Genomic DNA, 461373 nt, shown 5'->3' on the forward strand with positions numbered 1-461373 from the left:
TAATCATTAATAGTTGGGTAGGTTTCTTATAAAGGCATTTCCTTCTTCTATTTTGGTAATTAAATCTGATATTTTCTTGTCGCTAAACATAAAATATAATCCATCCCTGTACAATTTAAAATCATGATGTAATGGACATGGATGAGTTTCTGAACATTCTTTTAAACCTAATCCGCAACTGGTAAAAAAAGATAAACCGTCAATTACTTCTATAATTGTAAGTAACGAAGTTTCTTTAGATTTTTCGTTTAAGTAAAAGCCCCCATTTGGTCCTTTTACAGACTGAACGATGTCGTGCTTTACTAAGCGTTGTAGTATTTTGCTTAAAAAATGTACAGGCAAATCAAGCTCTTCAGCAATTTCTTTTATGCCAAATTTATGCTTAACTGTAGCATGATGACCTATATATATAATAGACCTAAGAGCGTATATGCAAGATTTTGATAACATAAAAGGTTTATAAGGTTATACGTTTAGGAGTTTAGAGGTTTATTTTCTAGCCTCCTAAACGTATAAGTTGAATTAAAGTAATTCTTGCTCAAATTTAATTGCTTTTGGGAACAATATGTTATTCTCCAAGTGAATATGTTGAAAAAGATCGTTTTGGTACTCTTCCAACTTAGAGTATAAAGCTCTGAAAGTGTTGCAAGCACCAGCAGGAGGCGTGTAATTGTTGCTCAATTCCGCTATTTGTCTTAAAATATCTCCGGCATCGGTGTGTTCGGCTTCCATCATGTTTATAGGGTTTTGGATAGTGCCAAAAGGAGGAGGAGCTAAAGGTGTGCCTTCTTTTTTTGCTTTACCTATTGCTTTTATAAATGGAAATAAAACATTCTCCTCTTTATGCATGTGCATGTTCAATTCGTTCGATAAATCGTGAAACAAGTTGTTTATTTCTACAACCTCAGTATAATGATGTCCGTGTACTTTTGCAACTCTTTCAGCATATTGTCTAATTAACTGATTTGCTTCTGCCACATATTTATGATGTGTATTAACAATGTAATCGGCTAAAAAATCCAAATCCCATGAATTAAAATCGTGACCAGTAGCTGGTGCTTTACCTATGTTAAGAATGTCTTCCTTAATTTTTGAGTAATCTACTCCTTTTTTTGCACAAACATCTTTTACGTTAACATTTCCTCCACAACAAAAATCTATTCCGTTTTTTTTAAATACATCAGCAGTTCTGATGTTTTCTGTAACAATCTCTGCTACTGTTTTTTCATCTATATTTTCCATAATTATGTGTTTTATTATGGTACAAATATACAAATAATTTTATTAATAGAATAAAAGACCTAAATATCTTTTAATAAAATAGTTTCATTTGCTTGATAATTTTTGGTGTAATAATTTGGTAATCACTGTTAATGCTCAATTGTTGGATTTCTGCTTAACAAAATTTGGAAATTAAGAATGCATTGTTAATAAATTTTGCCAAACTACCCTTCAAGTCCCACTAATAATGAGCTAACTTTCTGTTGAAAAAAATAGCTTTAATTTTTATTGAAAGAAGAGGATTCTCTTTCTAACTTGCACAAGCATTTTTACAGTAAGATGTAAAGAAGTAATAACCCAACAAAACCCTTTTAAACACATGAAAGAATCAATTAACGTAATCAGTGAAACAGCAAAAAAAGTTGATGAAGTAGCATTAAAAATCGACGAAAATGGAAAAAACAAGATGAAAACCTATTCATTTGATGAAGCATTGAAAGATGCAACAAATTATTTTAAAGGAGATGAGTTAGCCGCAAATGTGTGGATTAACAAATATGCTTTGAAAGATTCTGATGGGAACATTTACGAAAGTAACCCTGATCAAATGCATAGACGTTTATCTGCTGAGATTGCGAGAATTGAAACGAAATATCCGAATTCATATTCTGAAGAGGAAATTTATCAAGTGTTAAAAGATTTTAAATACATTGTTCCTCAGGGTGGTCCAATGACGGGTATTGGAAATGATTTCCAAATTGCTTCTCTTTCAAATTGTTTTGTTATTGGTAGCGACGGTGAGTCTGATTCGTATGGTGGAGTTATGAAAATTGATGAAGAACAGGTTCAATTAATGAAAAGACGTGGAGGTGTTGGTCATGATTTATCTCACATCCGTCCAAAAGGAAGCCCTGTTAAAAATAGTGCATTAACATCTACAGGTATTGTTCCATTTATGGAAAGATATTCTAATTCTACAAGAGAGGTTGCTCAAGATGGTAGAAGAGGTGCTTTAATGTTATCAGTTTCTATTAAACATCCAGATGCAGAACAATTTATTGATGCTAAAATGGATGGTACTAAAGTTACTGGTGCAAATGTTTCGGTAAGAATTGACCACGATTTTATGAAATCTGTAAAATCGGGAACTCCATATACCCAACAATATCCAATTCATTCAACAGAACCAAAATTCACGAAAGAAGTTGACGCAAAAAAGATTTGGGATAAAATCATTCACAATGCGTGGAAATCGGCTGAGCCAGGTATCTTGTTTTGGGATACTATTATTAACGAATCTATTCCAGATTGTTATGCCGACTTAGGGTTTAAAACCGTTTCTACAAATCCATGTGGAGAAATTCCATTGTGTCCTTATGATAGTTGTCGTTTAATAGCTGTTAACTTATATAGTTATGTAGAAAATGCTTTCACGCCAAGTGCCACATTTAACTATCAAAAATTTAACAAGCATGTTGGAATGGCTCAACGTATTATGGATGATATTGTTGATTTAGAATTAGAAAAAATAAATAGAATTGTAGAGAAGATTGAAGCTGATCCAGAAAACATTGAATTGAAAAGAACAGAGTTAACACTTTGGAAAAAAATAAAAACCAAATGTATTCAAGGAAGAAGAACAGGTGTTGGTATTACTGCAGAAGGAGATATGTTAGCAGCACTAGGTTTTAAATATGGTACTTCAGAAGCAACAGATTTCTGTGAAGATATTCACAAAAAATTAGCTTTGGCTGCTTACCGTTCTTCAGTTGATATGGCTAGAGATAGAGGCTCATTCCCTATTTTTGATGCAATACGAGAAGAAAAAAATCCAATGATTAACCGCTTAAGAGAAGAAGATGAGCAGTTGTATCAAGACATGGTTAAATATGGTAGAAGAAATATTGCGTTGTTAACGATTGCTCCAACAGGAACAACTAGTTTAATGACTCAAACATCTTCAGGTATTGAACCAGTATTTATGGTTTCTTACAAAAGAAGAAGAAAAGTTAATCCAAACGATAAGCAAGTAAAAGTTGATTTTGTTGACGAAGTAGGTGATTCTTGGGAAGAATACCACGTATTCCACCATCAGTTTATGACTTGGTTAACAGCAAACGGGTACAATGCTGATGAGGTTTCTAAAATGGAAGAAACTCAATTGAACGAAATTATCGCAAAATCGCCTTACCACGGAGCAACAGCTAATGATGTGGATTGGGTAGAAAAAGTAAAATTACAAGGTAAAGTTCAAAAATGGATTGACCACTCAATAAGTGTAACAGTTAACGTTCCAAACGATTGTACTGAAGAATTAGTAAGTCAGATTTACCAAACAGGATGGGAAAGTGGCTGTAAAGGAATTACAGTTTACAGAGATGGTTCTAGAAGTGGTGTATTGATTTCTAATGATAAAAAAGAAGATAAAAAAGATGAGAATATTTATACATTTTCTGAAACAAATGCGCCTAAGAGACCGGATAAATTAGAAGCAGAAATTATTCAGTTCAACAACGAAAGTGAAAAATGGATAGCTGTAATTGGTTTGTTAGATGGAAGACCTTATGAAATATTTACAGGTGCTGCTAAAGAGTCATTCTCAATTTTATCTCATGTACAAAAAGGTTGGGTAATTAAAGAAAAAGCAGAAGACGGTAAAACGCGTTACGATTTCCAATACGAAGATAGTCATGGTTACAAAACTACTATCGAAGGTTTATCAAGAACATTTAACCAAGAATATTGGAATTATGCTAAATTGATTTCGGGAGTATTAAGACACGGTATGCCCTTGAGCTTTGTGGTTGACATGGTAGATAACTTACATTTAAGTGATGAAACCTTAAATACTTGGAAAAAAGGTGTGGTACGCTCGTTAAAGAAATTTATTCCAGACGGAACGAAACCAGCTGAAAATGTTTGCCCAAGTTGTAAAGAACCATCGTTAGTTTACGAAGAAGGTTGTTTAAACTGCAAAAGCTGTGGACACTCAAAATGCGGTTAATAATTTGATTATACAAAGTGCGTAAAAAAATCCCCTCAATTTATTGAGGGGATTTTTTATGTCTAATTATGAATTTGTAATTTCGAAAGATGATTAATTTGGAAGAGAAGCATGTAATAAATTTAATAGAAAATTTCTATGGATTAAAGATAAATCAATCGCAAGTTATCTTGCTATCTAGTAGTTTTGCTAAATCATATAAGATTATTAATCCCATCGCTACCATTGTAGTTAAAGTATTTAGTGAAGAATATAAAACTAAGAAGGATGCATTATCTGAACTGAAATTATTGCTGGAGTTGTCAAGTAATAATGTAAAGGTTATAATACCTAAAAGTGGGGTAAATAGAGATTTTATCTTGGAGTTAAATCAAATTCAAAACGGATATTTTGCAATAGCGTATGAATATTTTGAAGGGGAGGTAATACCTAAATTAAATAAAGTTCAGAGTTTTAACTTAGGAGTAAATTTAGCTAATTTTCATAAATTTTCAATAAATCCTAATTTAGAATTAGATAAGACAGAATATACTATAGGTTATTTGTTTGATGATTCATATAAATTAATTAGACCATTCTTAGGGGACAGTCAGAAAGAATATTTGAATAAATTGAGAGACAAAATTCAACTTCAGTTAGAGTTAATTAATTTGGAGATAAATAATGAGAATTATGGAATTTGTCATGGTGACTATATTTCAAGGAATTCTTTATGGAAAAATGAAAAAGAATGTTTGACAATTGATTTTGAATTCGTGTCACGTGGCTATAGAGCTTATGATATGTCTCATTTTAAATGGGAATTGGTGTACTGTAAATACGAAAAAACATATACCGATAATATATGGGAAGAATTTCTTAAAGGATATAATTCGATAAGGGTAATCCAAGATAATGAGAATAAAATGATAAATATATCAATGTTGTTGTACCATATATTTATGGCTGGAGAAAGAGTGAAATTATCAAAAGTTCTAGGAGAACATCTTCTAGCAAAACAATTTTGGGACAGATGTATGGAGTTTCTCTATGAAAATGAAAAAGATATTTTATAAAGAAGCTAAAGGAAGTGTTGTAGTAGCAGGTGATTTAATATGAGCGGGACCCAAAATTTCACCTTTGAAAAAAATCGCGTGATTTTTAGAATTGATGCTCAAGTTATATTTGTGAGCTTGATTTTTTATTGGTTTGTAGTGTTCTATTTTACCAATAACATTGTGATTATATAAAACCACAATTCGTTGGTTGCCTATTGAAGAAGGAATTTCATTGATTTCTTTTCCATTTTCATAAATAAGAATGGTCGATTTATCTTCTTTCGATTCCCAAATAACTTGCAATTGATTTTTGTTTATTTCTGAATTTACAAGCAACTCTAATGAGTTTCCATAAACAAAATGTTGAATTTCGGTAATTATATTATCGCCTTTATTTAAGCCAGGATGTAAAACAAAAATGGCAGAAATGCTAGAGTACAATAATATGTTTTTGATAAAATTCATTTTTTCAATCGGTTTACAATATTAACACGATTAAGTGGTATAAAAGGTTGGTTGAGGTTAATTCTTTTTTAAGAAAATATATTTTATACCAATATTAAACTCAATAGAGAATGTTCTGGCTGATTGGTAAAGGTTATTGCCATCAGTAATATTTAATAAACCTTGACGATATTTTATACCTGGAGTTAGCATAATTTGTTTGGTAAGGTAACGGTCTTGTTCAATTCCTAAAACAATCCCAGCATCTAAGTTATTAAACTGATTTGCAACATCGTTGGTTTTACCATTCGAAATAACTTCTGCAGAAGTCAAGTAACCAGCATAAATTCCACCCATTAAATTGGTAGAATATTTTTTATTGTCGAACGTAGATTTGTTGTTCATTCTTTTTGCCATTACATCAATTGTGGTATAGGTAAGATTTAAATTTTCTGAAAAAGCAAGGTCGTTAAAATTGTATTTTCTATTATAACCCGAAGTAGATATAAAATTAACATTGGTTTCTAAATTGAGTTTGTCCGACAAAATAAAACCAACGGTACCACCTACATTGTATCCAAAATCTAAATAGTGTAGTTGTTTAATAATGGCATTATCCGTTCTAACTTTTGTAAATAAATCTTGTTTTTTAAATGCAGCATTTAAACCCATATAAAAACGTCGTGCATACATTCCAAAAACAAAGTGAGAAGAAAAACGCTTGTCGTTAAAAATAATTTTGTTTTTTTCTTTTTTCACTAAAAACTCTTTAGCTTCTAATGTTCTGGTGTTGAAATCAATTTCTTGTAATTCGGTTAACGCCAATTCTTGTTCTTGGTGTTCTAAATAAATACTACCCACTTGTTTCGAACTATATTTCTCCATTTTTACAGCAGCATAAAGTGGTGTTTCTTTGTTGTTTGAAGTAGTATTTGATGATGCTTGAATATTACTGTTTCGTTGGTTGTTTAGAATAGTAGATACAGTAGTTGCTAGATTACTTTCTGTTGATACAGTTTCATCAGGTTTTGTATTTTCTGCTTTTTTGATTGTTGCATTATCAAATTCCACTAACCCGCCAGTTGATTTTTTTGATGATTTATTAGATTGACTATCGTTATTTCCAGAAATTAGGTTTGTTGACATTGCTGTCGTTGCTGATTTTTTATTTTCATCAATTTTATTGTTGATGGTGTTATATGTTAAATAACTACCAAAAAATAAAATAATTAGTGCCGATAGTCTTAAACCAAAATTTCTCCACCAAATCATTCTATCGTATCTGTTTAAAGAAGATAGAACTCTAGTCCAAACATTTTCAACATCAAGTTTTGTAGAGAGCTTATTCCAAACCTGTTGGTCGGGTGTAGCATTATAATTTGCAGCTTCATTTTTATACCAGCCTTCAATATTTTCTTCGGTTAAAGGAGTTTCGGTTTTATCTAATTTATTGGCAATAGCATCCCAACCCTTGTTGTTAGGGTTAACTTGGTAGTTCGACAGTTCTTCTTTATACCAATCTTCTATGTTGTTATCATCAATCATCTAACATAGTATTTGTTAACCAATTCTTTCAGTACACTTTTTGCTTTAGAGAGTTGCGATTTTGATGTCCCATCACTAATATTCAACATTTCAGCAATTTCATGATGTTTATAGCCTTCAACCACATAAAGGTTAAAAATAGTTCTTGCACCTGTGGGTAACATGTTTATTAACTCAGCTAAATCGGCAGTTTTATATTGTTCCGAAACATCATCAAAAGAGCCACCAATAAACTCGTTTTCCTGAAAATCGACATTACTGATTCTATTGGTTTTTCTAAAATGATCAATAGCGGTGTTTACAATAATTCGGCGTATCCACGAAAATAAATTCCACTCAACATTGTATTGGTCAAATTTTTTAAACACTTTAAAAAAACCGTCGTGTAAAATATCTTGAGCTAAATCGCGGTCTTTGGTATATGTTAAACACACGCCAAACAGCCTAGAAGCATACAAATTGTATAACGCCTCTTGGTGTTTACGACTGTTGTTGTAACAACCTTCTATGATTTCTGAAAGCTCCAATATGGAAAAAAATTTAATCGATTAGTCATAAGACGTTTAAGTTGTGTAAAAGGTTGGTTTGAAATGGAAAGAAGTTTGGAGTCGGAAATTTGTATCATTTTCCGCTTCCATCTTCCTACTTCGGACTTCCGTATTCTTGTTAATATCATTTTAAAAAAAAGAGTGATATACATGCTTTAATTTTTTGTTCTTTCTAACTTTGCAATTCTAAAATTACGCCGAATAAAATGATTGTATTTTTTAAAAGTAACTCAAACAAAATTATTGCAGTTCAATTTAATGGTAAATTAAATGAAAACGATTTGCCAAAGTTGAATTGGTTGTTGGCTGCTACTCAAATTAAAGAAGAAAAGTTAGCAGGTTTTTTTGTTGGTCCACGTAAAGAGATGGTTTCACCTTGGAGTACCAATGCTGTTGAAATTACTCAAAACATGGGCATAAACAATATTGTTAGAGTAGAGGAATACAAAGTGGTGGAAGGTAAAAATGCAGCGGTAGACCCTATGTTGGAAATACTTTACACCGAATTAAATCAAGATTTATTTACTATCAATATTAAGCCTGAAGAGGTATTGTTTATTGATAACATTAAAGCATATAGCGATAAAGAAGGCTTGGCGTTGAGCGATGATGAGGTAGAATATTTAGAGAATGTAGTGAGTAGAATTGGACGAAAACTAACTGATAGTGAGGTGTTTGGATTTTCACAAGTGAATTCGGAGCACTGCCGACATAAAATATTTAATGGAACATTTGTAATTGATGGAAAAGAAAAACCATCATCACTATTTAATCTGATTAGAAAAACATCACAACAAAATCCTAATACCATTGTGTCGGCTTACAAAGACAATGTAAGTTTTGTGAAAGGACCAAAAGCTTTGCAGTTTGCTCCAACAACACAAAATAAAGCTGATTTTTTTGAAGTAAACGAAATTGATACGGTTCTTTCATTAAAAGCAGAAACACACAATTTTCCCACAACTGTTGAGCCTTTTAATGGTGCCGCAACAGGTTCTGGTGGAGAAATTAGAGATAGAATGGCTGGTGGGCAAGGAAGTGTTCCTATGGCTGGTACAGCGGTTTATATGACAGCCTACTCACGTTTAGAAAAAAACAGGGAGTGGGAAAAAGCTATGGCAGAACGTCCTTGGTTATACCAAACTCCTTTAGATATTTTAATCAAAGCTTCAAACGGAGCATCTGATTTTGGAAATAAATTCGGACAACCATTAATCAATGGTTCGGTATTGACTTTTGAGCATACCGAAGCAGGTAAAAAATATGGTTACGATAAAGTAATTATGCAAGCCGGAGGTATTGGTTATGGAAAATTAACCGATGCTCAAAAACACTTACCAAAAAAAGGAGATAAAATTGTTGTTTTAGGTGGCGATAATTATAGAATCGGAATGGGTGGTAGTGCAGTTTCTTCTGTGGCTACTGGAGAGTTCAGCAATTCAATTGAATTAAATGCTATACAACGTTCAAATCCTGAAATGCAAAAAAGAGTTTGTAATGTTATTCGTGCTTTCTCTGAATCGACAAATAACCCAATTATTTCTATTCATGATCATGGAGCTGGAGGTCATTTAAATTGTTTGTCGGAATTGGTGGAAGCTACTGGTGGAATTATCAATTTAAGAAAATTGCCTGTTGGAGATGCTACGCTTTCTGCGAAAGAAATAGTTGGTAACGAGTCGCAAGAACGAATGGGATTGGTAATTGAAGAAAAAGACTTGACATTGATGCAAGAAATTGCAGATAGAGAACGAGCGCCAATGTATGTGGTTGGTGATATTACTGGCGACCATAAATTTACGTTTGAGGATAAAGAAACAGGTCAAAATCCTATCGATTTAAAAATTGAGGACATGTTTGGTAAGCCACCAAAAACGGTTATTACTGATACTACCAATAAAACAAAATACCAAGAGGTTGATTACGACACCAACAAAATTAAAGAGTACTTAAACCAAGTGCTGCAATTGGAATCTGTGGCTTGTAAAGATTGGTTAACCAATAAAGTAGACCGTTCGGTTACGGGTAAAGTGGCAAAGCAACAAACTGTTGGAGAAATTCAAGTGCCATTAAATAATTTAGGTGCTGTAGCTTTAGATTATACAGGAAAATCTGGAATTGCAACGGCTCTTGGTCATGCACCAATAGCTTCTTTAATTAATCCGGTAAACGGAAGTAAATTGGCTATTGCAGAAGCATTAACAAACCTTATTTGGGCGCCAATGCCAAACGGAATAAAATCTGTTTCGTTGAGTGCCAATTGGATGTGGCCGTGTAAAAACCCAGGTGAAGATGCACGATTGTATGAGGCGGTAGAATCGGTAAGTACATTTGCTTGCGATTTAGGGTTAAATATTCCAACAGGAAAAGATTCTTTATCGATGGTACAAAAGTACAAAGATGATAAAGTGTATGCTCCGGGTACGGTTATCATTACTGCTTCTGGTGAAGTAACTGATATCAAGAAAATTGTTGAACCTTTGTTGGTGGTAAATGAAGAAACTTCGTTGATTTATATCGATTTTTCTGAAGATAAATTCCAATTAGGAGGTTCTGCATTTGCTCAGGTAGTAAATAAAATTGGAACTACCGCTCCAAACATTAACGACCATAATTATTTTGCAAGAGCTTTCGATACTGTACAGCAACTGATAAAAGATGGAAAAGTTTTGGCGGGACACGATATTTCTTCGGGTGGTTTAATTACTGCTTTATTGGAGATGAATTTTGGTAATACCAGTGGTGGTTTAAATGTAAATTTAGATTCGATTGATGAAGCCGATTTGATTAAAATATTGTTTAACGAAAACCCTGCAATATTAATACAGGTAAAAGATAGCGACAAGGTTGTTTCGGAATTAGGCAAAAAAGGAATTCACGCACACATTATTGCAAAACCAATTCAAAAACGAGAAATAAACATTAAACATAAAGGAGCTCAATTAAAATTTGATGTTGAAGAGTTAAGAGACACTTGGTTTAAAACATCTTATTTGTTGGATAAAAATCAATCGACGGAACATTATGCAGCCGAGCGATTTAAAAATTACAAGGAATATAAATTAAACTATAAATTTCCTCAGCATTTTAAAGGCAATTTATCTGATTATGGAGTAGGGCATGGTAGAAAAACTAAAACAGGAGCGAAGGCAGCTATTATTAGAGAAAAAGGGGTAAACGGTGATAGAGAAATGGCTTACTCCTTGTTTTTGGCTGGTTTTGATGTAAAAGATGTTCACATGACCGATTTAATTTCGGGTAGAGAAGATTTATCGGATGTAAACATGATTGTTTTTGTTGGTGGATTTTCTAACTCTGATGTACTGGGTTCTGCAAAAGGTTGGGCAGGAGCATTTTTGTTTAATCCAAAAGCAAAACAAGCCTTAGATAATTTTTATGCAAGAAAAGATACCTTGAGTTTAGGAGTTTGTAACGGTTGTCAATTAATGATGGAGTTAGGCTTGGTAAAATCGAAAGGACAAACACAACCTATGCACCACAATGTTTCAGGTAAATTTGAATCAACGTTCTTGGGTGTAACGGTACAAGAGAATAAATCCATTTTATTGTCGTCTTTAACAGGAAGTAGTTTAGGTATTTGGGTAGCACACGGCGAAGGACGATTTATGTTTGAAGGTGAAGAAACCGACTACAACATTGCTTTAACGTATAACTATAACAACTATCCAGGAAATCCAAATGGTTCTGAATACAACACTGCTGGTATAGTTTCTGATTGTGGACGTCATTTAGCTATGATGCCCCACTTGGAGCGTATTATTTTTCCTTGGCAAGCACCATTTTATCCAGCTGATAAAAAAATGGAAGAAGTAACCCCTTGGTTTGAAGCATTTGTAAATGCTCGAAAATGGGTGGGAACGGTAAGTAAATAAACTTGTAAAACTTCATTTTTGGTGAATGTATTCACTAAAAATAGTAATATTTGGTGAATGTATTCACCAAATATTACTATTTTTGTATAAAATATACTAGAGGATGATAGCAAGAACTTTAACAAAAATTGTTAGTAGTAAGCTTTTTAAAGGAAAAGCAATAGTCTTGATTGGTCCAAGACAAGTAGGAAAAACAACCTTAATTAAAGAATTGTTGAGGTCTAATCCTTATCTTTTTCTGAATGGAGATGATCCAATAGTAAGAAGTAAGTTAACAAATCCATCAAGTGAAGAGCTTAAAACTATACTTGGTAACTTTAAGATAGTGTTTATTGATGAAGCTCAGCGGATAGAGAATATTGGTATTACATTAAAAATTATTCACGACCAATTTAAAGATGTACAATTATTAGTTAGTGGGTCATCGGCTTTTGAATTAAAAAATGAGATGAACGAACCACTTACAGGAAGAAAATGGGAATATAACTTATATCCAATTTCTTATGAAGAATACGAAAATCAAATGGGATATATTGCTGCTCAAAGTGATTTGGAAAACAGATTACTATATGGGTTTTATCCTGACATCATTAATAATAAAGGCAGTGAAGTTGAACTGCTAAATCAACTAACAGAGAGTTATTTATATAAGGATATTCTATCTTATGCAAACATTAAAAAACCTGATGTACTCGAAAAAATACTTCAAGCATTGGCTTTTCAGGTTGGTAATGAAGTTAGTTTTAATGAAATTGCACAATTAGTTGGTGTTGATAAAAATACGGTTAGTAATTATATTCGTTTATTGGAGTTAGGTTATGTGGTTTATGCACTCCCATCGTTTAGTAGAAATTTGAGAAATGAGATAAAAACCAATAAAAAATATTATTTCTATGACAATGGAGTAAGAAACGCACTAATTCAGAATTTCAATCCTATTGATTTCAGAAATGATATTGGTGCTTTATGGGAGAATTTTTTAATAGGTGAACGATTGAAAACAAACCATTATCATTTAAATTATACAAATAGTTTTTTTTGGAGAACAGTGCAACAACAAGAAGTTGATTATGTTGAAGAGCATGGAGGTAAAATATATGGCTTTGAATTTAAATGGAATCCAAAAGCGAAAGTAAAAGTACCTCAAAACTTTATTACAGCTTATGATGCTTCTTTTACCGTAATTAACAAAGATAATTTTCGTGAGTTTGTACTGAAAAATTAATTTCAAGGCGTTTGTAAATGCTCGTAAATAAGTTGAAACTATAACTAAATAATAAGAAAGGGATTCAAATTGAATCCCTTTCTTATTATTTAGTTTTTTATGATTTTTATTGTTTTCAAATAGTTTTTCTTTTTTATTGAGATAAAGTATAAACCTGGATTATATGAAGCCACGTTTATTATTATGTTATTCTCTCTCGACTTAAAAGAGTCAATTAATCTACCAAGATTATCAATAATATTTAATTCGATTTCTTCAAGTGTACTTAAATTAGTAATATTTAGATGAGTAGATACTGGGTTTGGATAGATTGACTCATTGAAAAGTTCAAAATCCTCAATTCCTACAGTTTGAATTTCTATTAATTTACCTATTGGTCTATTTCCATTATAAGCATTAAAATTATGTTTATTTATAAAGTTAGAGTTTGTTGGGTCAAACTCAAATATAACTCCAAATCCATACAAACCGCCTTTTGTAGTCATTCCATATAGTTTATTACCAGATAGAATTAAACTTCCAATGGGATATTTTCCGCTATTAATATCATCAAAATCAAATTTAATGGAAATATTATTTGTCAATGTATCGAATTCGTAAATGGTTCCATAACCATTTAACCCTCCAGATGAAGCTATTCCATACAACTTTCCATTAACAGCTTTAACTAATGCCCCAGATGGAGTGCCAGTTGTTAGCCAGTTAAAATCACCCTTTTTCGTTAATATTTCAGCATTTATATCATATTCAAATAAAACTCCATCTGTATTAATACCTCCAGAATTGGTAATTCCAAATAATTTGTTATTAAGTTCTATCAAACATCCGAACGGATAATCCCCAATACTATCTGATTTAAAGTCAACTTTTTTTGTTAGAGTATTTGTGAAGGGGTTATATTGAAATAAAGTTCCAGCATTATAAATTCCCCCAGCAGATGCACAACCATAAATATTCCCATCAGACGCTTCTAATAATGTGCTTTGTGAAAAATTTCCATGGTTATTTCTATCTATCTCAACCTTTTTAATATATGAATTTTGTATTATGTCATATTCAAAAATCACCCCACCTTCAGTTATACCTCCATATGATGTAGTACCATAAATTTTTCCATTTGTTGCTTGTATAAGACCAGATAAAGGAGTACGTTCTTGAGATATATCTCCAAAGTCATGTAGTTTAGTATAAACTCCATTTGTAAGGTTGATTCTGAATAAGGTGCCTAAATTATAAGTTCCTCCAGACGCAGTAACTCCATACATATTTCCATCATTTGCTTTTAACAAATGTTGTTGAGGGATACTTCCATCTTCTGCCCAATTTAAATTAATTTTCTTTACTGGAATCTGTGAAATAGTGTCAAATTCGAAAACTACACCATTAACAATGCCGCCACCTTGAGTTATACCGTATATTTTACCATTAGCCGATTGATGCAAACTGCCAAAAGGGTTGGTGCCAATGCTGTCTTGAAAATCTATTATTTTAGTTAAAGAATTTGTTATTGTATCAAATTCATACAAAATCCCAGTATTATTTACACCACCTTCAGTGGTCATTCCAAAAAAACTACCATTAGTTGTTTCTAATATTGTGCCACAAGGATTACTACCATTGGAGACGCCATTAAAATCTAATTTTTTTGTAATATTATTTGTCACATAGTCATAATCATATAACACTCCTAAATTATTATTTCCTCCAGATGAATTAATTCCTAAAATCTTTCCATTTCTTAATAGAGTTAAGCTACCTATATTATTATAATTACTAATAGTTGAATTAAAATCTATTTTTTTAGTGTATGTATTATTTATATAATCATATTGATAAATTACTCCAAATAAATTAAGACCACCATATAAAGTGATTCCATATATTAATCCATTATTTACTTCAATATAATTTCCAAAAGGAATTGCACCCTCATTTAAATTTGTAAAATCATATTTCTTCTGAAAGGAATTAGTTGTAATATCAAGTTCAAAAATTACTCCATAAGAATTTAATCCTCCACCACTAGTAACACCATATAATTTACCATTTGCAGCTTGGAATAACCCATTTTCAGGATTTTGGCCGTTTACTCCATCAAAATCAAAAAGTTTCAAAAATGTTTCCGTTGTTGGATTGTATTTAAAAATTATGCCTAGATTATTCGTTCCTCCTTTATAGGTCATTCCATAAAGATTACCATCAGAAGCATAAAGAAGGTTCCCATGTGGTGAATCACCACTTAAACTGTCAAATTCAAATTTTTTGGTATAATCATTAGTTGAAGGATTATATTGAATTAATACCCCTTTGTTATATAGTCCACCACTACTTAACAAATTATAAAAATTCCCTGAAGGTGTTTCACAAAATTTAGTGTATAAAGAACCAGCTCCTTCATACTTATGGAAAGACTTAATTACAGTATGATTTGAGCCATCATTGTCTGTCTTAAATATGGTTCCTGAATTATATTCTCCTCCTAGTTCAGTTATACCCCATAGTTCTATATTTTGTGAATATAGATTATTTTCAAATAGAAAAAATAAAAGAAAATAGAATAAGTATCTGCTCATTTAATGAAGAAAATTTTCTAAGCCTCAGCTGTTGGTCCTCCAAAGTTTAGTGGAATACCACCAGCTTCAATGTCTTTAACTTTACCGTGTTTGCTTTCAAATTTTTGTATGTTGTCTTGTAAAGCATTTAACAAACGTTTTGCATGCTCTGGAGTCATTAAAATTCTCGATTTTACTTTTGCTTTAGGTACACCTGGCATAACTCTTATAAAGTCAATTACAAATTCAGAATTGGAATGGCTTATTATAGCAAGGTTAGAATACGTTCCTTCTGCTATCTCTTCAGTTAGTTCTATGTTTAACTGATTTTCGTTTTGGTTTTCGTTCATGTTTTATAGTTTATAAAGTTAGAAGTCCGAAGACAGAAGTCAGAAGTAACTCTAATCTCTCGCCTTCGGACTTCGGTCTTTGGTCTTCCGACTTCCAGCTTTTATTTAATCTTCAATGATTACTTCTTTTTTAGCAGCTAAAAGTTGGTTGTAATCTTCTTTGTTACCAACTACGATGTCTTTAAATTCACGTAGTCCAGTACCAGCAGGTATTAATTTACCTACAATTACATTTTCTTTTAATCCTAACAAGTCGTCAACTTTTCCTCTTACTGCAGCTTCATTTAAAACTTTAGTAGTTTCTTGGAACGATGCAGCTGAGATAAAGCTATCAGTTTGTAACGATGCTCTAGTAATACCTTGAATAATAGCGCTTGAAGTAGCAGGAACAGCTTGTCTTGCAACAACCACTTGTTTATCCATACGTTTCAATTTAGAGTTTTCGTCTCTTAACTGACGCATTGATAAAATTTGTCCTTGTTTTAATACTTCAGAATCGCCTTTATCAGTAACAATCATTTTATCATAAATCCAATCGTTTTCAGTCATAAAATCTAACTTGTTAACGATAGAGTTTTCTAAGAATGAAGTATCACCTTGATCAACAATCAATACTTTTCTCATCATCTGTCTAACGATAACCTCAAAATGTTTGTCGTTAATTTTTACACCTTGTAAACGGTAAACTTCTTGTACCTCATTTACAATGTATTCTTGAACTGCAGTAGGTCCTTTAATTGCAAGAATATCAGATGGAGTAATTGAGCCCTCAGATAATGGAGAACCAGCTTTTACGAAATCATTTTCTTGAACCAAAATGTGTTTAGATAAGTTAACTAAATACTTAGCAACTTGTCCGCTTTTCGATTCAATAATAATTTCTCGGTTACCTCTTTTTATTTTACCGAACGATACAATACCATCAATTTCAGTAACAACTGCAGGGTTTGAAGGATTTCTCGCTTCAAATAACTCGGTTACTCTTGGTAAACCACCTGTAATATCTGATGTAGAACCAGAAACTCTAGGGATTTTTACTAAGATATCACCACCATTAACTTTATCACCTTCGTTTACAACGATGTGAGAGCCTACTGGTAAGTTGTAAGTTCTTAAAACTTCTTTCTTGCTGTTAACAACAGTAAGTACAGGAATTTTCTTTTTGTCTTTAATTTCTGAAATTACTTTTTCAGTAAATCCAGTTTGCTCATCCGATTCTTCTTTATAAGTAACACCTAATTCAAAGTTTTCGAAAGCAACAATACCATCAACCTCTGTTAAGATAACGGCATTATACGGATCCCATTCACAAATTTTGGTTCCTTTGGTAATTTTGTCGCCATCAGCAACAAATATTTGAGAACCGTAAGGAATGTTGTTTGTAGTTAACACTACTCCTGTTTTGCTATCAACAATTTTCATCTCAGCAGAACGACCTATTACATAAGTTTCTGAACCTGATTTTGATTTTTTGTCGATAGTTCTTAGTTCTTCAATTTCAACTTTACCATCGTATTTTGCAACAATATTGTTTTCTCCTGTAATTTTCGAAGCGGTACCACCAATGTGGAAAGTTCTAAGTGTTAACTGTGTACCTGGCTCACCAATTGATTGAGCAGCAATTACACCAACAGCTTCACCTTTTTGAACCATTCTACCAGTAGCTAAGTTACGTCCGTAACATTTAGCACAAACACCTCTTTTTAATTCACAAGTTAATACTGAACGAATTTCTACTTCATCAATATCAGCATCAACAATAGCTTGAGCAATATCTTCAGTGATTAATTCACCAGATTCAACAATTACTTCATCTGTTTTTGGATGTTGTATATCATGAACACTTGTTCTACCAATAATTCTATCAAATAAAGTTTCTACAACTTCGTCGTTATTCATTAATGCAGAAGCCATTAAACCTCTTAAAGTACCACAATCTGGGTCAGTAATAACCACATCTTGAGCAACATCAACCAATCTTCTAGTTAAGTAACCAGCATCAGCAGTTTTAAGAGCTGTATCCGCTAAACCTTTACGAGCACCGTGAGTAGAAATAAAGTACTCCAATACCGATAAACCTTCTTTAAAGTTTGCAAGAATTGGATTTTCGATAATTTCTTGACCTGTAGAACCAGATTTTTGTGGTTTAGCCATCAAACCTCTCATACCAGATAACTGACGAATTTGCTCTTTCGAACCCCTTGCACCAGAGTCAAACATCATGTAGATAGAGTTAAAACCTTGATTGTCGGTTTTTAATCTAGTCATTAATGTGTTTGTTAATCTTGTATTGGTGTGTGTCCAGATATCAATAATTTGATTGTAACGCTCATTGTTAGTAATGAAACCCATGTTATAGTTGTTCATTACCTCTTCAACTTGAGCATTAGCATCGGCAATCATGGTTTCTTTCTCTGCTGGAATGATAATATCATCTAAGTTAAATGATAAACCACCTTTAAATGCCATGTTGTAACCCAACGTTTTAATATCATCTAAGAATTGAACAGTTCTTGAAGTACCACTAATTTTTAAGATTTTACCAATGATATCTCTTAACGATTTTTTTGTTAAAAGTTCGTTGATATAACCTACTTCTTGTGGAACCATTTGATTGAAAATAACTCTACCTACAGTAGTGTCAATAATTTTGTCAACCAATTTACCGTTTTCAATATCTTTAGTTCTTACTTTGATACAAGCATGTAAATCTGCTTTTCCTTCGTTGTTAGCAATAATTACTTCTTCCGGAGAATAGAATGTTTTGCCTTCACCTCTTACTACTTCATCCTTAGTTGTTCTTCTTTCTTTCGAAATGTAATATAGTCCTAAAACCATATCCTGAGATGGAAGTGTAACCGGAGTACCGTTAGCTGGATTTAAGATGTTGTGTGAAGCCAACATTAATAATTGAGCTTCTAAAATTGCTGCGTTACCTAATGGTAAGTGAACAGCCATTTGGTCACCATCAAAATCCGCGTTAAAAGCGGTACACACTAATGGGTGTAAACGAATAGCTTTTCCTTCAATTAATTTTGGTTGGAAAGCTTGAATACCTAAACGGTGTAGAGTAGGAGCACGGTTAAGTAATACTGGGTGTCCTTTCAATACATTTTCTAAAATATCCCAAACTACAGGCTCTTTTTTGTCTACAATTTTCTTTGCAGATTTTACTGTTTTTACAACACCTCTTTCAATTAATTTTCTAATAATGAATGGTTTGTAAAGCTCAGCGGCCATATCTTTTGGAATACCACATTCGTGTAATTTCAAATCTGGTCCAACAACAATTACCGAACGTGCAGAATAATCAACACGCTTACCCAATAAGTTTTGACGGAAACGTCCAGATTTACCTTTTAAACTATCAGAAAGTGATTTTAAAGCTCTGTTTGCATCAGTTTTAACTGCACTAGATTTTCTAGAGTTGTCAAACAATGCATCAACAGATTCTTGCAACATACGTTTCTCATTACGTAAAATTACATCTGGAGCTTTAATTTCAATTAATCTTTTTAAACGGTTATTTCTAATAATAACTCTTCTGTAAAGGTCATTTAAATCAGATGTTGCAAATCTACCACCATCTAAAGGTACTAATGGTCTTAATTCTGGTGGAATAACAGGAACAACTCGAACAATCATCCATTCAGGTCTGTTTTCGATATTTTCGTTAGCAGATCTAAATGCTTCAACAACTTGAAGTCTTTTTAAAGCTTCATTTTTTCTTTGTTGAGATGTTTCTGTATTTGCTTGATGTCTTAAGTCATAAGATAAACTATCTAAATCTAAACGTTTTAGTAATTCATATAATGCTTCAGCACCCATTTTAGCTATAAACTTATTTGGGTCGTTATCATCAAGGTATTGGTTTTCTTTTGGAAGAGTATCTAATATATCTAAGTATTCTTCTTCAGATAAAAAGTCAAGATATTGTACTGGGTCTCCTTCAGCATTAATGGCTGAAGCAGCGTTAATTACAACATATCTTTCATAATAAATGATGGTATCAAGTTTCTTAGTAGGTAAACCTAAAAGGTATCCAATTTTGTTTGGTAATGATTTAAAATACCAGATGTGAGCAACAGGAACAACCAAATTAATGTGTCCCATTCTTTCTCTACGTACTTTTTTCTCAGTTACTTCAACACCACATCTATCACATATAATTCCTTTATATCTGATTCTTTTGTATTTACCGCAGTGACATTCCCAGTCTTTTACAGGTCCAAAAATTCTTTCGCAAAATAAACCATCTCTTTCTGGTTTATAAGTTCTATAGTTAATGGTTTCAGGTTTTAATACTTCTCCACTTGATCTTTCTAAGATTAGTTCTGGAGAAGATAAACTGATGGTAATTCTTGAGAAATTACTGTCGGTATTATTATCGTGCTTAAAAGCCATATTATTAAGGTATTAGAGTGTTATTATTAATTAATCAAAAGCTATGTTTAGAGATAAACCTCTTAACTCGTGTAACAATACGTTAAACGATTCCGGAATACCTGGAGTAGGCATTGGATCTCCTTTAACAATTGCTTCGTAAGCTTTTGCTCTTCCTTTTACATCATCAGATTTAATAGTTAAGATTTCTTGTAGGATGTTAGCAGCTCCAAATGCTTCAAGAGCCCAAACCTCCATCTCTCCAAATCTTTGACCACCAAACTGTGCCTTACCACCAAGTGGTTGTTGTGTAATTAACGAGTATGGTCCGATAGAACGTGCGTGCATCTTATCATCAATTAAGTGACCAAGTTTTAACATATAAATTACACCAACAGTAGCTGTTTGGTCAAATCTTTCACCAGTACCTCCATCATATAAGTATGTTTTACCATATTGTGGGATACCTGCTTTGATACAATATTCATTGATTTCTTCAACTGATGCACCATCAAAAATTGGTGTTGCAAATTTTTGACCTAGTTTTTGACCAGCCCATCCTAATACAGTTTCGTAAACCTGACCTAAGTTCATCCTAGAAGGTACACCAAGTGGATTTAAAACGATATCTACTGGAGTTCCATCTTCTAAGTAAGGCATGTCTTCTTCTCTAACAATGTTAGCAACAATACCTTTGTTACCGTGACGACCAGCCATTTTATCACCAACTTTTAGTTTTCTCTTTTTAGCCAAGTATACTTTTGCTAATTTGATAATACCTGCTGGTAATTCATCTCCAACTGATAAAGCATATTTTTTTCTTTTATTAACACCAAGAATTTCGTTTGCTCTAATGTTGTAGTTGTTTAACAACGCTTTTACAAGGTCGTTAATTTCGTCGCTTGTTGTCCAGTTTTTAGAATCGATAAAACTATAATCGTTTATTTTTTCTAAAATTTTGATAGTGAATTTTGTTCCTTTTGGTACAATTTCTTCGCTATAGTAGTTTACTACACCTTGAGAAGTTTTACCGTTAACGATAGTATAAAGTTTGTCAATTAATTCCTTTTTAAGGTCTGACATTTCTTTGTTAAACTCATCATCAATTTGAGAAATAATATTTTTCTCATCAGCTCTGGTCTTTCTGTCTTTAATTGCTTTTTCGAAAAGTTTTTTCTCGATAACAACACCTTTAACCGAAGGTCTGATTTTTAACGAAGCATCTTTAACATCACCTGCTTTATCACCAAAGATTGCTCTCAACAATTTTTCTTCAGGTGTTGGGTCGGTTTCACCTTTTGGAGTGATTTTACCAATTATAATATCGCCTTCTTTTACTTCAGCACCAATTCTAATGATACCGTTTTCATCTAAATCTTTAGTAGCTTCTTCACTTACGTTTGGTATGTCAGCTGTTAATTCCTCTAAACCACGTTTAGTGTCTCTAACTTCTAATGAAAATTCTTCGATATGAATTGAAGTAAAGATATCATCTTTTACTACTTTTTCAGAGATTACGATAGCATCCTCAAAGTTATAACCTTTCCAAGGCATGAATGCAACTTTTAAGTTTCTACCTAAAGCTAACTCACCGTCTTGTGTAGCATAACCTTCACAAAGTACTTCACCTTTCTTAACTCGTTGTCCTTTTTTAACAATAGGAGTTAAGTTGATACAAGTATTTTGATTGGTTTTTTTGAATGTTGCTAATTGATATGATTTAACATCACCATCAAAGCTAACTAATTTTTCTTCTTCCGTTTTATCGTAACGAATAGAAATGGTATCAGCATCAACGTATTCAACAACACCGTCAGCTTCTGCATTAACTAATACTCTTGAATCTTCAGCAACACGTCCTTCCAAGCCTGTTCCAACAATAGGAGCTTCAGCTCTCATCAATGGTACTGCTTGACGCATCATGTTCGATCCCATCAAGGCACGGTTAGCATCATCATTTTCTAAGAAAGGAATTAACGATGCTGCAATAGAAGCAATTTGGTTAGGAGCAACGTCCATTAAATGGATGTTTTCTGGCTCTGTAACAGGGAAATCACCTTCTAATCTAGATTTAACTCTATCAGCTTGGAAAACTCCTTTGTCATCAATAACCGCATTTGCTTGTGCAATAATTTTTTTCTCTTCTTCTTCAGCACTTAAGTAAATCACATCATCATTTAATGCAACTTTACTGTCAACTACTTTACGATAAGGAGTTTCAATAAATCCTAATTTGTTCACTTTTGCATAAACACAAAGTGAAGAAATCAAACCAATGTTTGGTCCCTCAGGAGTTTCAATTGGACAAAGTCTACCGTAGTGAGTGTAGTGAACGTCACGTACCTCAAAACCAGCTCTCTCTCTTGATAAACCACCTGGTCCTAATGCAGATAATCTTCTTTTGTGAGTAATCTCTGATAATGGATTGGTTTGATCCATAAATTGAGATAATTGATTCGTTCCGAAGAATGAATTAATTACAGAAGAAAGTGTTTTAGCATTAATTAAGTCAGAAGGAGTAAATACCTCATTATCTCTAACGTTCATTCTTTCTCTAATGGTTCTAGCCATTCTAGAAAGACCAACACCAAATTGGTTGTGTAATTGCTCACCAACCGTTCTTACTCTTCTATTACTTAAGTGGTCAATATCATCAACTATTGTTTTAGAGTTAATTAACTCAATTAAATATTTAATGATAGAAATAATATCTTCTCTAGAAAGTGTTCTTACGTTCTCATCAATATTTAAACCTAATTTTTTATTGATTCTGAAACGACCAACTTCACCTAAATCATATCTAGTTTCAGAGAAGAACAATTTGTCAATTACACCTCTTGCAGTCTCAACATCTGGTGGTTCTGCATTTCTCAATTGACGATAAATGTGTTCAACCGCTTCTTTCTCAGAGTTAGAAGGGTCTTTTTGTAAAGTGTTATATATAATGGCAAAATCTGCCGAGTTAACGTCTTCTTTATGTAAAATAATGGTTTTTGAACCTGAATCAACGATTTCATCAATATGATCTTTATCGATAATTGTTTCACGGTCAATAATAACCTCATTTCTTTCGATAGAAACAACCTCACCAGTATCTTCATCCACGAAATCTTCAATCCATGTTTTTAATACACGTGCAGCTAATTTTCTACCAATAATTTTTTTCAATCCTGCTTTGCTAACTTTAACTTCATCAGCTAAGTCGAACAACTCTAAAATTTCTTTATCGGTTTCGAAACCAATAGCTCTAAATAGAGTAGTAACAGGTAATTTTTTCTTTCTATCGATATACGCATACATTACGTTGTTGATATCGGTAGCAAATTCTATCCAAGAACCTCTAAAAGGAATTACTCTTGCAGAATATAATTTTGTTCCGTTAGCGTGGCGACTTTGACCAAAGAATACACCTGGTGATCTGTGTAATTGAGAAACAATAACTCTCTCAGCACCGTTAATCACAAATGTTCCTTTTGGAGTCATGTAAGGAATGGTTCCTAAATACACATCTTGAACAATTGTTTCAAAATCCTCGTGTTCAGGATCAGTACAATATAATTTCAATTTTGCTTTTAATGGAACACTATAAGTTAATCCTCTTTCAATACATTCTTCTATAGAATATCTTGGTGGGTCAACAAAATAGTCTAGAAATTCTAATACGAATTGATTTCTAGCATCAGTAATAGGAAAATTCTCACTAAACACTCTAAAAAGTCCTTCTTGTTCTCTGTTTTCAGGAGTAGTGTCTAATTGAAAATAACTTTGAAAAGATTTAAGTTGAATATCTAAAAAATCTGGGTATGATAACCGATTTTTTGTAGAACCAAAATTTATTCTTTCAGCCTTTTGGTTTTTAACTAACGTTTTATTCATTAGGTTCGAATGAGTTTAGTTACTATTAATACTTTATGCCTGAACATAATTTAGGCATCAATTTTACTATAACTCTTTGTAAATCAGCGACTCACTTAGTGAGTGCCTCAGTTTTCCATTCACGAGGAGTATATAAGCACAAAATGGTTTAGACCAAATCCGTCAGTTGACGGATAAGATCTAAACCTATGTTTTGGTTAGTTGAAATTATTTAATTTCAACTTCAGCTCCAGCTTCCTCTAATTGAGATTTTAAAGCGTCAGCCTCATCTTTAGTTACACCTTCTTTTAATGGTTTTGGCGCAGCATCAACTAATTCTTTAGCTTCTTTTAAGCCTAAACCAGTTAATTCTTTAACTAATTTAACAACGCCTAATTTAGCTTGACCACCATTTTTAAGGATTACATCGAATGAAGTTTTTTCATCACCACCAGCAGTGTCACCACCACCAGCAGCTGGACCAGCTACAGCTACAGCAGCAGCTGCAGGTTCGATACCATATTCGTCTTTAAGGATTGCAGCTAATTCGTTAACGTCTTTAACTGTTAAGTTTACTAACTGATCTGCAAGTTCTTTTAAATTTGCCATTTTATTTTTGATTTAAAATTTTTAAAATTAATTTATTTGATTATTGTGTGCGTACTTTTTTTATTCAGGTCTTTCTGAAAGTGTTTTAACAATTCCTGCAATTTTGCCACCACTTGATTTAAGTGCTGATACAACATTTTTAGCAGGCGATTGTAATAAACCAATAATATCACCGATTAATTCTTCTTTAGATTTAAGTGCAACAAGTGCATCTAAATTAGCATCACCAATAAATATAGATTGATCTATAAATGCTCCTTTAAGGACAGGTTTCTCGCTTTTCTTACGAAATTCTTTAATCATTTTCGCTGGTCCGTTTCCAGTTTCAGCAAACATAATTGAAGTATTTCCTTTAAGTGAAACATACAATTCGTCGTAATTTCCCTCAGCTCTTTCTAGAGCTTTTTTAAGAAGAGAGTTTTTCACAACTTCCATTTGTATATTATTACTAAAGCAAGTTCTTCTTAACCTTGAAGAGTTTTCTGCATCTAAACCAGCAATGTCAGCTAAATAAAAAATATTAGCGTTGTTTAACTTCGCAGTTAAACCTTCAACAAACTGATTTTTTTCTTCTTTAGTCATAGTTCTTATTTATAAGTTATAAACTTATTAAACCGTTAATGATTTAGGTTCAACTTTAACTCCAGGACTCATTGTAGTTGAAAGCGTAACGCTTTTTACATAGGTTCCTTTTGCTGCAGAAGGTTTAAGCTTCATAATTGTTTGAATAAGTTCTTGAGCATTTTCAACAAGTTTGTCAGCTTCGAAAGAAGCTCTACCTACTGTTGTGTGTACTATACCGTACTTATCAACTTTAAAATCAATTTTACCTGCTTTTACTTCTGTAACAGCTTTGCCAATTTCCATGGTTACAGTACCAGATTTTGGGTTAGGCATTAATCCTCTTGGTCCTAAAACCTTTCCTAGAGCACCAACTTTACCCATTACACTCGGCATTGTAATAATCACATCGATATCAGTCCAACCGCCTTTTATTTTTTCAATAAATTCGTCTAAACCAACATGATCTGCACCAGCTTCTTTAGCTTCAGCTTCTTTGTCAGGAGTACATAATACTAATACACGAACATCTTTACCAACTCCGTTAGGAAGGGCAACAGTTCCTCTTACCATTTGATTTGCTTTTCTTGGATCAACACCAAGTTTTACAGCGATATCAACAGAAGAGTCGAATTTTGTATAAGTAACGTCCTTAACAATTTTTGCAGCTTCATCTAAACTGTACTCTTTTGAAGTATCAAATTTTGATAAAGCTTGTTTCATATTTTTTGTTAATCTTGCCATTGCTTTATAACAATTAATTTACTTAATTAAGCTGGAAAAGTACCTTTTACGGTAATTCCCATACTTCTTGCTGTTCCTGCTACCATTCTCATAGCTGAATCAATTTTAAAACAATTTAAATCCGACATTTTGTCTTCAGCAATTGCTTTAACTTGATCCCACGTTACAGATGCTACTTTTTGTCTATTAGGCTCTGATGAACCTTTTTTGATTTTTGCAGCTTCCATTAGTTGAATTGCAGCTGGAGGAGTTTTGATTACAAAATCAAATGATTTATCGGCATACACTGTAATTGCAACTGGTAAAATTTTACCTGCTTTATCTTGTGTTCTACCATTAAATTGCTTGCAAAATTCCATAATGTTCACACCTTTAGAACCTAATGCAGGTCCTACTGGTGGAGATGGATTGGCAGCTCCTCCTTTAATTTGTAATTTAATTAATCCACTTATTTCTTTAGCCATTGTATTTACTATTTAGTTTGTACTCGTCTCACTTGGAAGCATTATATATGTGATGAGATTTGTACGATTAATTACGCATTTTTAACTTTCTTTCTCTACTTGTAAGAAACTTAATTCTAATGGTTGTTTTCTACCAAAGATCTTAACCATTACTTCTAACTTACGTTTCTCTTCATTCAGTTTTTCAATTGTTCCTGAGAATCCATTAAATGGACCATCAACCACTTTAACATTTTCACCAATAACAAAAGGAATAGTCATTTCTTCTGTACTTTCGGCTAATTCATCTACTTTTCCTAAGATTCTGTTTACTTCAGATAGTCTTAATGGAAGTGGATCTCCTTTCTTTTCAGCACCTAAAAATCCAATCACTCCATTTACATTTCTAATTACGTGAGGAACTTCACCAATTAAATCTGCTTCAATTAAAATATATCCAGGAAAAAAACTTCTCTCTTTGTTTATTTTTTTACCATTTCTAATTTGGTATACTTTTTCTGTAGGAATTAAAATTTGAGATACATAATCAGATAATTTATTTCTTACAATCTCATCTTCGATGTATTTTTTTATTTTATTTTCCTTTCCACTAATGGCTCTAACTACATACCACTTTTTGCTATTCTCTGCCATAATTTTTTAAAATAACCCGTAAATGAATTTCATTAAATTACTAAAAGAAGTATCCATTAGATAGATAATTAATGCAAAAATTACTGAAGCAACTAATACTATAACAGCACTACTTTGTAGCTCTGGCCAAGTTGGCCAAGATACTTTGTTTAGTAATTCGTCAGTTGACTCCTTAATATATGTTCCTATTTTTGCCATATAATTTTAATTTCTTTTTTACTTGCACGGGTGGAGAGACTCGAACTCCCAACCAATGGTTTTGGAGACCACTACTCTACCAATTGAGCTACACCCGTAAATTTTATAAAGACAAGAAAGGTGTCCCGTATAAGGACACCTTAACTTGAATTTTAAAATATAACTATTTTATAATCTCAGTTACTTGACCTGCACCAACAGTTCTTCCACCTTCTCTAATCGCAAATCTTAAACCTTTGTTAATTGCAACTGGTACAATCAATTTTACAGTAATAGATACGTTATCACCTGGTAAAACCATTTCTCTACCTTCAGCTAAGAAAATTTCACCTGTTACGTCTGTTGTTCTGATATAAAATTGAGGTCTGTATTTGTTGTGAAATGGAGTGTGACGTCCACCTTCTTCTTTTTTCAATACATAAATCTCAGCAGTAAATTCAGAGTGAGGAGTGATTGATCCTGGCTTAGCGATTACCATACCTCTTCTGATATCAGTTTTCTCGATACCTCTTAATAAAAGACCTACGTTATCTCCAGCTTCACCTCTGTCTAATATTTTTCTAAACATTTCAACACCAGTTACTGTAGATTGTAATTTTTCAGCACCCATACCTAAGATATCAACTGTTTCACCAGAGTTAATAACACCAGTTTCAATTCTACCTGTTGCCACAGTACCTCTACCTGTAATAGAGAATACATCTTCAACTGGCATTAAGAAAGGCTTATCAACATCTCTTGGAGGCATTTCGATATAAGTATCAACAGCATCCATTAAATCTTGTACTGTTTGAACCCATTTTTCTTCACCATTTAAAGCGCCTAAAGCTGAACCAGCGATTACTGGAGCATTATCTCCATCGTATTCGTAGAAGCTTAAAAGTTCTCTAATTTCCATTTCAACTAACTCTAATAATTCAGCGTCATCAACCATATCCACTTTATTCATGAATACAACGATTCTTGGAATACCAACTTGACGACCTAAAAGAATGTGCTCTCTAGTTTGTGGCATTGGACCATCAGTCGCAGCAACAACTAAAATAGCACCATCCATTTGAGCAGCACCAGTTACCATGTTTTTAACGTAATCCGCGTGACCTGGACAGTCAACGTGAGCATAATGTCTGTTTGCAGTTGAATATTCAACGTGTGAAGTATTAATTGTAATACCTCTTTCTTTTTCTTCGGGTGCGTTGTCAATAGACGCGAAATCTCTTAATTCACAAAAACCTGCTTTTGCTAATACAGTAGTGATAGCAGCAGTTAATGTAGTTTTTCCGTGGTCAACGTGACCAATTGTTCCGATGTTTAAATGTGGTTTGGAACGATCATAATTTGCTTTAGCCATGATTTTCGGTTTGTTTATTTATTATACTATTTATATTAACTTTTATTTACTAATTAATCTATGTAATAGAGCCAACGACGGGACTTGAACCCGTGACCTCTTCCTTACCAAGGAAGTGCTCTACCACTGAGCTACGTCGGCTTTACCGACATACTGAAAAAAAAGAGCGGGAAACGGGATTCGAACCCGCGACCCTCAGCTTGGAAGGCTGATGCTCTAGCCAGCTGAGCTACTCCCGCTAATTTTTCGCATTTTTGTGGGGAAAGCAGGATTCGAACCTACGAAGGCGTGGCCAGCAGATTTACAGTCTGCCCTCGTTGACCGCTTGAGTATTTCCCCAACAATTTCATTTATTTAAAGAACTGAGCCACTAGAGGGACTCGAACCTCCGACCGGCTGATTACAAATCAGCTGCTCTACCAACTGAGCTATAGTGGCTTTTTTTACTACTGCAAAAAAAAGCAGACCTCTTTTTAAAAAGGTCTGCAAATGTATTAAAGTTTTTATATTAATCAAATATTAATATTGATTTTTTTTTCAATTACACTTTGTTAAGTTTTTCCTTGTGTTTTTTTAACTGTCTTCGCAGTGCTTCTACCGCACTATCTGTGGCTTCTTCAAAGGATTTGCATTGTTTTTTTGCAAAGATATCGTTGCCTGGAACTGATAATTTAATTTCTGCAATTTTATTTTCGCCTGTACTATTGTTGTCGATTTTAAGAATTACGTCGCCGTCAATTATCTTATCATAGTAATGTCCAAGTTTATCAACTTTCTCTTGTACAAATTCTAATAGTTTTCTGTCTGCATCAAAATGAAGAGAACTGATTTTTAAATTTACTTTCATATAACCTCCTATTTTAGGCTTTTGGATGTGCCTGTTTGTGAATGTTTTTTAATTTTTCTATTGTATTATGTGTGTAAACTTGGGTTGCTGATAAATTGCTGTGCCCAAGTATTTCTTTTATTGTGTTTAAATCAGCCCCATTATTAAGCATGTGTGTTGCAAAAGTATGTCGTAATATATGTGGGCTTTTTTTATCTTTACTTGTTATTGTACTAAGGTAAGAATTTACTATACGGTAGACAAGTTTCTGATATATTTTTTTTCCTTTTTCCGTTAGGAATAATAGTTCATTGTTACCGAATTCTTTGTCTTTCAGTTCAATATATTGTACAAGTTTATTTTTGAAATTTAATGTAATTGGTATTATACGTTCTTTATTTCTTTTACCAATTACTTTAATCTGATTTAGTGATAAATTTATTGAACTTGTTTCTAGTGATGTTAGTTCTGAAAGTCTCATACCAGTAGAGTAAAAAAGTTCTAGTATTATCATATCTCTTGCTCCAACATAATTATTGGAAAATAAATCTGGATTAAATAGTTCAACTGTTTCTTCTTGTTTTAAGAATACGGGTAGGGGTTTGTTGGTTTTAGGTGTAATAATTTTAGCAAAAGGATTTCCTGTAACAAATCCGTTTTTTTTTAAATACTTGAAATAGGTTTTAATGCTAGAAATTTTTCGAATAATTGTTCTGTTAGTTTGTTCGTTTTCTTTTAAGTAAACAAGCCATGAACGAATTATTGTTGAGGTAATTTCTTTTGAGTCGGTAATTTGGTAGGTAGAGGAGGAGTAATCAAAAAGTTGTTCTAAATCTTTTTTATAGGCAGTAACTGTATTTAAAGAATACCTTTTTTGGTGCTGAAGGTAATTTATAAATGGTTCAATTTTATCCATAAAAAAAGTAGTTTACTAAATAACGTATTTTAAATTAAAAAGTTATTTGGTAAACTACTTTTAAGTAGAAGGTAGACAAAATTTTATTGTTCAGCTTTTCTTAGCTTCTCAACATAAACCGCTTTTATTTTTTCAGCTCTGTTAATTACAGAAGGCTTATCGAATTGTTTTCTGTTTCTAAGTTCTTTAACAACACCAGTTTTTTCAAACTTTTTTTTGTATTTTTTTAAAGCTCTTTCGATGTTTTCTCCGTCTTTTATTGGAACAATTATCATTGTGTTTGTGTTTAAATATTATTTTTAAAGGGTGGCAAATTTATCAATTTATTTTTAATATCCCTTATTTTATTTTAAAATTTCTCTTGAGATGACTAATTTTTGTATTTCTGAAGTTCCTTCACCTATTGTACACAGTTTTGAGTCTCTGTAAAATTTCTCTGCTGGAAACTCTTTTGTATAACCATATCCACCAAAAATTTGGACAGCATCAGTAGATACTCTAACAGCAACTTCTGATGAATAATATTTAGCCATTGCAGATACTTTTGTTACATCTTTATGTCTGTCCTTTAAATCGGCAGCTTCAAAGATTAAAAGTTCAGCAGCTTCAATTTCTGTAGCCATGTCAGCTAATTTAAATGCTATAGCTTGAAATTCACTAATTGCTTTTCCAAATTGCTCTCTTTCTTTCGAATATTTTAAAGCAGCTTCGTAGGCACCTTTTGCAATGCCTAGCCCTAATGATGCAATAGAAATCCTGCCTCCATCTAATATTTTCATTGCTTGGATAAAGCCCTCACCTACATTTCCTAAAACATTATCATTATGAACTCTACAATCTGCAAAGATTAATTCTGCGGTTTCTGATGCTCTCATTCCAAGTTTATCTTCTTTTTTTCCAGATGAAAAACCAGGAGTTCCTTTCTCTATAACAAAAGCAGTCATTCCTCTTGAGTCACCTTTTTCTCCTGTTCTTGCAATTACAACAGCTACATTTCCAGAGATAGCGTGAGTAATAAAATTTTTTGCACCATTTAAAATCCAGTAGTCACCATCTTTTTTAGCAGTAGTATTCATTCCCCCTGCATCAGAGCCAGTATTGTGTTCTGTTAATCCCCAAGCTCCAATCCATTCAGCAGTTGCTAATTTTGGTAACCATTTCTTTTTCTGTTCTTCGTTACCAAACATTAAAATATGATTGGTACACAACGAATTGTGAGCAGCCACAGATAACCCAATCGAACCACAAATTTTAGATATTTCAGATACAACAGTTACGTATTCGTTATAACTCATTCCTGAACCTCCATATTCCTGAGGAACCACAGCGCCCATTAAGCCTAATTCGCCCAATTTTTTAAATACTTCAATTGGAAATGTTTGTGCATTATCCCATTCCATCATTTTTGGACGAATATTTTTTTCGCCAAACTCTCTAATCATATCAGCAATCATTAGCTGATTTTCGGTATATTTAAAATCTATCATGGTTATTTTTTAAAAGTTTGCTAAACTAATTATATTTTTTGAGTATTTCAAGAGCTCTGTCCTTCCATTTAAGAAGTCCAGTTCTACAACAAAGCTAAATCCAGCAACATTTCCACCTTGCATTAAAATCAATTCTGATGCTGCTTTTGCTGTTCCTCCAGTCGCCAATAAATCATCATGAACTAACACATTCCAGTTTTTTTGAATAGCATCTTCATGAACTTCTACTTCGGCAGAACCATATTCCAAATCGTATTTGTAGGACAATGTTTTATAAGGTAATTTGCCTTTTTTTCTAATAGGAATAAAAGGAATTCCTAGCTCGTTTGCCAACATAATTCCAAACCAAAAACCTCTGCTTTCAATACCAACAATGGCATTTAAATTTAAAGATTGAGTTGTTTTTGCTAGTTCAGAAACCACCTCTTTAGTAAGTTTTGCATCTAGTAGGATAGGGGTAATGTCTTTGAAAATAATTCCTGCCTTTGGAAAATCTGGCACATCTCGAATTACTTTTTTTAGTTTATCTTCTATCATTTTATTTAACCGTTAAATAGGGTGCAATTTTAGTATATATTTCGTCAGTTACCAAGTGAATTTGTTTAATATCATCAACATCTTTATAATTTCCATGACTATTTCGATAAGCAATTATCGTTTTTGCTATTTTCCAGTCTATGTATGGATGTTTTTTTAATGTTTCTAAATCAACATTGTTAATATTAATCAGGTTTGGATTTTTGTTAGAAATTTTAATAAAAGGTTTTATGTTGTTGAAAAGCTCATTGTTTATACCATAAACTTCTTTTAATTGTTCTATTGAAGTGAACCCGCCAAGCGACTCTCTATATTTTACTATTCGTTTTGAAAAAGCAGAACCTATCCCTTTTATGGATTTGAATTCAGTGGTATCAGCTAAATTTATATCAACAATAACATCTTCTTTTTTTGTGAAGGGTTCAAAATTTCTATTAACTGACTTATTTGTATATGTATTTTGAAAAGGTTCTTTTTCAGTTTTTTCAGGTAATAAAATGTAAGGAAACAACATTTGATACAAGGTGTCTGTAATACCATATATTTTATTTACATCCGATTTATATCTAAATTCTCCACCTTTTGTTTTGTAGTTATTAATGGTTTTAACTTGCCATTCTTTAAACCCAAGTTTAATCCAATCACTATCATTAAGGGTGTTTGGATTAAAATCAAAAAGACTATCGGGAAAATTAATTGTTTGACGTTTTAATCTAGCTATGCTATCATTAAATAAATGAGTTTTCAGCTCATTTTCGAATTGAGCAATTTCATTTTCAAATGACGAAAAATTTGTACTTGAATTTGATTTGAAATTTTTTATAAAAAATAATGAAGTTGTAAATAGTACTATAAGCACCAACAAAAAGACAACCCCTCTTTTTTCACCTTTGGTAAAAGAAAAGTAATCTTTAATGTTCATAGCTAAAAACTGATGATTTACTTACTGCTGTCTTTCAACCACATCATCGTTGTCTTCATACGAATCAGGCTCTGGTTTTGGCGGCGTTTTTAGTACTCTAATGAAAAAATATGCAGCAACAAGAATAACGATTCCCTGTGCTAATATCATGGTAATAAGTGCTGATGAATTCATAATGTTGCCCTCCCTTCTTTAACTCTTTTATGATAAGCTTTATAAACTAGAATTGAAATAAATATGAATAAACCTAATAACAAGATTCTACCAATATTTTTATAGAACACCTTATTAGTAAAATCACCTTTGGCAACTATATCTCCTGGTTTAATTACATCTCCAATTTTAACTGTTGGTGTCTGGTTTTCTTTAAATGTATATTCGGTATAATCTGTAAAGGTAACTTCAACTGGTTTTTTTGTTGCTTTATCATATTTTTGTTTAGTATTTTCAAATGAAAATTTTATTAAATTGGATTCAACAGCTAAAACTGTAGCAGTTTGGCTGTCTATTTTTCCAAATTTTTCGGCATAGTATTCATCAGCAAAAGCATGATTGTTGTACGTATCTTTATGTAATATGTTATTTACAATATCAGGAACACTTGCAATGAAAACACTACCTAACAACAATGGTGTAACATATTTAATAACGTATTTGTAAAAAACAGGAATCTTGATGTCGGCACCAGAATTTAGTTCTTTCCACCCCTTATCTATACCAAAAATCCAAGCAAAAAGTATAACCTCAAATAATGCAAATATTACTAAACTGACTGTTCCTGCCCAATAATCATAATCATCAAAAACGCCTTCTTGAAAAAAGAATACTGTTGGTAGTCCCAATACAAGTGCAATTGCTCCAAAAGACCATGCTCCTTTATTTCTACCCCATCCAAATTCATCGCGCATAAAACCCATCCATGGTGTCCCCATGGCTAACGAACTTGTTATTCCTGCAAAAAATAACAATCCAAACCACATTAAACCCGCAATAGCTGCTAAAGTAGGTCCCCATTGTTGAAACAAATAGGGCATTGTTTGAAAAGCCATTCCAAATCCTGCATTATTAATTATCCAGTCTAAACCTAAGTACCCAGCAGCAATAGGAATAACAATTGCACTTCCTAAAACTACTTCAACAAATTCATTCATAAACCCAGCCGAAACAGCATTTAAAGCGATATCATCTTTACTTTTTACATAAGCGGCATAGCAATGAATTGTACCCATACCAACAGATAATGTGAAAAATATCTGACCGGCAGCGGCTAGCCAAACTTTTGGATTTAATAATGAGTCAAATTGTGGTGTCCATAAAAAGTTAATTCCTTCAAGAGCGTTTGCATCAGGGAAAATATCTGAAGCTCCAGATGTACCAAGTGTTAAACCTCGTACTGCTAAAACTACTCCAAATAATATAAGTAAAGGCATCCCAATTTTTGCAACTTTTTCTACACCTCCCAAACCTTTTGATAGGATATAAGTATTAATGACTAAACACAGAATGTAAAATAAAACAGCTTCGTAAGGTATTCCTGTTGTACTTTGACCTATATCTACATATGAGTTAAAAAAGCCAGCAACTTCACCTTGGCTCATGCCATTAAAACTTCCTACAACTGAGTGGTATACATAAGACATTGTCCATGATTCGATATAGGCGTAATAAGAAACTACAGCTATATTTGTGAATATTCCAAAAACACCAATGTATTTCAGAATCCGACCTTTAACCATTGAGTCCAAGATGTATGGTGTGCTATGGTTTCCAAATCGCCCTCCATATCTTCCGCTCGACCATTCAACAAATAATAATGGAATACCCATTAATAAGAAACAAACTAAATAAGGAATAATAAAAGCACCACCACCATTTTGAACTGCTTGCACTGGAAAACGTAAAAAATTTCCCAACCCAACAGCATTACCTGCCATTGCTAAAATAAGTCCAATACGCGAACCCCAAGCTTCTTTTTCTTCACTCATTATATATTATAATTAGGTTTGATTATCAATTTTTCAAATATAAATAAACTTTATTGATTTAAAAAAATCAGAAGACTTTATAAATACATCCTCCAACATTATTAAATGTTGCACCAGTAACTGATGATATGCAATTAACCTCGTTACGATAGCGTAGAACACCCAAAAATGCAAATATCAAAGCTTCTTTAAATTCAATGGTTTGTTTTTTTGGAATAACTATTTTATTTGAACAAATTTCTTTAAGTCTATCAATTAAAAAGGTGTTATATGTTCCTCCACCTGTAATTAAAACTGATTTGTTTTTTCCTATAATACTTTTAGAGATTTGTATAGCAATATGCTCAACAAATGTTCTTAACTTTTCATTTAATTCAATTTCGTAATTATTCAAAATGGGAAACACTTCCTTTTCTACCCACTCTATACCTAATGATTTTGGATGGGTTAATTTGTAAAAACTTAATTCATTCAGTTCTTTTAAAAGTGCCAAGTTTAATTTACCAGAGCGAGCAATTTCGCCTTCATTGTCGTAATTTAAATTGAGGGATTCAACCAACTTGTTTAAGACAATATTTACAGGGCAAATATCATAAGCAACTATTTTTTTATCATTTTCAAAAGAAACATTTGCTATTCCACCCAAATTTAATCGTAAATCATATTCTGAAAAAAGTAATTTATCTCCAATAGGAACAAGAGGAGCACCTTGCCCATTTAATGCGACATCAGCACTTCTAAAATCACAAATTACAGGTAGTTTAGTTATGGCTGAAATATTTGCACCATTGCCAATTTGAGTAGTGATATTTTTAGATGGCTGATGAAAAATGGTATGTCCATGAGAAGAAATGAAATTAATTTCTTTTTTAGAAATATTATTAACTGCAATAAAATTATTAACCGATTGCCCTATTACATCTCCAATTTCATTGTGCAATAACATTAATTCAAAACCTGAAAAATGTATGGCATCTTTCAATTTTTGTTTCATATTAAGATTATACACTATGGTTGCTGATTTAATGATTTCGAAAGACCATTGTTTCTGGTCGTTTCTAATGAAGTTACAAAGTGCCAAATCAATTCCATCTAATGACGTTCCCGACATTACACCTATTACACGATAAGTCTCCATAAAATTTGAAATTTTGATTTAAAGAATTAAATTTGCACTCCTTCAAAAATATAAAAATTAAACAAATGAATATAGAACTTACAGAAGAACATATTGCAGTTAGAGATGCTGCAAGAGATTTTGCTCAAAATGTGTTAAAGCCAGGGGTTATTGAAAGAGATGAAAAACAACAGTTTCCTAAAGAAGAAATTCGACAATTAGGAGAATTGGGCTTTTTAGGTATGATGGTTGACCCAAAATATGGTGGTGGAGGAATGGATACGATTTCTTACGTGCTTGCAATGGAAGAAATTAGTAAAGTTGATGCTTCTTGTTCTGTTGTAATGTCGGTAAATAACTCTTTATATTGTTGGGGAATTGAAAAATACGGTACAGAAGAGCAAAAACAAAAATATTTAGTTCCATGTGCTAAAGGTGAAAAAATTGGTGCTTTTTGTTTATCTGAACCAGAAGCTGGTTCAGATGCAACTTCTCAACGAACAACTGCAATTGATAAGGGGGATTATTATTTGTTAAATGGCACAAAAAATTGGATTACTAATGGTGGTTCAGCTTCTTATCATATTGTTATTGCTCAAACAGATGTTGCAAAAGGACATAAAGGTATCAATGCTTTTATTGTTGAGAAAGGAATGGAAGGTTTTGTGATTGGAGCAAAGGAGAATAAAATGGGGATTAGAGCATCAGATACTCACACTTTATTATTTAATGATGTTAAAGTTCCAAAAGCAAATAGAATAGGAGAGGATGGGTTTGGATTTAAATTCGCTATGACTGTTCTTTCTGGAGGTAGAATAGGTATTGCCTCTCAAGCTTTAGGTATTGCCTCTGGAGCTTATGAATTAGCTTTGGCATACTCTAAAGAAAGAGAAGCTTTCGGTAAAGCAATATGTAATCACCAAGCTATTGCATTTAAATTAGCTGACATGGCTACAGAAATTGAAGCTTCTCGTTTGTTGTGTTTAAAAGCTGCCTGGTTAAAAGATCAGAAACAAAATTTTGATAAAGAGGGTGCTATGGCAAAGGTTTTTGCTTCTAAAACTGCAATGTGGGTAACTACCGAAGCTGTTCAGGTTCATGGAGGTTACGGTTTTGTTAAAGAATATCATGTAGAAAGAATGATGAGAGATGCTAAAATCACTCAAATTTATGAAGGAACAAGTGAGGTTCAAAAAATAGTAATTTCAAGAGCTGTTTTAAGATAACTTCAAATTTATTATACAAAAAAAGGAGGCTTAAGCCTCCTTTTTTTGTATATATTCTGCGACTTTTTCTAGTCGAATCCCTCTTGAACCTTTTATGAGAATATTGGAATAATTCTTAAGCCTAGATTCTAAAAACAAAATAGCCTCATCTGTATTTTTGACAAAATTGAAATTATACTTGTTTGTTATTTTTTGAAATTCATTTCCTACAAATAAAGCGGTTAAGCTTAATTGAAAGATTTTATCAACTATTAGCTGATGTTCTTTTTCACTAACGTTGCCGAGTTCCAGCATATCGCCAAGAATAAGTAATTTATTAGTAGAATGAATAGAGTTAAAAGAATCAATAGCAACACTCATGCTAGATGGGTTTGCATTGTAGGCATCCAAATACAATGTGTGATGGCTTAGCCTTACTATTTGAGATCTGTTGTTATTTGAAACATAATTTTCGAGTGCAGTCTTAATTTGTGCTACTGATACTCCAAAATATTCACCAACGGTAATAGCTAATAAAATGTTTGGTAAATTATATTCGCCGTACAATTGTGAAGATATTGTAACATCTTTGTAATTGAAAGTGATAAAAGGATTGAAATGAAAGTCACTGATATCTGCAGTAGAATATTGTACTGTTTTAATTTCTTTTGATAAAGAAACTAAGAGGTTATCATTTTGATTAACGAATAAGGTTCCATTGGTTTTTGAAATGAACTTATAGAGTTCGCTTTTTCCGGTAATTATTCCTTCACGACTTCCAAATCCTTCAATATGAGCAGTTCCAATGTTGGTAATTACCCCATAATTTGGTTCTGCAATCTCGCATAATGCTCCAATTTCGCCAATATGATTTGCTCCCATTTCAATAATTGCTATATCACAATCTAATGGTATAGATAATAATGTTAAGGGTACTCCTATGTGGTTATTATAATTGCCTTGTGTAAAGCTAGTTTTATATTTTTGACTTAATACCGCATTTACCAATTCTTTGCTTGTTGTTTTACCATTTGACCCTGTTATTCCTATGAATGGAATTTTGAATTGATTTCTGTGGAAATTTGCTAGTTCTTGTAAAGTGGTTAAAACATCGGGAACTAAAATACATTGTGAAGATGATATTTTTTGAGGCTCGTCAACAATAACGTAGGCAGCACCTTTGTCTATTGCTTCTTGAGCAAATTCGTTGGCATTAAAGTTATCACCTCTTAATGCAAAAAATATACATCCTTCAGTAATTTTTCTTGTATCTGTTGAAATGATAGGATGTTTTAAATAAATCTGATAGAGTTCGGCTATTTTCATCATAATGTAAAAATAAAAAACCCTTCTGAAATTTTCAGAAGGGTTTTTTTAAAGTAATTAGTATTTTGATGTTAATATCCTAAACCAACTGGACTACCAACTCTTGTCATAGCACATCTAAATCCAATAAAAGAAGTAGATTGATCTTCCAATAAATGTCTTCTTGTTCCTGGTACAGCCCAGTAAGCTCTATCCTTCCAAGATGCTCCTTTGTAAACCCTAGCTTTATCACTTACACGTGTAGTTTCTCCAAACTGGTACATCGATAATGCTGGATTTTCTTTGTCGAAGTCAGGATTATTCCCCATGTCGCCCTGACTCCAATTAATGTTTGATTCCCAATCACCATCAGCATAATTAATGTTATCAGCTTTTCTATAGTTTCTTCTAGCTTGTAGGTTATCAAGTTGAGGGTCAACATTTCTGTAAATAAGTCTACCTAAACTGTCTTTTTCTGCAATAGCACCATCTTCATCTAATAATTTTGTTTGATAAACATTACCTCTAAATGGTCTAAAATCATCGTTATCTTCCATTGATAATGGTCTGAAAACGTCCATTACCCATTCGGATACATTACCTGCCATGTTATATAAGCCATAATCATTTGGCCAGTATGCATATACAGGGGCAGTAACATCAGCATTATCATTAAGCTTTCCAGCAACTCCCATGTTGTCACCTTGACCACGTTTAAAGTTAGCTAAAATTTGACCGATGTAATTTTCGTTTGAATTTCTTACAGCATGACCATTCCAAGGGTATAATTTTCTATCTGGAATTAATTCATCAATGGTATTTCCAATTAATGCATAAGCAGCATATTCCCATTCTGCCTCTGTAGGTAAACGATATTCAGGTAATAAAATACCATCCTCCATTCTAACATTTCTATATTCCATGTTAGGATTTAAATCAGGAATTCCATCAACTCTTTTTCCACTTTCATACTGACCAGCCATATACGCTTTAGTATTAAAGTTATCTTCATTAATTTGGTTTGGATAATGTTCAAATAAACCTTCTCTAATCAATATTAACTCGTTTACACGATCAGTTCTCCAAGAACAGAAGTCGTTAGCTTGTAGCCAATTTACACCAACAACAGGATAATCTCTATAAGCTGGATGCCTTAAATAGAATTCAACATAAGGCTCCATATAAGCCAATTTACTTCTCCAAACTAGTGTGTCAGGTAAAGCTTTGTGGTGTACTTCTGGATAGTCAGCACTAAAAACTCTTTCTAACCAATATAAATATTCTAAATAGAAAAAATTAGTAACTTCAACTTCATCCATATAAAAAGAAGAAACCGTTACAGTTCTAGGTATGTTGTTCCAATCGTAATTAACTTCTTGTTCAACTCTACCCATAGTGAATCGCCCACCTTCAATAAGAACTAAACCAGGTCCAGTTTCTTGTTCTAAATAAGGAACTTTTTGAAAACCACCATTTTTAGGGTTGTTATACTCCCAACCAGTAGCGCCAGACTGTTCTCTCTTACAAGAAGTAAAAAACATAATAGACGACACAGAGAATATAAATATTAACGAATTTAATTGTCTAAGTTTCATAATTGAAATGATTTACGTTATGCAAATATATAATAAACTAAAAAGAAGGACAACTTATTGTTCTAAATTTTCTCTTTTTAGGTTTACAGTCAAACTGTAACCCTAAAGAAAGCTCATGAGAACCTGCTGTTTTATTGGTAAGATCTGATATAGTAATATCGTAACTATATCCAAATTTCATTATTCCTGTTTGAATACCAACAAGTGTGATAAAGGCATCTGAATTTCTATACCATAAACCACCAATAATTGGTCCTTTTGAGTAATACATACCAAAATTTATTTGTCTAAAATCTTGTTGCATTCTAAATAAAATATTTGGAGACAATGTTGCGACATCTCCTTTACCTTCTAACGGGATTACTGCCCCAGCATGGAAGGTATATTTTCTTGGTAGTGGGCTTTCTCCTTTTATCACAGATTCATCAGGTTCAGTTAGGTGATGAACTGCTACTCCAACAAAATATTTATCGCTGTAACCTAAAATCCCAGCAGAAAAATCTACATAGTTTGATGGAGCATCTCTTTTAACTTCATTAGTATTGTATACAAAACCTCTTCTAGCATCAATCATGTCGCCAAAAGTTAATTTGCTCCAATCAACTGATTTTTGCGCCCAAGTAGCTTGTAGTCCAGCTTTGATAGAGAATCTACGAGTAACAGGAAGTTGATATGAATACATACCACTAACATTAGTTGTGTTTAATGTACCTTCTCCAGCTCTATCGTTCCAAACTAATAAGCCAACACCACCAGATAAGTTATCAACGTGTTGATCGTAAGATGCACTGTAAGTTATAAATGAACCGCTAATACCAGGCCATTGATTACGGTAGTTTAAAGAAACTCTAGGGCAGTTGGCTGATCCAGCAAATGCAGGGTTAAGGTATAACGGGTTTGCATAAAACTGAGTAAACTCCGGGTCTTGTCCAAAAAGATTTACCGTTATCAGCATTAAAGCGACAAACGATAACTGTTTACTTATAAATTTTTTCCACATAAACTTATTTTTCATACAAACACTTTTACGTAAAAATGTTTTACGAAGTTCCAAATGTATTAAATTTGAAATACTTTTAAAAACAATATTTGAAAAAATGTTGCGTTTTTCATAAACCTTATTGTAAAATAACGATTTTATAAAACGTAAATTTGCTAAAATCTTTAATAATTAAGATGAAATTACTTATTTTCTTATTCATTTTCGTACCTGCGGTATTATTTTCACAAATAAATATAATAGATGAAAAAATTGTGTGGCATGAAAATGTTACAAATGATTTTTTAGATGGAAACAAAAAAACGTTTTTTTCTTTTGATTATGCTCAGTTAGATGATCAAAAAGATTTTTTGGCTTTTTATTCTAAACAGATTAATCTAGGTGCTCAAGAAATTTACGATATAGAACTTGTAAATGTTGAATATGAAAGCTTAAAGTCCACTGAAGTAGAACATGTATCAGGATTGTCTTTTATAGGAAATCAAATTAATATAAATTTTTCAAATTCTATTAGTAAAAAACAGAATTATGGAATAGTTTCCTTTGTACCAATTGTATATAATAAAACATTGGGTGTTTATCAAAAAGTAATAAGGATTCAAATTAAGCTATTTACTAGAGGTAGAAACTTAACAAATAAATCAAGTAATAAGTCTACTGTTCAAAATTCTGTTCTCGCTTCTGGAGATTGGTATAAAATTGCTGTTACAAAAGATGGAGTTTTTAAATTAGATTATTCGTTCTTGAAAAACTTAGGGTTAGATGTTGATAACATTAATCCACAAACTATTAAAATTTATGGTAATGGTGGTAAAATGTTGCCAGAAGTTAATTCGCAATATAGACATGATGATTTGAAGCAGAATTCAATTCATATCGAAGGAGAAAATGATGGTGTTTTTAATTCTACCGATTATATTTTGTTTTTTGGACAAAGCCCACATTCCAAAACACTAAATACTAGTACTAATTTGTTTAACCATCAATTGAATAGATATTGTGATACATCATATTATTTTATTACAACATCTTCTACTAATGAGTCTCCAAAAAGAATAAGTACAAGTGCTAATTCATTATTGCCTAATAAAGTAGTTAATACTTTTAGTGAGTATCAATATTATGAAAAGGATAATTTAAATCTTATAAAATCGGGTCAGGATTGGTATGGTGAAATGTTTGATGTAAAAACAGAATATGATTTTGTGTTTAATGTGTCAAATATTGATGTGTCTAGCCCAGTTAATGTCAATGTTAGTGGTGCAGGACGAAGTGGTGTAGCTAGTGCTTTTAATGTTACATCAGGAGGTAGTGGTGTAGCAATAAACTTCAACACCATTACATTGAGTTGTTATAGTTGTCAATATGCGAACAACGGTAGCGGAACATTTAGTTTTATTCCCTCTTCAGATTTAATTAACGTAAAAGTAAATTATAATAAACCAAGTTCTTCATCTGTAGCTTGGCTTGATAAAATAGAGTTAAATGCAAGAAGAAACCTAAGTATGGTTGGAAATCAGCTCTTTTTTAGAGATGTCAATTCTGTTGGTACTGGAAACATTAGTCAGTTTAATATATCTAATGCGGCTAATGTGATTAAAATATGGGATATAACAGATCCTTTAAATGTTAAGGGACAGCAATTTGTTCAGGGTAATTCTATATCATTTGTTGCGAATACGGACACATTAAGGGAGTTTGTGGCTTTAACGAATAGTTATGAAACTCAAGTTTATCCTTTTGGAAAGATAGATAACCAAAATTTACATGGATTGTCACAACAAGACTATGTTATTGTTAGTCACCCAGATTTTTTAGTACAAGCAGAGCAAATTGCTGATTTTCATAGGCAAGAGGGAATGAATGTTGTAGTGGTTACTCCTACTCAGGTTTATCATGAGTTTTCATCTGGGTCTCAAGACCCAGTAGCCATAAGAAGTTTTATGAAAATGTTTTATGATAGAGCTACTGTAGCTAGTGAATTACCAAAATATCTATTACTTTTTGGAGATGGTTCGTATGATAACAAGAACAGAATTTCAGGGAACACTAATTTTATTCCAACTTACCAGTCAACAAATTCGCTTGGAATAATAGGCTCGTTAGTTACTGATGATTATTTTGGTTTATTGGATGATAATGAAGGGAAATGGTCGGCAGGTGTTGAGTTGGTAGATATAGGGATAGGTAGATTTCCCGTGAAAAATAAAACAGAAGCGGATAATGTTACCAATAAAGTATTAAATTATTATAATCCATCTACAATGCGTGATTGGAGAAATGAAATTACATTTATTGGGGATGATGAAGATAGTAATGAACACATGAGGCAGTCGGATTTTTTAGCAGGAATGATTGAAAGTAGTAATCCAGAGTATAATCCTTATAAAATATTCTTTGATGCCTTTAAGCAAGAATCTACTCCTGGAGGAACTCGTTATCCAGATGTAAATAAAGAAATAATCAAGGCTTTTGAAGAAGGTTCTTTAATATTAAATTATACAGGGCATGGAGGAGAAACTGGCTGGGCTCATGAACGTGTTTTAACGGTTGGGGATATTAATAACTTACAAAAAACAAGTAATCTTCCACTTGTTGTTACTGCTACCTGCGAATTTAGTCGATTTGATGATCCTAAAAGAACTTCTGCTGGAGAGTTGGTTTTAACTAATAAAACTGGAGGTATAGCTTTATTTACGACGGTTCGATTGGTTTTTTCAAGTCCTAATTTCGCCTTAAATCAAGATTTATTTCGTAAAGTATTTACAGAAGTAAATGGTGAAAAGAAAACTATTGGAGAAATATTTATGGAAATAAAAAACTTAAATGCTTCTAACTCAAATAACAGAAACTTCACCTTATTAGGTGATCCTGCTTTAACACTTGTCTACCCTAAGCATGATGTTAAAACAACAGCGCTTAATGGTGCATCAATTACAACTGTATTAGACACCATTAAAGCATTACAAAAAGTTACAATTGAAGGATATGTGCAAGACAAAAATGGAGTGAAGCTGACGAGTTATAATGGAACTATTTACCCTACAGTTTTTGATAAGAGTAAAACAATTACAACTCTTAAAAATGATGGAGGACAACCTTTTGTGTTTGATTCTCAAATAAGCAAATTGTTTAAAGGGAAAGCTAGTGTTACAAATGGCGATTTTTCTTTCTCATTTGTTGTGCCAAAAGATATAGCTTACAATTTCGGAAAAGGAAAACTTAGTTATTATGCCGAAAATCAAGTAGAAGATGCTAACGGATATTTTACAGAATTTTATATAGGTGGCACTGCTGATAATTATGTTGCTGATAATGAAGGACCAGATGTGGAGTTATATATGAATGATAAATCTTTTGTATTTGGAGGGTTGACAGATGAAAATCCATCTTTACTCGCGTATGTGAGTGATTTGAATGGTATAAATATGGTAGGGAATGGCATTGGACATGATATTGTTGCTGTATTGGACGATAAAACAGACGATGCTTTTATCTTAAATAATTATTACGAAGCAGATTTAAATAGCTATCAAAAAGGAGTTATTCGTTTTCCATTTACGGATCTTGAAGAGGGGCGACATAAGCTGACCTTAAAAGTTTGGGATGTTTATAATAATTCCAAAGAAGTTACTACAGAGTTTAATGTTGTAAAAGCTAAAGATGTAGTGTTGAGTAGGGTATATAACTACCCAAATCCTTTTACAACGCATACAGAATTTTGGTTTGAACACAATCAAGCTAATAAACCCATGTATGTTCAAGTACAAATATTTACTGTTTCAGGAAAACTAGTTAAAACACTTGAACAAAATATTTTTAGTGAAGGGTTTCGATCAACCTCAATTACTTGGGATGGATTAGATGATTATGGCGATAGACTTGCTAGAGGTGTTTATGTGTATCATTTAAAAGTTAGAGCAGAGAATATGTCGTTAGCTGACAAATATGAAAAGTTAGTTATTTTACGATAGGACAATAATATCAAATGCATCTCGTTTGATGTGTTTTAAAAATTTAAAAAGTAGATATGAATTTAGTGTATATTTGCTTTTCTTATAAAATTAATAAATGAAAAAAAGTTTTTTAGTAGTTGCTTTAAGTGTCTCGTTATTAAGTGTGAAATCGCAAAGTACCCTAGGAAGAAGTGACTTACAACTCAATACAATTACAACAGCAGTTCCTTTTTTGTTAATCGCTCCAGATTCTAGATCGGGAGCTCTAGGTGATGCTGGTGTTGCTATTTCTCCAGATGCAAATTCAATACATTGGAATCCTGCAAAATTAGCCTTCATAGATAAGGATATGGGACTGTCTATTTCTTATTCTCCTTGGTTGAGAAGGCTGGTGCCTGATATTAGTTTGTCGTATGTAAGTTTTTATAAGAAATTGGGTAAAGATCACACGCTAGGAGCTTCATTAAGATATTTTTCATTGGGTGATATTAAATTTACGGATGATGTGGGAAATGCTTTAGGAGATTTTCGACCTAATGAGTTTGCTGTGGATGTAGCTTATTCAAGAAAATTAGGAGATAAACTATCAGGAGGTATTGCTGCGCGATATATTTATTCCAACCTTACAGGAGGGATAGATGTTAGTGGTTCAAATACTAGAGCAGGGACTTCCTTTGCAGTGGATGTTAGTGCTTTTTATACCAATCCAGATATTGAATTATTTGGTCAAAACACTATTCTCAATTTTGGGTTGAATTTATCTAACATTGGAGCAAAAATTTCTTACACAGATGATGCAAACAAAGATTTTATCCCAATCAATATGAAGTTGGGAACATCTTTAGCATTTGTGTTGGATGATTATAACTCGATTGCAATAGTTGCAGACGTAAACAAATTATTAGTACCAACACCGCCAATTTATAAAAAAGATGCTTCAGGAAGTCCTGTACTTGATCCTGTAACCAATGAGCCAACCATCGAATCAGGAATGGATCCTAATGTTGGTATTATGAGTGGAATTGCTCAGTCATTTTATGATGCTCCAGGTGGTATGACTGAGGAGCTTAGAGAGTATAACATTTCGGCAGGTTTGGAATATTGGTATAATAAGCAATTTGCAGTACGAGCGGGTTATTTTACCGAGCATGTTACTAAAGGTAATAGAAAATATATAACAGCTGGTTTAGGATTAAGAATGAGTGTATTTACTATTGATATGTCATATTTAATTGCAACAACTCAAAACAATCCGTTAGACAGAACATTAAGATTTTCGTTAATGTTTAATTTCGATGATTTTAAAAAGCAAAAAGAAGAAAACTAACCAATGAAAATTAGAGTAGGTTTTGGTTTTGATGTTCATCAATTAAAGGAAGGAGAAGATTTCTGGTTGGGAGGGATTAAAATTCCTCATACAAAGGGTGCTGTAGGTCATTCTGATGCCGATGTGTTAATTCATACCATTTGTGATGCTTTGCTTGGAGCTGCCAATCTACGAGATATTGGATTTCATTTTCCTCCTACAGATAATGTCTATAAAGGTATTGATAGTAAAATTCTGTTAAAAGATGTAGTAAAATTAATTTCCGAAAAAGGATTTACTATTGGAAATGTTGATGCAACTATTGCACTTGAAAGACCTAAAATTAATCCACACATCCCATTAATGAAAACTGTTTTGGCACAACTTTTACAAGTTGATGAAGATGACGTTTCCATTAAAGCTACAACTACCGAAAAACTTGGTTTTGAAGGCAGAGAAGAAGGCGTTTCAGCTTATGCGGTGGTGCTTATCGAAAAAATATAATCAAAATTGCCAACAATTCAACATAACATTTCTTTAAAACCTTATAACACATTTGGAATTGATGTGAGTTCAAATTTGTTTGTTGAAGTTAATACTGTTGACGAATTAAAGAGTATACTTCTCGAAAATACAAATGAATTATTGATTTTAGGAGGAGGAAGCAACATGCTTTTTACAAACAACTTTAATGGCTTGGTTGTGAAAAATAATTTAAAAGGAATTGATGTTATTGCTGAAAATAACGACGAGATTGTTTTAAAAGTTGGAGCAGGAGAGGTTTGGCATGAGTTTGTGATGTTTTGTGTAGAAAAAAATTGGTCTGGAATTGAAAATTTATCATTAATTCCTGGTACTGTGGGCGCCAGCCCTATGCAGAATATTGGTGCTTATGGTGTAGAAGTAAAAGATGTTATTACAGAGGTTGAAGCATTGAATTTAGAAGATTTTTCTATTCAAAAGTTTTCGAATGCACAATGCGAGTTTGATTATCGAAGCAGTATTTTTAAAACAACACAAAAAGGTAAATATTTTATCACCTCAGTAACGTTCCAGTTGTCAAAAAAAGCAAAAATTAATAGCTCCTATGGTGCAATTGAAGATGAGTTGAAAAGTATGGGAGTAATCAATCCAACCATTAAAGACATTAGTAAAGCAGTAATAAATATTAGAACAAGTAAATTACCAGATCCAAAAGAGATTGGAAATTCAGGAAGTTTTTTCAAAAACCCAATCATATCTTTTGTTAAAAAGAATGAGTTATTAGAAAAGTACCCTTCTATGCCATATTACTTGCAAAATAATGGAACATTTAAAATAGCAGCTGGTTGGTTAATAGAAGCTTGCGGATGGAAAGGGAAGCGAATTGAAGACTATGGTGTTCATGCTAAACAAGCTTTGGTTTTAGTAAATTACGGTGGTGCAACTGGCTATCAGATTTATCAATTATCAGAAGAAATCATTAAATCTGTTCAAAACACATTTGGAATTGAATTGGAAAGGGAAGTAAATATTATTTAATAATAATTTGAGATAATAAAAAAAATACTACATTTGCAGTCCGTAAAAAATTAAAGAGACCAATCATGGCAAAAAAAGGTAATAGAGTTCAAGTTATAATGGAGTGTATGGAGCACAAAGAAAGCGGTATGCCAGGTACTTCAAGATACATTACAACTAAAAACAAAAAAAATTCTCCTGATAGAATGGAGTTGAAAAAGTATAATCCAATACTTAAAAAAGTAACTGTTCACAGAGAAATTAAATAATTTAAGTTATGGCAAAGAAAACAGTAGCTTCGTTACAGAAAGCAGGAAAGAGTTTAACCAAAGTTATTAAAATGGTTAAATCAGAAAAAACAGGAGCATATACTTTCGAGCAAGGTATCGTTCCAAATGATAAAGTACAAGAGTTTTTATCAAAGAAATAATTCACTGAATATGTGTAAATTGAAGCTTCTTTCCATGTAGAAAGAAGCTTTTTTTATTTTAATTATGGGCTTTTTTAATATATTTTCGAAAGACAAAAAAGAAGTTTTAGACAAAGGCCTCGATAAAACCAAACAAGGTTTTTTTTCTAAAATATCAAAAGCAATAGCGGGAAAATCGTCTATTGATGATGATGTGTTGGATAATTTAGAAGAAATCTTGATTTCATCGGATGTTGGTGTTACAACTACGTTAAGAATTATTGAAAAAATACAAGCTAGAGTTGCAAAAGATAAATATTTAGGAACTTCGGAGCTAAATCAAGTATTACGTGATGAAATAGCATCATTACTTGAAGAAAACAACTCAGGCAATTTTGTCGATTTCACTATTCCAAAACAAGATGAACCTTATGTTATTATGGTTGTTGGAGTTAATGGTGTTGGGAAAACCACTACTATTGGAAAATTAGCTTATCAATTTAAAAAACAAGGGAAATCGGTAATACTTGGTGCAGGCGATACATTTAGAGCAGCAGCAGTTGACCAACTTAAAATTTGGGCTAGTCGTGTTGATGTGCCTATTGTTGAACAAGGAATGAACGCCGACCCAGCATCGGTTGCGTTTGATACATTACAATCGGCAAAAGCTAAAAATGCTGATGTAGTTATTATTGATACAGCAGGTAGATTGCATAATAAGATTAACTTAATGAATGAGTTGAGTAAGATTAAAAATGTAATGAAAAAGGTTATTCCAAATGCTCCTCACGAAATTTTATTGGTTTTAGATGGTTCAACAGGTCAGAATGCTTATGAACAGGCTAAGCAGTTCTCGTTAGCTACAGAAATCAATGCTTTGGCAATTACTAAGTTAGATGGGACGGCCAAAGGTGGAGTAGTTATTGGTATTTCTGACCAATTTAAAATACCTGTTAAATACATAGGTGTTGGAGAAGGAATGGAGCATTTGCAAGCTTTTAATAAGTTTGAATTTGTTGATTCTTTGTTTAAAGAATAAGTAAGATTTAATCATTATTTCAAGTTTAAGTTCATGAAAACCAAAACTCTAAAAAAAAATAAAGTCAACGTAATTACCTTAGGTTGCTCAAAAAATCTTTTTGATTCGGAAGTAACCATGACTCAGCTTAAAGCCAATGGTTTTGAAGTTGAACATGAATCGGAACAAAACGACGCTGCTATTGTTATTATCAATACTTGTGGTTTTATTGATAATGCCAAACAAGAATCAATAGATACTATTTTAAGGTACGCCGATGCAAAGAAAGAAGGGTTAGTTGATAAATTGTATGTTACAGGATGTTTGTCGGAACGATACAAAGATAATTTAGAAGAAGAAATAAAAGATGTAGATGCATTTTTTGGTACTCGTGAATTACCAAAGTTGTTAAAGACATTAAATGCCGATTATAAACATGAGTTAATTGGAGAACGTATTATTACGACTCCAAGTCATTATGCTTACTTAAAAATATCGGAAGGTTGCGATAGACCTTGTTCTTTTTGTGCTATACCTTTGATGAGAGGGAAACACATTTCAACTCCAATTGAACAATTGGTAACTCAAGCTGAGAATTTGGCTAAACAAGGAGTTAAAGAGTTAATTTTAATTGCACAAGAACTTACTTTTTATGGTTTAGATATTTACAAAGAACGTAAGCTTTCTGCTTTACTTGAGGAGCTTTGTAAGGTTGAAGGAATTGAATGGATTCGTTTACATTATGCCTACCCTACGGGTTTCCCGATGGAAGTGATTGAAACCATGAAAAACAATCCTAAAATTTGTAATTATTTGGATATTCCTTTACAGCATGCTTCAAACAACATGTTAAAAGCCATGCGTAGAGGAACAACTCGTGAAAATACTACTGCATTAGTTAACGACATTAGGAAATTGATACCAGGTATTACCATTAGAACTACTTTTATTGTTGGGTTTCCTGGAGAAACGAAAGAGGACATTGAAGAGATGAAGGATTGGGTGAAAGAAATGCAATTTGATAGACTTGGCGTCTTCACCTATTCACATGAAGAAAATACACATGCTTTTGCTTTAAAAGACGATGTTTCGGAAAAAGAAAAAAACAGAAGAGCTGCAGAAGTAATGGAACTTCAACAAGGAATATCGTTAGCATTAAACGAAGCAAAGGTTGGTAAAACATTTAAAGTATTGTTTGATAGGGTGGAAGGTGATTATTTTGTAGGAAGAACAGAATTTGACTCGCCAGAAGTAGACAACGAAGTGTTAGTAGAAAAAGCATCTAATTTTGTTCGTTTGGGTGATTTTACCATGGTAAAAATTACTGATGCCGATGACTTTGATTTATTTGGGGTTATTTGTGAATAGTACAAAAATACCATATCAACAAACTGGCTATTTCTCCAATTTAATGGTTGATTATTTGAATCAAAAGAAAGAATTAACACCTTTTTACAACCAACCAGTAAATATAAAATCATTTGAGATTTTAATTAAGGAAAGAACTAATTTCCCTGTTGATAGGGCAATTTTAGTTCAAGCTCTAGAAAATCAATACAATGGCGTTGCAGCAACTGAAAAAACGCTCAATAATATCCAAAAATTAAAGCAGAATAATTGTTTTACAGTTACTACAGGGCATCAATTGAATTTATTTACTGGACCACTTTACTTTATTTATAAGATAATTTCTGCAATCAATCTTGCTAAAGAATTAAAACAAAAGTACCCTGAACAAGATTTTGTTCCTGTTTATTGGATGGCAACCGAAGATCATGATTTTGATGAGGTTAATCATTTCAATTTGTTTGGTAATAAAGTTGAGCTTGAAAAAACACAAGAAGGCGCTGTTGGTAAAATGAAATTATCTGGAATAGATAAGGTTTTTACTCAATTAGTTGAATTACTTGGGAATCGACTAGAAGCAGAAAAAATAATTTCGGGTTTTAAAAAGCATTATATTGCTGAAAATACCTTTGCTCAAGCAACTAGAGGAGTTGTAAATGCACTTTTTGGTGAATATGGCTTGGTTGTTATTGATGGGGATGATAAGGCATTAAAACAATTAATGTTTAATGAATTTAAAGATGAATTGTTGAATCACAACAATTATAAAACGATTAATCAAACAACTGAACAATTGGTTAGTTTGGGGTATAAAGCTCAGATTACACCTAGAGAAATCAATTTATTTTATTTACAAGACAATTTGAGAGAACGTATTGTTTTTGAAAACGATAGTTATAAAGTGTTGAATTCGTCGATTCAATTTTCAAAAGCAGAAATACTTACCGAATTAGAAAAGTTTCCAGAACGATTTAGTCCAAATGTTGCTTTGAGACCTTTATATCAGGAGAAAATTCTACCCAATCTAGCTTATATTGGCGGTGGTGGAGAACTGGCTTATTGGTTTCAATTAAAAGATATGTTTGATAAAAATCAAACAAGTTTTCCACTATTAGTTCTAAGAAATTCGGCTTTAATTGTAGATTCAGGGAGTAAAAAGAAGCTCGATAAAATTGGTATTTCGGTTAATCAACTTTTTGGCGATACCAATTTATTTATCAATGAATTTTTAAAAGAAGGCTCGGCTATTGTTTTGGATTTAAAAAATGAAGAAAAACAGATTTCTGCTGTTTTTGATGAAATGGTTAAAAAAGCCGAAGTTATTGATGCTTCTTTAAAACCAATGATAAGTGCTGAGCTACAAAAAGTGCTAAAATCGATACAAAATATTGAGGCTAAATTGATAAAAGCAGAAAAACAAAAGGAAGAAGTAACGATAAATCAAATTAAAAATGTGAAGGAAAAACTTTTTCCTAATGGTTATTTACAAGAAAGACATGATAATTTAGCTTTGCTATTGTTGTTAGGAGGGTTTGAAGTTATTGATAAGCTTTCTCCGTATTTAAACCCTCTCGAGCAAGAGTTTATAATTTTAGAGCTCTAATTATAATAGAAGTAATAATATCATTACTGGGACTATTACACTAAAAATCACGAGTAAAAATTTTTGGAAATCTTGTATTGTTTTTATCCTATGCATACTTCCTTATTTAAGAACTGATATGTGACCTCTCAATGTTTCTTTAGAATCGTCTTTCCAAACAATATTTGCTACATAAAAATAGGTGCCGTCTGTAACAAACTTCCCGTTATATTTTCCATCCCAAAAACCAGCTAAATTATCCCACGAGTAAAGTTTCTCTCCCCAACGATTAAAAATATGGCATTCTATTACTTTAATGTTCTCTCCAATTATCTCAAATACATCATTTACATCATCATTGTTTGGTGTAAAAACATTGGGAATAAATACTCCATTTGGAGTATCGAAATTGAATGTTGATTCAAAAATATCCTCACAAAATTGATTGCTAGCAGTAAGTATAACAATAAATTCTCCGTTTGTTGTATAAGTATGAGTTGGGTGTTCTAAAATACTACTACCTCCATCCCCAAAATTCCAATAGTAATTGGTCGCATTTGAAGAATTATTTGTGAAATTGATTATTGTAGGAATATCTGTACCATAAACATAATCAGAAGTAAACATTGCATTTAAACTGTGGTCTTGAATGGTGTAAGATGCTGTTGTTGAACCACAGTTGTTCGTTGCAGTTACCGAAATTAAACCTCCGCTATTAAAACTGGTGGTCTGATTTTGAGAGCCATTCGACCATAAAAAATTTCCAGTTCCATTAGCTGTTAAATAAATAATTTCGTTATTACATAAAATAGAGTCTCCACTAATAAAAACGTTTGGAACAGTACCGCTTGTAATAATAATCTGTTCGGTATCAGTACCGCACATATTCGTCGAAGATACTGTATAGGTTCCAGCAGTATTTACAGTAATTGTAGTTGTTGTATCGCTAGTATTCCACAAATAATTGTTAGAGCCGTTTGCTGTAAGATTAATAGTCTGACCACTACAAATTTCTAAATTTGGGTTTGAACTTGTAATATTTATAGATGGCAGATTGATAACAGTAATTGAAACAGATTGAGAATCACGATAACAATTGTTATAACCAATTACATAATAATTACCTGCATTTTGAATTGATTGTGATGTGCCAGCAGAACCATTAAACCATGTGTAATTTGGCGCTCCAGTAAGTGTTGTAACAGTTAAATTAGCTGAACTTCCATTACAAATTGGATTTTGTGAAGAAGTTAAATTAAAACTAAAAGTTGGAGCATTAGTAATAGTGATGTTATCGTTTGAACTCCCACAAGAAGAAGTGCTTGTAACTGAATAAGTTCCTGCACTTGAAACATAAATTGAATTTGATGTACTTCCTGTGCTCCAAGTATAATTACCAGCTCCGTTTGCAGTAAGTAAAATACTATCACCATTACACAGTTCAGTTTTTGCTGATGTAATTGTTACAGGTGTAGCATTTCCACCAATCTGAACCAATACACTGTCTTTTAAAACTACACCACAACTTGTTGTTCCTGATAAATAAACATAAAAATTATTGTTATCAGTTGTAGCAGAGTAATAGCTGGTATTTGCATTAGATGTAGATGAAAAACTACCATTGTTCCCAATCCATTGAATATTATTGAGATTTCCTATAATTGTTGATGTTAATGGTAAAGTGTCGCCTGGACAAATCGTTAAATTATTGCTAGTAATATCTACAGAGTTATTAATTATTGGAGCAGAACACCCGTCATTAGCATAAGTTGCATTTCCACTCCAGTCGTAATCCACTCTAGATCCATCTGAATTTGCAGGCGTTCCGGTTGCATCAACAAGCAATGATCTGTCATATGAAACCATATCAAAGCAACCACTAGGAGAAGAAAAAGACATGGTTAATGTTCTTATACTAGAAGTTGAATTATAATTTGCAAAATGACCAGCAGTGTTACCAGAACATTGAAAAATAACATACATGGTGTCATTTAAATTAGCAAATGAATTAGCAGAAACATTAAAATTAGTGCTGGTTAATAATATTACTGATGAGCCAGCGGGAAGAATATTAGATGTAGGTTCTTTTAGGAATCCACAACCGACAATACTATTGTTTAATGAAGCAACTTTTGAAGCTGTTGTAGAATTCTTACAAATATTTAAGTACGAGTTGTTTGGCCAATTAACATTTAAATTGTTTACGTTTAAGTTAGCTGGACCAACTTTAAATCGTACCATTTCATTTTCACCCTCGTTGTTACCACAGGCATCAACGAGAATACTTTCTATTTCAAAACAAGTTGTAGGTGTTTGTCCAACTAGCTTTAGGCTAAAAATTAAAAATATAAAAACAACTAAAAAGTTCGTTTTTGTATTTAGTAACATGGTTAAATTAGGAAAAAATTAAGATGGTTTCGGGTAACTCCCTCTAGGTAATCATACTTAATTTTCATAACAAATATACGAAGTTAAATTTTTATAGAATGTTATCTTAACATTAAAAATTTTAACATTTGTTCATAATTGATGAATATTCCTTTTAAAACTTACTTGATTAAAAATAATGTAATCCAAATTCAAATTTTATCTTTGCAAAATGGAAAAAATAGTGATTTTAGATTTTGGTTCTCAATACACCCAACTTATTGCTCGAAGAGTTAGAGAACTTAATGTGTATTGTGAAATTCATCCGCATAATAAAGCACCAGAAATTGATAAAAATGTAAAAGGAATTATTCTTTCGGGAAGTCCTTTTTCGGTAAGAGATACAAATTCTCCAAAACCAGATTTATCAATTTATAGAAAAAAATTGCCATTGTTGGGTGTTTGTTATGGGGCGCAATACTTGGCTCAAAGTAGTGGAGGAGAAGTTTTACCATCAAAAATCAGAGAATACGGTAGAGCAAATTTATCTTTTGTAGATGATGGACATAACTTAATGGAGGGGGTTGGAGCTAATTCACAAGTTTGGATGAGTCATGGTGATACCATTAAAGTATTACCACCTAAAACCAAGATTTTTGCAAGTACTCCAGATGTTGAAATTGCTGGGTATGAATTTGAAGGAGAGCAGACGTATGGTATTCAATTTCATCCTGAAGTTTACCATTCTTCAGAAGGTTCCAAAATGTTGAAAAACTTTATTGTAGGTATTTGCAAATGTTCACAAGACTGGACTCCAGATTCTTTTGTTGAATCAACTGTTTTAGAATTACAACAAAAAATTGGAAAAGATAAGGTAGTGTTAGGTTTGTCAGGTGGTGTTGATAGTACAGTTGCTGCAGTGTTGTTGCACAAGGCTATCGGTAAAAATTTATATTGCATTTTTGTTGATAACGGCTTGTTGCGTAAAAATGAATTTGAAAATGTTTTAGATCAATACCAACATTTAGGATTAAATGTAAAAGGAGTTGATGCTAAAAATAAATTTTATACTTCTTTAGCAGGATTATCAGACCCAGAAGCTAAACGTAAAGCAATTGGAAAAACATTTATCGATGTTTTCGATGAGGAATCCCATTTAATTGAAAACGTAACGTGGTTAGCACAAGGAACCATTTATCCTGATGTTATTGAATCCATTTCTGCAACAGGAGGGCCATCTGCTACAATTAAATCACACCACAATGTGGGTGGTTTGCCAGATTACATGAAATTAAAAATTGTTGAACCACTTCGTTTGTTGTTTAAAGATGAGGTAAGAAGAGTAGGTCGTACTTTAGGATTGAATGAAAGTCTTTTAGGAAGACACCCATTTCCTGGTCCAGGCTTGGCTATTCGTATTTTGGGAGACATAACTCCAGAAAAGGTACAAATTTTGCAAGAGGTAGATTTTATTTTTATTGAAGGATTGAAAAAAGCAGGTTTATATGACGAGGTTTGGCAAGCAGGAGCGATTCTTTTGCCAGTTCAATCAGTTGGGGTAATGGGCGATGAACGAACGTATGAAAAAGCGGTAGCTTTACGTGCTGTAGAATCAACCGATGGAATGACTGCAGATTGGTGTCATTTACCTTATGAGTTTCTAGCAAAAACTTCCAATGAAATTATTAATAGAGTAAAAGGAGTTAATAGAGTAGTTTATGATATTAGTTCTAAACCTCCAGCAACAATAGAATGGGAATAGGTTTCTTAGCCAATAAAAAATGTGTAAATTCACTAGCAAAATGAAATTTTCTAACTTAATATTATTTATAGCCATTTTTTTCAATTTTCAATTTTCAATTGAGAGTTGTATGGCTCAATCTGATTCGTTAGAGATTCATCAGATTAATGGAAAAAATTATTACATTCATGTCGTTGCACCTGGAAATACATTGTATTCCATTCACAAAAAATATAATGTTCCATTAGATGTTATAGAGAAAGAAAACCCTTCTGTTGCTAATGGGCTAAGTTTGGGTGAAAAAATATTTATACCTGTAAAAAAAGATGCAGAGCAGGAATTTCAGTCAATCAATGGCAATTATTTTTTACATAAAGTAGAAAAAGGAAGAACACTTTATTCTTTAGCTAAAGAGTTTAATTTACAGCAGAAAGACATTGTTGCTCTTAATCCAGAGATTGATGAAAATGGAGTTCAAGAGGGACAAATGATAAAAATTCCTGTTCGTGAAATCAAACAAAACAAGCCTTCAGAAGTTTCTAATTTGCCAGTAAATTATAAAACTCATTTTGTAAAAAGTGGAGAAACATTGTATTCTTTGAGTAAATTGTATCAAGTAAGTATTGATTCTATCAAGATAGTAAACAATGGTTTGGTTGACGGTTTAAAGGTAGATCAAAACATTTTTATACCGATAAAAGAAACTAGAATTGCTGTTGCTAATTTAAATCAATCAACATTAAATCATATTGTAGATACCATAAAACAAGTTGCTCAATTGCAATTTAATGGTCAGAAAAAAACAGTTTATAAAGTTGCCTTATTACTTTCTTTTTATTTAAAAGAAAATGAGGAGATGACTTATAATGCATTGGAAAAGCGAAAAATTTATCCAAGATCAACTTTTGCAGTAGAGTTTTATCAAGGTGTTTTATTAGCACTTGATTCATTGTCGAATGAAGAAACGAAGTTTGAACTTTATGTTTATGATACTGAAGGACAAGATTCTTTACAAACCATGAAGGTTTTAGCTAAACCAGAATTAAAAACAATGGATTTAATAGTGGGACCTTTATATGCTAGTAATTTTGAAAAAGCTGCCGAATTTGCTAGTAAACATAACATTCCAATCGTATCGCCTGTGAAACAAAGTAATAAAGTGTTGCTGGGTAACGAAACTGTTTTTAAGGTTATTCCATCAAGGTCTTCGTCTGTAAATCAGTTGGTGAAGTTGGTTGTAGATAGTTTTAATACGGACAATTTAATAGCTATACAATATCAAAATAATACAGAAAGTGCTTTAGTAGATGCTTATGTAAAAGAGTACAATGCTGCTGTTTTAAAGAGAAACGATACGTCTCGATATTCACCTATGAAAAAAGTAGTGGTAACGAAAAGTGAAGAAGTTGTTTCTCATTTAAAAATTAATGCAAACAATGTTATCTTTTTACCTAGTACAAATTCTACGTTTATTACAAATTTATTTATTGCATTAACGGCAAAATTAAATACTAAGGAGTATAAAAATTGCACAATTACTTTAATAGGATTAGAAGAATGGCTTCAGTTTGATAACATTGATATTGAATATTTTCAAACACTTAATGTACATATACCTATAAATCAATTTGTGGATTACGATGATGAATTTACTAAAAGTGTTGTTTCAGGATACTATCAAAAGACAGAAACATATCCCACTAATAACTCGCTATTAGGCTATGACGTCGCTTCTTATTTTTGTTCTAATTTATTGAAATACGGAAAGGTTTATGTTGGAAATACAAGTGATGTAAAAACAATTTCAGGACAATTTAACTTCTTTAAAACAGGTGTTGAAAGTGGTTATGAAAATGTATATACTCGAGTAGTAAAATTTGATAATTATTCTTTAAAAATTGTTTATTAACCAATGAACGATTTACCAAATAATGAGGAAAAACATCATCTCACCAAGAAAATTGCCCATACTAAAGATAGGTTTTCGATTATCTATAAAAATATCCTAAAAGGACTTAAGACTGAAACCATAGAGACGAAACAGGCGTCTAAAATTGCCTTAAAATATATTTCAAAAGGTTCAATAACAAAAGAAGAAGAAACAGAATTACGTCAGCAAGTGTATGACATCCTTAAAACATTAGGTGTAGGTATACCATTTGCTCTTATTCCTGGAGCTTCTATATTAATCCCAATTTTAGTAAAAGTGGCTCAGAAAAAAGGAATAAATCTATTACCATCTGCTTTTTCAGAAAGTGATGAATTACCTGATGATGAATCATCAAAATGATATTCTATTAAATAGGAATTCAATTTAGCAGTATAAATTACTGTTTTGAGTTGATTATTAATCTTAAATTTAAGTTTTCAAAACTTAACACAATCGCTATTATGCTTAAAAAACTATTCTTTATCGGTGTTTTTCTTTTACACCTTCAATCCTCGTTTGCTCAATTAAACATGTCATTACTGAGTCAATATCCTTTTCCTGGATCTAGGGGTGATGTTTCTGATATTTGGGGATATGTAGATGAAAATGGTAATGAATATGCAATTGTTGGTCTTGAGGCAGGAGTTTCAATTGTTAATGTAACAAATCCGACAAATCCAGTTGAAGTTTTTTATACAGCAGGTGCAAATACCATTTGGAGAGATATGAAAACATGGAATGATAAGGCATATATCACTAATGAAGGAGGGAATGGAATGATGATAATTGATTTAGCTCCATTACCAGCAAGTACTGCGTTGACTGTTACTAATTATACAGGTTCAACTTATCCTTTTACAACTGCACATAATTTGTATATCGATGAAAATGGGTATTGTTATATCTTTGGTGCTAATAACGGTGTTGGAGGAGCAATCATACTCAATTTAAATGTGCCAACATCTAACCCAGGTTTTGAAGTAGGAAGGTATAATCAATATTATCTTCATGATGGAATGGTGAGAGGAGATACCTTATGGGGAGGAGCAATTAATGATGGATTTTTGGCGGTAATAAATGTTGCAACAAAATCTGCCCCCGTAACTATGGCTACAAAAACTACTCCAAGTTCTTTTACGCATAATTGTTGGATATCAGATGATGGTCAAACAGTTTATACAACAGATGAAAAAAGTAATGCATTTTTGGGGGCTTATAATGTAAGTGATTTAAATAATATAACAGAAGTTGATAGAGTTCAGTCTAGTCCAGGAATGAATGTTATCCCTCATAATGTTCATTTTATGAATAATTATATTATTACATCTTACTATCGCGATGGTGTAACTGTTCATGATGTTTGTGATCCTACCAATATTGTTGAGGTTGGAAATTACGACACATCACCTGCTTATTCAGGTAATGGTTTTAATGGTTGTTGGGGAGTATATCCTTGGTTACCTTCTGGTAATATTATAGCAAGTGATATTGAGAATGGTCTATTTGTTTTAGGTATTAATTATACAAGATCTGCCAAATTAGCTGGTACTGTAATAGATTCAGTAACATCATCTCCCTTAAATGGTGTTCAAGTTAGTATCGTATCCACTACAAGTACTGCAAATACAAATGTTTTAGGCAACTATCAAATAGGAACTCCAACATTAGGCACTTACGATGTAACATTTTCAAAGTTTGGTTATGAATCAAAAACAATTACTGGTGTAGATTTAACATCAAGCAGTTGTACACCATCTGTTTTAGATGTTTCATTGAAACCTTTAACAACCTTTAACTTCCAAGTTACTGTTAAGGATGCTGCCACGTTGAATCCGATACCGAATGCCAAAATTCGAGTTGATGGAGCTTCATTTTCTAGTTCTGTAACAGCGAATACTTCAGGAGTGTATACTTTTACAGGATTTATAGAAGGAAATTATGTTGTTACTGGTGGAAAATGGGGATATAAAACTTTATGTGATCAAGGGTCTCTAATAACTCCATCTAATAATACATATACTATTTTTCTTGATAAAGGGTATTACGATGATTTCTCGTTCAATTATAATTGGACAGTTTCGGGAACTGCAACTGCGGGTATTTGGGAAAGAGGAGAGCCTGTTGGTACTATGTTGGGTTCGGTTGAATCAAATCCTGACGTTGATGTTGCAAATGATTGTAACGTTGAAGCTTTTGTTACTGGTAATGGCGGAGGGGGTGTTGGTGACGATGATGTAGATAATGGAGAAACTATACTAACTTCTCCTGTGTTTGATGCGTCAACAATGCTAAATGCTTATGTAAATTATTACAGATGGTTTGTAAATGGAGGAGGTTCAGGATCTCCAAATGACCAAATGACAATAAAACTAAGTAATGGTTCAACTACAGTAACTATTGAAACCATCACGGCATCTACTCCAAATAGTTCAAGTTGGGTAAGTAAAACATATAAAATTTCAGATTATTTAACGCCAACAAATAACATGAGAATTATTGTAACTGTAAATGATGGCGCTCCTGGGCATATTTCAGAAGGTGCTTTTGATAAATTTGAATTAACAGATGGTTTAGTCGGTGTTGATGAGCTTGAATTGAATGATAGAGTAAATATATTCCCAAATCCTTTTAATGAGGAAATTAATGTTCAATTTACTAATTCAACAAAATCAACTATTAAAATTGAAGTTACAGATGTAATGGGGAGAGTTTTAGACCAATATAGTTTTACAAATACTAACAACATTAAAATCAATAACGATTATCAAAAAGGAATTTATCTAGTTAATATTTATGAGGATGGCTCTTTAATGAAAAGCCAAAAATTGGTTAAATATTGATTAAGATTGAAATAAGATAAAAGAAAAAGAGGAGTTGTTTTTACAACTCCTCTTTTAGTTCAAGTAAGAAATTTTTTATTTTTTCGAGCGACTTAATTAGCTCAACATTTTCAATGGTTTCTTTTTTACTGTTTTTAAGCTTGTTTTTGGCTCCATCTAAGGTAAAACCACGTTCTTTTACCAAATGATAAATAACCTTTAAATTATCAATATCTTGAACAGTAAATAATCGATTGCCTTTATTGTTCTTTTTAGGTTTTATGATATCAAACTCTTTTTCCCAGAAACGAATTAACGAAGCATTCACGTTAAACATTTCTGCTACTTCGCCTATTGAATAATATAGTTTAGAATCTGACACGAAACAAATATATACAAAAAGATTGTAGTTACTTAAAGTATTTTAAACTCAATTTTTCTCCATCAAATACAGCGTACGAATTATAGTTTATCCATTCACCCAAATTCATATAGGTAGATTTTTCGTTTAACTTGATTTCGAAGGGTAAATGACGATGTCCAAAAATAAAATAATCGATGTGTTCTTTTTTGAGGTAATCTTTTGCAAAAATTGCTAACCACTCATTTTCTTCTCCTAAAAATTTCTCGTCGTAACCAGCATTTACTTTTCGGCTTTTATGACTCCAATAATTTGCAATTCCCATACCTAAGTTAGGGTGTAAACGTGCAAATGCCCATTGGCATAATCTATTAGCAAATACTTTTTTGATGAATTTATATCCATAATCACCAGGACCTAAACCATCACCATGACCGATAAGAAATTTTTTATCGCCAAATGTTTTAACTAAATTTCCTTCAACCATTTTAACGCCCAATTCTTTTGGAATATAATCGAAAATCCACATGTCATGGTTTCCTCTAAACACAAAAATTTCAATGCCGTTATCAGTTAATTCAGCTATTTTCCCTTGTAGTCTTACAAATCCTTTTGGGATAGCATGTTTATATTCAAACCAAAAGTCGAAAATATCACCTACCAAATAGATTTCTTTAGCATCTAAACTAATTTCATCTAACCACTTTACAATTCTTTTTTCACGCTTTAAGCTTTCCTCGTAGTTAGGAGCTCCAAGATGGAAATCGGATGCAAAGTATATGTTGGGTTTAATGTTCATGATTTGCTAAAATACTAATTTGGATTAGATAAGGATTAAAAATCGAGTTTTCGAACCATTTCAAATGGACGAACCATATTTAAGTTTAAACTAAACCTGATTTTTTCGGCATATTTAAGCTGGTTTAAATCACTTGAAAGAAGTATTGGGAAATAGATTTCAAATATGTTTGGAACGATAATCAAAGTTCCTCCAAAACTGTAAGTAGCAGCTGAAACTTCATCCACTTCATCACCTTTAAAATTTCTTGCGGTATAACCAGTTAGTCCAACATCGGCATAAAGCCCTAAAAATTTAATGGGTAAATTACTTTTTAGATTAATGGCATTAGCCCATTTGTTTGAAGATGGAGAAGTGGTGTAATTTTTAAATCCTCCATCAGTTATCATGGCTTGTTGATTTAAAAATCCATCAGTAGTATTTCTGCCCAACAAGATGTTTTCATACAAATAGTCGGAGTTGCCACTTAAATTGTAATTGTATCTCGAACTGGCTTTGTCGTTATACAAAAATCGACCAACAAAAAAACGCAAATCCAAGCCTGTTCCTTTCTTTTTGTATGCAAATCGATAATTTGCCTCTAAATTTACTTTAACAAAATCTACAGCTTGTTGGATGTTTGCAGTAACAAAATAAGGATTAATAGGGTTTTTACTTCTTAAACCAAACGTTAAATTATTTACATAAAACCTATCGAACGACAAGTTGTAATAAACATTTCCATTAGCATCTCGTTTGTAATCAGCAACTTCTTCAAAAATATTTACAAATTCATAACTCATAAAATACTGATTGTATTGTCGTTGTCTACGTTTTCTAAAATCGATATTTACTTGAGGCGATAATTTATAATACTCTAACGATTGGGTTTCAGAACTGTTAGGTTTGTTAAAGTTTAAATAGCTAAACGATGATGATTTTGTACCAATAGCGATATCTTGAAATATTCCATTTGGCATAATGTGATAAAATACATTGGCATATCCATTTACATTTTGAGAACCAAAAGCATACATTGGCGCTAATACATATTCAAATTTTTTACTAGGAATAGTAGAATTATAGAAAACAGTACCTAACATCGCATTGTCATTACTATTCCATCCTGCAATTGGAGTGAAGAATAATTGTGTTTTATCAGGGTTTTCAATACTACCAAGTAATTGAATTCGTAATGGTTCTAGTGTTTTAAATAATCCTGTAGTTTTTAATGTGTTATTTTTTCTTGAGATTTCAGGAATGTCTAAATTGACATCAATTCTATATTTATCATAGTCTCCCGATTTAAAAGTCAACAAACCTTTTTTACCAATAGGTTCATACCATTGCGTATGTGTTATGGAATCATTTTTTATTCCTGAAATTGAAAATGGGCCATCAATTCCTCCAATATTTTTAACTTTTAATAAAATATTTTCAATGCTTGAAGTATCTTTTTTTGTACCGGTTATTTTATAATCAATTTTGTTAGTTGTTTTAATCAAACCATCAAAAAACCAACTCAAATCTTTTTTTGTTTCATCTTCAAAAACAAATCTTAAATCGTTGGGTTGAGGATGTTTGAATTTCCATTCGTTAAAATACCGCTGCATACATTTATCAAAAACATCTTCGCCTAAATAAGCCATCAAATAATCAAAAACAATGGCAGTTTTGGAATATACAATTCCTCCATAATTAAACGGAGTATATTCAGCTGCATGTTCTTCAATGGGTTGATCCATATTTTTTCTAGCATTAATAATATATGCAAGTTCGTATTGGCTTTTGTGAGGATATTGAGCTATATCAAAAAATGTTAAAAATCCTCTTGTAGAAGTAGAGTCAGATTTTACAAGTTTTGAATCAGGATATTTTGTTTCGATATACCTGTTTTCGTTAAAAGAATTTAAACCTTCATCCATCCAAGGATGGTCACGTTCGTTGCTTCCTAAAATACCATAAAACCAATTGTGCCCTACTTCGTGCATAATCACTGTTTCTAAACCAAAATCACTTCCTGATTCTCCAATTACTGTAATGTTTGGATATTCCATTCCTCCACCTGCACTTAAAGCACCGTCAACAGCAGTAACATGATTATAAGGATAATCGCCATTCCATAACGAATAATAATAGGTGGCATCATTTAAATATTCAATGCTTTTTTTCCATAAATCGGCTTCGTTATTTGTAAACAATGCCCAAGTTGTTACCTTTCGTTTAGAATGAGGTAGAGCTACTTCACCTTTTAAAACATGATAGCGTTTATCAGCAAACCATGCAAAATCATGAACGTTTTCCTGGTGGTAATGCAATGTTTTTACAGTATCGTTCGATTGAGGGAAACTCATGTCTGTTGAAGTGAAATCAATTTTTTCACTAGTTTCTTGTGCAAGTTGATTTAACCATTCCATTTCTTTTTCACCACCCACCAAATCACCAGTAGCACCAACAACGTAATTTTTTGGTAATCTAATTTTTACATCATAAGTACCATATTCCGAATAGAACTCTCCTTGATCTAAATAGGGCATAGGATGCCAACCATCTCTATCATAAACTGCTGGTTTCGGATACCATTGTGTTATTTGATAGGATTGTCCAATATGACCTAATCTAGAAAAAACTCCCAATGGTAATTTAACTCTAAAAGGAGTAGATATCTCGATAGTTTCACCAGGAAGTAATGTTTCTGGAAGAAAAACTCGACATATATCTTCATTGTTTAAGGTGTATTCCCATTGTAAATTAGATCCGTTTGACGAAAAATTTAATCTATCAATAAAGCCTAATTTAGAGTCATCGGCATAATAAAGACTAGTATTGCCTTCCTCAAGTTTTTGTTTGCTTAAGGCAGACTTGTAATTTTTATAGGCATTTGGCCATAAATGAAAATATATAAATTCGAGTTTATCAGGAGAGTTGTTGGTGTATTGAATAGTAATGGTTGCATCTAATTCATGCATAATGTCGTTAAGGCGGACATCAATATCGTATGCTACATGTTGTTGAAAATAAGGTTTGGTTTCTTGGGCAAAGAAGTTGAAGTTGATTAATAAAAGAAGTATAAGTAGCAGTCGTATTCTCAAAACTGAATAGATTATTTTTTTATTTTTTCATTTATCATCGACGTTAGAATGTCAATTGCAACCTTATTCTCTCCGCCAACTGGAATAATTAAATCAGCATATTTCATGGTTGGTTCTATAAACTGATTATGCATTGGTTTTAGTGTTTTTTCATATCGGTTTAACACTTCTTCCAAATCTCTTCCTCGTTCATTAATGTCTCTTTTTATACGTCTAATTAAACGTAAATCAGAATCGGTATGAACAAATATTTTAATGTCACAAAGCTTACGTAATTCCTCATTGGTAAATATTAAAATGCCTTCTACAATTAATATCTCTTTTGGGTGAATAACTGTATAATCTCCAGTTCTAGTATGAGTGGTATATGAATAAATAGGTTGTTCAATGGGTTGATTGGTTTTTAAATCATTGATTTGTTTTAAAAGCAAATCAAAATCAATAGAGTTGGGATGGTCGTAATTTATTTTTTGACGTTCCTCAAAAGACAGGTGAGCATTATCATTATAATATGAGTCTTGCATTAAAATAGCAACATTTTTCTCAGGAACCACATTAGCTATTTTACGAACTACTGTTGTTTTTCCTGACCCTGTTCCTCCTGCTATTCCAATAATAATCATAGTAATAAAAATAGATTTTTAATTAGCTACTGCTTTTACATCATAAATAGTGGCTAGTAATTCTTTAATGAGAAAAGTCATAATAGGTTCCGATTTTTGAGCAATCTCTTGAACTTCTTCATGGCTTATTTCAACAATTTTGCCTTTTACCCCTAAGTCAGTAATAATAGATAATGCAACACATGGTAACCCAATATGATTGGCAACAATAACTTCGGGAACGGTACTCATTCCTACAGCATCAGCTCCAATTATTCTAATGTAATTGTATTCAGCAGGTGTTTCATAAGTTGGGCCTGATAAAGCGGCATAAACACCTTCTTGAAGTCTTATTTTATTTGAAGATGCAACATTTTTAATAATAGCATTCAATTGTTTAGAATAAGGCTCACTCATGTCTGGAAAACGTGGGCCTAGTTCATCAATATTCTTTCCTCGTAATGGATTGTCAGGTAATAAATTAATATGATCGTTTATTAACATAATATCTCCAATCTCAAAATTTTCATTGACGCCACCACTAGCATTACTTAATACTAATTGTTTTATTCCCAAAGCGTGCATAACTCTTATAGGAAAAGTACATTGTTGTGCCGAATACCCTTCATAATAATGAAACCTGCCTTTCATAGCAATTATTGAAAGACCATTTAGTTTTCCAATAATTAATGCACCTTGATGCCCTTCAACAGTAGAAATTGGAAAATTTGGAATATCCTTATAAGGAATAGTATGTTCTATTTGGATATTCGAAGTTAGGTTGCCTAGACCACTACCTAAAACAATACCTACTACTGGTTTTGTTTGAGTTAAGGATTGAATGTAATTTTTAGCTTGCTGTATTTGCTCTAACATATTTTAATATTTTACTATCGAACTCCTCCTTACCATTACCATGAAATGCTATTTCTATAGGCTGATAAAATATAGGAAGGTCTTCTATTTGTTTTTTTATTTCCGGCAAAGATAAACGCATTATATCTTTTTCAGTAGTTATTATTAATTTATTATTGCCAAATAAATCATTAAAAGAATTTCGAATATTCTTTATATCGTTGGAATCGAAATTGTGATGATCTGGAAACTTTATATGTTCTACAGTATTATAATGATCTTTTATATGATAAAAAAGTGGGGAAGGTTTGGCTATTCCAGTAATTAAAAGTACAGAACAAGTTTTTTGATTATCAAATTGAAAAGTTTCGGCATGAGTTGTAAATGGTATTAGTGTTCCATATTGTGTGTAGGAGAAAAAAATCTCTTGATGTGATTTTGGATGTAGTTCATCTTTTATTCGTCTAATATCAATTGGAGATAAAATTGTAGGTGTTTTAGAAACAATAATAATGTCAGCTCTTGAACTTCCTGTTGCCCATTCCCTTAAACGACCCGAAGGTAGAACTAAATCATTAATATATAGTTTTGAATAATCAGTTACTAATATGTTTAATCCAGGGGATACTGCACGATGCTGGTAAGCGTCGTCTAAAATTACAACATTAATATCTGGTGAGGTTTCTCTTATTTTTTTTATTCCCCTAACTCTATTTTCATCAACAGCAACAACTATATTATCAAATTTGGTTTTATATTGTAGGGGTTCATCCCCAATTTCATTAACAGTTGAAGTAATATCTGCTTTATAATAACCTTTGGTACTTCTTTTGTATCCTCTACTTAGTGATGCTATCCTATATTGGTTGAGTATTCGAATTAAATACTCAACATGAGGTGTTTTACCTACACCACCTACATTTAAATTGCCAACAGATATTATTGGTATTTTAAATTTGCGAGATTTTAAAATACCTACATCATACAATTTATTCCTTAAAAATGTAGTTATACCATATATTAATGATAATGGATAAAGTATTATGGATAAAATCTTGCTCAATAAGTTTATGTTAACATGATTACCGCTCGTAAATATTGTAAAAAATAAAGTTTAATCCAATTATTAGATTAAAAATAATTAAAAACTTGCATTTTAAATAAAAATTGCTTTAACTTTGTATGTGATGAATACAATTGTGAACATATCGAATATAATTAAGGGGTTATTTTTAGTAATGATTCTATTTAGTGTGTTTGCTTGTTCTAAAGGTGGAGAGCCCTCTCCAATGGCTTCTTCTAGTTCATCTTCAATTTCAGTAAATAATCATGATGACGCTGTAATGAGAGTTGTTGGTGGTGATGATAAAGAAGATGATGATGATAACAGAGGTCCGAAGTTTCCAAAAAGAAGATAGTCTTATTTTTTTCGATTCTTAATTACTTTTTCCTTTCCTTGATTTTATTTTAACCAGAAAACCTCTTTTTTCAACCGTTAGTTAAATGTTGTGAATAAGTTTCCAATATTCTTTTTAAATTTACTCTATAATTATTTGGTTTAAAAAATTTATATTCTATATCTTTACGCCTCTTAATTTGCACGAATAAAATTTTTATAGATTAAATTACTGAATATGTTGAAAAGACTAGCTGTTTTTACGTTATCTATGTTTCTTGGCTTTATTGCCTTTGCTCAATCGGGTGGAACAATTAAAGGTAAAATGATTGACAAATCAAATAATGAACCTTTGCCTTTTGCTAATATCGTAGTTTTTAAGGGTGGTTCTCAGGTTGCAGGAACTATGACTGATATGGATGGTAAGTATACCATTTCTGCATTAACTCCAGGAACTTATGAAATTCAAGCTTCATATGTTGGTTATCAACCAGTAAAAATGTCAGGTATTATTGTTAATGATGGGAAAATTACTTTCTCAGATATTAAAGCAGGACAAGGTATTGATATAGGTGAATTCGAGTTGATTGATTATGAGGTTCCATTAATTTCTAAGGATCAAACATCTTCTGGAGGTACAGTAACAAGAGAAGATATAGCAAAAATGCCAGGTCGTTCAGCTTCTTCTATTGCACAAACAGTAGGAGGTGTTAATGTAAACGAAGATGGATCTTATAATATTAGAGGATCTAGAACATCTGGTACTGATACATATATTGATGGTATTAGAGTAAGAGGTTCTGCTAATTTACCAAATGCTGCAATTGAGCAGGTTTCTGTAATTACGGGTGGTATGCCAGCTGAGTATGGTGATGCTACTGGTGGTATTGTTAGTATTACCACAAGGGGAGCTTCAAAAGATTGGTTTGGAGGTTTAGAGTACTTAACTTCTGGATTTAAAAGTGGCGAGAAGGTTGTTGGATTGGATTCTTACGGATATAATTTATTAGGTTTCAACTTGGCTGGACCAATTTTTACTAGAAAAGATACTGCGGGTAATAAAACGGATGCTATTGCTGGTTTCTTTATTTCAGGTGAGTTAAAGAGCGAAGTAGACCCAAGACCATCTGCAATAGATAACTATAAAGTTAAAAATGAGGTTATGGATGAGTTGAATGCTAATCCTTATATTGCAAGAACTGATGACCCTTCTAGTTTAATCAATCAAGCATCATATTTAAAGATGGATGATATTGAGAAAATTAAATTTAGACAAAATGTTGGTTATAAGGGAATGAATTTGGCTGGTAAAATTGATATTGCTCCAACAAAAAATACAACAATTACCTTTGGAGGTACTTTTGATTATGAAGATAGAAAAAACAATGTTAATAGCACAGGTGGAGCTTATTCACTACTTAATTCTCAAAATAATCCACAAGTAATAGATAGATCTTGGAGAACTTATGCAAGATTTACTCAGCGTTTTGATAATAATGAAGATAAAGATAATCCATCTTTAATTAAGAATGCTTTTATTTCTTTGCAGGCTGATTATTCTAATGTTTATAGAAAAATTCAAGATGAAGATCACCAAGATAATTTTGCTTCATATGGGTATGTTGGTCGATTTAAATCTACAAGAATAGACTCTATCGATTTGTCTAACCCATTTGCCTATGAAGATTTTGTTATTGTAGATGCTAATGGAAACCCAATAGATACCACTTATGGTTATTTATCTACACCTACAACGGTTTTGTATGAGTTTACAAGAGATGAAACAAATCCGATTTTAGCAAATTATACCGATAATTATTATAATTTTTATGCTGGAGACCCTGTTGGTAACTGGCAAAGACCTTCTCAGGTTCAAGGTCAAGGAGGTCTGTTAAATGGTGATGCACCAGGCTCAGTTTATAATTTATGGTCAGCAATGGGAACTCAATATAATCAGTTTCAGGTTACAAATCAAGATCAGTTAAGGATTACTACATCGGGAAGTGCCGAAATAAAAGGACATTCTATTAAAATCGGATTTCAGTACGAACAAAGAACAATTAGTCAATACAACATCTCGCCTGTTGCACTTTGGTCTATTGGTAGAGGATTAGTTAATACTCATTTAAATAATAGAGATTTAACCGAAGGAACTTTTTATACTGATTCATTGAATCCTCCTTTTGGTGGTATAACAGCTCCAAATGGTGATATTGCTTATGCTTACTATTTCCAACCTAAGTATGACGGGGAGAATCAAACACAGTTTGATAAAAACATAAGAGCAAAATTAGGTATGGCCGAAAAAGGTTTGGATTGGATTGATTTTGATTCTTATGGTAAAGGATTGTGGACGGTTTCTGATTTTTCTGCTGAGGATTTATTAAATAACTACTCTCAAAATAACTTAAATTATTATGGATATGATTATGCTGGTAAAAAATTATCAGGAAATCCTTCTTTGGATGATTTTTTCTATGCAAAAGACGATAATGGAAATTTAAAAAGAGAAGTAGGTGCTTTTAAGCCTATTTATATGGCAGGTTATATCCAAGATAAATTTGCTTTTGAGGATTTGATTTTCAATATTGGTGTTCGTGTTGATAGATATGATGCAAATCAACCAGTACTAAAAGACAAATACTCGTTATTCCCTGTTAAAACGGTTGGTGAAGTTGGGAATATTCCTGATAAGCCATCTAATATTGGAAATGATTTTGTGGTTTATGTTGCTGATGCAACCGACCCTAAGGTTTCTAGTATTGTAGGATATCGTGATGGAGATACTTGGTACGATGCAGATGGTAAAGAATTGACAGATCCTTCAGTTTTACATGCCTCAAATACACCTCAACCTTGGTTAGTTGATGCGAATGATAATTCTGCAATTACGGATTTAAGCCCTGCAGGGTTTAAAGACTATGAGCCTCAAATTAATGTATCTCCTCGTATTGCATTTTCATTCCCAATTTCTGATGAGGCCTTGTTTTTTGCTCACTATGATGTTTTAACACAACGACCTTCATCAAACAGTAGTTTACAATTACTTGACTATTTATTAATTCAAAACACTAATAATGTAATTAATAATCCTGATTTAAAAGCTGAAAAAACGATTGATTATGAGTTAGGTTTTCAACAAAAATTGAATAATTATTCATCGTTAAAAATTGCTGCTTTTTATCGTGAGCAAAGAGACATGGTTCAAACAGTTAGAGTTGTTGGAGCTTATCCTGAAAATTACTTATCTTATGGAAACAAAGATTTTGGTACAGTAAAAGGGATGACTTTCTCTTATGATTTAAGAAGAAAAGGAAATTTCTCTATGCGTGCTGCATATACTTTACAGTTTGCTGATGGTACTGGTTCTAGTTCTACAACGTCTTTAAACTTAGTGTCTAGTGGTAATAGTAATTTAAGAACGTTAATGCCACTTTCTTTTGATCAAAGACACGCTATTGTTTTATCTGCTGATTATAGATATGGTGCTGGTAAAAGTTATAATGGACCAATTTTATTTGGTAAAGAAATTTTATCTAATACTGGAGCAAACATTATTTTTAGAACTGCTTCGGGTACACCTTACACCAAAACCTCAAGAGTTGTTAACAGTGCTGTTATTTCAGGTGCTTATAATAGCCCAATGGAAGCTTCTTTTAATACATCAAGATTACCTTGGACTACAACTGTAGATTTAAAAGTAGATAAAAACATAGATTTAAAGTGGGGTAAAGGAGAAGGAGAAGAAAGAACGAAAGCTTATTTAAATGTTTATATGCAAGTATTGAACTTGTTGGATGCTCAAAATATCATTGATGTATATTCAGCTACAGGTACTGCTAATGATGATGGATTCTTAGCTGCTGCTGAATGGCAAACATTAATAGCACTTAATCCAGATGAGCAGGCTTTTAGAGATATGTATCAAGTAAAAATGTTAGACCCATTAAATTATTCATTACCTAGAAGAATTAGATTGGGATTACAATTAAACTTTTAATTAGAAACTTACAAAGTTAGAAAGATATGGAAAACGGACGTAATATAAAGACCAACATAGCATTAGCATTAATTGCATTGTTATCTTTTGGCACCATGAATGCTCGTAATGCAAATCATGTTAATGGAAATAAGCTAGGAGGTAATACCCCGACTCCCACAGCAGGATGTGCTCCAGCTGTTGCTTTAGCATCGCTAGAGTTTAACAATGTAAGGGCTCGTATCGATGCTACTGGAGGTAGTATGTTCCAAGATAGAGCAAATGGTATTGCTGCTTATAATGTTCCTAAACAAAATTCACAAACCGATCCTTTGTATACTGCAATATATGCAGGAGCTTTGTGGATTGGTGGTGTTGATGCTAGTAACCAATTAAAAGTTGCTGCGGTAACATTTAGATCGGGTGGAGCAAATGATTTTTGGCCTGGTCCATTAACAGATGGTACAGCAGAGGTTACTGCTGGAACTTGTGAAGTTTTTGACCAATTTTTTGGTATTTCAAGACCTATGGTTAATGAATTTGTGGCTTGGCATGCTGATCCTGCAGCTTATCCAAATTATCAAATTCCATCACAAATTTTAAATTATCCAGCAAGAGGAAATACAGTTAAAAAGAAACAACAATCTTATTATGTTGCCGAAGATTTAGCTCCTTTTTATGATCAAAATGGTAATGGGTTTTATGAGCCAACTGATGGAGATTATCCTAAATATGATTTAATTGGTGCAAATGATTGTAGAACAAATCGTGAGGTTCCACTTTTTGGTGATACTACAATTTGGTTTGTGTTTAACGATAAAGGTAATGCACATACTGAGTTTAACGGTGCTCCAATTGGTATGGAAATAAGAGGTCAAGCTTTTGCTTTCGCTACTAATGATGAAATCAATGACATGACGTTTTACAATTATGTTTTAATTAACCGTTCTAGTTTTACCTTTACTCAAACTTATTTTGGGCAGTGGATTGATGCAGATTTAGGTAATTCAAATGATGATTTTGTTGGTTGTGATGCCTCTAGAGGTTTAGGTTATGCTTATAATGGTGATAATAATGATGAGTCTGCTAATGGTGTTTCGGGATATGGTGCAACACCTCCATTTATTGGTGTTGACTTTTTTGAAGGACCTTATATGGATAATGATGGTATAGATAATCCTTTAACTACTGATGTTTCCGTTGCTATAGCTCAAAATGGTATACCTTATTCTGGGTTAGGTATTGGTTATGGTGATGGTATTATTGATAACGAAAGATATGGTATGCGTAAATTCGTTTATTATAATATTGGTTCTATAGTTAATGGTAATGGAGATCCGAGTACTCAAGCTGATGTTTATAATTATTTACAAGGTAAATGGTTAGGTACTACTGGTAATGTAGTATGGGGTGGAGACGGTAATCCGTTGGGTTCTGGCACTCCAGGATTAAATGCAGATTTAATGTTCCCTGGAACATCTGATCCTTTACATTGGAGTACCAAAGGTGTAGTACCAGCTGTTACAGATTGGAGTGAGGCATCTGTTGGTAATAATCCTAACGATAGAAGATTTATTCAATCAGCAGGTCCTTTTACATTATATCCTGGAGCTGTAAATAATATTACTGTAGGTGTTGTTTATGCTAGAGCTTTGTCTGGTAATAATACTTCTTCTTTATCTTATTTACAAGTTGCTGATGATAAAGCTCAAGCATTATTTGATAACTGCTTTAAAATATTAGAAGGACCAAATGCTCCAGATGTAGCTATTCAAGAATTAGAGAATGAATTGGTGTTGTTTTTATCAAATAACAATCCTATTTCTAACAACTATAATGAACAAGCGAATTTAAAAGACCCTTTTATTTCTATTCCTGATACTATTAATGGCGTTTACCAAGGTTCTGCTGCAGATAGAGATACGTTAAAATATTATAAATTCCAAGGGTATCAAATTTATCAGGTTAAAAATAGTAGTGTTTCAGTTTCTGCTTTAAACGATCCAAGTGTTTCTAGATTAATTGCTCAAGTGGATATTCAAGATAACGTTAGTCAAATTGTTAACTATGTTTTTGATGCTACAGTGGGTGCTAATGTTCCTGTGGAAATGGTTAATGGAAAAAATAATGGTATAAGTCATTCATTTAGAGTAACTGAAGACCAATTTTCAACAAGCACAAATAAAAGATTGGTTAATCATAAAACATACCATTTTGTTGCTATCGCTTATGCTTATAACAATTGGTTAACAGTTAATCCACAAAACTTCTCACTTGGTGGTCAATTAAAACCATATTTAGCAAGTAGAACCAATTCTATTGGTAGTGCAATTCGAATTTATTCTGGAATACCTCACAATCCTAAACCTGAAAATAACGGGACTGTTGTAAATTCAAGTTATGGAGATATGCCAGAGATTACTCGAATTGAAGGGGCTGGTAATGGTGGGTTCTATATGGAATTGACATCAAGTTCTGAAAGTCAAATTGTATCTTCAAATTTTGCCAATTATCCAGTATATCAAGCTGGTTATGGACCGATTGATGTTAAAGTTGTAGATCCGTTGAATGTGAAAAAAGGAACATATTATATTCAATTATTGGATTCAACTGCTACTCCAACTTCAAATCCATTAAATGATGCTTATTGGAGATTAATCAATGGTTCTGATACAACTTATTCGGAAAGAAATATTGCTTTTAAAAACGAACAAGTATTTGCTAATTTAGGATTTTCAGTTTCAATCAATCAATCTGTGAGTCTAGGTAGTAGTACAAGAACTGATTTTGGTTTGATTTCAGCTACGGTTTCATACTCTAATCCAACAAAACCATGGTTATCTGGTGTGCCCGATTCTGATGCGGCTAATGATTTAAATTGGATACGCTCTGGTTCCCAATCTTATGATGTAGTTGGTCCTCCTGCAGTGGCTAGTTACTATAATGATTATGAAATAAATGGTGCTTTTATTGATGGTGATCAAAAATTAGAGAGTATTTTGAGAGGAACTTGGGCTCCATACAGATTGGTTTCTACTGTTACACAAACAGATGCAAAACCATTAACTGATGTTAGAAACGCCCCTGGTATTGTTGATGGTTGGAATAATGCTACCACAGAACGATTCTATTCTACGGTAATGTATCCAACAGCTAATACAAGTCTTTCTCAATTAGCTAGTTCGGAATCAGTAGATATTGTATTTACTAATGATAAGTCGAAATGGACGCGTTGTGTTGTGTTTGAAACAGGATGGGACAGAAGTAAAAATGAAGGGAATGCACGATTATTTAGTAAACGTGCAGCTGCGAATGTTGATAAAAATGGTACTCCAGATGGAACTTTAAATCCTCTTGGGGCTGCAGGAACTGGTATGGGATGGTTCCCTGGTTATGCTATCAATATTACCACAGGTGAGCGATTAAATATGGCTTTTGGTGAGGATAGTAAATACATCAACCATAATGGTAGAGATATGAAATGGAATCCTAATTCGGATATCTATCGATTTGATACTTTAAATTTAGTATTAGACACGGTAATGGGTCAAAGACATTATACTTATGTGTTTAATACAAGGTATGATGAATGTAAAGTGTTGGATAGTTTATTATCTTTTGCAAGAACTAGTCCTGCGGCAGGTGCTATAATAAAGAAAACACAAGATTATATCGGTAAGTCTGCTATGTGGGTTGGTTTGCCAACTGTAGCTCCAGGTCAAAGTTTATTGTCTAATGATGCTAGAATTAAATTAAGAGTAACTGCACCTTATAAAAAGTTCACTACAGCAAACTCTGCAAATCCTGCTCCATTTGGTAATAGTCAACGACCTATGTATATGTTTAACATGGATAATTTTGCATCTGAAACAGGTGTTGCTACAGCAGCAAAAGAAGTTTTAGATTTAATAAAAGCTGTTCCAAATCCTTATTATGCATATTCTGAATATGAAACGGATAAATTAGATAACAGAATTAAAATCACTAATCTTCCAGAAAAATGTACGATTTCCATTTATAATGTTGGGGGTACATTAATGAGAAGATACAATAAGGCTAGTTCATTAACTAGTTTGGATTGGGATTTAAAAAACCATGTTGGGATTCCAGTTGCTGGTGGAGTTTATTTAATTCATGTTGAAATTCCAGATGTCGGTGAAACTGTAATTAAATGGTTTGGTGTAACTAGACCGACGGATTTAAACGGATTATAATATTAAAAACGAGTTGCTTTAGCAAATTGATTATTAAAAAGAATGAATATGAAAAATATTAAAGTTGCAATAACAATATTTTTATCTAGTATAACATTAGCATCATCTGTTTATGCTGGTAATGAGGATAGAGCAGGTGAGGCAGGTGCTTCGCAATTGTTAATAAACCCTTGGGTAAGAAGTGTAGGTTTTGGTGGAGCAAATACAGCTTCAGCAACTGGCTTAGAGGCTATGAATTTAAATGTTGCTGGTCTTGCTTTTACCAAAAAAACAGAGGTAATGTTTGCTAATAAAAATTGGTTAGTTGGAAGTGGTACTCGAATTAATACATTTGGATTATCTCAGCGTTTGGGTGAGTCAGGTGTTATGGGTATTTCTATTATGTCGATGAATTTTGGTGATATTGATATTACTACTGTTGAATTACCTGAAGGAGGAATAGGAACATTTTCTCCTAGCTATTTAAATTTTGATTTGGCTTATGCTAAATCATTTTCAAATAGTATTTCTGGTGGTCTTGCTGTTAGAATAGTTAGTGAGTCGATTTCTAATATTGATAGTAGAGGTGTAGCTTTTAATGCTGGGGTAAAATATGTTACTGGTGAAAATGATCGAATTAAGTTTGGTATTTCATTAAATAATGTTGGGCCATCAATGCAAGCATCTGGCGAAGGATTATCATTTACTAACGTTGATGTTAATACTGGTTTAGCAGCTACACAACAAAGAAAGTCATCAACATATCAGCTACCTTCATTATTGAATATTGGTGCATCTTATGACTTTTATGTTGCAGCACAAAAAGATTCGGCATCTAATCAAATAAAGGCTGACCATAGAATCACTCTTGCTGGTAATTTTACAGCAAACTCATTTACAAAAGACCAATACAGATTAGGAGTTGAGTATGGGTTTAGAAATTTATTCATGTTACGTGCTGCATACGTATTAGAAAGTACTACATGGTTTGATTCTAATTTACGTTCATCTGCTTATACTGGACCTGCATTTGGTGGTTCTTTGATAGCTCCACTTGGAAAATCTGGCTCTACATTTGGTGTACATTATGCTTATGAAATGACCGAACGTTTTTCTGGAACACACAGCATTGGTATCCGTTTAGACTTATAATACGAATTACATATAAATCTTATAAAAGAGAACTCTAACTAGAGTTCTCTTTTTCGCTTTACAACCCTTAAAGTTATGTCACAAATTAATTACTATACAGAAGATGGTTTAAGAAAACTTAATGAAGAATTAGACCAATTAAAAAATGTTGAAAGAGCAAAAGTCTCTGCTCAAATTGCAGAAGCTAGAGATAAAGGTGATTTATCTGAAAATGCTGAATATGATGCTGCTAAAGAGGCTCAAGGATTATTAGAATTAAAAATTTCTAAATTAGAAACCATTGTTGCTAACGCAAGAGTGATTGATGAATCTCAATTGGACTTGTCAAAAGCTTTAATACTTTCTAAAGTAAAGATTAAAAACCTTGCCAATAAAATGGTTATGGAATATACGTTGGTATCTGAAAAAGAAGCTAATTTAAAAGAGAAACGTATTTCTGTAGATTCGCCAATCGGACATGCTTTATTGGGAAAATCAGTTGGAGATGTTGTTGAAGTTCAAGTTCCTACTGGTAAAGTAAATTTTGAAGTTATCGAAATTTCTAGATAATGCAGCCTTCTATCTTTTCAAAAATTATTAATAAAGAAATTCCTTCATACATTATTGAAGAGAATGAGCATTTTATTGCTTTTTTAGATGTTTTTCCATTAGCAAAAGGTCATGTATTGGTGGTACCTAAAAAGCAAGTGGATTATATTTTTGATTTAGAACCCGAATTATATTCAGGTTTATGGTTGTTTGCCAATAAAATAGCTAAAAAGTTAGAACAAGCCATTCCTTGCAAAAGAGTTGGTATTGCTGTTATTGGCTTAGAAGTTCCTCATGCACATATCCACTTAATACCTTTGCAATCGGTAGAAGATATTAATTTTTCTCGTCCAAAATTAAAATTAGTACCATCAGATTTTGAAGAAATTCTAAAGAAGATTAAAAATTAGTTTTTTGCTCTTTTTGGATTTTGTGTAACAAAAGCTTTCCAGCCAGAATAGCTTTTCTCACCACTTGTAGTATTATTTTGAAAAGAATGGCACATGGCAACAGCCAGCCCATCCGTAGCATCTAAATGTTTGGGTAAATTTTTTATTTTTAAAAGTGAAACTAACATGGCTGCAACTTGTTCTTTTGAAGACGTTCCCTTACCAGTAATCGACATTTTTATTTTTTTTGGTGAGTACTCAAAAACAGGAATGTTTAACGATAAAGCTGCAGCAATAGAAATTCCCTGTGCTCTTCCAAGTTTTAACATCGATTGAGCATTTTTCCCTAAAAAAGGTGCTTCTATGGCAACTTCATCAGGTTTGTATTCGGTAATTAAATAATTAGTCCGTTCAAATATTTTTTGTAGTTTTAAAAAATGGGTTTCTAGTTTTTTTAACTCAATTGAACCCATAGCAATTAATTCAACTTTATTGTTTTTTACATGAATAATTCCATAACCCATTACAGTTGTACCAGGGTCAATTCCTAATATTATTTTATCTTTAATCAAAAAAATTGGGTTGATTGAATAATAAAGCAAGATACAAATATTTTAATTTAATTGTACGAAGTTTAATTGGTATTGGCGCCTTACTATTTATTTTCTTCAAATTAAAGGACAGTTACCACCTTCAACTAAATGAACTTGATACCATATCCATCAATTTTTTATTTGTAGTGATTGCTTTTTTATTGAGTTTTTTTAATTGGGGGTTAGAATCGTTAAAATGGAAATATTTAATTGCTAAAATAAAAGTAGTTACCTTTATTCAAGCCTATAAAATAATATTAACAGGCATTACCATGAGTTTAATTACACCTAATAGAGTTGGCGAAATCCCAGCAAGAGCTTATCTATTAAATGATAAGGAAAACCTAAATAAGTTAATTTACGCTACATTTATTGGGTCATTTACACAACTGTTGGTTACCGTTTTTTTTGGAACAGTTGGAGTTTTCTATTCTATGGTTTGGTTTGATATTTATTTATCTGAATCTGTATTGGTATCGCTTATTATTTTCTTGATGATACTAATAGCTTTATTGATGTTTTCTAACAAAATAAAAAGGAATATTCTTTATTTATTTAACAAACAATCTTCTATTGATTTTAGCAGAATAACATTGCTTAAAGCATTGATATATAGTTTTTTTAGGTATGTAATTTTTGTTTTGCAATATTATTGTTTATTAGAAGCATTTGGCGTTCATTTTACCAATATCGTTGCACTTTGGTTAATTCCGCTTTGTTTTTTTGTAGCATCGTCAATACCTACATTTTTAATTTCAGAAATAGGAGTGAGGAGTTCTATCGCAATAATAGTGTTTGGAGTGTTGAGTACTAATAATGTCGCTATTATTGCTTCATCAATTGTATTGTGGGTAATAAATATTGCCATTCCTGCTATTTTTGGAATTGGATTTATGAAACAATTAGAAATTAGAGAAGTTGAGTAGTATTGTTATCATATTAACCATATTAATTTTAGTGTATGTAATTACAGTGGTAACCATGATTGTTGGTTATTACAAACAACTAAAAGAATCGAAAGTAATTATAGATAATCCTTCAATAGTAAAAATATCGGTTGTAATTGCAGCAAGGAACGAAGAGAATAATATTGGAAAATGTTTAAGTTCAATAGTTAACCAAAAGGTTCATCATGATGATTTTGAAATCATTGTAATTAATGACCATTCTACTGATAACACTTTAAAAATTGTTGAAGACTTTAAGAAAGATTATAAAAATGTGCATTGTTATTCTTTGTCGGAAACAAGCTCAAAAAAAGCAGCAATAAAATTTGGGGTGTCGAAATGTTTGCACGAAGTGGTGGTAATTACTGATGCTGATTGTGAGGTTCCAATAAATTGGTTATCATTAATTTCATCAAAGTTTAATAATAATTTATCGCTACTTGTAGCTCCTATTCAGTTAATCCCAAAAGGAGGCTTATTTGGTGCTTTTCAGGAGTTAGACATGTTTGCTTTACAAGGATTTACTTTTGGGAGTTTGGCTTATAACAATCCAATTTTAATAAATGCGGCTAATATGGCATTTAATAAAGTTGATTATGTGGCTAATTATCCTCATAAAACTGAGAATACGCCTTCTGGAGATGACATGTTTTTATTAGAGCAATTTAAAAAACATAAAAAACATATTAATGGATTTTTGAATAGTAATTTAATAGTAAAGACCAAATCGGAGAAAACTCTAATAGATTTTTTACATCAACGAGTTCGTTGGACATCAAAAAGTAAGTATTATAGAGATAGCTGGATACAATATTTTGGTGTATTAACATTTTTAACCAATTTGGCTTTGGTTTTCATCTGCTTACACTTGATATTAGTCGAACAAAATAGGGGCGTTTATATAATCTTATTGCTAACTAAATGGCTTATTGATTTTATATTATTATTTTTGGTTTCATCTTTCTTTAAAAGAAGAAAAGTGTTGATTTATTTTTTACCCGTGCAAGTGATATATCCTGTGTATATTTTGGTTGTAGGAGTATTGTCAAACTTTTTAAAAATTAGGTGGAAAGGTAGAATATATAATGGGTAAAGAGAACAAAGACATATATTCAAAATCATTATCTTACCATGCGTGGCAAAGGCTTAAGAAGAACAAGCTAGCTATGTTTGGGTTGTTGATTATATTTTGTGCTACTTTGGTGGCATTGTTAGGACCCATTATTCGACCTGATAATTCACCAAAAGCTAACAATCAAATTCTCGAAGTTACTACTCGTAAACCTGGATTTAAGATTAATATATTGAAAATTAGAAAGAACGAAGAGAAAAAATCGAGGGGTTTCTGGGTATTATTTTCAAAAGGATTGGAAAGTAATTATAGGATGGTACCAATTTTTGATTACAGCTTTGAAGGTGCAGATATTGTGGTAGAAAAGTATACAGGTAATGAAATCAACAATGGACAAATATTAAAATTCAATTTAGCTGAAGTAGCCTTTCCACTTGATCATAATAAGGTTGAGGAAACTTCGGGGGGATTAGAGTTTTATACCTTGGATGAAGGTAAAAAGAACATGACTATTGAAGAGTTAAGAGGATTAGTAGAGAACAATAATATTGTTACCAATAACTATTTACTTGGAACTGATAAATATGGTAGAGACATGTTGAGTAGATTAATGGCTGGAACATGGATATCTCTTTCTGTTGGTTTTATTTCGGTATTTATTTCTTTAGTTATTGGAATATCGCTTGGTGCAATTGCTGGTTATTATCGTGGATGGGTTGATGATGTTATCATTTGGATAATTAATGTGGTGTGGTCTATTCCTACATTATTATTAGTTATTGCTATTACCTTAGCATTAGGGAAAGATTTTTGGCAAGTATTTGTTGCCGTAGGTTTAACCATGTGGGTAGAGGTTGCTAGGGTTGTTAGAGGTCAAGTATTAAGTTTGCGAGAAAAAGAATTTGTAGAAGCAGGAAAGGCTTTAGGTTTTAATGATAAACGAATTATTTTAAGACACATTATTCCAAATGTTCTAGGGCCTGTTATTGTTATTTCGGCAATAAACTTTGCTGCTGCTATTTTAATAGAAGCGGGGTTAAGTTATTTAGGTATTGGTGCACAACCACCGCAAGCTACTTGGGGTAAAATGATTTCTGAACACAAAGGTTATATTATAACTGGTGATGCTTATTTAGCTGTTTTACCAGGTGTTGCTATTATTTTAATGGTACTAGCTTTTGTGTTGGTTGGAAATGGTTTACGAGATGCATTAGACTCTAAATCAGTTGATGATTTACCTTCTGTTTAAAAGATTATTAAACAGCTAATAAAAATTATACCACCCAACAACATTAAAATTAAGGTATAAGGCAATATTTGTTTTGCTTTTAAGCCTGTTATTCCTAATAAGGGAAGAGCCCAAAAAGGCTGGAGCATATTAGTAAGTTGGTCGCCATAAGCCAACGCTAAAATGCTTTTAGGAATAGAAACGCCTAATTCTAAAGCCGATTGTATAATAATTGGACCTTGAACTGCCCATTGACCACCACCACTTGGTACAAAAATATTCACTAAACCAGCACTAAAAAAGGTATAAATAGGAAATGTAAACTCGTTAGAAATGACAATAAAGAAATCTGAAATATCTGCGACTAAACCAGAACCTTTCATTATTCCCATTATTCCAAAATACAACGGGAACTGAATTAATATACCAGAAGCACCAACAATTGCCTCATCAACAGCCGATAAAAACGAGCTGAAATTAGTATGAAACATTATTGCTAAAGAGAAAAGGAGTAAATTAATATTGTTAGGTGTGAAAAAATCCAAAAAATTATAGTGATAATCAATGGCAATTTTATATCCTATAAATACCAAAATGATAAACCCGAATAACATTGAAAATAGTTTTGAATGATCAAGTTTCTCCGCTCCAGAAATAATTTCAGGGTTTAAAATGGTAGCGTTATTTTTTGACAATACAATATGCTGATTGGATGATTTTTTACCTACAATGTACATTGCTATTGGTAAGATAGTAAGCACTAAAAACATTATGGAGATGTTCATTGTTGAGCCAACTGTTTCCCAATATGAAATCCGTTCGGGTAATAAATCAATTTGTGAGGTAGGTAATAAACCATTCATCATTTCTTTTAAATGATTGGGTTCGGCTACTTTGCTTAACGATGAGCCTGATAAGCCCCCATGCCAAACCATTAAGCCTGAATAACCAGCAGCACCAATAAGCGGATAATTAATTTTGAAATTGTTTGTTTGAGCGTAATCGCCAATTTTCCGAGCAAAAATGGCACCGAATATTAACCCCAATCCCCAATTAAATAAACTAACGAATACAGTTAGAAAAGTAACTAAGGCTGCTGATTTTGCTGTACTTGTACATTGTTTTACTAAAATAGACAACACGTTGTCTATGGGTTTTGAAAGTGCTAAAACATGACCAAGAACTAACATTAACATCATTTGCATGGCAAATACCAATGCTGATGAATTCCAAATACCTTCTTCCCAATATTTTAATAAATCAAAGGTGTATGAAACGGAAGATTTTCCTTCTGAATTGGTAAAAAATAATGCAATAAAAAAAGTGACGATAGAAAGTATAACGGCAATGGTAAAGGGTGAAGGTAGGATATACTTGAAAACTTTTGAATATTTATCAGAAAAACTCATTTAGGTATTGTTTAGCCAAGTAAAACTTTCCAAGCGTTAAGTATTTCTCCTTTTTCAATCAGTTTTTTGGCTTCTAAATAAATATCATTGGTTGTTTTTGGGTAAGCTTTTATTTCTTCTTGTGTGGGTAATGCTTCCACACTAGCTAATAGCCCCAATTCGTTACCAGATAAAGTTGGGTTTGTTCTAATGTGTTCAGGAATCTGATCTACACCAATGCCAATGGTAGTGAGTGGTTTAGCAACTTCAAACATGGAGTTTTCATCAGCTCGGCAATACCAATTTCCTCCCATACGGCTAACCAAATCAATTTTCTTTTGGTCAATCAACCCATCATCAGATAAAATATCCTCATTGATATGAATGCGTAACACTTCACAAATAATCAGATTCCCTGCACCACCATTCTGACCTAATTCAATAATTTGATTTACCTTGCATTCAAATTGTACAGGTGATTCTTTTACTCTGAAAGGTTTAATTAAATCAGAGGCAATAGGTGTTAGACCAGATTTAGTAAATTCATCTACATCTTTAGCAAAAGGAGAACTTGCTAACGACATTTGTTGAACAATATCATAATTGACCACATTAATTACCACTTCGGCAACTTCTTTAACATTATCAAAAGTGTTTTTGGTTTCCCCAGTTCTTCCACTTCGAGCTGGCGAGAAAATTAAAATAGGCGGGGCAGCACTAAATACGTTAAAAAAACTAAATGGACTTAAATTTCTGTTGCCGTTTTTATCGATGGTACTTGCAAATGCAATCGGTCTTGGTCCAACGGCGCCAAGTAAATATTGATGAATTTTTTGAGTTGTTAAATCACTGGTGTTAACTGATAACATATTGTTAAGGTATGTCTAATTCGTAAGTTTTATCGTAAATCGAAACATTAATTTTACTATCACAACCCGAACCAAAATTTAATGTTCTAGTTGGATTGTTGTTAGGTTTTACATTAATTAATCCTGAACCAATCCAATTACAATTTCCAGCTAAATTTAAGTTGGTGGTAATTTGTGATGTAAACGCATTACCTGTGAATACTATACCCGAATTACTTCCTGTAATTGCATAAACATCGTCGCTTATTGTTTGGGTATCTTTACCTTGTATTATTTTTAACTGATGACTACCAGAATAAAAGATTTTTTGATTGTAGTTATTTACTATTTTCAATTCAGAAAATGTGATGTTGTATGTTGGAAAAGAATCGACTAACCCAATATATTGGTAACTCATTGAACCAGAGTAGATTGTTTTATCATTGTAATTATAATCATAAATTGCAATAGTCGTGGATGTTCCTTGTACATCATAAAATCCATTAACGGTTGCGTACAATTTACCATTTCTTATTATTCCGTTCGATGTACAATCAGTGTTAAACTTAACTTGTAAAATTTTTGGATTGCTTACAACATCAGTTGTAATGGTATCACAACCATAAACAGTATTGGTATCAGTAGTTGCTGAAGAAACAATTCCTGTTGAGTAGTATGCTGCTTGATGAACGGTTTTAAAAACATCATAAACTAAGTTAGTAGCAAAAGCAACATCACGAGAAGTAGAGGTTGATTTATCTTCATCTCGGTCAGATTTTTCACAACCAAAAAGAAATACAACTGTGCATAAAATAATGAAATAGCTCTTTTTCATATATAGATAGAAATAGTTAACTGGTATCTAAATTAGTTTAATTTTTGATATACAGCAAATGTATAAGAATGTTTGTGTTTTTCATCCTTTTCATGTTGTTCACTTTTTACTATTTTCCAGTCATTTAAATTTAAAACAGGAAAAAAAGTATCAGCTTCAAAATTTTCGTGAACATGAGTAATGTACATTTTATCTACCAATTTTTTTTCTAAAGCTTCTGCATATATTTGTCCACCACCAATAATAAAAACTTCATTCTCGCCATTTTGACGGGCAAAATCTATGGCCTCTAGTAAAGAATGTTTCATTGTGCAATCGGGCATATTGAGATTTTCATCTCTGGTTAATACAATATTGATTCTGTTAACCAAAGGACGATATTTTTCTGGTATAGAAATGTAATTTTTTCTACCTGTAATGATGTGATGATTTAAGGTGGTTTCCTTAAAGTATTTCATATCGTTTGGTAAATGCCAAATTAAATCATTTTTATAACCTATGGCATTGTTTTCAGCAACAGCAACTATCAACGAAACTATCATAGTTTTCTCAGCCATTTTTTATAAACTGCATTTTCTGGAGCATCTTTCTTAATAAGATTGTGGCTTGTTGAAGTACTCTCAATTAAAGGCATTTCAATGGTTTGTATAATATCATCTCGGCTAATTAAAATAGAAATTTTGTCGCCTACTTTTTTATTATTGGTAAAATCACTAAAGCTTCCATCAAACCTAAAACCGTTTACGGCAAGTATTTCATCGCCAACATTTAAACCACCATTATATGCAGAGGTATTACGAGTTACACTTTTAATGTAATTGTTAGATAATGAAACTCCAATATTCATTCTTTTATTTTCCATGATTAACATGTCGTAGTTGGCATAATTAAATACAGTTTTATAATCAAACGTTTCTGTTCCAAATATGTATTTATCGAAAAATGATTTTAAATCTAATCCAGAAACTTTTTCTAAAGCAGTTCTCATTTCGCTTATATTAAAACCTCTACCTTGTTTTTTATAATATTCTTGGTATAAAAATCTCATTACATCATCTAACGAATTTTTGCCTTTTGTAGATTCAATAATCATTAAATCTAACATGTTGGCAATTACAGATCCTTTTGTATAATAGGAAATACTGGTGTTGTAACTATTTTCGTTTGGTCGGTATCCTTTAATCCAAGCATTAAAACTAGATTCTGCAGCCGACATCACCTTGTTTCCTGGTTGGTTTTCGATACTATTTATTGAGCCAGCAAGTTTTCTTGTAATTTCATCTTCGGTATAAATGCCAGCACGATAAAGTAAAAGTTCGTCGTAATAACTCGTAAAACCTTCCATTACCCATAACAAATCAGTATAGTTTTCATTGTTGTAATCAAATGGACCTAAAGCTTCAGGTCTTATTCTTTTTACATTCCATAAATGAAAATATTCATGAGCAATTAGGCTTAAAAATCCTTTATAGTCTTCTCCTTCATAAGTCCATCGGTTAACTTGTAAGGTGGTTGAACTTAAATGTTCTAAACCACCACTGCCTTTGGTTAAATTATGTATAATAAAGGTGTATTCTTTGTTGGGATTTTCACCAAAAACATCGGTTGCTGCTTCAATAATTTTCGGCATATCTACCTTTAATTTTTCTATACTGTAATTGCCTTTACCATACATAGCAATATTATGTGTAATACCTGAAGCAGTAAAGCTAAACGTTTCGTGATTTCCAATTTCAACTGGAGAATCAACTAAGATATCAAAGTTTGGAGCCTCATACTTAAAACCATTATCAGTTGTTTTTTTTAATGAGGTACTTACTTTTTTCCAGTCTTTATAGGGATGAATAGTTAACGTTGTAGGGTTGTTTTTTAACTCATCAATAAACATAAACATACTCGACCCATTAAAGTAACCATGAGAAGCGTCAATGAAACTTGTTCTTACACTCATTTCGTTAGCGTAAACCAAGTAACTAACCTTAACGCTCGAAGCATTGTTTGAATAAATTCGCCAAGTGTTTTTATTCAATTGAGTAACTTTAATTTCTTTTCCGTTAGAAAAACTTTTAAAATTTTCAACATTTTTAGAAAACTCTCGTATAAGGTACGAGCCAGGTGCCCAAACAGGCATTTGAATATCAAAATAGTCCTTTTTATAATCAGTTATGGAAATATTTACTTCAAAATAATGAGTATGCGGTTCAGACATATTCACTTCGTAATTTATAGATGCAGAAAATATTGGTTGTGAAACCAATACAGAAAGGATAATTATTAATATTCTCATGGGTTATTTATGTTAAATAAAGTTAAAAGTAAAAGTAACGAATAATAATTTCTTGGTAAAACTGTTAAATGTGTTAAGAATGAATAATTAATTTTTTTTGTTTGAAAATTTTACTAAATTTAAACTCCTAAATATTCTGTAATATGTCTAAAAATATGTTAGAATACACTAAAACACTGTTAAAAAAAGTAAGTTTTGATGTTAAATTATTCAGAAAAGAATTGGCTAAGGCTTATCAAAACCTTTTAGATGAAGAGGTAGAAGAATTGAAAGAGTGGGTACTAAATAATTTTGGAACGCAATACTATTTGAATCCGATTTATGTTGTAAAATGAGTTAGTAGTTAGGCTAACTCATATTCAATGGCGTAAACGTTGGATTGCAATGTTGCTTTTAAATTATTTATATCGCCAATAATCCCATAATCATCTGGGTCGTAATGCCAAAATATTTTTACTTCACTTTTGTTTTCTTTATGTAAAGAATCTATCCTATTAAGAATTAAAAAAAGATATTCAGCAGATTTAGTATTGTAATATTCTAAGTCGACCAATACCTTTGTAGTTTGATGCGGATTATTGATGTAAAGATTTATAACATCAATAACTTTTGGGTAAAATTCATCCGGTTTTTCTAAGGTTGATCTTCCAATTAAATTAATAATTCCTCGTTCAAAATCAATTAAAATTCTAGGAATTTTTATCGACTCTTTGATTTCAAATTTTTGCATTGTTTTTTTATTCAAAATTAAGAGAGGTATTCTTATTCTGATTTAAAACAACTTTATACAATTGTTATTAAAACATTAATTAAAGTGATTTTACTTTTGCAATATCACTTTTTTCGAAGGGATAAGCATTAAATGTTCCCATAGCTTTGGCAATCATTTCTCCTTTTTGATTATAAATTTCGCCAGAAGTAGCAATTATTCTTTTTCCAGCAAAATCAACTCTTCCATATCCTTTTAATTTATCGCCTAAATAAGCAGGCTTAAAATAGTTAAGTTTATACTCTACTGTAGAAACTAATTTTTTGTTAGGAGCAACTAAACTTAATGCAGCAACACCAATAACACCATCCATCATTGCGGCAATCATTCCTCCATGAGAAGTAGTAAGCGTTGCCAGATGTTTTTCAAGTATTTCCATTTCATAAATAATTTCACCGGGTTTTATCACCGTTAAAATCATGTTATTTTCTCTTCCAAAATTATTTACTTGATTATAGATTTCTATTAATTGTTCCATATTTAAAAAGATATTACGTAACTACAAAAATAGTATCATAATCTTTGGTAACTTAGTATTTCCAAACTAAAATTTAAATAAAATGAATTTAAAAAATGTAAAGTCAGTTCTATTTGTTGCCCTAATGGTTTTTTTGTTTTCGTGTAAAAATGAAGAGTTAGAAAATAAAATAGCCGATTTAGAAAATCAAAATACGGAACTAAATAATGCTTCAGGAGAAAAGGATGATAAGATTGAAAATTACATTCAATCGTTAAATGAAATTTATGACAACCTTGCGGTAATTAAAGAAAAGGAAAAAATTGTTTCTTCAAATTTTAACATGGGTAATGGTGAGTTGAATACCGATATAAAAGATTTGATTGTTAACGATATGGGTTTAATTAACAATTTGTTAGAAGAAAACAAACAAAAATTAGCATGGTTACAATCGAAATTAAAAAAATCAAACTTAAAAATTGCTGAGTTAGAAAAAATGATTGAAAACATGGCCTCACAATTACAGGAAAAAGATGCAGAAATTGTTAGCTTACAAACGCAGTTAGCTAATGCAAATCAACAGTTAAAAGTATTGTTTGAAGAATATAACAATAGAATTGAAGAAATTGGAGCTCAGACTGATAAATTAAATACCGCTTATTATTGCTACGGAACATCTAAAGAATTAATTGCCCAAGGTGTTTTAACTAAAGAAGGCGGTTTTATTGGAATTGGAAAATCACAAAAATTAGCGGATGATTTTAATAAAGAATATTTTACCAAGGTGGATATTACTCTTGTTAAATCTATTGACTTAAAAGCTAAAAAAGCTAAATTGGTTACTACTCATGCTTCCGATTCTTATGCTATTGAAGGTGCTGATGGTAAAGTGGATAAATTAGTGATTAAAAACGCAGAGAAATTCTGGGGATCATCAAAATACTTGGTAGTTGTTGTTGAGTAATTTACTTGGTTATACGATTTAAAAGATTAGCAAAATCACCTGCTAATTTTTTTCTACTATATTTTTCAAAACCTTCACTACTTATGTGGAGGTTTTGTTTTTTATACAAGTTGTAGTATTCAACGATGGCTTTTTTTAGCGTAACATCATCATTAAAATTAGCTACGACACCAGCTTTTGATTCCAGCACTATTTTAGCTGAATCCCCTGTTGGTTTACCGATACAAACTATTGGTCTTTTAGCCCCAAGGTATTCATAAAGTTTACCAGGAACAACACCGTCAATATTAGGCACATCGTTTAAAGGCAACAATAGTAATTGTGACTTCAACAATTCTTTTATTACCAAGTGATGAGCAAGATGGTCTATTTTATTCAAGTTCGAGTCTAAATGGTGTTTTGAAATATCTTCTAAAGCTGAAACATCAATTTGTCCAATAAATTTTATTTCTAAATCTTGTCCAAAATCAGGTATCTCATTTTTTAATTCATTCAAAACTTTCCACAATATTTTTGGGTTACGATCTTCGTTTAACGAACCCGCATGGGTTATGGTAAATTTTGTATCTAAAATTTGATTTTCTAAATTTTCAAAATCCATGGGGTCAAATCCATTGGTTATAACCTGAATATCTTTATCGATAAGTTTTTCAAAATCTTTCGCCCAACTCCAACTAACAGTAACTATACTTGTTGCTTTTTTCAAGACTTTTTGTTCCAGTTTTTGATGTTTTTTATCTGCCCATTTGGTAAGCATTAATTTGTGGTAGAAATCAATGTTAGTCCATGGGTCTCTGAAATCGGCTATCCAAGGTATAGCGTGTTTTTTTGTAACGTTTAAAGCAATTAAATGGGTAGAGTGAGGTGGTCCTGTAGAAATTATAGCGTCGATTTTATTCTCTTTTAAGTATTGAATTAAAAATTTACTTGAGGGTTTAATCCAAAACATTCGGGCATCAGGAATAAAAAAATTACCTCGAACCCAAACCGATAGTTTTTGTAATGATGAATTCCCTTTGCTTTGCTGCCCCATTCCAGGAGCAATTTTTTCGTCTTTACTTTTTCCAAGCAATTTTTTGTAAAGCGAGAAAGGTTCCCAAATAGGTACTTTAAGCGTTTCAATTCCTTCAGGAATTTCGGCTAACATGGTTTTATCGGTAACTGATGCTTCACCGTTTTCGGTAGTAAAAATTACAGGTTCCCAACCAAAATCGCGCAAGTATTTAGTGGTTTTGAGCCAACGTTGAACTCCACCACCACCCATTGGAGGCCAATAATATGTAATGATTAATACTTTTTTCATTCGGGTATAAAAGTAAGAAAACGAAAGTTTAACTGATTAAAATTTAGCACAAGGGGCAAAAAACTTTGCTTTTCGTCTCTTTTTCTTTTTACTAGCAATTTCGTAAATAATAGAAATTTCGTGAGAACCAGCTGAATTAGCTGCTAATCTGGAAATAGTAGCATCATAACTATACCCAATGTTTAGGTTATAATCGACAATAGCATAACCTAAAATTATAGCAACAGCATCATGATTTAAAATACCTTGATATGACTTTATTAAAGGTAGTCCTCTGTACCAAAGCCCAAAAACAAATGGTTCTTGTGTGTAATAAGCTCCTAAATCGAGTTGGTCGTATTTGTTTTGTGCTTTATAATGGAAAGCCATATTAAAATACTTGGCGGCATTTCTTTTGTTTCCATCCACAATGTTGAATTTATAACCACCATGCGCTGAAAGTTTCATGTACAATGGACTTTCGTTATTGGTAAGCGATTGATTGGGCTGGTTAATGTGATTAAAGGATAAACCGCCCCAAAATTTCTCATTGTAAAGCAAAACCCCAGTAGCAATATCTAAATACGAAGTGTTTTCTAAAAAGAAAGATTCGGTAGTAGTACCATTAGTATATAACTGGTCATTAAATACCAAGTCTGTCATATCAATTCCTGTTCTAACATAGTTGAATTTTAAACCAGGTTGAATCATTATTTTTTTGTTTAACTGGAAACGATAGGAGTATAATGCACCAATTTGTGTTGTGGTAAGTCTAGAAGTTCCTGCTTGTTCTCGTCCAAATAAGATTCCTACACCGCTATTAAATTCAGCTAAATTATAGTCGTACGAAAACAGTACATTGTTATAATGACCTGGGATTGCAGCCCATTGGTTACGATAATTAGCAATTAAACGATGTTGAATGGTTGAGCCAGTAAAACCCGGATTTAGATACAATGGAGTTGCGTTAAATTGGGTAAATTGCATGTCTTGAGCTATTCCAAAAAAAGAAACGCACATGAAAATAATGGATAATATTTTCTTTAAATGAGGCAATTATTTCTTTTGTAATTTAAAAATGATAGGCTTATTGCTTTTTATGTCAAAAACCAACTCCTCAGTTTTAGGATGAAATCCGTCTGCTTGAACCACATAATTATAGGTTTTATCTGGTTCTACAAGCATAATAAATTTACCTGTTCCTTCTTTTGATTTATAGATACCTTGAATTTTAGCGGTTTCGTTTTCTATTAAAGTTATTTTAGCCGAAATAGGATTTGTTTCGGAATCACCATAAACTTCTCCTTTAATTACATGAAGTTGTTCAAATTCATCCGTTAAAACTACCTTGTAAATATCTTGTCCGCCATATCCACCATTTTGCGAGGAAGAATAATAACCAGTTTTTCCATCAGCAGCTACCACATAAAAAATATCATCGGTTACTGTATTTATTGGATAACCTAAATTTTCAGGGTTACTCCAGACATTATCATCGCCTAACTTGGTTTTAAAAATATCGTAACCACCCATATTTTGATGTCCTGTTGAACTAAAATATAAAGTTTTTCCATCAGAGTGAATAAATGGAGCGTCCTCATCATGCTCAGTGTTTATTGTTGGACCTAAATTTTGAGCTTTACCCCAAGTTCCATTTGGTAAACGTTCAACTTTATAAATATCTTTTCCTCCAAATCCGCCATCACGATTGCTTGAAAAATAAATAACCTTATCGTTAGCGGTTATTGATGCGCTTGACTCAACAAAATCGGAATTTATATTTTCAGGTAATTTTTTTGGAGTTTCCCAGTCGTCTAATCCCATTCTACATTCGTACAAACTACCAGAATACAAATCAGGATTGGTTCTAAAAATAAATAGTAATTGTCCGTCGGGAGATAATCCTGCACAAGCATCATTGGTTTCAGTATTAATGCCAGCTTTCATTTGTATAGGTTTTTCCCAAGTACTACCTGATTTTTTAGAGTAATAGATGTCCTCGAAATAACGTCCAGACTGATCAATTTTTTTTCCAGTACTTTCAGGTCTTCTGGATGTAAAATACATTGCACCTTCATCTGCAGAAATTAAAGGAACGTATTCATCATATTTTGAATTGATAACTGCACCAACGTTTTGGATAGTTACATTTCTAGGTTTTGTAATCATTTCTTCTGCATAGATTGATTTGTTTATCAATCGGTTTACTTCGTCATTAGTTAAGTCTTTTTTACCATTGATAATTTTATAGCCATTATAATAATTGATAGCTTTTTTAAATTTCTGATTAGCATGAGCTATGGCAGCTTTGTATCTAAAAAGTTCCAAACTTACAGCACTTGATGTTTTAAGAAAGTACTCTTCGGCTTTTTTATAATTTTTTAATTCGAAATTGCATACACCCAATTTAAAAGTTATGTTATTGTCTAACGAATCGAGATTGTAAGCCTGTAAATACAATTGTTCAGCTCCAAAAAAATCATGTGAACTAAATTTTTCATCGGCTGATTTAAGTATTTTTTTAATATCTGTATTTTGTCCTAAAACAGTTATACTTATTGATATTAAACTTAAAAAAAGTAGCTTTTTCATTTTTTATTATCTAATTAAAGTAATATCACCAACAAATGTTTCAGAATTACCATCAACAAATGTAACTTGAATTTTATAGACATAAACATCTTGTTGAACAAGCTTGTCTCTGTAGTAGCCATCCCAGCCTATATTTATATCTTTACTCACAAAAAGTAGTTCTCCCCATTTATTAAAAATGTTTAGTTCGTAGGTTTCTGCACCATAAATAATTGGATGAAAAACGTCATTATCTAAATTTCCTGCAATTACTAAACCACCATTTGGACCGCCGGGATTAGGAGTAAAAGCATTAGGTATTTTAATGCTGCCTTGAGCTAGGGCTTCAACAGCTGAAACTATTCTAAAAGTATCCTTACAATTGTTTACAGAGGTGGCAATTAGTGAGATGTCAAAAAAGCCAGGTTCAGTATAATAATGTTGAGGATTTTCATCGTTGGTAATTGTACCATCACCTAAATTCCACTCATAAGTGGCGGCGAAAGAACTTAAATTGTACAAGGAGACTGCTTGACTTGGAATAGTAACACTTGTTGGAGTTACAGTAAAAAATGCATTAGGTATTTGGTAGACTTCTATAATTTGAGTTTGTGTTTGAGTATCAACTCCGCCATCTCCGGTAGCCGTTAATGTAACAGTATAAATACCTGGATTGTAATATGTATAATTGGGGTTGACTTGTTGTGAGAAATCTCCATTCCCAAAATTCCAATTGTATTGGTTTGCATAAAGCGAATTGTTTACAAATTGTACTCGTAATGGTCGACAACCGGTTGCAGGACCTGTAAAACTAGCTACAGGAACAGGTGGTATTATTTGTATCGTTTGAGTTGCGGTGTCTGAGCAATATACTCCACTTACAATAACACTTATATCAAAATTACCCCAAGTAGAGTAAATATGATTTGGAGGAGATTGTAATGTGGAAGTTGTTGTATCGCCATAATTCCAATTGTACTGCCAAGTTCCAAAAGAAGAAGTGTTTGAAATGGATATGGCTGTACTCAGGTATGTTTGAGTGGTGGGGAAGCAATAAATGAAGCTACTGGAGTAGTATGTACAGTAATGTTTTGATATAAAGTATCTCTACATCCGTAAAAACGATTCTGCAATTAAACTTGCTGAATAAGTAATATCAGTTGGAGTAGTATTGGTATAAATATGGCTAGGGCTAGGACTGTTATCTAACGCTGAACCATCACCAAAATTCCAAATAAACGTATTTGCTCCTACTGAAGTATTTACAAAATTGCTGGTTAGTGGGCTACAACCTGATGTATCGGCAAAAAAGTTAGCAATAATTTCAGGATAAACAGTTATAATTTGTGAAGTTGTATCTAAACAACCATAATTGGTTTCTGAAACTAATGTTATCGTATAATTTTGAACAACACCAGTATTGTTGGTATAAACATAATTGAAATTAGAAGCTAGAATTATCAAATGTAGTTCCATTGCCAAAATTCCAATGATAGAGTGTACCGTTTGAAGAGTTGTTGTTAATTGTAATTGGAAGTGGTTGACAACCAACTGTAGTATTAGTATTAAAAAGTGCCGTCGTAGGAGGGTAAACCAAAATTTGTTTAAATGTGGTGTCAAAACATCCATAAACGGACTCAATAATTAATCGAACATTAAAATATTGGTCAATAACGCCAGTATTTACAAATTGATGGGTAGGATTTGGGGAATTGCTTACTGGAGAACCATCACCAAAATCCCAATAGTAATTAACTGCTCCAACAGATAAACTAGTAAAAGTTGTTGTAAACGGACTACAACCAAAGGTATCGGCTTGCATAATTGCAGTTACATCAGGATAAATAGTAATGAGTTGACTGGCTGTATCTTTACATCCTCGGTCTGTTTCGGCAATTAAATTTGTAGTTACATTTTGCAACATGCCACTTATATTGGTATAGGTATGATTAAAATTTGAACTCAATGTATCAAAAGTTGTTCCATCTCCCAAGTTCCAATGATAGTAAGTGCCTCCAACAGAGTTATTTGTAAATGTTATTGGAAATGGGTGGCATCCGTTGGTGTCGTTAACTGTATATTGAGCCGATGGATTAGGGAATACCAACACATCACCATAAGTGGTATCCTTGCATCCAAAAGGAGAGGTAGCAGTTAAGGTTACGGTGTAAATTAAATTATTGGTAAGATTATTTACAAAGGTATGATTAGGAGTAGGTCCAACTCCTGTTGTTCCATCACCAAAATCCCAGTTATAAATTACTGCTCCAATTACTGATGGAAAAGTAACCACAAGTGGACTACATCCAGAATCTGGATTTATACTAAAACCGAATTGAGGTTCGGGGTAAACTGTAATATTTTTACGTGCAGTATCAGAACATCCATTTGTACTTAGTACAATTAACTCAACTAAATGATTATTTATGAATTGAGTTGTATTTTGATAAATATGTGAAGGACTTAATGCGTTGCTATTTGGGGTGCCATCACCAAAATTCCATGTTTGTGTCGTTGACCCAGTCGAAGTATTTGTAAAGTTAACAACAAGTGGAGCACAATCTAATACTGCATTGTCGGTAAATGAAGCATTAGGATTAGGAAAAACAGTTACAGTATGAATAATATCATCAGTACATCCAAAAGCTGTTTGTGCAATTAATAGAACGGTATATGTTGTATCAACTCCGTAAGGATTTATAAAAACATGTGAAGGATTCATGTTGGTGTCGATTGGAGAGCCATCACCAAAATCCCAAATAAAACTTACAGCATTTGCAGATGATGTATTGGTGAAGTTGACTAATAAATCAGCACAACCATTAGTTGTGTCCATGGTAAAATTAGCAGTTGGGATATTTTCTACATTAATTTGAACGGTATCTGTTCCTGAGCAAAAAGCAGTATTTACTGTAAGTATCATGTCGTAAAACCCTGGCACGGTATACATGTGATTAGGATTTTGTTGGGTGCTGGTTGTTCCATCATCAAAATCCCAGTTCCAAGAAATAATTGGGTCGCCAACTGCCGATGTTGAATTATCGGTAAAAGTTGCTATAGAATTTACACAAACGCTGGTTGGTGTAAATGCAGGGACTGGCGATTGATAAACAGTTAAAGTTCTAGTTCTTGAATGTGAACAACCGTTTAAATTTCCAACAGTTAGTTGAACATTGTAAGTTCCTGGAGAACCATAAAATTGTGATGGGGGATTTTGTAGCGTACTAGTATTGGAATTTCCAAAGTTCCAATTCCAAGAAATGGCATCAGCTGAAGAGGTATTGGTAAAATTAACGGTCATACTATCGCAACCGTTGTTATTATCAAAATTAAAATTAGCAACAGGACTATTTAAAACATGTAAGTTAACTGATGCGGTATCTCTACATCCACCAGTTCCACCAGTAATTCCAGCAACAACTTGTATAACATAATCTCCAGAGTTAGTAAAGGAATGATTTACATTCCCGCCCGCAGAAGGTATCCAGCCAGAACCATCCCCATAGTTCCAAAAATAAGTATTTGCACCTCCTCCTGATAAATTGTTAAATGTTACAGATTGTCCTTCGCAAATAGTATCAATTGAAGAAGTAAGGGCAGCAAAAGGAGGAGCAACAATTTGTACGGTAATGTAAGCAGTATCTAATCCACAAAAGCTACTGTCTACCATCATTACATTGTAAGTTCCTATACCTGGATAAGCCATCGTATAGGGCAGGGCAGGAGGCCAAGGAACCCAACCTCTAATAGAATCATAACCATTACCCCAATAATCTCCAAAATTCCACCATTCGTATCGTTGAGCAATGTTTCCTTGAGCTAAACAATTTCTATTTGTAATGTTATTAAATGTTACTTGCGTATCGGGATAACAAAGTAATACTGCCGAAGCATTAATAGCTGCATCATCAATATCCCAAATTCGAATAGGGTTAAAAGAAGCCAAACTTGGGCCACCTTGCAAGGTGTTACAATAGTTTTCGGCAGTTAATGTTACTTGAGTTACACAGTTTACAGTTCCTTGTAAATACATGTGCGAAATGGTTTGCCCTGCGTTGGTGTAATCTGTAACTAAAGGAGGACTACCATCTCCAAAATCCCATGTAAATACTGTAGTTTCTGATGTGTTCGTACTACTATTGATAAAATCTAATGGCGAAGGAGCACAAGTTTGTGTTAAGCCACCAATCGGAATTTGTATGGAGGCACTTGTTGCTTGTTCCATAACAAAAACTCCATTTATCACACATCCTGTATTTGTTTCTGTAAAAACAACATTAAACGTATCGACAGTAAGCGTATATAAATGTGAAATATTGTTGCCAGGAACTAAAGAAGCCCCACTACTTATAGGGCTTCCATCACCCCAATCAACAGTCCATGCTCCAATGTTGTCGGGAGAATTAATGTTTAATGTATAATTAGCTCCGCTACAACTGTACCAATACGGGGCATTATTAGGAGTTCCAAAAAAATCGTGTAGTTGAGGGCATTGAGCAAAAAGTGAATTTGTACCTATAAGAAGGATAAAAATCGTGATATATTTTGCCAAAAATTTTGTCATGTTTAATTAGTACGTAAATATGCAAAAAAAGGTACAGATATTAAAGGATTTAACCATTAAATGTGATGAACAAAAAATAAATGGTAAAACCAATAAAATAAGTTATACCAAGCCAACTTAATATTTTTAGAAACCTATTTGGTTGGTATTGTTTAGGAACATTTTTACTTGTAATTACTAGATAATTCATGATAGCTAAAATGGGAGAAGTAACGAAGGCAATAATGGTTGCGAAATCAATTAGTGTTCTCATGTTAGTCATAAAGAAAGCTACAATAAGTGTTACACCAGTAGCTAAAACGAATAACCATATCCAATAATGCTTGTTTTCATTAGTTTTTGGATGGAGTAGTTTTAATGTTGATGAAATTACTCTTGGCTGAGCATCTAAACAAGTCAATGTGGTGCTAAGCATGGTCGTAAAAGCGGCTACTGCAATAATAAAATAGCTCCATTTTCCAATATTATTAGTATAAATACCAATAAGTTGGTTTGCAAATTTGGCACCACTCGATTCTAATTGGATTCCAGAACCATAAATAGTTACAGAACCTAAGATTAGAAAAAACAGCGCTAAAACTAAAGTACCCCAGTATCCTATGTTAAAGTCCAATAAAGTTGATTTGAGATTTATTTCTGGAGATTCTTTCTTTTTTTCTAAAGTCCATAACGAGTGCCAAACGGATAAATCTAAAGGTGCAGGCATCCAACCCATTAATGCAATTAAAAACAAAATGTGCGATTTATCAGAAAATACAAAACTCGTCATGTGTTCTTCGTATTTTACATTATTGCCTGTAAAAGAAGCAATCAAAGCAACAATTGTTGAGGTAGTTAGTACCAATATAATCACTTTCATGCTAATATCAAGCAATTTAAATTTTCCAATCATTAAAATAATTGAACAAATAGCTAATAATATTGCTGAAAATAACCAAACGGGTACTGAAACACCTGTAATTTCTGAGGCAATACCTGCGGTAACTACCGTTACAGCCGATTGTATGATAAACATGCTGCAAAAAGTTAAAGCTAAAAAAAGATAAACTGACCATTTACCAAGTGATTGATAGCCTTCTAGCAAACTTTTACCTGTAACTGCGGCATATCGAGGTCCAAACTCAAAAAAAGGATATTTTAATATGTTGGCAACAAAAACTGCCCAAACTAAACCGTAACCAAATTCGGCTCCAGCTCGGGTTGATTGCACTAAATGCGAAACACCTATTGCTGCACCAGCATAAAGCAAACCAGGACCAAGTATTTTATACCATTTTTGCATCAGTTGAAAAAAAAACTAAGGTAATATAAAAACTTTGGTAGTATTTATTTTAAAGTAATTAATTTTAGCCGTAATAAAAGTTAAACCATGGAATTTTTAAAAAATCACGTTTTAAAACACTTGTTAGCTGTTTTAGTTTTAATTACTGTTTCGGCAGTTTATTTTTATCCTGAATTACAAGGAAAAAAAATATTAGCTCATGATGAGATAAGTTCTATTGCCGCAGCAAAACAAGCTCAAGATTATGAGAAAATAGGAGAAACCATTTTGTGGGGAAGCACGCTTTTTTCTGGTATGCCTTTGTTTCAGGTTGCCTATCAAGTTAAAGCTAATTTACTGCGCGTATTTTTAGATACTTACAAGTTGTTTCCTAAATCAATGTGGTTATGTTTAATGCTGATGTTGGGGTTTTATATCAGTTTATCCATTTTAGGATATAGTCCCGAACTAGGTGTAATTGGTTCCATTGCTTTTTCGTTATCAACATGGTTTTTATTATCTATTGAAGCAGGGCATGCAACAAAACTGTTGGCCATAGCTTTTATTCCACCCCTTATTTCTTCTATATTAATTACGTATCGAGGTAAATGGTTGTTGGGTGGAGTATTATCCAGTTTGTTTTTGAGTTTAGCAATAATGGCTAATCATCCTCAAATTGTGTATTACGCTTTATTTTTGATTTTAGCGTTGGTTGTTGTTAAAATGGCTCAAGCCATTAAAGAGAAAAACATAACAGTTTTTGTTAAGCGTTCTTTAATACTTCTTGCTTTTGGAATTTTAGGAGTGTTACCAAACACTACATTATTATGGACAACTTATGATTATAGTGCAGAAACTATTCGAGGTGGAAAATCAGAATTAACTAAAGATGTAAAACAATCGACAGGGTTAGATTTAGATTATGCAATGCAATGGAGTTATGGTAAAGCCGAAACGCTAAATTTATTAATTCCGGGTTTATATGCAGGTGGTGCTAAATTGGATGAAAGTTCAGAAACTTATAATAATCTAGCTCAAAAAGGTGTTCCAAAAAATCAAATTAAAGATTTCCTGAAAAATGTGCCTTTGTATTATGGCGATCAACCTTTTACAACTGGACCTTCATACATGGGGGCAGCATTAATTTTTCTTTTTATATTGATGTTTTTTATCTCAAAAAGCAATATCAGGTGGGTACTGTTAACGATAACGATTATGTCGATTATGTTTGCGTGGGGTAAAAATCTCTTAGTACTCAACGAGTTCTTTTTCGACCATTTTCCGATGTACAACAAATTTAGAACACCATCGATGTGGTTGGCGTTAACCATGATAACAGTTGCTATGGGAGCTATAACGTCACTTCAGTTAATATTTAAAAACGAGATTGATAAAGATAAACTTAAAAAAGGCTTGATATATACAGGTTCGATTTTAGGTGGATTAGTTGTGTTTGTATATTTATTTGGCTCATCGTTTATTTCATTTACAGGAGCTTATGACACACAATTGGCTCAATCGGGTATTGACTTGGATATATTAACTGAAGATAGAATATCTATAATGAAAGCTGATGCACTTCGAACGTTGTTTATACTTGCTGCTTTGTTTGGGATATTGTGGATGTTAAATACCAATAAACTAAAAAATATTACTCTAGTTAAAGGATTATTAGCCTTAATAATTATTGGAGATTTATGGTTGGTTGATAGACGATTTGTAAACAATGATGACTTTGTTAAAGCTAAGTCTTACGAACAAACTATTCATGCAACAGCTGCAGACCAACAAATTTTAAACGATAAAGAACCAAATTACAGGGTATTTAATGCAACTGTAAGTTCATTTAATGATAACAAAACATCATACTTTCATAATTCGGTAGGTGGTTATAGTGCTGTTAAGCTAATTCGTTATCAAGATTTGATTGAAAATCAACTTTCAAAAGGGAATATGAATGTGTTTAATATGTTGAACACAAAGTATTTTATTGTTGGAAAACCCGGAGAAGAAGTTGTAAATCAAAACCCTCAGGCACTTGGTAGTGTTTGGTTTGTTAATCAGATTGATTGGGCTAAAGATGCCGATGAAGAAATGGCAAAATTGACTGATTTTAATCCAACATCTACTGCAGTAGTTGATGTTCGATACAAAGATTATTTATCAGGATTCAAATCAGATTCAGTTGTAAATGGAACAATTGCTCTAGCCTCATTCCACCCTGATAAAATGGTTTATACAGCTACGGCAGACAAAGACAATTTTGCCGTGTTTTCTGAAATTTGGTACAAAGGAAATGTTGACTGGAAAGCCTACATCGATGGAAAAGAAACAGAATTTATTCGTGTAAATTACTTGTTAAGAGGGTTGAAAGTTCCAGCTGGAAATCACGAAATTGTATTTGAATTTTATCCAAAACCGCATTATGTTGGTAGTAAAATTACTTTAGCATCATCGGCTTTAATCATGTTAATGTTGGCAAGTATTGTTGTAATGTTAATAATGAAGAAGCCTTTACCAGGAATGAAAGAGGATTAAGCAGCTTTTTGTTCGTGATTAAAAATATAGTACTCCCACCATAAAGCTAAATTTAAGACAAACCAAAGTTGTTTTCCACTTTTTTTTTCAAAAATGGTGTTAACATAGCTATCGTTTAAAAAGCCAGTATGTTTATTAAATAAGGCAATTTTTTCCTTAGCTATAGCTCCTAAGTCATCCATCATCCAATCGTAAACAGGGGCATCAAAGCCTTGTTTTTTTCTATAAATAATACTATCAGGAATCACATTTTTTATAGCTTGTTTTAATACGTATTTCGATTCGTTATTCGTTGTTTTTAATGCTGATGGTATTCCCATAGCGTAGTTTACAAATTTGTGGTCTAAAAAAGGAACTCTTGCCTCTAACGAAACAGCCATACTCATTTTATCAACCCTCATTAAAAGTAACTCAGGTAATCTCATCTTTAAATCGATGTAACTCATCCAATTGAGGTTACTTTTTTCAGGTGCTTTTTGATTAAAATTTAGATAGTGCTTATTTATTATGTTCCAAGAACTATAGTTGGGTTGTAAAGTATCAATAAATTTTTTAGACAATAATTTACTCTTTTGAGTTTCGGTGAAAGCCTCAGCACCGCTCCAAAAAACTTTTTGACCATCAACACCACGTTTAAGCCACTCGTAATATACGGTATCATCTTTACCAAAAAGTTTTAATGATTTAAGTGCTATTTTTTTTAATGTTTTTGGAATAAATTTAATGTCGTTCAAATTTTGCAACGTCAAAAAATATTTCCAAGAGGAATAACCCCAAAATAATTCGTCGCTTCCTTCGCCAACCTGACAAACAGAAACATTATTTTCTTTAGCAAGTTTAGAAACAAAATATACAGGCATACAAACAGGGTCGCCAATTGGTTCGTCTTGATGGTGAATTAGTTTTGGAAGAAAATCAATAAAATCTTGTTGAGTAAGTATTTGCTGGTGGTATTCGCAATTGGAGTGTTTTGCTGCTTGTTGAGCATATTTAAATTCGTTTTTATACGATTTTAAATTTTCGTCATTTTCATATCCCACCGAAAAAGCTTTTACACTATAATTGGCAATTTTTGAGAATAAGGCCGCATTTAAACTAGAATCAATTCCTCCAGAAAGAAAAATACCAACAGGGATGTCGGCTACACCATGATATTTGACGCTTTCAGTTAATTCCGCTAATACTTCTTTTGTTATTTTGTCTTCAGAAGAGGTATTTGGTACAACTTCATCAAAAACATCCCAGTATTCAATAGGATTACCCATTTTACCATTTTCGATTTTTAACAAATGACCTGCTGGTAATTTATAAATGTTTTCAAAAAGTGTTTGTGGGGCAGGTACCGTCAAAAATGAAAGATAATTATACATTCCTTCATGATTTATAGCTCTTTTAATGGTAGCATCTTCAATAATGGCTTTTATTTCACTTCCAAAATAAATTCTTCCGTTTTGATGGGTATAGTACATTGGTTTTATACCAATTCTATCTCTTACCAACCAAAGCGTTTCTTTTAACTCATCCCAAAGTGCAATAGAAAACATGCCTCTGAATTTTTTAATACAATCAATACCCCATTCTATATAAGCATTAATGACTACTTCCGTATCCGAATGGTTGGTTTTAAATAGGTGTCCTTTTTCAAGGAGTTGTTCTTTTATTTCTTGATGGTTGTAGATTTCTCCATTAAAAAGTATGGTGATATTTTTGTCGATGCTCTGCATGGGTTGTAAAGCATCGGTACTTAAATCTATAATAGATAATCTTCTATGAGCAAGAGCAATCGTTCTTTTGGAAGCTTCTCGAAAAATTAGGGCATCAGGTCTTTTGGCTTTAAAATCTGTAATATCTTGAGCAGAATAATTTCCAAAAAAAGCAAAGCCTTCACCATCAGGACCTCTGTGGCTGATAGCATCGTTCATGCTAGCAAAAACATCAATATTTATTGGTTCAGCGTTTGTTAATCCTACATATCCTACAAATCCACACATGAGTTTAAAAATTACAGAGCAATATTAAGGGTTTTGATAAAATTAAAACAGTTTTTTTCCATAACCATTAGAAAATAGAGTAGTGTTAAAATGTTGTTCAAAGGGTTTATTACAATAATCTGTAATAACTAATCGGTCATTTAAAATTTCAAAGTTTCTAATGTGAGTTATTCCATAATATTCTACCATTAGTTTTAGCGAGTTTTGAGAATATTCTAATAAGCTACATTTGGTTTCTCTATCTAAATAAAACAAGCCGTTTTTTGAAGTGATAAATTTATTTTGTTCAATACCATCAACAATTGCAGTATGGTGAGCTTTTGTCGCCCTAAATATATTTCTCGTTTTAATGTTAGAAGTATAGCAATAGCTTCCTGCATCTTTTACTAAATCTTTTCCATTTACATATAATTCAAACGAAAGTTTATCGTTGTGAACATGCCCCCAACTGTGGTGCATTTTTTTGTTTGAAATAGTACTTATGGCTAAATAAAAATTGGTCGATTTAAAAATAGAAATACCAAAATCTGGATAATGGATAAAACTTAGGTTAGCTAATAAGTTTTCAATTTTATCAAACACTATTTCATGTGTTTTGGTGTGGGTCAAATCTTTTTCTGATGATTGATAATTGTATGAAGTTTTGTTAGTTGTCGATTCGATAGTTTTTCCATCTGCTAACTGAGCGAGTATATGGTGTTCAAGTGGAAATTTATTTATAAAAGTTGAAAACAACGGGTTATTAATTATTGCTCCAAAAGCTGATATTAAACCTTCATAATTTAAGAGATTCTCATCATCATCTAAATCGGTGTACGATAATTTAAAAAACCGACCACTATCGTTATCTCCAAATTGAGGTACTTCGCCATTTGGCTTTAAAATAGATGAAATAAATGTAGCAGTTTTATTTATTCGTGATTTAAATTCAGTACTAAAATGGTGATTATTTCTCATCAACAAAGCTGTTGAATACGCCATCATTTCGGCACTCAAACAATGATAGGTTGTTGAGCCTTCAAAATTTCCACCATCAGTAAAAAATTGCTTAAAATATTCGTTTTCAATTTCTTTGGTAGAGAAAGTAAGCCATTGTTGTATCTCTGTATTTCCAGTTAAATAATTACCAACAAATAATAGTCCAGCTAGATTAAACAAGTAATGATTACCAGTTAAACCTTCTTTGTATTCTAAATGATTAAAAATAAATTGTCCGTGCAAGAAAATGGAATCTGTAAATATTTTTTTGAATTCATCATTTAAAATGGATTTTTCGTCAAGCTGACTAAAAATATCATAAGCCAATAAAAGATTAGAAACTCTAATACCAACGTCCATCGTGCAAGACCACTGAACGCCCATTCCTATTGGGTTGTTGGCAATAAAATCAAGCGTTACATTTTTAAACTCTGTGATGTAGCGTTCTTTATTTTGAGCGTATACAGCATAGAGAGCCAAACGTGGCAAATGTTGTAACCGACCCAACTCCCACGTGTGCTTAATATCAACTCCATTTCTCGATTTTTGTTTATTATAAGGAAGTTGAATATCGAAACTGTGATTTGCAATAGGTTCTTTTTGCCAGTCTATAGATGAGTAGTTGCTATCAATTAAACCTAAAATCTGTGTTGTAATAGTGTTATGAATGGTTAAAACTTTCGCATTATTTTTTATATTTCTATTTATCCAACCACTTCCTAAATAATTAAAAGTGTGATTTAGATATTGTTCAACAATTATATCATTTATATTCAACTTCGGTAAATCCGATGGGTTAATGATGTTGTTTATTGATAAACCATTAGTTAAGAGCCTTTTATCTGATATATGATAATTAAATTCTTTATTAGGCAGAATTTTTTTTAACCCTCTTTTAAATAAAACGGTTAAAGGAAGGTGTTTTGCTAATTGTATGTTTTCTAATACACTAATGATATAATTTTTTTAGTACCTGTTTAAAACTGATGTTTACCACAATAAAAAATACGATTGAAACGAAAACCTGACCATATAAAGCCCCCTGAATTTGATAAACTTTAACAGCATACCAATAAGGTAAAATAGTAATTAAAAATACCCATAAAGATACTTTAAAAGCGACATGCACATAACCAATTGCTAACAAGAAAGGTCCTTTAAGCGAAACCCAACTTCTTATTATCCAACTTAACGTTAAAATTTGGAAATAGAACATAGATGCATCATATTTCCCAGAAAATACGAAATGAATAACCAATGGAACAATTAATATGGCTAATACACCAACTACAAGTATGGTTGCTCCAAAAATTTGATTCGATTTTTTAAATGCTTTTAGTATTTGTGGCACGTTGCTAGAGAATTCGGAATAATAAGGAGTAACAAACTGTTGGGCGGTAGAAGTTACAATTCTTAATCCAGCAATAAGTGTGAGTGCAAAACCATAAAAACCAATTTCTTCAGGGTTATTTACCAAATGATTCAGAAAAAAGATATCTAAATACAGAGACAACATGTTTATGGTGTTACCTAAAAAGGCATATTTAGCTAAATCCCAATTTTTTTTAAAATGAATCGAAGTAGTTTTTTTCCAAGTTTTCAAAAACTCGGTTTTAGATAATAATAATAGCGTACTAATTAAAAAACCAATAATTACGCCTATAATAAATCCATTTAATCCGAATAGGTATGTTAAACTTATAATTATAGCAACATGAATTATTCGGGCAATTACCAATAATACGGATACTTTTTTAAATGCTTTTAACGCTTGGTAGTAAGCTACCAAAAGGTTGTTTAAAGCAAGAAGTGGAATAGATAAACTGTAGTATAGAAAAAGGTTGTTGGTTAAAGTATCTTTTGATATTAAATTAAAAAAAGATAAAACAATCGCTAACAGAATAGTTAAAAAACTAAAAAGTAAAGTTGTTTTTATAGCAGATGCAAAAAGTGTTTGTTTTTCTTCATCGGTTACATCTTTTTCAGAACATAATTTAAGTATAGAGGTGTTAAAGCCTAATCCAGCAATAATTACACCAACAGAAGCGAAAGTTTGAAGGGATTTAATACGACCAATATCATCAGCCAACAATATCCAAGCAACAAATAATTGAGAACCAAATTCAATAAGGTGGATGAGTGAATTAGCAGAAAACAAATGGAAGAAACCTTTGCTGCTAATATCGGTAAGTATGTTGGTTATTTTTTTCAGGTTATTTTTTTTTACGAAGATAATCCTTCTATAGATTTATTATTGTAAAAAATGAAACTAAAGCCATTTTTTTGATTTTTTGAAATCGAAAATGTACAAAAACTGCCTTTTTTATACCGTTCATAGGAAATATTGAACATTTCTATGAGTTCTATATATTTCAAGCTTCCTTTGCGAATTAAGTAAGAATCAATAACCTTCCAAAATGGAACAAATCGAGGTATATGCTGAAACACCATCTCAATTTTTTTATATAGATGTTGTTGGTAACATGAGAGCAGAAGATGTAAGTATTTTTAATTATACAGGTTGTAAAGTTGAAAATGTAACAATTAGTAATGAAACAGACAAATTAGTTATCGATGTTAACAATTTATCTAAAGGAGTATATTATGTCGTTTTCATTGAACGAACAGAAGGTGTGATAAAAAAAGGAAAATTTATTGTAACTAAATAATTTTAGTTTGAGTAGCTTATGTTGGTGTTAAGCTATTTGTTTTTATACTTTTGAAAAAGAAACGTAAAAAAAATCAATGCAAGTTTTTAGGTTATTATACATTTTTACAATCTCTTTCTGTCTGTGTAACCATATAATAGCTCAAAATTATAATTACAAGCATTTTACAGTTGAGGATGGATTGCCTAGCTCTGAGGTATATTCTACATTTCAAGATTCTAGAGGTTATATTTGGTTTGCAACTGATGCAGGAGTTAGCAGGTTTAATGGTTATGAGTTTAAAAATTTTGATGTTAAGGATGGATTAACCGATAATACTGTTTTTTTAATCAGAGAAGATTCAGAAGGAAGAATATGGTTTGGAACTTTTAACAAAAAAATATGCTATTTCTATAACGATAGTATTTATCCATTCGAACATAACGATAAAATTTTAAAAACTATCGATGGAAATGCAATACTACATTCATTTGCTATTGATAAAGATGGTACTGTTTGGATGGGTTTCGCACTGTATGGAATGCTTAATTGTACTCAAGAAGGTAACATTAAGTTGTTGTCAAGTAAGAAAGAAAATAAATTTATTGTATACGAGATAAATGGTTATCAGGTTTGGACATTTTCGAGAAATGAGGATGTGTTATTTGATGTTCTTGATACAGATGTTTCTGTTTTACAACAAGTAAAACTTGAATATCATGAGCAAAATAAAAGCTCAAATTATGGAGTATTTAATATAACATTTAATTCTCGTGAGTCTGAAGGGTTGTATAATGTTGCAATTGAAAAAACAATCGAAAATAAACTACTTTTTTTTGAAGACAGTTTAGGATTTCTTGATTTTAAAAAAGGACAGATTTCTTTTAAAACAACTAGTTTAAAAAATAGGTTTCATAATAGGATTCTTTCAACAAATACATTTGATGGTTATTTATGGATTTGTGTTCAAAATGAAGGAATTTATAAATATAAAATAAAGAACCAAAACTTGATGTTTGAAGAAAATATCTTGGTATCGAAATTAGTGTCAAGAATATTTAAAGATAACGAAGGAGGCTATTGGATAACAACATTAAAAGAAGGAGTGTATTATTTGAAAAATAATAACTTCAAAAGTGATGATATTGTTGTTTCATCTATAGATGTTGACACACAAAATAAAGTTGTTTACCTAGGTCTTAAAGATAAGAAAATACTAAAAAGAAAAATTAATGAAACACCATTAACTTACACTAAAATAACCGAATCGGATGATATTCCTCAAAATATTGTTTTTGATAAAAGTACCAACAGTATATTAGCTGATGGATACTTTGAAACATTAAGAAAGATTTATAGTACTGGACTTAATAAAAAAATTAAAGTTATACATCCATCAACCAAAGCCGCCATTATTGAAGGAAATAAAATATATAGGGTAAATAGTAATGGGTTTTCTAAGATTGTTGATGATGTTGAAGTTTATTATTCATTGAGAGATGGGCAAAAGAAATATTGGTGTACGAGTTTAATAAAAGAAAATGAAAACATTTGGATAGGTACTAATCAAGGGTTGATATGTTTTAATAATGTAAAGCATTTGATGTTGGAGCCATTTAAAAATAATGACATATTAAGTACTGGAGTAACTTGTTTGGAAAAATTTAATAATGAAATAGTTTTAATTGGCACAAAAAGTTTTGGATTGGTGTTAATGAAAAATGGAAAAATTATTGATATTATTGATGAACAAAAAGGACTTGTAGGTGATTTAGTCAAAAGTGTTCATGTTGATTATCAGGATGAAATTTGGGTAGGTACCAATAATGGATTATCTCGACTTAATTATCATTCTTCAAAAAATTACCATATTCAAAACATTACCACCAAGCATGGGTTGATTTCAAATGAAATCGCTCACATTAAGTCGTGTGATAATACCATTTTTTTAGTTACGCCAAAAAACCTTATTGAATTTGATAAAACAAAAGTACTCATCAATAAAACGAGATTACCTATACACATAACGGGGTTTAAAGTGAATGATAAAGAATTGAAATTTACAGTAGATACTATTATTGAACTCAGTTACAATGAGAATAGAATCGACATAAATTTTGAAAGTTTAAACTATAAAAGTTTAGGTAATATAGAATATAAATATAAGTTGTCAGACATTGATACGATGTGGTACAATACCACTCAAAATACTGTCAATTTTTATGGGTTATCTTCGGGTAATTACACCTTTGAAGTAAAGGCAAAAAATGAAGATGGTTTTTGGAGTCATCCGGTTAAGATTAGGTTTAAAATCAATCCTCCTTTTTGGCTTACATGGTGGTTTATAAGTGTCGAAATTTTGATGTTGCTGTTAGTTATAATTGGTGTTTTCAAATTTAGAGAAACCCAAATACGCATAAAAAGTAAAAACGCACAAAGATTAGCAGAAAACGAAAAAAAGATAATTGAACTCGAATTAAAGGCACTTAAATCACAAATAAATCCCCATTTTATTTTTAACACCTTAAACTCTATTCAGCATTTTATATCAAGTAATAATTTTAAAGATTCGAATAGGTACATTACTAACTTTTCGAAACTAATTCGAATGGTTTTAAACCATTCAGATAAAAGTTATATTACTTTAAGAGATGAAACTGAGATGCTTAATTTATATTTATCATTAGAACAAGTAAGATTTAGTGAAGGTTTTGATTATGTATTAAAGGTAAATGATAATATAGACTTGGATTACGATAAAATTGCACCAATGCTACTACAACCATTTATTGAAAATGCGATATGGCATGGGTTAATGAATAAAAAAGAGAAAGGATTTGTTGAAGTTTCATTTTCTTTAGATAATGATTTTTTAATATGTACAATTTCTGATAATGGTATTGGAAGAGATGCTGCAGAAAAAATTAAATCTGCTCGTGGTATCCAAAACAAATCGGTTGGGATGACCATTACAAAAGAACGGTTAAATATTATAAATAATGAGGTTTACGAAAACATGAATGTAGAAATGATTGATTTGTTTGATGATAAAAAACAAGCGTCAGGAACAAAAGTGATTATAAAAATAAAATTAAATTAAAACGACAAGATATGATAAAAGCTATTGTAATTGATGATGAAGAAAAATCTAGGAAAGTTTTGATAAGATTAATAGAGGAGGTGTCTGAAGATATAAATGTAATTGGTGAGGCAGGTTCGGTTAAAGAAGGTTTTGAAGTGATTAATAAATTAAAACCAGATTTAGTTTTTTTAGATATTGAAATGCTTGATGGAACGGGTTTTAAACTGCTTGAAAAATTTAATAAAATTTCGTTCGATGTTATTTTTACAACTGCATACGATCAATATGCCATAAGAGCTTTTAAGTTTAGTGCTTTAGATTACTTGCTTAAACCAATTAATGTTGATGATTTAGAGAGTGCTTTATCTAGAGTTAAAAAAAATGAAACCAGTGAAAATGATAAGTTTGCTTTAATCGAAAATTTATTGCAAAATGTAACAATGCTTTCTAAGCCAAAACGTATAGCTATAAAAGGAGCAACAACAATTGATTACTTAAATATAAACGAAATCATGTATTGTACTTCCGATTTGTATTTGACAGAGTTTTTTCTTGCAAATGGCAATAAGATTTCATCGGTTAAACCCTTAAAGGAATACGAAGACTTACTGGATGAAGATGTTTTTTTTAGAGTTAGTAGATCATACATTGTTAATTCAAATTTTGTAGTTTCATACAAAAAAGACACATCAATTCTAAAGATGTCGAACAATGTGGAAATTGAATTAACTAGAAGAAGAAAGAAAGAATTTATGGATTATATGGATACTAGATTAATAAATTATTTATAAAAATCTTTAATCTGTTGTAAAACAATTTGCTCATCAAATTGTTGCATTACAGTTTCTTTACCAGATTTTTTTAATTTGTCCTTTAAATCGTCATCATGTAATAAATTTTCGAGATGATTTTGTAGTTCTTTAATGTTTCCTGGTTCGAAAAGCAGCCCATTTTCACCATTCGTTATTACTTCTGGTACGCCAGAAATGTTTGAAGCAATTACTGCACAGTTTGAAAGCATAGCCTGTACAAATACCAACCCTAGACATTCAATTTTAGATATGGTAGTGAAAATGAAAATATCAGCTAAAGAGTAAAATTCGAATAAATCAGACTCGGAAACTGCACCAGGAAAAAGACATTGATTTTCAAGATTGGCGTCTTTTGCAATAGTTTTCAATTCGTTATAGAACCCAAAATCAGGTCCTACAAAAATAAACATGATGTTTTTATCTAAATTTTTAATGTTTTGTGCGGCTTTTATTATTAAATCGGGAGCTTTTCTTCTTAACATTTGACCAACAAAAAGAACACATCGTTTACCTTTTAGTTGTGGATGTTTTTCTAAAATGGTTTGAAAATTATTTTCGTTTTTATTAAACTTATCAATATCGCAAACGTGGTAAGTTAAGTGTATTTTAGCGGTATCAATTTTAAACTCATCAATAATGGATTGGCAATATTTTGTAGGGCTAGAAATCTTGGTAGCATGAGTTAAAACATCGGCTGTAATTTTGTTAAAACGTGTTGAGTAATCATCTATACGTTCAATCTCATCTTTATGTGGAACTAATTCTCCAAAAGTGGTAAGCAGTAAAGGTATGTTGTATCTTTTAGAAAGATACATTCCAATTGCTCCGTGGTCATAAGGTCTATTATAAACATGTATATATTTTATGGTGTCTTTTACCTTTTTTAAGTAGTTGTCCACCTCAGGAAACCAGAAGTAGATGAGCTTCATTACTTCTAAAAATGGTAAATTGTATTTAAAAAGGAGTTGATTAACAAATCCTAAATGTTTTATAACCATGAATGGAAATAATACAACAGCAAGCAAGTTGCTTTTAATAAGTTTGGTTTTAAAATGGGGTAGGTCAACTTCTTTGTTACCAAAGTTTTCATACCCACGTTGAGTTATTCCATATATAGGAGTTTCATTGGCAATTTTAGGTAAACTAAACGATAAGTATTTTGAAATACCTCCAAAAGGAGGTTCAAGTAAGCAGCTAATAATAAAAATACCTTTTTTTATTTCTGGCATATTAATTCGAATTCAATAACACTAACAACATTGCCAATTAAACCTGCAATATAAAATAATGGAGCTTTTAAAACGTTGCTTGATATCTGAACATATTTTAATGATAAAATATTAGTAAAAGCAGATGTTTTGTTAATACTAAATCTAGCCGTGGAATAATATGGTCGTTCCTGACAATGTTTTTTTGATGGGTCGAAATAATCCAAACTATGCTCCGAAAAGAAATTTTTGTGGGTAGGGTCAGTCCCCATATCTTTAGAATTGTAGTATGGTACTCTTATGGTAACTTTTCCATTTTTTGCTGTAATTCTGTGCAATTCTTCAATTACTCGAACTGGATTTTCAATGTGTTCTAAAACATTCACAGCAATAATTTCATCAAAATAATTATCTTCAAATGGATATGGAAAGGTTTCTAAATCGTGCTTTACATCAATACGCTTATCATCGAAATTATCAAGGTTAATCCAACCTTCTCTAATGTCGGTTCCACAACCTAAGTTTAGCTTTTTTTTAGTCATTTTTAATCCAAGTTAATAATTTTGATGTTCCATCACCAAAAGTCTCTAGGGTAAAAGTATCAACTATTTTTAGATTCTCATTAAAAGGAGCTTCATTAAAAACAAGCCCTGAATTATATTTTAAACGAATATCAGCCCCATGTTTTTTATCTTTATTTGGAGTAAAATTTCCGCCAGGAATATGGTCGCAAATTATTAAGTATTTGTATTTTCTAACTTTTACCAATATTTCTGCAACTTGCTGGTTCGATAAATGTTGTAATACTTGTCTAATAATACACAATTCAGCATCAGGCAATTCATCGTTTATTATGTTTAAAGATTTAAACGTAATAACATCGGTTCCAAAAGTTTGTTGATGATGTGAAATTAACTCATCAACGACATCAATTCCAGTGTATTTTTCTATTTCTGGAGAAATAATTTTTCTACCTACTCTAAAATCGCCACAACCTAAATCAACAATTGATTTTATATTGTTTTCTTTGATGTATTTGATTGCAAATTCAATAAACCTAATCGAGATAGCATCTTCTGATCCTGCTCCTGAATTAAATTTTTCTTGGTCAGAACCACCCCAACGTTTATCTAAATAAATGTTTTTAAATGTTGTTGCAACATCTTGATTTTTTTTGAGCTTATTCAGTATTCTTCTTAATCTATTCATTATTATGCATTAATCAAAAAAGTAGCTTCTGTTGTTTGTGTCATGTCCCATAATGAAATTGGCCAGTCTTTTTTAGTTCCTTTTAAGGTTTCATAAAGTGCTTCAAGCTCTTCTTTTTGACCTTTGTCGCTTCTGCCAATTGATATTTCTTTCACTTTTACACCATAACCTTTTAAAGTTTTATAATCGTCCATAACAATGGTGTTGCCATCAAAATGAACTTCCATGTATTCTTTAGAGACTTGTTTACTACCAACGGCAAAATATTGGATATTACACACAGAACCATCTTCGTACTTTAATACAATGGAAACATTGTCAGAGGCACTTATTTTATCATTGTTTGGAGATATTTTTTCTACACTAATGGAAGTCATTTTAGACCCAGTAAAATAGGTCATCAAGTCAATTAGATGACATGCTTCTCCAACAATTCTTCCGCCATGTTCATGTACCCATTGGTCAAGTGGAATATATCCAGCATTCATTCTATATTGTATAAACAAAGGATTGATTCGTTTATCAGTATGTTTTTTTATTTCGGTAGCAAATTGACTAAAACGACGGTTAAAGCCCGTCATTAAAACTGGTTTTTCTCCAGGTGTATTGTAAAACTCTTTTATTAAGTCTAACTCATTTTGATTAACTGCAAGTGGTTTTTCTACAAAAGTATGCTTGCCTGCTTTTAACGATTTCAATACCAATTCTGCATGACTATCGTGTCGAGTAGCAATCAATACCAAATCAATATTAGAGTCGTTTATTATGTCGTCAAAGTTTGCTGTAGCATATTCGGCTTCAAATTGATCTGCAACGGTTTTAGCTTTAAATCCAGTCCTACTCATTACTCCTTTTAGGTTGTATTTACCTTTTAGTTTTTTCATGTTTGGCAAATGCATACCTGTTGCAAAAGAACCAGCTCCAATTAATCCAACATTAATGGTTTCTTTAGAAATAGTTTTGTTTGAGATAATAACTTTTGAAGTTAATTCTTTGTTGCTAGATTGCGTATAATCTAGCAAAACAATAATTGGTTTTTCTCCTTCTTTTTGTAAAGAATTGAAAGCATCGGTAATTTGTTCGATGGGGTAAATAGAATCAATTAAACCTCCAACATTTATATAGTTTTGATGAACCAACCTCAAGTATTCGGTCATGTTTCGGTTCTCGGTCCATCGAACATAGGCATAAGGATAATCCAAGCCTTTTTCTTCGTAATTGCTATCGTATCTACCTGGCCCGTATGAGGTAGAGATTAGGAAATCCAATTCTTTAGCATAAATATCACCACGTTCTATTTCCATTCCAACAACACCTACAAGTACTACTTTTCCTTTTTTACGACACATTTTAAATGATTCCGATAAAGGTTTACTACTAGAAGTTGCCGCAGTAAACAATACGCCATCAGTACCGTAACCACCTGTAAAAGAGCTTACCGTTTTTAATAAATCTTCTTGAGACGGATTAATAACTAAATCAGCTCCAAGTTCTTTGGCAAGGTCTAAACGTTTTTGGTCGAAATCACTTACTATAACTTGTACACCACTTTTCTTTAACATTTGTAAGCCAAGTAACCCAAGTATTCCAGCACCAACAACAACGCAGGTTTCACCTAATCTTAAATCTATTCGTCGAACTCCTTGTAAGGCAATACCACCTAGAGTAACAGTTGAAGCATATTTTAAATCCATTCCTTTTGGAACGGGCATCACTAAATTTATAGGAACATCAATAAATTCGGCATGATTGGCAATTCCTGCACCTGCAGCAGCAACTTTATCACCAACTTGAAAATTAGTTACTCCTTTACCAATAGCAACTATTTCACCTGATGCAGAATAACCAGTTTGTTTGCCCCCATCTAAAACACCTTTAACGCGCTGTATGGTTTTAGTAATACCGTTAGTTTTTGCAAATTCAATGGCAGTTTTTACTTCTTCGGGGGAGTTTAAAGCACGCTGAACAATAGATTGTTTTGAGGTGTTAACACTTGTCATTTCTGTTCCAGCAGAAATACAACTGTACGCCACTTTTATTAAAACACTACCATCACTAACAACAGGAGTTGGAATGTTTTCAGCTAATACTTTTCCTTTTTTTACAATGCCTTGTTTCATGAATAAGTGATAATTGGGTTGTAAAGGTATTTATTAAATCAAAGATAACAATTTGTATTACCAATATTGAATAATTTAGACTTCTACAATTGGCAAATGTTTTATGGTGTTATATTGTTCAGTAAGTGTACAAACATCCGATCTCACTTTCATCTCGTAGTATGCTTCTTCGGCAGTAATAGCTTGTAATTTTCCTAGATTAATGTCGTTTCTAACAAAAACTGCGTTTACGCCTTCCGAATCACACCCTACTAAAACATAACCTTTTTCTTTTCCAAGGTTTTCAGCTGCTTTTAATGATAATCCATAGTAATAACCACTAGAATGCTTGTCTAGCCTCATAAAACTAGGGTCGTATTCTACAGTAATCGCTTTCTCTTTTCCAAAAGTTGCATTGTATTCAACAATAATAACTCTTGGAGATACAGCTTCTATAGCCTTCCATACCCAATAATCGTTTCCGTCAATATCGATGGAAAGTAAATCAATCTCACCTTCAATTCCACCTTCTTTAAACAATGAGTTGATATTATCTTTGGTGATAAATTTATTAAGGATTTTTACTTCTCCTTGCATTTTGGGATGAGTATTATAGTAATTTGTTGCATGATTAGCGTAAGAACTTGACCCTTCAATCATTAAGCCTGACCAGCCAAAATTTAATAATAAATTAGCGGCAATACATTCTGTTCCATCACCAATTCCAAATTCAATAAATTTTCTGTTGGTAACACCTATTTGAGAAAAAACATAAAGCATTAAACCATCTTCACCATTTTGAGAGTGTACGCGATATTCTTTTGATCTTAATTCGTTTTTATAAGTTAGTTTTGGGTCTGATACAGCTAGGTATTTTTCTTGAAATAGATTTTCTAGGTTTATCTCAATGAACCTTAATCGGGTATCCATTTGTTTTAGTTGAAGGATGATGTTTTTCCAACGTTTAAAAGAACCTTTTAAATCCATAAATTTTTTAATGTTTTCGCTAAATTAAACAAAATGAAAACATATCATTAATTATTATTTTTCATGTAGATTTTAAAGGTTCTTTGTAACTTAGCCACAAAATTTTATGGCATGTCAAAAAAAGTAATGGTTGTGGTGGGTACAAGACCCAATTTTATTAAAGTAACTCAATTTGAAAAAGAGTTGGCAGCTTTTGGTAATGAGTTTGAGTTTATTTTGGTACATACCAATCAACATTACGATGAAAATATGTCAGACATATTTTTTTCTCAACTTAAAATTAAAAACCCTATTTTTTTAAAAATCACCAATACTACTCCAGCAGCTCAAATCGGTCAAATTATTATTGAGTTAGAAAAAACGCTTAACGAACACAAACCAAATGCTTTGGTTGTTGTAGGAGATGTTAATTCCACTTTAGCTGGAGCTATTGCTGGAAATAAAACAGGAACAAGATTATTTCATTTGGAGAGTGGGTTGAGAAGTTATGATAATGAAATGCCTGAGGAAATTAACCGATTAATTACTGATTTAATTGCCGACGACTTTTTTGTTACTGAACAAAGTGGTTACGATAATTTGATAAAAGCAGGTAAAACTGAAAATCAAATTCATTTTGTTGGAAATACCATGATTGACACTCTTGTGGCTTTCGATGAAATGATACAGCAAGATACCATATTGGAAAAACTTGGGTTGGAAGAAAAAAGTTTTGTTTTAATGACCATGCATCGCCCAAGTAATGTAGATACTAAAGACCGACTTCAAATATTGATTGATATTATTAATAAAGTTTCCGAAAAAAGTTATTTGGTTTTGCCCATACACCATAGAACAAAAAATAGTTTAATTAAACACGGGTTAATGGATTTGTTAACCAACAATAAAAAAGTAATTATTACTGAAGCATTGAATTATTTATCATTTCAAAAATTAATTAGCAACTGTAAGTATGTGTTAACTGATAGTGGAGGAATACAAGAAGAAACTACTTTTAGACAAATTCCATGTTTAACATTGCGTGAAAATACCGAGCGACCTTCAACCATAACAATAGGTAGTAATGAATTGGTAGAATACAATTTCTCTGCTGTTGCTGAAAAAATCAATCAAATTGAAAACGGAACTTTTAAAAAAGGTCAAATACCTCCATTTTGGGATGGAAAAGCAACTAAACGAATTGTTGAGGTGTTGAGAAAGGTGTTATAAGTTTTTCATTAAGTACATATACATATCCACCATAGCTTTAATGTCCTTTTTATGAACCTTTTCATCAGGGGTATGTACATTATCTTCTCCAGCACCAATAAAACACCAATCAAAAGGGTAGGAGCTACGTTGTAATGCATTGCCATCGCTGCCACCAGCACTTTCTACCTCAATTTGGTATGGTATTTTGCTTTTATTAGCTAATTCAAGAATTCTGTTTAAGTAAGTCCTTCTCGGTATTCCAGAGTCTCTCATAGAAATAGCAACACCTTTACCATGTTGCACACCTTTTGTAATCCAGGTAATATCAGAAATTAAGGCTTGTTTCACGCCATATCCTTCGTACAAGAATTTACCCAAGTAACCAACACTTCCTCCTCCATGTTCTTCCCAAGCTGAGAAAACAATTGATCCGTTTTCTAATGTTTTAGCAACTTGTAAGGCGTTCCACATCCCTAATCGGTTATCCATGTAACAACATTGAATGTAGTTTTTATCTTCTCTAAAATCAGGTTTATAAGTTAGGGAAGTGGCACGGTCAATTTCGCGCTTAAAATCAGCAGAGTAGGTTAAAAAATCGTGGTCGTCAGCTTCAACTTTTAGTGTACACTCAATTTTTCCTTTACTATCTGAACCAATTAGTTTGGCACCTTTTTTTGCTGAAGGGCCTCCAATTTTTATTAAATTATTTTCGTAACCTACAGTATATCCAACCGAATCCATGTGAGCAAAAATGGCAGTTCGAGGTTTTCCAAAAACCAAAATTATACAGTCTTGAAAATCTTCGCCATAAAGAATTTCGGGTTGAACTTTCCAGTTTTTCTTTTCTTTTTTGATGTACTTTAACAAAAAATCAGTCATGGTATATTCACTACCAGAAGGAGCTTGTATTTCGCAAAGTTGCTGTAAAAGTTTCATAATTATGTATTTAATAAAAGCCCCCTTTGTCCCCCGAAGGGGGAAATCCAACACACTTTGCCTTCAAAAATGTGCTACTATTAGGGTTTTTCTCCCTCCCTTTGGGAGGGTTGGGGTGGGCTATTAATTGTTTAACATTACCGGCATCACCAACATTAAAATTTCTTCGCCATCTTCAGATTTTTCAGAAGGAGTTAAAATACCAGCTCTGTTTGGTGCCGACATAGCAATGTTTATTTCTTCCGAATCTAAATTGGTTAACATCTCAATTAAGAAACGAGAGTTGAATCCTATTTCCATGTCTTCACCTTCGTACTGACAAGTTAAGCGTTCTGTTGCTTCATTTGCAAAATCTAAATCCTCAGCAGAAACGTTTAATTCGCTACCAGTAATTCTTAATCGTACTTGGTGAGTGGTTTTGTTCGAGAAAATAGAAACCCTTTTTATTGAACTTAAAAAAGCAGTTCGACTAATGGTTAATTTGTTTGGATTTTCAGTTGGTATTACCGCATTGTAGTTGGGGTATTTACCATCAATTAATCTACAAATTAAAGTAGTATTTCCAAACACAAACATTGCATTGGTTTCGTTGTAGCTGATGGTTATTTCATCCGATACTGAGCCTAAAATATTTTTTAATAAAGTAAGCGGTTTTTTTGGAAGAATAAATGAAGAGCCTTTATCAGCTTTCAAATCGTTTCTTTTGTAACGTACTAATTTGTGAGCATCTGTTGCAACAAAGGTTAAATTATCTTCGTTCAACTCAAAAAATACTCCAGACATTACCGGGCGTAACTCGTCGTTACCACTTGCAAATAAAGTTTTGTTTATGGCATTTGAAAGGATAGAAGCTTCAATGTTTAATTTAGATGAAGCATCTAACTTTGGAGTTTTAGGAAATTCTGCTCCGTTTTGACCAGTTAATTTATATTTACCGTAATCTGAAGAAATTTCAATACCAAAACTTTTACTGTCAATAGTAAAAGTTAAAGGTTGTTCAGGGAACGTTTTTAATGTATCTAACAACAATTTAGCAGGTATAGCAATTAAACCATCTTCTTTTGCTTCAACATCTAATTTAGCCAGCATCGTTGTTTCCAAATCGGAAGCTGTTATGCTTAGTTTTCCTTTTTTAATTTCGAAAAGAAAATTATCTAAAATAGGCAAAGTGTTGCTAGAGTTTAAAACGCCGCTTATGCCTTGTATTTGCTTTAATAAAACTGAACTAGATACTATAAATTTCATGCGATATTATTTATTTCTTAATACGGTTAAGGTTAACAAAAATAGTGTAATTATTGAGCGAGATATTTTAAACTTTTCAATAATTATTAACACTTTTTGAATTGGAAAATTAAGGTTAGTTTGCTATCAAAACAGCATCTTTAACCTTTTGTTTCAGTAGTGCTAGGTTTACTACTTCAATCATATTCTTAACATAATGAAAAGTTAGACCTTCTAGGTATTTTTGATTGATTTCTAAAATGTCTTTTTTGTTGTCTTCCGATAAAATAATTTCTTTAATATCAGCACGTTTTGCAGCCAATATTTTTTCTTTAATTCCACCTACTGGTAACACTCTTCCTCTTAAAGTAATTTCGCCAGTCATGGCTAATTTATTTTTTACTTTACGTTGAGTAAATGCCGATGCTAAAGCAGTTAACATGGTAATTCCTGCCGAAGGACCATCTTTTGGAGTTGCTCCTTCTGGCACATGGATATGAATATCCCATTTTTCAAATGCAGAAGAATCTAACCCAATTAAATCGGAATGAGCTTTTAAATAAGCTAATGCAATTACAGCAGATTCTTTCATTACATCACCTAAATTTCCGGTAAGGGTTAGTTTGCCTTTTCCTTTGCTCAAACTGGTTTCGATAAATAAAATATCACCACCTACCGAAGTCCACGCTAAACCAGTAACCACTCCAGCAACATCATTGCCTTGGTATTTATCTCTTGAATGTCCAGGTCCTAAAATAGCATGGAGCATATCAACAGTTGTTTTAGTAATTGTTTCGTCTTCCATAGCAATCTGTTTGGCGGTATTTCTCACCACTTTTGCTAACGTTTTTTCTAATGAACGAACACCTGATTCACGCGTGTATTCGGTAATAATTTTTTCTATTACCGCACTTGAAAGTTGCAAATCTTTTTTAGATAAGCCATGGTTTTTTAGCAGTTTAGGAATCAAGTGTTTTTTTGCAATTTCAATTTTTTCTTCTACTGTGTATCCTGTCATTTCAATAATCTCCATACGGTCGCGTAAAGCAGGTTGGATAGATGATAATGAGTTGGCAGTAGCAATAAACAAGACTTTTGATAAATCGTAATCCAGTTCTAAAAAATTATCGTAAAACGCATTGTTTTGTTCTGGGTCTAATACTTCCAATAAAGCCGAAGAAGGATCACCTTGATGGCTATTTCCTAATTTGTCGATTTCGTCTAAAACAAAAACAGGGTTAGAAGAATCTACTTTTTTAATGTTTTGGATAACTCTACCGGGCATTGCACCAATGTAAGTTTTTCTGTGACCTCTTATCTCTGCTTCATCACGTAAACCACCTAACGACATTCTCACGTATTTTCTTCCTAGCGCTTCAGCAACAGATTTTCCTAATGAAGTTTTACCAACTCCCGGAGGGCCGTATAAACAAAGAATTGGTGATTTCATGTCGCCTTTTAGTTTTAAAACCGCTAAATGTTCAACAATACGTTCTTTTACTTTTTCTAAACCAAAATGGTCGCGGTCTAATATTTTTTGTGCTCGTTTAAGGTCAAAGTTGTCTTTGGTATAATATAGCCAAGGTAATTCAACCAAGGTTTCAATATAGTTTAACTGCACCGAATATTCAGCAGCTTGCGGATTTAATCGAGCTAATTTTTCAATTTCTTTGTCAAAACGTTTTTGAACTTCTTTTGTCCATTTTTTCTTGCTCGCTTTTTTCTTTAAATCTTCAATTTCTTGTTGTTGAGGGTCGCCACCTAGTTCTTCTTGAATTTGCTTTATTTGTTGGTTCAAAAAATACTCACGTTGTTGGCGGTCTAAATCGTGTCGAACTTTTGATTGAATATCGTTTTTTAGTTCCAACAACTGAAGTTCTTTTGTTAGATGACTCAATAATTTATGGGCTCTTTCGGTAAGTTCAGGAACTTCGAGTAATTGCTGCTTTTCGGCAACACTACCTTTCATGTTCGAGGCAATAAAATTGATTAAAAATGTAGGGCTTTCTATATTTTTAATGGCAAAAGTAGCTTCGGTAGGTATATTGGGCGATTGTTCAATAATTTGTGATGCAAGGTCTTTTATAGAGCTAACCAATGCATTAAAGTTTTTACCCTTTGGCTTTTCTTGTTGATTAAAAGGTTCAATATTGGCTTTTAAGTATGGCTCAGTTTGAGTTACTTCTTTAATTTTAAACCGTTTTTTACCCTGAATAATTACGGTAGTGTTTCCGTCGGGCATGCGCAACATTTTTAAGATTAATGCTACTGTACCAATTTTGTTTAAGTCTTTCTCTTCAGGGTCTTCAATAGTATCATTTTTTTGAGCAACAACACCTAGGGTTTTATTTCCTTGATATGCATCTTTAATCAATTTGATAGATTTATCTCTACCTACTGTAATTGGAATAACCACTCCAGGAAATAAAACAGTGTTTCTTAACGGTAATATTGGCAGTTCTTTAGGAATACTTTCAGAATTCATTTGCTCCTCATCATCCGCAGAAAGTAAAGGAATAAATTCTGCTTCATCGTCAATCATGTTGCTTATGGCTAAATTTTTAAAATCAAAATTATCGTTCATGTTCTATTTTGTTAAGTCAATATGGCAGCATTAAACGTATTAAATGCTGCAAATAATAAGTGTATAAGTATTTTTCAAGACTCGTGCCACAATTCGAAAACGGAAATATTGGCTTTTTTTGACACGAATTTCACAAATTGATTTTTTATTAATGATTAAAATCAATTGTTAAATATATTATAAAAGCTTTGTCGTCTTCCACTTGAACCTGCGCCTAAAATAAAAATATTGCCACCTTCTATCCAAAAATGATCTATGATCAAATCATTCTCTTTAGTTAAGCCAATCCTAATATTAAGGATATTCTTTTTGCTATAAATAATTGGAAAAATAGGAGGGAATTCTTTCCTTTCATTTCTTAAATATAAATCATAGAACCCTTTTTTTGTGAATTTTCCATTAAACTGGGCTTCTTTTAAAATATTATGTTCGTAATATTTAATAATTAAGTTTTCAGATTTACTGAATTCAATCCAAATAGTATCACTTTGAGCATTTCTGATTTCAAAGGTGTTTAATAAATCTGGAGATCCATATTTTCGACCTTTTATTTTATGATGATTATTACTAATGAATCCTTTAAAAGTACTATCTATAAATTTCAATTTAGATTTCCTAATACCCATGCTAGAACACGCAGTTAGTAATGAAATGATGAAAAATATTAAAATAGATTTTTTCAATTTTTGTGGTTTAAGGAACTGTTATTTCGTATTAGTTCCTGTATTTTTTGGTAAGCTCAAAAATATTGCTGAGTATATCTTTATCAGTAGCGGTTAAATCAATACCTCTTCGATGCATAACTTGCTCTGCTACTTCGAATGCCTTATCGGTTCGGTAGGTTTCAAATCCTGAAGCTCCACCCCAACTGAATGAAGGAATAAAGTTTGGAGGGAAATTACCTCCAAAAATATTTGCAAAAACCCCAACAACAGTACCTGTGTTAAACATGGTGTTGATGCTACATTTTGAATGATCACCCATAATTAAACCACAAAACTGTAAGCCTGTTTTTTCTAGTTTTTCAGTTTTATAGTTCCAAAGTTTAACCTCGGCATAATTGTTTTTTAGGTTAGAGTTATTGGTATCAGCACCTAAATTACACCATTCGCCAATTACTGAATTACCAAGAAACCCATCATGACCTTTGTTGGAATAGCCTAAAACAACACTATTGGTAACTTCTCCACCCACTTTACTGTGAGGGCCTATGGTGGTTGCTCCATAAATTTTTGTGCCTAATTTTAATGTTGCATGTTCGCAAAGTGCTAAAGGACCTCGAACCAAGCTGCCTTCCATAATTTCGGCATCTGCACCAATGTAAATCGGACCAGTAGTGGAATTTAAAATTGCTGCTTCTACTTTTGCACCTTCTTCAACAAAAATGTTATTGCCAATTATTGTGTTGGTAGATGACAGTTTTTGTGATGTTCTGTTTTTTGTTAGTAAGTCAAAATCTTGTTGAATTGCAGTTTCGTTTTTAGAGAAAATATCGGTTATCTTATCAATTTTGGTAATGGTAGAGTTGGTTGGTTTGGGAGAGAAGTTCATCGTATTTACTACTTCAAAAGCAGTGTTGTTTCCTGTATTGGCAGCAATAATGGTATTTGAATACACCAAAATTTCGTTTGCTTTTAGGTTTTTTATTTCTGCAATTAAATTTTCGTTGGGGAATACACTTGCGTTAATCCAAATGTTGGTTACATTTTCTTTAAAACGAAGTGGATATTTTTTTGAAAGGTACTCGACTGTTTTTGATGAGGTTTTTACTCCAAACTGTTTTTCCCATTTCTCACGAATGGTTAAAATGCCAATTCGTAAATCGGCAACAGTTCGGGTAAATGTTAAAGGTAAAAATTGCTCTCTATCTTCTTCAAAAAATATGATATTCATAAAAATAGTTTGTTTGCGAAAATTACTAAAATAAAAAAGTCCTGATAAATATTATCAGGACTTTTCTTATAATGAGTTTGAAAACTATTTAGCGTGTTTTGCGTAACGGCTTTTGAATTTGTCAATTCTACCAGCAGTATCAACCAATTGCATTTTACCAGTGTAAAACGGGTGAGAAGTATGAGAAATCTCTAACTTCACAACTGGGTATTCGTTACCATCTTCCCAAGTAATAGTTTCTTTAGTTTCTGCAGTAGATTTGCAAATAAAAGAGTAATCATTAGACATATCTTTAAATACAACTAATCTGTAATTTTCTGGGTGTATTCCTTTTTTCATCGTTCTTTAATTTTAATCTGTTCTTTCAAAAGCGGTCGCAAATGTAATCATTTTTGGGAAGAAAAAAATATTTTATTTAAATAATTATTTTTCTGTTCGGTTTTGTAAAAGTAATGATAATCAATACATCATTTTAACTGATAAAGCTTATTTGAAAAATTGATAACGAACACCTATAAAACCTCTTATTCCTTGATTTGGGGCGTACATATATGTGGGGTCGAAAGTATAACCATTTGGGTTGTCGGGAGAATTCACATTTTTATCAAAAGGGTCATTTGGTCGTAAAATAGAATATTTTGGAGGAGTAAAGTTTAGTAAATTTTTAACTCCGGCATAAATCTCCCATCCTTTTTCAAAGGTTTTGGTTATTTGTATGTTTTGTATACTATACCAGCTTGAATATTCGGGTCTATAATCGTTTTCTACCAACGGTAACTTCATAGGTCCGTATAAATTACCACTATAATCAATTTTAATGTTCGGTTTGTAAAACTTGTAGCTTACGGTATAAGTTCCTGATACTTTTTCGGTAAGCAATTGTACATTTCTTTCGAGATGTCCATCTTCATTTTTATTCATTTGGTAAACATCTAAAAAGGTAGCTCCTAAAATTATCTTAATAGGAGTTTTAAAATCGAGAGTGGTGTTAAAACTAAAACCTTGCGAAACAGCATAACCATCGAGGTTGTCGTAAATTATTTTAGTTTCATCAGAGAGGTAATCAGGTGTTATTTTGTTGCAGAAGTATGTGTAAAAAACACTTGCATCTAAATTCACAAACCCAAAATTGGTATTTATAAATTTTTGATAATTAAGGTTTCCGTTATAACTAGTTTCGGGGTTTAATTTATTTTTAATGTCAACAGTTCGGGCTCCACTAAACGCTGCGTGTTCTTCAGTAAATAAATTTACCACACGGTAACCTGTACCAAAACTTACTCTAAAATGATTTAATTCTGTTGGCGACCATTTATAGCTTACTCTTGGGGTAGTAATTAAACCATGTCTGGTATCATTGTCTAATCTTACACCAAGTAGAAGTTTATGTTTTTCGTTTATAGAGTAGTCGTCTTGTACAAATAATCCGGGTAAAAAGGTTTTCTCGGGAGCATTAATAATTTTGGTTGTTTCTACTTTTTGTGTAGCAAGAGTATTGTCGTCGTAATAATTAAAACGAAAGGCTGTTCCAATTTTGAATAAATGAACATCTTTTACTCGTTTATCCCAATAAAATTGAGCAAATGCTATATTTTGTTTTGCTTGGTAAGGCATGTTTCCATAAGCTGAATTTTGGTTGTGGTCGGACAATGAAAATGAAGAGTAAATTTTTTCTTTTACTGGAAGTTGGTATTTACCAATAACTTCATACCTACTGGTATAAATGGATTCACCATAAATACTGTCACCTCCTCTAAATTTGGGTTGCCATTGCATTTCACCACCCCAACGGTCTTCATAAATATATCTTATACCTATAGAGGCTTCTCGAAAATCGTTACGTTTAAAACTCCATTTGTTAAAGATGGATATTCTATCTTGAAGGGTAACATCGGTAAAGTTATCGCCATTTTTATCAATAGGGTTAGAGTAATTAAAATAGTTAATACCCAAAACGGTACTCGATTTTTTCAAATCTACTTTTGCAGAAACATCAGTATTTACTTCTAACCAACTGGTGGTAAAAACATCAAACGAAAAGTTGGGCGATTTTTCAGGAGTTTTTGTAATAACATTTATTAACCCTCCAACAGCTTCCGAACCATATAAGGTAGAAGCTGGTCCTTTTACAACTTCCATTTGCTCAATCATGCTGTTTGGGATTCCATTGAGTCCATAAACTGAAGCTAATCCACCAATAATTGGCATACCATCAATGGTTACCATGGTGTACGGACCTTCCATTCCGTTAATGTGTACATCGCCAGTATTGCAAACACTACAATTTAGTTGAGGACGAACACCATTAACAATTTGTAAAGATTCAAAAAGGGCTGGTGTTGGATTTTTTTTGAAATAAACAGGAGTAAATACTTCTATCGGTGCTGCAGATTCAACAAGTTTTACCTCACTTAATGTACCAGATATGACTACTTCATCCAATTTATGATCCATTTTCTCCATACTTGCATCAATATTGATGGTTGAATTTGGTTTTACTTCAATACTTTTTTTATAATTTTTAAATCCAATTGCGGAAACCTGGAGGGTATATTTTCCTGAAGGGATGTTCTCTAATTTAAATTTACCGTTTTCGTCACTTGCTGTTCCAAATGATGTGCCTATTATTCCAATATTTGCATACGGAACGGCTTCTTTTTCAACTTTTATTATTCCAGAAACAGAACCTTTTGTTTGAGCAAAAAGAATGTTTGGTAAAAATGCCATTAAAACTAAAAATCTCATCTTATTTTTATTTAGACTAATTATAAATAACTATGCAATATTCTATAAATAAAGGGAATTACTCAATACCGTTTTTGCGGTATTTTTATTTTTCAACAAAACTAAACATAATTTTAGACATGTCTAAATTAATATTTTATATATGTTAAAAAATAGAATTACCTTTGCCTAAATTCTAATTTTATGAATTCTCTTGCGGAAGAAAATTATTTAAAAGCCTTATATAAACTTGGTGGTAAAACTAATGAGGTTCAAACTAACGCACTGGCAGATGAGTTAAGTACAAAAGCATCATCGGTTACTGATATGATGAAAAAATTATCAGATAAAAAATTGGTGAATTACGAACCCTATAAAGGAGTTTCATTAACAAACAATGGGAGCGAAATTGCTTTATCTGTAATCCGAAAACACCGCTTGTGGGAAGTTTTTTTAGTTGATAAGTTGGCTTTTAAGTGGGATGAAGTGCACGAAATTGCAGAACAATTAGAACATATACAGAGTGAAGATTTAATTGAAAAACTAGACGAGTTCCTTGATTATCCTAAATTTGATCCTCATGGTGATCCAATTCCAGATAAAGACGGAAAAATTCAACAATATTTCAAACTTACACTATCTCAATTAGATAAAAAAGATAGGGCTATAGTTGTTGGAGTAAAAGAACACTCCAAATCGTATTTAAATTATTTAGATGAATTAGGACTTGGTTTGGGTGCAGAAATAGATGTTGAAGATAAGGTTGAGTTTGATTCTTCGATGAAAATTTCTATTAACAAACAAACTCCAATAACTGTATCGAATCAGACTACAAAAAACTTATACATAAAAAAAATTAACTAATGTTAGACGAATTAAAAGCATTTTTTGAGACCATTGAAAGTCCAGTAAATCAAGCATTGTTAGCTTCTTTATTTACGTGGGGTTTAACAGCTTTAGGGGCATCTTTTGTTTTTTTCTTTAAAACAGTTAATAGAGCTGTTTTTGATGGAATGTTAGGTTTTACAGGCGGAGTAATGATTGCTGCAAGTTATTGGTCGCTATTAGCGCCATCTATAGAAATGGCAGAAAGCTCAGGTGTTATACCTTGGTTGCCTGCTGCTGTTGGTTTTTCGGCGGGAGCATTGTTTTTATTTGCTTTAGATAAAGTAATGCCCCATTTGCACATTAATTTTAAAAAGGATGAAACCGAAGGTATAAAAACCGAATGGCATCGTTCTACACTTTTGGTTTTAGCCATTACATTACATAATATACCCGAAGGTTTGGCAGTGGGTGTTTTGTTTGGAGGTGCTGCTGTTGGTTTTGAGGGTGCTACTTTAGGAGGAGCAATAGCTCTTGCCATTGGTATTGGCATTCAAAATTTTCCTGAAGGAATTGCTGTTTCAATGCCGTTGCGTCGACAAGGTTTGTCTCGATGGAAAAGTTTTAATTACGGACAACTTTCGGCAATTGTAGAGCCTGTTGCTGCAGTTTTGGGTGCTTGGGCAGTAATGACTTTTCAGCCCATATTACCTTATGCTTTGGCATTTGCAGCAGGGGCTATGATTTATGTGGTTATTGAAGAGGTTGTTCCTGAAACACAACGGGATAGGTTTACTGATGTAGCAACCTTAGGTTTTATTGGAGGATTTCTTGTTATGATGATATTGGATGTTGCTCTAGGATAACACTAAAAATCATAATTTTGTATGGTGTCGAATCAGGTAAACATAAAAAATAAACGAGCGAGTTTTGAGTACGAGTTTTTAGAAACTTTTACCGCTGGTATTCAATTAACGGGCACCGAAATTAAAAGTATTCGGGCGGGGAAAGCAAGTATAATTGAGGGTTATTGTTTTTTGAAAGATGGCGAACTGTTTATTAAAAACATGTATATTGCTGAATACGACAAAGGAACTTACAACAATCACGACCCTAAACGTGACCGAAAACTGTTGTTAAACAGAAGTGAATTGGATAAGCTTTCAAAAAAAAAGAAAGATGTTGGGTTAACGATTATTCCATTAAAAGTGTTTATCAGTAAAAATGGTTTTGCAAAAATGGATATTGCTTTAGCAAAAGGTAAAAAACTGCACGATAAACGTGAAGATTTAAAAGGGAAAGATGCCCAACGAGAAATGGACAGAGCTATGAAGCACTAGTCTTCGGTATAAACACTTTTAATTTCCAAACCCAAAGCTTCCGAAGCTTTTTTAATAAGTTCGTTAATCCATTTATCCCAAACAACATCTGGTAAGCAAGCCTCGACCAATAAACCTGTAAAAGTTATGGTAGCTTTAATGTAAACTTCATCAGTTTCCTTTCCAAGCCAAAAAAAAGCACCTGTTTTTTCAACGCCAATCCAGCCAGGCATTAATTCAAATGCCCCAACAAGATCTTTCCAATCTTCTTCGTGCATATCATACCTGATGTTTAAAGTAATTTCTTGGTCGTTTATTTCTAAATTCATACTATAATATTAAACAATCATGAATTACAGGTATCTATATGAAAAATCATCATTTAATATAATAAACTCAAAGTGGGTAATTTTTGAACGAGATTATATAAATTATAGAAACGGATAAAAAAGTAAGATTTAAGAAAAAAAAAATGGAATTTACTTTTATAATATACCTCCTGAGTTTTGATCAGCTTGGTGACCATCTCCAAATGTGCGTGTTGTAGCAAGGTTTTGATTAGTTTCATGTCCATCTCCAAATGTTCTATCAGTAGCACTTCCTCCAATTATTTTTGATGCTTCTTTTTCATTTAGAATTTCAATTTTAGAATTGATTTTTGTATTATCTTTTTTAAATATTTTAAACATTTTTTTAAATTTAAAGTGGTTAAGATTTTCAAAAGTATGAATTTTATTAGAAGTGAAAGGATTTTTTAATTAAAGGAATATTATTCTCTCAGAGAGAGTTTTTTATCCATCTTAGTGTTAAGGCTATCTAAAAAAATACCATTAGGCATTTGTGAAAAACAATTTTCATTTCCAGATAAAAAATAAAACAGTATGATTAGAAAGATTTGGATTAGTTTTTTCATATCTTTACTCCAATTACACAAACATCATCCACTTGTTCGTAATTCCCTTTCCATTCGGTAAAGTGTTTGTTTAAAAAAACACTTTGCTCTTGCATAGGATAACGACTAATAGTCAAAAGCAATTCTTTAAATGGTTTGTACATAAATTTTTTACCCTTTGAACCACCAAACTGGTCGGCAAAGCCGTCGGTAAACAAATAAATGGTGTCATTTTTTTGTAGTTGTAGTTGGTGTGAGGTAAAAGGCTTTTTCTTAAAATAATTTCCAATGGGTTGACGGTCACCTTTAATTTCTATCAGCTCATTATTTCTAATGAGGTAAAGTGAATTATTAGCACCAGCATATTCTAACTGTAATGTTTTGGGATTAAAATTACAGAGCGTAATATCCATTCCATCTCTAACTTCGTTCACGCTTTTTTCAAATGTTTCTTCCACCAATAAAGATACCTTGTCGAGTATTGCAGCAGGTTTTGTAAGATTAAATTCACGAACAGCTCTGTTTAAGGCATTGTTACAAACCACACTAACCATAGCTCCAGGAACGCCATGTCCGGTACAATCGGCAGCGGCGAATAGAATTTGTTGTGGGAGTTGGGTGGTGAGAGGTGAGTTTTCACTACTCACCATACTTAATTCTTCATTATTTATTTTTTCCAACCAATAAAAATCTCCTGCAACAATATCTTTTGGAAGATAAAAAATAAAGCTTTGTGGTAAATAACTTTCAAAAGCTGATTCAGGAGGTAAAATGGCATTTTGAATACGTTTTGCATAAGTAATGCTAGAGGTAATCTCCTTGTTTTTTTCTTCAACAATGGTTTTCTGAAGTTTTATCTCGCTATTTAATTTTTTAACTCGAAAAAATATAACAAACACAAATATGACAAGAAGTACACAGATGATAATTACGAACAGTAATGTAGTAATTTTTGATTTTGCCTCAACATTAATTAATTGTTCTTTTTTTAGCGATAAATCTTTTTCGGCAATTAACTTTTCTTTTTCGGTTAATTGTATTTGCGATTCGTATTCGTTTATTTTATTAATCTTTTCTAAATTGAATATTTCGTTTTTTATTTCGTCGTTAATTTTTTTTGTTAAAAATGCATTTTTGTAATCACCTTTTTGTTCATACATAATGATCAATTGATCGTAAGCTTCGTTGAGCTCAAATATTAGGTGGTGTTTTTTCGATAGGGCTATACTTTGATTTAAAAATCGTTCGGCTGAGGTGTATTCTTTCAAATTAATATAAGCCTCGGCAATTAACATTAAAATAGTTGCCCTACTATCTGTCATGTTTTCTTCTTCGGCAAGTTTTAATGCTTTTTGGTAATTGATTATGGCATTAATATTTTTGTTGGTTTTCGAGTAGTAGTTACCAAAATTTTGGTAGAGGTAATACTTGCTGTTGTTGGTCATTTTAGTTTCGTAACCAAACAATTTGTTTAGAGTTACATAGGCAGAATCAAATAGGTTGAAACTGTTGTATGCGTGAGATAGGTTTGTTAAAACTCTTATTTGTCCATCAATATTATCTGCTTTTACATAGTAATTGTATGCGATATTCGCATACTTTATAGCATTTTCTACATCATTTATTTTTGTTCCAATTACACTTCGTAAAGAGCTGCAATAGCCAAGTTCGTTAAAGTTGTTTGTTTTTTCGTAATAGGGAATTACTGTTTGTAATATTTCAATGGCCTCATCAAATCGCGCTTTTAGGATGAGGTATTTAAGAATATTTGTTTTGACTTTGTATATCTTGTCTTTATCGGCATTTTCTGCAACCAATTTTTTTTCTAATTGAGTGTATAAATAGAACGAAGAATCAGGATTGGAGTTATAAACCAAGTCGGCTTGTTTTATTTCGGTTTCAAAATCGGTCGCCCAACATTGAAAAGAAATAGTAAGAACTAATAATGTGAAAATATTTTTTAAACCCATTTTAAATTTTTACGCCAATAATACCCTACGACAATACTTCGACGGGTTCAGTATGACATTGCTCAGGATGAACTTTACATCGTTTTCGTTCATATCTTCACTCCTATAATGCAAACATCATCCACTTGTTCGTAATCCCCTTTCCATTCGGTAAAGTGTTTGTTTAAAAAAACACTTTGCTCTTGCATAGGATAACGACTAATGGTCAAAAGTAATTCTTTAAAGGGTTTGTATTTTAATTTTTTTCCATTTTCTCCTCCAAATTGATCGGCATATCCATCAGTAAACAAATAAAGAATGTCATTTTTTTGTAGTTGTATAGTATGATGTGTAAAGGGGGTTTGTTTATAATGTAATCCCACTGGCTCACGGTGAGCAGGGTATTCAAACATTTCCTGATTTCGTACAATATAGAGTGCATTATTAGCTCCTGCAAACTGTAATTCTAGTGTAGATTTATTTAGTGAGCACAAGGCGATATCCATTCCATCTCTTACATTATCTTCGTTTTTTGAAAACTGGTTGATGATGATTTCACGAGCACGATTTAAAATTTCGGCTGGATTTACGGTATTTAATTCTTTTAAACTTCTATTTAACGCATTACTACAAACCACACTTACCAATGCACCTGGGACACCATGACCAGTACAATCTGCGGCAGCGAACAAAACAATCCCATCCCCAGCCCTTCCCGAAGGGAAGGGAGACTCTCCTCCTTTGGAGGAGACGGAAGAGGAGGACTCCATCCAATAAAAATCACCAGCTACAATGTCTTTGGGTTTGTAAAAAATAAACGAATTGGGTAGGTGACTTTCAAAATTGGTTTTTGAAGGCAAAATAGCTGTTTGAATTCGTTTTGCGTAGTTAATGGAATCGGTAATTTCTTTGTTTTTTTCTTCAACTAATATTTTTTGTAATTCAACTTGGCTTTTTTGTTCCGAAATAATTTTAGCTTGTTTAATACTTACTTTATAGCGGTTAAAAATAAAAACCGACAATAAAATAAAAATGGCTAAACCACCAAACAACATCATCTGTTGAGTTTTACCTTGCTCTATTTCTATGTTTTTAACGGCAATTTCAGCTTTTTTGGTTTCTTCAAATTGAATACTATCTGCTATTAGTTTTCTGTCATAATCCAACTGAATTCGTTGTTCAATAATTGCTTTTTGGTTGTCTTCGGTATTAATACTATCGCGTAAATACACAAACTGTTCGTAATAATCAAGTGCTTTGGTTTGCTTGTTTCCTTTTTTATAGATTTCGTACAAATTTTTGAGTGCTTTTAAAACACCACTAGCACTTTCGCCATCTTTAGATTTTTGTAAAGCAAGTAGCCCATATATTTCAGCATTATTCAAGTCTTTTTTTAACCCGTAAACCATGCTAATTTTTAATAAGGAATTAGATTGCTGTTTAAGGTCGCCACTTTGTATGCATAAATCGTAGGTTTCCTGGTAACTTTTTAAAGCCAAATCGAGCATATTAAGGTTTCGATAAACACTTCCGATGTTGTTTAAACTTATGGTTAAACCATAAATATCGTTAACCTCTTTGTGCATTACTTTGGCTTTAATAAAACATTCTAACGCTTCATTAAAATTACCATTGGTGTAATGTATTGCTCCTATGTTACCAATGGTGTAAGCTTTTCCTTTTCTGTCGTCGCATAAATCGGCATATTTTAAACTTTCGGTATAGAGGTTGATGGCCTCTTCAAATTCTCCTTGCAGTTTCATTAGTTTTCCAATGTTGTTTAACACTGTTGAAACCCCTAAATAATGGTTTACACTTTTGTAAAATTCTAATCCTCTGTTATTAAATTCTAACGATTTTTTTAAATCGCCTTTATCTTCATACACCGCCGCCATATTCGTATAGGCGGTACCTTTGTTTACAATAAAAATTTCACGTTCTCGCTCACTCAGTTTTTTCTTTAATTTTTCGTCAATAAACTTTAATGCTTGTTCACATAAGGTTATTAATGTATCAGGGTTTGTTCGGTAATAAATTTCCGATAACATTAACAACGATTGAATTTTAATGGTATCTTGTTTAGTTGTGGTGTATATTTTTGTTAACGAGTCGGCATAAGGATTTTGCTCCTCTTGTGCTAGAGCAGGAAAAATAAAAAATAAAAAAATAAGTAAAAAAGATAAGTTTTTTAACATTCCTCTAATGTAAAAAAAATCTAAATATGTTGCCCAATAATGTGCAAACATTTTTTTAATCATCACATAAATATTTTTTATATTGCATCACTTATGAATAAAAGGTTAAACATATTTTTTTGTCTGCTCTTTTCTTTCCATGTTGTATTTGCACAGCAATATTCCGAAGACGAACTAGCTGAAATTAATCAGTTTAATGCTCAAATTGCTAATAAAAACAGTGCTGATTCAACTCTTGCAAAAGCGTATTTAGGATTGGGAGAAATCCTTTATGTAGCTAATATAGACACCTTATTGTCGCTTTGTAACATTACCATAGATATTTCAAAGAAAAACTTAGCAAGAAAAAACTTATCGGCAATTGAGAAAAAACTTTTTTTAGGAACTCTTTCCGACGCGTTAAATAATGTTGGCTATGTGTATAAAACCAAAGGAAATATCAAATTAGCTTTAGAAAACTATCACAAATCGCTAAAAATCCATCAGGAAATTGGTGATAAGCCAGGTATAGCTACATCATTAAACAATATTGGCTTTGTTTACAGAAGTCAAGGCAATGTTTATTTAGCGTTAGATTACTATCAAAAATCATTAAATATTCAGGAAGAGTTGGGAGATAAAGAGGGGATGGCTTCGTTGTACAACAATATTGGTATTATCTATTACGATCAGATGGATTATGATAATGCATTGATTTACTACCAAAAATCATTGAAAAATGATATGGAAGTAAATTATGAGCGAGGAATTGCCAATACTTATAATAACATAGGGTTGATTTATTTCAAAAAAGGCAATTTAAAAGAAGCCATGAATTATTACAATAGGTCGTTAAACATTAAAGAAAAACTAAGCGATAAAATTGGGGTAGCCATAAGTTATAATCATATTGGTGAATTGTACGAAAGTCAAGATAGTTTGCAACAAGCTACTGATTATTATTATAAATCGCTTAAAATATTGGAAGAACAAGGCGATAAAAGATGGACGAGTTATGTTTTGAAAGATTTGTCGGATATAATGATGAAAATTGGCGACATTAAATTGGCTGAAGAGTATGCTCATAGAAGTTTTAAACTTTCGAAAGAACTTGGATTCCCTGCAAATATTAGCCACTCTGCTCAAACCTTGAGTAAAATAAATAAACTAAAAGGAAATTATAAGGAAGCATTAGAGCTTTTTGAACTTCATACCATGATGAAAGATAGCTTGTTAAATGATGATATTATTGGAAAAACAAAAAATCAGCAGTTAAAATATGAGTTTGAAAAAAGCCAAGCAATTAAAGATGCAGAGCATAAAAAAGATTTAGAAATTTCTGCTGAAAAGGAGCAAAAACAAAAAATGATTTCTTACGGAATTGCTTTGGTATTGCTTATCGTAATATCAATGTTAGGTATTATTTTTAATCGATTAAAAGTTACCAAAAAACAGAAACAAGTAATTGAAGAGAAAAAATTAGAAGTAGAACTTGCCAAAACTCAACTTGAGGTTAAAAATAAAGAGGTGATGGATTCGATTAATTACGCCAAACGAATTCAAGATGCGTTGCTAAAATCGGAAGAACACGAAAGCAAACATTTGCCTCCACACTTCATTTTCTTTAAGCCCAAAGATATTGTAAGTGGCGATTTTTATTGGGCTTTAGAAAAAGATAATCATTTATACTTGGCTGTTGCCGATTGTACTGGTCACGGAGTTCCTGGTGCATTTTTAACCATGTTAGGCAATTCCTTTTTAAACGAAATAAATGCGGTAGATGTACTGTTAAAACCCGCTGAAATACTAAATCTTTTACGAAAAAAAGTAATTGTTGAGCTTAATCAAACGGGTAAAGAAGGAGAAACCACAGATGGTATGGATATTTCGCTTATTCGATTAAACTTACGAACTAAAGAACTGCAATGGGCAGGAGCCAACAATCCGCTTTACATCATTAAAAACGATAATTTAGTTGAGATTAAACCCGATAAACAACCCATTGGTTACAATTACAAAATGACCGATTTTACCAACCACGAAGTTGAAACCACCGAAGGAGATTACATTTTTATTTTTACCGATGGCTTTGCCGACCAGTTTGGCGGTCCGAAAGGCAAAAAGTACAAGTATAATACTTTAAAAGAAAAATTGTTAAGCGTTTATACAAAACCTTTGCACGAGCAAAAACAATTGTTTGCGAATGAATTTGAGCAATGGAAAGGGAATCTGCAACAAGTGGATGATGTGTGTATTATTGGGCTGAGAATATAATGTTGGAAAAGCATTGTTTATTAGCTTCAAAAATTTTGTATTTTAGCCAAAAATTGAATCGAATAATTTTTAAAATTGAATTGATGAAAAAAGTTATATTATATCCTACAGTTGTTGTACTATTTGTGACATTAATCTCATTTGTAAGTAAAATAGGTGTAAAACCAAGCGTTTTAGAAATGAGTGGTTATGTGCTTAAAGACGAAAAAAAGATTGAAGGTGCTTTAGTAAAACTTTATCAGAACAATACTATTGTAAACAAAACGCTTACTAAAAGTAATGCTAGGTTTAAGTTTTTGTTGTTTAGCGATAATGAATACATGATTGAAGTAAGTAAAGAAGGAATGATGGACGAACGTGTTTACATCAACACTAAAAATACTGGCGATTTAGACGACAAATACTATTTTGAATTTATTGTTGATTTAATTGATGCTGATAAATATAAAAATGTAGATGCATCAGTGTTGGACTTTCCCACAGCTATTATTAAATACGATGCTGGTGAAGATGAATACGTACATGATAAAGGATATACCATGCAAGTTCGTAACGACATGAAAAAAATGAACGAACAGCTCAACAAAAAGAAATAAAAAAAAAAGAGGAATAAAAAAAGTCCAGCAATTTTGCTGGACTTTTTTTTTACTTATATAAACCTTAAAACTATTGTTTTTCAACGTTTATTGCAGAAGGACCTTTTTGAGTATCTTCAACATCATAAGTTACTAGATCATCTTCTTTTAAATATGTACTTGTTCCTGATTTGTGAACAAATAAATCTTTTCCACCATCGTCTGGAACTATGAATCCAAATCCTTTTTGATCATTAAAAAATTTTACTTTACCTGTAGCCATTGTTATTTATTGTTTATTAATATTATGGTAAATGTAACATTTATAATTGGTTAATCACTTAATTTTCTAATTATTATCCCTTTTCATTAAAATCAAGTTGTAATTTTTATCGGTTTCGTTCATTATATCTTACTAACTTTGGCAAATAACGTATTCAAATTATACAACTAAAAATGCCTTTTAAAAAGCTATTGCCCATCCTTCAAGAAAACATTGCCCAATTGGGTTTTACTGATGCTACACCTTTCCAGAAACTAATCATTCCAAAAATTAAAGGCGGAACTAATTTGTTTTGTATTGCACCAAAAGGAAGTGGAAAATCTACCGCATTGGCATTGGTAGTTATTCAACGACTAAATGGAACCATGCTCGACGATGTTCCTAGGGCGTTGATTTATGTGAAAGATAGGCAAGCAGCTCTTGAGTTAGAAGCGGTGTTTAAAACGTTTTTAAAAGATACTGATTTAAGAATTTATTCGGCTTACGAAGAACCAAAAATTAGTAACCAGCGCGACGATATTTATGCCGGAATGGACATTGTAATAGCTACTCCAAAGCGTTTAAGCAAGTTGTATTACATGAATGGAATAAATTTGGGCAGGTTACAACTTTTGATTGTTGAAGATGCAGAGTTTATTTTTGATAATAGCGGACACACTGATGTAGATAGAATTACAGAGAGTTTAAATAAATGTCAGTATTTGGTGTTTAACGACAAGTTTTCCGACCGAATGGAACGATTACAGGGCTTGTTTATGGAAAATGCCCAGATTATTGAGATGAAATAGATGTATCCTTATCACAATAAAATAAAACAACGTATTAAACAAAAAGAGTTGGTGCGTTACGAATACGTGGAGAAGTATAAAAACATATCGCCATGTTTAGTATTGTATTTTAACACCGAACCTAAAATACGTCCCATACGAGAACACCGATTTAAAGAATACGAAGAGTTGTTTAAAACGTTGTAACATCAATTACCAATCGTCTTTCTTTTTGCTTGCAATTTCAAACAAATCGCTAAAAGTAATGTTGTAAATGGAGTTTGGTTTTTTCAAAAAACCAGGACGATATTCCGTATTTTCTTTGGTTAAAAAATTATATTCAAAGGTTTGTTCCTCGCCTTTTTTAAGAATTTCGCCATCGCCAACCAATATGATGTTGCTAAAAATAACACGGTATTTTTTATCTTTTAATTCAATGCGTACCAAGCCTTTAAAAGCGGTTTTGTTAACTATAGCAGGTACACCGGCAACTCCAGTTTTGGTTTCATCAACATGCTGAGCTTTTAATTTGCAAAACAAAGTGTCAGCAACAGTTTCGGTGCTCCAAAACAAGCCAGACTCCTTAAAATAGTTAATTACGTCTTGTTTGCTTTTAGTGGTTTCATACACTTTTTTCCAGCTTAAGGCATTTTCTGCCAAATAAAAGTTTTCATTTTCCGATTGTGCTTGAATTGAAATAGAAGTTATGAGTGAAAAGGCAATAAGTAAGTATTTCATAATGTTGGTTTTTAACAAAAATAATAAAATTAACCCTGCAAGTGCTTTGATAAACTGAAAAAATTGCAGTTTTGATTAACAATTTTTAACAAAAAATCGGACAAAATTTCAAGTGTTTTTCTATGGTATTTTGTTTGATGTAATGGAGTTAAGTTGAACCAAAATCGATTAGTTATGAAAAGAATTTTTAAACCAGGAGACAGGGTGCAACTAAGAGGTGGAGGCCCTGTAATGATAGTACAAAGGTATGCAAAGGACTACAATGTATGGCTAGGATGGTATGAGAGTGATGTGATAGTAGAATGTACATGGTTAGATGGAAAAAGATACCATAGAGAAAAATATCATCAAAATTTTTTGGTGAAATTACCATCAAGAGATATTTTTTATCACAATAAAAAAGGTGTTAGTCAAAGGAAGGAATTAAAAAGACAATAATTGTAGTATGACTTATAAAAATGAAAAAGTAAGCTTATTAGAAAATTATGCTAACTTTAATGTAGCATTATGAATTCTGTCTTTTTTATTAAAACAGGTATGAAAAAAGTTTTACTTTTTATTGTCTACATTTTTTTGTTTGTTTTAAACAGTAAAACACAGGTTAATTTAGTGCCCAATCCAAGTTTTGAGCAATTATCGCAATGCCCGACATTTCTTTCTCAATTGGAATATGCGACACCTTGGTTTCAACCCTATACTGACAGTAATGGTGTACAACAATCGAGTACAGACCTTTTTTCTTCATGTTGTGCTGGATTTTGTGGATTAATTAATAGTAGTGGAACTCAACTCCCAAGAACGGGGAATACTTATGCTGGTGCATATTATTATATTAATATTGGTACAGCACGTGAATTTATAGAAGTTAAATTAAATAATTCCTTATCGGTTAATAAATCATATTGTGTGAATTTTTATGTTAATTTACGAGATAAAAGTAGATATGCGACTAGTAATTTTGGTGTTTATTTTTCTGAAGATAGTTGTCTTGCCCCTCTTCCTCCTAATCTTATTCCTTATATTCCTCAAATAGAAAATCCTTATAATAATGTTATAACAGATAAGATTAACTGGGTTCCTATTGAGTTGGAATATCTCGCACAAGGAGGAGAAAATTTTATTACTATAGGAGGATTTAAACCAGATAGTTTATCAAATGTTATAATTGTCGATAATTCATCACAATTACTTGCCTACTACTACATCGACGATGTAAGTGTAATAGATATTAGTACACCAGCTTATGCAGGAGTTGATACTAACATAGCTTTGGGCGATAGCGTATTTATTGGTAGGCAACCTGAAATTGGCTTAAACGATGATTGTGTTTGGTATGTAAACGGTAACCCCATTGATACCGTTGCAGGGTTGTGGGTTCAACCAGATAGCACCACCACCTATATTTTAGAACAAACCATTTGTGGTTATATTACTTATGATACGGTAACGGTAACTGTTTTACCAACAGGGATAGATTCATATTCAAATAAAAATGCCCAATTTGAGGTGTTCCCTAATCCAGCCAATAATACTTTTACAATCAAATCTCAGGAATCTATAATAGCTGTTTTTAAGTTGATAGATTTAACGGGTAAAGAGATTTTAAAACAAAATATTACTACAAATATTACCCAAATTGATATTCAAGCCTTACCCAAAGGTATTTACTTTTATCAGATCACTAATAAAAAAGAGCAGTACTCGGGTAAGTTGGTGGTTCAATAAATATTCAGTCAAATTTTTAAATGAAAAATCCCGAACATTAAAACATTCGGGATTAAACTTTAAATGTGATAGGTGGAAGCCCATTCACAAGTTTTTTCGATAAAAAAAGCCCCAACGGACTGTTGAGGCTTGAGTACTCGGAGCGGGACTTGAACCCGCACGTCCTTACGAACACAGGATTTTAAGTCCGGCGTGTCTACCAATTCCACCATCCGAGCATCGTCTTTTTTAAAAAAGAAGAAGAGCGAGAGACGGGGTTCGAACCCGCGACCTCGACCTTGGCAAGGTCGCGCTCTACCAGCTGAGCTACTCTCGCTTAAAAATCTTTATTAAGCTTCGTCGAAAAAATTCGACACAATTTAGTTAAGAACATTCCTTGTTTTAAAAGGAGTGTGCAAAAGTATATATTTTTTTAATTCTGCAAAATTTTTTTGAATTTTTTACTCGAGTTTTTTCGAGCATAAAACGTTGTTTGCTGTTAAACTGATGGTTAGCTATTTAATCAGGTGGGTTAACTCTGCAATTCGTTGTTGCAAGTGCCTTTGTTTTACTGGTTCAAGTATGGTTTTACCATAATTGGTTTGATAAACGTGTCGTTTCAAAAATGGTATTTCAATTTTAAGCCATTCTACATCATCAATTTTTTTATTGCGTAAAAAACCCAATTCTTGTTGTAATAATGCTGAGTTGTTAAAGTGTTTTTCGGTTCCGAGGTTATATAAGTCGGCATCTACCAAGGTTTTTTCGAGTAACGTATTTGCTGGGGCATCCAATTTTGTAGCTAAAATACAGCTGGTAACTGTAATTATTATTTCAGTATTAAAATGTTGTTTTCTTAAAAAACCAGCAGCATAATCGGCAGAATATAGCTCGTGGTTATGCATGTTTTCTAGGTAGCCAATATCATGGAACCAAGCAGCAATTTGTAGTGTTTTAAATTCCGATTCGGTAATGTTTAAGTTGGTACTTAGTGTTTTTACAGCTTCTACCACATCATAGGTATGGTTTATGTTGTGGTAAAGCAAATGCACCGACGATTTATCAAAAACATCGTTTACATGATCCTCAATAATATTTAATATGTCCGATTTTATAAGCATTAACTAACATTTGTAGTGTAATAAATTTAAGAAGAAAAATCCATTAAACATTTCACTATTCTATCTTTTTCGTTAATGTCTTTTACAATTACTACTTCTTTAAACCCTATTAATTCAAACAATGCTTTCACTTTATCCCCCAATTTTTCATGTATTTCTACATATAACTTGCCATGGTTGGTTAAATGCTTTTTAGCAAATTCAGCAATGGCTTTATAAAAAATAAGTGGATTGTTATCTTCAACAAACAAGGCTAAATGGGGCTCGAAATCGGTAACATTTTTATCCATTTCGTTCATATCCTTTAGCGGTATATAAGGTGGGTTGCTAACAATTAAGTCGTAGTTAGTTTTTAATTGTTTAGTGGTAAGAATATCAATTTCTTGAAAATGAATGGCTACATCATTTAAAAGGGCATTATTTTTTGCTGTTTCTAATGCTTGTATAGAAACATCAAAAGCACTAACAGAAGCATTCGGTCTGTTTTTTTTAAACGCAATTGCTATACAACCCGAACCAGTTCCAATGTCTAAAATAGATGCATTTTCGTTGTTGTTTTCATCTAAAATGAGCTGAACCAACTCTTCAGTTTCTGGTCGTGGAATTAATGTGTGTTCGTTTACTTTAAAAGGTAAGCCATAAAATTCCCACTCGCCCAAAATATAAGCTAAGGGTTTGTGTTTTTTTAAATCTTTTACGATGTAAATTATTTTTAATAATTCCGACTCAGAAAAAAGCCTGTTTGAACCCAATAAAACATCCTTTTTACGAATTTCAAATGTTTTGTCCAATACAATATACAGCATACTGTTTATTTCCTGTTCAGGGAAATAATCGATTAATTCAGTTTTAAAAAAACGAATTACTGCTTGTAAAGTATTGTCAGAAATTTTCACGTTTAGACTAAAAGGTCAAGATTACAAATTAAACACTTAATTTTTTGTTATTAACAATTCAAAATCTATTGGTCAGATTTTTGATTGAGAAAAACATAATTGTTAAATTGGCTCTTTTAAAAGTAAAACTATGAAGTATTTAAAAATTGTGGTTGTTGGGTTCTTGCTATTTTTTGCAAATCAACAATCGTTTGCCCAAGATGTAGTTGTTGGTGATGAATCGGCAATTAATGTTGCAAAAGCTGAAGAATTTTACAACAGCGGTATTGAAAAGTTTAATGCTAAAGATTTGAGCGGTGCTATTGCCGATTTTGACGAAGCCATTGCATTAGTGCCAACTTTCGAAAAAGCACTGTTTAACAGAGGTTCTGTAAAGTTTCAAATTAAAGATTATGCAGGTGCAATTCTTGATTTAAATACCGTTATTCAAATTAATCCAGCTTATGTTGGCTCTTACTTTTTAAAAGCAAGGTCTCATTATGAAAGAAATGAAAAAGAGCAAGCCTTAGAAAATTTTACCAAAGAAATTGAAATTGACAATACCAACGCTGAAGCTTATTATTATCGAGGAGGTTTGTATTTTCTACATGAAAAATACACCGAAGCAATAAGCGATTACGATAACGCGATTAAAAATAAACCAACTTACGCATACGCATTTAACGATAGGGGAAGTGCAAAACGACAAACCAATGATATTACTGGTGCAATTCAAGATTATAAAAAAGCAGTAACCATTGATAGTAAATTGTACTTTGCTTACAATAACTTAGGAAGTGCATTGCGTATAAATAAACAGTACGACGAAGCAATTAAAAATTACACCAAAGCAATTGAGCTGAAGAATGATTATTATATTGCTTATAACAATAGAGGCTATGCAAAACACGAAAAAGGCGATTACAAAGCAGCCATTGAGGATTTTAATGATGCTATTCGATTAAAAGCCAGTTATGCTCAGGCATACAACAATAGAGCCGCTTCTAAATATAAACTAGAAGATTTTAAAGGTACTGTTGAAGATTGTAACAAAGCCATTTTATTGCAAGACGATTTTGGTCCAGCTTACTTAAACAGAGGAATAGCTAATGAAATGTTGCGTAAAGAAGACCAAGCATGTGAAGATTGGAATAAAGCTGCCTCGTTAGGCTTAAAAAATGGAAAAACTTTTTCGCAAGAAAGTTGTAATTAATAACCACCACCTTTTAATTAAGAACTCATGAAATCAACATATAATAGAATAATTGCATTAACCTTTAGCTTTTTATTGTTAACTGTTAACTGTTTTGCACAAGATGTACCTTTCGATAAAAATTTGTTTAAAGAACGAAAAGACGAATTTAAAATTGCAAGAGACCAACTCGAAGAAGGGTATAAAATTTATGATATCTACCCAGAATCTTTTATGAGTGTTAATCATCCTGATTACAGAGCTCGGGCAAGTTATCACAAAGAGGCATTGCCTATTTTGTTTGAAGCAAATAAATTCAATCCAAACAATGCTCAGTTAAATTATAGAATCGGTCGTTGTTATTTGTCTTCATCGGTGTATAAAGAAGAATGTTTGCCTCACTTTTTAAAAGCACAAAAGTTAAACCCTAATGTGTCTAGAGATATTCATTATTACTTAGGTATGGGGTATCAATTAACCATGGATTTTGATAAAGCAATTGCAGCTTATAAAATTCATCAATCGGTATTAACAGGTAAAGACCCTATTGAAGTTGAAGAAACACAAAACAGAATTAACGAATGTGAAATGGGGAAGAAATTGGTGGCAAAACCTGTACGTGCTTTCATCGATAATTTCGGAAATGTAGTAAACTCAAAATATCCAGAATATGGAGCTATCATTTCTGCAGATGAATCAGTAATGATGTTTACCTCAAGAAGAAATACTACTACTGGAGGTGGTGTTGCTGAGGGCTTAAACGAATATTACGAAGATATTTACATTACCAATAAAGTTGGAGGTAAATGGACTAGCCCTGCAAACATGGGAACTAACGTAAATTCAAATGAACACGATGCCACTGTGGCTGTTGCTCCTGATGCTCAAAGCATGATTATTTATAAAGATGATAAAGGAGATGGTAACTTGTATGAAACTAAATTGGTTGGGGCAACTTGGTCGAAGCCGGTAAAAATGAACAAGAACATAAATTCTAAATATCACGAATCTTCGGCAAGTTATTCGAACGATGCAAAAACCTTGTACTTTGTTTCAAACAAACCAGGAGGCTTTGGTGAGCACGATATTTATTATACAAAGTGGGACCCTATTAAAAAAGATTGGGGTGAAGCAGTGAATATTGGTCCGGTAATTAATACCAAACACAATGAAGAAAGTGTGGTGATTCACCCTGATGGAAAAACATTGTATTTTAGTTCGCAAGGGCACGAAACAATGGGTGGCTACGATATTTTTATGTCGAAATTACAAGCTGATGGTGTTACATGGGGCAAGCCAGAAAACATTGGATATCCAATAAATTCGGTTGACGATGACGTGTTTTTTGTAATCAATGCTAGTGGTAGAAGAGGGTATTACTCGTCGTTTAAAGCTGATGGGTATGGCGAAAAAGATATTTACATGATTACCTTTTTAGGACCTGAAAAACCATTGCAATTGAGTGCTGAAGATAACTTGTTGGCAAACATTGCAGAGCCTGTTCGTGAAAAATTAATTGAAAAACAAGTTGATGCTGCTACAAAACGTATTACCATTTTAAAAGGGGTAGTACGTGATGAAAAAACATTGAAGCCTTTGTATTCTGATATTGAATTGATTGATGTAGAAGAAAATAAAACCTTGGCTAAATTTGAATCGAACGAGACTACGGGTAAATATTTAGTGTCGTTGCCATCGGGTAAAAACTATGGTTTAATAGTTCGTGCAGATGGGTATTTGTTCCATTCGGAGAATTTTAATATTCCAGAAACGGCTGCTTACCAAGAGGTAGTGAAAAACATTGATTTAAAAAGAGTTGAAGTGGGTAGTAAAATTGTATTGAAAAACATTTTTTACGATTACAACAAAGCTACCTTGCGTGATGCTTCTAAAAATGAATTAGACCGATTGATTAAATTGTTAGTTGAAAATCCAACCTTAAAAATTGAGTTGTCTGCTCATACCGATTCTAGAGGGGGAGATAAGTATAACGAAGATTTATCGCAACGTAGAGCGCAATCGTGTGTAGATTATTTAATTAAAGGTGGAATTGCTACTGACAGATTAGTTTCGAAAGGTTATGGAGAGCAAGAGTTGATTATTTCTGATGCAGAAATTGCTAAGTTAAAATTTGAAGACGAAAAAGAAGAAGCTCACCAACAAAACCGTAGAACAGAGTTTAAGATTTTGAGTAAATAGAATCTAATAAAAAAGATGCTTCGACAAGCTCAGCATGACAATAAGTGATGGTTTAATATAAATTTGTCACTCTGAGCTTGTCGAAGAGTCTTCTTACTTCAACTTCTTCGTTTTTAACCGAATAGAATTTCCAATTACAATTACATCAGAAAAAGCCATAGTAAGTGCAGCCACCATTGGGTTTAAAAATCCAAACGCAGCTATGGGTATAGCAACTACATTATAGAAAAAAGCCCAAAACAAATTTTGTTTAATGGTTTTAAGCGTGTGTTTACTTATTAAATAAGCCTCATAAACTTGGCTAAAATCTTTATGGTTCAACAATACAATTTGAGCACTTTGCACAGCAATTTGTGTAGCGTTGCTCAACGAAATGCCTACGTTAGCTTTGGTAAGGGCAGGAGCATCGTTAATACCGTCTCCAACCATAGCTGTTGGTGATGTAGCAACCATTTGGTCAATAAGTTTTAGTTTATCTTCGGGCAATTGTTCGCTATAAACAGTTTTAATACCTAACTCGGCAGCCATACTTTCGCATTTGGCTTTAACATCACCACTTAATAAAACAGTGTTGAGGTTTTGTTCGTGCAACAGCGTAATGGTTGATTTTACATTGTGCTTTAATTCATCTTCGATATTAATTCCTGCTACTAAAACAGTGTTTTTAAACAAATATATTTGATGTGTTTCTGTTGGCTTATTATCGTTTAACCAACGCGCTGAGCCCAATTGATAATGATTGTTTTCTGCATCAAAAGCTTCAATACCATATCCTTTAACTTCATTAATTTTTGCAAAAGCAACCTTGTTGGCTGTTGGTTTTAAATCATTCACCAACGATTTTGCAATGGGATGAGAAGAGTGTTCTTCAATGCTAAACAACAAATTTTTGGCATCAGTTTCATTAAAATTATTGTACAAGGTAATTCCTTTCAATGCAAAATTACCAGTAGTTAAGGTGCCTGTTTTATCAAACACAATATTTTTAATGTTAGCAAACTGTTCTAAAGTGCTTCCCCCTTTAATTAAAATTCCTTTTTTGGCTGCTCTTCCAATACCAACCATTACCGCAGTAGGAGTGGCTAAACCCATTGCGCAAGGGCATGAAATAACCAATACTGCAATGGTTTGCATTAAAGATTGTTGTAGTGTAATCTCAAAACCTAAATATGCAACGGTAAAAGTTAAAATGGCTATCCCAACTACTACAGGAACAAAAACAGCACTAATTCTATCTCCCAACCGCTGTATTTGAGGCTGGTTTTGTTGTGCCGATTTAACCATTTCGATAATTTTTGATAAAACGGTTTCGCTCCCCACGTGCTCAGTTCTAACTTTTATTGAACCACTTTCAACGATTGTTCCTCCAACAACTTTATTTCCAATGGTTTTTTCTACAGGAACACTTTCTCCAGTAATCATTGATTCGTTAATAGTGGCATCACCCCAAATAATTTCACCATCAATGGCAATTTTATCGCCATGGTTTACCAAAATAACATCACCTTTTACCAAAAAATTGGCATCAATTTTTTCGGTGCTTCCATCAGCCAATACTTTAGTCGCTTCCGATTTTTGTAATTGAGTTAATTCTTTTAAAGCTGTGGTAGTTTGATTTACCGAACGATGCTCCATTACGTTACCCAATAAAACTAAAGTTATAATGGTGGCAGCAGTTTCAAAAAACAAATAGTTATGGGCTTCGTGTGTACCATAATGCTCAATAATTCCAATTATGCTATAAATAAATGCTGAAGTTGCTCCAATCACTATTAATACATCCATGTTTGGAACCATTGATTTAAGTGAACCCCAAGCGCTTTTTCCGAAATGTAAAAAACCCACTATAAAAACAGGTAAACACAATCCAAGTTGCACCAAAGCATTGTTTATTAAATAATCATGTGGAAAAAACATGTGTAAAAACAATGGAATGGTAAATATTAAAGAGAAATAGAATTTTTTTTCTATGGTTGAGAAGTTGCTGTGACTGTGTCCATGATGATTATCGGAAGTATCTTCAATAACTTTGTATCCCAATCCATTGATACCATTTTTAATGTCTTCTATTGATAAATTAATGGTGTTTTTAAACAGCACTTCTCCAGTAGAAAAATTTACATCAACATCATTCAATCCTTTTTTTTCTAACTGTTTTTTTATGCCCAATGCACAATTGGTACAAGTCATACCTTCTACATGAAGTAGTGTGTTTTTTAATTCACTCATAATAACAAAGTTAGGATTATACTGTCTAAAAATCGTACTGACAAATGCAATTAATAAAAAAATATTTTACAGTAAATAATAAAAATGTATTATATTTGCCGTCCTTAAATGGTGGTTGTAGCTCAGTTGGTTAGAGCATCGGTTTGTGGTACCGAGGGTCGTGGGTTCGAATCCCATCATCCACCCTTAAAATGAAGGCTGCTCTCTCGAGTAGCCTTTTTTGTTTGAGATATTAACCTCTCCAAAGTTTTAAACTTTGAAGAGGTTCGGACAGGCTAGTTATTGAATAGGTAATAGTTTAAATTTACCCGATTCTTCTAGCATTAATGCGGGGAAAGGGAATTTGATGAATCCAAAAGTTTGTAATAATCCAGCAGTAAATTTGTTTTTTGTTTTTATTCGAGTCAAATCAACATCTAACGACAAATAAAATTGTTTTTGACGCTGGATATCTGAATAATCAAAATAATGATTATTAGAAACAAATACGTTGTTTCGTCCACCTAACATTCCATCAGCACCATAACCAACAGCTACATTTAACCATTTCGGAAATTTCGAATCATCGTTTAAAAATGAAGCCACGTTGACACTTAACCAATAGGTTTGTCCGTTGTAATCTTTAAGCGTTTGTTGTAAAAAGTTTTCTCCTAATAAGTTGGGTCGTTTTGAAGCATAACCGGTAGGATAAAATGAGTATTTGAGTAAAATTCGTTGTTCATCCCAAGCCAATTGCTGACCAATAAATAAACCTGAGCCTAATGCATTGGCAAACATATCGCCTGTAGAAAAACCATAACCATTAGAAAACCCGTCAAAAATCTCAACAGTACTTAGGAAAGCAAAACCAAGTGTTCCACCATACCATATCGATTTTTTGGTAGATAACCCTGTCCATTTTAAAGTTTCAAAACCAACTTTTCCAATGTAATACGAAGTCATGGTATGACCTACTTTATCCGTATACAACCATTCGTCGTTATCGTTGAAAAAATGAAAATTACTAGATGTTTGGTCTTTGTACCATAGTTGAGATAAACCTATCATTGTTCCAGTATAGATAATTGCCTCACTGGCAACAACAGTTTTTAACCGTCTCACATTCAAGGTGTCTTGAGAAAACGAAAGTGATACTTCGCAGAAAAAAAGTGTAAGTAATATGAATCGTTTAATAATCAAATGCTTGTTATTGTTTTATAAGCTCTCAAACAAACTTACACAAAGCAGATGTATTTCTATTGTTTGGTTTCTTTTTGATTTGCTAACTTTGCAAAAAAATATATAAATTATGAATGGATTTTTTGCAAGAGAGTTTTATCACAATACCGTAGGGAATTGGGTAGTTAGTTTGTTAATTATTTTGGGGGCTATTGTTGTTGGAAAAATCGTTTTTTGGATATCTAATAAATTTCTTAAAAAACTTACTGCAAAATCGAGCTCTAAGCTTGATGATATTGTAATTGATATGATTGAAGAACCTGTGGTATTTGCTATAGCCATAGCTGGTATTTGGTTTGGGTTAGAGCGATTACATTTTTCAGAAGGATTAGACAATTGGTTAACCAAAATTTATCATGTAATGATTGCTATCAATATTACATGGTTTATTGCTAGATTTTTAGATGCTATTATTCGTGAATATGTAATTCCATTCACTGAAAAATCGGAAACTGATTTGGACAATCAAATCATACCTATTGTAAGGAAAGGGGTTCGAACAGTTATTTGGGTGGTTGGTATTATTGTGGCTTTAAACAATGCAGGATATGATGTGGGTGCTCTTATTGCAGGTTTGGGTATTGGAGGTTTAGCTTTGGCTATGGCTGCAAAAGAATCGGTATCTAATATGTTTGGAGGTATAATGGTGTTTACTGTTAAAGCATTTAAAGTTGGAGATCGAATAAAAATAAATGGTTTTGATGGAACGATTACTGAAATTAGTTTTCAAGTAAGTAGAATGAGAACATTGGAAGGGAGGTTAGTAACTATTCCTAACTCACTTTTTATAGGTAATATGGTGGAGAATGTTACTGCTGAACCAACTCGAAAAATCACCTTAAATATTGGGTTAATATACGACACTACTCCAGAACAGATTCAAAAAGGAATAGACGTATTAAAAAATATTTCAACAAATAGTGAAAATCTAGATGAAGGAACTGTAATTAGTTTTACTGATTTTGGTGCTTATGCTTTGGGTATTACTTTTATCTATTACATTAAAAAAGAAGCCAATATTTTTGATACGCAAACTGAAATTAATTTGGAAATTCTAAAACAGTTTAAATCTGCTGGACTAGAAATGGCATTTCCAACACAAACGATTTACACAAAAAATTAATAAAATAGTATGTTATATAAATGAAGAAGCCCGCCAAAAAAAAATGGTGGGCTTCTTCATTATTACTTATTAATTATTGTTTTTTCGGACCTCTTAATAATGTTACAGTTCCTGTTTTTAGTTTTTCTTCGTTACTACAAACATCCGTGTATCTTAATTCGTAGAAGTAAGTTCCTTCTGCTTCATCTTTACCTTTCCAATTTTTAGTTGCATCGGTAGATTCAAAAACTAAACGTCCCCAACGATTAAAAATTCGAATACTGTATGATTGAGTATGATCAACACCTACAAAAACCAATTCATCATTCCAATTATCACCGTTAGGTGTAAATACGTTAGGAATAATTCCTGTAGTTTCACCAAGTTCTATAAACTCAGCAACTCTAGTTTCTGTAACTACTTTATTACAGAAGTAGTTAAATAACGAAACAGAAATGGTGTACGTTCCAGGAGATAAATATTCGTAAGAAACACTTGTTGAATCTTCAAAGGTCATTCCATCACCCATGTTCCAGTAAATAGAATCTGCACCAGAACCTACTGCACTTAGCTCAACTCTATAATTTACTGCTTCACAAGGAACAGGTGGAACATATGCAATATTTACATTTAAATCAGGAGCGGTGTGAACATTTACTGCAAAGTATCCAGTGTCGGCAATATTACAAGTTGTTGAATCTATTGAAACAAACATAATGTTATAAGAACCAGCACTAGCATAATCATGACTAGGATCTATAGTGGTCGAGGTATTCCCGTCGCCAAAATCCCAGTAGTTCTGAGGTGGAGCAGGAGAACCTGAAGAGAAGTTAACTGTAAGTGGTGTACCACAAATATTAATATCTGGAGGAACAACCGTATTTACTTGAGTTAAAGTAGGATTAAAATAAACCGTATCAGTAAATATTTCGGTATTGTTACATTGTAAATCATAGGCCTCAAAACTTACAATGTAAGTTCCAGGAGTGTTATAAGAATAATTGATTATTGTGTCATTAATAAATACATCTCCATTACCCATATTCCAGTACAAGGAATCAGCACCAGTACCTGTAAACTGTAAATTAATGGTTAATGATGTTTGACAAGGATCATAAGGAGGAATATTAAACTGAGCATCTAAATCTGCGGGCTTAATTAATTGAACACTAAAATAGGCGGTATCAGCAATATTACAAGTTGTAGAATCAATAGCAACATACATTACGGTATATGAACCAGTATCAGCGTATGTGTATTGAGGATTAGCTAAATTAGAGGTACCAGATCCGTCGCCAAAATCCCAGTAGTTATTAGGTGGAGGAGTAGCGCCTGCATCAAAATTCACTAAATAAGGCTGAGTACAAAATGTTTGATTTCCTGGAGGAGTGGCATTTACTGTAGTGAAATTAGGATTGTAAAGTACAGTATCTCTAATCGTATCAGTGGTATTACATGTTAAATCAAACGCTTGAAATTCTATATAATAAGTTCCAGGAGTATTATAAGTATAATTAAAATTTGTACTATCAATAAAAGTTGTTCCATTACCCATATCCCAAAATAGAGAGTCAGCACCTGTACCAGTAAACTCAAAGTTAACAGTTAGCCCACCCGGCGAACAGGGGTCATAAGGAGGAATATTGATTTGAGCATCTAAATCAGCCGGTTTAATTAATTGAACATTAAAGTATGCTGTATCCGCAATGTTACAAGTTGTCGAATCGATAGCAACATACATTACATTGTATGAACCTGTATCGGCATAGGTATATTGTGGATTGGCTAAATTAGAATTACCAGAACCATCACCAAAATCCCAATAGTTATTTGGAGGAGGAGTACCTCCAGCAGAAAAATTAACTTGGTATGGTTGAGCACAGAAAACTTGGTTGCCAGGAGGTGTAGCATTTACAGTTGTATAGTTGGGGGTGAAATAGATGGTGTCCCTTACGGTGTTAAATCCACCGCACGCAAAATCGTAGGCTTCAAATACAATAGGGAAAACTCCATTTGTTGTATACGTGTAATTAATTAAAGTATCGTTAATAAAAGTAGTTCCATTACCCATATCCCAATATAAAGAATCAGCACCAGAACCTGTGAATTGTAATGTAACAGTTAAACTGTCATCGCAAGGATCATAAGGAGGAATATTAATTTGAGCATCTAAAGTACCATTATTAATTACTCTTACATCAAAATAAACTGTATCAGAAATGTTACATGAAGAAGAGTCAATTGCGACATACATGATATTATATGTGCCCGTATCTGCGTATGTATGTGTAGGTGTATTAAAACTACCAACTCCTAATGTATTACCATCACCAAAATCCCAATAGGTATTTGGTGGAGGAGTAGATCCAGCAGAAAAATCTACATTGTATGGTGATCCACATAAAAGTATATCGCCAGGTTGATCTGCATTAGCAACTACACCTTGAAAATCTAACCCAATTTTTATGGCACCAAAATTACAATTTGAGGATCCGTTAGTACTTGAATAAGCCCCAGGTGAAGAAGGAAAATTGTTTCCGCCACCACATGCTGCACAAACTCCTTGATAGATTGTACCTTTTTTATCAAATCTTGAAGTTCCACCATCAACATGTTCATCAGAACTATTGTGACCAAAGTATGTACCATAAAGAAGGTTTGTAGCGTTTCTTTCTAACACAATAAAATAGAAATCACTACCATCAGTTGTTCCTTTAATAGCATTACCTGTAACAGGCATTCCTGTGGTTGTTCCTTCGTTATTACTTCCACCTCCCCATCCAGCTACATATACGTTGCTGCAATTATCCACTAAGAATGCAGTAATAGAAATATCTACTGCTGAGTTAACAGCAGCATTTGCTCTACCAAAAACGGTACTATAGCCAGTACTCGTTAAATTACTATTCATTTTATGAACAAATTGATTAGCCAAGGTATTACTATAGGTACCTGAAGTTACAGGGTATGCTCCTTTAGTTTGTCCAGTAGTATAAACATTACCAAATTTATCAACTTCAAGGATGTATGCTTGATCATATTGTGCAGTACCGATATAAGTCAACGCACTTAAAGAACCATTTGTATTATTAAGAACACCAACGTAACCGTCAGTCGCTCCACCATAGGTAGGTTTAATAACTCCAGGTGTCGTTCCAATATTATTACTAACAGTTCCCCCGCAAACGGCAACAGTATTATTGGTTTCATTAACTCTAATTGAATAACCTGCATCACCACTTGAACCACCTAAGTATGTTGACCATAATAAGGCATTTAATCCAGAAGATAATTTAGAAACTACAGCATCGTAATCGCCTGAAATGGTTAGCTTATGAGCTCCTGCAGTAGTGGGGTAGTTGTTAGAAATTGAAGTTGAAGCAATATAAATATCTCCATTGTTATCAATCACAACTTCACCTCTATTTTCATCAGAGTAGTTAAATTTCAAACTGGTATTTAGCGATAATCCATCATTTCCACTACCACCAATATAAGTACTACCAATAATACCATTACCTGCAGCATTTAACTTAGTAATAAAAATATCCGAACCACCAGTAAAAGTTGCAGAGTTTGGAGAAACATTAGAACCACCACCATGTGTAGTCTGGTAGGCTCCTGCACTAGTTGGAAAATCTCTAGATGCTGTTGCTCCCATAACAATTAATTCTCCGGCAGGAGTGGTTACTAAGCTATGTGGTTGATCAGCTCTATTTCCACCAATATATGTAGCATAAATCCTAGCAGTACCAGTTGGATTATATTTTATTATTGCAGCATCAATAACTCCTCCAAAAGATACATCATAAGCTCCAGTTGAAACAGGGAAGCCAGAACTAAATGCAATTCCACCGCCATAAAAATTATCATTATCATCATATGTAGCAGTAAAACCCCAGTTGTCGGCTGTTGAACCAGTTAGGGTAGAAAAAACCCAAGTTGGATCAATAATTAATTCTTTAGTATTGTCGTAACCTTGTGGGAACTTAAACGAAACATTATTTCCAGAAAGAACAAATTCACAGTCAACGATAACTTTTTTACCATTTACTTGTTGGTAGGCAATAGGTTTTAACTCCTTAACAGATGTGTTAGGTAGGCTAATTTCTAAAATTCCATGATTTAAATTTAACCCAGACACTCCTTCATAGTTAATAATAATGTTATTTGGGTTTGCACCAGCATTAACAATAAAATCATATTTTAAATGATTGTCATGAGTGTACAATTGAGCATTAATACCATTATAAATTTCATGGTAGGTAAGTTTTTCAAAAGATTCCACATCAGAAGCCCATTTAGAAGGATCATTTCCTTTAAGATAGTTTTTTACATAGCCGATGTTCTCACTAGGTGATAAAAACACATTCGTATTAGAATTGATGAAATTCATTCTATAAACACTCTTTCTTAGTGTAATATCTTTCTCGCCATATTGAGCTCTCATTCTTTTGTCGTGTCTAACTTTATACACCAAATCTAAATCTTCAGGGGAGTATAAATCGAAAGTAAATGAATGAGAACCAAAATAAATATCACCTACATGCAATTTGGTATGATATTTAACTACATGGTCAAATTGACCTTTATTTTCAGTAAAGTGGTAATCAGATTCTTTGTCTTCGTGTGCATAAGTTGCAACACTTAAAAAAAGTATTAATCCAAGAAATAAATTGTTTTTTATATTCATAGTTATGTGTTTTTTTCTTTTAGACTATTATTTTAAACAAATAGTTGCAGCTAATATAGATAAAAAATAACTAATTAAAAATATCTTTAACAAAAAATAATTCATGTAAATTACTGATAAACAGTAGAGTATGTAGCTATAAGTAGTTGAATTGTTATATTTAGAAAAAATATGTTGTAAATTGTTAAAAGATGTTAGAGTATCTGATGCTTAAATGTAGTAGATATTATTAATATGAAGCTTCACTCAACTTATATATAATACCATCGGCTAAACCAACTTTAGGAACAAAAATATTTTCAATTTTTGCGGTTTTTAAAACGGTTAAATATATTCTGGCGGCATGTGTAATTACATCTGCTCTGTCAGGTTTAAGTCCCAATTTTAAAATCCGCTCCTCAATGGTATGTTCTAATAATAAGTTATTCATATCGTTTAGCTGACTAAAACCAAACAATTTGTAGTCTTTTAAACCACACATTTTATAAAGCTTATTGATATTGCCTCCAGTTCCAATAGCCATTTCGGGTTGATGTTTTTTTATTGCTTTAACAATCCAACTCTGCATCTCTTTCCAAGTTTTTTCAGTAACTAAATCATTTTTTAAACGAATGGTACCAATTTTAAATGATTTGGATTGTATTTGTTCACCTTTTGAATATATGGAAAGTTCTGTACTCCCTCCACCTACGTCGATATATAAAAAAGTTCCTGTTGGATCAAGTTTATCGGTAACATGTGTTTCTAAAATTAATTTGGCTTCGGTGTCACCATCAATAATTTCAATTTCAATTTTTGTTTTTTTCTTTATTTTATCGATTACTTCTTTGCCATTTTTTGCTTCACGCATGGCTGATGTAGCACAAACACGATATGCTACTACATCATAAATAGAAGCCAGATTTTTAAATGATTCGAGAGCTTTTATTAAGTTGTTGATGTTTTTGTTCGAGATTTTCTTTTTTGTGAAAACATCCTGCCCCAATCGAATAGGTAAACGAATTAAAGATATTTTCTTTACTTCTTTATGGTTTTGATAAACATCAACATCACAAAAAAGTAAACGTACAGCATTCGAACCTATATCAACAGCAGCATATCTCATTTTGGTTATTTAGATGCTGCAAGTTAATATTTTTTATTTTTTTATGGAGATGATTTTTCAACAGTTATCAACTATTCGCTAATTGATTTTTGAAATAATTATAAATGCTAATTTGCGAACGGATTTTATTTTTTTTGTCGATTGGCTTGTAAACATTGCTTTTTTTATGATTAATCAACCTAGCCTTGGTATTGTCGGCTAATTGCAAGTCCAAAATTTTTCTAATAGTTTGTTGAAGGGTTTTGTCATAAATGGGGCAGCCGACTTCAATTCTTCTGTCAAGGTTTCTCGACATCCAATCGGCGGAGGTTAGATAATATAATTCTTCGCCATTATTACAAAATACCATTAAACGCGAATGTTCAAGAAAACGGTCGATAATACTAACTACTTCAATATTTTCGCTTACACTTTTTATTCCTGGAATTAACGAACAAATTCCTCGAATTATCAATTGTATTTTTACTCCAGCATTACTTGCTTGATACAGTTTTTTAATCATCAATGGGTCAACCAAATTATTGAGTTTAATAATCATGTAAGCTGGTTTTCCTTCTTTTGCATTTTTTATTTCGGAGTCGATTAACGCATTTATTTTTCTTCGTGTATTAAACGGCGAAACAGTTAGATGCTTAAAAGTTGGGCGGTCAATATTGTTTTTAAACAATTGAAAAACCTTGTAAACCTCGTTTGAAATTCGCGGGTCTTTAGTTAGTAATGATGTGTCGGAATAAATAGAAGCATTTATTTCATGAAAATTTCCAGTACCTATGTGAGCATATCTGGTAATTTTGTTACGATGTTTACGAGTAATTAAAATCAATTTTGAATGCACCTTTAATCCTGGGTAACCAAAAATAACGCGAATACCTTCATCAATCATTTTATTCGACCATTCAATGTTAGCCTCCTCATCGAATCTTGCTCGTAACTCAATAACTACTGTTACTTTTTTTCCATTTTTAGCGGCATTAATTAATGCATTTACCACTTTTGAGTTTTTGGCAACTCGATATAAATTAATTTTTATGGAAAGTACTTTAGGGTCGATTGCTGCTTCACGTAGCAAATCAATTAAATGGGTAAAGGTTTGATAAGGGTAATTAAGGAGGATGTCCTTTTTATTAATCTCGGCAAAAACGCTGGTTTTGTTTGCTAAATCAGGGTGCTTTACTGGTTTAAGTGGCTCGGCTTTTAATCCAGCTCTTCCAACATTTGGGAAATTGATAAAATCCTTAAAATTATGGTAACGACCGCCTGGAATAATACTATCGTTACGTGTTGTTCTACTTTTTGAGATAATAAAATCTAGCAAATCATCGGGAATGGAAGCGTCGTAAACAAATCGAACAGGCAAGGCATTTTTTCTAGTTTTTAAGCTTTTTGATATTTTATCGAGAATACTTTGCGAAATATCTTGATCAATATCTAATTCGGCATCAAGGGTAACCTTAACGGTGTAAGCTTCAATTTTTTTGTAATTAAAAATCGCAAAAATGGAATCCAATTTATATCGAATAACATCATCTAACAAAATGATGTATTTTTTGTTGCCAACATCAGGTAATGAAATAAAACGTGGCAAGATTAAAGATGGTATTTCCATTAAAGCATAATCGAATATTTTTTCTGACACTTGAAGTTTGAGTCCGAAATAAATTGATTTACCTTTTAGTTTTGGAAATGGATTTTTTTTGTGCAACATTATTGGAACTAATGTAGGACGAACGGTTTGCTCAAAATATTCGGTTACAAAATCAATATGTTCAGGTAGTAACGAGGTTTCATCAACTAAATAAATGTGTTCATTTTCTAGTTCTTTAACTAGGGTTTTATACGCTTTTTCAAAGCGTTTCTCTAGTTTTATTGAAATTTGATTTATCTTGTGTAATAAATCTTTTGGTGATTCATCTTCGTGTTCAATTGACTTTATCTTTGCCTCTACCAAGCGTTTACTTGCCGCCACACGTATTCGATAAAACTCATCCAAATTATTAGAGAAAATGCCTAAAAACCGTAATCGCTCAATAAGAGGAACATTGGTATCTTCTGCTTCCTGTAAAACTCTTTCATTGAAAGAAAGCCAACTTTGATCACGATTGATGATTGGATAGTTGATGTTTTTTGTCATAAACAAACTTTTATCAAAGTTGTGATTTTCAGATTAATTGAAAATTAAGCCAATGTTACTAAACTAATTTACCCAAATGCCTAAAGTAATTTGAAGCACGCTGTTGTGTCCATCTCCTTTTCCAATCTCTGTAAGTCCGTAATTATATCGGATTGATGCTTTGGCTACTTTTACATCAATACCTAAACCAACTACAGCAGCTAAATCAAAACTATGCAGGTTTGATTTTACATCATTTCCATCGTAGTTGGCACTCAACAAATACGAAAATTGTGGTCCAGCTTGAACATTGATTACCGAAAGAAAATATTTTTTTACCAAAACTGGAAAATCTAAATAGTTTAATTTGTAATCCAACAAAGCAGTTTCTAAGTTTGAATTTAAGCCTTCAATTCTAGTACCTTTAGACGACATCAGTGCATCAACTTCAAATCCCCAATCTGTAGGTGTTTTAATTTCTGCAATTAACCCTCCGTGATAACCGTTTAACGATTTTGTTTTGGTATCAGAAACTACTTTAGAAGCATTAATGCCTCCTACTAACCCCCACCTAAAAACAGATTGCGATTTTACTGTTACAACGGTGAGAAGAAGTATTAATATTAAAGTAGTTTGTTTCAATTAAGCAAAGTTTAATAATTGTTCTTCCAATACTTTAATTTTCGATTCAGCTTCAGCCTGTTTTTTTCGTTCAACGGCTAACACTTGCTCTGGGGCATTGTTTACGAATTTTTCGTTGGCTAATTTTTTGTTTACCGAGTTTAAAAAACCAAGTGTATAATCCAACTCTTTTTTAATTTTTTCTTTTTCAGCTTCTACATCAATGTTTTCAGACATTGGTATAAAGTATTCGTTTGATTTTACTACAAACGAAAACGCTCCGTCTATTTTATCATCAACATACGTTAAGTTAGATATATTTGTCAGTTTTGAAATGATACAATCAAATCTGGTAGTTGTATTTTGATTGTTTTTTACAAACAATTCAATTTGGTCTTTATTAGCAATGTTTTTCTGTTTACGAAGTGTTCTTATTTCAGTAATTACATCCATCGCAAAATTAAATTCCTCAATTAAACTTTCGTCAACTTTATCGGCTTTAGGGTAAGCGTTCATCATTAACGATTCACCATCTTTTCGGGTTTCAATATTTTGCCACAATTCTTCGGTAACAAAAGGCATAAAAGGGTGAAGCATGGTTAAAATTTGTTCGAAATAACCTACAGTTTGTTGGTAGGTTAATTGATCGATAGGTTGCTGGTAAGCAGGTTTTACAATTTCTAAATACGACGAACAGAAATCGTCCCAAATGAGTTTGTAGGTATCCATCAAGGCGTCCGACAAACGGTATTTAGCAAAATGATCCTCTAACGTAGCAATGGTTTGGTTTAATTTAGCGTTTAACCAATCGTTACCAATTTTAGCACTTTCTGGTTGTGGTAAACTGTTGTCAATTTCCCAACCTTTAACCAATTTAAAGGCATTCCATAATTTGTTACAGAAATTTTTACCTTGTTCGCAGAGCGATTCATCAAACAACAAATCATTACCTGCAGCTGCGCACGATAACATCCCGAAACGAACACCATCAGCACCAAATCTGTCCATTAACTCGATAGCATCTGGCGAATTACCTAACGATTTACTCATTTTACGACGTTGTTTATCCCTAACCATACCAGTAAAATACACATCGTTAAATGGTTTTTCGTTTTTAAACTCGTACCCTGCAAAAATCATTCGAGCAACCCAGAAAAATATGATGTCCCAACCCGTAACCAATACGTTGGTAGGGTAGTAGTAATTAAAATCGGTTTGGTCTTCGCTAAAACCATCAAAAACTGCTATTGGCCACAACCAAGAAGAAAACCAGGTATCCACCACATCTTCATCTTGACGCAAATCGGCAATGGTTAAATTGGTATTGCCTGTTTTTGCTTGAGCCAGTTTTAATGCCTCATCAATATTGTTAGCCACTACATAATCGTTCGCATCGTTGTAGTAATAAGCCGGTATTTGTTGCCCCCACCATAACTGACGAGAAATTGGCCAATCTCTAAAATTGTCTAACCAATGTTTGTAGGTGTTTTTAAATTTATCAGGATAAAATTTAATGGTATCGTTCATTACGTTTTCCAACGCAGGTTTTACCATGTCGTCCATCTTTACAAACCATTGTAACGATAGTTTTGGTTCAACTACTGTATCAGGGTTACGCTCAGAATACCCAACATTGTTGGTAATGTCTTCTACTTTTGCTAAATGCCCTTGAACTTTTAAGTATTCAGCTACTTTTTTACGTGCTACAAAACGGTCTTCACCAACAAAAATTTGTGCTTTTTCATTCAGTGTTCCATCGTCATTAAAGGTGTCGATAATTTCTAAGCCATGTTTTTGACCAATTTCATAATCGTTGGTATCGTGTGCAGGAGTAACTTTTAAGCAACCTGTACCAAATTCAATGTCGATGTAATCGTCACAAATAATAGGTATCTCGCGGTTAACCATCGGTACAATGGCCTTTTTGCCGTGCAAATGAAAATAACGCTCGTCTTTTGGGTGAACACAAATGGCACTATCGCCCATAATGGTTTCTGGTCGGGTAGTAGCAATGGTAATGGTTTCGTTGCTATCTTTTATCTTATAGTTTACATAGTAAAGTTTCGATTGCTCGTCTTTACGTATAACTTCCTCGTTTGATAAGGTTGTTTTAGCGGTTGGATCCCAGTTTACAATTTTCCAATCTTTATATACGTAACCTTTGTTGTATAAATCTACAAACGATTTTACCACAGCCTCGTTTAGTTTCGGTTCCATAGTAAATCGTGTACGACTCCAATCGCAACTTGCACCTAATTTTTTTAATTGTTCAAGAATAATACCACCGTATTTGTCTTTCCACTCAAAGGCATGTTTTAAAAAATCTTCACGAGAAATATCGGCTTTGGTAATGCCTTTTTCGCGTAACAAATTTACCACTTTGGCTTCGGTAGCAATAGAAGCATGGTCGGTGCCTGGCACCCAACAAGCGTTGTAGCCCAACATACGAGCACGACGAATTAACACATCTTGTATGGTGTTGTTTAACATGTGCCCCATGTGCAATACTCCAGTAACGTTTGGTGGAGGTATTACAATGGTAAAAGGCTCGCGGTGGTCGGGTTTCGATTCAAAAAACTTGTTTTTTAACCAGTAAGCATACCATTTGCTTTCGATGTCTTGTGGCGAATATGTTTTTGCTAATTCCATGCAGTGTGTTGTGTTTTAAAGGTTACAAATTTACCATTTTGTATGGAATATTTTAAAGGGAAATTAGGGGTGATTTTTTTTCTTAAAACAACCGTTGAGGAACGAAATGGTTGTTTTAAAGCTAAGCAACCCGAAGAGAAACGAGAAATTTTAAATGTCTAACGACCCCGCTATAGAAAGTGCGGAATGGGAAAGGCGGTAGTCTTTCCTTTCTGCACTGAGCCAAAGCTGAGTATTTTGTTTTTAATTTTCATTTACTAAAAACCAAAACGAAGTTTTGGCGTTGTTTGCTAAAGGTACAAAGTTTTCCTTTTTGTTCTGCCTCCGCATTTTTTATAGCGATTGTTGGCAAATCGTTTTTATTTTAATTCTACAATATTTCTAATCAGAATTGAATCCTGGTCAAAAAAATCTTCCAATTCAGTTCTTCTCATTTCTGAATATAGGTATGTCAATTCCTTTTGTTTAGATTCCCCAATCTTACTATATCCATGAATAGAGTATTGGCTATGGACACCTGAAGCATGTGTATATATGAATTTGATTGTAATCCAGTCGAGTCCTTGATCGCGATACCAATTGAATATTATGGTGTCTTTTCGCAGAGAAGTAGAAACTGTATCTGATAAAATCCATTTATTGGGTTCAACAGTATCGTTAACAAGATTAAGGTTGAGGCGAAACGAATAGATTATTTCGTCTTGATATAATATTCGTCCTTTATCTAATGGTCCTTTATTGGAAAGGTCATATTCAACTCTAAAAGGTTTTTCGAGTCTTAATCCATTACCTATTTGAAGGGTGTCAGAAGAGTATCCATCATTATTCGAGTTGTCGACAGGATTCTGGTCACACCCAACGATAATAGCAGCAATAGCTAATATGAATAATCTCAGATTCATTTTCATGTTTGCCAACATCCGAATAAATGCAATTGCATTTATTCGCACTATGTGTTTAACCCAAATTTAGTAATTCAATCGGACTTTTAGTGCTTTAGAAAAAATATAATAGTTGTATTAATACTCTTCGACAGGCTCAGAGTGACATAAAACCAATCTCGAATTTTTGTAATCTATTACCGCATGGTAATCGTGTAAAATATCGCCACCTAAAATGCCATCAATTGGCGAGAGCCCAATTTTTTGGTACGATTGGTTTACATGGTGTAGGTTTAAGAGCGTGGCTTCGTAGTTGTTGAGCATTAAACCATTAAGGTTTAAATGTTCTAACATCACTTTTTTACTGGTCATTGTATTTGTTCCTAAACCAGAAGAGAGTTTATCTTGTTCTGTAAGGTTGTTGTGTCCAATAAAATCAACAATACGGGTTTCATCAAAAACCGATCGGCTTGCTCCAGTATCAATAATCAGTAAAGCGTCTTTACCGTTAATTTGTATTGTGGTTAACAAATGGAAACCATCGTCTTCAATGGCTTGTATGGTTATGGGTAGGGTGGTGGTCATGTTTTGGATGTCAGAAGTCAGAAGACCGAAGATGGAAGTTGTTTCTGCTAAACTTCTATCTTCGGTCTTCCCGCTTCAAACTTTTTTATGCTAAAACTCCAGCTAAATCGCCGTTAACAACTCTAACAGCATCAGCACTTTCTTTAAATTTAGCTTTTTCAGCATCGTTTAATTCAATTTCAACAATTTTTTCGATACCACCTTTACCTAAAATTACAGGAGCACCTAAACAAATGTCAGACTGGCCATATTCGCCATTTAACATTACTGAACAAGGAACCATTTTTTTCTGGTCGCAAGCAATTGCTTGAACTATTGCAGAAACTGCAGCACCCGGAGCATACCAAGCACTTGTTCCTAAATAAGCAGTTAATGTAGCACCACCTACTTTAGTGTCTTGTGCAACTTGATCTAATCTATCAGCAGTTAAAAATTTATTTACAGGCACACCGTTTCTTACAGCTAAACGGGTTAATGGTAACATACCAGTATCGCTATGTGCAGCTATAACCATTCCGCTAACATCAGAAGCTGGGCAACCTAAAGCCTCGCTTAAACGGTAGTTAAAACGTGCGCTATCTAAAGCACCACCCATTCCAATAATTTTGTGTTGTGGGTGTTTTGTAGCTTTGTGTACCAAGTAAGTCATGGTATCCATTGGGTTACTTACTACAATTAGAATTACGTTTGGCGAATGTTTAATTAAGTTTTCAGCAACCGAACGAACTATACCAGCATTGATACCGATTAATTCCTCGCGAGTCATACCTGGTTTACGAGGAATACCACTAGTAATTACAGCGATGTCGCTACCTGCAGTTTTTGAATAATCGTTAGTGCTACCAACAATTTTAGTGTCAAAACCATTTAACGATGCACATTGCATTAAATCCATTGCTTTACCTTCAGCAAAATTTTCTTTAATGTCAACTAAAACTACTTCCGATGCAAAATTTTTAATAGCAATGTATTCAGCACAACTAGCGCCTACTGCACCTGCTCCTACCACTGTAACTTTCATAATGTGTTATTTTTTAAGATGAATTTATTGATTTTTTTGGAACGCTAAATTACTGAATTAAAAGTGTTCTTCAAAAAAATGTTGGACATAAATACAACTAATTTGTATCGATAAATCTATTAGATTGGTCTATTTTATTTTTTATTACTTAGCATTAAAGAATGATTTATTTACATTTGTTTTCTTTAAAAAATTAAGTGATTTAGAATGAAAGATTTACTGGATAAATTTGAGAATAAAACGCCCGAAATAGTTTTTGAATGGAACGATGCTGAAACTGAAGCACAAGGTTGGGTAGTAATAAATTCTTTACGTGGAGGTGCTGCAGGGGGTGGTACTCGAATGAGAGCAGGGTTGGATAAAAGAGAGGTGGAGTCGTTAGCTAAAACCATGGAAGTTAAATTTACTGTTGCAGGACCAGCTATTGGTGGAGCAAAATCAGGGATAAATTTCGACCCTAACGATCCACGTAAAAATGGGGTATTAAGAAGATGGTATGCTGCAGTTACACCGTTATTAAAACACTATTATGGTACTGGTGGAGATTTAAATGTGGATGAAATTCATGAAGTTATTCCAATTACCGAAGATTGTGGCGTTTGGCATCCACAAGAAGGTGTGTTTAACGGGCACTTCCAACCTAGGGAAGCACAAAAAATTCACCGAATTGGACAATTGCGTCAAGGTGTTTTAAAAGTGATAGAAGATGCTAAGTTTAGTCCAGAAGTGGCTAATAAATATGTTATTGCCGACATGATTACAGGTTATGGTGTTGCCGAATCGGTTAAACATTATTACGAAGTGTATGGCGGTAATGTGAAAGGAAAACGAGTAATTGTACAAGGTTGGGGAAATGTGGGTTCGGCAGGAGCTTATTATTTAGCACAAGATGGAGCAATAATCGTTGGTATTATTGATAGAGTGGGAGGATTGATTAAAGAGGAAGGATTTACCTTAGAAGAAATTAGAAAGCTTTTTGTAGATAAAGATGGTAATAAATTACATGCCAACAACATGTTATCGTTTGATGAGGTTAATGCTAAAATTTGGGATGTAAAAGCTGATGTTTTTATTCCTTGTGCGGCATCTCGTTTAATTACGAAAGACCAAGTGGACAGAATGATTACTGCAGGTATTGAAGTAATTGCTGCCGGAGCAAATGTTCCTTTTGCAGACAAAGAAATCTTTTTCGGTCCTATTGCTGAATATGCCGATGAAAAAATAAGTATTATACCAGATTTTATCTCAAACTGTGGTATGGCAAGAGTTTTTGCTTATTTAATGAGTAATGATTTGGGTGTTTTATCTGATGAGGAAATTTTTAAAGATACCTCTGAAACCATTAAAAATGCGTTGAAGAAAGCACATGCAAAAAACAACAGCAAATATCACATTGCAAAAACTGCATTCGAAATTGCGTTGAAACAATTAATTTAAATACATTCGTTAAAAATTTAATTTTAAAAATATGGAAATATTTATTGTATTAGTATTCATTTTAGGCTATTTAGCTATTACGTTGGAACATTCTATCAAAGTAGATAAATTGATTCCTGCATTATTAATGATGGCTTTGGCTTGGGCTGGAGTTGCTTTTGGTTTAGACGGTTTTACTTCTTGGTTTGATTCTCATGCTAACAAAATGTTAGAAGGTTTTGGCGTAATGAACCACGAAGAAAAGTTACATTTATTAGAGGGTACATTGTTGCATCATTTTGGTAAAACATGTGAGATTCTAATTTTCTTGGTAGGAGCAATGACTATTGTTGAAATTATTGATCATTTTCAAGGGTTTTCAACCATTAAATCATTTGTTAAAACCAACAAAAAAAGAACATTACTTTGGATAGTTTGTATTTTAGGATTTATCTTATCAGCAATTATTGATAACCTTACAGCAACAATTGTTTTAATAACTATTTTAAGAAAGTTAGTTCCAGAAAACAAAGACAGAATTTGGTATGCTGGTTTAATTATTATTGCTGCAAATGCTGGTGGAGCTTGGTCTCCAATTGGTGATGTTACTACAACCATGTTGTGGATGGGTAAAAAAGTAAGTGCTGGAATGTTGGTAGAATATTTAATTGTACCATCTTTACTTTGTATGGTTGTGCCTGCTTTAATAGCGAGTTTTTTACCAGCATTTAAAGGAACTTTTGATGCTCAAGAAGACGATGCTAAAAATGATAAAAATGGACCTTTAATGCTTTATTTGGGATTAGCTTTAATTGTTTTTGTACCAGTATTTAAAACGATTACACATTTACCTCCTTATGTTGGAATGATGTTATCGTTGGGTATCGTTTCATTAGTGGCTGAAATTATTAGTAACCGAAAATTCAGTATTACAAGTATTGAAGCAGAAGAAAATAGTAGTGAAGCAGCAGGGCATAAATTGAGCCCTACATTTAAAGCATTAACGAAGATTGAAATGCCATCTATCTTATTCTTTTTAGGTATTTTAATGACAGTTGCGGCATTGGAATCGTTAGGATTAATATTCACTTTCGGACAAAGTGTACAAGCATCGATGGATCCAAACATTTTTGTATTGTTGATTGGTGCAGGTTCAGCAGTAATAGATAATGTTCCATTAGTTGCAGCAAGTATGGGTATGTTTGATATGGCGGTTTATCCTTTAGATAATCATATCTGGCATTTCATTGCTTATGCTGCTGGTACTGGAGGTAGTATGTTAATTATTGGTTCCGCTGCTGGTGTAGTTGCTATGGGCATGGAAAAAATATCTTTTTTCTGGTATCTTAAAAGCATAGCTTGGTTAGCAGCTATAGGTTATTTAGCTGGTTTTGGATTTATGACACTATTTCATTCGTAATTTTAACATGAAGATTAAATAAAAAAAGCTGTACAAAATGTACAGCTTTTTTTATTTAATCTAATTGCTCATATATCGAATTATTGCTTTTGAATTCGGGTACTAATAATTTCATTTGTTTAACAATTATTTTGTTATCTTGACTTTCAAATGAAGCTATAAGCTCATTAATTTTAGTATTAATTTCTTCAAAATCATATTCTTTAACCTTAGCTATCAAAATTTGTTTATGATGTGTAGGTAAGGTGTTTTCTTCGTTTGCTAATAATTCTTCGTATAGTTTTTCTCCAGGTCGCAGTCCTGTGAAAGTTATTTTTATGTCCTTATCTAAGGTTAAACCAGATAACTTAATCATCTTTTTAGCTAAGTCAAGTATTTTTACCGACTCACCCATGTCAAAGATGAATATTTCACCACCATGACCTGATGTTCCTGCTTCTAACACCAATTGACAAGCTTCTGGTATGGTCATAAAGAAACGGGTAATATCAGGGTGTGTTATAGTAACTGGACCACCATTTTCTATCTGTTGTCTAAACCTAGGTATTACAGACCCATTTGAACCCAATACATTTCCAAATCGTGTTGTAATAAATTTGGTTGTAGATGTTTTACTAAGCGACTGCGTATAGATTTCGGCAATTCGTTTACTTGCACCCATAACATTTGTTGGATTTACAGCCTTATCGGTTGAAACCATTACAAATTTTTCTACCTTATATTTTACTGATAAATCGGCACAGTTTTTTGTTCCAAACACGTTGGTTAAAATTGACTCCGAAGGGTTGTTTTCCATCATGGGAACATGTTTGTAAGCTGCAGCATGGAAAACAATTTCGGGTTGAAATGTACGGAATAGATTTTCTAAACGCTCAGTATTTCTAATATCACCAATTACTATTTCATAAGAAACTTTATTGTGATCATCATTCAACTCCATCTCCATATCATACAGAGGTGATTCAGCTTGGTCGAGTAGTATTATTTTCTTAGGATTAAAATTGATTATTTGACGAACAATTTCACTGCCAATACTTCCTGCAGCACCTGTTACTAATATGGTTTTGTTAGAAAGTTGATTCTTAATATTCTCAATGTTTAATTGTATTGGATCACGTTCCAACAGCTCTTCAATTTGAATTTTTTTAATCTGTTTGAAACTTAATTCTCCATTAATCCAATCGGTAACAGGGGGTACATTTAAAACTTTGGTATCGTAATTCAAACAAATGTCAACCAAATTCTTTTTACGTTCTGGAGAGATATTTTGAACAGAAATTACAACTTGGGCAACATCATTTTTACTCAATAAATCATCTAATTTTTTAAAAGAAACAATAGGAATTCCTTCTAATATTTTTCCTTCTTTTTTGTGGTCATCATCAATAAAAGCAAGTACTTTGTATTTTAGCCCTGCATCTCTATCAAGTGTTCTTTTGGTGATAATACCAGATTCGCCAGCACCAAAAATAATTACGTTACGTTTTTCTCGATAAGGGTTTACAATTTCAGTATATAGGGCTTTAAATACCACACGCAGAATAATCATCAAAAAAAGAGTTGACATATAGTCAATAATGATGATTGAAAATGGGATAGGGAAAGTTTTGTTTATTCCAAAATAAAACAATAAATTGACTAAAACATAGAAAATACTTCCAATAGTAATAACAATAAAAATACGTTGAGAATCTTTTGAACTAGTATGTTTTACAATTCCTTTGTAGGTTTTAGAAAAGAAAAAACTTAACGCTCTTACTCCTAAAACTATTCCAAAAACTAAAGGAAAATCTACTATAGCGGTATCTGGAATGGAAAAGTTAAAACGAACTAAATACGCTAAAATCAATGAGAAAAAACAAATGACTACATCAATAAAGAAAATAATCCATCGTGGAATATTGTGTTGAAATAGTATTCTAATGGGGTTAGTCATTGTTGGGTTTTGACCGTAAAGATAATTATAAATTTTTCTTGTAACTGTTATAAAAATGAAAGGATAGTATTAATGGCTCCCAAAAATTTTACCAATGGTTTTAATAATAATCTTAAAATCAGTTAATACACTATATTCTTCAATGTATTTAAGGTTGATTTTTAATTTCGCAGGCATTACTTCGTTTATATAAGTTTGTTCTGGATTATCAGATTTACCTAGCAATTCATTTTCATTAAAATATTCGATACTAGCATAGTCGGTTATGCCTGGTTTTACCAGTAAAACACGTTGTTGTTCTTTACTATACATGTCAACATATTTTCTTACTTCGGGTCGGGGTCCAACCAAACTCATATCGCCAATAAAAACATTTATAAGTTGAGGTAATTCGTCCAATTTATATTTTCGGAGGTAATATCCAATAGATGTTATTCTTGGGTCTCTTCCTCCAACGGTTAATAGACCTTTTTTGTCAGAATCAGGTTTCATTGTTCTAAACTTATAGAGCCCAAATTCTTTATTGCTTTTTCCGACTCTAATTTGCTGGTAAAATATTCCTCCTTTGGAATCAATTACAATTATTAATCCTATCAAAATAAAAAATGGTAGGAGTATCAACAATCCAAAAAAAGAGAAGAAGATATCAAATAACCGTTTTATCATGCTAGAACTTTCTCCACCGATTTTATAACAGCGTTTAATACTGTATTTACCATTTCATCAGTTAAATCGTAAAAAATGGGTAATGAAATTTCTCTCGAATAATTATCTAATGTTATTTGGTAATTATTAATGTCATAACCTAAATCTTTGTAAAAACTCATACTAGGAACAGGTAGGAAATGAACATTAACCGAAACATCTTTATCGAAAATTTCTTTGATAATTTCATCTCGTTGAAATTCAGTTATTCCTACAATTCTAAGCGGATACAAGTGATAACAACTTTCTATTGAATTGTTTTCAGATTTAAAAATGGGTAATTGAGCCCAGTCGTATTTGCCAAGTATCTTAGAATAGGTGTCGCAGATGTTTTTACGTTTTGGTAATGTTTCACTATCGTATCGTTCTAATTCTACCTGACCTATGGCAGCCATAATATCAGTCATGTTACATTTATAACCAGCTTCTACAATATCATAACGCCAGTTTCCTTTTTGAGTTTTTGCCAAGGCATCTTTGTTTTGCCCATGCAATGTTTTTATACATAACTGATTGTATATTTCTTGATTGTCAAATGGAGTAGGCAAATTAAGTGTTATAGCACCACCTTCAGCAGTTGTTAAGTTTTTTACCGCATGAAATGAGAAAACAGAAACATCTGTTAAAGAACCAGCTCTTTTTCCTTTATACCAAGCTCCAAAGGAGTGAGCAGAATCTGATAATACCAAAATTCTACCGAGTTGTTTTTGTTCGTTAGAATTAGCAATAAATTGTTTTTGGTGTTTTTTAACCAATTCGTTTATTGCATCATAATCGCAAGGTAACCCACCAAAATCAACAGGCATTATTACTTTGGTTTTTGGTGTAATGGCTTTTTCAATTGCAGCAACATTAATGTTAAAATCATCAGCATTTACATCAACAAAAATTGGTTTTGCACCACAATGAATGACCACATTTGCTGTTGCGGAGTAGGTATAAGCAGGTAAAATAACTTCATCACCTTCTTTTACCCCAAACCAACGTAAAATAATTTCTAGTCCAGCAGTAGCGCTATTTAAACATAAGGTGTTTTTATTGCCACAATATTCCGAAATTTCTTTTTCAAATTGTTTTGTGCGTGGACCAGTAGTTATCCAACCCGATTGAAGTACTTTGGTTACTTCTTCAATAACTTTTTGATTGATATGAGGAGGTGAAAATGGTATCATATTATTGCGATTTTTTTTCAGAATAATTTTTTACGAAAGTAGAACAAAGCAATGTATTAAAAAATGCATAGAAAACAATTCCTGCTTGAGTCTCATACATGGATTCAAACAATAGGTTGAAGGAGATTAAAATTATAAATGCAGAAATGAGGTAATTTTTAGTTGAAATTGAAAAATAGAAAGGTAATAGGAATGTAAAGAGCATTATAAGTAGCCCAATAAATCCTAATGAAATGGCAGTTGTAAGGAATTGGTTGTGAGAGTTTAACTTATTTTCATACTCCGTTGTCATCTCTTTTGCATGATAAATTTTAAGTAATTCATCTTTTGAGTCGCCCGTACCAGTACCAATTAAGAAGTTATTTACAAACAATTCAACAGATGCTTTCCAAATTAAAATTCTTGCGGCATTACCGTCTTTGCTTGTAGTAACTACTTCGTTTTTTTCATTTTTCTCAGTAACTACATTTGTAATTGCTTTCACATCAGGTAAACGCTGAGATACTAATGGAGTGTAATAAACATTAAAGACTAAAAATGCAACGGTAATGGGAACAATAAAATAGAGTGTATGGATGATTTTTTTTTTAGAAACAAGTAGATAGAAGGTATAAAAACACAACAGAAAAAGTGTAATCCACCCAGCTTTAGAACTTAATAGAAGAACAAAAATAGTGAGTAAAATTATTGTTAGAATTGTTTTCCAATTAAATTGAATCAACTCTTTTTTGATCCCAAAAACAATAATTGCTAAGGCAAAAACACTATACATGGCTGTATAGCTCGGATGAAAAAACACAGAAAGGTAGTAGTAGTAAAAATAATTAGCGCCATAATTAAATGTATAGCCATTACCAAGGTCTATTTCTAAAGGTAAAAAGTAGGCATAGGTGGCATATGAAAAACAAATTAATGCATAAACAATACACCCATAAACAAATATTTTTAGGTAATGATTTAATTTTTCCTTTGTGACATTGATATAGGCTGAATATATTATAGGTAGAATTATTAAGGACATTTTTGTTTCTAAAACACGACCGCCAAAACCTAAATTAGAAGAGTAAAGCATGCCAATTAAATACATCAGGTATAAAATTGCTGTTGTTGAAAGTACTAGATTACTCGAAAGTGTTTTGTAGCTCTGTTTGATGTTTGTTGGATTAATAACCCAATTTACACAGAGCAAAATAATGAGTATTGGTAAAATTTTCGGGTGAATTGGAGTGAAAAACGCCAATAAGCAAGTTAAATAAAAATGTATTTTTTGATTTAATTCTTGGCTAATCACTTCAACTTATTTTATTTAGAAAATTCTTCTTTTAGTGATGAATCATAATAATGTTTGAAATCAACACCTGAAAGAAACAACTCTTTATCCACAACTCTTGTATCACCAACTATTTTTGCTGGGTTTCCGACAACAATCGAGTAATCAGGAAAATCACCTTTTACAACGCTACCAGCACCTATTATACAACCTTTTCCAATCGTCGTTCCAGGAAGTATAACGCAAGAAGTACCTATAAAAGTATATTCATCAATCTTAACAGGTTCAAGAATATAACCGATTCTTTCTTCTGCAGGAATTTCAATAAAATTCTTGCCTAATAAACGTATTGAATTTTGGCTGCTGTGTGTGTAAATACAAGTATGAGAGGCAATATTTACTCCTTCTTGAATTGTAATGCCTCCAATTCCATCAAGGTGACAGTTATACCCAACCCAAACACTATCTTTAATGTTAATTTTTTTCTTTTCAACTAATTTTACATTAGAACCTATCCGTGTTTTTTTGTAAAATTTACCATCAATTTTGTTACGGTAGCCATAAGCCATAAAAGGTTTATGGAATACAGCTAAAGCATTTAATACATAAGATATTAATATACCAAGTGGAGAAAGATATAATTGTCTAAGCATTAGCTTTAATTTTTACCGTAAATGTAATTATAATATTGTTTGGCATTTTCTGGAGTAAAATTAAAGGAAGCCTTTCTTGCATTTTCTTTGTATTCTTTTAGTTGACTTTTTTCTTGAACTAACCCTTCAATAAATTTAACGATTTCTTCGTTTTTAGGGTTTTCGAACACTTTTCCACAATTGTATTCTTCGATTAATAAACCTAACTCTGATTCGTGTGATGCTAATGCTAATATTGCTGAACCTGCAGCCAAGGTATAATATGTTTTACTTGGAACAGAAATGGTTTCGGCTCCTTGACTTAATGTTACAACACCTATGTCGGCACAACTTAAAGAATATGGAAGCACTTCGTTACTCTGGTAAGGAAGTATCAGTACATTTGTTAGATTTTTTTCAGAAACATATTGAGTGATTTTTGTTTTTTTCGCTCCATCTCCAATTAATACAAAATGTATGGACGAATTATTTTGAAGAGCCTCAGCTGCATAAACAATAGATTCAATATCATGGGTTAGTCCCATGTTTCCAGAATACATTACCACTAGTTTATCTTGTAAATTATGCTCTTTAGCAAAAGTATTTTCCGCTTTTTCCATTGGTTTTACAAAATCTGCATTTACCCAATTAGGGATTATTTTAGGGTTCTCTTGTGTGTAATTATTAATAGCGGTGGCTAAATGTTTTCCGAGTGTAAATACATTTGAAGCTTTTGTAAAACAGGTTTTATTTATTTTTTTCCAGTATTTTATTATCCATGAAGACTCGTTTAAAACACCAAAATTGACCAAAACATCGGGATATAAATCCCAAATAATCAAATGATAGTTTTGATTTCTAAGCCGTTTAAAAAATAAGCCAGTAAAAACAATAAAAGGAGGGGTAGTAATTAATATGAGTTCTTTCTTTTTACTTGAAAAAAGGACGTGAAAAAAACTTAGAAAGGTAAATAAGCTCCAAGTAAGCATTCGTTTAAAGCCAGAAGTGTTATCATATTTATTGTAAAACTTGACTTTTATATTAGGATTTAGTGGAGCATAATTACTTTCTACAACACCAGTTACCAATTCTATTTCAGCACCCTGACTTACGAAAGTATTTAAAATATCAATGGATAATTGCCGAGTAACTTGAACAATGAAAATGTATTTTTTTTTATTACTCATGATTAATTGGTACCATATTTGGCAATTAATTTTTGGGTATTGAAAACGTTAAAACGATAATACTTTTTGTACAAGTATTTTAATTTATTTCGTAAACCTCCAGTTTTAATTAGCGTAAATTTTTGTAAAGGCACATTAAAACTTGGATGAACAGATTTTACTAAGTTTTCTGTTTCTTGTAAAGCCATAATGTATGGAACATACAAGTTTTTAACTACTGGCATGGTAGGATGTCGCCATCCTAAATCAACAATATTGTTTTGGTAAAAACGAACATGATGAAAGTGGTAAAATATTGCTTCAAAAGTTGTGTTGTCAGTATTGTCTTTAAAAGTTATAATATTACCCTTTTTACTAACTAAAGGCCACTGTTCAACATTCCAAGAAGCTAATCCTCCACCTAAATGTTTTAAAACGTGAACACCTTTAAAGCGAGTAGTCCAATCATCTAGGTATTTTTGATCACCGAATTTGCCATCCTCATACCTGTCGTAACACCATTCTATGCAAGCGTTTCTCCACCACTTAAGTGCTGTTAAACCTTCTTCATTATTTAAGAAAGTAATAAATTGAACACAATAAATTCCAGAAGTATTAACTCGATTAAATTTTGGCGGATACCGATGTTCAGTTATTAAAATAGAGTTTTCACCCATTTCATCAAACAAAACTTTTGGGTTTTGATAAAAATATAAATCGGCATCAACATAAGTACAACTCTCTACGTTGTATTTTTCTAAAACATATAAAATTGTTGACGATGTAGATGTCCAGCAATATTCTGCTTTTGTTCTGCCTGGTTTTACCTCAAGTAATTTTTCATCTTCAAAATCTTTTAATGAGATAATGGTGGCATGTTTTAGATTGAGTTTATTTAATATTTCAAAACTGGTATCATCAAAAGCAAAAATATATAGGTGAAAATCTGCTCCAACTTTTTCTAAAGATTGGTATAAAGTTATTCCTCTAGTTAAATAAAACGAATCGAATAGCGTACAAAAATGGTGCATGGTTATTAAAATTTATTCATTATTTCAATAACACGATTTACATCACTTTCAGTATGGAAATATGATATAGGTAGGCTTAATGTTGTTCGGTGTATTTCTTCACTTAAAGGGAAGTCGTATTTGTCTAACACACCACTTAAAGCCTTTTGTTTACTTGGAGAAACTGGGTAGTGAATTTCAGTTTTAATATCGTTTTTCAGTAAATAATCTTTTAATTCATCTCGTTTTTCATGTCGGATATTAAAGATGTGATAAACATCGAAGTAATCTGAATGTACTTGAGGTTTAATAAAATCATCTTTTAAATGATTTAAATAAATTGCGGCTAAATTTCTTTTATGATTATTAATGTCATTTAACTTTTTTAGTTTAACTGATAAAAAGGCAGCTTGCATTTCGTCGAGTCTTGAATTATATCCAACCACCTCGTTATAATACTTAATATCCGAACCATAATTTCTTAATCGACGGACTTTACTATTCAAATCATCATCATTACATACAATTGCACCTGCATCGCCTAAAGCTCCTAAATTTTTGGTTGGGTAAAAGCTGAAGGCACCAAATTCACCAAAAGTACCGGTAAATTGATTTTTGTAAGTTGCTCCGTGAGATTGCGCACAATCTTCGATAAGTTTTAAATTGTATTTTTTACAAAGTGCTAAAATGGGTGCCATGTTGCATGCTTTTCCATACAAATGGACTACTACTATTGCTTTTGTTTTTGGCGTAATGGCAGCTTCAATTTTAAGCGGGTCAATGTTGTAAGTTTCAATGCAAGGTTCAACTAAAACGGGTTTCATGTTGTTTTGCATTACACTTAATATAGTTGCTATATAGGTGTTAGATGGAACAATAATTTCGCTATTTTTTTCGAAATTAAAAGCTGCAATAGACAATGTTATAGCATCTAATCCAGAGGCAACTCCAACAGCATATTTTGATTTGTTATAATTAGCAAATTCCTCTTCAAAAGTTTTAACACTTTGACCAAGAATGTACCATCCAGATTTTAATACTTTTTCAAATTGGGTTTGATATTCTTGAAAAAACGGTTCGTTTAATTTTTGAAGGTTTTCGTAATCAATGCTGGTATTTTTCATATATATAATCCTCTGGTTCAAAATGTTCAGAAGCTAAAACCATTAAAATAGTATCTTCTGTAAAGCTGTGCATTTGATGCCAATCTTTAGGTTCTAAAATTAAACATTTATCAGGTGAGTCTAAAACAAAATCTTCTTGTTTTTCATTGTCATCATTAGAAATAATACAGCTTCCTTTTAGGCAAAAAGCTGCTTGAATTGTTTTTACATGACGATGTCCGCCTCTCACAGAATTGTCAACGCCGTAGATGTAAAATATTCGTTTGATATCAAATGGAATTACTTTTTCCACTACTGTTAAATTTCCTCTTTTGTCAGTAAATGTTTTTAAGTTTAATAAGTAAGCCATTGTTTAGTTTTTAAGTTTAAAATAATATCCTTTTAAATGGGCATCGGTTAAGTTTATTTTTTCCGAAGATTCGGCTTCGAAAACCAACTCGTAGCCTTTATTACAAATGTAGTTTATTAATTTAGTTTCATTCAAAATCCAACAAGGATATTGAGCGTCATAAATGGATTTATGAACTTTTTGAATGGTAATTCTATCAGAATGGGTTAAAAAAATAGGTGTCCGGTCAATACAAATATATGCTATTTGATGCTTTGTAATTTCATCAAGTAACTGATAAGGATGCTCAATATACTGTAACACTGAACCCAATAATAATAGATTGATTTGTTGTTCTTTTAAACACTCATCGATTGTATAATAAAAATTAAGGTGATTATCAGCAAAGGTTTGTTTGCCTTCTGTTACAAAGTGTTTTTGTTCAACGATGTTCCAGGTAAAATTGGTTAAGTGAGTGAATAATTTTTTGTTTTGATAATAGGCACTTCCAAGTGAACCACCAAAGTCTAGCACTTTTAAAGTAGCTTTTTCATTCAACGCTGTTAAACTCAATGCAGAAAGAAGTGGAAATGAGTAATGAATTTTATCAAAAATTACTGAATCGCGTTCAAATACGGCATCGCCGTTTTTAACCTTTATTAGTGCATCTTTTACCTTATTAAATATAAGTTCATTGTCATAGCCTGTACATTTGTTTTCAGCTTCTTGCCATGAGGAATAGTTACCACTCCATCCATAGAAAAAACTAGAAAGGTATTTTAAAGCAATTGGAGGTAAAAATTCTTTTAACATCTGTACAATAGTCTATTTTTTGGTGTTTTTCAACACGTAGATGTTTCCAAAATACATTTCTTCATTTTTAGGAAGGATATATAAAAATAGTCCTAAAAAATTATTGATGAACGAGAATGGAATTATTAAAACCCAAGCAAGTAACCCTGGTAGATATTTTTTTGACATGGTATAAATGTAACTATTAACCAATAGTGGAAATATTCTAAAGTCCGACAAATATTTTTTGTGTTCAACAATTTCCAAATCATGGTTATTAAACAAATGCTTTAATCCAAATGATGAGTATCTAGCAAAATCATATGGTTGCTCATGTTCGCCCCATATAAATGGGATAGTCACAACGCATTTTCCACCAGGTTTTACAACTCTTGATATTTCGGATAAAAATTGTTCAGGGTTAAAAACATGTTCGAGTACTTCAAAAAACACTAATGAATCAACGGTACTATTTTCAAATGGAAAAGTGTTCCCATCATAATATACATCAATATCTGATGTTTTATGGTCGTGCCCAGATTTTTCGATATCTAAACCTATATATTCAGTTACATTTTTAAATAAATCTTTGTATGGCTTGCTACCACTTCCTACATCTACTGTTTTCCCTGAAATGTATGGTGCAAATTTTTTAACACTCAAGTAAATGGCACTTCTTCCCCAAAAAAAAGGATTGATACAAAAACTTACGAATGAAGGTTTGAAAAGTTGTTTAAGAATAATTTCTTTGAATTGTGACATTAATTTAAATCTTGAAAAACCAAAGATAAAGAAGAATATTATAAATGAGCACTTAAAATCTTATTCAATTGCATTGCTCTATTTTCAATAGAGTGTTCATTTAAAGTTCTGTGTTGACCTGCTTGAGCAATTTTTTTTCGTTCCGCAGGGTTTTCGATTAACCATTTTACTTTTTCAATACATTCTTCTACTGTTTTGTATGTAATAATTTCCTTATCTGGTTCAAACAATTCAGTAATATTATCTTTCCAATCAGTTACTAAACATGTTCCTACTCCTGTAGCTTCAAATAGTCGAATGTTACCAGCACATTTATCAGCAACTTCTCCATGTATGTTAAAACAAATATTTGATTTTGCTAATAATTGATACATTTCTTTTCCAAAGACAGGAGGTTTTGAACTTTTGATAAGCTTTTTTGAATAAAAATTTATAGATGAATCTCCAAAGGATTTATTTTTATTTAAAATAGGGATAAATTCGATTATTTTACCCAATCTTAATTTTTTTAAGGTGATAATAAGGTGATAAAATATTTTCTTGACAAATATTTTCTTGAAAGATTCCAAATTACCATATATGTCAATATTAATTCCTGATTTAAGCATAGACTCTAGGTATTCTATTCTACTTTTATGAAAGCCAGATCCAGAGTATAGTGATCCGGAAAATAAAAATTCAGTTTCTGGAAAACGATTATTTTCTTGAACACTATCCAATATAGTAGATTCAAAACCATGATACATCAAATGTGAATTGATGCCTAATTTATCAAACTCTTTTTTTAAACAGGGAATACAAGTAAACATAATATCGAAAAGCTTAAGTTTTTCGATAAGATTTTCATTAAAAGGCGCACAATGATGTCCTACAAATAATTTAATTGATGGGACTTCTTTTAATAGCATGGTTTTCCATTCCAAATCAACTAATGATAAGTCATCAATCCATACTACTTCGGGTTTAAATTGTTTTATTTGTTCAATAATTAATAGGTTATTGGAAATGTTAGGTGAAATATTATTTTCTTTTCTCCAAGCATTTTGTAGTAACGTTGCATTTGAAATTATTTCGATAGCCTCAACTCCTATTTTTTTTAGATTTTTTACATAAGCACTTGCTATTTCAATAGAGTCTTCAGTTAACAATTGATGTTGCTCTTTGTATGGTAATAATAAAGCTTCAGGATGTTTGCTGTAGAAGCTTTTGATGTATTGTGGGTAGTTATTAGTAATTCTTATAAATCTATAATTCATTGGTTATTAATTTATTGTCGATTTTATTGAAATTGTAATTAACAATTAGGATGAAAATCATCCAAAATTCGCCTGTGTTATAGATTGCTCCGGAAGTTAAGGTGTTTAAAAAATAAAAAATACCTAACAAAACTAGAAAAATAGGTATACTTCTATTTAGTAAGTTTTTAAAAAATAAAAAGAAAATAGGAAGAAGTAAAATGGAGCCAATTATTCCAGTCGAAATTAAAGCATCTAAAACAATATTATGAGCATACATTTTTGATTCAACGACTAAAAAATGAGACCCAAAAAATGGTTGGTCAACAAATTGATAAAGGGCATCTTTTAATATTTTTAAACGAGTTACAGTACTATCTTCAGAAGTAACATGACTTATTCTATAAAGTAAAATATTATTGCCTCCAAAATTATTCTTAAAAAATAAACTAGCAATATAGTTTGTAAGGGCTGCTAAACTTATTACAATAAACAAGTAGAGATAATTTAGTTTTATCTCCTTTTTTCTGTAAAATATCAAGAATAAAAAAGTCAGTATTGTAAAAATAATAGCACCTCTAGCAGCTGTAGATAACAGAAGGAACCAGCCTATGAAAAAAAATAAATAATTATAAATGCTTTTATTTAAATTTATTGAACTTAAAATCAGTAAAAGGCTAGAAACTATTGCAATACTTATTGAATCTAGATAGTCTATTTCATTTCGAGTTAAAGTAAATCTACCAACTAGATGATTGACGAAAAATTTGTCAATAATTAAAATAATTAGGAAGCATAGACTTATTATTTTAAGGTATCTTAATAGAATTTTTTCTAAATAATTATAATCAATTTTATTCATGCTCATTATTGCTAAAATTGGAATGAATGTGACACCAATTGAATATAGATAATAATAGTTTTTTGATAATGATGTTAATAAATGAAGGTTATGAATTTGGAGGTCAAAAAAAATTCTAAGAAGATAAAGACACCAGAATAGTAGAAATAATAATAAAGCAACATTTCTAAAAGTATTAAATTTTAATATCCTATTTTTTTTGTTAAGAATGTTTTTTAATATTAAAAAGAAGGCAAATGATAAATTAAGGAATCTATATGTTTGGCTAACAGAACCATTTTGAATTTCGAATATGAAGTTTATTAAAGCAATTACAGGGAAAAGAAAGACGAACGATAGAATAAATAAGCTATTGATTTTACTTTCATTAAGATTGTTAAATATGGATAGTTTCATATTCATTAATGATTGTTTAGGGAGTCAGATTCATTTAAAACCGTATAATATAACACAATAAATAGTACAATTCCTCCAGTTATGAAACAAGTTAATAGAGGAGCACTTAACATTATAAAAATGTAGCTAAAAAATAAACCAAGGTATTCAGCCCCTAATTTAAAACAATTAAAAATACCAAAAAGTGTAGCAAAAATAAATGAAAATAGAACTACGCCAAAGTACCCTAAATTCATAAATCCATCAGATACAATTCCATTATTTGCAAAAACAGTAGGTTCATTCCAATGTATTTTTGTTAATAAATACCCAACAGGCATATCATAAGGACTTTTACTGAATAGGTTAAAAAAATGACTTTCAGCAAAATAAAAAGGTTTTCCCTCAAAAAATTCAAAATACCATTGTGTTAGAAGAGATGGAATGAAAAAGAGTCTATTTACAAAAGTTCCTTTAAATATTGGTTCTTCAAAAAACAAAAAATCCAAGATGGGAGAGATTAAGAATAATGCTAACAGAATGTAGAAGAAAAATTTAATTTTTGTAATATAATCCTTGCCTAAAAAGAAAAATGAAAGAACAATAAATGTAGTGAAATAAACCGCTTTGTTGCCGGAAATAACATATAAATAGAGCAAAGCAATGATTAATAGAACTACGGTTTTATAATTTTTTTTGATTAAAAAATAGATGATACCTATTGGAATTATGGTCTTTACTTCAAAATTATAAATGTAACCCAGATATCCAGTTAGTTTTTCTGAAAATAACTCTCTAGTGCTATATATATCTTTTAAAAACAAAGTGTTAAGGTTTAATGAAATATTAAATTTTAACACTAATGGTATCAGTAACCCAATAGATAAAATAAAAAGAGTTATTTTTCTGCTAATGTCAGAAAGGTTAAGAACAGGAAAATTAAATTTTATATATGGGGAAACTGCAAAAATGCTAACAAATAAAACGTTAGATATAAATGGAGCTATATTTCCATTACTAAAAGAAAAATAGATGGCATTAGGAATATAGAATAACAATAAAATTATTAAGTAAACTACGTATAGAAAATGACTGCGTGAGTAGAAAAAATAAGAAAGAAGAACAAAACCTAGAAAAATAAGTTTAGTAACAATATATTTTAATGTGTTAAAATTAAGAACAAAGCCTAAATGGTTAAAATAATCTGTTATGAAATTAAAATAGTATAACTCTAAAATTAAATAGGAAATCAGTAACAAGGTTTTTAGTTTAAAAAAATCCATTGCTGAAGAAAATGTTGTCGATATATATAATCTTAATGATGAAAACATTACAAGAAGTTAATTTTTCAATATTTTTTGTTCGTATGAATTAACAATATTAAACAGCATAAAACAATTTATTAAACTCATGATTACTTCTATACCAACATATATTTTAATAAAATCAATAAGTTCAATTTTTGTAAAAAATAGTAAACAACAAATAGAACCAAAATAGGTGATTTGCCAAATGCTATTCAATTTGATTTTATCAAAGGTAATATATACTGAAGAAAATGTTGAAGTAATAAAATTCACAGAAAAACTAAAAATTAAAATTTTTGAATAAATACTTGAAAGGATGTAGTTCTCGCCAAAAATCAACTTAAACAACTCATCACCGAATAAAAATAAAACAATGGCTTCTAACGCTATAATTCCGATTAGTAAATAAAAAATATTAAGTAAATCCTTTTTAATGCTAATTAGCTGATGTTTTTTTTCTGTCATTTGTTGAAACAACACCTGAGCAATTGTAGCAGAAATAAAAATTAAAGGGATTGACAAAATCATTCGAGATAAATCAAGATAACCTACCGCTTCGGTGGAATAAAATTTATTGATAAACAAGAATGGTAATAAGCTTGCAGCAGAACTTAAAAGAGTGGGTACAACATTGTATTTTGGGTAGTCAATGTATCTTTTTAGTACGATAATAATGTCATTTTTTGTAATGGTGGTTGTACTAAAGTTATGTTTAAAAATTTGACCAATACCACTTATTACATTTGAGAAATTACCAACGAAATCACCAACAAATAAACCTCCTGGAATTTTTAATAAACCTAACGTAACTTGAGTAGTACCCTCAACGGCTCTTCTAACAATTTTGTTTATAGAGCTAGCCTTAAATGCCTTTTGACGAACTAGCCAATAATTTAAACTTTGGTAAAAGCTAAATAGAAAGCTTGTAATTGGTAATAAATAAATAAAGTTCTCATATTTAATTGGTAAGCCAATAAAGTTGATAATTGAATCTTTAAAAAGAACAATAGTTAATAAAATCAATATGTTAAAAATTACACTGATAATAAAGGTTAAGCCTAGAATATTTGCGGCATCATTATCTTCTTTTGGTAGAACTATAGTTGCTTCATACCTGAATGAAGATACAATGGTAACCATACTAAAAATACTAAGAAAAACAGCCATAGCACCAAAGTCTTCAGGTGTATATATTCTTCGTAAAAAAGGATGGAGTATCAATGGAATTGCTTGAGCAACAACAGTTCCGCTAATTAATATCAGCGTGTTTTTTGAGAAATCAGATTTTGGAAAGAAACGTTTCAATATTTGTTATTATTCAATGAACAAAATTGTGTTTAGTCACCACAATTACAATTTTCTTTAGCATTTGTTAGTTCAAAATTTCTTAATTCGGCAGTACCTTCTTTACTACAACCTTCACACAATTCGCAATTTTCTATGTAAACAACAATGGTTTGTTTGTTTGGTAGGGTTGAGGTTATGTGGTATTCTGGACAAGGTTTTCGTTGGGTAGCACTTTGTTTAAAATCGACATTAGCATTTTTAAAGAATTTAGCATTTAAAAAGTCGAGAGGTATGGAGTTACACTCCAATTTACATTTTAACTCATCGCTAATTTTTATTTCAGTTTTTTCAAGAAACTCTAAAATTCTACCTTCGGGTAACCACGATGGTCTGTCGCTATTTCGGTAAAGTGTAGCCCAAACAATTACACATCCTAAACCAAATCCTATTAAATAATACTTTAATCTTCCTACAAAATTCATATCTGCTATAATTACATTGCCATTAATAACAAATTAATGTCTTTGTAAGGCAAACTAAATGTCTCGGCTAAATATTTATTGGTTAAAACGCCTTTGTATAAATACACCCCATTTTGAATACCAGAGTAAGATTTAATCATGGCTTCTAAACCACCATAATCTCCAGTATCAATTAATGTTGGAGCAATTACATTACTTAAAGCGTTTGAAGCAGTTCTAGAAAAACGAGAAGCAATGTTTGGAACACAATAGTGGATAACACCGTGTTTAACAAAAACTGGGTTTTTATGGCTGGTAACTTCTGATGTTTCAATGCAGCCACCTTTATCAATACTGATATCCACAATCACACTTCTTTCTTTCATGTTGCTAACCATGTCTTCGGTAACAACAATAGGTGCTCTACCAATTTTATTACTGATTGCACCAATTACCACATCAGCAGTTTTTAATGCATTGGTTAAAACATTAGGTTGGATAACTGAGGTGTAAACTCGCTGACCTAAAACATCCTGTAAACGTCTTAATTTATGGGTGTTGTTATCGAATATTTTTACTGTTGCACCCAATCCTAGAGCCGATTTTGCAGCAAATTCTCCAACAGTTCCTGCTCCAAGGATAACTACATCGGTTGGAGAAACGCCTGAAATACCACCAAACAATTGACCTTTTCCGTTTGTAGAGTTGCTTAAATATTCTGAAGCAATTAAAACTGCCGCATTTCCAGCAATTTCACTCATGGCATTTACAATGGGTAAAATACCTTCTGGGTCTTTAATAAAGTCGAAAGCAATGGCTGTAATTCGTTTGGAGATTAATTTTTTCAAAAAATCTTTTGGTTGAATAGGCAATTGTAAGGCAGAAATTAACAACTGACCAGTTTGCATCATGTCAATTTCTTCTAGTGTTGGTGGTTCAACTTTTAAAATTAAGTTCGATTTGTAGATTTCTTGAGTGCTGTAAACAATTTGAGCACCTACTTCGCTATAATCTTTATCACTAAAACTTGAGCCTTCTCCAGCCCCAGTTTCAATAATTACTTCATGTCCGTTATTAACCAAAACATTAACCGCATCAGGTACTAATGGGATTCTTCGTTCTTGTAACGAACATTCTTTAGGTATTCCAATTTGTAAACTGCTTTTTTTCTTTGCTACTTCCAACATTTCCTCTTGAGGCATAAAACCTTGGGCAAGAGATTTCAACAATTCGTCTGAAGTTGTCATGGTTTAGTTTTTGGGTTTCTACAAAGATAAAAAATACTCGATACTAAACAATAAAATAGTTGATAGATGTTTTATTGTATCCAGTTCACCATAGTCAGTCCTGGCACTTCCAGCTTCTGACTTCCAACTTCGGACTTTTTTCTCTCAATCAACTTCAATAATTCTAAAATTGTTTTCGTCTTTGTTGATGGTAACTTTTACCACATCATCTGGCAACATGTTGGGGATTTTTTCAGGCCATTCAATAAAACAATAATTGCCGCTGTATAGGTATTCTTCATACCCAAAATCAAGTACTTCACTTTCGTCTTTTATCCTGTAAAAATCGAAATGATAAATGGTGTTGTTTTTATCCGTTTTATATTCGTTAACTATTGAAAATGTTGGGCTAGAAGTAGATTCTGAAACGCCTAATTTTTTACAAAGTTGTTTGATTAGAGTGGTTTTTCCATTACCCATTTCGCCATAAAATAGAACTACTTTATGATTGAATTGGTTAATTAATTTTTCAGAAATCAAGTCTAAATCGTCAATGCTTTTTGCAACAAATTCCATGTACTGATAACTTATTTTTTTGGAGATAGTTTAACGATAGGTAACAACATTTCTTCTAACGATATTCCACCGTGTTGGAACGTATCTTTATAATATTTTACATAGTGATTGTAATTGTTTGGGTAAGCAAAAAAGTCTTCGCCTTTGGCAAAAACAAACGATTGACTCACATTGATTTTTGGCAAATGAGCATCTTGTGGATTTTTAACCTCAAAAACTTCTTTTGCATTGTAATTTAAGGTCTTTCCTTGTTTGTATCTCAGGTTGGAGTTCACTTCTTTGTCACCAACAATTTTTACCGCATCTTTTACTCGAATAGAGCCGTGATCGGTGGTAATAAATAATGTCCCGCCACGCGCAGCAATTTCTTTTAATGTGCTAATTAATGGAGAATGTTCAAACCACGATTTTACTACCGAACGATATGCTGATTCATCAGCAGCTAATTCTTTAATAATTTGTGTGTCGGTTCTGGCATGCGAAAGCATATCGACAAAATTGTATACAATTACGTTAAACGGGTTGTTAAACAAACTAGGAATGTCGCCTAATACTTTGTTGCCATAACTTAAGTTTAATACTTTGTTGTACGACGTTTTTACGTTTAACTGATTACGTTTTAACTGCTCATCAATAAAAAACTGCTCTTCTAAATTTTTTCCGCCTTCCTCATCATCATTCGACCACTTATCAGGAAATCGTTTTTCAATTTCGCTAGGCATCATACCTGCAAAAATAGAGTTACGCGCGTATTGGGTAGTGGTTGGCAAAATACTGTAATAGATGTCTTCGGTATCTATCCAAAAGTGTTCAGTTATAAAAGGTTTTAGTACTTTCCACTGGTCTAAACGCAAGTTGTCGATTAAAATAAAAAATACTGATGAATCGCCTTTTTTTAATTCAGGAACAACATATTGTTTGATTAAATTTTGTGACATTACCGGAGCATCTTCTGGATGTGCTAACCAATCAAAATAATTTTGTTCTACATATTTTCCAAACTGTTGGTTGGCTTCATTTTTTTGCATGTGCAAAATTTCGTCCATACCTGTTTCTTTCGATTTATCTAATTCTAACTCCCAGTAAACAAGTTTCTTGTAAAGTTCTGCCCAGTCGTTATAATCTAATCGTTCGTTTAGCATCATACCAATGTTTCTAAACTCTTGTTGGTATTTTGAGGTCGATTTTTCGCTAATTAATTGATTGGTGTTGAGGTTCTTTTTTATGGACAATAAAATTTGGTTGGGGTTCACTGGTTTTATCAGGTAATCCGATATTTTTGAACCAATGGCCTCTTCCATAATGTATTCCTCTTCGCTTTTGGTAATCATAATTACAGGCAACGAAGGGTGTTTTGCTTTAATAATTTCCAAGGTTTCTAAACCACTTAAGCCGGGCATGTTTTCATCTAAAAACACCAAATCAACACGATTAGCCTCTAAAATCTCTAAGGCATCATCGCCACTTTGAGTGGATAAAACAGTGTAACCTTTTGCTTCTAAAAATAAAATGTGTGGTTTTAATAAATCTATCTCATCATCTGCCCAAAGTATTGTTATTGCATCCATTTTTTAGTTTTAAAAGGTTAAAAAAACATTTTTTCTTCTCCCGATGGCTATCGGGACAAAAGTAGTATTTTTGACGCATCTTTAACGCATAAAATTAATTACACATTATCAGTCTTCGATTCATTTTTATATGTCGTCAGTAAATAAAAAGAAAATATTTAACGATCCCATCTATGGCTTTATTACAATTCCGTACGATATAATTTTTGATTTAATCGAACATCCTTATTTTCAGCGTTTAAGAAGAATAAAACAATTGGGGCTTACGCATGTGGTTTATCCTGGTGCTTTACACACAAGGTTTCATCATGCCATGGGAACCATGTATTTAATGACCAAAGCTGTTGAGGTAATTCGTTCTAAAGGCATTGACATTACTGAAGAAGAAGCTCAAGGCGTTTGTATTGCTATTTTGTTGCACGACATTGGTCATGGACCCTTTTCACACGCTTTGGAACACAGTATTGTAAGTGGAATTTCGCATGAGGAAATTTCTACCTTGTTTATGGATGAGTTGAATAAGGAGTTTAAAGGAAAACTCGATTTAGCATTGAAAATATTCAGAAACGAATACAAAAAGAAATTTTTACATCAATTGGTTTCTAGTCAGTTGGATATGGATAGGTTGGATTACTTGCGTAGAGATAGTTTTTTTACAGGTGTTTCGGAAGGTGTAATTAGTACAGACAGAATTATAAAAATGCTAACTGTTAAAAATGACGAGTTAGCCATTGAGGAAAAAGGAATTTATTCGATTGAAAAATTTATCATTGCTCGCCGATTGATGTATTGGCAAGTGTATTTGCACAAAACGGTGCTATCTGCAGAGAATTTGTTGGTGAACATTTTAAAACGAGCAAAAGAATTGGCAGCCAATAAAGTGGAGTTGTTTTGTACTCCTGCTTTTAAAACATTTTTGTACAACAATTACGATTTAGAAGCCTTTAACCAAAATCCATCATTGCTTAAAACCTTTTCGGAGTTGGACGATTATGATATCATGACTTCGGTAAAAGTTTGGCAAGACCACGACGATAAAGTGTTAGCTACCTTGTGTAAAATGATGGTAAACCGAAAATTGTACCGAATAGCTTTGCAAAACAAACGCTTTGATAAAGCTGAAGTGGAAGAAGTAGCTCAAAAAGTAGCTGATAAATACAAGTTGAATAAAAATGAAGCCAGTTATTTTGTATTTCAGGGGAGTATAGTAAACAATGCCTACAACTCTAAAATGGACAAAATAAACATTTTGCTTAAAAACAATACGGTTTTGGATATTACCGAAGCTGCTGATACCTTGAGTATAACCGAAATATCGAAGCCCGTAAAAAAATGGTTTTTGTGTAGCCCTAAAGTATAATTACACTTATTATATTTTTTACCACATAGGCACATAGAATTTAAATTAATGAAAAACAGGATATTGTAAGTTAACAATAGGTTTCTCCCGATATATCGGGAGACTATGATTTTCTTTAAACTTCTTTGATGGTTTGTGATAAATAGAAACTATGTATCTATGTGGTTATTTTTATTTTGTAAAATAGTAAGATTGATTTTAGTGCAATAAAATAACTTTTTTTTGAGTTCAGCTGAAATTAAAAATTAATTTTGGGCATGCAAAAAACACTAGTACTCATAATTGATAGCTTTTACTTTTTGTTTAAACGCTTTTTGCCGCTAAAAACCTACCGCTATGCTGTTTGTGGAGGTAGCAATGTGGTGTTAGACATGTGCTTGTACTTTTTATGCTACAATTTTGTGTTACAAAAACAAAATGTTGATTTGTTTTTTGTGGTGTTAAGTCCACACATTGCTTCCTTGTTTTTTGTGTTTCCCATTACTTTTTTTACAGGTTTTGCATTAAACAAATACATTACTTTTCAGGATTCTAACATACCGGGCAGGGTACAACTGTTTAGGTATTTAATGGTAGGTTTAAGTGGCTTTTTGTTGAGTTACTTGTGTATGAAATTATTGGTAGATGTGTTAGGCATTTACCCAACACCTTCTCGTTTTCTAACCATTGTTATAGCTGTTATTTACAGCTACATTTTACAAAACAAGTTTAGTTTTAAAGTGATTGAGGAGTAATACTTCTAAACGAAATATTATCTTCACTTTTTTTAAAATAATTCTTTTAACAAATTAATTCGTTTAGTTGCTTTTGGAATTTCTTTTTCAAATTCAATGTTTGGGTCTTTAATAAATTCATATTCATTAATTTCACCTAAATATTCAATGATAAAATTACGTTCAATAAATGTTCTTTCTTTTCTACCTGACATAGAAAAGTCTCTTTTCCCATTTATATTTATTTCAATAGGCTTATTAGCTTCAAGGGCACATAATTTAAAGTTGTCTCTTTTTGGAAGACCTATTTCCCATTCATCCCAAATTAAATTAATATTTATCAAATTAGAACTTTCAAATCTAAAACATTTCCAAAGAAAAGGATAAAGACTTATTTCTCCTGTTTTAATATATTCTATTCGATTTAAAAACTCTCTTTTCAAACTATGCTTTTTTAGTTCGTTTGAAAATTGATGATCAGCATAATCAAATATTTTCAAATATTTGAACTTCTCAAGAATTTCACTTTCAGAGCCTGAATTATAATCGATTAATAAAATCAGATTTATATTATTTAAACTCGAAAATTTAAGTTTTGATTTGTTCAATTTTAATTTTTCGTTTTCAATATATCCCGATTTTGAAATGATTTTTTCATACCATTGAGTTTTTTCCTTTCTTTCAGAAAATGATTTTTCATCCTTCCCGTATTCATATGAATTGTCAAATATTTGAATAATATGGATTGGTCTTTTGGATTTCATTTTAATTGGTATGTAACATTCGAATAAATACATCGATGTATTTATTCACTCAGTTTACTTTCAAATGTAATAATTAAAATTAGTTGGTTTTTATTTAGCTTTAGCTAAGTTTTCAGTAACCCTAAATTTTACAATTTTCTCAACCAATTTTAGTGGTATAGGTTGGTTTAAAGGAAATTGTACAGCACCTTTCGAGTTTTTAAAAGATGCAATTTCATCGGCAAAAGCTATTAAGCCAGATGGAGCAGGGTAGAAACCTATATGGTTTTTATACGCTGCAAAATGAACCAAATTGCCATTTAAATAAAAAGTTGGCATGGCATAACTTATTTTTTCGGAGGCTTCAGGCGCAGCTTTCTTAATGGTTTCTTTTATTTCCTTTAACATGGTTTGCACCTCTGTGGGAAAGGTTGCTATGTAATCATCAATACTTGTCATTTTGTTTTCCCTTTTCCAATCAAATACTGGGCTGCTTGTACATTACTAAAACCATACGTTTTCATGCTATCAGCTATGCTTGGGTTGGTTGTTATGTAATCGGTAACAGTAGCATCGTTGTATTTGTACAACGAGCTGTTGGAGTTTTTTCGGTAAACATATAAATACTCTTTATCAATAACAGCTAATTTATCGTCGTTACAAAAATAGGTGTAAGGGCGGTGGTGGGTAAATAAATCAACACCCAAGGTATTGTTGGTGTAAGGCAATTGTACTAAATTCATCAATGTTGGAAAAACATCTATTTGTCCGCCAAATTGCTCAAAAGCTTTGGGTGTTTTTATTAGTTCAGGTGCATAAATAATAAAAGGCACGTGGTTGTAACTCAAGGGCACATCAAATTTGGCATCCATAAAAGCACCGTGGTCGGCAATAAACACAAACAGGGTATTGTTAAACCAAGCTTGTTTTTTTGCATTGGTAATAAATTGTTTAATCGACCAATCAGCGAATTCAACAATTTGTTTTTTTATGTCGTTAGGTTTTGGTGTAAAATATTCAGGTATCACATAAGGTCCGTGGTCGCTGGCGGTCATCATTACAGTTAAAAAAGGTTTGCCTTTTTGGTGTAATTCGTCCAGCTTCGGAATGGCAAATTCAAACAAATAATCGTCGGGCACTCCCAAAGTACTTTCTACTCGGCTGCTAGGGTAATCTTGTTGCGAAATAATTTGTTCGTAATCGTTGCCTCGTAAAAAGCCACCAACATTATCAAACTGGTCGTCGTGTGTGGTAAAATAAACGGTAGAATAACCCAAGTTTTTCAAGGTTGTTCCAATGCCATTAAATTGAGGAATTTCAACGCCTTTCATGGGGTGTTTGGTAAACAATGCAGGGTAAGAAAATAGGGAGCTAAAAATACCATTAAAGGTATGTGTTCCAGCACTGTAAATGTTGTCGAAACTATATCCGTGTTCTGCAATACTGTCTAAAAAAGGAGTGAGCTTATCGGGGTTGCCGTATCTGCCCATTTTAGCAGCACTCATGCTTTCCATTATCACCAGCACAATATTAGGAGGGTTAGGGTTTATGCTGTCAGGTCTTACTTCATCTGCAATAGGCGAAAATTCATTGCCCGTTCTGTTTAAAAATGTTTGTACATTTTTAATGGCAAATTCTTCATCCATAAAGTTTATACGGTCTGCTTTGTCTTTGCTGGCATCGAGGTAGCTTCGTAAAAAAGTAAACACAGGGTTTAATCCCAATTGGTTGGGAAAAGCATAATTGCTAAAATAAGCTGTACCCACTCTTATTGGTGATTTTGATTCTAATCGCCCTCTAATTCCTAAAAATATGAGTGCTAAAGTTATTAGGGAAAAACCAATGGTAATGCTTCGACTTTTTACGGTAAAAACTGTTTTTGTAGATGGAATTTGATTAAAAACGACTTTATTCAATAGTTTAGCGTACAGATAAATTGAAATGATAATGGGAAAAATTACCCACCAAAAACTAAATTCTTGAAAAATCATGGAAAACATAAACTGGGTGTTGTCAGCCCATTGCAATCCTGCTACGGTAAATCTCGAAAAAAAATGGTGAAAATAGCTTAAATCAATACCGCAAAGAACAAACGAAATGGAAAACAACAGCAGCAAATAAATTTTGGTAATTTTTTGAATGATAGGATGTTGTATGTTTAATTGGTAAAATAGCAACATTAAAAAAGAAGGTAAAAACATGATGTAACCAGTAATCACCACATCAAATCGTAAACCCATAAAAAATGCTTGAACTATAATACTCAATCGTTCATTACTTGAAATAGAGTTTAGATAATTCAACTCCATAAAAAACAAGATGAGTCGAAATACAAAAAATACCGCTAAACTTAAAAGGTAAGCCTTTAAAATAAAACGAAATGGGGCAGGAATATTTTTTTTAAATGTGTTGAAAATCAAGATAATTTCTAGTTTGAATATGGAGCAAAGATAAAAATTCATTTTCCTAAACAACCAAAAGTTAAAAACTCCTTTTTAAAAATTAGTAAAATAATTTACAAACTCTTATTTTTGGTGCTTATGGAGTTTTCAGCGAAACAAATTGCAGACTTACTCGGTGGAATAATCGAGGGAAATGCTGAGGTAAAAGTGAACAAGTTGAGTAAAATTGAAGAGGGCGTACCAAGCTCTTTATCTTTTTTAGCCAATCCTGCATATCAAGAACATTTGTATGTTACTGATGCTTCAATTGTAATTGTAAACAAAGATTTTACTCTCGAAAAAGCTGTAAAAGAAACCTGTACTTTGGTTAGAGTGGATAATGCTTATGAGTGTTTCGCTAAATTGTTAGAAACCTACAATCAAATAAAAAATAATAAAAACGGAATTGAGGCTCAATCTTTTGTCGCTGATACGGCTAAAGTTGGTGAAAACGTTTACATTGGCTCATTTGCTTATGTTGGCGAAAATGCCAAAATTGGTAACAACGTAAAAATATATCCAAACTCCTTTGTTGGCGATAATGTGGTGATAGGGGATAATACCTTGATTCATCCAGGGGTTAAAATCCTTCAAGATTGCCAAATAGGAGCTAACTGTACATTACATTCGGGTGTAACTATTGGTGCTGATGGTTTTGGTTTTGCTCCAAACAGCGAGAACAATTATAAAAAAGTACCACAAATTGGCAATGTAATTATCGAGGATTATGTAGAAATTGGTGCAAATACTTGTGTAGATAGAGCAACATTAGGTTCAACCATCATTAAAAAAGGAGCAAAATTGGATAACTTAATCCAAATTGGTCACAATGTGGTTGTGGGAGAAAATACGGTGATAGTTTCGCAAACTGGAATTGCAGGTTCTACCAAAATTGGTAAAAATTGTATGATAGGTGGACAGGTTGGTATAGTGGGGCATTTAATTATTGCTGATGGAGTTAAAATTGCTGCCCAATCTGGTGTTGGTTCTAGCATTACTGAAGAAGGTGCAATTGTTCAAGGCTCGCCAGCTTATGCAATTGGCGAATACAAACGTTCGTATGTTGGTTTTAGAAAACTACCAGAGATATTAGACAGATTAAGTGAACTAGAGAAAAAGATAAAATAACTGAAGATTTAAAAAGTTATGGGAAAACAAAAAACGTTAAATAGTGCATTTTCAATAATTGGTGTGGGGTTACACACCGGAACTAAAGTTAAAATGACGGTTAATCCTGCTGATGAAAATCACGGATTTAAATTTAAAAGAACCGATGTTGAAGGACAGCCAATTATTGATGCAGATTGCGATTTAGTTGTTGATACTTCAAGAGGAACTACGCTGGAGAAAAATGGAGTAAGAATACATACTACCGAACATATTTTAGCTGCATTAGCTGGTCTTGAAATTGACAATGCCTTAATTGAATTAGATGGTGCTGAAATTCCAATCATGGATGGAAGTGCTTACCCATTTGTGCAGTTGATTCAGAGTGTTGGAATTAAGGAGCAAGATGCAGATAAAGACTATTTTGTAGTTACAGATAATTTAACTTACGAAGATTTAGAGCGACATACAGAAATGTTGGCTGTTCCTCAAGAAACGTTTCGATTAACGGTAATGGTTGATTACAACTCGCCATTGTTGGGTACTCAGCATGCACACATGTATCATATTGGTGAATTTGTTCCAGAAATTTCGAAATGTAGAACATTTGTATTTTTAAGAGAAATCGAATTTTTAGCAAAAAACGGATTAATAAAAGGTGGAGATATCGATAATGCCATCATTTTAGTGGATACTGTTCTACCACAAGAGAAATTAGACGAAATAGCTGATTTATTAGGAAAACCTCATATTAAAGTTCAAGAAGCAGGTATACTTAATAATTTAACCTTACATTTTCAAAACGAACCAGCTCGACATAAATTATTAGACATTGTTGGCGATTTAGCATTGGTTGGAAAACCAATTAAAGGACATGTTTTAGCTGCTCGTCCAGGACATAAAGGAAATGTTGATTTTGCAAAAATCATTAAACAGGAAATAAAGAAAAAAGAAAAAAACAATTTGGTTGAATTTGATTTAACCAAAGAACCTATCTATACCATTACCGATATTGAGAAATTATTGCCTCACCGTTATCCATTTTTATTGGTTGATAAGATTATTGAAATGGATGAGGATTCTATCGTTGGCGTTAAAAACATCACCTTTAATGAGCCTCAGTTTACAGGTCATTTTCCTGGAAACCCTGTAATGCCAGGTGTTTTAATGGTTGAAGCAATGGCTCAAGTTGGAGGTATTTTTGCGTTAAGCACAGTGCCAGACCCTGAAAATTATTTAACATTTTTCATGAAAATTGATCGTGTTAAATTTAAACGTAAAGTGGTTCCAGGAGATACCATTGTGTTTCAGTTACATTTACTTACTCCAATTCGTAGAGGTATTGTACACATGGACGGAAAAGGATATGTTAATGGTCAGTTAGCCGTAGAAGCAGAGCTAATGGCGCAGATTATAAAGGAGAAGAAAGAAGAGGTTAAAGAAGTAGTAGTTCAATAAAATATTACTATTTTTGGGCAAATTAGAAACTTTATGGATAAATATCCTTTAACAAATATTCACCCAAGCGCAAAAATTGGCGAAAACGTTGTAATCGAATCTTTTTCTACCATTTATAATGATGTGGAAATTGGTGAAGGGACTTGGATAGGACCAAATGTAACTATTTTTGAAGGAGCTAGAATTGGTAAAAATTGTAAAATTTTTCCTGGTGCAGTAATCTCTGCAATTCCTCAAGATTTAAAATTTAATGGAGAAGTAACCACAACTGAAATTGGTGATAATACCATTATCAGAGAGTTTGTTACCGTAAACCGTGGTACAGTTGATAGAATGAAAACTGTTATTGGGCAAAATTGTTTGTTAATGGCTTACGTTCATATTGGTCACGATTGTATTGTTGGAAACAACTGTATTTTGGCAAATTGTGTTAATCTCGCAGGGCATGTGGAGTTAGAAGATTTTGTAATTATTGAAGGAGTAGTTGGATTACAGCAATTTGTAAAAGTTGGTCAGCATTCATTTATAGGGTCAGGATCTAATGTTCGAAAAAATGTACCGCCTTACGTAAAAGCAGCTAGAGAGCCGTTGAGTTATGTTGGGGTAAATTCGGTGGGTTTAAGACGAAGAGGCTTCTCAACTGACACCATCTTGCAAATAGAAGATATTTATCGTTCTATTTATGTAAAAGGATTGAACTTGTCGAATGCCGTTAGAGTAATAGAGCAAGAAGCACCACAATCAAAAGAAAAAGAAATCATATTAAAATTTATAGCGGAGTCAACCAAAGGAATGATAAGAGGTCCGCTTAATTAATCAGTAAAAACAGTATTTAAAATGGCAACTACAGCAGACATAAAAAACGGATTATGTATTAGATATAACCATGGTTTATATTCAATTGTTGAATTTCAACATGTTAAACCAGGTAAAGGTCCAGCTTTTGTTAGAACAAAATTGAAAAATTTAACTACCGGAAAAGTATTGGATAATACATTTACTGCAGGGCATAAAATTGAACCAGTTCGTGTAGAAAGAAGAAAATATCAATTTTTGTATAGCGAAGAAAATGGCTATCATTTTATGAATCAAGAAACCTATGAGCAAGTATTTATAAGTGAAGATTTAATTGATGCTCCTAAGTTTTTAAAAGAAGGAGAATTGGTTGAAATCGTTTTTAATGCCGAAGATGAGCAACCATTGATTTGTGAATTACCAGCTTACGTTGAATTAGAAATCACTTATTCAGAGCCAGGTATAAAAGGAGATACTGCTACAAATGCTACAAAACCTGCAAAAGTTGAAACAGGAGCAGAGGTAAGAGTGCCTTTATTTATTAATACGGGCGATAAAATTAAGTTAGACCCTAGGACTGGAGCTTACTCCGAAAGGGTAAAAGCTTAATTAAATAAATAACATCTTAAAAGCCTCTTGAAAAAGAGGCTTTTTTTATTCAGTTGATTCGCTTTTTGTTAGTTTTGTACTATAAATATCTATTATGAACAATCAAATTTTATTGTTATTCAATATTGGAGGTGGAGAGCTGTTTTTTATAGTTCTTATTATCATCATGTTTTTTGGTTCAAAAAAAATCCCAGAACTAGCTCGTGGATTGGGTAAAGGAATAAAAGAATTGAAAAATGCTACCAACGATATTCAGCAAGAAATTAAAGATAGCACAAAAGATATAACAAAAATTAAGGATGCTGTAAATGTGGAGAAACAAGTAAAAGATTTGATTATAAATTCGGAACAGAAACAAGAAGAAATTAAAGAAGAACCTCCTCAACCAACTCAACCCAATACGGTGTCTCGTTCTACTCCAACTTCAGTAAACACATCAAACACCGAAACAACAAACTAAATGGAGTATGTTTTACTTATTGCAGGGTTAGTTACCTTAATTTTTGGAGGTGATGCTCTTGTAAAAGGAGCGGTAGGTATAGCATTAAAATTCAATATTTCATCTTTGGTTATTGGTATGACGGTAGTAGCGTTTGGAACGTCTATGCCCGAATTGTTGGTGAGTATAAAAGCTGCAATTGAAAACCATCCAGAAATTGCTATTGGAAATGTGGTTGGCTCAAACATTGCAAACATCGCTCTAGTTTTAGGGTTAACAACCATGATTTTACCTATTCCAGTTAAATTTTCCACCGTTCGGGTAGATTGGCCAATAATGATGATAGCCTCAATTCTTTTTTATCTGTTTATTTTAAATGGTGTAATTGAATGGTGGGAAGGACTCATTTTTAGTGCTGGGATTCTTTTATTTACCTACCTAACAATAAAAAAATCATCAGTAACAGTAAACCACGATAAAATTGAAGATATACAAGAAGATGAGTTAGAAGAAGTTGAGAAGAAAGCATACGGATTATTGAAAAGTATAATGTTTGTAATAGTTGGTATTTTGGGATTAACTTTTGGTGCAAGTTGGTTACTAGATGGAGCAGTGCAAATTGCTCAAAATTTTGGGTTAAGTGAGCATGTTATTGGTGTTACCATTGTAGCTTTTGGGACAAGTGTTCCTGAATTAGCTACATCTGTTGTTGCTGCATGTAAAAAAGAAACCGACATTTCGGTAGGAAACCTAATAGGTTCAAACATCTTTAACATTTTGGCTGTTTTAGGTTTTACAGCATTAGTTAAGGAGATTCCTGTTAGCAATCAAGTTATTACCAATGATGCGTATTGGATGCTAGGAATATCGCTGTTATTATTTCCGTTGATGTATTACAAATACAATATTAATAGGTTAAAAGGGTTAGTATTATTTACTTCGTATTTGGTGTACTTGTACTTTGTTTTAAAGTAAAGATAAATTTGATTTTTTTGTGATTTAATTGTTAAATTGCAACAATAAATAATGATTTGAATAGAATAATTAACATATTATTTCTTTTAATATCTGTCGTTGGTTTTTCTCAAAATCCAAAGGATAACATCAACTTTAAAAAATTCAACACAAAATTTCTTGAAGAGTTAATTGAACAAAAAATTAACGAACAGCGTGAATCTAAATCGGTACAAAAATTTAAGAAAGATGATATTCTTCGATTAGCTGCTGCCGACCAATCTGAACACATCCTAAAAACAGGAAAAGTAGAACACGAACAACCTAACAAAAAGAAATTAACCCCTTTTGATAGAGTAGTTTTTTATGATGGCTTACATGCCGAAGTTGGTGAAAACTGTATGCAAACTGTTTTAGGTGCTAAAGTTAAAATTCCGGGAACCAATACTAGAATTACTCTAAAATCGTACGAAGATGCCGCAGAGGCTTTTGCTTCGGCTTGGCTTAATGCAAAAGAAAGTCCTCAAGTGGTTCTAAACAAATCGTATTACAATGTCGGTACAGCTATAAGTTTTGATGCTAAATCAAAAAAAATTGTTGCTACTCAGGTTTACGGTTCTGAGCCATTTATATTGCCTAATGGCGTAAAGCCAGATAGAGATGATTATAAAATTGAACCATACAATAAAGATAAATGTGCCGAATTAGAAAAGAATTTCCCTTATTTACCAGAGTTGATGTCGGATAATATTTTCTACAAAAACGGACAACTTTATTTCTTTTTTCATGATTTAGAGTTGTTTAAAAATGTAATGTCGGCAGGTAATGATGCCATTGCAATCGATATTATTTCACGCACTCAGTTTTCATGCGAAACAGGCAATCGACTATACCCTTCAAAAATTCATAGTGGTATTTTATTGCCACCAGTTAATAAAAACTATTTGTTGAGTAAAAATGAGTTGAAAGATCAAGGTCAATTAGAGGTTTCATTAGGTCCAATTCCATCTTATATCGATACCAATAATGTGGAGTTTACCTTGTTGATTATTAAAAGCAATTGTTTGTGTCAAACCATTGTTTACAATAGCTTGGCTGGAGATAATTTAAAATCATTGAATTTGGGTTTTATTATTGATACGCTCTCGGTAAGTAACAAAGCCGATTCGGTTTTAAACACATTAACTTTTACTGTTCCATTTGAGCGTAATAAATACGATTACAAAATGGAAGATATTGAGCCTTTTTTAGATTCAATAAGTTTAAATCGTTACGATTTGAAGAAAATTGAAATTTTGGCGTATTCTTCTATCGAAGGAAATCAAAAAGACAACAAAACTCTCCAAGAAAAAAGAGCGAACAGCATTTTAAAAATAATTAAAAATTATAAGCTTCAAGAAGTTGAAACAGCAATAAAAACGGAAGAAAATTGGGATGGGTTTTTTAATTCAATCAAAGGGTCGCCCTACGAAAAACAATTTGCTGGATTGGCAAAAGAGCAAATATTAAAAATTGTGAATACCGATACGCTGGCAATAAACATGGAACCTTATTTGGAAGACCAGCGGAAGGCAGTAATTAAGTTAACAGTAGAGAAAATTTATATGGATACTGCCTTGTATGAAGGACTTCCTTTAAAGTTTAAACAAGCCATTAAGAGTAAGGATTATAAAAAAGCGAAAATATATCAATCCATACTTTTTAGTGCGGTTAAAGAAGGTAAAGTTGACTCAGATGATGTGTTGAAACTTACCATTCCTCATTACAGAGAAACGGTGTCATTAATCAACAATCAAATCGCATTTAGGTGGTATTACAACGATACCGAAAACCGTGATAGTTTGAATGAACAGTTGTTAAAGGAGTTAAATATTCAATCGTTAATTGACCCTTCAAATCCATACATAAATTACAATAAAGCAACTGTAAAATTGTTGCTTTGGTCGGAAGATTATGCACGAGAATCTGATCCAAAATACCTTTTAAAAGATATTAAACAATTGTACGGAACAGATATTGAACCTTACCGTGTGCATCAATTGGTGTTAAATCACAACATTATCTCTGCTGATTATTATTACGAAACAAAAAAATTTAAAGACCGGGATAAATCCTTGTTAGAAGTTAAAAAAATGTTGTTACAATCGCAGCTTACTAAAGAACAGGTTGTTTTAATTAGCGATTATTTTATATTTCAGATGCGAATAAGTTGGGCAATTGAATTAATGAAACCATGGGTTATTCGACCTGATATTGACGAAGATTTTTTATTTAGCTTTATTACCATTGCGGTTTACGATACCAAGTTGGTTCCAGAACAAGAATACATTGATTTGTTGTTAAGAGCCAAAAACATGAATGAACAACGCTTTTGCAAATTGTTTGGATATCCGAACATGAGCTTTCAACAATTAAAGAACAATGCCATTAAAAAGAGTTTTTGCGAAACATGTCGTTAAAGACAGAAGACAGAGGTTGGAAGAAGGAAGTCAGAAGACAGAAGTTGGAAGTCAGAAATTATAAAATGTAATTAGATACTAATAACCATTAACAAATAACCATTAACAATTAACCATCAGCAACATTGGAAATAAACAACAAACGTATTATTAGTGCTTGGACCTTCTACGATTGGGCTAATTCGGTATATCCGTTGGTGATAACCACAGCCATTTTTCCTATATTTTATGAGGCTATTGTTCCTGAAAAAGTTGATTTTTTTGGTTTTAACCTTATTAATACTGAACTCTATTCGTATGTAGTTTCGCTTTCGTTTATCATTGTTTCTATATTATCACCTATACTTTCTGGTGTGGCAGATTATTCTGGGAACAAAAAAACATTCATGAAATTCTTTTGTTATTTAGGATCAGTTTCTTGTATGAGTTTATATTTTTTTGATGTACTTCCGTTGGAGATTAGCATGGTTTCGGTTTTATTGGCAAGTGTAGGTTTTTGGGGTAGTTTGGTTTTTTACAATGCCTATTTGCCCGAAATTGCTACACCCGATTTGCATGATAAAATAAGTGCTCAAGGCTTTTCAAGAGGATATATTGGGAGTTCTTTGTTGCTCATCATTTGTTTGGTATTGATACAAGTTTTAGGTGTTGATGCTCGATATTCATTTGTGTTAACTGGTTTGTGGTGGATAGGTTTTAGTCAAATAACCTATGCTCGATTACCCAATAATATTTATAATAAAAAACCTCAAGGAAATATTCTTTTAAAAGGTTTTAACGAGTTAAATAGTGTATGGAATCAACTCAAACAAATTAAACAACTTAAAAGGTATTTGGGGGCATTTTTTATTTACAGCATGGGGGTTCAAACCGTAATGATAATGGCAATATTTTTTGGTACAAAAGAAATTTCGTGGGCTGATGAAGCAAGTAAAACAACAGGGTTGATTATCAGTGTGTTAATTATTCAATTTATAGCAATTCCAGGAGCCTATTTAATGGCTTATTTGTCTGGGAAAATAGGAAACATTAAAACCATAGGCATAAATATTTTTATTTGGATAGGAATCTGTTATGGTGCTTATGCATTTGTAACTACTCCATTACATTTTTATATTGTTGCTGGTGTGGTTGGTTTTGTAATGGGAGGGATTCAATCTTTATCGCGTTCCACGTATTCTAAACTGTTGCCAGAAACACAAGACCATGCTTCTTTTTTTAGTTTTTACGATGTGGTTGAAAAAATAGGAATTGTTATAGGGACTTTTGCTTTTGGTTATATCGAGGGTATAACCAACGACATGAGGCAATCTATTTTAGTTATTATTTTATTCTTTATCGTAGGATTTCTCTTATTACTTACCATACCTAAAAACAAGTCGGTAACTGAATAATTTGTACCTTCGCTCTCTAAAAAAAGAGGAACATTGAAAACAGAAAAAATATACGACATTACTGTTGTTGGAGGAGGAATTGTTGGAGCAGCCACTGCTTATAAAATTCAGTTGAAATATCCCCATCTTAAAATTATTCTTATCGAAAAAGAGCCGCATTTGGCAGATCATCAAACAGGTAATAATTCTGGTGTAATACATTCGGGTTTGTATTATAAGCCAGGCTCTAAAAAAGCACACACTTGCGTTGATGGTAGAAAACAACTGGTGAAATTTGCTCAAGAATATAACATTAAACATGATGTTTGTGGTAAGGTTGTAGTAGCAGTAGATGAAAAAGAACTTCCATTTATGAATAAAATTTTTGATAATGGAATTGCTAACAACACCGAAGGAATTGAAAAAATTGATGCCAATCAAGTAAAAGATATTGAACCATTTGTAAAATGTATTGGTGGTATTTGGGTGCCATGTACTGGAATTATTGATTATAGGGGCACTACCGAAAAATTAGCTGAATTGGTTGTGGCAAAACAACCTGAAAGTAAAATTGTTTTGGGTGAGGAAGTAAAAGATTTTATTCACGGAGAAGAAATAACTGAAGTAATAACTTCAAAAAACAAGTACAAAACAAAATACATGATTTTTTGTGGGGGCTTGCAAGCGGATAGACTAGCTAAAAAAGACAAGGTTAATTTAAAAGAAAAAGTAGTTGGTTTTAGAGGTGATTATTATGATTTAACGGAACAAGCAAAACACAAGGTAAAGAATTTGATTTATCCAGTGCCAAATCCAGAATTTCCGTTTTTAGGCGTTCATTTTACTCGAATGGTTGATGGAGAAATTGAGTGCGGACCAAACGCCGTGTTTACGTTTAAAAGAGAAGGTTATGGTAAAACTGATTTTGATTGGAAGGATACGATTGATGCACTTTCATATTCAGGTACATGGAAATTGTTTTTTAACAACATGAGCTTTGGTATAAATGAGTATCGTAGAGCATTCTCTAAACGATTGTTTTTAGAAACTTTACAACGAATGATACCATCCTTAACCATGGATGATATTAAGCCAGGAAGAGCAGGAGTACGGGCAATGTTGTTGAATGAAAATGGTGACACAAAAGATGACTTTAGAATAGAATATAAAGGAAAAAGTATACACGTGTTAAATGCACCTTCTCCAGCGGCAACAGCATGTTTATCAATAGGTGATGCAATTTGTGATATGGCAACAACACATTTTAAATTAAATTAAACCATGGTAGAAATTATAGGGTATATTGCTTCGGCAATAGTGTTGATTTCTTTTTTAATGAAAAACATTAAAAAATTAAGGATAATAAATACTGTCGGGTGTTTGATATTTATTGTTTATGGTGTGCTATTGAATTTTTCGATTCCAATAATAATTACCAATGCTGTAATTGTTGGGATAAATATTTACTTTCTGATAAAGATGAAAACTAGGGTGGAGTAAAATGAAAAGCAGTTTGTTTATATTAGCATTCTTATGGTTAATTCAAGGATTTAGTCAGGATTATACCGAGATTTCTAAAATTCATAAACAACTATCATCCTCTAAAAATGATACTGAAAAATTACTTCACTTCTCTGATTTAAGTTGGGAATACAGTAGTTATCAACTTGATAGTGCTCTTTTTTACGCCAATAAAACACTAGAATTAGCAAGAGTTACAAAAAATCAACATTATCTAGCAACAGCGTATAACAGAATTGGATTGGCTTATGATAATTTCAACCAACTTGATTCAGCTATTAAAAATTACAATATAGCTTTAACCATAAGGTTCAACTTAAAAGATACATTGGCGGCCTCTAATACTTTGAATGATATTGGGGCATGTTATTTTTATCAGTCGTTGTTAGATTCTGCGGCAAAGTATTATTTAAAAGCTGCCGAGTTAAGGCATAAAATTAATGACGAAAAATCGTTAGCTCAAAGCTATAATAATTTAGGAATAGTTCATCGTAAACAAGAAAATTACGCCAAAGCAATTGAGTTTTATCAGTTGTCGTTGAAACTCAAACATAAATTAAAAGATGAAGAGGGTGAGTTAAATTCTTTACAGAACTTAAGTGTGGTTTATCAGCAACTTCACAAATTTAAAGAAGCAGAAAAATACTCATTACAAGCTCTTAATTTGGCTAATAAATTAAACAATGAAGCTGAAATAGCCAACGTAAACATTAGTTTAGGAGTTATATATCGTAACATTAATGAATTAGATAAAGCTAAAAGTCATTTGCTTGAGGCTAATAATTTTTTACAAACAAACGGGAGAAAAGAAGATTTAGCCATTTGTTTAAACAACTTGGGAATTTTATATACCGCAAAAAACGATGAACGAAAAGCTATTGAGTATTTAGAACAGAGCTTGGTTATTGCTTTAGCCTTAAATCGGGGAGAGTTGATAAAAGATAACTATCTAGCTTTAGCGAATAATTACGAAAAATCTGATAAAATAAAAGCCTTTGAATACTATAAAAAAGGAACTATTCTAAAAGACAGTTTGCTGAATGAATCTAAATTAAAATTTATCAATTCATTATCAGAGAAATATCAAGCCAAACAACGCAACCTTGAAATAAAACAACTTCAATCGGAAAATGATATTCAGCAACTTTTAGTGGAAAATGCAAATAAAAAAAGGCAAAATGTAGTATTGGTTTTAATTGCTGTTGTGCTGATTTTATTGCTTTTAACAGGTTTGTTTTTCAATATTCGTAAAACAGCCAAAGCATTAGAAAATAAAAATCAAATTATTAATAAATCCTTATCAGAGAAAGAAGTTTTGCTACGTGAAATACATCATCGTGTAAAAAATAATTTGCAAATTATCACTGGTTTGTTAGAACTTCAAGAATCGCTACATACCGATGAAAATGTTCGAAATATTGTTTCTGAAGCTCAAGGCAGAATAAAAACCATGGCTTTAATTCATGAAATGCTTTATCAAACCGATGATATTTCTAACATCAATCTTTACAATTATGTTCAATTGTTGGTAAATAGTATCGAATCAGGATTCTCAATAAAATTAAACAGTGTTACAAAATCTTTTGAATTAAAAGATGTTCAATTTAATATCGACACCATTATACCTATAGGGTTAATTTTAAATGAATTGGTGTCAAATTCATATAAATATGTTTTTGTTCCCGAACTCGGAAATACCTTAATGATTTCAGTTAATCAACTTGAAAATGAATATTGGCAATTAACTGTTAAAGATAATGGACAGGGCGTTGCTAATAATGGGGAAGGCTCTCGACAAGGTTCTTTTGGATTACGTTTGGTAAAAATGCTCTCTCGTCAATTAAATGGAAAGGTTGAATATAAATTTAACGATGGAGCAGTTTTTTGTATTAACTTTAAGGAGTTAAATTATAAAAAATTACATGACTAAAGTTGGCATATTAGACGATGAAGTAATTATTTGTGAAACGCTAAATAAATACTTGTTAGAACTCGGATATGAAGTTCCTGATTATGCCTTGAATTATAATGAAGCTGTTGATTTAGTGACGATACAAATGCCAGACATTATGTTGCTAGACATTAATATTAACGGCGATAAAAGTGGTATCGACTTTGCAAAATTTGTGAGGGAAAACCACAATATTCCTTTAATTTTTGTTTCTTCTTATTCTGATAAAGCCATTTTGCAATCTGCCAAAGAGGTCCAGCCCAATGGCTATTTAGTTAAACCATTTACCAAAAACGATTTGTTTGCCGCTATAGAAGTTGCGTTGAGTAATTTTTCGTTACAACTTAAACATGAAGTAAGTAGTGAAGATAAGAGTTTTAAATTATTAACGGATGCTATTTTTATAAAACAAGATTCGCTTTACATTAAAGTATACTTTAGGGATATTTTATACATAAAATCAGAAGGAGTTTATGCCGAAATTTTCACCAAAGAAAAGAAGTATTTAATTCGGGAAACCCTTAAAAATCTAATTGAAGCAATTCCATCTGATAGCTTTTTTCACATTCATCGGTCTTATATAGTAAATATCAATTCTGTCGATGCTGTTAATACCGAATATGTTTTAATTGATAAAGAACCTATACCCATGAGTAGAACAAGTCGTGAGGAATTTCTTAAACGGTTAAATCTGCTCTAGTTTGCCAATAAAACCTTCTAAATTCGATTGGTTTGTTTCAAGATTTACGCAGTTCGTAACATCATAACCACCATCCATATCATTTTTAAATACTCAAACGCTTAATTTCAGATTTTTGGTTTATCATCTTAAACTAAAAACTATGAAAACAAAACTACTTACTTCTATTTCGTTGGCTTTTTTAAGTCTTTCATCTATTGCTCAGCCAGGAAGCTTGGATATGACATTCACACCAGGAGGAGGTCCTTCAGCAAGAGTCTACGATTCTAAAATCCATACAAGTGGAAAACCACTATTTGCAGGAACTTTTAATGAATACGATTCGTGGTTAACTAATCAGGTTGGTTTAATACTTGCTAATATAAATGGAACATGGAATTCATCATTTAATATAACAGCACCGGGTGGAATAGCACATGATATCTATTGTTCTGCGATTGAATCAAATGGAAATATTCTTGCAGGTGGCTCAATTTATCATTTTGGAGGAGTTCAAGGTAGTTTACTCAAAAGATTTAATGAGTTTGGGGCATTAGATAATACATTCAATCCTGCGGAATTGTTAAATGGAGAAGTACGTGCTATTGGAGTTCAAACTGATGGTAAAATAATTTATGCTGCTTATTATACGGATGCTATAAACACAACCATACCTCTGTATAAGTTTGAACGATTAAATACAAGTGGTAGTATAGATAATACATTTAATGTTGGAACTGGGCCAAACGATCAAATTCGTTCTATGGCTATTCAATCTGATGGAAAGATTATTATTGGAGGAAGGTTTACGTCATACAACGGTACTGCTAAAAATTATATTGCTCGAGTAAACACAAATGGATCAATTGATAATACGTTCAATATAGGCACAGGATTTAACACTTTTGCTGAAGTGAGAAATATTCAAATACAAGCTGATGGGAAAATTATTGTTGTGGGAGAATTTACAACTTTCAATGGAACTTCCCGGTCAGGTATTGTACGATTAAATACTAATGGTAGTATTGATACTTCATTTAATCCTGGAACTGGAGCAAGTGGAGGAAGTACAACAGGGGTTTATGATGTTGCTATTCAAGCTGATGGAAAAATTATTATTGTAGGTAATTTCTTTTCATACAATGGAACAAACATAAAATCTGTAGCAAGAATTAACACAAATGGAACTTTAGATGGAGTGTTTAATCCTGGTACAGGTGCAAACGATAATATACATTCTGTATCTATCCAAACAGATGAAAAAATTATTATTGCTGGAGATTTTACTTCTTATAATGGTACAACAAGAAATAGGGTTGCACGTTTGTTAAACTGCACCCCACCAACTATTACAGGGACAACTCCAAACAACAGATGCGGAACAGGAACAGTTACCTTGGGTGCAACAGCAAGTTCAGGTACATTGAGCTGGTATGCAGCATCTACAGGAGGAAGTGCATTAGGAACAGGAACAAGTTTTATAACTCCAAGTATTAGTACAACAACTACGTATTATGTAGAAGCATCAAACGGAGGTTGTACATCTTCAAGAACAGCAGTAATAGCTACTATAAATACGATACCAACAATAACAGGAACAACTCCAAACAACAGATGCGGAACAGGAACAGTTACCTTGGGTGCAACATCAAGTTCAGGTACATTGAGCTGGTATGCAGCATCTACAGGAGGAAGTGCATTAGGAACCGGAACAAGTTTTGTAACTCCAAGCATTAGTACAACAACTACGTATTATGTAGAAGCATCAAACGGAGGTTGTACATCTTCAAGAACAGCAGTAATAGCTACTATAAATGCGATACCAACAATAACAGGAACAACTCCAAACAACAGATGCGGAACAGGAACAGTTACCTTGGGTGCAACATCAAGTTCAGGTACATTGAGCTGGTATGCAGCATCTACAGGAGGAAGTGCATTAGGAACCGGAACAAGTTTTGTAACTCCAAGCATTAGTACAACAACTACGTATTATGTAGAAGCATCAAACGGAGGTTGTACATCTTCAAGAACAGCAGTAATAGCTACTATAAATGCGATACCAACAATAACAGGAACAACTCCAAACAACAGATGCGGAACAGGAACAGTTACCTTGGGTGCAACATCAAGTTCAGGTACATTGAGCTGGTATGCAGCATCTACAGGAGGAAGTGCATTAGGAACTGGAACAAGTTTTGTAACTCCAAGCATTAGTACAACAACTACGTATTATGTAGAAGCATCAAATGGAGGTTGTACATCTTCAAGAACCGCAGTATTAGCTACTGTAAATACTAGCCCAACAGCTACTGTAAACCAAACAGGTAATACACTTACTGCACTAGAAACTGGAATGACTTATCAATGGGTAGATTGTAATAACAGTAATGCTCCAATTAGTGGTCAAATCAACCAAAACTTTAATGTTACCATAAATGGAAATTATGCAGTGGTGGTTTCTAACGGAAGTTGCCAAACTACTTCTAGTTGTACTAATGTTATTGTTACTGGAATAAATAATAATTCAGTTAAGAGTTATTTTAATGTTTACCCAAACCCAGTAAATAATGGACAAATAAACATCTCATCAGATGACCAACTAATTAACCTATTGATGTATGATGCTTTAGGTAAAATAGTATTGTCAAATGAAAATTTGAATAGTAAAAGCACAATTGTTCAAGTAACTGATTTACAAAAAGGTATTTATTTCTTACAAGTAAAATCAACAAAAAATCAAATAATACAAAAAGTAATTATTCAGTAATAATAAGTTAATCCGATGAAGAAAATACTCATAACCATAAAGTTAACTTTTATAACGATTGCATTAATAGCTCAACCAACTGATACAGAAATTACTAATAAGTTAAAAGCAGAGGGAGCTTTAGAAGTGAAATTTTTTAGTGCAAAAGGAACTGTACATACTTCATTAACAGAAAAATGGTACGAAAGAACGGCTGAAAGTAAGTGGAAAACTAATAAAGAAGGTGTTTATACTTGGAGTCGCTCTGATTATCGTTACGATTATTTGGCCGGTAAATGGTCATATACTCGAAGTTATTTTGCTGATAGTTGGTATGAAGGTATTCCTAATCCATCTGAAGCAGAAGTGTTGAAAATAATCAATGATGATATCGAGAAATATATGAGTGGATCAGGAGAAACCATTGGTAAACCAGAAAGTATAAAATTAGCTGATAAGCCAAAATGGACATGGGAATCATTAAAAAAAGCAACGTGTTATACTGAAGCCATTTATACAGTTAAAATTGACCAGATTGGGAATGCCCAAAAGATAAAACAAATAAAAACTGTTAGTTTGTATAAAGACAAAGAGGATAAAAATGCACCTTTTGTACGTTTTATTAGTTATAATGAGGGAGAGCCAATTGTATTAGAAAATGTAAGTTATGAAGTAGAAAACGAGCAAGAAACAGAATAATAAAAATAGTTTAAGTTGAAAAAAAACAAAGGGCAGTTTTAGCTGCCCTTTGTTTTTTACTGTAAAATGTATTTTTAGTTTGAAACCTGATACTTTTCTTTAAACGAATCCCAGTTCCAAATAAAACTTTCCATAATTTCATCCATACGTTTTAAAAACATAGGATTTGGACTTCTCATGGCTTTAAAGTATTCGTCTTGGTATTCGTTCAAATTGTATTTTCCAAACACTGCTTTAGAAACGCCATACAAGGTGTTTTTTGAAGGCTGATTTACTTTAGCAATGTAGTTTTGATAATCTTTTATTACTTTTTCTAGGGTTGCTTTATCCACGCCAAACACTTGTGAAAGTTGTTCGAAAATAATATCCAGCAATCTTTCATCTTGATTATTGTTAAAGTGTTGAGGAATATACGTTAGGTTAGCAGCAATAATAATTAACAAAAATTTTTCAGAGTTGTTTTCTTGAATGTTTGGTGATTCTACAAATTCTGGAGAATCATTAATTATTCCAGCAACTTCAGGAAATCCCTTCTCCACAGTATCCAACAAATTGTTAATAAAGATATTTACTGCAACATCTTCTTTAATTTTCTTTTTGCCAAATAGTGTAAACATAAACTACTGTAATTATGGTTTATACAAATTTAAAATATAGACAATGTTATATTAACAGGTTGTAAAGAGCTTATTAACAAAGTTATTAACGAAAAATGCCCCAATCGGGGCATTTTTTAACTTTTATTTAAAATAGGGTATTATTTTCTAAAAATGTAACGAGTAATAAAAATACCATTACCATCATCTTTACCAGCATCACTTTCAACACCACTTACTACAGTAAACAATTCCCATCCTTCCTCTGACAACGTGTTTAAAATAGAAGTAATCATTGCGTCGTTTGAAGCAATGTTTTGGAAGTTTAAACCAACCATACTGTAAAAGTTCAAGATTTTAGTTTCGTTTAATTCATCAATCTTAGCATCTTTTCTTTTTACGTCTCCTTGTTTACTGTCTTTACCATTTTCTCGTTGAGTAGTAAACATAGCAGCATCTACTGTAGATGTACCTTCAATAATTCTTGAACGACCTAAACCACCCGGAACAATAGACTCAATGGTAGTGATAATTTTGTATTTTTTTTGAGCACTTGCATCAATAAAAAACGCACCTAACAATAAGGCTGATAATAAAATTCTTTTCATAGTTAATTTACTTTTGGTTTATAATAAAAGTAAATATAACAATTTTAGTGCCTAAATGGAGATTTCTTTTTTACGAATAGAAGAACCTTCATAAACCAATAAAGCTTGCTTTAAACAAACCAATGCTTCTTTTAAAGATTCTTTATTCAATACATAAGCAATACGAACTTCTTTTTTTCCCAAGCCTTTTGTTGCATAAAATCCAGCAGCAGGAGCTAGCATTACGGTTTGATTGTTGTATTCAAATTCTTCCAATAACCATTGACAAAACTCTTCGGCATTATCAACAGGTAATTCAGCTACAGCATAAAATGCACCGCCAGGATTAGGGCATTTAACACCTTCAATAGCATTTAAACCTTCAATTACAATGTTTCTACGTTGTACGTATTCAGCAGTAACATTGTCAAAGTACGATTTTGGCGTTTGTAGAGCCGCTTCTCCAGCAATTTGACCAAAAGTTGGTGGGCTTAATCGTGCTTGTGCATACTTTAATGCGGTTGAAATAAGTTTTTTGTTTTTTGAAATGAAAGCACCTATTCGTGCACCACACATGCTGTATCTTTTCGAAACCGAATCAATTACAATAGCATGTTCTTCAATTCCAGTTAAGTTAAATACTGAATAATGTGTGTTACCATCGTAACAGAATTCACGGTAAACTTCGTCAGCTATTAAATACAGATTGTGTTTGATAACAATATTTTTTAGTGTTTCTAATTCTTCTTTAGAATATAAATAACCCGTTGGATTACCTGGGTTACAAATTAATATAGCTTTTGTTTTTGGAGTTATTAATTTTTCAAATTCAGCAATAGGAGGCAAACTAAAACCAGTATCAATTGATGATGTAACTGGAACAACTTTTACGCCTGCTGTAGTTGCAAAGCCATTGTAATTGGCATAAAATGGTTCAGGAATAATAACCTCGTCGCCTTCGTTTAAACAAGAATTAAAAGCAAACAATAAAGCCTCTGAACCACCTGTTGTTATTAAAATATCTTCAAATGAAACACCCAAATCTAATTTGTTGTAATATTCAGCCAAGCCTTTTCTGTACGATTCTATACCTGCAGAGTGACTGTATTCTACTACCTTGAAATTAATATCTTTTATGGCTTTTAAAGCAACTGCAGGAGTTTCAATATCTGGTTGACCAATATTTAAATGAAACACTTTTCTCCCTTTCTTTTTTGCAGCTTCTGCATAAGGAACTAATTTACGTATTGGTGATTCTGGCATTACGTTGCCACGATTTGAAATTGCAGGCATTTTTATAAAATTTTGTACATGGTAAAATTACAAAGAACTTTTTTAAATCTGCTCTCAAAAATGTTGGATATAGTCTTTATTACTTATATTTATTTTTTTAAACAGATGTTATTTAACAGCCATAATTCTGATAATATTGAAATTAAACCTCGGTTTAAGCTAATATCTTCGTTTTCGAAGGAAGATGTTATTCAAAAAATAAATAACTCGCTTCCAAAACAGGAAATGGTTGAAGCTGATTTTAAAGGAAATCATTACTTTTTAAGAATTAAAAAAAGTGAGCAACATTATTGGTCTCCATCAATGGAGGTGGTTGTAGAAAGGTATCATAACAACAGAGAAAAGGCGTATGTAAGGTGTTTGATTGGCCCAAAACAATCAATATGGGTAATGCTAATGTTTTTTTATATTGCTGTTGGTGTTTCTGGTTTTTTTGGTGGGTTGTATGGGTTAGCAAAATGGAATTTAGGTAATGAAACCATGTTTATTTGGATAATTCCGGTTGCTATATTTTTATTTGGAGTTATTTATTTTACAGCCAAATATGGTCAACGAAAAGGAAGAGACCAAGTGTTATATTTAGTGAGTTTTTTATATCACGCTATTGACGATAAAGATATAGAGAGGTTATAAAAAAATAAGCTGCTCATCGAGCAGCTTATTTAAACTTAATTTGAAAATTTACTAAAACTAATCAATAACCACATTTATTAGTGTTCTACAGGACCAGTTGCACCCTCAATAACAGGACTTGTTTTTGGGGCAATAATGTTCCCTTTAATTCTCAAAACTTTAGTTGCTTCTGTAGCATTTGAAGTTACAGTAACAGATTTGTTAATAGCACCTAATCTCTTAGTATCATATTTTACGCTAATTACACCAGTTTTTCCAGGTAAAATTGGTTCTTTCGACCATGTTGGAACTGTACATCCACAGCTACCTGTTGCATTTGAAATAATTAATGGTTCTTTACCAGTGTTTTTAAATTTAAACTCTCTAACACCATCAGCACCTTGTTCAATAGTACCATAATCGATAACGTCGTCATCAAAAGTCATAACTGCAGCGTTAGGATTTGTAATTACAGCATTGTCGGTTTTGTTTTCTTGAGCTTGTACGCTAAAAATGGTTAAAGCTGCAAGACCAAAAGTTAATAATATTTTTTTCATGATTCTATTTTTAATATTTATAGTTCAAACTTAAGACTATCTATTGTTATGGATAATCTATTTAACACTTCGTTAACAAAAATGTTTTATTAGATTAGATATTCCGAATTTAAATCAGGGATTCTTACATTTTGAAATCCAGCTTGTTCCAACTTCTCTCTATATTCAACTTGTACTTCATATTCGCCGTGTACCAAAAATAACTCTTTTACTTTCGAAGGATCGTTTTGAGTTAAGTATTTAATCATTTCAATATAGTCACCGTGGGCACTATATTCATCCATAACTCTTACATCAGCTTTAACTTCATGTTCATCGCCAAATATTTTAACCATTTTATCACCACGTGCTATTCGATGTCCTAATGTTTGCGGAGAACAATAGCCTACTACTAAAATAGTGTTTTTAGGGTCTGATATGTTGTTTTTTAAATGGTGCATTATTCTTCCCGCCTCCATCATGCCAGAAGCTGAAATAATAATACAAGGTTCATCTGATTTATTTAAAGCTTTTGATTCTTCAACATCTTGAATATAATGTAAACGATTAAATCCAAAAGGATCGGAATCTACTTTCATGTAATTTAATATTTTTTGATTATAACATTCTGGATGTTTTTTTAGTATCTCGGTAGCATTGGTCGATAGAGGACTGTCAACATAAACATTTATTTTTGGCAATTGTCCGTTGGTTTCTAATTGGTCGAGTGCAAAAACAATTTCTTGCGTTCGTCCCAAGCTAAAAGCTGGAATGATGAGTTTTCCTTTTTTTACTACACAAGTTTCATAAACAATTTCCAATAAACGTCGTTCACTATTTTTTGTACTTTCATGTAATCTATTACCATAAGTAGATTCAGTAATTATATAATCTGCGTCAGGATAGGTTTTGGGGTTCTTAATTATTTTGTGGTCTGGTCGACCAATATCTCCAGTATAACAAAGTTTATGAACATTGCCATTTTCTTTAATTTTTAAATTAACTGCTCCAGCACCTAAAATATGTCCAACAACGGTAAAACAAAGTTCAATTTCGTTGTCAATCTTTATCCATTTTTCATAATCAACACCCTTAAAGTATTTTAGCGATTCTAATGCATCTTCAATGGTATATAGTGGTTCGATTAATTCTAATTCTTTTTGAGCACGAGCTTTGTTAACATAGCGTACATCTGCTTCCTGAATATGAGCACTATCTACCAACATTATTTCGCATAAATCTTTAGTAGCATTTGTACAAAAAATCTGACCTTTAAATCCTTTTTTAACTAAGTATGGAATAGCTCCAGAGTGGTCGATATGCGCATGAGACAATATACAGTAATCAACTTTTGAAGGGTCGAACCCAAGGTTTTTATTGTGATTAGACTCATCAGCATCTTTACCTTGAAATAAACCACAATCGAGCAATATTTTTTTTCCAGAATACAAAGTAATAAGATGTTTACTTCCTGTAACCGTTCTTGCCGCACCTTTAAATTCTATTCTCATACTATTTTAATTTTTAGCAAAGGTAATTCGAAAAATTAACAATATTAATGAGTTTTGACAGCTATTTCTAAAGAAGTTAATTCAAAAAAAATGTCATAAATTTGAATAAATTATTTAGCATGAAATTAGATATTTTAGCCATAGGAGTTCATCCTGATGACGTGGAGTTGAGTTGTTCAGGGACATTGTTAAAACACATTGCTCAGGGTAAAAAAGTAGGGGTTTTAGATTTAACTATTGGTGAGTTAGGCTCGAGAGGTAGTGGAGAGTTACGGTTAATTGAAGCCAACAATGCTGCAAAAGTTCTTGGTGTTATTGTTAGAGAAAATATTGGGTTGGCTGATGGTTTTTTTAGAAATGATAAAGAAAGTCAATTGGAAATAATTAAAATAATTAGAAAATACCAACCAGAAGTTGTTTTGGCTAATGCAGTTAACGACAGGCATCCAGACCATGGCAGAGCTTCAAAACTTATTTCTGAGGCTTGTTTTTATGCTGGTTTGATAAAGATTGAAACACAATTAAATGGAGTAAATCAAGATAAATGGAGGCCCAAAGCGGTTTATCATTACATACAGGATAGATTTATAAAACCTGATTTTGTGGTGGATGTAAGCGATTTTGTAGATAAAAAAATAGAGGCTATTCAGTGTTTTGGCTCACAATTTTTTGATCCAAAATCAACCGAACCAATAACACCTATAAGTGGCGAAGAATTTTTTGATTTTATAAAAGCAAGAATGATGCAGTACGGACGAGAAATTGGTGTTAAATATGCCGAAGGTTTTACTGCTGAAAGGTATATTGGAGTAGAAGATATGTTGAAGTTGAAGTAGTCCCACCCTAACCCTCCCAAAGGGAGGGAATTGTATAGTTTCATATTTTTTCTCTCCCCTTTGGGGAGCTGAAGGGGAGTTTATAAATTAATAGTTTCATTGCTTCCTAAAAATTTAGGTTGAGTATTCAATACATACAAATCGATAACGGCTCTGGTACGAGCAAAAAATTCTCTGAAATTGGTTTTAAACGAATAGCTTTGAGGAGGACTTTGAGCAGCATAACCTATCGCACTTATGTTAAATTTTTTGGCTATAAATAAAGCTCTAGCAACATGAAACTCCTGTGAGATAATGATGAAGTTGTTTTGTCCAAAAACCTCTTTGCAGCGCACAACAGAGTCTAATGTTCTAAAACCTGCAAAATCTAGCGTAATAGCTTCAATTGGAATACCTTCTCTCACCAATGCTCTTCGCATTTCTCGTGGTTCGTTGTATTCAAACAAACTGTTGTCGCCACTCACAATTATGTGTTTTACTTTACCTGTTTTATACAAATCTACGGCAGCTTTTATTCGGTATTTAAAAAACAAGTTGGCATAACCTGTTGCAGTGTATCTGCTAGTGCCTAAAACCAACGCAACATCAGCATTTGGTAACTTGCTTACATTTTGATAGATGAGTTTTTTAGATGAATAACCTACTACAAAATAAGAAGTAACTATTGTAGCAATAAACAATATCACCAATAAAGCAGTCCATTTGTTAACTGCAATTTTTTTGATATGTGTAAGAAGTTGAATCAAATTGTTATCTAACTAAAAATAAATCTAACAGCACAAAAATGGAGAAAACCACACTTGCAATACCATTGGTAGTAAAAAAAGCTAAATTAACTCTACTCAAGTTGCTTGGTTTAACAATTAAATGCTGATAAACCAGCAGAGCAATAAAAATGCCAGAACCAATCCAATAAAAATAATTAAACCCAGCATAAAATCCTGCAAACAGAATTAACGAGGCTGTAATAATGTGAAGTATAGTTGATAAAAACAAAGCATTTTTCTTGCCCAACATTACTGGTATAGAATGCAATTTTTGTTGTTTGTCAAATTCTTCATCTTGCAGGGCATAAATAATATCAAAACCACTCACCCAAAACAAAACGGCAAAAGAGAAAAATAACGGCAACCAGTCGAACTTACCCGTAACGGCTAAATAAGCGCCAATTGGTGCTAACGATAATCCAACACCTAAAACCAAATGGCACAACGCTGTAAAACGTTTGGTTAAACTATATCCCAGCACTACAATTAATGCTATGGGCGATAAATAAAAACAAAGGGGATTGATAAAATATGTGGTAGCAATAAAAAGTACACAGTTAACAATTACAAATAACAATGCCGATTTAGGTTTGATGGTGCCGTTCGGAATTTCTCTAATTTCAGCAGTTCGGGCATTGGCTTTATCAATATCTCGGTCAATGTATCGATTAAAAGCCATGGCGGCACTTCGGGCAAACACCATACAAAGAACCACATAAATAAACTTTACCCATTCTATTGGAGATGCAATTTGTATGGTAGCTAGAAAAAAACCAATAACTGCAAAGGGTAAAGCAAAAATGGTGTGACTGAATTTTATTAAAGTAAAATAATTAGAAATAGATGCCATCTAGATAATTTAAGTGTGGCGAAGTTAAGTATTTACGATACTATATTGAACAAATCAATTAATAATCAATGTTTTTGAATAATGCTTCTGTGTGTTAGATATAAATTGAATTATATAAAAACCCTTTGAAAAATTAGAAATATTTAATTGATAATCATCAATGTTATGAATAGTTCTAATAATCTCTCCATGGGAATTAAAGAACACTACATCTTTAATTAGTTCATTTGAACGAAATAAAAAATTACCATCATTTGGGTTTGGGTAAACTTCAAATGAAATGTCATTTTTGATTTTATCAATACTAACTATGGGAATATAATCGCCTAATTCGGAAATGAAGATATCTCTAACACAACTATCGTTGAGTTGAATATTGTAGAATCTTATATCGTCTAGAAGACCATTAAAATTTTCAGTTTGTAAATTGTAATTTGGTGAATTTGGTAAGAAATTTTGATTCAGTATTAAGGTGTCAAGTTCTCCATTTATATAAATTTTTGAATAAAATAAAGAGTGAGATATTGCAACATGATTCCATACATTTTTTTGAACCTTTTTACTTGTTGAAACAATATTAGATCCTATTGTAGATCCGATAGTACTATCGGCTGGATTAATAAATAAATATTTTATAGGCTCTAATGAATAAAGTAGGCTGTTATAGAAAGGATTTAAACTTTCATAGTTAAACCATAGACTGTATGTCCAACTGTTATTCTTCATGTCAGTAATATAAGGGAATTCGATATACCCACCATTATTTATTAAAATGGCTTCATTTGAATTGCTAAATTTATCTGCGGCAAAATTTCCATTAAATACAATGGCGTGATTGGAATTTCCACTACTATCCAAGAGATTATTCGTAAAATGAAATTTAAATTCTAACGAATCATTATCGGCACATTGAAAGTTCAAACATTGAGAGCTTGAAAATTTGTCAATGATTATTTTATTGTTAGCTGTTACAGTTAGTTTTATCCATGCATATTCATTATCATTATTTTGTGAAACCAAAATGTATTTATCACCTGTTCCAATCCATGGATTAAAGGTGTATATTGCACAAGGATCTGTAAGAACTGTTCTTGAAGCATATATATAGCTTATTGTATTAGAAAAATTTAAATCACTTCTAATTAACGTATCGTTAAAGTTATAAAGGTTTGTAATACTTTGATTTATGGTGTATCCAGGAGAAGGGCCAGAGCAATTTACTGTAGAATCAAAACAAGCAATTTTATTCCCATTAAATGGTGTTACAGTAATGTATTGAGCATTACCTCCGCCTCCACTAACATAAGATAGCCCAAATTCTATATCTATTAAAAAATCTTGATTTAAATCAAAGTAATATTTTTTTCCAGAAGTAACACTACTAGAATTTGAAAGCAAGATGGTGTCAGGAGTATAGTCAAATGAACAATTTAAAATGTTTCCAACATATAGGGTGCCTTGTCCCTTAAGATTAAAAAAGAAACATAAAACAGTTAGTATGGTTAAAATACTTTTCATTTGCATCATTTGCAAAACAAATTTAATCTTTTATTGACAATATAGGCACGACTAATGCCACTATAAAATTAAGTAAAGAAAAATATTGAGAACTTATTACAAATTCTCACTAAAGTTGCCTAGACTTTTTTAACTTTGCCATCCTAAACAAAAACATATTTTTTGACTATGAGCGACGATAAAAAAGTGATATTTTCGATGAACAAGGTTAGTAAGACCATACCTTCAGGAAAAACAATTATCAAAGACATTTATTTATCTTTCTTTTATGGTGCCAAAATAGGTATCATTGGTTTGAACGGTTCTGGTAAATCTACTTTGTTAAAAATTATTGCAGGAGTTGACAAATCTTATCAGGGAGATGTTACTTTTTCTCCAGGGTATAAAGTTGGGTATTTAGAGCAGGAGCCTAAATTGGATGAAACCAAAACTGTTAAAGAAATTGTTCAGGAAGGAGCTCAAGAAACCATTGATGTTTTGGCAGAATATGAAGCCATTAATTTAAAGTTTGGTGAACCAGAGGTTTACGAGAATCCTGACAAGATGGATGAATTGATGAAACGTCAGGCCGAATTACAAGATAAGATTGATGCATTAGATGCTTGGGAATTAGATACTAAACTTTCTAGAGCAATGGATGCTTTGAATTGCCCACCAGAAGACGCTTTGATTAAAAACCTTTCAGGAGGGGAGTTGCGTAGAGTTGCACTTTGCAGATTATTATTACAACAGCCAGATATATTATTGTTAGACGAGCCAACCAACCACTTGGATACTGAATCGGTTTATTGGTTAGAACAACATTTGCAACAATATCCAGGGACGGTTATAGCCATTACCCACGACCGTTATTTCTTAGATAATGTAGCTGGGTGGATTTTAGAGTTAGATAGAGGTGAAGGTATTCCTTGGAAAGGAAATTATTCAGAATGGTTGGATCAAAAATCGAAACGATTAGCTCAGGAAGAAAAAACCGAAAGCAAGCGAAGAAAAATTCTTGAACGTGAGTTGGAATGGTCGAGAATGAATGCAAAAGGAAGACAGGCTAAATCGAAAGCTCGTTTGAGTAACTACGATAAATTATTAAGCGAAGATTCGAAAGAAAAAGAAGCAAAACTGGAGTTGTTTATTCCTGATGGTCCACGTTTAGGTAATGAAGTAATTGAAGCCAATGGAATTTCTAAAGCATTTGGAGATAAACTGCTTTACGAAAACCTTACGTTTAAATTACCTCCTGCTTCAATTTTAGGAATAATTGGTCCGAATGGAGCTGGTAAAACCACTTTGTTTAGAATGATTATGGGTGAAGAAACGCCTGATTCGGGAACATTTAAAGTGGGAGAAACAGTTAAAATAGGATATATTGATCAAGATCACGCTGAATTAGACCCAACAAAATCAATTTTTGAAGTTTTCTCTGGAGGAGCTGAAATGATGGATTTTGGAGGTAGAACCATTAATTCAAGAGCATATTTATCGAGATTTAACTTTGCTGGTGGCGACCAAAGTAAAAAAGTGGGTGTTTTATCTGGTGGAGAACGAAACCGATTGCACTTGGCAATGACCATGAAACAAGAAGCCAATGTGTTGTTGCTCGATGAGCCTACCAACGATTTAGATGTTAACGCTATTCGTGCACTTGAAGAAGGTATTGAAAGTTATGCAGGTTCGGCAGTTATCATTTCTCACGATAGATGGTTTTTAGATAGAATTTGTACACACATTTTAGCTTTTGAAGGTAACTCAGAGGTGTATTTCTTTGAGGGTTCATATTCTGAATACGAAGAAAACAGAAGAAAACGTTTGGGTACAGAGCCACAACGATTCAAATACAAGAAATTGGTTAAGTAATTAGCCTTTAGTAATTATGTAAAAGAAAAAAAACTTAGCAGTCTTTGCGACTTTGCGAGAAACAACAAGAAAAGATGAGCCAAAAGCCAAGCATACCAAAAGGAACAAGAGATTTTTCACCAATAGAAATGGTTCGAAGAAACTATATTTTTGACACGATTAAAAAATCGTTTAAAAAGTATGGCTTTCAACAAATTGAAACACCAGCTATGGAAAACCTAAGTACCTTGGTTGGTACTGGTGGTGATGAAAGTGATAAATTAATTTTAAGATTTTAAATTCTGGTGATTATTTAGCTAAGGAAAAAACATTTTAGATGGATGATGCAAAACTTAAATCTGAAAAAAAGATTGATCATCACTTTCTACAAGTATTGCAGAAAAAAGCCTTGCACTACGATTTAACTGTTCCTTTTGCTCGTTACGTAGTACAAAACCAAAACGACATTACTTTTCCTTTCCGTAGGTTTCAGATACAACCTGTTTGGCGTGCTGACCGACCACAAAAGGGGCGTTACCGTGGAGTTTTACCAATGCGATGCAGATATAATAGGTTCTGATTCCTTATTAAACGAAGTGGATTTGATCAAAATGATTGATGATGTTTTTTCTGACTTTTTTAGAAAAGATGGAGAGTTAAAATTAAACTATACTGTTTCAATTAACAATAGAAAAATATTACAAGGTATTGTTGAGTCTGCAGGTGAAATTGATAGATTTGAACAAATTGTAGTAGCTATTGATAAATTTGATAAAATAGGTGCTGAAGGTGTTTTAAAAGAACTTTTATCTTATGGAATAGAAAAGGAGATTGCTGTAAATTTATTATTAGTAATTAATTCCAATAATTTTAGAAAAGAGACTTCTGAAGGATTCTCTGAATTAGATAATTTATCTAAAGAGATGAATCTTTTAAACTCTTTAAGTAAAAATATTCGTAACTCCAGTAATGGTATAAATGGAATTGAAGAGCTAAAATTTGTTTTTGAAAACTTACAAAAACTAGGATTAAAAACAGCAAAAGTAATTTTCGACCCAACACTTGCCCGAGGTTTAGGTTATTATACTGGAACTATTATTGAGGTTAAAGTAGATAATTTCCCGAGTATAACTGGTGGTGGAAGATACGATGATTTAACGGGTAAATTTGGTTTAAAAAATGTTTCGGGTGTGGGTATTTCTTTTGGTGCTGACCGTATTTACGATGTGTTGTTAGACAACAATTTATATCCTGAATTTAAAGGAGATTCTACGCAAGTGTTGTTTACTCGACAAAGTGAAGCAGACGAAACTCGATTTTTACCCATGCTTTTTGCATTAAGAGACAAAGGCATCAATGCAGAATTGTACACCGAACAAGCCAAATGGCAAAAGCAAATGATTTTTGCAGAAAAAAAAGGAATAAAGTTTATTGTTTCTGCCAACGAAAATGGCGAAACATTTGTAAAAAGTGTTGATGCTGACGAAAAAAAGCCTTTTAAAACATCAGAAGAGCTGATTGCATACATTCAACATTCATAATTTATCAAATTGTCATCCTGAGCCTGTCGAAGGATAAACAAACAAAGAATTTTAACAATGGATATTCACTACATCAATAAAAACTGGTTAACCCTCGAGTCAATCGACGAGATTTTAAAAAGCAACAGACGATTGGTTTTATCGCAAGAAGCTGAAGTTGCCATTGTGAAATGTAGAACATATTTGGATGAGAAATTGGCTCGTCACGATAAACCCATTTATGGAATAAATACTGGTTTTGGTTCGTTGTGCGATACTTCCATTCCAAACAAAGACTTAGAAACCTTACAACGAAATTTGGTCATGTCGCATGCTTGTGGTTTGGGCGATGAAGTACCAACTGATGTGGTTCGTTTAATGTTGTTGTTAAAAATTCAAGGCTTAAGTTATGGTCATTCTGGAGTGCAGTTAATTACCGTTCAACGATTAATTGACATGTATAATCACAATGTTTTTCCAGTGGTTTATGAGCAAGGTTCCTTAGGTGCTTCGGGCGATTTAGCTCCATTGGCTCATTTAACTTTACCTATGTTAGGATTGGGAGAAGTTAATTTTGAAGGAAAAAAATATACTTCAGCAGAAATCAATAAAAAGTTTGGTTGGGAGCCTATCAAATTACAATCTAAAGAAGGTTTAGCGTTGTTAAACGGAACGCAATTTATGAGTGCGTATGGTATTCATTCATTATTAAGAGCTAGAAAACTGTCTAATTTATCAGATATTATTGCTGCAACTTCATTAGAAGCGTATGATGGAAGAATAGAACCTTTCAACGAATTGGTGCATAAAATCAGACCTCACAACGGACAATTTGTAACTGCTCGAAATATTCTAAAAGTGTTGGAAGGCAGTCAAATTATTAAACAAGAAAAAAAGCACGTTCAAGACCCTTATTCCTTCCGTTGTGTACCTCAAGTTCATGGCGCTTGTAAAGATGCTATCACTCACGCACAAAAAGTATTTGAAACTGAAATCAATTCAGTAACCGATAATCCAACTATTTTCCCTGATGAGGATGATGTGATTTCGGCAGGGAATTTTCATGGACAGCCTTTGGCGATGGTGTTAGATTATTTAAGTATTGCTGTTGCAGAATTAGGAAGTATATCGGAACGAAGAACCTATAAATTAATTGGTGGACAACGAAAATTACCAGCTTTTTTGGTAGCTAATCCAGGGTTAAACAGTGGGTTTATGATTCCTCAATATGCACAGGCTTCGGTGGTAAGTCAAAACAAACAATTGGCAACTCCTTGTTCTGTAGATACCATTGATTCATCAAACGGACAAGAAGACCACGTGAGTATGGGAGCAAATGCTGCAACAAAAGTCTATCGTATGATTGACAACTTGGAAAAAATTCTTGGAATTGAATTGATGAATGCAGCTCAAGGTTTGGAGTTTAGACGACCTTTAAAATCATCTAAAACTATTGAGAAAATGGTTGCTGATTTCAGAAAAGTTGTACCATTTGTTCAAGATGATATTGAAATGCATCCTGCCATGAAAAAAAGTATTGGGTTTGTCCAAACACAAAGCCAACAAATGAGTGTTCAGGATTTCATTTAGTATTGGAAAATAAAAAGCATATTATTTATCGGATTCCAGGAATGGGAGCAGATAAGCGATTGTTCTCTGAAATTGAACCCATTGATGGTTATGAGTTTGTTGATTTAGAATGGACTCCTTATCCCAACATTAAAACACTTAAAGATTACGCGCAGGAATTGGTGAAGATAATAGATACTACACAATCATTTTCTTTATTGGGAGTATCTATGGGGGGTATGGTTTGCTCCGAACTTGCCGACATCATTAATCCTGATAAAGTAGTGATAATTTCTAGTGCCAAAACCAGTAAGGAGTTACCCAGTCAGCTTAAGCGATTAAAATTTATTGGCATTACTCGATTGTTGAATGTAGAAAGAGTACGTTATTTGGTGGGGCATTCTTCTCGTTTTTTTGGTGTCATGAACAGCCAACAACGAGAAATTTTCTATCAAATGGCTGAAAACATCAACATTGATTTTATTGTTTGGAGCATTAAAGCTATTTTAAATTGGGATAAAAAAAAAGCCTCATCAAAAATTATTCACATCCACGGTAATAAAGACATTGTAATTCCCATTACAAACATTACTCCAACCCACCTTGTCGAAAAAGGTGATCATTTGATGATTTGGAATAAATCTAAGCTAATCAATCAACAATTAAAGGAGATTTTTAGTTAAGCAACCAAATCTTATTTATAATCGTTTTATTAGTGTTAAATATTTATTGATTCGTCTAAATTTATCAATTAAATCAACAAATATTTATTATTTTTCTTTTCGAATCATTAAAACACACTATCATGAAAAAAATTGCCGCTTTCTTTCTATCGTTAATGTTGCTTCTTACAATTTCTTATGGTCAAACATTATCTAAACAAAATGTTGTTGCCTATAACAATCAAGAAGAATGTAAATCAGGTATTCTTTTGCAAGAATTGATGGCTAACGACCCAAGTTATGCTCAAAAAATAGCTAATTACAACAAACTTGTTCAACAAGGAAATCCTTTAAATAAAGGAACAGTTTACAATATCCCAGTTGTTGTACATGTAATACATTTAGGAGAGCCAGAAGGTACGGGTACAAATATTTCTGACGCACAAATTCACAGTGCAATAAATAATTTAAATCAGGCATTTAGAAACCAAGCACCTTACACTGGGGTAGATATGGAAATTAATTTTTGTTTAGCCTCAGTAGATCCTTCAGGGAATCCAACATCAGGTATTAATAGAGTGAATGGTTCAGGAACAAGTGATTATGCTACTCAAGGTATTACAAATGATGGTGGTAGTTCAATGAATGAAATAGCAGTTAAAGCATTGAGTAATTGGGGAAATACTAATTATTATCAATTTTGGATAGTTGCAGGTATAGATGGAAATATGGGAGGTGGAGGAACTCAAGGTTATGCTTATTTTATTCAAGATGCATCAAAAGATGGAGCGGTTATTTTGTACAATTCTTTTGGATATGATCCTACAGGTACCTTGTGTTATAATTTAAAATCATATACCAATCAAAATGTTACTACAACCCACGAGGTTGGGCATGCATTTGGTTTATACCATACTTTTGAGGGTGATGGATCTGGTAGTACTTGTCCAACTAATAACAACTGTAGTACTGATGGAGATAAAGTTTGTGATACGCCTCCACATAAAAGGAGCGCAAGTGATTGTGTTGTCGCAACCAATACTTGTACTGGCGGTTCTTCTTCAGACCATATTCATAATTTTATGGATTATTCAAGTGATGATTGTCAAACTGAATTTACTGCAAACCAAGTAACTAGAGCAAGAGCATGGCTGTTATCGTCAAGAGCAAGTTTAACAACTTCTACAAAGTGTAACCCAGTTGCAGTTCCAGTGAGTAATTTTGAGGCAGTTTGCGGTTCACAAAGTGGTTGTGCAGGATCTTCAATTAATTTCTTTGATTTATCAGAAGGTAATCCAACTTCATGGAGTTGGTCATTTCCTGGAGGTAGTCCAACAACATCTACTGACCAATATCCAACAGTTAATTATGCAACTCCAGGTACTTATGCAGTTACTCTTACTGCTACTAATGCTTTTGGAACGGGTAATGCTGAAACAAAATCAGGGTTTATTACGATATATAGCTCTCCGACTGCAACTTGTCAAAATGTAAGTTCGAATCCATCTGGTAATTATGGTTATGCTATTTCAAATGTAACTTTTAATGAAATAAATAATACAACAAGTACAATTAGGAATGGTGAATACCAAGATTTTTCTTGTTCTAATACAACAGTTGTTGAAGCTAATCAGACGTACAATTTGTCAGTAACAGCATATGCTGGTAATTCTGGACAAGGTTTTCAATACAGAGTTTATATAGATTATAACAATGATGGTGCGTATAGTAATGCTACAGAATTAATTACGACACAAACAGTACCAGTAAATTCTAATGCTACACATAATCAGAATGTAACGATTCCAGGTACAGCAGTAACAGGTGCTTTGCTAAGATTAAGAGTTGTTGGTGATTATCAAACTGTTGCTTCAGGTTGTGAATCTCCATTAATAGTTGGTGATGTTGAAGATTATGGAGTTTATATAAATCCTGCAGGTTCAGCTCCAGTAGCAGATTTTAGCGGAACTCCAACTACATTATGTGCAGGATCTTCAGTAAGTTTTAGTGACTTAAGTACCAACACACCTACAAGTTGGAGTTGGACGTTTACAGGAGGAACACCATCATCATCTACATCTCAAAATCCTACAATTACCTATAACACTGCAGGTGTGTATCAAGTTGTATTAACAGCTACCAATGCCTCAGGTAGTGATGGAGAGACCAAAGTAGGTTACATTACGGTAAATGCGGCTCCTTCTATTTCATCACAACCATCGAATAGTGTAATTACAGAAGGTAACAATACTAGTTTTAGTGTTATAGCATCTAATGCAACAGGTTATCAATGGCAAGTAAATACAGGTAGCGGATTTGGTAATATTAGCAATGGTGGTGTTTATAGTAATGCAACAACTGCTACTTTAAATATTACTGGTGCAACCCTTGCTATGAATGGCTATACGTATCGTTGTATAGCTTCTGGTAATTGTACTCCAACTGCCACATCAAATTCTGCAACGCTAACTGTAAATCCTGCAGGTTCAGCTCCGGTAGCAAATTTCTCAACCAATGCTACAACTATTTGTGCAGGAGAGTCGATTAATTTTACGGATTTAAGTTCAAATACTCCAACTGCTTGGTTGTGGGATTTTGGTGATGGAGGAATGTCGACAAGTAAAAACACTACATATACGTATAATGTAGCAGGAACTTACACAGTTACATTAACAGCTTCTAATGCTTTTGGTAGTGATGACACGATAAGAACCAATTTAATTATAGTTAATGCGTTACCAACCATAAATACTTCAAGTACAAATGAAACTTGTGCTAAGAATGACGGTACAGCAACTGCTAGTGGAGGAGGCACCTATTCTTGGAATACACTACCTATTCAAAATAATGCTGTTGCTACAGGATTAGCAGAGGGAACTTATACTGTAACTGTTACAACAAATGGATGTTCAGCTCAGCAGAATGTAACAGTGAATTCGGATAATTGTGTCCCTAATACAGAAGTTAAAGCTGAATTTTGTGGGATTACAGTTAGTAATTTAACTGATGTAATTAAAGCTTATTTTGTAAGTACAGCAAATGAATATCAGTTTAGAGCAACAGAACAAGGTGTTGGCACAGTATTAACATTTAACTATGGTAGAAACAATATTTCAATGGCGTGGTTTCCAGGGATAAAATATAACACAACTTATTCTATAGATGTTAGAGTGAGAGTAGGTGCTAATTGGGGTTTGTTTAGTAACGCATGTAATATTACAACTCCAGCTATACCATCACCTAATGTTACTTCAAATGTATGTAATACAACTCTAGTTAATTTAACGGATTTAATCTATGTTAAACCGATTAATAAAGCAACAAATTATGAGTATAAGTTAACTGAAAAAGGAACATCAAATGTATATTTTTGGAACAACACTATATGGAGAGTTGCTCTAAGTTGGTTTGGAAGTGCTATAAAATATAATACGGTTTATGAATTGGAATCAAGAGCATATGTAAATGGAGCTTGGAGTAATTTTAGTCCAATCTGTGAAGTAACTACTCCAGCAATTCCTATTATGAGTGTGACATCTAGTCAATGTGGTGCAGTAGTTAATTCTCTGTCAGAATTAATCTACTTTACAAGCGTACAACAATCTTCAAACTATGAATATAAATTAACAGAACAAGGAACTGCGAACGTATATTATTGGAATAATACTATATATAGAGTGGCACTTGGTTGGTTTGGAAGCGTAATTCAACCTAGTACAGTTTATGAGTTACAAGCTAGAGCTTATGTGAATGGAGATTGGGGGTCATATAGTTCAATTTGTGAAGTAACAACTCCATCTTTCTCAAGATTATTTGAGTTATCTTCTTCTAGACTATCAAATCAAGATGAAGGAGAGGTAATTAATAACCCAACAACATTAAGCATTTATCCAAATCCGAATAGTGGAGAGCAATTGAATGTGAATTTAGAATACTTATATCCAAATTCAACACTTACAATAACCGATATTTATGGAAAAGTAATTTTAACAAAACAGTTAAATACCGACCAATCAGAATACAAGGTAAATGTGAAGTTTGAAAATAAACTATCAGCAGGTTTTTACTTGGTAAGTATTTCTTCGGAAGGAAATACCATCACTGAAAAATTAATTGTAAGATAATAGAAAATAAGTTAATTCAAGCCCTCGCAATTGCGAGGGCTTTTTTACTTTTATACCATGAAGTATTTTTTAATCATAATTATTTTTATCACATCTTGCAGCAATATGAAAAATGATGAAAAAGAAATTTTAGCTGTTATGGATATGCAAGAAAAGGCATGGAATAAAGGAAACATTGATGAATTTATGCAGGGTTATTGGAATTCAGATTCATTAATGTTTATAGGGAAGAATGGAATCAAGTATGGTTGGAAAACAACTTTAGAGAATTATAAAACTTCTTATCCTGATAAAGCAGCAATGGGTAAGCTAACGTTTAAAGTAGTAAAACTTGACGTAAATAACGATTCAGCTTATATGTTGGGAGAATGGAGTTTACAACGAGAATTAGATAATCCAGGAGGGTATTTTACCTTGTATTGGAAAAAAATTGAAGGTAAATGGGTCATCACTATTGACCACACTAGTTAATTTTTTTTGAACCCTTCTAGTATTAATAAAAACCATCCAATTACCAATAATATACCTCCTATTGGAGTAATTGGTCCAGCAAATTTTAGGAATTCTATAGCCAATATATTTTTTAAGGTTAATAAATAGATAGAGCCTGAAAATAAAATAACCCCAAAAAACATTAGGTTTATTGTAGAAGAGATGTATTTAGAAGGTTCTTTTTTAATGTAAAAAGCTAAAGCTACCAATAGTATAGCATGATACATTTGATATTTAACACCTATTTCAAAACTGGCAAGTTGGTCAGGTGTTAACATGTTTTTTAGAGCGTGAGCACCAAGTGCTCCCAAAATTACAGCAACACATCCAAGAGATGCTCCTTTTATTAAAATGGATCTGTTCATAGTTAATAACAATTAGTTTGTTAGTAAAATTCAGCATAATTGCTTTAAAAAAGGACTATAATTAACGAATTTCGAACTTGATTGAAATAATCTAAATTACTATGAAAAAAATCCTTGTTATCGGTGCTGGAAGATCTACTTCTTCATTAATTCAATATTTACTTTTTAATGCTGAACAGGAGAATTGGTTTGTTACTATTGCCGACCAGTCAAAGGAATTGGCTGCAAGAGCAGCTAATAACCATGAAAAAGCAAAGGCGATAGCATTTGATGTAAACAACGATGAGGAGCGAAATAGATTAGTTGATGAAGCTGATTTAGTAATTTCAATGTTGCCTGCACACATGCACATTTCAGTAGCTAAAGATTGTGTTAAATATAAAAAGCACATGGTTACTGCTTCTTACGTAAGTAAAGAAATGAAAGCGTTGGATTCTGAAGCAAAAAATGCCAATATTATTATAATGAATGAGATTGGTGTTGACCCAGGTATCGACCACTTGTCAGCAATGCGTGTGATTGATAATATAAGAAACGAGGGAGGTAGATTAGAAGCATTTGAAACATTTACTGGTGGTTTAATTGCTCCTGAAAGCGATAACAATCCTTGGAATTATAAATTCACATGGAATCCTCGAAATGTGGTGTTGGCTGGACAAGGAACTGTTAAGTTTATCCAAAATGGAAAATACAAGTTTATTCCTTACCATAAATTGTTTAGAAGGACTGAAATTATTGAAATTGAAGGGCACGGTAAGTTTGAAGGTTATGCTAACAGAGATTCATTACAATATAGAGAAGTGTATGGTTTAAAAGATATTCCAACCATGTATAGAGGAACATTACGTAAACCTGGTTTTTGTCGTGCATGGGATGCTTTTGTACAGTTAGGAGCAACCGACGATAGCTACATCATGGAAGGAACAGAAGAAATGACTCATAGAGATTTTATCAACTCGTTTTTAGCCTATAATGTTACCGATTCGGTGGAGTTAAAATTTAAACACTACTTAAACATTCGTCAGGATGATGTTGATTTGTTTGAGAAATTTGTGTGGTTGGGTATTTTTGATGACACGAGAATTGGTTTGAAAGATTTAACTCCGGCTCAAATTTTACAACATATTTTAGAGAAAAAATTATCATTAGAGCCTAATGATAAGGATATGATTGTGATGTGGCATCGTTTCTTATATGAAAAAGATGGAGCATACAAAGAAATTCATTCGTCGATGGTGGTTAAAGGAGACGACCAAATTTATACCGCTATGGCTAAAACAGTTGGTTTGCCTGTTGCTATTGCTACTAAAATGATTTTAAATGGAACCATAACTACGCCTGGTGTTCATATTCCAATCGAAAAGGAAATTTATGAACCAATTTTAGATGAGTTGGAAAATTATGGCGTTCATTTTAGTGAGAAAGAGGTAAAACCTAGTTTTTATTAAATAAATTGCGGTGAGTGTTGAGTATGAGGAGTAAACTCATCACCACAACCCATCACTCAAATCTAATGTCATGAAAATTCTATTGGTATCAGCAACTTATCTCGAAATAGAGCCTTTATTGACTCATTTTAAATTTATTGAACAGCCCAATCAAAAATTGAGAAAGTACACCTATAAAAATGCTCAGATTGATGTATTGATTCCTGGTGTTGGAATGACTTGTACAGCTTATTGGATGGGCAAATCATTAAACAATACCTTGTACGATTACGCCATAAATTTAGGCTTGGCAGGAACTTTTGATGAAACCATTCAACTTGGAGAGGTGGTGAATGTAACAACTGATAGAATAGCAGAATTGGGAGCTGAAGATGGGGAAAAATTCTTATCGCTAATTGATATGGACTTGATTGAAGATGAAGATTTTTCGTTGTTAAATGGAGCTATGGTGAATTCCATTGCTATAGATACAAAAGCCATTCAATTATCAAAAAAAGTGTCGGCTATTACCGTAAATACTACTCATGGAGAAGAGGGTTCTATCGAAAAAATAAAAGAATTGTTCAATCCGCAAATTGAAAGTATGGAAGGCGCAGCTTTTTTTTACGCTACGTTGTTGGAGGGTATTCCTTGTTTGCAATTAAGAGCCATTTCCAACAGGGTGGAAAAAAGAAACAAAGCCAATTGGGACATTAAATTGGCAGTAAAAAACCTTACAGAAACGAGCTTAAAACTGCTCAATGAACTTTAAAGTTCATCATAAATAATTTGATTAAGTTTGTATCAAACAAACAAAATGAAATTTTACCCAATTATACTTGTTGCATTTATTTTGCTGATTTTCAGTAAACAAACTTATGCACAAGGGTGTAGCGATGCAGGTGTTTGTTCGGTAGGTTCGTTGGGTTTAGCTCAATTTAAGTACGAGAAATTACCGTTTGACAAAGTTAAATTAGAAGAAATAGTGGAAGAAGATGTTGAGGAATACACATCAGATTTTAAAGCAAAAAAAACAGCAAAAGATTCACTAGTTGTTAATACTCAAACAGAGCAAAAAGATACCATTGTACGAAATAAATTAGCACCTGAAACAACGGCTTTTAATCATCCAGATTCATTAATTAGCAAAAATATTTTAATTTCTCAATCCATGTTTCAATCGCCTAAATATGTAATCATGTATTCCGAGTCGTATGGTTTGGGCGACCAGTCAACAGCTATTGTAACAAGCCAACTTGAAGCAACGGTTACGGTATTACCGAAAAAATTATACGCACAAGTAAAGCTGCCTTATGTTTTTGCAAGTGGTAATTTGGGTAGTACTAATGGAGTAGGAGATTTAACCTTGAGTTTAAGCTACGTTGCATTTAATAAAAAGAAAACCAATTTGAGTTTTGTGGGTGGTGTAAAAATACCAACGGGTAATTCCGATTTATCTGACAACAAAAAGCCGTTACCTATGGTTTATCAACCCAGTTTAGGAACTACCGATGCTTTGTTTGGTTTTAATTACCGTTACAGCAAATGGGATTTTACCGTAGGTTACCAACACTCATTCAATGCCAACAAAAATGGCTATTTACACACCTTGGTTGCTGAAGACAAAACGTATAATGGTTATTTTGAGTCGAAAAACATAAAGCGTGCTGATGATGGGGTATTTAGAATTAATCGCAGTTTTGCCATTAAAAAAGTAACTGCAAGTACAGGTTTATTGTTTATTTACCATTTGGCTAACGATAAATACGATGATGCTTTTGGTAATAGAGTTACATCAAAAGGTTCTCAAGGATTAACCCTTAACTTAAACTTTTCGAGTATAGTACCTCTTTCTAAAAAAACAGATTTGGTATTGATTTTTGCTGCACCAGTAAAAACTCGAGATGCCCGACCTGATGGCTTAACCCGTGAGTTTGTTGTTTCTGCTGGGTTGAGGTTTAATGTTTTTTAGAAATTACTTAATACCACAGTATATTATATATTACTACAAATAATAATATTGCAATTATTCCAGAAACTATCCATATTCTACTCATGGGTATATGAGTTAAAAAAGATGGCTTTATATATCGTAATAACTTAATTGCTAATAAGGTAAATAAAAACCATAGAACAAAAATAAAAACAAATAAAACTAGAAATGAAATTAAAACAAAACCATCCATTTCTTATCAATAAAAATGATTAGAGTTTTTCTGCCAGTATTTTATCAAGAAAAAACCAAACAACATACCGCCTAAATGGGCAAAATGAGCTACATTATCACCAGCTCGGTCAGCCATTCCAGAGTACAATTCAATAGCACCGTAACCAATTACAAACCATTTGGCTTTAATTGGAATAGGAGGAAACAACAACATCAATTCGGTATTCGGGAACAACATACCAAAAGCCAATAAAACACCAAAAACACTACCCGAAGCTCCAACTGTGGTCACATTCATTAAAAGGTTAAACTTACCAGGAATAGGGTCGGTAAAGTTTTTTCCTTCTTGTAAAATTTGGTAACCATTTTCGGTAATGTATGCTAATTCTTCTGGCGAAAGAGCATCGTACAAAGGCATTAAACGGATGTAGGCAACCAACAATTGAATTAGCCCAGCACCAATACCCGTAATCATGTAATAAATTAAAAACCGTTTGCTTCCCCAAACACTCTCGAGTACTTTACCAAACATCCACACCGCAAACATGTTAAAGAACAAGTGTGTAATGGTAAAACTGTGCATAAACATATAAGTTACCAACTGGTGAGGGTAAAACGCCTCACTTTTCCAATAATGCAAACCAAAATAATCGGTTAAATCAATACCTTGTCCGCTTAGCATTAGCATGGCTAAATACATTAAAACATTAATGATAAGGAGGTTTTTTACAACCGGCGGAGTATCTCTAAACATGTTAAACATTAGTAATTAAATTGTTTGTTTAAATCTTCTAAATTTAAGGTGATGATAATGGGTTTTCCGTTTTGCAAACTGTAAGGCATTTCGCAAGCAAACAAGTTGTCAATAAGTTTGCTCATTTCTTCTTCCGACAAATATTGCCCTGATTTTATCGAGGCACTTTTTGCTAACGACGAAGCCAATTTTTCTTTTTTGTCTATTTTAATTTCGCTAGAACTTGATTTAAGTTGTTCCAGCAATTTTTCTAAGGTTAATTTTATCGGTAAATCTTGTAGTTCCGATGGTACTGCCGAAATTACAAACGAACTTCGTCCAACTTTATCTAACACAAAACCCAAATCTTGTATATCGTTTTTTATTTCAACCAACAATTCTGCATCTGCTGAGGTAAAATCGACCGTTTCGGGAAACAACAATTGTTGACTGATGCTTTTTTTAGATGACAAACTGCTTAAAAATTGTTCGAATAAAATACGTTCGTGAGCTCGTTGTTGGTCAATGATTAAAAAGCCCGATTTCAGTTGCGTAAAAATGTATTTTTTGTGCAATTGCACCAAGGTTTTTTTGTTGTCAGTCTCGGCTTCATCCCAGTTCGATAAAATGGTTTGGTCGGGAGTTGCTTCTTGTTTTTTGTTACTCTCAATAATGGTTGAGGTAGTTACTTCAAAATCTTGATACAGTTTATCCCAATTTTTATCCGTTTTTTGAACGGCAGGTTTTTGATGAAACTGTTGTTTAACCTCGTCCATTTTAAATGGATTGTAATTCGGATTAACTTTTATGGTTGGAGCTTTAACAGGGTCGGTCGATTTAAAAATAGGAATGTTAAAACTCGATTCCTGCTCAAAATCAAGCGTAGGCGAAATGTTGTTTTTTCCTAAACCTTGTTTTACCGCTGTTCTGATGATGGCATAAATTGAACGTTCATCTTCAAACTTAATTTCGGTTTTGGTAGGATGAATGTTGATGTCAATTTTAGTAGGGTCAATCTCCAATTTTAAAAAATAAGAAGGAAATTGGTCTTTGCTCAACAACTGGTCGAATGCACTTTGTACAGCATGGTTTAAGTAAGCATTTTTGATAAAACGATTGTTTACAAAAAAGAACTGTTCTCCTCGAGTTTTCTTGGCAAATTCTGGTTTGCTTACAAAACCTTCAATGCTAACAATATCAGTTGATTCGCTTACAGGAACCAATTTTTGGTTGTATTTATCCCCAAACACACTCACAATTCGCTGACGAAATGTGCCTTTGTTTAAGTTAAACACCTCGTTACCGTTGTTGTACATCGAAAAAGCTATTTCGGGGTGTACCAATGCCACACGCTGAAACTCATCAATAATGTGTTTGATTTCGATAGGGTTCGATTTCAAAAAATTACGACGAGCAGGAACATTGTAAAACAAATTTTTGATAGAAAACGAAGTCCCTTTTGCACACGAACAATGTTCTTGCTCTTTTACCTCACTGCCTTCAATTAAAATAAATGTACCCAGTTCTTTGCCGCTTTGTTTGGTTTTAAGCTCTACTTGTGCAATAGCTGCAATCGAAGCCAAAGCTTCACCTCTAAAACCTTTAGTACGTAAATTAAATAAATCGTCAGCGTTTTTAATTTTTGAGGTAGCATGTCGTTCAAAACTCAAACGAGCGTCGGTTTCCGACATGCCCATTCCATCATCAATAACTTGTATCAATGTTTTACCAGCATCTTTTATTACCAACGAAATACTAGTAGCACCAGCATCAATAGCATTTTCGAGCAATTCTTTAACCGCACTTGCTGGTCGCTGAATAACCTCTCCTGCCGCTATTTGGTTGGCTACTGAATCGGGTAATAAATGGATAATATCTGACACTTAAAATAGTTTATAAAGTTAAAAAGTAATAAGTTGAAAGTTGTGGTTTCATACGCTTAAAACTACTGTCATTCTGAACAAAATTTGTTTTTAAATCAGTATTGATTTAAAATAACAAATGAAGTGAAGAATCTTTTAAATGGATAGTACTATTATCAATTTAATCGAGCAATACAAAAGTACAATTTTTTAAATTTTTACAGAACCTATTTTAACTAACTTTGTGTTTTAATAAAACAAATGGCCAAAAGAGTTTACAAAAAAAAAGGTGATACCAAACGCGAATCGGTTTTAACAGTTACAGAGCCTACAAAGTTGCTCGAATTTTTAATTTTAAAAATTAAAGACAAGAGCAGAACCAAGATTAAAGCCCTGTTGGCGCATAAGCAAATTAAGGTGGGTAACGATCTTACTACTCAATTTGATCATGATTTGGCTGTAGGTGATAAGGTTACCATTAGCTGGGATGGACCATTTAAAAAAGTAATTTATCAAGGTTTAAAGATTGTTTTTGAAGACGAAAGCATTATTGTTATTAACAAACGTGCAGGATTGTTGTCGGTTGGAACAGCAAAAGAACGCAAAACTACTGCATACCGAATTGTTCAAGACCATATTCAACAACAAGACCCATCAGCACACTTGTTTGTAGTACACCGTTTAGATAGAGATGCTTCTGGCTTGATGGTTTTTGCAAAAACACGCGCGGCTTATCAGGAGTTAATTGATACTTGGGCAGCAACCGCAACAAAACGAAAATATTTAGTGGTAACTCAAGGCACCATGCAAAAAGATGAAGATACCATTTCGTCGTATTTAAAAGAAAGTAAAGCCTTAATAGTGTATTCAGGCAACAACCCTAAAGATGCTCGTAAAGGAGTGAGTCATTACAGTGTGGTAAAGAAAAACGAGTATTACACCTTGTTGGAAGCTTGGCAAGAAACAGAACACAAACACCAGTTACGTGCGCAGTTTAACGCATTAAAACATCCTATTATTGGGGATAAAAAATATGGTGCAACCGAAAATCCTTTGGGTAGAATGGCTTTTCATGCTAAAGTGTTGACGTTTAACCACCCCGTAACGCACAAAGAAGTTACTTTCGAAACTAAAGTTCCAGACGACTTTTTAATGATTTTCAGACATAAATATTATGAGCGCTAGTTTTTCGAAGAAGTACAAAGCAAGTAAAAAAGGTTTTTACAAGTACATCATGTGGTTCATGACCTTGCTACCTTTTATATTGTTTTTTGTTGATAGTAAAGAATTTTTGGCAAAACCAGCAGGAATAGTTGTTTTGTTTGCAGCCATTGGTTTGCTGTATTGGTTGTATTTCGATACGTATTATAAAATTGAAAACAATTTACTGTTTTACAAAACAGCTTTTATAAAAGGCGATATTGATATTTTAAAAATTAAAGAAATTGAGGCAGGAAAGACTTTGTTTGTAGGATATAAACCAGCCATTGGGACAAAAGGAATGATTATAAGGTCAGGTAAATTTAATAACGAAATTTATATTGCTCCAATCAACAACCAAGAAATGATAGACGATTTGCTTAAAATCAACCCCGAAATTATTATAAAAAACTAATGTCGACCCGATTAAATAAATACATCAGTTCTACTGGTTTTTGTTCGCGAAGAGAAGCCGATAAATTGATAGAGCAAAAAAAAGTAACTATTAATGGGCAAATTGCGGTAATGGGAGCGCAAGTTCAAGTTGGTGATAAGGTTGTGGTTAACGGTAAATTGATTAGCCCGCCCGACAATAAATTTGTGTACATTATGCTAAACAAACCTGTTGGTATAACGTGTACCACCGAATTGCAAATACAAGGTAACATTATTGATTTTGTAAACCATCCAGAGCGTATTTTCCCAATAGGAAGATTAGATAAACCCTCGCAAGGATTAATTTTATTGACCAACGATGGTGATATTGTAAACAAAATTTTACGAGCCAGAAACAATCACGAAAAAGAGTATGTGGTAACTACCCGACAACCCATTACCGGAGAATTTATTCGAAAAATGGGGGAGGGAGTACCTATTTTAGATACCGTTACCAAAAAATGTAAAGTGGAGCAGTTGAACCGATTTACCTTTAAAATTATTTTAACACAAGGTCTAAACCGACAAATACGCAGAATGTGCGAGCATTTTGAGTTTGATGTAGTAAAATTAGAACGTACCCGAATAATGAATTTAACCCTTAAACATTTACCCATTGGGCAATGGCGCGACTTAACCAAACAAGAATTAAGCGAGTTAAATGCCATGATTGACAATTCCATTAAAACAGAAGAGGCTTCGAGGTAATATAATTATAATATGAAAATGTTTCTCCTTACATATAATGTAAAACCAAATACTACAAATGTAGAATATATTGAAACTTGTGGAGCTTTTGTGAATTGTTTTATCGAAGCTGATAGTTTTGATGAAGCCAATTTAATAGCTAGAGGTGGAATCGAAATGAATGATTGGAGAATAATAGAATTGGAAGAATTTAAAACTATTACTTATGATGATTTTCTGGATGATAGTGATAAAAGAGAATATTATGAGCAAGCATTGATTGACAAAGAAGTATTTGTTTTTCATACTTATCCAAATGAAGAATCATAATAAGCATTATTCACTACCCATCACTCAACACCCAAACTAATCTTTCCCTTTCTCCTTCAACAACGGCACAAATCGGAAAACACCTAAATCTTCAGAGGTAAAATTAGAAGCATCTTTTTTAAGTAGTTTTTTCATTATTTGGTCTTTGCCTTCACCAACAGGTATTACCATCATACCACCAACTTTAAGTTGAGTTAACAAATCTTCAGGAATAAAAGGAGCACCAGCCGTAACAATTATTTTATCGAAAGGAGCATAAGTGGGTAAACCCGCATAACCATCGCCATAAAATAACTTTGCAGAAGTATATCCAATAGCAGGTAAAAAATCTTTGGTACGGTCGAACAATGCTTTTTGGCGTTCAATAGAAAAAACCTTTACACCCATTTCTAACAAAACAGCTGTTTGGTAGCCCGAACCTGTACCAATTTCCAACACCTTGTCGGTTGGTTTTAAGTCTAACAACTGTGTTTGAAAAGCTACCGTATAAGGTTGCGAAATGGTTTGCCCTGAACCAATAGGGAAAGGCTTGTCTTCATATGCATATTTATGAAAAGCAGTATCAGGGATAAACAAATGGCGAGGAACTTTCTCTATCGCTTTTAGCACTTTTGAGTTGGTAATTCCTTTTTCAGCAACAATATCAGCCAATTGCTTTCTCAATCCTTTATGTCTGTAGGTATCTAGCACTTTTCTAAATTTTTCTACAAATAAAAGCAGATAAAAACCAATATTGAGGTGGCTCAAAAGCTTCTTATTAAAATAGCAGTGTTAATAATAATGTTTTGTGCCAAAATAACTAAAATCATTAAGCACTACATTTGTTAAAAAAATGAACAGATGTTAAAAATAGGTGTAATAGGAGCAGGTCATTTAGGTAAAATTCACATCAGGTTACTAAAAGAAATTGAGCAATTTGAATTGGTTGGTTTTTTTGATTTGGATGAGGAAAACAGAAAAAAAGTAGCACAAGAATTTGGTGTGAAAGCTTTTGCCGACATGGACGAATTAATTGATTTGGTTGATGCTGTAGATATAGTTACACCTACCTTGGCTCATTTCGATTGTGCTTCAAAAGCATTAAAACTATCGAAACACGTTTTTATTGAAAAACCGATTACCAATACGGTTGATGAGGCAAAACAATTGATTTATTTGTCGGAAGAAGCCAATGTTAAAGTGCAAGTCGGGCACGTAGAACGATTTAATCCTGCATTTACTTCGGCTTTGCCTTACATCAATAACCCCATGTTTATAGAAACACACCGGTTAGCCCAATTTAACCCTCGAGGAACTGATGTGCCTGTGGTGCTAGATTTAATGATACACGATATCGACATTGTCTTGAGTGTAGTAAAATCGAACATTAAAAAAATAAATGCAAGTGGCGTAGCTGTAGTCAGCGATACACCTGATATTGCCAATGCTCGAATTGAATTTGATAATGGTTGTGTTGCCAATTTAACAGCAAGCAGAATTTCGTTAAAAAACATGCGTAAAACCCGTATGTTCCAACGTGATGCTTACATTTCTGTCGATTTTCTAGAAAAACAAGCAGAAGTTGTCAAGCTTAAGAACGTAGAAGGTGAACCTGACCCCTTATCTGTTACCCTTGATTTAGGTAATGGAAAAGGTAAAAAACAAATTTATTTTGATAAGCCTAAAGTAACCGAAGTAAATGCAATAAAAGAAGAACTTACACAATTTGCTATTTCTATTATAGAAAATACTACGCCAATGGTCACCATTCACGATGGCTTCAATGCACTGGATGTGGCACATAAAATTGTTGAAAAATTAAAAATTTCATTGTCGTTAATAGAAGATTAATACCTTTGCACAATATTTAATTTGAATCCGCGTTTGGGAGAGATATTTTAAAACATTGCGCAACGTAAAAAATTACATTTTAGTATTAGTAATCTTATTTGGTTTCAATTCTTGCTCAAAAGATGAGCTTGAAGCGACTATTCCATCCTATATTTCTATAGATAAATTTACCATTTCAACCAATTATTCTACACAAGGAACAAGCTCGTCAAACATTACCGATGCTTGGGTTTATATTGATAATGATTTAGTTGGAATTTTTGAGTTACCAGTGAAATTTCCTGTTTTAAAAGAAGGCAATGTTAAAATAGATGTTTATCCTGGTATTAAAGAAAATGGGATAAGTGAACGGAGATCTAAATATATTTTTTACAACGTTTATTCCGAGCAAATTACGCTAAAAAAAGGAGAAACGTTAAATCTAGTTCCAATTACAACATATACTTCTGGCACCAATTTCTATTGGATGGAGGACTTTGAATCGGCAAGTTTGCCTTTCAGTTATAATGCTATTTCTGATACGGTAGTGTACAAAACCAATAGTGATGTTTTTGAAGGGTTTTACTCAGGAAAAGTCTCCATGATTCCAGGAATGGATTTTTTTGAATGTTATACACAAGCGTTTACAACAATACCACGAAACAAAACCGTATTTTTAGAGTTGAATTTTAAATGTAATCAACCTGTTTTGGTGGGGTTGTATGCCGATAGCGATCAAGTTGGAGTTTTTTATTTGAATACCACTACCACTTGGAAAAAAATTTACTTGAATTTTACGGAGCCTATCAAAACCAGATCAAATGCTAGTCAGTATAAAATATTCTTTGGATTTCAATCTAAGGTTGATTACCCCGATTTTGCATTTGACAACCTCAAAATAGTACATCTTTAATGAATAAAAAATTACATACTTTAAAGTATATTTTCATTGATGTATTAGCAGCTATAATTAGCTGGACTTTATTTTTTATTTTTAGAAAAAAATACATTGAACCAATAAAATTTGGTTATGAAATAGATGTTGTTTTTGATGACAACTTTTTTCTTGCCCTGATAATAATTCCCTTGTTTTGGCTTACTATTTATGCAGTATCAGGTACATATAAAAACATTTATCGTAAATCTAGATTAAAAGAATTTGGGCAAACATTTCTGGCCTCTTTATTAGGCTCGTTAATCTTATTTTTTGTAATTATATTAGATGATGAGATAGCCACTTACAAACAATATTATCTTTCTTATTTAACACTGTTTTCAATACATTTTTTGGTTACTGAATTGTTTCGACTTATTTTGACTACTTATACTGGTAGACGAATAAAGAGTAGAAAAATTGGATTCAATACTTTAATTATTGGTTCTAATCAAAATGCACTCGATTTATTTCACGAAATAAACAATCAGAAGTATTCTTTTGGTAATAACATTATTGGTTTTACCCATGTAAACGAAGCTAACGAAATTTCAAAGTTATCCGATTTTTTACCTCATTTAGGCAATTGTGTTGATTTGAGAAAAACCATTGAAGATAATAAAATAGAAGAAGTTATTATTGCAATAGAATCATCAGAGCATAAAAGCCTTGGTAATATAATTACCGTATTAGAGGGATTACCAGTTATTATAAAAATTATCCCAGATATGTATGATATTTTAGCTGGTTCGGTTAAAATGACTTCTATTTTTGGTACGCCGTTAATTGTAATAACCAAAGAAATAATGCCTACATGGCAACAATCGGTTAAACGGATTATCGATATTTTCACGTCACTTTTTGTTTTGATCATTTTTTCGCCGCTTTATATAATTACCGCTATTGTTGTAAAATCAACTTCTAAGGGACCTGCTTTTTTTTCACAAGAGAGGATTGGAATTCACGGTAAACCTTTTATGATTTATAAATTCCGATCGATGACTGTTGATGCTGAAAAAGATGGACCAGCTTTGTCGAGTCAAAAAGATATGAGAATAACCAATTTTGGACGATTTATGCGTAAAGTTCGATTGGATGAAATACCACAATTTTATAATGTGCTTATTGGTGATATGAGTTTGGTAGGACCAAGACCAGAGCGTCAGTTTTTTATCGACCAAATTGTTAAAGAAGCACCTCATTATTACCATTTGTTAAAAGTGCGTCCAGGAATTACATCTTGGGGACAAGTTAAATATGGTTATGCCGAAAATGTAAAACAAATGGTGGAACGATTAAAATTTGATATCATCTACATTGAGAACATGTCATTACTGGTTGACTTCAAAATTTTGATTTATACCGTAATGATTGTTTTGAAAGGTACAGGGAAATAAAAATGATTTGATAGTGAGATAATTGTATTTTTTGTCATTCAGAACAAAATTTGTTCTAAAATCGAAACGATTTTTGTAAACAAATGAAGTGAAGAATCTTATAAATAGAGTGATTAAGTTTGTTTATATCTATGCAACAAATAAAAAAGATAGTAACATTTATTTTTCTTTTCTTTCTCTTTTTTTCTTGTACCGAAGAAATTGTAAGGATTGACCTAACAAAACCAGAGCAACAATCCATATCTATTGAATGTGAAAAGCATCGTCAGGTCGATTTTTATTTAGATTGTGATATTGAGTTTAAGGATTATCCTGAAATGGTGCTCGATTTTGAATTTTATAAAGGCAACGAACAACTTTTAAAAGGAGGTTTAGATCCGTTAAATTGTTCATCATTAGAAAATGAAGTTAAAACTATAAACAATGGGCTTACACATTGGAAATTTTACGGAAAATTAGAGGGCAACTTTATACCACCAAGCGATACTGTTTTTACTATTTACCCTACATTAATTAAAAACAATGCTCCTGATTTTAAAATTCATAAATTGGATTTGGTATTTGTGAGATAACTTTTGGACAGAAATCGACGAAACTTTAAACTTTCTGAACTTTTAATGTTAACTTCGCAATTGTTAAATTAGAATTATTAAAAATTAAAATACAATACTATGAGTTATGATGTAATTGTTGTTGGAAGTGGACCTGGTGGCTACGTTGCTGCAATCAGAGCTTCGCAATTAGGTTTAAAAACAGCTGTAATCGAAAAAGCAGAATTAGGCGGTATATGTTTAAATTGGGGATGTATTCCAACTAAAGCACTATTAAAAAGTGCTAATGTTTTTGAGTACATCAATCATGCTGCAGATTATGGTATTACAGTAAAAAGTGCTGATGCAGATTTTCCTGCAATTGTTAAAAGAAGTAGAGATGTTGCATCTGGTATGAGTAATGGTATTCAATTTTTAATGAAAAAAAATAAAATTGATGTAATTAAAGGTAGTGCAATGCTTAAAAAAGGGCAAAAAGTTGCAGTAGAAGGTGATGATAAAAAAGTTACTGAGTACGAAGGTAAACACATTATTATTGCTACAGGTGCTCGTTCTAGAGTGTTGCCGAATTTGCCACAAGACGGAAAAAAAATAATTGGATACAGAGAAGCATTAGTGTTACCAAAGTTACCAAAGAAAATGGTGGTAGTAGGTTCAGGGGCTATTGGTTCTGAGTTTGCTTACTTTTATAATGCAATGGGTGTTGAAGTAACTTTAATCGAATTTTTACCAAACATTGTTCCTTTAGAGGATGAAGAAGTTTCTAAACAATTAGAACGTTCGTTCAAAAAAGCTGGAATTAATGTTATGACCAATTCATCTGTTGAAAGTGTAGATACAAAAGGAACTGGATGTAAAGTATTGGTAAAGACCAAAAAAGGTGATGAAACTATTGAATGTGATGTTGTTTTATCTGCTGTAGGTATCAAAAGAAACATTGAAAATATTGGTTTAGAAGAAGTTGGTATTGTTGTAGACAAAGATATTATTGTAACCAACGATTTCTACCAAACCAACATACCAGGTTATTATGCAATTGGTGATGTAACCAAAGGACATGCTTTAGCACACGTAGCTTCAGCTGAAGGTATTATTTGTGTAGAGAAAATTGCAGGAATGCATGTTGATGCGTTGGATTATGGAAACATACCAGGTTGTACTTATTGCTCACCAGAAGTTGCTTCTGTGGGTATGACAGAAAAAATGGCGGTAGAAAAAGGTTATGAAATTAAAGTAGGTAAATTCCCATTTTCAGCATCAGGTAAAGCAAGTGCTGCTGGACATAAAGATGGGTTTGTAAAACTTATTTTTGATGCAAAATATGGCGAATTACTAGGTGGTCACTTAATTGGTGCTAATGTTACCGAAATGGTGGCTGAATTAGTGGCTATTCGTAAGTTAGAAACTACGGGTCACGAATTAATTAAAACAGTTCATCCTCACCCAACCATGAGCGAAGCTATAATGGAAGCTGCTGCTGCTGCTTATGGTGAAGTGATTCACATGTAAACTCAACGTCTCCCGATAGCTATCGGGACTTCGAAAGCAGGAATCTAGTAATAAAAAAATCCCTTTATCCATTCGGATAGAGGGATTTTTGTTTAAACTTGCTACAGTTAGTTGTAAAATTATGTGTGGAATAATAGGAATCATTTCTCAAAACAACCAAGAGCTTGGTAAAATTGGTGTTGCCACACAAACTTTATCCAAAAGAGGACCAGATAATCAAAGTACACAGCTTTTTGATGGATTGGCTTTAGGTCATGCTCGGCTTTCAATTATTGATACTACTGAAGCTGCAAACCAACCATTTTTGGATGTTAGTGGTCGATACACCATTGTTTTTAATGGTGAAATATTTAATTTCAAAGAGCTTAAAGAAGATTTAATAAAACAAGGTGTAACGTTTAAAACCAATAGCGACACAGAAGTACTGTTGTATTTGTATATCAAACATCAACAGAAATGCTTAGAAATGCTCAATGGTTTTTTTGCTTTTGCCATTTTCGATAAACAAAACAACTCCTTGTTTGTTGCTCGCGACCGAATGGGGATAAAACCATTGCTGTATTATTTTGATGGCACTACTTTTATATTTGCATCAGAATTAAAAGCTATTGTAAAATTTAAAATCGATAAAACAGTTGATAGCACGAGTTTGTTTAACTATTTACAATTCAACTATATTCCAACACACGATTCTATTTTTAAACAAGTAAAAAAACTCCAACCAGCTCATTTTATTTTTATTGCTGATATTACAAGCACAATTACTGTTTCGGAAACCCAATATTTTTCAATTCCGACTGAGGAAATAATACCTTCTTCAAGCAATTACGAAAAAGCGAAAACGGAGTTGGTTAATTTATTGGAAGATTCGGTTCAAAAAAGATTAATTGCTGATGTGCCTATTGGGACTTTTTTAAGTGGAGGAGTGGATTCTTCTATTATAAGTTTGTTAGCAAAACGACATAAATCCGATTTAAATACCTTCTCGATTGGTTATAAAGACGAACCTTTTTTTGATGAAACTAGATATGCAACTGCTGTTGCCAAAAAAATTGGGAGTAATCATCATTGCTTTTCGCTTACCAACAACGATTTGTACGAACATTTAAATGATATTTTAGATTATATCGACGAGCCATTTGCCGATTCATCAGCCATTGCAGTTTATTTGTTGAGTAAATACACTAAGCAACATGTTACTGTTGCTTTGTCGGGAGATGGTGCTGATGAGATTTTTTCGGGATACAACAAACATGCTGCAGAATTTAAGGTTAGAAATAGCGGTTTTAAAGAGTCCTTAATTAAAGGAGGTTACCCGATTTGGAAAACATTACCTAAATCAAGAAATAATGCGATTACCAATGTAAATAGGCAGTTGTACAAATTTAGTCAAGGAGCTAAATTATCGAATAAAGAACGCTATTGGCTTTGGGCATCTATACAACCTGAAAAGGTTGTTGAAGAATTGCTTTCTGTTAATTACAATCAGCAAGAATGCAGCTCAAGAAAAGAACAGCTTTTAAAATCTATACAAAACAACGGTAGTTTTAACGATGTATTATTTACGGATACAAAAATGGTATTGGTAAATGATATGCTTCGAAAAGTTGACGCCATGAGTATGGCAAATAGTTTAGAAGTGAGAACGCCGTTTTTGGATTATCGAGTGGTAAATTTTGCTTTTTCTTTACCTGTTGAGTTTAAAATAAATGGGCAAATGAAAAAAAGAATTTTACAAGATGCTTTTAGAAATGAATTGCCAGAGGAAGTTTACAACCGTCCCAAACATGGGTTTGAGGTACCCTTATTATCTTGGTTTAGAAACGAATTAAAATCGACGATTGAGGATGATTTATTGGGTGATAATTTTATTCAAGAACAAGGAGTTTTTAATTTATCTGCGATAAAACAATTAAAAAAACAACTTTTTTCTCAAAATCCTAATGATAGTGGGGCAACCATTTGGGCAATAATTGTGTTTAATACGTGGTGGAAAAAGTATATGATGAGCTAAATGGCAGAAAAGAAAAAAATAAAAGTACTTCGTATTATCAACCGTTTTAATTTAGGTGGACCAACCTTTAACGCAGCTTATTTAACCAAATATTTGAGTGATGATTTTGAAACTTTATTAGTTGGAGGGGATAAAGATGATACAGAAGAAAGCTCAACGTTTATTCTTGATCAATTGGGTTTAAATCCAATCATAATTCCTGAAATGAGGAGAGATATTGGGATGAAGGAGGATAAAATTGCTTATCAAAAACTTAAACAAATTATTAAAGAGTTTCAACCAGATATAGTCCATACTCATGCCTCAAAAGCTGGTACTTTAGGTAGATTGGCAGCTTCTAAATGCAAAGTTCCAGTAATTGTACACACGTTTCATGGGCATGTTTTTCATTCGTATTTTGGAAAAACAAAAACCATGTTATTTAAAAACATTGAACGTTATTTGGCAAGAAAATCTACAGCAATAATTGCGATAAGTGATATTCAAAAAAATGAACTTTCTACTCAACACAAAATCTGTAAAAAAAGCAAAATAAAAGTAGTTCCTCTTGGGTTTGATTTATCAAGATTTCAAGAAAACATTGAAGAAAAACGAAAATCGTTTAGGGAGTTTTATAAAATTGAAGCTGATGAAATAGCCATAGGCATTATTGGGAGATTGGTTCCAATTAAAAACCACAAACTTTTTATTGATGCTATCAACATATTAAAAACGAAAGCAGAAAAAAAGATTTGTGTTTTTATAATTGGTGATGGGGAAGAAAAAGAAAACTTAATTGGCTATTGCGAAAATTTAGACATCAATTTTGTGGAATATACCAAGCAACAAAAGCAAGCTCTAATTACCTTTACGTCATGGATTAAAGATGTAGATTGGGCAAATGCCGGATTGGATATTATTGCTCTATCATCATTAAATGAAGGCACTCCAGTAAGTTTAATTGAAGCTCAAGCATCAAACAAACCAATCGTTACAACAAATGTTGGAGGAGTAGAAAATATAGTTGTTCAGAATGAAACAGCTTTTGTTGTACCTTCAAATGATTTACACCAGTTTTCTGAAGCTCTTTTAAGGCTTATAAATAATGATGATTTAAGAATTAGGATGGGTTCAAAAGGCTGGAATCATGTTAAAGATAAATTTCATTATACACGATTGGTCAACGATATGGAGAAGCTTTACGTATCTTTATTAAACAACACCAAATAAATTGTACTTATTAAACAAGTTTTTAATAGATTTGTTAAATTATAAAGAATTGATATGAAATTGAACAAATTAAGAAGTCTAATTCTAATAGTTATAGTGGTTTCCATATATGCTTGTAATGTAAATCCAAGTATAATGATGAAAGCAAAAAAGGATTACAATTACGAGTCGGGACCAAACGATTCTACTATCCAATACACCATTAAGCCTAGTGATATATTAGATTTTCAATTGTATACCAATGAAGGTACTCGTTTAATTGATTTAACGGCTATTTCTAGTGCAGAAAATAGATTGCAAGGTGTTACAACAACAAATTTATTAGTTGAATTTGATGGAAATTGTAAGTTCCCTGTAATTGGTAGAATAAATTTAAAGGATAAAACGATTAAAGAAGCTGTCGAAATTCTTCAGGAAGAATACGCTAAATATTATATAAAACCTTTTGTTCTTTTAAAAGTAATTAATAGAAGAGTTACGGTGTTTACAGGTATTGGTAAAGCTCAAGTTGTACCATTAAATAATGAGTACACTACAATCTTTGAGGTGTTAGGTGCTGCTGGTGGATTATTAAAAGAAAGTAAATCGCATAGAGTTAAACTGATAAGAGGTGATTTAAAAAATCCAAAAGTTTATTTGTTTGATTTTAGTAAAATTGATGGAATAAAAGATGCTGGTTTCACCATTCAAGCCAATGATATTATATATGTTGAACCAAGAAAAAATACAGTTCTGGAGGTTGTTCGTGATTTGGCTCCTATTGTTGGTATAATAACTAGTACGTTAACATTGGTAATTGTAATCAATAATTTAAGTAAGTAAGCTTTAATGAGCGAAGAAAACGAATACAATAAAAAAAGTGAAGCTATATCTAATTTTAATACAGAATTAGATATTATTCTTTTGTTGCAAATTTTCAAGAGAAATCTGTTCCTTTTTATTGCTATTATACTCACGTGCGCTATTATTGCTTTCTTCTATCTTCGTTATACTGTTCCTTTGTATCAATCTCAATTAGTACTTCAAGTTGGCTCTAAAAATACTGCCGATCAGGTGTTGAAAGTTGATAATTTTCAGGAGCAAGAGGATGTTGCCAAAGATGTTGAATTGCTAAAATCAAAGTTCTTATTAAAGAGAGCATTATCAACTCTTCCATTAGATATTAGTTACTACAATGAAGGTAAATTTTTAACTTTTGAGTTATATAGAAATTCACCAGTAAATGTACAATATCTTATTAAAGATTCAAGCATATTTGGAGTGCCTCATTATTTAGAGCTAACAAATAACAACAAGTTTAAATTACTAGAAGGTGATAAATTAATAGGGGAGTTTACAAGTGGAGAAAAAATACAGACGAATCGAATAGAGTTATCTATTTTTTTCAGCAATTATGAGGAAGCAAAACTATCACAATCAGATATTAAGAATACAAAACTTTTTTTTACTATAAATAATATAGAGAACCTTACAAATTCATATATATCACGTTTAAATGTTTATCCTCTTAATCCATTAGCTAAAACAATTAGCCTATCTTTTCAAGATAACAATGCGGTAAAGACTGCTGATGTTTTAACCGCTTTGGCAAATGAATATATTGTTTACGATATTGAAGAGAGAAGTAAAAGCTCTAAAAAAGTTATTGAATTTTTGGATGACCAATTAGACAAGTATTACAATAAAGTAAAAATATCCGAAAATAGCATTGAGGAATTTCAAAAGACGAACAAACTGTCAGATATAGATAAGTTCTCATCACTTTATGTTGAAAGAGTTAATAAACTTGAAAATCAACTGATAGATTTTGATTTGCAGAAAAATGTATTGGTTGAAATTAACAATTCACTAAAAGGTAAAATAAAAGAAATTAATGTTTATAATCTTTTACCAATTCTTTCAGGAACAGAATATGAAGCTAGAATTACCATGCTTATTACTGATTTACAAGGATTATTAGTGCAGCGTCAACAAATGTTAACAGAGGCGACTAAAGAAAGTGATTTATTGAAGTTGCACGACCAACAAATCGAAACTCAAAAAGAAGTTTTATTTAAGTCTATTTCTTCTTTAGTTGAGAAGTTAAGCTATAGACGACAGGAGATAGTAAGAAAAATAGAAGAAATCCAAAACAAATACTTGAACGTTCCAGCAAAAGAATTGCAGTATGCTCGTTTACAACGCGTGTTATCTATTGATGAAAAATTCTTTACGCTTATCATGGAAAGAAGAACGGAATATTCAATTTCAGAAGCTGGGTTTGTTCCACAACATACTATTTTAGATAAAGCAGTAGTACCTAGTGTTCCATTTTCACCAAATAAAAAAATAATTATTATAACTGGAATACTTTTAGGGGTCGTTATAAGTTTGGTAATACTCATCTTAAAGTATGTATTAAAGAATACGATTAGTACAATTGATGAAATAACAAAACATGCAAATTCTGCAGTAGGAGTGTTAGGCTCTGTACCAATATACAGTAGAGAAATACCTGTTTCTCAGTTGGTTATTAATCGAGACCCTAAATCAATTATTTCGGAATCATTCAGGTCGATTAGAACAAATCTTCAATTTATTTCAAGTTTTGAAGGAAAAAAAGTAATGGCAATCACCTCTACTATTTCTGGCGAAGGAAAGACATTTTGCACACTTAATCTTGGTGGTATTATAGCTATGTCGGGTAAAAAGGTAGTTATTTTGGATTTAGATATGCGTAAGCCCAAAATTCATAAAGGATTTGGCGTTAGCAATCATCATGGAATGAGTACAATTTTAATAGATAAGGATAAAGTTGGAGATTGTATTCATCATAGTGAATTAGAGAACCTAGATTTTATAACTTCTGGTCCGATACCACCAAACCCATCAGAATTAATTATTAGTGGAAAACTAGATGAGGTTGTTGCAGAATTGAAAAAAGATTATGATTTAGTTATTTTAGACAACCCTCCAATTGGGTTGGTATCAGATGCTATGGAAATGCTTAAAAAAGTAGATTACCCTATCTATATATTTAAGAGTGAATATTCGAGAAAAAACTTTATCAATAACCTAAACAAATTAATTGTTGACAATGGTATTAAGAAGTTATCTATTATATTAAATGGAGTTGATTTTACCAATAAATATTATAGTTACGGGTATAATTACAATTATAGTTATGGTAATAAAGATGGTTATTATTACGATGATACCAGAAAAGAAAAACTTACAGAACGAATTTTTAAAAAGAAAAAGAATAATTAATGGAGTTTGTGTCGACTGAATTTGAAGGGTTAATTATTGTGAAGCCAAAAGTTTTTATGGACGAAAGAGGCTACTTTTTTGAATCATTCAATAAAAATGAATTTAAGCGAAATGCTATAGATGTAGATTTTGTTCAAGACAATCAGTCTAAATCGGATAGAAATGTTTTAAGAGGGCTTCATTTTCAAAATCCTCCGTTTGCTCAAGGAAAATTAGTTCAAGTAATAAAAGGTGCGGTTTTGGATGTTGTTGTAGATATTAGAAAAAATTCAACAACTTATGGAAAACATTTTAAAATAGAATTATCAGAAGAAAATAAGACCATGCTTTTCATTCCACCGGGTTTTGCGCATGGGTTTCTAACTCTTTTAGATGAAACTATTTTTTCATACAAATGTTCCAATTTTTATAATAAAGAATCGGAGAAAAGTTTGTTGTGGAATGATAAAACACTAAATATTGATTGGGATGTAAGTAGTCCGATTCTTTCAGAAAAGGATAAGTTAGCCGAAAATTTTCAATCATTTATAAGCCCATTTTAGAATGGAATTACTATCATGGAAACATATCATTTTTTTTCTCGGTACGATAGTTTTTTCGTTTCTAATAAATAATATTTTATTAAAATTTGTTAGAACACTTGGTATAAGAAACCAGAACGAAACAACAATAAGATGGAGTGAGCAGGTAAAGCCTGCTTTGGGTGGGCTAAGTTTTTATATTGTATTTTTACTTTCAATAACCTTACATCCTTTTATATTTTCTTATAGTGCATCATCAATAGATTTTCAGTTTACAGGAGTAATTGGAGCAATATCACTTGGGTTTTTAATGGGATTGGCTGATGATGCTTATAATACCAAGCCTTTATTAAAGCTAATTACCCAAATTACTTGCGGAGTAATATTAATTTACTCTGGTACTTTTATTACTGTTTTTGATTCTCAAATATTAAATTATGGGTTAACAATTCTTTGGGTAGTAGGATTAATGAATTCTATAAACATGCTCGATAATATGGATGGTATAACGACTTCGATATCGTTAATAATAACCTTTACTATTTTTATTTTGATGTTGTCAAATCAGGAGTTTGACTCTATTTCAATGACGGTTGTTATTGGATTATTAGGAACTCTTTTTGCTTTTCTGTATTTTAATTGGAATCCTTCAAAAATGTTTATGGGAGATACTGGTAGCCAATATTTAGGGATAATTCTAGCAGCATTGAGTATAAATTATTTGTGGAACCCTGTTACAACAACAGAATTTTCAATTTCACGCCAATTTTTAATACCTATTTTAACCTTTATCGTTCCCATTGTTGACACATTAACTGTTGTTATTAAAAGGGTAGGAAATGGAAAATCACCGTTTATTGGGGGAAAAGACCACACCACTCATCATTTATCATATTTGGGGTTAACCGAAAAACAGGTGGCGATAATTACCGCATTAATCTCTATTGTTTCTTCTGGTATAGTCATATATTTGATTTCATCCATTAAAAATTGGAATCATATTTATACCTTAATTTTTTCAGGATATTTCTTATTAGTATTTATAACTTTGTTTATTATATCAAAAAAGAACATCGATAAATCAAAATAAGAAAATTAATGTTGGGCTCAGAAGAAGAATTTATTGAAGTTGAAGGGGCAAAAGTCCATAATCTAAAAAACATTTCTGTTAAAATACCTCGTAATCAATTGGTTGTGATAACTGGGCTGAGCGGTAGTGGAAAATCTTCGTTAGCATTCGATACCATTTATGCCGAAGGACAACGCAGGTATTTAGAGACTTTCTCGGCTTATGCTAGACAGTTTTTAGGTAATATGGAACGACCTGAAGTTGATAAAATTAGTGGGTTAAGTCCAGTTATTTCAATCGAACAAAAAACCATAAGTAAAAATCCACGTTCTACAGTTGGTACAATTACCGAAGTTTACGATTTTTTCAGGTTGTTGTATGCTCGTGCTTCTAATGCTTATTCGTATAACACTGGCGAATTAATGGTAAAGTATTCTTCAACTCAAATTATTGAGTTGATTTTTGAAAAATACAACGACAAAAAAATACTTATCTTATCTCCGTTAGTTAAAGGTAGAAAAGGGCATTACAAGGAATTGTTTCAGCAAATTATTAAACAAGGGTTTATAAAAGCACGAGTTGATGGAGAGATAATAAATGTAACTTCTGGTTATCATTTAGATAGATATAAAACGCACGATATTGAGGTAGTAATCGACCAACTTAAAGTTCAGCAAGAGGATAATAAAAGAATTACAAATTCTGTTGATATTGCATTCAAACACAGTAATGGTTCGGTAATGATTTATGATGTTGAAACGAATGATTATGTGTTGTTGAGCAAAAACTTAATGTGTCCTACAACTGGAATATCCTATGATGACCCAGCACCCAATTTATTCTCATTTAATTCGCCTTATGGGGCATGTAAAAAATGTAATGGTTTGGGTGAGGTTTCTGAAATTGATTTAAAAAAAATCATTCCAAACCTTAATTCCACCATCAAAAAAGGGGGTATTGTTCCATTGGGAGAATATAAGAGTAATTGGACTTTTAGACAAATTGAGGCTATTGGAACTAAATTAGGGTTTACAATAAACACTCCCTTAAAAGATATTTCTGAAGAAGCCATTGATTTTCTATTAAACGGTTCAACAGAACCAATTTCAGTTTCTCAGAATATTTCTGGTATTTCAACAGAATACAGTATTGAGTTTGAAGGAATCATAAATATCATCAACAAACAATTTGAAGAAAACAACTCTAAAACTATTGCTCGTTGGGCAGAGAGTTTTATGAATAAAGTGAAATGCTCAACGTGTGAAGGTTCTCGTCTAAAAAAAGAAGCCTTATTTTTTAAGATTGATGATAAAAGTATTGCTGAAATATCAGAAATGGATATAGCAACTTTATACCAATGGTCAAGCAATGTTTACGAAAAATTATCTCCAAATCAACAAACAATAGCAAAAGAAGTATTGAAAGAAATTAATTCAAGGCTTAAATTTTTGTTGGATGTTGGATTGGATTATTTGTCGATTAATAGAAGTTCAAAAACATTGTCGGGAGGAGAGGCACAGCGTATTCGACTGGCAACTCAAATTGGCTCGCAATTGGTGAATGTACTTTATATATTAGATGAGCCTAGTATTGGCTTGCATCAGCGCGACAACCAAAAATTAATACAATCATTAAAAGAATTGCGTGACATTGGTAATTCTATTATTGTTGTAGAACATGATAAAGAGATAATGCTTGAGTCTGATTACATTATTGATATTGGACCAAAAGCAGGAATACATGGGGGAGAAATTATGTGTGCGAACACCCCTAAAAATATTCTAAAAGATAATTCTGAAACTGCCAATTATTTAAATGGTGAATTATCAATTCAAGTACCAGCAATAAGACGTAAAGGGAATGGTAATTACTTACAATTATTGGGTGCTACTGGTAACAATCTAAAAAATGTTGATTTAAAAATACCATTGGGTATGCTAGTTTGTGTTACTGGTGTTTCGGGTAGTGGAAAATCTACATTAATTAATGAAACTTTGTATCCTATTTTGAATAAATACATTTACAATGGAGTAAAGAAACCATTACCTTATAAAGAGATTAAAGGCTTAGAACATATCGATAAAGTTATTGATATTGACCAATCTCCAATAGGGAGAACACCTCGGTCAAACCCTGCAACTTATACTTCAGTATTTACTGATATAAGAACTTTATTTAGTGGGTTGCCAGAAGCACAAATTAGAGGTTATAAACCTGGTCGTTTTTCGTTTAACGTAAAAGGAGGAAGATGCGAAACGTGCCAAGGAGCTGGGGTGAAAACTATTGAAATGAACTTTTTGCCCGATGTGTACGTAGAGTGTGATGAGTGTTATGGCAAAAGATACAATAGAGAAACACTTGAGGTAAGGTTTAAAGGTAAATCAATTAGCGATGTGTTAAATATGACTATTTCAGAGTCGGTTGGTTTTTTTGAGAATATCCCATCAATTAACCTGAAAATAGTAGCGTTAGAAGAAGTTGGGTTAGGTTATTTGCATTTAGGACAACCATCTACTACATTATCTGGAGGGGAAGCTCAGCGTGTTAAATTGGCTACCGAACTATCTAAAAAACAAACAGGAAATACCTTTTATATTTTAGATGAACCTTCTACAGGCTTACATTTTGAAGATATTAGAATATTGTTGGAGGTGATAAATAGATTGGTTGATGCTGGTAATTCGGTGTTAATTATTGAACACAATATGGATATAATAAAAGTTGCCGACTACATTATTGATATTGGACCTGATGGAGGATCAAAAGGTGGAAGTATTGTAACAGAAGGTATTCCTGAAGAAGTAATTAAAAATAAAGAAAGTTACACAGCTAAATATTTAAAGCAAGAATTAAACTAAAAAATATGGAAAACGAGAGAATAAAAGACCGTTTTAGAGATAAAGATTGGAATGAAATTAAATCGAATGATTCGTGGGCGATTTTTAAAATGATGGGTGAATTGGTCGAGGGTTTCGAAAAATTAGGCAAGATAGGGCCATGCGTTTCCATTTTTGGATCGGCTCGTACTAAACCCGATTCTAAATATTATAAAATTGGAGAAGCAATTGCTTATCAGTTATCACAAAAAGGATATGGGATTATCACCGGGGGCGGACCAGGAATTATGGAAGCGGCGAATAAAGGAGCTTTTGAAGCAAAAGGTAAATCTGTAGGCTTAAATATTGATTTGCCTTTTGAGCAATTTAGCAATCCATATATCGATAACGATAAACTCATAAATTTCGATTATTTCTTTGTAAGAAAAGTAATGTTTGTAAAATATGCTCAAGGTTTTGTTGTTTTACCTGGTGGTTTTGGAACTTTTGATGAATTATTTGAGGCAATAACTTTAGTTCAAACAGAAAAAGTAGGCAGGTTTCCAATTGTATTGGTTGGTAAAGATTTCTGGGGAGGTTTAATAGAATGGATAAAAACAACCGTATTGGAAGAAAAAAATATTAGTCCTAAAGACATTGATTTGTTTGCACTTGTTGATACCGCCGAAGAGGCTGTAAAAGTAATTGATGATTTCTATGGGAAGTACCTGTTGAAGCCAAATTTTTAGGGTTATTAACATTTTTTGGTTTATAAGTCTTTTTTCGACTAATACCAATACTATCAATATTATTATAGATTTGTTTTCGACTAATAGTTATTAACAGTTGTTAATATCTTGCAATAAATTAGATTTGTATCAAAAAATAATTTATTTTTATTGCGATATTCACTAACAAACTATAGTATATGATTAAGATTAATACTTTTTTACCTTTTCTGCTGGTTTTTGTTTTTGCTACTATTGGTTATGGGCAGAAAAAATCTTCATCCCAACATATTCCTTCAATTGGCGGTCATGTCGGCGTCCTTTCTTATATGGGAGACGTAAAAGGATCTCAAGGTTCTACTGTTTTTACATATTGGAAACCAGGATTTGGTTTTTATTTAGAGAAAAAAATTGGAGGAATTTTTGGTGTTAGCGTAAATGGTCTCTTTGGGAAAATTTCTAAAAGTCAACTAGATGAACAAGTTTTTCAAAATTTTGAAACTTCAATAATGAATTTTGATGCGAATCTTTTGTTTGATTTTGACAATGGAAAATTAATCAATAAATCGTCAGTTTTCGCCCCATATTTTTCTGTTGGGGTTGGTTATTTATCTTTTGACCCGAAAGGAGATTTGAAAAATAAATATGGAGATTATTACCATTGGAATGATGGAACATTGAGAGATATTGCACAAAGTACACCTGGTTCAGATACATTATCAACAATTGTTATTAGAGACTATACCTACGAGTCTTCTCTTAAAGATAGCACTAAAAATTATTCTAAAACAACATTCACAGTTCCACTTAGGTTTGGTTTAAAGTTTAAAATGGCTCCGAATTTAGATGCTAGAATTGGGGTTGCATATATTTTAACTTTTACAGATTATTTAGATAATGTGAGTGGTGGAGGAAATGATAATATGCTGTACACTTCTTTTGGGTTGCAATACAATTTTGCTTCTCAAGATAGCGACGATAAATACAAAGATTTTGACTTTTCAACATTAGATAAAATTGATAGTGATGGTGATGGGGTTAAAGATGGAGACGATTTGTGTCAGAACACACCTAAAGGAGTGAAAGTTGATGGGAAAGGATGCCCATTGGATGGAGATAAAGATGGTGTGCCAGATTATTTAGACAAAGAGCCAAATACTTTAGCAGGTAAGGTTGTTAATTCAGATGGTGTTACTTTGACCGATGAAATGATAGCTGCTCGTGAAAGTATGAAAGATTCTGTTCAAACAGAACGAAGAGTTTTTAAAGCAGATGATTTGTCTACTGCTGAATTGGATGCAATACAGAGAGAATATGAACAAGCAAATAAAACGGCAATTACTCAAGTTTCTATTCCTGATAAATATAAAGCACTTGATTTAGATAAAGACAATTATATTTCTGCAAAAGAAGTTACCAGTGCAATTGATCAATTTTTCGAAGGTGAAAATAATTTAACCGCCAAAGATTTACATCAATTGATTGATTTTTACTTTGAGCAGTAGCAATTTAAAATAACTATGATAAAATACGTAATTCTTTTTATCCACTTAATTGGATTATCAATTTACCAACTATTTTTTGGCGATGTAACCGCCACTCAAAAAATACCTGATAAAGTTAGAGCTGGAGAGGAGATTACGGTTGAAGTAACTATCTTAAAAGAAGATGTTACAGGTTTTGCAAAAGTTCAACAAACTATACCTGATGGTTTTACTGCAGAGGTTGTTGATGCAAAAGGAGCAACTTTTTCTTTTAAAGAAAATATAGTTAAGTTTATTTGGATGGCTTTGCCTGCTGATAAAGAATTTACAATCACTTACAAGCTTAAAACCAATCAAGATGTAGTAGGTAAATTTTCAATTGGAGGTAAATTTTCATTTATTTCAGATAATGAAAGAAAGAATGTTGATATTGCTGAATCATCAATTAATATAGTAAAAGAAAATGATGCTGTTGCTGTTGTAAATGAAGAGCCAAAAACAACAGATCCCACAGTTGAACCAAAAACAGAAGAACCAGTTGTTGAAGTTACAACTCCTGAAGTAGCTGAAAAATCTTCAACCACTGTTGATATTAAGACATTGAGAACAGTTGATGATTTGGGAGGAAAATACAAAGTATCATTAAAAGTTAATCAATCAAATTTAGAAGGGTTTGCAAAATTTACAGATGTAATTCCTAATGGATTTACTGCTGTTGCTGATAATGCTGAAGGTGGAATTTTTTCATTTAAGGAAGGTGAAGCAAAAATATTATGGATGGCAGCACCAAAAAAAGATGAATTTGTTGTTTCATACTTTATAGAGCCTACAACAAATGCTACTGATGGTACTTTTGATATAAATGGATCAATATCCTATTTGGAGAATGATGTAACTCAAAAACATATCATTAATTCATCATCATATGCTTATAAGCAGCAATTAGCGGTTGTAGAGGAAACACCAAAACCAGAGCCTAGCAATGAGAATCCAGTAATTGAACCAAAGAATACGGAGCCAACACCGGTTAAAAAAGAAGAACCAAAACCTATTGTTAATAAAACTCAACCTGTAAAAGAAGAGAAGTCAGTTCCAGTTGTTACATCAACTCCATCAGCAGAAAAGGGTGTGACTTATAAAGTTCAAGTAGGAGCTGGACACCAAAATGTATCAAAAAATTATTTTGCATCTAAATTTAATCTATCTGATGCTGTATCTACCGAATCACATGAGGGGTGGATTAAATATTTAGTTGGAAAATACACTGAATATAAACAAGCTCGTGATAAAAGAAATGATGTTAGAAATAATGTGAAAAATGCTTTTGTTACAGCTTATAATCAAGGTAAAAGAATCACTGTACAAGAAGCTTTGATGATTTCTAATCAAAAATGGTATCAATAAGTTACAATTATTGTATCTTTATATTACTTTTAACGTATATTTCACAGATTATACTTATTAATGGGTAGAAAGTTTTTATTAGTGGTTATTGGTTTGGTCTTTTCCTTTATTAATTTACAAGGGCAGGATAATGATTCTATTCCTACTAAAAAAGAAACCCCAAAGCAAAATTTCTACTCTCCTTCTGTTGGTTTGGGTGTGGGTATGTTTAAGTTTTATGGAGACATACTTCAGGCTGGAAGAGGTAATGCACTCATAAGCAACATCGGTTACGACCTTCATATAAAACAACAACTAAACTCCTTTTTAACTGCAAAATTCTATGTGTTATTTGGGTCATTAAGTTCTAATGAGCGTTCAGCAGATAGAAACCTAAATTTTAAATCGAAAATTACTACGGGTGGTTTTGCCTTGATGTATAATTTTGACCATATCCTACCAAAAGAGCGAGTTATAAATCCATTTATTTCATTGGGAATTGAATCTGTTGAATTTCATTCTAAAACGGATTTGTATGACGAATATGGAAATAAATACAATTATTGGTCTGATGGGTCTATCAGAAATTTACCTGAAAATGATGTGAATGCAATGGATGCTATAATTATCCAGCGCGATTACACATATGAAACAGATTTAAGAGAAATGAATTTTGATAATAAGGGTAAGTATCCAGAACGAACATTTGCAATTCCTGTTGGAATAGGAGCCCAAATGCACCTGACTAAAAATATTGATTTTACAGTAGGTACTACTATGCACTTTACTTTTTCTGATTTAATTGATAATGTAACATCTGATAGTGAAGGGGAAAGAATAGGAACGTTAAAAGCAAATAGTTCTGCGGATAAGTTTTTGATGAGCTCAATTGCCATTAGTTATAATTTTCAGAATCATAAAAATGATACAAAAGTTAAAGATTTTGATGAATTTATTGATTATTTGGCTTATGATAATGAAGATGAAGACGGTGATGGAGTAATTGATTTTATTGATGAGTGCCCTTGGACTCCACCTGGAGTTGAGGTTGATGAAAAAGGTTGTCCTTTAGATAAAGATGGTGACTTTGTCCCAAATTATAAAGATGACGAATTAGAATCTAGACCTGATGTGCCAGTTTCTCAGCAAGGTGTTGAACTTACTGACGATATGATTTATGAAGCATACTTAAGATATATAGATTCTACTGGTATGTTTGCAGATACTGAGAATAGATTAATATCTGGGCAAAAACGTGCTAAGAAAAATTACAGAGTTCAAATTGGTTCATTTACTGAAGCAATAGATGCAGAACTCGTTGATAAATTCTTGAGTATTCCTGATGTTGAAATAAAAGCATTTGGAGATTCATTAACTGTTATTGCAGTAGGAAATTATGATAATTTACCCGAAGCATTAAAAAGAAAAATGCAATTAGCAAAAGATGGTTTTGATGCAGCTATAGTTGTTACTCAAGAAAAAGATGGAACATTAAAATCGGTTGGTGATGAAGCTAATAATATGGCTGTAGAGGGAGGAGCTAGTTCTGAGGTTAATTCTAATGAATTATTGTTTAGAGTTCAGTTAGGAGCATTTTCTAAAAAATTACCACCGAATAGTTTTAATGGATTAAAAAATATTATTGAGATAAAGGCTGACGATGGTTTGTATAAATATTTGTACAACGGATCTTATAAAACAATGCAAGAAGCAGCTGACAAAAAATTAGATTTAGCATTAACTTATAGTGTTAAAGATGCTTTTATTGTTGCCTATAAAGAGGGGAAACGTATACCTTTAAATGCAGCAGGTGTTAATACTACACAAGTTGAAACAGATATTAAAGAACATAAAGTAGTCAATTATGATAAATCTAACATCAAGTTTAAAGTTCAAATAGGTATTTATAAGAACCAGTTGCCTACAGAAGTATTAACTAAATTTATGGAGTTAGGTAATGTGGAACAAAAAACTGTGGAAAATGGCTTGACTAGGTATTCAGCAGGTGATTTTAAAACATTACAAGAGGCCGAAGATTATAAAAAAGAACTTACTGAAAAAGGTCTTGGAGGTGCATTTGTAATTTCACTTCATAATGAAGAGTTGATACCTATTAGTAAAGCTCAAGAAATACTGGAGAAATAATTTATATATTTATTCTAATTCCCTGTTGGCGATATAATTTTCCCACTTAGCCAAAACCAAGTTCATGTCTTCAGGCAATTCTGAGTTAAATTGCATCCATTTGTTGCTTGTAGGATGAGTAAAACCTAACGTTTTTGCATGTAAAGCATGTCGAGGTATAATATCAAAACAATTAGAGATAAATTGTTTGTATTTTGTAAATGAGGTTCCTTTTAAAATTTTATCTCCACCATATTCATTGTCATTAAATAAATTATGACCAATGTGTTGCATGTGAACTCTGATTTGATGAGTACGACCAGTTTCTAATTTACATTCAATTAATGTAACATAACCAAATCGTTTAAGAACTTTATAGTGTGTAACAGCATGTTTCCCAATATCTCCGTCAGGATAAACATCCATTACTTTTCTGTTTTTTAAGCTTCTTGCTAAGTTACCAGTAACTGTACCTTCATCTTCTTCAAAATCACCCCAAACTAGAGCGTTATATCGCCTTTCAGTTGTTCTTTCAAAAAACTGATTAGCTAAGTGTGTCATTGCTTGTTCGGTTTTGGCAATAACCATAATTCCTGTAGTGTTTTTATCCAACCTGTGAACCAATCCAGGTCTATTGTTCATGCTTCCATTCGGAAGATTGTTAAAATGATAAATTAATCCGTTAACTAAGGTGCCTGTATAATTACCATAACCAGGATGAACTACCAATCCAGCTTGTTTGTTTATTACAAGTACTTCGTCGTCTTCATAAACAATATTTAGTGGAATATTTTCAGCAATTAATTCAATTTCTCTTGGAGGATAAGGTAACACAATAGAAATTTCATCGAAAGGTTTAACCTTATAGTTACTTTTTACAGCAACTTTATTAACTAAAATATTTCCTGCGGTTGCAGCTACTTGAATTTTATTGCGTGATGTGTTGGCAATTCTATCCATTAAGAACTTATCAATACGTAAAAATTCTTGCCCTTTATCGGCAATAAATTTATAATGTTCGAAAAACTCTTGTTCCTCGTCTAAATTGTCTTCTTCAACAAATTCTTGCAAAATATAATGTTATTTGTAGATTATTATTTTATCAATTTGAGATTGATTCTCGTTTGAAAGTTTTATCAAATAAACGCCATTAGGGAGGTTTGATAAATCAATATCTTTATGGTTGCCTTTAGGTAATTCAAAAACAATTTTTCCATACATATCAAAAACGTGTATTTCGTATTGGATGGAAGTATTATTAAAGTATATTTTTCCAGAACTAGGATTAGGGTAAATATTAATCTTACTATCATTAACAATATTCTCATTAACACTAACAATAGCATCCAGGTATTTAAAAACTGGATGAATCATTAACGTACCATCATAACTAGAATTCTCCCAAACTCCAACAACATTTTTATAAATTTTTGTACGATTATTATTATTTAAATCGTAACCAACAGTTAAATAGTCTTCTGTAATATTTTCATATCCAAAATAATATGTGCCGGCAGGAAGGTATATAGGGTAGTCTAAGTTATATTTAAGAAACTCATTTGTAAAAGAATAAATAGGATTGTAATATCCAACTTGTTCGTAAAGTACAATTTCTGGATTTAAGCTTGACCATATTTTTAACTTAAATGTTTTTGCACTGAGGTTGTACGTTACTGGATTAAAATAGATATCTAAAGCAATTAAAGTATCATTCATTTTGATGCTAAACTGATTGGCTAATTTAGAATTAATACCTAAAACACCGTAACCGGCTTCTGCACTACCATCATCGTAAGAGTAATAATTGCTGAAAACCTGATAAGAGTATACAACATCGTTATTCTGATTAAAGTCTAAAATACTTCCATTACTTAAAGTAAAATAGTTTTTTATTTGATATACCTTTGTTTGAGCAGTATCAACTGGGAAATAAAAATCATTATTCGTTATATCATTTACTGCTTGACTAACATTGAGACTAGAGTAAAATGGGGCAGGCTGGCTTGAGGTACCAGAAGGATAAGTTTCTATAGTTGCGCCATTACCATTGTCTTCTATAACTTCATATTTATAAAAAACAAACCTTGTAGTATCAGAATTATTTTTGTACTCTACATTAATTGCGGTGGCCATATTATTAGTCGAATCTAATTTATAATGGGTATAGGGCATTGCTGTAAACACATTTAACATGTTATAAAAATCACCAGTAAAAGCAACATCATTTAATACAGTATCAGCATGGTTTCTATTATCGTTTAAATAAACGTAATCCAGATGCCAGTGATCAACATTTCCAGAAAGAGTTGCATAATTTACAAATCTAAATTGGAATGCATCGTTATGGAATGAAGTGTCGACAGCCACCATTACTTTTTTAAATGGAGCAAGAGTAGAACCTGGTACAGCCCATTTTCTTACCCAAGTACTGTCTGACTTTCTAAAAAAGTCTAAACGTAAACTATCGTTTGATTGAGGCAAATTCCCAATCCCTTGTGGTTGATAATAGAAGCTTAAAAAAACACTATCGGTAACTACGGTTAAGTCAATAACTTTTGAAGTTAAATAATCAGCAATACCATGAGCAGTTGGCACTAAGAAATTGTAAGGATAACCAGTGGAGTCCAAACCATCAAAAGTAGCAACACCATAGGATGGAGGATTAACGGGGTAACTAGAATTTATATAAACATTGTTATTTTCCCATTTTGATGCATCTGGATAATAATGTTGTTGTGAAAAATCATCAATGAAAGGAAGGGTTAAAGCTTTTTTAGAGCTAAAATCATTTTTAAAAATGGATAAATTTTCTTGCTGATAAGATTGAGAGATTAGTTTTTTGTTATAACCTAACTCTACCAAGGTGTCCTTTTGTGCTATTGCAACAGAAGTAAACGATAATAATAGTATAAAGGTTAAGAGTTTATTCATCTTATCTTTTATTGTAAATTTAGTGAATCAGTTAATACTGGAGGATTATAGTTGATTTTAGAAGCGTCATTCGTTAACCAAACATCAACAGAAGAACCCATATTAATTACGTTTCCAGCACTTCTATTTGGTGATTGTTTGTAAACTTTAGCTGAAGTTGAATCTGCTTTAGTTTTACAATCCTCGAAAATTTCTGCTCCAATATTTAAAAAAGATTGTTGTAATGTAGAAATGGCTTCTTCTCTAGATAGGTTAATTAAGTAAGGAACTAAAACTTGTTCGCTACTTGTTCCACTACCTAAAGTTAGGTTAATGGTGGAGCCTTTTGCAATTTGGTCTTCAGGAAAAACTTGTTTTCCTTTTACACTCATTTTTACAACACAGTTTAAACATTCAGAAGGAATGTAATCTAACCTTCCAATTTTCAAACCATAGCTTTCAAGTTTAGCAACAGCTAATCGTTGCGACATATCTACAACATCGGGCAAGCTAATTTTAGGTGGAATAATTTTTGAAACCGTCACATAAATGGTTCTGTTTTCTTTAACCAAATCGTTTCCTTCTGGTGATTGGTCTAAAACAACGCCTTTTTCAGCTTTTTCGACGTAAACAGAGTCTAAAATTTCGAATTTTAAATTTTTATCAGCCAACATTGCTTCAACTTCTGAAATAGTCATACCATTTAATGATGGAACAGTTATGGTTTGTCCATTATGCGTGTAGCCATCAATATATTTTAACAATAACCAAATAGATATTGAAACTACTACAATGGCTAAAACCACTTGAATTAAAAACTGTTTACTGAATAAAAATTTTAACATGAAATGATATTGCAAAACATTATAACGTAAGGCAAATATATTAATTATATAAGGAGTAAACTTTAAAAATGAAAAATTGATGACTGATAATTGGTAATTGATAATTAACTTCGTAGCCTTATGATTTCGAATAAAAAAGTATCATTATATACCTTAGGCTGTAAACTTAACTTTTCAGAAACATCTTCTATTGCTCGAATGTTTGAGGAAGAAGGTTTTGCAAGGGTTGAATTTAATGAAACTCCAGATGTTTATGTCATTAACACATGTTCGGTTACCGAAAACGCTGATAAAAAATGTAAGCAACTGGTAAATAAAGCTTTAAAAGTGAATCCTGATGCATTTATTGCTATTATAGGATGTTATGCGCAACTTAAACCAGAAGAAATTGCTAAAATTTATGGTGTTGATTTGGTTTTAGGTGCATCCGAAAAATTTAAAATTGTAGAACATTTTTCTGCTATTCAAAAAGAAGGAAAAGCTGTAATTCATGCTTCAAAAATTAAAGAAGTAAATGAGTTTGTTCCATCATACTCTAAAGGTGATAGAACTCGTTCGTTTTTAAAAATCCAAGATGGGTGTGATTATTTTTGCACTTTTTGTACCATTCCATTAGCTCGAGGAAAAAGTAGAAACGATAGTATTGAAGAAACACTAAAGGTAGCCAAAGAAGTCGCAAAAACAGATGTTCACGAGGTAGTGTTGACAGGCGTTAATATTGGTGATTTTGGACAAGGTGATGATGAAAATTTCTTTGAATTGATAATACAGTTAGATACGATTGAAGGTATTGAACGCTTTAGAATTTCATCGATTGAACCAAATTTACTCACCAATGAGATTATTACCTTTGTAAGTCAATCTAACAAGTTTATGCCTCATTTTCATATCCCACTTCAATCGGGGTCGAACAAAATTTTAACCCTGATGCGTAGAAAATATATGAAAGAACTGTATGTGGACAGGGTTACTAAAATTAAACAATTAATGCCAAACGCTTGCATAGGAGTTGATGTAATAGTTGGTTTTCCAGGTGAAACTGAAGAAGATTTTTTAGAAACTTATCAGTTTTTGAACGAATTGCCTGTTTCCTATTTACATGTGTTTACCTATTCTGAACGACAAAATACTACTGCAAATAAAATGACTGAAGTTGTTCCAAAACAAGAGCGGAGTAAACGAAGCAAAATGCTTCATATTTTATCAGAAAAAAAACGTCGACAGTTTTACTCAGAACATATTGGAGCAACATACAATGTTTTGTTCGAAAGTGAAAACAATGATGGCTTTTTGAATGGATTTACCGAGAATTACATTAAAGTTAAAGTACCTTACAATGCTTTATTAGAAAATACAATTCAAACCATGAAACTTTCTCATGTTGATGCTGAAGGAGTTGTTGAAGGAGAGTTGATTAATTTGAAAAACAGAGCAGCTATCAATACAATAAACTAATTACTATAAAACAAACAACTAAAGTATGTTTCCATTTTTATCAGATTTAATCAATTACCTTTTTGGAACCAACTTGGTTTTACCGTTTCCAATGTTTGGATTTATGGTGGCTATTGCCTTTGTAGCTGCAAATCAGTTTTTTGTTTTTGAAATGAAACGAAAAGAACAATTGGGTTTGTTATTTCCAATTGAAGAATCAGTAATTAAAGGTGCAAAAGCTAGTTTAATGGAATTAGCTAGTAATGCTCTTTTTGGTTTTGTTATAGGATTCAAAATTTTAGAGGCCATTTTAAATTACGATGAATTGGCTGCTAATCCACAAACATTTATTTTATCATCTAGAGGTAACTGGTTAGGCGGAATTGCTCTTGCAGCTATTATGGTTTATTTAAAATACCGAGAAGCTGAAAAAAACAAATTACCAGAGCCAAAAACGATTATTGAAAAAGTTCATCCATTTCAATTGGTTGGAACAATGACATTTATTGCTGCTATCGGCGGTATTTTGGGTGCTAAAATTTTCGATATGGTGGAGGATTTACCCCGTTTAATTGCTCATCCTATTGATACCATTTTATCAGGAAGTGGACTAAGTATTTATGGCGGATTAATTATTGGTGGTGGTTCAGTGTTGTATTATGCCAAGAAAAAAGGGTTAAAACCTTTGCATGTTGTTGATGCTTGTGCTCCTGCTTTATTATTAGCTTATGGAATAGGTCGGATAGGTTGTCAGCTTTCAGGTGATGGTGACTGGGGAATGCCTAACGATGCTCCTATGCCCGAATGGTTGAGCTTTTTACCTGAATGGACTTGGGCGTTTGATTATCCAGGAAATGTGTTGGGTATAAATTTACAGGAAGATTTTACCCAAATGGGCTTAGTAAGTATTACAGGAAAAGCTTGGCCAACGCCGTTTTATGAAACCATTATGTCATTTATTGCTTTTGGAATTTTATGGCTATCAAGAAAGAAAATACATGTAGCTGGTGTAATGACTTCATTATATTTAATATTAAATGGAGTTGAACGTTTTTTTATCGAAAAAATTCGAATAAACCCAGATTACAATGTGTTTGGATTTAAAGCTACACAGGCTGAAATTATTGCAGTAATCTTTATTTTAATAGGAGTTGTAGGTATTTATTACTTTAATAAAATTTCAACAAAAAAATTAGCCTAAATTTTGTTCAAAATTCGTTGCTTGTCGATGAATAAATCACAAAAGAAATTCTTATTTTGTGGCTATTGTATTTATAGTAGTAATCCTAGTAAAATAGCGAATGAGCACATTAAAAGAAGGAGATAAGGCACCAGATTTTGAGATTAAAGATCAAGATGGGATGATTCATAACTTATCACATTATAAAGGAAAAAAAATCATTCTTTATTTTTATCCAAAAGATTTGACGCCAGGATGCACCACTCAATCGTGCAATCTCAGAGATAATTATTCGGTTTTAAAGAAAAAAGGATTTGAAGTTTTGGGTGTTAGTGCCGATACCGAAAAAAAACATTTACAGTTTATTGAAAAACACGATTTACCTTTTTCTTTACTTTCAGATACCGATAAAAAATTGATTAATTCTTATGGAGTATGGGGTCCTAAAAAATTTATGGGTAAATTGTTTGATGGAATAAACAGAACAACTTTTGTTATCGATGAAAGAGGGATTATTATAAAAAAAATTGATAAAGTGGTAACTAAAAGCCACGCAGAACAAATTTTAAGCGAATTAAACTAACAATAAAATTAAACGATGATGAGCGAAGTAAAAGCAGAAAAACTAAAAGCATTACAACTAACCATGGATAGGTTAGAAAAAACTTATGGTAAAGGAACCGTTATGAAACTTGGTGATGCACCAGTTATAGAAGTAGATGTGATTCCTTCGGGTTCGTTAAGCCTTGATATTGCTTTAGGTGTAAACGGGTATCCAAAAGGTAGAATAATTGAAATTTATGGGCCAGAATCGTCGGGTAAAACAACATTAGCATTGCATGCTATTGCTGAATGTCAGAAAAAAGGTGGAATTGCTGCTTTTATTGATGCCGAACATGCTTTTGACCAAACCTATGCAGCTGCTTTAGGTATTGATGTAGAGAATTTATTAATCTCACAACCAGACAATGGTGAACAAGCTTTAGAAATTGCTGATAACTTAATTCGTTCAGGTGCAGTTGATATTATTGTAATTGATTCGGTTGCGGCGTTAACTCCAAAAGCAGAAATTGAAGGTGAAATGGGCGACTCTCAAATGGGATTACAAGCTCGTTTAATGTCGAAAGCATTAAGAAAATTGACGGGTTCGATTAACAAAGCAAATTGCACGGCCATTTTTATTAATCAGTTAAGAGATAAAATTGGAGTTATGTTTGGTAACCCAGAAACTACAACTGGTGGTAATGCACTTAAGTTCTATGCTTCGATTAGAATTGATGTACGAAGAGCTACTCAAATTAAAGATGGAGAGGAAATTACAGGAAACAGAACAAGAATAAAAATTGTAAAAAACAAAGTGGCACCACCATTTAGAAAAGCAGAGTTTGATATCATGTATGGCGAAGGAATTTCTAAAGTTGGAGAAATTATTGATTTAGGTGTAGACCATAATATTATAAAAAAAGCTGGTAGCTGGTTTAGTTATGGCGAAACCAAATTGGGTCAAGGTAGAGATGCTGTAAAAGCATTGTTATTAGACAACCCTGAATTGATGAGTGAGTTAGAGAAAAAAATTATGGACATTTTAAATAAGGTTCCAGTTCAAGAATAAGTTCTAATATAAAAAAAGTTATCAGTTGGAAGACCGAAGTCGGAAGTACAAATTTCTAGCTTCGGTCTTCCCGCTTCCGACTAATTTAAATACCTATGAAAGTTACAAGTGCATTTATATTGATAATTAGTGTTTTATTTTATTCCTGTAAAGGAGATGTAAAACCTGTAGTTGAACAGACAAACCCAAAAGATTCGGTAGATATGGCGAAAGCCATTGATTTTGAATCCGTTAATAATGAGTTAAAGTCAAATCCAAGTAATCCATCACTTTATATTAAAAGAGCTCGATTATACCAAAAATATGGTGATGTGCCAATGGCTATTGAAGATATTGATAGGGCAATTAAAATAGACTCATTGGTACCTGAATTTTATTTGTTAAAGGCAGAATTGTATAAAAAAGAAGAAGGCTTTGCCGAGGCAAAAAGAACTTTAGATAAATGCTTGTTAATAGATAATAGAAATGTTCAGGCTCGAATAGAATTAGGTTGGTTAGCATTTCTAATTCAAAACTATAAACAAGCTATAGAGTATGCTGATGCTGCACTTAAAATAAATGTATATGCCGCCGAAGCATATTATTTAAAAGGAATGATTTTTCAAGAAAAAAATGATACAGCCAAAGCTATATCAAGTTACATAACTGCCACAGAACAAGAGAAAGGCTATTATGATGCTTATATCCAATTGGGTGTTTTGCATATTAATCAGGATAAAAATTTAGCGGTAGAATATTTTAAAAATGCCCTAAAAATTAAACCTAAAAGTTCTGAAGCATTATATAACTATGGTTACACTTTACAACTAATGGGTAAATATGATGAAGCTATAGAAACTTATGAAAAAATGTTGAAAATTCAACCATTTAGAGAACCCTATTTTAACATCGCATACATTAATCAAGAATATTTAGGAGATTATAATGTTGCCATTGACTATTATTCTCGAGCCATAGAAATTTCGCCGTTGTATTATACTGCTTATTACAATCGGGGGTTGAGTTATGAGAAATTAGGTGATTTATTAAATGCTGAAAAAGATTTTAGAAAAACCTTATCAATAGTTTCTGATTACGATTATGCTGCTCTAGCATTAGAGCGAGTATTGAAGAAAAAATAGCCTGCCAACATTTTATTTAAAGAAACCCTTAATGAACTATTTATCAGTAGAAGAGCTTACGAAATCGTACGGAATAAGAACCTTGTTTAATAAAATTACTTTTGGAATTGATAAGGGGCAGAAAGTGGCTTTTATTGCTAAAAATGGTACGGGAAAATCTACTTTTTTACGAATACTTGCGGGATTCGAAACTCAAGATTCGGGTAATGTTATTTTTAGAAAAGATATTAAGGTGGGTTATTTGCATCAAACCCCTCAGTTTAAGCCTGAGCATACCATATTTGAAACCATTTTTAAAGCCAATTCGCCCGAAATAGATGCTATTAGAGAATACGAAGACGCATTGCTTCATCCAAACGATAACGAAAAAATGCAGTTGGCATTTAATAAAATGGACGAGTTACAAGCTTGGGATTATGAAACAAGGATAAAACAAATTTTAGGACAACTAAATATTCATCATCTCGACCAAAAAATAGGAGAGCTTTCAGGAGGACAACAAAAACGTATTGCCTTGGCTCAAGTATTAATTGAAGAGCCCGATTTTATTATCTTAGATGAGCCTACCAATCACTTGGATTTAGACATGATTGAATGGTTGGAAAATCATTTGTCGAAAGAAAACATGACCATCTTAATGGTAACTCACGACAGGTATTTTTTAGAACGAGTTTGTAACGAGATTATTGAATTGGATAATGAAACCCTGTATCGTTATAAGGGAAATTACAGTTACTTTTTAGAAAAAAAACAAGAGCGTATTGAAATTTTTGAAGCCAACGTGGATAAAGCTCAAAACCTTTATAGGAAAGAGTTAGATTGGATGAGAAGAATGCCTAAGGCAAGGAGTACAAAAGCAAAATCGCGCGAAGATGCATTTTACGAAACTGAAAAAACCGCTCATCAACGTTTAGATAAAACGAAAGTAGATATTGCTGTTAATGTGTCGCGTTTGGGTAGTAAAATTTTGGAGCTTCATCACTTAAAAAAATCGTTTGGAGATTTAACCATTTTGAATGATTTTAACTACGTTTTTAAGAAAAACGAACGTATAGGTATTGTTGGTAAAAATGGAGTTGGTAAAACCACCTTTTTAGACATTATTATGGGGTTACAAGAAGTTGATGGTGGAAAAGTAAGTGTGGGAGAAACCGTAGTTTATGGGTATTATACCCAAGCAGGAATAAATTTAAAAGACGACAAAAAAGTTATTGAGGTAATTAAAGATATTGCTGAGTTTATCCCTTTAACCAAGGGTAAAACAATGACAGCAGCACAATTGTTGGAAAAGTTTTTGTTCCCACGTTCAATGCACTATAATTTTGTAGAGAAGTTGAGTGGTGGTGAAAAACGTAGGTTGTATTTGTTGACCATTTTAATGAAAAACCCCAATTTCCTGATTTTAGATGAGCCAACCAACGATTTGGATATTGTTACCTTAAATGTTCTAGAAAATTTCTTGGAAGAGTTTCAAGGGTGCTTGTTAGTGGTTACCCACGACCGTTATTTTATGGATAAATTGGTTGACCATTTATTTGTTTTTGAAGGTGATGGGAAGATAAAAGATTATACAGGAAGGTATTCTGATTATAGATTGGAATTAAAGGAAAAAGAAGCACAAGAAAAGCAAGCTGAAAAGCAAGTAGAGAAAGAAAAAAATAACATGGCATTGGCAACTGAATTAAACAACAACATTGTCGAGAAACCAAAAAACAAACTTTCGTACAAAGAAAAATTTGAATTAGAGCAATTGGAGAAAGAATTACCAGCTCTTGAGGTTCAAAAAAGTGAATTAGAAGATAAATTGAACAACAACATTACTGACCATCAGGAATTGTTAAAAATTACTCAAAAATTAGGGTATGTTACCAAGCAACTCGATGAGAAAACCGATCGTTGGTTAATTCTTTCAGAATTGCAATAATTTTAATGTGCCCACGACTGGACTCGAACCAGCACATGATTACTCAAACCACCCCCTCAAGATGGCGTGTCTACCAATTTCACCACGTGGGCATTAAAACACAAATAAACAAAAAATAATGCTTTTAATTTAGTTCGTTAATAATTAACTAATTTTAATTCATGAATTTATTGAAAATCATACCTTTAGTGTTGCTTTTTATGAGCAAGAGCGTGTGTTTTGGTCAGTTTTCTGATTTTCATAAAATGAAAATAGACTCCATTAGTCAAATTATTAATACCGCTACTCACGATACTTCATTAGCAAAAGCCTACCTCGATTTGTCGGATGCGATGTACATGACCAACATTGATACGGTAATAAAATTGTGTGAGCAATCGATTATTGTTCTTAAACCTCATTTAATTAATAATAGTATTACAAAAAAAGAGCGCCTTAGTTATTTGAGAACTCTAGCTGGGGCATTAAATAATATTGGATTTATTTACGATGATAAAGGAGAAATCGTAAAAGCCTTAGATTATTATCATAAATCGTTGAAGATTCGTGAAAAAATAGACGATAAACAGGGTATTGCAGAAACATTTAATAACATCGGTATCATCTATATTAATCAAGGAGATTTAGATAGAGCGCTTGATTACTACCAGAAGTCGCTTGCTGTTAAAGAAACATTAAATGACAAAAAAAGTTTAGCCACAACACTTAATAATATTGGAGCAATTTATAGAAACAAACAAAATATTGGCTTAGCCTTGTTTTATTATAACCAATCGTTAGAATTACGACAATCCATAAATGATAAAGCAGGTATAGCAATTTCGTTGAGTAATATAGGTACAATTTATAAAGCTGAAAATAAATTAGATACCGCCTTGCATTTTTATCAAGAATCGTTAAAAATTCGAGAAGAAATAAACGATAAGCCAGGTTTAATAAAAATACATTCAAATATTAGTGACCTTGAGTTTGAATCAAGAAACATAGAATCTGCAAAGATGCATGGACTATTATCGCTTCATCTAGCCCAAGAATTAGGATTAATTGAGGGAATAAAAAATGCAGCTCGGTTTTTAAGTGAGATTTATAAATATGAGAAAAAATGGGAGCAAGCCTTTAATATGCAAGAGTTGTATCATCAAATGAAGGATAGTATTAGAAATACAAGTACTGAACTTAATGCGTTAAAACAACAGTCGCAGTACGATTTGGAACGAGCTGCTAAAGAAAACGAATTGCTAGTGAAGGAAAACGATATTCAACAATTAAAAACCTTACGAAATAGAATTACTGCTATATTCTTTATTGTAGCCTTTATTTTTACCTTAATTATAATATTATACATCTATCGAGGCTATCGTAAAAAGGTGGTAATTAATGAATTATTGGAGGTTCAAAAAAACGAGGCACAGCGTAAAAATGAAGAAAAAAACATGATGTTGAAAGAGATTCATCATCGGGTTAAAAACAGTTTGCAAGTGGTAAGTAGCTTAATTCGCTTACAAGCCAATGAAGTTGACGATGAAAGAATTGGTAAAATGTTTGAAGAAACCCAAAATAGGGTGTTGTCCATTGCTCGTTTGCATGAACAGATGTATAACTCTGAGAACTTAAAAGAAATTAATATTAAAACACACTTTACGCCTTTAATTAAAGATTTGGTTAAAGATTACAACATGGGGGTTAAAATCAATTTAAACATTGATTTACCTGATGTGGAGATGAGTTCTAAAACCTTAATTCCTTTAGGGTTGATCATTAATGAAATGATTTCTAATTCGTTGAAATATGCCTTTGTTGGTAAAACAGAAGGTGTTATTACCATTGAAATTAAACCAATAAGTGCTGTGATGTTTGAAATGATAATTGGCGATAATGGAGTTGGTATGCCAAAAGATTTTGATTTTGAAAATTCTACATCGTTAGGAACGCAATTGATACACATTTTTACTGAACAACTGAATGGAACAATCAAACGATTGGAACAAGGAGGCACTTTCTTTAAGATAGAATTCGAAAAAATGGAAGATTAATAAATAAAAAAATCCCGTTATTTAACGGGATTTTTTGTGACCTGGCTGGGATTCGAACCCAGGACCCTTTCATTAAAAGTGAAATGCTCTACCGGCTGAGCTACCAGGTCTCCTAAAAAGGAGTGCAAATATAATTTCCTTATTTTAATTAGCAAAACATATACTGGCTTTTTTTCCGTTTTTATTTCAAGCTACTGATAAACAGTGTTATTCAAGGATTTGACAGCGCTCAAATTCTTTACTTCGGTCAAATAAATAACGGTAAGTATGATAGGTTCGGTAAACTTTAGCTCCTAAATTTTCGCTCACTTTTAGCATTTTTGGATTAAAATCGCCAATCCAAGTTAAAACTGTTTGTTGGTATCGATTTAAAGGAACAATATTATCTTGACTCCACTTAATCATAGCGGCTTCAATACCTTTACCTTGGAACTTACGGCTAACACCAAAAACAATTCCTACCATAGTAGTGCGTTGTATTTTCCATTTGTAGTAAAGAAACTTGAGTTTGCCCCACCAGTTTAGATTACCGTTAACGTGTTTAAAAATTTCGTTGAGTTCGGGGATGTTTATAAAAAAGGCAATTGGCGAATCTTTGTAATAGACAAAAATCATGATGTCTTTGTCGTAAATGGGTTTTAAGGTCTGCATAATTTCTCGTGCAGTTTTTAAGGTCATGTCCTTAAAATTATTGTGTCCACCCCAAGCATCGTTATAAACCGTTCTAAAGTTAGCAGCTATTTGGTCTAAACTTAATTTTCTAACATTGGCAATGGAATATTCTTTTCGTTGAAAAATTCGTTCGCTTTTTTCTGCAAATAAATCGTTTACAGGTGTTTTCATGTCGCGTTTGTACATCAACTGCTTGTAATAAATTTGAAAGCCGTAATCTTCAAAAAAATTAACATAATATGGAGGGTTGTAGTTCATGCCATAACTACTCATTTCGGTGAAATTTTCAGCCAGCAAACCCCAAAACATGTTTTTTTCTCCAAAATTAATTGGGCCATCCATAGCTTCCATACCATGTTGTTGTAACCATTCTTTGGCAGTATCAAACAATTTAAAAGCAGCAGTTTTATCGTTTATACATTCAAAAAAACCTAAACCACCAGTTGGTTGTTTAAACGACTCGGCCAACTCATAATTTATAAAAGCAGCAATTCGCCCTATGGTCTTGTTTTGGTGGTCTTTTAAAATCCAGCGAATAATTTTGCCGGTAGTATGAGCTTTGTTTTGTTTGGGGTCGAAAACCTTTTCTATATCTTGTTTAATGTGAGGTATCCAATTTTTATCGTTTTTATAGATGAGCCAAGGTAAGTTTAAAAAATCTTGAGTTGTTTGCTTATTGGTTACTTCTATAATTTGCATTTGTATATCTTTGTTTGCAAAAGTGAGCATTAAAATTGCTGCTTAAAAATTTGTGCATGAAAAATAAAGTAGTCATTATTACAGGAGCATCATCGGGCATTGGTAAAGCTTGTGCTGAAAAGTTTGGAAACGAAGGTGCTAAGTTGGTTATAACAGGTAGAAATGCTACCAATTTAGAAGAAACAGCCCAATGGTTAACACAAAAAGGAATAGAAGTTTTAAGTGTAGTTTCTGATGTTGCTCTTGCAGCAGATTGCAAACGAATAATTGACGAAACCATTGCCAAGTTTGGTAAAATAGATGTGTTGATTAATAATGCAGGAATATCGATGCGAGCTATTTTAAATGATACCGAATTGAGTGTGATTGAACAAGTAATGCAGATTAACTTTTTTGGAACGCTGTATTGTACCAAATATGCTTTGCCACATTTGTTAAAAGAAAAAGGTTCGGTAGTTGGCGTTTCTTCTATTGCTGGTTTTGTGGGTTTACCCGGAAGAACAGGTTATTCAGCTTCGAAGTTTGCCATGCAAGGTTTTTTGGAGGCTTTGCGTACCGAAAACATCAAGAAAGGATTGCACGTAATGATTGCTTGCCCAGGATTTACAGCATCTAACATACGAAATACTGCTTTGGCTGCCGATGGTAGTGCTCAAGGAGAATCGCCACGAGAAGAAGATAAAATGATGACTGCCGAAGAAGTGGCAACTCACATTTACAATGGCGTAGTAAACCGTAAACGACAAGTGGTATTAACTGCACAAGGAAAATTGGTGGTGTTTTTAAGTAAATTTTTTCCAGCATTTGTTTCTAAAATGGTGTACAACACCATGGCTAAAGAACCGAATACACCATTGAGTTAAAAAGTATAAAGTTGAAAGAAAAAAGTATTTAAATACGTCATGGCGGACCTAAGCCGCCATCTATATCAATGAACAACAAAAACAACATATTTTTAGTAGGCTTTATGGGTAGCGGAAAATCTACCTTGGGCAAGAAATTGGCAGCAAAACTAAATATGACTTTTTTTGATTTAGACCAATTGATTGAAGAAAAGGAAGGAAAAACGATTGCTGAAATTTTTAGCCAACATGGAGAAACCTATTTTAGAGATTTAGAAACTACTGTTTTAAAACAAACCATAAACCAGCACCAAGGTTTTGTATTGGCTTTAGGAGGTGGCACGCCTATTTTTAACAATAACATGGAACTGGTAAATCAAAATGGCACGAGTGTTTATTTAAAATACAATGCGGGCATGTTAAGTTCCCGTTTGTTAACAGCCAAGCAACAACGACCATTAATTGCTGGTAAAAACGAAATAGAACTTAAACAGTTTGTATCTGATTTATTAACTCAACGCGAACCGTATTACTTAAAAAGTAAATTGGTGGTTGAAGGGAATAATATTTCAGCTAACGATATTTTAGAAAGATTGGGTAAGAATTAGTCAGGTTTATTTCAAATCAAGTTTTGCAATTTTATCACCGATAAGTATTTCTTTCATCTCTTGCTCTAATACACCAAATTCGTCTTTGTAAACTTTTTTAATAAATTGTCCATCTTTCATTAAATGGATTTCATCACAGATATCGTTTAATGTTGAAAATATATGGGAAGAGATTATTATCGTTTTGCCCAATTTTTTTAGCTCTTTTAAAATGTCGAGTATGATAATGTTGCTTTGAATATCTACACCATTAAAAGGTTCGTCAAATATCAAATACTCGTTTTCTTGAAACAAAATGGCCATTAATGCCAGTTTCTTTTTCATGCCAGTTGAATACGTATTGGCATATTGGTTAAGTGGCAAGTCAAAAACGTTTCTAGCCTCCAAGTTACCTATTTGTTTATCTCGCGCATTGCAAAGTAATTGTATGTATTCTTTTCCTGTAATTTTTGAAAAATAAAAAGGTTCTGTTTGTAAGTATCCGATGTGGTCTTTAAGTGGGTTAAAGTTTGCAGAAATTATCCCGTCAAACTTTTCTATACCTGTAATACAATTGAATAGAGTGGTTTTTCCAGCACCATTTTCTCCAACAATACCATAAACCTTTCCTTCTTCAAAAGTTAGGTTGATGTTCGACAAAACTTTTTTTGACCCGAACGATTTATATAAGTTTTCAATTTTTATCATTCTAAAATATCTTTGAGGCGTTTAGCAGATTGCATATAGAAAAAAGGAATTAGCCCTAATAAAAAAGGAGGAATTGCAATACTAATGGCAAACAAAACGCCTTGAGGTAAATTCATTTTTTGTGGATAGGTTGAATATTTTGCTAGTATAATAGTTACTAAATAACAATAACCTAAGAGCTGAAAACCTATAATGGCATGTATGTTTTGTTTGAAAAAATACAACATAACCAATGTTATGGGCAGCGTAATTAAGGTTGAAAACAATATGGCGGTTTTTATTTTATCAAAAAGAAACTTGTTTACACTTAACTTATGAACCCAAACATAAAATTCGCTTTCGGGTTCGTTATAAAATGAAAAACAGACCAAAAAAGCCAATATTAGCGAGAAGATACCCAAATTAAAGTTTTGATAAATTACAGACATTGCGGTAAGGAAATAACTTAAAGCAAAGATTAAAAACCAACTTCTAAACCCAACAATAAACTCGAATGGTTTTTTATAAAAAGGAGTAGGGATGGTTAATGAAAATTGTTTTCCGTTATTGTAAAAAATTAAAACCATTGAAATAAATAGCACAATTAATGCTGAATAAAATGCTTTATAAATACATAGGAACAATATAAATGGAGCAATAGTAATTAAGTTTTCAAGGAGCCTAATTTTATAATAAAAAGAGATGGTAAAAGTAAATTTTAAAAAATTATTTTTTTTGATTTCGTTATGTTTAAAAACTAACCCAGTGGCAAGAATAGCGTAGATATAATTGGCAAAAGTTGTTGTGGTGAACAAGTAAATGGAAAAACCATAAAACGTTATCAGCACTATTAAAAAACCTAACCACGGTTGTAAGCCAAAATCTATCAATTGCCTTTTTAGCAGTATAAATTGAAGATTGAAATAGTTAAGCAAAGTCATTGTTACGTTACTGGTTCACAAATATAAATGGACAAAAAGTTACTTGTCAAAAATACCTTTTTATAGCTGATAAATAGGAGGATTAAATGGGCGATATGTTAAAAAATATTAACGAAACGTGAACCGTTTTATTTACAAAGTAAGTTAGTAGTTGAAGGGAATAACATTACGGCATATGATGTTGTCGAAGGGTTGAATAGGATTTAACGGCTCGGCTATGAGCAGTAGCATCCCGCAGGGTGCTATTGCTTATAGGTTTTGTTGTACTTAATTATTGTTTCAAATCTTTTTACAATACTTTATAGCCCCTGGGCAATCGATAAAAATATCATGATTTGCCTTGCATTTCCAGGTAATTCTATATTCTTTCTCCGGTATAAATTTCTTAGGTTTTTTATAAAATGGTCCAGGGTCCAATCGAGTTATAGCGTCAATATAAATAAATAGATCTTGCATTTTCGGCTCGTTAGGTAAGTCGGGAAGTTCAGGAAACTGTTCTAAAAGTAAGTAGTTGATTTTTTCATCAACGTAGTCTACTAAACCTTCCATCCCATAACCATATTCTTCCAAGACCTTTGCTATTTCATACCCAAAGGCAAAAGCATTACTTATTTCCATGCAACCATCCACTTTGAAGTAGTTACAATAGAACTTTTTATCAAATTCAAGGCTACAACAAAGAATTCTATGGACATCTCTGTCATTTACTTTTAGTTCTGCACCATTTGTTCGATTTCTATTTAATATTCGATAAGTGTGATACCCTTCAAAATCATCTTGTCTTATTTTGTCCTCCGTTTTACGGTTTGATTCATATGAACTCAATTTTAACCGTCCAGTTTTCAAAAACTGATCGATATACTCTTCATTCATATACCTATATACTTTTGTTGAACTTCCGGGCTCGATTTGGTTTGGTCTAGATTTGATTCTCCAACTTGAATGATATTGATGTGGGTCTAAAATCATTTAATTAAGTACAACCTCCGAATAAGTACACCGGTGTATTTATTCGCACTATATGTTCACCAAATATAACCAAAACTACAAACTCATTGCACTTATTTTATTTGCTTTATTTACCAATTGTTCCATCTCAAAAAAGTTAAGGGTTTGTTGTCCGTCGGAGAGTGCTTTTTCGGGTATGGGGTGTGTTTCTATAATCATACCATCGGCACCACAAACCATACTTGCTAGTGCCATTTGCTCCACGTATTTACGTATGCCAATACCGTGCGAGGGGTCGGCAACAACAGGCAAATGCGACTTGTCTTTTAAAATAGCTATGGCATTTAAATCTAAGGTATTTCGGTAAGCTTTTTCAAAGGTACGTATACCACGCTCGCACAAAATAATTTTTTCGTTACCACTTGAAAACACATACTCCGCAGCTTGTAGCAATTCCTCAATCGTGCCCGACATACCACGTTTAAGCATCACGGCTTTGTCGTTTTTACCCAAGGCATCTAACAAGTTAAAGTTTTGTGCATTTCGTGTGCCCACTTGGAAAATATCTACGTAAGGCAGCATGTCGTCAATTTGCGAGCTGTCCATTACCTCGGTAATTAATTTTAAGCTACGGTCTTTACACACTCGACTAAACATTTTAAGCGAATCTATTCCACCTCCGCGGTAAGCATAAGGCGATGTTCGCGGTTTAAAAACTCCACCACGCATAATTTTTATGCCATTTTTTACTAAAAAATCAGCAATTTCAATGACTTGTTCTTCGTGTTCAATGGAACATGGTCCAGCCATAATACTAAACTGGTCGCCACCAATGTTAATGTCGTTGCCTAAATCAATAATGGTAGGAGCGGTTTTCCATGTGCGTGAAACCAATTGGTAAGCATCGTCAACAAAATGAATATCATCAACACCATTAAGGCTGCCAATTTTACGAATATCGATTTTGGCTTTTCCCAACAATATTAAGTATTGCTGAAACTGTGTTTTTACTTTCGATACTTGGTAACCTTGTTGTTGCAAATAGTGTTCAATTTGCTGTTCGGTTTCTTGGCTAATGTGTTGTTTTAATTGTATAATCATGTCTTTTATTTTTAATGTTTATAAAAAGCTTGTTCTCGATACCTTTCTTTCAGAAAGACTCGAACTGACAATTTATTGAGGTGTTTCACGAATGCTTTTAATAAATTGTTGAATAGCGGTACTGATGTTTTTGGTTTGGTCTATGGCTTTTATAAATGCCGAACCTATAATTACTCCGTTGGCGTATTTACAAGCTTCGGTATAAGTTTGTTTATCAGAAATACCAAAACCAATAATTACAGGCACATTAAACGGGTATTGTTTTATTCGTTTAAAATACGCCACTTGTTTAGCCGAAAAGCCACTTTTAGAACCTGTAATGCTATTGTCAGCCACAGCATAAATAAAAGCGTTAGATAAGTTGTTGATGTAGTTTAATCGCTCTAGTGGAGTTTGAGGAGTAATCAAAAACACTGGTGCAACTCCATACTTTTTAAATAGTTTATGGTATTGTTTTTCATAAACTTCGGGTGGTAAATCAGGGAGTATAACCGTATCGATATTTACTGCTTTGCACTGTTTTAAAAAGTTCTCGATTCCATAAGCCAGCACGGTATTAAAATATCCCATTAATACTAACGGTATTTTTACTTCTTGATAAACAGCTTTAATGTCGTTAAACAAGTTATCGAGCAAAAAACCATTTTCGAGTGCTATTTTACTGCTTTTTTGTATGACTGGTCCATCGGCTAATGGGTCAGAAAAAGGTATTCCAATTTCAATCATGTCAGCACCCGATTGAGCCAAAGATGTTATCATTTCTTGAGTAGAACCTTTTGTTGGGTGTTCCGCAGTAAAGTAAATCGATAAAATGTTTTTTCGATTGGCTATGTATGTGTTGGTTTTATTCATTTTACAAGTGATTTAAATAGGTGGTTAAATCTTTGTCTCCACGTCCCGAAAGGTTTACTACCACCACATCGGTTTTTGAAAACTTTAATTTGTTTAATGCTGCTAAGGCGTGTGCCGATTCTAAAGCAGGTAAAATGCCTTCTGTTTTGGTTAAATCAAAACCAGCATGCAAGGCTTCCTTGTCGGTTATGCTAATAAACTGACCTCTTTTTGAGGTAAATAAATGAGCGTGTAATGGTCCAACACCAGGATAATCTAACCCTGCAGAAATAGAATGTGGTTCAACAATTTGTCCGTCGCTGGTTTGCATCAGTTTGGTCATAAATCCGTGAATAATTCCATCGGTTCCTTTGGCTAAACTTGCTGCAGTTTTACCAGAATGTACACCATGACCAGCAGCTTCAACACCAATCAATTGCACATTTTTGTTGTTGATGAAATGATAAAAAGCTCCAGCAGCATTACTTCCTCCTCCAATACAAGCAATGACGTGAGTTGGGTTTGCATTACCAGTTTGTTGTTTCAATTGCTTTTTAATTTCCTCGCTAATCACCGATTGAAAAATAGTCACCATATCAGGAAATGGGTGAGGACCTACCACCGAACCAATTACATAATGCGTGTCGGTGGGATGATTAATCCAATCGCGAATGGCTTCGTTGGTAGCATCTTTTAAGGTTTGACTACCAGATTCAACAGGAATAACTTCTGCTCCAAGCATCTTCATGCGTTGTACGTTTGGTGCTTGGCGTTCCACATCAATTTTGCCCATGTAAATAATACATTTTAAGCCACGTAAAGCACAAGCTGTAGCAGTTGCAACACCATGTTGCCCTGCTCCAGTTTCGGCAATAATTCTGGTTTTACCCAAACGCTCTGCAACTAAAACCTGACCAATAGCATTGTTGATTTTATGTGCTCCAGTGTGGTTTAAATCTTCTCGTTTTAAGAAAATGTTGGCACCGTATTTTTTCGATAATTTTTCTGAAAAATACAAAGGTGTTGGTCTGCCCACATAATCTTTGAGCAATTGTTGGTATTCCTTTTGGAACGAAGGCTCTTGGATAATTTCTTGATAATTAAATTCCAATTCTTTTACATTCGGATAAAGCAATTCGGGGATGTAAGCGCCTCCAAATTCACCATAAAATCCGTTGGTAGGTTTAGGTCTGTTATTTTTTAAGTTCATCATTATAATTTTTTATGTCACACTGAGCTTGTCGAAGTGTAGTTTGTTTTAAAATAATTTTGTTCTCGATACGTCTCGCTGAAATGCGGGACACTCGAACTGACCATTATCTCATTGCATTGATAAATCGTTTTACGTGTTCAATATTTTTAATTCCTGGTTCGAGTTCAAACTTGCTGTTGATGTCAACACCCACAAATGCTGGATGTTTTATTTTTTTGATGGTAGCAACATCTTTAACCGATATACCTCCAGCCAATAAAAAAGGGGTGCTGAGTTGATAATCGTCGAGTAAATTCCAATTGAATTTTGCACCAATACCGCCAAATTGTTTGCCTTTGGTATCGAAAACAAAATAGGTGCTGTACCGTTCCCATTCAACCATTTTTAAGTTGTCGATAGTATTGTCTATACCAAAATACTTGATGATTTTAACACCATTTTCTTGTAGTGCCTTTGCTAAAACGATAGGTTCGTTACCGTGAAGTTGAACATAACTTAGTTGGTGCTTTTCAACCGCCGAAAGTATTTCACCAAGTGTAGCATTTACAAAAACGCCCACTTTTTTAGTCTTGGTTTTTGGTAAAATGGTTTCACCAATGTAGCGTGGAGATTTTTTATAAAATATCATTCCAACCAAATCGGGCTTTAATTTATCAATTGCTAAACAATTTTCAACATTATTTAAACCACACACTTTTACTATCATAAGGCATTTAGTTTAGTGATGAATTGTTTTAAAGCTTCCGCAGGATTTGGTGTTCGCATAAAATGTTCACCCATTAAAAACCCTTGATAGCCTGCTTCTTTTAGTTGTTTTACATCTTCTACATTCGATAAGCCACTTTCTGAAATTAATAAGGAAGTTTTGGGTAGTTCGTTAATGATGTCGAACGATGTTTTTAAATCAACCTCCATGGTTTTTAAATTGCGATTGTTTACGCCAATAATTAAATCTGAATCGGGTACTTTGTCTAGCTCGTCTTTCCCGTGTATTTCGAACAAGACTTCTAATCCTAGAGATTTTGCCAATTGGTGCAAGTTTTTTATTTGGTCTTTTTCTAAAGCTGCTGCAATCAATAAAATGGCATCAGCTCCAATCGATTTTGCTTCAATAATTTGATATTCATCAACCGTAAAATCTTTTCTTAAAATGGGACAATAATTGGCATTTCTTGCAATGGTTAAATCCTCGCTTTTACCCATAAAATAATCTTGTTCGGTTAAAACCGATAAAGCCGAAGCTCCTGCTTGCATGTAGCCCAAGGTAGTTTCTAAAACATCTGCATAAGCGTTAATCACTCCTTTTGATGGCGATTTTCGTTTAAACTCAGCAATAATTCCTGATTTATCTTTACGTGTAAGGTAATGACTTAACGAAACACATTTTGAATCGAAATAAATACTTTGCTCTAATAATTTTGTAGGATAAAGTTGCTTTTGTTGCTCCACTTTTTTGCGTTTATTTTCTATAATTTCTTGTAACATGGTTATTGAATTTCTATCAGTTTTTTTAATAATTGATTGGCTTTACCACTCACTATGGCTTCTTTAGCTATAGCTACACATTCGGGTAAGGATTTGTTGTTTTCAAAACATTGAATACCTGCTGCTGCATTGGCTAGTACGGCATTGGTTTGTACTGCAGTGCCTTCGTTTGCAATTACTTTTTTGAAAATAACTAAGGCATCATCCAGCGTTTCGCCACCGTAAAGTTGTTGTTGGGTATTTATTCCTAAACCAAAATCGCTCGGTTCTAGTAATTGTTCGCCTGTTGAGGAGAAGTATTGTACCGATGAGGTTAGCGAAATTTCGTCGTAACCATCTAAGGCATGCACTACCACATAATCTTTTGCATCTTGCTGAAGCAAATAGTGATACAAACGCGCTAATTTTAAATTGTAAACACCCACAAATTGTTTTTTTGTTCGTGCAGGATTTACCAACGGACCAAGTGAATTGAAAATGGTTTTTATGCCCAATTGTTTTCGAGTATCAGAAACATTTTTTAGTGCAGGGTGGAAGAGTGGAGCATGTAAAAAACAAATGTTTAATTCGTTTAATTCTCGTTCTAATTTGGATGAATCAGCAGAAAATTTGTAGCCTAGTTTTTCTAGCACATTGGATGAACCACTCACTGAAGAAACGCCGTAATTACCATGTTTTGCAACCTTGTAACCGGCAGCAGCAACTACAAAAGAGGCCAACGTAGAAATGTTAAAGGTGTTTTTTTCGTCGCCACCAGTTCCGCATAAATCAATGGCATTGTAAGAGGTAAGTGTGGTTTTTACGCTCAATTCCAATAAAGCATTTCGGAAACCAGCAATTTCTTCTAACGACAAATCGCGACTGCTTAAGGCAATAATTAAGGCAGTTTTTTGGCTGTCGTTGTATGCTCCATCACCTAATTTGCTCATTACCGAAAAAGCTTCGGAAGCACTCAAGTGATAGCCTTGCATAATTTGTTCTATGGTTGATTTAAAGTTCATGATTAATAGTTTAAAAAGTTGGTCAAAATGGTTTTTCCATGTTCGGTTAAAATACTTTCTGGATGGAATTGAACGCCACTAATGTTTAGCTGTCGGTGTTCGATAGCCATTACAATTCCATTTTCATCTTCTGCACTAATAATAAAATCCTTAGAAATTGTTTTAGCATCTACAGCCCAAGAGTGGTATCTACCCACATTAAACGTTTCAGGAACACCTTTAAACAAAAAGCTGTTATTGTGTTTAACTGGAGTTGAAACACCATGCAAAGGTTCTGGTAAGTTGATTAGTTTAGCCCCGAAAACCTCACCAATGGCTTGCATGCCCAAACAAACTCCAAATATGGCTTTGCTGTGCTGATAGGTTTTAATGATATCGCACAAAATACCAGAATTGCTTGGCAAACCAGGACCCGGAGAAAGCACAATTTTGTCGTATTGGTTGACCTCTTGCAAGGAAATTTCATCGTTTCTATATACATCAACTGCTATGGTTGAATGGTCTTTGATTAATTGCACCAAATTGTAGGTGAATGAATCGTAATTGTCTAACATTAATAATCGCATAACTTAAAAATTTTGTGCTTCAACCAAGGCTTTTCTTAGTGCAGCAAGTTTGTTGTTTACTTCTTGTAATTCATTTGTTGGATTTGATTTGAGTACCACTCCTGCACCAGCACGGTAAAATATTTCGTTGTTTTTCGCTAAAAACGAACGGATAATAATGGCTTGATTGATTTCACCATTAAAATCGATAAAACCTATGCTACCACCATAAAAGCTTCGCGGGTCTTTTTCTATTTCGGCAAGCAGTTGTATCGCTCTTACTTTTGGTGCGCCAGATAACGTTCCTGCTGGAAAGGTGTCGGCTAAAATATCAATGCCATTTGCTCCTTTACCCAATTTACCTTTAACGGTAGATACCATGTGTATAACGTGACTAAAAAACTTGATGGATTTGTATTCAGAAACTTCAACATTGGTGCAATGTCTGTTTAAATCGTTTCGAGCTAAATCTACCAACATCGAATGTTCGGCAGTTTCCTTTTTGTCGTCCAACAATTTTAAACCCAATTGTTCGTCTTGGTGTTTGTCGCCTGTTCGTTTAAAAGTTCCTGCAATAGGGTTAATCAATGCTTCGTTGTCAGCAATGCGTATTTGAGCTTCGGGCGAAGAACCAAATATTTTAAATGAACCGTAATCGAAATAAAACAAATAGGGCGATGGATTGATGTGGCGTAAAGCCCTGTACACATTGAATTCATCGCCATGGTAACCCACCTTAAATTTTCTGGATAACACCAGTTGGAAGACATCACCTTTTTGGCAATGAGCTTGAGCGGTTTTTACTTTTTCAATAAATTCTTGCTCGGTGTCGAATGCCGTTTCTTTTTCTTTTAAACTAAAAGGGTAGGTAGTACTGCGTTTTGTTAACACTTCCGAAGCTATTTTCTCTAAGGTAGAAGCTTGGTTGTTGGTGGCATTTTCAATAAAATGTATTTCGTTGTTAAAGTGGTTGAAACAAATCACGTATTGAAACAAACGGTAATCTAAAATAGGGATGGTTTCATCAACAACTGGGCAAAGGTTGGCTTTTTTAGTTTCGAAATACCTAACCGATTCAAACGATTGATAACCGAAAAAGCCATTCAAGCCTTCGTAGGTATTTTCTATTTCGAAGGAGCTAAAAAACTGATGAAGTTCTTGTTGAATGGATTCAATTTTTTCTACAGATTTTGTTTCAGTTTCATTTCCAAAAGAGGTTTTAAGTGAGTTTGCTTTTAACTCAATACCTGCAATGGGGTTGGCACAAATAATAGAACGCGCGTTTTGTTTGTCGTCTATTTCTGAGCTTTCTAATAAAAAACTCCCTGCAAACAAACCTCTAATGTTGAGGTAAGCACTTATTGGAGTTATTTGATCGGCGTACACCTTTTTGGTGTAACATGTAAATTTTTTTTTCATGAATGTAATTATGGAAAAGTGATAAAACAAAAAAGGCCTGCCGAACGGCAGACCTTTTAAATATTTAAAATATACAAGTAGGCAAGCTTAGTTCAACACCATCGGAAAGTTGAACTGTGCCACCAATTTAAAGTTGTATATGTACTTGCGTTTTTCATTTTGATGGTACAAAAGTAGAATTTATTTTGAATGAGAGGAAAAATGAGTGTGTATTTTTTATTTTATGATGGTAGATGTTAGCTTGAAGTTGTATTCCAATGGATAAATAATACAACTAAGGAGGTTGGATAGTAATTAACAGTTAGGCTATGCGCAGTGTCCCGAAGGGCATTGCGTATAGGTGTTGTTGTAGCAAGGTTTTATTCATCATTTAATAGATATACATTTTCTATTCCCATTGAGTATTTCAAAGACTTAGCTGTTACGTACATTTCATTAGGTTCAGTTTTGACAAATGCTAAAGGGCTTCCTGATTTGTAACCTTCAACACAAGTCAGGAGTAAGTATTCAGATTCTCCAGGGACTATGGTTAACATATATTCATAGAAATCATCTTCTTTACTCTTTACATTTAGTCCTATTTCATATTGTCTAAATCTAGTTCCACGATAAAATTTCTTTTTATCATCAACGTCTTTTATGGCTTGTTTCTTCATTGGTTAATCAGGTATCCAACCATTCTCAAATCGTTTAAGTATTTCTACTATTTCCTTCGTCCTGTTCACACCTTTCAAGTCAGTGCAGATTATGGAAATAATTTCGTAGTTAGTTCTAGTTGGCAAAGTTGTTGCAAAAAAACATTGCCAAAAAGCATCAGCAAAAGTCTCGTCATTGTGCCAAGTAGTTGCTATGTCAATTGTTTCTATGCCATTGGTAATTTCAATATCAACCATTGTTTCATCGAAAATGTCATGTAGTTTTTCTCCATATTCTCCATGCCCTTTAAATTCTAGAATTCCATTATCGATAGAGTATCTTACGAACCTTTCAAATTTTTCGTCATTTGGATTAATGTCAGAAGTAGCAAGACACAACCAATCTGTTTTTGGCAGTTCTTCAAGTTTAAATTGACCATAATCAAACCAAAATATTTGACGATTTTGATATTTACCGATTCGTTTCATTTTAATGTGCTACAACATCCGAATAAAGTGCATATGCACTTTATTCGGATTATAAATTTCTATCAAATATACCGAAAACTATAACTCAAGTTTTATTTTTTCTCGTATCTCAATTGAATTAGTCCACTATCAAAATAGTTGCTCGATATGGCTTTTAGTTTTAACGGGTTGATGCCTCCAATAAATAAACGCTTGCCATCACCCAAAATGGTTGGTATAACAGATATGATGTATTCGTCAATTAAGTTTTTCTCCATCAACAATTTTACAATTTCACCACCGCCGTCGCAATAAATGTTTGCTCCTTTTTCTTGTTTTAATTTTTGCACTAAATCTTCAATATTTCCATTGTAAAATTCAACGCCATCTTTATTTTCCAGTTGTTGTCGGGTTATAACATAACACTTGTATTGTTTTGCTTGAGGGAACTCTCCCTGCATCAATTCTTTTATAATTTTGTAGGTTTTTCTTCCAACAATATAGGTATCAACACCTTTTGTAAATTCATGATAGCCGTAATCTTCGCCTTCTTTTTCTACTATCGATAACCAAGATAAATCATCATCGTTAGTAGCTAAAAAGCCATCCACACTCATGCTGATGTATAAAATTAATTTTCGTTCACTCATTTCATGGAGTTATTAAATGTAAAAACAATCATCATCAAAAATAGTAAATAATTAAACCGTTTAAAATGCTGTTTTTATATTGTAAAAGCTATGCTAACATTAGCTACATTTGCTGCCCAAAATAATTGAGCATGAGCATTGATTTTAAGCAGTTAAGTAATACCCTGTTGTTGTTTTTTAGCAATAACAACAAGGTGTTGATTAAAACATTAAAGTACGTTGCTTTGGTGTTTGTTGCATTGTTGCTGCTGTTTTTTGTGTTTAGAAACACCCTGCTAAATTATTTTTTAAACCAGCAAGTCGCTAATTTTTCGGAAAAGTACAACATGAGCATTGAGGTGCAAGAAGCTGCTTTTTCTGGGTTTAAATCGGTTAGTGTTACCAACATTTCTATTGCTAAAAACAGCGAAAGTGAAAAGCTGCTACATATTGGTTCGGTTAACGCTACGGTTAATTTATTGGATTTAATCAAAGCGCAAATCAGGTTTTCTAGCCTTAGTATCGATACCTTAAATGTGGTGTTGTATAAAGACCATGAACGTGATAATTTTTCTTTTTTATTGAAAAGCAACGAAGAAGAGAAACAGGAGAAAAAAACCTCGTCAATTGATTATGCTGAAACCTTAAACAATTTGTTAAACTTGGCTTTTGAAGCGGTTCCTTCCGATTTTTTGGTGAATGAATTCAACGTGAAAATAAACTACGACAGTTTAAATTTAAAGGTAAACACTCCAAGCATATCAATACAAGAACAGCTTTTTAAAAGTGAATTTACTTTGATAGAAAACAATGATACCAGCCTTTGGCACATTGAAGGTAATATTGATAATGTTCAAAAAAATGTACAAGTCAAATATTATTCCGACCAAAAAGGGATTGTTTTCCCATTGCTAAAACAACAGTTAAATTTAACCTTGAGTTGCGATACCATGTATTACAGTTTAACTGATTTTAAGTTTAATAACGGACAGTTGCATTTAAACGGTGTAGCACAAATCCACGATTTTGCTATAAATCATTGGCGTATTTCACCAAAAACAGTGGAGCTAAAATCGTTTGAAGTCAATTATCATTTAACCGTTGGCAATAATTATGTTCAGGTAGATAGTACAAGTTTGGTTGCGATTAACAAGCTTCATTTTACACCTTATTTAAAAGTAGGTTTCGACAAGTATAAAACCTTTGCGTTAAAGATAAACACCTCAAAAATGGAATCGAAAGACTTTTTCGAATCATTACCAACGGGGCTTTTCACCAATTTAGAAGGAATAAAAACATCGGGTCAATTGCAGTATAGCCTCGATTTTAATTTTGATACTCAACACCCTGAAAATTTAATTTTTAGCTCAACGTTAACACCCGATAAACTGAAAATATTGGGTTATGGGGCGACTAACTTATCAAAACTGAACGAAGAGTTTAATTATACTGTTTATGATGGAGACAGGATGATTCGAAGCTTTTTGGTTGGTCCATCAAACCCAAATTATACGCCGTTGAGTAATATTAGTGTGTATTTCCAAAATGCGTTAATGTCGTCGGAAGATGGTAGTTTTTATCACCACAAAGGGTTTAATGAAAAACGTTTTGGGCAATCGATTGCTGAGAATTACAAACAAAAACGATTTGTACGTGGGGCAAGTACCATTTCCATGCAGTTGGTTAAAAATGTGTTTTTACGCCGCAACAAAACCGTTGCTCGTAAAATTGAAGAAGCCATTATTGTTTGGTTGATAGAAAACAATCGTTTGGTGAGTAAGGCTAGAATGTATGAGGTGTATTTGAATGTGATTGAGTTTGGACCAAATGTTTACGGGATAGGAGAGGCTTCAAACTTTTATTTCAGTAAAAAACCAGCCGATTTAACCATAGAAGAAAGTATTTTCTTGGCAATGATTGTTCCACGACCCAAGTGGTTCATGTATCATTTTAATGAGAATGGTTTGTTAAAAGAAAACACCCAGAATTATTTTAATGTCATCAGTGGGCATTTAGTAAGTAAAGGAATTATTACGCCCGACCAACAACAAACCAATGTCGCAAAAGTGATATTAGCGCCTTTAGCTAAAAGTTATGTGGTAGAAAAAGATACTACGCAACAAAATATTGTTGAGGAAGAAATTTTACAAACGGTAGATTAATAGTTGCTTGAAGTTATTGTTTCAGAAAGAAGAATACATAAAGGGTTCCTAATAAAACAACAAACGACAAGAAAACAATATAACTCAACAATACAGTAAAAAAGGACTTCATAAACCCTAAAAAACCTGTTTGATTGGTAAATTTAGCAATGGCAAAAGGGAAATACCCAAGAATTATAGCAGCTTTTAAAATAAATAACTTAGAAGAGTACAAGCTGATAAAGGCTACAAAAGTAGATAGAAAAGCTCCTACACCAACAATGTAAAACGAAAAAATTAAGGTTTCGGCAAAATTGAATTTATTCTTTTTAAAAAAAACCTTTATAAAGTAAGCTAATACGGGAGTAAGAACGAAATAAAGCAGATTTAGGTTTTTTCTAACAAAAGCTTGAATAACTTCTACATTTTTAATAGCTGTTTGATTGTCAGATTGAATGCCCCTGCCAAACATCTCAAAAATACCATCGCCAAAATAGTTTAGTGTTAGTAAATAAATGGTCATGAATAGTAAGAAAAACTGAAAGGGTGCAAAATAAAGTTTTCGTTTTCCTGCTAGGTAATCGTTAATTAATTGTCCAGGATGAGAAATTAACCCAATTAAGGTTTTATATACGGTGGTATCAACAGAAAAATAAGTTTTTGCAAAATCTGTAAAAATCATTTTTAAAGTAATTCTAACCTCAATATCTTTTTGCCCGCAATTATTACAGTAATTACCTTCAAATTTATTGTTACAATTTAAACACGTTTTCATTTAATTATCTCCCTTTTCTTAAATTAATATTGGCATACAAATAGGCTTTTAAAGAGCAGATAAAATCTGTCCAGCCTTGGGTTTGACCTAAAGCAGTTTTAACTCCTTTTTCATCAAATGGGTAAGAACTTTCGGTTATATCAATTTTTGTAAGTGTTTCGTTTATTGAGGTTAAAACAATTTCTACCGTTGTAGAACTACCCGTTGTACCCCAAGTAAAATTAATTTGCTTGTTTGGGGTTAGTTTAATTTCGTAAATGTCAGTTTTATAATTGTTTTCAAACTCCCAAGTAATGATCTTACCTTCTTGTAAATTACCACTCGATTTGGTGGTAAAATAGCCACAAAGCTTTTCAGCTTGTATAATAGATTGGTAAATGGTTTCAATTGAACTTACAATAGTATCTTTAACATTAACCGATATATTTTCCATATTATTTTGAGTTTAAAACTTAAAAATACCTTTTTTGTGGTATTGTGCAAAATAAGTTTCAGTTGTTCTTTTGCAATGTTATTTAGAATTAGTCTAAATAAAAATAAACTATAAAAATTTAAATTAATGAAAAAGGTAATCATCGTTTTAACTTTAATTGCATTTGGAAAGTTAACAACAGCTCAAGTAAGAGGAACAGACAGTTTGACAAATGCACCAATGAATTCAGCCCAAAATATTTTATCGGGTAACAGTGGTAAAACAATAACCATGGGTGCTTATGCTCAAATTGATTATAATCAAGGGTTTAATGATTCGACTAGAACCAATGGAAATCTTGATGTACATCGTATGGTAATGTTTATGGGGTATAAATTTAACGAACGAGTACACTTTGTAACTGAGATTGAATTCGAACATATTAGCGAAGTGTATGTAGAACAAGCTTTTGTTAATTATAGAATTAATAATGCAATCAACCTGCGAGGTGGTTTAATGTTAATACCAATGGGTATTGTTAATGAGTATCACGAGCCAACAACGTATAATGGTGTTGAACGGCCAAACATCGATGGTAAAATTGTACCAACAACTTGGAGAGAGATGGGGGCTGGTTTAACTGGTACGTTAGATAGATTGTCGATCAAATACCAATTGTTTGCAGTAAACGGTTTTAAAAGTTACGATGGAACTACTGCTAAATTAAAAGGTTCTGATGGTTTTAGAGGTGGTCGTCAAAAAGGAATGGAGTCAACCATGAGCTCACCAAATTTGGCTTCGAAAATCGATTTTTATGGAATTAATGGATTAAAAATAGGTGTTTCAGGTTATTTTGGAAATACACAAACTACCGCTTACAATGGTGTTTTAAATACCGATGCTCCTGCTTTAAGAGCAGCTGATTCTACAGTTGTTGGGTTATCTATGGTTGGTTTCGATTTCAGATATAATTACAAAGCTTTTGAGGCTCGCGGACAAGCAATTTATGCAGGAATAACAAACACTAAAGAGTACAATGCTTTTACAGGTAAAGATTTAGGTTCATCAATGTTTGGGTGGTACGGTGAGTTAGGTTACGATGTGTTGAGTTTATTTAACAAAGAAGCCAAAGAAAGGTTTGTATTATTTGGTCGTTATGAGTTTTATGATACACACAATTCGGTTGAAAAAGGTACCACTCGTAAAGAAGCTTATGGAAGAACAGATGTAACAATGGGGTTCTCTTACCATATTGCTCAAGGAGCTGTATTTAAAGCCGATTATCAATTAATGAAAGTGAGAGGAAGTGACAATACAGGTAATCAAATTAATGTTGGATTAGGTGTATGGTTTTAATATAAATTGTTTTAGTTAATGTTTGTACCACGTAAGACGGAAATTCTTACGTGGTATTCTTATTTTTGTAGAGATGAAAAAAATAGTATTAGTAATTGTGGTTGGTATATGTTGTTTGAGTGCTGATTTACCATCTAGTGCAATTAAAAAAATGGATAAAGCCATTCAGGCATTGTGGGAGAATCAGGTAGTTACAAAGGAGGAAATAGATATTTCTAAACAACAGTTTCAGAATACACATTTAAAGCTGAGTAAACTTATGGTCAGTAATAAATTGGTAGGCTATTTAATGATTTCGAGAGCTAAAAGCAGAGTCGATTTTTTTGATTACATGGTGGTTTATAAGCCTGACTTAAGTATTTTATCAATTAGTGTTTTAGCTTATCGAGAAGATTATGGTGGTGAAATTGCCAGTAAACGTTGGTTGAAGCAATTTGATGGAAAAAATAATCCAGATAACATGAGGTTTGGGGATGATATTCAGAGTATTTCGGGAGCAACATTATCTGCACGTTCATTAACTCAAGATGTTCAAGAAATCACTAAAAACATTCAATTTTTAAAAACTAAAGGAATTATTTAATGCAATTTGAAGGTAAAATACAAGAATTGTCAAAGACAACCAAAATGCTCTTAGTATGTTTTTTAATTACGTTAAGTTTTGGTTTTTACACAGGCTTATTGTTTATTAACGAGAATACCAATTCAACATTTAACGGTGTGGAAGAACATTATTTGGGTAATGAAGATGATGAAAATGCCGAAGTGATGAAATTTAAAAAATCAAAAAAGGATATTGTAACAATGGTACATAACCATGTACTTTCGTTATCTATTATTTTTTTACTTCTAGGAGGTTTACTATTGTTAACCAATTTATCGCCTATTCTTAAAAAAATACTAATTGTAGAACCTTTTATTTCACTTTTGTTAACCTTTGGTGGTATTTGGGTAATGTGGAGTGGTGTGCTTTGGTTCAAGTACATCATCATGCTATCAGGTATTTTAATGACTGCCACTTTTACCGCTTCAGTTCTTATTATACTTTTTCAACTGTTGAGAAAGAAATAAAAGATTCACAAAATTTTATTCATTAAACTTTCTATTTTTTCAAGTAGTTTTGAATACTATGCGAAAACTTATTATTCTACCCTTATTATTGATAGCTTGTTTTGTTCAAGCTCAAATGCCACATCAAGAGTCGTCGGCAGAAATTTTTCAAAAAATAAAAAAGTTAGATGTACTGGGTAATGTACTATATTTGGCGGCTCATCCAGACGATGAAAATACTCGTTTTATAGCTTATTGTGCGAACGAGAAATTGTACAACACAGCATATTTATCCCTAACTAGAGGCGATGGTGGACAAAATTTAATTGGTACAGAAATTCGTGAGCAATTGGGTATAATAAGAACTCAAGAATTGTTAGCTGCTCGAAGAACAGATGGAGGTCAACAATTTTTTACGCGAGCAAATGATTTTGGATATTCGAAAGATGCTGAAGAAACCCTTGAGATTTGGGACAAAGAAAAAGTGTTGAGCGATGTGGTTTGGACCATTCGTAAGTTTAAACCCGATGTAATTGTTTGTCGGTTTCCACCTGATGGGAGAGGAGGTCATGGACATCACACTTCTTCAGCCCTGTTGGGGATAGAAGCTTTTGAAATGGCTGCCGATAAAACCAAGTTCCCAGAGCAATTACAATATGTAGATACTTGGCAAGCCAAACGTATTGTGATGAATACAGGACGTTGGTGGAATGATAAGATTTCAGCAAACGATTCGGGAGTAGTTGCTGAAAACATTGGAGTTTATAACAAAGTGTTGGGAACATCTTATAATGAGTTGGCTGCACGCAGCAGAACCATGCACAAAAGTCAAGGTTTTGGTTCTACGGGTACTCGTGGCGAAATGGAAGAATACTTCGAGCATTTAAAAGGACAACAAGCCGAAAAATCTCTTTTTGAAGGTGTTGATGGTTCTTGGAATAGAGTGGCGGATAGTAAAACCGTTCAAACCTTGGTTAAAGATATTATTAATACCTACAACATTGCTAAACCTGAAAATAGTATTACAAAACTGATACAACTCAAAACAGCCTTATTGAAACTAAAAGATGATTTTTGGAGAAAGAAAAAACTCCACGAAATTGATGCTCTGGTAAAAGCTTGTGCAGGTTTGTATCTAGAAGCTACAGCAAAATCGTATTCAGCAATAAATGGCGATTCGGTTGAGGTTGAATTTGAGTTGATTTCGAGAAGTTTTAATGACTTGAAATTGAAACGTATTGTTAATGCTCAAAATCTTGAAATTGAAGAATTTAATTTGCCTCTGACAATAAATAAGGTAACTACCTTTAAGAGAAAAATTTATATCAAAAATTTTCCAATCAGTCAGCCGTATTGGTTGGTTAAAGAAGGAACATTGGGAACCTATACAGTGGATGACCAATTAATGATTGGTGTTCCTGAAAATTATCCAGCACTATTTTTTAGTGCCGATTTTGAAATTGATGGATTGGAATTGAACTACTCACTGCCAGTAGTGTATAAAAAAAACGACCCAGTTAAAGGCGAAACTTACAGGCCGTTTGTAATTACTCCACCAGCGTTTTTAAACATCGAAAAACCAGTTTACGTGTTCTCTTCTTATTTCGAAAAAGAAATTGAAGTGGTGATTAAATCTCAAAAAGATGACGCAGTTGGAGAGGTGAAATTTACTGCTCCAAAAGGGTGGACGGTTACTCCTTCAACAATGAAAATAAACTTGCCGAAAAACGAATCAGAGCAACGCATTAAAATTAAAGTTGCACCAACAAAAGGAGCAGAGCAAGGTGAGTTAAAAGCCAGCATTAGTATTGATGGTGTGTCTTATTCAAATGCACTTAAAACCATTGAATACGACCATATTCCTACGCAAGTGTATATGCCCGAAGCCAAATCACAATTGAGTTTTATTCCGATTGAAAAAACAGGAAATAAAATAGGATACATTGCCGGTGCTGGCGATGTTGTTCCTGATGCTTTGCGTGAAATAGGTTATGAAGTGGTAGAACTAAACGAAAGCGATTTGTTGCCAGAAAAGCTAAAATATTACCAAGCCATTATTTTTGGAATTAGAGCATTAAACACCATTGATAGAGTTGATTTTTACATGAAACCCTTGTTGGAGTACTGCAAAAATGGAGGTAACTTGATTGTACAATACAATACTGCTCATGCCTTAAAAACAAGCAATTTCTCTCCTTATCCATTAAAATTGGGTAGAGATAGAGTAACTGACGAAACTGCTGAGGTTCGTTTTTTATTGCCGAATCATTCAGTGTTAAACTCTCCCAATAAAATAACCGCTACTGATTTTGAAAATTGGACACAGGAACGTGGCTTGTATTTTCCATCAGAATGGGATGAAAACTACCAAGCCATTTTTAGCATGAACGATAAAGGTGAAGAACCCAAAAACAGTTCGTTGTTGGTAGCAAAATACGGTAAAGGAAATTACGTGTATTCGGGCATTTCGTTTTTCCGACAATTGCCTGAAGGCGTTCCGGGAGCATATCGTTTGTTGGTAAACTTAATTAGCTTAAAACAGTAGTTTTAATCTCTCTTCTAAAGTTTCAAACTTTAGAAGAGATGAAATAAGTAGTAGAAATAACTTGTCTAAAGTTTTAAACTTTTGACAAGTTAATTAGGTAAAAAGAACAGAGAGTATCTAGAACTTATCTAAAGTTTTAAACTTTAGATAAGTTTTGTTAAATAATTAGTTAGTTTAATTAATAATGGAAACAGGAAAATATTACCATATTTACAATAGAGCTAATGGTTTTGAAAACTTGTTTATGAATGAGGGTAATTATGATTTTTTTCTTAGCAAAATAGACTTGTACCTATCGCCTATATTAAATGTTTATGCATATTGTTTAATGCCGAATCATTTTCATTTGTTGGTCAAAATAAAGTCCGAAGAAGGATTAAAACAGTTTATTAATAACGAAGATCAAAGCTCTTCAAGGTTTCAAACGTGGGAAATGTTTATTCAATACTTCATATCAAAACAATTTGCTAATTTATTTAGTAGTTATACTCAATCATTTAATAAACAACAAAATAGAACAGGAAGCCTATTTCAGAAAGGTTTTAAACATAAAGAGATTGTTTCAGAAGAATACTTAAAAGAACTCATTCTGTATATTCATTGCAATCCTGTTCATCATGGTTTTGTAGAAGATTTTAGCCAATGGGAAAATTCATCTTATTCAAAATTTTTAGATTTAGCGAGTCAAACTGCTGTAGAAAAAGAAGTCATTAATTATTTTGGAGATATGGTTAATTTTCAAGCCTGTCATCAGGATAAAAATGAATTTAATTTGATTAAAAATTTGGTGATAGAATAATTAGATATAATCCAATAACTCTTCTAAAGTTTAAAACTTTAGAAGAGTTGATGAAAGAAAAGACATAGATTAACCTTGTCTAAAGTTTTAAACTTTAGACAAGGTAAAGTATAGAGAAAAATGGACGAAGAAAACAACTGGAATAGATGGTACATAGCTTTAATTACAACCCTATGCGTGTTGGTGGCATTGTTTTACATTTTTACTAAACACTATTCATGAGCAGTATAGATTGGATAGTATTGTTGGGTACGCTTATTTTTATTGTGGCATACGGTGCATGGAAAACCCGTGGAAGCAAAAATTTAGAAAGCTACCTCAAAGGTGATAACGATGCCAAATGGTGGGGAATAGGAATTTCCATTATGGCTACACAAGCCAGTGCCATTACTTTTTTATCTACACCTGGGCAAGCTTATACCGACGGTATGCGGTTTATCCAGTTTTACTTTGGGTTGCCCATTGCCATGATTATTTTATCGGTAACCTTTATTCCCATTTACTACAAGTTAAAGGTATTTACTGCTTATGAATTTTTAGAAAAACGTTTCGATTTAAAAACCAGAACCTTGGCAGCATTGCTGTTTTTAGTGCAGCGTGGTTTAGCTGCAGGCATCACCATTTATGCTCCAGCCATTATTTTGTCGTCATTGCTGGGTTGGAACTTGGCTGCTACTAATATTTTTATTGGTTTGTTGGTAATTGTTTACACCGTTTCGGGTGGGACAAAAGCCGTTACACAAACCCAAAAACAGCAAATGGCAGTAATGATGGGAGGAATGGTATTAGCCGGAATAATGGTCATATCCATGTTGCCTGCCAATGTTGGTTTTAATGATGCCTTGCACATTGCTGGTAAAATGGGCAAGTTAAACGTGGTAAATTTCGATTTCGATTTAAACGACCGTTACAATTTCTGGTCGGGGATTACGGCTGCCTTGTTTTTGTTTATGAGTTATTTTGGTACCGACCAATCTCAAGTACAACGTTATCTTTCGGGTAAATCTATTGCCGAAAGTCGTTTGGGTTTAATCATGAACGGCTTATTAAAAGTACCCATGCAGTTTATCATTTTGTTTATTGGGGTTATGGTGTTTGTGTTTTATCAGTTTAACCAACCGCCCATCTTTTTTAATCAGGTAGAAAAACAAAAGGTAGAACAATCGGTATATGCAAATGAAATGAAAACCCTTGAAGCTGAATATACGGTAGTGTTTAACGAGAAAAAACAAGAACTCACGAATTTGGTAGCTGCGGTAAAAACCGACGACCAAGCCAAATTAGCCACAGCTAAAACCAATGCCTTAGCATTACAAACCAAAACCAACCAACTACGAGAAGAAGCCAAAGAGCTGATTAAAAAAGCCAGCCCGACAGCCGAAACCAACGACAAGGACTATATTTTTATGACTTACGTAATGGATTATTTACCTGTTGGTATGGTGGGTTTGTTGTTTGCTGTAATGTTTTCGGCTGCCATGTCTTCTACCTCTTCCGAGTTAAATGCCCTAGCTTCTACTACTACCATTGATTTATACAAACGTTCGATTAATAAGAGTGGAACCGATTTACACTATTTAAAATCATCCAAATGGTTTACGTTTTTGTGGGGGCTACTGGCTATTTTGTTTGCAACATCTGCCTCGTTGTTTGAGAATTTAATACAAGCTGTAAACTATTTGGGCTCTATTTTTTATGGTACTATTTTAGGAATTTTTGTTGTTGCATTTTATATAAAGAAAATTCAATCCAATGCTGTTTTTATTGCAGCCATTTTAGCTGAATGCTCGGTAATATTTATAGATATATTAAATCGTTTCGATATTGCTCCTAACTTTTTAACCATGGGTTACTTGTGGTACAATGTGGTAGGGTGCATGTTGGTAGTGTTGTTTGGTTATGTGTTGGAAATTGGGTTTGGGAGAAAGAAGGCTTAACGGTCGGCGGTATGGCCAGTATGGGTTTGCGGGCGATTTGTTATAAAGGTACACGAAAAGTTGAAGCGGGCTACAACCCTTCGCAAACCTCTGAAACCCTTATTGGCTATACCGCTTGTTGGGCGTTCGTTGTTTATTTTCAATTCATTAGTCATTCAAATTTCTTATAATTCTCATTCCAATATTTCTCAATAAAACTCCATTTATCACCGAATTCAGGAATGAATTTTAAATAAGGTAATTTTTCTATCAATTTACCATTGCTTTCATTATTGCCAATCACCTTATAAGTCTCTATTCTCTGCGGATTTTCGTTTACTTCAAAATCACAACCTTGTCCGTAAATATGTCCAAGTTGAACTGTTTTAAAATCAACAATCTTAAACAAATCGCTTACCCAATTCATATCGGCGCAACCAGCTCTGTGATATGAATAATATAAATCAGGTTGATTTTTTAATTGAATTGCATCAGGATATTTTGAAAATCCTTCAATACTCTTAAATCTTTCTGTTTTCTGGTCAAAAAGGTATAAAAAGTAAATGCTATTGTTTCCCATGTAGGTCAGCATTATATCTGGATTATTATCCTTATTGAAATCAGGAAATTCAATATTTGCCAGTCTACCACTTTCAATTGTATCAATTGAGATTTTCTCTGAATCACGAAATACTGTCATAGTAACATAATCGTCATTGATGTCAGAAGTCAGAATTTGATAAGCCTTGTTATTGATTACTAATGCAGTATCAAAACTATGATTCTGAGCAAACGTATTTATTGTCAAAATAATCGAAAGTAATATGAGCAAATGTATTTTCATGTTTCTGTCTATGTTCTGGGGTTTTTTACAATGACGCTCAAGATGCGGATAAGCGCAAGTCCACATGTAAATATTTGTTGTGGTTTGTAATTATTTGTAAGTAGTTGTTTTCGGATAAATGTACAAAAAATAGAAAAGCCAAACAATGTGTTTGGCTTTGGAAAAAAATAAAATGTTTAGGTAGAATACTATCTACCTAAACATTAGAGAGCATTTTTATTTTATCAATTCAGCCATTTCAACCATTCTAATAAATTCTGCTCTATATCCATTATTATCATCACCTTTTGATGCCTTTGCTAAAGTGATAATGCTATCGTAAGTAACATTTCCTTTATATTTAGAGTTACGTAACAACATACCAAATTGGGCTACTGCAATTGAAAATTGACAATCTTTATTCGCTTCTGACAATTTAGTGTTGTTGTTAAAGAGTACTTTACTAACTAATTCAGACTTGTCTTCTTTAGGTTTTTTATACCTAAATTTTATCGTCAATACTTCTTCTTGGTAAGTATTGGTGACATTGGCTTCATCTGTATTTTGGTATTTTAACTCATCAATATTTGTTAATTGTTCTTTAGAATCTTTTGGTACAATTTCGTAAAGCGCAGTTACGGTATGTCCAGAACCCAATTCTCCAGCATCTTTTTTATCATCATTAAAATCTTCATCGTTTAATTTTCGATTTTCGTAACCAATTAAACGGTACGATTTAACGAAAGCAGGATTAAATTCGATTTGTATTTTCACATCTTTAGCTATAGTCAATAAGGTACCTCCTAATTCGGTAACCAATACTTTTTTAGCTTCTAATGCATTATCGATGTAATTGTAGTTACCATTTCCTTTGTTTGCTAATTGCTCCATTTTAGAGTCTTTTAGGTTGCCAGTTCCAAAGCCCAACACACTTAAAAAGATATTGTCGTTTCTTTTTTCTTCAATCAAAGAAATTAATGCTCTATCATCAGAAACACCAACATTAAAATCGCCATCGGTAGCCAAAATCACACGATTGTTACCATCTTTAATATAATGATCTTTAGCAATTTGATAAGCTAAATTTATTCCAGCACCACCTGCGGTAGAGCCGCCTGCACTTAGTTGGTCTATCACATCTTTAATCACATCTTTTTTATTTCCTTTAGTTGATGGTAGTACAACTCCAGCAGCACCTGCATAAACTACTATAGAAACTCTATCTTGGTCACGTAATTGGTCAATTAATAAATTCAATCCAGACTTTAACAGAGGGAGTTTATCTGGAGAATTCATAGAGCCAGAAACATCGATTAAAAAGACTAAGTTGTTAGCAGGTGAGTCTTTCATATCTACTTCAACACCTTTTAATCCAATGTGAACCAATTTGTGTTCAGTGTTCCAAGGGCAATCAGTATATTCAGTAGTAATTGAAAATACTTCGTTATTTTCTGGAGCAGTATAATTATAATTAAAATAATTAATCATTTCTTCAATTCGTACTGCATCGGTAGGAGGTAATGAGCCTTGGTTAATGTATCGTCGAATGTTGGTGTAAGAAGCTCTATCTACATCAATACTAAAAGTTGATAATGGGTTTTTACGCACATTTTGGTAACTATTTTCAATAAATTGTCCATACGATTCATTGTTTTCTGATTCACGATAAACGGATATGGAACTGGGTTTATTTGCAGAACCTCGAACTCTAATTCCATCAATGTATGTGTCGGTTCCTGAAGATCTTGATCCTCGAATATTGTAATTGTTTACAACGGTAACCCCACCAATTGTATTTGCAACTGAAGAGGCTGAACGACCAGGCATTGTCTTGATGTCTTCTCTTGTAACAGTCCCTCCAGATGAAGTTTGGTCTTTACTGATTAATGGAACCTCGTAAGATATCATTTCAAATTCTTTGAGGTCTATCCCTTGTTGCATTTTTACATCCACAAATGTGATTTTATTTGCTGAAACAATAATGTTATTGATACGGGTTGGTTGGTATCCAACATAATCACATTCAAGAATGTAAGTGCCAGGATCGATGGTGCTTATGGCATATTTTCCATCTAAGTCTGACATAGTTGCTGCAATTTTACTGTTATTGGATGAAAATAAAGTAACATTAGCAAAAGGTAATGATTCTCCATTGCTTTTGTCTACAACTTGTCCTTTAATTGTTCCAGTCTGCCCTTGTGTTGTTAGACTAAACACATATAGTAGGGTCAGGGTGATAATGACGATCTTTTTCATAGTATTAAGGTTTATTAGGTTAATAAGGGAAGTGCTCGAGTCTTCATTTTAAGATATATACTTTTTAACCTTTAAAAATGTTGTAAGAAAAACCAAAAAAGTGAGATCCATTTTTTTAACGGTTATTAAACCGATTGTTTTGTGCAAAAAAAAGCCCCAACATTTCTGCTGGAGCTTTTTTTAGTTTAAATATGTTTTATCCCAAAAATGGGTAACGGTAATCGGTTGGTGGTACAAAGGTTTCTTTAATGGTACGAGAGTTAACCCAACGCATTAAGTTTTGTGGTGCACCAGCTTTATCGTTAGTACCTGAGGCTCTTGCGCCTCCAAATGGTTGTTGCCCCACCACAGCTCCAGTAGGTTTATCGTTTATGTAAAAATTACCCGCAGCATTTTCTAACAAACGAGTAGCTGTATTAATGGCAGCACGGTCTTTACTAAAAATAGCACCAGTTAAGGCATATTCCGATGAGTTGTCTAACATTTCAAGTGCTTCTTCGTATTTATCAGCATCGTAAACATAAACGGTTAAAAATGGTCCAAAAATTTCTTCACACATGGTTCTAAACAACGGGTTGGTTGTTTTTACTACTGTTGGGGTAATAAAATACCCTTTGCTTTTGTCGTATGTTCCACCGCAAACAAAATCGGCATCATCACGAGATTTTACCAATTCGATGTAGTTGGCAATTTTATCAAAACTTTTCTCATCAATAACCGCATTAATAAAGTTACTAAAATCTTCTGGCGAACCCATTTTAAACGATTCCACATCTTTTTTAACCAACGCCAATACTTCATCAGCAATGTTTGAAGGTAAATATACTCTCGATGCAGCCGAACATTTTTGTCCTTGATACTCGAAAGCTCCTCTTACCATTCCTGTGGCTACTTCTCTAGCATCGGCCGATTTATGAGCAATAATAAAATCTTTACCACCTGTTTCTCCAACAATTCTCGGGTAACCTTTGTACAATTCTAAATTGCTACCAATAGTTTTCCACAACTGGTTAAATACGCCAGTAGAACCTGTAAAGTGAACACCTGCAAAATAGGGGCTTTTAAAAATAGTATCAGCAATTACTGAACTGTTTACGTGTACAATGTTAATTACTCCATCAGGTAAACCAGCTTCCTTAAACAAGTCCATAATTACATGAGCTGAGTATATTTGAGTGTTTGATGGTTTCCAAACTACCACATTACCCATTAATGCTGGGGCAGCACAAAGGTTGGCAGCAATAGAAGTAAAGTTAAATGGAGTTATCGCAAATACAAAACCTTCTAAAGGTCGGTATTCCATTCTGTTCCAAATGCCTGGAGCCGATTCTGGTTGTCCAGCATAAATTTCGGTCATAAACTCTACGTTGAATCTGAAGAAATCAATCATTTCGCACGCAGCATCAATTTCAGCTTGAAAAGCATTTTTACTTTGGCAAAGCATGGTTGCAGCATTCATTCTTGCACGGAACGGACCAGCTAATAATTCAGCAGCTTTTAAAAAGATGGCTGCACGGTCTTGCCAAGGTGTGTTTGCCCATGATTTACGAGCTTCCATTGCAGCATTAATAGCCTGGTTAACGTGGTCGGCAGTTCCTTGGTGGTAGTTACCAAGGTTATGAGCAGTTTCGTGCGGAGGGTGCATGCTCACTGTATTACCTGTTCTTATTTCTTTTCCACCAATAACCATTGGTAAATCAGCTTGCTGTCCTTTTAATTCAGCCAACTTAGCTTGTAATTCTTTTCTTTCCGGACTACCCGGAGCATAAGGTTTTACGGGTTCGTTAACTGCTTTTGGTACGTTAAAAAATGCGTTTGCCATGTTCAACTATATTTTTTGTGAATGTTAAAATTTAAGGAGCAAAATTACAAAATCTAGTGCCAAGTAACAACCCGTAAATGTGAATAGTTGTTAGTAATCCCTAATTACTAAGTGTCTGCCATTATTACTTAATGATAGGTACGGTAGCAATCTAAAAACTTTTAACTTTTAACGTTCCACTTTTAACTTTAAATAAATACATTTGTTTGATAAAATTGATAAAGATGGAAGTACTAGAATTAAAAGACATTGCCCTTAAACAAAAACACATTGATTTAGGTGCAAAAATGGTTTCGTTTGCAGGATTTAATATGCCCTTGCAATACACTGGTTTAATTGATGAGCATTTAAATGTAAGAAACAATGTAGGCATTTTTGATGTGTCGCACATGGGTGAGTTTATGGTTAAAGGAGAAGGTTCTTTGGATTTGATTCAACGAATTACGAGTAATGATGCATCGAAATTAGTGCCTGGAAAAGTTCAGTACTCTTGTTTTCCAAACAACGAAGGTGGTATAGTTGACGATTTGTTGGTGTATATGTTGGGTGAGAATAACTATATGTTGGTAGTTAATGGAGCAAACATTGATAAGGATTGGGATTGGGTGGTAAAACACAACATTGGTGGCGTGGATATTAAAAACATTTCTGATAGTATTTCTTTATTAGCTATACAAGGACCAAATGCTAAAAAAATGCTGCAACCGTTAACGAACATGGATTTAGAAATGACCTATTACACCGTTCAAAAAGGAATTTTTGCTGGAGTTGATAATGTTATAGTTTCTTCAACAGGTTACACAGGTGCTGGTGGTTACGAAATATACTTTAACAACAACGATGCAGAAACCATTTGGAATGCCGTAATGAAGGCAGGTGAAGCAGTGGGTTGTAAAATGGCAGGATTGGCGTGTAGAGATACGCTTCGTTTAGAAATGGGTTTCTGTCTGTATGGTAACGATATCAACGATACAACTTCTCCTATTGAAGCAGGTTTAGGTTGGATAACTAAATTTACGAAAGATTTTGTGAATTCTGAATATTTAAAAAATCAAAAAGAAATAGGCGTTTTAAAGAAACTGGTTGGTTTTGAGTTGTTGGATAGAGGTATTCCTCGTCACGATTACGAAATTGTTGATGCCGATGGTAACAACATTGGTATAGTAACATCTGGAACACAATCACCATCGCTAAACAAACCAATTGGAATGGGTTATGTAAAAACTGAGTTTTCTAAAGTAGATAGCGAAATTTATATCCTTATTCGTGATAAACGAATTAAGGCAAAAGTGGTTAGCATGCCTTTCTATAAAGGAAGCAATTAGTTGTAAGATGGGAGAGGAGTCGTCAGGGTTTTCGAACACGGTTGAAGTTTGTTTTTCGCCGGTATTGTTTCCTGTTTATTTTCAAGATAAAAATACTGTAGTTGTTGTAATTGATGTGTTTAGAGCTACCACGGCAATTTGTTCTGCCATTGATAATGGCGTTGAAGCAGTTATTCCTGTTGCTACCATGGAAGAAGCTATCGATTACAAACAAAAAGGTTATATTGTTGGTGCAGAACGTTCGGCGGAGGTTGTAGAGGGTTTTGATTTTGGTAATTCTCCTTTGTTTTTTAAAAGCGGTAAGTTTAAAGGTGAAACCATTGTATTAACTACTACAAACGGAACAAAAGCTATTGAAATGGCTAAAGAAGCTGCGGAAGTAGTGATTGGCTCGTTTAGTAATTTAGATGCTGTTGCAGAGTATGTAGAGCGTTTAGATAAAAACGTGATTTTATTATGTGCTGGTTGGAAGGATAGGTTTAACTTAGAAGATACCTTGTTTGCAGGTGCTTTGGCTCAAAAATTAGCTGAAAATTTACGTTTTACAGATTTGGCAGATTCTGCTCAAGCTTCGATTAAATTGTACGATGCTGCAAAGGCTGATATGTATGGATTTCTTGGAGAATCTTCGCACAGAAAAAGATTGAGTAGATTAAACTTAGAAGAGGATATTATTTATTGCTTAAAACTTAATAAATCGACAAGTGTACCAATCTTAAAAAATGGTAAAATTGTTAAAGCATAATTAGTTATTGGTTTCTTGTTAATAGTTAATAGTGTTTAATTAACGAATAACAATTAATAAACAACCATCATACAAACCAACAAAATGAACTTGGTATATAAATATTTTATCGGACTAGTCATTTTTATTGGTTTGGCTTATTTTGCTCAGCCGAGCATGTATTCGTGGGGCTTTTTTGGGCATAAAAAAATAAACCGAATGGCGGTGTTTACCTTGCCACCAGAAATGATAGGTTTTTATAAAAAGAATATCGAATACATTACCGAACATGCAGTAGACCCTGATAAAAGAAGGTATTCTACCGAAGGAGAAGCTCAACGCCATTACATAGATATTGACCATTACGTGCACAGTGGGGAAGACCCTTTTGAAATTGTGCCAAAACAATGGACTAAAGCGGTAGAAAAGTTTACAGAAGATACATTGCAAGCCTACGGAATTGTTCCTTGGCATGTTAACATAATGGTGATGCGTTTAACCAAAGCATTTGAAGAAAAAAACGTGGATAAAATCTTGCGACTTTCTGCAGATTTGGGCCATTACATTGGCGATTCGCATGTGCCGTTACATACTACCGAAAATTACAACGGGCAATTGACCAACCAAAAAGGAATTCATGGTTTTTGGGAATCGCGGTTACCTGAATTAAAATCAAAAGATTATGATTTTTTTGTAGGAAGAGCAGTTTATGTTGAAAATATTTTAAATGATGAATGGGAGACGGTAAAACAAAGTTTTGCGGCTAAAGATTCTGTTTTGGAGTTTGAACAAAAGCTAAACGATGAATTTCCATCAGATAGAAAATATGCATTTGAAAATAGAGGAACGGTTGTAATGAAAACCTACTCGGAAGAATATTCTAACGCTTATCACAACATGTTAAATGGTATGGTAGAGCGTAGATTAACACAATCGATTATTAAGGTAGGTAGCTATTGGTATACGGCATGGGTTAATGCAGGACAACCAAATTTAAACGAATTAATGGAAAAGAAGCCAACTCAAGAATTAATTAAAGAAGATGAAGAGTTGAATAAATTGTTTGAAACCAATAAGATAAAAGGTAGAGAACACGAAAATTAGTCTTCAATCCTCAAATCACAATCGACAATATAAATAATAAAAAAAATGCTTTTTCAATATTGAAAAAGCATTTTTTTTATCTTGCAGACAGCATTTTGTAAACTGTCATCTAATTAGTGGTGATGTCCGCCTTCACCATGAACATGTCCATGATCAATTTCTTCAGCAGTAGCAGCTCTTGAAGCTACAACAGTACCAGTAAAATGTAAATCTTGGTCAGCCAATGGGTGATTAACATCCATTGTAACGGTAGTTTCATTAATTTTTACAACAGTAGCAGGTACAACATGTCCATTTTGATCTTGTAATGGCAACATATTACCAACAAAAAGTTCGTCAATTAATTTACCATCTTGTTTAAACATATCTTGTGGTAACTCAATAATAGCATCGTCAGTTTTAGAACCATAAGCGTTTTCAGCTTTAATACCAAAAGAAAAAGTATCGCCAACATTTAAGTTTACGATGTTGTTTTCAAAATCTGGTATCATTTGACCCATACCTGTTAAGAATGTTAGTGGAGTTTTACCAACCGTTGTTTCAATCATTTCTCCTTCAGCAGTATCCTTATGCAAGTTGTAATCTACTGAAATCGCTTTGTGTTTCGTTTCAATCATTTTTTTAAATTTTTTTGGCAAAAGTACCATAATTATATTGAAAAGGTTGGTTTCTTAACTTATCTTTACGAGATTAAAGTGTTTAGTTATGAAATTAATAGCTGATAGTGGTTCAACAAAAACTGATTGGAGATTGGTTAGTTCTGATGGTAAAAACCAATCCTTTCAAACCATAGGCTTTAATCCCTATCACATTAGTAATGAAGAAATTTTAGCTGAATTAAACAAGTCGGATTTAAAAAGCATCAAACACGATGTGCATGAAGTTATTTTTTATGGCTCAGGTTGTTCTTCACCATCCAAAAGCAATGAAATAAAAAAGGCTTTACAACAATTTTTTAATCGAGCCAGCATTGCTGTAAGTCATGATTTGCTTGCTGCTGCTAGGGCATTGTGTGGACATGAAAAAGGTATGGTTGCAATTTTAGGAACTGGCTCAAATACGTGTTTGTTTGATGGCGAAAACATAACGGCTAATGTTTCGGCTTTAGGGTATATTTTAGGTGACGAAGGTAGTGGGGCTTACATCGGAAAAACTTTTATTCAAGCATTGCTTAACAAAGAACTTTCGCAAGAAATAGAAGATAAATTTAAACTACAATACAAATTAGCACTGACTGACATTTTGGATGCGGTTTACAAAAAGCCACTTCCAAATCGGTTTTTAGCACAATTTGCCAAATTTGTTTATGAGAATAAACACAAACCAGAAATTTCAACTCTAATTGACGAATGTTTTAGGCCTTTTTTTGAAAAACACATTTGCAAATACGATAATCACCAACAGTATCCATTAAATATTGTTGGAAGTGTAGGGTATGTGTTTAAGCAGGAAATCGAAAAAATAGCTAAAAATTATAGTGTCAAAATAGGAAAGGTTATTAAACAACCTATTGAGGAGTTGGTGAAATTCCATTCTTAGAGACGCACGATTGTGCGTCTAATGTTTTAAAGCACGATTCTGTGTCTAAGTATATTAGAGCATGATTGTATTTTTTTGAGACGGATAATCATCCGTCTCTACGTCTGAATTTGCTCAAAAGCATTCTTTTTTTAACCAACCTTTCATTAATAAAAGCATTTCTTTCTGTAAGGTTTGTCCTTTATCTTTGGTGTACCAAACCTGAAACTGTTCTTTTAAAGCACTCATTTCCATTGTAGGATTGGCTTTTTCCTTTTTTAGCCAATCTTGTAAAAATTGAGGGCGAGGACCCCAAGTACCTAATTCATTTAAGTTTTCATCTAAACATATCAATTTAGGAATGGATTTACCTCCATTGGTAAGATATTGATTCATTAATTCGGGGTTCTCATCTCTTAAAATTACTCTAACAGTAATGTTTGGATTTACTTCTGCCATTATTTGCATTACAGGTACATTTTGAGCAGCATCACCACACCAACTTTCTGCAATAACCAACCACGTAATTTTTTCATTAAAGCAAGCTAAAGTTTCGGTTATTTCTGGAATGGCATCGGTTGTCTTTAAAATTCTTTTTATTCTCGAAAAATTCAATTTGGTATAATCTATCATCGCTTGCGATTGGTCATCTCCTGTTGTTCCGCCTTCGTTAGCTAGTTTTTCTACCAATTCATAATATTCGTTAAACGAAATACTTCTGTCAATATCTTTCTTTGTTACCATAATAAATTAATTTTGTGTAAAGATACACATATATAAATAACTATATATGATTTTTATCATAAAATATTCATGTACCATCTTGAACTTAAAATAACAGGCGATAATTCGCACACTTTGTTGGTTAAAGAATTGAATGAAACCTATCATTCAACCAAAGGGGCAATTAACGAAGCCTTACATGTTTTTATACAAAAAGGACTAACCGATTATTTGGCAATAAACAATTGTAATGAAATTGAGGTGTTTGAGGTTGGTTTTGGAACAGGATTAAATGCACATTTAACTCAATTGTTTGCAAACGAGAATCAAGTAAAAATAAATTATACGAGTGTTGAAACTCATCCATTAAATATAGAGTTGATTAAACAATTAAATTATACCGATTTAATTTGCTCGGATAAAGAAATATATTTGAATTTACACGAAGTTGAGTGGGGTAAATCAGTTAAAATTGATGATTATTTTAGTTTAACTAAACTTCATGATGAGTTGAAAAATATTCATGAAAAAGAGAAGTTTGATGTCATTTTTTTTGATGCTTTCGCACCAGATATTCAACCAGAAATGTGGTCGAAATCTATTTTTGAACAAATGTATAAATCACTAAAACAAGGAGGAGTATTAGTTACCTATTGTGCTAAAGGTGTAGTTAAACGTACCATTAAAGAGTTGGGTTTTAAATTAGAAACCTTGGCGGGTCCTCCAGGTAAAAGAGAAATGATTAGGAGTTGGAAGTGGGAAGACAGAAGATGGGAGTCAGAAATAACCATTAACAAGCAACTAGTAAGATGAATAACGAACTAAAGCAAAAACTTGAATTTGCCGAAAAAAATAAAACGGATATTTTAAAAGTAGCTAACAAGTTAAAAAAATCGAAACCAAAAAGCTTGGATGACACTACTCATCGGGCACACGATTTGGCTTTTAAAAAAATTGACTGCTTAGATTGTGCCAATTGTTGTAAAACTACCAGTCCCACATTTTATGAACGAGATATTGATAGAATTGCCAAACACTTAAAAGTTCGCCCATCGCAGGTAATAGAAAAATATTTACATAAAGATGAAGTAGGAGATTATGTGTTAAATGTTGCTCCTTGTCCGTTTTTAGATTATGAAAATTATTGCACCATTTATGAAAGTCGACCAACTGCTTGTCGCGAATATCCTCATACCAACCGAAAACGTTTTTATCAAATATTAGATATTTCAGTAAAAAACACTGAAATTTGTCCAGCAGTTGCCGATGTTTTTGAACAACTAAAAAAGGTTTACAGCTAACTTTTTATATAAACGCTTTTTAATATTTCTTCGTATTATTGTAACAAACTAAAACAGATGAGTAAAATAGCATTAATTACAGGTGTAACGGGACAGGATGGAGCTTATTTAGCTGAGCTTTTATTAGACAAAGGATATGAAGTTCATGGAATAAAAAGAAGAAGTTCGTTGTTTAATACAGACAGAATTGACCATTTGTATCAAGATTTGCACGAAAAAAATGTAAAATTCAAGTTGCATTATGGAGATATGACCGATTCTACCAATTTGATTAGAATTGTTCAACAAGTTCAACCAGATGAAATTTACAATTTAGCGGCGATGTCGCATGTTCAAGTGTCGTTTGAAACACCTGAATATACTGCAAATGCTGATGGAACTGGAGCTTTACGTTTGTTAGAAGCTATTCGAATTTTAGGATTAGAAAAAAAGACTCGCTTTTATCAAGCATCAACATCTGAATTGTACGGTAAAGTAATGGAAGTCCCACAATCGGAGACAACTCCTTTTTATCCTCGTAGCCCTTACGCTGTGGCTAAGTTGTATGCTTTTTGGATAGTTAAAAATTACCGTGAAGCTTATGGAATGTATGCTTGTAACGGTATTTTGTTTAATCACGAAAGTCCGCTTAGAGGAGAAACTTTTGTTACTCGAAAAATAACCCGAGGTGTTGCTAAAATTAAATTAGGCTTACAAAAAACGATATATCTTGGTAATATTGATGCTAAACGTGATTGGGGTCATGCAAAAGATTACGTGGAAGGAATGTGGAGAATGTTGCAGCAAGATGTAGCCGATGATTATGTGTTAGCAACAGGAGTTACAACAACAGTTAGAGATTTTATCAACATGTCGTTTAAAGAAGTGGGCATTGAAGTTGAGTGGAGTGGAGAAGGAGTAAACGAACAAGGAAAGAATAAAACTACAGGTGACGTAATTGTTGCAATCGACCCAAAATATTTTAGACCAACTGAAGTAGATTTATTAATTGGAGACCCGTCTAAAGCACAACGTGAATTGGGTTGGAAACATACACATGATTTAGAAAGTTTGTGTAAAGACATGGTTCAGGCAGATTTAGCCTTGTTTAAACGCGATCAATACCTTAAAGCTGGCGGACACGATATTTTAAATCAACATGAATAAAACAGACAAAATATACATTGCCGGACATAGAGGTATGGTTGGTTCTGCTATTGAGCGTAAGCTTAAAAAGGAAGGTTATACCAATATTATTACTAGAACTTCTAAAGAATTAGATTTACGTAATCAACAAGCGGTAAACGATTTTTTTGCTACCGAAAAACCTGATTATGTGTTTATGAGTGCTGCAAAAGTTGGGGGTATTTTAGCCAATAACATTTATCGTGCAGAGTTTATTTATGATAACTTGATGATTGAATTGAATGTTGTTCATGCAGCACATGTAAATAAAGTAAAAAAAATGTTGTTTTTAGGTTCGTCGTGTATTTATCCTAAAATGGCTCCACAACCTATAAAAGAAGAGTATTTATTAACGGGTGTTTTAGAACAAACCAACGAGCCTTATGCTATTGCAAAAATTGCTGGTATTAAGTTGTGTGAATCGTACAGAAGACAATATGGCGATAATTTTATTTCGGTAATGCCAACCAATTTATATGGACCAAACGATAATTACGACCCAGAAAGTTCGCATTTGTTTGCATCTTTTATCCGTAAATTTATTTTAGCTCAACGCAACAACCAAAGTACCATTGAAATTTGGGGAGATGGTTCGCCAATGCGTGAATTTTTGCATGTTGATGATATGGCAGACGCTTGTTATTTTTTGATGCAGAATTACGAAGGTGAAGAAATTTTTAATATTGGAACAGGAACAGATGTTACGGTGTTGGAATTAGCCAATTTAATGAAAGAAGTTACAGGGTTTAAAGGCGAATACAAGTTTGATGCTTCGAAACCAAATGGCACACCTCGTAAGTTAATGGATGTATCTAAACTAGCAAAAGTAGGTTGGAAAAGTAAAATTTCCTTAAAAGAAGGTATTCAACTGGTTTTTGATGAAATGAAGAATAAGGAGTTTTAGTCTTAATTTATTTGTCATTCTGAACGATGTTTTATTGAAACTTCAGTTTCAAAATAAAACAAAGTGATGAATCTTATAACTTAAAAAGAAGATGTTTCGACAAGCTCAACATGACAAAAAGGATAATACCGATTTTTCTGGGTTTCTTACCTCCAATCGGGCTTCGTAAGGAAAGCGGTTACTTCTTAACAAACTGTAATATTTTTGATAAAGGCTTAAAAATAAGCGTAAAAGCAGTTGGTTTTAATCCGTTTACTTCCCAAGCTCTTCGGTCTTCTTTGTTGGCTTTAATACGGTTGCTTAAACTAGCGTTGCTAACACCTCCAACCCTCATTTTAACTACTACACGAGGTAAATAAGCAATACTGGTTTTGAAACGGTGTATAAAGCGCAGCATAATTTCGTAATCGGCAGCCGATTTAAATTGTAAATCGAACAATCCATGTTTTTGATAAACCTCCTTTTTTACAAAAAATGTGGGGTGAGGTGGCATCCAACCTTTTAAAAACAATCCATCTTTGTATTTTTTCGATTTCCAATAACGTACAATTTTGTTCGTTTCAACAGCATCAACATAATACAAATCGCCATAAAGGGTATCCGTTTTTTCTTTTTCGAAAGTGGCTACCACATCAGCAATCACATTATTATCAATGTAAAAATCGTCGGAGTTGAGGTTAGCAATAATGTCACCAGTAGCTAAACCAATCCCTTTATTAATGGCATCATAAATTCCCTTATCTTTTTCGCAAATTATGGTAGTAATTTGGTTTTTGTATTTGTTTATAATTTCTAAGGTATTATCGGTTGAAACACCATCAATAACAATATACTCAATGTTATCGTAAGCTTGGTTTACAACCGATTGTATAGTGTCTTCAATAGTTTTTGCACTATTGTAACAAACCGTTATGATAGATACTTTGGGCTTCATTTAATTGGCAGAACTTTTAGATGCTATTTTCATGTAATTGGATTTTCTTTTCAAGAAAAATTGTTCGAAGTAATTGAAAGATAAAGTTGCCAAGCCAAAAGTACAAGTAATCATTAAACTATAAACCAATATATAATCAACAGTTGAATTGGTAGGTTGGTAATGAAATACTTCAGTTAGAAGATAAGAAAGAATAACCAAGGTAAACATATGATAAACATATATGCCATAAGAGATTTTCCCTATAAAATCAAATAGTTTATTTTCTAATTTAATAATGCTTTTAGGGTTGGTGCTTACATTCAAAATAATAAATAAATAAAATAAAGCATGAATTTCTTTATCAATAATTGGTAGTAATCCTAAAGGTTTATAGATAATAGAAACAATTAATACAGACCAAGAAACTATTTGAGTAAAGGGAAGGTAAATATAGTGTAATAGCTTACTTTTTGAAAAGTATAAGTAAGCACCAATTCCACCTAAAGCCATACAATCGAAACGAGAGATACTAATAATAGTGTATAATTTTGGGTGAATAAAATTACTTGCTACTTTAAAGATTAAGTAAACAATTATTACTCCAATTAGTGTTTTTAAAATATTTTTTGATTTGTTGACTAAAAAGGGCCAGAAGGCATAAAATTGCTCTTCTACTCCAACAGACCATAGTGGTCTGATCGCCAAAGTTCCAATTCCTAATCCATACCCTATATTTGAAGCTAATAATGTGTATAAAAGAAAGCTTTCTACAACCTCACCTTGAGAAAAATTAATAAGTGATGGGTTTATAAAAAATAAGATAAACGTAGCAAAAATAACAAGATAATAAATAGGCCAGATTCTTAATATTCTTCGAATATAAAACTTGGGAAGATTAATTTTTTTGAACGTTTCTTTTTCATGCATCATCAAATAAGTAATTAAAAAACCACTTAAAACAAAAAATAATACAACTCCATATCCAGCCATACCAGTATTTCCATATCCTAATGGTTTTAAATCAAAAGCAGAAATAAAAATATCAATATGAAATATTAAAACAATTACAGCAGCAATAGCTCTAATTCCATTCAGACCAGGAAGATATATTTGTTTTTTCATACTTTAGTAGGTTGTATTTACAACTACTTTCTTGAAACCACACAATTCTCCAACACCAACATGTCCATATCGGTTCTTAAGTAGCAGGCTAATGCTTCTTTTGGTGTGTTTACAATGGGTTCGTTTTCGTTAAACGAAGTGTTTAATAGAATTGGAGTACCTGTTTTTTGTCTGAATTTCTCAATCAAATCGTAGTATCTATCGCCTTTTTCAACAGTTTGTAAACGACCAGTTCCATCAACGTGAGTTACAGCAGGTATTTCGGCATGTTTTTCTTTTCTAATTGGATAAACCTTTTCCATAAAAGGAACTTTGTCGGTTTTCTCAAAATATTCAGCAACGTACTCCTCTAAAATTGATGGAGCAAAAGGTCTAAAGCTTTCTCTACGTTTTATTTTAGAGTTTAGCAATTCTTTAGCATCAGTTCTTCTTGGGTCAACAATAATAGAACGATGACCTAAAGCTCTCGGTCCAAACTCCGCTCTACCTTGAAACCATCCAATTACCTTACCAGCAACCAATGCATCTGAAACTAAATCCAATAGTTCATCATTGTTGTATCTAGTGTATTCTACTTTTTCAGCTTTTAAACAAGCTTCAATATCCTCATTACTCGATTTAGAGCCTGTGTAAGCATTATAAATAGCAAGTAATCTGTCGTTTTCTAAAATATGATTGTATAGCCATAAAGCAGAGCCTAATGCTGTTCCAGCATCATGTCCAGCTGAAGGGATATACACATTTTTAAAAGTAGTACGTTCTAAAATTTTACCATTGGCAACAGAGTTTTGAGCAACTCCACCAGCAATGCAAATGTTTTCTAGCCCCGTTCTTTTTTGTAAATGGTTTAAAATATGAAAAATTAACTCTTCTGTAACTCGCTGAACTGAAGTTGCAATGTCTTTGTGTTTTTGAGTCAATTCGTCACCACTTTTACGAGCTGGACCCAATAAATTTTCTAATTCTTTAGAAAAAATAGATTCAATGTGAGGGTCACCATTTTCCCAACTCATACTCACACCTTCTTTGGCATGAGTAAAGTATTTGGTATTTAACTCAAACAATCCATTGTCTTTAAAAATAATGATTTTCTTTAATTCATCAACATATTTAGGTTCACCATAAGGAGCTAATCCCATAACTTTATACTCATCACCATAATGTGGAAAACCCAAATATTGAGTTAATGAAGTATAAAATATTCCAGCAGAGTGAGGATAAATAACAGAATCTAAAACATCAATTTTTTTTCCTTTTCCAGTAGCAATCATGGTGGAAGTAAAATCTCCAAAACCATCAATGGAAAGTATGGCTGATTCATCAAAAGGAGAGGCAAAAAAGGCACTAGCTAAGTGACTTCTATGGTGTTCAATGTTTTTTACTTCAGCTTTAATTTGTTCTTCAGTAACATTGAAAATTTTTGAAAGTTCTCCTTTAACGCTTACTACTTTTTTTGAGTTAGCAAGTCTATCTTTTAAAGCTTTTACTGAAACCAAGTTTTTTGCAGCATGTACAATCTTTTTATGCAAATTGGCTGATGGGTCGCGCGAAATAGTAATATAATCTACTTGAGTAATGTCAATATTAGCTTCTCCTAAACAAAATTTAATGGCTTCTGATGGAAATCCTGCCCAATGCTTAATTCTTCTAAATCTTTCCTCTTCAGATGCAGCAATAACATTTCCATCCTTTAAAATACAGGCTGATGAATCTCCGTGATATGCATTAATTCCTAATATATACATGTTAAAATCTTTGTTTTGGCTAAGTTATGAATTCAAATTTAAAGTTGAAAAAGTTGTTTGTACTGTAAAAGCGTTTCAGAAACATCAGTCTTGTTAATAATATAATCGTAAGTTTTTTTTGTATAAATGTTAAAATCAACTGCTGAAAGAGTTGCTAAATAATCAATTTTTTTAGAAAAAACATCTTGTTTGTCAAGTGGAATATCAAATCCAACACCTATTTTTTCTAATTCTCGCCAAGGAGTTTTATCCGATAATATAACAACACACGAATTTTTCATGGCTTCGATGATACTGTGTCCAAAATTTTCGCCTGTTGAAGGCAGGAAAAAAGCATGGTAATGTTGAAGTGTTTCATTCACTTTTTCATGATGTAAAACTCCCATATAATTTACAACGATGTTGTTTGGCATTTGGTTGATTATGTTTTGACATTCCATCCAATATTCGTCTTTGTATATTGGACCATAAATATCAAACTCAATGTTTTTTTTACAATTTTTAAGCACACTAAGAGCATATAAGGTGTTTTTTTCGGGTGCAATTCGAGCAATAGAAATTAATTTAAGATGATTTTCTTGTTTAGGTTTTTCGGTATAAGGGGTTGAACTTTTTTCAGGTAGATTGTTTGCTACAATAATTTTTCTTTTTGTTCCAAAATGTCGTTCAATATCCTTTTTTTCTTCCAAACTGGTAGCCTGAAAAGTACAGTTTTTGAATAAATTCAGTAGCTTAATTATTGATAAAAAAACTTTCTTCTTGTTGGCTTTAACAGCTAAAGAGCCTCTAGATAGCATTCCTCTTACTGATAAAACCGAATTAATTTTTAGTTTTTTTGCAATAAAAAGAGGTATTAAAGTGAAATATGGAGAATATAGACTATTGCAATATACAACGTTAGGCTTGGTTTCTACTATTATTTTTTTAATAGTGGAATAACTAGTATTATTGTTGGAGAGGTAAAAAACAGACGATTTATCAAGTTGATTCCAACAATTTGTATTAATGTTTGAATAAGGAATACTCTCTAAATAATCGGTATTTCTTGTAACAATATAAACATGGGCAGATTCACTCAAATAGCTAACTAAATTACTAATAGAGCGAATTGGTCCTCCTGCTTTAAAACCAGGCTTGTACCAATCAATAAATATGAGTATTTTCTTCTTCACCATTAGTATGTTTTTGGTTTAGAAAGAAAATAATTAACATGATGAATTGGCCAATTACCTTCAATATGTCGTCTGTTTATAACTCTATTATCAAAAGAATAATAGTTGGTGTAATTATCTCCTCCAAATATATATTGATGATGTTTAGTTACAAGATTTAATGCTTCTTCATCAATATCGGTATTTCTACCATATGTCCATGCAAAATATTCGCAAGTAGATTCTATTTGCTCCTCTATACGATTTTTAGATTCAGTAATTTGTTTTTGCAGTTGCATGTTGTTTAAGCCAACTAAACGAACATGATCATAGGTGTGGCTACCAATTGTAAAACCTTTTTGGTGTAATTCTTTTATCATTTTCCATGTCATTGGTTGTTTATTTATATGAACAACATTTTTGGTAAAATGTTTAATGTAATTCTCGTTGCCATCAATAAAACCTGGATTAATAAAAAAAGCAGCGTTTGTATTAAAATCAGTAAGAACTGGAGCTATTTTAGTGTAACATTCTTCAAACCCATCATCAAAAGTAAAAGCAATCAGTTTTTGGTTTTGGAGGGTTTTGTTTTGAATTGCATCAACAGCATCTTCAATTCGAATAAAATCGGCTTTTTTAGAAAGTTTGTTTAATAAATCATGAAATACTTCTTTTGGTAAATCATTTCTCCCAATATAATGGCTATTTAAAATATGAATTCCATTAGCAATCGATTTTATACTGCCAAGGGAAGATAATATAGTATTTCGTAATATATTTTTCAAGCGTTTACCAAGAATCTAAGTCGGCTCTATAAAGAACCCACTTTTTTTGATTTAGCAGTTGAGTATTATTGGTTAAATCTTTAACTACAATATGAATTACTTTTTTTATTTTGTTAAAATTATTCAACTTAATTGCTTCTATAATAATGTCGTTATGAGGATTAGCTGCAATAGATAAAAAACTAATAGCATGAATTTTTTTTACCTCTTTACATAAATGGTTCAATCCTTTCATCAAGAATTGTGTTTCATAATTATTGGTAGCTACTTCTCCGATTATTAATTCTCTAATTATTTTTTTTCTAATATTTATTTTTACTCCAAATTGAACAATATCATTTCCATCTTTATAAGAAAGGTAGTATTTTTTAGTTTTATAATAATAAGCTCTCCAATCATTAAAGGTTTCAGAATCGTCTTGGTGTATTTGGTTTTTTATTAAAGTTATGTTGTTTAGTTTTTTTTCATTAAAAATAGATTTCAATTTAAAATCATTTATTGGAAATAAAAACGAAAATAGGCTATTGGGTTTAATATACCAGTGTAAATCAAGTAAATGTTTCCAATTGTTTTTTTTAAAACCAATAAATGCGGCAGGAAGTGGTGTCGCAATAAGAAAATCAATTTGAGGGGTTGTGTTTAAGTTCTCATCAACAAATTTTAAAATTTTTTTAAAAATTCCACAACCTCTATATTCTGGCATAACTATAGCATTTACACCTTTGTATGCATTGTATTTTTTGCTATTAAGTTGATAGGGCCAATGAAATAATGCAAAAAAACCAACCACTAAATTATGAGCATCTTCATCAATAACAATAATTTTTATGGCGTTATGTTGGAATTGATGTTCGTAAAATTTATGGAAGAATTCAGTATAAGTTTTTAACTCATAGTTATATTCTCTACAAATCAGGTTCATGACTTGTTTTTTATATTCATCGGTATAGTGAGAAACAACTAATTTCATAGCTTAACTAAAGATTGATACAAGTTTTTATATTTATTGGCGATACTATTTGGAGTGTAATTTTGTGCGTTTTGATATCCCTTATTTATTAAATCGTTTCTATAACCATCATCGTCTATTAGCTTTATTAAACCAGCTGTTATTTCTTCTATTTTGTATGGGTCAACAAGTAAAGCCGCATTTTTTGCAACTTCGGGCATTGACGATAAGTTTGATGTAATTACAGCTCTTCCAATTGCGTTGGCTTCTATAATAGGCAAACCAAATCCTTCGTGTAAAGAAATAAAAGCTACAATATCACAGTTTATATATTCAGTATAAATTTCTTCTCTTGTTAAGTTAAATTTATTTGTAAAATTAATATTGGAATTCTTTAACAGAAGTAATTGGGTATCGGTTAATTTTCCAATAACTACAAGCTCAACTTTTAATCCTTTAGTGGCTTCAATCAACCTGTTTAAATTTTTGTTTGGTTTAGTACCAATATGTAAAATGGTTGGTGTTGAATTTAATTTTTCTTTGATTTTTTGTTTAAACTCAAGAGGATAGCAATTAGGAATAACTTCGATTTTTTGTTCAGGTATATTAAGATAACGAACTAAATTATTTTTGGTATGATTTGATACTGTTGTGATTTTAGCAACATTCATAGCTGGTATTTTGTAAATAATCCAACCATATAACCATTTTTTTATACCCTTTAAATCAAATTCATAATGGTTAGTGTCGTGAAAAGTTAAAACTGTTTTATTTGTAGGAAGAAATAAAGAGTAATAACCTACACCTCCTGTTATATGTATGATATCTGAATTAATTTTTTTTACAGTTTTAACGTTTTTCCAGAAAGATGGAAACTCCTTGTCATAAAAATCTGTTATTTCAAAATCAATAAGACATTTTTTAATGGTAGTAAATAGCTCTTCAAAACTAAATCCGCCAAAACTTTTAGATCTATGTAAAAAAAGCAGTTTCATTAGTTTTCATTAAGTTGTCTCTTTTCGATGTGGTTTAAAGCTAATATTAAAGCAAAAGAAAACCAATAACTGAAACCATCAAAATAATTAAAAGTAGTATTATTAAGAAAGAAGATAGGTGGCAGAATAGCCAATAATAAGGCAATTTTAAGCAAGGCTATACTCACTATTTTTGTATTTAGAAATGTTAGTAACGCAAACAAAAATATACTCCATCTTAATAAGATTAAAAGTATACCACCAATTATTCCTAGTTCCAACACAATTCTTTCTCCTTCTTCTTCAAAGGGTAAATCTGTTCGGTAATTAGAAAGTACCATTCCAGTACCTTGATAAGTAGTTCCAATCCCAAAACCTAACCAACCTGCTTCATTGGCATATTTAAAAAGATTAATTCTATTTAATGTTCTATCTCTAGCTCCGTATCCTTCTCTTCCTTTTTCGGCTACTTGCTCCACAATTTCTGCACGTTTAAGAAAAGCTGAAATGGCAGTATTAAAAGTATCACTTACATTATACAAAATAGTGGTTAAGATAATCCCAACAATAATTGAAACAATTACATTTTTTCTAAGAATAGGGACTTTAACAAATAAAAAAGCTGTAATGAATAAAAAAAATAGAAACATTAGGGCCAATGGTAATCTTGAACCACTCATAAACTGATTAAGAACACCTAAGAATAATAATACAACATAAAAAACTACGGAACGATTTTTTTGATACAAATAATAGATATAACTGAAAAAAAGAGTTGTTGTAAACAGTAAATAAACATTGTATATTTTAACAAAACTAAATATAGACAAGGCTCTAGTATATTCAGCCACTCGATTATATTTTTGTTCCTCGTTGGGTAAATAATTTAGAATATGGTCGACAGGTAAAAAATACTGAATAATTCCAACAATATATATAGGTATAGATAAATAGGCAAGAAAACGAATTGTTTTTTCAAAAAAATTGGTGCTGTTAAAATAGTGCGGAACAATTAATAATAGCGGAATGAAAAATACATAATTGATAAGTCCGAACAATTTTACTAACCAACTAGTTTTATAACTTGGATTAACAAAACTTAAGAAACACCATAAAAAAAGTAATACAATAAATAATTGATATGATTTTTTTAGGTAAGGTAATCGGAAATTGGTTTTGGCTAGAAATAATAAATATGTTAGGGAAAACAGTAGATATTTAACAGCGAATATTGGAGTACTCCATTGTGGAAAAACCCATTTTCGAAACACACCATCAATTACTATCCAAATTAAGGAAATAATTAGCAGGCGTTTTGTTAATATATCAAGATTTAGCATATTTGAACTAAGACAAAGATATACAATAAAAAATCTTTAATATTGCTTTTAAGCATAATGATAATGAAAAAATTACTTCTATATTATTTAAGAAACTTTCCTTTAGAGATGGGAAAGAAAAGATTGTCTACTTTCATAAAGATACCTAATAATACTCAAGATTTTGTTTTCACTAATAGTACAGGACTAAAATTTCATATTAATTTAAGTGAGTATGTAATGAAGCAAATTTATATGTTTGATATTTATGAAAAACCATACGTCAGATACTTGTCTTCATTTCCAAATAATCAAATTAAAAAGATTATTGATATAGGTGCGAATATTGGAAATTATACTTTGGCATTAAAGCATGCATATCCTGATAGTGAAATACATTCGTTTGAACCTAATTCGACTAATCATCTCAGATTAACTAAAAATATTGAACTCAATGGCTTTAAAAATATTCATGTGAATAAAGTAGGATTGTCAGATAAAAAAGGAGAATTAAAGCTTTTTTTTGATGAAAAAAACATGGGAGCTGCTACATTAGCCGAGAATGTAGGGAGTAAGCATGAAACCATTCTTTTAGAAACCTTAGATAATTATTGTGTTCAAAATAACATTACTAATATCGATTTATTAAAAATAGACATTGAAGGGGGTGAAATAAATTGTTTAAAAGGAGCTGTTGATATTTTAGAGAAAACAACAAAAGGGATTATTCAGTTAGAAGTAGATTATGGGCATTGCAAACGTTTGGGTTATTCAGCCAAGGAATTATTTGATTTTCCTATGCAATATGGATATAAGCCACATTTGCTAAATAAGTGGGGCAAGATTTTGGCTGTTTCAGCAATTCCCGAAAAATTTATAGGTAATGTTATTTATTTAAAGGGGTATTAATCTGTTTTTCCATTTTCTCTAAAATTGTATTAGCAACTACTTGCCAATCGTATATTCCCCAAATTTTTTCAAGAGAATCATTCCATTCAAAATTATTAGCAACATGAGATATCATCTTTATCCAATCGCTAATGTTTTCATCCTCAACATGAAAAATATTTTTAAAATTGTTTTCTTCTGACCATTTAATTGGAAAGGTAACTATAGGTTTCTGGGCTGCTGCGTACTGAATAAATTTTAATGGAACTGAGTTGTAAAGGAAATTATCATTTTTTGTGTTTTTTAATGTGATTCCAATGTCGGAAATTCTATACATTTTATTAGCATCCTTCTCAGAAAGAAATCCGAGATTGGTTACATTATTAGAACTGATAGCGGGTATATTTCCAACTAATAAAAAATGAATATCAGGAAGTTCTTTTTTACATGCTTGAACAAGCTTTTCTGTAAATAACACATCAAATTTATGAGCTCCTCCAATATAACTTATTAGCGTTTTATCAGAAGGAATATTAAATCGGTTTTTTATTTCTAATAGTTCGTTTGATGAAAAACTTCTTATGGTTTTAAAATCGGCACCATTATCAAAAGGAATAAATTTTGCCTCAACAAACCTATTAAAGCTTTTTGCTGCACTTTCTGAAACTATAAAATTTATAGTTGTAACTTTAAATTGATTATGATAATAATCCTGTTCATCTTTTAAATAACTTGCAGGAATATTCTTCCAATTAATGTCATCTTGCAGATCAGAAAACTCAGGGATGGAAGAATTAAGTGCTGGAAAAAAATAAAAACCATCGGCATGGTATATAATGTCAGGATTTATTTGTTTTACTATTTTATTTAGTGTTTTTAAGTTATATTTTCTCATTAGCTTAATAGCGATATACCTACCAATAAGTTTACCAATAAAAGCATTTAAAAAAACTGATGCGTAAACATTGTAACCAAAATCATCTGATTTTTCAACTTTAATTCTGGAAAAAAGTGATTTTAAAAAACATTTAGCCGTATAAATGCTTGATGGTTGTTTGCCTTCCCAAAACCTATTTCTGTTGTCGTACCAATATATTTTATATAGTTCACAAGAACTGCTTAAACCTTTGGCCATAAAATATGAACGAGAAACTTTTGCTTTTACATTTTCGGCTGGTATGTAAAGAATTTTCATTTATTCGAAGTTAAAATCTGTTCAATACGTTGAATCTGTTTTTGGTAAGAATTGTCTGATGCAAAGTTAATCCTTTCATTCTTCAATTGGTTAGCATTTAACGTAGAGATATTAGCAGCAACAGATTGAATTTTAGCAGAAATATCACAGTTATCATTAACCATTTCTAATACTGGGATATTCTTGTAAGATGATATGAAATTGGAAACCACAACTTTTCCTGAGCTTAAATATTCCAATATTTTGTGACTGTTGGAAACTTCGATGGGAAATTTATTCTGATTATAACACAGCCAAAAGATATCAATAAAAGGAAAAACACTTGTTAGTTGTTCTTTAGATAATTCGCCTGTAAAATGTGTGTTAGGTAAGGTTTTTAAAACATCTAATTCTTTAAAAGCTACATTACCACCAATATTTGAAGGTTTATCTGGTCCTATAAAAATAAAATTTAAATGATTATTTTCTTTAACCGTTTTAATTAGATTATCCCAATCGAGTAATTTCATTTGTAAATTACCTACATAACCTACATTTATACATGTGTTGGATATGTATGGTGGTCGATTCTCTAGTTTAGCTGGTGTTAAGAATAGAGTGTCTAAACCATGATTTACAAAATATTTTGGAGTAGTGGTTGAGATGGAATTTAGAATATCATTAGATACAGAAAGCACTACATCGGCACTGTTCGCTATTTTACTGGTAAATTTTTGCGCTTTTTTAATATAATCTACTGGATGGAAAATAGTAGAAGTAGCATTAAATTGTTGGAGGTTTTGGAATTTAGATTGGTCAAAACTCCAAACAACGTCGATTTTGGTAAGGGCTAATTTTTTTTTTATTTTTTTAATCAAATAAGTTGTCTGAAGGTCAATCAAAAAAGAGGGTAGTTTTGAAATCCCTCTTGGAATTGATTTAAGGTGAACTATAAATAAATTGACATCTATTTTTTTAACTTCAACGCTATCTTTTTGTGAGTTATGTGCTGACGTGTGTATAAAATAAACGGTATTGTTTTTACTTAATTCAAGTGCGTATAGGTGTTTAGATAATAGATTTTTACCCCAATCTTCTGGAGATAGAATAACGATTGTTTTGTTGTTAAATAAACCGCTCAAATGCTCTTATCTTTTTGATTTTATTAGATTGTATAATCCTTTTAGAGGTTTAATAATAGGATATTTATCAAAGTATGATTTTGATTCAGTTTTAAATTCAAGATGCGACCTTGTAGGCATTTTCATAATAGCGTCAAATTCTTGGTCGTTAAAGCCTAATTTCTTTAAAACATAATCTTTGTCAATACTTAATTGTTCTGCATCACAAATAGGTTCTTTTAGTTCTTGAACGGCTTTTTCCTTTGATATTTGACCAGAACAGATAAGTGTAGATAAGTGAGCTTTACGTTTATCTACTTTAAATTTTTCTGGAAGTATGAAGCCTTGATAGAAGCGAGTAAAAACAGATTCATAATGTTTTCCTCCATAATCTTTCCAATTCAATTCGTTGATTAAAATCTGTTTTACATCTGCTTTATTATAACTAATGTAATTTAATAACGGAACAGATTCTATGTTTAGAGCAACTGAATAATATCGCTTTTTAAATGCATCTAAAAAGGGAAATGTTTTTAACGGTATAGTACCGTATGTTTTATGAATTGATTTGATGTTTTCAGCATCTTGTTTATTAAACACCCATGCTTTTGGTAAAATACCCTCTGTTACTATATTAAAACCGCTTAAAAAGTATTTTATTTTGTGTTTTGCGGCAAGTTTATAAAGTGTTGCAATAATAGCATGATCTGTTATGGCTTCAATATCAATAACAGAGGCTTTAATATAAGCCAATTGGATGTCCTTAAATTCTTCCCAATTAATTACATAAGTGTATAAATCAAACCCAAGGTTAGAAACAATACTCTCTATATTTTTTACAGCCAGTTCAGAGTTCCAGCCATTATCAAAATGTACAACTAATGGATTTAGTCCATCTTTTTTAGCTAAATAAGCCAAGTAAGAACTATCAACACCTCCACTTAAACCTAAAATGCAGTCGTATTTATTGTTTTTTCCAGATTTTTTTATTTCATCAATTTTTTTATTGTAAAAATCGATGCCTTCCTGACCCTTTTTTACATGTTTTTTTTCTTTGATGTAATACTCGTGATAATAGTTGCAGATACCATCTTTATCAAAAGTAATGTAGGGGTCAGCAATGTTGTCCATTACGGTTTTAGAGCATTGTTGGTATTGCGTATTGGTCATTTTTGATTTTTTTTACAGCAACAAAGTAAACAATATTAGAACGGTTTTACAAGCTAAATAGTTGTAAAGGTTGTAGCTTTTCATCTGTACTATTATTGCGAACTAATTTCTTCACACGTCATTGCGAGGTATTGGGTTTGCATTGTGAGTTGGCACCGAAGTAATCTGTCCATTGATTAGGTAGATTACTTCAGTCGTACCTCCTTCGTAATGACGGTAAGGAGAAGCAATAACGATTGTTTTACAATTCATCAAATAAATCTTTCCATTCAGGATTTTTTGAATTAATTAAATCCAGTTTCTTTTTTCTTGAACCTGCTTTTAATTGTTTTTCTCGAGCAATTGCTTCTTCAATTCTACTAAAAAATTCAAAATACACTAGTTTGTCAATGTTGTATTTTGCAGTAAAGCTGGTTGCAAAATGTTTGGTTTTGTGTTGGTGAACTCTAATTTTTAAATCACTAATAACACCAATATATAAAACAGTATTGTTTTTATTGGTTGTGATGTAGGTAAATCCACCTCTTTCCATTTATTTAATTTTTATTGCGAATTTATGACATTTTTAATTGAACGTCATTGCGAGGTATTGGGTTTGCATTGTGAGTTGGCACCGAAGTAATCTGTCCTTCGATTAGGCAGATTACTTCAGTCGTACCTTCTTCGTAATGACGGTAGGGAAATAAAAAAAAGGCTGAAATTATTCAGCCTTTTTAGATATATCGTATACTTTTTTACTTCCGTATAATGCTCCTGCAAAAAGAAGGAAAGAAATCCCTCCATCTATTGGCACACATGGCGGTGGCCAACATGGTGGACCACCACCACCTCGAGTTGGGGCACCAGGAGGTCCAGCAGCAAATGCATTGTTAACAAAACTTATTGCTATTAAAAATAATAAAGTAAATATATACTGTTTCAGGTTTTTCATAAATTTTTGAACGTGGGCAAATTTAATATAATTTTTTTATTACACAATTAAATACGTTCTAAAGTACCAAATGGTTGGTTAATAATTTATTTTTTTTACTGAAACATTGTTGTAATCTCTAACTGTTATAATATTTATTCCAGCTGGTAAGCTACTATTTGGAATTAACAATTTATTAGTGTTGTTGTTTAAATAATCATTGACTACTTTTTGACCTAACAAATTAACAATTGAAACATCGTAAGTAGATGACAATTCATCAAATTCAATAACTGTAAATTCAGCTGATTTGTAAATATTAATTCCTGAGAAACCATTAGTAATCATTGAGTTGGTTTTAGATAATCGTAATTCAAAACGATTATCTTCCTCGTCGGTATTCAATTTAACTTCAATTTGTTTGGTATTTTTTAAGTTGTAGTTTGTTGATGTTTTTGTGTCAACTAATATCACCTCTGTGTATACTTCAGAAAATTTTTCAAAATCAATAGCTTCAATAATATGAGAACCTTCAATACCAACTTTTACAGTTATTGGAATAACTACATCATTTTCAGCATTAAATGAATTTATTGCTAATGGTCTTTTTGAGTTTAAGCTTGTAGCGGTAATACTTGGTGCTTCGTGTATTAAACTCATTTTAAAATTTGCATCAAATTCGTCAGTTTCTATTTTAGCTAAATCGTTCAAACGTAACTTTAGTTCATGAGCGTAAGGGTAATTATTACTTCTCACCTTTAACTTACATTCAGTAAATATAAATGGTTCAGTATCTTCGTCGTTATTTGTTTTCCAAAATGTACTCGAAGCAGAAGAAGATTTTGATGCCTCTGTAAAAGTTAGTGTGCCAGCACCTGTACTCTCTACCCAAAATCCTTGATGAGGAGGTATTGAACCTGACGTTTTTGTATCAAAACTCCCATTATTAGTATTCCAAATGGAATATGAATTGCTTAAAGTTGGTTTAGTTAAACTGGTCCATTTTACCCATGCTTGGTAGGGGTTTCCAACTAAATTATCTCCGTTCAAAACAGCTACATTTACATTACCAAAGTTTGGTGTTCCCCTAGAGTCTATTGTAGTATTGAAAAAGGTTGCAGTATCATCAGCCAACCATAATTCAATTGCTTTTCCTGGCGAAAGAACATACGATGTATCAGTTATATCAACATAGGTTTGTATTGAAGCATCGTAGTATGATACGGATTTCCATCCTCCACAATTTCCTGAAAACCCATTAACACCACACATGTAAAGCTCTCGAGCTGTTGCAGTTGGGTTAGAATCCCAATCACGTAAATGATTATTGGTTACTGGTGATGAAATGTTACCCCATCCTTCGTTTCGTTGAGAAATATATCGTTGTACCACAAACTCACCAGAAAAACCATTAGCACTGTTAAAAATTACAGCTGTTTTTGAAGCATCAGATAATATGGTAAAAGTTCCACTAATGTTTTTTAATTGACCAGCAGTAACTGAAATGTAGTTTGAAACTGAAAATTTACCGGTATACAACTCAACATTTGTTGTGTTGTTGATTATCAATACATTAAATGGGATTGTTGTAGCGGTATTATTGGTTATTTTTTGCGTGGAAGTTCCTTTAAACGTAATGGTTTTATGAGAAACTGTTCCTGATCCATTTACGGTATAGTCTCCAAACACATCAAAGGTTGGTGTTAAAGTTGTGTTTAAGTTTCCAGCAATGGTGATGTTTTTAACACCTACAGCAGTTCTAGCCGTTACAGTATGCCCAGCAACAACAGTTACGTCATTAGATGAAGTTGGTACACAATTACAATCCCAGGTAGATGCAACATCCCAATAGCCTGTTTTCACAGATAGAATTGTGCTTGCGGTACCACTAGCTAATGTATAATAATCACCATCAGTTAATGTTACACCACTAAAGGTTACTGTTCCAGCTATATCAGCAAACGGTCCATATTGGGTTACACCACCATCATTAAAAATACCGTTGGCCGATTCTACTAAAAGATAGTAACTTCCTGAAGGCAATGGTAATGACGAAACATTAAAAGAAACATCAATTGCACCTGGAGTACCTGTAATATCAGCTCGCCATGTTCTGCTTAACCTTGAACCACCAGTTAAAGCAACTGGAACATCATTGGTAGTTAATGATAAATTGGTGTTGTCGTGTCCAGATAAAACGTAATCTCCATTACCCAATGAGCCAGTTGATAATTGAACAACTCCTTTCCCTTGTGCGGTTAAGTTGTTTCCATCAACCTCTTGTCCAATTCCAAAAACTTCGTATTTATGAGTAACGTCATAAGTGTATAAGTCGGTACCTAATGTTATATTAAATTTAGACGATAAATAATTGTTTACAATGTTATGTTGAGCAGAGTTTAATACAGTGTTGTAAACGATTACTTCACCCATATCTCCATCGAATCTATAGCTACCATTTGCAGAAGCTCCGATGCTGTTTTTATAATTACCTGTTGGGTTACCGTTTGCTCCAACTTGTGAACCAATTGAAGTTCCATTTTTATAACTGTTAAATGTTTGACCACTACCATTCCAAATGGACGATACAATTTGAAAAGCTGATGAATTGGTTGTAGAATTAGAAACAATACCACCAACATTATTTAATACCCAAGATTTAATATCACCTGTATTTGTACGAAAGGTTCTGAAAAACTGATTACTTTGTGTAAAAGAACTTTCAAACAACATCCCAGTATGATTTGCTTTAGAACCGTTGTAAACAATAAACTGTGAATGGGTATTGGCATTTAATGCAGCTATTCCTGCATTGTTAATCCAGTCGCCTCCATCAAATCGAACACCAAAAAAACCACTATATGTAACTCTACTTGGTTGTCTAGATGAGGTGCCTTGTGAAAAATCATTTCCGTTACCAGATTGATCGGGCCATGAAGAAATAGAGGGAATGGTAGAATAGTTAAGAATATTACCATCTAACCAAATTACATTGGAAGAAGAATTTCCCACACCAGCAGGACCTGTTTGAGCAAAAAGCAATGTTGATGCAAGAATCAGAGAAAATGTAAGTATATTTTTCATAAGAATATTTTTTTGTATAACTATATAACGCAAATCTATTGAAAAAGGTTGGATTCTTTCTTCTTTTTTTACCCATTTAGTAAAAATTAGGTAAGGATACCTAATTTACCTTTAGGTATTTATAGCAGATACTAATGGCTATATTTTATTTTTGTAAAGATTTTTGTTAAAGAAATACTTTCGGAATAATTTGAAATAAATTTTGTAGGAACTGGAAGAATAATAACGAAAGGATATTTTTTGCCAGTTAAAAAACGCTTTAAGATCTTTGTCTTTTAGATAAATAAAACTGATTTCTACAGATAGTTTTTTTAGTTTGTTGTTAATTATCTTGTTGTAATTTTGTTGTGTGTAAGTGGTTAAAAGATGTTCATATATTTTAACACTCGACATCAGTTTGTTAAGTTTTGATTTTAAACCCCATACCCCTCCTTCATGAATACGGTACACGGCCATCACTTCATCGAGATAATAAGCTTTGGCATCATTTTCTAAGCAAATCATAAACATTACAGTGTCTTGAAGTAACTCAAAACGACCTTCAAACATTCCATGGTTATACCTGAAAACACTACAACATGTTTTGGTATAGTCTCCTCTCAATAAATCAAGAATTGTTATATCTTTCTTTCTATTTGGTTTATAAATCCTTTCATCTTGAATAATATTTTCTATAGAAATTACAGCGTTATGAAAACAAATATTATATTCTGGGTTTGCTTCTAAAAAATTGACCTGTTTTTGTAGTTTTAGTGAATCTATCCAATAATCATCTCCTTCACATAATGCAATATACTTTCCTCTAGAGTGTGGAAAAGTAAATCTTGGATTCATTCCTGATTTTACTTTTGAGAACTGATTTTCTTTCTGATAGATTGGTTTAAACAAATGAGAATGTTTTTCGACAAACTCTCTTATAATATCCTGAGTGGAATCGGTTGATGCGTCATCATAAATAATAATTTCAAATGGGAAGGTTGTTTGTTGTATAACAAATCCCTCAAGAGTTTGTCTTATATATTTCTCATGATTATAAGTAACACAACAAATACTTACTAATGGAATATTATCAGTTTGTTGTTCCTTAACTATTGTCATTTATTTAGAATTTTCTGTAGATTTCCCTATCTTCTTTGCAAAAGGCAATTTTTCAAAAAATTCGTACAAAATATTTGCTGTTCTCAATCCTCTTTCAAATTTATCAAGTTTAATTTTTAGTTCTTGAACATCGCTATTCAAAATAAAATTTACCGTTCTTAAATCTTCGACTGAATAAACATAAGATTCGTTAAGTGTAGAATTTTCTAAATTATGTTCCAATTTATTTTCATTTAAAAAATTGACATAATTATCATATCTTAACGAATAAGTTTTATTAAAAGCATCAAAATCTGCCTCATCGTAAATTTGTTGAATTGAGGATTTCAATTGCAATTCTTCGTACTTTAAATATGGGATATTAAAAAACTGAGCTATTTCCTGAACTCTCAGATCTCTTGCGAACATAACTGCTGGAACACCTTGTATTAATGATCCAATACAGCCATGAAGTCTAGGGCCTACTACAAAATCTCTTGTTTTAAGATAATCAAACCATTCTTGGAATGTATAATGAAAAACACCATTATTTTTAATAAGATTCATTATTTCATTATAATTCCCTTGTTTTTTATAAGCTTTTGTTTCATTTTGAAGAAGACTCCCATCATTTTGAAGATTAGAAGTAAATACAACTTCATCCAAAAAATCTTGCCCTACTAGAGGTACGGAATTTAATAAATGAAACCCTTCATTTCCTGCAATAGTTCTATGATAAACAACTGCTGGATTATTGAATGTTTTTGATTTATTAATTTTTAAATCCCTATTTAAATTCCAATACATAGTTGGACAACCAATAGGAACAACGTTTTTAAACCCATTTTTATACAATATACTTGCGGTATAATGACCTCTTGTCCCTAACAATTTAGAACGATCAGAAACTATTTCTAATAACCTTTTAAGTGAAGGATGAATTTTAATAATACTTGTAGCAGATCCTGAATAATCTTGTACTCCTAATGAAAAAGCATAAACTGGTATTTTAAGTTTTTCTATAAAATTAGTATACACAGACACATCTCTCCAGCTAGTAATATGAGTAGCGAATGCTATAATACATTGGTCGAATTTCTCGTTAAGCTCATCTATTTTGTTAAATTCACTAGTTTCAACATGCTCTCCATTAAATTGTTTAAGTAATGCTCTAGAAATTAATGAAGCTCCATGATTACTGGCATATCTCGTGTTTTCAGCTCGCCATAATTCAACCTTGTTAGGGTAATTATATTCAGGACCAAGTCCAATTATCATCGTTTTTTTCATAAGCTTTCTTTTAAATCAATATATGCATCTTTAAGTCGACTAAATTCTGATTTTTTAATCTTCAATACATTGCTATTCTGAAATAAGTTTTCTACACCTTTTTTATCGGAATTAAATTCAATATTTTTTTCTTTATAAAGTTCTTTTATTTTTTGAAAATATTTTTGTGGATTCACACAAAAATCCTCATAATCAATTAATAACTTATTATCTTCAGGGATTTGTTCTAGGCTTTGTTGGATAGATAAATCAGTATAAAATACTTGACCAGCAATTTGATGATAAACATCCATGTTTTTTAATGATTCATGCTCTTTTGGTTTTACTGACCACCACTTACTTAAATCACCATAATATTTTTCTCTTGCCATATAAATAGATTGCATGACATAGAAAGGATCACGCTTTAAATAAAAGAAAATACTATTAGGTATTTCTTTATAAAAATCAACCAAGTTATATTGAATCATTATTGCTTTTGTAATAAATGGCTGCTGAAAAACATTTTCAATCAAACATAGATTCCTTTTCATTTCTTTAAAATCAATCTTTTTAAATTCTTCTTGGTTAATATACTCAGGAAAATAGTTCGAAATATAATTTCTGAAGAAATGCTGAAATTCATTTGGAGCTAGAAAACCTGATGTTTTCCCAAGATTTGATTTGTACAAAATAGAAGAATCTGTATAATTTAATTCATTTAATGGATCAAAATCTTTATTAAACAATAATTGTTGAACTAAAGCTCCAATATAAGGTGCATAAGAAAATCTTGCTAAAGTGTTTGTTGGGTATGAAAAACACCCTGAATTTGCTAAGTACTCTGTAAAAAAAGTAGTACCACTACGTGGGTTACCTATTATAAATCCAAACGGAAATTTTTGCTCAGTAATTTTTAAAGAATCTTCTATATTATTTATAATTAGAAGTCTTTTTAATTCATCTAATAAATCAGTGATTGATGAAAAATTTTGTTTCATAGGACAAATATATCAATCTATTTATTAATACAGTTTAACATATATTTCATTTCCTTCTCGCTGTAGCGCTGATCTATAGGTAAATAAACAACATTATCAGTTAAGATATACTCAAAAGAGTCTTTTCCTACCCATTCCATTACATTTGGCCAGTATTGAGCAGTATAAATTTTATATTTTATTAACTCATTCCTTAATTCAATTTTTTTTGGAGGTAGATATGGATAAACCATAGGGCATTCTATTAGATCCAAATCAATTATATATGTTAATTGATTTGATTCTTTTAAAGTATGATGTAATATTTTAAAGTTTTGAAGTCTAATTAATCTATTCTTATTATAATCAACCCCTCTCAATATTTTTTGAGTTAGTTTTGACATCTTCTTAATTGGCTGATTAACTAAGTCATTGTCATTTTTTTTAAAATCTACATAACTTCCTTCCTTACTTATATCAACACTTTTTAATAAATGATTAAATCTATCTAGCGATATGTCAACATCATAATCTTTTTTATTGGTTTTGTTATGATAAACAAAGCCTCCATCTGATACACCAAAAAATTTTCTAGGACTATAAAAAGTTGGTATGTCATTTTTACGTCTATCATAAAAAGCTTGAGAGTTATCAACTATTATGTTTTTATACTTTTCTGAAAGCAAATCAATATTGCTAGACATTAATCCAAAGTAGTTTGTATAAAGAAGTGCCTCATTATTCTTTATTGTTTCAATTAAAGGTAAAAAAGACTTATTAATAGAGTAAAATGTATAAGTAATACCTAGTTTAATAATTGGTTCAAGTATAACATCACAAGTAAAATATGGAATGTATATATGATTATAGTTACTGTTTTCTAAAATGTATTCTAAACAATTTCTTCCCGAGTTTAATGCTAATGCTTTATCATGAAACAAGCTTCCTATATCATTAATTTCAAGTTCAAAATATCCTCCTATTGAGTTCATAATAGTTCATAATTATCAAGGTATTCATTAATCTTTTCTGGAGAGTTAAACATCATAACATCTATAATAGATAAAAAGGGAACAAAATTGGTTGAAATTTGAGGGTATTCAGTTGGTTTATGATTTAAAAAAGAAATATTAATTCTAGAATTCAAATATTTTTCAGTATCAAAAAAAGACATTCCTCCAATTGGGTTAATATAACTATCAGCTTTTAAGGCTTTACAAATATTTAAAGCCCATTCATCTGGTGAATTTACTTCGTCAATCTCAACTCCCATCTCTGACCATATAGTAATTGGTGTTTTTAAATTTAAATAATTGCTTATTACTTTTAAAGACTCAAAGTTCAATACAACAATGCTTTCAGTTTTTATCTTAAAAATACCATCTAATAAATTTGTTACTTGCTTAAAGTAAGGTGCTTTTTTTTTGTAAGGGGCTAATTGAGCTATAATCTTTGAACGCCAATCTTCAGAATTATTTATAAGAATATCTTTAATTGCTGTTGATCTTGGGTGTTTCCTTAAAGGAACTTTTACATATAATGTTTCTCCATCTGGTTTTAAAACTTGATTTCTTTCAATCCAACCATGACGAATAAATTGAGGTGTATCAAATAAAATAAATTGATCTGAATGTTTTATTAGTGCAAAATACCCTAAATATGGAAAAAAATAGGGCTGCATTATGGCTAAGGTCATAAAGTTTCGTTTATAGCATTGGTAATTTTTGATAATTGATTTTCGTCAAGACCAACATACAAAGGTAAACAAAGTACTGTTTTAGAAATTTTTTCTGCAACAGGCATATCTTGATATTGTACATAGGGTAAATTATTTAATGATGGATAAAAATACCTACGAGGTTCTATGTTAGAATCATTTAAGACTTTTTCAACCTTCAACAATTTTTCTTCATTATTAAAAATCAAAGGATAATAACTGAAGTTCCAATCTGTACCTTTCCTAATTTTTAGTTTTGATAGTTTATTGAAATTAAGATTGTGGTTATAATAATCGACTACTTTTTTTCGTTCACTAATAATAAATTCGATATGAGGTAATACCGCCAATCCCATCGCAGCCTGCAATTCACTCATTTTTGCATTAATTCCTATACCATGAAAACTCAAAGGACCATTATGACCAAAATTATGATGATAAAATAACTTGTTGAATAATTCATTATCCTTACAAAAAATAGCTCCTCCTTCTCCACAGTGAAATATTTTAGTTGCATGAAAACTACAGGTACTTACATCTCCATAATCAAAAATACTATTATTCTTGTATTTTACACCAAAGCAGTGAGCAGCATCGTAAATTACTTTTAAGTGGTGCTTAGTAGCTATTTTTTCTATAGCGTCTACATGGCAAGGGTTTCCATACACATGAGTGGCTAAGATCGCAGTAGTTTTTGGTGTTATGGCAGCTTCTATTTTGGTTTCATCAATGGTTAAATATTCGGGGTGTATATCTACAAATACAGGGGTACAATTTTCCCATACAATGGATGATGTGGTTGCTACATAACTAAAAGGTGTAGTAATTATTTCTCCTCCATTACCAAAAACTTTTACTGCTATTTGAATAGGTAGAGTACCATTTGTCATAGCAATAATATTTACTCCAGTAGAATATGTCAAAATCTTATCTTCTAGTTCTTTCACTAAATCACCTCTATTAGTAAGCCATTGATTAATCCAAATGCGTTTTATTTGCTCCTGATACTCTTCAATAGGAGGAAAAAAAGTTTTAGTTACAGTTATTTTAGAAGCTTGTTTTTCTATCATCTTTTAAGTCTTTTTTTATTAATAGCAATGACGAGAATAGATTTAATTTCATATAGAGAACTAAGTTTAAATAAATACGACAATATAAGAAATAAAATAATTCCCATTATTCCTCCTGTCAGTAAACGAATAATATCAGAATAATTGTATGAAACTAACAACCTGTCTTCTAAAAAAATTATCACTGATGTTAGCAAAGAGATAAAAAAAGCAGGAGAAATATCTCTTAGTTGATTAAAAGTACTATAATTAATATGCTTTCCCGCATAGTGTGTGTTAATTAATAAGCCTGTTAGCGTTAAGAATAAATGACCATAAAGTAAACCATATATTCCCCAGTTTATAGAGATAATAATAACAAAAAGAGCAAATATTTTTTTTATCACCTCTAACTTTAAGTATAAATCACTCCTTCCTTTGACATTTAATATATTGAGGTTATAAATATTTATCGGGTATAAAATTCCACTCAGACACAGAATTTGAAAATAAGGAACTGCTGGCAACCATTTTTCTGTAATCAAAAAACGAAATAATGGCTCAGCTAAGACTGCCATAAGTAGTAAAGTTGGTGACAGGAGGAAAATAGCCATTTTCATAATTTTCTTATATGCACTTTTTAACTGTTTATTGTCATCTTGTATTTTACTAAATAAAGGAAAAGTTACTTTGCTTAGTACAGCACTAAAATTTTGAACGGGCATTTGTTTTAGCGTATTGGCTCTATTATAAAAACCAACTTGAATAGGATCGAAAAATTTACCTATGATTATGGTATAAATGTTCGTAAAAAAAACATGAATTAAACTTGACATTGTCAACTTATAACCAAAATTTAAATGAGGTTGGATGTTATTCCATTTTAAATCTAAGCTTGGCTTCCATGGAGACCACAGCCAAAGTTGTATAGTTAATGCCGCTGACCGTGTAATATTACTCCAAACCAAACTCCAAACTCCATAACCTTTTATTGCCATCCATATCCCTACTGAACTACCTATTAAAAGAGAGGGAAGAGTAATAATGGTTTGTTTTTTAAATTGAAGTTCTTTAGTAAGCTTTGTGTTTTGAACAACAGCTAAACTATTTATGATAAATACTAGACCATAAACTCTTGATATTTCAGTTAATAATTGCTGATTATAAAAATTTGAAATAAATGGTGCAGTAAAAAACATTATAACATAAATACATATGCTTATAATCAAGTTAAAAAAAAATACAGCCGAATAATCTTTTTCTGTAACGTGTTCAGTTCTAATTAAAGATTGGTTTAATCCACTGTCTATTAATGCATTTCCAATAGCGATAAAAACGCTAATTAAAGCAATTAAGCCAAACTCGGAAGGCAATAAAATACGTGCTAAAATAATGGAAACTACAAATGAAATGCCTTGAGTACTCATTTGTTGAATGAAGGTCCAAAACATTCCAGATAAAGCTGCTTTTTTTAGAGACATATTAGTTAATTGAGTGAGGCATTGTCAATTTGATACTAAATAAAGTTTATTAACTACAAGATGGTTATTAAATAAAACAAAGCAGCATTTTAGAAATAAGATTAGAATATAGCTTTGTTTACTTTTTACGTTTAATTTTTTCAAACATTTTATCCAAAATAGAAACATCTTTATTTTGTTCGGCATAATATCCTCCACCGTATCCATAACCATAGCCGTAACCATAACCGTAGCCATAATTGTAACCATATCGATAACCTATACGCTGTTCTTTTAAATCGTTTACTATTATACCCAAGTTGGTTATTTTTTTAGAAACATACAATTGATTTATCAATTCCAATTGATTTTTATTGGTATAACGTTGTCTAACTACATAAAGGTTAACATCAGAAAATTGAGTTAAAATCATACCGTCGGTTACCAATCCAATAGGAGGAGTATCAATAATAATGATATCGTAAAGTTGTTCAGCTTCTTTTAAAAAAGCGGTCATTTTATCAGTTTCAATTAATTCAGATGGATTTGGAGGGACAGGTCCAGAACTCACCACGTGCAGATTCTCTTGAGCAGTGGATTGAACAACTTCTTTAAAGTTAGCTTTTCCAATCAGAAAAGTGGATAATCCGTTACTGTTTTTTAGATTAAAATCATTAAAAATTTTAGGTTTTCTTAAATCGGCACCAATCAACAATGTTTTTTTACCAGAAATAGCATAAGCTGAAGCTAAGTTAATAGAGCAAAACGTTTTCCCTTCACCACTTATGGATGAGGTAATTAAAATGGTAAACGAATTTTTTTCTTTAGTAATGTAATTAATGTTGGTTCTTAACGACCTGAATGATTCGGCAACGATAGATTTTGGGTGGTCAATTAATACCAAATTACCTGTAGTTTTGGTGTGTCCAATAGTTGCAAAAATAGGAATGTCGGTAACCGATTCAATATCAGCTTTTTCTTGAATTTTAGTATTAAAAATAAATATTAACAGTACAATTACCAATGGAATAGAAAAAGCTATTCCTAAATTAAGTAAATAAACATTTTTTGGATTTATTCCAACATAAGTAACGGTGTAGTCGCTCGCTGGTTCAATTATTTTAGCATTGGGTACTTTCGATGCTTCTGCTACTGCTGCTTCACTTCGCTTTTGTAATAAATAATTATAAAAACTATTGTTTAAGTTGTACATTCTATCAATTCGAATATAATCCAACTCTGCTGATGGTAGTTGACTTAGTTTTCCGTCAACATTTACGAGTTGTTCTTTTATTCGATCTAGCTGAAATTTTGTTTGTGTTAAACGCGATGAAATATTTGCAGAAAGAATTTGCCTGTTAGTTTTTATTTGTTCTATTAGAAGTTGATATGAAATACTACTATCACTTGCCTGTGTTTCTAAAATCCTTTTTTTACTATAAAGATCCATTAAATCACTAATAGAACGGTATAAGGGGTCTTGAATACTAACATTAATGATATTAGGAATAAAAATTTTATTCAGGTCAGAATTGTTAAGGTTTTTAATAGTTTCCTGGTAAAAATTGTATTCAAATTGAGCTTTAAGGTATTCTTCTTCTAAGGTGTTAGAATTGGGAATAAGGTTTTTACTGTTAAGTTCTAATTTTTCATGATTAGATTTCTGTTTAAAATCTTCTAAGTCGTTTTCGGTAACGGATAAATCTTTGGCAACCCCATTAAGTTGTTCGTCCACAAACCTCATGGTGTTGGTTGCAATTTCACTACTTTCTTTTAACCCATACTCAATATATTTATTCATTAAAGCATTGATTAAATCAATTTCTTTTTGAATGGTAGGACCAGTTAAACTAAATCTTAAAATTGAGGATTCAGGAGGGTCGGTTTCTAGCAATATGCTATTCTGATAAACTTTAGCTAATGAGTTTAAGTCATTAACCACAAAAGATAATAATTTTTCTTTACTCTTCTCTTGGTAATGTTCAGTAAGTTTAAATCGGAGTCTAATTTCATCAATTACAAACCACTGATTAAAAGCGTAAGTTTTTTCTTCGTCAAAATCTTCTTTTGTTTTTGATAATATGAAAGAGTTTTCATCAACAATTTTTAAAAAATAGGAAATCGACTTATAATTTTGAAAGGAAGAATCTATTTCAATAATAAAGGGAGATGATTGATAGAGTTCTGATGTTTTAACATTACCAATGTCGTAGTAAAATACTTTAAAATCTAATTCATCTAGAACTGATCTCATTAAACTAAATGAGCTAATTGTCCCAATTTCATTTGTTAATCGATTTCTGGCGCTAACCAACTCCATGCCTTTTATAAAATATTCTTGCCCCCAAGAACTATATTCATCTTTTAAAAGAGCCTTTCCATAAGTTTGATAAATTGGAACACTGTATCTGATGGTGTAAAGAGAAATAAAATACCCAATAAGCATAGAAATTGCAAATAGATACCAATATTTCAGCATTCGTGCTCCTAAAGCTTTAAAATCAAAGCTTTCAATTGCATTTGTGTGGGTTGTTTTGTTCATTAATTATATTTGATGTCGACAAAAATAGTTTTTTATTTATTTATTAGTCAAGTTTTAAAGAGATATGATTTAATAATCTAAAAAGCATAGGTAAAGGTTTTATTAATACCTTTGAACTTGTTTAAGTAATGTTAATATACATATCAGCGATTTGTTATCATTTTTCAAAAAAATATCTCCACAAGATAAGTTCATTTCCTTATTTATACTAAAAGGAATAGGATTGTATCTGTTTTGGTATATTATATACGATAACTGGTTGCTAAAGGATGGTTGGGTAGATCATTTTTTAATCAACCATTTAGTAGCATCTACCTCTTTTATTCTTAAAATACTTGGATTTACAGTTTTTACTTATGCCGATGCAGTCGGTATTGATGGTACTCATGGTGTATTAATTGGTGCACCATGTAATGGGTTGAGTTTGTTTGCCTTGTTTGCCGGATTTATTATTATTTTTCCTGGAAAATTAATCCAAAAACTAGTTTTTATACCTGTAGGAATATTAATCATACATATTATTAATATTTTTAGACTAGTGGGCTTGGCTTTAGTAGTTCTATATAATCCCGAAAGTTTAGAGTTTAACCATAAATATACCTTTACTATTATTGTTTATGCTTTTATTTTTGTGATGTGGATTATTTGGGTGAATAAATTTGCAATCAAAAAAGAGTAGTGAATAATTTGATTAAAAATAGTATAGCTGGAATAGTAATAATCATCTTGTTTTTTATTGGTTATGTTAGAGAAGCAATTTTTTTGGTTATTAATTCAGTGTTAAAAAAATATCCTTTTCCTTACAATTCCTCTTACATAACTCCTCCAAAGTTTTTGTATAATTATAGTGCAAGCAATTTATTAACTATCAAGTGGGTATTAACTTTTGGCTTTTCATTAATTTTTTCGTTGATTACCTTGTTGTTGGTAAATTTTTATTTTAAAAACAAGATGTTTAATCTAATAACGGTAAGAATTTATTTATCTCTTATAATTGTATCGTTTTTACTCTCATTAATAGGTATGATGTTTAATAATTTTGATGAAACATACGCCATTAGTCGGTTTGTTATTGGCTTGGCTCAATATCCATTACTCCCTTTGGTTCTTTTTGTACTGTTTTATTTTAAATCAAAACAAACTAACATCATTTAAAAAGTGGTCGGTAAATGTTGTGATATAAAAAAGCATATAGCTTTTTATAATATAACCATAGTTTTTTCTTTAACCCATTCGGCTTTTTAGTATATAACCCTTTGTTGGCATGAGGTATAGGTTTGTTGGGTATCTCAACACCTAAAAAAGGACATAATTTTTCCCACCCTTCACCTTTGGTAAAATTGATAATTAAAAAGTCATTTGGTCTGTTTTTAAAATAATTTATTACATCTGTTTGATGTTTTAGATAAATCCGTTTAAAATTTTCCTCATTACCTTTTGGGCGACCATCTCCGTAAATATAATCTCGAATAGGAGTAGTATCTTCAAAAAAATGATTTAAACAGCTGTTGTACCAACTGTCTACGTCTCTATCAGTAAGAATAAACTTACTGTTTGGAAATGCTTCATCTAATTCTTTATATAGTAAATACCAAGGGTCATCTTCAAACGCATCGTAGTTTTTTGCTAATGTGGTAAAGATGTTAATGTTGCCATTAATAAGGTCTTTGTGAAGAGCATTTTGTTGTCCACATACATTGTGTCCTAAAGCGTGCAATGCAGATGCTAAACTTGATGTGCCTGTTTTGTGAAATCCTAAACCAAATACTTTTTGCTTCATCTTTTATTTTTACATCTTGATACATTTCAAAGTTAGCTTTTTATAATTCAATATTACAAATTGAAGATTACTTATATTTGTCGTAATTATTGATATACATGATTACAATCATCGATTACAATGCTGGAAACATCAAATCAATTCAGAATATGCTGAAGAGGATTGGTGTTAAATCGTGTATTAGCTCAAAACCTTCTGAAATTGAAACAGCCGAAAAGTTGATTTTACCAGGAGTTGGTCATTTTGATTACGGTATGATGAATTTAAAACAATCAGGTTTGGTGGATGTGCTTAATAAAAAAGTAGTTGATGAAAAAACTCCTTTATTGGGTATTTGTTTAGGTGCACAATTGTTAGGTAATGGAAGCGAAGAAGGAAATGAAAAAGGGTTGGGTTGGATAGATATGGATGTGGTGAAATTTGATAAATCGAAGCTTTCTGAAAACTTGAAAATTCCTCACATGAGCTGGAACGAAATCAACATAAAAAAAGAATCTAAGTTGCTAGAAGGACTAGATAATGATGCAAGATTTTATTTTGTACATTCTTACCACATGAAGTGTAACGATGAAATGAATGTTTTAACCAATACAAGTTATGGTTATGAATTTACTTCGGCAGTAGAAAAAGAAAATATTTTTGGGGTACAATTTCATCCTGAAAAAAGCCATAAGTTTGGGATGAGGTTGCTGGAGAATTTTATGTCAATTTGAAAATGATACCAAACCAAACTCATAACCTCATAACCTCATAAACTTCTAAACTTTTTTTATGAGAAGAATACGTGTAATACCTGTTTTAACCCTCCAAAACGAAAAGTTGGTAAAAACCATTCGGTTTAAAAATCCGACCTATATTGGCGACCCGATTAATGCTGTTAAAATTTTTAACGAAAAAGAAGTTGACGAAATAGTGATACTTGACATTACAGCAAGTAAAGAGAAAAGAGAACCCAATTATACTAAAATAGAAGAAATTGCTAGTGAAGCGTTTATGCCTTTTGCTTATGGTGGAGGAGTGAAAAACCTTAACCAAATTGAAAAATTATTTAAATTGGGTATTGAGAAGGTGGTTTTAAACTCAGTTTTAGAAGATAATATTGCTTTAGTAACTGAAGCCGCAAAAATTTTTGGTTCGCAAAGTATTATTGCTTCAATTGATGTGAAGAAAAATATTTTTGGAAAATTAAACGCCTATAAAATTTCTGGTTCAACAAAAATAAACTACTCCATTGATGACTTTGTTAATAAATTAGAAGAAGCAGGAGTAGGAGAATTTTTTATTAACTCTATTGATAAAGATGGAACTTATTCTGGATATGATTTAGCCTTAATTAATCAAGTTTCTTCCAAAACAAACTTACCCATTGTAGTATGTGGTGGAGCTTCATCAATAAACGATTTCTTGCCAGCTATTCAAGCTGGAGCTTCTGCAGTTGCGGCAGGAAGTATGTTTGTGTATACAGGGGCGACTCGTGGTATATTAATTAACTATCCTAAACAAGAGGAGTTGGTTAATAAAGTATATCAACAACTATAAAAATACTAGAGTACAGTAGACAAGTATAATATGATTCTCGTCATATTTTGATTAAAGTCTTATCTCCAAAATATTGTTCTTTGTCGAATAGTTATAAACAAACGATGTTTGGCTTAAAATTTTTTTTAAATTTAGGGTGTGAAACGTGTTTAATTGTTTGTTTTATAACAAATATTGTTAAAAATTTATAAATGCAACTCCAAACTGTTAAATTACGTCAAACAACAATAGATTTAAACTGTTTATTTATGAAGTATTTTATCCTTTTTGTCTCTTTGTTTTTATTTAACTTCTTTGCTAAAGCTCAAGTTGTAAATAACAACCGTACTGAGAGTGCTATAGGTGCTATTAAAACATCAAATTATATCATTGGTATTGGAAATTCTGAAAAAAAAATGTTTTTGGATGTGTTAGACTATACAAAGACAATTGTTGGCTCAAGAATTTATGCAGTTTGCGAAACACAACAGGTTATTGGGATTACTGTAAGAAATAATGAATTTAAAAGCTATGATGTTTTAAGAGATTTACTTTTAGGTCAATTTCCGACATTAATGTTGTTTAGAAAAGACGACTCGATATTAAATAATGACTGTAAAAACGAAATTTTGAAATAACACTAGATATGAAGAAATCTATACTTTTTATTGCATTGATTATTTGTTTTATGTTTTCTCATAACATAATTTCTGCACAATCTGTTACAAGTTATACTTTTGCTCAAGCTGCGGGTAGTCCAACGTTATTAACAGCAACATATACAACACATACTTCAGGTACTACTGATTATGGTGTTTATACAGCGGTACCTTTAGGCTTTACTTTTGAATATAACTGTACCAATTATACAACAATTAGTATTTCTAATGATGGTTTTATTGTTATGGGGAATGCTTTATCGAATTCTTATACTCCATTAAGTTCTGGTACTTCAAATAATGTTATCTCGGTGTGTGCAGCAGATTTAGAAGGAGTAGCAGCAGGTTCGTCTTTGAGGTCAAAAATGACTGGAACTAGTCCAAACAGAGTTTTTACTGTTGAATGGAAAAACTATGGTGAATATTGGGATGGAGGCGATTTTACATTTCAAATTAAGTTATATGAAACAACCAATGTGATTGAGATGTATTGGGTAACTAACTCAGCATTAACTTCTAACTCAGGATTTCAAGTTGGCTTAAGAGGTGCCTCAAATGCTGATTTTAACAATAGAACAAAAGCAAATAATGCTAACTGGATAGCATCTACTGCTGGAGCTGCGAATTCTGACTTGATGGGTTGCAACACCACAGCATCAAGAAATCCTTCTGGTATATTTACTTGGACTCCCCCAGTTGGTTGTGCTGGAGCACCAACTGCTGGTTCTGCTGCAGCTTCACCATCATCAATAACCTCTTGTGCTGCATTGTCAACTACGCTATCAGTAACAGGTTCTAGCACAGGATGTGGTTTAACGTATCAATGGCAATCTGCTCCTGCAGCTGGAGGGCCATGGACGAATATAAGTGGAGCAACTGGTATTACACATGTAACTTCTATTTCAGCTAATACATACTTTAGAAGAGTAATTACTTGTACTGCAAGTGGTTCTTCTGCAAATTCTGCAAGTGTTTTGGTAACAACAACAGTGTCATCTCCAGCAAATGATGATCCATGTAATGCTACATTAGTAACAGTTAATGCGGATTTAGCTTGCGGAACAGTTAGTGCAGGAACAGTTAGTTGTGCAGGTAATTCTGGAATAGCTGCTTGTGCTGGAAGTGGCGCGGATGATGATGTTTGGTATAAATTTGTGGCTACAAGTACAGTACATAATTTTGATGTTTTAAATGTCTCTGGTTCGGTTACGGATATGGTTCATGAAATTTTTTCTGGTGCTTGTGGTGCTTTAAGTAGTGTAGGTTGTAGTGATCCAAATTCTAGTCAATTTAGTGGATTTACTATTGGTGTTACCTATTATGTAAGAGTTTATACTTACACATCAACAGGTGGTCAAAATACAACATTTAATTTATGTATTGGAACACCGCCACCACCACCAAGTAATGATGAGCCTTGTGGTGCTATCGATTTAAATGTGAACATTGGTTCTTGTGCTTTTCAATCAGCTGATTTAGGAACAACTTCAACAATTTCTACAGGAATGCCTGCACCTGGTTGTAGTTCTTTAGGTCCTGATGTATGGTTTAAGGTAACTGTTCCTGCGGGAGGTTTAATTATTGATTTATCACCTAATGGTGGACCAACAGATTTTGGAATGGCTTGGTATACAGGTCCTAGTTGTAATAATCTTACAGCCTTAGTAGAATGTGATGATGATGATAGTCAAAATGGTGCTATGCCAATGATTTGTAGAACAGGAGCATCATGTACTGTGCCTGGTGATTGTGCGCAAAACGCAAAATTGGCAACTGGAACGGTAGTTTATGTTAGAGTTTGGGAGTATGGTGGAGGTTCTTTTGGACCATTTGATATTTGTGCTTATGAGCCTGCTCCAGCTGGAGCACCAAGTAATTGTGGTAGTGCAACAACCATTGCTAGTTTGCCTTTTACTAATTCTGGTCAAACCACTTGTTGTCGAGTAAATAGTTATACAGCCTCTCAAGGGTGTGCTAGTGCATATCAAGATGGAGAAGATTTCTTGTATGCATATACTCCTGCAGCAAATCAAACAATAGATATTACCTTAACAGGAACACTTTCGTATACAGGAATTTTTGTAACAGATAGATGTCCAAGTGCTGGAGGTGTTGTATGTGTTGGACAAGCTACTAGCTCATCTGGAAACCCGACGTTGTGTGGGGTAAATTTGGTTGGAGGTACAACATACTACATTATGATTGATACTGATCCATCGCCAACTTGTACACCATTTAATATTAATGTTACGAGTTCTAGCTCTCCATCATGTGGTTTAAATTACACATCAAGTGTGATTGCTTATGCTCCAGATTTAAATGCAGGAACTAATATAGCATTACCCATCGATGATAGGTTTAGTTCAAGTTACGTTCCATTTGGTTTTACCTTTTGTTTTGATGGTTTTGGATTTTCTCAAGGGTTAGTTTCCTCTAATGGATACTTAATTTTTGACCCAATAAGTTGTGCGAGTAATTTACCTGCTGCAAATGCTTCTCCAGGTGCATACTCTGCATATTCAATAAGTGCAGCAATTCCAAATACAACTAATGCTCCAAGAAATAGTATAATGTTTCCATGGCAAGATATTAACCCTGCAATTGGAGGTACAATTAAATATCAAACACTAGGTACAGCCCCCAATAGAAGGTTTGTAATAACCTTCGATCAAATACCATATTATAGTTGTACTACTTTAAAATTTACTGGTCAATTAAAAATATTTGAGACCACTAATACCATTGAAATGCATATTGCAAAAAAAGAGATCTGTGCGGGATGGAATGGAGGAGATGGTATAATGGGATTACATAATTATAACGGTACCGTTGCAGTAACTAATGCAGCATATAATTATCCTACCAATTATACATTAACTAATCAAGCATTTAGGTTTACTTCAAATTGTGGTCCGGCTTGTATTATCCTACCAGTTAAATTGATGTCTTTTTCTGTTAATTCTGATAATTCATTCAATGTATTAAATTGGAGTACCTCTACAGAAGTTAATAACGATTATTTTTCTGTTGAATATTCTACTGATATGGTTAATTTCTATGAATTAGGTAAAGTTGATGGCGCTGGTAATTCAAATGTAGTTAGAAGCTACCAGTTTGTTGATAATGCGATTTATGATGAAGTGGTTTATTATAGATTAAAACAGGTTGATTTTGATGGTGTTTATTCGTTTTCAGACATAGTAGCGGTAAACAGAATGGAAGAAGGAGATGTTAGCATTTATCCTAATCCAGCAAAAGAGGCTTTATTTTTAGATATTAATTCAAAAAAAGAAGAACAATTTACCATTAGATTTGTAAATGTTCTTGGTGCAGTTGTTCAAGAAAATATTGTAGTAAATAAAGGTACAAACACCTACCAATCTAAAGAATTTAAACAATTACAAACGGGAATTTATTTTGTTCAATTGCTGAATGCAAAAAATGAAACGGTAAAAAACTTGAAGATTGTAAAAGAGTAAAGTTTATTCATCACTTTTAAAAAAAACCTTTCCAATTGGAAAGGTTTTTTTGTTTCTTTTCTTTTGTCATTTTGAGCGTAACGTAGTGAAGCGGAGAAATCTTTTTAGAAAATATCTATTAGTTTCTTTTGTCAGAAGATTTCTCCATAAAGTCGAAATGACATGGTAGCTTATTTCAAGGTCTTATCCATTAAATAAACCATGGTAGCTATTGATGCTGCTCCTAGTTCCAATTCACGTTTATTTACGGTTTCAAATACATCGTTAGCGGAATGGTGATAGTTGAAATATTGTTGTGAGTTTATGGCTAATCCCATTTGTATCATTTCAGGATAATATTTTCTTAATGGACCAATATCTACACCGCTGTGACCTTCTTTAATTTTTAATAAATCGTAAGGATATAAGATGGTCTCAAATTGTTTAACTGTAGCTAATTGTTCAGTTGTTCCTACCACGTCAAAACCCATGGGTAAAAAACCACCTCTATCACTTTCTATTGCTAAAATGTGTTCTTCGTTGTTTTCTTTAGCTAGTTTAGCATAGGTTTCACCTCCAAAATTTCCATTCTCTTCATTCATAAACAAAACACAACGAATGGTATGGTTGGGTTTATAATTGAGGGTTTTTAAAATACGCATAGCTTCAATATTGTGCATTATTCCTGCACCATCGTCATGAGCTCCTTCACCAACATCCCAAGAGTCTAAATGACCTCCAATGGTTATAATTTTATTATCCTTACCTTTAATTTCAGCAATTACATTAAATGATGTTACGTTTGGTAGTGTTTTACAATCTAACTCCATGTTTAACATTACTTTTCCATTGCTTAACCATTTAACCAAATCATCTGCATTTTGAGTACTCATTGCTGCACATGGAATTACTTTTACACCGTCTTCGAACTCTGTTACACCAGTATGTGGAAAATTGTCGGTAGGAGTTGCTAAAGAACGAATAACAACGGCTTTAGCACCTAATTTAGAAGCTTCATTTGGAGCATCTCCTCTTAACGGGTAGCAATGCCCATAAGCCGAAAAGGTATTGATGTGTTTTTGATCAAAGGCTTCTGTTAAAAAAACTATTTTTCCTTTTACTTTATCAGAACTTAAAGCTTTTAATTCGTCAACATTCTTTACTTGAATTATTTCGGCTTTTAATAAGCCATTGGTAGAGGAGGAGCCTCCTAAAGCCAGAATATTCAGGGTTAATTTTTCTCCTGTGGAGTTTTCTGCCCAAGCTTTTTCTGCTTTACCTCTTTTCCAATTTGGTATTTGAATTTCTTGTAAATAAACCGTATCTAAATTGTACGATTTTAATAAGTGTCTGCCCCAACGAATAGCATCTTCGACTTGTTTAGACCCACTAATTCTAGCTCCTATTGATTTGCAAAGCACTTTTAAATTTTCGTACGATTGTCCATTTTCTAATGCTTCATCAAATATCTGACGTACAAAAATGGAATCGTTTTGAGCATTTAGGTTTAAACTAGTAAACAGTATAAGGATTGGAATAAATCTGGTCATAAATAAATTGTTTAAACAAATGTACCAACAAGAATTGTGCTTTTGTTTTAATATTTATGGAATGGTTGGTTTGCTATTTTAAAACTGGAAATAAATAAATGCTTGTAGTTCGGATGACATGGCTTGGTAAACTCCAACAACTGCAAGTGCCGAAATTAGTATTTGAATTCCTAAATGCGATTCGATAAATTTATTTTGATACCAACTTTTAGTTTTAGAAGGTAGCCAATGGATAACAAAACCAATTAAGGTTACCGCAAATACCATTTTATACGTGAGTAATATGGTTGGAATTAAATCGAACCTAAAATTGGTTTTAATTTGATTTAAGATGCTCCAAGTGGTATCCATATCTGCAGCTCTAAACCAAATACGAGTAAAGGTTATAAAAGTAAGCGTTACGGCTACTTTAAACCCAACGGCTAATAAGTTGTTGTACTTTTCGTACGGACTAATTTTTTTCCAAAGCTTGTAAACCATTAATCCCAAACCGTTTAAACCACCCCAAATAACAAAGTTCCAACTCGCACCATGCCATAAACCGCCCAATAACATGGTAATTAATAAGTTTACGTTGGTGGTTAACCAATCTTTAAACGCTTTTATCCAAATAGACAGAAAAACAAGTAATAACGCTAACCAAATAAACGCATATAGCACCATCATTTTACCTGATAGTAATATAACAAACAACGCAATTACTATTGCAGTTACCCATGTGCCAATGCTTCCACCACGATTACCACCTAAAGGAATGTATAAATAATCGCGCAACCAAGTAGATAAACTCATGTGCCAACGTTTCCAGAATTCACCAACATTTTTGGCTTTGTATGGTGAGTTGAAGTTGGTTGGCAAAGTAAATCCCATCAACAAGGCAATACCTATAGCCATATCGGTATAACCGGAAAAATCGGCATAAACCTGTAAGGAGTAGCCATACAGTGCCATTAAATTCTCGAATCCAGTAAACATGGTGGGATTCTGAAAAATACGGTCGATAAAGTTTACTGCAATGTAATCGCCAATAACTACTTTTTTGATTAAACCTTTTAAAATCCAAAACAGTGCTAAACCAAAGTCGTAACGGGTTAAACGATAAGGTTGGTATAATTGTGGGATAAATTCAGAAGCACGAACAATTGGTCCAGCAACCAATTGAGGGAAGAAAGAGACATAAAACCCAAAATCTAAGATGTTTTTAACGGGCTCAATTTGTTTGCGGTAAATATCTACCGAATAACTAATGGTTTGGAAAGTGTAAAATGAAATACCAACAGGAAGTAAAATTTTATCTACTGTAAAGTGTGTTCCAGCAATACTGTTAGTGAATTGTGCAAAATGATTGAATACCTGAACGTCGGTTTCGAAAAATGTATTGTAAGCATCAGTAAAGAAGTAAGCATACTTAAAATAAAACAACACAAAGAGGTTGATGAAAATACTTGTGCTAACTAGTAATTTACGCTTTAACTGATTATCAGAAGCGTGTATGTACTTACCTATAAAATAATCGACAAGGGTAGAGAAGAGGAGAATGCTAATGAACAAACCACTTGTTTTATAATAGAAGAATAAACTGACCAAAAACAAAAAGGCATTTCGTAAGGCATTTTTCTTGTAAACAACAGCGTAAAAAAGAAGCACGACAGCAAAAAATCCCCAGAAGAAAAACTGAGTAAAAATTAATGGTTGAGTTTCGTTGTACAGAAAAATACTTTTAATGTTTTCTACACTAAAAAACCAGGTAAACCAATTTAATATGTTAAAACCGTTATCCAATGTTTAAGCTAGTTATTTGAGTTAAACTTTTTAAATTATAATCGGCAATGTTGTAATTGGGGTTGTTCCAGTTTTCTTTATCAGGAACAACAATTGTTTTCATTAAAGCAGCTTTAGCAGCAATTAAACCATGAAAAGAATCTTCTAAAACCAAACATTTTACAGGGTCGACACCTAAATCTTCAGCAGTTTTTATAAAGATAATAGGGTGGGGTTTACCATATTCTAACTGTTCTGCAGAGTTTATTACATCAAAATAATGAGTAATTTTTAATTTGTTTAAAACAGTTTTAATCAAACTCATGTGAGAAGAAGAAGCTAAAGCCAGTTTGCAACCTTTTGCTTTAAAATAATTTAAAGATGATTCAACACCATCTAAAGCTGTACCCTTTTCAATAATTAATTGAGTAACTGTAGCTAATAATTCGTCTTCAATTTGTTGTAATGACTTTCCTTCCCATCCTAACTTGTTGTACCAATATTCTACAACTTCAGCTAAACGCATGCCCATTGTTTCTCTACACATGTCATCTGTAAAAGTTAAACCTACCGTTTTAAAGGTAATCTTTTCAGCTTCCCTCCAAAGTGGTTCAGAGTCAATAATTAACCCATCCATGTCGTATATGACTGCTTCAATATGCCCCCTAAATCCCCCGAAAGGGGACTTTAAATTACCGCTTTTATCAATTGTCAATTTCATCTTCATTCTTTAGTCTTTTTCGCACCACTACTTAGCCCCTCCTTCGGAGGGGTTGGGGAGGCTCCTCCCATATTCTTTCATTAATGCGGAAAACATAAGGTCGCCCAACATGATGTACCCATTTCTGTTTAAGTGTATTTTATCTTTTTGTGCCAATCCGTTTCGTTCCCAGGTTTTAATAGAACCCAATCCGCCCATAACAGTTAGCAAATCGTAATATCCAGCTTGGTGTTTCTTTGCCAGATTTATCATTACATTTTGTACCTCAAAAGCCCTCTTATTTGGGAATTTTCTTTTGTAATAACTATCGGTGTTCGAAACAAACAAAAACTCACAATTTGGATTAACCGATTTTATCCAAGCAACAAGCGTGTCGTAATTGTTTTCGTAACATTTTGCACAAAAACTAGGGTCAAATGCATCGTTAATACCAATGCAAAATATAACCAAATCGGGATTAATGGCTTTTAAATGATGGGTAAACAATTGTGTACGTAAATAACTCGCTGTACTAGCCCCATTAACACCAATAGAATTGTAAACGATACCGTTATCGTCGTTATCTAAACTTAATCCGTACAAGTTAAAATGTGTTTGAAAACTATCGGTTTTATAAATTCGAAACTCCAATTGTGTTTGATACTTATCGAATTTAAACTCGGTATAACCTATTTCTTTGTTTACTTCAATTGATACGCACGTGTCAGAAATCAATTCTAAACAATAACTTGAAGAATCGGTATCGTGAAAAACTTTGATGCTATTAAAATCATAGAAAGGAGTGTCATCACCTCTAAACACAAGTTTAAATGATGATAAACTATCAATTGTAGTGGCAGTAATTCCAGAAACGCCCCAAGTACTTTGGTGTTTACCAACGGAGTTTCGGTATCCACTCCATTCGCCAGTATAGGTAATATTGTAATAATGAGGGTTGTTTGTTTTGGCTAATTTGTATGGAAATAAAAAGCCTCTACCACCATTCAGATTTGGAGAAATAGTTTGAAATTTTTTACGTAGTTGATCCGACCAAATATCTGCTTGAATGTGAGAACCACCCATTTGAATAATGTTGATTTTTCCTTTTCCACTGGTGGTTAAGGTGTCGAATTTTGAATAGAAGTTATTAAAACTTACGGTATCGTTGTAAAAATCAATTACATTTTCATCATAATTTATAAACGGATAAAGTTTAACCAAATGAGGATTGGTTTGACTATTTGCTAAGTTTAAGCAAACAAACAGCGAGAATAATATAGCAATTGTTTTAATGTTCATTATTGGTTGTATCAGGTAATGTTTCTGTTTTTGGTGTTGGGTTACCTTTGTATTTGTTATACATTCTAATTAAGTTGTCGTAAAATTCTTCTCCAATTTTTTTTGCTCCAAGCGGAGTAAAATGAATGTAATCGGATGCAGCTAATGAAGGTTCTGCATTTACCCATTTTGGCATGGAGTTTTTTCCTCCCATTACTTCATACATATCCCAAAACATACAACCAGTTGATAGGGAAGCATCTTTTAACGCATCTCGAACAAACTCTAAATTGGGGTAGGTAACAAACTCTGTTTTTTCTTTTACTGACATATCTCCTGGTCCAATAACAATAAATGCAGCATTTGGATTTAAACTTTTTAAACGATTGACTTGAGATTTAAACCAATTACCATATTCTATGGCTTGTTTTTCATCTTTAATGTACGGCATTACATTTCCTCCAAATTCAAGAATAATTAAATCTGGATTTAAATGAGCATACATGTTGCTCAATAAGGTTTGTTCCAATTGGCTAAATACAGTCCCAGACGAGCCTCTCAACGGAATATTATCGGCAACTACACCGGTGTTTCCTTCTAATGATAAAGCTAAAATATTTGGACTGTCTTTACCTTCAAAGCTTATGGTAATTTCTTCAGGAGTAGAACTAAAGTTAGTTTTTAGCACTTGGAATGGTGTGTTGGCGTTTATTTTACCTTCTTCTAAAACTACTCCATCGGCTTCAATTTTGTAGTTTACAGCAGTTAATGAGTTGGTTAAAAAAATGTTTAATTGATTATAATTTTTTGTTCTGCTATAACTAGCTCTTGGTTTCTTTAGTTTAATCCATGCTGTATAGTGCAAAGTATCAGGAATGGTATTATTTGATGGTACAGGTGCATACCTACAAAAACTAATTAACGCACCATATTTGTTATGTTTAACGGTAGAATCTTTTTGCCCAAAACCAGAAAATCTTCTCCAATTTTCGGAGTAAGATATGTTTACACTCATTTTTGGCGCAACATCAATAACAGAAAAAAGACCTACGCCATTTCCACCAAATTTATTTTGAAGTTCATTTCTAAATATTGATGTTATCCTATCAGCTTCTATTTGAGAATCGCCATAGTGCATAATTCTAACCTTTTTGTTTTGAGCATTATCTAACGCATCAAAAAAACGATGTAAAGCTGGTTTGCCTTTATCAGTAATTTGTATGGTTTTACGGTACTTGTGGAGTGAATCTAATTTGTGTTTAATAAGGGTAGAATCAATTTCAGAAATCACGATGTTGCTATCAAACAATTCTTGTAAATCTTTTATTTTATTGGTATTATCTTCTACTTTATAACTAAAAAAATCACTAGCAGAAGGAAATTCTAGTTTAAAACTTCCTAATTGAATTCCATCGGTAGGGAAAACTACCATAACCAGTAACAACAAAGCCATAACACCACCTAAACTAAGGAGTGTTTTAAGGGGTTTAATGTCCTTTTCAGTTTTTTCTATTTCTTCTTGATTTTTAATACTTGTCCGATTTGTAAATTTTCATCAATATTATTTAATTCCATTATATCATCAGGCGAAACACCATCAAAATTTGCCGCAATATCCCATAGGTTGTCGCCATCTTTAACTTTATACATGATGTAGTTGCCATCAGAAGAAATTATTTCTGGTTCGGTTGTTTTTTGAGGAGTTTTTGAACTTATTTTCTTTTTGTAAACGATTAAGGTTTGCCCAATATTAATTCGAGTTCCTTTTAGGTTATTCCAATCTTGAATATCTGAAATTCTCACACCATATTTTTGAGCAATAACACCTAAAACATCGCCTGATTTTACTTTGTGTTTAATTTCTTCTTTATCTAATTCTATGGTAGTTTCTTCAATTTCAACAATTGGTTTGTTTAAAACAGAATCTTGATAGAAATAAATACTATCGCAATACTGATGCATTTTAAACCCAGTATTTTTAGGAAGTAGAGCTAAATAGTTTGCTGGAAAAACTTCGTTAATTACTGATGGATTTAGAAACAATAACTCTTTTTTATTGATGTTAATAACATCTAAAATTGCTCTGAATGATAATTTAGATTCTACATAAAAAGTATCAGCTTCAATGAGTGGGTTTATTTTTATTTGATTGCTACTATTTTTAGCGTAGGTGTAAATATAAGCGGTTAAAGCAGGTACGATGTCTCTCGAATTAGGATTTAAAAATGGATATAAATCGGTATAAGTAATTACTTTTTTACGTTGTTGTAAATTGTTAATGCTTGATGGACCACAGGTGTAAGCAGCAAGAGTAAGTTCCCAGTCGTTATAAAGAAGATGAAGTTGTTTTAAGTATTTTGCAGCTGCTATGGTTGATTTTTCTAAATCAAAACGTTCGTCAACATATTCATTTATTCTTAAACCATATTTTATGGCTTGAGGATAGTTTAAGTGCCAATAACCAACACCACCAGTTGTATTGGTTGATAGTGGATTGAAACCTGATAATATGGCGGGTAAAAAACTTAATTCTTCGGGTAAACCCTGCTTTTTTAGTTCTTGTTTGATGTCGTGCTGATAGTAGTTAATCATGTAATTTAAAAAATGCAGATTAACACCTTTATTGTATAAGGTTATAAACGGAGCAACTTCAGGATAATAATTTAACGGGATGGATTGTTCTATTTTATCTAAAATTTCTTTTCCTTTTTCGTGATGAAACGGCTTTGATGGTTTTACATTCTTTAAAATAGAGTCGGTATTTAGGGTTGATTTTTTGAATAATGTTTTTACATAATCATTATCCATTAGGTGTTCAAAATTTTTATAGTAGGTAGATTGTTCAACAGTTGTTTGCTGACAATTGGCTGAAAAGTAATTTAATAAGAGGAAAATAAAAAGTGAAAATCTCAATGTAAAAGTTAATCTAATTAATGTAATACAAAGATGATTTTAAACTTCTATAATATTAAGTGGATGCAAGAGGTTTTTTGAACAATTTTTTGTTAACCAAAGTTATTTTGATTTACGATGAAAAGTAAGTTCATAAATTGTGCCTTCAGTTTCTAAACGAGTTATTTCTCCATCCAATTGTTCAGTAAATACCTTAATCAATTCCAATCCTAATGAAGGGCTTTCTCCTTCAAATTTTTCTTTTGGCATACCAATACCATTATCTCCAGCTCTTAGAATAAAAAGATTGTCTTCTTTTTTAGTTAAATGAATGGTAATTGAACCTTTTTTTCTATCAATAAAAGCATATTTAAGTGTGTTTGAAATAATTTCGTTGATTAACAAACCTAGTGGAATAATGGTGTCGATGCTAAATTTTACTTCATCAATTTTTATGTCTAAATAGATGTCACAATTGATGGAGTAGGTTGCAATTAAATCATTTGTAAGAGCAATTATATAATCTTGAAAATCGATGTGTGCTAAATCTCCCGATTGGTACATTTTTTCATGTATCAATGCCATAGAACGAATTCTATTTTTTGCTTCATCAAATAGCGCTAATGATTTTTTATCATCAGTATAGCTTGATTGAAGACTTAACAAACTGTTGATTACTTGCAGGTTGTTTTTTACTCGATGATGAATCTCTTTTAATAAGATCTCTTTTTCATCGCGTTGTTGCTCTATCAAAATGGTACGTTCTCTAACTTTACGTTCAAGCTCCTTGCTTATTTTTCGTTGACGACGCTCTCTTATGGTTGAAATTTTTAAGAGCAAGTAAATAAATCCAATAAAAAATAACAAGTAAAACCACCAAGTTTGCCAAAATGGTGTGCTGATGGTAAAACTGTAGGTGCTAGGTTCGTTTGTCCAAATACCATCATTGTTTCTTGCTTTTAAGTAAAAAGTATAGTCGCCAGGTGGTAAGTTGGAGTAAGTTACCGATGTTTTATTAGTGCTTTTATACCAATCTTTATCAAAAGGTTCGAGCTTAAAACTGTACTGAACATACTCGGGATTGGTTAAGTTAATTGCAGAGTATTCGAATGTAAGGTGGTTATCGTTATAATCGAGAGTTAAATCTTTAGGTAAGTTGGTCCAAGGTTCTGTTGTAAATGATTTTTTCTTCCAATTTACATCCTCTAAAAATAGTTTTATATTGTCTAATCGAACAATGGGTTGAAAAACATTTGTTCTGTCTTCTCTTGGATTATATTTGATTAAACCTTTTATGGTTCCCATCCAAATATTATCATTCTCATCTTGAAAAACAGCTCTACTATTGCATTCTATGCCTTTAAATCCTTCGTAGAATCCATAGTTTTTAATTTGTTCTATTTGTCCGTAACTGTTTAGCGAAATTTTATCTACTCCATTATTTGTTCCTACCCAAATGTTTTTACTGTTATCGTTTAATACAAAATAAATGGTATTTGAAGAAAGTCCATTCTCGGTAGTTAACGATTTAAAATCAACACCGTCGTATTTTACTACACATCTATCTGTACCAAACCACATATCGCCAAATTCGTCTTGTGTAATAGAACCTATATAGCTGTTACATATTCCAGCAGAGTTTGCATAATTTGTAATAATGTTGTTGGTCATTTTATGAATTCCGTTGCCAGTACCAATCCAAATATTACCTTTTTTATCTTCAAACAAGGTATGAACATAGCTGTGTATTAACCCTTCTTTTTCTCCATAATTAATAAATGTTCCATTTTTAAAAACACTTAAACCACCTCCAGATGTCCCAATCCATATATTTTGTTGTTTATCAAGCAATAAAGTTCGAATCAGATTTGTTGGTAAGCCATCTTTTTTAGTAAACGTGTTAAATTTGTTGTTTTGGTACTTAGTCAACCCCCCATCAGTGGCAAACCAAATAACCCCATTGCTATCTTTAAGTATTGAACGAACGGCATTTCCTCCCATACCGTTCAATTCGGTGTAATTGGTTAATGTTCTGTTTTCGTATTTGTAAACACCTTCGTCACCAGTTCCAACCCAAATCGTATTTTCATCCACTAGAATTGAAAAGATGCTAGCTGAATTTAGACCGTCAATTCCATCAAAATAAGTAAATGCAATATTTCCTAGTTTGGATAATCCATAACCATTAGTCCCAATCCATAAGTTACCTGATTTATCTTTTAATAATTTAGAAAGGTTGTTGGTCTCAAGACCGTTGTCTTTGGTTATGTGAGTAATTATATTGTTTTGACTAATAAAATATAGGCCATTGTTAGATGTCGCAATTACTGTGTTTTTATCTCTATCGGTAGTAATAGAAGTTACATTTACTTTCTCGTTTATTCCAATTGGATGAAACTCAAAATCTTTTTTTGCATCAATACTTCCCTTTAATAACTTTATTGCTCCAGCATTGTGTGTTCCAATAATGAAATTGCCATCGATGTCTTCGTATATGGTTGTTACGTGGTTGGAAGGTAATCCTGCTTCTTTGTTTATTTCAATAGTATCTGTTGCACTACAATAGATAATACCATTTTGGGTCGAAACCCAGATGTTATTCTTGCTATCTTCAATAATGTCGGTAACCTGACTAGTTATATATTTTTGAAATGAAGGGGATATACTATTGAAAACACCACTTTTGTAAATTTTTACATTAGAACCTTCTGCAATCCAAATTCTATTTTTTGAATCACAAAAAATGACATCGTTTCCACCAATGGAAGTTTGTAATGCATCATTTTCATAAATAGTAAATTTTCTTCCATCAAATTTTGTTACTCCGCCCCACGAAGCAGTAAACCAAATGTTATTGTCATGGTCTTCAACAATATCAGTAATAATATCTCCTGCAATACCATCTCTTGATGAATATTGAGTAAAGTTTTTACCATCGAACTTACAAATTCCGCCACCTGCTGTTCCTATCCATAAAAAACCACGTGAATCTTGAAGTAGAGCATTTACCTTTGATTGAGGTAAACCTTCTTGAACATTGTAAAATTGAAAATTATATGTTTGGGATTGAAGGTTGAATGAGAGGGTAACCAATAATAGAAATACTATTGGTTGTAAAAATGTACGGTATGTTGTATTAAATATCAATTTTCTAAAAGTGAAAAGTAGAAACTTTTATGTTAACCACCTATTTTTTTTGTTTTAGTATAACCTAAATTTATCAACAAGTCATAAACTTTATCTTTCAGCTCTCCTTGAATTAAAATCTCCCCATCTTTAGCGTTGCCGCCAACGCCACATTTTGTTTTTAAGGTTTTAGCTAAATTTTGCATATCCTCTTCAGAACCCTCAAAACCACTCACTATTGTTACGGATTTTCCTTTGCGTTGTTTCCTATCAACAAAGACTTTTAGTTGTTGTTGCTGATTTTCAGGAGTTTCAATTTCATTAAATTCCTCTTCTTCAAAATTAAAGTTAGGGTTGGTAGAGTACACCACATTTACTCTTGTTTTATCTTTTTTACTCATTTGTAATAACGTTTAACGATAATGGTAGCACTTCGATGTTGATTTCTCTATTTGTTAATAATGGTTCGCCATCTAAGTGTATTTCTTGGTTAGGCGATTTTATTTGTGCTTTTTTTATCTTTATTTCTTCTACAAATTTACTTGAATTAATCTTTTTCGTAAACAGTTTAATGGCTAAAGGTATTGCATAAAGTAATGAAAATTTCTTTAAGATTACAATGCTAATTAAACCATCATCGATAACTGATTCTGGTGCAATAAACGCATTGTTGCCATATTGGTTGGAGTTTGCGAACGTAATTAAAAATGCTTTTCGCTTAAAAGTATTGCCTTCAATCTGAAGCTCGTATTCTTGTTCTTGATATTTAAAAAATTCGTTGATAGATATTTTAATGTAAGTGATAAAACCCCTTGTTTTAGATGATGCAAAAAGATTGCTAATATGAGCATCAAAACCAATGCCTCCCGCACCTAAAAAGAAAGTATCGTTTATTTTTACGGTATCAATAGCCTTACTTTTAAATTGGTTTAAATTTAAAATGGCTTTTTTTGTCGACATAGGAATGTTTAAATGCCTTGCCAAACCATTACCCGAACCCATGGGTAGAATTCCTAAAATGGTATTGGTATGAATTAACCCTAGACCAACCTCGTGAACTGTTCCATCACCACCAACAGCAACTATAATTTTATAGTTATCGGCTTCTTTTTTTGCAATTTCAGTTGCATGCAAAGGATATTCGGTATATGCAATGGTGTAATCGAACTTAGTAGAGTCTAAGTGTGTTTGTATAAGCTGCTGAACACCACTTTTTTTAACTGTGCCAGAAATGGGGTTAATGATAAATAATATTTTTATGGGCGAAGTCATTTAATAGATTCTTTGGATAATTGATTGTTTATTAGTCGGTTATTATATTGCTGAAGTATTGCTTTTAACTTTTTTTCGAATTCATTTTTTCTAATTTCAATTGAAGAGTCAGTTATCAAATTTTGTTGTAATGTTGAATCTGAAAGAAGATTGTAAAATCCTGTAGCTTTCTCTCCATCAAAAAGTAAAACAAATTCTTTTTCTACGTAGTAAAAATTGTTTGAGGTATATCCGATTAAGTGATTATTCTTGTTTGACAAAACATCTTTTCCAAAAGAAACAATAGAAGTATTAATTCCAAGTAAATTAAGTAGAGTAGGAGTGATATCTGTATGTTGAATATAGTTTGAATCAACACCTTTTAACTGACTTGATGGGTCGTAAATAAAAATGGGAATTGCTTTTTGTCCAACAAAAGTTGAATAAAACGGATGAAATGCTTCTGATGAATGATCGGCAGTAAAAACAAAAAGCGTGTTTTTAAACCAATGGGTGTATTTTACGTTTTCAAAAAATTGCTTTAATGAATAATCGGTATAAGCAATGGTTTTATGAATAGGGAGTTCTCCTTCTGGAAATTGACTGATGTATTGGTCAGGTAGTTTATAGGGATGATGCGATGATAAGGTGAACAGCGTACTAAAAAAGGGTTCCTTTTTTTTGTTTAATTCATTTGCAAAATAGTGTAAATAAGGTTCGTCATATATGCCCCAAGCACTACTTTCTTCTTGGTTGGTTAATGGGTAATCGTCTTTTCCATAATAATTTTCAATTCCAGCAGTTGCCGTAAATCCGCTAAACCCCATTGTACCATTTTCTCCGCCATGATAAAAAGAGGTGTTGTATCCTTTCTTTTTTAAGATAGCAGGTAAGGCGTCCATTTTGTTTTCTGAATAATTTGAAATGATATAAGCTGTGTTCATTAAAGGAGGAATACCTGAAAAAATAGAAGGAAGCGATTCGATAGAGCGGTTTCCACTTGAATAAGCATTGGTAAACACATAACTTTCTTGCATTAATGAATCTAAAAAAGGGGTGTAACCTTTTCCATTGTTTAAAAAACCAACATGTTCCTTTGCAAAACTTTCTAAAATAATTAATACCACGTTTCTTGATTCAAAACCACCATTTCCTGTTATGGTTTGTTCAGGTGAAAAGATGTCAGCTAATTCATCTTCTTCGAAATAATTAAGTTCAGAAATTCTATCGTTTAACACCGTTTTAATAATACAAAATGGAGTGTTTAATAAAACGGATACGTGTTGAGGAGAAGTGTAGCTTGCAGCATTAATTATGTCTAAAGGTTTAAGTTGTACACCACCTCTAAATCCAATAATAGTTAGAGAGCCAACTATAATAAAAAAAAGAGATTGAATGCCAAAAACTTTAAGAGTAAATGGATTGGTAATGGATTTATTTTCAAGTTTTCGATATGCAATTTCTGTACATATTATCAATCCGATTAAAATCAAGAATAGAAACCAATAATCCTTGATATAAGTGGGTAGCATATTACCTAAATCATTACCAGTAGAAAGAAATTGGAATAAATCGGCGGTGCTTCTCCTTATTGAGAAAGTATAATAACCAACATCAATTAAGTTTAAAACAATCCCTAAAGTATTACCTAAATGAAAACATAACTTTACAACAAGTTTGTAATAAGTGTTTTCTTTAAAAGGAATAGGTAGAATTGAAAAGAAAATGAATGGTAAAAACAAATAAGAAACAGCCACATAATCAAAACGAATACCATAGAAAAAAGCATTTAAAGGAAATTCACCTTGAAACTGATTTAAGTTGAACAGGTAAAAAAGCAAACGACAAAAGGTGTAAACAATAAAGGCAAGTCCAATTTTTTTGAAAAATGAAATGATGTATGTAAGGTTTTGATTCAATTTTTTGATTCTATTTCTTTTATGAACATTTGTCGCAATCGTGATTTTTAGAACGTTTAAACAGTTTAATCACCAAGTAAATTAAGGCAATGATTACAAATACGACAACTAATATTTCTTGTACTCCCAACATTAAATCGGTTTGGTAAAATAAAACTTTATAGCCGTTAAAATTACATAAATTCATTTAACTTTGAGCCTTTAAAAACAATGTTATGGCTATTAAATACAACCGAAGAAAATATACTGACAGTGAACTTTTAACCTTGTACAAAGCATTAATTAAACCTCGATTAATCGAAGAAAAAATGTTGGTGTTGTTGCGTCAAGGAAAAGTATCGAAATGGTTTTCGGGTATTGGTCAAGAGGCGGTTTCGGTAGGTGCAACTTTGGCGTTGAATAAAGATGAATATATTTTACCCATGCACCGAAATTTAGGTGTGTTTACTGCTCGTAATATTCCTTTACATCGTTTGTTTGCACAATTTCAGGGTAAAATGAGCGGATTTACCAAAGGAAGAGACCGTTCTTTTCATTTTGGAACTCAAGAATACAATATTGTGGGTATGATTTCTCATTTAGGACCACAATTGGGAGTGGCTGATGGAATTGCTTTAGGCGATTTAATAAACAACAGAAATAAAGCTACGTTGGTTTTTTCGGGTGATGGAGGAGCTAGTGAGGGTGATTTCCATGAGGCAGTGAATACTGCAGCAGTTTGGCAGTTACCTGTAATTTTTGTTATTGAAAACAATGGTTATGGATTGTCTACACCATCGAGCGAACAATTTAGATGCAAGAATTTTATTGATAAAGGGATTGGTTATGGTATGGAAACCGAATTGATTGAAGGAAATGATATTTTAGATGTTTATCATAAAATTAGTCAAATTGCAGAATCGGTTCGTAAAAAACCACGTCCAGTTTTAGTGGAGTGTTTAACATTTAGAATGCGAGGACACGAAGAGGCTTCAGGAACAAAATATGTTCCTCAAGAATTGATGGACGAATGGCAAAAGAAAGACCCAACAGTGAATTTCGAAAATTTCTTGTTGGAAGAAAAAGTGTTGGATGAAAAACTAATAGAAACCATTAAATCAGAAATAAAAGCTGAAATTAATGAAGAGCTGGATAAAGCTTACGCCGAAGAGCCTATTGTTTCGTCTATTGAAAAAGAGTTGAACGATGTTTATGCTCCTTTTAACTTTAAAGAAACTAAACCAGCAAGCGATAAAAAAACTGAAAAACGATTTATTGATGCTGTTTCTGATGCCATGCGTCAAAGTATGGAAAAATACCCAGAATTGGTATTGATGGGACAAGATATTGCTGAGTATGGAGGTGCTTTTAAAGTAACTGATGGTTTTGTAGCAAAATTTGGTAAAGAAAGAGTAAGGAATACACCGTTATGTGAAGCTGCAATTGTAGGGGCTGGTTTAGGTTTGGCAATTAACGGTCAAAAGGCAATGGTAGAAATGCAGTTTGCTGATTTTGTTAGTGAGGCGATGACTCAAATTTGTAACAATTTAGCTAAAACACATTATCGTTGGGGTCAAAATGCCGATGTAGTGGTTCGAATGCCCACTGGTGGTGGTACTGCCGCTGGACCATTTCATTCACAAAGTAACGAATCGTGGTTTACCCAAGTGCCTGGATTAAAAATCGTTTATCCTGCGTTCCCTTATGATGCTAAAGGCTTATTAAATACTGCATTTGAAGACCCAAACCCAGTAATTTACTTCGAGCACAAAGCCATGTACAGAAGTTTAACTCAAGAAATTCCAGACGATTATTATACATTGCCTTTCGGACAAGCTCAATTGATTAAAGAAGGGAATGATGTAACTATCGTTTCTTACGGAATGGGGGTTCACTGGGCATTAGAAACTTTAAAAAATAATCCAGAAATTTCAGCCGATTTAATTGATTTAAGAACGCTAGTGCCTTTGGATACAGATACAATTTACAACTCTGTAAAGAAAACAGGTAGAGTTATTATTTTACATGAAGCTACTATGTTTAACGGTATAGGGGGAGAGATAAGTGCATTGATAACAGAGAATTGTTTTGAATTCTTAGATGCACCTGTTAAACGTGTTGCAAGTATTGAAACTCCAGTTCCTTTTATTCATCAGTTGGAAAACAACTTTTTACCAAAGCAACGGTTTGAAGAAGAGTTGTTGAAGTTAGTTGAGTTTTAGTTTCTTGTCATTCTGAACAAGATTTTTCATCCAGATTTTCGGGATAGAAAAATAAAGTGAAGAATCTTTTTTTTTTTATTCTTCGTATTGTTTTTAATGAAGTCATAAAATTCATTCAGAATAGTAATTACTTACTTGTTACAATCAACAACGGTTTGTCGTTTGCATCTCTCATCGCAAAGAGGTAAACATTGCCACCGTCGGTTAATTTTAGTTTCTTTTTAACTTGTTCTACACTGTCTGGAAAATTTCGAGTGCTGATATTCGCTTTTGTTAAGCCTAAGTGTTTAATTGATTTTGCGTTGTAATCTAACAAGTGGTCAACCTTAAATGTTCTTCCTGGAAAATTTTCTACCAGCAATGTTGAGGTGTATAAATGAGTGTTTGTAGCTATTTTTTTTAATCCAACCTGTACAGCTAAACTTTTAAATCCACCAGCTTTTAAAACAGAGGCATTGGGTTCATATAAAAAGTTAAGCGGTAGAGAATAATCTACCACACTATTTTCTTCATCAATGTAATTCAATGAAAATATTTCTGGGTTGGTTTTGGTTAAATTAACAGCAATAATTTCAGGGTTGGTATTTGCAAAATTTCCAACAAGATAAAGTACTTCTTTACAATCGTTATTTGCCGAAATCACCCACACTTTGCTCACATTCTTTAAGTCGGAAAGGCTTTGTTTAATGTCTAAAAGCGGTGATGTTTTAATTAAAATTTGGTTAGCAGTTTTTAGTAGTTGAGGTAAAAGTTCAACTACATTTGGTGTACATTCATTTAATTTAAAAACTCGTTTGGTTTCATCTCTTCGGCTTGGGTCGATATAAGCTAAATCAAATTTTTTGGTATTGTTTTTCAAAAAATCTTCGCACGAAGAATTGTAGCAATCAATAGAAGCGTTGAGGTTTTTAAAGTTCTCTTTTACCAAGTTATACAACTCAGTATTTTGTTCAACATAAGTTGTTTCAACAAATTGTTTTGAAAAAAAATAAGCATCAACACCAAAACCACCTGTTAAGTCAACGATAGATTTGCCAGCCACTAATTTACTTTTGTAAATAGCTGTTTGTTCCGACGAACATTGTTCCATCGATAATCCAACAGGATAAACAATAGCATTGTTTTTGTAAAAAGAAGGAAGTTTTATTTTAGCTTTTTGTAAGCCGTTTATTTGGTTGAGGATATGGTTTTTGTCTAATTCGGGATGTTTGCTTAACAATAAAGCAATTTCAGCAATGGGTTTTTCTTGGTGGGTTTGGATGAATTTTATATTGTTCATTTTTTTTCGTCATTGTGGGGTTGAGCCGCAATCTTTTTAATACTTCGACAAGCTCAGTATGACAGGGGAGTTATTCACCAAAAGCATACTGGATAATATTTGCACCCATTTGTAAGGCTTTTTTTCTGTTTTCTTCGGTGTTGTTGTGCACTTCAGCATCTTCCCAGCCATCACCTAAATCACATTCGTAATCGTAAAAACAAACCAATTTCCCTTCGTAAATCAATCCAAAACCTTGAGCAGGCTTATTGTCGTGCTCGTGTATTTTTGGTAAGCCTTGATTAAAATTGTATTTCTGATGATAAATGGGGTGGGAGTTGGGTAACAATACAAAGTCAAGTTCAGGGAATACTAACTTCATTTGAGTGCGAATAAATTTATCCATCCCATAATTATCCGAAATGTGTAAAAATCCGCCTGCCAACAAATAATTACGAAGGTTTTGAGCTTCATCGGAGTTGAAAATAATATTTCCGTGCCCTGTAATGTGTAAAAATGGATAATTAAAAATTTCTGAACTTCCTACTTCTACAATGGCTTGTTCATTATTGATATTGGTTTTTAGGTTTTGATTGCAAAACTTAATCAGGTTGGGTAATGAGGTTTCTAAATTGGCATACCAATCGCCACCACCATTGTATTTTAATAAAGCAATTTGATAACTTGATTTTTGAGCGAAACAAAACGATGAAGAACCTATAAATACAATTAAAATGGTTGTTTTCACAATTTGTTCATTCCTGCGAATGCAGGAAACCAGAAAGAGCAAGAATCTGATAAGACTGGATTCCTTGTCAAGCAAGGAATGAAGGAAAAAAAGTATATTTCTAAAAAAAATATTCATTTATCAAGTTAAGTGTATGACAAGCAACAATACCAGCAGTTTCTGTTCTTAGTCGACTTTTACCCAAAGATATGGGTTTAAAATTGGTTTTTATTGCTAGTTCAATTTCTTCTTTGCTAAAATCACCTTCTGGGCCAATGAGAACGATAACAGCTTCGTTTTTAATGCATAGTTCCGATAAATGTTTTCCAGTATTATCCAAACAATGAGCAATAAAGCAATTTTGGATAAGCGAATTGTTTTTGATAAAATCTTTAATGGCAACAGCCTCATTGATTTTTGGTAACGTTGCTTTTAACGACTGTTTCATGGCAGCAATGGCTGTTTTTTCTAATCGGTCAACTTTAATCACTTTTCGTTCTGAGCGTTGGCAAATTATTGGAGTGATTTCGCTTATACCAATTTCTGTAGCTTTTTCAATAAACCATTCCAAACGGTCGTTGTTTTTTGTTGGAGCAATAGCAATATGTATGTGTGGTTTTGTATTGTTTTCAGAGTTTGCTGAAAGTATTTTTAGTTCACATTTCTTGGCGTGTGCTTGAGTGATTTCGGCATCATAAAAAGTACCTTTTCCATCAATTAGATTTATTTTATCACCATTATTAAGTCGCAATACTTTTACAGCATGTTTCGATTCTGTTTCATCAAGTGTAATTGATGAGGCAGTTTTTTCAATATTTGGCGTATAAAACAAAAGCATATCGAATGCTAAATTACATTAATATAGATGCAAAAAAAAAGGAGTAAGAAAAAATCTCACTCCTTTTAAACAACTAATTATTAACTTCTAGTGAAAATCAATCTCATAAGGCATACGAGTCATGTAGCCAGATTGAGTTCCAATGGTTTGAACTTTTTGGTAATACTTGTAGTTTTCACCCATGTAAGTTTTTAATATTTTAGCTTCAGCACCTTCCGATAAGCTAATTATAAATTGTTCAAATGGGTCTTTCAATTTTGGATAGTCAACTGTTTTGTAGTCGGTTAATTTTGCTAAGTCTTTAGCTATTGCAATGGCTTTGTCGATACCACCAATTTCATCAACCAATCCAATCTTTTTAGCATCTAAACCAGTCCAAACTCTACCTTGTCCAATGTTGTCAATTTCTTCTTTACTCATTCCTCTTCCTTCACCTACTTTAGTGATAAAATCATCGTAAATTTTTTCTACACCAATTTGAATGATGTCTTTTTCCTCAGCAGTTAATGGTCTAAAAATGGTCATGATGTCGCCATGTTTATTGGTTTTAGCAACATCGAATGTAATACCTAGTTTATTATTGAATAATCCTTGAGCATTCGGAATAACACCAAAAACACCTATTGAACCAGTAATTGTTTTTTCGCTTGCAACAATTTTATCGGCAGCACAAGCAATATAATAACCACCAGAAGCAGCTACATCACCCATAGAAACCACTACAGGTTTTACTTTTTTAGCTAAAACAACCTCTCTCCACATTACATCCGAGGCTAAAGCACTTCCTCCAGGAGAATTTACTCTCAATACGATAGCCTTTACATTGTCATCTAAACGTGCTTCTCTAATGGCTTCAGATATCGTTTCAGAACCCATTGTTCCATCTTTGCTTTTCCCGCTGTTTATTTCACCACTTGCATAAACAATGGCAATTTCGTTTTTGCTTTTGTTTGCTTTGGCTTTTGCGTTGCTGTATTTTCTTAACGAAATGTAGTTGATGTCGTTGTAGCTAGCAGCACCCGTTTTTGCTTTTAATTCTTCTAAAACTTCATCTTTAAACATTTTTTTATCTACAAAACCAAATTTAATGGCATCATCAGCAGTTTGAATTTTAATGTCATCGGCAATAGCATTTAATTCTTCAATTGAAATTTTTCTGCTTTCCGAAATGTCTTTTAACATACTACCCCATGCAGTAGATAAAATTAAATTCATTTGTTCTCTGTTCGAATCACTCATCTTGTCTAACATAAAAGGCTCAACTGCACTTTTAAATTTACCGTGACGAATAATTTGCATTTCTACATCTAATTTTTCCAAAGCATTTTTGAAAAACATCAATTGAGTAGCTAAACCTCTCATTTCAACTAACCCAGCTGGGTTTACATATATTTTATCTGACAACGAAGCCAAATAATAAGTGCTTTGTGTGTAAACTTCAGAATAACTCATGATCCATTTTCCTGATTTTTTAAAATCTTTTAATGCATTTCTAATTTCTTCAATAGAAGCCATACCTGTTCTCATTGAAGTTAAATCTAAATAGATACCTTTAATTCTATCGTCGGTTTTTGCTTTTTCAATATTGGTTAAGATTAAATCTAGCCCTAAGTTTTCTTGAGCTTCGAAAGTCGAAAAATCAATGTTTTCGAACGGATTATTTGAAGTACGATCTTTTATTTCGTAATCAAATTTTAAGTGTAACACGGAGTTTTCTTTCACATCAACTTTCTTTTCTGTTGAAGAAGTTGCTGAAGAGATAAGTGTACCAATTACAGCAATAAAAATTATCATTGCTATAAAAAAGGTTACAAGCATGGCAAGCATACTTGCGAACATCATTTTAAAAAATTGTTTCATAATATTATTTGGTTAAAGTATTTACTTTTACAAAAGTAGAACATGTAAATGTGATTAGAGTGTACAAATACACCAGTGGTAAATGTTGTATGATGAGTGGTTTGGAGAGTCGGAAGACGGAAATTTGAAGTTAAAAGTATAAAATGAACAAGTTAATATTAGGTTTAGGAGGAAACGAGGGAAATGTTTTGGAAACATTCCAAAAAGTTGAGCATCTTATTAAAAATAATGTAGGTGAGATTTTAAAACATTCATCAACGTATCAGACAACTGCATGGGGCAATACTAATCAACCCGATTTTTTAAATAAAGTAATTGAAGTTGAAACCAACTTAACGGTGCAGGATTGTTTAAAGCGAGTGTTAGAGATTGAGCATAAATTGGGTAGGGTAAGAACTGAACAAAAATGGACTGCAAGAACTATTGATATTGATATCCTTTTTTATAACGATGATATTCTAAAACAAGAAGACTTGGTGGTTCCTCATCCTTATTTACAGGAAAGAAAGTTTGTATTAATTCCATTGCATGAAATACACCCAGATTTTGTACACCCCTCTCTAAATAAAACAGTTCACGAATTATATTTAGATTGTAATGATACCCTAGAAATTAAAATGGTATTAAAAAGCTAATAGTCATTATAATATATAGCCAAAAATTTTTTTTAATTAAAAGTATTGATTATTATTGCAGTTCTAAAAACTAAACTAGATTTTAAAGAAAAATTCTATAAAAAGATGAAAAACCAAAACACTAAATTATTGGCTTTAGCAGTTGCAACTTCAACTGTTTTCATAGCATGTAATCCTTTGTCTAAAATGATAAAAAGACAAAATGAAGTTAATTTTGCATTAACGCCTAATCCAGTTGAAATGCATGGGGATTCTATCGCAGTTGCTTTAACTGGTAGCTTTCCAACAAAATATTTTAACAAAAAAGTATCTGCAGTAATTACTCCAGTAATTAAGTATGATGGTGGAGAAGAAGCTTTTGCTCCATTAAAATTAAAAGGAGAGGTTTCTGAAGAAGAAGGAGCAGTAATTAACTACGAAAAAGGTGGTTCTTTCTCTCACTCTGCTACTATCCCATATAAAGATGGAATGCATAATGCTACTGTAGAATTAAGAGTTGATGGTAAATACAAAACTCAAACGAAAAGTTTAGATCCTAGAAAAGTTGCTGATGGAACTATCATCACTCCTAAATTGGTTATGTCTGCTGATAAAGCAATTATTGCTAAAGATAATTTCAAAAAATTTGAATTAAAAGATAACAAAGTGGTGATTAACTACTTGGTTAACAATTCAACTGTTAGAGGTTCTGAAATGTCGGATAAAGATGTGAAAGAATTGGTTAACAATTTGAAAATGTGGTCGAAAGACGTGAAAATGGAAGTGAATGGTGTTGTAGTTGATGCTTACGCTTCTCCAGAAGGTGAAATTTCTAAAAATGACAACTTAGCTAACGAAAGAGCTGCTTCTGCTGATAAAGCGATGGCTGGAGCTTTCAAATCTGCTAAAATTGCAATGCCAGCTACTGCATCTCAATTAAATGGTAAAGGTGAAGACTGGGCTGGTTTTAAAAACTTAATGACTGCTTCTGATATTAAAGACAAAGAATTAATCATTAGAGTTTTAGAAACCTATTCTGATTTAACTAAAAGAGAAGAAGAAATTAAAAATTTAGCTGCTACTTATACTGAAGTTGCTAAAAAAGTATTACCTGAATTAAGAAGATCAGAAGTTAATGTTGTAATGAAAAAACATAACTTAACTGATGATGAATTAAAAACGTTGGTTGATACTAAAATTGATTCTTTAGATGCTGAACAAATGATGTATGCTTCTACTTTGTATACTGATGATGCTAAAAAAGAATCTATCTACAAAAGTTTTGCTGCTAAATTTACTAACGATTGGAGAGGAGCCAATAATTTAGGTTTCTTATACATTGCTCAAAACAAAGTTGCTGATGCAAAAGCTCAGTTTGAAAAAGCTGCTGGTTTATCTCCAAACAATGCTATTGTTAACAATAACTTAGGTGTTTGCGAAAGGTTAAATGGTAACAACGATGCTGCAATGGCTTTCTACGATAAAGCTGCTGGTGCTGGTACTACTGAAGTTAATGAAAACAAAGGTATTATCTACATCATAAAAGGTGATTATAACTCAGCTAAATCTAGCTACTCAGGTGTTAATTCATTTAATGCTGCTTTAGCTAACTTATTAGCTGGTAACAATGCAATTGCTGCTACTATCGATGGTTCTAACGATAAAGACGAAGCTTTATCTTACTACTTAAAAGCTATCGCTGGTGCACGTTCAAACGACAAAAACATGTTAGTAAACAACTTAAAATCTGCTACTGCTAAAGATGCTGGTTTAAAAGCTAAAGCTAAAACTGACGCAGAATTCATCAAATTTAGAGATGATGCTGAGTTTCAAGCTGCTGTTAACTAATACATAACTTATACAGTAATAAAAAAGTCCTGCACATTGCGGGACTTTTTTATTTATATTTGGTTTGTAGAAATGCCAATGGAAAATTTATATAGTATGAATAAAATTATTTTAATACTACTTTCTGGACTTATTGCAATAGTAACTTCGTATTTTTTTATTTCTGGAATCTATATTTTTATATATGGGGCTATTCAAATATCTGGAATATCAAATTCATATCATGGCGATATAATGAATGTTTTTTCAGGGTTAATTCTGATTATTCTTTGGATTATATTTTACAAAATTTTATATAACAGAACAAGAAAAGATCAATCTACCTAAACTGTTTCTGTAATTCCCAAACTACAATTCCTGTGCTTACAGCTATGTTTAAGGAGTGTTTGGTGCCATATTGAGGTATTCTATATTATTTCAGAGATTTGGTTTTTCTGATATTTTATGGAAGATATTTATTAACCAAGATCATGATAGATGGAGAATAAATTGATTTTACTCTTTGAATAATTTATAATATTCTAAATGATTTTTTTCGTCTCTTATTTTGATAAAATAAATTCCAGATGAAAAGTTTGATAAATTAATAATGGTATTAATTTCATGGATTGGCTCATTGATTAATTCTTTGCCTTTTATATCAAAAATCTGAAAATGTCCATTCACAAGATCTTTTGTTTTAAGAACAAAGTTATTCTTAAAAGGATTAGGGCATATAGTATAATTTGATAAAATATTTGTATGATTTATTCCAGTAAAAAGTGGATTTTGGGAAATATTAAAAACCCTCCCAGCATCAGGAGATCCAGTTAATGCACAATAACTTGGTTGAGTCATATCTACCCAATAACTATTTGGTATTGATTGATTACTACAAATGTATACGCCATAATTTCCATAACATTTAAACGATACAAAAACGCCCTGATAAGGAAATAATACTTGATTAGTATTTGTAGGACCATAATGAATTTCAATATGTTTGTCATTTTCAAATAACCAAATCTGATAACTTGCAAATGTAGAGGGATCAGTGTTAAACCAAGAAACAAAACCAGCATTTAACCATTCAATTTTCATTATCTGATTTCCAGGTGTACCAGATAATTCATAATTAATTGGTGATAAACTTGAAGAAGTTCCTTTATCAATCAATAGGGACCCATTTGATCCACCAACAACCGTCCAATAACCATTTAGAATAAAGACATTATTGTTAAAACTAATTCCTCGAGCGGCAACTACTTGGATTGAGTTAATAGGAGTGCCATTAATTTCAAAATTAAAATTTGAAATAGGAATAGTATACGTTGAATCAACAGTCCAGACGTTATTGTTATTTAACGAAATTGGTGATGTTAAATTATTAAATGGTGAAGTAGTACTAATTACAGTATACGGCCATTGACAGGATCCACTACTATAAGTAAAAATTACTAATAAAGTTAAGATAGAATACTTCATTTTATTTATGATTGCGCATATACTAACAAATTTAGTAAATTAATTGGCTACTGAGTAAAATATTATAATTAAGGATTGTGTTAAACTTCATTTATAGATTTGTATTCTTTCTGTATTTCCCAAACTACAATTCCTGTACTAACGGCTATGTTTAAAGAGTGTTTAGTGCCGTATTGTGGTATTTCTATTACTACGTCGCTTTGGTTAATTACGGCTTGTTCTACACCGTTTACTTCGTTGCCAAAAATTAAGGCCCATTTTTCAGTTGGTTTAACTTTAAACTCATGTAATAGCGTGCTGTTTTCGGTTTGTTCTATAGAAGCAATTTGGTAGCCATTTTGTTTTAATTCGGTAATGGCTTCAAGAGTGGTAGTGGTGTGTCTCCAAGTTACTGTTTCAGTAGCTCCTAAAGCTGTTTTTTGTATATCTCGGTGTGGTGGAGTGGCAGTTATCCCGCACAAGTATATGGCTTCAATTAAAAAGGCATCAGCCGTTCTAAAAACCGAACCAATGTTGTTTAAACTCCTAATGTTGTCTAAAACAATTACAATTGGCGTTTTGTCGGTTTCTTTAAACTCATGGTTCGAAATTCGGTTGAGCTCGTCGTTTTGTAATTTTTTGTACATGGTAATAAAATATGAGGCAAATAAACTACATAAAACAGTATTTTTAAACCACATAGGCACATAGTTTTAAACAATAAGAATGAAGGTTAAACAATTTAAAAAAGCTTCACAGTAGATTTTCTCCCGAATATATCGGGAGAACTATGTTGTTCTACTTAGTTGTTTATCAAAATATCAAAACAACTATATGTCTATGTGGTTAATTTTTTTAATGATGAAAACCTTTATCAATTTCATAAGTAGATTACGGGTCGATCCTATAATGACGAAACCTATCAACAATTGCTCAATTTCTGTTTAAAACTATTGCTTAAAAAGCAATCAATTTTTTAGGCATTACAGTAAGTTTGTGTAAACCCGAAAAAATACTCGTTTACGTGTCGAAAACCGCAGAAAAGGAAACCCCATTAATGAAACAATACAATGCAATTAAGGCGAAATATCCTGATGCCTTGTTGTTGTTTAGGGTGGGCGATTTTTACGAAACATTCGGTGAAGACGCCATAAAAACCGCTAACATTGTTGGTATTGTATTAACCTCACGTAACAACGGAGGTTCAAAGCTTGAATTGGCTGGTTTTCCACACCATTCGTTAAACACGTATTTACCTAAATTGGTCCGTGCAGGTTTGCGTGTTGCTATTTGCGACCAACTGGAAGCGCCAAGTAAAGAGAAGAAAATTGTAAAACGTGGAGTAACTGAATTGGTTACTCCTGGTGTTACATTTAACGACCAAATCCTCGACCATAAAAGCAATAACTTTTTAGCAGCGGTGCATTTCGATAAAAAAACGGCAGGAGTATCGTTTTTAGATATTTCAACAGGAGAGTTTTTGGTGGCACAAGGCGATTTTGAATACATTGATAAATTGCTGCACGGCTTTAAACCTACCGAAGTACTTTTTCAGCGTAACAACAAAAAGCAATTTTTAGAAACTTTTGGTAGCCAGTTTTACACTTTTTGTTTAGACGACTGGGCGTTTACCGAAGATTTTGGACGAGAGCTTTTACAAAAACACTTTCAAACCAATTCGTTAAAAGGGTTTGGTATTGAAGATTTACCTTTTGCAGTTGCTGCTGCTGGTGCTGCTTTACATTATTTGTCGGATACCCAACACGATAAAATACAACACATTACCAGTTTATCGAGAATTGAAGAAGACAAATACGTTTGGCTCGACCGGTTTACCATTCGAAATTTGGAATTGATTTATTCGCCCAACGAAAATGCCAAAACTTTGGTAGATGTGTTGGATAGAACCATTTCACCCATGGGAGCGAGAATGCTCAAGCGTTGGGTAACTTTGCCTTTAAAAGAACTAAAACCGATACACGATAGGCTGGCAGTGGTTAGCGAATTGGTGTGTAATCAAGAGTTAAACACGCAACTAACCAAACAAATTGGATTAATTGGCGATTTAGAGCGATTGATTTCGAAGGTTGCTACAGCTCGAATTCATCCGCGTGAAGTGGTTCAATTGAGGTATGCATTGGAGGCTATTGAGCCTATTAAACAATTTTGTATAGCTAGTAATAATGAGTCGTTACAAAAAATTGGAGATCGATTAAACCCTTGTACACTTATAAAAGATAAAATTGCTCAACAAATTAAAGTTGACCCACCTGTTTTGATTAGCAAAGGCGATGTCATTAACGATGGGGTAAACGCTGAGCTGGATGATTTACGAAAAATTTTAAATTCAGGTAAGGATGCCTTGATGGATATTCAAGAACGTGAAATTGAAAATACGGGAATACCGAGTTTAAAAATTTCGTTTAACAATGTTTATGGCTATTATATTGAGGTTAGAAATACCCACAAAGATAAAGTACCAGAAAATTGGATTAGAAAACAAACCTTGACCCAGGCAGAACGATACATTACAGAGGAATTAAAAATATACGAAGACAAAATTTTAGGTGCTGATGAAAAAATTCTGCAACTGGAAACGCAGTTGTTTAACGATTTGGTGCTTGGTTTAGCTGATTATATTGCTCCAATACAATTAAACGCAGTGCTAATTGCTCAATTGGATTGTTTGTTGTCGTTTGCTAACATTGCCCTTGAAAACAATTATACCAAGCCTGAATTAAACAATACAAAAGCCATTGATATTACAGATGGGCGACATCCAGTTATTGAAAAGCAGTTGCCTATTGGCGAGGAGTACGTTGCGAACAACATTTATTTGGATGATAAATCGCAACAAATCATTATGATTACTGGTCCAAACATGAGTGGTAAGTCTGCGCTGTTGAGACAAACGGCTTTAATTACTCTGATGGCTCAAATAGGTAGTTTTGTACCCGCAAAACATGCTAAAATTGGTTTGGTTGACAAGATTTTTACTAGAGTAGGTGCGTCGGATAACATTTCTCAAGGCGAATCGACCTTTATGGTGGAAATGAACGAAACAGCAAGCATATTAAATAATTTATCAGACAGAAGTTTGATTTTGTTGGATGAGATTGGAAGAGGAACGAGCACTTATGATGGTATTTCTATTGCTTGGAGCATAGCCGAATATTTACACGAACACCCAACAGCAAAAGCCAAGACCTTGTTTGCCACGCATTATCACGAGTTAAACGAAATGACCAACACTTTTAAACGCATCAAAAACTTTAATGTGTCGGTTAAGGAAATCAATAACAAAATTATCTTTTTAAGAAAGTTGGTGGAGGGTGGAAGTAACCACAGTTTCGGTATTCATGTGGCAAAAATGGCTGGTATGCCTAAACCCATGTTGGATAGAGCACATCAAGTATTGGCTCAACTTGAAGCATCGCATGCTGGACAAGCAGCTCCAGAAAACAAAAAAAGCAATAAAAAAGCTATGCCAACAGTAAATGTTGATGATTTACAATTGAGTTTTTTCCAGCTCGATGATCCGGTTTTAGAAAACATCAAAGAAGAATTAATCAATATTGATATTAATACGCTTACGCCAGTTGAAGCCTTAATGAAATTGAATGAGATTAAGAAAATGGTGGGAGGGTAAAGGAGGAAGTCCGAAGACCGAAGATGGAAGACGGCAGTTTGCAGTTCACACTTTTTTTCTTGTCATTTCGACTGAAGCGTAGCGAAAAGGAGAAATCTTCTTATTTTATATCTTACAGACCCCAATTTAGAAGATCTCTCCACAAGGTCGAGATGACAAATAGTTGAATTTTGTTGTGTATTTTCTGTTTCTTAACCTAACCTTAAGATTGCGGATAAAATTTCGTTCCTCTATTTTTCCGCAATGACGGTAGTTGATTGGGTTCGTCATTCCGTGCTTGACACGGAATCTGTTTTAGGTTTGTTTATACCATAACGAGTTAATCTTTACTGCGTTACTTTCACCTTAAACTCTGGTGCTTCAACCAAATGGAAAGTTGCTGAAGCAAATTTGATTTCTCCGTTGGTAGCTTCCACTTCTTTTAAGATTTTAGTAAATAAGGCTGTTTTGGTTAGCCTTCTTTTTTTGTAGTTAACAACATAGCGTAATGTATATTCCACCCAGTTGTCGTTAACCACTAACGAAACCATTGGTTCTGTTATGGCTTCTTCAAGCCTAAATTTATTTTGAAGCGTATGCCAACCTTCTCTTGATTCTGTAGTCAAATCACCAGCAACTTCGTTTCCAGCTTTTAATAAAATTTCGTTGGTTTTATCATAATTGCTACCAAATTGAATGGGTATTTTAATTTCGTCCCACAAAAAAGGAAAATCGCCAGAATAGTTGAAAACGGGTTCTTTAAAAACAAAACTGTTTGCTATTAAAACGATTCGACCATTGTATAAATCGCCATCAACCCATTGCCCTGTTTCCATAATGGTGGTACGTAACACACCAATATCCATTACATCGCCTTTAATACCACCCAATTGAACTCTATCGCCCGATTTATAAAAGCCACCAAACATAATGGCTAACCATCCAGCAAATGAGGCTATAACTTCTTGCAAGGCAAACGCAATACCTGCACCTGCAACTCCCAAAGCAACTGTTAAACCACCCAATTTTTCGCTAAAAACTACGGTTAACAAAACTATGGTAAGCAAATATCCAACAAAACTGCTGAGCTTTTTTGCCCTGTATTTGTTGTCGTTGTCTTTTATTTTGGTGAGTAGGTTTTTTTGAATGGCTTTAATAATTACCCAAATAATCAACAAACCAATAAAAATCATGGTAAATTTTACCATCAAGGGGTTGTACATCAATTCTTTAATTTGTTCTTCCATTAGTTTGGTTTGTTAACGTGGTGAAGTACTCGTTGTGGGAAAGGTATAGTAATATTATGTTCTTTAAATAATTCAAATATTCTAATACGCATTTCGCTTTTTATGTTTTCAACTCTAAAAACATCTTCCGACCAAAAATAAATACAGAAATCTAACGATGAGTCGCCATAATCGTTAAAACGTATAAATGGTGCAGGTTTTTTCAAAATCCCATTTTGATTATCTACCGCCGTTTTTAAAATTTCCATTACTAATTTCACATCCGAACTGTAATCAACACCAACAGTAACTTCAAACCGCGAAGCTAAATCGTTGTGAGTCCAATTGTTTAGGTGATTTCGAGTTAAATCGGTATTTGGCAAAATAATGTATTTGTCGTCTCTTGTTAACACTGTGGTAGTACGTAAATTTATTTCAATAACCTTGCAAACCATGCCATTAACCTCAATAACATCGTTTACTTTTACTGATGAATCAATTAAAATAATGATACCTGAAATGTAATCGCTAAACAGGTTTTGCATACCCAAACCTAAACCTACCAATAGAGCAGCAGAACCTGCCAATAAAACGGAAAGATTAAAGCCTAAAATTTGTAAACTGATAACACTTGAAACAACGAGTGTAAAATATTTTACTAGACTAAAAATGGCATATTTACGAGCAACATCAAATTTAGATGTTCGGTTAATGGCTTTTTTTACAATGAGTAGCACAATAAAAACAAATACAAAGAATGCAGCTAACGAAAGTATTGAAGTAACCTTGAGGTTAAAATTTCCAAATTCTAATAAGCTATAATTTAAAAATTCGTTCATGTTAAGATTTGTTTAGTTGTTCGCCGCAGTTACTACAGAAATTATCATTTTCAGTAATGCTTGAATTGCAATTTGTACAATTTTTATTGGAAGTGTTCGATTTGGTCATGGCTACTGTAACGATACCTGTTGGTACTGCAATAATTGCATAACCAATTATCATGGCAATAGAAGAAATAAACTTACCTATTACAGTATGCGGAACCATATCGCCATAACCCACAGTGGTTACCGTTACAATTGCCCAATAAATACTTTGCGGGATACTGGTAAAACCTTCTTCGCCACCTTCAATAACATACATTAATGTACCTAAAAGTGTTACTATTGAAACCACAGCCATTAAAAAAATACTGATTTTGTACGAACTCGATTTTAAGGCATTGATTAAGACTTGTGCTTCAGCATTAAAACGAGCCAATTTTAACACCCTAAACACCCTTAATAATCTAAATATTCGAACAATCAATAAGTAATGATAGCCTGTAATAAATAAACTCAAATAAGTAGGTAGAATTGATAATAAGTCGATAATCCCCCAAAAACTAAAAACGTAACGAATGGGCTGATGAGTTATCCAAATTCTTAATAAGTACTCTATTGAAAACAAAACGGTTAGCACCCACTCAACAACTAAAAATTCGTCAGCAAAACGAACACCCAATTGTGGGATACTCTCCAGCATAACTACAATTACACTAAAAAGAATAAGCCAAAGTAAAGCTATATCAAACTGTTTACCCGCTTTGGTGTCGTGTTCAAAAACTATTTTATATAGGTTTTGTCTAATGCTCATTAATCTTTTTTAACATTTACATTAAAGGTAGGAGCTTTATAGTCTTTATCCAAATAATTTGCAGGAATTGTGGTCATGTTTCCATCACGAGCAGCTCTATAATGTGGAGATAAAATTTCTATACCTCGTTCATTAAAAACATCTTGAATATTTTGGTGTAAGGCTGAATAAATAGAAGCTTGTTTGTTGGCCTCTCTTACGTAAGCGTTAATTTGGTAAGAAACATAAAAATCATCCAAACTCGTTTGCAATACAAATGGAGTTGGCTCTTTTAAAATCAATTCTGTTTTTAAAGCTGCATCAATCAACGCTTGTTGAGTATCTCTCCAAGGCACATCATAACCAATTGTTACTGTTGAATGGATAATTAACCCTTTTTCAGGAGCATCACTACTATAGTTTACGGTATGGCTATTCATAACCGTAGAGTTAGGAATAGAAATAATCTCGTTTTTAATTGTTCTAACTCTAGTCACTAACAATGATTTTTCGATAACATCACCAACTACTTCACCAATTTTAACTCTATCGCCAATTTTGAACAAACGCATGTAAGTTAACACTAAACCTGCAATAACATTGGATAGTGAACCAGCCGAACCAAAGGTGAATAAGAAACCTAAAAATACTGATACACCTTGAAAAATAGGAGAGTCGCTACCTGGTAGATAAGGGAAAATAACAATTAACATAAAAGCAAATACAATTACTTTAACGATTTGATAAGTTGGATTTGCCCAATCGGTGTAAAAGCCTGGTAATGTTAAATTGCCATTTTCTACTTCATTTTTTAAGAAAGCTAACCCCCTAAAAACATACCTGAATACAAAAACAATAACTAAAATGGTTATCAAATTTGGAAGATAATTCCATAATCCTGAAGCAATTCGTTTTACAGGATTTAAAATATACCCGAAAAGAGTTTGAGCTAAATCTTTTGTCCAAGGAAAAATTCCAAACAAAATAGGCAGAGCGATGTAAATAACTAATAAAATCACCACCCATTTTAATAAAGTGTTTAATGTTAATAAAGCATTAATTTGTCGTTTTGCATCAAACAAGGTATAATTTTTAATTTTTATACCTTTTATTTTTTTGTCTTCTTGCTCTTCAATTTTTGTGGCAGTCCATTTAAATAGTTTACCAATGTAAAACAATAAAAATCCTGTAATGATAAGTACCAAAAGTGCCAAGCCTATTTCTTTTGCAAGAGTGCTTACACTTGTTTCTGATTTGTAGTTTAATACTGCTTGAGCAATAACTGTTTTGTAAGTTGAACCCAACTCTTGTTTTGTAACATTGTTCCATAAAGCGTCGCTCTCAGAAATACTGATGATAATGGTTTCATCATAAATTAAATCTAACGTAGCTTCAGAGGGTATAAGTTTTAACGAATCTTCTTTGAAACCGAAAACATCACTTAAATTTTTTATTTTGTTTGCAATAGCTAGAGCACGTTCTTTAGCTGAGAAACTTCCTGATTTGTTATAAATAGTAAACAATGTATCGTTAAAGAAGCCTAGTACAGGAAAGCCCTTTGCTGTTGATCTTAATGAATCAATTTTAGCTTTTTTTTGAGCCAATCGATTTTCTTCTTGTTTACTTATTTCTTCAAGTTGTTTTTGTAACTCCTCTTTTTTAAGATTATCAGTAGTTTTTAACGAACTCAACTCTATTTCAAGTTCGGCTTTTTTTACTGAGTCTGCTAATCGTTGTTGTTCAATTTGTAGTAGTTGCTGGTTGTAGTTAGCTAAAATGGAAGCATTTATCGAATCGTTATTTATATTGGTACTGTCAGTTTGTGGTTGTGCAGATGCACTAGATAATATTATTAATCCAAAAACTAGATTTAAAAATTGTTTTTTCATCTTAAGATTTTAGTTAGGTTGGTTATTCAAGTGTTTGTCTCTTATAGAGGTTATTCTCCATGTTACACCTAGGCTTGTAAAATAATCAATAGTATCGTTGTTGTTTCCAAAACCACCATAAATGTCTAATTGAATGTTGTTATTGATTAAATATCCAAGACCAGTATCGAAACGATGGTCAAAATAATTACTTCCAAAACTACCGTAGTTTTCAATAAAGGTACTAAATTTTGGAGAAATGGAGTAGCCAAGATTCGCAACATATAAGCCAGATGGACTCGTTCCATTGCCGTCAAAATCAATTCCAAAATTTAAGATGTAGGCAAATTTTTCCGATAAGCTACCACCTGCAATTACCAATAGGCGAGGAGCAATGTTGTTAAAGTTATACGATTGTGCTAAAATGGGTAGTTTAACCAATGCTAAAATACCAATGGCTGGCGAATTACCATTTCCTTCAAAAACATTTAAACGAGTTCCAACCGAGCTAAAACTTAAACCATTGGTTGAACTTTCGAAATTGTTGTCTTTGTATGAATCATTTCGAAATTCCCAAGCAGTATTTAGTTCAATTTTTTTAGTAATTCCATAACGAATAAAGGTGTTTGGAGCTATACTGTTTCCAGTTGAATTTGCATTACCCGAATAACCACCAAAATCGATGCCTGTTTGCGATTGAATAACATATTTTCCAACTGAGTTTGGAGCAAAGGCTTGACCTGGTCTGTCAGATGAAACCGTTTCAGAGAATTGAGCACAGATGGTGTTAGTCAATAACGATACAAATAAAAATAGAATTACCTTATTCATGAATCAAAACTAATGAATATAAGCATTGATGAATAACTCAAGAATTGATATTATTTCTGTTTTAAATAGGCATTGTAACCTACTTTCTCAAGCTTATTGAATTTCTCTTCAACCTCTTTTAAAAGTGATTTTTTGTAGTCGGCTATTTTTTTGGCAATTTTATCATCGTTAGTGCCTAAAATTTGTGCCGCTAAAATACCCGCATTTTTTGCTCCATTTAATGCAACGGTTGCAACAGGAACACCTGATGGCATTTGTAAAATGGATAAAACTGAATCCCAACCATCAATTGAGTTAGAAGATTTAATTGGAACTCCAATAACAGGAAGTGTTGTAACCGAAGCCACCATTCCTGGTAAATGAGCAGCGCCTCCAGCTCCAGCAATAATTACTTTTATTCCCCTTGATGCGGCTTCTTTAGAGAATTTAATTAATCTATCAGGAGTACGGTGTGCAGAAACGATAGTTACTTCAATAGCAATATTGAATTGTTCTAAAATTTCGGCAGCTTGTTTCATGATTGGTAAATCAGAATCAGACCCCATAATGATGCTTACAACTGGATTTTTGCTCATGCTTTTATTTTTAATGTTTGTTGTACAAAATCGGCTTTTTGTTTGGCATTTTCTAAATTACTATCAATAATGGTAACATGTCCCATTTTTCTAAACGGACGAGTTTCTTTTTTACCATACATGTGTATATTCACTCCTTCAAGTTTTAAGCATTCTTCTATACCTTCCAGAATTGGAATTCCCGAATAATTATCTTCACCCAATAAATTTATCATCACCGAATTCAAGGTAATATTCGTACTCCCTAAAGGCAATCCTAAAATAGCTCTTAAATGTTGTTGGTATTGCGAGGTAAAATTCCCTTCAATAGATTGGTGACCGCTGTTGTGAGGGCGAGGAGCAACCTCGTTAATTAAAATATTGTTTGATTTATCTAAAAACATCTCAACAGCTAAAACACCAGTAAGCTCAAAAGCATTCATTACATCTAAAGCTAATTTTCGCGCTTTTTCTGTTGTTTCTTTGTCAATTTGAGCTGGAGAAATTAAGTTTTCGACCAAATTGGCTTTTGGGTTAAACGTCATTTCAACAGGGGGGAAAGTCATTATTTCTCCTGTTGAATTTCGAGCAACAATAACAGCTATTTCCTTGTTTAAATCAACCAAATTTTCGACTAAACTTTCACCGTCTAATAACAATTTTAAATCTTCTTTGGTTTTAATAACTGCTACACCTCTGCCATCATACCCATCTCTACATGCTTTTTGAACAAAGGGTATTTTTATTGTATTGTTTTCAAGTGCAGCAAGTAAAGCATTTTTATCGCTAAAAATCTGAAATGCAGAAGTAGGAAGTTGATGGTTTTTGTAAAATTGTTTTTGTAAACCTTTGTCTTTAATGATGTTAATTTTTGAAGGCTCTGGGTAAACTTTTTTACCCATTTCTTGAAGTTTCAAGAGGGCTTCAGTATTAACACTTTCAATTTCAATTGTAATAACATCTACTAACTGTCCAAAAGCTAAAACATCGTCGTAGTTTTTAAAGCTTCCTTTAACAAACTTTGAACAAATGTTGGCAGAAGGACAATTTTCATTGGGGTCTAACACATAAGTGGTTAAATTGAGCAAATTTGCAGCATTAATCAACATTCTGCCTAATTGACCACCACCTAAGATTCCAATTTTTACGGTTGATATATTCATGGGTATAAAAAAATCAAACTCTTAATATTCCCTTATATGAAACATTAAGAGTTTGTAAAGATAACTAAAATGAAAAGTATTTAATCGTGGATTTTTGTTTTATTCATAAAAATCAACCTCACCAGTTTCAACATCGTACATTCCGCCTACCATTGCAATTTCTTTTTGATTAATCATTTCTTTTAAGATAGGACTTTTATCTAGAATTTGTTGCATTGCCATTTTAACATTAATGCTGGCTACTTTTTCTACAAATTCACTGTTCGAGGCATTTCTTTCATTAGTAACTGTTTTTTCAGCATTAATTGCTGGTTTTAGCTTATCTAATAAAACGGTTAAGTTACCAAGTTTTACATCATCGCAAGCACCTTTAACTGCACCACATTTTGTATGACCTAAAACGACAATAGCATTAGCTCCAGCTGCCTTGCAAGCAAATTCCATACTACCTAAAATATCTTCGTTTACAATATTGCCTGCAATTCGAACACTAAAAATATCACCCAAACCTTGGTCAAAGATAAGTTCTGCACTTGTTCTGGAATCGATACAACTTAAAACTACTGCAAATGGATGTTGACCATCAGATGTTTCGTTAACTTGTTGTAACAAGTTTCTGTTTGCTTTTAAATTGTTTACAAAACGTTCGTTACCTTTTTTTAATATTTCAATTGATTTCTCTGGTGTTAATGCTGCTTGCATTTCTTTAGTTAATGTTTTCATATGTAAATTTTTATTGTTTTTTAATTAATAGTTATGCCTTTTACAGTTACGGTTATTCCTTTTGTTTTAGCACTTACCATGTAGTTTTGAATAATTTCAATTACATCAAAATGAATGCTTTTTGTACTGGTACCATCAATTACAACTGTAGAATTACTAGGAACGTGATTTAACATCTGCAAAATGCTTCCTTTGTTTAAAAAGGTTACTTCTTCTGATAAAGTTACAACGTGTTCTTCACCTTCTTTTTTTTCATTTTTTAGGATGTAAAAAGGGTTTTTAAAGTTGTTACGTAAAATATAAAATATTGCGAATACCATTCCTATTGCAATACCTTTTAAAAGGTCGGTGAACAGAATACCAATTATTGTAGCCACAAAAGGAATGAATTGTTCTAAGCCTTGTTTGTAAACCATTTTAAATAAAGCTGGTTTTGCCAACTTATAACCAACAATTAAAAGAATTGAAGCAAGTGTAGCGAGAGGAATCATGTTTAATAGTGCAGGAATAGTAATGGCGCAAATCAATAAAAAGAAACCGTGAATAATTGCCGACATTTTTGTTTTACCACCAAATGAGATGTTTGCAGAACTTCTTACAATAACTTGAGTTAAAGGCAAACCCCCAATTAAACCTGAAATAATATTACCAAACCCTTGAGCCTTTAATTCTCGATTTGTTGGCGTTACTCTTTTATCTGGATCAAGTTTGTCGGTAGCTTCAACACACAATAGTGTTTCTAAACTTGCTACTATTGCTAAAACAAATGCAATAACATAAACTTGTGGGTTATTAAGTTGAGTAAAATCAGGAAGTGTAAATTGACTTAGAAATTCTCCTACATTAGAAGCTACAGGAATCTGAACTACTTGTTTTCCCGATAAGCTAAATGGAAGAATGTTGTTCTGAAACAAGTAATTAATAAGAATACCTGAAAGCACTGCTACCAAAGGACCATTAATCATTCCAAATACTTTCGATTTTTTCATTAAAACCTGTTCCCAGAAAATTAAAATGAATAGAGATATGATTGAAATAATAATTGCACCAGGTGTTATATAGTTAAGCATGTGGTACAATTCGGAAAAAGTATTTTCTCCATCTGGTTGTATAAAAGCTAAATCGCCTTCAAAATCGGCATCGTAACCAAAAGCATGAGGTATTTGTTTTAGAATAATTAATAATCCAATACCAGAAAGCATCCCTTTAATAACTGATGAAGGGAAGTAGTAAGCAATAGTACCTAGTTTCAAATATCCTAAAATAAGTTGGATAACACCTGCTAGAACTACTGCTAATAAAAAGGTTTCCCATGAGCCTAGCGTGGCGATGGCTCCTAAAACAATAACGGCTAAACCAGCGGCCGGACCACTAACGCCTAATGGTGAGCCACTAGCCATACCTACTACAATACCACCGACAATACCGGCGATAATACCTGAAAATAATGGGGCTCCTGATGCTAATGCAATACCTAAACATAAAGGTAGAGCTACGAAGAATACGACTACACTTGCTGGTAAATCGTTTTTAATGTGTTTAAATAAGTTATTCATAAATTGATTGTTTTTAAAACTTTTGTCAAAAATAGTAATATTATTTAACATGATAGTAATACTATTACAAAAAATATTTTTACCTTTGTTAAAAATTGTTAATCATCATGAATGTATCCGTAAACTTTAAAATGAATGAAAAACTTTTCTTGAGAAATCCAGAAGAGTCGGAATTGGGTAAGCGTATAATACAACATAGCATTATATTAATACACAAAATTGGTTTTGAAGATTTTACATTTAAAAAATTAGCTATTGAAATAGGCACAACAGAAGCCAGTGTGTATCGTTATTTTGAAAACAAACACAGGTTGTTGTTGTATATTGTGGATTGGTATTGGTGTTGGCAGGAGTATAGATTACTTTATGAAACAAATAACATTAGTAACCCTGAAACCAAATTAAAGGTTGCAATTAAATTTATCTCTTCGCCTGTTGAGGATGATTTAACTATTGTTCATGTGAATGAAAAACTGCTTTATGAAATTGTAATGAAGGAAGGAGCAAAGTCGTATTTAACACGACATGTTGCCGAAGACAACTCTAATAAACTTTTTCAGCCGTATAAACAATTGTGTTCACGAATTGCAGATTTAATTTTAGAATACAATCCGAAGTACAAATACCCGAGTTCGTTATCAAGTACCATTGTAGAAATGGCTCACTCACAAAATTTTTATCAGCAAAATTTGCCGTCTTTAACTGATTTTAACACTCTCAAAGACAAGTTTGAGGTATCCGATTTTATCGAAAACTTAGTGTTTTCGAGTATAACAAAGTAAAAAAATAGGCTACAATTTAATTGTAGCCTATTACTGAATCATTTTTTCTTTAATTCAAACAAATCTGTTCTTCGGTCTTTTAAGTTTCGTACACTACCAAACTGATTTAATTCTCTTAATAAATCAATGTCAACATCTGCAATTAAAATCATTTCGGTATTTGGAGTGGCTTCAGCTTTAATACCATTTGCTGGAAAGGCAAAATCACAAGGAGTAAATACCATCGATTGAGCATACTGTATGTCCATGTTATGCACCTTTGGTAAATTACCAACACTACCTGCAATTGCTACATAACATTCATTTTCGATGGCACGTGCTTGAGAACAATTTCTAACTCTTGAATATCCGTTTTGTGTGTCGGTTAAAAATGGTACAAACAAAATATCCATACCTTCATCAGCCAATAATCGGCTTAATTCAGGAAACTCTGAATCGTAACAGATTAAAACGCCAATTTTTCCACAGTCGGTATCAAAAGCTTTAAGCTGAGAGCCTCCTTGTAATCCCCATACTTTGGCTTCATCTGGAGTTACATGTAATTTTTCGTAACGATCCATTGAGCCATCTCGTCTGCACAAATAACCTACATTGTATAGTGTGTCTCCAATCATTTCGGGCATACTGCCTGTTATGATGTTGATGTTATATGAAATAGCTAGATTAGAGAATTTTTGAACAATATACTCGGTATGTTTAGCCAATTCACGAATGGCTTCTGGTTCGGTTAAATGGTTGTTCTCAGCCATTAAAGGTGCGTTAAAGAACTCTGGAAATAAGGCAAAATCAGAACGGTAACCAGAAACAGCGTCGATAAAATATTCGGCATGTTGCATCAATTCCTCTAAACTCTCATAAGGACGCATTTGCCATTGTATCAAACCTAAACGCACTACTTTTTTATTGATGGAAGGTTTCTTTCTTTTCTTTTCGTAATAAAGGTTATCCCATTTTAATAAAACAGCATAATCGTTTGAGTGTTCATCGCCTTCTAAGTAATTTTTTAAGATTTTTGATGGGTAGAAATCATTAGAAATTTGAAAATTAAAAACTGGGTCGTGAATCTCTTTTAATCGAACTTTTTCAATGTATTGTTTTGGTGTTAGCTCATTTGCGTATTTATGATAGTTTGGAATTCTACCACCAAAAGCAATCCCTTTTAAGTTTAATCGTTCGCACAATTCTTTTCTGTAATCGTACAAACGACGAGCTAAACGTAACCCTCTAAACTCTGGTTTTATAAAAACATCTATGCCATAAAGCATATCGCCATTGTTATCGTGAGTATCGAATTTATAATTACCTGTAATATCCTTATAGGTGTGTTTATCATCAAAAGCTTCAGAATCTACAATAATGGACAAAGCACAACCAGCAATTTTGTTGTTTGCTTTTATTACAATTTGTCCTTCAGGGAATTTATCAATTAAGGTTTTTATTTGATGTTCTTTCCAATACGCATCAGGCATACTTGAATATGCTTCAATCATCGCTTCTTTCAATTCTTGGTAATCGTTAAGCGTTAAATAACTTAACTCTACATTTTCTATTTCTTGCATAAAATTTTATGATATTTTTTGTAAAACTACACTTAATTGTAGTTTATTGGTGTTGTAATAAATGTTGAATTTTTTGTTCTTTTTCTCTTCTTTCGAACGAATAAGTATTGGTGTTTAAGTCTAACACCTTATACATTTCGAGCGTTTTGGTTAAAATAGATTTACCTTTCGCTGTATCTTGTTTTAGGGTGTGTTCGCCCATTTCAACAAAATATTCGATAAGAGTTTCGAGATGTGGAGGAGGTATTTTTTTTTCTAATAAATAGGAGGTGAGTTGTTGTGGAGAAATTTCTAAAATGAGGTCAACATCAATATCAAGTTCAGTTTTTAGTTGTTGATTGGTTTGCTCAAATGCTAAATCGGAATTAGGAGCATTTTTTAAACTTAAAAAATTGCCTAAAACTTTACTTAGTGCTTTGCCGAAAATTTCTAATTGATCTTTAATTAAATCGCGTTGTTCCATGTATAGTTTTAAAGTTAAGAAAAATTGGTTGATTTGGAAAGTTGGTTAAGATAATTTTAATGGAATATTGGATTTAACGCACTATCTATGTTTTGTAAGGTGAATTAAAAGCAACTAAATTTTCGTTTAGCTAAGTAATCAAAGCTTTAATTCCTATTTTGCATTTGTTTGTGTCATCACAAATAAAAGAAACACCGTTTGTGGGACACAATCGGCGGCTGAGATTGCTCCATGAAATATAGATGATAGTGGCATTAGTTTAATATTTCTATATATGTCAGATTCTTTCTAGAAGTACCATGATCTTTTTTAATAACTCTAGATACCTCAGAATTTTTATCATATTTAAAAATGAAGAATCCTGAATCTTCAATTGAAATTAGTCGGCTGTTCTTATCATATTCGTATGTAATAAAGTCTAAATTTGCGTAATCTTGTCTCATTACAAGGATGAGTCTGTTTTGACTGTCAAAAGTAAAATGAGTGTTAAAAAATCGAGCTAGATTATCCTCGTCACATGCGTAATGAACCGTATGATACTTAATAGAGTCAGAGTAATTCATTTTTCCTTTATATCGCCAGAAACATTTACCTTGATAGTTGTAAATAGCAAATGAATCACAATTTAATTTCCATTCAGTAGTATCAGGGAAGTCACAAATTTCAAAGTCAAAACCTATCCTGTTTTCATAGCTGTCTTTATTTAATAATAGTTTTGAAAGATGCTTCGGCGTTATCTTCTCTTCAGTGTTAAGAATTGCGATAGTATCAGTTTTAGTAACATCTTTAAAAATCTTTTTTTGTACTTTATGCAGAACAATATAAACAGTCCGTTTCTGTCCAACTAGTGTAAATGGAATAATGAAAATTAATATGATTAGAATATTTCTCATTAATTTGATACCAATATCTAAATAAAAACAATTGCTTTTATCCGCACTATAAATTTAACTTAAATGTTGGAATTAATAATTTTTTCCCGAAACTAAATAATTCTTCACATAATCCTCAACGCCTTCTTCCAATGTATGAAAAGGTTTATTGTAACCAATTCCTTTTAGTTTGTTCATGTTGGCTTCGGTAAAGTATTGGTACTTATCACGAATGTCTTCTGGCGTTGGTACAAAACTAATGTTTGGCTCTTTTCCCATTGCTTTAAAGGTGTTTTTTACCAAGTCTAAAAAAGTACGCGCTTTACCTGAACCTAAGTTGTACAATCCTGAGTTTTTTCTATGTTCCAATAAAAACATACACACATTTACTACATCTTTAACGTAAACAAAGTCACGTAGTTGTTCACCATCTTTAAAATCAGGGTTGTGCGAAGCAAACAATTTCATTGCTCCAGTCTGGTTTATTTGATTAAAAGCATGAAAAATAACCGATGCCATTCTACCTTTATGGTATTCGTTAGGTCCATATACATTAAAAAACTTTAAACCAGCCCAGAAATAAGGCTGTTTTTCTTGTGCTAAAGCCCACTTGTCGAAATCGTTTTTAGAATCTCCGTAAGGGTTTAAAGGTTTTAGTTTGTTTACAATATCGTGGTTGTCGTCGTAACCAAACTCACCTAAACCATAAGTTGCAGCAGATGAAGCATAAACTAATGGCAAACCATGTTTTACACACAAATTCCAAATGTCTTTGGTGTAGTTTAAGTTTAGTTTATCAAATATTTTGGTGTCAAATTCGGTGGTATCGGTTCTGGCTCCAATATGAAAAATAAACTGAACCAATTGTTGGTTTTCTTCTAACCAAGGAATGAATTCTTCTCTGTCAACTTTTTGAGTATAGGTCTTGCCTTCAAAATTTTTGTTTTTTTCAGGGTTAGAAAAATCATCAACTAAAACAATGTCTTTATAACCTTCTTGATTTAGCTTACTTACTAAACAACTTGCAATAAAACCTGCTGCACCTGTTACTATTATCATACTTAAAGTTAAAAGTTAAAAGTTAAAAGTTAAAAGTTAAAAGTTAAAAGTGGTTTACAATTAACCATTAACAAATAACGGATTTACAATGTTTGGAATAATCCCTTTTTCTTGTGCTAAATTAAACATTTTTGTAATGGCTGATTTACCTTCAATACCTAAATCTACAGAGTATTTATTGACATATAACTCAACATGTTGCATCATCACTTTTTTGTCCATTTCTTGAGCATTACATTGCATATACTCTAATGGAGACTCAGGGTTTTCAAAAGCGTATTCGATGCTTTTACGAAGTAATTTATTTACTTTTTGAATGGTTTCTACTGGTAAATGTCGCTTTATTACAATGCCTCCTAATGGAATTAAATTTCCGGTTGTTTGCTCCCAATATTCGCCTAAATCTATTATTTTTTCCAATCCTTTTTCTTGATACGTAAACCTGTTTTCATGGATAATTAATCCAGCATCAACTTTGCCTGTTAGCACAGCATTTTCAATGTCAGAAAACAACATTTCTACTTTATTAGTAGCTTCGGGATGAGCGATACTCAACAAGAAATTAGCAGTGGTGTATTTTCCTGGAATAGCTATTTTTAGTGTGGTGTGTGAAGTGTGGTGTGTGGTGGGTTTGGAAATCAGTAATGGACCACAACCTTTTCCTAAAGCACTTCCAGCATCTAGTAATACATAGTTTTCGGTTAAATATCCATAGGCGTGATAGCTTAGTTTGGTGATGTCTAATTCGTTATTAAAAGCCTTTTGATTCAAGTCTTCCACATCGCCTAAATAAACTTCAAAATCTAACCCTTCTGTATCTATTTTATGATGGACTAATGCATCAAAAATAAAGGTGTCGTTAGGGCAAGGGGAAAAACCTATGGTTAATTTATTGCTCATTTATAGACCGATTTGATTTTTGTAACTCAATACCATTTCTTTCGTAATTTCTTGGTGTTGTTGTATTCTACCAAGAAATTGCACCTTAGTATAATTTAAAATAAAAGATTCAGTCTCTTTGTTTTCTTCACCGTTAAAGATAATTCCTTTTACTTTTAACTTTCTCGCTTTCAAACTTTCTATACTAAGTAAAGTATGGTTAATACTACCCAAATAATTTTGAGAAACCAAAATAACTTCAGCATCTAATTTTGCAATCAAATCAATAATTAAATCTTTATCATTTAATGGAACCATTAATCCTCCAGCACCTTCAATAATAAGGTTGTTTTGAGTTTTTGGTAAAATAATATTATTCAAATCAATAGTAACTTTATCCAATTTTGCAGCAGCGTGTGGCGACATGGGCTGATTTAAACGATAAGCTTCGGGATGAATGATAGTTTTCTGATTAGAAATCAAATTCTGAACCTTTAAACTATCAGAAGTATCCAAATCTCCCGATTGTATTGGTTTCCAATAGTCAGCTTCTAACGCTTCGGTTAAAATGGCTGAAACCACGGTTTTACCAATGTTGGTTCCTATTCCTGTTATAAAATATTTCTTCATTTTTCCTTATTTATCACTTTAATTAGTTGATCTATCTGCTCTTTGGTATTGAAGCTATGCAAGCAAATTCTTAAACGTTCTTTTCCTTTTGGAACTGTTGGCGATAAAATAGGGCGAACATCAAAACCATGTATTTGAATTTTTTTGGCTAGTTGTTTCACTTCGGTGTTGCCAGGGATAATGAGGCAATGAATAGCACTAAATGAACTGGGTGATGAGTGACGTGTAGTGAGTGATGAGTTTTTGAAATAGTGGATTAACTCCTTCAATTCATCAATTCTTGAAAGGTGTTGAAGTAAAAATTCGTGAGCATTTTTTATGGTTAAAATATTAGTTAAAGGTAGGGCAGTGGTATAAATAAATGCTCTTGAATAATTGATTAAATATTCTTTTAATGATTTGCTTCCAAGCACAGCAGCACCATGTCCGCCAAAAGCTTTTCCAAATGTTATTACTCGTGCAAAAACATTGTTTTCTAAATTTAGTTCAGCAACTAACCCTAAACCATTCCCGAAAATACCAACAGCATGAGCTTCGTCAACTATTAAAGCTGCGTTGTATTTTTTACAAAGTTGAGTAATTTCTTGAAGTGGTGCTTGGTCGCCATCCATAGAGTAAATGGATTCAACTACAATATAAATTAGGCCTGAGGCTTGTTTTAACTTGTTTTCAAGAGCATCTAAATTATTGTGTTCAAACGAAAAATTTTTGGCATTGCTCAATTTTATACCATCACGAATAGAAGCATGAATGTATTCATCGTAAATAATAGTGTCGGTTCGTAGTGGTAAACATTGGAACAACCCCACATTGGCATTGTAACCCGAGTTAAAAATTAAAGCAGCTTCTGTTTTGTAGAAGTTTGCTAAATAATTTTCAACTTCTTCGGTAATGACATGGTTACCAGAAATTAATCGAGAACCTGTTGCACCATAATTTTCGAAATGATGATTGAGTTGATGTATAGCCGATTCTTTCGCGAAACCCAAATAATCGTTAGAACAAAAATCAACCAACTGTTGATTCGTTTTTAGTTCACGAAAAGCATTCTCTTTTTTTCGTTTATCAAGCTGTTGTTGAATATGTTGAAGCTGATCTTTCAATTTTTAGGTGATTTGATTCATTGTCTATTTAAGTAAAAAGACACTTCGACAAGCTCAGTGTGACAATACGACTAATGTCAAGCTTTAATTAGTATTGACATTTCTCCCCTTCGGGGAAATTAAGAGGGGCTATTCTCTTTCAAAACCTTTCTCGCTTCTTTTCCTTTTTCCGTTGCTTGTACATTACGTTCAATAACGTGTCCCGGTCTGCTCCATTTTTCGACATCAATATTGCTGTCATCCTGAGCTTGTCGAAGGATAGGTTGGTCTTTTCTAATTTTTACTTTACCAGTATTGTCTTTTTGTTTTTCAGTAGGAGTTAAGCCTAACAAACTAAACAACTGCATATCTTCATTGTCGCCTGGGTTAGGAGTCGTTAACAATTTGTCTCCTGCAAAAATTGAACTTGCACCTGCCATAAAGCACAGAGCTTGTCCTTCTTTACTCATTTGTGTTCTTCCTGCTGATAAACGTACGGTACTTTTTGGGAAAACAATACGAGTGGTAGCTATCATTCTAACCACGTCCCAAATCGGCACAATTTCTTGTTCTTCTAAAGGTGTTCCTTCAACTGGAACCAACGCATTGATTGGAATAGATTCAGGTGCTTCGCTTAATTTTAATAAACCCATTAACATACCAATTCGGTCGTTAACGGTTTCGCCCATACCAATAATACCACCTGAACACACTTTTAATGAGCTTTTACGTACGTTTTCTAATGTTTTTATTCTGTCGTTAAAACCACGTGTAGAAATAACTTCTTTATAATATTCTTCTGATGTGTCAATGTTGTGGTTATAGTAATGCAATCCAGCTTCTGCTAAACGTGTTGCTTGATTTTCGGTAACCATACCAAGAGTACAACAAACTTCCATATTCATTGCACTTAATCCTTTTACCATTTCAATTACTTGGTCAAAATCTTCTCCATCTTGAACATTTCTCCAAGCAGCACCCATACAAACTCTCGATGAACCAGTAGCTTTTGCAGCTTCAGCTTTCGCTAAAACTTCATCCAGAGGCATTAAATTGTTTTTTTCTATGTTGGTGTGGTAACGTGCAGCTTGCGGACAATAACCACAATCTTCAGGGCAACCACCTGTTTTTATCGAAATTAATTTACTTACTTGAATTTTTAATGGATCGTGATATTCTCTATGAACTTTAGCAGCATCATAAATCAATTCCATTAGAGGTTTGTTATAAATATTCAGAATTTCTTCTTTTGTCCAGTTGCTTCTAATTTCTGCCATATTGCTTAAAATTTGAATTACAAAAATAATTATTAAACTGTGAACTACGAAAGTTAAAAGTATAAAGTAGGGAGTTAATTTATTAGTTGCTTAATTTTTTCATCTTTGCCTTTATATTCAACTTTTATTTTTACAGATTGTAGAATTTTATAGAAATTTAATGACCCATTAGTATTAGATGATTGATCTTTTAGATTGAATTTAATAAAAATTCCACCCACACAGAAAGTAGACACAATGTAACTTCTGTTTAATGAATAGTTTAGAATTGAATATTTTCCTACGGAATTTTGATGTTCAGTTATATTGGAAAATTTATAATCTGGAGATTGAGATTTTAGCTCATCTTTAAAGTTTAGTATTAAATCTTTACTTGAACATTTTTCAGATAAATACGATTTGAATATATCCATGTGTGTATAAACAGATAGTATTAGGCTGTCAATGTCACGCAATGTATCGACTCTTGAAATCCACTCAAAATATAATGAGTCAGGCTCTTTAATTGTCTCACTACTTGGATTTGTAAAGAATGAATAACCTTGTGATTCACATCCTAAACAATCACTTTTATAATGATTATATTTTTTGATGGAATAAGTTTTAGGTAAATTAAAGTTAATAGAAACTAATAAAGTATCAACTGAGTTTAATTTACCATTCTCCGTAAAATCCCAAATTTTTATTTTAAATTGAAGTTTTTCCTTATTTACTGTTTTAGAATATTGATACTCTCCAATTATTTTTAGAATCGGAATTGTAATTAATAATAATATGAATAGATACCTGAATTTCATTATCTAAAAATAACTAAAAAGATGCTTCGACAGGCTCAGCATGACAAAATTATAAAATAATTCCTCCCTATCGGGGAGGTTAGGAGGGGCTTTCGTACTTTTGCATTATGCGAATAGACATTATAACTGTTTTACCAGAGTTGTTAGAAAGCCCTTTTAATACTTCGATATTGAAAAGAGCTCAAGATAAAGGTTTGGTAGAAGTTGTTATACATAATTTGAGAGATTATTCTACCAATAAACAAAAGAGTGTTGACGATTACGCTTTTGGTGGTGGGGCAGGTATGGTGATGCAAATACAACCCATTGCCGATTGTATTGAAAAATTAAAAGCCGAAAGAACGTACGACGAAATTATATACATGACTCCTGATGGAGAAACCATGAAACAAGGTATGGTAAATACACTTTCGTTGAAAGAAAATATAATGATTTTAGCTGGGCATTACAAAGGTGTCGACCAACGTGTACGGGATTTATTTATTACCAGAGAAATATCTATTGGAGATTTTGTGTTAACGGGAGGTGAGCTGCCAGCAGCCATTTTAGCCGATGCCATAATTCGATTAATTCCAGGTGTAATTAGCGATGAAACTTCTGCGTTAACCGATTCTTTTCAAGATAATTTATTAGCGCCGCCCGTTTATACTCGACCTGAAGAATATAGAGGATTAAAAGTGCCTTCGATTTTATTAGGAGGCGACCATAAAAAAATAGAAGCTTGGCGTGAAGAGGAGGCTTTTAAAAGAACTCAAGAAAGAAGACCAGATTTACTTGATTAGTTGTTGGTGTATTGTTCATAGTGTATAGAGTTACAATACACGATACACTAATAACGATAAACTATTTTTCGTCACTCTTACATTGTTCTTCGGGTAGTGCACCACAAAAACCACAAGGCTCGCCATCTTTATTTAAAACTGAATTGGTACTTGCACAAGTTTTATCAAAACGACCACCTTTTTTAAAGATAATTTTTACAGCCATACCAAATACGCCAATTCCAAGAATTCCTATAACTAAAAGGGCTAATTTCATGTTGATTTATGTTTGTGCAAATTTAATGTTTTTTAGTTATTCCTAGGTATTGAAAAGTAGAGACAATTAATTTATTAAACTCTAAAGAAATATTTAAAACATAAACTGATGGAAAAAATAGGATTAAAATAATGAACGATCTTGTTCCCACATTTAGAATAATATGATTGAAATCGGGTATTAAGTTTACAATGAAGTAGATAATTATACTGATTATCAAAATCAAAAATGATTTATTCGTAAAAGGAAGTAGTTTATAATTCTTATAAAGAACGATAAGGTAAATTGATAATACTATAAGTGTTGAAATTAAAGTCGCTAAAGCAGCTCCTACAATACCCATAATTGGTATTAATAGATAATCGGTTACAATAAGTAATAAAATTAGTAAGATGTTTATATAAAAAATGAGTTTATAATATTTAGAAAAGTTGATTATAATACCATTAATACCTACAGAGATTTCAAAAAGTTTAGCCAAACAAATAAATAATAATACATATTTAGCCTGAGTGTATTCAGTGGGCAACAATTCAAAAAGACTGTCAACATTTAGCCATATCACCAAAAAAATAAACATTCCGATTAGTAAGAGATTGTTTGAACTTTTTTTGTAAAAATCGTTGATTTTTACCAAGTCGTTGTTTTTCCAAGCTTCAGAAATAGAAGTGTTAATTATTCGAGTTAAAGCATTAAATGGTATAACTATTAGGAAACTAACATAAAATGCAACAGAATAAAATGCAACACCTTCCAAGCCAGTTTTGTCAATTGAACCTATTACAAGAGAATCGATTGAAGCAGCCATACCAGTTATACCACTACCAAACATGGTTAATACTCCAAAGAATAGAATTTCTTTAATTGTTTTTAGATCAAATTTTTTAAAGTTTGGAAGTATAAAAAATTCTTTTATGTACATCAAATAAAGAAGCTCAAACAATATTAAAAGACCGTAAGTATTAACATATCCAAAGATAAACTCATTAAAATTTATTACTTTGAAATAATAGAGTATAATTAATATTAACCAAAAACATTTTAGTACGATGTTATCTAAAAAATTATAGAAAACGCTTTTATGTAATGCTTTTAAGTATGAATCAAAAACATTTAAATAGATAATATAAAATGTTAAAATGATAGTGTATCCATAATATTCAGAGAACAAACTAGAGTTGGTACTGTAATAACTAATAATGCTAGGTTTAAAAAAGAAGCTTACAATTAAAAAAATTAGATACCCTATAAAAGGTATAAGCATTATAAAGAACAGAAAACCATTATTTTGATTTGGTTTATCTTTAAAAAAAGGAAAGAATTTAATAGCGAAACTACTTACTCCAAATGAAAATAACGAGGAGCTCATCATCGCAGCAGAAACAATAACTCTAGTTAAACCAAACTCCGCCGCTGTAAAAATATTAGGAAAAAGTAAAATAGTATTAACGGCACCAATTATTACACCCGCGTAGGACGTAATTAGATTTATCACACCTTGCTTTGCAATAACACCCATAATAATACGAATCTAATAAAGATATTTAATATAGGAGCTAATTTTAGACTGTATAAATAGAAATTAAACCAATCACCCGAAATGATTTTTAACTTTCTCTAATAATTCAGGATAAATATGTGGATTACAAGTGATAATTTCTTTACCAAATAAATAATCATCACCGCCTTTAAAGTCTGCAACCTTACCACCTGCTTGTTGTACAATAAATGCTCCCGCTGCTACATCCCAAGGGTGCAAACTGTATTCGTAAAAGGCATCGAAACGTCCACAGGCAACATAAGCTAAATCTACGGCTGCGGAACCTAAACGACGTAAACCTCTCGAATTTTTCATCAAGTCTTTAAACAAGTTCATGTATTCGTCTTGCTTCTCGTAATCGTAATACGGGAAACCTGTTGCAATTAACGAGTCTTCAAGTGTTAGGATAGAGGTAACTGAAATTTCTTTACCGTTTAAATACGCTTTACTTCCTTCCCAGGCATAAAAAAGTTCGTTTAGGTTTATTTCATAAATAACACCAAGCACCAACTCATTGTTACGTTTTAGACCAATACTGATACAATAACAAGGAACTCCATGAATAAAATTGGTGGTGCCATCGAGTGGATCAATAATCCAATTGTACTTTTCACCAACTTTAGTTGAAGTGCCTTCTTCGGCAATAAAACCAGCTTCTGGAATAAGTTCTGAAAGTCGTTTAACTAATTTTTGCTCTGCAGTTTTATCAACAAAGGTTACCAAGCTGTTTTTCGATTTGGTTTCTACATCGCTTAAAGCAATTTTTTGTGATTGAATGTATGCTCCAACTTCTTTTGCAAGGGCGTTTACTTCAGTACAAACGGTTTCTAAATTCATGGTTGATTTTCTTGTAAAATTACAAAATAAAAAAGCCCCGCAATACTGCGGGACTCTTTTGCACTAACTAAACAACTTACTACTAACTTTCTTTAACCACATAGGAACATAGTTTTTTTGTATCAAAGAATTACATAGTTTGTCTTAGACAATACACAATAGCTTGCTATTGTTAGCTATGTGTACTTATATATTCTTTAATTTTTTCATCTATGTATCCATGTGGTTTTATATTTATTAATGAATAGGAATATATGTTTTTATAGAGTCTAACTGCATGGTGGTAACTCCTTTAATATCGGTACAATCTAAACAGGTTAATCCACTTTCTAGCATTATCCATTTGTTTCGTATCATGTGTTTGTCCCATGTGTTGGTTACATTGTCAACGTTTGATAAAACTTCTTTTAACGAGGCATCTAAATAAATAACTTGATTTAATGGGATAAATAATTTTAATCGAACTTGTTGTCCTCTAATTTTATTTTCTTTTAAAGTAGATAAATAATTATCCAACACTAAACCAGAATCAGAAAGTTGGTAATGGTACGTAATTGAACGAGCATTTTTGATAGCATCTTTTGTGTTTCTTCCATTTGATGAAGTAACCACATCTAACCGAATACTGTCTGTTTTACTCTTTTCAATTTCTAATCTTACATAACTTTGGTATAGCATTTCTCCATCAACCGAAATACTGGTGTATTGGTCTTCTAAGATTCCTTTTCCAGGAAGTATTTCGTTTGGAGAACTTATAACCAATGCACTTGGCGTTGCTGCAATTTCATGTGTTTGAACTATTTCTTCATCCGATGATAATTCGGTTCCCATTTTAATGCCAACCATAGCACACATAAACCCTCCAATTACAAACATGGATATTAATATTAAGCTTACACTGTAATGTGTTTTAATTTTAAACAACAAGCGAATGGCTAAATAAATTAACGTTATAATTGGAGTTCCTATTAATAATAAAACACCTGTAATGGCTAAATAAAGTTGATCTTGAGAAACAAATATCATGTTTAAAAAATCGTACGATTCTATTGAAAAAACACCTTCGTTTGTTATAGAGAAAACGGCATTAGAACCAAATATCATGGCTAATAGCATTACCAATAAAAATGTACCTAAGATTAGAAAAAACACACCAATTACTTTTCCTAAAATACTAAATAGTGTAGTTAAAATACTGCCTATAGCTCCAGCTGTATTTTCTACAACTGTACCTGCTTTTTGGGAAAATTTTGAAGTATCTACATTTTTTAATTTTTCGGTTACTTTATTGGCTTCTTCTTCAAATTTTCTACCAATATTGTTTACGTTAATGGGCTCACCTTTCATTTTTAGTTTATCCGAAGCTGTTTTAGCTTCGGGCATTACTATCCATAATATAATGTAGGTGAAGAAACCAAATCCTAAAAAGAATGCTGCAACAAAGAATAAACGAATCCATACGGTATCAAAACCAATGTAAGCACCTAAACCAGAACAAACTCCACCCAATATTCTATCGTCAGGATTACGGAATAGTTTTTTATCGGTTTTAACTTGACTGTGGCTTGAATTAGTTGAAGAATGTATTTCTTCTTCATCTTCTTCGTTTATGTATTGTTCTGGCTTTCCCATTACAGCAATTACCTTGTCTACATCTGCAGCGGTAATAACTTGGTTTTTATCGTTCATCGAAGAGCTAAATAATTCAGCTATTCGAGATTCAATGTCTTGCATTATTTCCTCTCGTTCTTCCGAATTTCCGAAGATGCTTTTGATTTTATTTAAGTAGTTTTTCAGCGTATCGTAAGCATCCACCTCAATGTGAAACACTATACCGCTTATATTAACTGTTAATGTCTGATTCATGATTATAATTGTTTAGTTGTTAGTTATTTAATTTTTCTAGTTAGTTCAACTGCTTCTACTAATTCGTTCCAGGTATCGGCAAGTTCTTTTAAAAATTCGCTTCCTTTTTCGGTAAGTGAATAATATTTTCTAGGTGGTCCAGAGGTTGATTCTTCCCAACGGTAGCCCAATAAGTCGGCATTTTTTAATCGGGTTAATAAAGGGTATAAGGTGCCTTCAACCACTATTAATTTACCTTGCTTTAGTTGGTCAATTATTTCTGATGGGTAAGCCTCTCCGTTGTTGAGTATTGAAAGGATACAGTACTCAAGTACTCCCTTTCTCATCTGGGCTTTGGTGTTTTCAATGTTCATAATTTTAAATTATATTAAGATTAATATCAATAAAGTATGTGGTGTTTTTTTCTAAAGTACCAATTTCAATTTCAAGTGATTCAAATTGATTTTTGATAAAAGATGTGATTTCTGCATTTTTGCCTGAAATGTTTTTGATTTCGATAGCACCTTTATCGTTGATGATAAATTCAACGTTTAAAACTCCAGCATTACTTTTCTTTTTTAAATTATCAGGTAAACGTAGTTTGTTTACCATTTTTTTTATCAAGGCAGTTTCATTACCTACCATTGTAGTTTTATGTGGATTGGCAAAACTCATTAATGAACTTCCAACCAAAACTAGTATTAACATTATTTTTTTCATTGCTATTTATTTTTAAAAGTGTTTAACCTATTAATTTACATAGCAAAGATATGTCTAAAAGATAATACCATGTAATACATAGTACTTAAAAAAATTATAAACAACTGATTATCAAGTAGAATAATTTTAATTGATGATTAAATAAATTGGTAAAAGAGTGTTTTTTTACAATTTTTCGGAGTCGATTTTAACCTTAAATTGCTTATTTGGGGTTAAAATAGGTTTGTTTGAAACAGGTATTAACTCTTTTTTAGTAAAAATAGCACTTAATGTATTGTTGATATGGTAGAGATGTTTCAAGTTGTTTGTTTCGCATCCATCCAATATTCCTTGCACAACATCCCATCTTATATTAAAGCTATGGTCAATGTAATCGTGCCAAACAATTACTGAATTATCGTCTTTTAGTATATTAAATGCAATTTTAGTGTCGTTTAAAACTCCTTCGTATCTGTGATCTCCATCAATAAAAACAACATCACATTTACCAAAGTAAGGAGAGAAATCGAAATTGGTGGAGTTACCTCTCAGGTGTGTAATATTTTTAAATTTATTGGAGAATAAGCCTTGTTGCTTTAGGTATTCTTCATCATAACCTAATTGAATTAAAGCTTCGTTGGTTAAATTTAAGGTGTACACATTTGGAGTTACTGAGGCAATGTTTGATGCACTTTCTCCTCGCCAAGTACCAATTTCAAAGTAAAAACATTCGGGATATTGTTTGGCTAGTCCTTTTAATAACAATAAATCGGTTGGTAAAGAGCCCCCACCCAAGAATGCAAAAGGTGCAATGGCTTCGTTTACTTCGGGCAACAATTGATTCAATTCAACTATTGGTAAGCCATGGGTGTATTGTGGATATTTCTTTTTAATGGTATCAAAAAACCACGATTCATCATCAATTACCTTATTAAGTAAATAAGGTTTTTGGATAATTGCACTGATGCCTTTAAGTAGTTTACTGATTTTGCTCAATGGGTTGTTTTATAAAATAGATAAACGCAAATAAAGACAAAATTCCTGAAAACCACATTAAAAATATGGTGGTATAAGCAGCACCCATCACACCATATTTAGTAATAAAATAGTACCCAGCAATAACATTAATGATTAAAACAATTAAGGAGAAAAAAGCATTTATTTTTGGCCAACCTATGGCAGATAAGATGTTTCCTAATGGGTTTCTAAACAGTAAAGCACCAACCGTACCAATAGAGAATACAAACATTAAGTTGTTGTCGTTGCTGTATTCTTTCCCAAAAATCAATAATAAATCGGTAGAGAAAAAGTAAAAGAATAATAGAATAAATACACTTAATACTCCCATTATTTTAAGGTAATTCCAATAGTATTTTACCAATTCTTTTTTATCTGAAATTGCCATACGAGAAAGTTGAACAAAATCGGCAGTAATGATAGCAACAGGTAAAATGAGTAAACTAAAAGGAATAATGTTAGAGGTTTTGTATTGAGCAATAAGCTCGGCATCTTTAATAATGTTACCAATTAATAAAATATCAACGGCAAAGAGCATTTCTGATAAAACACCACCAACACTCATGTAAAAACCATAGCTCAAAAATTGTTTGGTGTTGTATTCGGGTATTTGAAACTTGTTGTATTTAAACAACTTGAGTTTGTACGAAAGATAAATACCGTACAACAACGGCGAAACCACCAATGCAGCCACATAGCCCCAACTTCCCCAGATTAAGGTAAAAGCTACTACAAAAACCAACAAAATGATGTTGCTGTATATGTTTATGTCGGCATACAATTTATTGAGGTTAAGCAAACGAGCATAAATTTTAATGGTATCGACAAACAATAGCGTGATTAACTGAAAACTTAAAAACACCAAATACAAATAGCTGTCGCTAATGTTAGAAATGATAAAAGGGGCGAGTAAGAGTAAAGCAAAAATGATGATGGACGAGAAAAAGAATCCTTTAATTAATACTTTATTGAAATAGAATTTTTTTTGTTGTTGGGAATTGGAAATAGATCCAAATCGTAACAAACCCTGATAAATACCAAAACCTTTAAAGGGTGAAATAAACGCAATAATGGTGTTGGCATACACCAATAATCCAAACTCGTTTTTAGAAATAAAGCGGATGATAAAGATGGAAATACAAAAGGTTATGAGTTTGATGAAAAACGATGAAAAAACCACGTACCCGCCTTTTCGGTCTAAAAATGATTTTATAAAATTTAGGGTTGACAAGGTATATTATCGGTTTAAGACTTTTTGGTAAATGGATAAAAATTGTTTTCCCACATTTTCGTAACTGTATTTTTGAACTGCTTTCTCTGCAATTTCAGTGGTGTTGTATTGGTCTAAATTATCTAGCATGTAATTTAACTGTTTAATTAGCAAAGTATTGTTTTTTGCTTCAACAATAATTCCTGATGTGATATCAACCATTTCGGCAGTTCCACCAGCTTTTGAGCTTAATACGGGTAAACCACTAACTAACGATTCTGCTACAACACAAGGTAAGTTTTCGTAATTGCTGTACAACAAGAACAAATCGTGTTGTTGCATTAAGGCTGCAACTTCAGTATAACTTTTAGCTCCTTCTATGGTGTACAAATTTGCTGGTATTTGTAATTGTTTGGCATATTGTTGAAAGTATTGATAATCCCCATCACCGGCAATGGTAATGAAAAAATCAGTTCTGGTTAGGCTCAATTCTTTAATAGAATCTAAGATGCCTGTAATGTTTTTGTGTTCGTCTTTTAAATTGGAAATGTGTAAAATACGTTTCCCTTTTTCGTGCGTTTGGTGTTTAAACACATTGGTATTGACCACATTGGGTACAATTTCAAAATAGGGGTGGGGGTAATAGGTTTTTAAGGCAGCTTCTAAATCTTCAGAAACAGGACAAATTACCGAAGCATTTTTCATGATGCGTTTGATGAAATATTTTTCTACACCAGTAATTTTAATGGGGTCGGTAGGCAAAAAACCCGTCCAATTTTCAGAAATGATGTAAGGTAGTTTAAACGTTTCTTTTAAATCTAAGGCAAAAATACCCGCTGGAAACATCACATTTAAATGCACCAAATCGACAGTCTTTAAATGGGCTTTAACTTTTTTGTAACCCAATCGATACGCTTCAATTTGTCGTTTTACTTTTAAGTATTGTGAAATAATGGGAAAGTTGGAGTTGATTTTTTTGTAGTATACAATCACTTCATAAACACCTTCAGTTGTTCGCTCTTCAACATCAAAAAGCTCGTCTTGCTCGTTTGATAAAGCATGCAAACAAGCCACATTACAAACTTTACTAACCGCTAAAGCGTGCTGCTGAATAAAATTTCCGTTTTTAGGTTTTAGTTTGTTCGGAAACCAAGAAGCCAAAAACAATATGTTGAGTGGTTTATTCATTGCAGTTGCTCAAGTTTTATAACTTTTATTTTTTAACCACATAGACATAATAGTTTTTATTGAAGAAGAAGTATTTCATAGACCATCTTTGATGGTTAAACAGTAGCGTAGCTACTGAAACTATGTTGGTTTATGATTTTCTACTTTTCTATGTTGCTATGTGGTTTTAATTTTATTTACACCTGATATACTTTTCGCCAAAGAGCGAAGTTAATAAATCTCCACAACCTGAGCGTACTTGTATTTAGGGCGTTGTCGTAAATGGCATCGAAATTTTGGTAAAAATCTTCCCAATTCACGTACTCATCATTTTTTTGTTGACTGATAATTTCCTTAAAATAAGGCTTCAATTCCTGCATCCATTTTTTCTCGGGAGTAGCAAAACCAATTTTGTCAGTTCTGTTGTAGATTTCGCTAGGAAGTACATCTTTCATGGCTTCGCGTAACAAAAATTTGCTTTTGCCGTGTTGTATTTTATAACTTCCAGAGATATTAAAAACCGTTTCAATCAAATCAATATCATCTGCAAAAGGCATACGGCTTTCAACCGAAAAACGCATGGAATTTCTGTCGGCAGTACGCAATAAATGTTTTAAACCGTATTCGGTAAATTGGTAATGCAACAAACCGTTTAAAGTACTTTTTATTTTATCGTTGATAAAACCAAAACGCTTGTTGTTTGCTGTTATTAAACCCTTATTTACAAAAGCCAATTCGGGTTCGTGTTGTTTGAATTTTTTAAAGTAAAACGGCTGGAAATTTTGAATAACGAATTTTTGTAAAGGTAGTTTTACCACATTTTTTCGATTAGCAAAACTGGGGTGAGCATTGTTTAAGTTGTTGCGAATAGCCGAAAACGAAAACGATTTAAATGCATTGGTCATCCAATTGGTAAAGTGGTTGGCATAACCGCCAAACAACTCATCAGCACCTTGTCCATCTAAAGTGACTTTAACATTTTTGTTGTGGATGAGTTCCATTACTTTGTATTGCGAAAACGTGCTCGACGAACCAAAAGGAATGTCTTGGGCATACACCAAGTCTTCGAGTTGTTGTTGTAATTCTACGGCAGTTGGTTTGGTCTGGTTCCAGTTGGTGTTGGTTTGCTCTACCACCAATTTTGCCCAACGACTTTCGTCAATGGCGTTATTTGGGTAAGAAGCCGTAAACACTTCTTGTTTTTCGCCAATTTGTTGAATTTCATGTTGTTTTAACAATTCATTGATAGTTCCAACTACAATAGAACTATCAATACCACCACTTAAACACGTCCCAGTTTTTGCATCGGAGTTTAAGCGTAACGCAATTGCATTGGTTATTTTGGTTTTTAAATCGGCAATATATCTAGCTGAAGTGTTTTTATTTACTTTTTCCCAATGGGTATTGGTGTTGAGTTGGTAATAATTATGTGTTGTAAATTTTTTGGTTGTTACATCCAACTCAAAATAAGTGGCAGGTTTTAGTTCAAAAATGCCCTTAAAAAAGGTTTCGGCATCTATTTCCATTTTTCCCAACACCAAATAATCGTAAACGGCTTTTGGGTTGATGGTTTTTTCAAAGCCATCGAGTTTTAATAAGCCTTTTATTTCGCTGCAAAAAGCAAAATAGTTGTTGTTGTGGATGTAGTAAAAAGGTTTTACACCAAATCGGTCTCTAGCACCAAACAGTTGCTGTGTGGCGGTGTTGTAAATAACAAAACTCCACATACCGTTGAACTTGTTTAAACAAGCTGCACCCCAAGCCATGTAAGCTTTTAACACCACTTCGGTATCGGAAGTTGAAGTAAAGGCATAACCCAACCCAATCAATTCTGCTCGGATGGTTTGGTAGTTGTAAATTTCGCCGTTAAATGCTATCCAGTAATTACCATCTTCGTTGCACAAGGGTTGGTGGGCATGTTCGGTTAAATCTAAAATGGATAACCTACGATGCCCCAAAACCACATTGGCATTGGAGTTGAATCCTTCAATACCTGTTTTTGGTGTGTATAATAAGTTAGATTGTTTTACATTATTCGGTGTGTCTTTTCCAAAAACGGGAGTAGGGGTATTGTGTTCAAAAAAAACATACCCTTCATCATCAGGACCACGGTGCTTGATTTCATCGTTAACCGACGAAATACTTTTTACCAGCTTATTGTTTGGCTGAAAACTAATGATGCCTGAGATACCACACATAATTTTATAAAAGTAGTTGAACTATTTTAAATGGGTGTGAAAACTCGAAAAAAACCTTTCTTTAAGTTTATTTCTCATATGATATTCTTATCAAGAATCATTAACTATCAAACTTTTTTATAAGATTATATTTTTTCCATAATTTGATTTAACTCGTCTATAATTTGACTTTTTTCAATCGATGAATAGACATGTAATTTTTTATTTACCAATCTAATTTTTTGTAGATTAAAGGAGCATCTTTTTATTACGTGCCAGAATAAGAATTTAAATAATTGAGGATTATCATTTAAAATGTATTTCTTCATTTTAAAAAATATTTCATAAGCCATATATAATGCAATAAAATAAAGAAAGGGTATAAATAATATTGTCATTATTGAAGGAGCAATTAATGTTTTTAAATTAACTGTGGTAAAAACTACTTTATAATCATTGATGACTAAAATAGTTGAATAGATAATTACTGAAACAATATATGTTCTCAATAAAAAAGTTGATAATTTAACAACACTTTTATCAATCTTTTTAAAACTGGTAATCAAGCTAAATGTTAAAATAAGTGGTAATGAGATAAATTCAATTATTAGTGGAAATGAATATAAGTTCGAAAAGAACTCTATGATTAACAATATATTGAAAGAATCCTTAAATAAGTTGTAAAAATAATTGTCACTTTCTGAAGCCTTATTAATATTAAAAAACATTACAAAAGCACCTCCGAACACCCAGTATATAGTATCTTTTAGTTGGTCAATACCCCATAATTTGATTAGATTCAATATAAAAACTAAAAAGACAATATAAATTATCATTAATATATATAGCCTGTATAAGCTAAAGAAGCTAAAAATTAGAGGAAGTATTGCCTTCCTTGAATTTTCTTTAGAAAATACTCCAATTAGAAAAATAATTACCCAAGAAAAGACTGAGATTTCTCTATTATTAAATATTTCTGAAATGTTAAACAATAGGTTAATTATTCGTTTATTATTTTAGTAAATTAATGAAAATATAAGTAAACAATTTTTTTAGAACAAAAAAAGGAGGCCATCGCCTCCTTTTGTATAAATCGTTTTGTTTGAACTAGGTTTGCATACCACCACAAACGTTAAGTGTTTGTCCGGTAACGTACAACGATAAATCGGAAGCCAAAAACAATGCTGCATTAGCCACATCTTCCGGAGTTCCAGGTCTTTTCATAGGTATATCTTCTATCCAACCTTTCATAATGTCTTGGTTGAGTTGAGCTGTCATTTCAGTTTCAATAAAACCTGGGCAAATGGCATTGCAACGGATGTTACGAGAACCAATTTCTTGTGCTATAGATTTAGTAAAACCAATAGCTCCAGCTTTAGATGCGGCATAGTTCGATTGTCCTGCATTACCTTCGATACCTACTACCGAACTCATGTTAATGATAGAGCCAGAACGTTGTCCCAATAGAGTTTTCAACGCAGCTTTGGTAATGTTAAATACTGATTTTAGGTTGGTATTGATTACTTCGTCCCAGTTTTCTTCACTCATACGCATCAATAAACCATCGCGAGTAATACCTGCATTGTTTACAATTACATCAATTCTACCAAATTCAGCAACCACATCAGCAATAAATTGCTCCGCTTGTTTTAAATCAGCAGCGTTCGATTTGTATCCTTTTGCTTTTACACCATAACTGGTTAGCATTTTTTCTACTTCTTTGGCTTGTTCTTCCGAAGAAACGTACGTAAAAGCGATTTGAGCACCATGTTTAGCAAAAACTTCGGCAACACCTTTACCAATACCTCTGGTTGCTCCTGTAATTATGGCTACTTTACCTTCTAATAATTTCATCTATAAATAGTTGTGAGTGTTGAGTGATGAGTGTTGAGTTGTCTTACCGACCACCCATCACCGACCACTCAGTACTTTATTATGCGTTAACTTTCATTAATTCAGCCATAGCTTCACCAATCGTTGCAGGCGAATCAACAACAGTAATTCCAGCTTCTCTCATGATTCTTTTCTTAGCTTGAGCTGTATCGTTTTCACCACCAACAATAGCACCAGCGTGTCCCATTGTTCTACCAGCAGGAGCAGTTTCTCCGGCAATAAAACCAACAACTGGTTTAGTTCCGTTAGCTTTAATCCAAGCAGCAGCATTTGCTTCAAGGTTACCACCAATTTCACCAATCATAACTATTCCGTCCGTTTCTGGGTCAGCCATAAACATTTCAATAGCTTCTTGTGTAGTGGTTCCAATAATTGGGTCACCACCAATACCAATAGCAGTAGAAATTCCTAAACCAGCTTTCACCACTTGGTCGGCAGCTTCGTAAGTTAATGTTCCTGATTTTGAAACGATACCAATTTTACCTTTTTTGAAGATAAAACCTGGCATGATACCAATTTTAGCTTCACCTGGAGTAATAATACCTGGGCAGTTTGGTCCGATTAAACGACAATCAGTTGATTTTAAATATTCTTTAACAGGAATCATGTCTTTAACAGGAATTCCTTCTGTAATACAAACAATAACTTTAATACCAGCATCAGCAGCTTCTAAAATTGCATCAGCAGCAAAAGCTGGAGGCACAAACAAAATTGAGACATCAGCACCAGTTGCTTTAACAGCATCTTCAACCGTATTAAAAACAGGCTTGTCTAAATGTTTTTGACCACCTTTTCCAGGAGTTACACCACCAACAACGTTGGTTCCGTATTCTATCATTTGACCAGCGTGGAAAGTACCTTCACCACCCGTAAATCCTTGCACGATAACTTTTGAATTTTTGTTTACTAGTATACTCATTTCAACTTGGTTTTTGTGTTTGTTTAATCCCGATTTATATCGGGACAAAAGTAGAATTTTATAATTAAAAATAATAGTGATTTGATAATAATTAACATGAGTTTGATATAAAAATATTTAACCACATAGGTACATAGCTATAAAAACTATAAAAGAATGATATAAGTTATACATAGTTTTTCACGCTTAGCGTGAAATAGCTATTGTGTACCTATTTAATACTTTATGGTTATTACAGTTGTATAATAAGAAACCTATGTATCTATGTGGTTATAGAATTATTTGAATGGACTTATAGTTATTAATCTCTATTATTTAACATTGATATGTAATACAATAAAGTGGCTAATGAACCAATTGCAGCAACAACGTATGTTGCAGCAGCCCAATTCAAGGCATCTTTTGCATTGTCGTATTCTGATGAGTTAACAATACCATTCGTTCTAATCCAAACCAATGCTCGTTTGCTGGCATCAAATTCTACAGGAAGCGTAATGAAACTGAAAGAAGTAATTACGGCATAAGCAGCAATAATTACATAAAGAATGGCATTGAAAGGCAATGCACTGTATAAAAAGTAACCTCCAAAAATGGAAATCATTACAATAATGTTGATGATTTTACCACTTGCATTTTGTAAAGGCACTAAAGCAGTTCTTAATTTAAGCATGTTGTAAGCTGTAGCATGTTGCACAGCGTGTCCACATTCGTGAGCAGCAATTGCAGCAGCTGCTGCATTTCTACCTTCGTACACATCAGGACTTAAATTTACTGTTTTGTTTACGGGGTTGTAGTGGTCGGTTAATTGACCTTGTACAGAAATTACTTCTACATCAAAAATGCCGTAATATTTCAGCATTTTTTCAGCAACTTCTTTACCGCTTAAATTGGTTGAAAGTGGAATTTTTGAATACTTTTTAAATTTTGATTTTAGCATTTGACCTACTGCTAATCCTATTAGCATAAATACAATACCGATGATAAATATGGGGCTTGTTAACATATTATTAGTGTTTAGTTTTAGGTGTGTTGTGTTTAGTTTTCAATAATAATTTAATTTTTTTTAAGCTATAGTCAAATGGTATTCCAAATATAATTTTAGTCAGTTTGGCAGTTAATTTTATGACATTTTGTGTGAAATTAATGCAATAAACTCTTTACGGGTGCTATCTTTTTCAAATGCACCAGTAAACGAAGAGGTTGTTGTGGTAGAATTTTGTTTTTGAATACCACGCATTTGCATACACATGTGTTTAGCTTCAATTACAACAGCTACACCCTTAGCGTTTAAGGTGTCTTGAATACAATTCATAATTTGGTCTGTTAAACGTTCTTGAACTTGCAATCTTCTTGCAAAAGCATCCACCACACGAGGTATTTTACTTAAACCAACAATGTGACCGTTAGGAATGTAAGCAATGTGTGCTTTTCCAAAAAATGGTAACATGTGGTGTTCGCACATGGAATACAATTCAATGTCTTTTACAATAATCATGTGGTTGTGGTCTTCGGCAAACATAGCAGATTTTAATATCTCTGCGGGGTCTAAATCATAACCGTGTGTTAAGTATTGCATGGCTTTAGCCACTCGTTCAGGAGTTTTTTCTAAGCCCTCACGTTTAACGTCTTCGCCTAAATGTTCAATTATCTTTGCATAATGATTGGAAAGTGCATTGATTTTATCATCATTGTACTGTTCGATTTTTTCGTAACCGTCCATGTTATTTTCTCTCATCATGTTTTTATCTAATTCTGCCATAAAATTCAATTTCCGTAGTATTCCACCGAATTATTCTCGGTTTCTACCACCTTTATACAATGTAAATTACAATTTAATTTAATAATGTCGGCTTCAATTTCTTGCCAAATAGCAATGGCAATATTTTCGGCAGTAGGTATCTTCTCTTTCATAAAGGGAACTTCCAAGTTTAAATTTTTGTGATCGGCTTGTTCAATAATGCGTTCACGAACAATTTTGCTCAATTGTTTAAGGTTAATTACAAAACCAGTTTCGGGGTTTGGTTCACCTTTTATGGTTACAAAAATAGTGTAATTGTGTCCGTGCCAGTTGGGGTTGGAGCATTTACCAAAAACCTCAAAATTCTGTTGGTCAGTCCATTCAGGTTTAAATAAACGGTGAGCAGCATTAAAACGTTCTCTTCTTGTAAGAAATACCATGGTGCAAATTTAAGGCTTATTCTAATTCAAATTTTTACAAAAATTGTTAAATTATGATTGTCGCTCGATAACCTCTAAATACAAGTCCTCCACTTTTTTTCTTGCCCAAGGTGTTTTACGTAAAAATACTAAACTCGATTTTAACGTTGGGTTGTTTTTAAAACAATTGATGTTGATGTGGTTCCCCAATTTTTCCCAGCCGTAATAATCTACTAAAGTATTAACTATGGTGTCTAATCGTACGCCGTGAAGAGGGTTGTTTGGTTGAGTCATTTGTATGTCGTTTTTAGTGTCTAGTGCCTAGTGCCTGGTATATAGTGTTTAGTGTTTTGTTTTGTAAAACAACGATAAGTATACTAACTACTATACACTAAACACAATTTACTAATTACCATGTGTGAGCAGTTTCGTCAAACCATTTACCTTGACAGCGTAGCACTTGTTCAATTACATCTCTTACGCAACCTTTTCCGCCATCTTTGTGAGAAATGTAATGTGCAATGCTTTTAATTTCAATAGCTGCATCGTTGGGGCAGGTAGCTACTCCACATTTAATCATCACAGGATAATCAGGAACATCATCACCCATGTATAAAATGTTATCGGTAGTTATGTTTTTTGATTTGATGTAGTTTTCAAAAATCTCTATTTTGTTGCTCGCTTTTAAAAATACATCAGTAATACCTAGTCCGTTTAAACGCAAACGAACCGATTCGGAGCTTCCTCCAGAAATAATGGCAATATTGTAGCCTTTTTTTACAGCATACTGCAAGGCATAGCCATCTTTAATGTTCATACGTCTAATTTGATCACCGTCCGACATTACCGTAACCATACCGTCGGTTAAAACGCCATCAACATCAAAAATAAAAGTGTTGATTTTTGGAAGAAGTTCTTTAAAGTTACTCATGTTTTTGTTATTAGTTGTTGGTTGATAGTTATTGGTTTTTTTGTACTTATTGAAGACCATTAACTGTCAACTATCTTTCTGAATATTTTGCGTTATTAATTGATAAATGTCTTGATAATTTTTTTGATTTTGAAGTAAATCCAAGTGTTTTAAAATGGTTGTTGCATCCTTTCTTTTTGCTGGTCCGGTTTGTGCTAATTTGGGTTCAATGGTTTCAATTTTTTGAGCAGTTTCCTTAATTAATGGTTTCAGAATGTTAAAATCGATGTTGTTTTTACCGCAAATATCAAAAGCAATTTGATACATGTTGTTAGAAAAATTACAAGCAAAAACAGCTGCTAAATGCAATTGTTGTCGTTGTGCCGAACTTATTTCATAAACCTTATCAGATAGTCTATTAGCCAAAATGTGGAGTAAAGTTAAATTTGGTTTAGCATTGGCTTCAATACAAAAAGGTACTTCGTGGATGTTAACCGCTTTACTTTTGCTAAAAGTCTGCAAAGGGTAAAATATTCCAACCGATTTAAAAGTTCCTTTTTTAAAAACACTTAAATCAACGCTACCCGAAGTGTGTACCATTAATTTATCCTTTATGGTTATGTTTTTTAAAACAGTTTCAATAGCATCGTCAGGTACCGAAATGATTAACAAATCTGTTCGGCTATTGAGTTGGCTCAAATTTTCGATGGGCTGAGCATTTACTTTTTTAGCCAAAGCATTGGCATTTTTAAACGACTTGCTGTAAACCTGATTAATAGAGATGTTGACTTTAAACAAAGCTTTTGCTAAATGTGTAGCCACGTTTCCAGCACCAATAAATGTTATGGTTTTAATCTCTTTCAATAAAGTTGAATTAATCGGTTGATTGCTTCAAAAATAGTTAATTTTGCTGTCATAAATTTAATTACACATGCTTACTTCCATTAAAAATATATTGTTCTCTACCAGACTAACTGCTGTTTTGCTTTTTATTTTCGGAGCAGCAATTGGTGTGGCAACCTTTATCGAAAACGATTACGGTACACCAGCAGCTAAAAGTGTAATTTTTAATACCAGATGGTTGGAATTGGTGATGTTGTTGTTAACCATTAACTTAATCGGTAACATTTTTAAGTATAAAATGTTTCAAAAATCCAAATTGGCTACCTTAACATTCCATGTAGCTTTTATTGTAATATTGATTGGTGCTGGAATTACACGATACTTTGGTTTTGAGGGTTTGATGCATATCCGTGAAGGAGAGCAAAGTAATATTATTGTTACCGACCAAACGTATTTGCAATTTAAGGTGGACGACCAAAAAATGCAGTATGCTTTTGATAAACCTTTGTTTTTAAATCCGTTACATAACGAAAACTTCAATGTTAAATTTAATTTTGAAGGTAAAGATATTGCGGTTAGTTACAAAGATTTTATTCCAAACTCTATTGATACGGTTGTTCCTGTAAAAAATGGTAAAAAAATAATTGAAATAGTTACTGTTGGTGAAGGTGGAAGAATGTCACGTTTTATTGAAGATGGTCAAACCAAATTTTTTGGCGATTTCCCGATTGCATTTAACGATAACAGTCGGTCGGAAGCCATTAAAATTAGTGAATTGAATGGAGGGTTGACTGTTCTGTCGCCTTACGATATTCAATATTTAAGTATGGATGATCAATCAACTGATGTGTTGGTTAGAGATTCCTTACACGAGTTTAAAAACCGAAGATTGTACACCGTTGGTGGAATCCAGTTAGTGTTTAAGGAATTACACGAAAGTGTAGAAGTAAAGAAAGTTACTGCTGCAAAAGGTGTTAGAGGTGAAGATGCTTTGGTGGTTGATGTAACTTGTAACAATACTAAAAATGAGGTAACACTATTTGGAGGTAAAGGATATACCTCAAGAAACACCATTTTTCAGTTGGAAGGATTAAATTTTTCATTGGCTTATGGTGCTAAAGAAGTGTATGTTCCTTTTGAAGTAAAACTCGATAATTTTATTTTATACAAATATCCTGGTTCGATGAGCCCCTCATCTTACGAAAGTGAAGTAACCGTTATTGATAACAGAAATGGTGGGAAGAAATTTTCGCAACGCATATTTATGAACAATGTATTGGATTACGATGGTTATCGTTTGTTTCAATCGTCGTACGACCAAGATGAATTGGGAACAGTATTATCGGTAAACCACGATTTTTGGGGAACAACCGTAACTTATGTTGGTTATTTCTTGCTAATGTTAGGTATGGTGTTGACCTTACTTTCTAAAAAATCAAGATTTAATACCTTAAGAAACTCCATTAACAAAATGCGGTTGAAACGTGAAAAATTGACTGTTTTATTGGTGTTGTTTTCTATAGGATTTGCAACTGCTCAACACGATTCGCCACATCAAAAAAACGAATACGTTAAAATTGATGAGCAACATGCTGAAAAATTTGGTAGGTTGTTAATTCAAGATGCTGGAGGTAGAATAAAACCAGTTCAAACCTTGGCTTCGGAAGTATTGCGTAAAGTTGCCCGTAAAGAGCAATTTAACGACATGAGTGCCAACCAAGTGTTGTTAAGTATGATGTACAATCCTGGTTATTGGCAAGAACAACCTTTAATTAAAGTAAAACATCCTGAATTAGAGAAAAAATTAAACGCAGTTGATGGTTATGCAGCTTTTAAAAATTTCTTCGATAAAGAGTTTAGTTACATCATAGCAAAAGATGCCGATGAAGCCAATCGTAAAAAACCTGCTGAACGTACCAAATACGACAAAGAAGTAATTGCTGTTGATGAGCGTGCAAACATTTGTTTTATGGTGTTTCAGGGTGCAATGTTGAGGGTGTTTCCAAAAGCTGGAGATGAAAACAATACGTGGTTTACCAGTATGGATTATCAACAATTTAAATCGCACGATTCGGTTTTTGTGAAGTCGATTATTCCTTATTATTTTTCAGCAATAAACGAATCGTTTACCAACGGAAACTGGTCTTTAGCCGACAGTATTTTAAATCATGTGGTTGAATATCAACAAAAGTTTGGCGCAGCAGTTATTCCTGCTCAATCGGTAATTGATGCCGAGATAACCTACAATAAAATCAACATTTTTGAGAAGTTGTTTAAGTACTACTTGTTTACAGGATTGTTGATGTTAGTGTTCTTATTCATGGATATTTTTAGTGCGAAGAAATGGAAGAAAAGAGTCATTACTGGATTGTCCGTTTTCTTATTTGCATTGTTTTTAGCTCATACATTAGGCTTAGCTGCTCGTTGGTACATTTCTGGTCATGCACCTTGGAGTAATGGTTACGAGTCGATGATATACATTGGTTGGGCAACGGTTTTTGCAGGTTTTTTGTTTTCACGTACTTCAAAAATGACCTTGGCCGCAACAGCTGTTCTGACTTCATTAATTTTAATGGTTGCACATTTAAACTGGCTTGATCCAGAAATTACTCCATTGGTTCCAGTGTTAAAATCGTATTGGTTGATGATACACGTTGCAGTAATTACGGGTAGCTATGGGTTTTTAGGTTTGGGTGCATTGTTAGGATTTATGAACTTGTTGTTAATGATTTTAAGAACCAAAAAGAATTACAACAATATTACTGATACCATTAAAGAGTTGACGTATATCAATGAAATGACTTTGACCGTTGGGGTGTTTATGGCTACAGTAGGTACATTTTTAGGTGGTGTGTGGGCAAACGAAAGCTGGGGTAGGTATTGGGGTTGGGATCCAAAAGAAACTTGGGCATTGGTAATTGTGTTGATTTATGCCATGATTTTACATTTACGATTTATACCAAAAGCTAATGGGAAATACTTGTTTAACTTGGTTTCAGTTCTTGGTTTCAGTACAGTAATCATGACTTATTTTGGTGTAAATTATTACTTGTCAGGGTTGCATTCTTATGCAAAAGGTGACCCAGTTCCAATTCCTACTTTTGTTCCTGTAACGGTTGTAGTAATTTTGGTAATTGCAGTAATTGCTTATTTAAGAAATAAAAAAAATTAGAACTTAAAAAATAGTTTTACTGTCATTCTGAACAATGTTTTACAAAAAACTTGTTTTTGATGTAAAACGAAGTGAAGAATCTTTAAGCATTAGATATTTTTTAAAAATAGATTCTTCACTTCATTTTGTAGTACCGAATACTCGGGACACAAAATATTGTTCAGAATGACACAAAAGAAGAAGTAATAATTTCTTACTTACCAACAGCTACTAATTTCTAATCACTATTTTTTTTATACTTTTAACCAAGTAAAAAATTGCAATGAGGTTTAATTGGATTGTCTTTTTATTGGTTGTGTTTTCTCTTGGTGGGCTTTCTGCTCAATCACAAAAGCAATTTATTAAAGTTGGCGACCAACTTTTTGCCGAAGGCGATTATTATGGAGCAAGCAAGTGGTATAAAGATGCCATGGATGTTGATTCGGCTTACCTTGATGTGGTTTACAAATATGCCGAAGCATTACGTTTGTATAACGATTACGCCAAAGCAGAGTGGTATTACAATACGGTTTATCGAAAGGACATGGGAGGGAAATTATTTCCTTTAGCTCCATTTTGGTATTCGATGATGTTGAAATATAATGGGAACTACAGCGAGGCAAAAAAGTTTTTCAAGCGTTCGAAACGTTTTTTTAGAGATAAGAAAAGCTATCATTACCAAAAGGTAATGCAAGAAATTAAATCGTGCGAAACAGCTATACAACTTCGAAAAGATTCTTTGCCTATCGATATTAAAAACATAGGTAATTCTATCAACACCTACGATAGTGAGTTGGGAGCAACCTTGTTAAGCGATTCTGTTTTAATCTACTCTTCGCTGCGTGATGAAAAAATGAAAGATGATAATGAAGTTTCTGATACGTCTTACTATTTAATGAAATTGTTTAGTGCAAACAGAAAAGGAGATGTTTGGCTAACCGATAGTAAATTAGAAGAGAAAATAAACGAAAAAGGTTTTCACATAGCCAATGGGTGTTTAAATACGAAAGGCGATGTGTTTTATTACAACAAATGCAGTAGAAATTTGTATTGCAGTATTTATGCAATTCCTTACGAAAATGGAAAATGGGGGAGTGCTTTTGAAGTTTCTGCGGTAAACAGTCCAACAGCTACTACTACACAACCCTACATTACCGAAATAAACGGAAAAGAGGTGTTGTTTTTCTCCTCAAACAGAGAAGGTGGACAAGGTATGATGGATATTTGGTATTCAATCAACGAAAACAATCAGTTTCAAATGCCAAAAAATGCGGGAAAGGTTATAAACTCTATTGAAGATGAAATTACACCGTTTTATAATTTAGAAGATTCATCACTTTATTTTAGTTCTAACTGGCACGAAGGCTTGGGAGGGTTTGATATTTTTAGCTCTAAAACTGATTTGAAAAATTATGAACCTGTTAAAAATATTGGCTTCCCAATTAATACCAGTACCAACGATTTTTATTATTCCATTAAAGGAAAAACGGCATTGTTAACCTCAAACCGTAAGGGTTCTTATACCAAAAAAGGGGAGACCTGCTGCAATGATGTGTATTACTACGGGATACCCGATACCATTAAAACAGTTTTTACTACCTTAGAAGAATTAAACCGGTATTTACCTGTTAAGCTATATTTTCATAACGATCACCCTAATCCTCGTTCTAGAGATACTACTACCACTTTAAATTATGTTAGCACGTATAAAGATTACACGCGCTTATACAATGAGTACAAAAGAGAGTTTTCTAATGGGTTGAAAGGCGTAGAAAAAGATGATGCCATGGTAGATATTGAAGATTTGTTTAGCAGTTATATTGATAAAGGTGCAAAAGATTTGGAGATGTTTACACCACTTTTAATTAAGGAGCTTGAAGCAGGAAAACAAGTAGCTTTAACTATAAAAGGTTTTGCTAGTCCTCTATCTAAATCAGATTACAATGTAAATTTAACCTTACGACGTATTTCTAGTTTAATCAATTATTTGAGCGAGTATGAAAATGGAAAACTGCTTCCTTATATCAATGGTGCAGCAGAAAATGGTGGGTTATTAACCTTTACCAAAGTTCCTTTTGGAGAATATCAGTCGGTAAAAGAGATTAGTGACGATTTGGCTGATAAAAGAAATTCGGTATATAGTCCAGGGGCCGCATTGGAGCGTAAAATAGAAATTATTGCTATAACGGTTACCGATACCAACCAAAGTACTTTAGATGGTTCGGAAATGGAAAAATTACCGTTGTTGACTTTTAAAGATACTGTGTTAACTTTTGAGGAAAATGAATTAGAAAAGAAGTTTAAAATTATCAATAATGGTGAATCGCCTTTAAAAATATTTGCAGCTACTTTTAGTTCAGAAGGTTTTGAGGCTGAATTTACAAATGAACCTATTGCTGCTTTTGAACCCACATTTATTTTGATTAAAAGAAAACAAACAAACTCAAAGAACTCAATGGTTACCTTTTTAACCAATGGGGTTCCAAATAGAATTATAAAAGAGATAAAAGTGTTAAATTAGAACTGATTAATTATCATTGTTTTATATTAATTATTTTACTAACTTAGTTGAGGATATGAAGTGATGAAATATTTAGTTTTAATATCGTTGGTGATTTTTCTTTTTTCATGTAAAAAAGAAGCAAATGTGTATCCAGAGCCAATTGTTCCTGTTACTCCAACAAACAATACATTTTCTACTATTTATAATACATCAAATACAGCTTTGTTAAGCAATGTTGTTAATGATATAGATGCTTCAACTTCAATTATTCGAATTGCAACAGAATACGGCTACACCACTTTTGATGGTGCTGTATGGAATACGCTAACAACAGCTAATTCTAATTTACCAAACAACATTGTAAATTGTGTACTTTACAATAATGGTATTACTTGGATAGGTACAGATGGAGGGTTGGTAAAATATGATGGGGTTACCATGACGATATATAAAAATAGTAATTCGCCTTTACCCATTAATAAAGTACGTAGTTTAGAAATAGACAATTCAGGTAAGCTTTGGATAGGTACATTTAGTGGTGGAGGTATTTGTAATTTTGATGGAACTATTTGGAATGTATATAACCCAGGTAATTCGAACTTACCAAGTAATTCTATTGCTAGAATAAGAAAAGACAATTTCGGAACAATTTGGTGTGCTTCTTCAGTTGGTGTGTCAAAATTTGACGGGACAGATTTTATAAATTATACCACGACCAATAGTCCTTTACCCAATAGTAGTGTATACACAATTGCGTTTGACTCAAATAATGTTGCTTGGATTGGTAGTAATGGTGGATTAACAAAGTACGATGGTGTTAATTGGCAAACGTATAATTCTTCAAACTCTGGGTTACCTTTAGATTTGGTCCGTTCCATTTTTATTAAAGATTTAAATACTTTATGGGTAGGTACTGACGGACAAGGCTTGTCGTGTTTTAATACCGCCACAAATGTTTGGGAAAGTTTTAATGCTACCAATACTAATTTATCAAGTAACTATATCAAAAGGGTTGTAAAGAGTTTGGATAATAAGTTATGGATTGCTACAGATAACGGAATTAATATAAAATAAAACAAAGAGGTTGAGATACTAAAAAGAAAAGGAAGAACATTGTTCTTCCTTTTTCTTTTTGTAATAATTAAACTAGTCTCTTAATCCTTAATAAATTTCAGGTTAACTCCATCTTCGTTAATCATTTTAATAAAATACATTCCTTGTGTTAAGTTTTGTGTTTCCAAGGTTAGTTTATTATTGCCTTTTTGAATATTAAACAATTGCTCATATACCAATCTTCCAGAAATATCATAAATTACAATTGTCTTAGTATCCTCAACAGAACTGTTAAAAGCTAAATACCCATTACCAGTAACAGGGTTAGGAAAAACGGAGAAGCCTTCAAATCGGTCTTTAATTATTACAGATTCAATTGAAGAATAAGAATATTTTCCATCATAATCTGTTTGTTTTAAGCGATAGTATGAAGTTCCTTTTTTTGGTTTTAAGTCTTTAGAAGAGTATGTTAATCTATTATTAGAATTTCCAGCACCTTTTATTATTGATACTGTTTCAAAGATGACACCATCAATACTTCTTTCAACTGTAAAAAAATCATTATTTATTTCTGTTTCTGTAATCCAATCTAATTGTACTTTTTTATCTAAGTATTCAGCAGAAAAATCAAGTAATTTTATGGGCAAAACAGGAGCATTATTGAGTTGAAAACTAAATGTACAAGCATCACCACCGAATCCATCAAAATTTAATAAATAAGTTTGACCAGCTACAGGAACAAATGTTGCATAAGTATTTGCTGCATTACCAGGGTTGTGATAGACCATACATTCACCCACTCCGCCAGTAATTGTTCCACAAACCTCCGAGGAGTTATACAGAGAGAATTGAGTTCCACTGCTGTATGTTAAAGCATTATCTAAATAACAATCTTGATTAAACATAATAATAAAGGCAGGATCTCCAGCAGGCCAAGTTGCAGGAGCTGTCCAACTATACCATACATTATTCTCGGTTGAACCAGAACATAAAGCTGCATCTGGTGTTGCACAAGATGTGTTCCCGGTATATAATACACCAGAACTTACAGGTATAGCAGAGGCACAATTGTTATTTGGCGGTACAGTACATGCTCCACCACAAATACTTACATTCATTGTCGTTCCCGAATAAGCTGAACCTGTAGTAATTAGCATGTAATATTCGGTTCCAGCAGTTGTTGTAATACTATAAGCATTATTTTTACTATCAACACTTCTACAATCCACTTGAGTAAATGAGCCACAGGTGCCAGTATAAATTGAAATATCAAAATAATTTGCAGTTTGAGCACCATTAAAATCTACCATATCAATAGTAGTAGAAGTAGAGTTTGCTGTAAATTTTGCCCAATAACCACACTGAACAGCATCATTTGCAGCAGTACAAGATTGATCAATACTTGCAGGCGTCCAATTACAAGTTACTGCAGAAGTATTTCCACTAGGCACATCCCAACAGGTGGCTGATACATACATTTGTGAAGCCAAAGCACATGTAGAGCCATAATTAGGCGCAGGAGGAAGAGGGTCGTAAACTGCAAAACAAAAATTAGTAGCACTACCACCACATGCTCCACCAGATAAATAACTTACTTGTATTAGATAGGTTGCTCCAACAGTTAAACCTGTCCAAGTTAATTCACTATTGGTAACATTTCCACTACAAGCACCTCCAGTTGGTTGGCAAGTAGGGTTTGGACCAAAAATGGAGTATCGCATAACACAACCACCACTTGTAAAATTAGTAGTTTTTATTACTGCAGTATCATTTGAGGCAACAAAACTAAACCAAGCTGTTTGTGTAGCCCCAGGAATACATGTTAAAGTTTCTCCTGCTTGTGTTGTTGCAGATGTGGTGTTACTGCATTTTGCAGCTCCATTCCAAGTTATAACAGTAGCACTTGCGCAATTGTCGTTTGCAGGTTGAGCTATTAGACTGATAGTTAAAATGGATAAAGCTAAAAATGTAAATATTTTTTTCATTGTAAAAGGAATTAGTTTGGGTCGACAGTTGAAATATTTTTAGTACTATTAATTATTTCAAGTTCTTTCAGATAAATATCATTTGGATCATAAATGGTACTATTTTTAGGATTTAAAAGAGATTCTCTGTTTAAACGCTCGGAGTTTATTTCTTCAATTACAATTTGGTCAGATTGAATGTTTTTAGTTGTTTGATCCATTGTTATAACTTCCAATTCTTCTGAATTTGTTTGTGAAAAACAAAAACCAATTCCAACAAAAATTAAAACAAGTGTAAAAATCGTTTTCATAATAGTTAATTTTATAATGTTTTAGCGGTTTAGAGAGAGTTCTCTTATAGGATGATCGCTATTTAGTTAAATACTTAAGTAAAAGTACTTACTTTTTTTATGATATTTAACATATTTTAGATAAAAAAGTACTTTTTTAACAATATCAAGGGTTGTCTAATGATTTATAAAACAAATATTTATGTTTAAAAACTTAACAAAACAACTTTTTTTATTGGCTTTTATAGAAGGCGGGGCAGTAATGTGTGTAGAGTTGTGTGGTGCAAAAATTCTATCACCTTATTTTGGCACATCTATTTATGTTTGGGCTGCGGTGTTGGGTATTACTTTAACAGCTTTAATGGTGGGGTATTATTTGGGCGGTTATTTTTCTACTAAAATTAAGTCGGCTGCTTTTATTTGCTGGGTAATGTTAGTAGCAGGGTGCTTGGTTACATTAACTCCATTAATAAGTAAAGTGGTTTTGCCTGTTACCATTCAATTTAGTGTATTGCTCGGAACGGTATTTTCCTTGTTTAGTTTTTTGTTTTTTCCGTTGGTGTTGTTTGGAGCAACATCGCCACTTATTATCAATTTTTTAACACAACAAAACGATAATTCGGGTAAGAGTAGTGGAACGGTATATGCGGTTTCTACTTTTGGTGGAATTATAACCACTTTTTTTGTTGGTTTTTATTTGTTGCCAGAATTTGGGATTGCTAAAACACTTTATGGTTATGGTTTATTGGTGGTGATTAGTTCTATCGTCATTGCGGCATTTAGCCGCAATCTGAACAATGGGATTGCGGGTCAAGCCCGCAATGACGAGAAGAAAGTTGATAATGACAAAACAGTTAAAACAATGTTGCCTTTTTTACTACTTGCTTTAATTAGTTATGATTTTAAACCTAAAACCAATCAGGAAATCATTTACCAATCGGAGGGAATTCTAGGGGAACTAAAGGTAGTGGATAGAACTTACGGAAATAATAAAGTTTACAGAGAGTTGATGGTAAATAACATTTCTCAAACCATTATGGACAAAAATAATCCTGAAAAAAGTTATTGGGAATATGTCGATTTGTTAACGTACAACATCAATTCCTATTCAAAAAATAATAAAACCTTATTGTTGGGTTTAGGAGGAGGAACCTTGTACAAACAATTAGTAAAAAATGGGTTAGATGTTGATGTGGTAGAAATTGACCAACGTATTGAAGAAGTAGCTAAAAAATATTTTTTTATTGATGATGAAGTGAATGTTGTAGTTGATGATGCCCGTCATTACATCAATACCACTACAAAAAAATATGATGTTATCATTTACGACTTGTACCACAGCGAAACTCCGCCAGTACATTTAATGACCAAGGAGGCTTTTGCTGAAATAAAACATAACTTAAACACCAACGGATTGTTGGTTGTAAATTTTTATGGGTTTATAAAAAACAAAAAAGGCATGGCGGCTCGGTCAATTTATAAAACATTGGTGAAAGAGGGATTTCAAATTGATTTGTATGCAACAACTGGAGAAGAAAGCAATCGTAACTTGCTGTTTATTTGTGGAAAAAATCAATTGAACCCAACATCAGCAATAATCCATAAAAAAATTGAACCAACAAGTATTATCTTAAATGATGCAATGGTTTTAACCGACGATAAACCTGTATTAGAACACATTTATTTAGAAGCAGCACTAAGTTGGCGAAAAGATTACAATGAGATTAATGCGAAGTATTTTTTAAATAAGTAATGAGATTGCGGGTCAAGCCCGCAAAGACGTTAAAGTAATTATTCAAAAAAAAAATGTAATAATTATTTTGTATTCAATTTAATTCGTACTATTGTACTATCAGACTCCTGATAGAAAAAAGAATCAAACAATTTTTACAGTTCAAAGCAAGTTCATATTACCTCATTCATTATCAATATAACTACTATTTCTTGTAGAAAAAAATCACATTCTAACGATTATTTAGAAAATAAAAATACATGTACGATATTATTGAATTAAACAAAAAGCTAGTTAACGAATTACGTGATATAGCAAAAGAATTAGACGTAAAAAAATTCGACAAACTAAAAAAAGAAGAGTTGGTTTATCAAATTTTAGATCAACAAGCATTAAAACCTGCTAAAGTGGATAAAAAAGAAGAACCTAGAAAAAGAATCCCTGTTGGATCATCAAATGGATCAACAAATGGTGGAAAACCAAAAAGAAAAAGATTGCCATCGGATGAATCGGATAAAAAACCAGATTTATTTAAACCAATGCCACCAATAGCAGAACAAAAAGAAAAACAAGCAGTTCCGCAAAATCAACAAAAATCAGTAGAGCATAGACCAGCTCAACCAGAAAATAGACCTGAGAGAAAGGAAGATAACACTCCCAAAAAACCAGTTCATAATCATCCAAAACAAACATCACCACAAGATAGAACGCCAGCTGCTCCAAGAGAAGAAACTGAGAATAGACCAACTAGACCAGAACAACCTCCAAGAAATAACGAGCAAAGACCACCGAGAGAACAAAATGGTAACAGCGAACCAAGAGAACCAAGAGAACAACGACCAAAAGTAGAAGAAAGTTTATACAGTTTTGATAACATTGTAAGCAGCGAAGGTGTTTTGGAAATTATGCCTGATGGTTATGGTTTCTTACGTTCATCTGATTACAATTATTTAAACTCACCGGATGATATTTATGTGTCACAATCTCAAATAAAATTATTTGGGTTAAAAACAGGAGATACCGTTCGTGGAACTATTCGTCCGCCAAAAGAAGGAGAAAAATATTTTCCATTAATTAAAGTAGAAACCATTAATAATAGAGAGCCTGCTGTTGTAAGAGACAGAGTTCCTTTCGATTATTTAACACCTATTTTTCCTCAAGAAAAATTAAACTTAACAGGACATAAAAACTCAACCCTTTCAACGAGAGTAGTAGATTTATTTACTCCAATTGGAAAAGGGCAACGAGGTATGATTGTAGCGCAACCAAAAACGGGTAAAACTACCTTGTTAAAGGAAGTAGCTAATGCCATTGCAGAAAATCATCCAGAGGTTTATTTATTGATATTATTGATTGATGAACGACCTGAAGAGGTTACAGATATGGCACGTAGCGTTGATGCAGAAGTTGTAGCATCAACCTTTGATGAGCCTGCTGAAAAACATGTGAAATTGGCTAATTTAGTTTTAGAAAAAGCAAAACGATTGGTAGAGTGTGGTCATGATGTGGTAATTTTATTAGACTCTATAACTCGTTTAGCAAGAGCTTACAATACCGTTTCACCATCATCAGGTAAAGTGCTTTCGGGTGGTGTTGATGCAAATGCATTACACAAACCAAAACGTTTCTTTGGTGCTGCTCGTAAAATTGAAAATGGTGGTTCGTTAACCATTATTGCTACAGCATTAACAGAAACTGGTTCTAAAATGGACGAGGTTATTTTCGAAGAATTTAAAGGAACAGGTAACATGGAACTTCAGTTAGATAGAAAAATATCTAACCGTAGAATTTATCCTGCTATCGACATTGTTTCGTCAAGTACAAGAAGAGAAGATTTATTATTAGGTAACGATATTACTCAACGTATGTGGATTTTAAGAAACTACATCGCAGACATGAACCCTGTTGAAGCCATGGAATTCTTAAGAGATAGAATGAATAAAACCATTAACAACGAAGAGTTTTTAGCTTCGATGAATGGGTAATTAATTTAAAGATGGTATTTTGTTTCTGGTGTTTGGTGTATAGATAACCACACCAAAAACAAAATACTATACACTAAAAACTAAACTCTTAAACTTCTAACCTACTAAACTTTATTATTTTGTTAAAAAATCCATTTCAAGTAGCCATAACATTTTCTATTGTTGCCTTAATCATTAAGCTGATTATTTTCTCGTTAAACATGCAGCATGGCGATATGGAAAACTACATTCGTTACATATACATGTTATTATTGCTGGTTACCATATTTTTTGGAATGAGAAGCAATAAAATTGCAGAAGGCAACCAAACATCGTTTATTCAAGATTTTAAAGCAGGAGCAAGAACGGCTGCTTTTTTTGCAGTTATTGTTGCAGTAATCACTTATGTGTACTACGCTAAAATAGACGCTAATTTTTTTGTGTTAATGCAAAACGAAAAAATTGCTGTTTTAAATGAGAAAGTTACTGAAATGATTCAGGCAGGATCATTTAGTAAAGAGGCATTGGTTGAAACTTATTTTAATCAGTTGTTTGGTATAAAAACCATGTTATCACCTTATTTCCAAGCCATGTGGACCATGTTTGGATTGGTTTTTATGGGATTGTTTAATGCCTTGGTTTTTGCCTTGCTAATGAAAAAAATGCCTGGATTTAAGTAATAAAAAAGTGAACTCTCACTTTAATAATAAAACCACATAGTTACATAGGTTATAATGCTGTAAGAAACACTTTAGATTTCATAGCTCTCCCGATTTATCGGGAGCATCTATTGTTCTCCTAAAAGAATCTTTATAATAGTGGTGATTAGATTAAACTATGTACCTATGTGGTTACGTTTTAATTAATTTTTGTTTGCTAAAATTAAAACACTATCTCGTAGCAACAATGCTCTTTATCAGGGTATTTTACCTTAACCGTTAAATTTTCAAGCAAATCTTTTATAATTGAAAGACCAAGTGTTTGTTGCTTGAGTTTTTTATCAAAATCAAACGATTTACCATTATTACTAATCGTTAGGGTTACTTTTCCATTCAAAGATTTTAATGTGACTAAAATATGATAATTACTATCGCTTTGATTACCATATTTAATGCTGTTTAAGAGGATTTCTGTAACCGCCAATCCAATATGTAAAGCATCTTTCGAACTCATTTCAAGGTCAACATTTTTTATTTCGCTAATTATTTTAACTTGATTAAAAGAGTGTTTAAATTCATCGGTTAATTCTCGAATGTATTCAGCTAATTTTACAGTGGTATAGTTATGTGTATGATGCAGTAAATCATGAATTTTGAGCATAGCCATTACTCTTTGCTCAAACTCAGTCAACACTTCGGGTACTTTAGCATTTTTTTGTTGGTTTTTAGCCAAACGAAGTAAACTTATTAATATGGATAAATTATTCTTAACTCGATGGTTAATTTCTTTAATCAACAATTCTTTTTCTTTTAATGCCAACTCTAATTGTTGTTGAGCAACTCTGCGGTGTCGGGCTTCTAAATTCGACGCTACAACAATGGCTAAACTCATGGCAAATGTTTGGTCTTCTTCGGTAAATACACGTTCTATTTTTCCGGTTTTTTCAAAGCAAAAAACACCAATCAATTCTCCCGAAATCCGCAAAGGAATATCCATTAACGAAATTACTTCGTTTGGAATGGAATAGGTATTGTTGAACTCGTTGGTATAAGGGTGTTCGAGTACATTTTTTATGGTTATTATTTTATTTCTATTAATGGCTTTAAAATAATTGGGACAATTTTGTTGATGGATAATGCTGTTTTTAGAAAATTGTTTTGTCCTTGTATCGTATTCTCCAATAGAAATAATGGCATCTTTTTGTTCATTAAATAACCAAACGTTGGTACGCTCAATTTTTAAAACGGTAGTTATACGTTTTGCAAACTCAAGCATCAATATCATCCCTTTTTAAGGTGTGCAGATTTGATGCACTATCTAATTCTTCTAAAAGGTTAATGGGTTCTTGAATCATATTTTTAATATAATAAGTCCTAATTTACAACAAAGATACTATTGTTTCCAAATTTATTTTTCCCTATACAGCTGTAAAACAGAGAGGTATAAAATTGTTTTTAGTAGTGATTTAGGTAGTAAGCAGAGAAATAGTTGTCTAAAAAATAGATAAAAAAAAATATATGATTACTTTAGCTAACCATGAACGATGCCATTAAATACAACTTCCTAAAATCAGCGTTAACAATTGAAAATTCGTTGATGAGTTTAACCGACTTTTATAGTTGGTTGGAAGAAAAGAAAAAAGAAACCCATCATAAAATTACAGCTATCCCTTTTTCTGAAATGGTGAATTGGGATTTCAATGCTGAAACAGGTAATTTAGAACATTCATCGGGTAAGTTTTTTTCTATTGAGGGCATACACATTAAAACCAATTGGGGTAATGTAACCGAATGGTCGCAGCCCATTATTAATCAACCTGAAATTGGATTTTTAGGCATTATCACTAAAAAGATAAACGGAGTATTGTGTTTTTTAATGCAAGCCAAAATTGAGCCAGGGAACATTAATGCCGTTCAAATTTCACCAACATTACAAGCAACCAAAAGTAATTACACACAAGTACACAAAGGTAATCCGCCAGCATATTTGGAGTATTTTTTAGATAAACGTAACGATGTAAAAGTGCTGTTAGACCAACTACAATCGGAACAAGGAGCTCGATTTTTAAAGAAAAGAAATCGTAATATTATTGTTGAGGTAACCTCTGAAGTGGAGTTAAAAGAAAATTTTTGTTGGTTAACCTTGGGTCAGATTAAAGAATTACTTACACACGACAACATCATTAACATGGATACTAGAACTGTTATTTCTGGTATCCCGTTTGGTGATATTACTACTTTGGCAAGTGTGGAAAATTACCACAAAGCCGATACGTATGAGAATGCCTTGCTGTTGTCGGAGTTGGATACCAAAAATGCTTTACACTCCATCGAAGATATTATATCGTGGATAACCAAATTAAAATCGTTCGCCGAATTAGAAGTAGAAAGAATCCCGTTAAATTCGATTAAAGATTGGCAAAAAGATGATTATTCGATTTACCACAAAGACAAAAAATATTTTTCGGTCATTGCTGTTCGAGCAGAAATAGGAAATAGAGAAGTAAGTAGTTGGACTCAACCTTTGGTTAAATCTGCTCAAGAGGGTATGATTGCTTTTATCATTAAAAAAATAAACGGCGTTTATCATTTTCTGGTGCAAGCCAAATTAGAGTCGGGCAATTTTGATATTATCGAGTTGGCACCAACTGTTCAGTGCTTAACAGGTAATTACCGTAAGGGCTTAAACGAATACGAAGTAGCGTTTTTAGAATACGTGTTGGAATCAGAAAAGTACAATGCTAAAGTTCGGTACAACACACACCAATCGGAAGAAGGTGGAAGATTTTTTGAAGAACAAAACCAAAACATGATTGTTGAAGTGGGAGAGGAGTTTAACAACCATTTGCCCGACAAATACATTTGGATGACCTTAAACCAGTTGAAGTCGTTTATCAAGTATAACAATTACCTTAATATTCAATCGAGGAGTATACTCTCGGCAGTGAAGTTTATTTAGATAGAAATATCTCCATTACCATTCCTGTGCATGCAGGAATCCAGTTTTAATGATCTTTTTGGTTTCCTTGTCAAGCAAGGAATGAAATTAATTTAAAAATGGATTTTTGTGATTTAAAATAATGTTCTGTTTTTTATGGAAACATTATCTAAAACAATCTCCCCCTGCTTAATTTCAAAACATTCAAATGGGTCGTTGGTATTGAGATAAGGCGAATCTAAATCAGCCATGTGACACTGGGAGGCAAGTACCGCAGCAGTATATACGCCCAACGACGATTCCGACATACAACCCATCAACTTCATAAACTTTGTTTCTTTATTGATTTGTTCAGCAAAATGAAGCATTTGTTGTGCCTGAAACAGCCCTCCACATTTCATTAATTTGATGTTTACTCCCGAATACGCTTCGTGGTATTGTACCAAATCATTGTATTGTTGAATGGATTCGTCGGCGATAATGGGCAAGGAGGTTCGTTGTTTTAGCCAATAATGTCCGTCGTGGTTGGTATCTTTTAACGGTTGTTCAATTAATATGCAATTTAGTTGCTCCAATTTTTCGATGATTTTGATAGCTTCTTCTTTGTTTTCATAACCTTGGTTGATGTCAATACAAAAAGGCAAGTCCGTTTGGTTTCGTATGGCTTTTACAAAATCCAAATCGTCACTTTTTCCCGTTAGCTTTAGTTTGAAATGGGTAAAATGTTGCGATAAATCCAGTTTTTCATCTAAAAACGGTAAATCGTTTTTGGTAATGGTTAAAGTGAGTTCGGGTGTTGAGGTGGGTTGCTCAAAAAAATCAATAAGTCGTTTTCCTTTTGCTTGAGCATACCAATTTAATACAGCCGATTGTAAAGCTGCCGAAGCTGATGGATTTTCTTTACAAAAAGGAATGTTTGTTGGATTTTCAAAAGGGTTCGTTGCAAGCAATTTAACCACTTTTTCGTGTTGCTGTTCAACCCATTTTTTAACCGATTCAAAGGTTTCTTTTCGGTAGGGCGGTAACGATGCTTCGCCATAAGCTACCATACCCTCCAACTCCAATTTTATAAAAGCCAACTGCGTACCTGTTCGTGTACCATGTGCTAAAGCAAAAGGATGAATAAATTCTAGGAAATAGGGGTGGATGCTTAGTTTCACAAGGTAAAATTACAATAAAAGGATATTTCAACACACATTAATAATGAGTCCGTTATTTTCATCTATTTCATCAAATATTGATTTCAATTTTCTAATGGTTTCATTCAAAAGGTCAGTATTGTAATTGTAATATTCTCCATTTAGCTCTTTGCAGAAATTCTCAAAATCAGAAATAAAGTCTGACTTGTTAATTTTGTTTAAAATGGATTCAATATCATCCTCAAGGAGAATAATAACAAAGGAGTTTCTGTTAATTGAAAGAGTTTTTGAGTAGTTATTCAACCCTTCTTTGAATTTCAAATTATCAACTAAATAAACAAAGAAGTCGGCAATTATATGTGCATTCAAGTCAGTCTTTAAATACTTGGTTGTTTCTTCTAAATAGTCCATATATTTATCAGTCACTTTTCCCAACCAATTAACTTTAGTTTTTGAAGCTTCGACTAACTCATTGATTATGTTGTCAATGTTATATTTACGTATATCAACTATTAATCCCATTTTTAAATTAACTTATTTATATATGGTTTCTCTATTTTCAAATGTATTGAAAATTAACCAAAAGCTAATCATTAGCCTCATAGATTATTATCAACTCTTTTTTACTATTTTTATGCTTTCGAACAAAAACGATGAATAAACTAAAAATAGGCGTTTTAAGTTGTGCCAACATTGCTAAAAGGAGTGTTGTACCTGCAATTTTAGCTATACCAGAATTGGAGTTGGTGGCTATTGCCAGTAGAACGGAACAAAAAGCCAACGAATTTGCTAGTGCGTTTAATTGCGAGGCTGTGGTGGGTTATCAGCAATTGTTAGACAGGAAAGACATCGATGCCATTTACATGCCTTTGCCAACGGGTTTGCATGAAGAATGGGTGTTAAAAGCATTGGAAGCAGGTAAACACATTTTAATAGAGAAATCGTTAGCCATGAGTTATGCTTCGGCTCAGGTGATGGTGCAAAAAGCCAAAGAAAAAGGTTTGCTCATCATGGAAAACTTTATGTTTTTGTATCATGGTCAGCATACATTTGTTAAATATTTAATAGCTCAAAATAAAATTGGCGAATTGCGTTGTTTCCGTAGTTCTTTTGGTTTTCCGCCATTGGCAAACGATAATTTTAGGTACAACAAGGTTTTAGGTGGTGGTGCTTTGCTCGATGCTGCAGCCTATACGGTAAGAGCCAGTCAGTTGTTTTTAGGCAACGATTTAACGGTGGCTGCATCAAACTTAAACTACGAAAATACCGTAGTAGATATTTATGGCGGAGCGTATTTAAAATCTAAAACCGGAGCATTTAGCGAAGTGGCTTTTGGCTTCGATAATTTTTATCAATGCAATTACGAATTGTGGGGCAGTAAAGGTAAAATTACAGCACAACGAGCATTTACTCCTGGTGCAGATTTTAAACCAAACATCACTTTAGAGGTTCAAGGAGAAGTGTTTAATTACGAGGTGGATGCAGAAAATCATTTTGTGAACATCTTAAATGAATTTAAACGTTGTATCTTTGAGCGCGATATGGAAAGCAAATACGTGGAGATTTTAAATCAAAGCCGATTGTTGCAAGAATTAAAAGATAAAAGTAAATTATAAAAGATTACATGCAAGAAACCTTAAATACAAGTTGTAGAATCTGTTATGGAACAGATACTTTTTTAAAAAATCAACGCATGTCGTTGTACAAGTGCAACACTTGCGACCATACCTATACGGTTATTCCAAGAGCTGAAGAAGAATCGTACAGCGACGATTATTATTTAACGGTACACAAAAATTGGTTTGCCAACCCTGATTTTGCTTTGTTTGAAAACGTTTACGAAACCGCAAAAGGGTTTTTAGGTAACGACAAAATTAAATTGGCTGATGTAGGTTGTGGACAAGGTGCTTTTTTAAAACACCTTCAGTCAAAATACAAAAACGATGCACCAGAATTGAATGGTATCGATATTATAAAAAATGAGCATCCAGGCATCAAATTTGAATCGGGCGATTTTTTAGAAATGGAATTTAAAGAAGGGTATAACATCATTACCAGTTTTATGGTTATTGAGCATGTTATCGACCCACATTTGTTCATTAAAAAAATGGCTGAATCCATTACGCCAAATGGTGTAATTGTGGTAAACACAATTAACAATGGTAGCTTAATTTATCGTGTGGCTAGGTTTTTAAATAATTTAGGATTTCCCACTGCTCACGATAGGTTGTACAATCACCACCATTTACAGCATTATACCAATAAATCGTTAATTAAATTGTTGGAAATGCAAGGTTTAAATGTGGTTAAGGTAAAAAACCATAACTATCAGTTAAAAGCGGTAGATACTCCAGAAAGTAATGCCTTGGTAACAGGAATTTATAAATTGATGGTTGCAACAATGTTTGCCATTTCAAAACCATTGAATTTAGGTCACCACCAAACCTTATATTGCACAAAAAAATAAGATGGAAACAAACGTCCACATATCTATAGTTAGCCCTGTTTACAGAGCGGAAAATATAGTAGATAAATTGGTGGAGCGTATTGTAGCTTCGGTTTCTCAACTTACTGATAGTTTTGAAATTATTTTGGTGGAAGATTGTGGTCCTGATAATTCTTGGCAAAAAATTGTAGAAAATTGCAACAAAAATCCAAAAGTAAAAGGCATAAAATTGAGCCGAAATTATGGACAACAACATGCTATACAAGCGGGTTTAGATGCGAGTAAAGGCGAGTATGTAATTACCATGGATTGCGATTTACAAGATAAACCTGAAGAGATTTACAAACTGTATAACAAGGCAAAAGAAGGGTATGAAATTGTTTGTGCTAGCAGACAAAACCGTCAAGACGATTTCTTTAAAAAAATATTATCCAGAATTTTTTATAGCACCTTAGGTTACTTAACCGAAACCAAGCAAGATAGAACAGTAGCCAACTTTGTGTGTTATCACCGTAAGGCAGTAAATGCTTTAGCGTTGGTAAAAGACCATAACCGATATTACCCCATGTTGCAGCAATTGATTGGATTTAATTACACGAAAGTAGAAATTGAACATGCCGAACGCGAAGATGGTAAGTCGTCCTACTCTTTCAAAAAAAGATTGCGTTTGGCTATGGATACCATTTTAACTTTTTCGGACAAACCTTTGCGTTTAGCGGTAAAATTTGGAGTGTTATTATCAATTATTTCTATAATAGCCGCAATTGGTATGGTTATTTTGTATATATTTAGCAATGTAATTGTTCCTGGTTGGTCAAGTATTTTGCTTTTACTTTCATTTTTATCAGGAACCATTATTTCAGTTTTAGGTATGGTGGGTTTATATGTTGGGCGAACTTTCGAGAGCGTTAAACAACGACCAACGTACATTATTAATGAAAAGATTAACTAATTGAAAAAATGGACAATTCTACTGGTTGTTATTTTTTTAGGTTTTGGCATAAAATCTAATGCCCAAACATTTGCCCCAAAAGATTTTTATTTAGTCGATTCACTTGACTTAAAAGAATTAACACCTCAAGATCGAAGTTTAATTGATTCACTTCTTACCGAATACCATAAATCTACTAGTGATTCTTCAAGATTAAACCTGCTTACCATTATTATTTCCGATTGTGAACACGAGATTTGGATAAACTACAATGAAATTCTTCTTCAAGAGGCAAATGCGTTAATTAAAAAAAATAAAAAGAGTAAATCAGCACTTAAAATCTATAAAAAGTATTTAGCTTCTGCTTATAACAATTATGGCTTCTTATATTTTAAGGAAGATGATCTTGAAAAAGCAAAAATTTATTTAAACAAAGCTATAGAGGTAAGTCGAGAAATTAACAATAACGATGTGGTTCCAACAGCCTTGAATAATTTGGGTTATATCAATAAACTTCAAGGAGATATTTTAAAAGCATTAGATTATTATCATCAATCACTTAAGTTAAATACTGAGTTGAAAAACGAAAGGGAAATGGCTTTAGCACTGAATAATATTGGTGGTATCTATTTTAAACAAAATGATTTAGACAAAGCATATAAATATTTTTTCGAAGCATTATTGTTAGAGAAAAAAAGTGGAATTCCAAAAGGTGTAGCTAGGCTTTATAGTAATATAGGATCAATTTACATGAAGCAAAATAAATTGACTGAAGCGCTTGATTATTTTAATCAATGTCTTAAAATATACAATGAAATAGGTAATTTAAGTGGAGTTGCTGCAACCACAACAAAGATATCATTGGTTGAAATGGATTTGTATAAATCTAATAATGAAGAACAACAGATAGATTTAAACAAAGTATTAGCCAAACAAAAAAGTGCTTTAGATTTATTTAAACAAATTAATGAAACAGACAATCAATCTTATGGATATGCAAATATTAGTAGGACATATATTGCTTTGGGAGATATCAAACAAGCTTTTGAAAATGCTCAGCAGAGTTTTGCTTTAGCCAAAGAAATTGGATATCCAGAAGCATTGAAAAACGCAGCAGAATTAATGAAGGAGTTGTACCTCAAAAAAGGTGATTATAAAAATGCCTATATGATGCAAGAATTATTCTTCACGATGCAGGATAGCGTAAATAGTCAATCTATTAAAGAGACATCGTTACAAAAGCAATTTCAATATGAATATGAAAAAAAATTAATTGCAGATAGTATTAAAATTGCAGAGAAGGATAAGGTTAATAAAGCAGAATTATCTGTTAAAGATGAACAAATAAAACGACAAACTACACAACGATATGCTTTGTTTGGAGGAGTAATGATACTCCTAATTTTTGGAGGCTTTACTTATAAACGATACAAGGTTAGTCAAGGACAGAAAAAAATTATTGAAGAACAGAAAGAGATAGTAGAAATAAAGAGTAAGGAAATAACCGATAGTATTAACTATGCCAAGCGGATTCAAGATGCTATATTGCCTTCTTCAACCGAATTGAAAAAACATTTAAAAGATGGTTTTGTACTGTACTTACCAAAAGATATTGTTGCTGGCGATTTTTATTGGATGGAAGTATTAAAAGATTCCATTTTGTTAGCTGCTGCAGATTGTACAGGACATGGTGTTCCAGGAGCAATGGTAAGCGTAGTTTGTAACAGTGCTTTAAATAGAGCTGTTGGCGAATTTCATTTAACTCAACCAGCCGAAATTTTAGATAAGGTTAGAGAATTGGTTATTGAAACCTTTGAGCAAAGTGGTGAAGAAATGGAGGTTAGAGATGGAATGGATATTTCGTTGGTTAAATTTGGTAGAAATTTGGTTTTAGATAGTGCTATTGAATGGGCAGGAGCAAACAACCCATTATGGATAGCGAGAAAAGGCAGTAGCGAGCTACTAGAATACAAACCCAACAAACAACCTATTGGAAGACACTTTAAACAAGATCCTTTTAAAAATCATACCATTGAATTGCAAAAGAACGATACCATTTACCTGTTTACGGATGGATATGCTGATCAATTTGGTGGAGATAAAGGAAAAAAAATGATGTACAAACCATTCAAAGAATTACTACTTTCTATTCAAGATAAAACGATGGATGAGCAAAAAATTGAGTTAGAACAGTTTTTTATGAATTGGAAAGGAGAGTTAGAGCAGGTTGACGATGTTTGTATTATTGGGGTTAAACTTTCCTAAATTGTTTTTAAAGAAATAGCATTAGCACATTTTTGCCCATCAATAGCAGCAGAAACAATCCCTCCTGCATAACCCGCACCTTCACCACATGGATATAAACCTTTTAGTTCGGGGTGTTCCAACGTTTCGTAATCTCTTGGAATTTTAACAGGTGATGATGTTCTGCTCTCAACAGCAACAATAATAGCTTCTTTGGTTAAGTAACCGTTTATTTTTCTTCCAAAAGCTTTAAAGCCTTCTTGTAAATGGTAAACAATTTTCGGAGGCAAAATTTCATGTAAAGGAGCTGAAATTACTCCTGGATTGTACGAGCATTTAGGAAGATTAGATGAAGTCTTGTTATTAATGAAATCTATCAATCGTTGTGCTGGAGCAACCTGACCAAAATTGGTTTCGGCATTATTTTTTCCACCTATAAATGTAGCTCGTTCAACAGATTCTTGAAACTTTAATCCAGCTAATGGTCCAAAGGCTTTAAACTGTTCAATATCTTCTTGCTCAACAGTAACTACAATTCCCGAATTAGCAAAAGGGTTGTTTCGTTTTGATGGAGACCAGCCGTTGGTAACAATTTCGCCAGGAGCAGTTGCACAAGGGGCAATTATACCGCCCGGACACATACAAAAAGAAAATACACCGCGTTGTTTAACTTGATGAACCAACTTGTAAGAAGCAGGAGGTAAATATTCACTTCTAATATCACAATGATATTGAACTTGGTCTATTAATTCTTGTGGATGTTCTACTCTTACTCCCAAAGCAAAAGGTTTAGATTCAATTAACACCTTCATTTTGTGTAAAAGATAAAAAATATCTCTAGCAGAATGCCCTGTTGCTAAAATGGTGTTATCTGCCAAAAAAACATTGTTGTTCTGGTCAACGACTCCTTTTAGATGATTGCTTTCAATTTTTAAATTAACTACTTGTGTGTTGAAATGTATTTCACCACCGTATTGTAATATGGTTTCTCTTATTGCAGTAACAACTTGAGGGAGCTTGTTTGTACCAATGTGAGGGTGAGCATCAACCAAAATGTTTTCTGTTGCTCCATGTTCTACTAAAATGGTTAAAATTTCGTCGATGTTGCCACGTTTTTTTGAGCGGGTATAAAGTTTGCCATCAGAAAATGTACCAGCACCACCTTCACCAAAACAATAATTAGAGTTTGGATTTACCACTTGATCTTTAGAAATAGCGGCTAAATCTCTTCTTCTGCTTCTTACATCTTTTCCTCGTTCTAAAACAATTGGTTTAAAGCCTAATTCAATCAGTTTAAGTGCAGCAAACATTCCTGCAGGACCAAAACCTATCACATTAACTTTTGGTTTATCAGTAACATTTTGATAAATGGTTTGTTTTATGGTGGAAGGAATGGTCTCGTTAATATAAACTTCAACTTTTAAATTGAATTTAACAATGCGTTTACGTGCATCAATGGAGCGTTTAATTACTCTAAAATCAAACTCTTTCTTACGGATTTGATTACCAATAATCGTTTTTAATAAAACTTCATTAGCAGCTTCTTCGGGTAAAACAGAAATTTCTATGATTTGCATTGACAAAAAATTATCCTTCAAAAGTAAAGGAAAGCAAGAACATTTTAGATTTTAATTTGTCGATTGGGTCAGAAAAAGCATTGGGTTCTCTAACATGAATATCGTTTAATCCATAACTCATTTTTAGCTCTAAGCCAAATTTGAAATATTCTAGATAAAAATCAGTTCCAAAACCAATTTCTCCCATAAAATCGTGTTTTCCCAATTTTACAAAAATGTCGTTTAAATTGGTGCTATTATTTTGTGCTGATGCATTTGATGCTAAATCTAAACTGTAAGAAGCACCACCAATGATATAAGCGCTGAAGTTATTAAGCCTGGCCGATTTTATTTTAAGGTTTAAAGGAAAGTTAATTAAAGTTGATTCGATGTCTTTGGTGTAGGTTTTATCACCTTCAAAAGTAGTAAAGGTGTATATTAACTTACGTTGCGAAAATGCCAAATTTGGTGTAAAACGTAAACCAAAATATTCGCCAAGGTGCATTTCAGAAATAATACCCAGATTAAAACCTGTAGTACTTTGAGGTTCGAGAATTAATAAAGAATCGGAATTAAATGTAGGGGGATACCGAGTTAAACGGAAATCGGCAGAATTTATACCGATTAAAAAGCCAAAATGCATAAACCGATGTTCAAACTTGGGTAAATTCAAAGTAGTCTTTTCTTGTCCAAACATCGAAATAGTAAGGATTAGCAGAAGAAAAGTGAGTATTGATTGTTGTTTAAACATGAAACCTAAACGAATCTTTTATGGTTTTATTTACTCGCGTAATAAATTGATGCAATTCCAAACATCAACGGCATATTTTTAATTTCTTTATAACCTAATTTTGATAAAATTTGGACAAATTCTTCTCCTTCAGGAAAAGCATTTACCGATTCTGGTAAATAAGTATAAGCGGCATTGTCTTTAGAAACTAATTTGCCAATACCTGGTAAAATATTGTTGAAATAGAAATTATAAACTTGTTTAATTGGGAATTTTTTAGGTTTCGAAAACTCTAAGATAACGGCTTTACCATTAGGCTTTAACACCCGTAACATTTCGGTTAACCCTTTTTCTAAGTTTTCGAAATTTCTAACGCCAAAACCAACCGTGTAAGCATCAAAATAACCATTGTCGAATGGTAAGTTTTCAGAATCGCCCAATTGTAAGTCTATTATTGAATCAACTCCTTTTGCTTTAATTTTATCTTTCCCCACGGCTAACATACCCTCAGAAATGTCGATTCCAATAATTTTGGTTGGTTTTAATGATAATGCTTCTAGTGCAAAGTCGCCAGTGCCAGTTGCAATGTCTAGCATTACTTTTGGTTGATGAGGTTTTAATAATTTGATGGCTTTTTTCCTCCAAAGTATATCAATTCCTAGTGATAAAAAATGATTTAGAAAATCGTACTTTTTTGAGATGTTGTTAAACATCGTTGCAACTTGTTCTTTCTTTCCGCCTTGTTGTTCTTTGTAAGGAATAACCGTCATGCTTGAGTTGAAGTGATATAAATTAATAAACCAAATAAATTAGGTTACAAATTTAGTTATATTAATTTTATTAAAGCCTCGGCCAAAAGTTCTTCTTTTTTGATGGGAACTACACCCACTTTTTCGCAAACAATACCTCCTGCTAAATTGCTTAAAGCTGCAATGGTTTGTATGGGTTGTTTTAAAGCTAAACAAAGTGTTGCAACACTTATTACGGTATCTCCAGCACCAGAAACATCAGAAATATTTCTAAGGTGTGCTTTTTCGTGGTGTTGTTTGGTTTGGTTAGCAATAAAAACACCGTGTTCTGATAATGTTATAAAAGTAATATCGTTGTTGAGGTGATTGTTTAATAGGTTAATGGCATCGTTAATTTCAGTTAATTCTTTCGGATTAATCTCAATATTCAAACCCTCTCGTAATTCTTTTAAGTTTGGTTTAAACAACGATACATTATGGTAATGCAAGAAATTCCGTTTTTTTGGGTCGACCGTTGTAGGTATTTTTTTCTCATTGCAAAGCAAAACAATTTTGTCAATTACTTGTTGTGAGATAATGCCTTTGTCGTAATCTTCAAAAACTACAGCATCAATTTTTTTTGAGTTAATTAGTGAAGTGATTTTTTCAATTAACAATGTTTTATCGTTGGAGTCTAATTCCTTATCCATTTCAGCGTCAACACGTAACATTTGATGATTGTTGCCAATTATACGTGTTTTAACTGTTGTAATTCTGTTGTTACTGTTCAGAATTCCTTCGTTTGATAATTGTTTTGATTTCAATAAACTATCAAACAATTTAGCATCATCGTCATTGCCAATAACAGAACATAAAATTGGGTTTGCTCCAAGTTCTTGAATGTTTAACGCTACGTTAGCAGCACCACCTAAACGATTTTCTTTTCGTTGAACCGAAACTACTGGTACAGGTGCTTCTGGAGAAATACGATCTACTTTACCAAAGTAATAAGAGTCAATCATTACGTCACCAATAATCAATACATTTAGTTTGTTAAAATTGTCGAATAAGGATATGATGTCTTGTTTGTTCAAAGCGATTTTATTTAAGAAGAGCTAACGTATTTTTCATTCGTTTAATTGCTTCAGTCAATATTTCTTCTGATGTAGCATAAGATAAACGGATACAATCTGGATTACCAAAAGCATCGCCAGAAACCATTGCAATTAAACCTTTGTTTAACAAATACATCGATAAATCATCTGCATTATGAATGGTAGTTTCACCATCTGTTTTACCAAAAAAGTATGAGACATTTGGGAATACATAAAAAGCACCTTTGGGCACGTTTAATTTTAATCCAGGTATTTCGCCCATTAATCTCAATACTAAATCCCTACGACTTCTAAACGCTTTTTGCATGGGCTCAACCAATTTTGGGTCGGCCTCTAATGCTGCTTGAGCAGCTTTTTGCGCAATACTACAAGTTCCAGAAGTAAACTGTCCTTGCATTTTGGTGCAAGCATCGGCAATCCATTTTGGAGCACCAATGTAGCCAATTCTCCAGCCTGTCATAGCAAAACCTTTAGAAACCCCATTTACAGTTACCACTTGCTCGTTAATAAAATCAAATTGAGCAATGCTTTGGTGTTTGTCTAAAAAATTAATGTGTTCATAAATCTCGTCAGATACAATAATAATATTAGGGTGTTTGGCTATTAATTGAGCAATTGCAAACAACTCGTCTTTTGAATATACTGAACCACTAGGATTACATGGAGAGCTAAACCACAACATGCGTGTTTTTGGTGTTATAGCAGCTTCTAATTGTTGAGGAGTAACTTTAAAATCGTTTTCAATACCCGAATGAATGGTTACTGGAATTGCCTCAGCAATTTTAATCATATCGTGGTAACTAACCCAATAAGGTGTAGGTAATAAAACCTCGTCGCCTGGATTTAAAATAGTTAACGCCAAATTGGTTAACGAATGCTTAGCACCTGTAGAAACCACAATTTGTTCTGGTGAATAATCCAAGTTGTTATCTCGTTTAAATTTTAAAGAGATGGCTTTACGCAATTCTGGATAACCAGGAACAGGGGTGTAATGTGTATAGTTTTCGTCGATGGCTTTTTTTGCTGCATCCTTAATAAAATCTGGAGTAGCAAAATCGGGTTCACCAATACTTAAACTGATAATGTCTTTACCTTGAGCAATTAATTCTCTACTTAATCTCGCCATGGCAAGGGTTTGCGATTCGCTCAAGCTGTTTATTCTGTTGGATAAAATATGCTCCATATATTCAATTGATAAGGAACAAAACTAATAAAATAGTTATTATCTCTTTATTTATCTTAAAGAATATAACATAATCGACTGTTTTTTATATTTTTATGGATTACAATTAATAGTGGATTTGAAAAACAAATTATTCATATTATTTCTTTTGACCCTGATTATAGGTTTTAATGAAATTACCTATGCACAAGAAGAGAATCTTGATTCATTAATACGTTATGGCAAAAAAACAAAAAATGATTCTATTCTTGCATATAGTTATGATTCAGCTGCTCGTAACATTAAGCGGTCAAATTTAGATTCGGCTTATAAACTTGCTAAAATGGGTTTAGGTTATGCAAAAAAAATGAATAATCAGCTCTATATTTCTGATTGTTACAACACATTAGGAGTACTAGATAAGGATTATGGAAACTATGAAGAATCATTAAAGCATCAAAAGTTAGCATTTTCACATGCCTTAAAATATAAGGGTAATTCCGATTATCAGCAATTGAATGCATTATCTTCAATGGGTATGATTTATTGGAATCAAGGCAATTATTCTCAGGCTTTAGAAATTTATTATAAAAACTTACTTGTTGCTAAAAAGAGCAATGATAGTGTTCAAATAGCACGAATACTTACTAATATGGGAAGTGTATATTTTGATCAAGGTTTAAATAATAAAGCATTAGAAAAATATTCGGAAGCATATAATTTGGTTGTAAAGCTTAATCATGTTTTTGGTCAATGCTTACTACTAAACAATTTAGGAAGTGTTTACTACCAACAAAAAGACTACGAAAATGCAAGTAAAAACTATTTTGCTTCATTAAAAATATCTGAACAAATTGATGATATTGAGGGAATTGCTGTTTCATACATTAATATTGGGTCTTTATATTTTGAACGACAACAGTACGATTCGGCTTTAGCAATACATAAAAAAGCATTAGCAATTCGAGAAGAAATGCATCACAAAGATGGTATTTCATCTGCTTTAAATGAGATTGGTAAAGTTTATTGTGAGCTTGGTAATTTAAAGCTAGCGGTTCAGTATAGTGAAAAATCATTAAAAATTGCTGAAGAAATAGAGGCATTAGATTATATAAAATCTGCTCACGAAGCATTGTATAAGTCGTATGATAAAATTGGAAATCAACCAAAAGCGTATTTCCACTACAAAGAATTTATTACCATAAGAGATAGTTTAAATAATGATGAAAATAGAAAAAAAGATTATAGAAATGAGTTGGATTTTGAATACCAATCAAAACAATACAAAGATTCTATTGAGCAGGTAAAAAAAGACTTTATAATCAATCAGAAACTTGAAACCGAAAAAATTAAAACAGAATCGCAACGTAAATTAACCATCTTGTTTAGCGTTAGTTTTCTTATCATGATTTTGTTATCCATTTTTATTTATAGAGGTTATAGAACTAAAAAAATGGCCAACATTATTATTCAACAACAAAAAAAGGAAGCCGAAGAACAACGAGACATCATCCAAGTTAAAAATCAAGAGATTTTGGATAGTATACAATATGCTAAACGGATACAAAATGCCATTTTACCTTCTAATAAAGTTGTAAAAGAGTATTTACAAGAAAGCTTTATCCTTTATAAGCCTAAAGACATTGTAGCGGGAGACTTTTATTGGCTGGAAAGCCCATCCACAACCCTTCCCAAAGGGAAGGGAGTCTCTCCCCCTTCGGGGGAGTCGGAGGGGGCTATTGTTTTATTCGCTGCTGCCGATTGTACTGGGCATGGAGTTCCAGGTGCTATGGTTAGTGTGATATGCAATAATGGATTGAATAGGAGTGTTAGAGAATACGGCTTAACCGATCCGGGAGAAATTTTAAATAAAACCCGAGAAATAGTTATTGCAGAATTTGAAAAAAGTGAAGATGAAGTAAAAGACGGAATGGATATCGCTTTGTGTAGCTTAGAAGGAAATACGTTAAAATATGCAGGAGCCAACAATCCACTTTGGATAATTAGACCAACACGTCATTCCGCACTTGATGCGGAATCTGTTGATATTGAGGGTCAAGCCCATAATGACGATTTCGAATTGATTGAAATTAAAGCCGATAAACAACCCATAGGGAAGTTTGATGAATTATTGCCATATACAACACATACCTTTGAATTACAACAAGGAGATAGTATTTATATTTTCTCGGATGGATATGTGGACCAATTTGGTGGAGAAAAAGGTAAAAAATTTAAAGCAGCAGCTTTTAGAGCATTATTGCTTTCCATTCAAGATAAAAAAATGGAAGACCAACGAAGTTTAATTGATGAAGCATTTGAAGTTTGGAAAGGAAGTTTAGAACAAATTGATGATGTTTGTGTAATTGGAGTTAGAATATAAAAGTATAGTAATTTTACAATATGAAAAAATCAGTTGTTTTTGGAGCAAATGGTTATATAGGCAGACACCTTGTTTATTATTTAAATAAGCAGGGACAACAAGTTTTAGCTACTGATGTTGCTCAAACTTCTATTGATGACAATCAAAAGTATGTGCCAATTGATATTACTAATGCAAATGCAGTTGCTGCGCTGGATTTTGATGTAGATTATATTTATTGTTTTGGAGGTTTAACAGGGACTAACGTTGGTTTTGATAAGTACAAAGATTTTGTTGAGGTTAATGAAATCGGGTTATTAAATATTTTAAATCACCATAGAAATTCTAAATCAAAATCTCGAATAGTGTTTCCTTCAACCCGTTTGGTTTACAAAGGACAACAAGATGTTTTTCTGAAAGAAGATGACCAAAAAGAGGCCTTAACCATTTATGCTCAAAATAAATTGAGTTGTGAAGAATATTTAAAACAATACGCCACTAATTTTAATATTGATTTTACCATTTTTCGAATTTGTGTGCCTTATGGAAATGTTTTTGATGATAAATTCTCTTATGGTACCGTAGGTTTCTTTTTAAATAAAGCTAAAAACAACGAAATCATCACACTTTTTGGTAAAGGCGAATTACGTAGAACGTTTACACACGTAGAAGATATTTGCAATGCTATTTTCGAAACATTGAAACAAGTGCAGTCAAAAAACAACATTTTTAATATTGGAAGTAACGACAATTTAAGTTTGTTAGAAGTAGCTAGTTTTTTTGCTGAAAAATACAAAGTGGAGATTACATTCAATTCGTGGCCAGAAAGTGCACTAAAAATAGAATCAGGTGACACTATTTTTAACGATGATAAATTAAAAACGACCACCAAATTTGAATATCAACACTCCATTAAAAAGTGGATTGAAAACCTATAGTTAGTTGTTTTTCTTAACAACGTAGTACGATTGAAACGTAAAGAAGTCGTTAATAAAAGGAATTGCACCAATTAATTTAGATAGTTTGCGGGTTTTAAAACCAAATTTGTATTCGTAAATTGGTGCAACAAAGTATTTTACCTGTTTTAAAATGGTATAATTATTTTCTTTACAAATTTTCTCAAAACGGCTGGTAGAAATTCCAGTTTCTTTTATTTCCAACAAGCCTTCAATTACTGAATCGTTTTCACCAAACATTTTTAAAACCAATTTATATAATGTTTTAGGAAGTAAATGGTAATAAGGTAAATTAGCCAATAACTTCGATTTTGCACATTGTTGATGCCCACCATAAGGCATCCTCCAAGCAGGAAAACCAAAAAATATCACCCCCTTATCAGCTAAAAAATGTTCTACTTGCTGCATAAATTTTTCTTGGTTGTGAATGTGTTCAATTACATCTTTTAAAATAATCAAATCAAATTTTGGGTTAAAACCATTTGGGTCAATATCATAAATATTTTGGTTGATGAATTTCACTAAACCATCATTAACCTCTTCTTTCATAAATTCATTTGCCAATTCAACGCGAGCCAATTCAAGTTCAATACCAGTACAAACACAACCTAGCTCTGTAAATGCTTTTAATACACCGCCTTCTGAACTGCCTATTTCAAGTACTCTATCTCCAGCTTTAGGAGTGTATACATTGCCTAAAAACGGAATAATAGAGTCTCTAGAGTTGAGGTACTGTATTTCAAAATATTTTGGTTTATCAGCGTATAATTTTCCCATTCAGTAGAAACGTATTTAGATTGCGAATTTAGTATTTATAACTAAAACATAGATAATTTGAAAAATACAAACTTTTAGTGCTTAATTCAAAACCACCAATTTCAAGAAAGTTATTATCTTCGTGAAAAATAAGTAAAGGACAAAAATGAGTAAGAAAGATAAAACACAAGTTTCTGCGGCTGCTGATGTGAAAAAAGAAAATAAGGGTTCATTTTCTTTAAACGACCTAAACAATAAAACGCTTTGGATTTTTACAGGAATACTAACCATTGTCTACTTTATATTTTCTACTTTTTCTGATGGTTTTTATATGCATGATGAACCCATGTTTTATTTGTATGCAAAGGAACTATTGCAAAGCCCACAAGAATCTCTACTTTCTTTCCAAAAATTAGGTTACATTTTATATTTAGCGTTACCATCGCTTGGTGGGTTTACTTTTTTACATTTCTGTAACAGTTTATTATCAGCGGTTACAGTAATGTACTCCTATAAAATAGTCCAAAAATTAGGGGGTAAAAATTCATTTCTAGTATTCTTTATTCTTGGATTACAACCATTGTGGTTTATGTTGGCTTTTAGAAATTTTTCGGAATTTCTTACTGCATTTGTTTTGGTTATGGCTGCGTGGAACCATTTTAACAAAAAATACATTTTCGCTGCATTTTTAGTCTCTTATGCCGCACTAACCCGACAAGAATATCATATTCTACTTGGATTGTATTTTTGGATATTAGTTTTTAAGAAACAATGGATAGCAGCATTGAGTACAGGGGTTTTAACAGTTCTTCATAACTTTATGGGATACTTTATTACCGACGATATTCTATATCTACCTAATCAAGTTATAAAGTATTCTCACGAAAACAATAGCGCGTACCCAAAACGTGGGTTTGATTACTACTTTATTATGTCTAATGTAGTTTTTGGAGCAACTTCTTTGGTATTATTTATTAATTATATTGGTATTTCTATTTTAAAGAAAAAGCTACCCAATTTGATTTTACTTATTCCAGTTTTGATAACATTTTTACTGTATTGTGTGTTTAATCATACCACTTGGGATATTGGTGTTGGTGGAGGAAATTTAAGGTATGTATTGCCAATAGCACCGTTTATGGTTATTTTAGGAGTGCTTTCAATTGATGAAATTGCAGAGTATGGAAAAAAATATTTAATACTTATATTTCTATTGCCGTTGTTGTTATTGATAACCATTTACCAAACATACGACCATGATTTTATGAAGTTGTTAGAGGATGGAGATAGGTATTGGATGCCATTTGTATTAGCATTAGCAACTATCGTTATTTTAATGTTGCCATTAAAAAGCAAGCAATACTTATTAACCTTTGGATTAATATCAGTAATACTAATTGTATCAACAGCTCGGACATTTAACTTAAACCCTGAAGATGCAACCATGAAAAAAGCGGGAGAGTGGTTTTCTAGATATTTAGAAAAGAACAAAAATGTAGAAGGAGCTCTATTTACCGAAGATTCAAGAATAACTAGTGGACATATTCTATTTTTCTATTATTCAAATAAATACAAAAGTGATTATAAAAATAGACCAGTTATAGACATTACCAAAGAAGTTACGGATACACTCAAAAAGGGAGATATAGTAGTCTGGGATTCTCATTATGGTTATCGACCTGAATTAAGACCAACAAGTCAGCCTTATGATTATTACGATAAAAATCCTGATTTTGAAAAAATTCAATATTATCAATCAAAAGACAACCGTTTTTTAATTGCATTTTTTAGAAAAGTGAAAGACTAAATTTGCATTTTTTAACGTTTCTAAACTTGTGTTGTTTTGCTTTAATCCTATATTTGCCGAATGTTAAAAAATAAGGCACTCTTTTTAATTTCTTTTTTGCTATTTCTTGTAGGGTGTAGTAAGTATCAACGTTTGTTAAAAAGCGATGATTACAACGCTAAATATGAAGCAGCAATTGCCTTGTACGATAAAGGTAAATACGAAAGAGCATTGCCATTATTAGAAGAGCTTGTTCCGCTTTTTAGAGGAACTGACAAGGCTGAAAAAGTATATTTTTACTATTGTTATACCAATTACAATTTAGACTTTTTATACGAGGCAGCTTATCATTTTAAGAAATTTTCCACTACATTTCCTAACAGTACACATGCAGAGGAAACCTTGTTTATGAATGGATATTGTCGTTATTTGCTTTCTCCAATTTCATCTTTAGATCCTACTGAAACTTATACGGCTTTAAACGAATTGCAATTGTTTGCCAATACTTATCCACAACATCAGCTATTAGATTCTACTAACAATTTAATGGATAAGTTGAGAAGTAAATTAGAAGTAAAATCATACGAAAACGCTAAACAATACTATCAAATTTATGATTACAAAGCTGCAATAGTAGCCCTAAACAATACCTTACGTGATTTTCCCGACACCAAATTTAATGAGGAAATAGCGTTGTTATTACTAAAATCAAACTATTATTTAGCTGTAAATAGTATTAAAGAAAAAAAATTACAAAGATTTGACGATACTATCGAAGCTTATCTTACCTTTGTCGATTCTTTTAAGGAAAGCAAATACTTAAAAGAAGCAGAAAGTTTATACAATAAAGCATTAGAACAAAAAACTAAGTTGAACCAAGAAAATTTATAAAGATGAATTTCAAAAATACAAATGCAGAAGCTTCAACAATTACTCGTAACATGAACGAAATAGAAGCAGTTACTGGTAATATTTATGAATCGTGTGTGATTGTTTCTAAAAGATCGAACCAAATTGCAGTTGATTTAAAAGAGGAACTTACGGGAAAACTTAATGAATTTGCTTCTAACACAGATAATTTAGAAGAGATTTTTGAAAACAGAGAACAAATAGAAATTTCTAGGTTTTACGAAAAACTTCCTAAAACGAACGCTATTGCTCTTAAAGAATTTTTAGAAGACAAATTGTTTTTTAGAAATCCATCTCAAGAGAAATAATACTCAACCAATTTCATGTTAAAAGGCAAAAACATACTTCTGGGTATTTCTGGAGGAATTGCCTCGTATAAAATTGCTACATTAACTCGTTTGCTTAAAAAATCTGGAGCCAACATTAAAGTAGTAATGACACCTGCTGCAAAAGAGTTTATAACACCATTAACATTATCTACTTTATCAGAAAACCCAGTTTATTCCAGTTTTGCTGACAAACAAACAGGCGAATGGAATAGCCATGTGGAATTGGGTTTGTGGGCAGACGTAATGGTTGTAGCTCCGGCTACGGCAAATACAATAGCTAAAATGGCTAATGGTATTTGCGATAATTTATTGTTGGCTACATATCTTTCGGCTAAATGCCCTGTTTTTGTTGCTCCAGCTATGGATTTAGACATGTATTTGCACCCAACAACTACTAAGAATATTAATACACTTAAAGAATTTGGTTATACCATTATTGATGCGGTAGATGGAGAATTAGCAAGTGGGTTGGTTGGAAAAGGTAGAATGGAAGAGCCTGAAAAAATTGCCGAATTACTACGCGATTTCTTTAAATCAGAACAGCTTTTAAAAGGTAAAAAGGTTTTAATAACAGCTGGACCAACCTATGAACAAATTGACCCAGTTCGTTTTATTGGAAACAATTCTTCTGGTAAAATGGGGGTTGAATTAGCCAAAAAGGCATTAGATTTAGGTGCTGATGTAACATTAGTAATCGGTCCTAATAAACAAGTAAAGGTGGATGGGATTAATTGGATTGACGTTAAATCTGCCGAAGAAATGTATAATCAGGTACATAAACATGTAAAAAAAGCAGATATTGTGATCATGTCGGCTGCTGTTGCTGATTTTAAACCAAAAAAAGTCAGTAAGCAAAAAATCAAAAAGAATAACGCTGATTTAATTATTGATTTAGAACCAACTCAAGATATTTTAAAATCGGTAGGTAATATAAAAACAAAAAATCAGTTGTTGGTTGGATTCGCGTTGGAATCAAATAATGAATTAGAAAACGCAAAGACTAAATTAAAATCTAAAAACTTAGATTTAATTGTGTTAAACTCATTAAACGATAAAGGTGCTGGGTTTGAATTTGATACCAATAAAGTTTCTATCATAGATAATAGTAATAAAGTTGACAAATTTGAGTTAAAATCTAAATCAGAAGTTGCTCACGACATTTTTAATAAAATAGTATCTTTACTGAAATAGATTTAAGTTGGTTTCCAACATCTAAAATTTTAAAATGAATTACATCTTCAAAATATTACTTTTTTTAAGCTTTCTTATATTTAATAGCACTACTATTTCTGCACAAGAATTGAATTGTAATTTTCAAGTCAACTCATCTCAAATAATAGGTTCCGACAAAAGTATTTTTGAAGTGTTACAAACTAGGTTGTCAGAATTTGTAAATAGTAGAAAATGGACTAAACATAATTATCAAATTCAGGAAAGGATAGAGTGTACCATGCTAATTAATATTACCGAACGTGTAACTCCAACCTCATTTAAGGCAACTATTCAAATTCAATCTCGCCGTCCAGTTTTTAATTCATCATACAGTACCACGTTAATAAATCATATTGATAAAGATTTTGAGTTTAATTTCAATGAATTTGAACAATTGGAATATTCCGAAAATTCGTATGTATCAAATTTAACTTCAGTAGTATCTTTCTATGTGTACATGATTTTAGCAATGGATTACGAGTCCTTTTCTAAAAATGGAGGAAGTCCTTATTTAACATTAGCTCAAAACATAGTTACAAATGCTCAAGGTTCGGGCAGTTCTGGCTGGAAAGCTTTTGAAGACACCAAAAATAGGTATTGGTTAGTTGAAAATTTGTTGAAGCCTAATTATGTTCCTTTTCGTGAAACAATGTATAACTACCATCGTTTAGGTTTTGATGTTATGTCAGCCGATGTGACTAAGGGTAGAGCTGTAGTTGCTGAATCAATAAAAAACTTGGAAAAAGTTTTTACATACGATATGAATTCATTTCAACTACAATTTTTCTTTAATGCAAAAGCAGATGAAATTGTAGAACTGTTTAAAGAAGCTCCGCAGTCGGAAAAAAGTGAGATTGTTCCTATTCTTAATAAGATTAATCCTGCCAATTCTAATGTTTACGAAAAGATTATTTCTGGTAAATAAATGCTACTCAATTTATCCATTTCCAATTACGCAATAATAGAAAAATTAAACCTTGATTTTAGCGAAGGATTTACAGTGATAACTGGTGAAACTGGAGCAGGAAAATCAATTTTGCTAGGAGCTTTATCTTTAATTCTTGGTCAGCGAGTAGATACTTCGGTTTTAAATGATAAAGAAAAAAAATGTGTGATAGAGGGTATCTTTAAATTGGATAAAAAAAACTTTCTAGAGTTTTTTAAAGAAAATGAGTTAGATTTTGAGACCGAAACAACCATTAGACGAGAAATTTCTTCTTTAGGGAAGTCAAGGGCATTTATTAACGATACCCCTGTAAATTTAAATGTTGTAAAAGAACTGGCTGAACAGCTTATCAATATTCATTCTCAGCATCAAAATTTATTAGTAAAAAATGGAAATTATCAGCTTACAGTAGTCGATTCATTCTCAAATATCCAACAAAATGTACAGGATTTTGAGGAACAATATCGCTTGTTTTTAATTCAAAAAAATAAATTAAATGAATTAAAAAGCAAAGAAAATAAAGCAAAAGCTGATGTTGATTTTCTTAAATTTCAGGTAAATGAAATAGAGGCTTTAAAGTTGAAAGAAGACGAACAGCAAGAAATTGAAGAGCAGCTTGACATACTCAATAATGCAGAAGAAATTAAAACAACGTTACATCAAGCATCATCATTGTTGCTCGAAAACGAAAAAAGTATAGTTGGTGATTTAAAGTCTATTTTACAGTCGTTTTCAAAAATAGCTCATTTATCTGCTGATTATCAGATGATGTTTGATCGACTAAATTCCTTGTCAATTGAAATAAATGATTTATCAAGAGAGGTTTCGGTGTTGAACGATAATGTGAATTTTGATAATTCAGAAGCAGACTATTTAAATAATAGGTTAAATACCATTTATTCCTTAGAGAAAAAACATCACCTCAATAACTCAAATGAGTTAATAGATTTATTACTTAGTTTAAAACAAGAATTGACACAAATTGAATCTATTGATGAAGTTATTGGTGATTTAGAAAAAGAAGTGTTAAGAAAGGAAAATGACTTGAAGCTTTTAGCGAAAGACTTGTCGGAGAAAAGAAAGAAGAATATACCGAGTTTAGTGAGTTCTATTCAAAACAATCTTGCAGAACTGGGTATGCCTGAATCAAGTTTTGTAATTAATCAAGAAATACTTACAGATTTAACTGCAACAGGTATCGATAAAATTGATTTTTTGTTTTCTGCAAATAAAGGATTTAAACCTGAGGAAGTTCAAAAAGTAGCTTCTGGGGGCGAATTATCAAGATTAATGTTAACCATTAAATCGATACTTGCAAAAAGTAATAATTTGAGTACAGTCATTTTTGATGAAATAGACACTGGTGTTTCGGGTGATATTGCAGATAAAATAGGAACGATAATGAAGCTAATGGCAAAAGACATACAAATAATTACCATTACTCATTTGCCTCAAGTTGCTGCAAAAGGTAAACATCATTACAAGATTTTTAAAGAAGTTAAAAGCGAAAAAACGATTACAGATGTAACAGTTTTGGGCCAAGAAGAAAAAATAAATGAAATAGCCAAGATGCTAAGTGGAAAAGAACTTACAAAAGCAGCGTTAGAAAATGCTAAAAATCTTATTTCAAATTAATATATTTGTACCAATTCATTTAAAAAAAAATATGACTGCAAGAAACAAACTCATTTTTGGATTAATCATTTCTTTTATGATTTCTTTAGTTAGTTTCTCATGTAACCCTCATAGAAGAGGGCATACGGCCAGTCAAATTGGTGCTGGTGGAGGAATAAAGAAACATAGAACTCCAGCAACAGCTAAAAGAAAGAGAACAGTAAAATATTAATAAAACATCTATCATGTCAAACAATTTATTAAAAGGTAAAAAAGGTATTATTTTCGGTGCATTAAACTCTAATTCTATTGCTTGGCAGGTAGCTGAAAGAGCGCATGAAGAAGGTGCTGAGTTTATTTTAACTAATGCTCCTATAGCATTAAGAATGGGAGAGTTGGATGAATTAGCAAAAAAAACTAATTCAGATGTTGTTCCAGCGGATGTTACTTCGATGGAAGATTTAGAAAATTTATTTAATAAAGCAGAAGAGAAATTTGGTAAAATTGATTTTATCTTGCATTCTATTGGAATGTCTATTAACGTTAGAAAGAAAATTCACTATACTGAAACAAACTATGATTTCTATGCAAAAGCAATGGATATTTCAGCCATTTCTTTTCATAAAGTAATGAAAGTTGCAAAACAAAAAGATATTATGAATGAGTGGGGTTCTATTTTAGCCTTATCATTTATTGCCGCTCAACGATCAATTCCTGGGTATAATGACATGTCTGATGCTAAATCGTTATTAGAATCAATTGGAAGAACTTTTGGGTATTATTATGGAATAGATAAAAAGGTAAGGGTTAATACAATTTCACAATCACCTACTAAGACAACTGCAGGTGGTGGAATAAAAGGATTTGATTCTTTGTATGATTATGCTGACTACAATTCACCATTGGGAAATGCACCAGCTTTAGATTGTGCAAATTACTGTATTGCTATGTTCTCAGATTTGACTAAATATGTAACGATGCAAAACTTATTTCATGATGGAGGTTTTTCTTCTACTGGAGTAAGTGATAGAGTAATACACCAATTTGAAAAAGGAATGTAATACTATAAGATTTAAATTAAAGCCTTACTATTAGTAAGGCTTTTTTATTATTGATAAAATGGATTTAAAAGGTAATAAACATATTTTTTTATTGTTGGTTGTTTCAATATTAGCTTATTTACCTATTCTTTTTAATGGATTTACCTACTATAGTGATGATAATTACATCTTAAATAATCCTTTAATTCAATCATTTTCTACAGACAATATATCATTAATATTTACCTCTTTTTTTGACGGACATTATCATCCCCTTACTTTACTTTCTTTTTCTTTTAATTATTTTTTTTCAGGTGAATCACCATTTGGTTATCAACTTACTAATTTGATGTTAAATGCAGTTAATTCGTGTTTAGTATACATTTTAGTTTTAAAGTTGTTTAATAATAAAAATCAAGCTTTGATTGTTGCATTAATTTTTGCATTACATCCGTTACATGTAGAATCTGTAGCTAGAATAACAGAAAGAAAAGATACATTATTTGCTTTGTTTTTTCTAGCCAGTTGTATTTCATACATTGTTTTTATTGAATCTAAAAAATTCAAAAAGTATGGATTAGCAATCTTGTTTTTTGTATTGGCACTTCTTTCTAAAGGACAAGCAGTAACATTACCAATTACTTTATTAATTATAAGTTTTTTTATTTTAGGATATAATCAAGGGTTAAAACAACTCAAATACATCTTACCATTGTTTCTGTTGTCGGGCTTATTTGGTTTTTTAAACTTAAAAGCTCAACTGTACACAGGTTATTTTTTAGATACAACATCAATTCCATTTATTAATAATGTTATATCAGCTGGATATGTTTTAACGAATTATATTTTTAAGTTGTTTTTTCCTATTCAATTGTCCCCTCATTATCCATATCCTTTTGATTTAACAGCTTCTGTACCTAAAATTTATTATTTATTTACTTTAATATTCCCAGTTGTTCTTGCTATTATTTACTTTTTCAGAAAAAATAAAACTATTCTACTTGGATTACTGTTTTACTTATCCAATATATTTTTGATGATTAGGTTTATTCCAGTTGCTGAAAATGTTATGCCAGATAGATATAATTACTTACCAATAATTGGCTTTGTAATTATTCTTTATTATCTGTTAGAAAAAGTATTAAAGAAGAAGCTAATGCTTGGTGTTTATATTGTTTTAGGTTTGTTTTTTATAAAATCATTTACCCAAAGTTTGGTGTGGAAAAATGGAATAAAAGTTTGGGAAACAGCTCATAAATATTATCCAAATGATTCTGAAATAAATCAAAATTTAGGAAGCCATTATTATTCGAATGGTAAAATTGATAAGGCGCTAAAATTTACTAATAAAGCTATAGAACTAGATACTAATAATATTTTGGCTTTTATAAATAGATCAAATATTTTTAATAGCCAACAAAATTATAAAGCGTCGTTAAACGATTTAAAATCGGTACTTCAAGTCAAAGCTATCTCAGCAAAGGATCTGTCAAATCAGTCGGCTGTTTTAATTCAAATCGGAGAATTTGAACAAGCACTAGTAAAAAATAAATTAGCTATTGAAAAAAATCCATATGATGCTAAATTGTATTATAATCAAGCAGCTATACTTCTTTTATTAAAGCAATTTGATAATGGATTATTGTCGATTAATAAATGTATAGAATTAGTACCTTTTTATATTGGGGATGCTTTCTTGCTAAAATCTAAATTAGCATTGTATAATTATGATGTGACTACTGCAGATAAGGCTTTTAAAGAAGCTAAGAAATACACCACTAAGAAAGAGAGTGTACAAAATACAATGTATGCCATTCAGAATGTGATGACTTATGAAACTGCTTTGAAAAGTAGTAAGAATGCTAAAGAATTGAATACTATAGGACTAACGTTTTATAATCTTGGGTTTTACCAAATTGCAATCAACTATTTTGAAAAAGCTATTTCTCTTGATGAAAATTATTCACCAGGATATCAAAATTTAGTTTATTCTTATTATGCAACTGGTGATTGGTATAAAACATTTGAAAATTATAAGTTGGTTAACCAAAAGAATATTGTAATAGATGGCAAAGTAAAACAGCAATTGATAAACTTAGAAATAATCAATCTCTAATTTGTACTTTTAATTAATGATTAAATTAAAAAATAAGATAGTACTGTTGAGCATATCTATATTATGTTTATTCGGTAGCCTATTTGCACAAAAATATGGCGATAAAGATTATTTTTTGGTAGATTCCTTAAATTTAGAAAGCCTTACAGAATCAGACCTCATAATACTTAATGAAGCACTAAATAAGTATCATAACTCCAAACATGATACCTCTAAATTAAAAGCATTGGAATTAATTTCTGAAAATCTAATGCATGACATTTGGATAGAATACAATCTTTTAGTTAAAAAACAGGCGGAGAAATCGTTAGCCGAAAAACCTGAATTGGCATTAAAAAAATTCTATTTAAAGTCGTTGGCTGGAGCTATAAATAATATTGGTGTTAACTATGAACAACAAGGAAATTTAGTCGATGCAATATTATTTTTTCATAAAAGTTTAAAAATACAAGAGTATTTTCATGATTATGATGGTGCAGCAACAACCTTAAACAATATTGGAGCAATATATAATGCGCTTGGTAATCAAGATAAAACGTTAGAGTATTTTTATAAAAGTTTAAAATTAAGAGAGCAAATTGGAGATAAGAATGGAATAGCTCAATCTCTGAACAATATAGGTTCAATACTTTATGTTCAAAAAGATTTAAGTAAATCGCTTAGTTGTTTTGAAAGAAGTTATGATTTGTATAGGGAAACTGATGATAAAGAAGGAATGGCTTATTCCTTAAGTAACATGGGTAATATTTATGATTTATTGAACTCTGACAAAGCATTAAGTTATCATCAACGTAGTTTAAAGTTAAGAGAGCAAATTGGCGATAAAAAAGGCGAAGCTTTTGGTATGGTAAATTTAGGTGAATCATATTTGCTGTTTAATAAAAAGGAGGAAGCTTTAATTGCTGCAAAAAAAGCTTACGAATTGTCTACATCAATTGGGTATCCAGATAACATACAAAAATCTGCATACATACTCAGCAAGATTTACAAATTAAAAGCTGAATTTCCATTGGCGCTTAAATATTTTGAAATAGCTGTTCAAATGAAAGATAGCATTAGAAGTGAAGAAACAAACCGAGCGTCTTATAAATTACAAACCAAGTACGAATTTGAAAAACAACAAGCAGTAAAAGATGCTGAACATAATAAACAGATGGAAATAATTGCTGAAAGAGGTGAGAAGCAGACTGTTATAACTTATTCAATAGCCGTAGGGTTAATTTTGTTGTTAATGTTTTCAATATTTGTTTATAATCGATTACAAATAACTAAACGGCAAAAAAATATTATTGAAGAGCAAAAAAAATTAGTAGAGGTTAAGCAGAAAGAAATATTGGACTCTATAAATTATGCGAAACGAATTCAAGGAGCCATATTGCCTTCAGAACGAATTATTAATGAAACATTAAAAAATAATTTTGTTTATTACAAACCTAAAGATATTGTAGCTGGAGATTTTTATTGGATGGAAAAAGTAAATGGAACAGTTCTTTTTGCTGCTGCCGATTGTACTGGTCATGGTGTTCCTGGAGCAATGGTAAGTGTGGTTTGTAATAACGCATTAAATCGTTCAGTACGAGAATTTAATTTGTCTGACCCTGGAGAAATATTGGATAAAACTAGAGAGATTGTTATACAAGAATTCCAGAAAAGTGATGCAGATGTAAAAGATGGGATGGATATTTCGCTTTGTAGATTAGAAAACAAAAAATTAAAGTGGTCAGGCGCAAATAACCCTTTGTGGATTTATAGGAATAATGAATTGATAGAGATTAAACCCAATAAACAACCTGTTGGTAAATCTGAAATAGCCCAAAGCTTTTTAACTCATGAAATTGAATTGCAAGAAAATGATACTTTATATGTTTTTACTGACGGATATTCAGATCAGTTTGGAGGGGAAAAAGGTAAGAAATTTAAAACTGCTCGATTAAAAGAGAAACTACTTTCTATACAAGGGTTGGATATGTTGAAACAAAGAGAATTTATTCATGAAACATTTGAAAAATGGAAAGGAGATTTAGAGCAAGTTGACGATGTTTGTATCATAGGCGTTAGAATATGATGCAAACGAGTCAGTTTACCCTGAGCGAAGTCGAAGGGATGTTTGTATCATCGGTGTTAGAATATGATATAAACGAGTCAGTTTACTCAGAGCAATGTCATGCTGAGCCTGTCGAAGTATTGTCGAAGAGTATTATAAGTATTAGGATATAAATCATATTTTTTTAAATTTTGAAGAATTAATTTCGTTAAAAAAACAACATGAAAAAAATCATTAACACATCAAATGCTCCAGCACCAATTGGACCTTATAGTCAGGCAGTTTTGGTTGGAAATACCTTATATACATCAGGTCAGATAGCCATAAATCCAGTAACGAATGAGTTAGTTTTATCTAACATTAAGGATGAGACTAAAATGGTTATGGAAAATTTAAAAGCAGTACTTCAAGCTGCTGAAATGGATTTTACTCATGTTATCAAATGTTCGATTTTTATAGCTGATATGAATGATTTTGCACAAATCAATGAAGTGTATGGTAGTTATTTCAAATCAGATTTTCCGGCAAGAGAAACAGTACAAGTAGCTTGTTTACCTAAAAATGTTAATGTTGAAATATCTGCAATAGCTATTAAATAGAGTTATTAAGTTCTTAATAAACCTTTTAGTAAACCTCTTTTTATAAATTAAAAGCTAGCTTATTTTTAATGTAAAAAGTAATGACTAATTAAAACAAATTCTTAATATGCGTATAGCTCTAGTTATTCTAATAATTTTATTATTTCATGATGTTACTCAATCTAAAAATACAGTATTATATGGAAAAGGAGCTAATGAAGTTGTTCGTGGTAGTTTAGAGGTTCGTTTTAAAGAGTTTTCATCAATACCTAATTATGTTAAATTTAAAAAAGGAGAAGAATTACCATTTGATAAATTAAGTTCATTTTTAAGTAATTTTTATAAATTAGATTATAATTATGGATTAGAGCTGATAAATATTGAAAATGATAATTTAGATTTTACTCATTATCGGTATCGCCAGACCATAAATAATATTCCAGTGAGACTCAGTATGTTTATTGTTCATACCAAAAAAGGATTAATAAAATCTATGAATGGTGAATTATTTGATAACGCTGTTGGTTCTAATTCAATAGCTATTACTGAACAGGAAGCAATTAGTTTCGCTTTAAATTTTATTAATGCCGAAACTTATAAGTGGGAAGTTGAATTGGAGGAAAAACATTTAAAGTGGTCAACAGAAAATAATGATGCTACTTATTATCCTCAAGCTGATTTAGTATTTATTTCAAAAGATGGTAAAATCACTAATGAACTTAGAGTTGCTTATAAATTTAATATCTATGCTCATCAACCAATTTCTCGTCAAGAAGTATATGTTGATGCAATAACAGGTGAAATACTTTTTGCTGAAAATAAGATTCAACATGTTGATGAAGTTGGTACTGCACAAACTGCTTATAGTGGTTTACAAGTTATAACTAGTGATAGTTTGGGAAGTAATATTTATCGGTTGCAAGAAATAGGTAGAGGGAATGGAATTAGAACTTTTAATTGTAATAATGATACCGTTTTTAACAATATAGATTTTATAAATTCAAACGCTAATTGGAATTTAACTGGTATTGATTCTTATGTCTTAGATGCTCATTGGGGTGCTGAAATGACGTACGATTATTATTTAAATAAACACGGAAGAAATAGTATCGATGGAAATGGTTTTAGATTAGACAGTTATACTCATTACGCTAATAATTACCAAAATGCATTCTGGGATGGAACAAGGATGGTATATGGGGATGGACTTCTTTCTAATAACACTTCTCCTTTTACCTCAATTGATATTGTGGGACATGAAATCACTCATGGAATGACAAATTTTACTGCTGATTTAATTTATTTTGCCGAATCAGGTGCATTAAACGAGTCATTTAGCGATATTTTTGGAGTCACTATTGATTATGTTTCAAGACCTTCTGTCGCAAATTGGTTAATAGGAGAGGAAGTTAATGGAGTAGGAATTAGAAATATGACAAATCCTAACCAATTTGATAATCCAGATACATATCTTGGAGATTTTTGGCATCCTATAGGTTGGGGAGGATGGGATAATGATGGTGTACATACAAATAGTGGGGTTCAAAATTTTTGGTATGTACTTTTGGTAAATGGAGGCAATGGTATTAATGATATTGGGAATACATATTTTGTAAATGGATTAGGATTAGATAAAGCTGCTGAAATCGCTTATAGAAATTTATCAGTTTATTTAACGCCGAGTTCAAATTATCAGGATGCCAGATTTTTTTCTATTCAAGCAGCAGTAGATTTATATGGGGAATGCTCAGTTGAAGTAGAATCTGTAACAAATGCATGGTATGCTGTTGGTGTTGGAGATGCTTATATGACAGGCGCGTATAGTGATTTTGAAGCATGTTATATTAATTCTTGTGAAGTACCTTATACGGTAGATTTTTCAAATAATAGTCAAAATGGAGTTTCATATTTATGGGATTTTGGAGATGGAGACACAAGCTCTGTTTATTCTCCTTCTCATACTTATAACAATTATGGAGTTTATTCTGTTAAATTAAAAGTCGATGGAGGAAACAACTGTGGTACAGATTCAT

Annotated in this window: 384 protein-coding genes, 10 tRNA genes and 3 pseudogenes (1 of these 397 running past the window's edge); 158 read left to right on the forward strand and 239 right to left on the reverse strand. The window is 32.4% G+C overall.

Features of this window, described 5'->3' with window-relative positions; genetic code table 11:
- Positions 1–6: 6 nt before the first annotated feature.
- Both H6589_01590 and ric read right to left on the reverse strand, forming a co-directional pair.
- Positions 7–450: an Rrf2 family transcriptional regulator gene (locus tag H6589_01590; GenBank protein ID MCB9173281.1), complete on the reverse strand. Its 444-nt coding sequence runs from the start codon at positions 448–450 to the stop codon at positions 7–9.
- A gap of 72 nt (positions 451–522) precedes the next feature.
- A complete protein-coding gene (ric, locus tag H6589_01595; protein MCB9173282.1) occupies positions 523–1242 on the reverse strand; it encodes an iron-sulfur cluster repair di-iron protein in 720 nt (239 codons plus the stop codon).
- A gap of 445 nt (positions 1243–1687) precedes the next feature.
- Here ric and H6589_01600 point away from each other — a divergent pair, with 445 nt between their 5' ends.
- Complete coding sequence (locus tag H6589_01600; GenBank protein ID MCB9173283.1) at positions 1688–4225, forward strand: adenosylcobalamin-dependent ribonucleoside-diphosphate reductase; 2538 nt, start codon at positions 1688–1690, stop codon at positions 4223–4225.
- 89 nt (positions 4226–4314) lie between these two features.
- Complete coding sequence (locus tag H6589_01605) at positions 4315–5280, forward strand: phosphotransferase (protein MCB9173284.1); 966 nt, start codon at positions 4315–4317, stop codon at positions 5278–5280.
- On the opposite strand, the gene H6589_01610 is transcribed toward H6589_01605, so the two are convergent.
- Genes H6589_01610 through H6589_01620 form a run of 3 tightly spaced genes read right to left on the reverse strand, consistent with a single transcriptional unit; the run spans position 5275 to position 7781 of the window.
- Complete coding sequence (locus tag H6589_01610; GenBank protein MCB9173285.1) at positions 5275–5727, reverse strand: hypothetical protein; 453 nt, start codon at positions 5725–5727, stop codon at positions 5275–5277. The two genes, H6589_01605 and H6589_01610, sit on opposite strands and share 6 nt — an antisense overlap.
- A 57-nt stretch (positions 5728–5784) precedes the next feature.
- Positions 5785–7251 (reverse strand): hypothetical protein, encoded by a 1467-nt coding sequence (locus H6589_01615; protein MCB9173286.1) that lies wholly within the window; start codon positions 7249–7251, stop codon positions 5785–5787.
- Entirely contained in the window at positions 7248–7781 is a 534-nt protein-coding gene (locus H6589_01620; GenBank protein MCB9173287.1) for a sigma-70 family RNA polymerase sigma factor, read from the reverse strand. Before H6589_01620 ends, H6589_01615 begins: the two co-directional genes overlap by 4 nt.
- A gap of 224 nt (positions 7782–8005) precedes the next feature.
- Here H6589_01620 and purL point away from each other — a divergent pair, with 224 nt between their 5' ends.
- Together purL and H6589_01630 are read left to right on the forward strand one after the other, a co-directional pair.
- On the forward strand, positions 8006–11692 hold the full coding sequence (gene purL / locus H6589_01625) for a phosphoribosylformylglycinamidine synthase (protein MCB9173288.1): 3687 nt from the start codon (positions 8006–8008) through the stop codon (positions 11690–11692).
- A gap of 103 nt (positions 11693–11795) precedes the next feature.
- On the forward strand, positions 11796–12917 hold the full coding sequence (locus H6589_01630; GenBank protein ID MCB9173289.1) for an ATP-binding protein: 1122 nt from the start codon (positions 11796–11798) through the stop codon (positions 12915–12917).
- A gap of 89 nt (positions 12918–13006) precedes the next feature.
- Here the strand turns inward: H6589_01630 and H6589_01635 are convergent, their stop codons facing one another.
- The 24 genes from H6589_01635 to H6589_01750 form a co-directional block, all read right to left on the reverse strand.
- On the reverse strand, positions 13007–15490 hold the full coding sequence (locus tag H6589_01635; GenBank protein MCB9173290.1) for a T9SS type A sorting domain-containing protein: 2484 nt from the start codon (positions 15488–15490) through the stop codon (positions 13007–13009).
- Between the two features lie 17 nt (positions 15491–15507).
- Complete coding sequence (locus H6589_01640) at positions 15508–15819, reverse strand: DUF3467 domain-containing protein (GenBank protein ID MCB9173291.1); 312 nt, start codon at positions 15817–15819, stop codon at positions 15508–15510.
- Positions 15820–15924: 105 nt separating this feature from the next.
- A complete protein-coding gene (gene rpoC, locus H6589_01645) occupies positions 15925–20223 on the reverse strand; it encodes a DNA-directed RNA polymerase subunit beta' (protein ID MCB9173292.1) in 4299 nt (1432 codons plus the stop codon).
- Between the two features lie 30 nt (positions 20224–20253).
- The gene (rpoB, locus tag H6589_01650) at positions 20254–24078 is read right to left on the reverse strand and encodes a DNA-directed RNA polymerase subunit beta (protein MCB9173293.1); all 3825 of its coding nucleotides are present in this window, start codon (positions 24076–24078) and stop codon (positions 20254–20256) included.
- 207 nt (positions 24079–24285) lie between these two features.
- Positions 24286–24666 (reverse strand): 50S ribosomal protein L7/L12, encoded by a 381-nt coding sequence (gene rplL, locus H6589_01655; GenBank protein ID MCB9173294.1) that lies wholly within the window; start codon positions 24664–24666, stop codon positions 24286–24288.
- A gap of 60 nt (positions 24667–24726) precedes the next feature.
- On the reverse strand, positions 24727–25248 hold the full coding sequence (locus H6589_01660; GenBank protein ID MCB9173295.1) for a 50S ribosomal protein L10: 522 nt from the start codon (positions 25246–25248) through the stop codon (positions 24727–24729).
- Between the two features lie 27 nt (positions 25249–25275).
- Positions 25276–25971: a 50S ribosomal protein L1 gene (locus H6589_01665; protein ID MCB9173296.1), complete on the reverse strand. Its 696-nt coding sequence runs from the start codon at positions 25969–25971 to the stop codon at positions 25276–25278.
- A 26-nt stretch (positions 25972–25997) separates the two neighbouring features.
- Positions 25998–26435, reverse strand: coding sequence for a 50S ribosomal protein L11 (gene rplK / locus H6589_01670; GenBank protein ID MCB9173297.1), 438 nt, complete (start codon positions 26433–26435; stop codon positions 25998–26000).
- Positions 26436–26516: 81 nt separating this feature from the next.
- Complete coding sequence (nusG, locus tag H6589_01675; protein MCB9173298.1) at positions 26517–27068, reverse strand: transcription termination/antitermination factor NusG; 552 nt, start codon at positions 27066–27068, stop codon at positions 26517–26519.
- A 6-nt stretch (positions 27069–27074) separates the two neighbouring features.
- Positions 27075–27266 (reverse strand): preprotein translocase subunit SecE, encoded by a 192-nt coding sequence (secE, locus tag H6589_01680; GenBank protein ID MCB9173299.1) that lies wholly within the window; start codon positions 27264–27266, stop codon positions 27075–27077.
- Between the two features lie 25 nt (positions 27267–27291).
- Positions 27292–27364: transfer RNA gene (locus H6589_01685), tRNA-Trp, on the reverse strand.
- Positions 27365–27429: 65 nt separating this feature from the next.
- The gene (tuf, locus tag H6589_01690; GenBank protein ID MCB9173300.1) at positions 27430–28617 is read right to left on the reverse strand and encodes an elongation factor Tu; all 1188 of its coding nucleotides are present in this window, start codon (positions 28615–28617) and stop codon (positions 27430–27432) included.
- Positions 28618–28686: 69 nt separating this feature from the next.
- Positions 28687–28758: transfer RNA gene (locus H6589_01695), tRNA-Thr, on the reverse strand.
- A 24-nt stretch (positions 28759–28782) separates the two neighbouring features.
- A tRNA-Gly gene (locus H6589_01700) sits at positions 28783–28856 on the reverse strand.
- Between the two features lie 18 nt (positions 28857–28874).
- A tRNA-Tyr gene (locus H6589_01705) sits at positions 28875–28956 on the reverse strand.
- Between the two features lie 26 nt (positions 28957–28982).
- A tRNA-Thr gene (locus tag H6589_01710) sits at positions 28983–29055 on the reverse strand.
- Positions 29056–29158: 103 nt separating this feature from the next.
- Complete coding sequence (gene raiA / locus H6589_01715; protein ID MCB9173301.1) at positions 29159–29464, reverse strand: ribosome-associated translation inhibitor RaiA; 306 nt, start codon at positions 29462–29464, stop codon at positions 29159–29161.
- A 13-nt stretch (positions 29465–29477) separates the two neighbouring features.
- Entirely contained in the window at positions 29478–30359 is an 882-nt protein-coding gene (locus H6589_01720; protein ID MCB9173302.1) for a tyrosine-type recombinase/integrase, read from the reverse strand.
- Between the two features lie 83 nt (positions 30360–30442).
- A complete protein-coding gene (locus H6589_01725) occupies positions 30443–30634 on the reverse strand; it encodes a 30S ribosomal protein S21 (protein MCB9173303.1) in 192 nt (63 codons plus the stop codon).
- A gap of 69 nt (positions 30635–30703) precedes the next feature.
- Positions 30704–31843 (reverse strand): acyl-CoA dehydrogenase family protein, encoded by a 1140-nt coding sequence (locus H6589_01730; GenBank protein MCB9173304.1) that lies wholly within the window; start codon positions 31841–31843, stop codon positions 30704–30706.
- Between the two features lie 12 nt (positions 31844–31855).
- Entirely contained in the window at positions 31856–32383 is a 528-nt protein-coding gene (locus H6589_01735; protein MCB9173305.1) for an adenine phosphoribosyltransferase, read from the reverse strand.
- A 1-nt stretch (position 32384) separates the two neighbouring features.
- Complete coding sequence (locus tag H6589_01740) at positions 32385–33305, reverse strand: helix-hairpin-helix domain-containing protein (GenBank protein ID MCB9173306.1); 921 nt, start codon at positions 33303–33305, stop codon at positions 32385–32387.
- Positions 33306–33475: 170 nt separating this feature from the next.
- On the reverse strand, positions 33476–35290 hold the full coding sequence (locus H6589_01745) for a sodium-dependent transporter (protein ID MCB9173307.1): 1815 nt from the start codon (positions 35288–35290) through the stop codon (positions 33476–33478).
- 67 nt (positions 35291–35357) lie between these two features.
- Positions 35358–36428 (reverse strand): anhydro-N-acetylmuramic acid kinase, encoded by a 1071-nt coding sequence (locus H6589_01750; GenBank protein MCB9173308.1) that lies wholly within the window; start codon positions 36426–36428, stop codon positions 35358–35360.
- A gap of 65 nt (positions 36429–36493) precedes the next feature.
- On the opposite strand from H6589_01750, the gene H6589_01755 reads away from it, so the two are divergent.
- Positions 36494–37633: an acyl-CoA dehydrogenase gene (locus tag H6589_01755; GenBank protein MCB9173309.1), complete on the forward strand. Its 1140-nt coding sequence runs from the start codon at positions 36494–36496 to the stop codon at positions 37631–37633.
- A gap of 30 nt (positions 37634–37663) precedes the next feature.
- Here H6589_01755 and H6589_01760 read toward each other — a convergent pair whose 3' ends face one another.
- The 3 genes from H6589_01760 to H6589_01770 form a co-directional block, all read right to left on the reverse strand.
- A complete protein-coding gene (locus tag H6589_01760; protein MCB9173310.1) occupies positions 37664–38938 on the reverse strand; it encodes a UDP-N-acetylmuramoyl-tripeptide--D-alanyl-D-alanine ligase in 1275 nt (424 codons plus the stop codon).
- Between the two features lie 71 nt (positions 38939–39009).
- Positions 39010–40512, reverse strand: coding sequence for an SUMF1/EgtB/PvdO family nonheme iron enzyme (locus H6589_01765; GenBank protein MCB9173311.1), 1503 nt, complete (start codon positions 40510–40512; stop codon positions 39010–39012).
- Positions 40513–40549: 37 nt separating this feature from the next.
- Positions 40550–41527, reverse strand: a complete 978-nt coding sequence (locus H6589_01770; GenBank protein MCB9173312.1) for a type IX secretion system membrane protein PorP/SprF — start codon at positions 41525–41527, stop codon at positions 40550–40552.
- Between the two features lie 161 nt (positions 41528–41688).
- Here H6589_01770 and porU point away from each other — a divergent pair, with 161 nt between their 5' ends.
- The 9 genes from porU (at position 41689) to bshC (ending at position 52651) form a co-directional block, all read left to right on the forward strand.
- Positions 41689–45486, forward strand: coding sequence for a type IX secretion system sortase PorU (gene porU / locus H6589_01775; protein ID MCB9173313.1), 3798 nt, complete (start codon positions 41689–41691; stop codon positions 45484–45486).
- Between the two features lie 97 nt (positions 45487–45583).
- A complete protein-coding gene (porV, locus tag H6589_01780; protein ID MCB9173314.1) occupies positions 45584–46795 on the forward strand; it encodes a type IX secretion system outer membrane channel protein PorV in 1212 nt (403 codons plus the stop codon).
- 3 nt (positions 46796–46798) lie between these two features.
- Positions 46799–47278, forward strand: coding sequence for a 2-C-methyl-D-erythritol 2,4-cyclodiphosphate synthase (locus tag H6589_01785; protein MCB9173315.1), 480 nt, complete (start codon positions 46799–46801; stop codon positions 47276–47278).
- Positions 47279–47284: 6 nt separating this feature from the next.
- Positions 47285–48295: a UDP-N-acetylmuramate dehydrogenase gene (gene murB, locus H6589_01790; GenBank protein ID MCB9173316.1), complete on the forward strand. Its 1011-nt coding sequence runs from the start codon at positions 47285–47287 to the stop codon at positions 48293–48295.
- A 65-nt stretch (positions 48296–48360) separates the two neighbouring features.
- Positions 48361–48543, forward strand: a complete 183-nt coding sequence (gene rpmG, locus H6589_01795; GenBank protein ID MCB9173317.1) for a 50S ribosomal protein L33 — start codon at positions 48361–48363, stop codon at positions 48541–48543.
- A gap of 8 nt (positions 48544–48551) precedes the next feature.
- A complete protein-coding gene (locus H6589_01800; GenBank protein ID MCB9173318.1) occupies positions 48552–48704 on the forward strand; it encodes a DUF4295 domain-containing protein in 153 nt (50 codons plus the stop codon).
- Between the two features lie 64 nt (positions 48705–48768).
- A complete protein-coding gene (gene ftsY, locus H6589_01805; GenBank protein MCB9173319.1) occupies positions 48769–49722 on the forward strand; it encodes a signal recognition particle-docking protein FtsY in 954 nt (317 codons plus the stop codon).
- A gap of 33 nt (positions 49723–49755) precedes the next feature.
- Positions 49756–51069 carry a 30S ribosomal protein S12 methylthiotransferase RimO gene (rimO, locus tag H6589_01810; protein ID MCB9173320.1) on the forward strand — a complete coding sequence of 438 codons (1314 nt, stop codon included), beginning with the start codon at positions 49756–49758 and terminating at the stop codon, positions 51067–51069.
- Positions 51035–52651 (forward strand): bacillithiol biosynthesis cysteine-adding enzyme BshC, encoded by a 1617-nt coding sequence (gene bshC, locus H6589_01815; protein MCB9173321.1) that lies wholly within the window; start codon positions 51035–51037, stop codon positions 52649–52651. The genes rimO and bshC overlap by 35 nt, the downstream gene beginning before the upstream one ends.
- Before the next feature lie 102 nt (positions 52652–52753).
- Here bshC and H6589_01820 read toward each other — a convergent pair whose 3' ends face one another.
- Positions 52754–55018 (reverse strand): gliding motility-associated C-terminal domain-containing protein, encoded by a 2265-nt coding sequence (locus H6589_01820; GenBank protein ID MCB9173322.1) that lies wholly within the window; start codon positions 55016–55018, stop codon positions 52754–52756.
- Between the two features lie 211 nt (positions 55019–55229).
- Here H6589_01820 and guaA point away from each other — a divergent pair, with 211 nt between their 5' ends.
- From guaA to H6589_01840, 4 genes are all read left to right on the forward strand, one after another.
- On the forward strand, positions 55230–56759 hold the full coding sequence (gene guaA / locus H6589_01825) for a glutamine-hydrolyzing GMP synthase (protein ID MCB9173323.1): 1530 nt from the start codon (positions 55230–55232) through the stop codon (positions 56757–56759).
- A gap of 40 nt (positions 56760–56799) precedes the next feature.
- Complete coding sequence (locus H6589_01830; GenBank protein MCB9173324.1) at positions 56800–58647, forward strand: LysM peptidoglycan-binding domain-containing protein; 1848 nt, start codon at positions 56800–56802, stop codon at positions 58645–58647.
- Positions 58648–58650: 3 nt separating this feature from the next.
- Positions 58651–59028, forward strand: coding sequence for a hypothetical protein (locus tag H6589_01835; protein ID MCB9173325.1), 378 nt, complete (start codon positions 58651–58653; stop codon positions 59026–59028).
- 170 nt (positions 59029–59198) lie between these two features.
- Positions 59199–61508: a choice-of-anchor B family protein gene (locus tag H6589_01840; GenBank protein MCB9173326.1), complete on the forward strand. Its 2310-nt coding sequence runs from the start codon at positions 59199–59201 to the stop codon at positions 61506–61508.
- Positions 61509–61548: 40 nt separating this feature from the next.
- Here H6589_01840 and H6589_01845 read toward each other — a convergent pair whose 3' ends face one another.
- The 6 genes from H6589_01845 to lpxK form a co-directional block, all read right to left on the reverse strand.
- Entirely contained in the window at positions 61549–61824 is a 276-nt protein-coding gene (locus tag H6589_01845; GenBank protein ID MCB9173327.1) for a MerR family transcriptional regulator, read from the reverse strand.
- A gap of 73 nt (positions 61825–61897) precedes the next feature.
- Positions 61898–62647, reverse strand: coding sequence for a UDP-2,3-diacylglucosamine diphosphatase (locus H6589_01850; protein ID MCB9173328.1), 750 nt, complete (start codon positions 62645–62647; stop codon positions 61898–61900).
- 35 nt (positions 62648–62682) lie between these two features.
- Positions 62683–65718, reverse strand: a complete 3036-nt coding sequence (locus tag H6589_01855) for a M1 family metallopeptidase (protein MCB9173329.1) — start codon at positions 65716–65718, stop codon at positions 62683–62685.
- An 11-nt stretch (positions 65719–65729) separates the two neighbouring features.
- Positions 65730–66341 carry a uridine kinase gene (gene udk, locus H6589_01860; GenBank protein MCB9173330.1) on the reverse strand — a complete coding sequence of 204 codons (612 nt, stop codon included), beginning with the start codon at positions 66339–66341 and terminating at the stop codon, positions 65730–65732.
- Between the two features lie 18 nt (positions 66342–66359).
- Positions 66360–67196, reverse strand: coding sequence for a purine-nucleoside phosphorylase (locus H6589_01865; protein MCB9173331.1), 837 nt, complete (start codon positions 67194–67196; stop codon positions 66360–66362).
- A complete protein-coding gene (lpxK, locus tag H6589_01870) occupies positions 67171–68238 on the reverse strand; it encodes a tetraacyldisaccharide 4'-kinase (GenBank protein ID MCB9173332.1) in 1068 nt (355 codons plus the stop codon). The genes H6589_01865 and lpxK overlap by 26 nt, the downstream gene beginning before the upstream one ends.
- A gap of 124 nt (positions 68239–68362) precedes the next feature.
- On the opposite strand from lpxK, the gene H6589_01875 reads away from it, so the two are divergent.
- The 6 genes from H6589_01875 to H6589_01900 all read left to right on the forward strand — a co-directional run bounded on the left by H6589_01875 (position 68363) and on the right by H6589_01900 (position 78833).
- Complete coding sequence (locus H6589_01875; GenBank protein ID MCB9173333.1) at positions 68363–68593, forward strand: hypothetical protein; 231 nt, start codon at positions 68363–68365, stop codon at positions 68591–68593.
- A gap of 216 nt (positions 68594–68809) precedes the next feature.
- On the forward strand, positions 68810–72571 hold the full coding sequence (locus H6589_01880) for a carboxypeptidase regulatory-like domain-containing protein (GenBank protein MCB9173334.1): 3762 nt from the start codon (positions 68810–68812) through the stop codon (positions 72569–72571).
- A 26-nt stretch (positions 72572–72597) separates the two neighbouring features.
- Positions 72598–76764 (forward strand): T9SS C-terminal target domain-containing protein, encoded by a 4167-nt coding sequence (locus H6589_01885; GenBank protein ID MCB9173335.1) that lies wholly within the window; start codon positions 72598–72600, stop codon positions 76762–76764.
- A 48-nt stretch (positions 76765–76812) separates the two neighbouring features.
- Entirely contained in the window at positions 76813–77895 is a 1083-nt protein-coding gene (locus H6589_01890) for a PorV/PorQ family protein (protein MCB9173336.1), read from the forward strand.
- Positions 77896–77970: 75 nt separating this feature from the next.
- Positions 77971–78444 carry a transcription elongation factor GreA gene (gene greA, locus H6589_01895; GenBank protein MCB9173337.1) on the forward strand — a complete coding sequence of 158 codons (474 nt, stop codon included), beginning with the start codon at positions 77971–77973 and terminating at the stop codon, positions 78442–78444.
- On the forward strand, positions 78444–78833 hold the full coding sequence (locus tag H6589_01900; protein MCB9173338.1) for an HIT family protein: 390 nt from the start codon (positions 78444–78446) through the stop codon (positions 78831–78833). The genes greA and H6589_01900 overlap by 1 nt, the downstream gene beginning before the upstream one ends.
- Here the strand turns inward: H6589_01900 and ruvC are convergent.
- A complete protein-coding gene (gene ruvC / locus H6589_01905; GenBank protein MCB9173339.1) occupies positions 78830–79384 on the reverse strand; it encodes a crossover junction endodeoxyribonuclease RuvC in 555 nt (184 codons plus the stop codon). The genes H6589_01900 and ruvC overlap by 4 nt on opposite strands.
- A 14-nt stretch (positions 79385–79398) precedes the next feature.
- Here ruvC and H6589_01910 point away from each other — a divergent pair, with 14 nt between their 5' ends.
- The 3 genes from H6589_01910 to H6589_01920 are packed head-to-tail and all read left to right on the forward strand — an operon-like array spanning position 79399 to position 82673.
- Positions 79399–80331 carry a flippase-like domain-containing protein gene (locus H6589_01910; protein ID MCB9173340.1) on the forward strand — a complete coding sequence of 311 codons (933 nt, stop codon included), beginning with the start codon at positions 79399–79401 and terminating at the stop codon, positions 80329–80331.
- Positions 80324–81445, forward strand: coding sequence for a glycosyltransferase (locus tag H6589_01915; protein ID MCB9173341.1), 1122 nt, complete (start codon positions 80324–80326; stop codon positions 81443–81445). The genes H6589_01910 and H6589_01915 overlap by 8 nt, the downstream gene beginning before the upstream one ends.
- Complete coding sequence (locus H6589_01920; protein ID MCB9173342.1) at positions 81438–82673, forward strand: ABC transporter permease; 1236 nt, start codon at positions 81438–81440, stop codon at positions 82671–82673. Before H6589_01915 ends, H6589_01920 begins: the two co-directional genes overlap by 8 nt.
- On the opposite strand, the gene H6589_01925 is transcribed toward H6589_01920, so the two are convergent.
- Genes H6589_01925 through H6589_01945 form a run of 5 tightly spaced genes read right to left on the reverse strand, consistent with a single transcriptional unit; the run spans position 82670 to position 88010 of the window.
- Positions 82670–84061: a short-chain fatty acid transporter gene (locus H6589_01925; protein ID MCB9173343.1), complete on the reverse strand. Its 1392-nt coding sequence runs from the start codon at positions 84059–84061 to the stop codon at positions 82670–82672. The two genes, H6589_01920 and H6589_01925, sit on opposite strands and share 4 nt — an antisense overlap.
- A gap of 11 nt (positions 84062–84072) precedes the next feature.
- Entirely contained in the window at positions 84073–84909 is an 837-nt protein-coding gene (locus tag H6589_01930) for a flavin reductase family protein (GenBank protein ID MCB9173344.1), read from the reverse strand.
- A gap of 4 nt (positions 84910–84913) precedes the next feature.
- Positions 84914–85723 (reverse strand): hypothetical protein, encoded by an 810-nt coding sequence (locus tag H6589_01935; GenBank protein MCB9173345.1) that lies wholly within the window; start codon positions 85721–85723, stop codon positions 84914–84916.
- 32 nt (positions 85724–85755) lie between these two features.
- Positions 85756–86265, reverse strand: a complete 510-nt coding sequence (locus H6589_01940; protein MCB9173346.1) for a dihydrofolate reductase — start codon at positions 86263–86265, stop codon at positions 85756–85758.
- Positions 86262–88010: a M61 family metallopeptidase gene (locus tag H6589_01945; GenBank protein ID MCB9173347.1), complete on the reverse strand. Its 1749-nt coding sequence runs from the start codon at positions 88008–88010 to the stop codon at positions 86262–86264. Before H6589_01945 ends, H6589_01940 begins: the two co-directional genes overlap by 4 nt.
- Positions 88011–88153: 143 nt before the next feature.
- Here H6589_01945 and H6589_01950 point away from each other — a divergent pair, with 143 nt between their 5' ends.
- Positions 88154–88345: a hypothetical protein gene (locus H6589_01950; GenBank protein MCB9173348.1), complete on the forward strand. Its 192-nt coding sequence runs from the start codon at positions 88154–88156 to the stop codon at positions 88343–88345.
- 8 nt (positions 88346–88353) lie between these two features.
- Here the strand turns inward: H6589_01950 and H6589_01955 are convergent, their stop codons facing one another.
- Both H6589_01955 and H6589_01960 read right to left on the reverse strand, forming a co-directional pair.
- The gene (locus H6589_01955; GenBank protein ID MCB9173349.1) at positions 88354–88740 is read right to left on the reverse strand and encodes a DUF1987 family protein; all 387 of its coding nucleotides are present in this window, start codon (positions 88738–88740) and stop codon (positions 88354–88356) included.
- Between the two features lie 79 nt (positions 88741–88819).
- Positions 88820–89257, reverse strand: a complete 438-nt coding sequence (locus H6589_01960) for a PaaI family thioesterase (protein ID MCB9173350.1) — start codon at positions 89255–89257, stop codon at positions 88820–88822.
- Positions 89258–89339: 82 nt separating this feature from the next.
- Between H6589_01960 and H6589_01965 the strand changes: the two genes are divergently transcribed.
- On the forward strand, positions 89340–90200 hold the full coding sequence (locus H6589_01965; protein ID MCB9173351.1) for a hypothetical protein: 861 nt from the start codon (positions 89340–89342) through the stop codon (positions 90198–90200).
- A gap of 1 nt (position 90201) precedes the next feature.
- On the opposite strand, the gene H6589_01970 is transcribed toward H6589_01965, so the two are convergent.
- From H6589_01970 to H6589_02005, 8 genes and pseudogenes are all read right to left on the reverse strand, one after another.
- Entirely contained in the window at positions 90202–91503 is a 1302-nt protein-coding gene (locus tag H6589_01970; protein MCB9173352.1) for a glycosyltransferase, read from the reverse strand.
- 36 nt (positions 91504–91539) lie between these two features.
- The gene (locus H6589_01975) at positions 91540–92502 is read right to left on the reverse strand and encodes a PorP/SprF family type IX secretion system membrane protein (protein ID MCB9173353.1); all 963 of its coding nucleotides are present in this window, start codon (positions 92500–92502) and stop codon (positions 91540–91542) included.
- A gap of 36 nt (positions 92503–92538) precedes the next feature.
- Complete coding sequence (locus H6589_01980; GenBank protein MCB9173354.1) at positions 92539–94074, reverse strand: PD40 domain-containing protein; 1536 nt, start codon at positions 94072–94074, stop codon at positions 92539–92541.
- 6 nt (positions 94075–94080) lie between these two features.
- The gene (locus tag H6589_01985) at positions 94081–94575 is read right to left on the reverse strand and encodes a gliding motility-associated C-terminal domain-containing protein (GenBank protein ID MCB9173355.1); all 495 of its coding nucleotides are present in this window, start codon (positions 94573–94575) and stop codon (positions 94081–94083) included.
- A 105-nt stretch (positions 94576–94680) separates the two neighbouring features.
- Positions 94681–95151 (reverse strand): annotated as a pseudogene (locus H6589_01990) (PKD domain-containing protein).
- Between the two features lie 9 nt (positions 95152–95160).
- Positions 95161–95529, reverse strand: a complete 369-nt coding sequence (locus H6589_01995; GenBank protein MCB9173356.1) for a hypothetical protein — start codon at positions 95527–95529, stop codon at positions 95161–95163.
- Complete coding sequence (locus H6589_02000; protein ID MCB9173357.1) at positions 95498–98617, reverse strand: PKD domain-containing protein; 3120 nt, start codon at positions 98615–98617, stop codon at positions 95498–95500. Before H6589_02000 ends, H6589_01995 begins: the two co-directional genes overlap by 32 nt.
- A gap of 49 nt (positions 98618–98666) precedes the next feature.
- Complete coding sequence (locus tag H6589_02005) at positions 98667–99902, reverse strand: Nramp family divalent metal transporter (protein ID MCB9173358.1); 1236 nt, start codon at positions 99900–99902, stop codon at positions 98667–98669.
- An 84-nt stretch (positions 99903–99986) separates the two neighbouring features.
- Between H6589_02005 and H6589_02010 the strand changes: the two genes are divergently transcribed.
- Positions 99987–102416, forward strand: coding sequence for a YfhO family protein (locus tag H6589_02010; protein MCB9173359.1), 2430 nt, complete (start codon positions 99987–99989; stop codon positions 102414–102416).
- Here the strand turns inward: H6589_02010 and asnB (H6589_02015) are convergent.
- The 3 genes from asnB (H6589_02015) to H6589_02025 all read right to left on the reverse strand — a co-directional run bounded on the left by asnB (H6589_02015) (position 102413) and on the right by H6589_02025 (position 107543).
- Positions 102413–104407, reverse strand: coding sequence for an asparagine synthase (glutamine-hydrolyzing) (asnB, locus tag H6589_02015; GenBank protein ID MCB9173360.1), 1995 nt, complete (start codon positions 104405–104407; stop codon positions 102413–102415). The two genes, H6589_02010 and asnB (H6589_02015), sit on opposite strands and share 4 nt — an antisense overlap.
- 42 nt (positions 104408–104449) lie before the next feature.
- Positions 104450–106162: an alginate lyase family protein gene (locus H6589_02020; protein ID MCB9173361.1), complete on the reverse strand. Its 1713-nt coding sequence runs from the start codon at positions 106160–106162 to the stop codon at positions 104450–104452.
- Positions 106163–106334: 172 nt separating this feature from the next.
- Complete coding sequence (locus tag H6589_02025) at positions 106335–107543, reverse strand: oligosaccharide flippase family protein (GenBank protein MCB9173362.1); 1209 nt, start codon at positions 107541–107543, stop codon at positions 106335–106337.
- 259 nt (positions 107544–107802) lie between these two features.
- Between H6589_02025 and H6589_02030 the strand changes: the two genes are divergently transcribed.
- The 3 genes from H6589_02030 to H6589_02040 all read left to right on the forward strand — a co-directional run bounded on the left by H6589_02030 (position 107803) and on the right by H6589_02040 (position 111906).
- Entirely contained in the window at positions 107803–108054 is a 252-nt protein-coding gene (locus H6589_02030) for a T9SS type A sorting domain-containing protein (GenBank protein ID MCB9173363.1), read from the forward strand.
- Between the two features lie 76 nt (positions 108055–108130).
- Entirely contained in the window at positions 108131–111133 is a 3003-nt protein-coding gene (locus tag H6589_02035) for a histidine kinase (protein MCB9173364.1), read from the forward strand.
- An 11-nt stretch (positions 111134–111144) separates the two neighbouring features.
- The gene (locus tag H6589_02040) at positions 111145–111906 is read left to right on the forward strand and encodes a response regulator transcription factor (protein MCB9173365.1); all 762 of its coding nucleotides are present in this window, start codon (positions 111145–111147) and stop codon (positions 111904–111906) included.
- On the opposite strand, the gene H6589_02045 is transcribed toward H6589_02040, so the two are convergent.
- The 5 genes from H6589_02045 to H6589_02065 all read right to left on the reverse strand — a co-directional run bounded on the left by H6589_02045 (position 111897) and on the right by H6589_02065 (position 117430).
- Positions 111897–113156, reverse strand: coding sequence for a glycosyltransferase family 4 protein (locus H6589_02045; protein MCB9173366.1), 1260 nt, complete (start codon positions 113154–113156; stop codon positions 111897–111899). The genes H6589_02040 and H6589_02045 overlap by 10 nt on opposite strands.
- Complete coding sequence (locus H6589_02050) at positions 113144–113677, reverse strand: class I SAM-dependent methyltransferase (GenBank protein MCB9173367.1); 534 nt, start codon at positions 113675–113677, stop codon at positions 113144–113146. Before H6589_02050 ends, H6589_02045 begins: the two co-directional genes overlap by 13 nt.
- The gene (locus H6589_02055; GenBank protein ID MCB9173368.1) at positions 113670–114344 is read right to left on the reverse strand and encodes an SAM-dependent methyltransferase; all 675 of its coding nucleotides are present in this window, start codon (positions 114342–114344) and stop codon (positions 113670–113672) included. Before H6589_02055 ends, H6589_02050 begins: the two co-directional genes overlap by 8 nt.
- Before the next feature lie 2 nt (positions 114345–114346).
- The gene (locus H6589_02060) at positions 114347–116464 is read right to left on the reverse strand and encodes a bi-domain-containing oxidoreductase (GenBank protein ID MCB9173369.1); all 2118 of its coding nucleotides are present in this window, start codon (positions 116462–116464) and stop codon (positions 114347–114349) included.
- Positions 116465–116539: 75 nt separating this feature from the next.
- Entirely contained in the window at positions 116540–117430 is an 891-nt protein-coding gene (locus H6589_02065) for an FkbM family methyltransferase (protein MCB9173370.1), read from the reverse strand.
- Between the two features lie 111 nt (positions 117431–117541).
- Between H6589_02065 and wecB the strand changes: the two genes are divergently transcribed.
- The gene (wecB, locus tag H6589_02070) at positions 117542–118639 is read left to right on the forward strand and encodes a UDP-N-acetylglucosamine 2-epimerase (non-hydrolyzing) (GenBank protein MCB9173371.1); all 1098 of its coding nucleotides are present in this window, start codon (positions 117542–117544) and stop codon (positions 118637–118639) included.
- Here the strand turns inward: wecB and H6589_02075 are convergent.
- From H6589_02075 to H6589_02105, 7 genes are all read right to left on the reverse strand, one after another.
- Complete coding sequence (locus H6589_02075; GenBank protein ID MCB9173372.1) at positions 118634–119557, reverse strand: M20/M25/M40 family metallo-hydrolase; 924 nt, start codon at positions 119555–119557, stop codon at positions 118634–118636. The genes wecB and H6589_02075 overlap by 6 nt on opposite strands.
- A 123-nt stretch (positions 119558–119680) precedes the next feature.
- A complete protein-coding gene (dnaN, locus tag H6589_02080) occupies positions 119681–120802 on the reverse strand; it encodes a DNA polymerase III subunit beta (protein ID MCB9173373.1) in 1122 nt (373 codons plus the stop codon).
- 115 nt (positions 120803–120917) lie between these two features.
- Positions 120918–123365: an endopeptidase La gene (gene lon / locus H6589_02085; protein MCB9173374.1), complete on the reverse strand. Its 2448-nt coding sequence runs from the start codon at positions 123363–123365 to the stop codon at positions 120918–120920.
- 161 nt (positions 123366–123526) lie between these two features.
- A complete protein-coding gene (locus H6589_02090; GenBank protein ID MCB9173375.1) occupies positions 123527–124048 on the reverse strand; it encodes a hypothetical protein in 522 nt (173 codons plus the stop codon).
- Positions 124049–124079: 31 nt separating this feature from the next.
- Positions 124080–125258: a GlmU family protein gene (locus H6589_02095; protein ID MCB9173376.1), complete on the reverse strand. Its 1179-nt coding sequence runs from the start codon at positions 125256–125258 to the stop codon at positions 124080–124082.
- A gap of 84 nt (positions 125259–125342) precedes the next feature.
- A complete protein-coding gene (locus H6589_02100) occupies positions 125343–125597 on the reverse strand; it encodes a type B 50S ribosomal protein L31 (GenBank protein MCB9173377.1) in 255 nt (84 codons plus the stop codon).
- A gap of 147 nt (positions 125598–125744) precedes the next feature.
- The gene (locus H6589_02105) at positions 125745–128003 is read right to left on the reverse strand and encodes a TonB-dependent receptor (protein MCB9173378.1); all 2259 of its coding nucleotides are present in this window, start codon (positions 128001–128003) and stop codon (positions 125745–125747) included.
- Between the two features lie 183 nt (positions 128004–128186).
- Here H6589_02105 and H6589_02110 point away from each other — a divergent pair, with 183 nt between their 5' ends.
- The 3 genes from H6589_02110 to smpB are packed head-to-tail and all read left to right on the forward strand — an operon-like array spanning position 128187 to position 130147.
- On the forward strand, positions 128187–128846 hold the full coding sequence (locus tag H6589_02110) for a metal-dependent transcriptional regulator (protein ID MCB9173379.1): 660 nt from the start codon (positions 128187–128189) through the stop codon (positions 128844–128846).
- The gene (locus tag H6589_02115; GenBank protein ID MCB9173380.1) at positions 128846–129673 is read left to right on the forward strand and encodes a ZIP family metal transporter; all 828 of its coding nucleotides are present in this window, start codon (positions 128846–128848) and stop codon (positions 129671–129673) included. Before H6589_02110 ends, H6589_02115 begins: the two co-directional genes overlap by 1 nt.
- Positions 129674–129694: 21 nt before the next feature.
- Entirely contained in the window at positions 129695–130147 is a 453-nt protein-coding gene (gene smpB, locus H6589_02120; protein ID MCB9173381.1) for an SsrA-binding protein SmpB, read from the forward strand.
- On the opposite strand, the gene H6589_02125 is transcribed toward smpB, so the two are convergent.
- From H6589_02125 to H6589_02140, 4 genes are all read right to left on the reverse strand, one after another.
- Complete coding sequence (locus H6589_02125; GenBank protein ID MCB9173382.1) at positions 130144–130455, reverse strand: hypothetical protein; 312 nt, start codon at positions 130453–130455, stop codon at positions 130144–130146. The genes smpB and H6589_02125 overlap by 4 nt on opposite strands.
- Positions 130456–130611: 156 nt before the next feature.
- Complete coding sequence (locus tag H6589_02130; protein ID MCB9173383.1) at positions 130612–130815, reverse strand: hypothetical protein; 204 nt, start codon at positions 130813–130815, stop codon at positions 130612–130614.
- A gap of 220 nt (positions 130816–131035) precedes the next feature.
- Positions 131036–132988 (reverse strand): SpoIIE family protein phosphatase, encoded by a 1953-nt coding sequence (locus H6589_02135; protein MCB9173384.1) that lies wholly within the window; start codon positions 132986–132988, stop codon positions 131036–131038.
- 89 nt (positions 132989–133077) lie between these two features.
- Positions 133078–135225: a tetratricopeptide repeat protein gene (locus H6589_02140; GenBank protein ID MCB9173385.1), complete on the reverse strand. Its 2148-nt coding sequence runs from the start codon at positions 135223–135225 to the stop codon at positions 133078–133080.
- A 30-nt stretch (positions 135226–135255) separates the two neighbouring features.
- Here H6589_02140 and H6589_02145 point away from each other — a divergent pair, with 30 nt between their 5' ends.
- Both H6589_02145 and H6589_02150 read left to right on the forward strand, forming a co-directional pair.
- On the forward strand, positions 135256–137415 hold the full coding sequence (locus H6589_02145; GenBank protein MCB9173386.1) for a tetratricopeptide repeat protein: 2160 nt from the start codon (positions 135256–135258) through the stop codon (positions 137413–137415).
- A gap of 83 nt (positions 137416–137498) precedes the next feature.
- A complete protein-coding gene (locus H6589_02150; GenBank protein ID MCB9173387.1) occupies positions 137499–138011 on the forward strand; it encodes a hypothetical protein in 513 nt (170 codons plus the stop codon).
- A 70-nt stretch (positions 138012–138081) separates the two neighbouring features.
- On the opposite strand, the gene H6589_02155 is transcribed toward H6589_02150, so the two are convergent.
- Positions 138082–138273 carry a cold-shock protein gene (locus H6589_02155; GenBank protein ID MCB9173388.1) on the reverse strand — a complete coding sequence of 64 codons (192 nt, stop codon included), beginning with the start codon at positions 138271–138273 and terminating at the stop codon, positions 138082–138084.
- A gap of 173 nt (positions 138274–138446) precedes the next feature.
- Here H6589_02155 and H6589_02160 point away from each other — a divergent pair, with 173 nt between their 5' ends.
- Together H6589_02160 and H6589_02165 are read left to right on the forward strand one after the other, a co-directional pair.
- Complete coding sequence (locus H6589_02160; GenBank protein ID MCB9173389.1) at positions 138447–139061, forward strand: DEAD/DEAH box helicase; 615 nt, start codon at positions 138447–138449, stop codon at positions 139059–139061.
- Positions 139062–139247, forward strand: a complete 186-nt coding sequence (locus H6589_02165; protein MCB9173390.1) for a hypothetical protein — start codon at positions 139062–139064, stop codon at positions 139245–139247.
- 6 nt (positions 139248–139253) lie between these two features.
- On the opposite strand, the gene H6589_02170 is transcribed toward H6589_02165, so the two are convergent.
- Entirely contained in the window at positions 139254–139778 is a 525-nt protein-coding gene (locus H6589_02170) for a hypothetical protein (GenBank protein ID MCB9173391.1), read from the reverse strand.
- A gap of 174 nt (positions 139779–139952) precedes the next feature.
- On the opposite strand from H6589_02170, the gene H6589_02175 reads away from it, so the two are divergent.
- Positions 139953–140216, forward strand: a complete 264-nt coding sequence (locus H6589_02175; protein ID MCB9173392.1) for a DUF2158 domain-containing protein — start codon at positions 139953–139955, stop codon at positions 140214–140216.
- A 99-nt stretch (positions 140217–140315) separates the two neighbouring features.
- Positions 140316–141503: a T9SS type A sorting domain-containing protein gene (locus tag H6589_02180; GenBank protein ID MCB9173393.1), complete on the forward strand. Its 1188-nt coding sequence runs from the start codon at positions 140316–140318 to the stop codon at positions 141501–141503.
- Positions 141504–141637: 134 nt separating this feature from the next.
- On the opposite strand, the gene H6589_02185 is transcribed toward H6589_02180, so the two are convergent.
- The 4 genes from H6589_02185 to prmC all read right to left on the reverse strand — a co-directional run bounded on the left by H6589_02185 (position 141638) and on the right by prmC (position 143499).
- Positions 141638–141721 (reverse strand) — tRNA-Leu (locus H6589_02185).
- A 25-nt stretch (positions 141722–141746) separates the two neighbouring features.
- Positions 141747–141819 (reverse strand) — tRNA-Gly (locus H6589_02190).
- Between the two features lie 178 nt (positions 141820–141997).
- Positions 141998–142603: a hypothetical protein gene (locus tag H6589_02195; protein ID MCB9173394.1), complete on the reverse strand. Its 606-nt coding sequence runs from the start codon at positions 142601–142603 to the stop codon at positions 141998–142000.
- Positions 142604–142629: 26 nt separating this feature from the next.
- Positions 142630–143499 (reverse strand): peptide chain release factor N(5)-glutamine methyltransferase, encoded by an 870-nt coding sequence (gene prmC, locus H6589_02200; GenBank protein ID MCB9173395.1) that lies wholly within the window; start codon positions 143497–143499, stop codon positions 142630–142632.
- 130 nt (positions 143500–143629) lie between these two features.
- On the opposite strand from prmC, the gene H6589_02205 reads away from it, so the two are divergent.
- Together H6589_02205 and H6589_02210 are read left to right on the forward strand one after the other, a co-directional pair.
- Positions 143630–144691, forward strand: coding sequence for a tetratricopeptide repeat protein (locus tag H6589_02205; protein ID MCB9173396.1), 1062 nt, complete (start codon positions 143630–143632; stop codon positions 144689–144691).
- A 27-nt stretch (positions 144692–144718) separates the two neighbouring features.
- Positions 144719–146869, forward strand: a complete 2151-nt coding sequence (locus H6589_02210) for an OmpA family protein (protein MCB9173397.1) — start codon at positions 144719–144721, stop codon at positions 146867–146869.
- Positions 146870–146962: 93 nt separating this feature from the next.
- Here H6589_02210 and cadA read toward each other — a convergent pair whose 3' ends face one another.
- Positions 146963–149098 (reverse strand): cadmium-translocating P-type ATPase, encoded by a 2136-nt coding sequence (gene cadA / locus H6589_02215; GenBank protein MCB9173398.1) that lies wholly within the window; start codon positions 149096–149098, stop codon positions 146963–146965.
- 111 nt (positions 149099–149209) lie between these two features.
- Between cadA and H6589_02220 the strand changes: the two genes are divergently transcribed.
- A tRNA-His gene (locus H6589_02220) sits at positions 149210–149283 on the forward strand.
- Positions 149284–149377: 94 nt separating this feature from the next.
- Here the strand turns inward: H6589_02220 and H6589_02225 are convergent.
- Positions 149378–150145, reverse strand: coding sequence for a DUF2279 domain-containing protein (locus H6589_02225; GenBank protein ID MCB9173399.1), 768 nt, complete (start codon positions 150143–150145; stop codon positions 149378–149380).
- A 241-nt stretch (positions 150146–150386) separates the two neighbouring features.
- Between H6589_02225 and H6589_02230 the strand changes: the two genes are divergently transcribed.
- Complete coding sequence (locus tag H6589_02230) at positions 150387–151439, forward strand: mechanosensitive ion channel family protein (protein ID MCB9173400.1); 1053 nt, start codon at positions 150387–150389, stop codon at positions 151437–151439.
- 73 nt (positions 151440–151512) lie between these two features.
- Here the strand turns inward: H6589_02230 and H6589_02235 are convergent, their stop codons facing one another.
- From H6589_02235 to H6589_02270, 8 genes are all read right to left on the reverse strand, one after another.
- Positions 151513–156111, reverse strand: coding sequence for a PKD domain-containing protein (locus H6589_02235; GenBank protein MCB9173401.1), 4599 nt, complete (start codon positions 156109–156111; stop codon positions 151513–151515).
- A 229-nt stretch (positions 156112–156340) separates the two neighbouring features.
- Positions 156341–157216 (reverse strand): ethanolamine ammonia-lyase reactivating factor EutA, encoded by an 876-nt coding sequence (locus tag H6589_02240; GenBank protein ID MCB9173402.1) that lies wholly within the window; start codon positions 157214–157216, stop codon positions 156341–156343.
- Positions 157217–157283: 67 nt separating this feature from the next.
- Positions 157284–159347 (reverse strand): polyphosphate kinase 1, encoded by a 2064-nt coding sequence (ppk1, locus tag H6589_02245; GenBank protein MCB9173403.1) that lies wholly within the window; start codon positions 159345–159347, stop codon positions 157284–157286.
- A gap of 63 nt (positions 159348–159410) precedes the next feature.
- Positions 159411–159968 (reverse strand): PorT family protein, encoded by a 558-nt coding sequence (locus tag H6589_02250; protein ID MCB9173404.1) that lies wholly within the window; start codon positions 159966–159968, stop codon positions 159411–159413.
- A complete protein-coding gene (locus tag H6589_02255; protein MCB9173405.1) occupies positions 159969–162596 on the reverse strand; it encodes a valine--tRNA ligase in 2628 nt (875 codons plus the stop codon).
- Positions 162597–162955: 359 nt separating this feature from the next.
- Positions 162956–163498: a hypothetical protein gene (locus H6589_02260; GenBank protein ID MCB9173406.1), complete on the reverse strand. Its 543-nt coding sequence runs from the start codon at positions 163496–163498 to the stop codon at positions 162956–162958.
- Positions 163499–163615: 117 nt separating this feature from the next.
- The gene (locus H6589_02265; GenBank protein MCB9173407.1) at positions 163616–164062 is read right to left on the reverse strand and encodes an aspartyl protease family protein; all 447 of its coding nucleotides are present in this window, start codon (positions 164060–164062) and stop codon (positions 163616–163618) included.
- An 85-nt stretch (positions 164063–164147) separates the two neighbouring features.
- The gene (locus H6589_02270) at positions 164148–165083 is read right to left on the reverse strand and encodes a malate dehydrogenase (GenBank protein ID MCB9173408.1); all 936 of its coding nucleotides are present in this window, start codon (positions 165081–165083) and stop codon (positions 164148–164150) included.
- 207 nt (positions 165084–165290) lie between these two features.
- Here H6589_02270 and H6589_02275 point away from each other — a divergent pair, with 207 nt between their 5' ends.
- Positions 165291–166520, forward strand: a complete 1230-nt coding sequence (locus H6589_02275; GenBank protein ID MCB9173409.1) for an amino acid dehydrogenase — start codon at positions 165291–165293, stop codon at positions 166518–166520.
- A 31-nt stretch (positions 166521–166551) separates the two neighbouring features.
- Positions 166552–167919 carry a sodium:proton antiporter NhaD gene (gene nhaD / locus H6589_02280; GenBank protein ID MCB9173410.1) on the forward strand — a complete coding sequence of 456 codons (1368 nt, stop codon included), beginning with the start codon at positions 166552–166554 and terminating at the stop codon, positions 167917–167919.
- A gap of 55 nt (positions 167920–167974) precedes the next feature.
- Here the strand turns inward: nhaD and H6589_02285 are convergent, their stop codons facing one another.
- The 19 genes from H6589_02285 to H6589_02375 form a co-directional block, all read right to left on the reverse strand.
- Positions 167975–169855, reverse strand: a complete 1881-nt coding sequence (locus H6589_02285; GenBank protein MCB9173411.1) for a polysaccharide biosynthesis protein — start codon at positions 169853–169855, stop codon at positions 167975–167977.
- A gap of 69 nt (positions 169856–169924) precedes the next feature.
- A complete protein-coding gene (locus H6589_02290) occupies positions 169925–170521 on the reverse strand; it encodes a sugar transferase (GenBank protein ID MCB9173412.1) in 597 nt (198 codons plus the stop codon).
- A complete protein-coding gene (locus tag H6589_02295) occupies positions 170518–171732 on the reverse strand; it encodes a DegT/DnrJ/EryC1/StrS family aminotransferase (GenBank protein ID MCB9173413.1) in 1215 nt (404 codons plus the stop codon). The genes H6589_02290 and H6589_02295 overlap by 4 nt, the downstream gene beginning before the upstream one ends.
- Position 171733: 1 nt before the next feature.
- Positions 171734–173023: an O-antigen ligase family protein gene (locus tag H6589_02300; protein MCB9173414.1), complete on the reverse strand. Its 1290-nt coding sequence runs from the start codon at positions 173021–173023 to the stop codon at positions 171734–171736.
- An 11-nt stretch (positions 173024–173034) separates the two neighbouring features.
- On the reverse strand, positions 173035–173655 hold the full coding sequence (locus H6589_02305) for an acyltransferase (GenBank protein MCB9173415.1): 621 nt from the start codon (positions 173653–173655) through the stop codon (positions 173035–173037).
- Between the two features lie 5 nt (positions 173656–173660).
- On the reverse strand, positions 173661–174821 hold the full coding sequence (locus H6589_02310) for a glycosyltransferase family 4 protein (protein MCB9173416.1): 1161 nt from the start codon (positions 174819–174821) through the stop codon (positions 173661–173663).
- Between the two features lie 2 nt (positions 174822–174823).
- Complete coding sequence (locus H6589_02315; protein MCB9173417.1) at positions 174824–175831, reverse strand: glycosyl transferase; 1008 nt, start codon at positions 175829–175831, stop codon at positions 174824–174826.
- Positions 175832–175836: 5 nt separating this feature from the next.
- On the reverse strand, positions 175837–176934 hold the full coding sequence (locus tag H6589_02320; protein MCB9173418.1) for a DegT/DnrJ/EryC1/StrS family aminotransferase: 1098 nt from the start codon (positions 176932–176934) through the stop codon (positions 175837–175839).
- Positions 176915–177283: an FdtA/QdtA family cupin domain-containing protein gene (locus tag H6589_02325; protein ID MCB9173419.1), complete on the reverse strand. Its 369-nt coding sequence runs from the start codon at positions 177281–177283 to the stop codon at positions 176915–176917. The genes H6589_02320 and H6589_02325 overlap by 20 nt, the downstream gene beginning before the upstream one ends.
- A 3-nt stretch (positions 177284–177286) precedes the next feature.
- Positions 177287–178075: a methyltransferase, TIGR04325 family gene (locus H6589_02330; protein ID MCB9173420.1), complete on the reverse strand. Its 789-nt coding sequence runs from the start codon at positions 178073–178075 to the stop codon at positions 177287–177289.
- A gap of 12 nt (positions 178076–178087) precedes the next feature.
- Entirely contained in the window at positions 178088–178816 is a 729-nt protein-coding gene (locus H6589_02335; GenBank protein MCB9173421.1) for a class I SAM-dependent methyltransferase, read from the reverse strand.
- A 38-nt stretch (positions 178817–178854) separates the two neighbouring features.
- Positions 178855–180072, reverse strand: a complete 1218-nt coding sequence (locus H6589_02340; protein ID MCB9173422.1) for a glycosyltransferase — start codon at positions 180070–180072, stop codon at positions 178855–178857.
- Positions 180062–180913, reverse strand: coding sequence for an O-antigen ligase family protein (locus H6589_02345; GenBank protein ID MCB9173423.1), 852 nt, complete (start codon positions 180911–180913; stop codon positions 180062–180064). Before H6589_02345 ends, H6589_02340 begins: the two co-directional genes overlap by 11 nt.
- 401 nt (positions 180914–181314) lie before the next feature.
- Positions 181315–182571: an oligosaccharide repeat unit polymerase gene (locus H6589_02350; GenBank protein MCB9173424.1), complete on the reverse strand. Its 1257-nt coding sequence runs from the start codon at positions 182569–182571 to the stop codon at positions 181315–181317.
- A 57-nt stretch (positions 182572–182628) separates the two neighbouring features.
- Positions 182629–183900, reverse strand: a complete 1272-nt coding sequence (locus H6589_02355; protein MCB9173425.1) for an oligosaccharide flippase family protein — start codon at positions 183898–183900, stop codon at positions 182629–182631.
- 32 nt (positions 183901–183932) lie between these two features.
- Positions 183933–184364 carry a hypothetical protein gene (locus H6589_02360; GenBank protein MCB9173426.1) on the reverse strand — a complete coding sequence of 144 codons (432 nt, stop codon included), beginning with the start codon at positions 184362–184364 and terminating at the stop codon, positions 183933–183935.
- Between the two features lie 11 nt (positions 184365–184375).
- Positions 184376–185590 (reverse strand): alanine dehydrogenase, encoded by a 1215-nt coding sequence (locus H6589_02365; protein ID MCB9173427.1) that lies wholly within the window; start codon positions 185588–185590, stop codon positions 184376–184378.
- 144 nt (positions 185591–185734) lie between these two features.
- Positions 185735–186145, reverse strand: coding sequence for a tRNA (adenosine(37)-N6)-threonylcarbamoyltransferase complex ATPase subunit type 1 TsaE (gene tsaE, locus H6589_02370; protein MCB9173428.1), 411 nt, complete (start codon positions 186143–186145; stop codon positions 185735–185737).
- Positions 186146–186156: 11 nt separating this feature from the next.
- Entirely contained in the window at positions 186157–187713 is a 1557-nt protein-coding gene (locus H6589_02375; protein MCB9173429.1) for a PglZ domain-containing protein, read from the reverse strand.
- Between the two features lie 130 nt (positions 187714–187843).
- Here H6589_02375 and H6589_02380 point away from each other — a divergent pair, with 130 nt between their 5' ends.
- Together H6589_02380 and H6589_02385 are read left to right on the forward strand one after the other, a co-directional pair.
- Entirely contained in the window at positions 187844–189073 is a 1230-nt protein-coding gene (locus tag H6589_02380; protein MCB9173430.1) for an HD domain-containing protein, read from the forward strand.
- A gap of 257 nt (positions 189074–189330) precedes the next feature.
- The gene (locus H6589_02385; GenBank protein ID MCB9173431.1) at positions 189331–189807 is read left to right on the forward strand and encodes a GtrA family protein; all 477 of its coding nucleotides are present in this window, start codon (positions 189331–189333) and stop codon (positions 189805–189807) included.
- A gap of 32 nt (positions 189808–189839) precedes the next feature.
- Here H6589_02385 and H6589_02390 read toward each other — a convergent pair whose 3' ends face one another.
- From H6589_02390 to H6589_02400, 3 genes are all read right to left on the reverse strand, one after another.
- Positions 189840–190550, reverse strand: coding sequence for a hypothetical protein (locus tag H6589_02390; protein MCB9173432.1), 711 nt, complete (start codon positions 190548–190550; stop codon positions 189840–189842).
- Between the two features lie 90 nt (positions 190551–190640).
- Entirely contained in the window at positions 190641–190988 is a 348-nt protein-coding gene (locus tag H6589_02395) for a DUF1801 domain-containing protein (GenBank protein MCB9173433.1), read from the reverse strand.
- On the reverse strand, positions 190985–192838 hold the full coding sequence (locus H6589_02400) for a sulfatase-like hydrolase/transferase (GenBank protein ID MCB9173434.1): 1854 nt from the start codon (positions 192836–192838) through the stop codon (positions 190985–190987). The genes H6589_02395 and H6589_02400 overlap by 4 nt, the downstream gene beginning before the upstream one ends.
- 231 nt (positions 192839–193069) lie before the next feature.
- On the opposite strand from H6589_02400, the gene lpxD reads away from it, so the two are divergent.
- The 14 genes from lpxD to H6589_02470 all read left to right on the forward strand — a co-directional run bounded on the left by lpxD (position 193070) and on the right by H6589_02470 (position 209763).
- Entirely contained in the window at positions 193070–194098 is a 1029-nt protein-coding gene (gene lpxD, locus H6589_02405; GenBank protein ID MCB9173435.1) for a UDP-3-O-(3-hydroxymyristoyl)glucosamine N-acyltransferase, read from the forward strand.
- An 18-nt stretch (positions 194099–194116) separates the two neighbouring features.
- Positions 194117–195535: a bifunctional UDP-3-O-[3-hydroxymyristoyl] N-acetylglucosamine deacetylase/3-hydroxyacyl-ACP dehydratase gene (locus H6589_02410; protein ID MCB9173436.1), complete on the forward strand. Its 1419-nt coding sequence runs from the start codon at positions 194117–194119 to the stop codon at positions 195533–195535.
- A 33-nt stretch (positions 195536–195568) separates the two neighbouring features.
- Positions 195569–196351 (forward strand): acyl-ACP--UDP-N-acetylglucosamine O-acyltransferase, encoded by a 783-nt coding sequence (gene lpxA / locus H6589_02415; GenBank protein ID MCB9173437.1) that lies wholly within the window; start codon positions 195569–195571, stop codon positions 196349–196351.
- A 21-nt stretch (positions 196352–196372) separates the two neighbouring features.
- Positions 196373–196939 carry an elongation factor P gene (efp, locus tag H6589_02420; protein ID MCB9173438.1) on the forward strand — a complete coding sequence of 189 codons (567 nt, stop codon included), beginning with the start codon at positions 196373–196375 and terminating at the stop codon, positions 196937–196939.
- 94 nt (positions 196940–197033) lie between these two features.
- Entirely contained in the window at positions 197034–197399 is a 366-nt protein-coding gene (locus H6589_02425) for a twin-arginine translocase TatA/TatE family subunit (GenBank protein ID MCB9173439.1), read from the forward strand.
- Positions 197400–198353, forward strand: a complete 954-nt coding sequence (locus tag H6589_02430; protein MCB9173440.1) for a calcium/sodium antiporter — start codon at positions 197400–197402, stop codon at positions 198351–198353. It begins immediately after the preceding gene.
- Between the two features lie 56 nt (positions 198354–198409).
- Positions 198410–200791, forward strand: coding sequence for a hypothetical protein (locus tag H6589_02435; protein MCB9173441.1), 2382 nt, complete (start codon positions 198410–198412; stop codon positions 200789–200791).
- A 125-nt stretch (positions 200792–200916) separates the two neighbouring features.
- A complete protein-coding gene (locus H6589_02440) occupies positions 200917–202185 on the forward strand; it encodes an MFS transporter (protein MCB9173442.1) in 1269 nt (422 codons plus the stop codon).
- A 48-nt stretch (positions 202186–202233) separates the two neighbouring features.
- On the forward strand, positions 202234–203442 hold the full coding sequence (gene lhgO / locus H6589_02445; protein ID MCB9173443.1) for an L-2-hydroxyglutarate oxidase: 1209 nt from the start codon (positions 202234–202236) through the stop codon (positions 203440–203442).
- A gap of 3 nt (positions 203443–203445) precedes the next feature.
- On the forward strand, positions 203446–203664 hold the full coding sequence (locus H6589_02450; protein ID MCB9173444.1) for a uroporphyrinogen decarboxylase: 219 nt from the start codon (positions 203446–203448) through the stop codon (positions 203662–203664).
- A gap of 1 nt (position 203665) precedes the next feature.
- Positions 203666–205615: a tetratricopeptide repeat protein gene (locus tag H6589_02455; protein MCB9173445.1), complete on the forward strand. Its 1950-nt coding sequence runs from the start codon at positions 203666–203668 to the stop codon at positions 205613–205615.
- Positions 205608–206336: a LytTR family transcriptional regulator DNA-binding domain-containing protein gene (locus H6589_02460; GenBank protein MCB9173446.1), complete on the forward strand. Its 729-nt coding sequence runs from the start codon at positions 205608–205610 to the stop codon at positions 206334–206336. Before H6589_02455 ends, H6589_02460 begins: the two co-directional genes overlap by 8 nt.
- A 142-nt stretch (positions 206337–206478) precedes the next feature.
- Entirely contained in the window at positions 206479–209085 is a 2607-nt protein-coding gene (locus H6589_02465) for a T9SS type A sorting domain-containing protein (GenBank protein MCB9173447.1), read from the forward strand.
- A gap of 15 nt (positions 209086–209100) precedes the next feature.
- Positions 209101–209763: a hypothetical protein gene (locus tag H6589_02470; GenBank protein ID MCB9173448.1), complete on the forward strand. Its 663-nt coding sequence runs from the start codon at positions 209101–209103 to the stop codon at positions 209761–209763.
- A gap of 74 nt (positions 209764–209837) precedes the next feature.
- On the opposite strand, the gene H6589_02475 is transcribed toward H6589_02470, so the two are convergent.
- The 3 genes from H6589_02475 to H6589_02485 form a co-directional block, all read right to left on the reverse strand.
- Positions 209838–210380, reverse strand: coding sequence for a hypothetical protein (locus H6589_02475; GenBank protein MCB9173449.1), 543 nt, complete (start codon positions 210378–210380; stop codon positions 209838–209840).
- Between the two features lie 140 nt (positions 210381–210520).
- The gene (locus H6589_02480; GenBank protein ID MCB9173450.1) at positions 210521–210967 is read right to left on the reverse strand and encodes a hypothetical protein; all 447 of its coding nucleotides are present in this window, start codon (positions 210965–210967) and stop codon (positions 210521–210523) included.
- A gap of 51 nt (positions 210968–211018) precedes the next feature.
- Positions 211019–212239 carry a pyridoxal phosphate-dependent aminotransferase gene (locus H6589_02485; GenBank protein MCB9173451.1) on the reverse strand — a complete coding sequence of 407 codons (1221 nt, stop codon included), beginning with the start codon at positions 212237–212239 and terminating at the stop codon, positions 211019–211021.
- A gap of 105 nt (positions 212240–212344) precedes the next feature.
- On the opposite strand from H6589_02485, the gene H6589_02490 reads away from it, so the two are divergent.
- Positions 212345–212872 carry a hypothetical protein gene (locus tag H6589_02490; GenBank protein ID MCB9173452.1) on the forward strand — a complete coding sequence of 176 codons (528 nt, stop codon included), beginning with the start codon at positions 212345–212347 and terminating at the stop codon, positions 212870–212872.
- A gap of 77 nt (positions 212873–212949) precedes the next feature.
- Here the strand turns inward: H6589_02490 and H6589_02495 are convergent, their stop codons facing one another.
- A complete protein-coding gene (locus H6589_02495) occupies positions 212950–213408 on the reverse strand; it encodes a DUF1573 domain-containing protein (GenBank protein MCB9173453.1) in 459 nt (152 codons plus the stop codon).
- 89 nt (positions 213409–213497) lie between these two features.
- The gene (locus H6589_02500) at positions 213498–214898 is read right to left on the reverse strand and encodes an MBL fold metallo-hydrolase (GenBank protein MCB9173454.1); all 1401 of its coding nucleotides are present in this window, start codon (positions 214896–214898) and stop codon (positions 213498–213500) included.
- 119 nt (positions 214899–215017) lie between these two features.
- Here H6589_02500 and bshB1 point away from each other — a divergent pair, with 119 nt between their 5' ends.
- A complete protein-coding gene (gene bshB1, locus H6589_02505; protein ID MCB9173455.1) occupies positions 215018–215734 on the forward strand; it encodes a bacillithiol biosynthesis deacetylase BshB1 in 717 nt (238 codons plus the stop codon).
- A gap of 80 nt (positions 215735–215814) precedes the next feature.
- Here bshB1 and H6589_02510 read toward each other — a convergent pair whose 3' ends face one another.
- The 3 genes from H6589_02510 to H6589_02520 are packed head-to-tail and all read right to left on the reverse strand — an operon-like array spanning position 215815 to position 218869.
- A complete protein-coding gene (locus H6589_02510; GenBank protein ID MCB9173456.1) occupies positions 215815–216480 on the reverse strand; it encodes a YdcF family protein in 666 nt (221 codons plus the stop codon).
- 4 nt (positions 216481–216484) lie between these two features.
- Positions 216485–217351, reverse strand: a complete 867-nt coding sequence (locus H6589_02515; protein MCB9173457.1) for a UbiA family prenyltransferase — start codon at positions 217349–217351, stop codon at positions 216485–216487.
- A 54-nt stretch (positions 217352–217405) separates the two neighbouring features.
- Complete coding sequence (locus H6589_02520) at positions 217406–218869, reverse strand: T9SS type A sorting domain-containing protein (protein ID MCB9173458.1); 1464 nt, start codon at positions 218867–218869, stop codon at positions 217406–217408.
- A 168-nt stretch (positions 218870–219037) separates the two neighbouring features.
- On the opposite strand from H6589_02520, the gene ettA reads away from it, so the two are divergent.
- The 6 genes and pseudogenes from ettA to H6589_02550 all read left to right on the forward strand — a co-directional run bounded on the left by ettA (position 219038) and on the right by H6589_02550 (position 229045).
- Entirely contained in the window at positions 219038–220720 is a 1683-nt protein-coding gene (ettA, locus tag H6589_02525; protein MCB9173459.1) for an energy-dependent translational throttle protein EttA, read from the forward strand.
- Between the two features lie 74 nt (positions 220721–220794).
- Positions 220795–222240 (forward strand): annotated as a pseudogene (locus tag H6589_02530) (histidine--tRNA ligase).
- Positions 222241–222297: 57 nt separating this feature from the next.
- Entirely contained in the window at positions 222298–223809 is a 1512-nt protein-coding gene (gene hutH / locus H6589_02535; GenBank protein ID MCB9173460.1) for a histidine ammonia-lyase, read from the forward strand.
- Between the two features lie 2 nt (positions 223810–223811).
- Positions 223812–224471, forward strand: a complete 660-nt coding sequence (locus tag H6589_02540) for an alpha/beta hydrolase (protein ID MCB9173461.1) — start codon at positions 223812–223814, stop codon at positions 224469–224471.
- A 122-nt stretch (positions 224472–224593) separates the two neighbouring features.
- Positions 224594–228574: a PKD domain-containing protein gene (locus H6589_02545; GenBank protein MCB9173462.1), complete on the forward strand. Its 3981-nt coding sequence runs from the start codon at positions 224594–224596 to the stop codon at positions 228572–228574.
- A gap of 57 nt (positions 228575–228631) precedes the next feature.
- On the forward strand, positions 228632–229045 hold the full coding sequence (locus tag H6589_02550; protein ID MCB9173463.1) for a nuclear transport factor 2 family protein: 414 nt from the start codon (positions 228632–228634) through the stop codon (positions 229043–229045).
- Here H6589_02550 and H6589_02555 read toward each other — a convergent pair.
- The gene (locus H6589_02555) at positions 229042–229431 is read right to left on the reverse strand and encodes a DUF423 domain-containing protein (GenBank protein MCB9173464.1); all 390 of its coding nucleotides are present in this window, start codon (positions 229429–229431) and stop codon (positions 229042–229044) included. The two genes, H6589_02550 and H6589_02555, sit on opposite strands and share 4 nt — an antisense overlap.
- A 101-nt stretch (positions 229432–229532) precedes the next feature.
- On the opposite strand from H6589_02555, the gene H6589_02560 reads away from it, so the two are divergent.
- The 3 genes from H6589_02560 (at position 229533) to H6589_02570 (ending at position 232830) form a co-directional block, all read left to right on the forward strand.
- Positions 229533–230879 carry a saccharopine dehydrogenase NADP-binding domain-containing protein gene (locus H6589_02560; protein ID MCB9173465.1) on the forward strand — a complete coding sequence of 449 codons (1347 nt, stop codon included), beginning with the start codon at positions 229533–229535 and terminating at the stop codon, positions 230877–230879.
- Positions 230880–230949: 70 nt separating this feature from the next.
- Positions 230950–231630, forward strand: a complete 681-nt coding sequence (gene mqnB, locus H6589_02565) for a futalosine hydrolase (GenBank protein ID MCB9173466.1) — start codon at positions 230950–230952, stop codon at positions 231628–231630.
- 45 nt (positions 231631–231675) lie between these two features.
- The gene (locus tag H6589_02570; GenBank protein ID MCB9173467.1) at positions 231676–232830 is read left to right on the forward strand and encodes a hypothetical protein; all 1155 of its coding nucleotides are present in this window, start codon (positions 231676–231678) and stop codon (positions 232828–232830) included.
- A gap of 220 nt (positions 232831–233050) precedes the next feature.
- Here H6589_02570 and H6589_02575 read toward each other — a convergent pair whose 3' ends face one another.
- Entirely contained in the window at positions 233051–233788 is a 738-nt protein-coding gene (locus tag H6589_02575) for a rhomboid family intramembrane serine protease (protein MCB9173468.1), read from the reverse strand.
- Complete coding sequence (gene mutL, locus H6589_02580) at positions 233788–235641, reverse strand: DNA mismatch repair endonuclease MutL (protein ID MCB9173469.1); 1854 nt, start codon at positions 235639–235641, stop codon at positions 233788–233790. Before mutL ends, H6589_02575 begins: the two co-directional genes overlap by 1 nt.
- Positions 235642–235881: 240 nt before the next feature.
- On the opposite strand from mutL, the gene H6589_02585 reads away from it, so the two are divergent.
- From H6589_02585 to H6589_02600, 4 genes are read left to right on the forward strand one after another with little or no spacing between them, the layout of a single operon-like run.
- Positions 235882–236805, forward strand: coding sequence for an RluA family pseudouridine synthase (locus H6589_02585; GenBank protein MCB9173470.1), 924 nt, complete (start codon positions 235882–235884; stop codon positions 236803–236805).
- The gene (locus H6589_02590; protein MCB9173471.1) at positions 236795–237235 is read left to right on the forward strand and encodes a PH domain-containing protein; all 441 of its coding nucleotides are present in this window, start codon (positions 236795–236797) and stop codon (positions 237233–237235) included. The genes H6589_02585 and H6589_02590 overlap by 11 nt, the downstream gene beginning before the upstream one ends.
- Positions 237235–237963 carry a 23S rRNA pseudouridine(2604) synthase RluF gene (rluF, locus tag H6589_02595; GenBank protein MCB9173472.1) on the forward strand — a complete coding sequence of 243 codons (729 nt, stop codon included), beginning with the start codon at positions 237235–237237 and terminating at the stop codon, positions 237961–237963. The genes H6589_02590 and rluF overlap by 1 nt, the downstream gene beginning before the upstream one ends.
- A gap of 18 nt (positions 237964–237981) precedes the next feature.
- A complete protein-coding gene (locus H6589_02600; protein ID MCB9173473.1) occupies positions 237982–238272 on the forward strand; it encodes a hypothetical protein in 291 nt (96 codons plus the stop codon).
- Positions 238273–238308: 36 nt separating this feature from the next.
- Here H6589_02600 and H6589_02605 read toward each other — a convergent pair whose 3' ends face one another.
- The gene (locus tag H6589_02605; protein ID MCB9173474.1) at positions 238309–238962 is read right to left on the reverse strand and encodes a protein-L-isoaspartate(D-aspartate) O-methyltransferase; all 654 of its coding nucleotides are present in this window, start codon (positions 238960–238962) and stop codon (positions 238309–238311) included.
- A gap of 150 nt (positions 238963–239112) precedes the next feature.
- On the opposite strand from H6589_02605, the gene H6589_02610 reads away from it, so the two are divergent.
- The 16 genes and pseudogenes from H6589_02610 (at position 239113) to H6589_02685 (ending at position 261090) form a co-directional block, all read left to right on the forward strand.
- Entirely contained in the window at positions 239113–240102 is a 990-nt protein-coding gene (locus H6589_02610; GenBank protein ID MCB9173475.1) for a Gfo/Idh/MocA family oxidoreductase, read from the forward strand.
- Positions 240103–240157: 55 nt separating this feature from the next.
- Positions 240158–240994: a hypothetical protein gene (locus H6589_02615; GenBank protein MCB9173476.1), complete on the forward strand. Its 837-nt coding sequence runs from the start codon at positions 240158–240160 to the stop codon at positions 240992–240994.
- Positions 240994–242412 (forward strand): sugar transferase, encoded by a 1419-nt coding sequence (locus H6589_02620; protein MCB9173477.1) that lies wholly within the window; start codon positions 240994–240996, stop codon positions 242410–242412. The genes H6589_02615 and H6589_02620 overlap by 1 nt, the downstream gene beginning before the upstream one ends.
- A gap of 131 nt (positions 242413–242543) precedes the next feature.
- Positions 242544–242984: a hypothetical protein gene (locus tag H6589_02625; protein MCB9173478.1), complete on the forward strand. Its 441-nt coding sequence runs from the start codon at positions 242544–242546 to the stop codon at positions 242982–242984.
- A 99-nt stretch (positions 242985–243083) separates the two neighbouring features.
- Entirely contained in the window at positions 243084–244472 is a 1389-nt protein-coding gene (gene lpdA, locus H6589_02630) for a dihydrolipoyl dehydrogenase (GenBank protein ID MCB9173479.1), read from the forward strand.
- Positions 244473–244593: 121 nt separating this feature from the next.
- Complete coding sequence (gene asnB, locus H6589_02635; protein MCB9173480.1) at positions 244594–246486, forward strand: asparagine synthase (glutamine-hydrolyzing); 1893 nt, start codon at positions 244594–244596, stop codon at positions 246484–246486.
- On the forward strand, positions 246487–247695 hold the full coding sequence (locus H6589_02640) for a glycosyltransferase (protein MCB9173481.1): 1209 nt from the start codon (positions 246487–246489) through the stop codon (positions 247693–247695).
- Between the two features lie 54 nt (positions 247696–247749).
- Complete coding sequence (locus H6589_02645; protein ID MCB9173482.1) at positions 247750–248517, forward strand: polysaccharide biosynthesis/export family protein; 768 nt, start codon at positions 247750–247752, stop codon at positions 248515–248517.
- Positions 248518–248523: 6 nt separating this feature from the next.
- Positions 248524–250944 (forward strand): polysaccharide biosynthesis tyrosine autokinase, encoded by a 2421-nt coding sequence (locus H6589_02650; protein MCB9173483.1) that lies wholly within the window; start codon positions 248524–248526, stop codon positions 250942–250944.
- On the forward strand, positions 250944–251486 hold the full coding sequence (gene rfbC / locus H6589_02655) for a dTDP-4-dehydrorhamnose 3,5-epimerase (protein MCB9173484.1): 543 nt from the start codon (positions 250944–250946) through the stop codon (positions 251484–251486). Before H6589_02650 ends, rfbC begins: the two co-directional genes overlap by 1 nt.
- 1 nt (position 251487) lies before the next feature.
- Positions 251488–252555: an undecaprenyl/decaprenyl-phosphate alpha-N-acetylglucosaminyl 1-phosphate transferase gene (locus tag H6589_02660; protein MCB9173485.1), complete on the forward strand. Its 1068-nt coding sequence runs from the start codon at positions 251488–251490 to the stop codon at positions 252553–252555.
- A gap of 8 nt (positions 252556–252563) precedes the next feature.
- On the forward strand, positions 252564–255392 hold the full coding sequence (gene uvrA, locus H6589_02665) for an excinuclease ABC subunit UvrA (protein ID MCB9173486.1): 2829 nt from the start codon (positions 252564–252566) through the stop codon (positions 255390–255392).
- Positions 255393–255397: 5 nt separating this feature from the next.
- Positions 255398–256099 carry a TIGR00730 family Rossman fold protein gene (locus tag H6589_02670; GenBank protein ID MCB9173487.1) on the forward strand — a complete coding sequence of 234 codons (702 nt, stop codon included), beginning with the start codon at positions 255398–255400 and terminating at the stop codon, positions 256097–256099.
- A 998-nt stretch (positions 256100–257097) separates the two neighbouring features.
- Positions 257098–257259 (forward strand): annotated as a pseudogene (locus H6589_02675) (thrombospondin type 3 repeat-containing protein).
- 339 nt (positions 257260–257598) lie between these two features.
- On the forward strand, positions 257599–258966 hold the full coding sequence (locus H6589_02680; protein ID MCB9173488.1) for a hypothetical protein: 1368 nt from the start codon (positions 257599–257601) through the stop codon (positions 258964–258966).
- Positions 258967–259026: 60 nt separating this feature from the next.
- Entirely contained in the window at positions 259027–261090 is a 2064-nt protein-coding gene (locus tag H6589_02685) for an SPOR domain-containing protein (GenBank protein ID MCB9173489.1), read from the forward strand.
- A 9-nt stretch (positions 261091–261099) separates the two neighbouring features.
- On the opposite strand, the gene H6589_02690 is transcribed toward H6589_02685, so the two are convergent.
- The 3 genes from H6589_02690 to H6589_02700 are packed head-to-tail and all read right to left on the reverse strand — an operon-like array spanning position 261100 to position 264824.
- Complete coding sequence (locus H6589_02690; protein ID MCB9173490.1) at positions 261100–262140, reverse strand: RluA family pseudouridine synthase; 1041 nt, start codon at positions 262138–262140, stop codon at positions 261100–261102.
- A 9-nt stretch (positions 262141–262149) separates the two neighbouring features.
- Positions 262150–264000 (reverse strand): T9SS type A sorting domain-containing protein, encoded by a 1851-nt coding sequence (locus H6589_02695; GenBank protein ID MCB9173491.1) that lies wholly within the window; start codon positions 263998–264000, stop codon positions 262150–262152.
- 8 nt (positions 264001–264008) lie between these two features.
- Positions 264009–264824 carry a PASTA domain-containing protein gene (locus H6589_02700; GenBank protein MCB9173492.1) on the reverse strand — a complete coding sequence of 272 codons (816 nt, stop codon included), beginning with the start codon at positions 264822–264824 and terminating at the stop codon, positions 264009–264011.
- Positions 264825–264944: 120 nt separating this feature from the next.
- Here H6589_02700 and mtaB point away from each other — a divergent pair, with 120 nt between their 5' ends.
- The 6 genes from mtaB (at position 264945) to H6589_02730 (ending at position 272095) form a co-directional block, all read left to right on the forward strand.
- Positions 264945–266279, forward strand: a complete 1335-nt coding sequence (gene mtaB, locus H6589_02705) for a tRNA (N(6)-L-threonylcarbamoyladenosine(37)-C(2))-methylthiotransferase MtaB (GenBank protein MCB9173493.1) — start codon at positions 264945–264947, stop codon at positions 266277–266279.
- A 25-nt stretch (positions 266280–266304) separates the two neighbouring features.
- On the forward strand, positions 266305–267459 hold the full coding sequence (locus H6589_02710; GenBank protein ID MCB9173494.1) for a prolipoprotein diacylglyceryl transferase: 1155 nt from the start codon (positions 266305–266307) through the stop codon (positions 267457–267459).
- A 100-nt stretch (positions 267460–267559) separates the two neighbouring features.
- Entirely contained in the window at positions 267560–268021 is a 462-nt protein-coding gene (gene bcp / locus H6589_02715) for a thioredoxin-dependent thiol peroxidase (GenBank protein ID MCB9173495.1), read from the forward strand.
- Positions 268022–268039: 18 nt separating this feature from the next.
- A complete protein-coding gene (recA, locus tag H6589_02720) occupies positions 268040–269050 on the forward strand; it encodes a recombinase RecA (protein MCB9173496.1) in 1011 nt (336 codons plus the stop codon).
- Positions 269051–269145: 95 nt separating this feature from the next.
- A complete protein-coding gene (locus H6589_02725) occupies positions 269146–270171 on the forward strand; it encodes a tetratricopeptide repeat protein (GenBank protein ID MCB9173497.1) in 1026 nt (341 codons plus the stop codon).
- A 31-nt stretch (positions 270172–270202) separates the two neighbouring features.
- Positions 270203–272095, forward strand: coding sequence for an ABC-F family ATP-binding cassette domain-containing protein (locus H6589_02730; GenBank protein MCB9173498.1), 1893 nt, complete (start codon positions 270203–270205; stop codon positions 272093–272095).
- 8 nt (positions 272096–272103) lie between these two features.
- On the opposite strand, the gene H6589_02735 is transcribed toward H6589_02730, so the two are convergent.
- Positions 272104–272187, reverse strand: a tRNA-Leu gene (locus H6589_02735).
- Between the two features lie 69 nt (positions 272188–272256).
- Between H6589_02735 and H6589_02740 the strand changes: the two genes are divergently transcribed.
- Positions 272257–274128, forward strand: a complete 1872-nt coding sequence (locus H6589_02740; GenBank protein MCB9173499.1) for a tetratricopeptide repeat protein — start codon at positions 272257–272259, stop codon at positions 274126–274128.
- A 37-nt stretch (positions 274129–274165) separates the two neighbouring features.
- On the opposite strand, the gene H6589_02745 is transcribed toward H6589_02740, so the two are convergent.
- Positions 274166–274238 (reverse strand) — tRNA-Lys (locus tag H6589_02745).
- A 97-nt stretch (positions 274239–274335) separates the two neighbouring features.
- Complete coding sequence (locus H6589_02750) at positions 274336–275499, reverse strand: hypothetical protein (GenBank protein ID MCB9173500.1); 1164 nt, start codon at positions 275497–275499, stop codon at positions 274336–274338.
- A 56-nt stretch (positions 275500–275555) separates the two neighbouring features.
- Between H6589_02750 and H6589_02755 the strand changes: the two genes are divergently transcribed.
- Complete coding sequence (locus H6589_02755) at positions 275556–276362, forward strand: SDR family oxidoreductase (GenBank protein MCB9173501.1); 807 nt, start codon at positions 275556–275558, stop codon at positions 276360–276362.
- A 68-nt stretch (positions 276363–276430) separates the two neighbouring features.
- Entirely contained in the window at positions 276431–276949 is a 519-nt protein-coding gene (locus H6589_02760; GenBank protein ID MCB9173502.1) for a shikimate kinase, read from the forward strand.
- 6 nt (positions 276950–276955) lie between these two features.
- On the opposite strand, the gene H6589_02765 is transcribed toward H6589_02760, so the two are convergent.
- The 14 genes from H6589_02765 to H6589_02830 form a co-directional block, all read right to left on the reverse strand.
- Entirely contained in the window at positions 276956–277636 is a 681-nt protein-coding gene (locus H6589_02765) for an ATP-binding cassette domain-containing protein (protein MCB9173503.1), read from the reverse strand.
- Positions 277633–278202 (reverse strand): hypothetical protein, encoded by a 570-nt coding sequence (locus tag H6589_02770; GenBank protein MCB9173504.1) that lies wholly within the window; start codon positions 278200–278202, stop codon positions 277633–277635. The genes H6589_02765 and H6589_02770 overlap by 4 nt, the downstream gene beginning before the upstream one ends.
- 633 nt (positions 278203–278835) lie before the next feature.
- Entirely contained in the window at positions 278836–279429 is a 594-nt protein-coding gene (locus tag H6589_02775) for a hypothetical protein (protein MCB9173505.1), read from the reverse strand.
- Positions 279430–279600: 171 nt separating this feature from the next.
- Positions 279601–280605, reverse strand: coding sequence for a 3-deoxy-7-phosphoheptulonate synthase (gene aroF / locus H6589_02780; GenBank protein MCB9173506.1), 1005 nt, complete (start codon positions 280603–280605; stop codon positions 279601–279603).
- 72 nt (positions 280606–280677) lie between these two features.
- Positions 280678–281457, reverse strand: coding sequence for a tryptophan synthase subunit alpha (locus H6589_02785; protein MCB9173507.1), 780 nt, complete (start codon positions 281455–281457; stop codon positions 280678–280680).
- A 1-nt stretch (position 281458) separates the two neighbouring features.
- Complete coding sequence (trpB, locus tag H6589_02790) at positions 281459–282646, reverse strand: tryptophan synthase subunit beta (protein ID MCB9173508.1); 1188 nt, start codon at positions 282644–282646, stop codon at positions 281459–281461.
- A 106-nt stretch (positions 282647–282752) separates the two neighbouring features.
- Positions 282753–283355, reverse strand: coding sequence for a phosphoribosylanthranilate isomerase (locus tag H6589_02795; GenBank protein ID MCB9173509.1), 603 nt, complete (start codon positions 283353–283355; stop codon positions 282753–282755).
- A complete protein-coding gene (gene trpC, locus H6589_02800) occupies positions 283352–284140 on the reverse strand; it encodes an indole-3-glycerol phosphate synthase TrpC (GenBank protein ID MCB9173510.1) in 789 nt (262 codons plus the stop codon). Before trpC ends, H6589_02795 begins: the two co-directional genes overlap by 4 nt.
- Positions 284137–285135 (reverse strand): anthranilate phosphoribosyltransferase, encoded by a 999-nt coding sequence (gene trpD, locus H6589_02805; protein ID MCB9173511.1) that lies wholly within the window; start codon positions 285133–285135, stop codon positions 284137–284139. Before trpD ends, trpC begins: the two co-directional genes overlap by 4 nt.
- 2 nt (positions 285136–285137) lie before the next feature.
- Entirely contained in the window at positions 285138–285701 is a 564-nt protein-coding gene (locus H6589_02810; GenBank protein MCB9173512.1) for an aminodeoxychorismate/anthranilate synthase component II, read from the reverse strand.
- A gap of 3 nt (positions 285702–285704) precedes the next feature.
- Positions 285705–287099 (reverse strand): anthranilate synthase component I family protein, encoded by a 1395-nt coding sequence (locus H6589_02815; GenBank protein ID MCB9173513.1) that lies wholly within the window; start codon positions 287097–287099, stop codon positions 285705–285707.
- Between the two features lie 359 nt (positions 287100–287458).
- Positions 287459–287755: a hypothetical protein gene (locus H6589_02820; protein MCB9173514.1), complete on the reverse strand. Its 297-nt coding sequence runs from the start codon at positions 287753–287755 to the stop codon at positions 287459–287461.
- 3 nt (positions 287756–287758) lie between these two features.
- Entirely contained in the window at positions 287759–288223 is a 465-nt protein-coding gene (locus H6589_02825) for a hypothetical protein (GenBank protein MCB9173515.1), read from the reverse strand.
- A gap of 92 nt (positions 288224–288315) precedes the next feature.
- Positions 288316–288852, reverse strand: a complete 537-nt coding sequence (locus H6589_02830; protein MCB9173516.1) for a dihydrofolate reductase — start codon at positions 288850–288852, stop codon at positions 288316–288318.
- A 131-nt stretch (positions 288853–288983) separates the two neighbouring features.
- On the opposite strand from H6589_02830, the gene H6589_02835 reads away from it, so the two are divergent.
- Positions 288984–290993 carry a transglycosylase domain-containing protein gene (locus H6589_02835; protein MCB9173517.1) on the forward strand — a complete coding sequence of 670 codons (2010 nt, stop codon included), beginning with the start codon at positions 288984–288986 and terminating at the stop codon, positions 290991–290993.
- Positions 290994–291006: 13 nt separating this feature from the next.
- Here the strand turns inward: H6589_02835 and H6589_02840 are convergent, their stop codons facing one another.
- Entirely contained in the window at positions 291007–291747 is a 741-nt protein-coding gene (locus H6589_02840; protein ID MCB9173518.1) for a DUF3667 domain-containing protein, read from the reverse strand.
- A gap of 4 nt (positions 291748–291751) precedes the next feature.
- A complete protein-coding gene (locus H6589_02845) occupies positions 291752–292180 on the reverse strand; it encodes an SRPBCC domain-containing protein (GenBank protein ID MCB9173519.1) in 429 nt (142 codons plus the stop codon).
- A 126-nt stretch (positions 292181–292306) separates the two neighbouring features.
- Here H6589_02845 and H6589_02850 point away from each other — a divergent pair, with 126 nt between their 5' ends.
- The 6 genes from H6589_02850 to H6589_02875 all read left to right on the forward strand — a co-directional run bounded on the left by H6589_02850 (position 292307) and on the right by H6589_02875 (position 299846).
- The gene (locus tag H6589_02850; GenBank protein MCB9173520.1) at positions 292307–293515 is read left to right on the forward strand and encodes a hypothetical protein; all 1209 of its coding nucleotides are present in this window, start codon (positions 292307–292309) and stop codon (positions 293513–293515) included.
- Between the two features lie 73 nt (positions 293516–293588).
- Positions 293589–294098 (forward strand): FMN-binding protein, encoded by a 510-nt coding sequence (locus tag H6589_02855; protein ID MCB9173521.1) that lies wholly within the window; start codon positions 293589–293591, stop codon positions 294096–294098.
- A complete protein-coding gene (locus H6589_02860) occupies positions 294098–294586 on the forward strand; it encodes a hypothetical protein (GenBank protein MCB9173522.1) in 489 nt (162 codons plus the stop codon). Before H6589_02855 ends, H6589_02860 begins: the two co-directional genes overlap by 1 nt.
- Positions 294587–294644: 58 nt before the next feature.
- Positions 294645–297110 (forward strand): PIG-L family deacetylase, encoded by a 2466-nt coding sequence (locus H6589_02865; protein ID MCB9173523.1) that lies wholly within the window; start codon positions 294645–294647, stop codon positions 297108–297110.
- A gap of 184 nt (positions 297111–297294) precedes the next feature.
- Entirely contained in the window at positions 297295–297909 is a 615-nt protein-coding gene (locus tag H6589_02870) for a transposase (GenBank protein MCB9173524.1), read from the forward strand.
- A 218-nt stretch (positions 297910–298127) separates the two neighbouring features.
- Entirely contained in the window at positions 298128–299846 is a 1719-nt protein-coding gene (locus tag H6589_02875) for a sodium:solute symporter (GenBank protein ID MCB9173525.1), read from the forward strand.
- 151 nt (positions 299847–299997) lie between these two features.
- On the opposite strand, the gene H6589_02880 is transcribed toward H6589_02875, so the two are convergent.
- The 3 genes from H6589_02880 to pruA form a co-directional block, all read right to left on the reverse strand.
- Positions 299998–300633 carry a hypothetical protein gene (locus tag H6589_02880; protein MCB9173526.1) on the reverse strand — a complete coding sequence of 212 codons (636 nt, stop codon included), beginning with the start codon at positions 300631–300633 and terminating at the stop codon, positions 299998–300000.
- Between the two features lie 252 nt (positions 300634–300885).
- Positions 300886–302904: a von Willebrand factor type A domain-containing protein gene (locus tag H6589_02885; protein MCB9173527.1), complete on the reverse strand. Its 2019-nt coding sequence runs from the start codon at positions 302902–302904 to the stop codon at positions 300886–300888.
- 196 nt (positions 302905–303100) lie between these two features.
- Positions 303101–304726, reverse strand: a complete 1626-nt coding sequence (pruA, locus tag H6589_02890) for an L-glutamate gamma-semialdehyde dehydrogenase (protein ID MCB9173528.1) — start codon at positions 304724–304726, stop codon at positions 303101–303103.
- A 224-nt stretch (positions 304727–304950) separates the two neighbouring features.
- Between pruA and gcvT the strand changes: the two genes are divergently transcribed.
- The 3 genes from gcvT to H6589_02905 all read left to right on the forward strand — a co-directional run bounded on the left by gcvT (position 304951) and on the right by H6589_02905 (position 307879).
- Complete coding sequence (gene gcvT / locus H6589_02895) at positions 304951–306051, forward strand: glycine cleavage system aminomethyltransferase GcvT (GenBank protein MCB9173529.1); 1101 nt, start codon at positions 304951–304953, stop codon at positions 306049–306051.
- 7 nt (positions 306052–306058) lie between these two features.
- Positions 306059–306796: a 2-phosphosulfolactate phosphatase gene (locus H6589_02900; GenBank protein MCB9173530.1), complete on the forward strand. Its 738-nt coding sequence runs from the start codon at positions 306059–306061 to the stop codon at positions 306794–306796.
- An 84-nt stretch (positions 306797–306880) separates the two neighbouring features.
- A complete protein-coding gene (locus H6589_02905) occupies positions 306881–307879 on the forward strand; it encodes a zinc dependent phospholipase C family protein (protein ID MCB9173531.1) in 999 nt (332 codons plus the stop codon).
- Positions 307880–307992: 113 nt separating this feature from the next.
- Here H6589_02905 and H6589_02910 read toward each other — a convergent pair whose 3' ends face one another.
- Positions 307993–308496 carry an FKBP-type peptidyl-prolyl cis-trans isomerase gene (locus H6589_02910; GenBank protein ID MCB9173532.1) on the reverse strand — a complete coding sequence of 168 codons (504 nt, stop codon included), beginning with the start codon at positions 308494–308496 and terminating at the stop codon, positions 307993–307995.
- An 88-nt stretch (positions 308497–308584) separates the two neighbouring features.
- Here H6589_02910 and H6589_02915 point away from each other — a divergent pair, with 88 nt between their 5' ends.
- Complete coding sequence (locus H6589_02915; protein ID MCB9173533.1) at positions 308585–309418, forward strand: hypothetical protein; 834 nt, start codon at positions 308585–308587, stop codon at positions 309416–309418.
- A gap of 114 nt (positions 309419–309532) precedes the next feature.
- Here H6589_02915 and H6589_02920 read toward each other — a convergent pair whose 3' ends face one another.
- Entirely contained in the window at positions 309533–310141 is a 609-nt protein-coding gene (locus H6589_02920; GenBank protein ID MCB9173534.1) for a thioredoxin family protein, read from the reverse strand.
- 69 nt (positions 310142–310210) lie between these two features.
- Here H6589_02920 and mnmD point away from each other — a divergent pair, with 69 nt between their 5' ends.
- Genes mnmD through H6589_02940 form a run of 4 tightly spaced genes read left to right on the forward strand, consistent with a single transcriptional unit; the run spans position 310211 to position 313489 of the window.
- Positions 310211–310933: a tRNA (5-methylaminomethyl-2-thiouridine)(34)-methyltransferase MnmD gene (mnmD, locus tag H6589_02925; GenBank protein MCB9173535.1), complete on the forward strand. Its 723-nt coding sequence runs from the start codon at positions 310211–310213 to the stop codon at positions 310931–310933.
- Positions 310930–311421, forward strand: coding sequence for a YkgJ family cysteine cluster protein (locus H6589_02930; GenBank protein MCB9173536.1), 492 nt, complete (start codon positions 310930–310932; stop codon positions 311419–311421). Before mnmD ends, H6589_02930 begins: the two co-directional genes overlap by 4 nt.
- A gap of 57 nt (positions 311422–311478) precedes the next feature.
- The gene (gmd, locus tag H6589_02935) at positions 311479–312567 is read left to right on the forward strand and encodes a GDP-mannose 4,6-dehydratase (protein MCB9173537.1); all 1089 of its coding nucleotides are present in this window, start codon (positions 311479–311481) and stop codon (positions 312565–312567) included.
- Entirely contained in the window at positions 312560–313489 is a 930-nt protein-coding gene (locus H6589_02940; protein ID MCB9173538.1) for a GDP-L-fucose synthase, read from the forward strand. Before gmd ends, H6589_02940 begins: the two co-directional genes overlap by 8 nt.
- A gap of 178 nt (positions 313490–313667) precedes the next feature.
- Here the strand turns inward: H6589_02940 and H6589_02945 are convergent, their stop codons facing one another.
- From H6589_02945 to H6589_02980, 8 genes are read right to left on the reverse strand one after another with little or no spacing between them, the layout of a single operon-like run.
- A complete protein-coding gene (locus H6589_02945; GenBank protein ID MCB9173539.1) occupies positions 313668–314423 on the reverse strand; it encodes a glycosyltransferase in 756 nt (251 codons plus the stop codon).
- Positions 314424–315527 (reverse strand): acyltransferase, encoded by a 1104-nt coding sequence (locus tag H6589_02950; protein MCB9173540.1) that lies wholly within the window; start codon positions 315525–315527, stop codon positions 314424–314426.
- Positions 315528–315550: 23 nt separating this feature from the next.
- Entirely contained in the window at positions 315551–317272 is a 1722-nt protein-coding gene (locus H6589_02955; protein MCB9173541.1) for a carbamoyltransferase, read from the reverse strand.
- 38 nt (positions 317273–317310) lie between these two features.
- The gene (locus H6589_02960; protein ID MCB9173542.1) at positions 317311–318447 is read right to left on the reverse strand and encodes a glycosyltransferase; all 1137 of its coding nucleotides are present in this window, start codon (positions 318445–318447) and stop codon (positions 317311–317313) included.
- Positions 318447–319208 (reverse strand): polysaccharide deacetylase family protein, encoded by a 762-nt coding sequence (locus H6589_02965; protein ID MCB9173543.1) that lies wholly within the window; start codon positions 319206–319208, stop codon positions 318447–318449. The genes H6589_02960 and H6589_02965 overlap by 1 nt, the downstream gene beginning before the upstream one ends.
- A 4-nt stretch (positions 319209–319212) precedes the next feature.
- Complete coding sequence (locus tag H6589_02970; protein ID MCB9173544.1) at positions 319213–320178, reverse strand: GNAT family N-acetyltransferase; 966 nt, start codon at positions 320176–320178, stop codon at positions 319213–319215.
- Entirely contained in the window at positions 320175–321152 is a 978-nt protein-coding gene (locus tag H6589_02975; protein ID MCB9173545.1) for a glycosyltransferase family 4 protein, read from the reverse strand. The genes H6589_02970 and H6589_02975 overlap by 4 nt, the downstream gene beginning before the upstream one ends.
- Entirely contained in the window at positions 321152–321811 is a 660-nt protein-coding gene (locus H6589_02980) for a hypothetical protein (GenBank protein MCB9173546.1), read from the reverse strand. The genes H6589_02975 and H6589_02980 overlap by 1 nt, the downstream gene beginning before the upstream one ends.
- 723 nt (positions 321812–322534) lie before the next feature.
- Between H6589_02980 and H6589_02985 the strand changes: the two genes are divergently transcribed.
- On the forward strand, positions 322535–323359 hold the full coding sequence (locus tag H6589_02985; GenBank protein MCB9173547.1) for an FkbM family methyltransferase: 825 nt from the start codon (positions 322535–322537) through the stop codon (positions 323357–323359).
- Here the strand turns inward: H6589_02985 and H6589_02990 are convergent.
- From H6589_02990 to H6589_03060, 15 genes are all read right to left on the reverse strand, one after another.
- The gene (locus H6589_02990) at positions 323337–324533 is read right to left on the reverse strand and encodes a glycosyltransferase (protein ID MCB9173548.1); all 1197 of its coding nucleotides are present in this window, start codon (positions 324531–324533) and stop codon (positions 323337–323339) included. The genes H6589_02985 and H6589_02990 overlap by 23 nt on opposite strands.
- Positions 324530–325654 (reverse strand): hypothetical protein, encoded by a 1125-nt coding sequence (locus H6589_02995; GenBank protein MCB9173549.1) that lies wholly within the window; start codon positions 325652–325654, stop codon positions 324530–324532. Before H6589_02995 ends, H6589_02990 begins: the two co-directional genes overlap by 4 nt.
- Before the next feature lie 6 nt (positions 325655–325660).
- Positions 325661–326803, reverse strand: a complete 1143-nt coding sequence (locus tag H6589_03000; protein ID MCB9173550.1) for an N-acetyl sugar amidotransferase — start codon at positions 326801–326803, stop codon at positions 325661–325663.
- Positions 326804–326914: 111 nt separating this feature from the next.
- Positions 326915–327055 (reverse strand): hypothetical protein, encoded by a 141-nt coding sequence (locus tag H6589_03005; GenBank protein MCB9173551.1) that lies wholly within the window; start codon positions 327053–327055, stop codon positions 326915–326917.
- Entirely contained in the window at positions 327045–327335 is a 291-nt protein-coding gene (locus H6589_03010) for a GIY-YIG nuclease family protein (protein ID MCB9173552.1), read from the reverse strand. Before H6589_03010 ends, H6589_03005 begins: the two co-directional genes overlap by 11 nt.
- 168 nt (positions 327336–327503) lie before the next feature.
- Entirely contained in the window at positions 327504–327734 is a 231-nt protein-coding gene (locus H6589_03015) for a hypothetical protein (GenBank protein MCB9173553.1), read from the reverse strand.
- Positions 327735–327812: 78 nt separating this feature from the next.
- Complete coding sequence (locus H6589_03020) at positions 327813–330797, reverse strand: hypothetical protein (GenBank protein ID MCB9173554.1); 2985 nt, start codon at positions 330795–330797, stop codon at positions 327813–327815.
- A 138-nt stretch (positions 330798–330935) separates the two neighbouring features.
- Positions 330936–331895: a glycosyltransferase gene (locus H6589_03025; GenBank protein MCB9173555.1), complete on the reverse strand. Its 960-nt coding sequence runs from the start codon at positions 331893–331895 to the stop codon at positions 330936–330938.
- On the reverse strand, positions 331896–333164 hold the full coding sequence (locus H6589_03030) for a polysaccharide pyruvyl transferase family protein (GenBank protein ID MCB9173556.1): 1269 nt from the start codon (positions 333162–333164) through the stop codon (positions 331896–331898).
- A complete protein-coding gene (locus H6589_03035; GenBank protein MCB9173557.1) occupies positions 333161–334144 on the reverse strand; it encodes a sulfotransferase in 984 nt (327 codons plus the stop codon). Before H6589_03035 ends, H6589_03030 begins: the two co-directional genes overlap by 4 nt.
- Before the next feature lie 17 nt (positions 334145–334161).
- Positions 334162–335115, reverse strand: coding sequence for a hypothetical protein (locus H6589_03040; protein MCB9173558.1), 954 nt, complete (start codon positions 335113–335115; stop codon positions 334162–334164).
- The gene (locus H6589_03045; protein MCB9173559.1) at positions 335112–335819 is read right to left on the reverse strand and encodes a WbqC family protein; all 708 of its coding nucleotides are present in this window, start codon (positions 335817–335819) and stop codon (positions 335112–335114) included. Before H6589_03045 ends, H6589_03040 begins: the two co-directional genes overlap by 4 nt.
- The gene (locus H6589_03050; protein MCB9173560.1) at positions 335816–336910 is read right to left on the reverse strand and encodes a DegT/DnrJ/EryC1/StrS family aminotransferase; all 1095 of its coding nucleotides are present in this window, start codon (positions 336908–336910) and stop codon (positions 335816–335818) included. Before H6589_03050 ends, H6589_03045 begins: the two co-directional genes overlap by 4 nt.
- Complete coding sequence (locus H6589_03055; protein ID MCB9173561.1) at positions 336907–338370, reverse strand: lipopolysaccharide biosynthesis protein; 1464 nt, start codon at positions 338368–338370, stop codon at positions 336907–336909. The genes H6589_03050 and H6589_03055 overlap by 4 nt, the downstream gene beginning before the upstream one ends.
- 118 nt (positions 338371–338488) lie before the next feature.
- Positions 338489–340891 (reverse strand): polysaccharide biosynthesis tyrosine autokinase, encoded by a 2403-nt coding sequence (locus H6589_03060; GenBank protein ID MCB9173562.1) that lies wholly within the window; start codon positions 340889–340891, stop codon positions 338489–338491.
- Between the two features lie 151 nt (positions 340892–341042).
- On the opposite strand from H6589_03060, the gene H6589_03065 reads away from it, so the two are divergent.
- Entirely contained in the window at positions 341043–341570 is a 528-nt protein-coding gene (locus H6589_03065) for an exosortase/archaeosortase family protein (GenBank protein ID MCB9173563.1), read from the forward strand.
- Entirely contained in the window at positions 341570–342046 is a 477-nt protein-coding gene (locus tag H6589_03070; protein MCB9173564.1) for a hypothetical protein, read from the forward strand. The genes H6589_03065 and H6589_03070 overlap by 1 nt, the downstream gene beginning before the upstream one ends.
- Here H6589_03070 and H6589_03075 read toward each other — a convergent pair.
- Complete coding sequence (locus tag H6589_03075) at positions 342039–342671, reverse strand: hypothetical protein (GenBank protein MCB9173565.1); 633 nt, start codon at positions 342669–342671, stop codon at positions 342039–342041. The genes H6589_03070 and H6589_03075 overlap by 8 nt on opposite strands.
- A gap of 98 nt (positions 342672–342769) precedes the next feature.
- Here H6589_03075 and hisH point away from each other — a divergent pair, with 98 nt between their 5' ends.
- The 4 genes from hisH (at position 342770) to H6589_03095 (ending at position 348327) form a co-directional block, all read left to right on the forward strand.
- Positions 342770–343384 (forward strand): imidazole glycerol phosphate synthase subunit HisH, encoded by a 615-nt coding sequence (gene hisH, locus H6589_03080; protein MCB9173566.1) that lies wholly within the window; start codon positions 342770–342772, stop codon positions 343382–343384.
- Positions 343385–343442: 58 nt separating this feature from the next.
- Positions 343443–344210, forward strand: coding sequence for an imidazole glycerol phosphate synthase subunit HisF (hisF, locus tag H6589_03085; protein MCB9173567.1), 768 nt, complete (start codon positions 343443–343445; stop codon positions 344208–344210).
- 248 nt (positions 344211–344458) lie between these two features.
- Positions 344459–344827: a hypothetical protein gene (locus H6589_03090; GenBank protein ID MCB9173568.1), complete on the forward strand. Its 369-nt coding sequence runs from the start codon at positions 344459–344461 to the stop codon at positions 344825–344827.
- An 8-nt stretch (positions 344828–344835) separates the two neighbouring features.
- On the forward strand, positions 344836–348327 hold the full coding sequence (locus H6589_03095; protein ID MCB9173569.1) for a T9SS type A sorting domain-containing protein: 3492 nt from the start codon (positions 344836–344838) through the stop codon (positions 348325–348327).
- A 170-nt stretch (positions 348328–348497) separates the two neighbouring features.
- Here the strand turns inward: H6589_03095 and H6589_03100 are convergent, their stop codons facing one another.
- The 10 genes from H6589_03100 to H6589_03145 form a co-directional block, all read right to left on the reverse strand.
- Positions 348498–349856, reverse strand: a complete 1359-nt coding sequence (locus tag H6589_03100; protein ID MCB9173570.1) for a M20/M25/M40 family metallo-hydrolase — start codon at positions 349854–349856, stop codon at positions 348498–348500.
- Positions 349857–349934: 78 nt separating this feature from the next.
- A complete protein-coding gene (locus tag H6589_03105; GenBank protein MCB9173571.1) occupies positions 349935–351581 on the reverse strand; it encodes an MBOAT family protein in 1647 nt (548 codons plus the stop codon).
- A gap of 49 nt (positions 351582–351630) precedes the next feature.
- A complete protein-coding gene (gene hxpB / locus H6589_03110) occupies positions 351631–352338 on the reverse strand; it encodes a hexitol phosphatase HxpB (protein MCB9173572.1) in 708 nt (235 codons plus the stop codon).
- A 27-nt stretch (positions 352339–352365) separates the two neighbouring features.
- Positions 352366–353616: a hypothetical protein gene (locus H6589_03115; protein MCB9173573.1), complete on the reverse strand. Its 1251-nt coding sequence runs from the start codon at positions 353614–353616 to the stop codon at positions 352366–352368.
- Entirely contained in the window at positions 353606–355048 is a 1443-nt protein-coding gene (locus H6589_03120) for a hypothetical protein (GenBank protein ID MCB9173574.1), read from the reverse strand. The genes H6589_03115 and H6589_03120 overlap by 11 nt, the downstream gene beginning before the upstream one ends.
- A gap of 56 nt (positions 355049–355104) precedes the next feature.
- Positions 355105–356508, reverse strand: a complete 1404-nt coding sequence (locus H6589_03125; protein ID MCB9173575.1) for a LysM peptidoglycan-binding domain-containing protein — start codon at positions 356506–356508, stop codon at positions 355105–355107.
- 102 nt (positions 356509–356610) lie between these two features.
- Complete coding sequence (locus tag H6589_03130; protein MCB9173576.1) at positions 356611–359634, reverse strand: hypothetical protein; 3024 nt, start codon at positions 359632–359634, stop codon at positions 356611–356613.
- Between the two features lie 32 nt (positions 359635–359666).
- Positions 359667–360014, reverse strand: coding sequence for a translation initiation factor (locus H6589_03135; protein ID MCB9173577.1), 348 nt, complete (start codon positions 360012–360014; stop codon positions 359667–359669).
- Positions 360007–360885 carry a YegS/Rv2252/BmrU family lipid kinase gene (locus H6589_03140; GenBank protein ID MCB9173578.1) on the reverse strand — a complete coding sequence of 293 codons (879 nt, stop codon included), beginning with the start codon at positions 360883–360885 and terminating at the stop codon, positions 360007–360009. The genes H6589_03135 and H6589_03140 overlap by 8 nt, the downstream gene beginning before the upstream one ends.
- Positions 360882–362783 (reverse strand): sulfatase-like hydrolase/transferase, encoded by a 1902-nt coding sequence (locus tag H6589_03145; protein ID MCB9173579.1) that lies wholly within the window; start codon positions 362781–362783, stop codon positions 360882–360884. The genes H6589_03140 and H6589_03145 overlap by 4 nt, the downstream gene beginning before the upstream one ends.
- Positions 362784–362998: 215 nt before the next feature.
- On the opposite strand from H6589_03145, the gene H6589_03150 reads away from it, so the two are divergent.
- A complete protein-coding gene (locus tag H6589_03150; protein MCB9173580.1) occupies positions 362999–364984 on the forward strand; it encodes a dehydrogenase in 1986 nt (661 codons plus the stop codon).
- A 127-nt stretch (positions 364985–365111) separates the two neighbouring features.
- On the opposite strand, the gene H6589_03155 is transcribed toward H6589_03150, so the two are convergent.
- The 4 genes from H6589_03155 to sppA all read right to left on the reverse strand — a co-directional run bounded on the left by H6589_03155 (position 365112) and on the right by sppA (position 369667).
- The gene (locus H6589_03155) at positions 365112–366263 is read right to left on the reverse strand and encodes an RsmD family RNA methyltransferase (GenBank protein MCB9173581.1); all 1152 of its coding nucleotides are present in this window, start codon (positions 366261–366263) and stop codon (positions 365112–365114) included.
- Between the two features lie 70 nt (positions 366264–366333).
- The gene (locus H6589_03160) at positions 366334–367107 is read right to left on the reverse strand and encodes a DUF4159 domain-containing protein (GenBank protein MCB9173582.1); all 774 of its coding nucleotides are present in this window, start codon (positions 367105–367107) and stop codon (positions 366334–366336) included.
- Positions 367091–367807, reverse strand: a complete 717-nt coding sequence (locus H6589_03165) for a 16S rRNA (uracil(1498)-N(3))-methyltransferase (protein MCB9173583.1) — start codon at positions 367805–367807, stop codon at positions 367091–367093. The genes H6589_03160 and H6589_03165 overlap by 17 nt, the downstream gene beginning before the upstream one ends.
- 87 nt (positions 367808–367894) lie before the next feature.
- Positions 367895–369667, reverse strand: a complete 1773-nt coding sequence (gene sppA, locus H6589_03170) for a signal peptide peptidase SppA (protein ID MCB9173584.1) — start codon at positions 369665–369667, stop codon at positions 367895–367897.
- 143 nt (positions 369668–369810) lie between these two features.
- Here sppA and folK point away from each other — a divergent pair, with 143 nt between their 5' ends.
- Both folK and H6589_03180 read left to right on the forward strand, forming a co-directional pair.
- Positions 369811–370302, forward strand: a complete 492-nt coding sequence (folK, locus tag H6589_03175) for a 2-amino-4-hydroxy-6-hydroxymethyldihydropteridine diphosphokinase (GenBank protein ID MCB9173585.1) — start codon at positions 369811–369813, stop codon at positions 370300–370302.
- A 105-nt stretch (positions 370303–370407) separates the two neighbouring features.
- Entirely contained in the window at positions 370408–372129 is a 1722-nt protein-coding gene (locus tag H6589_03180) for a hypothetical protein (GenBank protein ID MCB9173586.1), read from the forward strand.
- A 495-nt stretch (positions 372130–372624) separates the two neighbouring features.
- Here the strand turns inward: H6589_03180 and H6589_03185 are convergent, their stop codons facing one another.
- Together H6589_03185 and H6589_03190 are read right to left on the reverse strand one after the other, a co-directional pair.
- Positions 372625–373593, reverse strand: a complete 969-nt coding sequence (locus H6589_03185) for a T9SS type A sorting domain-containing protein (protein MCB9173587.1) — start codon at positions 373591–373593, stop codon at positions 372625–372627.
- An 80-nt stretch (positions 373594–373673) separates the two neighbouring features.
- Positions 373674–374219, reverse strand: coding sequence for a TrmH family RNA methyltransferase (locus H6589_03190; GenBank protein ID MCB9173588.1), 546 nt, complete (start codon positions 374217–374219; stop codon positions 373674–373676).
- Positions 374220–374629: 410 nt separating this feature from the next.
- Between H6589_03190 and mutS the strand changes: the two genes are divergently transcribed.
- Positions 374630–377221, forward strand: coding sequence for a DNA mismatch repair protein MutS (mutS, locus tag H6589_03195; GenBank protein ID MCB9173589.1), 2592 nt, complete (start codon positions 374630–374632; stop codon positions 377219–377221).
- Positions 377222–377547: 326 nt separating this feature from the next.
- On the opposite strand, the gene H6589_03200 is transcribed toward mutS, so the two are convergent.
- The 9 genes from H6589_03200 to H6589_03240 form a co-directional block, all read right to left on the reverse strand.
- Positions 377548–378447 (reverse strand): mechanosensitive ion channel family protein, encoded by a 900-nt coding sequence (locus tag H6589_03200; GenBank protein ID MCB9173590.1) that lies wholly within the window; start codon positions 378445–378447, stop codon positions 377548–377550.
- A complete protein-coding gene (locus H6589_03205; protein MCB9173591.1) occupies positions 378447–379265 on the reverse strand; it encodes a mechanosensitive ion channel in 819 nt (272 codons plus the stop codon). The genes H6589_03200 and H6589_03205 overlap by 1 nt, the downstream gene beginning before the upstream one ends.
- A gap of 1 nt (position 379266) precedes the next feature.
- On the reverse strand, positions 379267–380061 hold the full coding sequence (locus tag H6589_03210) for an ion transporter (GenBank protein ID MCB9173592.1): 795 nt from the start codon (positions 380059–380061) through the stop codon (positions 379267–379269).
- Positions 380061–381929 (reverse strand): mechanosensitive ion channel, encoded by a 1869-nt coding sequence (locus H6589_03215; GenBank protein ID MCB9173593.1) that lies wholly within the window; start codon positions 381927–381929, stop codon positions 380061–380063. The genes H6589_03210 and H6589_03215 overlap by 1 nt, the downstream gene beginning before the upstream one ends.
- A gap of 9 nt (positions 381930–381938) precedes the next feature.
- Entirely contained in the window at positions 381939–382739 is an 801-nt protein-coding gene (locus H6589_03220; GenBank protein MCB9173594.1) for a transporter, read from the reverse strand.
- Between the two features lie 50 nt (positions 382740–382789).
- Entirely contained in the window at positions 382790–383314 is a 525-nt protein-coding gene (gene purE / locus H6589_03225) for a 5-(carboxyamino)imidazole ribonucleotide mutase (protein MCB9173595.1), read from the reverse strand.
- Positions 383311–384456, reverse strand: a complete 1146-nt coding sequence (locus H6589_03230) for a 5-(carboxyamino)imidazole ribonucleotide synthase (protein MCB9173596.1) — start codon at positions 384454–384456, stop codon at positions 383311–383313. The genes purE and H6589_03230 overlap by 4 nt, the downstream gene beginning before the upstream one ends.
- Positions 384457–384555: 99 nt before the next feature.
- A complete protein-coding gene (locus tag H6589_03235) occupies positions 384556–385179 on the reverse strand; it encodes a carbonic anhydrase (GenBank protein MCB9173597.1) in 624 nt (207 codons plus the stop codon).
- Between the two features lie 20 nt (positions 385180–385199).
- The gene (locus H6589_03240) at positions 385200–386735 is read right to left on the reverse strand and encodes a SulP family inorganic anion transporter (protein ID MCB9173598.1); all 1536 of its coding nucleotides are present in this window, start codon (positions 386733–386735) and stop codon (positions 385200–385202) included.
- A gap of 107 nt (positions 386736–386842) precedes the next feature.
- Between H6589_03240 and H6589_03245 the strand changes: the two genes are divergently transcribed.
- Positions 386843–387517, forward strand: coding sequence for a TetR/AcrR family transcriptional regulator (locus tag H6589_03245; GenBank protein MCB9173599.1), 675 nt, complete (start codon positions 386843–386845; stop codon positions 387515–387517).
- A 38-nt stretch (positions 387518–387555) separates the two neighbouring features.
- Here H6589_03245 and H6589_03250 read toward each other — a convergent pair whose 3' ends face one another.
- From H6589_03250 to H6589_03290, 9 genes are all read right to left on the reverse strand, one after another.
- Entirely contained in the window at positions 387556–389076 is a 1521-nt protein-coding gene (locus H6589_03250; GenBank protein ID MCB9173600.1) for a bifunctional GNAT family N-acetyltransferase/carbon-nitrogen hydrolase family protein, read from the reverse strand.
- Between the two features lie 43 nt (positions 389077–389119).
- Positions 389120–389539, reverse strand: coding sequence for a hypothetical protein (locus H6589_03255; GenBank protein ID MCB9173601.1), 420 nt, complete (start codon positions 389537–389539; stop codon positions 389120–389122).
- 254 nt (positions 389540–389793) lie between these two features.
- Positions 389794–390432: a hypothetical protein gene (locus tag H6589_03260; GenBank protein MCB9173602.1), complete on the reverse strand. Its 639-nt coding sequence runs from the start codon at positions 390430–390432 to the stop codon at positions 389794–389796.
- Between the two features lie 72 nt (positions 390433–390504).
- Positions 390505–391470, reverse strand: a complete 966-nt coding sequence (rfaD, locus tag H6589_03265) for an ADP-glyceromanno-heptose 6-epimerase (GenBank protein MCB9173603.1) — start codon at positions 391468–391470, stop codon at positions 390505–390507.
- Between the two features lie 60 nt (positions 391471–391530).
- A complete protein-coding gene (locus tag H6589_03270) occupies positions 391531–392370 on the reverse strand; it encodes a 1,4-dihydroxy-6-naphthoate synthase (protein ID MCB9173604.1) in 840 nt (279 codons plus the stop codon).
- Positions 392371–392979: a dethiobiotin synthase gene (gene bioD, locus H6589_03275; GenBank protein MCB9173605.1), complete on the reverse strand. Its 609-nt coding sequence runs from the start codon at positions 392977–392979 to the stop codon at positions 392371–392373. It abuts the gene before it with no gap.
- Positions 392976–394082, reverse strand: coding sequence for a pyridoxal phosphate-dependent aminotransferase family protein (locus H6589_03280; GenBank protein MCB9173606.1), 1107 nt, complete (start codon positions 394080–394082; stop codon positions 392976–392978). Before H6589_03280 ends, bioD begins: the two co-directional genes overlap by 4 nt.
- Before the next feature lie 119 nt (positions 394083–394201).
- A complete protein-coding gene (gene bioB / locus H6589_03285) occupies positions 394202–395338 on the reverse strand; it encodes a biotin synthase BioB (GenBank protein ID MCB9173607.1) in 1137 nt (378 codons plus the stop codon).
- A 74-nt stretch (positions 395339–395412) separates the two neighbouring features.
- Positions 395413–396135: a hypothetical protein gene (locus tag H6589_03290; protein MCB9173608.1), complete on the reverse strand. Its 723-nt coding sequence runs from the start codon at positions 396133–396135 to the stop codon at positions 395413–395415.
- 107 nt (positions 396136–396242) lie between these two features.
- Between H6589_03290 and trmD the strand changes: the two genes are divergently transcribed.
- Positions 396243–396917, forward strand: a complete 675-nt coding sequence (gene trmD, locus H6589_03295) for a tRNA (guanosine(37)-N1)-methyltransferase TrmD (GenBank protein ID MCB9173609.1) — start codon at positions 396243–396245, stop codon at positions 396915–396917.
- Positions 396918–396978: 61 nt separating this feature from the next.
- On the opposite strand, the gene H6589_03300 is transcribed toward trmD, so the two are convergent.
- The 19 genes from H6589_03300 to H6589_03390 all read right to left on the reverse strand — a co-directional run bounded on the left by H6589_03300 (position 396979) and on the right by H6589_03390 (position 414390).
- Positions 396979–397173, reverse strand: a complete 195-nt coding sequence (locus H6589_03300) for a membrane or secreted protein (GenBank protein ID MCB9173610.1) — start codon at positions 397171–397173, stop codon at positions 396979–396981.
- Between the two features lie 22 nt (positions 397174–397195).
- Positions 397196–398692: a polysaccharide biosynthesis C-terminal domain-containing protein gene (locus H6589_03305; GenBank protein ID MCB9173611.1), complete on the reverse strand. Its 1497-nt coding sequence runs from the start codon at positions 398690–398692 to the stop codon at positions 397196–397198.
- A 72-nt stretch (positions 398693–398764) separates the two neighbouring features.
- The gene (locus H6589_03310; GenBank protein ID MCB9173612.1) at positions 398765–399550 is read right to left on the reverse strand and encodes an inositol monophosphatase; all 786 of its coding nucleotides are present in this window, start codon (positions 399548–399550) and stop codon (positions 398765–398767) included.
- A gap of 237 nt (positions 399551–399787) precedes the next feature.
- Positions 399788–401416 (reverse strand): PspC domain-containing protein, encoded by a 1629-nt coding sequence (locus H6589_03315; protein MCB9173613.1) that lies wholly within the window; start codon positions 401414–401416, stop codon positions 399788–399790.
- A 23-nt stretch (positions 401417–401439) separates the two neighbouring features.
- Positions 401440–401769 carry a PadR family transcriptional regulator gene (locus tag H6589_03320; GenBank protein ID MCB9173614.1) on the reverse strand — a complete coding sequence of 110 codons (330 nt, stop codon included), beginning with the start codon at positions 401767–401769 and terminating at the stop codon, positions 401440–401442.
- A 4-nt stretch (positions 401770–401773) separates the two neighbouring features.
- Positions 401774–402115: a hypothetical protein gene (locus H6589_03325; protein ID MCB9173615.1), complete on the reverse strand. Its 342-nt coding sequence runs from the start codon at positions 402113–402115 to the stop codon at positions 401774–401776.
- Positions 402116–402280: 165 nt separating this feature from the next.
- The gene (locus tag H6589_03330; protein MCB9173616.1) at positions 402281–403090 is read right to left on the reverse strand and encodes a class I SAM-dependent methyltransferase; all 810 of its coding nucleotides are present in this window, start codon (positions 403088–403090) and stop codon (positions 402281–402283) included.
- Complete coding sequence (locus tag H6589_03335) at positions 403074–404342, reverse strand: oligosaccharide flippase family protein (protein MCB9173617.1); 1269 nt, start codon at positions 404340–404342, stop codon at positions 403074–403076. Before H6589_03335 ends, H6589_03330 begins: the two co-directional genes overlap by 17 nt.
- A 6-nt stretch (positions 404343–404348) precedes the next feature.
- Positions 404349–405509: a glycosyltransferase gene (locus H6589_03340; GenBank protein ID MCB9173618.1), complete on the reverse strand. Its 1161-nt coding sequence runs from the start codon at positions 405507–405509 to the stop codon at positions 404349–404351.
- 176 nt (positions 405510–405685) lie between these two features.
- Positions 405686–407686: an asparagine synthase (glutamine-hydrolyzing) gene (gene asnB, locus H6589_03345; protein MCB9173619.1), complete on the reverse strand. Its 2001-nt coding sequence runs from the start codon at positions 407684–407686 to the stop codon at positions 405686–405688.
- A gap of 125 nt (positions 407687–407811) precedes the next feature.
- Positions 407812–408468 (reverse strand): hypothetical protein, encoded by a 657-nt coding sequence (locus tag H6589_03350; protein MCB9173620.1) that lies wholly within the window; start codon positions 408466–408468, stop codon positions 407812–407814.
- A 304-nt stretch (positions 408469–408772) separates the two neighbouring features.
- A complete protein-coding gene (gene fabG, locus H6589_03355) occupies positions 408773–409519 on the reverse strand; it encodes a 3-oxoacyl-[acyl-carrier-protein] reductase (protein MCB9173621.1) in 747 nt (248 codons plus the stop codon).
- A gap of 79 nt (positions 409520–409598) precedes the next feature.
- Positions 409599–410477 (reverse strand): succinate--CoA ligase subunit alpha, encoded by an 879-nt coding sequence (gene sucD / locus H6589_03360; protein ID MCB9173622.1) that lies wholly within the window; start codon positions 410475–410477, stop codon positions 409599–409601.
- A 301-nt stretch (positions 410478–410778) separates the two neighbouring features.
- On the reverse strand, positions 410779–411480 hold the full coding sequence (locus H6589_03365; protein MCB9173623.1) for a zinc metallopeptidase: 702 nt from the start codon (positions 411478–411480) through the stop codon (positions 410779–410781).
- A gap of 117 nt (positions 411481–411597) precedes the next feature.
- Positions 411598–412215: a GTP cyclohydrolase I FolE gene (gene folE, locus H6589_03370; protein MCB9173624.1), complete on the reverse strand. Its 618-nt coding sequence runs from the start codon at positions 412213–412215 to the stop codon at positions 411598–411600.
- A gap of 26 nt (positions 412216–412241) precedes the next feature.
- Complete coding sequence (locus H6589_03375) at positions 412242–412655, reverse strand: 6-carboxytetrahydropterin synthase (GenBank protein ID MCB9173625.1); 414 nt, start codon at positions 412653–412655, stop codon at positions 412242–412244.
- 51 nt (positions 412656–412706) lie between these two features.
- Positions 412707–412928: a DUF2132 domain-containing protein gene (locus H6589_03380; GenBank protein ID MCB9173626.1), complete on the reverse strand. Its 222-nt coding sequence runs from the start codon at positions 412926–412928 to the stop codon at positions 412707–412709.
- Positions 412929–413043: 115 nt separating this feature from the next.
- Positions 413044–413565, reverse strand: a complete 522-nt coding sequence (locus H6589_03385) for an HAD-IIIA family hydrolase (GenBank protein MCB9173627.1) — start codon at positions 413563–413565, stop codon at positions 413044–413046.
- Positions 413566–413631: 66 nt separating this feature from the next.
- A complete protein-coding gene (locus H6589_03390) occupies positions 413632–414390 on the reverse strand; it encodes a DUF2520 domain-containing protein (protein ID MCB9173628.1) in 759 nt (252 codons plus the stop codon).
- Between the two features lie 85 nt (positions 414391–414475).
- Between H6589_03390 and ccsB the strand changes: the two genes are divergently transcribed.
- The 3 genes from ccsB to H6589_03405 all read left to right on the forward strand — a co-directional run bounded on the left by ccsB (position 414476) and on the right by H6589_03405 (position 421115).
- The gene (gene ccsB / locus H6589_03395; GenBank protein MCB9173629.1) at positions 414476–417559 is read left to right on the forward strand and encodes a c-type cytochrome biogenesis protein CcsB; all 3084 of its coding nucleotides are present in this window, start codon (positions 414476–414478) and stop codon (positions 417557–417559) included.
- 262 nt (positions 417560–417821) lie between these two features.
- Complete coding sequence (locus tag H6589_03400; protein MCB9173630.1) at positions 417822–420059, forward strand: tetratricopeptide repeat protein; 2238 nt, start codon at positions 417822–417824, stop codon at positions 420057–420059.
- A 63-nt stretch (positions 420060–420122) separates the two neighbouring features.
- Positions 420123–421115: a hypothetical protein gene (locus H6589_03405; protein MCB9173631.1), complete on the forward strand. Its 993-nt coding sequence runs from the start codon at positions 420123–420125 to the stop codon at positions 421113–421115.
- Between the two features lie 80 nt (positions 421116–421195).
- On the opposite strand, the gene H6589_03410 is transcribed toward H6589_03405, so the two are convergent.
- Together H6589_03410 and H6589_03415 are read right to left on the reverse strand one after the other, a co-directional pair.
- Positions 421196–423079, reverse strand: a complete 1884-nt coding sequence (locus H6589_03410; protein MCB9173632.1) for a T9SS type A sorting domain-containing protein — start codon at positions 423077–423079, stop codon at positions 421196–421198.
- A gap of 11 nt (positions 423080–423090) precedes the next feature.
- Positions 423091–423369 (reverse strand): hypothetical protein, encoded by a 279-nt coding sequence (locus H6589_03415; protein ID MCB9173633.1) that lies wholly within the window; start codon positions 423367–423369, stop codon positions 423091–423093.
- A gap of 181 nt (positions 423370–423550) precedes the next feature.
- On the opposite strand from H6589_03415, the gene H6589_03420 reads away from it, so the two are divergent.
- The 3 genes from H6589_03420 to H6589_03430 all read left to right on the forward strand — a co-directional run bounded on the left by H6589_03420 (position 423551) and on the right by H6589_03430 (position 427724).
- A complete protein-coding gene (locus tag H6589_03420; GenBank protein MCB9173634.1) occupies positions 423551–425101 on the forward strand; it encodes a fused MFS/spermidine synthase in 1551 nt (516 codons plus the stop codon).
- Positions 425102–425340: 239 nt separating this feature from the next.
- Complete coding sequence (gene rho, locus H6589_03425) at positions 425341–427065, forward strand: transcription termination factor Rho (GenBank protein MCB9173635.1); 1725 nt, start codon at positions 425341–425343, stop codon at positions 427063–427065.
- Positions 427066–427184: 119 nt separating this feature from the next.
- Positions 427185–427724 (forward strand): DUF4199 domain-containing protein, encoded by a 540-nt coding sequence (locus H6589_03430; GenBank protein ID MCB9173636.1) that lies wholly within the window; start codon positions 427185–427187, stop codon positions 427722–427724.
- Between the two features lie 202 nt (positions 427725–427926).
- Here the strand turns inward: H6589_03430 and H6589_03435 are convergent, their stop codons facing one another.
- Positions 427927–428979 (reverse strand): ATP-binding protein, encoded by a 1053-nt coding sequence (locus H6589_03435; protein ID MCB9173637.1) that lies wholly within the window; start codon positions 428977–428979, stop codon positions 427927–427929.
- Positions 428980–429240: 261 nt separating this feature from the next.
- Between H6589_03435 and H6589_03440 the strand changes: the two genes are divergently transcribed.
- Positions 429241–430662: an NDP-hexose 2,3-dehydratase family protein gene (locus tag H6589_03440; protein ID MCB9173638.1), complete on the forward strand. Its 1422-nt coding sequence runs from the start codon at positions 429241–429243 to the stop codon at positions 430660–430662.
- Between the two features lie 113 nt (positions 430663–430775).
- On the opposite strand, the gene H6589_03445 is transcribed toward H6589_03440, so the two are convergent.
- Both H6589_03445 and H6589_03450 read right to left on the reverse strand, forming a co-directional pair.
- Entirely contained in the window at positions 430776–431801 is a 1026-nt protein-coding gene (locus H6589_03445; protein ID MCB9173639.1) for a hypothetical protein, read from the reverse strand.
- Between the two features lie 27 nt (positions 431802–431828).
- A complete protein-coding gene (locus tag H6589_03450; protein ID MCB9173640.1) occupies positions 431829–432302 on the reverse strand; it encodes a hypothetical protein in 474 nt (157 codons plus the stop codon).
- A 131-nt stretch (positions 432303–432433) separates the two neighbouring features.
- Here H6589_03450 and H6589_03455 point away from each other — a divergent pair, with 131 nt between their 5' ends.
- From H6589_03455 to H6589_03470, 4 genes are read left to right on the forward strand one after another with little or no spacing between them, the layout of a single operon-like run.
- Positions 432434–433396: a Gfo/Idh/MocA family oxidoreductase gene (locus tag H6589_03455; GenBank protein MCB9173641.1), complete on the forward strand. Its 963-nt coding sequence runs from the start codon at positions 432434–432436 to the stop codon at positions 433394–433396.
- An 8-nt stretch (positions 433397–433404) separates the two neighbouring features.
- A complete protein-coding gene (locus H6589_03460) occupies positions 433405–434247 on the forward strand; it encodes a class I SAM-dependent methyltransferase (protein ID MCB9173642.1) in 843 nt (280 codons plus the stop codon).
- Position 434248: 1 nt separating this feature from the next.
- Positions 434249–435178, forward strand: a complete 930-nt coding sequence (locus H6589_03465; protein ID MCB9173643.1) for a glycosyltransferase family 2 protein — start codon at positions 434249–434251, stop codon at positions 435176–435178.
- Complete coding sequence (locus H6589_03470; protein ID MCB9173644.1) at positions 435179–437422, forward strand: tetratricopeptide repeat protein; 2244 nt, start codon at positions 435179–435181, stop codon at positions 437420–437422. It begins immediately after the preceding gene.
- On the opposite strand, the gene H6589_03475 is transcribed toward H6589_03470, so the two are convergent.
- The 5 genes from H6589_03475 to H6589_03495 form a co-directional block, all read right to left on the reverse strand.
- Positions 437419–438978, reverse strand: coding sequence for an FAD-binding protein (locus H6589_03475; GenBank protein ID MCB9173645.1), 1560 nt, complete (start codon positions 438976–438978; stop codon positions 437419–437421). The genes H6589_03470 and H6589_03475 overlap by 4 nt on opposite strands.
- A gap of 10 nt (positions 438979–438988) precedes the next feature.
- A complete protein-coding gene (locus tag H6589_03480; GenBank protein ID MCB9173646.1) occupies positions 438989–439654 on the reverse strand; it encodes a PorT family protein in 666 nt (221 codons plus the stop codon).
- 80 nt (positions 439655–439734) lie between these two features.
- Positions 439735–440457 carry a bifunctional demethylmenaquinone methyltransferase/2-methoxy-6-polyprenyl-1,4-benzoquinol methylase UbiE gene (gene ubiE / locus H6589_03485; protein ID MCB9173647.1) on the reverse strand — a complete coding sequence of 241 codons (723 nt, stop codon included), beginning with the start codon at positions 440455–440457 and terminating at the stop codon, positions 439735–439737.
- Between the two features lie 56 nt (positions 440458–440513).
- On the reverse strand, positions 440514–441494 hold the full coding sequence (locus H6589_03490) for a D-glycero-beta-D-manno-heptose-7-phosphate kinase (protein ID MCB9173648.1): 981 nt from the start codon (positions 441492–441494) through the stop codon (positions 440514–440516).
- A 22-nt stretch (positions 441495–441516) separates the two neighbouring features.
- Positions 441517–442713: a pyridoxal phosphate-dependent aminotransferase gene (locus H6589_03495; protein MCB9173649.1), complete on the reverse strand. Its 1197-nt coding sequence runs from the start codon at positions 442711–442713 to the stop codon at positions 441517–441519.
- 148 nt (positions 442714–442861) lie between these two features.
- On the opposite strand from H6589_03495, the gene H6589_03500 reads away from it, so the two are divergent.
- Positions 442862–445075, forward strand: coding sequence for a tetratricopeptide repeat protein (locus tag H6589_03500; GenBank protein ID MCB9173650.1), 2214 nt, complete (start codon positions 442862–442864; stop codon positions 445073–445075).
- Positions 445076–445095: 20 nt separating this feature from the next.
- Positions 445096–445992 (forward strand): NAD(P)-dependent oxidoreductase, encoded by an 897-nt coding sequence (locus H6589_03505; GenBank protein ID MCB9173651.1) that lies wholly within the window; start codon positions 445096–445098, stop codon positions 445990–445992.
- Here the strand turns inward: H6589_03505 and H6589_03510 are convergent, their stop codons facing one another.
- Positions 445993–446787: a class I SAM-dependent methyltransferase gene (locus H6589_03510; protein MCB9173652.1), complete on the reverse strand. Its 795-nt coding sequence runs from the start codon at positions 446785–446787 to the stop codon at positions 445993–445995.
- A 145-nt stretch (positions 446788–446932) separates the two neighbouring features.
- Between H6589_03510 and H6589_03515 the strand changes: the two genes are divergently transcribed.
- From H6589_03515 to H6589_03570, 12 genes are all read left to right on the forward strand, one after another.
- Entirely contained in the window at positions 446933–448573 is a 1641-nt protein-coding gene (locus H6589_03515; protein MCB9173653.1) for a hypothetical protein, read from the forward strand.
- A 96-nt stretch (positions 448574–448669) separates the two neighbouring features.
- The gene (gene bamD, locus H6589_03520) at positions 448670–449443 is read left to right on the forward strand and encodes an outer membrane protein assembly factor BamD (protein ID MCB9173654.1); all 774 of its coding nucleotides are present in this window, start codon (positions 448670–448672) and stop codon (positions 449441–449443) included.
- Between the two features lie 2 nt (positions 449444–449445).
- Positions 449446–449769, forward strand: a complete 324-nt coding sequence (locus tag H6589_03525) for a DNA-directed RNA polymerase subunit omega (protein MCB9173655.1) — start codon at positions 449446–449448, stop codon at positions 449767–449769.
- A 15-nt stretch (positions 449770–449784) separates the two neighbouring features.
- Entirely contained in the window at positions 449785–450981 is a 1197-nt protein-coding gene (gene coaBC, locus H6589_03530; protein ID MCB9173656.1) for a bifunctional phosphopantothenoylcysteine decarboxylase/phosphopantothenate--cysteine ligase CoaBC, read from the forward strand.
- Positions 450982–451015: 34 nt separating this feature from the next.
- Positions 451016–451927 (forward strand): DUF4835 family protein, encoded by a 912-nt coding sequence (locus H6589_03535; protein ID MCB9173657.1) that lies wholly within the window; start codon positions 451016–451018, stop codon positions 451925–451927.
- A complete protein-coding gene (recN, locus tag H6589_03540) occupies positions 451928–453583 on the forward strand; it encodes a DNA repair protein RecN (protein MCB9173658.1) in 1656 nt (551 codons plus the stop codon).
- Positions 453584–453614: 31 nt separating this feature from the next.
- The gene (locus H6589_03545) at positions 453615–453794 is read left to right on the forward strand and encodes a hypothetical protein (protein ID MCB9173659.1); all 180 of its coding nucleotides are present in this window, start codon (positions 453615–453617) and stop codon (positions 453792–453794) included.
- A gap of 13 nt (positions 453795–453807) precedes the next feature.
- Positions 453808–454623: an enoyl-ACP reductase gene (locus tag H6589_03550; GenBank protein ID MCB9173660.1), complete on the forward strand. Its 816-nt coding sequence runs from the start codon at positions 453808–453810 to the stop codon at positions 454621–454623.
- Between the two features lie 58 nt (positions 454624–454681).
- Positions 454682–456718, forward strand: coding sequence for a glycosyltransferase family 39 protein (locus tag H6589_03555; protein MCB9173661.1), 2037 nt, complete (start codon positions 454682–454684; stop codon positions 456716–456718).
- 16 nt (positions 456719–456734) lie between these two features.
- Positions 456735–458783 (forward strand): tetratricopeptide repeat protein, encoded by a 2049-nt coding sequence (locus tag H6589_03560; GenBank protein ID MCB9173662.1) that lies wholly within the window; start codon positions 456735–456737, stop codon positions 458781–458783.
- Between the two features lie 200 nt (positions 458784–458983).
- On the forward strand, positions 458984–459361 hold the full coding sequence (locus tag H6589_03565) for a RidA family protein (protein MCB9173663.1): 378 nt from the start codon (positions 458984–458986) through the stop codon (positions 459359–459361).
- A 106-nt stretch (positions 459362–459467) separates the two neighbouring features.
- A protein-coding gene (locus tag H6589_03570) for a M4 family metallopeptidase (protein ID MCB9173664.1) crosses the window boundary here: on the forward strand, positions 459468–461373 show its 5' portion. 1616 nt of this gene lie beyond the right edge of the window; only the first 1906 of its 3522 coding nucleotides appear in the window; it begins with the start codon at positions 459468–459470; its stop codon lies off the right edge, out of view.

The organism is Flavobacteriales bacterium, assembly GCA_020635795.1.
Classification (GTDB): Bacteria; Bacteroidota; Bacteroidia; order Flavobacteriales_E; family Vicingaceae; genus Vicingus.

Excerpts from the sequence above, each read along its gene's own strand:
- H6589_01590 (MCB9173281.1), bottom strand. The coding sequence starts at position 450 with ATGTTATCAAAATCTTGCATATACGCTCTTAGGTCTATTATATATATA.
- ric (MCB9173282.1), bottom strand. The coding sequence starts at position 1,242 with ATGGAAAATATAGATGAAAAAACAGTAGCAGAGATTGTTACAGAAAAC.
- H6589_01600 (MCB9173283.1), top strand. The coding sequence starts at position 1,688 with ATGAAAACCTATTCATTTGATGAAGCATTGAAAGATGCAACAAATTAT.
- H6589_01605 (MCB9173284.1), top strand. The coding sequence starts at position 4,315 with ATGATTAATTTGGAAGAGAAGCATGTAATAAATTTAATAGAAAATTTC.
- H6589_01610 (MCB9173285.1), bottom strand. The coding sequence starts at position 5,727 with ATGAATTTTATCAAAAACATATTATTGTACTCTAGCATTTCTGCCATT.
- H6589_01615 (MCB9173286.1), bottom strand. The coding sequence starts at position 7,251 with ATGATTGATGATAACAACATAGAAGATTGGTATAAAGAAGAACTGTCG.
- purL (MCB9173288.1), top strand. The coding sequence starts at position 8,006 with ATGATTGTATTTTTTAAAAGTAACTCAAACAAAATTATTGCAGTTCAA.
- H6589_01630 (MCB9173289.1), top strand. The coding sequence starts at position 11,796 with ATGATAGCAAGAACTTTAACAAAAATTGTTAGTAGTAAGCTTTTTAAA.
- H6589_01635 (MCB9173290.1), bottom strand. The coding sequence starts at position 15,490 with ATGAGCAGATACTTATTCTATTTTCTTTTATTTTTTCTATTTGAAAAT.
- H6589_01640 (MCB9173291.1), bottom strand. The coding sequence starts at position 15,819 with ATGAACGAAAACCAAAACGAAAATCAGTTAAACATAGAACTAACTGAA.
- rpoC (MCB9173292.1), bottom strand. The coding sequence starts at position 20,223 with ATGGCTTTTAAGCACGATAATAATACCGACAGTAATTTCTCAAGAATT.
- rpoB (MCB9173293.1), bottom strand. The coding sequence starts at position 24,078 with ATGAATAAAACGTTAGTTAAAAACCAAAAGGCTGAAAGAATAAATTTT.
- rplL (MCB9173294.1), bottom strand. The coding sequence starts at position 24,666 with ATGGCAAATTTAAAAGAACTTGCAGATCAGTTAGTAAACTTAACAGTT.
- H6589_01660 (MCB9173295.1), bottom strand. The coding sequence starts at position 25,248 with ATGACTAAAGAAGAAAAAAATCAGTTTGTTGAAGGTTTAACTGCGAAG.
- H6589_01665 (MCB9173296.1), bottom strand. The coding sequence starts at position 25,971 with ATGGCAAGATTAACAAAAAATATGAAACAAGCTTTATCAAAATTTGAT.
- rplK (MCB9173297.1), bottom strand. The coding sequence starts at position 26,435 with ATGGCTAAAGAAATAAGTGGATTAATTAAATTACAAATTAAAGGAGGA.
- nusG (MCB9173298.1), bottom strand. The coding sequence starts at position 27,068 with ATGGCAGAGAATAGCAAAAAGTGGTATGTAGTTAGAGCCATTAGTGGA.
- secE (MCB9173299.1), bottom strand. The coding sequence starts at position 27,266 with ATGGCAAAAATAGGAACATATATTAAGGAGTCAACTGACGAATTACTA.
- tuf (MCB9173300.1), bottom strand. The coding sequence starts at position 28,617 with ATGGCTAAAGCAAATTATGATCGTTCCAAACCACATTTAAACATCGGA.
- raiA (MCB9173301.1), bottom strand. The coding sequence starts at position 29,464 with ATGAAAGTAAATTTAAAAATCAGTTCTCTTCATTTTGATGCAGACAGA.
- H6589_01720 (MCB9173302.1), bottom strand. The coding sequence starts at position 30,359 with ATGGATAAAATTGAACCATTTATAAATTACCTTCAGCACCAAAAAAGG.
- H6589_01725 (MCB9173303.1), bottom strand. The coding sequence starts at position 30,634 with ATGATAATTGTTCCAATAAAAGACGGAGAAAACATCGAAAGAGCTTTA.
- H6589_01735 (MCB9173305.1), bottom strand. The coding sequence starts at position 32,383 with ATGATAGAAGATAAACTAAAAAAAGTAATTCGAGATGTGCCAGATTTT.
- H6589_01740 (MCB9173306.1), bottom strand. The coding sequence starts at position 33,305 with ATGAACATTAAAGATTACTTTTCTTTTACCAAAGGTGAAAAAAGAGGG.
- H6589_01745 (MCB9173307.1), bottom strand. The coding sequence starts at position 35,290 with ATGAGTGAAGAAAAAGAAGCTTGGGGTTCGCGTATTGGACTTATTTTA.
- H6589_01750 (MCB9173308.1), bottom strand. The coding sequence starts at position 36,428 with ATGGAGACTTATCGTGTAATAGGTGTAATGTCGGGAACGTCATTAGAT.
- H6589_01755 (MCB9173309.1), top strand. The coding sequence starts at position 36,494 with ATGAATATAGAACTTACAGAAGAACATATTGCAGTTAGAGATGCTGCA.
- H6589_01760 (MCB9173310.1), bottom strand. The coding sequence starts at position 38,938 with ATGAAAATAGCCGAACTCTATCAGATTTATTTAAAACATCCTATCATT.
- H6589_01765 (MCB9173311.1), bottom strand. The coding sequence starts at position 40,512 with ATGAAACTTAGACAATTAAATTCGTTAATATTTATATTCTCTGTGTCG.
- H6589_01770 (MCB9173312.1), bottom strand. The coding sequence starts at position 41,527 with ATGAAAAATAAGTTTATGTGGAAAAAATTTATAAGTAAACAGTTATCG.
- porU (MCB9173313.1), top strand. The coding sequence starts at position 41,689 with ATGAAATTACTTATTTTCTTATTCATTTTCGTACCTGCGGTATTATTT.
- porV (MCB9173314.1), top strand. The coding sequence starts at position 45,584 with ATGAAAAAAAGTTTTTTAGTAGTTGCTTTAAGTGTCTCGTTATTAAGT.
- H6589_01785 (MCB9173315.1), top strand. The coding sequence starts at position 46,799 with ATGAAAATTAGAGTAGGTTTTGGTTTTGATGTTCATCAATTAAAGGAA.
- rpmG (MCB9173317.1), top strand. The coding sequence starts at position 48,361 with ATGGCAAAAAAAGGTAATAGAGTTCAAGTTATAATGGAGTGTATGGAG.
- H6589_01800 (MCB9173318.1), top strand. The coding sequence starts at position 48,552 with ATGGCAAAGAAAACAGTAGCTTCGTTACAGAAAGCAGGAAAGAGTTTA.
- ftsY (MCB9173319.1), top strand. The coding sequence starts at position 48,769 with ATGGGCTTTTTTAATATATTTTCGAAAGACAAAAAAGAAGTTTTAGAC.
- rimO (MCB9173320.1), top strand. The coding sequence starts at position 49,756 with ATGAAAACCAAAACTCTAAAAAAAAATAAAGTCAACGTAATTACCTTA.
- bshC (MCB9173321.1), top strand. The coding sequence starts at position 51,035 with ATGACTTTGATTTATTTGGGGTTATTTGTGAATAGTACAAAAATACCA.
- H6589_01820 (MCB9173322.1), bottom strand. The coding sequence starts at position 55,018 with ATGTTACTAAATACAAAAACGAACTTTTTAGTTGTTTTTATATTTTTA.
- guaA (MCB9173323.1), top strand. The coding sequence starts at position 55,230 with ATGGAAAAAATAGTGATTTTAGATTTTGGTTCTCAATACACCCAACTT.
- H6589_01830 (MCB9173324.1), top strand. The coding sequence starts at position 56,800 with ATGAAATTTTCTAACTTAATATTATTTATAGCCATTTTTTTCAATTTT.
- H6589_01835 (MCB9173325.1), top strand. The coding sequence starts at position 58,651 with ATGAACGATTTACCAAATAATGAGGAAAAACATCATCTCACCAAGAAA.
- H6589_01840 (MCB9173326.1), top strand. The coding sequence starts at position 59,199 with ATGTCATTACTGAGTCAATATCCTTTTCCTGGATCTAGGGGTGATGTT.
- H6589_01845 (MCB9173327.1), bottom strand. The coding sequence starts at position 61,824 with ATGTTTAACGTGAATGCTTCGTTAATTCGTTTCTGGGAAAAAGAGTTT.
- H6589_01850 (MCB9173328.1), bottom strand. The coding sequence starts at position 62,647 with ATGAACATTAAACCCAACATATACTTTGCATCCGATTTCCATCTTGGA.
- udk (MCB9173330.1), bottom strand. The coding sequence starts at position 66,341 with ATGATTATTATTGGAATAGCAGGAGGAACAGGGTCAGGAAAAACAACA.
- H6589_01865 (MCB9173331.1), bottom strand. The coding sequence starts at position 67,196 with ATGTTAGAGCAAATACAGCAAGCTAAAAATTACATTCAATCCTTAACT.
- H6589_01875 (MCB9173333.1), top strand. The coding sequence starts at position 68,363 with ATGAATACAATTGTGAACATATCGAATATAATTAAGGGGTTATTTTTA.
- H6589_01880 (MCB9173334.1), top strand. The coding sequence starts at position 68,810 with ATGTTGAAAAGACTAGCTGTTTTTACGTTATCTATGTTTCTTGGCTTT.
- H6589_01885 (MCB9173335.1), top strand. The coding sequence starts at position 72,598 with ATGGAAAACGGACGTAATATAAAGACCAACATAGCATTAGCATTAATT.
- H6589_01890 (MCB9173336.1), top strand. The coding sequence starts at position 76,813 with ATGAAAAATATTAAAGTTGCAATAACAATATTTTTATCTAGTATAACA.
- greA (MCB9173337.1), top strand. The coding sequence starts at position 77,971 with ATGTCACAAATTAATTACTATACAGAAGATGGTTTAAGAAAACTTAAT.
- H6589_01900 (MCB9173338.1), top strand. The coding sequence starts at position 78,444 with ATGCAGCCTTCTATCTTTTCAAAAATTATTAATAAAGAAATTCCTTCA.
- H6589_01920 (MCB9173342.1), top strand. The coding sequence starts at position 81,438 with ATGGGTAAAGAGAACAAAGACATATATTCAAAATCATTATCTTACCAT.
- H6589_01925 (MCB9173343.1), bottom strand. The coding sequence starts at position 84,061 with ATGAGTTTTTCTGATAAATATTCAAAAGTTTTCAAGTATATCCTACCT.
- H6589_01930 (MCB9173344.1), bottom strand. The coding sequence starts at position 84,909 with ATGTTATCAGTTAACACCAGTGATTTAACAACTCAAAAAATTCATCAA.
- H6589_01935 (MCB9173345.1), bottom strand. The coding sequence starts at position 85,723 with ATGAAAAAGAGCTATTTCATTATTTTATGCACAGTTGTATTTCTTTTT.
- H6589_01940 (MCB9173346.1), bottom strand. The coding sequence starts at position 86,265 with ATGATAGTTTCGTTGATAGTTGCTGTTGCTGAAAACAATGCCATAGGT.
- H6589_01945 (MCB9173347.1), bottom strand. The coding sequence starts at position 88,010 with ATGAGAATATTAATAATTATCCTTTCTGTATTGGTTTCACAACCAATA.
- H6589_01950 (MCB9173348.1), top strand. The coding sequence starts at position 88,154 with ATGTCTAAAAATATGTTAGAATACACTAAAACACTGTTAAAAAAAGTA.
- H6589_01955 (MCB9173349.1), bottom strand. The coding sequence starts at position 88,740 with ATGCAAAAATTTGAAATCAAAGAGTCGATAAAAATTCCTAGAATTTTA.
- H6589_01960 (MCB9173350.1), bottom strand. The coding sequence starts at position 89,257 with ATGGAACAATTAATAGAAATCTATAATCAAGTAAATAATTTTGGAAGA.
- H6589_01965 (MCB9173351.1), top strand. The coding sequence starts at position 89,340 with ATGAATTTAAAAAATGTAAAGTCAGTTCTATTTGTTGCCCTAATGGTT.
- H6589_01970 (MCB9173352.1), bottom strand. The coding sequence starts at position 91,503 with ATGAAAAAAGTATTAATCATTACATATTATTGGCCTCCAATGGGTGGT.
- H6589_01975 (MCB9173353.1), bottom strand. The coding sequence starts at position 92,502 with ATGTGCGTTTCTTTTTTTGGAATAGCTCAAGACATGCAATTTACCCAA.
- H6589_01980 (MCB9173354.1), bottom strand. The coding sequence starts at position 94,074 with ATGAAAAAGCTACTTTTTTTAAGTTTAATATCAATAAGTATAACTGTT.
- H6589_01995 (MCB9173356.1), bottom strand. The coding sequence starts at position 95,529 with ATGGAACTACATTTGATAATTCTAGCTTCTAATTTCAATTATGTTTAT.
- H6589_02000 (MCB9173357.1), bottom strand. The coding sequence starts at position 98,617 with ATGACAAAATTTTTGGCAAAATATATCACGATTTTTATCCTTCTTATA.
- H6589_02010 (MCB9173359.1), top strand. The coding sequence starts at position 99,987 with ATGGAATTTTTAAAAAATCACGTTTTAAAACACTTGTTAGCTGTTTTA.
- asnB (MCB9173360.1), bottom strand. The coding sequence starts at position 104,407 with ATGTGTGGATTTGTAGGATATGTAGGATTAACAAACGCTGAACCAATA.
- H6589_02030 (MCB9173363.1), top strand. The coding sequence starts at position 107,803 with ATGGAACAAATCGAGGTATATGCTGAAACACCATCTCAATTTTTTTAT.
- H6589_02035 (MCB9173364.1), top strand. The coding sequence starts at position 108,131 with ATGCAAGTTTTTAGGTTATTATACATTTTTACAATCTCTTTCTGTCTG.
- H6589_02040 (MCB9173365.1), top strand. The coding sequence starts at position 111,145 with ATGATAAAAGCTATTGTAATTGATGATGAAGAAAAATCTAGGAAAGTT.
- H6589_02045 (MCB9173366.1), bottom strand. The coding sequence starts at position 113,156 with ATGCCAGAAATAAAAAAAGGTATTTTTATTATTAGCTGCTTACTTGAA.
- H6589_02050 (MCB9173367.1), bottom strand. The coding sequence starts at position 113,677 with ATGACTAAAAAAAAGCTAAACTTAGGTTGTGGAACCGACATTAGAGAA.
- H6589_02055 (MCB9173368.1), bottom strand. The coding sequence starts at position 114,344 with ATGAATAGATTAAGAAGAATACTGAATAAGCTCAAAAAAAATCAAGAT.
- H6589_02060 (MCB9173369.1), bottom strand. The coding sequence starts at position 116,464 with ATGAAACAAGGCATTGTAAAAAAAGGAAAAGTATTAGCTGAAAACATT.
- H6589_02065 (MCB9173370.1), bottom strand. The coding sequence starts at position 117,430 with ATGGATTTAAAAGGTTCTTTTAAACGTTGGAAAAACATCATCCTTCAA.
- wecB (MCB9173371.1), top strand. The coding sequence starts at position 117,542 with ATGTCAAAAAAAGTAATGGTTGTGGTGGGTACAAGACCCAATTTTATT.
- H6589_02075 (MCB9173372.1), bottom strand. The coding sequence starts at position 119,557 with ATGAAACTTTTACAGCAACTTTGCGAAATACAAGCTCCTTCTGGTAGT.
- dnaN (MCB9173373.1), bottom strand. The coding sequence starts at position 120,802 with ATGAAATTTATAGTATCTAGTTCAGTTTTATTAAAGCAAATACAAGGC.
- lon (MCB9173374.1), bottom strand. The coding sequence starts at position 123,365 with ATGAACGATAATTTTGATTTTAAAAATTTAGCCATAAGCAACATGATT.
- H6589_02095 (MCB9173376.1), bottom strand. The coding sequence starts at position 125,258 with ATGAATATCATATTTTTTGAAGAAGATAGAGAGCAATTTTTACCTTTA.
- H6589_02100 (MCB9173377.1), bottom strand. The coding sequence starts at position 125,597 with ATGAAAAAAGGAATACACCCAGAAAATTACAGATTAGTTGTATTTAAA.
- H6589_02105 (MCB9173378.1), bottom strand. The coding sequence starts at position 128,003 with ATGAGATTTTTAGTTTTAATGGCATTTTTACCAAACATTCTTTTTGCT.
- H6589_02110 (MCB9173379.1), top strand. The coding sequence starts at position 128,187 with ATGAATTCTCTTGCGGAAGAAAATTATTTAAAAGCCTTATATAAACTT.
- H6589_02115 (MCB9173380.1), top strand. The coding sequence starts at position 128,846 with ATGTTAGACGAATTAAAAGCATTTTTTGAGACCATTGAAAGTCCAGTA.
- smpB (MCB9173381.1), top strand. The coding sequence starts at position 129,695 with ATGGTGTCGAATCAGGTAAACATAAAAAATAAACGAGCGAGTTTTGAG.
- H6589_02125 (MCB9173382.1), bottom strand. The coding sequence starts at position 130,455 with ATGAATTTAGAAATAAACGACCAAGAAATTACTTTAAACATCAGGTAT.
- H6589_02130 (MCB9173383.1), bottom strand. The coding sequence starts at position 130,815 with ATGTTTAAAATATTTAAAAAAGATAATACAAAAATCAATTCTAAAATT.
- H6589_02135 (MCB9173384.1), bottom strand. The coding sequence starts at position 132,988 with ATGGGTTTAAAAAATATTTTCACATTATTAGTTCTTACTATTTCTTTT.
- H6589_02140 (MCB9173385.1), bottom strand. The coding sequence starts at position 135,225 with ATGATTAAAAAAATGTTTGCACATTATTGGGCAACATATTTAGATTTT.
- H6589_02145 (MCB9173386.1), top strand. The coding sequence starts at position 135,256 with ATGAATAAAAGGTTAAACATATTTTTTTGTCTGCTCTTTTCTTTCCAT.
- H6589_02150 (MCB9173387.1), top strand. The coding sequence starts at position 137,499 with ATGAAAAAAGTTATATTATATCCTACAGTTGTTGTACTATTTGTGACA.
- H6589_02155 (MCB9173388.1), bottom strand. The coding sequence starts at position 138,273 with ATGGCTACAGGTAAAGTAAAATTTTTTAATGATCAAAAAGGATTTGGA.
- H6589_02160 (MCB9173389.1), top strand. The coding sequence starts at position 138,447 with ATGCCTTTTAAAAAGCTATTGCCCATCCTTCAAGAAAACATTGCCCAA.
- H6589_02165 (MCB9173390.1), top strand. The coding sequence starts at position 139,062 with ATGTATCCTTATCACAATAAAATAAAACAACGTATTAAACAAAAAGAG.
- H6589_02170 (MCB9173391.1), bottom strand. The coding sequence starts at position 139,778 with ATGAAATACTTACTTATTGCCTTTTCACTCATAACTTCTATTTCAATT.
- H6589_02175 (MCB9173392.1), top strand. The coding sequence starts at position 139,953 with ATGAAAAGAATTTTTAAACCAGGAGACAGGGTGCAACTAAGAGGTGGA.
- H6589_02180 (MCB9173393.1), top strand. The coding sequence starts at position 140,316 with ATGAAAAAAGTTTTACTTTTTATTGTCTACATTTTTTTGTTTGTTTTA.
- H6589_02195 (MCB9173394.1), bottom strand. The coding sequence starts at position 142,603 with ATGCTTATAAAATCGGACATATTAAATATTATTGAGGATCATGTAAAC.
- H6589_02205 (MCB9173396.1), top strand. The coding sequence starts at position 143,630 with ATGAAGTATTTAAAAATTGTGGTTGTTGGGTTCTTGCTATTTTTTGCA.
- H6589_02210 (MCB9173397.1), top strand. The coding sequence starts at position 144,719 with ATGAAATCAACATATAATAGAATAATTGCATTAACCTTTAGCTTTTTA.
- cadA (MCB9173398.1), bottom strand. The coding sequence starts at position 149,098 with ATGAGTGAATTAAAAAACACACTACTTCATGTAGAAGGTATGACTTGT.
- H6589_02225 (MCB9173399.1), bottom strand. The coding sequence starts at position 150,145 with ATGATAGGTTTATCTCAACTATGGTACAAAGACCAAACATCTAGTAAT.
- H6589_02230 (MCB9173400.1), top strand. The coding sequence starts at position 150,387 with ATGAATGGATTTTTTGCAAGAGAGTTTTATCACAATACCGTAGGGAAT.
- H6589_02235 (MCB9173401.1), bottom strand. The coding sequence starts at position 156,111 with ATGAATATAAAAAACAATTTATTTCTTGGATTAATACTTTTTTTAAGT.
- H6589_02240 (MCB9173402.1), bottom strand. The coding sequence starts at position 157,216 with ATGAGATATGCTGCTGTTGATATAGGTTCGAATGCTGTACGTTTACTT.
- ppk1 (MCB9173403.1), bottom strand. The coding sequence starts at position 159,347 with ATGACAAAAAACATCAACTATCCAATCATCAATCGTGATCAAAGTTGG.
- H6589_02255 (MCB9173405.1), bottom strand. The coding sequence starts at position 162,596 with ATGGAATTAGCAAAAACATATTCGCCACAAGACATCGAAAGCAAATGG.
- H6589_02260 (MCB9173406.1), bottom strand. The coding sequence starts at position 163,498 with ATGAATCTGAGATTATTCATATTAGCTATTGCTGCTATTATCGTTGGG.
- H6589_02265 (MCB9173407.1), bottom strand. The coding sequence starts at position 164,062 with ATGACCACCACCCTACCCATAACCATACAAGCCATTGAAGACGATGGT.
- H6589_02270 (MCB9173408.1), bottom strand. The coding sequence starts at position 165,083 with ATGAAAGTTACAGTGGTAGGAGCAGGTGCAGTAGGCGCTAGTTGTGCT.
- H6589_02275 (MCB9173409.1), top strand. The coding sequence starts at position 165,291 with ATGAAAGATTTACTGGATAAATTTGAGAATAAAACGCCCGAAATAGTT.
- nhaD (MCB9173410.1), top strand. The coding sequence starts at position 166,552 with ATGGAAATATTTATTGTATTAGTATTCATTTTAGGCTATTTAGCTATT.
- H6589_02285 (MCB9173411.1), bottom strand. The coding sequence starts at position 169,855 with ATGACTAACCCCATTAGAATACTATTTCAACACAATATTCCACGATGG.
- H6589_02290 (MCB9173412.1), bottom strand. The coding sequence starts at position 170,521 with ATGATAAAACGGTTATTTGATATCTTCTTCTCTTTTTTTGGATTGTTG.
- H6589_02295 (MCB9173413.1), bottom strand. The coding sequence starts at position 171,732 with ATGATACCATTTTCACCTCCTCATATCAATCAAAAAGTTATTGAAGAA.
- H6589_02305 (MCB9173415.1), bottom strand. The coding sequence starts at position 173,655 with ATGCTTAGACAATTATATCTTTCTCCACTTGGTATATTAATATCTTAT.
- H6589_02310 (MCB9173416.1), bottom strand. The coding sequence starts at position 174,821 with ATGAGTAATAAAAAAAAATACATTTTCATTGTTCAAGTTACTCGGCAA.
- H6589_02315 (MCB9173417.1), bottom strand. The coding sequence starts at position 175,831 with ATGCACCATTTTTGTACGCTATTCGATTCGTTTTATTTAACTAGAGGA.
- H6589_02320 (MCB9173418.1), bottom strand. The coding sequence starts at position 176,934 with ATGAAAAATACCAGCATTGATTACGAAAACCTTCAAAAATTAAACGAA.
- H6589_02325 (MCB9173419.1), bottom strand. The coding sequence starts at position 177,283 with ATGGCTTACTTATTAAACTTAAAAACATTTACTGACAAAAGAGGAAAT.
- H6589_02330 (MCB9173420.1), bottom strand. The coding sequence starts at position 178,075 with ATGTTAAAAGAATTTTTACCTCCAATTGCTTTAAAATACCTTTCTAGT.
- H6589_02335 (MCB9173421.1), bottom strand. The coding sequence starts at position 178,816 with ATGTCACAATTCAAAGAAATTATTCTTAAACAACTTTTCAAACCTTCA.
- H6589_02340 (MCB9173422.1), bottom strand. The coding sequence starts at position 180,072 with ATGAATTATAGATTTATAAGAATTACTAATAACTACCCACAATACATC.
- H6589_02345 (MCB9173423.1), bottom strand. The coding sequence starts at position 180,913 with ATGAATAAAATTGATTATAATTATTTAGAAAAAATTCTATTAAGATAC.
- H6589_02350 (MCB9173424.1), bottom strand. The coding sequence starts at position 182,571 with ATGGATTTTTTTAAACTAAAAACCTTGTTACTGATTTCCTATTTAATT.
- H6589_02360 (MCB9173426.1), bottom strand. The coding sequence starts at position 184,364 with ATGAATTTTGTAGGAAGATTAAAGTATTATTTAATAGGATTTGGTTTA.
- H6589_02365 (MCB9173427.1), bottom strand. The coding sequence starts at position 185,590 with ATGACAACTTCAGACGAATTGTTGAAATCTCTTGCCCAAGGTTTTATG.
- tsaE (MCB9173428.1), bottom strand. The coding sequence starts at position 186,145 with ATGGAATTTGTTGCAAAAAGCATTGACGATTTAGACTTGATTTCTGAA.
- H6589_02375 (MCB9173429.1), bottom strand. The coding sequence starts at position 187,713 with ATGGATGCAATAACAATACTTTGGGCAGATGATGAGATAGATTTATTA.
- H6589_02380 (MCB9173430.1), top strand. The coding sequence starts at position 187,844 with ATGTCGTCAGTAAATAAAAAGAAAATATTTAACGATCCCATCTATGGC.
- H6589_02385 (MCB9173431.1), top strand. The coding sequence starts at position 189,331 with ATGCAAAAAACACTAGTACTCATAATTGATAGCTTTTACTTTTTGTTT.
- H6589_02390 (MCB9173432.1), bottom strand. The coding sequence starts at position 190,550 with ATGAAATCCAAAAGACCAATCCATATTATTCAAATATTTGACAATTCA.
- H6589_02395 (MCB9173433.1), bottom strand. The coding sequence starts at position 190,988 with ATGACAAGTATTGATGATTACATAGCAACCTTTCCCACAGAGGTGCAA.
- H6589_02400 (MCB9173434.1), bottom strand. The coding sequence starts at position 192,838 with ATGGAGTTGAATTATCTAAACTCTATTTCAAGTAATGAACGATTGAGT.
- lpxD (MCB9173435.1), top strand. The coding sequence starts at position 193,070 with ATGGAGTTTTCAGCGAAACAAATTGCAGACTTACTCGGTGGAATAATC.
- H6589_02410 (MCB9173436.1), top strand. The coding sequence starts at position 194,117 with ATGGGAAAACAAAAAACGTTAAATAGTGCATTTTCAATAATTGGTGTG.
- lpxA (MCB9173437.1), top strand. The coding sequence starts at position 195,569 with ATGGATAAATATCCTTTAACAAATATTCACCCAAGCGCAAAAATTGGC.
- efp (MCB9173438.1), top strand. The coding sequence starts at position 196,373 with ATGGCAACTACAGCAGACATAAAAAACGGATTATGTATTAGATATAAC.
- H6589_02425 (MCB9173439.1), top strand. The coding sequence starts at position 197,034 with ATGAACAATCAAATTTTATTGTTATTCAATATTGGAGGTGGAGAGCTG.
- H6589_02430 (MCB9173440.1), top strand. The coding sequence starts at position 197,400 with ATGGAGTATGTTTTACTTATTGCAGGGTTAGTTACCTTAATTTTTGGA.
- H6589_02450 (MCB9173444.1), top strand. The coding sequence starts at position 203,446 with ATGGTAGAAATTATAGGGTATATTGCTTCGGCAATAGTGTTGATTTCT.
- H6589_02455 (MCB9173445.1), top strand. The coding sequence starts at position 203,666 with ATGAAAAGCAGTTTGTTTATATTAGCATTCTTATGGTTAATTCAAGGA.
- H6589_02460 (MCB9173446.1), top strand. The coding sequence starts at position 205,608 with ATGACTAAAGTTGGCATATTAGACGATGAAGTAATTATTTGTGAAACG.
- H6589_02465 (MCB9173447.1), top strand. The coding sequence starts at position 206,479 with ATGAAAACAAAACTACTTACTTCTATTTCGTTGGCTTTTTTAAGTCTT.
- H6589_02470 (MCB9173448.1), top strand. The coding sequence starts at position 209,101 with ATGAAGAAAATACTCATAACCATAAAGTTAACTTTTATAACGATTGCA.
- H6589_02475 (MCB9173449.1), bottom strand. The coding sequence starts at position 210,380 with ATGTTTACACTATTTGGCAAAAAGAAAATTAAAGAAGATGTTGCAGTA.
- H6589_02480 (MCB9173450.1), bottom strand. The coding sequence starts at position 210,967 with ATGAAAAGAATTTTATTATCAGCCTTATTGTTAGGTGCGTTTTTTATT.
- H6589_02485 (MCB9173451.1), bottom strand. The coding sequence starts at position 212,239 with ATGCCTGCAATTTCAAATCGTGGCAACGTAATGCCAGAATCACCAATA.
- H6589_02490 (MCB9173452.1), top strand. The coding sequence starts at position 212,345 with ATGTTATTTAACAGCCATAATTCTGATAATATTGAAATTAAACCTCGG.
- H6589_02495 (MCB9173453.1), bottom strand. The coding sequence starts at position 213,408 with ATGAAAAAAATATTATTAACTTTTGGTCTTGCAGCTTTAACCATTTTT.
- H6589_02500 (MCB9173454.1), bottom strand. The coding sequence starts at position 214,898 with ATGAGAATAGAATTTAAAGGTGCGGCAAGAACGGTTACAGGAAGTAAA.
- bshB1 (MCB9173455.1), top strand. The coding sequence starts at position 215,018 with ATGAAATTAGATATTTTAGCCATAGGAGTTCATCCTGATGACGTGGAG.
- H6589_02515 (MCB9173457.1), bottom strand. The coding sequence starts at position 217,351 with ATGGCATCTATTTCTAATTATTTTACTTTAATAAAATTCAGTCACACC.
- H6589_02520 (MCB9173458.1), bottom strand. The coding sequence starts at position 218,869 with ATGAAAAGTATTTTAACCATACTAACTGTTTTATGTTTCTTTTTTAAT.
- ettA (MCB9173459.1), top strand. The coding sequence starts at position 219,038 with ATGAGCGACGATAAAAAAGTGATATTTTCGATGAACAAGGTTAGTAAG.
- hutH (MCB9173460.1), top strand. The coding sequence starts at position 222,298 with ATGGATATTCACTACATCAATAAAAACTGGTTAACCCTCGAGTCAATC.
- H6589_02545 (MCB9173462.1), top strand. The coding sequence starts at position 224,594 with ATGAAAAAAATTGCCGCTTTCTTTCTATCGTTAATGTTGCTTCTTACA.
- H6589_02550 (MCB9173463.1), top strand. The coding sequence starts at position 228,632 with ATGAAGTATTTTTTAATCATAATTATTTTTATCACATCTTGCAGCAAT.
- H6589_02555 (MCB9173464.1), bottom strand. The coding sequence starts at position 229,431 with ATGAACAGATCCATTTTAATAAAAGGAGCATCTCTTGGATGTGTTGCT.
- H6589_02560 (MCB9173465.1), top strand. The coding sequence starts at position 229,533 with ATGAAAAAAATCCTTGTTATCGGTGCTGGAAGATCTACTTCTTCATTA.
- mqnB (MCB9173466.1), top strand. The coding sequence starts at position 230,950 with ATGAAAATTCTATTGGTATCAGCAACTTATCTCGAAATAGAGCCTTTA.
- H6589_02570 (MCB9173467.1), top strand. The coding sequence starts at position 231,676 with ATGAAATTTTACCCAATTATACTTGTTGCATTTATTTTGCTGATTTTC.
- H6589_02575 (MCB9173468.1), bottom strand. The coding sequence starts at position 233,788 with ATGTTTAACATGTTTAGAGATACTCCGCCGGTTGTAAAAAACCTCCTT.
- H6589_02585 (MCB9173470.1), top strand. The coding sequence starts at position 235,882 with ATGGCCAAAAGAGTTTACAAAAAAAAAGGTGATACCAAACGCGAATCG.
- H6589_02590 (MCB9173471.1), top strand. The coding sequence starts at position 236,795 with ATGAGCGCTAGTTTTTCGAAGAAGTACAAAGCAAGTAAAAAAGGTTTT.
- rluF (MCB9173472.1), top strand. The coding sequence starts at position 237,235 with ATGTCGACCCGATTAAATAAATACATCAGTTCTACTGGTTTTTGTTCG.
- H6589_02600 (MCB9173473.1), top strand. The coding sequence starts at position 237,982 with ATGTTTCTCCTTACATATAATGTAAAACCAAATACTACAAATGTAGAA.
- H6589_02610 (MCB9173475.1), top strand. The coding sequence starts at position 239,113 with ATGTTAAAAATAGGTGTAATAGGAGCAGGTCATTTAGGTAAAATTCAC.
- H6589_02620 (MCB9173477.1), top strand. The coding sequence starts at position 240,994 with ATGAATAAAAAATTACATACTTTAAAGTATATTTTCATTGATGTATTA.
- H6589_02625 (MCB9173478.1), top strand. The coding sequence starts at position 242,544 with ATGCAACAAATAAAAAAGATAGTAACATTTATTTTTCTTTTCTTTCTC.
- lpdA (MCB9173479.1), top strand. The coding sequence starts at position 243,084 with ATGAGTTATGATGTAATTGTTGTTGGAAGTGGACCTGGTGGCTACGTT.
- asnB (MCB9173480.1), top strand. The coding sequence starts at position 244,594 with ATGTGTGGAATAATAGGAATCATTTCTCAAAACAACCAAGAGCTTGGT.
- H6589_02640 (MCB9173481.1), top strand. The coding sequence starts at position 246,487 with ATGGCAGAAAAGAAAAAAATAAAAGTACTTCGTATTATCAACCGTTTT.
- H6589_02645 (MCB9173482.1), top strand. The coding sequence starts at position 247,750 with ATGAAATTGAACAAATTAAGAAGTCTAATTCTAATAGTTATAGTGGTT.
- H6589_02650 (MCB9173483.1), top strand. The coding sequence starts at position 248,524 with ATGAGCGAAGAAAACGAATACAATAAAAAAAGTGAAGCTATATCTAAT.
- rfbC (MCB9173484.1), top strand. The coding sequence starts at position 250,944 with ATGGAGTTTGTGTCGACTGAATTTGAAGGGTTAATTATTGTGAAGCCA.
- H6589_02660 (MCB9173485.1), top strand. The coding sequence starts at position 251,488 with ATGGAATTACTATCATGGAAACATATCATTTTTTTTCTCGGTACGATA.
- uvrA (MCB9173486.1), top strand. The coding sequence starts at position 252,564 with ATGTTGGGCTCAGAAGAAGAATTTATTGAAGTTGAAGGGGCAAAAGTC.
- H6589_02670 (MCB9173487.1), top strand. The coding sequence starts at position 255,398 with ATGGAAAACGAGAGAATAAAAGACCGTTTTAGAGATAAAGATTGGAAT.
- H6589_02680 (MCB9173488.1), top strand. The coding sequence starts at position 257,599 with ATGATAAAATACGTAATTCTTTTTATCCACTTAATTGGATTATCAATT.
- H6589_02685 (MCB9173489.1), top strand. The coding sequence starts at position 259,027 with ATGGGTAGAAAGTTTTTATTAGTGGTTATTGGTTTGGTCTTTTCCTTT.
- H6589_02695 (MCB9173491.1), bottom strand. The coding sequence starts at position 264,000 with ATGAATAAACTCTTAACCTTTATACTATTATTATCGTTTACTTCTGTT.
- H6589_02700 (MCB9173492.1), bottom strand. The coding sequence starts at position 264,824 with ATGTTAAAATTTTTATTCAGTAAACAGTTTTTAATTCAAGTGGTTTTA.
- mtaB (MCB9173493.1), top strand. The coding sequence starts at position 264,945 with ATGATTTCGAATAAAAAAGTATCATTATATACCTTAGGCTGTAAACTT.
- H6589_02710 (MCB9173494.1), top strand. The coding sequence starts at position 266,305 with ATGTTTCCATTTTTATCAGATTTAATCAATTACCTTTTTGGAACCAAC.
- bcp (MCB9173495.1), top strand. The coding sequence starts at position 267,560 with ATGAGCACATTAAAAGAAGGAGATAAGGCACCAGATTTTGAGATTAAA.
- recA (MCB9173496.1), top strand. The coding sequence starts at position 268,040 with ATGAGCGAAGTAAAAGCAGAAAAACTAAAAGCATTACAACTAACCATG.
- H6589_02725 (MCB9173497.1), top strand. The coding sequence starts at position 269,146 with ATGAAAGTTACAAGTGCATTTATATTGATAATTAGTGTTTTATTTTAT.
- H6589_02730 (MCB9173498.1), top strand. The coding sequence starts at position 270,203 with ATGAACTATTTATCAGTAGAAGAGCTTACGAAATCGTACGGAATAAGA.
- H6589_02740 (MCB9173499.1), top strand. The coding sequence starts at position 272,257 with ATGAATTTATTGAAAATCATACCTTTAGTGTTGCTTTTTATGAGCAAG.
- H6589_02750 (MCB9173500.1), bottom strand. The coding sequence starts at position 275,499 with ATGCAAATTATAGAAGTAACCAATAAGCAAACAACTCAAGATTTTTTA.
- H6589_02755 (MCB9173501.1), top strand. The coding sequence starts at position 275,556 with ATGAAAAATAAAGTAGTCATTATTACAGGAGCATCATCGGGCATTGGT.
- H6589_02760 (MCB9173502.1), top strand. The coding sequence starts at position 276,431 with ATGAACAACAAAAACAACATATTTTTAGTAGGCTTTATGGGTAGCGGA.
- H6589_02765 (MCB9173503.1), bottom strand. The coding sequence starts at position 277,636 with ATGATAAAAATTGAAAACTTATATAAATCGTTCGGGTCAAAAAAAGTT.
- H6589_02770 (MCB9173504.1), bottom strand. The coding sequence starts at position 278,202 with ATGGTTTTAATTTTTTACAATAACGGAAAACAATTTTCATTAACCATC.
- H6589_02775 (MCB9173505.1), bottom strand. The coding sequence starts at position 279,429 with ATGAATGAAGAGTATATCGATCAGTTTTTGAAAACTGGACGGTTAAAA.
- aroF (MCB9173506.1), bottom strand. The coding sequence starts at position 280,605 with ATGATTATACAATTAAAACAACACATTAGCCAAGAAACCGAACAGCAA.
- H6589_02785 (MCB9173507.1), bottom strand. The coding sequence starts at position 281,457 with ATGAATAAAACCAACACATACATAGCCAATCGAAAAAACATTTTATCG.
- trpB (MCB9173508.1), bottom strand. The coding sequence starts at position 282,646 with ATGAACTTAAAAAATAACAGACCTAAACCTACCAACGGATTTTATGGT.
- H6589_02795 (MCB9173509.1), bottom strand. The coding sequence starts at position 283,355 with ATGATAGTAAAAGTGTGTGGTTTAAATAATGTTGAAAATTGTTTAGCA.
- trpD (MCB9173511.1), bottom strand. The coding sequence starts at position 285,135 with ATGAACTTTAAATCAACCATAGAACAAATTATGCAAGGCTATCACTTG.
- H6589_02810 (MCB9173512.1), bottom strand. The coding sequence starts at position 285,701 with ATGCGATTATTAATGTTAGACAATTACGATTCATTCACCTACAATTTG.
- H6589_02815 (MCB9173513.1), bottom strand. The coding sequence starts at position 287,099 with ATGAAAAAAAAATTTACATGTTACACCAAAAAGGTGTACGCCGATCAA.
- H6589_02820 (MCB9173514.1), bottom strand. The coding sequence starts at position 287,755 with ATGAAGAAACAAGCCATAAAAGACGTTGATGATAAAAAGAAATTTTAT.
- H6589_02825 (MCB9173515.1), bottom strand. The coding sequence starts at position 288,223 with ATGAAACGAATCGGTAAATATCAAAATCGTCAAATATTTTGGTTTGAT.
- H6589_02830 (MCB9173516.1), bottom strand. The coding sequence starts at position 288,852 with ATGAGTGAACGAAAATTAATTTTATACATCAGCATGAGTGTGGATGGC.
- H6589_02835 (MCB9173517.1), top strand. The coding sequence starts at position 288,984 with ATGAGCATTGATTTTAAGCAGTTAAGTAATACCCTGTTGTTGTTTTTT.
- H6589_02840 (MCB9173518.1), bottom strand. The coding sequence starts at position 291,747 with ATGAAAACGTGTTTAAATTGTAACAATAAATTTGAAGGTAATTACTGT.
- H6589_02845 (MCB9173519.1), bottom strand. The coding sequence starts at position 292,180 with ATGGAAAATATATCGGTTAATGTTAAAGATACTATTGTAAGTTCAATT.
- H6589_02850 (MCB9173520.1), top strand. The coding sequence starts at position 292,307 with ATGAAAAAGGTAATCATCGTTTTAACTTTAATTGCATTTGGAAAGTTA.
- H6589_02855 (MCB9173521.1), top strand. The coding sequence starts at position 293,589 with ATGAAAAAAATAGTATTAGTAATTGTGGTTGGTATATGTTGTTTGAGT.
- H6589_02860 (MCB9173522.1), top strand. The coding sequence starts at position 294,098 with ATGCAATTTGAAGGTAAAATACAAGAATTGTCAAAGACAACCAAAATG.
- H6589_02865 (MCB9173523.1), top strand. The coding sequence starts at position 294,645 with ATGCGAAAACTTATTATTCTACCCTTATTATTGATAGCTTGTTTTGTT.
- H6589_02870 (MCB9173524.1), top strand. The coding sequence starts at position 297,295 with ATGGAAACAGGAAAATATTACCATATTTACAATAGAGCTAATGGTTTT.
- H6589_02875 (MCB9173525.1), top strand. The coding sequence starts at position 298,128 with ATGAGCAGTATAGATTGGATAGTATTGTTGGGTACGCTTATTTTTATT.
- H6589_02885 (MCB9173527.1), bottom strand. The coding sequence starts at position 302,904 with ATGAAAAAGATCGTCATTATCACCCTGACCCTACTATATGTGTTTAGT.
- pruA (MCB9173528.1), bottom strand. The coding sequence starts at position 304,726 with ATGGCAAACGCATTTTTTAACGTACCAAAAGCAGTTAACGAACCCGTA.
- gcvT (MCB9173529.1), top strand. The coding sequence starts at position 304,951 with ATGGAAGTACTAGAATTAAAAGACATTGCCCTTAAACAAAAACACATT.
- H6589_02900 (MCB9173530.1), top strand. The coding sequence starts at position 306,059 with ATGGGAGAGGAGTCGTCAGGGTTTTCGAACACGGTTGAAGTTTGTTTT.
- H6589_02905 (MCB9173531.1), top strand. The coding sequence starts at position 306,881 with ATGAACTTGGTATATAAATATTTTATCGGACTAGTCATTTTTATTGGT.
- H6589_02910 (MCB9173532.1), bottom strand. The coding sequence starts at position 308,496 with ATGATTGAAACGAAACACAAAGCGATTTCAGTAGATTACAACTTGCAT.
- H6589_02915 (MCB9173533.1), top strand. The coding sequence starts at position 308,585 with ATGAAATTAATAGCTGATAGTGGTTCAACAAAAACTGATTGGAGATTG.
- H6589_02920 (MCB9173534.1), bottom strand. The coding sequence starts at position 310,141 with ATGGTAACAAAGAAAGATATTGACAGAAGTATTTCGTTTAACGAATAT.
- mnmD (MCB9173535.1), top strand. The coding sequence starts at position 310,211 with ATGTACCATCTTGAACTTAAAATAACAGGCGATAATTCGCACACTTTG.
- H6589_02930 (MCB9173536.1), top strand. The coding sequence starts at position 310,930 with ATGAATAACGAACTAAAGCAAAAACTTGAATTTGCCGAAAAAAATAAA.
- gmd (MCB9173537.1), top strand. The coding sequence starts at position 311,479 with ATGAGTAAAATAGCATTAATTACAGGTGTAACGGGACAGGATGGAGCT.
- H6589_02940 (MCB9173538.1), top strand. The coding sequence starts at position 312,560 with ATGAATAAAACAGACAAAATATACATTGCCGGACATAGAGGTATGGTT.
- H6589_02945 (MCB9173539.1), bottom strand. The coding sequence starts at position 314,423 with ATGAAGCCCAAAGTATCTATCATAACGGTTTGTTACAATAGTGCAAAA.
- H6589_02950 (MCB9173540.1), bottom strand. The coding sequence starts at position 315,527 with ATGAAAAAACAAATATATCTTCCTGGTCTGAATGGAATTAGAGCTATT.
- H6589_02955 (MCB9173541.1), bottom strand. The coding sequence starts at position 317,272 with ATGTATATATTAGGAATTAATGCATATCACGGAGATTCATCAGCCTGT.
- H6589_02960 (MCB9173542.1), bottom strand. The coding sequence starts at position 318,447 with ATGGTGAAGAAGAAAATACTCATATTTATTGATTGGTACAAGCCTGGT.
- H6589_02970 (MCB9173544.1), bottom strand. The coding sequence starts at position 320,178 with ATGAAATTAGTTGTTTCTCACTATACCGATGAATATAAAAAACAAGTC.
- H6589_02975 (MCB9173545.1), bottom strand. The coding sequence starts at position 321,152 with ATGAAACTGCTTTTTTTACATAGATCTAAAAGTTTTGGCGGATTTAGT.
- H6589_02980 (MCB9173546.1), bottom strand. The coding sequence starts at position 321,811 with ATGAGTGGTTCAAGATTACCATTGGCCCTAATGTTTCTATTTTTTTTA.
- H6589_02985 (MCB9173547.1), top strand. The coding sequence starts at position 322,535 with ATGAAAAAATTACTTCTATATTATTTAAGAAACTTTCCTTTAGAGATG.
- H6589_02990 (MCB9173548.1), bottom strand. The coding sequence starts at position 324,533 with ATGAAAATTCTTTACATACCAGCCGAAAATGTAAAAGCAAAAGTTTCT.
- H6589_03000 (MCB9173550.1), bottom strand. The coding sequence starts at position 326,803 with ATGACCAATACGCAATACCAACAATGCTCTAAAACCGTAATGGACAAC.
- H6589_03005 (MCB9173551.1), bottom strand. The coding sequence starts at position 327,055 with ATGAATTGTAAAACAATCGTTATTGCTTCTCCTTACCGTCATTACGAA.
- H6589_03010 (MCB9173552.1), bottom strand. The coding sequence starts at position 327,335 with ATGGAAAGAGGTGGATTTACCTACATCACAACCAATAAAAACAATACT.
- H6589_03015 (MCB9173553.1), bottom strand. The coding sequence starts at position 327,734 with ATGAAAAACCTGAAACAGTATATATTTACTTTATTATTTTTAATAGCA.
- H6589_03020 (MCB9173554.1), bottom strand. The coding sequence starts at position 330,797 with ATGAAAAATATACTTACATTTTCTCTGATTCTTGCATCAACATTGCTT.
- H6589_03025 (MCB9173555.1), bottom strand. The coding sequence starts at position 331,895 with ATGACAATAGTTAAGGAACAACAAACTGATAATATTCCATTAGTAAGT.
- H6589_03030 (MCB9173556.1), bottom strand. The coding sequence starts at position 333,164 with ATGAAAAAAACGATGATAATTGGACTTGGTCCTGAATATAATTACCCT.
- H6589_03035 (MCB9173557.1), bottom strand. The coding sequence starts at position 334,144 with ATGAAACAAAATTTTTCATCAATCACTGATTTATTAGATGAATTAAAA.
- H6589_03040 (MCB9173558.1), bottom strand. The coding sequence starts at position 335,115 with ATGAACTCAATAGGAGGATATTTTGAACTTGAAATTAATGATATAGGA.
- H6589_03045 (MCB9173559.1), bottom strand. The coding sequence starts at position 335,819 with ATGACCTTAGCCATAATGCAGCCCTATTTTTTTCCATATTTAGGGTAT.
- H6589_03050 (MCB9173560.1), bottom strand. The coding sequence starts at position 336,910 with ATGATAGAAAAACAAGCTTCTAAAATAACTGTAACTAAAACTTTTTTT.
- H6589_03055 (MCB9173561.1), bottom strand. The coding sequence starts at position 338,370 with ATGTCTCTAAAAAAAGCAGCTTTATCTGGAATGTTTTGGACCTTCATT.
- H6589_03060 (MCB9173562.1), bottom strand. The coding sequence starts at position 340,891 with ATGAACAAAACAACCCACACAAATGCAATTGAAAGCTTTGATTTTAAA.
- H6589_03075 (MCB9173565.1), bottom strand. The coding sequence starts at position 342,671 with ATGAAGCAAAAAGTATTTGGTTTAGGATTTCACAAAACAGGCACATCA.
- hisH (MCB9173566.1), top strand. The coding sequence starts at position 342,770 with ATGATTACAATCATCGATTACAATGCTGGAAACATCAAATCAATTCAG.
- hisF (MCB9173567.1), top strand. The coding sequence starts at position 343,443 with ATGAGAAGAATACGTGTAATACCTGTTTTAACCCTCCAAAACGAAAAG.
- H6589_03090 (MCB9173568.1), top strand. The coding sequence starts at position 344,459 with ATGAAGTATTTTATCCTTTTTGTCTCTTTGTTTTTATTTAACTTCTTT.
- H6589_03095 (MCB9173569.1), top strand. The coding sequence starts at position 344,836 with ATGAAGAAATCTATACTTTTTATTGCATTGATTATTTGTTTTATGTTT.
- H6589_03100 (MCB9173570.1), bottom strand. The coding sequence starts at position 349,856 with ATGACCAGATTTATTCCAATCCTTATACTGTTTACTAGTTTAAACCTA.
- hxpB (MCB9173572.1), bottom strand. The coding sequence starts at position 352,338 with ATGAAATTGACAATTGATAAAAGCGGTAATTTAAAGTCCCCTTTCGGG.
- H6589_03115 (MCB9173573.1), bottom strand. The coding sequence starts at position 353,616 with ATGAACATTAAAACAATTGCTATATTATTCTCGCTGTTTGTTTGCTTA.
- H6589_03120 (MCB9173574.1), bottom strand. The coding sequence starts at position 355,048 with ATGGCTTTGTTGTTACTGGTTATGGTAGTTTTCCCTACCGATGGAATT.
- H6589_03135 (MCB9173577.1), bottom strand. The coding sequence starts at position 360,014 with ATGAGTAAAAAAGATAAAACAAGAGTAAATGTGGTGTACTCTACCAAC.
- H6589_03140 (MCB9173578.1), bottom strand. The coding sequence starts at position 360,885 with ATGACTTCGCCCATAAAAATATTATTTATCATTAACCCCATTTCTGGC.
- H6589_03150 (MCB9173580.1), top strand. The coding sequence starts at position 362,999 with ATGGCTATTAAATACAACCGAAGAAAATATACTGACAGTGAACTTTTA.
- H6589_03155 (MCB9173581.1), bottom strand. The coding sequence starts at position 366,263 with ATGAACAATATAAAATTCATCCAAACCCACCAAGAAAAACCCATTGCT.
- H6589_03160 (MCB9173582.1), bottom strand. The coding sequence starts at position 367,107 with ATGAATATTTTTTTTAGAAATATACTTTTTTTCCTTCATTCCTTGCTT.
- H6589_03165 (MCB9173583.1), bottom strand. The coding sequence starts at position 367,807 with ATGCTTTTGTTTTATACGCCAAATATTGAAAAAACTGCCTCATCAATT.
- sppA (MCB9173584.1), bottom strand. The coding sequence starts at position 369,667 with ATGAAACAATTTTTTAAAATGATGTTCGCAAGTATGCTTGCCATGCTT.
- folK (MCB9173585.1), top strand. The coding sequence starts at position 369,811 with ATGAACAAGTTAATATTAGGTTTAGGAGGAAACGAGGGAAATGTTTTG.
- H6589_03180 (MCB9173586.1), top strand. The coding sequence starts at position 370,408 with ATGAAAAACCAAAACACTAAATTATTGGCTTTAGCAGTTGCAACTTCA.
- H6589_03185 (MCB9173587.1), bottom strand. The coding sequence starts at position 373,593 with ATGAAGTATTCTATCTTAACTTTATTAGTAATTTTTACTTATAGTAGT.
- H6589_03190 (MCB9173588.1), bottom strand. The coding sequence starts at position 374,219 with ATGTACAAAAAATTACAAAACGACGAGCTCAACCGAATTTCGAACCAT.
- mutS (MCB9173589.1), top strand. The coding sequence starts at position 374,630 with ATGAAACAATACAATGCAATTAAGGCGAAATATCCTGATGCCTTGTTG.
- H6589_03200 (MCB9173590.1), bottom strand. The coding sequence starts at position 378,447 with ATGGAAGAACAAATTAAAGAATTGATGTACAACCCCTTGATGGTAAAA.
- H6589_03205 (MCB9173591.1), bottom strand. The coding sequence starts at position 379,265 with ATGAACGAATTTTTAAATTATAGCTTATTAGAATTTGGAAATTTTAAC.
- H6589_03210 (MCB9173592.1), bottom strand. The coding sequence starts at position 380,061 with ATGAGCATTAGACAAAACCTATATAAAATAGTTTTTGAACACGACACC.
- H6589_03215 (MCB9173593.1), bottom strand. The coding sequence starts at position 381,929 with ATGAAAAAACAATTTTTAAATCTAGTTTTTGGATTAATAATATTATCT.
- H6589_03220 (MCB9173594.1), bottom strand. The coding sequence starts at position 382,739 with ATGAATAAGGTAATTCTATTTTTATTTGTATCGTTATTGACTAACACC.
- purE (MCB9173595.1), bottom strand. The coding sequence starts at position 383,314 with ATGAGCAAAAATCCAGTTGTAAGCATCATTATGGGGTCTGATTCTGAT.
- H6589_03230 (MCB9173596.1), bottom strand. The coding sequence starts at position 384,456 with ATGAATATATCAACCGTAAAAATTGGAATCTTAGGTGGTGGTCAATTA.
- H6589_03235 (MCB9173597.1), bottom strand. The coding sequence starts at position 385,179 with ATGAAAACATTAACTAAAGAAATGCAAGCAGCATTAACACCAGAGAAA.
- H6589_03240 (MCB9173598.1), bottom strand. The coding sequence starts at position 386,735 with ATGAATAACTTATTTAAACACATTAAAAACGATTTACCAGCAAGTGTA.
- H6589_03245 (MCB9173599.1), top strand. The coding sequence starts at position 386,843 with ATGAATGTATCCGTAAACTTTAAAATGAATGAAAAACTTTTCTTGAGA.
- H6589_03250 (MCB9173600.1), bottom strand. The coding sequence starts at position 389,076 with ATGCAAGAAATAGAAAATGTAGAGTTAAGTTATTTAACGCTTAACGAT.
- H6589_03255 (MCB9173601.1), bottom strand. The coding sequence starts at position 389,539 with ATGGAACAACGCGATTTAATTAAAGATCAATTAGAAATTTTCGGCAAA.
- H6589_03260 (MCB9173602.1), bottom strand. The coding sequence starts at position 390,432 with ATGAGAAATATTCTAATCATATTAATTTTCATTATTCCATTTACACTA.
- rfaD (MCB9173603.1), bottom strand. The coding sequence starts at position 391,470 with ATGATAATAGTAACAGGTGCAGCAGGTTTTATTGCAAGTTGTTTAGTA.
- H6589_03270 (MCB9173604.1), bottom strand. The coding sequence starts at position 392,370 with ATGAGCAATAAATTAACCATAGGTTTTTCCCCTTGCCCTAACGACACC.
- bioD (MCB9173605.1), bottom strand. The coding sequence starts at position 392,979 with ATGAAGAAATATTTTATAACAGGAATAGGAACCAACATTGGTAAAACC.
- bioB (MCB9173607.1), bottom strand. The coding sequence starts at position 395,338 with ATGGCAGAAATTAGAAGCAACTGGACAAAAGAAGAAATTCTGAATATT.
- H6589_03290 (MCB9173608.1), bottom strand. The coding sequence starts at position 396,135 with ATGAAATTCAGGTATCTATTCATATTATTATTAATTACAATTCCGATT.
- trmD (MCB9173609.1), top strand. The coding sequence starts at position 396,243 with ATGCGAATAGACATTATAACTGTTTTACCAGAGTTGTTAGAAAGCCCT.
- H6589_03300 (MCB9173610.1), bottom strand. The coding sequence starts at position 397,173 with ATGAAATTAGCCCTTTTAGTTATAGGAATTCTTGGAATTGGCGTATTT.
- H6589_03305 (MCB9173611.1), bottom strand. The coding sequence starts at position 398,692 with ATGGGTGTTATTGCAAAGCAAGGTGTGATAAATCTAATTACGTCCTAC.
- H6589_03310 (MCB9173612.1), bottom strand. The coding sequence starts at position 399,550 with ATGAATTTAGAAACCGTTTGTACTGAAGTAAACGCCCTTGCAAAAGAA.
- H6589_03315 (MCB9173613.1), bottom strand. The coding sequence starts at position 401,416 with ATGAATCAGACATTAACAGTTAATATAAGCGGTATAGTGTTTCACATT.
- H6589_03320 (MCB9173614.1), bottom strand. The coding sequence starts at position 401,769 with ATGAACATTGAAAACACCAAAGCCCAGATGAGAAAGGGAGTACTTGAG.
- H6589_03325 (MCB9173615.1), bottom strand. The coding sequence starts at position 402,115 with ATGAAAAAAATAATGTTAATACTAGTTTTGGTTGGAAGTTCATTAATG.
- H6589_03340 (MCB9173618.1), bottom strand. The coding sequence starts at position 405,509 with ATGAATAAACCACTCAACATATTGTTTTTGGCTTCTTGGTTTCCGAAC.
- asnB (MCB9173619.1), bottom strand. The coding sequence starts at position 407,686 with ATGTGTGGTATCTCAGGCATCATTAGTTTTCAGCCAAACAATAAGCTG.
- fabG (MCB9173621.1), bottom strand. The coding sequence starts at position 409,519 with ATGAAATTATTAGAAGGTAAAGTAGCCATAATTACAGGAGCAACCAGA.
- sucD (MCB9173622.1), bottom strand. The coding sequence starts at position 410,477 with ATGAGTATACTAGTAAACAAAAATTCAAAAGTTATCGTGCAAGGATTT.
- H6589_03365 (MCB9173623.1), bottom strand. The coding sequence starts at position 411,480 with ATGTTAACAAGCCCCATATTTATCATCGGTATTGTATTTATGCTAATA.
- folE (MCB9173624.1), bottom strand. The coding sequence starts at position 412,215 with ATGATGAGAGAAAATAACATGGACGGTTACGAAAAAATCGAACAGTAC.
- H6589_03375 (MCB9173625.1), bottom strand. The coding sequence starts at position 412,655 with ATGGTATTTCTTACAAGAAGAGAACGTTTTAATGCTGCTCACCGTTTA.
- H6589_03380 (MCB9173626.1), bottom strand. The coding sequence starts at position 412,928 with ATGACTCAACCAAACAACCCTCTTCACGGCGTACGATTAGACACCATA.
- H6589_03385 (MCB9173627.1), bottom strand. The coding sequence starts at position 413,565 with ATGAGTAACTTTAAAGAACTTCTTCCAAAAATCAACACTTTTATTTTT.
- ccsB (MCB9173629.1), top strand. The coding sequence starts at position 414,476 with ATGCTTACTTCCATTAAAAATATATTGTTCTCTACCAGACTAACTGCT.
- H6589_03400 (MCB9173630.1), top strand. The coding sequence starts at position 417,822 with ATGAGGTTTAATTGGATTGTCTTTTTATTGGTTGTGTTTTCTCTTGGT.
- H6589_03405 (MCB9173631.1), top strand. The coding sequence starts at position 420,123 with ATGAAATATTTAGTTTTAATATCGTTGGTGATTTTTCTTTTTTCATGT.
- H6589_03410 (MCB9173632.1), bottom strand. The coding sequence starts at position 423,079 with ATGAAAAAAATATTTACATTTTTAGCTTTATCCATTTTAACTATCAGT.
- H6589_03415 (MCB9173633.1), bottom strand. The coding sequence starts at position 423,369 with ATGAAAACGATTTTTACACTTGTTTTAATTTTTGTTGGAATTGGTTTT.
- H6589_03420 (MCB9173634.1), top strand. The coding sequence starts at position 423,551 with ATGTTTAAAAACTTAACAAAACAACTTTTTTTATTGGCTTTTATAGAA.
- rho (MCB9173635.1), top strand. The coding sequence starts at position 425,341 with ATGTACGATATTATTGAATTAAACAAAAAGCTAGTTAACGAATTACGT.
- H6589_03435 (MCB9173637.1), bottom strand. The coding sequence starts at position 428,979 with ATGCTTGAGTTTGCAAAACGTATAACTACCGTTTTAAAAATTGAGCGT.
- H6589_03440 (MCB9173638.1), top strand. The coding sequence starts at position 429,241 with ATGAACGATGCCATTAAATACAACTTCCTAAAATCAGCGTTAACAATT.
- H6589_03450 (MCB9173640.1), bottom strand. The coding sequence starts at position 432,302 with ATGGGATTAATAGTTGATATACGTAAATATAACATTGACAACATAATC.
- H6589_03455 (MCB9173641.1), top strand. The coding sequence starts at position 432,434 with ATGAATAAACTAAAAATAGGCGTTTTAAGTTGTGCCAACATTGCTAAA.
- H6589_03460 (MCB9173642.1), top strand. The coding sequence starts at position 433,405 with ATGCAAGAAACCTTAAATACAAGTTGTAGAATCTGTTATGGAACAGAT.
- H6589_03465 (MCB9173643.1), top strand. The coding sequence starts at position 434,249 with ATGGAAACAAACGTCCACATATCTATAGTTAGCCCTGTTTACAGAGCG.
- H6589_03475 (MCB9173645.1), bottom strand. The coding sequence starts at position 438,978 with ATGCAAATCATAGAAATTTCTGTTTTACCCGAAGAAGCTGCTAATGAA.
- H6589_03480 (MCB9173646.1), bottom strand. The coding sequence starts at position 439,654 with ATGTTTGGACAAGAAAAGACTACTTTGAATTTACCCAAGTTTGAACAT.
- ubiE (MCB9173647.1), bottom strand. The coding sequence starts at position 440,457 with ATGACGGTTATTCCTTACAAAGAACAACAAGGCGGAAAGAAAGAACAA.
- H6589_03495 (MCB9173649.1), bottom strand. The coding sequence starts at position 442,713 with ATGGAGCATATTTTATCCAACAGAATAAACAGCTTGAGCGAATCGCAA.
- H6589_03505 (MCB9173651.1), top strand. The coding sequence starts at position 445,096 with ATGAAAAAATCAGTTGTTTTTGGAGCAAATGGTTATATAGGCAGACAC.
- H6589_03510 (MCB9173652.1), bottom strand. The coding sequence starts at position 446,787 with ATGGGAAAATTATACGCTGATAAACCAAAATATTTTGAAATACAGTAC.
- H6589_03515 (MCB9173653.1), top strand. The coding sequence starts at position 446,933 with ATGAGTAAGAAAGATAAAACACAAGTTTCTGCGGCTGCTGATGTGAAA.
- H6589_03525 (MCB9173655.1), top strand. The coding sequence starts at position 449,446 with ATGAATTTCAAAAATACAAATGCAGAAGCTTCAACAATTACTCGTAAC.
- coaBC (MCB9173656.1), top strand. The coding sequence starts at position 449,785 with ATGTTAAAAGGCAAAAACATACTTCTGGGTATTTCTGGAGGAATTGCC.
- H6589_03535 (MCB9173657.1), top strand. The coding sequence starts at position 451,016 with ATGAATTACATCTTCAAAATATTACTTTTTTTAAGCTTTCTTATATTT.
- recN (MCB9173658.1), top strand. The coding sequence starts at position 451,928 with ATGCTACTCAATTTATCCATTTCCAATTACGCAATAATAGAAAAATTA.
- H6589_03545 (MCB9173659.1), top strand. The coding sequence starts at position 453,615 with ATGACTGCAAGAAACAAACTCATTTTTGGATTAATCATTTCTTTTATG.
- H6589_03550 (MCB9173660.1), top strand. The coding sequence starts at position 453,808 with ATGTCAAACAATTTATTAAAAGGTAAAAAAGGTATTATTTTCGGTGCA.
- H6589_03555 (MCB9173661.1), top strand. The coding sequence starts at position 454,682 with ATGGATTTAAAAGGTAATAAACATATTTTTTTATTGTTGGTTGTTTCA.
- H6589_03560 (MCB9173662.1), top strand. The coding sequence starts at position 456,735 with ATGATTAAATTAAAAAATAAGATAGTACTGTTGAGCATATCTATATTA.
- H6589_03565 (MCB9173663.1), top strand. The coding sequence starts at position 458,984 with ATGAAAAAAATCATTAACACATCAAATGCTCCAGCACCAATTGGACCT.